Source organism: Acinetobacter sp. 25-47-130, assembly GCF_056779705.1.
The window spans coordinates 1-461,373 of the sequence record NZ_JBWYII010000001.1 but is presented as its reverse complement, the minus strand read 5'-3'; the positions used below and the strand labels follow the sequence as shown (position 1 = coordinate 461,373).

The following is a 461,373-nucleotide window of genomic DNA, read 5'->3' as shown; positions in this document are numbered from 1 at the left end:
TTTTCCAAATTGAACCCGGCATATGCGATTCCACCGCACAGCCCCCTTCAGGCACTTCCACTCCTTCACCATCATCCACAGCATCTAAACTTTCAGAAACATATTCTGCAAGACCTACTTCATGCCAGCGACGACGTTCTGCATCAAAGTTGGCTTGTTGCACAGACTTAAATGCCGAAATGGACTCTTGGTTTTCAGTTAAGAAGTCGTTGTACTCTTTTAAGTTCAATACACCTTCTTCAATACGAAGTTTTAAGCGACCTGCTTTAAAGTCCTCACGCATTTGCATCAGTTCAGTTTCAGAGACTTCATAGAATTTAATTTGGTCAAAGAAGCGCAGTAACCACGGTTTGCCTTGTTCAAAGTCGGCATTTTTACGGTAACGTGACCACATTTGTGTGGTACGACCGACAAACTGATAACCGCCCGGACCTTCCATACCATAGACACACATATATGCACCGCCAATACCGACAGCATTTTCAGGTGTCCAAGTCCGTGCAGGATTATATTTAGTGGTGACCAAACGCTGACGTGGATCAAGTGGAGTTGCGACAGGCGCACCTAGGTAGACATCACCCAAACCCATGACCAAATAACTTGCGTTATACACCACGTCTTTTACGGCTTGTTTATCTTTCAAGCCATTAATACGACGGATAAATTCGATATTGTCCGGACACCACGGTGCATCTGGACGAACGGTTTGCATATAGCGTTCGGTGGCAAGTTGCGTTTGTGAATCTTCCCAAGCCAGTGGTAAATATACAGTCCGTGATGGGACTTGCATCTCGGTCACATCAGGTAGTTCAGTTTCTGCCACTTGTAATAAACACAGTAAATCCAGTTGATCGAGTTTTAATGAGTCAAAGTGAATTTGTAGCGAACGAATACCCGGTGTCAGATCAATAATGCCCTGAATATTTTGCTTTTGTACCCATTGCATCAAAGCATGAATACGGAAACGTAAGTTTAGATCAAGCACCAACTCGCCATATTCAACCAACATGTAGTTATTGCCGGCAGGACGATACACCACATCAGGCGCGCCATTTTCACCTTTTAAGGTATCGAGAATCGCATTTTTTAAGGTTGCGAGTTCAGGATAGAACGACTCATCAAATGCGACAGCTTCTGTATCTGAAGCCTCTAATTGCGCATGATATTTTTCATTTAAAAGTTTGGCTTGGTGATAGCTCACAGGGACAAATTTTACTTTATCACCGGCTTTAAGCTGACCGAGTTTCCATAGTTCGGAATGAATCACCACTGCAGGACAAACAAAACCACCGAGACTTGGACCATCTGGACCGAGAATAATCGGCATATCACCCGTGAAGTCGATGGCACCAATCGCATAGGCATTATCATGAATGTTGGATGGATGCAGACCTGCTTCACCACCGTCGATACGTGCCCATTCAGGCTTTGGACCAATTAAACGGATACCGGTCCGGCTTGAATTAAAGTGAATTTCAAAAGTATTGGCAAAGAAGGTATCAATATCATTTTTGGTGAAGAAATCAGGTGCACCATGCGGGCCATACATCACCGCAATTTCCCATTCATGACTAAATGACGGCACTTGTTCAGGCGCAAGGCTTTTCACTTCATCACTTGTAAATGCCGTAATTGGAAGCATATCGCCAATCAGTAAGTTACGCCCGGCATGACCACCAAACTGACCCAAGGTAAAAGTCGCTTGTGAGCCGAGATATTCAGGCACATTCAGACCACCTTTGATGCCGATATAAGTACGGCAACCTGTTGTAATTTCGCCACATTTTAAAATCTGACCTTTACGCACATTGATGGTTTGCCACATTGGCACAGCTTCGCCATCTAGTGTTGATGGCATATCGCCACCGGCAAGCACAATTTGACTGTCACAATGGAATTTTAACGTTGGACCTTGTAGCGTACATTCTAAGCCTGCAGTGTTATACGCATTGCCAAGCAATTGGTTCGCAACATTGAGTGATAATGGATCAATCGCGCCGGATGGTGGCACACCGACATCCCAGTAGCCCAAACGACCTATGACATCTTGCACGGCGGTTTGAATGCCGGCTTGTAGCACTTCAATCTTTTGAGTTTTCCACTCAAAGGTATTTAAGAAGCGTGTGGTTTGTGTGCCGGCTTTAAACACTTCACAGTCGATGATGTTTTGTAGATATTCAAGATTGGTTTCAATCCCCGCAACTGAGGTTTTCGCCAAAGTATGCGTCATGGCTTGAATCGCAGAAGCACGATCGTCCGCAGTCACAATAATTTTGGCAATCATCGGGTCATAGAATGACGATACATTCGAGCCTGTTTCCACCCATGTTTCATTTCGGGCATTAGGATCAAACTCAACATGTGTCAGTAAACCTGCACTGGGTTGGAAGTTTTTAATTGGATCTTCCGCATATAAACGCACTTGAATCGAATGACCATTAGATTCCAATTTTTTAGTTGGTGCATTCCAGTCACCGCTGGCTAATGTCACCATCCATTCCACCAAGTCCACACCAAAGACTTGCTCTGTCACGCCATGTTCCACTTGTAGACGGGTGTTCACTTCCAAGAAATAGAATTCTTGTGTGTCGGTATCCATCACAAATTCAACCGTACCTGCAGAACGGTAGTTCACCGATTGCATCAGTTGAATGGCAACATTTTGGATGTAGGCACGTTGTTCATCATTGAGATGCGGTGCTGGGGTTTCCTCAATCACTTTCTGGTTACGACGTTGTACCGAACAATCACGCTCACCGAGTGCGATCACCTGCCCTTGGCCATCACCAAAAATTTGCACTTCAATATGACGGGCATGTTGCACAAATTTCTCAAAATACAAACCAGCATCTTTAAAGTTGGCTTGCGCTAAATAGGACACCGTTGCATAAGCATCTTTCAGCTCTGTTTCGTTCCAAACTAAGCGCATGCCGATCCCACCGCCACCGGCAGTACTTTTCAGCATCACTGGATAGCCAATACGATTGGCCTCAAGCAGTGCTTCAGCTTCATCAGCTAAGAGCTGACTGCCCGGCAACAACGGCACATTGGCTTGAATCGCCAGTTCACGTGCCGTGTGTTTAAGACCAAAAGCACGCATTTGCGCAGAGTTTGGACCAATAAATGCAATGCCTTGTGATTCACATAAGTCACAGAATTCAGCATTTTCAGACAAGAAACCATAACCCGGATGAATGGCTTGTGCACCGGTTTGTTTAGCCACCTCTAAAATTTTATCGACATTTAAATAGCTTTGGCTGGCAGGTGCTTCACCGATATACACCGCTTCATCAGCCAAAGTCACATGCAGTGAATCACGATCCGCTTCTGAATAGACCACAACCGATTGGATACCTAATTTTTTAAGAGTACGGATAACACGACACGCAATTGCACCACGGTTGGCGATTAGAACTTTATTCAATCCATATTTTTTAGTCATGGTTATGCGTCCTCGCCTTCACGGATGATCAATTGAATTTTGGTTGGGTTATAGGCATTACAAGGATTATTCAATTGTGGGCAGTTAGAGATCAGCACGATCAAATCCATTTCCGCTTTAATTTCCACATATTTACCCGGTGCAGAAATACCATCATCAAACTTTAGATGCCCCTCAGAGGTCACGGGCACATTCATAAAAAAGTTAATATTTGGACCGATGTGACGCACGTTTAAGCCGTGTTTTTTGGCAATTGGATGCTGAGACAGCGCAATCATGAAATTGTTACGGCAACTGTGCATTGGATATTTGTCATGTGCATAACGAACGGTGTTACTTTCACATGAACAAGCACCGCCTAAGGTGTCATGGCGACCGCAGTTATCATCATGAATGATGGCAATTTTGTTGCCAAAGTTGGTGTATAAAGCTGTACCTTTTTCTAAATAGATTTGTTGATTAATCGCTAAGGTATCAGTTGCGCTATAACGCTCTTCAGGGTTTGAAGCCGAGATAAACAGCGTATCCACCGCTTGGTTGCCTTCTAAATCCACAATACGGAAATATTGCCCTTTTTTGACTTCGCACATCCATGCTTCACCAGCAGGACATACTTCGCTTAAAACTGATTTTTCTAATTTTACGAGTGCAGTCATGTTGTATTCTCCCAATTAAGCGCTGAGTGCGTAGTAACGAGTATTGTTTTGAAATGCACGCTGATTTTGCGGGCATGAATCACGACATACATCGCTGTCGCTTAAAGGAAGTGCTTTGTATAAAGACAATTGAACATCGGCAGGTGCATATTCTGTGCTGGTGTCTAAAGCATGCGGTGCAGAGGATAAAAACACCAAGCAATCCATTTCAAAGCGCAGTTCAATCACTTGATTCGTATTGTCAGATGCCACATAGCTGAGATTGCCATGGTCATCCGGTTGAACTTTAGAAAACAAATTTAAAGTACTGCTGAGGTCTGTTGCAGATAAACCAAACTTGGTCATTTCAAGCAATAACGAATCTTTGCCGTTACGGTACATGTCGTTGCGTACATCTTGAAAGGTTTTTGAACCAAATTGTTGTTCAATTTGTTGTGCGGTACTTGGTGCACAAAATGCATCATTCCAGCCATGGTCATCTTTGACGATAGAGATCATCGCGCGACCAAGGTCAGATGCAAGGATATGTCCTGTACTTAAAAATGCCGTATGTTGCCCTTTTAAGCTGTCTGGCATGTTGTAGCGTTCGAGCTTGTCTTCGCTATTGATGCAGTACAGTGCCACATTGGCATTTTTACCTAAGGCTTTGAGTTGTAATACTGCGCCACGCTGAATACGTGCTGACCAGTGGTGTCCACCCGGTAAACGTTCCGTCCAAAGGACTTGATCTTCGTGATAAGTTATTGTGCTCATATGCATCCATCCCAATCTTCTACGGTTTACCTCCCGGGCTTTTATCCCTCCGTGTAGCTTGAGCTTGCAACTTAAGCCGTGAACTCTCGGTCGCAGACATACATGATTGTTCATGTATCGGAACCCTAGATCACTTTATGATGATGTAGATAGATGCAAAGGCTGTGCCAAAGTAATACTTTTTTGTATTTTAGTATTACTGTCGCTTGATATATAACATTTCTCTTAGAGCTGATTGTATTGAACAGAATTTAATTCAAGTAAACCTGTTGAATCAGTCGGAGTAAAGAATACTCGGTAAGCACCGAAATTAACCTGCGTGCAATTTTCTTGTGCAAAGAAAAAAGCTAACACATGATTCTATTTTGTTTGTTTTGAGCGGTTATTTTCTGATTGCTTAAGTAGGTTTAGACTCTGATTGATATCACGCACAGTGATTAACTTAAAAATCATAACTAAGCTTCCAAGTGCTACGAACAAAAGAAATACAAGTAAAATGATTAAAGTCATCCCTGTGTTTAATGCGCTATCTGAGGTATAACGAGCTAAAAACCAAGTAAAATTTGAAAATATAAAAAAAGCTAAGGAACCGGTGACGGTATATAGAGCACCATACGCTAACCCTTTAAAGACTAATTCCCGTTCTGAATAAATACATTGAATTTCTCCATTTTCAACTTTAAAAAATTTCCATGTAGTGCGAAGGGACTTCACTAAGTAAAAATAGTAATCTGCATATTTGCGTATAAGTATATCGGTTAAAAATGAAGGAATCTCGACACCGCCATTAAGTTGATCACTGGCAATTTTCTTCAAAAAAGGATCTATTGTTTTATTCGGGCTTACAGAGATAAATTCTCGAATGTAAAAAGATGCAGCCTCATATAAATTTTTATTTTCATTAAAACTTTTCAGACTCACAAAATACGTTTTTCGACCGTAAAAGACAGCGACGATACCTATAAGCGTCGTACAGATAATCGAAAATAAGCTGAGATAGTCTGAGACTGAAAATGAAGGTATGAGTTGTATCATGGATATAATCTTAAATTTATAATGTATTGAGTTTTATAATTAAAAAACCACTTAGATAAATGACCAAAATAGTGGACAATGGGCTGAGATCAAATCGTTTACTTTCTACAAACAGATGATGAGTCCAATGTCTCGATGTCAGACATCAATCTTAGTTAAAAAAGTATAATCAAAAGCAAAAAATTCGTCTTCATACAAATAATAGCGACTATCTAATTTTCATCTTAACTTTGCTCATTATTAATATGAAGATTCATTCGAGGTTCAATCTTCACTTTATTCAGAATGATTAAACTTTCTTACATGTAATAAAGTTTTCTTGATTCTGAAAATTTAGCTAATTTTTTTATAAATGAATCGAAATAATCTTTTTCCTTATCTTCAGTTCGAAAACCTGCATATAAAGTACGCCTTAACCCCTCTGGTGCAACGCAATCTAGGCGACGTGAAGTGACCCATCCTTTGGTTTCATATTCGTTTACCACCCAATCTGGTAAAGCAGCAATTCCACGCCCACTTGCGACTAACTGAATCAGCATCTGGGTCAGATCTGTCGTTCGAATATTTTTTGGAAGAATATTTGCAGGAATGAATAACTTCGACATGATATCTAAACGATGTTTGTCTACTGGAAATGTAATCAGCGTTTCTTCAGCTAAATCTTGAACAGTAATGTTTTTTGCACGTACCAAAGGATGTGTTGTAGATAAAACAAGTCGTGATTCATATTCAAATACTGGGAAATATTCAACTCCCTTTAATGCAATTGGGTCTGCAGTAATCAACAAATCAAATTCGCCATTTTGTAGCAATTCATGAGGATTTGCTTCAAACCCTGATGCAAAATCTAAATCAACATCAGGATATTGGTTTCGATACTGATTTAATATCGGCATGAGCCAATCAAAACAACTATGGCATTCTGAAGAAAATGTAATTCTACCAGTTTGCCCATGGATAATACGCGTGATATCGCTTTGAGCAATCTGAACTTGCGGTAAAATTTCATCCGCTAACTGCAACAGTCTTAAGCCAACATTAGAAAAAGTAATTGGTCTCGTCTTGCGGTTGACGACTTCAACCCCCATCCACTGATCAAGCTCACGTAACTGATGAGATACGGCTGAAGGTGTAATGCAGAGATCACTCGCTGCAGCGACTAAAGAGCCATGCTCTCTCAAAGCCAATAGCATTTTCAAATGTTTTAGTTCGATCATATGGGAAAAAACTCAAATTATGATCCCTCTAGGGACATATTAAAATCTTCGCTTTAGCCTACATTAAGTGAGCTATCTAGGCTGATAAGACATTTGGGTGAAATTAAATCAATCCTTTTACAAGGAACATACTTCCTATGATAACCAACAAGACAGCGAAACATTTCTTTAACATTGCTGGCGATAAGGTATGTGCAGTTTTGGCACCAAATTTTGCTGTTATAAAACTCATCACACTAATGCCAATGAAAGCATAAATATGAACATACCCGATGGTATTCGGCACATTGATCTCAGCAGTCATACCAAAAACCATAAACCCTATAGCACCAGCTAGAGCTATTGGTAATCCACAAGCAGCAGATGTACCGACAGACTTTTGCATCACCACCCCATAACGATTCAGATATGGAACGGTCAGACTACCACCACCAATTCCAAAGAGTGCCGATGCAATCCCAATGACACTACCTGCTGCAACTTGCTGACTTGATGAAGGAAGAGTCATTGTTGAATTAATTGCTTTGTTCGAGCCTGTAAACATAGTATACGCCACCCAAATCAAAAATAAGCCGACCATGATTTGAAGATGTAATCCCGGTAACAAACCAGCAATTCCAGCACCTGCAAAACAGCCGATGGCCATGGGTGGAGCTAAATTTTTAAATACAGGCCATAGCACAGCACCATTTTTATGGTGTGCCATTAATGAGCTAATCGAAGTGACAACGATTGTTGCTAAAGATGTACCTAGTGCCAGATGCATAATGACATCAGGATCATAACCCATTTGGGTAAAGACAATAAATAGTAGTGGCACAATAATCGTACCACCGCCTACACCAAACAGCCCAGCCGCAAAACCAGCAAATGCACCGATGATTAAAAAGGTTATAAGTTCCACAATAGACTAACTTTTAAAAAGATGAAGGGATTAAGGGGTTGAGTTAAGCGTGTTCCAACTGACCCACTTGATGATAAGCACGGTTAAAGTACACCAAACTTTCTTCTTGATTACTTTGCTTTACTGCAGTCACACGGCATAAAAAAATACTATGTGTACCGACTTGTTGAATATTCTCAATCTCGCAATCAAAACTGACTAAAGCATCTTCTAAAATCGGCGACCCAGTTTTTAAATCAATCCAATCACCTAGTCTGAAGCGATCTTCTGAGCTGAGCTTGCTTGAAGCAAAAGCATTCGAAAGCTGTTCATGCTGAGTACTCAGTACGTTTACAGCTAAGATTTTATTTTCAACAAAATGTACATGTGAGCGAGAGGACTGATTCATACAGACTAATAGTGTTGGCGGAGTATCTGTGACACTACATACCGCAGATGCAGTAAAGCCATGCATCCCTGCTTCGCCTGTGGTTGTAATCACATTTACCGCAGTTGTAAGTAAAGACATTGCATTTCTAAAGTCTGTTGCTTCAATCATCTCTTTCATCTCAAATATACATATGACGTGTCGTACATTAGACAGAACAAATGATCTTGCGACGATTTGCCCTGATTAATACAAGACTACGTTTGATTAAGCTTCTAGCTCTTTACGGACAATGGCAGCTCCAGCACTTAAAGCCTCAAGCTTGCCACGTGCCACTTGACGAGAGAGCGGCGTCATACCACAGTTCGTTGATGGATAAAGCTTATCCGCGTCCACAAATTGCAAAGCTTTACGCAGGGTATTCGCGACTTCTTCTGGGGTTTCAACTTGATTAGTTGCCACATCAATTGCACCGACCATGACTTTCTTACCACGAATCAATTCAATCAAATCCATTGGCACACGTGAGTTTTGGCATTCAAGCGAAATAATATCGAGCTTAGATTGTTGTAGCTTCGGAAATGACTCTTCGTATTGACGCCATTCATTACCCAAAGTTTGTTTCCAATCGGTATTGGCTTTAATACCGTAACCGTAGCAAATATGAACCGCAGTTTCACATTTTAAACCTTCAAGTGCACGCTCTAGGGTTGGTACCCCCCAATCATTTACTTCATCGAAGAATACGTTAAACGCCGGTTCATCGAATTGGATAATATCCACGCCTGCTGCTTCAAGCTCTAAAGCTTCTTGGTTTAAAATTTTGGCAAATTCCCAAGCCAATTTTTCACGACTCTTGTAGTGACCATCAAATAAAGTATCAATCATGGTCATTGGACCAGGCAACGCCCATTTAATTGGCTGATTGGTTTGGCTACGCAAGAATTTCGCATCTTCAACAAATACCGCTTGTTTACGAGAAACTTCGCCCACAACAGAAGGTACACTTGCATCATAACGATTACGAATACGCATGGTTTCACGCTTTTCGAAATCCACACCTTCAAGATGCTCAATAAATGTAGTGACGAAGTGCTGACGGGTTTGTTCACCATCACTCACGATATCAATACCAGCAGTGACTTGCTCATGTAATGATAATTTCAATGCATCACGTTTTGCCTCAAGAAGCTCTTCCCCTTCGAGTTTCCATGCAGACCATAGTTTTTCAGGCTCAGCTAACCAAGATGGTTTCGGTAAACTACCCGCAGTTGAAGTTGGGAGTAATAATTTCGGTGGTGTAAGTGCCATGTCTAATCTTCTTTCTCTAAATTCGTGAATCTGTATATCAATTGGATGTTTTAAGCAGCTGTTTCGACTTCGAAATTTTCAGCCCATTCATTTAAAATGTCTTGATAAGGCTTAATGAAATTTTCTTCTGTCCATTTACCTTGTTTGACTGCTAACTCAGCACGTTCTACACGGTCATAAACAATACGAGTTAGTGAGTAGTCGCCATAGCTTAAGCTTGGTTTATATTCCACGCCTGCTGGTGAGTTAGTATTGTAAATTTCAGGACGGTAGATTTTTTGAAAGCTTTCCATAGTTGCAATCGCACTGATCAATTCAAAATCAGTGTAATCACGAAGTAAATCTCCAGCGAAATAGAATGCGAGTGGTGCGTTACCACCTTCAGGTTTGAAATAACGTACACGTAAGCCCATTTTGGCAAAATATTCATCGGTACGTGAATATTCATCATTTTTGTATTCCACACCCAAAATAGGATGTACGTTGGTGGTACGGTAATAGGTTTTAGAGGTTGAAACACTTAAGCAAATTACCGGTTCTTTGTTGAATTCTGCTTTAAATACTGCTGAATTCACCAGATGTTTATACAATTTGCCATGTAGATTACCAAAATCTTCAGGTTTTTCACCCACGCCACAACCCAACTGAGGCAATACCACACTGAAGTCATAATCACGCACATAAGATGAGAAGCTATTGCCAATCATACCTTCAATACGTTCACCTGTTTGGTGGTCAATCACCACACTTTTCAGTGTTTCAATAAATGGGAAAGTTTGTCCATTGCCTTCGATATCAATTTCTGCAGAAATGATGTCGATCTCAAGTGAATAGCGATCACCTTTAGGATTATCGACAGTCGCCAAGCTATTAAAACGGTTGTTGATCATCGCAAGTGTACGGCGCAGATTTTCCTGACGACTTTCACCACGAGCCAAATTAGCAAAGTTTGTAGTCAAACGTGTACTTTCTGCTGGCGTATAGTTTTCATCAAAACGGATACGTTTAATTGAACACTCAAATGCTGTACTCATGGAGATTGCCACCTAAAATTTTATAAGAAACTAAATTTCTGAATGGCTGTATTTAAACGTGAATAATAAAGTGAGTAAAACGATATAAATTCAGCTTAAGATGAGAATCCCTCATGTTAAAGCATATTCGCTATTTCAAAGCGATTTAGAATAGATGAGCTAACTTATCCATGCAGTTAATGAGTAGATCACTGGTATACGGATGCGATTCCGTTCACTCAAATGGTGCTCAAGTGAATTTATCTCAACCTAACCTTAGAAAATATCAGCTTATTAGAGGTTTAATTATCAACTCAATCTTTAAAATATAGGGTTTAAATTTAAACCTATATAACCATGTCAAACAAACTTGAACGTCAAAAACTGTCTCTCCCAGCAGGTCACGACAAACTTCTACTTCATTCCTGCTGTGCACCATGCTCGGGTGAAGTGATGGAAACCCTGATTGAATCAGGCATCAACTTTTCGATCTTTTTTTATAACCCCAATATTCATCCTGTCAAAGAATATGAAATTCGTAAAGAAGAAAATATTCGCTTTGCCGAAAAACATAACATTCCTTTTATCGACTGTGATTACGATACAGACAATTGGTTTGCACGCGCCAAAGGTATGGAAAATGAACCTGAAAAAGGCATTCGTTGTACTATGTGTTTTGACATGCGTTTTGAACGTACAGCTTTATATGCAGCTGAAAATGGCTTCAGTCTAATAAGTAGTTCGCTTGGTATTTCCCGTTGGAAAGATATGAAGCAAATCAACGACTGTGGTCATCGTTCAGCTTCACATTATGAAGGGATAACTTATTGGGATTACAACTGGCGTAAGAATGGTGGTGCTGTGCGTATGCTCGAAATCAGCAAAAAAGAGGAGTTTTACCAACAGGAATATTGTGGTTGCGTCTATTCCTTACGTGATTCTAATCGTTGGCGTATGAGCCAAGGGCGTGATCGCATCAAAATAGGTGTGAAATTCTATTCAAATGCTTTGGACGATCTAGACTGATTACTTCAGTATTTAGCTATAATCTATATAAATAATTAAGCTTATGGCTAAATTTCAAAATCGATGATCAGATTTTATAGTTCTTAACATATGAATGGTATTGTAAGTTTTTAACCACTCGCGTTTAATCACGTCGAAACCTTGTAAACGCCAAAATTGCTCCGCTGCAGGTAAAAAGGGATGTGTATGCAAATACAAGGTTTCTATGCCGTGTTGCTCGGCATGTGTAAATAATAACTGACACAGTTGCGTGGCAATGCCTTGTCGACGATATTCAGGCAGTACAAAAAGTTTGACCACCTCAACAGCACCTTCAGCAATATCCAAATCAAAACGTCCGTCATAGGCACGGTAAGCAATCGTTGCAATAATTTTGGCTTGATTTTTGACCACGATAAAACAGCCTAAAGGACTGTCCACATAGTACTGCTCAAACTGGGCAATATCTTTTGGAATACAAGCACCATACAGTTCTGGAAATAAAAGCTGCCGTGAATATAAAGCAAATTGAATGACAGATTGATCGGCGGATTGCAGTGTTTCATAGGTTAAATTCATTTTACAACCAAGAATGATCAGGGATAACAATGGTCTTGTCTTGAATCATGGCTTCATGAAACTCGACATCGTAGACGCTTTTTAAAAATTTCGGATCGGTGAGACGCGCTTTTGAATCAGGACGAATCACTTCATGTTCACGCATAAAGAACAAATGATCGGCAAATAAAAATGCCAAATTCGGATCATGCATAATGGCAATCACTGTAAAATTCTGCCGTGACAATTGTCGCAGTTTTTTCATCAAATAAGATTGATAATAAACATCCAAATGATTGGTCGGCTCATCTAATAAAATCACTTTCGGTGCTTGCACTAAAATACGGGCAATCATCACCAATTGACGTTCCCCGCCTGATAGCTCGGTATAAGGACGCTCTTTTAAATGCTCGATATCGAGATCAACTAAAGCCTGATCGACCATGTCCCAATCTTGTTTAGATGGACGAAATCGACTAAATGCAGCCCGACCTGTAATCACTACATCTTTAACTAAAAATGGGAAAACCGTTTTATGGAACTGCGGTAAAAATCCAAGTAGCGCGGCCCTTTCTTTACCTTTTATGTTTTCTAAAGCTCGACCTGCATAAAGTACTTGCCCATCTGTGGTCTGTTCTAAACCTGCCATCAGTTTAAATAGGGTCGATTTGCCACAACCATTGCGACCTAAAATCACCGAGAACTGATGGGCTGGAAATTCAAGCTGAATATTTTTTAACACGTGTTTATGCCCATAGGCATAGTTCAACTGTTCAATATGAATCATGCCCAAGCCGTCCTTTGTGTTTTGATTAATAATAAGAAAAATGGCGCACCGAGGAGCATGGTGAAAATGCCAATTGGAATTTCAAAGCTCAGTAAAACTCGTGAAAAATTATCAATCAGCAGTAAAAAACTACCGCCTAGAATCATGTTGGCAGGAATACTGTAGCGGTGGTCAGGGCCGACCAGCATGCGCACAATATGCGGCATAAATAGTCCGTATAGACTGATAATGCCTGCGGCAGCTACTGAAGTGGAGGTGCATAGCGTCACCAATACAATCAGTATGAGTTGCTCCCACTTCGGATTCACCCCCACAGCTTGTGCTTCATCAGCTCCCAATGCCATCAGATTCAAGCGCCAACGCATGGCGTATAAGCCCATTAAAGCCACCGTAATCGGCACAACCGCATATTGGACTTTCTGCCACGATGCCTGATGTAAATTCCCCATGGTCCACTGCACGATCGCTTGTAATTTAAAAGGATCACTTAAATATTGAATAATGGTCAGTCCTGCTAAAAACAGACCTGAAACAATCATGCCGGATAAAATCACCATCACCAATGAAGTTTGGCTTTCATGCTTTTGCTGGGCAAACACATAGGTTAATGCCACTGCACATACGCCAAAAATAAACGCCGATAAATTGGGCGATAACCAACTCAAAGATAATGCTAGGGCGGCACCAAAGGCGGCACCTGATGAAATCCCCAGCACATAGGAATCCACTAAGGGATTGCGGAACAAAGCTTGCAAGCCATTGCCGGCTGTTGCCAAAGCAGCCCCGACCATAAAGGTCAATAAGATGCGTGGTAGGCGAATATTGAAGACAATATTTTGCATCAAGCTAAATTGTTGCGCATCAAAATACGCTGTACCCAACATCCACTGGATAAACCACAGTGCATAATCCCCTGCGCTTAATGTTTGACTCGGTCCTAGCAACAGCGACATACAAATCAGCAGAATCGGCAATGGATAAAACCAGGTGTATTTCAATTTTGCCTTATTCATGACATCAACTCCTTGGCAATTTTCTGACCATAGAGTTTCTCTAAAATTTTGAGTTGCAAGGCTTCAACTGCTAAGTCTGAGGTGTCAGGGTAAATGTGATGATGCAGATAAATCGCAGTCACAAGAATTTTGATGGTATGTGGGTTATAGATAAATGCAGGGCTGAGATTAAACACTTTCTGTTGTTGTACTGCTTTTAGACCTTGCAATTCTTTACGCTGATAAATCAGGTTTGGGTCGGTATTCCACAGTACAATATTGTCAGGATTCCACTCAATCAACGTTTCTGGATTGACATTCGGTTGATTGGTCTCCGTTTTAACCACGTTGTAAGCCCCTGCCAATTCAATAAAATCATTGGTAATCGATTTACGGCCTGAGGTTGAATAAATTCGTCCACCTGACCATGCGTAATATATTGATTGCTTATATTTTTGCTTTGAGGTTTTGAGTGCCACTTCAGCCAGAAGCACATCTGAAAAATCCAGAATTTCTTTAGCCCGTTGCTCAGCACCTGTAAGCTGTGCAATTTCATACAGCTCTTCTTTCACCTGATCGTAAGTGCCTGATTCCATCACATAGACTGCAATACCAAATTGTCGAAGCAATTGAATGGTTTGTGTTTGCCCACTACCTAAAATCACCAAATCTGGCTTTAATAGCATTAAGCTTTCAATGCTGGTGGCATTTGAGCCTTGTGAAGGTGTAGCGAGTTGCTTATTGGCAATACGTGGATCCATTTTGGAATAAGCATTAAATAACAAAGGCTGTAAATAGACCTCAGCAGGAATCCCCACGACCTTTGCACCCTGCCCCAACATATATAGCCCGTCTAAACCTGATTCAAACAAGGACACAATACGCTGTGCTGGCTGAGCTAGGCAGACTTCGGTCTCTGAGCTATCAACCACACAGTGCGATGTTGGGCTTTGTATTTTTGCTGATATCGGTTGCTCTGTTGCCGTACAACCCAACAGTACACAGCTCAGTAAAAGGACAATAAATCTTTGCATTAGTATTGCCACTGTACCGATAACGCTGCTTTGATCGGCTCACCGGGTTGAATCCATACATGGCTATAACTGGATAGATAATATTCCTCGTTTAACAGATTATGAATATTCAGTTGATAGCGTAAATTTGGATTTGCTTGGTAATAAGCCCCAAGGTTCAATACGGTATAGGCAGGTAAGCTGAAACCATTAGCCGTATTGGTTGGGCTGTCTCCACTGCGTTGCCCGACATAATTGAGGTTGAAATTTAGACCTGCTGCATGTTGCGTATTTTGCCAAAGGTCATAACTTGCCATGACATGTGCACTATGTTTGGGTACGTTGCTCAGTGCTGAGCCTGCAGGTAACACATCATCTTTGCTGACTTTGGCATCCATATAGGCGTAGCCTGCTGACACCATCATCTGGTCATTGATACGATGGTTGAAGTCAATTTCGAGCCCTTTGCTTTTCACTTCACCAACCGCAGCTTCATAGTTTGGATCAATGGCATCCGTCATCAGGACATTTTTTTTGCTCATATCAAACAAGGCGATGCTAAGCATACTGTGATCTTGCCATTGGTATTTCGCGCCGATTTCATAGCTTTTCGCTGTTTCAGGTGCAAACGTCTCCCCTGTACGACCCATGCCATTATTCATGGAAAATGCTTCACCATAATTGCTATATACAGACAGTGCTGGTGTAGGACGGTAATTAAGGCCTATGCGTGGGCTAAACTTTTGTGCTGTACTCTGATCCTTGAACTGCGTGCGATGGTTGATGAAGCGCTGTTCGACACGATCGAATCGACCTCCGAATAACACATTCCATTGGTCATTAAAAAAGACCTGATCTTGTACATTCACAGCCATGTACTGCTGACGTTCATCGGAATCGGTATGTAAAGGCAGTTCAGAGCTAAATTGCCCATAAGTGGGATTGTAAATGTTGATCCAATTGGGCTGAGCAGCCGAGTGATTAAGACGCAATTGACGTTGCATAAAGTCCAAACGCCCTGTTTCTGCACCGAGTACCAATTCATGCTGAACATGACCAAGTTGCAGTTGACCAAGTAATTCACTTTGGAGCAGCATATCCTCGGTCTGATAATCACGATGACGACGCTGACGCTCTAATGTTTCAAGGTCGGTCTGTAATTTGCGTGGTTCTGTTGAATAGCCGACCATTTGCGCATCTTTATAACTGATCGCAGCATTCATCTGCCATGCGTCTTTGAGCTGATGCTTTAATCGTACTTGATAGAGATTGTCTTTGACGCGCATATCACCATCAGAAGGCTCACCCGTAAAGGTCTTTGGATCCATCAATAACTGGTTGTTGACAGCCGTGATACCACGGTCAAATGTGCCTAGATGCTGGGTAAATTCAGTATCTAAATCCACTTGGGTATTTTCAGATAATTTCCATGAGAATTGTGGCGCGACAAATAAACGTTGGCTACTGACATGATCACGGAAAGACTGGTTATCTTCCATTGCAGCGGCTATTCGATACGCCAACGCATCGCTGATTGGCGCGGTCTGTTCAAGACTTAAACGATATTCATCTTGTGTTGTCCCACGAAGATTAAGCGTTGTTTCAGACGTCCATTGTGGTTTTTTTGTGGTGACATTCAATGCCCCACCGACCTCACCACGTCCATACAGTGCGGCACTGGGACCTTTTAAAAAATCCAGTGATTCAATATTGACCATATCTTTAGGTGCAGAAATGCCACGATTGACACTCAGCCCATTACGAATGGCATCCACCCCCATATTGGGATTGCCTTGGAATCCTCGGAATGAATAGTTATCCCAAAAGCCCCCACCATAATTATTTTGATGCAATACCCCACTCACGATGCTGAGGGCTTGATCCATGCGCTGAATATCTTGCTGCTGGATAACGTCTTGCGACAAATGGCTTTTATTAAACGGGATATCCAATAGATCATGCTGAAATTTGGTAAGCGCTTGAGCGTGCTGTGTAGATTCTGAGGCTAAAGCTGTGCTGAGATAAATCGTATCTAGGGTTTTGACCTGATCTGTTGCAAACACCCCTTGATTGATGCCAGTTAAACCTATTAATAAAGTTACACGAGATCTCAAAAAAACTATCCTCATTTATACGCACAATATTGATGCGTTTACAAATATTGAATTCAAATTGGTGCACTATTCATTAAATCTATGCACTAAAACTAAGCAAATGTTGTTCTGGCATCGCTGGATTAGTTTTGTGTACATTCTTGTATACAAGATATGAATTAGAGGCAAAAAAAATGCCAATTTTTTAAAATTGGCATTTTTTTAATAATTTATCCTAAACAGTCGAAAATATTTTAAGAGTAATTTTCTTCACGTCCTCAATACTATGTAAGACATGATGTTCTGCTAAATGGATCGCCCCATCAGCATCACGAGCTAAAATACATCTAAGTATTGCAGCATGATCTTGATAAGCATGCTGGATATCGAATTCACGCATGGCGCCTAGACTGAGCACAATTCGGATTTTTTCACTGATTTCATGATGAATCTTGGCGATTTGACGATTTCCGGCAGCTCTAACCAAGGCACAATGAAAATCTTCACTTTGCAGCACCAATGCTTTGGTGTTCTGGTTATAGTCCTGTTCGTCTACAAGCCATAATCGCTTTAAATTCTGTAATTCTTCAGATTGCTCATGATCCATTACGCATAAACGTTTAACAGCCTCTTTTTCCAAGATCATACGTAAATCAAAGAGCTCCTGATAAAAGGTAAAATCTAAAGGCTTAATTTCCCAACCACTGCGGAAATGCACATTCACATAGCCTTCCTGTTCAAGACGATACAGTGCTTGCCGTGTTGGGGTACGGCTGACCTCATACTTTTCAGAAAGGTCCGTTTCAGTAAAACGTTGTCCAGGTTTGAGCTTAAAGCTAAAAATATCATCCTTTATTTGTTGATAAATCACATTAGCTAAATTGCCAGTGCCTGACTTAATGGGCGTTATGCTCATCCTTAATTCTCGTTTTACATCTATGTAATAAATAAATTATAGAGTCATCATGAGAATTTAAGAATCAGTAAATATTGATATATAGGAAAATAGATTAAATTTTGGCTTTTAGATTTATAGGATAATTTAATTTAAGCCCCTATATAACGTTAATTAATAATTGCATTTCAATACTATAAATCAACCCATACAAGAAATTGAACACACTTAAACTTTTCCCAAAAACCAATTTTTCCAAGAACTACTTCCACGGACTTCAACGGGCACGGTTGCAATCAGGCTATCTTTTAAAACGTCAGTTTGCCCTACAGCTTTGGCTAATCGGGCTTTTACAGAGTGAATGCATTCACGATCTCCAAACTCACATCGATCTAATGTGGTGCCACCGCAAGGACCATTTGCAAGTCCTTTAGGACATGTTTCAGGGCAAATATATAAAGTATCAGCCAATCTACATTGACCACAATTTTCACAGCCCACAACCATATGTTTAGACGTAAATTCGGTTTTTAACAAAGTTTTTGATGCTAGCTCATTATCCCAAAAGGACGATTTAAAAATAAACCTACCTACACCTTTAGAGATTTTGGACTCAAAAAGGGCTTTATGCATGACATGCAAATGATGATATTTAATCAGCTGACCTAATGTCGGTTGACGTGCATCATAAGTCAATTCTGGAACAAACTCATTTCCAGTCTTAATCTGCCAAAGAGATTTCCACCGTGCTTCTAGTTCCTCTAAATCATCATGTTGATATTGCTCAATATAATTTTGAAGAATCTTCTGTTCTTCTGACTTTTCACATGCTGAAAGATGAACACCATTAAAACCTAAAAGCTTACACATCAATATTTGTATGGCACACCGCTTATACGCATTTTCAGCCAATCCATTCTGTTTTTCCTGAGCCAACACTCTCAACATATAAGGTGTAATCACAATACCAGCGACATTATTTTTCACTATAAAATTGGCCCGTGCCAAGCTCAGTGGCATAACGCAAGCCAGTATTTTTTGTTTGTAATGGTAATGTTTTAGAAAAGACTTTATCTCTTTTAAGGCATCCATGTCATACCCTAATTGGGTAATAATAAAATCTGCGCCGGCTTTAACTTTTTTATGTAATTTTAAATATTGAGCATAATGCTCAGCCTCAGTATATTTAAAGGGATTAAATGCAACACCTATATTAAAGCCACCATAATTCTTTGCGGACATCACTGCATTAATCGATTCTAGATATCGGGTACGTTCAAATTGATCATCCCCATAACTATGCTCTTTAAGCTTATCACCAGTGATCAAAAGTAAATTTCTATTCTGAGCTGAACTAGCCTGATGAAGAAATAACTCAAAATCCTTAATATCACGACCTTTCCCTGAAAAATGCAAAACTTTATCGATTGATTTTGGATAATCCTGACTTGCTTCAAGGGGTGCCATATCGTGATCCGATTGGACACGATCGGCAATGGCTACAAAGGCTGGAAAGCCCGCTATATTATGCGTTATCTGTTGGCTTTTGGTTGAGGTTAAATACTCGACTAAAATACAGAATTTTTGAAGTTCTAAGTGTTGAAAAAAATTAAGCATGTGTCTTGATTGACCGATTTTTTTAGACTGCAATCATTGTCTAAATCCAAATGAATAGAATTCATGCACTTATTCAAAGATTAACAGAATTTATTAAATTAGATGTAACCCATAACTTTGAGCAGCTGTCTTACTTTGTGTATGGCTTGTTTCTACACTCTTTTGTTCACCACACGTTAGACTCACCCCAACCTCTACCGATTGGTTCAAAGTAGCAGAGCCAGTAAGAACATCTTTTAATTTGCCTATGGACTGTACTGCTTTGTAGGTATCGAAGCCTGCATTGGCTGCTGCCATTGCATTAACACGATCATTTTTACTTTGACCCACTTGATTTGATGAATCTAAAACAGATTCAACTTGTTGCACGATTGGCACGTTTACAGCAAGCGTTAAGCCTTTCTGTTCCATCTCACGCTTATAATCATTGGTATTTTGCTCGAAAGCTTCTTTGAATCGATGTATTTCATCTGCAAATTATGCATTAATCTTGAAAATTCTTCGGTATAAATAATAAGCAAAAAAGTAGATCGATTTTTGATTAATGAAAGAGCTCTAGTTTTTTAAGTTAAATCAATTTCCATTTCTTTATGTAGCCCTTTGTCGCACTCTAAAATAAATGGATAAATTTTTTCGGGTTCAGAGTAAATATATTCTAAATAGCTTGCTGGTAACCAATAATATATTTCATAATCACTTTGCCTATTATGAATCGGAACTAGAAAAGATACATAATATTGTTTCATTCCTTCTTCAATCCCAACACTAAATTTTAATTCTTTTGATACATATATATCTCTAAAATTAAATTTCATTTTAATTTCCTATTTTTCTGACCTTTAACATGTCTTTCTTGACCTTTGTTGCATCAATAACAGCCTCTAAACTACCATTAGGTAATTTACCCTCAGGAATCCACTGACTATTTGCACCAGCCTCATTACCAGATGGTACTCTTAAACCTGCAGATCTTGGATTAGATATATCAATCCTTACTAAACTACCATTTTTAAGTTGACTTTGTGGTATGCCTAATGCATTAGCAATTTTTACAGGATCGTTTTCTGCTGCTCTTATAATTTCATCTGCTTCTCTTCTAGTCATAACAAATGAAGTTCCATCAACTTGTCCAATACCATATTTGTTAAATGATGTGTCAACCATGATTCTTGTTACCCCACGGCTTTGTTGCAGAAAGCTATTCTTAAGGGCTTCTTCAGCCATATAATTTTCAAATGAAGAAGCCTACACACAAAATCTACCGCACAACCAATTGGTCCGCATATAACCGAGCACTCATTAATCGCGGAAATATTGCCATTTGGTTTGATCCTACTACGCAATGGTATGCTCTATCAAAAGGCAAACAAGGACGAAATCAAACCTACTCCGACGCAGCCATCCAATGCTGCTTAATGATTAAATCCTTATTTCGTCTGTCTTTACGTATGGTCACTGGCTTTGTGCAAAGTCTGATTAAACTTTGCGGATTAAATTGGACAGCGCCAGATTACAGTACGCTTTGTAGAAGACAAAAGTATATTGATATTGCAATCAGCTACCAAAAAAGTAGCTATGGGCTGCATCTACTCATGGACTCTACAGGCTTGAAGTTTCTAGGTGAGGGCGAATGGAAACGCAAGAAACATGGACTTAGATATCGTCGCCAATGGCGTAAGCTACATATTGCTATAGATGCTGAAACTCTTCAAATACGTACTATTCAGCTCACAACCAATAATATCAGTGATTCACAGGTACTAGGTGATTTACTTGATCAGATTCCACAAGATGAGCAGATTGACTCTGTTTATACCGATGGAGCTTATGACACCAAGCAATGCCCTCAGACCATTGCAGATCGGCAAGCGCATGTGGTGATTCCACCTAGAAAAAATGCGAAACCATGGAAAGATAAAAAGAGAAGCTCACTAGAGCGAAATGAATTACTTCAAACAGTTAAACGTTTAGGTAGGACACTATGGAAAAAATGGTCAGGCTATCATCGCCGAAGTTTGGTTGAGACTAAAATGCACTGCATCAAATTATTAGGAGATAAACTCAGTGCAAGGAGCTTTGATAGCCAAGTCAATGAGGTTCATGCACGTGTAGCAGTCCTCAACAGATTTACGGAATTAGGTTGACCACTTACCCAAGTTACGCCTTAAATTTAGCTCAATTAGGGGCACTTTGCCTTTCAAATCTTTGTGCAACAAAGCCATTTAGGATACAAACAAGGATACACAGAGCGTGTTCCCATATGAAGTTATATGACGTTAAACAAAGCAATAAAAAACCCTTAACTCTTTTAGAATTAAGGGTTTGGATCTTATATAAAGCTATATAAGTATAAAATTTGGTGGGCCCAGACAGACTTGAACTGTCGACCAACGGATTATGAGTCCGCTGCTCTAACCAACTGAGCTATAGGCCCTATGAATACTGATTTCTCAAGTATTTTCGAATCAGAATACTAGCCAATATCAAATTCAAAAACAAGGTTTTTCATTTTTTTATCTTCAGCTTGACCAAAATTTATTCATCGCAGTTTACAAATCACGTACGATCTTGATCATCTATAGAATTTCAGTCACAAATATGTGAAAAATTATGAATTTTCGGTAAGCGTAGAGGATGTAAAGTTTGCAGAGAAAATCTAAATTTAGTAGTCCATTTTTCTATAATTTATCACTAAAGGGATTGAATTTTTTAAAATGAAGTAAGAAACTCTGCCATATAAAATTCAAATATCTCTGTGAATCATGAAAAAACACATTGCCGAAATGGCATTTAAACTTGCTGGTGTCAAATATCATGTTGAACCGAATGTGCTTGGTGATAAACAAGTCATTATCGGTTTTGAACATACCACGATGATGGATGCTGTACTCTCAATCGCACTGTTTCAAATCCATGATATCCCGATTCACACACTAATTAAAAAAGAACTATTCAAAGGACCTTTTAAGCCAATTTTAGAAGGGGTTGGCGGTATTCCAGTTGACCGTCACTCAAATAAAGATATCGTGGCTCAAATGGTTGAACTCTTCAACTCCAATGACAAATTTAATCTCGTGATTGCGCCTGAAGCGACTCGTGCGAAAAATGGTGAACAACGTAAACCGATCCGCACCGGTTTTTGGCATATCGCAAAAGCCGCAAACGTTCCTATCGTTTTCTTGTTTGTAAACCAAAAAACCAAACAAGGCGGAATTTTTGGCAAAATCATGCCATCAGAGTTGGATCATGATTTGAAGTTGATTCAGGAACTTTATAAGGAACATACAGGTTTAGACATTATTATTCCTGAACCTAAGAATAAAGCCTGATCTTGAACAATTGCTAAAATAAGGGTCTTTATTAAAAAAAAGCCCTTATGGTAGAATTTCGCAGATTTGATTAGGCATAAGGCCAATCTACAAGGAGCATATTTCGCATGGCGGGTCATTCCAAGTGGGCCAATATTAAGCATCGTAAAGCTAAACAAGATGCTAGTCGTGGTAAAGTTTTCACAAAATATATTCGTGAAATTGTTACAGCTGCAAAACTCGGTGGTCCAGATGCAGCAAGCAACCCACGTCTTCGTGCAGTTGTTGAAAAAGCATTGTCCGTTAACATGACTCGTGATGTCATCAACCGTGCCATTCAGCGTGGTGCTGGTGGTGAAGACAATGATGATTTAAAAGAAGTCACATACGAAGGTTATGGTGTTGGTGGTGTAGCCGTTATTGTTGAGACAATGACTGATAACTTAAACCGTACAGTACCAGATGTTCGTCACTGCTTCTCTAAAACAGATGGTAACTTAGGTACTAACGGCTCTGTTGCTTTCCTTTTCACTAAACGTGGTGAAATTACTTTTGAAGATGTTTCTTTAGAAGACCAAATTATGGACGTTGCGTTGGAAGCTGGTGCAGAAGACATTGAAGTGACAGAAGATGAAATTCTTGTGATCACCACACCAGAGTCTTTTGGTACAGTGCAAGATGCTTTAGCGGCTGCAGGTTTAAAATCTGACAATGCAGAAGTGGTGATGAACCCTTCAACTAAAGCAGAAATCACAGATATCGATCAAGCGAAAAAAATCATGAAAATGATTGATATGCTTGAAGATTTAGATGATGTTCAAAACGTATATACCAACGTTGAATTCTCTGAAGAAGTTTTAGCACAATTGGATGCTTAATCTATATTCAGAATTAGAAAAACGCACCTTCAGGTGCGTTTTTTTATAACTGATGGTCGTCTTTATTTTGTAATTGCTTGAATTATGCTTTACTCAATAAACCATGACAGTTAAATACATCATATTCTTTAATGACAAAGCTTGAATGCAATGCCACAACATGATCAATTTTACCAATGCGCTGTAACAAAATCTGGCTATAATTTTCCATATCACGAGCAACAACTTCTATAATAAAATCAGCAGATTGCCCTGTGACTAAAAAAGCATTGATCACTTCAGGAATACTTTTAAGTTCATCTAAAAATTTTGCAAAAGTATCTGAGTCATGCTTACTCAATGATACTTGTAACAACACATGTAAATTAAACCCCAATTTTTGATAGTTAATATCACGCTTTAAATTCGTCATGATATTGGTTTCAATGAGATGTTTAATACGACGGTGCACTGAACTTACAGACAGGTTAATACGCTCCGAAAGCTCGTTCAGATTCAAATCTTCATGCGTAAGAATTTCTAAAATTTGTTTATCGTAACGATCTAATTCCATCTTCTTCTCAATATTTTCATGGCATAAAATGATTATGCGTTATTTTTTCAAAAATATCGATTCAAATGAAAATAAATTAACTAATCAGACAATATAACAGAAAATATGCTCTGTTATATCCCGCGCCAATCTACCCGCGCATTTCGTTCATTGGCATAAATACGTTTGACATATTGCCCTATCGGTAAATCAAGCAATTGATTTTGATAGTCCTCAAATTCAGATGAAACTGGCTGATGATATTCTCTTTCCCAAGGTGTACCAGAGATCTCAAGTAGTGGAGCAAGCATTGAACAAACGGCGATATCTGCCAAACCCAAACGATCTCCCACCATATATCGAGCTTGATTCTGAATCAATTGATCGTTTAACTGCAAAATAATTTCATGCATATTTTCTTTAGCAAGCGCAACTTGTTCATCATCAAGTTGGTAGCTAGTTGAAACTAAAGTTTTAATAAGTGGCTTACTGATCTTTTGAAATTTTCTCAGATATCCTTTTTCACCGATCATGATTTCTAGCGGCTCATCGCTTTCAGATAAAGCTTGAGCAAGCCCCCAGCGCCTCACTGATACACCCAACTGATTACTCAGGTCATTAATTTCAAGTGCTTTTTTTCTTAACTTTAAATCTGATCTGAGCAATGAATGTTCTGGATAAACATCATCCAAATACAGGGCAATTTGGGTTGAATCTGCAATCCACTTTTCTTTATCACGTAATATCGGCAGAGAGTTTTGACCTGTTTTTAATTTTGCGAATGCACGATGTACGCCCGGAATCATATTTTGAGCAACATAATCCAATTCCTTATGATCAAGTAACCAGCGAGCTTTTTCACAAAAGTGAGATAAAGGAAACTGGTAAAGGATGCGCATAAAATCTCCGAAGTCTTGATCAATCATAGGATTTATTGTTTTGCTTACTTTATGCAACCCTATGCCAAAACACAATGTGATAATGCATCAATTGCAACTTAAATTGTTATTTTTGGAAATATGAATCCGTTAAATTATAAATGTTTAGCAAATCTTTATCTTTTTTATTGCAAAGTCTAAATGAATCCATCGTGTTTAGAGCACTATGATTTATTAAAATTCATTATCAATCAATAATTTAAGTTTTCTAATATTTTTCAATCGATATCTATATTTGTCTTAAGCATTTTTTTTGAATAGTTCCACAAAAACCAGCATTTAAAAAAAATATTCTATGGGCGTAGCGTATATCTCCTCAAAGAGGAATTGATCTATGTCTCGTTTAATTACTGAAAATGTTCATGTTATTGAAAATGATCAAGACGCCATTCATGCAGCCTATCATGTTGCTGATTATGCGCTCGAAGGTCGCAATCACCGTGACCAACAACGAGCTTTACCATTTGCAGAAATTGAACTATTCAGCCAAAAAGGTTTAGGAGGCTTGCGCATCCCCCACGTCTATGGCGGTGCTGAAGTCTCTCATCGTACCCTCGCCCAAGTATTTCGTATTCTAAATAAAGCGGATTCAAGTTTAGGGCAAATTCCACAAAATCAAATTGCATTGCTCAATATGATCAATATCATGGGAAGCGATGAACAAAAGCAATTTATTTTCAACGAAATTTTAAAAGGTAAGCGTCTTGCCAATGGGGGGCCAGAACGACATACCAAAGATACCAAGACTTTAGACACACGCCTTGTTTTGGAGGATGGGAAATATCGAGTTTCAGGAAAAAAATTCTATTCTACAGGCAGTTCATTTGCACATTGGTTAGCCATCAAAGCAATACACCCTGAAGGTCACGTGGTTTTAGTTTTAGTGAACCGTGAATCCACTGGTGTCGAAGTGATCAATGACTGGGATGGATTTGGTCAACGTACCACTTCAAGTGGCACAGTGATTTTAGAGCATGTTCAAGTTGATCCATTACTGATTTTTGATGAAAGAAAATTATTGGACGTCCCTAATTTTAGAGGCGCGTTTTCACAGCTGATGCAAGTTGCAATCGATGTCGGTATTGCTGAAGCAGCGTTTGAGGACATGTTGTTTGCGATCCGTAAAGCACGCCCAATTGTGGATGCACAAGTTGAACGTGCCAGTGATGAGCATTTCACCTTACAAGAAGCTGGCAAAGCTAATGTTTTGTTAGATGCCGCCATTCTTTTGCTTGATGAAGCAGCTGATTATTTAGATTCACTCAGTGTGGTTGAACAACTCTCTGATGAACAGATTGCTGAAGCTTCGATCAAAGTTGCTGAAGCTAAAGTCTATGCCAATGATGCTGCACTACATATCTCAGAGAAGTTGATTGAGCTCGGAGGAAGTCGTGCCAGCCTCAATGTTCATAATTTTGATCAACACTGGCGAAATGCACGTGTACATACCCTTCATGATCCCATTCGCTGGAAACTTCATGCGCTGGGTTCGTATTACTTAAACCATACTTTTCCTGCACGTCATGCCTGGATTTAAGGAGTCATCATGTCATCTTTACAAGCTTTAGAGATCCAAGAATCAGGCAGTTATAGACCAGCGCATATTATTCGCTCTGATGAAGAAGCATTAAAAGTCGCACGCGAACTTTCAGAAAATTTTAAGCACCGTGCATCTGAGCGAGATTTAAATCGTGAACTTCCTCATGAAGAAATCGAAGCCTACAGTCAATCTGGCTTATGGGCCATTACAGTACCTCAACAATATGGCGGTGCCGATGTTTCTATTCATACACTGACAAAAATCATCGCATTAATGAGTGGTGTTGATGGCTCTATCGGCCAAATTCCACAAAATCATTTCTATGCACTTGAAATTTTGAGGAATACTGGGTCTGAGGCTCAAAAAAAACGTTTATTTACTGAAGTTTTACAAGGTGCTCGCTTTGGAAATGCCTTGGCTGAGTTTAAAACTAAAAATGCAGCACAACGCCATACCTCTTTAAGACAAGTCGAAAATGGTTATGTCCTCAATGGAGAAAAATTTTATTGCACTGGCAGTCTATTCGCTCACCGTATTCAAACCCTTGCTAGTGATGAACAAGAGCGCCAGTTTCTAGTCTTTGTTCCATATGATAGCGAAGGCTTAAGCCTATTAGATGACTGGAGTGGATTTGGTCAACGTACCACAGGCAGTGGGACTGTTAAATTTGAAAATGTACAGATTGACCCAGAGGATATAGTCCCTTTTGATTTGGCTTATTCAACTGCCACCATTTCAGGTCCATTTGCACAAATTATTCATGCCTCAATTGAAACAGGCATTGCTCGAGCTGCTTTTGAAGAAACATTAATACGCGTTCGTCAAGCACGCCCTTGGATAGATGCAAAAGTTGAATATGCCACTCAAGACCCTTTGACACTGTACGAAATTGGTCGAATTGCAACAGACGTCAAGGCCACTGAATTACTACTTAAACAAGCAGCGCAAGCGGTTCAAGACGCCAAAGTCGCCCTTTCAGAACACTCAGTTGCACATGCTTCTATTCAAGTGGCTAAAGCACGTGCACACAGTACCGAAACTGCACTAAAAGTCTCGTCAAAACTGATTGAACTGGCTGGTAGCCGTGGAAGTCAACGAAAAGATAATCTTGATCGATACTGGAGAAATGCACGCGTTCATACCTTGCATGATCCAGCGCGTTGGAAATATTTTTTTATTGCCAATTATGTTTTAAACGGCGTATTCCCTCCAAGACGAGGTACGCTGTAATGACAAAAATTCAATCGAATCCTCAAAAACAGATCCTGTTCAATGCATTTGATATGAATTGTGTGGGTCATATCAATCATGGACTTTGGACACATCCACGTGATCAATCATACCGCTTTAATGAATTAAGTTATTGGACAGAACTCGCTCAAACTTTAGAGAAAGGTCTTTTCGATGGATTATTCATTGCTGATATTACTGGCGTTTACGATGTCTATCAAAATAGCTTTGATCTTACCTTAAAAGAATCGATTCAACTGCCGAGCCATGATCCAAGCACACTAGTGTCTGCAATGGCAGCCGTCACACAGCATTTGGGTTTCGGTATTACAGTGAACTTAAGTTATGAATCTCCTTATCAATTTGCTCGTCGCTTCGCGAGTCTGGATCACCTGACCCAAGGACGTTTGGGATGGAATATCGTCACAGGCTATTTGGATAGTGCAGCACGTTTAGTCGGTCAGCAAGGACTGAAAGATCATGATTTACGTTATGAACAAGCTGAAGAGTTTTTAGAACTCTGCTACAAATTTTGGGAAGGCTCTTGGGAAAATGATGCTGTCATCCAAGATAAGCTAAATCGCATTTTTACCGATCCGAGTAAAGTGCATGCGATCCACCATCAAGGTCGGTTCTATAACAGTCACGGCGTCTTCCAAGTCTCGCCTTCAGTACAACGTACACCTGTGCTATATCAAGCGGGAGCATCACCTAAAGGACTACAGTTTGCCACTCGGCATGCAGAAGCCATGTTTATTGGTGGAGATACCGCTGAAAAAATTGCGTCGCAAACACAAAAGATTCGCCAATTAGCCCATTCACAAGGTCGTGATGGTACAGCAATTAAATTATTTGCAGGCATCACTGTCGTCACTGCTGAAACAGATCAACAAGCGCAAGAAAAACTACAGGACTATATTCAATATGCAAGTCCTGAAGCTGGCATTGCGCATTTCTCAAGCTCAATCGGAACAGACTTAGGTCATCTAAAAGATGAGGATGCTATTCCATATAAAAAAACCAATAGCATCGTTTCTGTAAATGAGCACTTTAAGGAAAACAAAGTCACTTTGGCAGATTTAAAAGCTCAGCATGTACTCGGTGGACGTTATCCCTTATTTGTTGGCAGTGGAGCAACAGTTGCTCAACAGCTAATCGAATTCATTGATATTTCTGGATTAGATGGTTTTAACCTTGCCCGTACAGTCGCTCCAGAGTCACATCAAGATTTTATTCGTTATGTTATTCCTGAACTGCAACAACGTGGTCGCTATAAGACCGCCTATGCTGAGGGTAGCTTAAGGCACAAGCTATTCAATGCGGGAGATCATTTACCACATTCACATCCTGCACATCATTTCCGATGTCCAAGCTCAAAACAAGATATACAACAATCAAATTTAAATCCTGTACACCAACATTCAGCTTAAGTTTTTAATCTTTAGGGGTCTTTCTATGGCACAAGCTCAGTCTTCTCGACTTAAATGGATCGGCGTTGCAATCGGCATTATTGTGATTGCAGCGTTTGCATGGTCCTTTTTGAAAAAAAATGATCAACAAGAAATTGTCATTGGTATTAGCCCACCTTTTGCAAAACCACTTCAAGCCGCAATTGAAGAAGCAAAGGCTCAAGGCATTCATGTACGTTTGGTAGAATTTTCAGATTGGAATACACCCAACATCACCCTAAATCACGGGGATATTGATGCAAATTATTTTCAGCATCAACCTTTCTTGAATAATGCGTTAAAAGAAACCAACTTTAAGCTCAAACCCTTGGGCATCGGCTCAGGCACACATGTCGGTTTATATTCAAAAAAATATAAAGCGATGAGTGAAGTTGAAAATGGCGCTCGAGTTGTACTCCCAAATGATCCTGTGAATCAGGGTCGCGCCCTACTCCTCTTACAACACGCTGGATTAATACAACTTAAGGATTCCAACAACCACTTATCCAACTTAAAAGACATTCAAACCAATCCGAAAAAATTGAACTTTATTGAAGTCGAAGGTCCGCAAACTGCGCGTGCCGTAGATGATGCAGACCTCGTATTTAGCTATCCAATGTACCTACGCTTAGCACAAACGATTGATCCAAATGATGCCTTAATTTTGGATGAAATTAATAACACGCTTTATGCCATCTTATTTGTTGTTCGCGATGACTTTGAACAAACTCAGCCTGAAAAAGCAGCTCAACTGAAAAAATTTATCCAAATCTATCAAAGCTCAGACAAAGTTAAACAAGCATTGAATGAAGATATTGGTGAAAAACTATGGTTCAAAGGCTGGAAATAAGGAGCGTTCATGTCTACTTCAACACAATCATCTAAATTCATCCAAATTGCAGTCGTCATCGTCGCAGTACTGGCGGCCTTAGTGGGATATCGTTATGTCAGTCAAAACTCAAATGATAAAGTGATTAAAATCGGTATTAGCCCACCCTATGCTGAATTACTGCAAAGTGTCGCTGAGGATGTAAAAGCACAAGGAATCCATCTCGAATTGATTGAGTTTTCAGACTGGCAAGCACCCAATGTCGCTGTACAAAATGGTGATATTGACGCTAATTTCTTTCAACAAAGTGTTTTTCTAGCGAATGCAGTGCGTGAAACAGGCTATGACCTTGTGCCTTTTGCGAAAGGTTCAGGAAGTCATGTCGGACTTTATTCAAAAAAATATCAATCCCTACAAGAAATACCTGATCAAGCAAAAGTAGTCGTACCAAATGATCCAGTTAACATGGCACGTGGTTTAAATTTGCTGGCTCGTGCAGGCTTAATTCAAGTTAAAGATATTAATAATGAACTCACCAGCACCCGAGACATTATCAGTAATCCTAAAAGACTCAAGATTATTCAAGTTGAAGGCCCGCAAACCGCGCATGCTTACAATGAAGCTGACTTAATTATGGGTTTTCCTCATTATTTGAAAATGGCAAAAGTTGCTGATCCTACGTCTGCACTGTTATTAGATCCGATCAATAAAAAATTTGCGATTTTGTTTGTAACGCGTCGGGATTATCAAGATCAGGATGAAAAATTAAAAACTGTGGTTGATACCTTCCAAAACTCTGCAAAAGTCCGTCAGATTCTAGACAAAGACTTTGGACAAGGTTTGTGGTTTGAAGGCTGGAAATAAGGAGAATGATCATGGTGAGTTTTGGTTCACACATTGAATTTGCAGTACCCCACATTACGATTCGTCATTTAAATAAGTATTACGATGTACAAGGAAAACAAGTTCACGCACTCAAGAATATTAATTTGGATATTCCCGAAGGAAAAATTTTCGGCATTATCGGCAAAAGCGGTGCGGGCAAATCTTCATTGATTCGCACCTTAAATGGGTTAGAAACTATTTCTGATGGTAGTATTCATATACATCAACATGATCTAGGGCAGCTTAATCACAATGAGTTAATCGCCCTACGCCAGCGTATTGGCATGATTTTTCAACATTTTAATTTACTATCTGCCAAAACAGTTTGGGAAAATGTCGCGCTTCCATTGAAAATCGCAAAAGTGCCTGCTGCTGAGATTCAAACTCGTGTGGATGAGGTTTTAAATCTAGTCGGTTTAGCTGAAAAGCATCATCACTATCCATCACAATTATCGGGTGGGCAAAAACAACGAGTTGGGATTGCCCGCGCATTGGTCAGTAAACCTGAAATACTATTGTGCGATGAGGCAACATCGGCACTTGATCCAGAAAGCACATCTGTTGTTCTATCTTTATTGAAAGAAATTAATCAAAAATTAGGACTCACCATCGTTCTCATTACACATGAAATGCAGGTGATTCGTGAAATTTGTGATCAAGTGGTGGTTATTGATCAAGGTGAAATCGTTGAATCAGGGCAAGTTTGGTCAGTCTTCTCTCGTCCCCAGCAAAAAATCACACAAGAACTCCTCAATTTGGAACAGCTTGATTTTCCATTCCAGTTACATCAAGAGCGAGCAGCACATTTAACGCATACTATTTTGAAAATCAGCTATGCAACTGATTTGAAAAATCCTCCCAACTTAAATGATGTACTTTCTAAAATTGCACTGCCTGTGCATTTATATCAAAGCCATGTAGACACCATTCAACATCATTTGGTTGGCTCACTCATCGTAGGTATTCCTCAATTAGATGTTGATGTGCATTCACTCCATCAGCAATTCCACCATAAAACATCACAAATCGAGGTGCTTGGCTATGCACAACCAGCTCATTGATCTTTTAATTACGGGTCCCATTGATACTTTGTTAATGGTCGGTATTTCTGCATTTTTAGCGCTTCTTATTGGATTGCCTATGGCTGTAATCCTCGTCAATACCTCAGAAAATGGGATTTATCCATCAAAAAAAATCAATCATGCCTTGGGTTGGGTGGTAAATATTACGCGCTCTATTCCCTTCTTAATTTTAATGGTGGCACTCATTCCCTTCACTCGACTGATTGTAGGGACCAGTTATGGGGTATGGGCTGCGGTTGTACCTTTAACTATAGCGGCTACACCTTTTTTCGCACGTATTGCGGAAGTCAGTCTACGAGAAGTTGATCATGGACTCATAGAAGCTGCACAAGCCATGGGCTGTAATCGCAAACAAATTATTTGGCATGTGCTTTTACCAGAAGCACTGCCTGGTATTGTTGCAGGTTTTACTGTCACGCTTGTAACCATGATCAATTCCTCTGCGATTGCGGGTGCTATTGGTGCGGGTGGTTTAGGTGACATCGCCTACCGATATGGCTACCAACGCTTCGATATGCAAATTATGTTGGCGGTGATCATCGTATTAGTCGTATTGGTCATGCTGATTCAAGCTTTGGGTGATCAATTGGCACATAGTTTGGACAAACGTAAAATCTAATTCACACTATTCAATTGAGTCTCATCTGTCTTTTCGAGAAACATCCAAGCCATGACCTGACTTTGTCATGGCTTTGATGTAAAATCACCGACAATTTTTAAATAACACTGTGTGAGTCTTTTCATGGGTTTTAATTGCGGTATTGTCGGCTTGCCGAACGTTGGTAAATCTACACTTTTCAATGCATTGACGAAAGCTGCTATTGCTGCAGAAAACTTCCCATTCTGTACCATTGAACCAAACACCGGCATCGTTCCTGTTCCAGATCCACGTTTAGATAAATTAACTGCTATTGTTAAACCTCAACGTGTTATTCCAACCACAATGGAATTTGTAGACATCGCAGGTTTAGTTGCTGGTGCTTCTAAAGGTGAAGGTTTAGGGAACCAATTCTTAGCCAACATTCGTGAAACTGATGCAATTGCACACGTAGTACGTTGTTTTGAAGACGAAAATGTTATTCACGTGAACGGCAAAATTGACCCACTTGATGACATTGCAACTATTAACACTGAGCTTGCTTTAGCAGATTTAGAAACAGTATCAAAAGCGGTTACACGTTTAGCAAAGTCTGCGAAAGGTGGTGATAAAGAAGCTGTTGCAACAAAAGCTGTACTAGAAAAAATTCAGCCATTACTTGATGAAGGTCGCCCTGCTCGCGCAGCTGATCTTGATGACGACGAGCGCAAATTAGTTCGTGGCTTTGGTTTATTAACCCTTAAACCAACAATGTATATTGCTAACGTTGCTGAAGATGGTTTTGAAAACAATCCGCACCTTGATGCTGTAAAAAAATTAGCGGCAGAAGAGAATGCTATTGTAGTTCCGCTTTGCAACCAAATCGAAGCTGAAATCTCTTTGCTTGAAGATGATGAGCGTGCTGAATTTTTAGAAGCGATGGGCATGGAAGAACCAGGTCTTAACGTGGTTATTCGTGCAGGTTATGGCTTACTTGGCCTACAAACTTATTTCACTGCAGGCGTTCAAGAAGTTCGTGCTTGGACTGTAAAAATCGGTGCGACCGCTCCTCAAGCTGCTGGTGTGATTCACACTGATTTTGAGAAAGGCTTTATTCGTGCAGAATGCATTGCCTATGACGATTTTGTTCAATACAACGGCGAAGCTGGCGCTAAAGAAGCTGGAAAATGGCGTCTTGAAGGTAAAACTTATGTCGTTCAAGATGGTGATGTTTTACATTTCCGTTTCAACGTTTAAGTCATTAAAAAAACAGCCGAAAGGCTGTTTTTTTTTGCAAAGATTATTTAAAAGATTGAGATCATGGATTTTGAGTTGAAGTACTCGAGTGATTTACGTGTTTATGGTCCATGTCATAGCGTAATTGTTTAGCTCGAACCAATACTTTCTCTTCCAGTTTCTTACGTAAACCAACAAGAAATATAAATTCTGCTACGACAAATAAAGGACCTATCGCGAGTCCAACAAGATCATCTACAAAAGCTGGTTTTTTCTTTTCATAATAGTGCCCAATAAATTGAATAATCCATCCCGCAATAAAAAATCCAGCACTTACCAATACCCAAGAGGATGTCGCTAAAGCTGCTACTTGTGTGGCTGGCTGATAAATTAAAGCAAATAGCACTGCCATTACTACCCCCAAAATGAGATCCAAACTCAAGTAATAAATCACCGATGCGACGATCAATAACATTGCAAGATCAATGGGATATCCTGCAACTGTAAATTGCGCTTTGGCTGCAAAACACAAGATCGAAAATACAATCAAGGGAATTCCAATAAAATGTGAAAATACGTTTTTACGATCTAGGTGATAAGCTGCATATTGTCCAAGCAAGCTCTCTAAACGAGTCATGTTATCATTCCTTTTTCTGACTATTTCCTTCACTATATATAAATGTAAACCAATAAGTTGTCGACTAGACGACAAATAAACAGCATAAAAGGGATAATTTTGCTTTCAAATCAATACGTTTATCTTTTAAAAAATAATTGGTGGTTTAGCCAGTTTGATCATGAATTACAACAGCTGATGCTCGAACATGCACAGCTCATTGAATATGGCAAAGAACAACTGATATTTTCTAAAGCTGATCAATTTGATGGCATTTATGCCGTAATTGATGGTGCTGTTCGTTTAGCACATATTGACGTAGAAGGTCGTGAGGCGGTGACAGTTATCGCAGATCCCATTATGTGGTTTGGTGAAATTTCGTTGATTGATCAACAGCCACGCTCTCATCATGCGATTACCAGTAAAAAATCCAAAATCCTCAAAATAAGTCGTGTCGGACTTGATCTAATTTTAGAACAATATCCAAAATTTTGGTTTTATCTGGCTCAATTGGTCAGTCATAAACTCCGTTATGCTTTCATGGAGTTGGTCGCTATTCAAACACAACCCCTTATTCAACGCTTAGCCCAGAGATTAATCTTTATCTTAAATGGATACGGTAATCTCAAAGAAATTAAAAAAAACACCATCAACCTATCTCAAGAACAATTGGCACAAATGTTGGTCTGCTCAAGACAGACCATTAATCAAGAACTACAACATTTAGAAAAAATTGGCGCAATTAAAATTGCATTTAAAAAAATTGAGGTGATTAATCTCAATCAACTTAAAGCTTTAGCCGATCAAACTTAACCGACTAAAGATGATATGCTTCAGTAAAATCTGGATTAATCATTGTATTGGGGTGGCTAGGGTCACTTAAAATAATTTTGTATACGCCTTGGTGTTTCCTAATTCTGGTTGCTCAATTGCAGTTTTGCACTGCGCTTTATCGCGTTCATAATTGGCTTGACGCTGTGCGAGCTGCCCCTCATTTTCCACGATTGCACGTGCCCAAGCATCTATGGTTGTTAGCGCTTTACGACAAAGCGCATATTTCCCTTCAGTCACTGAATCGGTCATTTTGACATTAATACGCCAATCCAACACCAATTGACGCACAGGCTCGCGTACTTGTGATGGTATAAGCGCTTTATTGGCTTGATACAGAATAGGATCAACCTGATTAATCAATTGCCAAGCATGATTTGCATATTCAGTTGCATCATTGGTCAACTTCGGTGCTTCTTTAATTTCAACCTTTTCATCGGCAGTTTCTGCCTGACCACCACAACCGGACAAAGTGAAGATGAGGAATGTAGTCAATGCAGCTAATTTAAAGGGAGATTGAATCGCAAACATGACATCGCTCTAATAAACTATTCGGCACTATGCTAGTAAATTCGGGTAGAATACTCAATCTCGTTTTATACCTTTTGTTCCAATCTCCAATTAGGTTTATCGTGACCCAATCAAGCTCCCCACACATGACACCGGCAAGTTTTTGGCAAGGTGCCAAAGATAGTCAAGCCATCATTTTCACCTATTTGCCTGTTTCATTCGCGTTTGGTGTATCTGCAACTCAATTTGGTTTTACAGCGTGGGAAGCATTATTTTTATCCTGTTCGATGTATGCCGGTGCCAGTCAATTTTTGGTGGTTGCCTTACTCGGCAGTGGCACTTCTATCTGGATGACAGCCTTAACAGTAATAGCGCTTGATATTCGACATTTGTTATATGGCCCTGCTTTACAAAACTTAATTCAAGATAAACTCAATCTGAAAAAAACTGCAATTTGGTCATGGGGCTTGACCGACGAAGTCTTTGCATCAGGCATGATTAAACTTTCGCAACGCCGTCAAGAATGGTCTGAATCTTGGATGTTAGGTCTGAGTCTGTTTAGCTGGTTGTCTTGGGCACTTGGATCTTTTCTCGGGGGCTTATTTGCAGATCAAGTCAGTCATCTCCCCCAATTTTTGCAAGCAGCGCTCGACTTTCTATTACCTGCACTTTTCTTGAGCTTTTTATTGGCTGCATTTGAGAAAAAACATACCTTTGTCGTGACCATCACCATTATTGTTTCTGCTATTGCGTGTTACTTTATCGATTTATCTGCAGCGATATTCATTGGCATAAGCTCTGGTATTTTGGCTGGTTTGTTTAAACATTATGTACTGAAGCAACATGATCCTTTGCACACAGGTGAACAATCATGAATCTAGAAATTATTTGTGTCGGTATTCTAGTCGGTATCGCGAATTTCGCCTCACGCTTTGGTCCTTTTTTTGTGATTCAAAAACTGCAACAAGGTCGCCAGAAACGCGGTGCACTTTGGCTCAAAATCGCCCTTGGATCAATCGGTATTGCTGCGATCAGTTCAATGCTCGTGGTCGCGACTTTACCACCGCTCTTAGAAACACCCAATAAGAGCGTTGCCATGTTAATTGGTTTTATTGTGCTCTCGGGTTTGTATTTCAAATTTAAACAGATTGTACCTGCAACACTCACGGCCGCACTCACATACGGTTTGGTGTATACCTATTTCCCACTTTAAACATTTCTTGCGTAATATTCATTCAGATTCTAAATTTATAAGCCTGATCCTCGGATAAGGCTTATGCATTTTTATCAATAAAAAAATTAAACGATATCAAAATAATTTCTTGCTTTTTCTTGTATTCATCGCGCTCAAGAGGTTTTAGTTCTGATATGCTAAAAGTCCATAATATCAAGCACGGATGAATCAAATGCTTATTACACTCGGTACTCCACTTCAATCTTCGGCGTTTAAAGTTCTATTATTGGGTTCAGGTGAGTTGGGTAAAGAGGTGGTAATATCATTACAACGATTAGGTGTAGAAGTACATGCAGCAGATCGCTATGACAATGCACCTGCCATGCAAGTTGCTCATCATTCCTATACTTTGAATATGGCGGACCCAAAAGAATTAAAAAAACTGATTGAACAAGTTCAACCTCATTTAATTGTTCCTGAGATTGAAGCCATTGCCACTGAAGTCTTAGTGGAAATCGAAGATGCTAAAACTGCCGTAGTTATTCCCTCTGCGAAAGCCGTGAATCTCACCATGAATCGTGAAGGAATTCGTCGCCTCGCAGCTGAGGAACTAGGGCTACCAACCTCGGCTTATCGTTTTGCCAATAGTTTGGAATCATTCCGTGCAGCATGTGATGATATTGGCTATCCAAATTTTGTAAAACCTGTGATGTCATCATCGGGTAAAGGACAGTCACGCGTAAAATCTTTTGATGAAGTCGACGCGGCTTGGGAATATGCTCAAACAGGTGGTCGTGTCAATCAAGGCACTGTCATCGTAGAATCGCAAATTGATTTTGATTTCGAAATTACATTACTCACAGTACGCGCAAAAAATCCTGAAACAGGAGACATCGAAACGCACTTCTGCGACCCTATTGGACACCGTCAAGATGCAGGTGACTATGTAGAAAGCTGGCAACCTCAACCTATGAGCACAGCTGCCCTTGATGAAGCAAAACGTATTGCCAATAAAGTCACAGTAGCGCTAGGCGGTTGCGGTATTTTTGGAGTGGAATTATTCGTTAAAGGTGATCAAGTTTGGTTCAGTGAAGTTTCTCCACGTCCACATGACACTGGATTAGTGACACTTGCATCTCAATATCAAAGTGAATTTGAACTTCATGCTCGTGCGATTTTAGGTCTTCCAGTGAATACGCAACGTCACAGTGTGGCTGCAAGCGCTGTGATCTATGCAGGTGTTGATGATACGAATTTGTCATTTTCTGGCTTAAATCTTGCTATGCAAAACCCTAATGTCGATTTACGTCTTTTTGGCAAACCTGAAGGTTTTAAACGTCGCCGTATGGGGGTCTCAACTGCACGTGCTGAAACAACTGACATTGCACGCGAATTAGCGACTGAAGCAGCTTCAAAAGTAATTGTAAATCAAAATAAATAATTCATTAGGTAGGCCATCATTTCATGATCAATACGTCTCCATTAGCAAACTATGTTTCGAGTAATCACGACATCAAGGCAATTAATCAATGGCGCTCAGATGTTGAAAATCAATTACAACATGAGTTTGAACATGGTAAGGCGATACGTGAGATCATCCTCACTCGATCAAATCTGATTGATGAGGCGCTTAAATTCCTTTGGCAGCATGCTGAGTTAGATCAAACAGATCTAGGCTTGTTCGCTGTAGGAGGTTATGGTCGTCGTGAAATGATGCCCTACTCTGATGTCGACATTCTGATCCTTTCAGAAGATGATCTTACACAAGAACAAGAAAATGCCATTACCATTTTTATTTCCTCTCTATGGGATGTTGGAAATTTTAAACCTGGCGTAAGTGTAAGAACCATTCAACAGTGCTTTGAACAGGCCATGAATGACTTAACGGTAGCTACATCTCTCATTGAGTCTCGTTTAATTATTGGCAATGAACACTTAGCGAAATGGCCTCGTCGTGTTGTTTCACAAACTTGGACGGATAAAACCTTCTTTGATGCCAAGATGGAAGAACAAGCCAAACGCTACGCTCAGCACAACAACACTGAAAGTAATTTAGAACCTGATATCAAAAATGCACCGGGCGGCATTCGAGACATTAACCAAATTGGTTGGATTGCAAAACGGCATTTCCGAGTAAATCGTATATACGATCTTGTACATTTAGGTTTCATTTCTGAGTTTGAACTTGGGGTTCTCGAAGATGCTGAGAATTTTCTCTGGGAAATTCGTCATCATTTACACCGCTTAACTAAGCGTGATGAAAACCGACTATTGTTTGATTACCAACGCGATATCGCAGCAAAATTTGGTTACCACAAAGTCGAAGGTGAACATATCAATTATCCAATTGAACAGTTCATGAAACGCTACTATCGAGCAGCTCAGCAGGTTTCAACCCTGAATGAAATGCTACTCGCCTATTTTAATGAGTCTGTCATCACGCCTCGTTTACCCAACTATGAGCGTAAAATTGAGGAAGTGAATGAAAACTTCAAATTGGTGGATGGTAAACTCGCAGTTCAACACCATAAAATTTTTGCAGAGAAGCCTACAGCCATCCTTGAGATTTTCTATATCCTAGCAAATCGACCTGATATTGATGGGATTCGAGCGCGTACATTACGATTACTCACTTTAGCTGCAAAACGCATTGATCAAGCGTATAGAGACAATCCAATTAATCAAGCCTTGTTTATGGCGATCATCCGATCACCAAATAACTTATATGAAACATTGCTTGCAATGAAACGTTATGGTGTACTCGGCAACTATATTCCTGCATTTGGGCAAATCATGGGCCTTATGCAATACGATTTATTCCATATCTATACTGTAGATGCACATACGCTCCTACTCTTACGTAATTTAAATCGTTTTAAAGCGCCAGAATTTGCTAAAGATTTTCCTGTCGTAAGTTCGGTATTCCAGCGTCTGGTGCGCCGAGACATCGTATTCCTCGCTGCTTTGTTCCATGATATCGCCAAAGGTCGTGGTGGAGACCATAGTGAATTGGGCGCGGTTGATGCCATTGAGTTCTGTAGCAAGCACGGTTTTACTGAGCGTGAGTGTAATCTTGTTGCGTGGTTAATCCAAAATCATCTATTGATGTCGATGACTGCGCAGAAAAAAGATATTTCTGATCCAGATGTTGTAAAAGATTTTGCCGAGAAGCTAGGTGATATGGAACACTTAGACTATCTGTATACGCTTACAGTGGCTGACATTAACGCAACCAATCCTAAGCTTTGGAACACATGGCGAGCATCGCTCATGCGTCAGTTATATACCAATGCTCGTGACGTTATTCGTAGTGGTTTGGGACGTCCTGTCGATTACCAAATGCTGATCGAAGATACCAAATTTGCAGCAAGTGAATTACTTGTCAATGATTATGCTTTAGAAGCTGTTGAAAAAGTTTGGCAAGAACTTGGTGACGAATACTTCCTCAAAGAAACTGCAGATGAAGTCGCATGGCATACACGTGCAATCCTAGATCATGGTGATAATTCAGCACCATTGGTGATGATGCGCGCGCACCGTAAATCAGCGCAAGATGCTGTGCAGATTTTTATTTACACTCAAGATCAACCTAATCTTTTTGCCACCACTGTTGCAGTTCTAGATCGTATGAATCTAGATGTACAAGATGCACGCATTATTACAGCAACTAAATCCTTTAGCTTAGACACCTACGTGGTGCTTGATCGTTTTGGCACATTAGTGACAGATCCAGAACGTGAAAATACGGTAAAAGAATCATTGGTGCACGCATTAACAGATTCACAAAATTATCCAGGTTTAATGCAACGCCGTATACCACGCCAACTTCGTCATTTTGATATCGAAAACACAATTGATATTACGTTGAACGAGGCGCTACAGCAAAATATGGTCGAGATCTCTACCCTCGATCAGCCTGGATTACTTGCCCGTATCGGTGGCTTATTTATGATGCAAGGTCTCGATATCCATTCCGCGAAAATCGCCACCTTGGGTGAGCGCGCAGAAGATATTTTCTTTGTAACCAAAAAGAATGGCGAACCTATGAATTTAACTGAAGCTCAGGCTTTTGCTGAACAATTAAAAGCAGCATTAGATGAGGCTTCAAATCAGGTCTGTAATCATCATTAAAATTTAGATTTAACCCGACGGTAACTGTTTCATGAACTCTAGTTTAAACCTATTACATCCTTATCCATTTGAAAAGTTAAATAAACTTTTTCAGGATGTAAAACCTGCAAATCTTCCGTTAATTCCATTGTCAATTGGTGAGCCAAAACATCCTGCACCTGAATTCGTAAAACAAGCTATTGTCGATAACTTCAATCATCTTTCGACATACCCAAACAGTAAAGGCTTACCAGAATTACGTGAAAGTATTTCGCAATGGCTCACACGCCGTTTCAAATTAAATGCTATTAGCGCAGAAGATCATATTTTACCTGTGACTGGCACACGTGAAGGAATTTTCTCATTCGTACAAGCGCTGATCAATCGTGATGAAGCGCCTTATGTAGTTATGCCGAATCCCTTTTATCAAATTTACGAAGGTGCAGCTTTACTCGCTGGCGCTCAACCCTATTTCATCAACTGTACTGAAGAAAATGGTTACCTTGGCGACTTCGATGCTGTCCCTGCAGAAGTATGGGAGAAGACAGCTTTGCTCTTTATCTGCACCCCCGGAAATCCGACAGGTGCTGTGCTTTCAAAAGAACAGTTCAAAAAATTAATTGCGCTCTCTGATCAATACAATTTTGTCATCGCATCTGATGAATGCTATTCAGAACTATGGTTTGATGAAGCCCCTGTAGGATTACTCGAAGTTTGTGCTGAACTATGTCGTGATGACTATAAAAACTGTATCGTATTCCACTCTCTGTCTAAACGTTCTAATTTACCAGGTATGCGATCTGGCTTCGTTGCAGGTGATGCTAGTCTATTAAAACCTTATTTAAAATTCCGCACTTACCACGGTGCTGCAATGCCAGTACAACATCAATTGGCATCGATTGCTGCATGGAATGATGAAGCACATGTTGAAGAAAACCGTAAACAATACCGTGCTAAATTTGATTTATTCCAACAAGAATTAGGTCATTTGCTACCACTGAAAAAGCCTGATGCGGGTTTCTATTATTGGTTAAAGGTCGATAATGATGAAACTTTTGCCAAAATGCTGATGGAAAAAGCACATATCAAAGTCTTACCGGGTCGTTATTTATCTCGTGATACTGAACAAGGCAACCCAGGTGAAAACCATGTTCGTTTGGCACTGGTCGCAGATTTAGACCAATGTAAAGAAGTTGTTAAACGCTTAAAAGCAATTCTCTAATCGTGCATAATCTTTAACTTTAAGCCCTCTTTTTAGAGGGCTTATTTATTTTATTGATGAGTAAATGCTAGTCCAAATATTGGACTATAGCTCCCCTAAAGAAAATGTGAGGTTAACTTTGAAAACATCATTCATTTTAAAAATTAGTCAAAAAAACGCCATGAATTTTCATGGCGTTTTAAAATACTTAATGACTTTAATTGGAAAATTACAAAGTAGCCAGAATGTCTCTTAAAGTCTGATTTGGATTTTCTGATTTAGTAATCGGACGACCAATCACCAAGTGTGTAGAACCATCTAACATTGCTTGCTTAGGTGTAACAATACGTTTTTGATCATCCGCTGCAGAACCTTCCGGACGAATTCCCGGAGTGACGAGAGCAAAGTTCTGACCTAAAGTTTCGCGTAACATTTTTGCTTCTTGCGCAGAACATACAACACCATCCAAGCCACTTTCTTGAGTCAAGGTCGCTAGACGTTTTACATGTTCAAAAGGCTCAATATCCAAACCAAGATCACGTAGATCTTCTCGCCCCATTGAAGTTAATACGGTGACTGCAATCAACTGTGTTTGATAGTTACCTGATTTTAATCTTTCTACACAAGTTTCCATCATTTTTCGTCCACCAGATGCGTGAACATTAACCATCCATACCCCTTGATCTGCAGCAGCGCAAACGGCTTGTGCTGTAGTATTTGGAATATCATGAAATTTTAAATCTAAAAATACTTCAAAACCCTGATCATGCAATGCTTTTACAACAGTCGGACCTTCATGTGTAAAAAGTTCTTTACCCACCTTTACGCGACAAAGTTTAGGATCCAAATTTTCAGCCATTTTCAATGCGTCGTATTGGCTTTTTGCATCTAAAGCAACAATGATACTCAAGGTTGTTCTTCCGTCCATCTAAAGTTGCGTCATTATAAAGATGTTCAACTTAAGCTGCAAAATTAACTTTCAAAAACTCAGCATAAAATTCAACAGTTTATTTTCAATAAAAAAAACCTCTAAAATAAATTTTAGAGGTTTTTTAAATATTTATAAATTACAGCGGATTTGAGTTACGCGGATCTGAATGCACATCTAATACTGTCTTTTCATGACGTACATTTGCAGCAGCTTCTGCAGCAGCTAACTGAGCATTTTGGATTTGTTCTTTACGAAGATATTCAATATCTTTGCGAAGACGCTTAATTTCCCAACTATTTTGGAATACACGGAAAACTTGAACTCCGAGCAATAATCCAACGATGATCCCAAGTGCCAGAGTCAACAAAAGCAATAAACCTAATCTCATTGCCGGTACTTGAGTGAATAGAAGATCAACAGTCAGTTCTGTACCATTTTGCAGAACCAATGCCAATGCATATCCAAAGATTACAACTAACAGTGCAACTAATACGTAACGCATAACCACCCCTGAGTAATTTATTATTTTCCTGCTGATTCGTTTACAGCATCTCTTAGTGCTTTACCTGGTTTGAAATGAGGTACAGCTTTAGCAGCCACTTCAACTGACTTACCTGTTTTAGGATTACGCCCAACTCGCGGTTCGCGATGATGTAAAGCAAAACTTCCAAACCCACGAATTTCAATACGATTATCAGCTGATAATGACTCAATCATTTGATCGATCATAATTTTAACAGCTTCTTCGACCAATGGCTCAGCCAAATGAGGGTTTTTGATAGAAATACGTTCTATTAAGTCAGACTTATTAAGTGCTTCAGTAGTCATCTGCGACCTCTTTAATTATCAAGCTACTCTGTGCATAGCGAGATAATAACCTGTTTAAATACAAAACGGTAGCGCAGTAAGTCAATACTACGCTACCGTTTACAGTATTTGTGTAAAAAGTATTAGTTAAATTACATTAACAATACATTCAACACGAAAGACTTAGTGGTTCATTTGAGCTTTGATCAAATCACCAATTGTCTTAGGACCGTTGTCTTGACCTGCAGAAGCAGTTTTCAAGTTAGCAACAGCTTCTTTCTCTTCAGCTTCATCTTTCGCTTTGATAGACAAGTTGATTGCGCGTGATTTGCGATCAACATTGATGATCTTAGCTTCAACTTCTTGACCAACTTCTAAGAATTTAGTTGCATCTTCAACGCGGTCACGGTTGATTTCTGAAGCTTTAAGAGAAGCTTCAACTTCGTCAGCCAACTTAATTGTTGCGCCACGAGCATCAACTGCAACTACAGTACCTTTAACAAGAGCACCACGTTCGTTAGCAGCTAAGAAATCGTTGAACGGATCGCTGTTCATTTGCTTGATACCAAGGCTAATACGGTTGCCTTCAGCGTCTACAGAAAGGATAACCGCTTCAACAGTGTCACCTTTCTTGTAACGACGAATCGCTTCTTCGCCTTGTTCATTCCAAGAAATGTCAGATAAGTGAACTAGACCATCGATACCGCCTGGTAAACCAATGAAGATACCGAAGTCAGTGATAGACTTGATTGTACCTGAAACTTTTTCACCTTTGTCGTGAGCCTTAGCAAACTCTTCCCATGGGTTAGCACGAGTTTGTTTGATACCAAGAGAAATACGACGACGCTCTTCATCAACTTCAAGAACCATAACATCAACTTCATCACCAATCTGAACAACTTTAGATGGGTGGATGTTCTTGTTTGTGTGGTCCATTTCTGAAACGTGTACTAAGCCTTCAACGCCTTCAGCGATTTCAGCGAAGCAACCGTAATCAGTTAAGTTAGTTACACGCGCTTTAACGATAGAACCTTTAGGGTAACGGTTCATGATCGCTAACCATGGATCTTCACCAAGTTGTTTAAGACCTAATGATACACGGTTACGCTCTTTGTCAAATTTAAGTACTTTAACAGTAACTTCTTGACCAACTTCAACAACTTCTGATGGATGCTTGATACGTTTCCAAGCCATGTCAGTGATGTGAAGAAGACCATCAATACCGCCAAGGTCAACGAAAGCACCGTAGTCAGTAAGGTTTTTGATTGTACCAGTAACTGTTTGACCTTCTTCAAGTTGAGAAAGAAGAGCTTCACGGTCAGCTGAAGATTCAGCTTCCATAACAGCACGACGTGATACAACAACGTTGTTACGTTTAGCGTCAAGTTTGATAACTTTGAACTCTAACTCTTTACCTTCAAGGTGAGTCGTGTCACGGATAGGACGAGTGTCTACCAAAGAACCTGGTAAGAACGCACGTACTGGACCGATGTCAACAGTGAAACCGCCTTTAACCTTACCAGAGATAACACCAGTAACGATCTCGCCGTCTTCAAAGATTTTTTCAAGTTTAGTCCAAGTTTCAGCACGTTTAGCTTTTTCACGTGATAAAACTGTTTGACCCATACCGTTGTCAAGCGCTTCAACAACTACGTCAACTGTGTCACCAACGTTAACTTCAAGTTCACGTTGTTCGTTTAAGAATTCAGAGCGAGCTACTACGCCTTCAGATTTAAGGCCAGTATCTACAGTTACCCAGTCAGAATCGATGCTAACAACGATACCTTGGATGACTGCACCCTTTTCAACGTTGAGGTTTAATTCGCTTGCTTCAAAGAGGGCTGCAAAAGATTCGGTCATGATATACCTAGAAAAGTCAGCGGTCTTGGATCAGACAAGGCCGGTTTAGTTAAGTATCGACATAGTCCATATAGAACTGATCAAGCTATGCTTCCACTAATATTCATTAATTTATCTTATTGCGCATCAATGTATGCGGTCATCAGGTTAAATACAGCGTCAATGTCCAGATCTGAACTATCGATAATGTAAGCCCCTTCAGCCGGCTTAAGCGGCGCAACGGTTCTTTCCATATCACGCTTATCACGTGCTTGGATATTAGATAAAATGTCGCTTATTTTAACATTTTGCCCCATGGCCTGCAACTGCTTTACACGTCGCTCAGCACGAGACTCAGCAGAAGCCGTCAAATATATTTTTGCTTGGGCTTCTGGGAAGATTGAAGTCGCCATATCACGGCCATCGGCAACAAGACCTGGTGCTTGAGCAAATGCACGTTGTCTTTCGAATAATGCCTGTCTTAATTCAGGTACAACTGCAACCTTGGATGCAAACTCACCGACTTTTTCAGTGCGAATTTCATCCGTTACATCATGCCCGTTAAGTAAAATTTTTGTTTTTAAATGATCACTAACAAATTGAATATCGAGATGAGTCGCTATTTCTACGCATTTAACCAACACATCTGGATTGTGAATTGAATCAATTAAATTCAGCTGATGTAATGACAATCCCAACAAACGATACAAAGCGCCAGAATCTAGTAAATGAAACTGGTAATGCTGTGCCAATTTTGCTGCCAAAGTTCCTTTGCCTGAACCGCTTGGTCCATCGATCGTGATAATTTGAATTGTCATTACTTTACCAACTTCGCCTTAAAGGCGTTTTGCTAATTTCTTAAAACCAAGTGTAATAGCAAGTTTGAGTTGTGCAAGAATTAATTTGCTCACAAACGGTGCTCTTGCCTGTAATTCGATCGTGTATGTGACTAAAGTTTTAGCTGTTGAAAGCTCTTTAAATTCAATAATTCCAAGATGATGTTTGATTAATGGATTCTTGATAATTTTGTATTCAATACGCTTATTTGGCTCTAGTACAGTAATTTCTTCTTGAATTGGCTTTATTGGGCCTAATCCCATTTTTCGTACTGATCCAATCCCATCAGGACGACTCGGATCAGCTGCATCTTTAATGCGTACAACCTGAATCGGTGCAAATACATCATTATAAGTCGCATGTTTTGACAAAACTTCAAATACACGATCTATAGGCTGGTTAAATTCTTGTTTAACTTGGATTGAATTCATTTTTATTCCTTTTCATTGAGTCCGCTTCATACTGACAATACATTATGTCAATTTTTCCACAATCAACAATAGCAATCATTCCTGATTATTTTCTATTTTTTGTCGTACACGCTGTTGTTTTTTTTGTTCACGTCTGAATTTAAAAAATTCTGAAAGTTGATGAGCACACGCTGATTGCATGCAGCCCCCTTCAAATTCAAATATATGGTTGTAGTAACCTTGATTATTCAATAGCTGTCGCGCACTGACTAGAGAACCCGCTTTCGGCTCTAAAGTACCAAATACAACACGGTGAACTCGAGCATGAATTAAAGCCCCCACACACATCGTGCATGGCTCAAGGGTTACATAAAGGGTTGCATCTTCTGGTAGACGATAATTCTGAATTTGATTACATGCTTGGCGAAGTGCGACCACTTCAGCATGAGCAGTCGGGTCATGACTCAGGATGGGTTGATTATATCCTTCACCAATTACTTTTCCTTGACTCACAATGACAGCTCCAACAGGGATTTCTCCCAATTGAGCTGCAAATGCAGCCTGCTCATAGGCACGCTGCATCCATTTTAGATCTTCGGCATCAAATTGAATTTCAGTCAAAATTAAATAATACCGTACTGTTTTAACAAGTTATTCCAGCTCTCGATATTTGTAACTGGTGGGTGCGCACCTAAAACTCCTTTTAAGGACATAGATTCTGCAGGTGTCCATTCAGGAGATAAATCTTTATCCACTAAACGTGCACGTACGCCTTCAACAAAATCAGGATGTCTAATTTTCCAATCAGAAATTTGAGTTTCAAGTTCAAATACTTCTTGCCAAGGATGAACTTGACGCCCCCATTGCCATAACAACCAGGTAATCGCAGCTGTACTTGGTGATCCTTTTGCCAGATTTTCACTCGCTTGTCTTAGCCAATCACTTCGTGCATCACTTAAACCGATAATTGCTTCGTAGTCATTTTCAAAGTTTGCACCACGACAGACACTGTGAATCACGTCTAACGAGATTTGCAGTGGCCCTGGAGAAACTGGTCGATGCAAACTATTTAAAGTGTCATCTAATGCCCTAAAATCACCAGCAGGATAATGATCCCAATCGATATCGATCAACTTTTGTAAAACAACATCGCGCTGAGCATCACAAATATGAGTCGCCCAGCCAATACCATAAGCTCCTGCCGCAGTCATGATCGATCCAGTTAAACCTGTAAATAGACCAATTGGGCCACGATCTGCCAAGAAACGACTAGCACCAACATCAGGATATAAACCAATATTTACTTCTGGCATTGCAAGACGCGAATAAGGTGTAACGAGTCTGAATGGTGCAGCCATAAATAAACCAAGCCCACCACCCATCACATAACCTTCTCCCCAAACGACAATCGGCTTAGCGTAGTCATGCAACAAAAGATCTAGCGCGTATTCTTGTTCAAAAAATTTATTTGCCGCATCAACCTCATTATTGATGACCAACTGACGGAGTTTGCGTACATCCCCACCGGCACAAAAAGCTTTAGGGGTTGTTGAATCAAACCAGATCGCTTTAACCGCATCATCATGATGAAACTTTTCAAAAACAGCCAATAAAGCCGTCACAATAGATTCATCAAGTGCATGTAAAGATTTTGGACGATTTAATCGAACCACTCTCCATCCATTCTGTGCTTCTTCAACAATTAAGTCAGGATGATATTGATTCGTCTCAGGAGATATTGTCATGCTTCCAGCTGCCATTTAATTGGCTCAATGCCATTTTGTTTAAGATAATTATTTGTTTTTGAAAAAACTTTACACCCAAAAAAACCACCTCGGTTTGCTGCCAATGGTGATGGATGTGCTGCTTTTAAGACCAAATGCTTATTTTGGTCAATTCGTTGACCTTTCTTATGCGCGTACGCACCCCAAAGAATGAAAACGATCTTTTCACGTTGCTCATTTAGAACATCTATCGCAGCATCGGTGAAATCTTCCCAACCTTTCTTTTGGTGTGAAGTCGGCTGGCCCGCTTCAACAGTCAATACACTGTTCAGCAACAAGACACCCTCTTCAGCCCATTGGGTTAAATCACCATGCTTGGCAGGCGCTATTCCAAGGTCAGTGCTGAGTTCGTGATAGATATTACGCAAAGACGGCGGTAATGCAACACCCTTTTGCACTGAAAAACTCAATCCATGTGCTTGATTTGGACCGTGATAAGGATCTTGACCGAGAATCACGACCTTTACACGATCTAAGGGTGTGGTGTTGAAGGCATTAAAAATAAGAGAATTAGGTGGGTATATCACCTTATTCGCCTGTAATTCAGATTTGAGAAAAGCTTTCAGCTGATCCATTTTATCGCTGAGCAAAAACTCTGCTAAAGCATACTTCCAACCATCCTCTAACCGAACTTGATTCAGTTGACTTAATTCTTGTTCGGTGAGTTGCATTGTGTTCATCCCTAAATCAATCACAGCTTTAAAGTTTTACTTGTAAATCTACACTTGGGTTCTTAAAAGTTAAGCCTTGTTTCAATTGTTCGTACATTTTAGGATCAGACCATTCATTTTGAATTTGTTCTGAGAATACGATTTGATCAAGCGCCAATAAGCCCATCTGTTCATTTACGATATCTTCAGCAAAACTTTGCGCATAGCCTGTGTCAGTTTCATGCACGATCACTGAATAGACTTCAACATCACCTTCACCATTTTGCGTGATAGTTGATTTCAGTACTTGTTCTGCCAAATAAAAGAAAATTCGAGAAAATTGTTCAGCAGAAGGTGAAACGGGTAATGAAACCCAACGCGCACTAAAAGTTTTACATGCTTGAATATATTCAGCTGCATCCTCTTGCCAAAAACAAATCGCATGATCAAAACTATCATAAAGTTCTTTGATCACACCTTTCAGCAAACCAAAATCATAGACCATTTGACCATGGTCTAGCTTTGAGGCTCTCAATAATAATTCGACTTTATAGCTATGACCATGAATTGAACGCTTACAGCGGTCTGATGTGCAATTTCGCACAATATGCGCGTTTTCAAACTTAAATAATTTTCGAATTAACATATGTCAGAGCAATAAAAAATCATGGGTTAAAATGATTATAGTGCATATTCACACAACTCATCATTAATTTTAACGTTTTAAGCAATTGGCAAAACGTATTAAAAACAAAAAAATAAAAAGCCATCATTCAATTTGTTTAAATTAATAGTTTAGCAATTTAATCAATTGGTTTGAAGAGGTGCCAAACTTCTTGAGAAGACATAAACCTTATCTTCATCACGCATCAGATAACTCGAAAAATATCGCTTTCGATCAGATAGCATGATTTCAATATCTGCTCGATAGAATGCAGATTTAACATCAAAATTATTTTTTGCTGTGCTTTTTGCTTCTTCACTTAACTGACTTAGAGTGTTGAGTTCCCAGAGCTGATCTACGGACTCAAAAAACTCACCATTGGCTTTTTTCTGATCCAAATCACGCTGTACATTTTGCACATCCAAACTTGGGTCTATAGCAGCAATAATCATCGCTGGTGCTGTATTAATATTAATTTTAATTTCTTTTAAAGGAATCGCTGTAACATAAGGTTTTATCAATAAAAACTTATCACCTTCAAATCCTCGCACTTGCTTCAACTCTTCAACGCTATGAAAAGGACCATTCGCTGGCAAATAAGGACGCGTTAAACTTAAATAATAATTACTCTCTGCCCCCATCGCGCCAATCGTCAAATCATCTTGATCTTGCCAATCAATTACTGCTTCATTTAATTCTTCTGGCAAACCAAGCTTTGTTAATAATCCCTTAAAGTAATTCACCGCATTATCATTCGGCACACCATCATCTTTGACCAAACTGTTTAAATTAAACTTACCCGTTTCATCAATAATTTGCCCTGCAACATAACCACCATCAATTGGAAATGGTGGCATCGGTTGAGCCCAAGTTTCTAGAAGATTATCTGATTTTGAATTGGATTTAGCATCTTGAACCAATAATTCTGAGAAAAAAGCTTCAGCACTTTTTGCATAATACAGTGCTTGGTTTTGACGAATCACATAGGCCGTATTTTCACTGGTATTGTATTGACGATGGGCAATCGTCGCAGCAATGATAGTTGCCAAAGCGACTAACATTAAAATCGTAATCAAGGCGATTCCTTTTTGCTGCTTCATGCATTTTCCTAATGATTATTGACTAGATGTCGGTTTTAAATAGTCAGTATTAAGCAAACTGAAAATCCACTCGTATTCAACATCTTGTTGCTTAAATCTAATTCGCATACCTTTAGGCAATAGTCGAGCAACACCATCTTGAGCATCATTACCATTAGAACTTATTGTTGATGCATCTGGCCACGAATTCAATTCATTCGGGTTCAAAATTGTGATTTGAAACTCATCCACATTCTCTAGGATCGTACTGGATAAAGGTTGGGTTGTTTGAAGAACATTCAGATTGGGATACTTTAAACGATAAACTTTTCGATCTTGTGCATTATAACGATATTCTATTCTCTCAAATGGAGACAAACCCTGTTTCAGCGGATCTGTGACCCCTGCCTTACTAAATTGTACAGACTGATCATCCAGTAAAAATGCAGGTTGGATTTGTCCTGCGATATTTGCAGTCAGCGGTACAATTTGCAAAGCATCTCTTTGCATTTGTAAATAACTATCTTGCAAACTGAGAAGCTGCTGCTCATGCACCGCATTGCGATCTTTGACTTTATTTAAATAATCAAAAATTTTCCATCCTAAAGCAGACAATACTGCAAAGATGGCTATGGCAACCAAAAGCTCTACCAAGGTAAAACCTTGTTGTTTACTCTTGATCATGAGTTGGATTGCTCTCTGATAGGATAGTTATAAAACACCACGGTGGTGACACCTGATTCAACTTTACCTAAATCATTGTTATATAGACTCACTTGCACTTCTATTTTCTGAACATCTGGGCTAATAGTCGCTTCTGATTTTTTATCAATTTGCCAACTTAACCCTTGAGAGGTAATTTGCTTCGATTGAGTTCCCTCTAACCATTCACCACTAATTTGCATTGCAGCGACTTCATTTTGTGCGACGAATTGTGCTTTTGTTCGTAAAATTGCATTCGCAGTCGCCTGTGTGTACTGCATAGCCACCTTCGTCAATGACATTGCTGCTACAGCGAAAATAGCCAAAGCCACCACAACCTCAATCAAGGTAAATCCTTTAAGCGCCCGCATCGATTTTACCTAAGTAATCTATTTGAATAAGATCACCAATTGCTTTTTGTTCATAATACATTTGAATTGTGACAGGTTTAACCTCGCCATTGCCCAACCAAATTAATTTCGGTGCATTATTATTCATCAAGTCTGCATTAGTTGCATTTTCAAAACTATAGTCGCTACTTTCGATCTGAAATGAAACCTTAGCAGGTAGCTCTCTCGCAGAAAACTCTGGCATTTTAACCCAAGTGGAAGGTTGACGATTATTATTCGATACAAGCGTCTGCTCTGGACGAGTTAAATCATTATATTTTTGAAATGTATAGCGAAACTGATCACCATTCCATTGTGGCACCAATGCAACCACTAACGATTGATCAACAGCCTCTCGATGAATACGTTTTAAATCTAATATTAAAGCCTCTCTAGCTTGCATTGCTTTACGTTGATCAATCCCACCAATATTCATCACCACCAATGCCGCCATGATGCTGATGATCACAATGACCACCATCAATTCGATTAAAGTAAATCCGCCTTGACGGTGATCTAGAGATTGCATATTAGGCCACTGATTCTGTCAAATTAATCTGTTTAGGCATCATCAACGCTTGATCAATTAAAGCAACCCTTAACGTATCTCGACAACCTAAATAGCGTTGATAGAAACTCGAGTTTAATATCGCAGCACCACCATGAGTAATCGACCAAATGGATGCTAGATAATCCCGAGAACTCATCTTACTTTGAATGGATGCTAGATGATTTTCTGTCATACGAATGATAATTCTGAGTCTACTTTTGCGAATCTGATACATTTCATTAAACAAATGATTAATACCCTGACCGGTTGTAGACAATCGCTCTTCAATTTGATGAAAGAGTACAGTACGTTCTGGATGATGCAAATGGTGCAACATAAAAAAAGCTAAATGTTCAGGAAATCCTTTTTCAGTATCTCGAACCATTTCTAATAACATGCGCTCATTACGAATAATGAGCAACATGTACAATTCATCTTTACTTTGGAAGTGCTTATAGAGTGTTCCTTTTGCCAAATCCAACTCAGCGGCCAATGCATCCAATGTCATGCCCGCTTCGCCGTTTTCCAAAAGAAGTTGTTCTGCGACCTGAAATATTAATGCTTCTCTCGCTCTAAACTGAGCCTGACGATCCATCTTCACTCTATAAACTCTCTTCTTTCTATTTTCCGTATTAAATTTTTACTGCATTCGTAGAAGATTCTCGAAATTTTGCGTTGTAATAAAGGCAATCTCCTCGACTGACTTATCATATACATCACTTAATGCTTTGGCTACATATGGGACATACTTTGGTTCATTAGACTTTCCTCTATATGGCATTGGTGCTAAATAAGGGCTATCAGTCTCAATTAATAGTCGATCTAATGGAACTTGCTTGGCCACATCACGTAGATCCTGAGCATTTTTAAACGATACTATTCCTGAAAATGAAATGTAATAACCACAATCTAGAACCGCTTTTGCCGTATCCCAATCCTCAGTAAAACAATGCAAAATTCCGTGTGTCGACTTTTCAGCTCTTATAATATCTATCGTATCGTTTTTAGATGAGCGTGTGTGTACAACCACTGGCTTTTTCACCATCTGTGAAGCTTGAATATGTCGTGCAAAACATTCTTTTTGTTCTTTAACAAATTCAGTACTGTGATAATAATCTAGACCCGTTTCACCAATTGCCCAGACCTTATCTTTACTCGCCAATTCAACCAAAATTTCAACAGTAGCACGCTGCATGACTGCTGGATCTTCACATGGATGCACCCCAACACTGTAGCCTACTCCTTCGTGTCGAGCTGCAATTTCTGACAGAATAATATGATCATCTAAATCAACCGATATCCCCATCATTTTTGTGACACCAGCATCAATCGCTTGCTGAATTGCTAAATCGATATTTCCCTCGTAAGGTTCGAGATTGAGCATGTTTAAATGACAGTGTGTATCTACAAACACAAGGACACCTTTTAATTTCTTAAGTCAGAACCTACATTGTAAAGCTTGCGCGTGCTGTTGACATACTTCCAGCGAGTATTTTTTCTGCTTCCATTTTGTAATAGGCTCCTTTATCTCCAGTTAACTGCAATCCAAAACCTTGTGGTTTAATGCCTGATTGCTTATACGAAATCCAAATCACCTTACCCGTAATTGGTATTTTTTGGGTTTGATTAGGAAGTGTTGCCAAGATAAAAATCTCTTCACCCATTTTGACTGGATGTTTGGTTGGAATAAATAATCCACCACCCTCAACAAAAGGCATATAACTGGATTGCAGAGTTTCGCGATCATTAATATTGACTTGTAATAAACCGCCCGGACGTGGCTGCATCTCTATCCCCTGTATTCAAACATGATTATTGAACATTCATTAATTTTATAAAAAGCTGATCAACAATTAAATTTGATTGAACATTCTGCTCAACCATTTGTTTTGCTTGATGCACATCGTTATAAATATCAAATAATTGCTCTAATTGATATTGCTCAGCCAACAAACTAAAGTCTAAATCGCTATTTTTTACATTTTGTTCCATTTTATAGGCAACAAGATCAGCTAATAAGTACTCAAACATAAAAATCAACTCGGAAAAGTTGAGTTGCTTATTCCATTTAGAGGCGTACTGCATTGGCATATTTTTTTGACTGACTAAATGATACCAATCATTTATAAACGCACTTCGCAGAGTTAACCATTCACTTGAGGCCAACTCAATAGCAGCTAAAGGCATACCATTCGACAGGTTAAGCAACAGTTTGCCCAAAGTCTGCTGCTCCACATTCAAGTGCTCATTCAAATACGCATTGGCTTGATCATCAGACAACCGATCTAAGGCGTAATGTTGTAGGCGACTTCGTATAGTGGCTGGTAATTTTAAATAATGATCCGCCAAAAGAATAATCACAACACGCTCACCTGGTTCTTCAAGTGTTTTCAATAAAGCATTTGACGATGCGATATTGAGCGCTTCCGCCGGTTCAATCACAATAACCCGCCAACCATCGACGGTTTGTTGCACGAATGGCTGTAATTCACGAATTTTCTCAATTTTAATTTTAGCGTTTTGTTTCTTATTGTCCTCATCCGTCGTGACGTAAACATAATTTGGATGAGTATCTGATTTTAGCCACAAACAACTCGAACACTGACCACAAGGTTGATTTGGCTGCTTATCTAAACATAGCAGCCAAGTAACAAATTGCTGGGTAAAAGCTTCTTTACCACAGCCTTTTTTGCCATAAAAAAGTAATCCATGACCTACTTGAGGAAACCGCTGAGTCAGTGTGCTCCATACATTAAGTTGCCAAGGATAAACATGCTGAGTCTGAGTCATTGACTAATCTATACTATTGGAAATGAGAAATAGGCATTGCATTAAGACGGTCTAAATCTTGTTGCGTATCCACACCTGGTGGTAAGCTCACCTCTGCCACATCAATTGCGATTCGATGACCATTTTCTAAAACACGTAGTTGCTCAAGGCTTTCTAAAACCTCAAGCTCACCCTGATCCCATGTCACATACTCTTGCAGCAACTTCACTCTATAGGCATATAAACCAAGATGTCGGTAGGCTTTAGGATGTAGTAAATGTGGTTGTTGCTTTGATCCATCACGATCATATGGAATGGTTGCACGACTAAAATAAAGCGCTTCATTGAATTTACTCATGACAACTTTCACAATACTATCGCGCTTAAATTCTTCTAATTCTTTGATCACTTCACACAAAGTAGACATTGAACATTCAGGCTTTTGCTCTAACAAAGAAGCAACCTGTTGGACTAAAGATGCAGGCAATAATGGTTCATCACCTTGCACATTTACAATAATATCTTCACTCGCCCAACCTTTGATTCGTGCAACTTCACTCAATCGGTCGGTTCCAGAAGGGTGTTCTGCACTGGTCAACACAACATCAATTTGTTCTGCCTTACAAAGATCAACAATTCTTTGATCATCAGTAGCAACACATAAATCATCAAACCCAGTCACTTTTCGCGCCTGATCTACCACACGTAAAATCATTTCACGCCCGTGTATTTTAAGTAGTGGTTTTCCAGGTAAACGCGAACTTGCAAAGCGAGCAGGTATTACAATATGTTTCATGGATATTCCTTATGTGTTTACGATACCGAGTTTTGCAAGCTGGTGATCCAGCAAATCATAACAAGCTGATGATAAAGCTGCTTCAACAGGAACCACCCAAATTTCACGACTAAATTCTGGATGTTGTTTTAACAAAGGGAGGAGTTTCACAGCATCTTTTTCAGTGGTGATGATTGGATTTGAATCTTCAAATTGTAAATCATCAATCTGATAATCATAATGATCAGGAAATTCATGACACTGAAAATGCTTTAAGCCCATACTTTCAAGGGTTTTATAAAACCGTTGCGGGAACCCAATACCAACGACCGCATAATAATTCAAATCAGTGACAAAATATTCAACTTGATCTTCGACTGGATTTAACAAGTACGGCGCCGCTACTTGTAATTGCATATACAGATCTGAACTTGGTTGTTCAGCATGCTCAATTACTGTACCACTGCATAACCGTGCTACTGGCTCACGCAAAAAACCTTCTGGTAACAGTTTCTGATTACCCAAACCACGATTGTTATCCAGCACAATCCATTCTAATTGACGATCAAGTGCCCAATGTTGCAAACCATCATCACTAATGATCAAATCAAGTTGATGCTTAGAGAGAAGCAACTCTATGCTTTTCTGTCGTTGCCCACCTACGACCATCGGCACGCCAGTAGATTGCACAATTAAACAGGGCTCATCACCCACTTCATTTGGCTCAGAATCGAGATTCACGCTTGCAGGAAAAGGACCTTTACCACCATAGCCTCGACTAATTACTCCAACTCGAATATTTTTTTGTTGAAGATATTTAACCAATTGAATTAATAACGGTGTTTTACCACTACCACCTACCGTTATATTGCCAATGACCATGACAGGAACTGGTGCAGTATAAATAGGTTTTATACCACGTTGATACAAGGCTTTGTTCAGGGAAAATCCTAATCGATAAAGCAATGACAGGGGTCGCAATACAATCAACCACTTGGATTGCTTATTCCAAGCGTTTTGAATGACCTGCGCAATAGACATAACTTATTCCTCAAAATTACGTTGATGCAGTTGGAAATATGCACCACGCAAATCGAGTAATTCCTGATGTGTTCCCTGCTCTAATATTCGACCTTTATCCATTACCACAATAAGATCTGCATTCTCAATCGTTGATAATCGATGTGCAATGACAATCGTTGTCCGATCCTGCATAGCTGCATCAAAAGCACGTTGAATGAAGTATTCAGACTCATTGTCTAATGCGCTTGTCGCTTCATCAAGAATTAAAATCGGAGCATTTTTTAAGATTGCTCGAGCAATTGCAATACGCTGTCTTTGTCCACCAGATAAATTTAAACCTTGAGCCCCTAATGGTGTGTCATAGCCTTGAGGCAGTGCCATAATAAAGTCATGGGCATAAGCAGCTTTCGCAGCAGCAATAATCTGCTCTTCCGAAGCATCTTGTAACTGACCATAAGCAATATTCTCACGAACAGTTCGGTTAAACAGCACGACTTGCTGATTGACCATAGCCACTTGTGAGCGTAACGCTGTAACTTCAATATCTTGAATATCATGGCCGTCAAATTTGATTGACCCTGAACTTAATTCTTGAAAACGAACCAATAAGTTGACTAAAGAAGACTTACCAGCCCCCGAACGCCCCACCAACGCTACAGTCTGCCCAGCTTTAACATTTAAATTGAAATCATGGATGGCATGGAAACCATCGCTATATGTTAAATTTGCCTGATTAAATTCAATATTGCCTTTGAGTTGTGGTTTTAACTGCCCTTCATTTTTTTCTTCAGGCATATCCAATAATTCAAATACTGAATGTGCTGCAGCCATTCCTCGCTGTAATTTTTCATTGATATCGGTTAAAGCTTTAATCGGCTTACTCAACATACCGGCTGCAGTAATATACGCAACAAACTGACCCGCTGAAGTATCCTGTAATATCTCAGGTCTTAAAGCAATCCAAATCACAATACTTAAAGCGATCGCCATAATAAGTTGTACAACAGGACTATTTAATTGTTGTACTGCAACCATTTTTAAACCACGACGCAAGTTTTCGAGTGAGGTTTCTTTAAAACGAGTTTGCTCGTATGCCTGTCCACCAAACCCTTTAACAACTAAATTACCATTCACGGTTTCTTGCACTACATGGTTTACATCACCCATCGTATCTTGCACTTGAGTAGACAGCTTACGCATACGTTTAGCAGCTTTTCTAATCAAAAAACCGATTAAAGGCGCAAAAATCAAAATACATAAAGTCAAGCGCCAGTTGGAATAGAACAAATATCCTAACAGCGCAATGGTGATCAAACCTTGTTGTAATAAGGTTCTTAATGACTCCGTTGAGGCAGCAGTCAGCTGTTCAACGTTGTACATAATTTTGGCAGTAATATGACCACTAGTGTTATCTAAATAATATTGCGACGGTAATCGCATTAATTTAGCAAAAACTTCTTGGCGAATATTAAAAATTAGATTTCGAGAAATCACCGAAGTGTAGTATCCACCTAGAAATAGCCCCACTCCTCGTACAAACATCAAAACAACAACCAAAAACGGGAATAAGTTCGTGAAACTTCGATCCTGTTCTTGAATGGCATTGATAATATGCTCTAATAATTTCGCAACAGAAACTTCAGTCGCGGCATTCAGCACAAAACCAAATACAACAATCAATGCAATCGTCCAGTACTGTTTTAAGTAACTCAACAAACGCATATAAACTTTAAAATCTTGCTTCACTCACTACCTCTAATTGGTACGGTATTCTTAAACACCTAAACAGATTCAGCACGTATGCAATTTAATCATACATAATTCGAACATCGAATGCTAAAGTCTGCCCCACTCTAAAATCAATGGCCTGATTGTATGGAATGATCAAAGTAAACCTTAGCTCAATTGGAGTATTGAGACCCAAATGACTTAAATCTCAAACTCATCTAAATAAATCACATTTACTGCTTTTAAATTAATTATTTTTCATCTAAACAGATATTTAGAATACCATCTAACTCATCAAGTGAATGGTAATGAATCACAAGCTTACCTTTACCTTGCTTATTGTGATCAATTTTAACATCTGCACTGAAACGTTCAGAAAGACGCTGAGTCAGTTGCTCTAAATCAGCTGAAATTGATGGTTTTGGCTTATCCTGTTTTGGTGCATTAAAATCACGCACTAACTGTTCTGTTTGACGAACAGAAAGGTTTTTTTCAATGACAATTTTTGCAATTTCAATTTGGTCTTTTGCACGCAAAGTCAATATTGCACGCGCATGCCCCATATCTAATTGACCTTGTTGGATATGGTCTTTAATCGGATCCGCTAAGCTTAATAAGCGCAATAAATTACTTACTGTAGTACGTGCCTTGCCCACCGTTTCAGCAATTTCTTGGTGACTTAATCCAAACTCTTCATGAAAACGCTGCAATGCCATAGCTTGATCAATTGGATTTAAATCTTGGCGTTGAATGTTTTCAATTAATGCCAACGCAATTGCAACTTGATCTGACAAATCACGAACAATTGCAGGAACTTCATTTAGTCCAGCGATTTGAGCTGCTCGCCAACGGCGCTCCCCTGCAATAATTTCATATTGATGTACATCATCCTCAATTGGGCGAATGACAATCGGCTGCATGATGCCATGCTTTTTAATAGAAGATGCTAATTCCTGAAGGTCTTCTTCATGAATAAAGCGTCGCGGCTGATAATTACCACGTTTAAGAAGTTTGACATCTACTTGTTTGAGCTGACCATGATCTAATGACTGTGCTTCTAATTGTAATTTTTCTTTTTGAATAGAGCCCAATAACGCATCTAAGCCACGACCCTTTGCTAAGCCTCTTTTCTTCACGGTCATGCTTTACTTCCTTTTTTCACTTTGGTTTTTTTTAACATTTCAGCAGCAAGATTCAAATAAGCCACTGCACCCTTAGAACTTTTTTCAAAATAAATAATCGGTAACCCATGTGCTGGCGCTTCCGCTAAACGCACATTTCGAGGAATAACCGTTTCGTATAATTTTTTACCAAAATACTGCTCCAACTCATCCGACACATCACGTGTCAGTGCATTTCGAGCATCGTACATGGTACGCAATACACCAATGATTTCTAAATCAGGATTTAACGCTTGTTGAATACGATCAATCGTTTGTGTTAAATCTGCCAAGCCTTCCAAGGCATAATATTCACACTGCATTGGAATGATCACGCTTTTAACAGCAGCCAATGCATTTACCGTGATCAAACTTAAGCTTGGTGCACAATCCACAATGATGTAATCAAACTTATCTTCAATTTGTTGGATCGCATCACGCAGAATAAATTCACGACCGTCTTGCTCAGCAATGGCTAATTCAACACCTGCTAAATCACGATTGGAGCCAATTACGCGATATCCAACTTCAGCTTTAGTGATGGCAGTTTCAATTGGCACTTCACCCAGTAAAACATCAGTTACTGAGTATAAGAGATCATTCTTTTGAATACCTGAACCCATAGTGGCATTGCCTTGAGAGTCCATATCAATCAACAATACTCGCTTTTTAAGCACTGCTAATGATGCAGCCAAATTGACAGCAGTCGTGGTTTTACCTACGCCACCTTTTTGGTTCGCAATAGCAATAATTTGAGCCATGGTAACCCCAATCCCTAGAATTTTTAAATTTGTTTAAGTAGCAATAAATGACGTTGTTCATCTAAACGAGGAACGTGAAGCTCAATAATTTCGCAACTCAACTCATCTTTATGGTTTTCAATTTCCTCAGCAGGAATTAAACCTTTCATAGAAGCAATAATACTGTTTTCATGCATAAAAGGACGAGAAGCAGTAATAAAATCTGTCAGTGAGGCGAAAGCACGACTGGTAATTACATCGAATTTACCCAGTTCATTAATACTCTCTTCATTCTCTACTCGAGTTTGAACTGCCACAACATTTTTTAGTTTTAGATCAGCAATAAACTGTTTGAGAAAACGAATTTTTTTTCCATTCGAATCCAGAAGCACACAGCTTCGCTCAGGTTGACATAGCGCGATGATCATCCCCGGCATACCACCACCGGTACCGATATCAAGCAATCGCCCTTGAGGCAAGTCTTTCAAGATGCTGAGGCTATCCAATAAATGCTTAACTAACATTTCTTTAGGATCACGAATCGCAGTCAAGTTGTACGCCTTATTCCACAATACAAGCGCATCTTGATATTTTAATAATAAACTCAACGCCTCATCACTGAGTGATAAACCTAGTTTTTGACTACCTTGTTGTAACTCATGAAAAAAAGGATGCATAAACAGTAAACATCTCAATAAAATTAATCAAAGTATACCGTTTTATGCATCGTGGAACACTATTTAACGCTTAGTGAATACTCAGTTAGTTAAATTGTCCTTCTCGAATGTGCTGATCTAACTGCATCAACCTTTCTGGTGTACCCACATCAACCCACGTTTCAGCCATTTTTGCAGCAGAAATTCTGTGGTTGTGCATAGCATCTTTAAGCAAAGGTGCTAAAGGACGCTTACCCCACTCTAGACCTTCGAATAAACGAGGATGAATCACCGCAATACCACTATAAGTCAGATTTTCGCCCTCTTTTTCTTGCTCAAAAGTATAAGCACGACCATCTAATAGTGTGAAATCACCTTGAGGATGTTGTAGCGGATTTGGTACAAGTACCAAGTGTGCCAGATCTTCTTGTAAATCAAGCTCAAGCAACTGAGCAAAATCAAACTGAGTCCACACATCCCCATTGACGAGGATAAATGGTTCTTCACCCAACAAGGGCAAAGCATTGATGATTCCACCAGCTGTTTCCAAACCCTCATCTTCACGCGTCCAGCGAATGTTCACACCAAACTGAGAACCATCGCCTAAAGCACCGATCAATTTGTCTGCCAGCCATGCCGAATTAATAATAATTTCACTAACACCAATCGACTTTAATTTTTCAATATGCCATACAATTAAAGGCTTTCCACCCACTTCCAACAGTGGCTTTGGTTTATAAAGCGTCAAGGGACGCATACGGTTACCCAGACCGGCTGCTAAAATCATGGCTTTCATGCAGCTACTACCTCATAGTGACCATACTTGGCTTCAAATGCATGTAGCACTTTATCTTCAACCCATTGAATAAATGGAGTGAGTTCAGCGTAAGGCTTCGACTCTTCGAGTAAATACCACATGACACGAGGCAAGTCTTTTAAATAGCCCGACTTTCCATCACGTTCAAACAATCGCACAAAAATACCTAAAATCTTTAAATGGCGTTGAATCGCCATGAAGTCAGCATCTTTAATAAAGCGCTCTAAATCACGATCAATTTTTGAATCATCTGGTAATAATTCATAGAAGGTTTTAAACCATTGTTTTACACGTGCTGGAGGCCATTGCACGTATGCATCACGTGTAATTGAAATCAAGTCGTAGGTATCCGCACCGATTACCGCATCTTGAAAATCAATTACGCCTTGTTCTTGTTCATCATTCAACAACATGAGATTACGACTGTGAAAGTCTCGATGAACAATCACTTGTGGTTGAGCTAAAGCCGCATTTGCCAATATCGCAAAAGTGCGCTTAATCAAACCTTGTTCATCAGCATTTAATCGAATATTTAATGATGGAAGCAACCAATCTGTGAATAACTCCATTTCACTGATTAATTTTTCGTAACTATATTCTGGAAACTGATCCACACCACGAATAGACTGTAATTGAATGAGTTGTTTAAAACTCTGTAAATAATGCTGATCTACCGTGTCATTGTTTAAATGGTTCGCTAAAAGCTCATCCCCAAAATCTTCAAGAAGCAACAACCCTTGCTCTAAATCCTTTGCAACAATATGTGGAACACGAACACCATGACGATCGAAGAATTCATCAATCGTCACAAAAGGTACACAATCTTCTTTTTCTGGAGGTGCATCCATTAACATAAATGATTTATTATTCAAGGTGATTCGCGCATAGCGACGGAAACTGGCATCGCCTGCTAAATATTTTATTTCGAACTGCTCTGATTGAAGTACAGATTGCACCCACGTATGTATCAATTGTTCACGTTGTGTATTCATTTGCTATAAATTCTAGTACAGGCTGAATATTTAAAGTGCTAAGTGTAGCCACTAATCCGTTTTTTCTCTATGATGCGACAATAATTAATTGCAATTTGCATACTTGGTTAATGATATAAATGAAGCATCAGTTTACTTTCAGCCCTTTGGCGACTGCTATTTTAACCTTATTGTGTGGTAGCACAGTCTCAAGTTATGCCGACTCTAAAGACAGTACAACTGAGGTGGACAATCAAGCACTTCAAACTGCAATTAAAGAAAGCTACCCTGGTCAGCGCTTCTTTGATCAATATTATGTCAATAAAAATTCAGCCGAAGCGCAACAACGTAGCACGCTCTCCCCAAGCTCGAAATTTTGTGCTCAAACTTGGTTGACACCAATCAGCCCTGATACCAAAGCAATTGATCCTGAGCAAGCAACGTCGATCATCACCGCTGATCGTGCATATTACAATCCAAATGGTGACTCAGAATTAGAAGGCAATGTCATCATCGATCAACAAGGTCGTATGGTACGTGCAGATAAGATTAAACTTGACAACACTCAAACCCATGCCAAAGCTTCTGGCAATGTACAGTTAGCACAAGCGGGTTTATTGGCTCAAAGTGATCAAATTGACTACAATTTAAAAACCCAAACGGGACGCCTCAATAACAGCTTTTATATTTCAGAAGCGACACATGGGCATGGTCGTGCAGAAAATATTGAGCGCACCTCACCCAATATTTTACTCCTTCAGAATGCAACTTATAGCACGTGTCCACCTGAGCAAAGCCCAACATGGAAGATTCAAGCCAATTCGATTGAGTTAAATCAAGACACTGGGCGTGGCGTGACCAAAGGCACTAAACTATATATTAAAAACACACCAGTGTTGGCTGTGCCATATTTCAATTTCCCTATTGATGATCGTCGTACCACTGGCTTATTAAACCCAGGTTTTGGCTATACCAACGATGGTGGTTTAGAACTTGAAGCGCCAATTTATCTCAATTTAGCACCCAATTATGATGCGACTATCACTCCACGTTTCATTGGCGGTCGTGGATTGATGGCTGAGGGTGAGTTCAGGTATCTGACTGAACAATATGGTGGTGGCCGTATTTGGGGTGGTTATTTAGCACAAGATCGTAAATATGATGATGAAGATCGTAAAGATTTACACCTCGTGCACAATTGGAAAATCAATGACCAATGGACGACCAATTTAGAATACAACTATGTTTCTGATAAAGACTTCTTTGCCGATCTAGACAGCAATCCGAATACAAGAACAGAGTTAAATCAACGCCGCGCTTGGGATCTTAATTACGCGAATGGAATTCCAGGGTTACGCGCGCAACTCAAAGTTGAAGACTTCCAGACGCTAGACCCTGATGTTGATGATGTTGATCGCCCCTATGCACGACTACCGCAATTGCTCGTCAATTATATCACTGGTAATCCGCAAGGACTGGAATATGAATTTAATAACGATACAGCATATTTCCAAAAAGATATTAATGACTTAAATGCTTCAGACAACTCAAATATGGACACCATTTATCAACCAAGTGGTACACGTCTTTATAATGAGTTTTCTGCACGATATAACTTCCGCAATCAGTGGTCATTCTTTATACCACAAGCATCAGTTCGCTCTATAAATACTTTCTTTGATCAAAATACGATTGATCGTATCACTGAAGAACAAAGAAAAAACACCAAAGATAATGCAGTTATAGTTCCAGAGTTTACTTTAGATGCTGGTCTTATCTTTGAAAAAGATGGAAAATTCTTACAAACCATCACACCACGTGCATTCTATGCTTATGCACCCCACAGAAATCAAAACAGTTCACCGAACTTTGACTCAACCGCAGCGTCCCTGAATTACGATCAACTCTTTAATCCACGTCGCTTTTATGGCCACGACCGCCTAGAAGATAATAACTTCTTATCACTCGGAGTAAGTTACAGCCTCTTTGATACAATCGGATTAGAACGTTTACGTGCCAGCATCGGACAAAGTTACTATTTTGAAGACCGTAAGGTGACTTTGAATAATAGTCAAAATGACCCATTTAATACTGAGCGTCAAACTGGTCCTGTGATCAGCATTGCCAGCCAGCTTTCTCAGAACTTTACTGTGAATGCAAACTCAATGTGGATGTCTAACGGAGATAATGCTCAACGTGATCTACAAGTGTATTACACAGGTGATCAAGGTAACCTATATAACTTTGGTTATTTTAATCGTAAGCGACTTGAAGATCGTCAAGACCACTATGACCAAGTTACAGCATCCTTTATACAACCTGTAAAAGGTAATTGGAATTTGATGGGTCATATGCAATATGATCTAGACAACAGTGTTGCACGCGAGTACCTTTTAGGTATTAATTATGAGTCGTGCTGCTGGGGTGTTTCGGTCTATGGTCGCTCTTATTACAATGACTTAGATGATGTTAATGCACCAGACACCAAACAAAAACGTGCTGTAATGGCAGAGTTTACACTTAAAGGACTTGGTGGCTTAAACAGTAAGTTAAGCTCTTTACTGGAAAATCGAATCTTGGGTTTCGATAAAGTTAAACAAAATTGGACGAATTAATGAAGATGCAAAATTTAAAACAACTCTTTAAAGCTTCAGCGTTAGCACTTGTTATTTCTGCATCAGTGTCAAGTTATGCAAACCCATCAGATCAAATCGTTGCTATTGTTGGCAAAAGCGCCATTTTAAAAAGTGACATTGCACAAGGTGTCGCTGAGCTACAACATCAGCTTAAAGCTCAAAAACAGGATGTACCACCACTTCAGGTACTTGAAAATCAAGCTCTGAATAAACTTATCATCCAAAATGCGCAACTTGAACAAGTAAAACGCTATGGCATTCAAGTTGATGAAAAAACTTTAAATGATGCTGTGCTTAATGTTGCTCGCCAGTCGAACAGTAATAGCCTAGAAGACTTCCAGCAAAAGCTTGACCGTATGGCTCCAGGCACTTATGAAAACCTACGTGCTAAAGTCGCTGATGATCTTGCTATTCAGCGCTTACGTCAACAACAAGTGATGTCACGCATCAAAATCAGCGACCAAGATGTTGAAAACTTCCTCAAATCACCGGAAGGTCAAGCTGCTGTGGGTACTCAAGCTCACGTGATTCACTTCAGAATTTCTGGTGAAGCCTCTCAACAAGAACTCACTCAAGTCGCGCAACAAGTTCAAGATGCACTTCAAGCTTCGAATGATGTAGATGCGATACAGAAACAATTTTCTACATCTACAATTAAAGTTGAAGGTGCAGATATGGGCTCGCGCTCAATCGCAGATATTCCAGAAGAACTTGCATCGAGTATCGCTTTAGTTTCACCAGGCAATACTACTGATTTAATTCAGGCTCGAGATGGCATCCACTTGTTGAAACTCTTAGAGCGCAAGTCAAATGAGAAAAAGACAATTGTGCCACAATACCAAACTCGCCATATTCTGATTAAGACTTCTGAAGTGGTGAGCCCTGAAAATGCCAAACACACTATTGACAGTATCTATAGCCGTGTAAAGGCAGGTGATGATTTTGCAGTTCTTGCTGCAACTTATTCTAATGATCCAGGCTCTGCACGTGATGGTGGTAGCTTAGGTTGGGTGTCACCAGGTATGATGGTGCCAGAGTTTGATCAAAAAATGCAGACTGCGAAAATTGGCGAAGTCAGTGAACCTTTTGAAACACAGTTTGGTTGGCATATTTTGCAAGTTACTGATGCACGTCAGCAAGACATGACTCAGGAACAGCAAAAACGCATAGCGCGCCAAATTCTTGGTGACCGTCAATTTGATGCAGAGTTAGATGGCTGGTTAAGAGAGCTTCGCGCAAGTACATACGTTGAAATTAAACAACCCAACCAAAACTAATTTTTTCTTAATTGAGAGCCTCCACTATGGGGGCTTTAATTTTAATTTTTAGGCTGTTCATATAAAAAAAGGCACCTTCATCAGGTGCCTTTTTGATTACTCAAAAATTAACGATTGTTTTCGTCTTCTTGAGCATCATCAAATTTTGTTTCGCCATCAAAGTTTGGTGTAGAAGTCGCACCAAAGCCACCTTGACCACCGAAGCCACCTTGAGCACCGAAGCCACCTTGTTGACCACCGAAGCCGCCTTGAGCACCAGCAGGAGCGCCTGCAGGAGCACCAGCAGGACGTGGATTACGTGCAGGTACAACTGTTGAAATAGCGTGTTTGTAAACCATTTGGCTTACCGTGTTTTTTAATAATACAACGTATTGGTCAAATGATTCGATATGACCTTGTAATTTAATACCGTTGACTAAAAAGATTGAAACTGGAATACGTTCCTTACGGAGAGAGTTTAAGAACGGATCTTGTAAAGTTTGACCTTTAGACATGTTATACTCCAAAAAATAAAATCAGCGCAAAAAAACTATCTTTATTTTTCAATTAAAATTTATAAAAAAGATAGTGAGTAAATTTTGCTTTATCCATATAAGTTTCGCAAGTCTTCTTGAGCTTGCTTTATCGTCAAAAAAGTTTGAAAACTGTGCGCTTCTTGCAAAGAACGTAACCAAGTGTATTGACGTTTAGCAAGTTGTCGTGTTGCAAACAAACACTTGTCTTCCATATCTTGCTTAGATTTGAGACTTCTATCACTATTTTTAAGAAAATCTAAAGCTTGGCGATATCCAACAGATCTCGCCGATGGCAAATTATCGTTTAAATCGTATTTTTCAATCAGATACTCCACCTCATTTAAAAAACCGATATCCCACATTATTTTTAGGCGCAGTTCAATTCTTTTGTGTAATTCTACACGATCAGGTAATAGCGCATAATTATGAAAATTGTAACGATATGGCTGTTTTTTAGGCTGTTCAGCTTGAAGCTCAGTGATAGGTCGACCTGTCAGACGATAGACCTCTAGCGCACGTATAATGCGCTGACGATCACTCACTTTAAACTTCTCACCTGCCATAGGATCGACACGTTTTAACTCTTCGTAGACGCTCTCCCAACCCAATGCCATGGCTTCATTTTCAATTTGTTGACGTACCTTTTCATCAGCATTAGGGAGATTCGTTGCCAAGCCTTCCAACAGTGCTTTGTAGTACAACATCGTCCCACCCACCAAAATTGGGGTCTTACCGCGTGAATGTATTTCATCAATCAGCAGCGATGCATCTTCAACGAATTGAGCTGCCGAATAAACCTCGAGCGGTGTAATAATATCAATCAAGTGATGTGGATATCGTTCCTGCTCTTCTTTTGATGGCTTTGCCGAACCGATATCCATGTCCTTATAGATTAACGCAGAATCCACTGAAACAATTTCAAAATTACCGCGCTCATATAGCTCGCATGCCAAAGCAGTTTTCCCACTCGCAGTCGGCCCCATTAAGTTGATGACTGGCATTTGATTTGACATGTATAATTACTCTCCTCGAGCAAATAATTTATCTAATTGACTAAGTGGAAAAGCTCTCCAAGTCGGTCGTCCATGATTACATTGACTTGCAAACTCAGTTTGTTCCATCTGCCTCAACAGTGCATTCATTTCAGAAATACTTAACATTCGATGCGCACGCACTGCGCCATGACATGCCATCCCTGCCAAGATATGGTCTCTTTTTTGTTGTAAAGCACTGGCCTCATCATTGGGATCAAGATCATTCAAAAGTTCTGGGATTAATGCATTAAAATCAGCTTTGTGCAAAATAGCAGGCACACCTCGCACTATCACTTGCTCATCGCCATATTGATCAATTTCTAAACCAAGCCGCGCCAACTGAGGCTTAAGGTCTTCGATACGCGTGGCTTGCATGCGTGTAATTGAAATCACTTTTGGAATCAGCAACTGCTGTGATGTCCAAAATTCAGGTTTATCCCAAGCAGATTTCATTTGCTGCAACAAGATTCGCTCATGCGCAGCATGCATATCCACAATGATCAAACCTTCAGAATTTTGCGCCAGAATATAAATTCCATGAAGTTGTGCAATTGCAATCCCCAAGGGGAACTCATCAACTCTAGACGATGTTGATTCCATCTCAGCATCATGAGGAACTTCAAAATTAGATGACGTTTCTTTCAAAGGTGCCAAATAAGACTTGAGTGCATTACTGATATTAGAATTTGAATAAGGCTGGCTCGGCGCACTATATTGAACTGACTGAGGCTGTTTAACACTAAAATCTGTTAAATACCCCTCATGACTCGATTCCTGCAACGTCTGGGACATAGGGGGCGATGCTGGAGCATTTTGATGCAGATTAAATTGCTCTTGATAACGTGGTAACTGTACTGATGGTGCGATGACATCTTGATCAAGCTTTAAAGCCTGGGCTAAATCCGCAGTCGCAGTTTGAAATTGCGACAAAGTTTCTTTGGCAAAATGACGTACAAATTCGTGTACTTCACGTTGATTCAAAAATCGAATTTCATGTTTAGTCGGATGCACATTCACATCAATAAATTCAGGATCAACTTCTAAGAACAACAAATAAGCTGCATGTTGATGCCCATGCAAGATGCCATCATAGGCCATTCGCAAAGCATGAGAGATTGTTTTATCTTTTACGATACGACCATTCACGTACACATACTGCAAATCACTTTGTGCTCGAGCATCAGAAGGATGACCTAACCATCCTGATAAGCGCATATTGACACTATCAGCATCGATCCAATACGCATTTTCAGTAAATTGTCGACCTAAAAGCTGCTGTACACGTTGAAATCTGAGTTGACCACTGTCTGCGACAGGCAAATTTAAACGAATAGCACCATTATGTTCCAGCACAATCCGAATATCGAAATGCGTTAAGGCTAAGCGCCGTACGATTTCTTCAATGTGACCAAATTCCGTATTTGGCTTTTTTAAAAACTTTCGTCTTGCTGGCACATTAAAAAATAAATCTTGTACACGTATGTGTGTGCCTTGCTGAGTAGCAACAGCTTGAATCTCTTGATGATCAAAGGCCGTGCCGTTTACTTCGACCTGATAACCAATTCCTGAATCATCACGACTACTGGTCAAGGTCAAGCGCGAAACAGCAGCAATGGAAGCCAAGGCTTCTCCGCGAAAACCTAAGCTCACAATTGCATGTAAATCTTCAGCAGTTTGAATTTTACTGGTCGCATGACGCATGACCGCAAGCGGCAGATCCTCAGGATGAATTCCTTTGCCATTATCGATAATCTCAATCAGCGTACTACCGCCTTGTTCGACTCGAATGATTAATTCAGTCGCACCTGCATCAATGGAGTTTTCTAGAAGTTCCTTCACCACTGATGCAGGACGTTCAATTACCTCTCCCGCAGCAATTTGGTTTGCTAATGCAGGAGATAAGGTTTGAATTCGATTCAAGCTAAGATCATGCGCCATAGAATTATTTAAAACTGTGTCTTTAATTTTGCGAGTAAAGCTTCATCATTTGAAGAAATCGTGACATGACGTACTGATTCATCATCAGTTTTCTCAATATTCAAGATAACATCTGCATTTGGAATTTCGTCACCACCTTTAGAGGGCCATTCAAACAAGAATAGCGCATCAGCAATATCCAGATAATCACGAATACCCATCAACTCAAGTTCATAAGGATCATTCAAACGGTACAAATCAAAATGAAAGACATCCTGCTGATTGATTTTATAGGGTTCAACCAGTGTATAAGTCGGGCTTTTAACCGCACCACGATGACCTAAATTTTGTAGCCAATAACGCGTCAGGGTGGTTTTACCCGCACCCAAATCTCCAATGAGGTATATGACACCCTTTTCAATACACTGCCCTAAACATGCAGCTAATTTTTGAGTATCTGCTTCATCATTTAAGTTGAGTTGAAAAGAATATTGCATCTGGATCACATTAGACATCTGTTGAAGAGGTATAATAGCATGCTCCTGAACAGTGCCTATCTAGACTTGTTCAAAAACTCATTCATCTGATCATTTTTTTATTCTGTTGTCTTGTTATGCCAAAATCAAATTCAGAAAGTGCCCCAAGTTTTACGCCACCGATGATCAATGGTGTAACAGCCAGCAAAGTATTTCTTCCAAATCTACAAATCTCCCCAATTACGATTTATGATTTTCTCATTCAAGCCTTTTCTCATATAGACGCACTGGAGTGGCAACAACGTTTTCAAGATGGTCTTATTTATAATGCAGATGGCAACAAACTTTCCATCAACTCGGCGTATCAACCTAATTCTCATATTTTTTATTATCGTTTTTTAGCAAACGAAATTCATGTTCCGTTTAAGGAAAAAATTTTATACGAAAACGATGATCTGCTCGTGGTGGATAAACCTCATTTTTTAACCATGAGTCCGACAGGTCAATATGTTCAAGAAACCTTATTAGTGAGATTAAAGCAGTTCACTGATAATCCTCATCTCACTCCGATTCATCGTTTAGACCGCGAAACAGCAGGTGTTGTTTTATTTTCAAAAAAAGTTGAAAGTCGCGGAGTATATCAACAACTTTTTGCAGATCGTAAAGTATCCAAAACATATCAAGCCATCGCACCTTACTCAAAAGACTTAGTCTTTCCACGAACAGTTGAATTGCGCATAGAAAAGGGAAATCCATTTTATATAATGAAAGTATGTGAAGGCGTTACCAATTCTGTCACTCAAATTGACCTGATAGAACACAACTCACAGTGGGGACGATATATTTTGAAACCGCTGACTGGTAAGCAACATCAACTTCGCGTTCACCTCAATGCGCTCAATATTCCAATCAAAAATGATCCTTTTTATCCGGTAATCGCGCATAAAGCTGAGGATGATTTCAGTGCTCCGTTGCAATTACTTGCTGATGAGCTTCAATTTATTGATCCGATATTAAATATTGAAATGCACTTTAAAAGCACGCAAACACTGACATTGTAGATTCATTGTAATGACAAATTTATATAATTTTCACGTTCAGACATTGAAATTACATTTACTTAGATTAAAATAAGCACTTAAATTTAGAGTCGTTTGGTTTTAATTCATGAGAAAAACAGAAGTTTATCAAGTCCGACTTGACTCACAAGAAAAAAAACAAGCCTTTGCAGTTTTTAAGCAATTGGGGATTACACCAGCGCAAGCAGTGCGTTTATTTTTCAAACAAGTTGTACTGACAAAGTCCATTCCTTTTGCAATCGAAAATCAAACGATCAACATGGATCAATTGTTGAAACTCAAAAAGCTTAAGCAAGAACAACAAGAATCCAATACTACAACTTCGAGTTTAGATGACGACGATTTTTTTGCAGAATTGAATGCACTTTTGGGTGAAAGCGATAAAGATTAATTTTTGACATAAGTTAACTTTGTCGTATTTCTAAACAATTTAATTTACAGCGCCCTGCGCAAATATGTTTAGCTCTTCATCATAACAAGATTAAAAATAATGATCTGAGGAGAGCTCAACAGTGATAGTACGGAAAGCCACAACAGAAGATCTCAATCAACTCGCTGTACTTTTTGATGAATACCGACAGTTTTATGGTGCATCATCCAATATTCAACAATCCTATGATTTTCTAAAACAGCGATTCGAAAACCAACAAAGTGTTATTTTTATTCACATCAAAAATGATGTAATCACTGGGTTCGTGATTCTTTATCTAGGTTTTTCGTCCCATGCTTGTTCAAGCTACTACATTTTAGATGATGTATATGTCACTCCAATTTATAGAAGACAAGGTTCAGCCAAACAACTCATTGACACTGCAATTTTGTTTGCACAATCCGAAAAAGCCAGTCGAATTTCATTAGAGACACAACGAAGTAACTTTCAATCTCACCAACTTTACGAAAAGATGGGCTTCGTCAAAGACAATGAATTCCAAACCTATCATTGCTTTCTATCTTAAGGCATTACATAACATATCGTCTTGAGAATAGAGTCTTTAGCATTGATGATTTAAATCTTAAGGAGTTGAGCATCAGGACTTTGATTTTTTGCGGCGAGTATTTGCTGTTCAGTGAGATAGCAATATTCACCTTCAGCAAGCTGATCTAATTTTAATTGTCCAATTTGCAGTCGATGCAATGATTCAACATGATTTCCCACAGCAGCAACCATACGCTTTACTTGATGATAAACGCCTTGATGCACTGTAAATTGTAGGTGTTGTTCGCTTATGAGTTGAATGTCTGTTGCTTGAAACAATCCTGTTTCATTGCGAAGCTCTACACCTTGACCCAATTGAATGATTTGCTGCTCAGTGACTGGATCTACTGTATGCATTTGATAAACTTTAGGAACATGTTTTTTAGGATGAGTCAGCGCTTGCAGAAATTGTCCATCATCTGTAAGTAACAATATACCAGTCGTGTCTTGATCTAAACGTCCGACAGTTTGCGCTCCCCTTTGCAACAATATGTCATCGATTAATTCAAACACGCTGAAGTGATGCGTCGCTTGATGCGAGCATTCATAGCCTACAGGTTTATTGAGTGCTATATAAACTTTTTCACGATAAGTATATTCATCGTTATACACGTGGAAGCTAAGACCTTGAAGCTTCAGTTTATATTTCGGGTCCGTGATCACATTACCATCAATGACCACTGCACCAGATTTAATTAATTGTTGACAATATTTTCGTGATCCAAAGCCTTGAGACTGTAACATTTTTTCCAGAACCATGAATCACTTCCATTAATTACAATATTCGTTGAAATTTAAAGTATGTCATCTGAATGCAGACTTTAAATCAGTTAAACTATTATAACTTTCAAGTACTGTCCTGATAAGCACTGGATCTTCTTTATGTCTCAATTAGACCTCAATTTAATCGTTCTAATCATTTTATTGGCATGTGGAATATTCAGTCAAAATACAGCTGTCACAATTGCAGTCGCAGTACTTATTGTTTTTCGTATCACCCCTTTAAACGAGTATTTTCCATTGCTTCAACAGCATGGTTTAAATATCGGCATTATTATCCTCACTATTGGCGTACTTACGCCAATTGCCAGTGGCACCATTCCGGGTAAAGATATCCTCAAGTCATTCTTGAGCTTAAACTCAATTTTAGCCATCGGAATCGGGTTACTGGTGGCATGGTTAGGTGGTCGAGGCGTAACTCTTATGGCGAATCAGCCAAATATTGTCGCTGGACTGCTCATTGGTACTGTAGCAGGTGTGGCTATTTTACGTGGTGTCCCCGTTGGACCTTTAATTGCAGCAGGAATACTTTCCATTATTATTGGCACTTCTTGAAACAGGTTGCTTTAACGACTGAACAGTCATTTCACAAACGCAACAGTCATCATTTGTTGGTTTGATTTTTTAGAACTGCGGTAAAGTATTTTGATTACGGATACTTGCACAGTTTAAATTATGCAAAAAATTAAAATTATTCGTCAGGATCAATACGAACTTGCTGCTACCTTTTTTCCTGCCGAGCATTCAAAGCGTCTTCCTGTCTTGGTGTGCCCTGCCACTGGAATTACTCAAAAGTTTTATCATCGATTTTGCGAATGGCTTAACCATCAAGGCTATGCCGTAATGGTGTTTGATTTTAGTGGTATTGGTGCTTCTCTTTATGGCCCATTGAAGCAATCCAAAGCAAGTATTGTGCAATGGGGACAGTTAGATATTCCCGCTGCGATTGATCAACTCTTACAACTCACCCATGCCAAGCAAGTCATTCTTGTCGGTCACAGCGCTGGCGGACAACTGATTGGGATTACCCCTAACCATGATAAAGTTGCAAAAGTCGTTGCAATTGCAGGTTCGACTGGGCATGTAAAAGGGCTCAAAGGTCGTACGAAACTACTTGCCCCTGTGATGTTTAAAGGTATTTTTCCTCTCGCACGTATGACGCTCGGTTACGGCCCTACCCAAGCCATTGGTATGGGGGAAAATCTACCGAAAGATGTTGCACGTGACTGGGCTCAATTTTGTAGTCAACCAGGCTATGTTATTAATGCGATTGGCAAAACGGTTGCCCTAGACCAAGACTATCACCAAGAGATACGAATTCCTGTCACTGCTATTTGGGCAAGTGATGATGAGATTGCAACCGAAGCAAATGTTCAGGATTTACTTCGTTTATATCCTAATGCGCCTACTGAAGCGATCGAACTCAAACCCAAAGAGCTTGGCCATAAAGCGATTGGACACATGATGATGTTCAAACAGTCGCATCAAAATATTTGGCCGATGATTGAATCTCAACTGCATATATAAATCTCCATAAGTAAAAAACCGCCTTTAAGGCGGTTTTTTTAAACTTAGTCTATCCCAATATCCCAATGGAGAGCTGGATCACTATCGCATTTACAATATCAATGAAAAATGCACCTGTCAGTGGAATGAGTAAGAATGCTTTGTGTGAAGGACCATAGGTATTGGTTACTGCTTGAATATTGGCAATAGCCGTTGGCGTCGCACCCATACCAAAACCACAATGACCTGCTGATAAAACCGCAGCATCGTAGTTGCTCCCCATCACCTTAAATGTCACAAAAGCAGTGTATAAAATCAATACCAGCATTTGCACAATCAGAATCGTGACTAACGGACCTGCCAAATCTGCTAATAACCACAGTTGTAGTGATAACAATGCCATAGATAAATAAAGTGATAACGATGCATTTCCAAACACGTCAATCGCACGATCAAAGATATTTACTTTGAATACATGCTCAAGCAAATTTCTCAAAATCACACCTGAACCTAGTGCCCAAACAAAGGTTGGAAGCTCAAACCATTTACCCTGACTAAAATCTGTCATTAAGTTTGCCGTGAATATACAAAGTGCAAACATACCAAGGGTCGAAACCGCATTACTTGCAGTAATTAATCGTGTCTTTTTTGGATATTCAAATGGTGCAGATTTTAACTGATCATCCAATTGTGATTCGTTTGGATCATTGTCAATTTTGTCAGCCAATCGATGACGTTTAATTAAAAATTTAGCAACTGGACCACCAACAATACCACCAATAATCAGACCAAAGGTCGCACTTGCCATACCCAATACAATAGCACCTTGAATGCCATGCTGGGTTTCAAGCACTTGCCCCCATGCACCTGCCGTGCCATGACCACCCGTTAAGGTGATTGAACCTACAATTAAACCGATGAGCGGATCTAAACCTAATACCGTCGCTAAACTCACCCCAACAATATTTTGAACGATCACAAATCCGATCACACAGAACAAAAATATAAATAGGGCTTTACCACCATCTTTTAATTTAACAAAATCTGCACCTAAGCCCACAGAGGTAAAGAACATCAGCATTAAAATGCTTTGAATTTGCGCATCAAATGTGGCACTGATATTAAAGAATTTAAATAAGATGAATGCTGTAATTGCTGCGACCAAACCGCCAATCACAGGTTCAGGTAAATTGTAGTTTTTAAAGAATTGGACTCGGTTGACTAGATAGCGCCCAATAAATAGAAAAAATACGGCAATCACGATGGTGCCAAAGGCATCAACTTCAAAATTCATTGTATTTCCCTAATGTTTTAATTTTAATCAATTTTCACAAAGAATTTTGCTTTATTCAGCTACTGAAATGTAATTTTTCAATGATTTATAGGCAGTACATTTATTTGTACTGCCCTATTGGTTTATTGCACCTGTTTTCTTTTTTGCTCTCGAATTGATTCGCGAACTCGATCTGGCTCGACTACACCTAAGTGATGCTGATTGTAATAGCGCTGTTTATCGTATTCAGACATGTTTACTGTTTCATCTTTATATTTCTGATAACGTGCGTCTTCTTCTGAATCATAATTTTTAATCTCTACGCTTGAACATGCAATGAGCGATAGACTGATTAAACTTAATGTGAGTATGCTTTTCATTATATTCATGCTGTGTTCATTTTTGCTTATTCTATTTATTTCACCTTTCTAGATTGTTGCTGTCTGTTTTATTTATGGTTACGTGCTTGTAAGATTTTCGCAGTAGTCGATTTGAATTTATATTCGATTCAGCATGACGAATCTGTGTGAATGTGTTTTAATGCAGGCAGTATGAGATGAGCCTTATATGAGTATCACGTGAGTGGTACGACTAGCCCCGTTAATTTTTTAATTACGGGGCTTTTTCATGGGCTTTCTTTTTCGATAGATGACGGTTTCTCCATATTTTTGAAACACCCACTCTTTGGCTTGTTGATCGGTGATGTTTTCAAACACGTAGTAGTCATGATCCCATGCTTCTTGATGGAAAATGACCTTCTTCATGTAAGTTTCATTCTTTCCATTGGTCATACAAACAAAGCTGTCGCCTTGGTCTTTAATTTGTGTTCCGTTGAGGAAGCCACCGATACAGAGGAAACGGGATTGTAAAGACATTGTCAAGTTAACTTTTTTGTATAGATCTATAAGTATTGTAAACAATTAATTAGATTTATTCTCTGATAAAATAACTCTCAAGCTGTGCAATTAGTCCATCAATAAAAGATAAGTTATGTATATATAATTGCTCATAAACATTCACTTTCTCTACTTTTTCAGCAATACTTTTTTTCAAATCTTCTAAATCTTTCAAAACAATACTTTTTCCTGCTTGAGTTAATACTTCAGTTAAAGCATCACTCCATTTCGTTTTTTTCTTTGTAAAATCTGTTGATAAAAGATCGATACAAAATTTATCTAAAACAATATCCTTATAAAATTCTATGTTTATCAAATTTTCAATCTCAGATTCAGTTAAACCTTTAGCTGTAATTAGAGCATAAGATCTTTGATCTAGTTCTTTTGATTCCAAATGCCTAGTTATACTTTCATTTCCTGATTTGTCTTTATCTAGAATGACAAAACATGAGCATAATTGATCCTGAAACCACTTAAGATGATAGGACAATTTTGATGCACTATTTAATGAAAAAACTGTTAAATCACCCTCTTTAATTTTTCGAGCAAGTTTTGGGCTTCTCTCTTGAATAATTTTAGTGATTATTTTTTTATCACTTTCTCCTTCAACCAGAATCATCTTATTAGAATGAATTAAATTGTCTGAAGTTCTAATACCTAAACACTCTCTTATTTCTTTGATTTTCTTCACTGTTTTAACTTTATTATTTGAGACTAATAGATTGTTTACCAACTCCTCTCTGTCAACAAAAATTGGATTATGTGTAGATACCACTACTTGACTATCATTAGTAAGATCTTGAATAGCTTGTCTAAGTTCATGCATAGCTGAAGGATGTAAATGAGATTCAGGCTCTTCAATCGCAATAATTGAAGCTCCATTCATAATTTTATTTCTATCTTTAAGTAAACCTATTGCTGTAAGACTTTTGACACCATCCCCTTTAAATTTGATATCTGTTAAGTCACCATCATCGATTTCTATTAAGTAATCCTTTCTAAGATTTGCTCTACGATTATTAGTTAATATGCTAAGTTCGACATTGTTAATATTTGGTAGAAATTTATGCAAAGACAATTGAATTGACTGTGCAACATTATCAAGTACAGGCTGCTGTAAATTTAAAATTACTTGCATTGCTTCTTGATATTTATCATCATTTTCTAACTTAGCTAACTCTTCCTCGATCATTTCATTAATAACTAAAATAGCCTCTTGTTCAGTACGAACGGCTGGTATATATGTAAATTGAATTTTCTTCGCTATATATTCTGCAATTTTGTTAGATTTATCGGATAAAGCACTACTTCCTTTCTTAGGCACCGAAATATCTGATCCATTATTGATATCAAAAATAATTTGTATACATAAGTCTCCATTATTACTACTGCCTGTTTCTTTCTTAAATTCAATTTGCTCCTGCTTACTCAATTCAAAATACATTTTAAATATTGTATTTTTATTTCCTCTTTTTTTATTCTGCAATGAAATTGGAAAATCTCTTTCCCAATCATATCCACTTCTAAATTTTAAATTATTTGTTCTTTTTGATTTTTGTAAGCTATGAACTTTTAATGTATCCATTGCTAATCTTAAAGCCATTAAAACTGTTGTTTTACCCTCATTATTACGACCCACTAAAACTGAATAATTTTTAAAATTTATCTCATTAGCATTAGTAATATTTCTAAAGTTTTGTATATCAAATTTAATTAATTTCATAAAAAAAGCCCCACCTAAGTGGAGCTTTTATAAACTACATTAACTTAATTATCAATCAATTAAGACAATTGAGCAGCAGCAATTTTCTTCGTATCAACGTCTTTAGCAGCGTCTGTATAGTCGTTCATTTGATCGAAGTTCAAGTACTTGTAGATATCCGCAGACATGCTGTCGATTTGAGCAGCATACTGTTGGTATTCTTCAGGCGTTGGTAACTTACCAAGTACCGCAGCTACAGATGCAAGCTCTGCAGAAGCCAAGTAAACGTTCGCACCTTGACCTAAACGGTTCGGGAAGTTACGCGTAGAAGTAGATACAACAGTTGTATTTGGAGCTACACGTGCTTGGTTACCCATACATAATGAACAACCTGGCATTTCTGTACGCGCGCCAGCTTTACCATAAGTATTATAGAAACCTTCTTCCATCAATTGGCGTTCGTCCATACGAGTTGGAGGAGCTAACCAAAGACGAGTAGATAAAGAACCACCAGGTACTTTGTCTAAAAGTTTACCAGCTGCACGGAAGTGACCGATGTTCGTCATACAAGAACCGATGAATACTTCATCAATTTTGTCGCCTTGAACGTCAGAAAGAAGTTTTGCATCATCTGGATCGTTCGGGCAGCAAAGGATAGGTTCTTTGATGTCAGCAAGGTCGATTTCATACACTTTCGTGTATTCAGCATCAGCATCAGCTTTAAGAAGTGATGGATTCGCTAACCATTTTTCCATGTTCTCAACACGGCGCGCCATAGTACGAGCATCGCCATAACCTTCAGAGATCATCCACTTCAACATTGTGATGTTTGAACGAAGGTATTCAGCAACTTTCTCTTCAGAAAGCGTGATCGCACAACCAGCAGCAGAACGTTCAGCAGAAGCATCAGAAAGTTCGAATGCTTGCTCAACAGTTAAGTCAGTTTCCATTTCTGATAAGTCGATCTCTAAGATACGACCAGAGAAGATGTTTTTCTTACCTTTCTTCTCTACAGTTAAGTCACCTTCTTTAATTGCGTAGTAAGGAATTGCATGTACTAGGTCACGTAAAGTGATACCAGGTTGCATTTTACCTTTGAACTTCACAAGAACTGATTCAGGCATATCAAGTGGCATAACACCAGTTGCTGCAGCGAACGCTACAAGACCAGAACCCGCTGGGAAAGAAATACCGATTGGGAAACGTGTATGCGAGTCACCACCAGTACCTACTGTATCTGGAAGAAGCATACGGTTTAACCAAGAGTGGATAATACCGTCACCTGGACGTAGTGATACACCACCACGGTTCATGATGAAATCAGGAAGCGTGTGTTGCATTTGAACGTCAACTGGTTTTGGATACGCAGCAGTATGACAGAAAGATTGCATTACGAGGTCAGCAGAGAAACCTAAGCAAGCTAAGTCTTTCAATTCGTCACGCGTCATTGGACCTGTTGTATCTTGAGAACCAACAGTTGTCATCTTAGGTTCGCAGTAAGTACCTGGAAGTACACCTTGACCTTCTGGAAGACCACAAGCACGACCAACCATCTTCTGAGCAAGCGTGAAGCCTTTGCCAGTTGCAGCTGGTTGAACTGGAGTACGGAACAAGTCAGAAGCAGGAAGACCCAATTCTTCACGTGCTTTAGTAGTTAAGCCACGACCAATGATCAAGTTAATACGACCACCCGCACGTACTTCGTCTAGAAGTACTGGAGTTTTTAACTCAGCTTCAGCAATTTGAGCGCCATCTTTGAACGCTGTAACTTTTGCAGTCGCTTTGTCAATCTTCAACGTGATTTCGTCGCCCATGTTCATGTTTGCAACGTCGATTTCAACTGGTAACGCACCAGCGTCTTCCATAGTGTTGAAGAAAATCGGAGCAATCTTAGAACCTAAGCAGTAACCGCCTTCTTTCTTGTTCGGAATGTGAGCGATTTCGTCACCAAAGAACCAAAGTACAGAGTTAGTTGCAGATTTACGAGAAGAACCTGTACCAACAACGTCACCCACGTAAGCAACTTGGTTACCTTTCGCGATTAATTCTTTGATTTGGCTTAATGGACCAACTTCACCAGGAACTTCTGGGTTAATACCATCACGTACGTTTTTAAGCATCGCATTCGCGTGTAACGGAATGTCTGGACGGCTCCAAGCGTCTTGTGCAGGTGACAAGTCGTCAGTGTTAGTTTCACCAGTAACTTTGAAAACTGTAAGTTTGATTTCTTCTGGAACGTCTTTACGGCTAGTGAACCATTCAGCGTCAGCCCAAGATTGAAGAACAGCTTTCGCGTTTTCGTTACCTGCTTTTGCTTTATCAGCAACGTCATGGAACGCATCGAAAACAAGAAGTGTTTTCTTAAGCGCTTCAGCAGCTAAAGCACCAAGCGTTGCGTCTTCTAATAATTCAACTAAAGGAGCAACGTTGTAACCACCAAGCATAGTACCTAGTAAGTAAACCGCACGCTCTTTAGAAACTAATGGAGAAGTCGCTTCACCTTTCGCCAAAGCAGCCAAGAAAGCAGCTTTTACGTAAGCAGCTTGGTCAACACCTGCTGGAACACGGTTTTCAAGCAAATCAACTAAGAATGCTTCTTCGCCAGCTGGTGGATTTTTTAATAATTCAACTAATGCAGCTGTTTGAGCGTCATCAAGTGGCTTCGGTGGGACTCCGAGTGCGGCACGTTCTTCAACGTGTTGGCGGTAAGCTTCTAGCACGGTGTTATTCCTCTTCTTTAAAAAATTACTTGCAATATCCTGCTTATAAAGCCTGCAAATAATATGGACTGCTAAATTTTACTAAAATTCCGGTTAAAAGTTAATGCAAGAAGAGTGTTTCTTTGTGATGACCATTATTTTCTTACTAAATGATCTCTCTTCTGATTACTCATTGCTCAATATGTTGTTTTATCGAACAATTCTGACATTAACATGAAGCTTTTACGGATCTGAAATAAATAAAAGGCAACAAGATGTTGCCTTTTAAATCCTTTTTTGACTATTCAACCTTAGTGGACAGTCGTGCGATCTAAATATTGTTGCAGACTTTCTCGTGTTCCTTCGAATCTGACCAGAATTTCATCATCATGTAGCATGCGGTGTTCGGCACAGGCAAAACTAATGTGTACCTGATAAATTTTGGCATGTTCATTGATCATATTTTTAAGATAGACTCGATCCCCTAAACTTAGGACGTAATGGCTGCCATTAATTACAGCAACACCATTGGCATCTTCAAGCAGAAGATCGGCATTATTCAGGTATGCGACCACTTCCATTGTTTCGCTCCTTTTGTTTTATTTATCTTATTTTTATATAAGCTTTTCTATTTTAATGCTAATCAAAATTTGTAATTAATTTCGACAAAAAAAAGGGAAACTTACGCTTCCCTCTTTTTTATGATCGATCTTATTGTGGCGCCTTAAAACTGTTTGTAGTCAGGCAGATTATCTTTATCGTAAGGAGTGGCTAAACACTCATCCGTTGCTTCTTTTTTGAATTTAGCCATTAGTGCATCACGATCCAATTCTAATTGATTCGCAGGATAAGCATAGACCTTCTCAATTTGAGCATCTACAAATTTCTTCGTCGTCGGATCGGTCAGTTTAGAAGCATGTTCGACCGCCGCAGTTTTCTCGATACCATTTTGACGGTCTAGCAAAATAGATCGTGCAGCATTACCAATACTGGTACAGTAACCATGCCAGACTTCTTCAGGGGTTAGTGGTTTTTTTTCTTCACAAGCACTGAGCAAAACGGCTGAACCAAGTACAGCACCCAGAATCACGAATTTGTTCATACATCTCTCCTGTTGCGGCTATGATAATCGAGTTAAACCGAATAGGAAATCGTGTAATGACATTTCTCGTTCATTAGCCACAGCTTGAGCGAATAATTTTATTCTGATCATCCACGGTTACTGTAATACGATCATTTCGATAATCCATAGTAACCAGATCATTTGGTCCGACACGGCGAATAATTTTGGCTTTGGTTTTATTCAAAATCTGTTGATCATCAAGATTATGCATACCGACTAATTTTTTCGCTTCTTCAGGTTTGCAAATATTTTGATGATGTCTAAATAGTTCCCATTCTTCTACCACAACACCATCTGGCAACTGGCAATAACCCACTTGACCATTTACCTCATCACGTATTTCTAATTTTCCACCTTGTTGAACACAAAATTTGCTTGCAGGATTAGCCATTCCAATTTTTGGAGTAAGTTGCTCAGTTTGAGTGGTTTGACAGCCCGCCATGAGTGTTGCCGCTATCATCGCCATGAATATTGCAATTGTTTTCATTTTTTAATTCTTTCTTGTCCGATAAATTTTAAGTCTAGCATTTTAACAATAGGGCTTAAATTTAATTTCGGTTTATACATTGAATTAAAAAGGGCTTCGATTGGAGCCCTTTTACCTTTTAGAATCGCCAATTGTAGAAAATATCAATGGCTTTTTCTAAAGACTGACTTGCTTCCAAATAGAGTCTTTGGTTCATCTGATATCGTAGCGTCAATTTATTGACTGGCGTAAAGACACCAACACCATAACGGATATATAAATCAGGGGTCAGATAACCTGTCACACTCACTTGAGTGTCATCACCTGTTCCTTGCGCATCAAGAGCAAGACCACTTAACCCAAATGTCTGTCCAATTTGATTGGTTAAAGCACGTGTACCACCAAGCCCTAAACTAATCCCCGCTGCAGCAATGGTATTGTTCACATCTGATTTAAAGCCTTCTGCTTGACTCAAGCTACTAGAACCTTCATTAATTCGACCTGTAATCAAGGCATTCATCGCCTCTTGTTCAGACAACCCGGCATCATTAAAGACTTGGATATTTGGACTGCTTGCAGTTCCAGTAACACGCACACCAACTGTACTGCCTGAAATGAGTTTACTTGCTTCAACCTCAAGGGTTGGGTTAGACAATGCACCATTGAAACGCGCAATTGCACGACTTAATTCTAAAGACTGCCCATAAGCTTCAATAGTAACGCGCTTACTTACACCAATCGCACCATTGGCACGCATGGCAGTTTCTAAACCGCGTTGCGTTAAGTAAATTCGCCCAAGCAATGGAATACGACTATTAAAGCCTTGGAAAATCACTTGGTTTCCTAAATTTAATTCTAAGTCAGCGCGGATATCCCATGGCTTTGCAGCCTTAAGTACCGCGAGTTGATTATCACCTTCACGTACCACTCGAACATCGGCGGATAAAGGCACTACGGATGCGCTCGATTCTGGCATTGAAATCAGCGCACGCGGAACTTCAACTTTACCATTCAAAGTTAACTGCTTACTGACGGGACGTGCATCTAAATCCATTTCAGTGTTCACAACAGCTGTGATTAATGGTGCTTGGCGAATAAATAAATTATCACCTTTGAGTTTTAAACGAATTCTAGGATCATTTTTCCAATCGATATCACCCGTTAATTTACCCACACCTCGACCACTATTGAAAGCGCCATCGATCGTCGCTTGGTTTTGACGAATAGATGAATACAGCTGAATATTCGTGAGATTAACAGGTAACGAAATCATGCTGATTGAACCATTTTTGAGTCGCATTTCGCCGTTAAATAACGGTTGAGTCAATGTCCCACTGATTTTACCCGCAAGGGATAAATTACCATCGATTTTACGCACATCCGAAATAAATGGTTTTAAAATTTTCAGTTGTACTTGACTCAGAGCAACTTCACCACGCATTGGTTTCGAATCAACAAATGGATTCACCACAACATTTGCATACCCAGTCCCAATATTCGGAGCTTTCAAATCAGCACGAAGTAATAATCCTTCACGAATACTTCGTGCAATAAGACTTACTTCATCGTAGTTCATTGTAGTGCTGATATCATCAGGATCGGCAGCTGCTAGACCGACAACACCATTACGCGTAACAAGTTTGGCATCGATTTTTGGTTGAATGCCTTGCCCCCAAGACGCTTTAGCATAACCATCCAATTTACCCGTAATTGCGAAACCTTCAGGCATAAATGCGGCAAAGTCACCAAGATCTAAATTCCGACTCACAAATGAGGCGCTACCTTTGGTCTTACTCACACGTAAGGGCTGATCAAAGCAAAGTTGGCTTTGATTACTGGTCCAGCAATGAGCACCCACAAATAATTCTGTTTTCGCAGTATTATAAATCACAGGGGCAGGTTGAGCCTGTTTCAAATGCGCGCGTGCAGAGTCAAAGTCACCTTTTTGAATTTGACCTAACCAATCATTCGCAGGATTAAATCCACCTGCCAGTTGAACATAAAATTTAGAAAGCTTGTTCGCGGCTTGGACTTTCAATAAATGTGCTTTTCGCGTACCAGCAATTGAGACTTCAGCGTTTTGAATCTCACGATTGCCACTTCTCAAACTGTCCATTCTTGCAGTTAATGCAGTAGGCACTGTATCTGAAGTTGGTAATTCCCCTTGGATGTTGAGTGATTTGATACTGACAAGATCATTGAAACCAAAGTTATTCACCTTTACATTCGCAGTTGCGGACAATCTCGGTTGAGACTGCACATTAACAAAACCTTGCGCACGACCACGTAAACCAGGATAAAGCTCAAATAATGCAGGTGCGTCAATCTTAACGCGAAGATTCTGAGCATTCCCTTCGGCTTGAATCTGATTCTGCGCATACACCAAATACAAATTATTGGCTTCAAACTGTTGTGGTAGGAAACCTGTCTGATTCGAATTAAGAATAACAGCAAGATTACCTTTTGCTCTCAGCGGTTTTTTATTGATCATACCAGCGAGATTGAGTCGATCAATATTAATTTTTTTCAAACGATCTGACCAAACACCATCCGTTTTGACATTACCTGAAATTTCCCCCTTAACACTTGAAACAAAATAATGAGGCTTAAAACGTATTAAAGAAGCATTAATGTCCCATCCGATTCCATTGGCTAAATTGACTAAACCATTGGCATTGATCTGACCCGCAGCACCCTGATGTTTAAATTCGGAAATATTGATGCGCTGAGGTGTGCCTGCTACACGTATTTTAAGCTGACCATCCCCTTGTGGCAGTTGGCTTGCATGTAATGCACCATCATAATTTACTGCGAAACCTTTAAAGCCACCACCCGACTTTTCATCATGTAGAAGAATGGCTGCTGTACTTGAGCCAGTCAGCTTAATTGTTTCCGGTGGATTTTGATTGGCAAGTTGACCTGAAAGATTGATCTGATTTAACTGAATAATTTGCTGGTTAGGTCGAGCAAAGCCACTCGCTTGAATTTGTCCATTTAATAAATTTACAGGAGCAGCAGAACTGATGGTTTGCGGATTAAAGTCTTTTGCATTAAGCACCGCATTCCACTTCAACTGTCTTTGATCAGATGGTAATTCAACCTTGGCATTTGCTTGTAAAGATCCTTTTCCATCTGCTTGATAGATAAATGAAGGAACATGAAGATCATTACCTTTAAGGTCTAATTGGGCATTGTATTTGCCAGCAGGTAAAGTTCCTTTTTCATTTGCACCAACTACGGTTGCCACATGAATATTTTGTTGACCTTCAACTAAAGCAAGTTTTACATCCCCAGACTCACTACTTAACCAACCAATGTACGGAACAGCACGATCTATATTTTTCCAAGCGACATCTAGCAACATTGGATTCGGTTTATTGTTTTTTTGTTCAGCTTGATTAAGCTTTAAATTCCAAGTTTCATATTGGTCAAAATCAATAAGTGCTGTGAGAGCTAATCCCTTCTCTAACGAACCTGCTGAAGCGATTTTGGCATCCAAACGTTCTGGCAGAAAATCTTGCACCACTTGTGGAATCACTTTATCTTTTGGATTGATTTTATCTAAGCGACCTTGCACATCCCAAGTGACTTTATCCTTCCATCCTACGACACCCGCAAGATTCAGCGCCCCGTTCATCAATTGACCATTCAGGTTTGAAATATTCAATTGATTGACGAGATCTGTATGCGCCAGCGCAGTATATTGTCCTTGAGGAATATTTTTACCAGAAATATCTGTGTTAATATCCAAATTCAAACGTTGGATATCTCCAGAAAACTTAGCAACACCTTGTTTAGATAAAAGCTCCTGCTCTAGCATTAAAGGCCAGTGATAATCTTTAAAGTTTAAAGCACCTTGCATCGGTACATTTTTTCGAACTGGATGCACCACAGCCCAACCAGTTAATAAATCAGGGGTACGCGTGGCAATGCCCGCTTGAATGGTATCTAAAGAGCCTTTTGCATGGAGATAAATATCCTCAACGTTGATCGACTTTAAAGATGGGAGTCTTACAACTGCTTGTGCATCTAACGGATATTTACCTTTAAAATCCATCTGACCTGTTGCTTTTTTTACAGACAAATAACCCATATCAAACTGCGAATCTTCAAACTTAAGCTCAGTACCGGACCATAGTGCTTCGTTTAGGATAATGTCATTAAATTGCACTTTAGAGCTTGAAGTATGAATGACCAATTGATCGATATCGGCATGATCAACACGTAAAACAAAAGGGAGTTTAATTTCACTAAACTTAAATGGCTCATCACTTGGCGGTGACTTGTTAATGACACGCAAATTTCGGACATCGGCACGATTCAAATGAATTTCTTTATCTAATATGGCACGCCAACCCAAAGTGACATCAGCTCTATCAATTTTCACATCAACTGATTTCAGCGTCACCAATACATTTTTTAGAATGATGCCTTGAAGTAAATTTCCACCTTCATATTCATACTGAATAATCTGTTGAGTGGACAAAGCACGGTCAAGTAAGAATTTACTGCCTTTGTCTGTTGAAAACATTACGGCAAGCGAAGCCACAAAAAAGATCAGAATAAATAAAATGATCAGCAATACACGGCGTAATAAACTTCGCTGTGGCGTCACGTTTTGATCAGGTTGTTGCTCAGGTTGCTGCTCGATGTCTTCAGCCATACTTATTCCAAAAAATGTTTGAGTACTTTTATTATCTTAAATATTAAAGTTGCGGCCCGATAAAGAAATGTAGACGAATCGGTTTACCAGGATCAGATATCCCCGATGCCACATCTAGACGAATTGGACCAATTGGAGAGTTCCAGCGGATTCCTGCTCCTATGCTATATTCAGTATCATTGGTAAATTTTTCATCATAAGCATTACCAAAATCACTAAATAACGCGGCGCGCCAGCCTTCTTTAAATTGGTAATTGTACTCTAAAGTCCCAATCGCACGCGCTTGACCTCCGACTTTATATCCAAATTCCACAGGGGACAAACTCTTATAGTCAAAGCCTCGTAGACTTTGGTCACCCCCTTCAAAGAATCTCAAGTTATAGGGCACTTTTTGAAAATCTTCTGTGATGATATAACCGAGGTTTGCCCCACCAATGAATTGATGATCATTGTTACTGCCTAATGAATATAAAAATTTCCAGTTCGCATTTACAATCGCCATATCAGCATCGGATAGCAGGCTTTCACTCCCCAATTGGATTTTGTAGTTTTGTTTAAATCCTTTTGTCGGATTTAATCGATTATCACTGGTGACTTTAGTGGCTTCATAACCAAGTAATAAAGATTGCTGCTCATCATTACCCGTTGCAACGACAAACTCTGGGATTTCATCCCAATTGGTATCTGGGTCAAGTGTCTCAGGAATATCACCTTCAATCGTCATACGATCTAGACGATAACGCACACCAAAAATATGCTGCCAATCACGACGCGCACCTTTAATAATTCTGTCAGCTCCGGCAACGGCGGATTCCACAATGAGATTTAATCCATTCCCAATTTCATCACGATCTTCACGCTCGTAACCACCAACTAGACTGACATAATCATTTAATGGGTGTTTATATGGAATATTATAACGACCATCAATTGATTGTCTGACTTGTGACAACTCTAAGTTTGCATCAAACGAATGACCACGATCATTCACAATAGAACGGCGGTACTGACTTCGTAAGCGCACACCTGTATCAGTACCATAACCAATACCCGCTTCAACACTATTCAATTTATCCGCATTCAATGTCACGATGACAGGGATTTTTTTCTCTTCACGTGCTAAGGCTTGTAAACGCTCAGTTTCTTCCTGCTTGGCTTGCGCTTGATTATCAGCATCATTACGCTCTTGCAAAGTACGACGTTCATTTCCACCCGCAAATTGAGTTTCATCTGCCACATTCTGCGTGACTTCTTCTGATGAACTTGCCTGTTGTTCAGCCTTTTCTTGACCTGTTAATAAACTTCGATCAATTTTTTGCTCATCCACTAAAGCCTGCAAATCAGGTGCGAGTTCAAGCGGCTTAATAATTGGATCAGGTTTAACAGCGTCAACAAGGCTATAGTTAAAATAACGTGAATTGGTTAAGTTGTTGGCTAATACATTTACACGCCATGCGGTAAAGTCTGCACCTTCTTGCCAAGGAGCTAATGTTCTTAAAATATCTTCACGAATCGGTAATTTTTTTGATGGATCACTCATTCTAAACTGCACATCATCCAGCTTATAACGTTCACCTGTTTCCATCTTCAAATTTATATCTGCTTGATTTTGAGGGCGGGCCAACATGACATCGTGCATTCGCCAATAATAATCAAAGAAACCGTTGTTATTCGCCGCTTCAATGATTCGAGCTTTTGTCGCTTCGTATTTACCATGATCGAAAATATCACCCACCTCCAAATCAGGAAGCACTCGAATCACTTGCAATTGAGCAAGATTCTGCCCAGGCCCAGTAAATTCAATATTTTGTTCTCGCACCACTACTGGATTATGAGGTGTGACATTGACACGCACTCGGTTATCACTGACTTTTTCAAACTTAAATTCAGCATCGTAATAACCTACGGCTTGTGCAGCTTGGACAGTCATATTACGGAGTTGCGGGACGGCAGCATTGAAATCTGAAAATGACTCAACAGTGAATGATGATAACTTTGCTTTGATATTGTCCGCGAGTGGTTTAGGTGCGCTCGTAACATCTGCGGTAATACGTGGCACAGCAGCGGGCTGATTAAGACGTGGAGGACGTATTTTGTAGAAAATGCGTTTAAACACATTTACTTTTTCTGGTTCTTTATTTTCAGGTTCTTGGGTTTGAACGGATAATGAACGTCCTTCCACATTTTCAGACACCTCAATCTGACGATCAGACTGAATATTTTGCATCAACTGATCAATGTTGACTGGCGCTTTTGTTAACTCAGCCTCTGAAATGTCAATCGCAGGTAGATCTTGTACTTGAATGGCTGGAGTCGTCAATCCCGATCTGAAATTTTGCGCTTCCTGCTTGGCTTCTTCAGCGACTGATAAAATTTCATTGGCAAGTCGAGGGTCCACACTCTCCTCAGGCAGCAACTCCAAATCATCAAATTCTATCGGCTTGAATTGCTCTTGTGGACTCAATTGCTCTTGCTGCTGAAGCATTTCATAACTATTAAAATCATCTTGCCCACTCAACTGATCTATTTTTTGATCAATACTTTCAATTTTTTCTTTTGACAATCCCTGTTGCTGCGCAACGTTTTCTATTTTTTGTTTATTATTTTCGATGGCTTGTACGGATGTCGCAGGCTCAAGCTCCTGACTTGAAACCACTGTATCGGCTGCAAATAACACAGGTGAAGAAAGAGCACCTAAAAAAACACTTGCATAGAACCATTTATTGATATCATTTGATATCCATGTGTGCTGTACACATTGGGAAAGTAATGATTTTTTAAATTGTGTTTTCGATGGCATACTGCGCTCTGAATACTTTATATTTTAAATAGAAAATACGGATTTTTCACTCAAGCTAACTGAATCAAATTTCTAGTATTTTCGAAATTTTTAGGATGAAAATATGATACATGATTTTCCGATATTGTTACTAAATCATCACATTTCTTAATAATTTTTAAAAAAGCTGAATTGTCATGCAAAAACAAGAGCATCTACTGAGTTCGCGCCGTTTTTTACCTATGTTTTTGACTCAATTTTTTGGAGCCTTAAACGATAATGTCTTTAAACAATCCTTATTGCTTGTCATTACCTATGGTTGGATTCAACAACAGACCGCAAGCGTAAGCACACTGAATAATCTAGCTGCACTTCTCTTTATTCTACCTTACTTCATTTTTTCAGCGACTGCAGGACAAATTGCAGACAAATACGAACGCTCTTTCTTGATTCGTAATATCAAATTGCTTGAAATCTTGATTATGCTGATTGGTACTGCTGGATTTTTACTCGGCAATTTATGGCTATTGTTATTAGCATTGTTCCTCATGGGTACTCACAGTACCTTCTTCGGACCGATTAAATACGCCATTCTCCCTGAAATATTAAAACCGAATGAATTGATGTCGGGTAATGCTTTATTTCAGTCAGGTACTTCCATTGCAATATTGATGGGGATGATCTTGGGTGGTGTAGTGATTTCAAACTCTGAAGGCAACTTAGTTTGGATCAGCCTGACGGTCTTGACCATCGCGATACTTGGTTATAGTTGTAGTCGCTTCATTGTCAAACAAAAAGTCCGTGAAAATCATATCAATGTCGATTGGAATTTCTTTCGAACCAGTTTTCAAACCATACGTTATGCAAAAAGTTTACCCCTCATCTTTACCATTTTATTGGGTAATTCTTGGTATTGGTTTTACGGCGCGACTTATTTAACTCAAATTCCTCAAATGACTCAGCAAAATCTACACGCCAATGAAAATGTGGTCAGCCTCCTCCTTACCTTTTTTTCTGTGGGTATTGGTGTAGGTTCATTGCTATGCCGAAAAATTGGTGGCTCAGAGGTCAATATTAAAATGGTGCCTATTGGTGCAGTAGGCTTAACCGTTTTCGCCTTCTATTTAGCAGGAAGTTTAGCCTTTGTTCCTGAAAGGACTGGAGATTTTATTGGCATATCAGACATGTTTAATTCTGGTATGATTTATTATCATGTGATGATTGCAGTTACTTTATTGGGGATCAGTGGTGGTTTTTATATTGTTCCGCTGTATGCCATGATGCAAGCCTATTCACCGTGTTCACATCGTGCTCGCGTAGTGGCTGCTAATAACATTATGAATGCAGTATTCATGGTGTCTTCTGCTATATTCTCCATTATTATTTTAAGTATCTTAAGTATTGATATTAAGATTCTATTCGGTATTACAGCAATATTGAGTGCTCTGTACACGATTTGGTTATTAACACGCTTAAAACCAATGTTAAAAAATGCTCAAATTGATTTAGAGGATTAAGGTTATGCGTCACTACACAGGTCTAGATAAATTTATCCATTCATTTGATCAAGCACTGCGTAGTTTGGTACCAGGCACCACCACCTCACAACGTGAAAATCCAGCAAGTCAAGCAGAGACTCATCTCGCAGTGAGTGAAGCAAGGCATGTTGCTGGACTCATGCGTGTTAATCACAGTGGTGAAGTCTGCGCTCAAGCGCTTTATCACGGTCAAGCATTGACAGCTAAATTGCCTAATGTTCGTCGTGAAATGGAGCATGCCGCGATTGAAGAACAAGATCATTTAGCATGGTGTGAAGATCGTTTAAAAGAGTTAGATAGTCATACAAGTCTACTCAATCCTGTATGGTATGGTCTTTCTTTTGGTATGGGTGCGATTGCAGGTATTGCTGGTGACAAATACAGTTTAGGCTTCGTTGCAGAAACTGAACGCCAAGTGAGTCTGCATTTGCAACACCATCTTGACCAACTCCCACCGCATGATGAACGCTCTCGTCAAATTTTGAAACAGATGAATCAGGATGAACTTCAACATCGAGATACTGCACTAAATGCAGGTGGTGTGGAATTACCAGCTGCGGTCAAAATCGCAATGACGGGTATATCCAAACTCATGACCAAAACAAGTTATTATATTTAAAAAAAACGCGGCTCATGGGCCGCATTTTTTATAGATGATGGAATCGTCTAAACTTATTTAATTCACGCTCAGCATGATTGAAATTCAAATCTAACCGCAATTTATCCTGCTTTAAGGACTTTATTTTCTTAAGATACTCTTCCCGCTTTTCTTTGGTGATTTTGTCATCCAGTAAGTAGTCTCGATAAGTTTCAATTTCTTTATCTTTAGCATCTTTGTCTTTCTTAGAACGATAGTACTGATCGGCCACATTATAAAAGGGTGCTAATTGGGCATGTAACTCTGATGGACAAACCCTATACCCACCTCTTCCATCCAAAGCTCCATCGAAAATAACTTCGGGTTGACAATATGAACGAAGCCCAAGTTGGTAACCTTTTTCATATAACTTGTGATCAGGTTCAATATTCACTTTTGAACAGGCTTTTTGATGTTTAACAATGCGATTCGAATAACCACTGCTTCCATCTTTTTCACCTATTTCCGACCATTGAGCAGTTCGACACTCTTGAGGGGAAAGCGTTGCACAACCTGAGAGGAACGCCAAAATTGCGCTTAACACAATGATTTTATACATCTTCTTGATATGGAGCTTATTTATTTTGAAGTGGCGTATTATAAAAATTAGTCCATTTAAAAGAAGCTGATTATTGTTACATCACAGCCTATTTCCGTATCAAAGACATATTTGATCAATGCTACCGATGGACTATTCGGCGAAACTCATCCTATTTTAGAAAATGAACCATCTAGTGACACTTGAGGAAAATGATGCGCTTCATGCTCAAATAATGGATTTTCCCAAATATCAAACATTGGAATTTTAACATCTAAGGCTAATGGCATTTTTTTTGGATTAAATTGCATATTTTGGAGCGTATTTCCCCATGCAATGAGATCTACATCCAAAGAAATATCATGTGACGGACGGACTCGACCAGAAGCTTTTTCCAGCGCTTTTAAAAGATTGGTAATTTCATTGACTTGCCGCTTTGATTCTAATAAACATGCAGCATTCCAATAATCTTGTCCAACACCATCTCGACAAGGTATGACATAGATAGGAGAACGCGTAATACATCCCAATGACGCAATTTGTTTTAATGCATTCACCAGATGATTGTGCGGTTGGCTATTACTCGCCAATGCTAGCGCATAAATCATTACGGTGTCTTTCAAGACGAATTCCTACTGAATTGGCTTGTGGAATAATAGCAGGCTTACGCACAGTAATTTGGATAGACTCAATTGCTGGATATTGTTCAAACAAAGCTTTGAGGACAATTTTTGCAGCAAATTCAATTAATTCAGGTTGAGCTTTTTGAATCGTCTGAGTCGCGATTTCACAAATTTCAGCATAATTTAAAGTATCAGCGAGAAGATCTGAATTTGATGCCTGCTCTAAATCAGTCGCAATATGAAGATCAAGCAATAATGGTTGAATGATTTGCCGTTCCCAGTCAAAACATCCGATGACTGTTTCAACTTTCAATCCTTCAATTAATATGGAATCCATCTTCAATCATGACCTTTTGTAAACTATCAAACAGTGATAGCACGCTTGACGGGAGGCGATAAAAGCAAATCCTCTTCTATTGAGGATTTGCTGTGATATTTTAACACTTGTTTAAGATTTAATGTTTCAACAAAAGATTAGGATCGATTGTTTGTACCATTTGTAAGCGCTGATCTGCATAAATATCAGTGTACGGCGCAAGAATTCTCATAAAACGATCAAAATAAAGCATTTGTTTAAACAGCAATGCGAAATCCCGTGGGAAACGGATGCCATGACGCTCACCTACAGCCACCATATCCATCATGATGTCATTTAAGTCGGCTGGATTAGATGACAGAATTTGCTGAGGATCAGCGGAGAGCACGCCACTGAATAATCGTTCTAAATCGTTTGCCAAAACTGTTGTATCAATTTGCGTATTAGTCATGCCCATTTTCAGCATATTTTCTGCCATCAATGGATAATTGGTATTTTGCAATGCATCCATGAAAGCAATACATGCCGTCCATACTTCAGGCTTTAATTGTCCCACAATACCAAAATCAATGAATCCAATGCGACCATCATCCAAAAGCATGAGGTTGCCTGCATGTAAATCTGCATGGAAACTTTCACACATCATCAAACTACCAAACCATGTGTTCATGGCAGTAATCAGAACCTGTGATGGGTCTTTGGAAACTTGACGAACCACATCGAAATCCGTCAACGGCACGCCATACAGACGCTGCATTGTCAGGACACGGCGTGTTGAATATTGATGATATACCTTTGGTGCAGTCGCTTTGGTATTTTGAGTAATGTGCAGATAATTAACAAAATCATCAATATTTTTTGCTTCTTCAATAAAATCAACTTCACGAACCATACGTGTTTTGATTTCTTCAACAATATCCGCAAGTGAAGCAAATTTAACTTTAGGAACTGCCTTCTCTAGAATCTTGGTCGCCCAATGCAGGACATTTAAATCCGTATAAAGGATGGTTTCAACACCAGGTTTTTGGACTTTGATCACGACATCTTCGCCGCTCACCAATTTAGCAGCATGCACTTGTGCGATCGAAGCAGAAGCTAATGGCGTTTCATCAATAGATGCGAAAATTTCACCTAAATCACGACCTTCAAACTCAGCATTCAAGACACTTTCAATATAGCTAAATGGGAGTTTAGGTGTCTGATCTAAACACCCTTGAAATTCCTCAACATATTCACGTGGAAATAATGAAGGCGTGCTGGCAATAAACTGTCCCAACTTAATATACGTTGAACCAAGTGACTCGAAAGTTTCGCGCATTAATTTCGCATTACTCGGTTTTTCTGTCGCGTATTTAATCCCTGCTCGCGCAGCAATGACCGCAGTTTCACCTACACGGGCCACTGAGCGTAAACCATCTAACCAAATATTATTTTTCATAATGTCGATATTAAATTTCGATATGTTGAGTGTAGCAAATTAAATTGTCTTTGCGGATTGACTGCTGTGACAGATTTGACATTCTTTATCCTTGTCAAAATTCAAAATTCGCTGTTGCATGTTCATTCCATTCCATAGAAGGATCTTCTGTTTTAATGGTGTTAAATTTAACCCCAGATATAATAGCGCATGATGTGCTTGCATACTTGCCATCATGTTAGGAGTTGTTGCTAAAACTCCTGAATCTGCACACCTTAAACTCTCATCTGTATGATCTTCTTTGGGAAAAAGACATTCATAACACGCTGATTCACCATCCACCATAAATAACTGCCCCTGCAAACCAATCGCAGAAGCACTGATGAGTGGAACATTCGCATCCTTACACATTTGATTGACCAAATAACGGGTTTCAAAATTGTCACAACCATCTAACACAAGATCTTGCTGTGTAATCAGTGCGGCAGCATTATTAAAATCAAATTTAGTATTGATGTATTCAATCTTAATATAAGGATTAATTTGAGAAATTTTCTTGGCTAACACTTCAGCTTTGTAAAAACCCACATCATGATGATCAAAGGCAATTTGTCGCTGTAAATTACTGATTTCTACAGTATCAGCATCGATGAGTGTCAATTTACCTACGCCTGCTCTCGCCAATAACTCTGCAGTCAAACACCCTATTCCACCACAACCAATAATGAGCACATTGGACAGCTTTAATCTTTCTTGAGCATCAATATCCCAATCCTCTAGTAATATTTGTCTTGCGTACAACTGTAGCTCAACATCACTCAGTTCAATGCTATCACTCACCTAAACACCCTGATTACATGCTTGTATAAGCCTATGATACCGAATAAATAAGCAGTCTATTCATACAATTGTGAAGATAATTTTTACCCTAGAAGATCTGTACCTTATTGTTACAATTCGAATAGGTTTGTTTAATTTTTCTTATTTTATTTTTACTATTAATAAACATAATCTCAATAATTGCTTCACTAGCAATTGATTTTAAAAACATCTAACTCCAATAAATGACAGTCATACTTATGAATAAAAATTTTTTTGCACTCGCTACATTATTAGTTTCGAGTTTATTCCTGACGGCATGTAAAGATGAAAAGATCACCAACATTACATACGTCAATCAAGGTTCGGATACCCAGCCAGAATATATAGAAAGCACGCTTTATGATCTGGACGAAGAGAATACTTCACCCAATCAAGACAATCGACAAATGTTCTTGATTCTGCACTACACAGCAGTATCTAAAGACGAAACATTGGCTTTGTTTAAAGATCCTAATTTCCCTGCCAGTAGTCACTATTTTGTACCCGAATTACCAACCAATGGTAAATTTACTGTGTACCGTCTTGTGCCTGATGATAAAAGAGCTTGGCATGCTGGCGCGAGTTCTTGGCAGACCAACAGCAGTTTGAATGCCTCGAGTATCGGAATTGAAATTGAGAATCTTGGTTTCCCTGCAGATGATGAACAACTCCCTTTGATGCAACGTCGATGGTATCCATTTTCATCAAAACAACAAATCGAAGTCCTTGCGGATATTATTTTAAAAATTACTAAAAAATACGACATCAGACCCGACCGAATTTTGGGGCACAGTGATATTTCTCCAGGTCGCAAATTTGATCCAGGTCCGCTATTTCCTTGGAAACGTTTATATGAAGACTACAACATTGGTGCTTGGTACGATAACGACACTGTAAATTATTATCGTACCTATCATCCTTGGAAGAATGATATTGCTTCGTTACAAAGCAAATTGGCATTATACGGATATAACATTCCTGTCACTGGTCAATACGATCAAGTCACTCAAAATGTTGTATCCGCATTCCAAATGCATTTTTATCCTGAGAAATATGATGGTTTCGCGGATATTGAAACTGTAGCCCGCCTTGATGCATTACTTGAGAAGTATCGAAATGTAGCTCGCCCGGCGATTTCACCATAAAACATCTGAGATCAGTTTAGTCGTCTATTTAAGTGAAGACTAAACTGATTTTCATATATTATTTTGGCGCCATACGAATTGCGCCATCCAATCGAATCACTTCACCATTTAAATACGAATTTTCAAAGATATGTCCAACCAGTTTCGCAAATTCTTCAGGTTTGGCTAAACGTGGTGGGAATGGAACCATCTGTCCCAATGCATCCTGCACATTTTGCGGAAGACCTTTGAGCATCGGGGTTTCCATGATTCCTGGCGCAATAGTCATAACACGGATCTTTTCACGTGCTAACTCACGCGCCAATGGTAAAGTCATACCAACAACAGCGCCCTTAGATGCAGAATATGCAGCTTGACCAATTTGACCATCAAAAGCAGCAACTGAAGCCGTGTTCACAATGACACCACGTTCTTCCTCTTCCCCCGAAAGCGTATACTGTGACATTAATTGCGCAGCATATCGCAACATATTAAAGGTTCCACTGACGTTGATATTCAGCACTGTTTGGAACATATCTAAGGCATGCAGGCCATCACGACCAAGCACTTTAGCTGATGGTGCAATACCAGCACAGTTGATTAAACCATTTAATTGTCCATATTTTTCTTGTATGTGTGCAAAGAATGATTCAACTGCTTTTTCATCAGTTACATCTAGTTGAATAAATTCTGCACCAATTTCTTGACCCTTCTGCTCGCCCAAAGATGCATTCATATCAACAATTACGACTCGAGCACCCTGCTGTTGAAGATAAGCTGCTGTCGCCGCACCTAACCCAGAAGCGCCACCTGTAACAACAATCACTTTTCCTTGAATATTCATAAATCTCATTATCCTTTTTTTAGTTTTAGGTTGGCTTTAGGGTAATCTTCCTCCAATACGGATTCAATTTATTCAGTGACCAATTGGTATAAATAATTCAAAATAGATATAATTTAATATTTATTTTATATAAAAATAAATCACCCATGACAATTTTTTTTGCCTTAATGACATGATTTAAAAACCATACAGTCATCGTTATTCTTTTGAATTCGGCTAATATTTAGACTATTTTAATCTTATTCATTTCGGCATTTTGCCATATCTCCTAAAGGTTCAATCATGTTTAAAATGATCGATGTCTTAGAGCAAAATTTTGCTCAAACTTTCCCCCATGCACTTAATCAAGATTCAGATCAAATTACAGAGCAGCTTCAAATGAGCATTCTGAATGCATCTGAAATAGATTTAAAAAATGCAATCAATCAATTCCTAGACACTCAAGATGCAAGTGAAACTGCACTTGCATTAGATATTTCAACTGAGCGTCTTAATGAACTGAAATCTGGTATTGCGTTAAAAGATGCTTCAAAAATTTCGGACACTTTAAAGGTAGTAGCGCTATGCTTGGCTTTGGAGTCAGACTCATTAGACCTTCTTGAAGTGAGCGATATTTCAACTGAGTATTTCGTATAATGTGAGTATTGAGATCAAGCTGATATGGTTTGGTCTCATTTTCACTCTTAGCCTTGCTATATTAAATTATGTGACCTTCATCTCATTGCATTAATTTATATAAAGTTCTGATAAATCACTATATTTTCACAAAACCACAATATTTATAAAATATTGATTTGATTTCAATGTGTTAACTCATAATTTTAACTTTATCAAAATTTATTCTTTTAATATCTCATTTTCTTTTTTGCCACAAATCACCTGAAAGGCTATTTATATCGAAAATTTAGCGAATTAAATCAGGTACTTTAGTGAAGAAATCAATATCTCCATTGAAATTAGGTCTATTGGGTTTAGCAATTATTGTTGTTCATAGTGGAGCCAATGCCGCACTTCCTAAGGAAATCAAACTGGATTATGCCTATTATGCTCCTACGAGCTTAGTGGTTAAAAATCAAAAGCTATTAGAAAAGGCTTTACCCAATACCAAAATCAAATGGGTATTTAGTCAAGGCAGTAATCGCTCCTTAGAATATCTCAATAGCGGCAGTGTTGATTTTGCTTCAACTGCTGGTCTTGCCGCTGTATTAAGTCGTGCCAATGGTAGCCCTGTTAAAACAGTTTATATCCAAAGCCAACCTGAATGGACAGCTTTAGTCGTGCCAAAAGACTCCCCGATTAAATCCTTAAAAGATCTAAAAGGTAAAAAAATTGCCGCAACAAAAGGAACTGACCCATTTTTATTTACGCTACAAGCTTTAGATACCGTTGGATTGAATAAAAAAGATGTACAGCTTGTTCATTTGCAACATCCAGATGGCAAAACGGCGTTAGAACGTAAACAAGTGGATGCTTGGGCTGGCTTAGACCCTTTGATGGCATCAGCTCAAGTTCAGTCGGGTGCAAAACTGCTTTATCGTAATGTAGGCTTTAATAGTTATAGCGTGTTAAGCGTCAAAGAGCCATTTACTCGATCTAGCCCAGAAGCAATTGAAGCCGTAATTAAAGCGTATGAGCAAGCACGTAAATGGGCAAAAGCCAATCCAGATAAACTGGCGCAGTTACTCGCCACTGAAGCTAAACTACCTTTAGAGGTTGCAAAACTTCAGCTTCAGCGTACTGACTTTAATCAAAACATTCCTAAAGCCCAACACATTAATGCACTACAAAAATCCGGCAAAATCTTGACTGAAGAAGACTTAGTTCGTAAAGGAACAAATGTAAATCAAGTTGTTCAACAGTTATTTAATGCCTCATTCGCTCAAAAAGTGGTGACAAAATAATGGCGATCAGTGAAAAAGCGATTGAACATCGGAATAGCGATGTCCATTCACAACTGTCGACAAAAGGGAATAAATGGTTGAAAGGTATTTTCCTCCCTGTATTACTGGTACTGCTGTGTGAAATTTTGGTTCGAGGTGGTGTAGTTGAACCTTATCTGCTACCTGCTCCAAGTAGCTTATTTGTTTCCCTACAAGAACTTGCTCAGAATGATTTAGGTCAACATATTTGGGCAAGTACATGGCGAGTGTTTTTAGGGTTTGCTATTGGTAGTGGTTTAGCACTATTTTTTGCAGTTTTGGTTGGGCTCAATCGCCATGCAGAAGAGTTTATTGAACCGACCTTTTCTGCAATTAAGTCAATTCCTAGTCTTGCGTGGATTCCTCTCCTTTTGTTATGGCTTGGTATTGATGAATCCTCAAAAATCACCCTCATTGCGATTGGTGCTTTTTTTCCAACCTATACCAATACTGTGGCTGGTATTCATGGTGTCGAGCGAGAATTGATTGAGTTGGCTCAAGTGTATAGACTGAATCGATGGCAACAAATCTACCAAATCGTTTTACCCGCAGCTTCTCCATCTATCCTTACAGGCTTGCGCAATAGTTTGAGTTTAGCTTGGATGTTTATGATTGCCGCTGAACTCATTGCAGCAACGCAAGGTATTGGATATTTATTAAGTGATGGACGTGAAACATCGCGTCCAGATATTGTGATCATTGCTATTATTTTATTGGCAATATTGGGGAAAATTACTGATACCATAATGAAAGTATTTGAATCAAAATTATTGTTATGGCGTGATGTCATCAAAAGATGAATCAATAAAAAAGCGACCTAAAGTCGCTTTTTTATTTCTAATGAGGCCATTGTGCTAAAGTCACGCGATCGTTACCACCATAATCTTTAACGGTTCTCACTTTCTTATACCCTGCTTGACGGAATAGATGCTGAACAGCGTCTGCTTGATTATATCCATGTTCAAGTACCACCCAACCTTCAACAGTCAGATGCTTCTTGGCTTGCAAAATAATTTGCTCAAGATCAGCTAAACCTTTTTTATCAGAGATTAATGCACGTTGAGGCTCGGTCGCCAAATTGTGCATATGTTCATCTGCTGGATCAATATAAGGCGGATTAGATACAATGACATCAAAAAATTGACGCCCAAACGGTTTTAACCAACTGCCTAGTACAAATTGAACCTGATCTAAGTCATGTTGCTCAGCATTAAATTTAGCGACTTCCAATGTAGGCTCATAAATATCGGTTGCTGTTAAAGACCAATTAGGACGTTCGGAAGCGAGTGACAATGCAATGGCGCCTGTCCCAGTTCCTAAATCTACAACGCGCGCATCCTCAGGCAACTCTAACTTTAAAACTGTCTCCACCAAAACTTCGGTGTCTGGTCTAGGCACCAACGTATCGGACGTCACTTTTAAGTCCAATGTCCAAAAAGGTTGCGAACCTGTGACATAAGCTAAAGGCTCACCTGCTTTAATCCGAGCAATCGCCTCTCGATACGCCTGCTCTTGATCTGCAGTGAGCTCTTTATCCTTCTTCATCACCAAATCGAATGAATCGATTTTAGTGATATGTTCGAGCAACCAAGCATTTTCTTGACGCTCATAACTTTCAGGCTCACCACGCAGTGCAAGCGCTTGTTGAATGTTCATTAACCACCATTCTGCTGTGCAAGCATTGCCAATTGATCCGCTTGATATTCACGATGTAAGCTATCTAAAAGCTCAGTTAAATCTCCCTCCATCACTGCATCCAACTTATATAAAGTTAAGTTAATACGATGATCAGTCATACGACCCTGAGGATAATTATAGGTACGAATACGTTCTGAACGATCACCTGAACCCACCAAATCACGGCGCATTTCAGATGTCGCAGCATCAGCTGCTGCACGTTTAGCATTCTCAAGACGAGATGCCAATAATGCCATTGCCTTTGCTTTGTTCTTATGTTGTGAACGCTCTTCCTGACATTCAACAACAGTACCTGTCGGAATATGGGTGATTCGCACAGCAGAATCCGTTTTATTAACGTGCTGACCACCCGCCCCAGATGCACGATAAGTATCAATACGCAAGTCTGAAGGGTTAATATCTACAGTAGTATCAACATCAATTTCAGGAAGAATTGCAACGGTACAAGCTGACGTATGAACTCGACCTTGCGATTCAGTTGCAGGAACACGCTGAACTCGATGAGCACCGCTTTCAAACTTTAAGCGTCCGTAAACACCTTCACCATTAATTAAGCAAATAATTTCTTTGTAACCGCCATGTTCACCTTCATTTTCAGAAAGGATTTCGACACGCCAACCCTGTGATTCAGCATATTTACTGTACATACGGAATAAATCACCAGAGAAAATCGCAGCTTCATCGCCACCTGTCCCTGCACGTACTTCCAGATATGCAGAGTTCGCATCATTTGGATCTTTCGGAATCATCAGAATATTCAATTCTGCCTCTAAAGATTCAATTAATGCTTTATTTTCTTTAATTTCTTCTTGTGCCATTTCCTTAAAGTCAGGATCTGACAACATTGCTTCAGCCGTTACAATATCTTCTTCCGCTTGGGTATATTTTTTCCAAACAGTGGTGATTTCAGTCAAATCATTGTGTTCACGTGACAAATTACGGAAACGCTTATTGTCGGAAATGACTTCAACATCAGCCAATAGCGCTTCTAATTCTTCATGACGATCACAAAGTTGGTCTAATCGTAAACGTAACGATTCTTTCATGTTAAATAAAATCTCTAATACTGGATTAACTTAAGGACTGCCTTAAATTAATATTTCTAAAATTGCGAGTAGTTTAACGACTCTGACATTCAATTAACATATTTATATAGAATGACTTTGCAAAACCATTTTTCGATCCTTGTCACACTCAATTAATGGATAATCAAAAATTAGCTCCATAACTGCCAAGTTTAAAAAATGTTTACTGAATCAACTCTCCATAGTTTCTTCTTAATCAGCCCAATAATGCATATTGAATGATCAGCTGTAATATAAAAACAACATTGTGCAACCAAAACGTAAAACTCTAGGTTAACTTCTACATATTTAGCGCTTCAATTCTTGTTACATTGTGCTCAACGAATTATTACTCGTCCACGAACAAGGACATGGAGTCACACATGAAATTGAATACCCTATTAATGTCAGCCACCTTAGCCACTGCATCAATGTTCACGGTATCTGCACATGCAGACAGTACAGCGCGTGTCGCTGCTGCGAGTGCTTTAGGTAGTGTAGCAGGTACAGCAATTGGTAAAAACATGGGTGGTACAACAGGTGCAACTTTAGGTGCAGCACTTGGTGGTGCTGGTGGTGCTGCTGTTGCTAGTAATAAACGTAACCGTACTGAATCTGCTATTGGTGGTGCATTAGGTGGCGGTGCGGGTTATACCGTAGGTAATAGTATGGGTGGAACCAATGGCGGTTATATCGGCTCTGCTTTAGGTGCTGCTGGTGGTGCTGCTCTTGGTAACAAAATTGCGAAAGACAAAGCATATGATTCACGTCAAGATCGTAAATGGAAAAAGAAAAAACATAGTCGTCGTTAATATAATCTGATTGATAGTTTCCCCGTTGAATACTCTGTATTCACCTCGATGCGCCTTAGGGCGCATTTTTTTATTAACAAAATAATTATGGATAAATTAGGGAGAGAAAAATACAAACCAGCAACTTGCTCTCCCAAATGATTACAGAAATTTGGATTAAATTAAAACCATCAAATATAAGACTTCGACAATGAGTTCACCATGAAATTTAATTCAAAATTATTTGCTGCTGCGATCGCAACTGCGGCCTTGAGTACAACAACTGCTTATGCTGATAGTTCGTCTAGAGTTGCCCTCACATCTGCTTTAGGTGGAGTCGTTGGTGCTGCGATTGGTCAACAAATGGGTGGCTCGACTGGAGCAATGATCGGATCAGCGATTGGTGGTGCTGGTGGCGCAGCTGCATCAGCGAACAAAAAAGATCGTAATGCTGCTGCAATTGGTGCTGCATTAGGTGGTGCTGGTGGTTACACCGTTGGTAATAATATGGGCGGAACAAATGCTGGTTATGCTGGGGCTGCATTAGGTTCAGCTGGTGGTTCAGTTTTGGGTAAAAAAGTGGCCGAAGACCGTCGCGAAGATGACTATAGAGATCGTTATGATCGCCGTGAAAGCGGTTATCGCAATTCAAACTATCGTTATAATGACCGTAATTACAGAAGTGACAATGGTCGTCATTTAGGCTGGTATAAAAACGGTAAACGCTAATTCCAAACTCTTAGAATTCAAGCGCTCAACTTAGAGCGCTTTTTTATTTACACTTATATCGTTTTTTTTCAATATACAAATACTCAAGTTCATATTAACATCTTTATGAGTGTTCAAAAGAGTAGAAAGTTATGCGAAGCTTAAAAGATATCGAGTTTTCAGTATTGGAACTCGCTCCTGTACGTGATGATAAAACGATTGCTTTTTCACTACAGCATGCTTTGGAGTTAGCACAAAAAATCGAACAATTGGGTTTTAAACGACTGTGGCTTGCAGAGCACCATAATATGGATGGTATCGCTAGCTCAGCTACAGCTGTGTTATTAGGCTATATCCTTGCTAACACCTCCTCTTTAAAAGTAGGTTCTGGCGGAATCATGCTGCCTAATCACGCACCACTTGTTGTAGCAGAACAATTTGGAACACTAGCAACGCTTTATCCTGATCGAGTTGAGCTCGGACTAGGACGCGCACCAGGTACAGATCAATTGACCATGCGTGCTTTACGCCGAGGTCGTCAAGAGACTGAAGATCAATTTCCACAAGACGTGCTCGAAATTTTGAGCTATTTGGGGGAACCATCGCCACATCAGAGAATCAAAGCGACACCAGGTCAAGGAACACATGTTCCCGTATGGCTGTTAGGTTCTAGCTTATTTAGCGCACAATTGGCAGCTAAACTTGGCTTACCTTATTCTTTTGCCTCTCACTTTGCCCCTCGTATGCTGGGTCAAGCGATTCAACTTTACAGAGAAAACTTCGAACCTTCTGAATATTTGGATCGTCCTTATGTATCAATGGGCGTTCCAACTGTTATAGCTGATACTGATGAAGAAGCTGAATACTTGGCTACTAGCGCTTATCAACGTGTATTAGGCTTAATGCGTGGGCAAAGCTTAAAACTCAAACCTCCAGTTAAATCAATGGATGGAATTTGGTCTGCTCCAGAAAAGATGTCAGTTGACAATTTTTACGCAATGGCTCAAATCGGATCACCAGAAACAGTGAAACAAGGTCTTGAACAACTACTGGTGCCTTATGATGTAGATGAGTTTATTTTTACCTGTGATATCTACGATACAGACAAACGCATTCAAAACTTTGAGTATTTAATGCAAATTAAGCAAAATGCTTAGATCAAAAAAATCCTGAAATGATTGAGTAATGGTTTTGATTTCAAATCTATAATTAATTACTCTTTCATTTCTTGAGTTTGTCAAACAACTATTGGCAATAAATGACATCAAATGTCCCTAAAAGACTATTCCAATGAAAAAATTCTTTTAACCAACAATATTAATTATTCACAATCAAATACTTAAAAATTGGCATTTTATATCAAACTAAAATAAGCACTTCTGCAAAACACATCACATTTTTAAGCGATAAAATTTCATGATTAAAAAATAAATACGGATGTATAACATGGCCTCTATCGACTTAGAAAAAATGTTGGATAAAGTAAAACATACTCAATGGACACTCTCGGATATTGACTGGGATGCTCCTGGCAAAGAATTAGTCACCGCAGAACAGTGGCCCAAGCTTAAAGATTTTATGGCTGATTTAATGTGGATCGAACATGTAGGTGCTCGTGCATTTTCTGCGATGTCAAAAAAAGCACCGACAGATACGCTTCGCGAAATGTATGCCATTTTCCACGCTGAGGAACAGCGTCACGCCAATGCCGAAATGGCACTGATGAAAAGATGGGGTATGCTTGAAGGCGATATCCCTAAACCCAATAAAAATTTAAGACTGATTATCGAATGGCTCGACACTTATGCTGATGAAATGCCCTTCTATATTCTAGGTGCTGTCATTCCGATGCTGGAAGTCGCTCTTGATGGTGCACTTTGTACATTCCTATTGGATACTGTAGAAGACCCAGTTTGCCATCAAGCTTTTAAACTGATTAATGGCGATGAAGCTCGTCATTTAGGTGTTGGATTTAGTGTCATGGAAGATCAAGGCTACAATAAAACCTTTATTGAGCTTTCTAAAATGGCAGCGCGAGTTGTAGATCCACGTTTATTACTTGGTATTCTTGCATACTTACCACTCATTAACAAAATGCGCGATAATGTGATTAAACTAGGTCTGCCAGAAGAAAAGCTCTATGCAGCGATGCACAAATTTGCTCGAATAGGTGGACGTACTGCAGAAGGTCGTCGTAATCCTTGGTATCAAATTATTAACTTCCATGCACGAAGTGCCATGAATCGACGTAATAAATGGTTTCATATCCCTGTCGACACCATGGTAAAAATGACTGATAAGATTCCAGAAAAATCTTTACCTAAAATCCCATCTTGGATATATGAATTAACTGCAGAACCAAAAGCAACCCACTAAAACAATAATTAGGTACAGAAATGAAAAAAAGGAATAAAGCCCACACGGATTCGTTCTTTCATAATGAAGCTGAGTATTTTTCCAACTTTAAAGGAAAAATTATCTCAGCTGAGGACATCAAACAAACCGATTTTTCAGGATTAAAGGTCGCGATTATTGGTGCCAATCAAATGTCAGTTTCACATTTAGATGTGGTTTGTCAAAATGCGCTATTCGTCAAAGTATTTCAAATGACACCTCATTTCGTTTTGCCACACACTGAAAAAGGGATTCAAAAAATTATTGCTCATCCCCTCATCGCTAAAAATAAACGATTATTTAATCAGCGAATTAAGACGACATTGGCAATACGATATTTAGATTCTCAGATTTCAGATACTTGGTTAAAAAGACAATTGATGCCAAATCCAGCTTCTTCGCAAAAAATATTTTTTAAATCCGATCATTATTACAGCGCCTTACAGCAAGAAAACTGTAAATTGATCACATGGCCAGTCGTGAAAATTACTGAAAATGCCGTTCAAAGTATGGAAGGAATCGAACACTTAGTAGATATTATCATTACAACGTACGAAAAATAACCACCATTTAGTAGATAAATGCGATTCTAAATTACATTTTATGATGAAATTATAGACACTTGAATTATATAATTTTTGAATTTTATGAGTATTTATGACGATTAATCTCTTAATAAAAAGAAGCACAGCTAGTGCTTCTTTTTTTTAAATTGGATTTACCGATTTAACCAATCCGGCGTTTCAAGCCTGTCATTTGCAATACTCGTGTTGAGATTTCTTCAATCGACATTTCTGAAACATTTAGATATTTAATCCCTTCAGAAATATAAATACCTTCGATTGCACGCAATTCCATCTGACATTGGCTAAAACTTGCATAACGACTGTTGGCTTTGCGTTCAGATCGAATTGCCACCAAACGATCAGCATCAATCATTAATCCAAACAATTTATGCTTATGTGGACGTAAAACTGCTGGCAAACGGTTGTCATCCAAATCTTCTTCAGTTAACGGATAGTTCGCAACTCGAATACCAAATTGTAATGACAAATAAATTGAGGTCGGTGTTTTACCAGAACGCGACACTCCAATCAAAATTAAGTCCGCTTTATCATAGTGTCTTGTACGTGCGCCATCATCATTATCCAGCGCGAAATGTACAGCATCAATACGTGCCTTATAAGACTCAGAATCAGTCACAGCATGCGTTTGTCCGACTAAAGTTGTAGGGGCTGTTCCAAGCACCTCAGATAGCTTACTAATTAACCCTTCAAACACATCTAAATTAACCGCATTTGCCGTATTGATGATATCCCGAACATAGGGATCCACAAGAGTATCAAAGACAAGAGGTTGTTGGCCATCAGACTCTGCGCGCGCGTTAATCTCTGCAACGACGTTCATTGCGGCTTCTTCTGTAGTGATATACGGGATGATATGAATATCAAAATCGACATGAGGAAATTGAGCCAATAAAGAATGCCCGAGTGTTTCAGCCGTAATGGCAGTACCATCGGAAATAAAAAAAACACTTCGTTTAATATCTTTACTTTCTGCCATTAAATTAATCCTCAAATATTTGTCTAAGTACTATATAATCTTTATAGTAAACCGATCTTACATGACTGTCGCTTAGTAATGAAAGTTTGCTAAGTTTTCACAGAAAAATATCATGCCAAGATAGTGATTAATACTGCAAAAGTGGAGTAACAACTTTGGAAGCACGCGTAATCGGTCTGGAAAAATTAGGTAAACACGACGTAGAAATCGTGGGCGGTAAAAACTCATCTCTAGGCGAAATGATCAGCCATTTAGCAAATGCTGGTGTATCAGTTCCAGGTGGTTTTGCAACAACTGCTGCAGCTTACCGTGAATTCCTTGAGCAAAGTGGTCTTAATGCCAAAATTTCAGCCGAGCTCAAACAACTCAATGTTGACGACGTAAATGCACTTGCTGCAACTGGTGCTAAAATTCGTCAATGGATCGTTGATACTCCGCTTACTCCAGCACTTGAAAAAGAAGTTCGTGATGCATTCGCAACTCTTTCTAACGGCAACCCTGAGATCGCGGTTGCCGTTCGTTCATCTGCGACTGCAGAAGATTTACCAGACGCATCTTTTGCAGGACAACAAGAGACTTTCCTAAACATCCGCGGTATTGACAACGTCTTAATCGCGATTAAGGAAGTTTTTGCTTCACTTTATAACGACCGCGCAATTGCTTACCGTGTACACCAAAACTTCGATCATGACATCGTTGCTCTTTCTGCTGGTGTGCAACGTATGGTTCGCTCAGAAACTGGTGCTGCTGGTGTAATGTTTACACTGGACACTGAATCTGGTTTCCGTGACGTTGTATTCATTACTGCATCTTACGGTTTAGGCGAAATGGTCGTACAGGGTGCTGTAAACCCTGATGAATTCTATTTATCTAAGCCACTTTTAAATGCAGGTAAACACGCAGTATTGCGTCGTAACCTCGGCTCTAAACACCAAAAAATGATCTACGGTGAAGAAGGCTCTGCAGGTAAATCAGTTGTTGTTGTGGATGTTGAAAAAACTGAGCGCCAACAATTTGCTTTAAATGATCAAGAATTACAAGAACTTGCTAAGCAGGCGTTAATCATTGAGCAACACTATGGTGCGCCAATGGATATCGAATGGGCGAAAGACGGTGATGACGGTCAAATTTACATTGTTCAAGCACGTCCTGAAACTGTGAAAAGCCGTGAGAATGTCGGCACAATGGAACGCTACCTATTAAAACAAAAAGGTACAGTTCTTTGTGAAGGTCGCTCAATCGGTCAACGTATCGGTTCTGGTAAAGTACGTATTGTTAATTCAATCAAAGAGATGGACAAAGTCCAAGATGGCGACGTTCTTGTTTCTGACATGACCGATCCTGATTGGGAACCAGTTATGAAACGTGCTGCTGCGATCGTTACAAACCGTGGTGGTCGTACTTGTCATGCCGCGATTATTGCACGTGAACTCGGTGTTCCAGCGATTGTTGGATGTGGTAACGCAACAGAAGTACTTGTTGATGGTCAAGAAGTAACTGTTTCATGTGCTGAAGGCGATACAGGTTTCATTTACGAAGGCGCTTTAGATTTCGAAGTTCAACGTAACTCGATTGAATCTATGCCAACACTTCCGTTCAAAATCATGATGAACGTTGGTAACCCTGATCGTGCATTTGACTTCGCTCAAATTCCAAACGAAGGTATTGGTCTTGCACGTCTAGAGTTCATCATCAACCGTATGATTGGTGTTCACCCTAAAGCATTACTCAATATTGACAGCTTACCTCGCGAAACACGTGCAGCTGTGATGACCCGTACTGCAGGTTACTCTTCACCGATTGAATTCTACGTTGAAAAACTCGTTGAAGGTATTTCTACACTTGCTGCTGCATTTGCTGATAAACCTGTCATCGTACGTATGTCAGACTTCAAATCAAATGAATATGCGAACTTAATCGGTGGTAAGTTATACGAACCTGAAGAAGAAAACCCGATGTTGGGCTTCCGTGGTGCAAGCCGTTATGTTTCTGACAACTTCCGTGACTGCTTCGAATTAGAATGCCGTGCATTGAAGAAAGTTCGTGATGAAATGGGTCTAACTAACATTCAAATCATGATCCCATTCGTCCGCACAGTTGCTGAAGCAAAACGTGTTATTGAACTTCTTGCTGCAAATGGCTTAAAACGTGGTGAAAATGGTCTTAAAGTGATCATGATGTGTGAATTACCAACCAATGCTCTACTTGCTGAACAATTCTTAGAGCATTTTGATGGCTTCTCAATCGGTTCAAATGACTTAACTCAGTTAACGCTTGGGCTTGACCGTGACTCAGGTATCGTTTCTCATTTATTTGATGAACGTGATCCAGCAGTAAAAGCTCTTCTTTCAATGGCGATTCATGCATGTCGTAAGGCAGGTAAATATGTGGGTATTTGTGGTCAAGGACCATCAGACCACCCAGATCTTGCTCGTTGGTTAATGGAACAAGGTATCGAATCTGTTTCACTCAACCCAGACTCAGTTTTAGATACATGGTTCTTCTTATCTGAAGAAAAGACTAAACAAGCTTAATAAACTATGTTAAAAAAAGACCCATTCATGGGTCTTTTTTTTACCCCATTATTTTTAGTAATTTTTGAGAAATTAGGTTTATGCAAATTTACTTGGCGAGAAATAATCAACAAGCTGGACCGTATACGGTAGAGCAGTTAAATCAAATGCTCTCGAGCCAACAAGTTTTACTCACAGACTTGGTCTGGCATCAAGGTATGACTGAATGGAAAGCTTTAGGTGAACTCACTCAAGGAAAATTATATTACCAACCTGAAGGCTATCAACCCACTCCACCAGTGCAACAAAGCTATCCAAATGCTTCTATTTCGAGTGTCAATGTTCAAAAAAATACTGCTCAGCAAAAACTTGCCTCAATTGGATCTCGATTTTTAGCTAAACTCGTTGATCTGGCGCTTTGGTTGCCTGCCATGGTGATTCCTTCGTTCTTTATGCAAGAAGAACAAGTTGCTCAATTGACTGAGCTTCAGCAAAAAATGCAGAATGCTAGCTCATCAGATCAAGCAATCAAATTACAGGAACAGTTATTTACACTGATTCCAATGGAAGCTTGGCAAGCAATGTTGGTTTACATTGTATTAATGTTAGCTGCTCAAGCATTTTTAATTGCGAAAAGTGGTCAGAGTTTAGGTAAAAAAGTAGCAAAAATTCAAATTGTTGATGCTGAAAATGGACAGCAAGTGAACTTAATGCGCGCATTCACATTGCGTAGTGTGATTTTTATTGTATTGAATTTACTCTTTATGCCATTCATTACCATCATTGATCATGCCTTCGGTCTAAGTCAAAAAAGACAAACTTTGCACGATAAATTAGCAAAGACTAAAGTCATAAAACGATAATTTTTATCTTAGGGGAGCAAATGCTCCCCTTTGTTTTGCCTCTGTTTTCACATCAAAAGTAATCAATTCTTCAACCAATTCCGACCAAACAAATTGGGTTTAATCCTTATATTTAAAGGCACTTTACATATAGCTTAGTTGGTCGTTATAGGGCATAATGCCCTACAACGTAGCGGTGTCATATGACTGAAATTCAGTAAATGTAATTTTCTGTTTTTCAATCATGTGACACTATAATCGCTATCCCATAATTTTATTAGGGAATGGGACTCTTCACCGAGGTTGTAAAATGAGACAAACAATTTTAGCTGTATTGTCTTTATCAACGCTTGCCGTGCTCTTAACAGGGTGTGGCGGTGATATGGTACTTCTAAACTCAAAAGGTCCAGTAGCACAAGGTCAGTCTGATCTTATGATGACTGCGATCTACCTCATGCTATTGGTAGTAATTCCATCAGCATTGATGGCTTTATGGTTTAGTTGGAAATATCGTGCGTCAAATAAAGATGCAGACTATAAACCTACATGGGCACACTCTACTATTATTGAAATCGTAGTGTGGGGTATCCCGTGTATTATTATTGGTATTTTAGCGTATTTAACATGGTGGGGCTCACACAAGTATGACCCTTATCGTCCGCTAGAATCAGAGAAATCACATTTAACTATTCAAGTTATTGCTGAACAGTTTAAATGGGTTTTTGTTTACCCTGAACAAGAAATTGCAACAGTTAACGAAGTTCGTTTCCCAGAAAAAACTCCGATTAATTTCAATATCACCTCTAACTTCACAATGAACTCTTTCTTCATTCCTCAGTTAGCGGGTCAGATTTATGCAATGGCGGGTATGCAAACTCAACTTCACGTCCTTGCGGATAATGAAGGTGTATACCGTGGTTTCTCTTCGAACTATTCAGGCTATGGTTTCACACAAATGCGCTTCCAAGCTCATTCTGTTTCAGAAGCTAAGTTCGCTGAATGGGTGTCTGCAGTAAAAGCTGGTAACGGTACTTCAATTAACCCTGAAGCTGTTCAAAAAACAGTTTTAGACCAAGCTGAATTTGCAACCTTGCGTGATGGTAACCGTTCAGAGAAACAAATCGCTGCGATGGTTCGTAACGCTAAAACCGATCTAGAGAAGCAACAAGCTGAAATTGCTCAAAAAGAAGGTCCATATAAGGCACATCCTCATCCTGTGACTTACTACTCTTCTGTTGAAAAAGGCTTGTTTGAATCAATTATCAACAAATACATGGCAAACTACCACGGTGCGGATCACTCAGCTAAAGCTGAAGGTCATGCTGTAGCTGCTGATGTAAATGCTGAACCTGCTTCTTCAGTTGTAGGGGAATAAGACATGAGCTTCTTAGGTAAGTTAAGTGTAGATGCTATCCCGTACGATCCAATCGTACAGGTAACAGTGTTAATGATGATTTTAGGTGGTATTGCAGTATTTGCCGGTATCACTTATTTCAAAAAATGGGGCTACTTGTGGAACGAATGGTTCACATCTGTAGACCATAAAAAAATTGGTATTATGTACCTTATCGTTTCTGTGATCATGTTATTACGTGGTTTCGCGGATGCGATTATGATGCGTCTTCAATTGTTCCTTGCAAAAGGCGGCGGCGAAGGCTATCTACACCCTGAACACTACGACCAGATTTTCACCGCACATGGTGTAATCATGATTTTCTTCGTAGCGATGGGTCTTGTAGTGGGTATGATGAACATTTCTGTTCCACTACAAATTGGTGCGCGTGACGTAGCATTCCCATTATTAAACTCTTTAAGCTTCTGGTTATTCGCTGGTGCTGCTGGTTTGATGATGGTTTCTCTTGCGCTTGGTGAGTTTGCGGCAACTGGTTGGATGGCTTACCCTCCTCTTTCAGGTATCGAATACTCTCCTGGTGTTGGTGTTGACTACTATATCTGGGCACTTCAGATCTCTGGTCTTGGTACACTTCTTACTGGTGTTAACTTCTTCGTTACCATCATTAAAATGCGTGCTCCTGGCATGGGTCTTATGGATATGCCGATCTTTACGTGGACATCTTTATGTACTGCAGTATTGATCATCGCATCATTCCCAGTGTTGACTGCAACAATTGCAATGTTAACGCTTGACCGTTACTTCGGTTTCCACTTCTTTACAAATGACATGGGTGGTAGCCCAATGTTGTATGTAAACTTGATTTGGACATGGGGTCACCCAGAAGTTTATATCTTGATCTTACCTGCATTCGGTCTATTCTCTGAGATTACTTCTGTATTCTCTCGTAAGACATTGTTTGGTTACAAATCAATGGTGTATGCAACGATCGCGATTACAGTTCTTGCATTCGTTGTATGGTTACACCACTTCTTTACAATGGGTTCAGGTGCCAACGTTAACGCGTTCTTCGGTATCATGACCATGATTATCGCGATTCCTACAGGTGTGAAAATCTTCTCTTGGTTATTCACAATGTATAAGGGTCGTATTACCTTCACATCACCTATGTACTGGACAGTTGGCTTCTTAGTGACTTTCGGTATCGGTGGTTTGACTGGTGTACTTATGGCGGTTCCACCTGCGGACTTCCTTGTACACAACTCACTATTCTTAATCGCTCACTTCCATAACGTAATTATTGGTGGTGTTGTATTTGGTATGTTTGCTGGTATTACTTTCTACTGGCCGAAAATGTTCGGTTGGCAGTTAAGTGAATTCTGGGGCAAAGCATGCTTCTGGTTCTGGTTCTTCGGTTTCTACTTCGCGTTCATGCCATTGTATATCCTAGGTTTCATGGGTATGACTCGTCGTCTAAACTCGTATGACAACCCAGACTGGGATCCATATGTTGGTATCGCATTATTCGGTGCTGTATTAATCGCAATTGGTATTGCTTGTTTCATCATGCAAATCATTGTTGGTTTCTTACAACGCGAACAAACTCGTGACGTTACAGGCGATCCATGGGATGCACGTACGCTTGAATGGGCGACTTCATCTCCAGCTCCATTCTATAACTTTGCAGTACTGCCTCAAGCGAACGGTATCGACCGCTTCTGGACTGACAAAGAAAATGGTGTAGCTTACGCACGTCCTGCTAAATATGAAGATGTTCATATGCCAACTAACCGTGCTGCGGGTGTACTTATTGCACTGATCATCACTGTTATGGGCTTTGCACTTATCTGGCACATTTGGTGGTTAGCGATTGTTTCTTTCGTTTCTGCAATCATTGGCTTTATCTGGAGCTCATTCACGAAGAAAGTGGATTACTATGTTCCAGCTGCTGAAGTAGAACGTATTGAAAACGAACGTTATGCGTTACTCGAAAAACACTTGAAGAAGGACTAAGGATATGGCTGAAGTACTTCATCACGAAAACCACGAGCATGATGAACATCATCACGATGATACAGACATCACGGTCTTTGGTTTTTGGACTTACTTGATGAGTGACTTGATTTTATTCGGTACACTCTTCATCGCGTTCGCTGTATTAAGCAGTCATATTCCACCTGGCACTCCAAGTGCAAAGGATCTTTTTGCAGATTCTTTAGGTTTCGTTTTAACTGAAACTTTCGCACTTTTGATTTCATCAGTGACATTTGGTTTTGCGGTACTTGCTTCTTACAAGAAAAATGTTGGTCAAGTTCTAGCTTGGTTAGCAGTTACATTTGTATTCGGTGCAATCTTCATCGGCATGGAACTTTATGAATTTAATCATTTAGTTCATGCTGGTCATGGACCAAGCGTGAGTGCGTTCTTATCTGCGTTCTTTACTTTAGTTGGTACGCACGGTATTCACGTAACTTCTGGTTTGGTATGGATGATCGTGTTGATGATTCAAATCAAAAAATATGGTTTGACTACAATCAATACTCGTCGTCTTGCTTGCCTAAGCTTGTTCTGGCACTTCCTTGACATCGTATGGATCTGCGTATTCAGCGTAGTGTACTTAATGGGAGTATTATAATGAGTCATGATCATAATGCTGCTGGTGCATCACACGGTAACGTAAAGCAATACACAATCGGTTTTGTACTTTCTGTTTTATTGACTGTAGTTCCATTCTACATGGCAATGAATACTGATAGCTTCAGCCGTGGTGCAATTATTGCTGTTATCGGTATTACAGCTGTTGCTCAGGTACTTGTACAATTAGTTTACTTCTTGCACATGAACTCATCTTCAGAGCAACGTTGGAACGTGATTGCATTTATCTATACAATTCTAACTATTGCTGTTCTTTTAGTTGGTTCTGTATGGATCATGAACTACTTACATTCAAACATGATGATCTAAACTGATTGTCATGTTTAAAAAGTACTTATTCCTGACTAAGCCAGGAATTCTCTTTGGTAACTTTGTTACCACTTTGGGTGGCTACTTTGTAGCTACCCAAGGTTCAGTAGATTTCCTTCTCCTGCTTCTTACCCTCATTGGCACTACCCTCGTAGTTGCATCTGGATGTGTGGTTAATAACGTTATTGATCAAGACATCGACCAAAAAATGCAGCGCACTCAAAATCGTGCGTTAGTTAAGAAAACCATTTCTGTTCAAATTGCATTAGCTTTTGCTTTGCTGTTAGGCATACTCGGTTTTGGTATTTTATGGTTTTGGGTAAATGCGTACGCTTTTTTATTCGCAGTTATTGGTTTTGTCGTATATGTTGGTTTTTACAGCTTATGGACAAAACGAACAACGATCCACCAAACTGTGGTCGGTAGTATTTCTGGTGCAGCCCCCCCTGTCATTGGATATACAGCGGTCGCGAATCAATTCGATTTAGGTGCGCTACTCATTTTCTTGGGTTATGCATTTTGGCAAATGCCTCACTCATGGGGAATTGCAATTTATCGTTTTGATGATTACAAAAATGCGGGTATTCCGATTCTTCCTGTTGCGCGCTCGATTGTTCGCACCAAGATCGAATCGCTGTTTTACATTGTGCTATTTGCAATTTCAATGAACGCTTTATTTGTATTTGGCTATGCAAATTGGCTTTATTGTATAATTCTCAATGTATTGACTGTTTATTGGCTATATTTAAATATCATTGGATTTAAAGCTGAAAATGATCAATTATGGGCAAAGAAATATTTCTTATTCTCTGTTCTCCTAATTACGATTATCAGTATTTGCTTTAGTTTTACTGCTACTGCACCAATAAACAATCTTGTCATTTTTTAAAAGATAGAGAAGCCTCTATCTTTTTTTATTTTGATACAGATTCATTTAAAATAAGAATAAACACAAAAAAAGGATTCTTTATTATTTAGTTTCCACTGAATACCCATAAATTACTTAAAATCGAAAATATTAATTCATCACCTAAAACCAACTTCAAATAAAAATGAACTGACTAAAGCTGAATGAAATGCGCTCAGTTTCTTATTTGCAAAAATGCTATGCCCACCATCAACTTGTTCATAAAAATATACATTTGGAATATTCATAGATTTCATTTTAGCCGCCATTTTTCTGGCATGCGCAGGCGTAACTCGATCATCGGTAGTTGTGGTGTAAAATAGCACAGCGGGTAATTTAGCTGTACTTTCAAAATATTCGTCCAACAAATGATAAGGCGAGATGGTTTTTAAATATTTTGCATCTTGGCTATCTAAAGGATCTCCGTATTCGGCAATCCACGAATAACCTGCCCCTATTTGAGTAAATCTCAACATATCGAGTAGAGGAACCTCACAAACAATTGCACTGAATAAATCTGGGTATTGCATCAGCATATTCCCCATTAATAATCCACCATTACTACCACCAATAGCAGCTAGCTTTTCTTTTATAGTCACGCCTCGATCTATAAGGTGTTGTGCAACTGCAGAAAAATCCTCATATGACTTATGTCGATTATGTTTTAATGCTTGTTGATGCCAATCAGGGCCATACTCATTTCCCCCTCTAATATTGGCTATAACATATACAACACCTTTAGATATTAACGATTCAATTTCTTTTTCCAAAAACCTAGGTGTAAGTGAAACTTCAAAACCTCCATATCCCTCAATCAAAACTGGTAAGTGATTCAACTGAGATTGTTCTAAAGAAATTTGAAAATATGGAACTTTGGTACCATCTTTTGACAATGCAAAATGTTGCGCAACTCGATAGTGTGATTGATCAATTGAATGAGCCTTAGACTTCAATTTTTGTTTTTTCATTGATTCAAGTTCGACCAAATATTGTGTCGGTGGATTTATAAAACTCTGAATCGATATCAATACATCGTTATTAAAATTTTCGACTGAATCTATGGTTATTTGCGAATATGCCTCATCTGGATAGATTGCGTCGACTAATTTTATCCCTGATTGAATATCATACACTTCCAGATAATTGGACACATCTTTCATGATGTCTAAAATCAGGAAATCCTGAGTGAACGTATAATTACTTAGAGTTTTACAAGTAGAAGACTTGAAAATCACATCAAACTCACGATCTCCATTTTTAAATGCATCAAAATCTATGCACATTAAACTACCCGCTAGATAACCAGCCGAAATATCCCAATGAGATTTCAACTCAATCAACATTAAGTTACGGTAGAAAGAAACACGCGCATCTTTGGGCACATTTAATTTAAATTGCTCTTCACCGACAAAATACTCACTCTCGTAAAAGTTTATGATTCGAGTAAAGACATGTCTTTCATAACCCTTACAATGATCTAGAAATGCAAATGCCGACAAATCCTGATCAAAAACTTCAAATACAGTCTTTGCTTCATTTAACGGTGTATCTCTTTTCCATCTCTTAACGATTTTTGGATAACCAGATAAAGTTAAACTGCCGTCTCCGAAGTCTGTCATCACATATATTTCATTTTGGCTAATCCAGCGAACTTGTGTTTTAGCAGATTCAATAAAAAATCCACCATCGACAAAGTTTCTTTCAGCAAGATTAAATTCTCGAATTTGAACTGAATCAGCTCCATTTTCTGATAGGTACACGAGACAATACTGATCATCAATCTCTAGCCTTTCAACGCCACCAAAAAACCACTTCACGCCCTCATCGGCACTTAACTGATCGAAATCAATCAACGTTTCCCATTGAATATCCTCTTTCTGATAGTTTTCCAATAATGCTCTACGCCAAACTCCTAGTACATTAATGTGGTCTTGCCAAAAGTTATAAACATAAGCACCTATTTTAGAAATGTATGGAAGTGCTTGTGCTTCGAATAAAACTTTCTCCAAACCAACATATGTCTCTTTAAAAAATTGATTTTGAGTTAATTTTTCTGATGTTAATGTGTTTTCTTTCTGTACCCAATCCAATGATTTTTTGCTGTTTATCTCTTCAAGATATAACAATTGATCAGTCATTATGTTCTTATTTAAGCAAATTATTTAGACATCACTGTATTTAGAATCATTGTAATGATCTAGCAGACTGTCATTGAATATATGTAATGCAGAAAATTTTCGTATTTCAACTCATTGACTTGAAATTTAGGTTCAAAACACATAGAATCCAACCTTCGCAAATTTTGCGACACACTGTTTGTTTACATTCAGCTGTGACTCCTTGCTTCTAACAAATGCGTTAGGGGCTGCATAAAACCGTAAGGAGCTGACAATGCGTCACTACGAAATCGTAATTCTGGTACATCCAGACCAAAGCGATCAAGTGGTAGGTATGGTAGAACGCTATATCTCTCACATTAAAGATGCTGAAGGTCAAATTCACCGTCTTGAAGATTGGGGCCGTCGCCAATTGGCTTACCCAATTAACAAAATTCACAAAGCGCACTACATTTTAATGAACGTTGAATGTAACCAAACTACGCTTAATGAATTGGAAGAATTATTCCGTTACAACGATGCTATTCTTCGTAACGTTATTATTCGTCGTGAAAACGCAATCACTGAAGAGTCTTTATTGGCTAAGAGTGCTGAAGAAAAACGTGCGCGTAAAGCTCAACGTGAAGAAGCACAACAAGCTCAAGACTCTGCTGAAGCATAAGGAGAACATCAATGGCACGTTTCTACCGTCGTCGTAAGTTCTGCCGCTTTACAGCTGAGAACGTTACATATATCGACTATAAAGATATCGATACTTTAAAACAGTACATCACTGAAAACGGCAAGATTGTTCCTAGCCGTATTACAGGTACTAAAGCTCGTTACCAACGTCAATTAGCTCTTGCTATCAAACAAGCTCGCTACTTAGCGTTGATTCCTTACACTGACAATCATAAGTGAGGTTGAGCTGTGGATATTATCTTATTACAACGCATTAAGAACCTTGGTAAATTAGGTGATAAAGTTTCAGTTAAAGCTGGTTACGGCCGCAACTACTTAATCCCTCAAGGTAAAGCAGTTGCTGCTACTGAAGCTAACACTGCTGCATTTGAAGCTCGTCGTGCTGAACTTGAGAAGCAAGAAGCTGAAGTATTAGCTGCTGCTCAAGCACGTGCTGACCAATTGAACGAAGTAAATATCGTAATCACTGCGAAAGCTGGTGACGAAGGTAAACTATTTGGTTCTATCGGTACTCGTGACATCGCTGACGCGTTGACAAATGCTGGTCTTGAAGTTGACCGTGCTGAAGTTCGTTTACCGAACGGTGCACTTCGTCACACTGGCGAATTCAACATCGCAATCCAATTGCACCATGATGTTGTTGCTGAAGTTCTCGTTACTATCGTATCTGAGTAATTTTATGCAAAGAAAAAGAGCATGCATCAGCATGCTCTTTTTTTATCCCTAATAATTATAAAATTTGATTTAGCAAGCTGAAATTTAGACTTAGTTTTTTATTTGTTATCGATATTATTTGTTGCACTGTCTTGCTTGTGCATTTTGCATTAAGATAAGTCTCCCCTATTCATTTTCGTAATTATTGTAAATCAAGGTTTTATATGTCTCAGGCGACTGCCAAAAAAAATACGAATAACACTGAGTTAGATTTGCTAAAGAGTGAATCTTCAGCACTCAAAGAGTTTCGTACGCCTCCGCACAATCTTGCTATTGAACAGGCTGTTCTTGCCGCACTCATGACAGTAGCTGAGTCATTCGAACAGGTCAGCGATATATTAACCGAGAATGATTTTTACGCGACTCGACATAAATATATTTTTAGAGCAATTGAAAAACTTTCTAAAGAAAGTTCACCTTATGATGCCGTATTGGTCAATGATTGGTTAATCAAACAGAACCTGCTTGATGCGATTGGCGGTGAAGAATATTTAATGCAATTGATGGCGGATTCTCCATCAAGCTTTTATAACCTTGAAACTTATGCCAATAAAATACGTGAATTTGCAACTTTGAGAAATATGATCAAAGTTGGTAATGAAATTCTACAAAATGCGTATGACACGAAAGGTCGAGAAGTCAGTGAAATTTTAGATTTAGCTGAGACCAGTATCTTTTCTTTGGCTGAACAACACAATAACAATGCTAAAGCTCAAGGTCCAAAAGCAATTAATACCGTTGTCGCAGATGTATTCGATAAACTCAACGAATTATCACAACTTGATGGGAATATTACAGGTCTGACCACAGGATTTGTGGAGCTTGATAATAAAACATCAGGTATGCAAGCTGGAGATATGATCGTCGTTGCTGCCCGTCCATCAATGGGTAAAACAACTTTCGCAATGAATTTAGTCGAAAGTGTGCTATTCAATTGCAACCTTCCTGCTCTCGTATTCTCCATGGAGATGCCTGCTGACTCTATTGCCATGCGTTTAATTTCCTCGTTTGGTAAAGTGCATCAAGGACATTTGCGATCTGGCAAATTAGATGGCGAAGAATGGAACAAGGTCACGGGAACGATTCTTCAACTGCAAGAGAAGCATCTCTATATTGATGATTCTTCTGCCCTTCCACCGACTGAAATGCGCGCACGTGCAAGACGTATAGCCAAACAACACGGTGGTAAACTCGGTTGCATCATGGTCGATTACCTGCAGTTAATGAAAGTACCAGGTATGGGTGATAACCGTGTGGGTGAAATTGGTGAAATTTCTCGAAGCTTGAAAGCATTGGCGAAAGAGATGCATTGCCCTGTGATTGCACTTTCGCAGCTTAACCGCTCACTCGAAAACCGTCCAAATAAACGTCCTGTGATGTCAGACTTACGTGAATCTGGAGCAATTGAGCAGGATGCCGATTTGATCATGTTCATTTACCGTGATGAGGTATATAACAAAGAATCTAAAGAAGCAGGAACTGCTGAAATCATTATCGGTAAACAACGTAATGGTCCAATTGGTACCGTTCGACTCGCTTTTGAAGGTCAATATACGCGTTTTAGTAACTTGTCACCTGAATATTACGCGCAGAACCAAGAAGAAGAGTAATTTTGCTTTGATCAATTCTTAGTTAAGAACGCACGAATTGATCCAACACAATTATCTTTTTTCAGTTTAAAAGATTTAACCTTTCCACATGCCTCTAGGAGTAAATTAGAGTGCGCCAAGCAACGGTTTGTATTGACACACACGCATTGCAATACAATTTAAATCGCGTGAAACAACTTGCATCAAACTCTAAAGTTGTAAGTATGGTAAAGGCAAATGCTTATGGTCATGGAGTCTCAGACTGCTTAGCCGCATTGAGCCAGTCTGATGCTTTTGGCGTTGCATGTTTAGAAGAAGCACTTGAAATACGTGAATTAGGTTTTAAACAACCTATCACCTTAATTGAAGGTGTTTTTTCTGAAGATGAAATGCAAATTGCGATTGAGCAACATATTGAAGTAATCGTTCATCATCATCAACAACTGCAGTGGTTGTTGCAAGTTAAAGATGCTTATATCGCCCGAAATCTAAAAGTATGGGTTAAACTAAATAGCGGAATGAACCGCTTAGGCTTCAAAATTGATGTAATCAAATCGATTATTCATCAATTAAAAAATGAAGGTTTTACCTGTGTACTTGCAATGCATTTTGCTAATGCAGATGTTGATCACCCTTTAAATGAACAACAAATATCTCAATTTCTTGAAGTAAAACAAGATTGTGCACCAATTTTAGCTTCATGTTGTAATTCAGCAGCAATTTATAAATACCCTGAATTGCATTTTGACTATGTTCGTCCTGGTATTATGCTGTACGGCGCAACGCCATTTGCAGATCGTGACGTCCACGCTCTAGATTTAAAACCTGTCATGACATTCAGTGCTGAGATTATTGCACTTAACTCCATTCAATCAGGTGAAGCTGTAGGTTATGGCTCAACCTTTGTTGCACAGCGACCTATGCAATTAGCAATTGTCTCGATCGGATATGGTGATGGGTATCCAAGAGCTTTTATTCGTGAGAATTCGGTTTCACTAGATGGTCAATTAACCCCAGTGATTGGCAGAGTTGCCATGGATATGATTGCCATAGATGTCACTGATCTCAACGCAAAAATTGGTGATCCAGTAGAATTATGGGGTAAACATCGTTTAGTGGATGATGTTGCTGAAGCGAATGGTACGATTGGTTATGAGTTGTTATGTCGATTAAGCCAACGTCCGAAGCGTCTTAAAATGTAATGAGCAAATTAAATCAACGTAATGCTAAACAGCATTACGTTGTAGTTCATTAAAATCCGTATCCTGAGCGCGTGTCAAAAATCGAATTAAATAATCAGCTTGATCTTGTGTAAACTGTGTAGGCGTAAATTGACTAAATCCCATATCTATTAAAGCCTGCTTCACTGGACTTTGTCGTCCCACAAACTTCATAGACCATTCTTGAAATTGTTTTTTTTCAATATTTTTTCGCTGGAATAGGCGAATTTGATGATGGCGTTTATCCTTGTGAAGCTTTTGCAACAATATATCTAGTGTGGCTTCATCACCCTCTAGACATTGAAAATAGTGCCCATCTGCATAATAAAGTGCTCCAGAAATTTGATGCTCAAAATTGAAATGACGGGCTTCATTCAAGATTTCACGAACATCAATCAATAAGCGACTTGCATCTGCAGTCGACACACTCGCATAACTGAACTGTTGCATTGCTTCCCCTAATTTTTATAGTAATGATTTAATATTCAATGCAACTCAATTTAATCTAAACTCAATCATAAAGCAAAATTATTGCCAATAGTCTTCTGTTGGCCGTGGCAAACCGTTCAATCCCTGACGCAAAGTATCTGACCAAAGTTTACTAATTGATGAGAAATATGGATCATCATCATGAATACGTTTAGACAATGGAATTGCAAAACTATCTTTTTTATAAATACATGCATCTAGTGGTAAGCCCACAGAAACATTAGATCTAAGGGTTGAATCAAATGAAATTAAACCGCATCTTAATGCTTCATCTAACTCAGTATTGTAATTTAATGCACGATCTAAAATTGGTTTACCGTATTTACTTTCCCCAATCTGAAAAAAGGGCGTATCTGACGTCGCATTGATAAAATTACCCTGAGGATAAATATTATATAACTGAATATCCTCCCCTTTAATTTGACCAGAAAGTAAAATCGTACAGTGATAATTACTTTGCTCTAGTTGATCAGTAGTCACATCCATAATGACACGCTTTAAAGTATGACCAACCAAGTCAGCCATCTCGAACATGCTATTCACACTATACAAATTAGGTTCGTGTTTTAAATCTAGCTGATTCTGCAAATGTCCTATAACGGCTTGAGTCGTTGCCAAATTACCCGCAGTTTGTATGCTGATAAAACGCTCACCCTCAACACCGAAAAGATAGAGTTTACGAAATACAGAGATATGATCTACACCTGCATTTGTTCGCGTGTCACTGATACAAATTAAGCCATCACGTAAACGCATAGCACAACAATAGGTCATTGAAATCTCTCTTCTAAATTTTGTTCTAACACGGTAATACCTGAACGATGGCCGTCATACTCTCCACGCCACCAGCCTCTCGCACACCTCTGATAGGTGCAACGTCCCAATAATCACGCCCTAATGCAATATAAATGTGTGAACTTGGCGTATAGAGCTGATTGCTAACATCAAATGTATACCAAACTCCATCTATATAAGCTTCAGCCCAAGCATGGCTCGCCAAATGACTCATTTCTGGAACGTAAAGATATCCAGAAACATAACGCGCAGGAATATTTAACTCTCTACACATACCTACAAATACATGAGTATGATCCTGACATACCCCTTGTTGATGATGGAATGCATCTATTGCCGTAGTATTCACTTGAGTAGAATCTGAAATATATGGCATATGCTCAAGCAATGCATAACTTAAATGTTTTAATTCATCACGAGTCTTTTTACTCACATGCTGAGCTGCAAAAGCTTTCATTTCAGCATCACATTGAGTCGCTGGGGTAATTTGTAGAAAAATACCGACTGGCACTTCTGACTCAATAGCTTGTTCTGAAACTGTATCGATTTCAATAATGCCCTGCGCCATAATACTTAAATTTTGATATGCATAGCGTTGAGTCGAAGTGATCCAAATATTATTAAAGGCATCTTTTGCTTCGACCGTATGACCAGGAATACTCACTGACCAAGCATCTACTTTTTGGTGAGCATTACATTGAGGACACATTCGTATATATTGGATACTATTTTTTGCCGTTTCCGTATATTGATAATGGGTTTGATGATTAATCATCAATTTCATGCATCCACCTCAAATAAACATTGCACCTGATCATTCAATTGGTAAAAGCTATTAGCATTTGGATGCGCTAAAAGATGTTGCCAAGCCTCATCTAAGCTGTCCCATCCTTTAGACTTCAACAGTTCAATCACAACACTTAAAGAATTGATTGTAGAATTAACATCCTGATTCAATCTTATTTCACGATCAAGATTTTCGAAATATTGTCCTAGACTAAAAAACAGAAAAATGTCTTCATTTTCAGCTTCTAGAATATCGCTACACTCATCAACAACAGTACAAATTAATCCTGCATTTTGTGTCGCTGTATCCACCATCTGTTTTAATTCTGAATAAGCCTGAACTGACAATACACCACGTAAATCTTGAATATTATTTTTCACATATTCAAATTGTTGAAAAAAAGAAGCTGGCTGATCATTACTCAGAATCAGCTCATTGAGCGAACACGCATTAAAAGCAGGTAAGCAAAAAGCATGGGCATACTGCAATGCTTGAACATCATCTTGAAATGGAAACTGACCACATAAATGTTGAATACGAGATAAATAACGGCCAACCCAGTAAATATTTTGCGCATTGCTGTTTAATATAATCATGACAAGCTCCTGGTTGTATATTTATGAATGTAGCGGATCTATAACCCACGTATCTTTAATGCCACCACCCTGTGACGAATTTACAACTAATGACCCTTCTTGCATCGCAACTCGGGTTAAACCTCCCGGCACGATTTCTGTACGATACGGTGAACTTAAAATAAACGGTCTTAAATCAATATGGCGTTCAGCGATGCCGAATTCAGTTAAAGTGGGAGCGACTGAAAGCGCTAAAGTTGGTTGTGCAATGTAAGCATGCGGCTGTGCAATTAACTTTAATCTAAATTGTTCAATTTCTTGTTCGGTCGCTTTAGGACCAATTAACATGCCATAACCGCCTGAACCTTGCGCCTCTTTAACCACTAACTTTTCTAAATTACAAAGTACATAATCGAGTTCTTCACGTTCACGACATTGGTAAGTCGGTACGTTATTTAAAATTGGCTTCTGGTTTAGATAGTAATTAATCATTTTATCGACATAAGGATAGATTGATTTGTCATCTGCTACCCCCGTGCCAGGCGCATTCGCAATCACGACATTGTGTTGTAAGTAAGCAGACATTAGGCCAGGTACACCTAATGTACTGTCTGGCATAAAACACAATGGATCAAGAAATCCATCATCTAGGCGTCGGTAAATTACATCGACTTGTTTTTTACCCCAAACGGTTTTGGCATAGACCTTAGCATTTTCAACGAATAAATCCTGACCTGTAACTAGAGGAACATCCATCTCACGTGCGAGGAAGCAATGCTCATAATATGCACTGTTATATCGACCCGGTGTAAGCACCACGATAAATGGATTATCTACTTCAGCATTTTCCTCGAGTATTTGTCTTAAAAGTTGTGGGTATTGCTCTACACCTTGTAAATTTGATGACTTACAAAGTTCGGGCATCATTTTTTCACTAATTTTTCGACTTTCCAACATATAAGACACGCCTGATGGTGTTCTTAAATTGTCTTCTAGTACGAAGAAGTCACCTTGCTGATCACGAATAATATCGATTCCGCTAATTTGACTATAAACTTTACCTTTCAATGAATGTTTATACATCAATGGTTGGTATGCCTCATGAGTGAGCACTTGCAGCTCAGGCACTAAACCATCTTTTAAAATCGCCTGATTATGGTAAATATCATCTAAAAAAAAGTTCAATGCTTGCACCCTTTGTGCACAGCCTTGCTCTATTTTGTGCCATTGTTGTTTGGCAATTACACGTGGAATTAAGTCATAAGGAATAATACGATCTGTACCCTCAGCACCACCATAGACTGTAAATGTAATGCCCTGATAGAGGAAATGTTCCTTCGCTTGATGATTTAATGATTTCAGCTCATCCAAGCTTCTTTCACATAACCAATTTTCGATTTTGCTAGAGGCCTCTAATCCAATAGTTTTGTCATCTAAAAGTTCATTATAAAATTCAGATTTAAGTTGATCGAACAAGTACGCAGTGCTGTTTTGTTTAACTTCGATCTGCATAGATTTTTCAAAAGCTTCGACGGTATGATCAGCCTTAAAATTTGCGAGAATTGAAGTGGTATCTTTTTCCTCTTTTAGCATACATACCTCTTAATTGTTATCAATTGTAAACAAAATTAAGCAATTTCAATGCCAAAAATTTACCTATTCATCTATTAATGCCCCATTTTTGAAGCATTCACAACGAAAAATGGCCTAAAGATGTATCGAAATATACTCAACAGCTTCACTTTCCATGCTTGCTTATCTCTTAAAGATTTTTTATTGTGTGTTTGAAAAATATTTTCTCTTTATTCATTAGTTCATTATGTCCTCTCAAGAAAAAGAAACATCGAATAGCTTATATCGACAGTGGCAAATTCTTTCACGCTTAACCACTGGCAAATGGATGGGTACACGAGAGTTGCAAGAGACCCTGCAAAGAGAAGGTATTGAAATCAGTTTAAGAACCATTCAACGTGATTTAAATCAAATTTCTCAAAGATTTCCTATTGAGAGTAATAAAACTGTACCACAAGGTTGGCGTTGGCGATCAGATGCCCCAATTCAAAGCTTGCCGCATATGACCAGCTCACAAGCCGTCACCTTCATGATGGTTGAAGAGCATTTGAAGCATTTGCTTCCTCCAAGCTTAATTGAGGAAATGAACCCTTGGTTCGAGCTTGCAAAACGCAGCTTATCTACACAAAACAATGTACGTCAGTGGATTAACCGAGTTCGTATTGTCCCAGCAAGCCAGCCCTTGATCCCTCCTGTTGTAGAGAAACATGCGCAGCAAGCTATTTACGAAGGTCTATTACAAGATAAACAGATTGAATGTATATATCGTGCGCGTGGACCTGAAAGTGAAGAACGTGGTTATACCTTAAACCCGCTTGCACTGGTTCAAAAGGGCTCGATCATTTATTTGATTTGTACTCGACATGACAAATCAGAAGTTCAAACTTTTGCTTTACATCGTTTTAAATCTGCAAAAGTTCTAGAACAACGCGCCTTACACCCTGTTGACTTTGATATTGATGCTTACATTGAATCTGGTGCGCTTGGCTTCAGAGTTGATTTCAATAAACCCACTGAGCTCGTTCAACTCGAACTCTTTATGAATAAAGCTGATGCACTTTACTTTTCCGAAAGCCAACTCAGTAAAGATCAATCCATCACACAACTATCCGATGATCTCTTTAAAGTGGTGGCTAATGTGCCATTTACTTCACAATTGGTTTGGTGGCTCAGAAGCTTCGGCAAAAAAATCATTCGTATTGAACCGCTCGATGTATTTAACGCCGTTCATGAAATTGAAAATTAAAAAAGAGCCAAATTGGCTCTGAAGATTTTTTATTATCATATTTTCAGTATTGCGCTGATTTCTTATTGTGTTGAGTTTAAATACCTGAACTAAACTCCCCTTTAGCCCACGTACACTTTTCAATGTCGTTGGATTATGATTTACATCGTGCAGCATGCAATTTCATAACCATTATAACGAATACGCTTCATCGTCATGGCCTTTCCTCTTTGTTGTGAACGTAGAATCAATATAACGACATCAACTTGGATTGAGAAATAATCATAATTTCTTTATTAATCTCTATTCTTGTTAAACGTAAATAATAAATTATTTATCTTATTTATGAATAAATCGTTATATGAGGATCAAAAAAACCCGCATCAAGCGGGTTTTTTTGACTGCAACAGGCTTAAGCAGATTTTTTAGTTTGTGCATTCTTACGAATCGTAATCATCACCAATTGAACAGCAGCAGGTGTAACGCCCGGAATACGACTTGCTTGAGCGAGAGTTTCAGGGCGAACTTCTTTGAGTTTCAAAGTAATTTCACGAGATAAACCAGATACCACGTCATAATTAAAATCAGCTGGAATCTTAGTCTCTTCTAAGCGCTTCATTTGCGCTACATCCTGATGCTGACGGTTAATATAACCCTCATATTTAACTGCAATCTCAATTTGGTCACCCACTTGAGCAGAAACATCAGAACCAGTGAGTTCCGCAATTTGAGCAAAAGTAATGTTCGGACGTTTCAACAAATCAATCGCAGAACATTCTTTAGAAAGATCCGCACCTGTCATTTCAACGAATTTTTTACCCATTGGATTGTTAGGTGCAGCCCAAAGATGTTGTAAACGACCTGTTTCACGCTCAACCGCTTCCATTTTTTCGCAGTACGCTGCCCAACGCTCGTCATCCACAAGACCCATTTCACGCCCGATTGGTGTCAAACGTTGGTCTGCATTATCTTCACGAAGCATCAAACGGTATTCCGCACGTGAGGTAAACATACGGTAAGGTTCTTTCGTACCTAAAGTGATTAAGTCATCGACCAATACACCCATGTACGCTTCATCACGCTTCGGTGTCCATTGTTCTTGATCCCACGCACGGCGTGCAGCATTCAAACCTGCAAGTAAACCCTGTGCACCGGCTTCTTCATAACCTGTCGTACCGTTAATTTGACCCGCAAAGTACAAGTTATTAATCGCTTTAGTCTCTAAAGTGAATTTCAAAGCTTGTGGGTTGAAATAATCATACTCAATGGCATAACCCGGGCGCAGGATATGCGCATTTTCCATACCACGGATTGAGCGTACTAATTCAAACTGGACATCAAACGGTAAAGATGTAGAAATACCATTTGGATAAAGTTCATGTGTATCTAGGCCTTCAGGCTCTAAGAATACTTGGTGAGAATCTTTATCGGCAAATTTATGAATTTTATCTTCGATTGACGGACAGTAACGTGGTCCTACACCTTCAATCACACCAGTATACATCGGTGAACGGTCTAGGCCGCCACGAATAATATCATGAGTTTTTTCGTTGGTATGCGTGATATAGCAGTTGACTTGCTCTGGGTGCATAGATGCATCACCCATAAATGACATCGTTGGTGATGGAAAATCACCCGGCTGTGGTGTCATCACAGAGAAATCTACAGAACGTGCATCAATACGTGGTGGCGTACCTGTTTTTAAACGACCTACTGGCAATTGAAGCTCACGTAAACGGTGCGCTAAAGAAATTGAAGGTGGATCACCTGCACGACCGCCGCTTGATTTCTCAAGACCAACATGAATCACGCCACCCAAGAATGTACCAGCGGTTAACACGACAGTTTTCGCATCAAAGCGAATCCCCATTTGTGTTACCACACCTTTAACGGTATCGCCGTCAACAATGAGATCATCTGCTGCTTGTTGGAAAATATCAAGATTGGCTTGGTTTTCTAATGTTTCGCGAATAGCCGCTTTATAACGTACACGGTCAGCCTGCGCACGCGTTGCACGAACTGCAGCACCTTTACGTGAGTTCAGAATACGGAACTGAATACCACCCTTGTCTGCTGCGAGTGCCATCGCACCACCTAAGGCATCAATTTCGCGAACAAGGTGTGATTTACCAATACCACCAATCGCTGGGTTACAGCTCATCTGCCCTAAAGTCTCAATATTATGAGTTAAGAGTAAAGTCTGTCGACCCATACGTGCCGCAGCAAGCGCTGCTTCTGTACCAGCGTGTCCGCCACCGATAACAATGACATCGTAAACTTTAGGATAATGCATAGTGGTATATGAGGAGATAGAAATAATGACAGAAAATTATAGCAAATTTTGTTTGCCTTGAGACAATCGAGAACGATTTAATTCTAATTTTTTTGAAGTCCAATAATATAAACCATTTTGATATAAAAATTTATAAATTTTGCAGATTTAAGTGATTTTTTAACAATTTAGAAAATTTATTTACAGCATTGCCCTTCCATTGATTCGACTATTTTTTCAACATATTCAAGTCATATTTTTTAACAAGAGTATACGAACATGAAAGTCCAGTTATTTACGATATCAATGTTATGTTGTTTGGGTCTAAGCGTAAGTAGTATGAGTATTGCGAATGACAAAGTTGATAATGCCTATAATGCCAAACAATTCCAAAGTGTATGTAAGGGTAAAAGCGAAGGCGATGCTGTCAGTTTCCCGTATAAAGGAATCATTTGGAATGGTACTTGCCAAACTCAATTTTTCCCTACCCAAAGTAAAGATTTAAAAGGCAATGAAGAGCAGCTTAATTCAGCTTGTAAGTCTGATGCAGCGAGTGTTTCCGTGAATATTGAAGGTCAAGAATATAAAGGCAAATGTGCACTCGGATATGCGCCACCGATGCCAAAAGCGTCTTAATCCAATTTTTTAAATTCGACCATTTATGCAACCAATTGAAAAATTGGTTGCTTTTATTTATTGATAACGATAAAACCAAATTAAAAATAATGATCTATTTACAAATAACACAACAAAATTCAGGATGAATTTATGGACACAGGGATCCTTACGATTTTTTTACCTTTAGCACTTGCAATTGTGATGGCGGGTTTAGGACTTGAACTCACTGTTCAAGATTTTCTACGCGTTCGTAAACACCCTAAAGCAGTGCTCATCGCATTATTTTCCCAACTCATCATTTTGGTTGGCGTTGCATTTATTATATGTAGAATACTCAATCTTTCGCCTTACTTGGCTGTCGGCTTAGTGTTGCTTGCTGCCTCACCAGGGGGTGCGACAGCCAATCTATTTAGCTATTTATACAAAGGTGATGTTGCGCTCAACATCACCTTGACTGCGATTAATGCCATTATTGCTGCAGTGACCTTGCCGCTGATCGTGAATTTTGCAATCACCCATTTCATTCAGGATTCAACTCAAATTGGTCTACAATTTAGTAAAATTTTACAAGTGTTCGCCATTATTCTTATTCCAGTTGCCCTCGGTATGTTTATGCGCTACAAATTTCCAAATGTTGCAACTAAACTAGAAAAACCAGTGCGTATTTTTGCCGTTGTATTCTTAGTGTTAATTATTGTCGGTGCAGTACTTTCTGAACGTGCCAACATTATGAATTATCTTGCTCAAATTGGTTTGGCAACAGCGTTATTTTGTATCGCAAGTCTTAGCGTTGGTTATTTTCTACCACGCTTCTTTGGTGTACCGAGCTTTCAAGCAAGAGCGTGTGCTTTTGAAATTGGTATCCATAACAGTACTTTGGCCATGGCGATTGCAATCACGATAATGAATAGCAGCGAAATTGCGATGCCAGCAGCTGTTTATTCAATCTTTATGTATATCTTCGCAGCTATTTTCGGGATGTTGCTGAATCGTTTTGCACCATTAGACCATCCGGCTGAGTTAACTCGAAACCACTCACAAATTAACTGATATTAATTGAGTTAACCAACTCATCTTAAAGGCACTGTAATCGTGCCTTTATTTATGCTTCAGGTTTTATCTGCATTCTTAAAGCGAATACAGTACAATGCTAACTCTCGTATTGCATATTTAGGTTTTTTTACTGTGAAGTGGTTACAAATCCATATTACTGTCGATCAAGCACAAGTTGATTTTACTGAAACACTATTATTATCTCTTGGTGCAGTCAGTGTGACGCTAGATGATGCAGAAGATCAAGCGTTATTAGAACCACTTCCAGGTGAGACTCCGCTTTGGAACAAAGTCATCGTAACGGGTATTTACGCTCAAGAAGATGATGAAGAAATCGATGTCGTCGCACTAGAAACATTCATTAAAGACCAGATGCCTGAAGCACCTTTACGTTATGAGTTTATCGAAGATCAAGAGTGGGAACGCACTTGGATGGATGCATATGAGCCAATTCAAATTGGTGAAAAATATTGGATCGTTCCTGAGTGGATGGAAGCACCTGAAGCGGATGCGGTCAATATTAAATTAGATCCAGGCCTAGCTTTTGGTACAGGTAATCATGCTTCAACATTCCTCTGCCTACAATGGTTAGGTAAAACCGATGTAAAAGACAAAATCGTCATCGATTACGGCTGTGGTTCTGGCATTCTAGGTGTTGCTGCCCTATTGCTGGGTGCAAAAAAAGTATATGCGACAGATATTGATCCTCAAGCTGTACTCGCTACACAACAAAATGCTGAATTAAATGGCGTGCTCGAAAATTTATATGTCGGCTTACCTGAAGAATTTAATCAAGCACTTGGTGAGCAAAAGGCAGATGTATTTGTCGCAAATATTCTTGCTGGCCCACTGATGGCGCTTGCTGAGGAGTTTTCAACACTCATTCAACCTGAAGGTGAATTCGCACTTGCCGGTATTATTGAAGAGCAAGTTGATGATGTTTCTCGTGTTTATGCTGAATTTTTTGATATATTAGACAAAGAAAAGCGTGATGAAAATTGGTACCGTCTTTCTGGGAAACGCCATAAATAAGTAGAGCTTAATTTAAGATATGAGTGATAAACAAACCCGCTGCCCAAATTGCTCCACAATTTACAAGGTATCAGTCACCCAGTTAACTGTTGCCGAGGGTATGGTTTGTTGTCCTAAATGTTCTGCTGAGTTTAATGCGCTTCTACATCTATTCAATCCTCAACCGAAAGTGATTGAACCTTTAATCACAGAAGCCCAAGACAGTACAGCACCATCTGAAGATGTGATTGAACCTAAACAAGAACAACACCTATTGGATATTTTCGATCGTAAAGTTGCAAATTCAAACATAACCTTGCGTACGTATTTAAATAACTTAAATACGTTCAATCATGATCCGATTACCAACTACCCTTCTTTAAATCTTTCATCATCAATCCATGCCAATAGCCAATCGAAACCAAGAACTAGGCTTTATATTGCGACATGGGCGATCGTAAATACAATTTTAGCGTTATTACTGGTTTTTCAATTTTTATGGTTTAACCCAAATGTATTGCAACGCTCACCTGCGCTAAATCAGGCATTTATATCAGCATGTAACTTATTTAATTGTGACACGCTTGATGAACGCTATACCCATATAAAAGTACAAGACCTCAATATTGAGTCAACATCAGCGATCTCCACTGTTTTTTCAGGTAACTTGGTGAACGAATATAGCAAAGGGCTAAAACTGCCTCTGTTGAAAATAAGCATTTTTCAACAAGGTAAATTGATTTCATCCTCTATTAAAGCACCCAATGAATATTTAGTAGAAAGTTTGCATGGAATTACACGAATTCCTCAAGACAGTCCATTTGGTTTCAAATTTAGTATAAATTTTTCCCAATCTGAGTTTGACAATTATAAATTGGAAGTTATACGACCATAAGATCAAAAAAAACGATAAAAAAATTAAAAAAAATGTAGTTTTCTTGCTCACTTTTTCATAGACAATGGTATGATACGCGCCACGAAAGCTTTGTACCGCAAACTCCTCGCAATTTCTCAAAATAAATACAGTTCTGTTCATGTGCTTGATTTTTTATTCAGCGCATCAGGGATGTTTTTTGTTTTATGTGGAACCGTAACAAATATTAAACTATTGTTACGCTTATTTTTCACTCAATTGCTCTAGTTGTGGCAAGCTAATTGTTCTTGTTTTAGAGTCGACCGTTTTAGGACCTAAAACGGAGCTCGTTTTTTTATTTTGACCACAAAATCACTTTTACCCTAAGTGATTATTGATTCTCGGATTAACTCGCATGAATAGCAAATCTCCTATTTTTACTGCACAATCTGATGTCGCTCTTCGTATTCACGTAGATCGCGCAGTTCGCCATTATTTTGCACAATTGCAAGGCGAGCAACCATCTCAAGTTTATGACATGGTTTTAGCAGAAATGGAGAAACCTCTTTTATCTGTAGTGTTAGAATATACACGTGGCAACCAGACTCGCGCTGCTGAGATTCTAGGCCTTAACCGTGGTACTTTACGTAAAAAGTTGAAAGCTCACGGTTTAATGAGTGAATAAATGATAAAATGCTTGCGGCTTCCGCGGGCATTTTTTTTACCTGCTATTTAGCTTTTTTGTTTTAATTCTTGATAACTGTGACTAAATCATGACTATTAAACGCGCATTAATCTCTGTTTCTGATAAAACAGGCATTGTTGAATTTGCCCAAGACCTTGTTGCTCTAGGGGTAGAAATTTTATCTACTGGCGGTACTTATAAGTTGTTACGTGACAACAATATTGCTGTAGTCGAAGTTTCAGAGCACACTGGTTTCCCAGAGATGATGGACGGACGTGTAAAAACACTTCATCCGAAAATCCACGGTGGTATCTTGGCTCGTCGTGGTCTAGATGAAGCTGTGATGGCTGAACACAACATCGATGCGATCGATTTAGTTGTGGTAAACCTTTATCCATTTGCGGCTACTGTTGCAAAACCTAACTGCTCACTTGCTGATGCGATTGAAAATATCGACATCGGTGGTCCAACGATGGTTCGTGCTGCTGCGAAAAACCATGCGTCTGTAGGTATCGTTGTAAATGCATCTGACTATGCGACTGTAGTTGCTGAGCTTAAAGCTGAAGGCTCACTTTCTTATGCAACTCGTTTTGACTTAGCAGTTAAAGCATTTGAACATACTGCTCAGTACGACGGTATGATCGCATCTTACTTAGGCGCTCGCGTTGGTAAAGAAGAAGGTCATGCTGATCAATTTGCACGTACATTCAATACGCAATTAAATAAAGCTCAAGATTTACGTTACGGTGAAAACCCACATCAATCTGCTGCATTCTATGTTGACCCTGCTGCAACTGAAGCCTCTGTTTCTACTGCTAAACAGTTGCAAGGTAAAGAATTATCTTATAACAACATTGCAGATACTGATGCAGCACTTGAATGTGTTAAATCATTTGCGAAACCTGCATGTGTAATCGTAAAACACGCTAACCCATGTGGCGTTGCAGTCTCTTTAGACGGTATTAAAGCTGCATATGACCTTGCATATGCAACTGATCCAGAATCTGCATTCGGTGGCATCATTGCGTTTAACCGTGAATTAGACGTTGCAACTGCACAAGCAATTGTTGACCGTCAATTTGTTGAAGTGATTATTGCACCAAGCGTTGCTGAAGGTGTACTAGAAGTTACAGGTGCGAAGAAAAACGTACGTGTACTTGTATGTGGCGAATTACCTGCAATTGACGAACGTGCTCCACAAATGGACTACAAACGTGTAAACGGTGGTTTACTCGTTCAAGATCAAGACTTAGGTATGATTACTAAAGATGATCTTAAAGTTGTGACGAAACGTGCCCCAACTGAACAAGAAATTGATGACATGATCTTTGCTTGGAAAGTTGCGAAATACGTTAAATCAAACGCGATTGTTTATGCTAAAAACCGTCAAACGATTGGTGTGGGTGCAGGTCAAATGAGCCGCGTAAACTCTGCTCGTATTGCTGCGATCAAAGCTGAACATGCAGGCTTAGTCGTTGAAGGTGCAGTAATGGCATCTGACGCATTCTTCCCATTCCGTGATGGTATTGATAACGCCGCTAAAGCAGGTATCAAATGTATTATCCAACCGGGTGGTTCAATGCGTGATGAAGAAACGATTGCTGCTGCTGACGAAGCAGGTATTGCAATGGTGTTCACTGGCATGCGTCATTTCCGTCATTAATTAATGGTTCGTGTCATGATGACTTCTCATAAGTCACCTATAACACTGATAAGAGATTTTTAATCTTGCCTAAAGTCCTCTTCTATTCATTTAGTTGAGGACTTTATGTCATTTTCGATTCATGGAGTATGAACCGATGAATATTTTAGTTTTGGGTAATGGCGGTCGTGAACATGCGTTAGCATGGAAAATCGCTCAAGATGAAAAAGTAACTAAAGTTTTTGTTGCACCGGGTAATGCGGGCACAGCAACTGAACCAAAATGTGAAAATGTAGCACTTAACATTTTAGACAACCCTGCCATTATCGACTTTGCAAAAAATAATGCCGTGGATCTGATTGTTGTCGGTCCTGAAGCACCGCTTGTAAATGGTGTAGTCGATGCTTGTCGCGCGGCAGGTGTGAAAATATGGGGTCCTACCCAATTTGCAGCGCAATTAGAAGGCTCTAAAGCATTTGCCAAGCACTTCTTGAAACGTCACAACATCCCAACGGCTTTCTATGACGTGTTCACGGAAGTCGATGCTGCTAAGGCATTTGTTGAGAAAAATGGTGCGCCGATCGTAATCAAGGCAGATGGTCTTGCTGCGGGTAAAGGCGTAATTGTTGCCATGACCAATCAAGAAGCATTTGATGCGATTGATGACATGCTTGCAGGCAACAAATTTGGTGATGCAGGTTCACGCGTTGTCATTGAAGAGTTCTTGGCAGGTGAAGAAGCATCTTTCATTTGTATGATTGATGGCGACAACATTTTACCTATGGCTACGTCACAAGATCATAAACGTATCTTTGAAGGTGACCAAGGTCCTAACACGGGCGGTATGGGTGCTTACTCTCCTGCTCCTGTGGTAACGGCTGAAGTTTTTGAAAAAACCATGAATGAAGTGATGCGTCCTACCGTTGAAGGTATGAAAAAAGACGGGCACGTTTATACAGGTTTCTTATACGCAGGTTTGATGATTGATGAACAAGGTCAGCCTAAAGTAATCGAGTTTAACTGTCGTTTTGGTGACCCTGAAACTCAACCGATCATGATGCGTTTAAAATCATCTTTAGTTGATTTAGTTGAAGCAGGTATTGAAGGTAAACTTCCTGCAGAAGCTGAATGGGATGAGCGTAAAACTGTCGGTATCGTACTTGCATCCAAGGGCTACCCTGAAACCTCTAGCAATGGCGATGTGATTTCTGGTTTAGATACGGAAATGGCAGATGCGAAAGTGTTCCATGCAGGTACGAAAGCCAATGAGAATGGTGATATCGTCACTGCGGGTGGTCGTGTCCTTTGCGTGACTGCACTTGGTAATACCATTGGTGAAGCACAAGCAAAAGCTTTAGAGCTTTGCCAAAAAGTAACGTTTGACGGCGTTCAATACCGTAAAGATATTGGTTACCGCGCGATTGCTCGTGAAAATGCTTAATACAGTTTAAGTATTAAAAAACCCCGCTTTGTGCGGGGTTTTTAATTAATTTCTTAAAGTTCAATTGATGCTTTATCATCTAATTCATCAAGATAATGATTGACTGATTTTCTAAAATCTAATGGTTTAGCAATATATGGAATTGGGGCATTAGAACCACCAGTTCCTCTAACAATAATTGAACCAAAATTAAATATGCGACCTAGGATACCTTGATCTACACCAAGACTCTCTACACGATTGATTTTAAGTTCAATTGTATTACGGCGAATTAACCCAGTTTTAGCAATAATCCTTCTATTCGTTATAGCTAACTCTGTGGTCCATACGTTAATAATAGCTACTAAAATAAAAATTAGACCAATTCCAGCCATAGGTAACAATAATACCCCTATAATAATATAGCCAATTTGAGACATCCAAGACACATGTGCCCTTTCTAATATTTTTTCGTCTCTAGCTAGATTAGACTCAATGTAACTACCCATCACTACCTCATAATTATAAATTGTGCTTAATATTAGGATTTATTGAAAATATTTATACTGCTTGCAACAATATCTAACATTCCAATTCATTTCAACAAATACACAATAATTAATAAATAGTTAAATCATAATCTAAAGTAGTCCTTAAACCCTTAGAAAGAGCTTTTCCTTATTCCTGATTTACTTTAGGATGCAGCTTTACCATCATCTTAGAATATCCACGAACAAAATTAGACTGAACAATCTCAGGTGTTTCAAGCACTTCTATTCTGTCATAACGTTTGAGAATCTCCTCCCAAAGAATAGTCAATTGCATCTCAGCCAAACGACTACCCATACAGCGATGAATTCCATAACCAAATGATAGATGTTTTTTCACATTTTCACGATCAATACGAAATTCATCCGCATTTTCAAACACAGTTTCATCACGGTTAGCAGACGCATACCACATAACAACTTTGTCACCTTTGCGGATATACTGACCTTTATAAATTAGATCTTGAGTCGATACACGGCGCATATACGCCAATGGTGTCTGCCAACGAATAATCTCACTAACCATATTAGGCAACAGATCAGGATTATTCTTCAGCTTGTCTAATTCCTGAGGGAACAAATGCATTGCATAAACCCCGCCCGACATCGAGTTACGAGTCGTATCATTCCCGCCTACGATTAATAATGCCAAATTCCCCAGAAACTCTAATGGTCGCTGAATCAGATCCTTTGTCTCATCACTCCGAATAAGCATACTCATCAAGTCAAAGCTTGAAGCCTCACCTGCTTCTATACGTGCAGCCTTATCATGCCAAAGTTGTGACAAATCTCTCACCATCTCTTTTAAACCATCAAAAGTATTTTCAATGGTCATCGTACCGCCTGTCGTACCTGGCGATGAAGATGCAATTTCAGACCAATACACCAATTTACGTCGTTCTTCGTAAGGGAAATCTAGCAATGTCGCCAACATTCTTGAAGTCAGCTCAATTGATACTCGATCTACAAAGTCAAAAGCTTCATTTAAAGGCAAGTGATCAAGTACGTCTTGGGTACGTTTCCGAATCAAGCTTTCCATGTCTTTTAAGTTTTTAGGTACAAAAACCCCCTGCACAGCTTTACGCTGAATATCATGCTTCGGTGGATCCATCGCAATAAACATTTCAAGTTCTAAACCTTGCGGTTGCTCACCCAACATAATGATCGGTTCTGAAGAGAAGAGCTGATGATTTTTATCAACGTACATGACATCTTCGTACTGTGTCATCGACCAAAAAGGACCAAATAAACTGTTTGATTGATAATGTATCGGCGCATCTTTCCGTAATCGCTTAAAAGTATCCTTCCATACACCTTGCTTGTATAAAAAAGGGCTACTGACATCAAGCTCTTGTAAGGGGCAAACATTTGGATCTGGAAGTTGAATTTCTTCAATGTGATCAAAATCAGGATTCTTAAATAGGCTACTTTTTAATTTATGGTATACATGGGCAGCTTTGATGTGATTTTCTAAGGGAATATAGCGAGCGCTAAAATTCACCAAATCTACTCGAACAGCATTCATTTTTTTGACTAAATTATTCATGACAATGTGTCCTATGTGATCTCATCTTTAAATTTATATTCAGCCTTTATTCCATTAAGCTGATGATCTGTGTTTGAGCATAGAATTTAAAAAATACACAATCAGGTCATTTTTTGACATTAATAAGTCATTTTTTGACATTCTTTTTATTCAAATTAGCAGCTCTAATGAGGCTAGATTTAAGAATGATCAATATCACGCTATCTGGACTTATGTATGATGTCTAAAGGAATAGAACATAGCAATCAGGACGATAATGCAATTCGGGCATTGATTCCCTGCGCATATGTCAGAATCATTGCGCAACAATTGGGAGGTGGGCTGCGTGTATTCCCAACTTTATTGAATGACACATCTCTGACTGCTGAATTTATTCAACAGGAAGATTCCCGGATTTCAGCATCTGATTTTATTCGTATATTTGACAATGCATTGAACATGGCAGATGTTCCCGACTTCGGTTTAGAACTTGGACATCGCCTTAAACCAACGACTCATGGCGCAATGGGCTTTTTGATGCACAGTTGCCCAAACCTTTATGCTGCACTTGAAGCGATTCAACATTATCTACCTACTCGAATTGGATTTGCAGAAGTCATTCTCGAAATGCGTGATCAGCAGATGAATTGTAAAATTCAATTTAATATCGATTGCTCCACCCTTGTATATCAAAGCATGATCGAGTCTTGCATGGTGGTATTTAAAGAGTGTGCTGAATTTATTTTAGGTAAGCCATTAACTGAGGCGAAGTTGCTTTTTAGCTATCCTAAACCTGCTTACCATGCTGCTTATACAAAAATTTTTCAATGTGATTTCGCATTTTCACAATCTTTTGATGGCATTCAGATACCTTTATCTGTGTGTAAAATCCCGAATGCTTCAGCAAGTCAGGAGAACTATCTCATTGCAAAAAAACAATGTGAAAATGTACTTAAGGAACTTCTTACACCCCAAAATACTTATCAGTTTCGTGTCAAAAAAATACTGATTGAGCATTTATCAGATCCCAAAAATGAATCTGAGATTGCCGCTTCATTATTCATGAGCAAACGAACCTTAGCTCGTCATTTAGAAAAAGAAGGTTTAACCTTTAAAGAAGTCAAAGATCAGGTGCTTGCACAGCAAAGTGCTTATTTTCTTGAGCATACGCAACTCACGATTGAAACAATTGGTATGCTTCTTAATTATCACGATGCCTCAAATTTCAGACGAGCATTCAAGCGTTGGTTTGGTATGCCCCCTAGCCAATATCGGCAGAAATACAATAATGATCTTACCAAGCAAATTTCTAAATTAAATTAAATCCATATTTTTCATATTGATATATTAAATCATTATAAGGTGTTCGGCTGATAACGGGTCTTTCTAATTTTAAACACTCAAATTATAAGTATGATATTTAAAGTTTATTTATACATTCTCATAAATTGTATATGACGCTTTATGCTAAGCTAGTTCATTAACATCACTATATTGAATAAAAAAAAATTGTTATCATCAACCAACTTTTTTGTTATCAATGCTTAAATAATTGATAGCTAAATACCGAATTATCTCTAACAGATGAATAGCTTGAAGTGCTCTTGAAACAAGGACAGTTCATTTCACTATTCACCTCACTGCATATGTAAGTTGAAGATCGTTTCAACATACTCAGGAAATATCATGAAGAAAATTCTTGGTTTAGTTTTGGGCCTATCAGTGGGTATCGCTGGATGCTCAAAACAAGATGCTCCAGAAACCGCTGCAAACAACACGAATAAAGATTCAGTTCAAACCATTACAATCGCTTCTACAGGTTCAGATGCAGATATCTGGAAGTTCATTGCAAAATTGCCAGAAACTGAAGCTGCAGGTTTAAAGTTAGATGTTAAAAACTTTACTGATTATGTTTCAATGAACACTGCGGTAGCCAATAAAGAGATTGATATCAATGCCTTCCAATCATATGCATATATGGTTGCATACAATGATGCCAATACTCAAAAAATTGCGCCATTATCTACGACTTATCTTGAGCCAATGGGGATTTACTCAAGCAAAGTTAAAAATCTAAATGATTTCAAAACAGGTTCGACCATCGCAATTCCAAACGATGGTGCTAATGAATCACGTGCCCTTTTATTATTGCAATCTGCTGGTTTAGTAAAGTTAAAACCTCAATTTGACAATGTCAAAGGCACTACTTCTGATGTAACTGAGAATCCTAAACAAATCACCATCAAACCGATTCAAATGGCAACTGCGGTACGTGTGAAAGATGAAGTGGATGCCATTGTATTAGGCAACACCTTAGCAATGGAAGGTGGTTTGAACGTATTAAAAGATGCGATCTACTACGAGCCAATCGATCAAAGTACAAAAATGAATGTGAATGTACTGGCTGTAGCTGAAGGCCGTCAGAATGATCCTGTATTACAAAAGGTAGGTCAGCTATATCATACAGATGCAGTTAAGCAATATGTGAAAGAAAACTTTGGTGGCACTAAGGTTAATGTTGATAAACCAACAACATATCTCACAGAAGTTCAATAATTCTAGACTTCTGTATTTTTAACAGGCAAATTTAATTTGCCTGTTTTTCATTTTTAATAGTTCTTGACGTTATGATTGAATTTAAAAATATTAGTAAACATTATCAGCTTAAAGGCCAAACTATTCACGCCTTAGACAATATTAATCTGACGATTCCAGATGGAAGTATCTTCGGAATTATAGGCTATAGTGGTGCAGGTAAAAGTACACTGATCCGTTTGATCAATTTACTAGAAAGACCCAATCAAGGTCAAATGATCATCCACGGTCAAGATTTCACTGCTTTGAGCGCTTCAAAATTACGTCAAGAACGCGCCAATATTGGTATGATTTTCCAGCATTTCAATTTACTACAAACCAAAACCGTTGCAGCCAATATTGAAATGCCAATGAAACTCCTTGGCTGGAGTAAAGCTGAGCGTCTAAAACGCTTAGATGAGCTACTTGAGTTTATCGATTTAAAACATAAACGTGATGCTTTTCCAGATGAGCTTTCTGGTGGTCAAAAACAGCGTGTAGGTATCGCTCGGGCACTTGCCAATCATCCAAAAATTCTACTCTGTGACGAAGCAACATCAGCGCTTGATCCTCAAACGACAAAGTCTGTACTTGCCCTTTTGAAAAAAATTAATCAAGAGCAAGGAATCACCATTGTTATGGTTACGCATGAAATGGATGTTATTGAGTCGATTTGCGACTTTGTTGCAGTTATGGAGCAAGGCAAAGTGATTGAACACGGCAGTACTCTCGATATCTTTAGTCAACCTCAACACCCGACGACCAAAACATTTATTCAAACTGTTTTACAGCAGCAATTACCTATCAATATTTTAAATAACTTAGAAAATCAAAATCACCACAGTATTTATAGCTTGCAGTTCTTAGGTACTTCGGCCCAAGAAACTGTTGTGCAAGCTGCCATTAAACGATTTGATATTAGTCTCAATATTTTATTTGCCAACATGACCGAAATTAATGGCGCTGTGATTGGGCAAATGTTTGTGCAATTACTGGGTGATCCAGTCATTATTCAAGAAACCATCAGCTTTTTCCAACAACATGGCGTTAAAGTTGAGCAATCAGGAGTACGTGCATGAGAGATATGATTGTTCAATGGCTAACCGAAATTACTGAACCTTTTTGGAAAAGCTCACTTTCAATTGATCAATTTGTGACAGCCCTGCAAGAAACTTTTCATATGGTTTTCTTTGCAATGCTATTCGGTACGATTTGGGGTTTAATTCAAGGGATAACCCTACTTGTTACACGACCAAACGGGATTTTAGCCAATCGTGTGATTTACTATGGATTAAACCCTATTGTGAATGCATTACGTTCCCTCCCGTTTATTATCCTCCTGATCGCGGTTATTCCACTGACAAAAATGATTGTGGGTACTTCGATTGGGACATGGGCAGCTATTGTTCCTTTAACCATTTATGTAGGACCTTATATTGGTCGTCTGGTTGAAACTTCACTCCTTGAAGTCAACGAAGGCATCGTGGAATCAGCGCAAGCTATGGGCGCAACACCCCTACAAATTATTTTCAAGTTTATTCTACCTGAGGCACGCAGTTCCCTCATTCTCAATTTAACTACAGCTGCAATCAGCTTAATTGGTGCAACAGCCATGGCTGGCGCTGTCGGTGCAGGCGGCATTGGTGATCTTGCGATCTCCTATGGTTATCAACGCTTTGATACCAGTGTCGTTATACTCACCGTCATTGTTCTTTTAGTATTAGTACAATTGGTGCAAATGACAGGCGAAAAACTCGCCAAAATGCGATAGTAAATTAAAAAAAGATCTCAACTGAGATCTTTTTTAATATCAATCCATCCAAAGTGAAGCGATTTTTTCCATTAATTGCGCACTTAACGGCGCAGTCGGATTGCATGGATTACGCTTTGCTTCATGCGTATAAAACGCTTGCCATTCGCGTATCATTTCCAAACTAACACCTTGAGCTTTAAACTGATGAATGTCTTGCTTAGATACACTTTCTAAGCGTGCTTGAGCACCTTCTGGCCCTGTTGCCCAACCGATAACCCCTTGCCCAAAACTCGGAAGGCTCATTTGGTTGGGTGTTTGAGGAACCGCTTTACGTTCGATTGTCTCATTGACCTTACAGCTGCTTGGACGCTCGTATAATTGAGACTTTTGCAGTTGACCAACTTGAGAGTTCTGCATACAACCAACAAGAACAATCTAACTCATCACTGCGCTGATGCAAGCACTCAATCTCACTTTTATCATCATTTACTTTTTACTCGAAATTAGTTCATCAGATCAGATAATCTTAAGCTAACAACAATGCACCTCATCAAATTCGAAATCAATATTTACAATACATCGCTGTTTAAAATTTGGGTGAATTTTACAATTTGATAAGCTTGATCTAGGATGAGATCAAATAAGTCACATGCTTTAGGATCGTTTAGGATGCGTTATCAAGTTCGCGTAATTGATGTTAACAATGCGCTACAAAACTATATATGGATTATTGAAGATACTGAAACCCAAGAAATTGCAGTGGTAGACCCTACAGAAGCCAATTTGGTGGTCAACTATTGTGACTCGAATGGTTTAACACTTAAGCAAATATGGCTTACCCACTGGCATAAAGACCATATTGGTGGTGTACCAGAGTTAATCGCGGAAAAAAATATTGAAGTTTATGGTCCACGCGAAGAATTATCTAAAATTCCATTTATCAGTTGTCCACTCAATCATGATGATAAATTTTATTTTAATGACTTAAAGCTTGACGTCATCGCTGTTCCTGGCCACACCTTAGGTCATATCGCAATATTTGCAGATGAAATCGACAGTTTATTCTGTGGAGATACCTTATTTGCAATGGGATGCGGACGCCTTTTTGAAGGAACAGCTGAACAAATGTATCAATCACTTAACCGACTTTCAGCGCTCCCTCCAAGAACTCAAGTCTACTGTACCCATGAATACACGCTCTCAAATGCACAATTCGCTTTACAAGTAGAACCTGAGAATAAGGCATTGCAAGAACGATTTGAGCAAGTTCAGAAACTTCGAGATCAAAATCAAATAACCTTACCTTCCACCATTGAAATTGAACTTGAGACCAATCCTTTCTTGCGCGTCAACAGTGCTGAAGATTTTAAACGTATTCGGGAAATGAAAGATAATTTCTAAATTTAGCATTATCTATTCAAAATACAGGGGTTTATTACTGAGCGATATTCGCTCAGTTTTTATACCCTTCAGACAATACATTCTCTTCTTTATCTTAAAGCTTTAACAATATGATCAAATTCTGTCTTGTAATTGCATGAAATATATACTTATTTATAGAATTAAAATATATTTACATTAATTTAGGTTAAAGCCCTTTAAAAAGAACATCATTAACCTTATTAATATTTCATTAGTCAAAGGAGTTGTCTCATGAAGAAAGTGGTCAAAGCAAAAAATTTAATTGCATTCAGAATTTGGTTAGAAAAATTAGGGTATTCCGTTCGAAATTTAAAGGATAACCAAGGCTTCACTTTCAGTTTTAAAAAAGAATATGGTTTAGTGACATGTGACTTATCTGGAAATACTCTAGCAATGCAATTAGGTGAAGAATTCGAGGATCACTTAAAAGCTTAATCTCACCTTAATTCAACGGAATGAATACTAAATAGATCATCTTAATATTAATATCGCCTCTTTGTGGGCGATTTTTTTTGTTTGTATATTTTGGTCTTATTTATATAAAAATATAGGCAATAAAAAAGCAAGGTATCAAACCTTGCCTTAATATGGTGGGGACGGAGAGACTCGAACTCTCACACCTTGCGGCGCTGGAACCTAAATCCAGTGCGTCTACCAATTTCGCCACGTCCCCTTTGAATACTCAATTATATTACTGAGCTTCATAAAACTTGGCAGAGGATCAAGGATTCGAACCTTGACGAACGGTTTTGGAGACCGTCATGCTACCATTACACCAATCCTCTATTTCACTTACTTCAGTCATTCCACCTAGTAAATTACTTGGTGGGGACGGAGAGACTCGAACTCTCACACCTTGCGGCGCTGGAACCTAAATCCAGTGCGTCTACCAATTTCGCCACGTCCCCGATGGCTGTGTATATTATAGAGATCATTATCTCATGACAAGCCCTTTTTTTGAAAAACCTTATTGTTTGACTAAATATAAAACAATTATCCATTTTACTGGTTTTTCTTTAGACAAATTCGCTTAATATCTGTTTTAATTGATAAATATTGTCCAATCTTTGTGATTTATTTTTCATCAACATCTGCTGGAGTACTGGTGTTAAGTCAGAAAAAGGCCTAATAATTTCAACTTTTAATTGCTGACAATGCCATTTTGCCCAATCTATATAGCTTTTTTTACGGATTGAGTACTGATTTAACCATTCTAACCAAATAATACCGAGTGCATATATATCTGATGCTTGTGATTTTGACTCACCATGAAACAACTCAGGCGCCATATACCTTGGTGTTCCATGTGTAGAAACTTGAGGATGGCACTCAAAGTGAAACATCTGTTCAAAATCAATTAATTTGGGTTGACCATTCAATATTCTAAAATGTTCTCTTTTAAGATCTGCATGAACCCATCCTTGCTCATGAATCGATAGTAATGCATCTAGACTATGTAATAATAAATTGACCACATTTGAAAACTCATTGTGTGGGAAGGTCTGCATTTGAGTATAGACAGAATTTTCTACTTCAAATAGCGGCGCCGCATTTTCAATCAGAATCAATGATGAAGAATCATGTTTTGATGTAGGTGTATTGAATCTACTGTTTTCGTCATACACGATCTCAAACGGCACTAAGATCTTTGAAGAGCGAGTACTGAGTGATTGGTAGTGTTTTATCTCATTGTCGAACCACTGCTCATGCTGTGAACTGATACCCTGCTGTTGTCGCTTAACCCAATACGTTTGGTCGTCTATTTCGATACAATAAATTAGACGACCATACTGCTGACTTTGTTCAGAATTAACTGGTTGCCTGAGCAGAGGCTGAATGGTTTGCCACTGTAGATTGTTTTTCAAGAGATTCATTTTGCTGTTTCAGTTGCGTCAGCATATCCAAACAGTGTTCAATGGTTTTTCCTATACGCGCATGTGTTTCAATACTGGACAGTTTTGACCAAGTTGCCCGTTCCCCTTCTCTTTGAAGGACTTTAAACAAATGAGGTCGCGGATTTTGTAACATATAATGATAATGTCGCAGACTATAATTACCTACAATATTTAAATCCCCATAATAACGCTGATCAACAATACCATAACCGTGATCCAATAGTCGTCTAATCGTCGGCACACTGCCCATTCGGTCACGAGTGAAATTCATGACATCCATCGCAATCGTTTTACCATGTTTACGCACTAAACGTTGCGGCCAGCTGAGTAGATCTGTTCTAAAACGCTCCGCATCACTTTGCATGAATGGCACAATATGTGGATTCACCTGACTGGCAATGGTGTAATTAATATTGTAGAGACGAGCCATTTTCTCTTGTGGAAAATCACTTCTCACACTGCCATCCACCCAACGAATACTTGCCAAGTATGGTGTATGCACCCCATCATAACGCTTACTGGTCAGTCGAACTGGAGGAAATAAGATAGGAACCGCACATGATGCCAATACTGCACTCCACACCAGTAAATCTGGTGCAGTATATTTATTCATGATACGAGCATCTTCCTGAGCGACATCATAAGGTGCAACACTGATATTGATATCAAGTCCAGACTTTTCATACGCTTCTTGAAATGTTAAGTCCCCTAAATTTTCCACTAAAAATTTCTTAAGATATCGCACATCAGCAATACCACCATTTCCTCTAAGCAACTCTTTGAAACTTCTGAAATGGAATGCCTCGCTATAAAAGCTCTCTCCTGTCAGCAGCTGATCAATATCTTTTTGATCAGAAACGCCTAACATCGCCGTCATCAACGCACCAGCACTCGAACCTGATAAAACTTTCGGCATCAAATCTTGTTCCATCAGTGCCTTACACACGCCTGTATGAAACAAACCTAATGAGGCCCCACCCGAAAACATCATTGCAGGTTGACCATAGGTCAGTTGACAATTTTTAAAAAAATCAAATTTTTCTTGATACGTCAAACCCGAACATTCATTTGAAGCGATATAAATTAAACTCTGTGAAACCTCTTCAATATAGTCCTCAATAAGTTTTTTAGTGCCAATATATGTTTGTGTGAACAGCATAGGATGACCAATATTGGCGACATCATGACTCAGGCCTTCTCGCAAAATATAGATCAGATCAATTACACGATGATTCAGCTTGTAACGGCGTAAGAGATTTAAACGATGCGATATAATTTCAGCATCAAAATAGGGTGAAGTATTATCAAACTTCCATTCCTGAGCGCCCGTCTCCTCATCCAGCTTTAAGGCAATGTCTTTCCACTCTTCATAGCTCTCCGCACGTTCAAGCTCATGTTGCATTTTTTTAATTCGATACGCTTGATGCGGATTAATTTGACTACGAGTGCCTAAAATCATTGAGCTAGTCCTTTGATTTTTATTAGTTCAATTAGTTTTGTTCAGTTTTTAAACTATGCAAAAAAAGCAGAAAATAATCAACTTAATAAAATTTATTTCTTGTATCGACCAGTCATCATAGATTTATCCCTTAGATCAGTTCACATCGCTGTCGTCATCATGTAGATTAAACTTGATTTTATTGAATTGTATTTCACGAATACCTATGGCGACTCTAGAACTACCAGATCAACTGTTAACAAAAATTTCTCAACTTATTGACCAACTTAATCACACATTATCTGAACCGAGTCAGGAAATTGATTTCTCAGCACTAGGATACAAATGGCAAAATAAACGGCTGATCCCCATTCAAAAACCTAAAATAATTCATCTTGATGATTTAAAAGGTATCGAAAAACAAAAAGAAAAAATACTGCAAAACACTGAACAATTTTTACAAGGTTTACCTGCAAACGATATTTTATTGACTGGATCTCGTGGAACCGGAAAATCATCTATCGTAAGATCTTTACTGTCAAAATATGCTGACCGTGGTTTACGCATCATTGAAATTGAGCGTGATAATCTGTCAGACCTACCAGAAATACAAAAAATTATTGAAGGTCGTCCCGAAAAATTTATCGTGTATTGTGATGACTTAGCCTTTAATGCTGAAGACGAAAATTATCGTAGTTTAAAAAGTGTGTTAGATGGTTCACTAGAGTCAGGTTCTGGCAACTTTATTATTTATGCGACCAGTAACCGCCGCCACCTACTCCCAGAATTTATGCATGAAAACACCCCGATTACTAAAGTGGACGTGCCTCAATATACTGAATTACATCCGCAAGAAGCGATCGAAGAAAAAATCTCATTGTCTGATCGTTTTGGTCTTTGGCTTTCATTCTACCCAATGGATCAAAATCTTTATTTAGAGATTGTAGAGCACTACTTAAAAAAATCTGATATTGAAATGACACCTGAAGTACGTGCTGAAGCGCTACGTTGGTGCCAAGCCAGAGGTCAACGCTCAGGTCGTTCTGCATTCCAATTTTCAAAACATTGGATCGGCTCTACTCAATTAAAGCGTGATTAAGCATTTACATCAGCTTCTGCAATAAGAAACTAAGATGGAATGACGTCTTAGTTTCTCGACTTTCACTCTTTAATCTAAGTAATTAGCTTTTATTACGATAAAAGTTAATAAATTATTCATGAATAATTATAAAGATAAAATTAACAATTTAACTCATTGCTCTCTATCGATATCAAAAAATTTTAAATAAAAAAATCTCAAATATTACTTTAAGCTATTAATTTAAATAAAATTTATTAACTAAATAAGAATTAAAAAAAATAATTTAAATTTAAAACAATATAACATAACAACCATTTTTTGTTTTTCGAAAAAATTAATGTAACCCAAACTTAACAATTCAAAAATAGTATGAGGGACGCAAATAATTATAGAAAAAGGGTGCATCCATGCTTCAAATTAAAAAATATAGTAACCAACATACACAATTCCCAGAAGTTCAAAATATATTAAAAACGCTTCATCAAGCGATCTTCATGACACCAGAGGGTTGTGATTTGAATGACATTGCGCAAGCCTATGCCCCCGATGATGCTGCAAGCAAACGGGTTTTGATCTATTTTGATGAAGAAAAACCTGTTGGTTTTTTATGTATGCAACGTTATGAAATTAAAAAGAATGACAAGACAATGAATGTTTTTCGCGGTCAAGCCGGTCTTCTTAGCACTTATCGGAAATCAAATCTGTTAAAATTCCAATATATTTATTTCATTATTTCTCAAATGCTCCGCCATCCAGCACCATCATATTTTTTTGCTGTGTGTTTACATCCCTCAAGTTATCGTGCAATTACACGATATGCTTTCAAAAAAAATACATGGCCTACTCGCCTAAACCTCGATAACAATACAGAAATGCAAGACCTTTGCACCCTATTCTCTCAGCAATTCAATTATCAACTTTCAAAATCTGGCCATGTTTTTATTTATAACGATGGTCTTGGAGGAACACGCGGTTGTAAGCACGAACACGATAATATGAATGAGGATGCTGCATTTTTTTTGAATCACAATGCCGGATATATCAATGGTGATGGCATGTTAGTGATTGCGAAAATCACTGTCTTTGAGGTGTTTTACCGTTTAACTTGTCATACTTTGGGTAAAATGAATCGCAATAAATATATTCAATGGACAAAACAGCGACAACAATAGTCCCGCTTTAAACGCATCTAGCACATATTGCTCACCACAATGTTGCTTAATCATCGGTAAGAATGCATCACAGGACAGTACACCTGTGGTGCTAATTGCTGCTTGTGGTTGATGTCTTCCAAAAAGCTGTAGAAAAATGATGGAAATCAATCCTCGGATCATATCCACAATTAAGGCTTGAACTGCCAATAAGGGATTTAGTTTTTGTGAAATCATCGCAGCAGACAGACTTGCCCAACCGAATCCAGAAAGCAATACAGCACTTTCCTTCCAAATTATCAGCATAAAGTAGGCAAATATTGTATTTGCCAATACCATTATGATTGGGAGTTTAAAATCATGCCATTGCAATGTTTTGATGTTAGAGGCTGATATAAAAACTCCGATCAAAAATAGAATAATGTAGATAAGCACGTTTTGAATACTTAAAGCTATTTGCTCATCTATTAAATCCATTCGATAAGTGAAGATCCCTCCCACAAACACCAAACTAAGCAAAAGATACACTGTCAATATTTTAATGATGTCCTTAATTTGGATTGTGCCTCGTTTACTGTTTTCCTGCTGTTTCTTCTTATAAAATAGAGAACTAAACCAGTAAGTAAATACGCATACCCCGATTCCAAGAAAAACTAACTTGTTCAAAACAGCTTTAGGATTTTCTAATGCGAGTAGGTTTGGCGCTGCGTAAACAGTGCAAAAAAATATAAATAAAATCAGGGCTAAAAAAAATACTTGTTCAATGTACTTTTTAGGATGAAATTTGCGACCATATAGATAGCCAAAAATGATGATGATAAGATCCAATCAGACTTCCAAAATTATTTTTATACGTATCGCTTAGATTAATCCATAGATATAAAATTAATATGACAAAATGTTTCTTATAGAGCATCGTCATGTCTAATCATTTGTGTCTGCTAGATTTTAAGTTTAAAACTTAATTTCGCCCCGCTATCGTCCATAGTCTAATTCGTTGTTTTGATTTCTAATACAGTTCAATTTCAATCTTTCACGTGTTTAGCACATCTCTTTAAAACAACTAATCACATTTTTAAAATATCACTCACAATTCTATAATCGTTTTTCATTTGAGATCACCTAATATATTTTTAAAACTACAAAAGAGAATGTGATGGCTTACAATCATAAAGACCTCGATAACATCCCACGTAGAAGCTCTCGTGTTAACTCTCAAAGTTTTGATTACTCTTTGGACTTTAAAAAAATTAATTTCAGAGAGAGACCGGAACTCTACCGAATTGGTCGTGGTGAACAGGGTGTATTACTCGTCGAACCCTACAAATCTGAAATTCTACCTTTTTGGAAATTTGCAGATGAAGATAAAGCTAGAGAGAGTTCTAATAAGATTTATCAACTCTTTCTTGAATATTTAGCAGTCGATGATTTTGTCGGTGCAGATATGGCTCGTAAATTTTTACAAATGGGTTATACCCGAGCGAGACGTTATGCCAACCATAAAGGTGGAAAAAAATATAAAGGTCCTGTACCTAATGACAAAAAAGGTTTAAGTGGTGCTCACGGGCGTGAAGAACTACCACGCCAACAAGAAGACGCTATTAAGGCTGCAGCAGCACGAATTTTTAAAGTGAAATGGGATGAAGCTAAACAGCATTCCCACTATATTGCATTAAAAGAACGATTTAAAAACTCAATTGCGAGTCAATAAATACATTCTCACACCATTTATAATACAAATAAAATTATTTGTTTAGTTTTTATTTACAATAATAAAATAGACAGTACAATAAAGTTTGCCAAAAAATGATCGCCATTTTTAGCATTTAATGATAAATAAATCACAAATAATGAGCATGCGCCATGATAACTAAATTTTTAAAATTGGGTTTAATCTTCTCGATGACCACTTTAACAACGACAACTTTTGCCCAACAACACACCGTTTCATTGGGTTATGCTCAGTCTGAAATTGAAAATGCGTTTGATATTCGTGGTGTTCACGCTCAATATCGCTATGAACTCGAGACTCCTTTAAGCGTTATGGCAACAATGTCGTATCAAACTGGTGATGAAACTTGGATTGAACCAGGTGAACGCCAAGATACAGATGTAAAGCATTTTTCTTTGCTAGCAGGCCCTGCATATCGTCTTAATGAGAATTTCAGTGTTTATGGTGTTGTCGGGATCGCGCATTCAAAAGTTGAAAGCTCATATCGCGCCTTGAACATATACGAAAACATGGATCTAAGTGAAACAGCGTTTGCATATGGTGTTGGTATTAATATTAATCCTGCTCCGCAATATGCGATCAATATCGGTTATGAAGGCACTAAAGTTGATGGGGCTAAATTTGATGGGTTCAACATCAGCGCAGGTTATCGTTTCTGATTCTGCTTGAATACATAGAGAATTAATAAGAGGCTTTTTGCCTCTTTTTTGTCAAAATCATTGGATAATGTTTATACATTATTTGGATAGCGATAAATAGACAAATCCTATATAGCTAGAGTAAGTCTTATTATTCTACTTAGGATGTTTCATGCAAAAAAGAAAACTTGGACAAACTGATTTATTCATCGCACCCATCGTCTTCGGAGGAAATGTATTCGGTTGGACGGTTGATGAAAAACAAAGTTTCAAAATTTTAGATGCACTGTATGAGCGTGGATTTAACACCATTGATACAGCAGACTTCTATTCCATTTGGGCACCAGGCAATCATGGCGGCGAGTCAGAAACAATCATTGGTAATTGGTTAAAACAAAATCCAAGTAAACGTGAAGACATCGTGCTATTTACTAAAGTCGGTTTAGATATGGGGATTCCCGACCATCAAGGTTTATCTAAACGATGGATTATGCAAGCAGTTGAAGACTCTCTAAGCCGTTTGAAAACAGATTATCTTGATCTTTATTTTGCACACTGGCCTGATGAAAACACACCTCATGAGGAAACATTATCAGTATTTTCAAAGCTCAAAGATCAAGGAAAAATTCGCGCCTATGGCACTTCTAATTTTTCAGCTGATCAATTAGACGCTTCTATTCAAGCTGCACAAAAGATTGGTGTGCAACATTATCAGGTTCTTCAACCTGAATATAATCTTTACGATCGCGATGTATTCGAACAAACACTGCAACCCATTTGTGAACGCCATCAAATTGGTGTAGTAAGTTTTTATAGTCTGGCTAGTGGATTTCTATCTGGGAAATATTCGTCATTAGACAATATTCAAGGGCATCAACGTGCAGATACGCTTGTAAAATATTTTGATGAGCGAGGCTTAAACCTTTTAGATAAGCTCAGAGAAGTGGCATCGCGCCACAATGCGGCACCTGCTGAGGTAGCTTTGGCTTGGTTACTTGCGCAAAAGCATATTTCAGCACCAATCGCCAGTGCAACAAACCTTGAACAAATTACCCAATTTTCAAATGCAGTGAATCTTCAACTCTCACCAGAAGACATGCAAATTCTTTCAATAGTGTAAATATAAAAAAAGAGGCTATAAGCCTCTTTTTTCTCGTGACCAAACATCTATGCTTCAGTCGGTTTTTTGAGTTCCGTCATCGGCCAACGTGGCGTCGTTGTCACGGCTAAGCCATCATGCTGTCCTGCTTTTAAGCGTTGATATCCAGCAAAAGCAATCATGGCGCCATTATCCGTACATAAAGCTGGTTCAGCATAATATACTTGAGCTTTTATTTTAGCTAAATCTGCTTCAAGACGTTCACGAAGACGCTTATTGGCACTCACACCACCAGCAATGACCAAACGCTTAAGACCAGTTTGCTTTAATGCTTTAACTGATTTTTTGACCAATGTATCAACAATAGCCTCTTGAAAACTCGCAGCAATATCAGCGTCTCGGTTTTCATCACCTAATTTTTTCATTTGGACAGAAACCGCTGTTTTTAAGCCACTAAATGAAAATTCCAAACCTTGATGCAACATAGGACGTGGAAATTCAAAAGCAGTGGCATCACCATGTTCAGCAAGTTTAGAGATATTTGGACCACCTGGATAAGGCAGCCCCATCATTTTAGCAACTTTATCGAATGCTTCACCCGCTGCATCATCGATTGACTCACCTAAGATTTCATAATGTCCAATATCATATGCCGCCATTAATTGTGTATGCCCACCCGAGACTAACAAGGCGACAAACGGAAATTCCGGTGGAGTGGCTGATAAGAGAGGCGCCAACATATGCCCTTCCATATGATGCACACCAATGGCTGGTTTATTTAACGCAAATGCAAGCGTACGACCAAACAATGCTCCGGTCATGAGTGCACCCATTAGGCCTGGACCACGTGTATAAGCCACTGCATCAATCTCAGATTTTTTGATTTGACTTTCTTCAAGCAATTGATTGATTAAAGGAATTAATTTACGAACATGATCGCGTGACGCCAATTCGGGTACCACTCCACCATATTCAGCATGCAATTTAATCTGACTATATAACACCTGTCCTCTTAAGCCGACTTCGCTGTCATAGAGTGCGAGACCAGTTTCATCACACGACGTTTCTAAGCCTAAAACGATCATTAAATTGCCTTTAACCCATTTCAAAATATTGCTAAAGCTATTATAGACTTGTGATATGAGATGTAAATGAGTAAAATACTGACCTTCACTTGTGACTCAGCGCAATTCGGTGCTTAGTCTTATCCATAAACTAGAGGATTCTTCATGCCACAAGTTAAATTGAAAGAAGGCGAACCAGTAGACGTAGCTATCCGTCGTTTCAAACGTTCATGCGAAAAAGCGGGTGTTTTAGCTGACGTTCGTAAACGTGAATTCTACGAGAAACCAACTCAAGAACGTAAGCGCAAAAAAGCTGCTGCTGTTAAACGCTACCAAAAGAAATTGGCGCGTGAATCAGTACGTACTACTCGCCTTTACTAAGATTAATTTGTGATTGACTGCTCGGATATATAAATGACTACTTTAAAAAACCAAATTACTGACGTTTTGAAAGCAACAATGCGTGCTAAAGAAATGGATAAGTTAACGGTGATTCGTAGTCTCCAAGCAGCAATTAAGCAAATCGAAGTCGATGAACGCGTAGAACTAGATGATAGTCGAGTTCTCGCGGTCATTGAAAAACAAATCAAGCAACGTAAAGAATCGATTAAAGCTTTTGAAAGCGCTAATCGACAAGACTTAGCTAGTAAGGAACAAGCCGAGGTTGAGGTTTTATCTCAATTTCTACCAGCAGCTATGACTGAGGAAGAACTTGATTCAATTATTGCGCAAACGATTGCTGCGCAACAAGCTACTAGCATGAAAGATATGGGTAAGGTGATGAATTCTCTACGTCCGATCATAGCCGGACGTGCCGATCCTGCACAAGTTTCGAGTAAAATTAAAGCTCAACTTTCTTAAGTTTTCGTATTATGTTTGATTTGGTCTATTTAATAATGGCATTAAATAGTCCAGTCTAAATCACGTATCCCCGATATTATTACAACAATACTTTTTAGTTTTTCACTTTCTGATTATTTAAGCTCACATTGAATATTATATCTTTGTAAAATCTGCATTTCTTTCGATTGCTTCACTTTCACAACAACATCCTGCTTACTCATTCTAGAGTAGGAAAATGGTAAATCCTTTCGATATTTATCCACCACCTGATAAAAGCCATCGACATAAGTTCCAACAATGACACAATATCTTTGAGTCTGATCAACACTAAACTGTGTTGTATTTGGCGCTAGTGTTTTTAGAAAATGCCTCATATCGGCATTATATATTTGCGATACAACTTCAATCTCTTGTGTAAATTTAACAGGAAGTGTTTCCGCATGAGTGAACACACCCACCCCAAACAACATCATAAAAAATAGTGGCAATTTCATTATTAGATTCAATCACATAATTTAAAATATTTATTCATTCATCATTCTAAAACAATCTAACCATTAAGAATGAATAGTTTCAATAAAGTTAGGTTTGTATTCCTGGAAAAACTCTTCATAAGGTGGCGGTATTTTCCCTTCAACCACAGAACCGAGCCTTAAACGTATAACGCCTGGTAAATCAAGCCGATGTGAATATAAAGGACTTCCACATTCACCGCAAAATACTCTTGCCTTTAACTCGGTATGAAAATAAGACTTAAGCACATCTTCACCAGAAATTAACTCGAAGTTTTCAAGCGGGATCGGGCTATTCCATGCAGTAAAACCGCCTTGAGCCAACTGACAGTGCTTGCAATAGCACAAGATACTTTTCTCAAGATCACCATGATAAATATATTGCACCTTTCCACATAAGCATTGACCTTTTATCATTTAAACCTCTTATAATTTTTGTTGACGCTCATCCTGCATCATCCGCAGTCTTTGATTGATGACTGCACTCATAGAGTTATTCTCCTTGGCTAAACGCTGAGCATGAATAAGTGAGCGAATCGCATTGTCTTCCGCTCCCTTCCAATATTCAACTTCAGCCCGATATCGCAATACATTTACAGTACGTAAAGGATTTTTAATATCTAAATTTGCCGCTTGTTGTCGAATGAACCATGCTTGAGTATCACGATTATTGATTTGGATAAATTTATTCGCCAACCTTTCAGCAGCAACAAAATTTCCCTGTCGAATATAAATTTCAGCTAATTTATAACTTAAAGCACGATTTTCAGGTGTTATTCGTTGGCGCACCAATATCGTTTCCTGCGCAGAATCAAATTGATTGGTCGCCAAGTAGATATCTGCTTGAATAAGCGCGATAAGCTGATGATTTGGCTGGACTTTCTTAGCAAGCTCAATTTCTTTTTGTGCTAGATCAAAATCACCACGCTTTAAATAAAAAGCAGACAGTGCAATTCTTCCAGCCAATGCATTTGCTCTCACCACTCCCTTTAACTGTTCCTCGTTGGTTTGATTGGTCACAACTGCGGTATACCACTTGATCTGATCAAACTCAGAGAGTGTGTTGCTATACGGAACTTTAGGAAGTTGATCTGCTCGTAAACGTGCCTCACTGATGCGCTGAGTAGTCAAAGGATGTGTTAACCAAAAATCAGGAAGATAACTAATTTTTGGAGTCGCACGATTCATGGTTTCAAAAAACTCAGACATACTGTACGGGTTATATCCAGCACGATACATCAATTGCATTCCAATACGGTCTGCTTCACGCTCTTGATTACGACTATAACTTAACTGTCGATCCACTAATGCGGCTTGAGTTCCCATCATCAGTGCAGCACCTGCATTACCATCAGCTTGTGATGCAATTGCAGCACCCACAATGATACCAGCGAGTGCGAGCAATCCCTGCCCTTTAAAAGCCTCTTGAGAACGGCTGTAGTGTCTTTGCGAGACGTGTGCCACCTCATGAGCAACCACACCCGCAACTTCATCCATGTTCTTTGCCGACGTAATTAATCCACTATTCAATGCAAATAAACCGCCAGGTACAGCAAAGGCATTAATTTGTGGATCGTTTACAATCACCAAGGCAATTGGTTGACCTAACTGTGTTTGCGCAATAATTTTTCGGAATACAGCCATAAATTGATCTTCCAACCAAACATTGTTTAAGACTGGAAGTTGTTGCTGCACTTGACGATAGACTTTTTCACCGATCATTTTTTCTTTTTGTTGATCGATAAATCCAACACCACTATTAATATCAGGCACTTCAAATTGAATTTTATTGGCATTGTAGAGTTCATCAGCCGCCGCTGAAAAACTCGAACTCGCTATCAATAAAGCCAAAATGATCTTCTTCAAACCTGTATTCCTAAACGTATACTCCATCGACTATAACACTGAATAATGTGAAGATTAATGATGAACTGTTACGTTTATTATCACGCTCAAAATACTTTACTTATTCACAATATATTGAGGCTCATCCCCATCTAAGGCTTTTACCAGATTATCATAAGCAAGATTTGCCATTTTCATTCTGGTTTCTGCTGTCGCCGAACCTACGTGCGGCAATGTCACGACATTTTCCAATTGAAACAATGGTGATTCTTGGAGCGGCTCTTTCTGATAAACATCTAAACCAGCAGCAAAAATTTTGTGATTTTCAAGCGCCTCAATCAAGGCCGACTCATCCACAACTGATCCTCTGGCAATATTCACAAACACAGCATGTTTTTGCATTTTCTCAAATTGAGCTTTACCGATCAGCGCTTTCGATTGCTCATTTAAATCGACTGCAATGACGATAAAATCAGACGTTGAAAGTAAAGTATCAAGATCACAATATTTCGCCTTTAAAGGCTCAGCTCGCTCTATACATGGTTTTCGATTATGGTATTGAATATTCATATTAAATCCATAAAAACCACGTCGAGCTATCGCAGCACCGATATGACCTAAGCCAATGATACCGAGCGTTTTCCCATAAAAATCTTGACCAAATTGTGCAACACCAGCGGTACGCGTCCAATGTCCATGCTTTGTCCAAGAATCTAAATGTGTCACTTTACGAGCCGCACTCATCAATAAGGTAAAAGCCAAATCAGCAGTCGTCTCTGTCAACACATGAGGCGTATTGGTCAACCAAATACCCTGTTGTTTTAAATATTCAACGTCGTAATTATCATAGCCCACACTGACCGAAGAAATAATTTTAAGTTTTTTTGCGGTCTGTAAGTTGTCTTGATTTAAACGACGCCCAGCGCCTATCATCCCATCTGCATCCGCAACTTCTCTTAAAAGTTGCTCATTAATGTCACCCTGTTTTGGATTAATTTGAACGACCTGATATTTCGATTCTAATTGATTTAATATTTTCGGATCTATCTGACTAAATACCACAACCTTTTTTTTCATAAAACTCCCTCTTTAGATCCAGTATCGATTTAATTTTTAATTAAGTTCCACAAGCGACGCTTTAACAATGGCTGCTCAATCATGTCTTGTAAGCTTGCAATCTGCATATGCTGCGTCGTCGATATATGCGGCAAATACCCTAAGCTCAATATTTTTTTATCAACAGATAATGCATCGATAAAACCCTGTATAAATACTTCAGCACCTCTTCCATCTTGGAATTGTGCGAAATTAAATGGCCATTTTAAATCGTAAAACTGTGAACTCACACTACGCTGGATATTCACCCATAAGTTTTCTTGTTCTGTGGTGAGCGCTGTAGCATCTAGCAGAATAGTATGTGTTTTAGTGATCATCGCTTGAATTTCAAAAGCATCGATTACAAGCGGTTGACGCTCAACAACTTCATCTTGAGACTGTTTGTCATTTTCCACAAACTCTCGAGGAAGCTGCACACCGTCTGGATTACTTTTTAACTGAAGCGAAGAATCATCTTTATTTAGCTGTTCAGCTTGTGAAGCTGGTTTTGTGATGAACTGTTCTAATTGAGCTTGCGCAAATTCAGGAAAAGATACATCTGTTGGATGATTTTCTTCAACTTGATCGCGATATAAGGAAGGTTTGTAATGACGTGTTTGTGCCGTATTTTGTGGAATCCATATATCGATTCCCATCACAGCTAAGAGGCTTCTTTGATGCTCTAACATATTCACATTCATTACAGATGGACTGGCATGAGGGCTGGGTATTCTACCCACTTTTTTAATCTTTTACTGAACTTTTAATCCGCAAACAATCATAACTTAATTTCATTTCTGACGCATTAATATCCTTGCACCTTTTAAATTCAGAATGCATTGATAGCTAAACAATAATGACGCTATTTTTCTTATGCATTTGATCCACAATTTCATCACTTTCAAATCCAAGTCGCCAATATAATAATTCAAGTACATCTAACTCATCTTGTGTAATGATTCGATCATTCCATAAACATAATTCAGCAACACCCAAAATACTCAACCGATCTCTCAGCAACAATCCAGCAATATCATTAAGAATTTCACCTAAGTCGATAGGTTCATCTGAAATTTCTTCATAAAATTCAATTTCATCACGAGTTAAAATTCGTTCTAAGATTTGGGTTCTAACTTCAAGCTGATTAGCAGTATTTAACTGCTGAACATGTAATAACGCATCTATTAGCCTAACAATTTGCGGCTTAGCATCCTCAATTGAGGTTGGACGATGTATTGGCAATAAATCCAGTTGAGACTTCACCTTTTCAATCAGTAAAGCATCCAAAAGCCCAATTTCACCATCTTCTTGAATAATTTTAGCCAATTTAGTAATAAACTGACGCGCACTTGTAGCAGGCATATTTCCCAACTGCTTACATGCCTCATGAAAAATTTGAATATGCACTCGACCATCTATATTTAACAGTGAGTCGACAATTGCACGACTCACAGGCGCATCCGAAGGAATAAATTCACGGTACTGCCGAATCATTAAAATCGCAACCATCACTTCACGCGCACCAGTCGAAGTTTGCAAAGCCCTTTGAATGAGTTCTGGACGTTTCATCTGCTGTCTAACTTCACTATTTAAGGGTTTGATGGCATCCTTAATTGCAAAGCTGATCGGTGATAATCTTAATAATGGAAGTGGCTGTGGTGACATCCATGGATTATATTCTTCAGCAATAGACTCCTCTAAAGAACGCATTAAACTAAATAGTGGTTGATTTCGTAATTTTTGTAAATTTTCTAATTGAATATCTTCAAGTAAATTCGGATTTAATTCATATATACGATCTTGAATACAAGGTTGGATATTCAACCAACTTTGAGGACTAAGTGAGTTAGCAAAGCACATATGAGAAATAGCTTCAGAATATTCACTATGAATCTGTGATCCTGCGTGATGAACATAGATTCTTAATAAGGTTTGAATATTTGCATTACTACTCAATAATTGTCTTGTCATTGCATCGTTATACAATGTTCGACTACCCAAAGTAATATATTTCATCAGACGCGTAATAAAGACGCCTAAACTACCAATTAACCATATGACTCCACCGATCGCCACAAAAGTTGTTTCCAAACTATCTCTCAATTGATCCCGATTACGTCGAAATCCCTGCTTCGCGATTTTACTGCCCCATTGACTAAAGGTAATTAACCCACTGTATAAAATTTTAAGACGAGTATTTTCTCGAGTTTCACCCGATAAAATTTTATGGAATTCATGACCCAACAATCCATAAAGCTCTAACTCATCGAGATTTTGTAGCGCCCCCCAAGTCAGAATAATCACAGTATCTTTGGGATGAAAACCCGCAGTCAGTGCATTAACCCCTATTTCATCGGGTAAGACATAGAGTGTAGGTGTATCAATTGAGAAACGATGTGCTAATTTTTCAGCAAGCCTAAGCGCTGTACTTTCTTCTGGAGTACTTTCAATAAAAGTGAGTTGTCGTGCTTTCAATTGTTTTGCGAGCGTATGACCACCAGAGCGGAAGACATAAAACTCATAAACGACAGAACCACCGATAATGCTAATCAATAGCACCATCATATATGGACTGAGAAAATGCCACCAAATGGACTCAGAAGGATCAATATAATGAACCAACAATCCGAGCGTCGTGTTTAAAATGATAATTGCGAGCACAATAACAATTAAACATACGCTTAATGACCACAGCATATTTTTGTTTTTAATAAAGTAACCACTAACATCTTTCAATGTAAAATTTCCTCATTACATTGTGTTGTGATCATAAATTAAAAAAGCGGGAAATACCCGCTTTTTCAAATAGAAAACTATAAATTAATTTTCTTTAATACCACTCAGATCAACTGAGGCTGCATCAATATTTAGATCGATATAACCATCTTTGGTTTTCTTGGCAGAGTCATTACGCTTGCGCTCTAAACCATCGAGATATGACTCATCAATGTTACCCGCAACGTAAATACCGTCAAATACTGAGCAGTCAAAGTCAGTTAACTCAGGTACTTTTTTCGTACGAACAGCTTGCTTTAAATCTTCCAAATCTTGGAAAATCAAACGATCAGCACCAATCATTTCACGAATTTCTTCAACATCACGATTTGAAGCAATTAATTCGTTTTTAACTGGCATATCAATACCGTAGACATTCGGGTATTTCACCATTGGTGCAGCCGATGCAAAGAAAACTTTTTTAGCACCGGCGTCACGCGCCATTTGAATAATCTCATTACACGTTGTGCCACGCACAATTGAGTCATCTACAAGCAATACGTTCTTATCTTTAAACTCTAATTCAACTGGATTGAGCTTTTGACGTACAGACTTTTTACGCAACTGCTGACCCGGCATAATGAAGGTACGACCGATATAACGGTTTTTCATGAAACCTTCACGGAATTTCACACCGAGTGTATTGGCAAGTTCTAAAGCGGATGTACGCGAAGTATCTGGAATAGGAATGACAACATCAATGTCATGGTCCTCACTCCATTCACGCAGGATTTTCTGCGCCAACTTCTCACCCATTTTCAAACGTGCTTTGTATACCGAAATTCCATCAATGATGGCATCTGGACGAGCGAAATAAACATACTCAAAAATACATGGGCTATGGTGTGGGTTAGCCGCACATTGCTTCGTGAATAGATTACCCGCATCATCAATAAAAATTGCTTCACCTGGCATCACATCACGTTCAACTTTAAAACCAAGCGCTGTTAAAGCAACTGATTCGGAAGCAAGAATATATTCAACACCATCATCGGTATCACGCGATCCCAAAATTAAAGGTCGAATACCATTTGGATCACGGAAGCCAACTAAACCATGACCTGTGATCATCGCAACAACAGCATAACCACCTTTACAACGCTCATGCACACGAGTGACTACATGGAAAATATCATCCGCAGTCGGTGTAAGTTTGCCGCGTTTTTGTAATTCATGTGCAAAAACGTTTAATAACACTTCTGAATCTGAATCAGTATTCATGTGACGTAAATCTGTTTTAAACAGATCATCATGAATCTCGTCAGCATTGGTTAAATTACCATTGTGCGCTAAAGTAATACCATAAGGAGAGTTTACGTAAAATGGTTGTGCTTCAGCGCTACTCGATGAGCCAGCTGTTGGATATCGGACATGACCAATTCCGTAATTACCTAACAATGCACGCATATGACGTGTATGAAATACATCACGCACCATGCCATTGTCTTTTCTCAAAAAGAGACGACCATTATGGCATGTCACAATCCCTGCAGCATCTTGTCCACGATGTTGTAACATCGTTAATGCATCAAACAACATTTGGTTAACAGGTGATTTACCAGCTATACCAACAACTCCACACATAGCAACCTCGCAGACAAGCTAGGATTAATAAAAAGGATTATTCGTTGAATGAGATGACGAATCATCTTGTTCAGAAGATGATTGACGAGAAGAATCTGATGATTGATTCGACTCTTCTGATTTCATATGACTTAAAGCTTTTGACGCTGTCTCTTTGGTGTACTCAGTCGCTAAAGGCGCGTAAGGCAATAAAGTTTGAATAAACTTAGATTGTTTCCAATGTGGAGAGCTCTCTACAAATGAACCAATCCCTTGCATAGTAATGAGGACGATTAAGAGACCTTTCAAGGTGCCAAATGCACCACCTGCCAATCGATTTAATGGACCAAGCTTTAAGCTTTTCAGCAACCGATTTAATATTGCAGTGACGATCCAAGTCAAAACAACAATAATCAGAACAATAAAAGCAAATGCCGCTATTTTTTGAACCACAGGATCTTGACTGAGTGCGGACATTGAAGGCGCAATTTTACCCGCAAATTTTGCACCCATAATGAGTGCAAAAATCCATCCTACCAAGTTCGCAAAGGCTTTAACGAATCCTTGACGCAAACCGTTAAGCCCTCCAATGAGCAGAATAATCAGTATAAAGATATCGATGGTATTCATAGATTAGGTCATAGCTTGTACGCAATCTTTAATCAGTTTTGGCCCTGTATAAATTAGACCACTGTAAATTTGAACCAATTGCGCACCCGTTTGCTGTTTAGTCGCGGCTTGATCACCACTAAGAATACCACCAACACCAATCAATGGGATTTGACCTTGAAGTAATTTTGAAAATGCAGATAGACATTGTGTACTTTTTTCAAATACAGGCGCACCAGATAAACCACCTGCTTCATCACCATGCGCTAAATTTTCTACACCCTCACGTGACAAAGTCGTATTGGTCACAATCAGACCATCAATTTTAAATTTAATTAATTGAGATGCAATAAATTCAATATCTGACTCAGTTAAATCTGGGGCAACCTTTAATACCAGTGGAACATAGTGTTGATATTGTTCAGCAAGTTCAAGTTGACGATTTTTTAAAGTTTCAAGAAGTTCTGTTAATGCATGTCCACTTTGTAAACTACGTAAGTTCTTGGTATTCGGAGATGAAATATTAACAGTAATATAAGATGCATAATTATAAACTTTTTCTAAACAAATGAGATAGTCAGTTACAGCATCTTCAACTGCTGTATCGGCGTTCTTACCGATATTGATACCTAATACACCTTTATAATTTGCTGCTTTAACATTCTCAATCAGCTGATCTACACCATCATTATTAAAACCCATACGATTAATAATCGCTTGAGCCTCTGGAAGGCGGAATAAACGCGGTTGAGGATTACCAGACTGAGGTCGAGGGGTAATGGTTCCAATTTCGATAAAACCAAAACCTAAACTCGCAAGTGCATCAATATATGCACCATTTTTATCTAAACCTGCAGCCAAACCAACTGGGTTTGGAAATTGAATACCCATACAAGTTACTGGCTTTGGGTCTATTTTTTGACGCATTATGCCAAACTTATATGTCGATTTAAGCATTGATAATGTCAAATCATGTGCACGCTCAGGCGCCAATGAAAATAGAAATGGACGAGCAAGCGAATATAACATATCTCAAAAACTGCGGTTTTTTAAGTTGCCACATTATAGGCTGAGTATGCCCAAAACGCTATGCCTGTCATAGGTTTATTTTCACCACTTACTGTACTGATGCTGTTAATTTAATCGCAGCTCCAGACTTAATAAGTTCCAATTTTTCAACACTTAAACCCATTTGAACCAATTGGGTAAGAAAATTTGCGAGGATCGCGTAGTTTTCATGCTCAGCACTGATCATTAATTTATTATCGCTTGGTTGTGTGACCACAGATAATCCTGCTTGTTGTGACACACGCTGAATTTTATCCGAAGGTGTTAGGCTTAAATCTGTTGAAGATTTCATTGTCACCACATTGGATTGCATCCACACCAATGTGTCTTTCAGTTCATTCAATCTTTTTTGCTGATTATCTGCTGCTTCGTGCATTTTCCACAAAGCAGATCCAATTGATGCGACGACAACGATAATCGTTGCAGCGATGACAAGTACACGCTCACGCACACTCAATGACGATAAATAGTCATCAATCTTTTCAAATAATTGATCAAATTGATTTTGAAATTTTTCTAAAGTTTTCATTATTGTACTTTCACCAAACCAACGACCATTTTATCCTGAGTTTGCACATTCCCAAGTTCAGCTTTGAAGCCTTGCTGATTCATTTGCTGAATTAGATTTTGTAATTTTTCGGATGAGTCCGCCACCAAATCCATACTTAAACCAGATGCTTCATAAGAAACACGATTTGCGATAATTTGATGTTGCATTAAAATCGGACCTACACGGCTGATTAACTGTAAGACCTCAGTATTTGCAGGTTTACTCATCCGCAAATTACTTTCAAATTGGCTTCGCAAATTTTGCTCATTGAGACGACTATTGGGTCCAAACCAAGATTGATACTGCTCTACCGCAACCAAAGCCGTTTGATCAGATACTTTTTTTAACTTTACCCAACGCACTAAATCATAACTGAATTGCACTACAAGCAAGCCCACAAGCAGTGCTGCACATGCTTTCCAATAGCCTGAGATTCCACCCTCTGTGTTTTTTGCTTTAGGCAAAACATTGAATGGATGATTCTTTAATTTTTTTTCAGCTTTAAATACATAATTAAAGCTTTCCCGCTCATTTTGTTCCGTTGCATGAATTAAACTCATCATCTGATCATCATTTAACCGATCATGCAAAATATGTATAGGCTTTGGCAGTAAATCTAAAAACAATGCTAAATCATCAATCGCAAAACCTTGATTTGATCCTGTTCTCGCCAATAAATGCCCATGAATATTAGCTAAAATAGTTTGTCCATGTTCTGGCACTGGTAAGATCAAAAAATCAGGTAATAGCGCAACCACTTTCACAGGAATCAAGTTCAGAGCATGTTGCATTGTCTGGACTTGGTATTGACTGATCCCCATTACTGACAATTGATCAGGTGCCTCAAATTGAGTAAGCACTTTCATCTGATCAATGGAGTGAATGGTATATTCTTCAAGTAAATATTTAGCGCCTTCGCTTCCAATTTGCTTGAATTGAGCTTTGGGCATATTCTGTTGAATAATTTGCACATCATGGCTTGAAAAGAATACAACAGCTTCTTGTCCATGATACGGTTGAGTATCTTGAATTAACTCTTCTAGCGTTGTTGATGAATTCCAATTTTCACCATTTGACCAGAGCCAAACCCCATTCGACACTGGCATCCATAAATACAACATTAATTTTATTCTGCCGTTTTATTCATTAAACACTTATGGTTATTAAGCTGACGGTACAAAATGTTTTAATTTTGTGGAAAGTCCCGCAGCAATGACTGTCTGATCATAAATCCGCGCTTCAGCAAGTGCAAAAGGATTAAAAAATTCAGACGTAATAATTTCTTCAATATATGCCACAACATTCATATGACATACAACCACAATATTCTCAAAAGGTAGTTGAGATAACCACTCAACTGCAACTTTAGCATCATCGTCAGGTTTAATTTTATCACATACTAAAACTTCAACATTTGGAAAGAATAGCTGTATATGTTTTAAAGTTTCCTGCGCCCTGAGCAAAGTACTCACTACAAATATATCAGGTGCAACCATGTCTTTTAAAAAGTGTGCAGTTTGTTCAGCTTGAATATGACCCCGCTCGGTCAGTGGTCGTTTCGAGTCATGACCATTAATTGGTGGAGCGGCTTCACCATGACGAACTAAAGTGAGTTGCATTTGTTTTCCCTAAACCATGTGTCATCCATCATATCTAAACATTATGACAATGATGATAAACCATTCATTAATCTTAAACTTTATGATGCGGCAATACGAATTCAACATCACTTCGATGACCATTCTTCATCAAAGATAATGCAATATGTAATGGTGGTGCACCTTCATAAATCACTTCGTAGAGTGCTGTGGTGATTGGCATATAGACATCAAGCTCTTTGGCTCTTGCATTCACTTGCACAATGGTATTAATCCCTTCAGCTGTTTGACCCAGTTCCGTCGTTGCCTGCTCTAAGGTTTTACCTGAACCTAAAGCAAATCCAACTTGATAATTTCGACTTAAGGGACTATTACACGTTGCGAATAAATCGCCAACACCAGACAAACCTAAGAATGTCAGTGGATTTGCACCTAGCTGTACAGCGAAGCGACTCATTTCCGCCAACGCACGTGTCAAAATCATGCTTTTGGTATTTTCGCCAACGTTATAAGCTGCAGCCATCCCCATTGCGACAGCATAGATATTTTTAAGTGCACCTCCAAGCTCCACGCCATGTACATCATCGCTTCCAAATACACGAAATAGTGCACTGTGTAATGCTTGTTGCACTGCATATCTCACCAATTCAGAATGGCTGGCAATCACTGTTCCAGCAGGCATTCCTGACATAATTTCTTTCGCTAGATTTGGGCCCGAAAGGACGCCATAAGGCACTTCTGGAAGCTCTTCACGAATAATATCACTCATGAAACTAAAGGTTTTAGCTTCAATCCCTTTTGTGAGTGATACAACTGCCTGAGCGGTGATAAAGGGCTTAATCTGTTTGAGTACATCTCGGAATGAATGGCTCGGAATAGCAACCAAAATAATGTCTCGATCTCGAACAGCTTTTTCAAGATTGGATTCTGCTTTTAATGCTGGCTCAAGGTTATAATCTGGCAAATATCTTGAATTTACATGTGTTCGATTTATTTCTTTCGCAATTTCCTCATCACGGATCCAAATCATGGTATCACAACCATTTCGTACTGCCGTATTCGCCATGGCTGTACCAAAACTACCACCACCAAGAATCGTAACACGCAAGGCTGTTTTATGATCAATTGCAACTGGCTCGACCAAATCTGAAAACTTTAATTCCGACATTCTTTTAAATCCTAAACATTCTTTTTCTAATCGTTAAATTTGCAATGTTGCAATTACGGCTGCCAAAAACTGACGAATGCATCTGTTTCAATCTCAGCGCGTGGTGCAATCGCCTTAAAAGCAGTCCCTACATAAATGATACCTGAAATTAAATCATGCGTTTGTAGCCCAAGCTTTCTTTTAAATAGATCTGACTCCACAACAGCACCACTGCGCCACATGGTATTGAAACCCTGAGCTTGTAAACTGAGCAAAAGATTTTGTATTGCAGCGCCTGAACTTAAAGTTTGCTCAAAATATGGAACTTTCGCATGATCATGAAATCGTGTTACAGCGATAATCAGCATAGGTGCACGCATAGGATGATGACGTACGCGTTCAATTTGAATTGAATCAGTTTCACCAAGGTCTGCTACTGCTTCACTGAGTAAAACACCAAATGCTTCACGTTGCTCTCCTTTCACAACAATAAATTGCGTCGGTTTCAGACGATGATGATCGGGTGCGGTTAAAGCGGCTTTAAAAGCTAATTCTAATTGTTCTGCGTTAGGATGAGGTTCTACCAAATGACCAACGGATTGACGCTGATGAATATTGTCATGCACTACTTGAGAAAATTGATCTGACATTTGAAGACTAATCTTTAAACTAACACTATATACTTAAGCTTAGCACAAACATTGAAAACTACTCTACAGTTATACTTATACACGAGGCATGCAGCATAATTACAATCAAACATAAATCAGGCATTTCACTTCAAAATCGATACAAAACATGCTTAATTCTTTGGAATTTAAGCCCTAGCATACATGACTGAGCTCCAAACTTAATATTGCAACGCTAGAGGAAAAATAAAATGAAAAAATTAATGACATTGGCTTCTGTAGCGACTACAACAATTCTCCTGAGTGCTTGTGCATCAACACCGACTGAAACACTTGCTATTCAAAAACCAAACAATCAATATGAAGTGTCAGGATTAGGCAAAACCCAAGTTCTTGCAAAAAATAATGTAATTTCTGCCGCGAACAAAACTTGTGGTAAGAATTCTGCGCCTGTCTTAATTGACGAAAAAACTGAATATAACGGCGCACTAAAAGGTGTTGTGGATGAACAGACTGGTAAACTCATTACTGCAGCTTCATCAGTTCTTGGCTCTGTGATCGGCACTAAAAATACAATCGAAAAAGACACTGACTACCAAACAACAATCACCTTCAGCTGTAATTCAACCCGCTAAAATTTCCTATAAAAAAAGTCCCTTTGATGGGACTTTTTTTATTGAGCAATTAGCAATAACCATCTAAACGTGTCAATGGAATCTTTTGACCAATCGCTTTTTCGATCTCAGGTAAATAAAAAGCATCATCTTCTGACAAGAAACTGATACTCACCCCTCTTGTTCCTGCTCGACCTGTACGACCTATACGGTGTACATAATCATCAGACTGCTCAGGCAGAGTAAAATTAATCACGTGTGACACACCATCCACATGAATACCTCGACCAGCCACATCTGTTGCGATCATAATGTTGTGTTTGCCATTTTTAAATTGATCCAACATCTTTAAACGTTTATCTTGCGCGATTTCACCAGATAACATCACTACCTTGTAACCATCATGCTTAAGATGATCATACAGCTTACGGACCTGATCACGGCGGTTTGCAAATATCATGACCTTTTCAATGGGCTCATCACGCAATATTTCTTGCAGCAATTTGTATTTATCTGATTTCCCAACCACATAAATACGTTGCTCTACGTCAGCATTGGTTTTTTTCTCAGGCTCAATTTCGACAGTAACAGGTTCAAATAACCATTGTTGAGCAAGATTGAGTACATCATAACTAAACGTAGCAGAGAACATTAAAGTTTGACGTTGTTCTTTGCGTGGAGAGAATCGCACAATGCGTTTAACAGAAGGAATAAATCCCATATCTAGTAAACGATCTGCCTCATCAATGACTAAAAATTCAATTTGATCCAACCAAATTTCTTTTTGTTCAGTAAAATCAATCAAACGACCTGGTGTCGCGACAAGAATATCTACGAAATTTTCATCCAGTTGTTTTTTTTGCTTATCGAAGTCTACACCACCCACCAAAGTCACAACATTTAAGTCGGTAAACTTAGTCAGATCACGTGCATCGTTTTCAATTTGAATCGCAAGCTCACGCGTTGGTGCCATAATTAGAGCACGGGGTTCACCACGATAACGCTGTGTTTGTATCGGATTGTTCAATAAATCATTAATAACACTAATTAAGAATGCTGCGGTTTTTCCTGTGCCTGTTTGTGCACGTCCAATTGCATCATGCCCTGCCAACGTATATTTCAATACTTTCTGTTGAATGGGGGTCATTTCATTAAACCCTAAAGCATCAATCGCTTGCTTAAGTTGCGGATGTAAATTAAGGGTTTCGAAACCTGATGACATATAAGGGGCTCTACAATCAATATTTGATAATGGTCTATAGTATAAACAAAAAACGCCCCAATTTATCAAAATTGGAGCGCAACCTAATTTTCAGTGAAAAGCAGGATTAGTCTAAAGGCTGAACTTCTTCAGCTTGAAAACCTTTTTGACCTTGTACAACGCTGAATTCTACGCGTTGACCGTCACGAAGTGAACGGTGGCCTTCACCTTGAATAGCACGGAAATGAACGAATACGTCATCACCGCCTGCGCGTTGAATAAAGCCAAAACCTTTAGTATCGTTAAACCACTTAACAACGCCTTGTTCGCGAGCTGTCATAAGTTAATCCTCAGTTGGTAAGAAAAGGGACCACCCGGTGTTGCAAACAGCAGAGCAAACAAATTTTAAAACATTTTTTATTTCAAAGCTTGTAATCATTCTGTAAAACTATTAACAAAATCCCGGTTATATCCATTATAAATAAGGCTTAGAGAACAAATTTCTCTACGCAATCCTTAAGTACGCATTGAGCTTAACATGGGTACAACACAATTAATAGAAAAATTTTAGCTAATTATCTAACTAAAACTTGTATATTAATCACACAAATTTAGTGCAAAAATTGCACTTTATTTGAACAGTTCATCTAAATCATTTAATTTTATTCTTAAGTCACACTTTTGCTAGAATAATGACCAACTTTATTATTCAATCTCGTGTTTTACTATGTCTCAAGTGTTAATCGATGCGATGGGTAAACCTTGCCCTTTACCTTTACTGCTACTTAAGAAATCGATGAAACAAAATAGTGCACCTCAGCAATTTTTATTAAAAGCTTCAGATCCGAACAGTCAAATCGATATTCAACGTTATTGTCAGCTACATAAATTGACATGCGCATTTAAACAAGTTTCGGATTCTGAATTTCATTACGTGATTGAATCTTAGGTGTTTTCATCTAAATTAATCATGGATAAATATTGTATTTAAATTTACATTTCACTACCCAAATTCGCTTAATTCTGTATGCTATAAGGATTAAGATGAATGTAATTGGTTTTTTAAACTATTTTCCTATAAGGAGTACTCATGACTGACAGCAGCAATCAATTGATGCCCCTGTCATTGTCTGCGCCCGGGGTCAATTTAGGTGCTTACATTAGTACTGTAAACCAGATCCCTATTTTGACAGCTGAACAAGAAAAAGAGTTAGCTGAACGTTATTTTTATGACCAAGATCTAGACGCAGCTAAAATGCTGGTGATGTCCCACCTTCGTTTTGTTGTGCATATTGCCCGCAGTTACGCAGGTTACGGCTTACCTCAAGGCGATTTAATCCAAGAAGGTAATTTAGGCTTGATGAAAGCTGTAAAACGCTTCGATCCCAATATGGGAGTACGCTTAGTTTCTTTTGCAGTACATTGGATTAAAGCTGAAATCCACGAATATGTGATTCGTAACTGGCGTATTGTTAAAATTGCGACAACTAAAGCTCAACGTAAACTGTTCTTCAACTTAAGAAGCTTAAAAAAATCGAGCAAGAAATTAACGCTCGAGGAAGCGCAATCTATTGCGGCTGATTTAAATGTAACAGCTGAACAAGTTCTTGAAATGGAAGGTCGTTTAACAGCTTATGACGCAGCCTTCGAAGCTCAATCTGATGAAGATGATGAAAGCTCAGTTCATGTCGCTCCTGCGCTTTACTTAGAGGATAATCGTTATGACCCTGCTCGTTTAGCAGAGGAAGAAGATTATGAATCTCAGAGCACCTCTGCTTTACATGAAGCAATGGATCAGCTGGATGATCGTTCACGCAATATTTTACAGCGCCGCTGGTTAGATGATGATAAGTCTACGTTGCATGAACTAGCAGCCGAATATAATGTTTCCGCTGAACGTATTCGCCAGCTTGAAAAAAATGCCATGGACAAGATCAAGATCGCCATGTCATCAAATTAATACGATTACAAAAAAAGAGCTATAAGCTCTTTTTTTGTATTTACGCTATGCAAGTTTAAAAAAATCGTACGTCATGTATGCTATCGTATGACGCAATTTTCGATTGGGAATAACCTGATGTGGATCTCAATATCAGCCATTAATTTAGCGCTTGCCGTAATGCTAGGTGCTTTCGGCGCTCATGGCCTTAAAGCTCGTGCAACCGAAGCCCAACTGACATGGTGGCAGACTGCAACTGATTATTTCTTTTATCATGCAATTGGATTATTAATACTCGCACTCATACCAAAAATAATTCCAAACTTTTCAACTCAATTCAGCTTTATCTTCATCCAGTTCGGTATCATTTTATTTTGTGGATCTCTATATCTCATGGCTTTAGGGCTCCCGCGCGGGTTAGGGGCAATTACACCTCTTGGTGGAGCATTGATGATTATTGGCTGGCTACTTTTAGCATGGCAAGCATTCAAAATTCAACATTAATTTGAAGGTCATCTGATGAATATTTTTTTAAATGGCGAGTCGATTCAAACGCAATGCCAAAACTTATTAGAACTGGTTCAAGAATTATCGCTAGAAGGTAAACGATTTGCTGTTGAAAAAAATGAAATGATCATTTCAAAAAGTAAACTAGCAGATACCCCTATTTCAGATGCTGACCGTATAGAAATAATTCATGCTGTTGGCGGTGGTTAACTCGGAGTAAATATGGAAGATAGTCCGTTGATCATAGGATCACGTTCATTTAGTTCACGACTATTAGTGGGCACTGGAAAATATAAGGATATGCAGGAAACTGACTTAGCAATCCAAGCCAGTGGTGCTGAGATCGTTACTGTTGCAATCCGTCGCGTAAACATTGGTCAAAATCCAGATCAACCTAACCTACTCTCAGTGATTCCACCGGAAAAATACACCATTCTTCCCAATACAGCTGGTTGCTTTGATGCCAATAGTGCCATTCGCACTTGTATGCTCGCACGTGAACTTTTAGATGGTCACAATTTAGTCAAGCTTGAAGTATTAGGTGATGAAAAAACGCTTTATCCTAATATTACTGAAACCTTAAAAGCTGCAAGAACATTGATCGATGATGGTTTTGAAATCATGGTTTATACCTCTGATGATCCTATCGTCGCGCAAGAACTTGAGAGTATGGGCTGTGTCGCTATTATGCCTTTGGGGAGTTTAATTGGTTCTGGTTTAGGTATTCTTAATCCACATACCATTTCTATCATCAAAGAAAATGCCAAAGTCCCTGTATTGGTGGATGCTGGGGTTGGTACAGCTAGTGATGCTGCTATTGCGATGGAATTAGGTTGTGATGGCGTACTCATGAACACTGCAATTGCTGCTGCACAGAATCCGATTCTAATGGCTTCTGCTATGAAAAAAGCCGTTGAAGCTGGACGCGAGGCTTATCTTGCTGGTCGTATGCCACGCAAACGTATGGCAAATGCAAGCTCTCCAGAAACTGGATACTTTTTTAAATAAAAAAAACCCACTTTTTAAAGTGGGTTTTTTCTTAACTCACTCGACGATACAAAGGATCATCCAATCCATCAATTTTGATAAAGTTAGGTAAATCTTTTATTCTTTCAATCCAAGCGCGTACGTTTGGATAAGGCTCTAGAGAAATATCACCCATAGGTGCTAACGCGACATAGACAAACACTGCGATATCCGCAATAGTTGGTCTATTATTCGCTAACCATTCACGGTCTTTGAGCACACCATCTAAAATAGCCAAAGATTTGTGACCACGTATTTTCGCCTCTTTAAATGTTTGCTCAGTACTTTCTAATCCCAAACCATTGTATGGACCTTTGAAAGACAATATCGCGCGTGCCGTGAAAACCCCGAATTGCACCCAACTGGCAGCAAAGGCAAGCCAATCTAAAATTTTAGCTTGTTCTACTAAATCTTCAGACCACCATGTGTTTTTATATGAATATTTACCTGCTAAATACACCAAAATTGCGGCAGAATCAGTTAAAACAATATCGCCATCTACTAATGCTGGCACTTCGCCTTTAGGATTAATTTTTAAAAATTTCTCACTATGCTGTTCATCACTGAAATAATCTAGTTCTACAATTTCAAGATCCACTTTCAATAATGCTACTAACAGACGTACTTTATAACTGTTACCTGATTCGTTGTAAGAATATAATTTCAAACTCATTTTTTAGTCCAACGATTTAAATACAAAATATAAATATCAGATTTAAATCAGCAACTTAAATAATGTTTAGTTCAAAAAATATCATGAATAACGATATCTTATTTAATGAATTACCACTGAATCTGAAACGAATTATGATGAAAAATTTGTCTTTTTAATGCTCTCTATTTCTGAAAAATATTTGTGAAATTTCTTTGAAAATTTTAGAGTAAAAAAAGAGCCTTTCGGCTCTTTCTCGAAACAAACGGAACGAAACCTTACCTGTTAAGGAATCAATCCTTCATCTCGCATCGCAATCTGTACAGACTGACGCTCTGCAACTTTATTGCGTATATGAATAATATTTTTATAATGACTCAAGTCATGTTCAATATGATTAGACCAATTGGTGAGTACAAATAAGTACGCATCTGCAGGTCCAAAATTATCATCTACCAAATAATCATTATTAGATTCACCAATGGTTTTATCAATGAAAGTCAGTAAACGATCAACTTCGGCATACGCTTTTTGTTTAGCATCTTCCGTGAGTGGTGCACCAAAAAACACTGCATAAGCATCGTGTAATTCAGAATTTAGATAACCAAGCCACTCCAGTACTTTTGCTCGACCTAATCCAGAAGGTGGAATTAAATCTTGAGCAGGATCATGCTGTGCCAAAAATGGTAAAATTGCGACATTTTCCGTTAAAATTAAGCCAGGATTAATTTCTAGCGCCGGCACATAGCCTTTAGGATTAATTGCGAAGTAATCTTCGCCTTTTTCAGTGGTATGAGTTTTAAGATCAACACGAACCAAATCAAAATCAACATTAATTTCATTTAAAATAATATGCGCTGCGAGTGAACATGCACCTGGCGAATAATACAACTTCATACTTTTTCCTTGTTATCTAACTACTATCATTTTTAAATTGCTTCACGCTTTTTTTCAATAAGAACTGTTTTTTAAATTGCAAGCAAGCGTAAACATCGATGATCTCCTTATGAATATTGTGCAGATTGAATTAATTTTCAAGCTTTTTTCAGCTTTTATTTGTGTGATGTTTTACCATAGCGCTGCTACATCTTTGTGAAAGGCAAATTGTGATTTATTTAAAGAAAGATCAGTGGTTTTCTAACATTCGAACTGACGTACTTGCAGGCTTAGTCGTAGGCTTAGCTTTGATTCCAGAGTCAATCGCATTTTCGGCGATAGCTGGCGTTGATCCTCAGGTAGGTCTGTATGCCTCATTCTGTATAGCTGTTACGATCGCCTTCTTTGGTGGTAGGACTGCTATGATTTCGGCTGCTACAGGTGCGATGGCGCTGCTGATGATCACTCTTGTTAAAGAACACGGATTACAATATTTATTGGCAGCTACGATTCTGACAGGTGTAATTCAAATTATCGCAGGATATCTCAAAGTCGCAAAACTCATGCGTTTTGTTTCCCAGTCAGTGGTCTATGGTTTCTTAAATGCTTTAGCGATTCTCATTTTTATCGCTCAATTTCCAGAAATTGCTCAAATGAATAGCTTAGGCTATATATTTTTAGCGATTGGTTTATTGGTCATTTACGCATTTCCCTATTTACCCAAAATCGGAAAAATCATACCATCGCCATTAGTGTGTATTATTGTACTCAGTGTATTGGCACTTCTACTTGGCGCTGACATGAGAACAGTTAGTGATTTAGGTGCATTCCCAGATACCTTGCCTGTATTTTTAGTTCCTGAAATTCCATTCAATCTCGACACTTTACTTATTATTTTACCGTACTCTCTCACGCTCGCCACAGTTGGTTTGCTTGAGACCATGATGACTACGACTGTGATTGATGAAATGACTGAGTCTGAAGGAGATCGTCATCAAGAATGTCGCGGTCAAGGGATCGCGAACATGGTAAGTGGCTTTATGGGGGGGATGGCTGGATGTGCAATGATCGGGCAATCCATCATCAATGTCAGCTCAGGTGCAAGAACAAGATTATCGACATTAGTGGCTGGTGTTTTTTTGCTATGTCTCGTGGTCTTCTTTAAAGATTGGTTGGCTTATATTCCTATGGCTGCTTTAGTCGCCATTATGATCATGGTCGCGTTCACGACATTTAATTGGGATTCAGTAAAAAATTTCCGCAAACATCCCGTGCAAAGTAATGTTGTCATGCTTACTGTCGTGATGATTGTTCTTGCAACACATAACCTTGCTCTAGGCGTATTGATTGGTGTAATTCTGTCAGCCCTATTTCTCATTAATAAACTCGAGAGTGAAGTAAAAGTTCAATCTGAATTAGAAAATCACGTGCGCTACTATACGGTGAAAGGTCAAATATTTTTCAGTAGCGCAGAAATTTTTTATGCATTTTTTGATTTCAAAGAAGATATCAAGCAAGTAGAAATAGATCTCAGCTATGCTCATATTTGGGACATCACTTCTGTCAATATGTTAGCGAATGTCGTAGCTAAATTTGAAGCTCAAGGGACTCAGGTACGTGTGATTGGTTTAAACCAAGCGAGCGTAACATTGATAGAACGTATCTCAAACACTTAAAAAAAGAGCCAAATGGCTCTTTTTTTTACTGCTAAGTTTTAGGAATAGTTTCTGCGTCTCCAACCAACCAAGGCTAACAGGCTTAATCCTAAAATGGATAGCCAGTTCAACGAACCACCACCTGACTTAGTGTCACGCTGTGGCTGCTCAGCATTTGTTGAGCTGTTGAGCTCTAAGTCGACAATCACTGGATCATGATCAGATGATCTAAATGCATGATCAGCATAAAAGAGCGACTTCTGCTCTGTAGTCTTAAATTCTTCGTTATAATCTAGATTCATTGGCTCATCAGCGTTGATGTGCCATACAAATGCACGCTTAACCGCAGGAAATAACGAAGCATCAGCTAAAGCATGATCCAAATTACCGGCTCCACCAAATCCAGCTTTGTTACTGTCGACACCAAATACATAGGTATACGCCTGTTCGCCGAGCCCTACAACTTTGTCCGCCAGTACATTCGTATAATTAGCACGCTCTAAAGCCAAGATAGGATCTTCTTTTGCATAACTGTTTAAATCTCCAATCAAGAGCGTATTCGGATGACCTGTAATTTGCATTGGATTCTTTGCAATCCACTGCATGAGTTGTTGTACCGCTTTAACTCGTGTCGCATTCCAACACCCCTGACCATCACCTTGATCCGCATCAGCAGATTGATCATTTGAAGGACAACTTCCTTTAGACTTCAAATGATTCGGAATAACCGTAAAGATTTTACCGCCACTCACTGGTTGAAAACTTTGAGCAAGGGTCACTCGATTTCTTTGTGACTGGTCATCAAACACTGCAGCAGCGTTAACAGGTTTTACACGCTTACTGTTGTAAATAATCGCAACAGCAATCGCATCATCACCTAATCGATTTGAATTTGGCGGAGTGATATATTTCCACTCCGATCCAAGTGCTCGTGTTAAATATGCAATCGCACTATTTTCACCATAACCATTATTCGCAATTTCCATTAAACCAAATACATCAGCATCGATTTCTTTCATTGCACTGACTATTTTGGTATGTTGCTTCTCAAACTCAGCTTTGCTGCTAGCACCTCGCTCAGTTGGAAAACCATTTAAACCATTATCATAGTTCAAAACATTGAAAGCCACGACACGGGTTTGGTTTGAATTTTTCTGAATCATTGGTGGCCGCGGGTTATTGGCTTTAATTTGGATTTGAGTACGACCTTGTACAGGTTGAATACGCCAAGAATTAAATCGATATTCTAGAATACCCTCAACAGCATTTAACTGATCACCTGCACGTAGGGTATTTAAAGCACTAAACTGACTTGGCAATGTAGGCGTTAAATTTTGTGCATTATATCCATCATCAAGTTCAATTTTGGACAAAAGATTTTTTTGCGCCAATGCCGTTGCTTCTGCTGATTTAGCTGGATAAATATTGGTCGGCATAAACAAACGTCCTAGACTTAATGACAGTTGTCCGTAGCGACCATAATTGTAATTTTCACTTACCGTTAATGTTTGAGGTATTTTAACCAACATACCTTGATAACGCTTTGGCGCATGCCCTGAAGCGTTAGTTAAACTCTCAAATGGTAACTCGATTGATAATGGCGTTATCCAAGCGCTTGCCGCTTGATTACAAGTTAAAATATTTTCGGATAAATTATCAATCTGTAACTGATTTTGATATTCAGTTAATCGACCTTTAAGAACGACTTCTTCTCCGACTTTTCCTCCTTTTATAGGACTTGAAGCAGGAGCATATACAAAAATCGCGTTAGTTAGATCGGGTTTTGCTTTGGCATCAGGGGTTTGGATATAGAAACCTGAGAATCCATTCGCATAACGATAATCCGCAGTAATCACCCCCTTCACAGTATAGTTTTGATTCTTAGCTGCTTGTGAGAGTTCAGCGATAGGTGTATTCGCAGAGTTACAACTTAGAGTCGTCGGAGATGGCTCTATTGGTTCATTTGTACTAATCGCTAAATACTGGTTAAAAGCATTGCGATCCGACCATTTAGCCCACTCTTTTTGAATTTCAAAGGGTGCAGATGGATCTATCGAAACGACATCATGTGTTTTCTTTGTACGTTCAAAGCTTAAACCGGTTGCCCAGTTTTGCTGCATTCCAATCGCACCAAAACGGTCGACAGCCACATTGTTTTTATAGAGAACAATTGCATCATCGCCATTAAATGAAAGGTTAGCAGTTTGCTGAACAGCTTCACCCAATTCAGTTTTTAAATTTGAATGTCCAATTAAAAAGTGCTGCTGAGTTGTTAAAGTTCCTTGCAGCTTGACCATCAAATTCGCAGTGGTTTGACCATTCGGAAATATTTTTAATTGATATGCGGATAAATCAACAACACCTCCATCTGGATTGTATAGTTCAATACCTTTCTTGTTATTATTACCATCCACATACTGGCTGATCATGAGTTCAGCATACGGCGTTGAACTAAATCCGATCATACATAAAGATAATATGAGTTTATTCATTTTAAGTCTTATTCATTGTTCATATTATTTTCCAAGCCTAGTGTACAGGCATGACAAGTAGATGAACAATTCATGACATTTTGAAAAAGTTCATGAATAGATCGACAAATCATTGATAGCTACGTAGCGCTTTCAGGTAGAAAAAGGTTTGACTTAGGAGTCTCAGGTCTTAAAATACCGCATTCGAATTTTTTCTCATTTGCCAAAGTTATGTCGAACGATCAATTAGACCCGCAAGTTGTAGAATTAGACAACTTGAACGAGCATCGCGAAATTGTCACATTTATGCGCCGTTCATCTCCGTTGAATACTTCTCAACGAACTGCGCTTGAACAATATGGTCACTTAATTTTGGAATATCCTGTTGGTGATTTACGTCAGCAATTTGAGCATCCTGAACGTCCATTGACGGTTGAAATCGGTTTCGGTATGGGGCGCTCTCTTGTACTTATGGCAAAAGCCAATCCTGAACGCAATTATGTCGGCATTGAAGTACATGTTCCTGGCATTGCACAATGTGTATATGAAGCGGGTATGGCTGGTTTGACAAACTTACGTTTACTTGATGCGGATGCAATTCAAGTTTTGCGTGAAATGCCAGATAACAGTATCAATGCAATTCAACTTTATTTCCCCGATCCTTGGCAGAAAAAACGTCACCATAAACGTCGCTTTGTCTCACACGATCGTATGCCTTTAGTTGAAGAAAAACTTGAAATGGGTGGAACATTCCATGCTGCAACCGATTGGGAACCCTATGCAGAATGGATGTTAGATGTATTAGATAACCGCCCTCGTTTAGAAAATATGGCGGGTAAAGGTAACAGTTATCCTCGTCCTGACTGGCGTCCTCAAACTAAGTTTGAACGTCGTGGAATTGAAGAAGGCCATAAAATTAACGACTTCTTATTTAAAAAGATTCAATAATAAAAAAACAGGACTTAAGTCCTGTTTTTTTATTCTGATTGTCTTTTATAAATTTGATCACTCACCACACTATACACTTGGCTTAAATCCGTACGTCCAGCCTGCGCCAGCATCTCTTGATGCATATGGATAATGTTTTGATCACCACGCATCGCTGGACCAGTTTGCACCTGTTTTGGGGGATTTAAAGTCGCTTTTTTCGCAGTTTCCAAAATCAATGGGTACAATAAATTAAAATCGACTTTTTGTGCATCTACAAGCTGCTTAGCGACGTCATAGCAGTAGTTGGTAAAGTTACACGCGAAGACAGCTGCTAAATGCAAACTCAAGCGCTGTGTTGAGTCATATTGATAAACCTTTTGACTCAACTCTTTTGCCATTTGAATCAAGGATGCTAAATCCTGGTCGCTCATCGCTTCAACAAATATTGGCGTACTCAACCAATCAATTTGACTTTCAAAGCTAAAGGTTTGTAGTGGATAGAACACACCTGCACGCTCATGATATTGCGTGATTTTAGAGATATGGGTACTGCCAGACGTATGTACAATTAAAGCCTGAGGAAGCTGTTTTGCAACTTTTTCAGCAACTTCTTCAATTGCCTTATCACTCACCACCAATAATGCAATATCAACAGTGTCTTCGAGATCTTCAATTGCATTGCATGGTCTAGCTCTTACTAAAGCCGCCAACAAATTGGCTTTAGATTGCTCTCGACTAAACACTTGGACAATCTCATGATGCTGACTCAATACCTGAGCCAAATGATGAGCTACGCGCCCTGCTCCAATCACACTAATACGCATATCGCTTCCACATATATTCTGTATACCTAAGCATGCCGATAAAAAAAGAGCGAATCAATTCGCCCTTTTGCTATATTGTAATGAATTAATTAAACACATTGTTTAGGTACACAATTCTCTCATTTGTCTTTTGAATGAAACATTTAGAATATTGCATCTCAACATTTATTTGATTCATTTCATTGTCCCAATATTGATAATGTTGCTGATAAGTTTCGCGTTCTTTTTCTGGGATACTTTCAATTGACTTTTGAGAGACCACTTTACAATCCACGTCACGACGTTCGAACCATTCAGTTTGATCGCTCTTTAGCTGTTCTTTTTGTTCGCCGCTCAAATTATCCCAAGTTAAATTAAGTCGCTCGACAGCTCGTGTTTGCTCTTTATCTAAATCAGATTTTCTCAATTGCATGGCTTTGAGTGCCAAGGCCTTTTGTTTTTGTTGTACTGCCTCATATTCTTCGTAAGCTTTTGATTCATTCTGATTTGCTTTACGAAATGCTTCAAATTGAACAGCATATCTCGTCATACTTGCAGCAATATCTAACAATGCATTATCAGGTTGCACACTTAGCATTAAACCTTCTTTATCTGTCTTGGTAATCTCATAATTCAAAGTGCCTATGAGCTTATCTTGCCCATAACTGATATTGCCATGAACATCATTAATCCAATGTTGGAGCGTATAACTACCTTCGTCATGTTCACATTCATATTCGCAAGGTTTTTCAAGGTATGCATTTTCAGCACGACGTTGAAGCCCCTTCGGCAGGTGGATAACTAACTGGCTTGAACACGTCAGTTTGTTTGTTGCATTTGAAGGATCATTCATTGTTGTAATCGACTTGAGTTCAAATCTAAGCGATGAGTTGATTTGGGAAAGTAATTTTAAATCTGACTCATACTGATGTGTTGCTTTTAAACGACGATCTAAAATGTTGTTATATTCCTGTTGCGCAAAGCGTTCAATTTCTTTGACATTCGTAGGAGAAGTACAACTCCAATCAGCAATTTCTACATTCTGTGAGGTGTCTTTGCTTTTCTTATTCAGATCACAACCTGCAACGAAGATGGTAGAGATAATCAAAGCCAATTTAATCTTATACGTCATTTTTTATACCGCATATTTATAATTTTGACATATTTAATCAAATAAAAAACAACAACTCCATCACATTTTTATTTTTTTAAAATTTGATGCGTAAAAGCTAACGCTCAACAACCCTGTTTAATCAATGCCTAACTTAGAGTGAAAATTTTTTGCTGTAATTCAGATGTTCGACTAATCGCCATATTTGTTTCGCAATTCAATCGAAAAACTTCAGGATTATCGGCGCCTTCACTATTTAATTTACATTCTAAATTACGCTTTTTTGCCCACAGTTCTTGCTCGTATTGTATTTTTTGGCGTGCTTGAAGTGAAGCTCTACTCCATACAGAATTTAGATCTTCATTGGCTTGATCTAATTTAAGTTGTGCTTCAGCAATAAGAATGGATTGATAATCATCTGATGTTTTATTTTGCTGATTTAAAAGTGCTTGTTTCTTTTGACGATCTAACACTAAAGCCGTCAAACGTGATGGTTTTAAATGGGCATCTATTAGAACTTTTTGCATAAAACTGGTGAAATGTAGTGCATTCACCAATTGTACAGTTACTTCATGCTCTGAAATTCGTACACTATAATTTAACTCAGTAGAAATCTGATTGTTCTCAAAGTTTAATTGAGAAAGTGCAGCTGATTCTAAAACATTTGACTCTCGATTTAATGCGCGCGATACATCAGCATCCGTCAGATAATTTGATGGTAGTTCAGCAGTGACTCTTGCTGTACACATCGTCTGATCAGAGGATCTCATTTTCTTTATTTTATCAATGTTTTCAATTTTAAATTGAACTGGTTTCAAACTACGCTGTAAGAGTTGACCATCTATAATAACTTGATCATTTTCTATAATACTTTTGAGTTGAGTCGCTGAGATATTCGCGATGTCTTTATGGATGACTTGTTCGAGTTTTAATTGCACTTCAGGTTGATCACAACGATTAAAAGCATACATGATTGAATACACTTGTTGGCATCCTGACAATGCACCAACCATGCACAATGTGGTCAATGTTTTCATCCGAAGTTTCATGCTACTCCCCCAATCAAACTCAAGCTCTTGATACCAAACCTCATTGGTTTTGTTTTGATTCTTATTAAAGCTCTCAGTTAAATTTTATTAAAAAATAAAGATCTTCATAAAATATACTGAATCATGAATTATTCAATCATCCAAAATAAAAAAGGCCGATATTAATCGACCTTTAAATGATTGAATTCACATTATTTTATGAAAGCACGAATTACCTTACCTTTGACTTTTTGATTAATCAACGGTGTATTTTTACCTTGAGAAATAATAGAAGATTTATCAAGTGTCCATTCCAAATCTGGATCAACCAGCACCCATCCAGCCTGTGCTTTCCATGTCTCAGTCATTTGTGCAACAGCAGCTGGCGCACTCGTTACTTTTTCAACCCACTCTAATGGACTAAATAAACCTTCTTCAATCAATTTGATTCCAAAAGGAACATATGAATCAAAAGCAGTAAAACCTGGCAAAGTCTCTGCAAAAGGTGCCATTTTTGCAGAACTACTGAGTGGTTCATGATGCGTACAAATCGCGTCAATTACTCCAGATTTCACTCCCTGACGAAGTAACTCTTTATCAGATTCTGAACGCAAAGGTGGACGTACATGTGCCAAGGAATTGAATCCATCAATTAAAGATTCCGTAAGATGTAACTGATGCATTGCAACATCACACGTGACTGGCAATCCTTTTTCCTTCGCGATACGTATTAACTCAACCGAAGCACCACAAGACAGTAATCCGAAGTGTGCGCGGACTTTTGTCGCCTCTATCATTAATAGATATTTTGCGATCGCGACCGTTTCTGCCAAAGCAGGAATCATTGGTAAACCTTGGCGTGAAGCAATAAAGCCTTCATGCACACAGCCATCTTTCGCAATTTGAGGCTCTTCAGCATAGAATACGACAGTTAAATTCAAACCTGCAGCATATTCAAGCGTACGAAGCACCACATCGTCATTCGCAAAAGGTGCATTTGCATTTGATACAGCTGTACAACCACCTTTTTTTAAACCCGCCATATTGGCAGGTTGATTTCCTTGAAGCCCTTGTGTTTGTGCACCAATCACTTCAAGGTAAATCCCACCATCTAACATTGCCTTTTCAACAAGACCATGAATTAACGCACCATTGTCCTGAACGATAGGTTTTGAATCTGGTGGGGTAAATACATGTAAAATGCCATTTTCACGTGCTGCTTTACCTTCAGATTTCAACGTTCCATGCTGTTGTTGACCTGGCTCTCGTAAACGAGCACACAAATCAACCATCGTTGGCATCAGCCATTTGCCTTGCCCATCGATGCTCTCATGAACCTCTGAAGTCGCTTCGATGCGTTTTCCATCTTGAATAAAAATAGTTTCTATTTGATCAGTTTGAGCAATTGGATCTAGGACGCGTACATTTTCGACTTTAACAATAGACATGACTGATTCCTTATACCGCAACTGCTTCAATTAAACCTTGTTCTTGTAACTGACCCTGCATCGCCAGAGCGAGAACTGCCATACGCACCGCAATACCATTGGTCACCTGATTCAAAATCACTGATTGAGGACCATCTGCAATACTTGAATCAATCTCAACACCACGATTCATCGGCCCTGGATGCATCACGATACAATCAGGTTTGGCCAAAGCCAAACGCTCTTTGTTCAAACCATACATTTTGTAAAATTCAGCTTGTGAAGATAATGCAGGAGAATCAATACGTTCATTTTGAATACGTAAAGTAATGATGACATCACAATCCTTAATCCCAGCTTCCATATTGTTAAATAGGCGAACACCTTCACCATATTCATCAAAGCCATAAGGAAGTAACGTATTCGGCGCAATCACACGAATATCTTTACAACCTAATGTTTGCAATGCAGCCACATCAGAACGTGCAACACGTGAATGTTTAATATCCCCAATGATCGCAATGGAAATATCTTCAAATTTTTTATTGGTTTCACGGCGAATTGTAAGCATATCCAACATTGCTTGAGTTGGATGCGCATGACGTCCATCACCCGCGTTGATAATGGCAACAGTTGGACAAACATCCTTCGCAATAAAATGTGCAGCACCTGATGAAGAATGTCGAACCACAAAGATATCGGCCGCCATTGCTTCTAAATTCCACAGTGTATCTCTCAGTGTTTCGCCTTTTGAAGTACTTGAGCGAGCAATATCAATATTGAGTACGTTGGCAGAAAGACGTTTTGCCGCTGCTTCAAATGTCGTTCGTGTACGTGTCGAATTTTCGAAAAACAGATTCATTACCGTTTTGCCTTCAAGCAAATTATTGGTAATGAGCTGATTTTGGTCATTAAAAAAGGACTGTGCAGTGTCCAATATTTTTGTAAGAGTTTCTTTTGAAAGGCCTTCGATGGTGAGGAAGTGTTTGAGATTCCCATCTTGGTTGAGTTGAATCTGGCTCGGTGTATGCAATGCAGCGAAGTGCATGAGAGATTCCTTATACGTTAAGTCAACGTATTATACAGATTCTAAAATGATTTGGCAGTGACCCACACCGCAGCTGATCAATAACTAACTTAATCACGACTTATGGTGTTTCATAAAAATTTTCAAAAACTTAATTTAACCAAAAGCATTTGATTGAAATCGTCTAAATCCTTAAAAATAAGGCTCATAACTCCTAGATAAAAGCTTGTTTATCTTTATTTTCATACATATATTCAATCAAATTTCCCTGAAATAGTGAGTTAGATTTTAAAAATAGAAATTTCAACAAATGATCTACTCATGGTTTTATGGATATGTTAAAAAATGAGTGAGACACATCTGTATAGCAATCACGATTAAAAGACTTCCCATCACCCTATTCAAAATTCTTGCTCGATTTGCCACATTAAGAAACTGAGCCAATTTTTCCCCTGCATATCCCCAAAGCCATAAAGAGACATAGCAGACCATAAAATAAATCAAAACAAAAAGCGCTAAATAAACACTATTCTCTGAAGCTGAAAATAGGGCTGTACCTGAAACGGCGGCAATCCAAGCTTTTGGATTCAGCCACTGCATTAACGCACCTTGCGTAAAATTTGGAATCTTCTCTAGATCTTTGTGATCTGTTCGATTTTTTTCGCCTTTAGCGCTTAAAATATTCCAGCCAATCCAAACCAATAGAGCCGTTCCTAACAGCGTAATAGCATCCAAAAGAACCGGATACGATAAAATAATCTGATATAGACCAAAGCAAACTGCTGCAAGTAAAGCAGTAAATCCAATGGTTGCACCTGAAATAAAAGCAAAAGTTTTTCGAACACCAAAGTTCATACTGCTACTGAGAATAGTTAAATTAACAGGTCCAGGAGAGATAGACATCGATAATGAAAAAGTAAACATAGAGAAAATTAAAGCCAGCATATTTTTATCTTTTAGTGTTTTTAGTTTTATGAGGCTATATCAACCAGTTTCAATCAATCTTTAAATTTAAATTATTTTTAAAATGGTTGTATCAGCGCATTAAAGCAGTTTTAAAATCAAAAATAAGTTAAAATACGCGATTGCTTTATTTGTCTTTGGGAATGTTCATGAATTCTAAACCTCGTCTTTCTACATATTGGGTTACCTGTGCAGATGGGCTTGAAACCTTACTTCAAGAAGAAATTGAAGGTTTAGGAGTACAAAACGTTGAACGTTTCCCTGGGCGATTGGTTTTCAAAGGTCAATTGGCTGATGCCTACCGGATTTGTATGTGGTCTCGTCTTGCATCACGTGTTTTGACGCCTATCCATACGTTTGAAGTTGAATTTACTCACGATGCACGCGATGTAGCTGAAGAACTCTACGAAGGTGCAAATAGTTTTGACTGGTCGCTTATTTTTGCACCTCAAAGTACATTTGCTGTGCGTTTACATGTTGAACGTGAGATCAAGGTCAATAGCCAATTCGCCACATTACGTGTAAAAGACGGTATCGTAGATTCCTTCATGGAGGCTGTCGGTAAACGTCCAAGCATCGATATCAAACAACCAGAAATTACCATTTATGCTTTGGCTGGTAAGAAAGAACATACTTTTTGTTTAGATTTGTCTGGTGATTCATTGCATAAACGTGGCTATCGCCACTATATGACTGATGCACCCATCAAAGAAAACTTGGCTGCAGCCATCCTTCAACATGCAAAATTAATTGAAAAGAATCCAGATATTGTTCTTGATCCAATGTGTGGTTCAGGAACATTCATTATTGAAGCTTTGATGATGTTAACTGACCGCGCGCCTGGTTTGGTTCGTCGTTTCGGCTTTAATGGCTGGAATGGTCATGATCATGATCTTTGGATGCAAATTAAAGGTGAAGCTGCGGAACGTCACAAAGTTGCCTTAGAAAAACCGCTTCCAAAATTCTATGCCTTTGACGCAGATTGGGAAGCAGTAAAAGCAACCAAAAATAATATCCGCGCTGCAGGATTTGAGGCATTGCTCGATCAAATTCAAATCGAAGAGCGCACCCTTTCTGATTGGCCAGATTTTAAAGCAGAAGGTAAATCTGTGGTCGTTGTCACCAACCCACCTTATGGTGAGCGTCTTGGGGATAAAGGCTCTAGCCGTTCATTCTATCTTGGTCTATCTGGCTTACTTCAAAAGAACTTTGCCAACCAAACTGCCGCAGTTATTGCAGCTCAAATTGAACAAGCAGACGTGTTAGCATTTAGCGAAACTCAAACGCTTCGCTTAATGAATGGTAAGCTGCCTATTTATATTCGCTCGGGCAAGATTAAGCCACCTGTTGTGACACAACCTTTCTTAGCCAATTGGCAACCACTTCAATTCGATAAAATTGAAGGTGCTGAAGATTTTACAAATCGCCTGCAAAAGAATATGCAGAATTTGAAAAAATGGGCAGTAAAAGAAAATATCTATTGTTTGCGAATTTATGATGCTGATCTACCAGACTTCAATGTCGCTGTAGATCTATATGGTGACCGACTGCATGTTCAAGAATATGCCCCACCAAAATCAATCGATCCTGAAAAAGCGAAAAAACGTTTTAATCTTGCTTTGCAAGCAATCCGTGCTGTCACAGGTTTGGGCCGTGATGCCATTTTTATCAAGACTCGTGCTCGTCAGGAAGGTAAAAACCAATACACCAAACAAAGTACTGCCTCTAAACGCTTTATCGTTCAAGAAGGCAAAGCGAAAATTTTGGTTAACCTCACAGATTATTTGGATACTGGCCTTTTCCTCGATCATCGCCAAATTCGCTTACGCATCGCTGCTGAAGCGAAAGGTAAACATTTCCTTAATCTATATAGTTATACCTCAACTGCAAGTTTACATGCTGCGTTAGGTGGTGCTGCGAGCACGACCAGTGTCGACCTTTCAAATACTTATTTGAACTGGTCTAAAGAAAACTTTGTCTTAAATGGTTTAACGGTTGATCATGCCGACCAACAACACCAGTTCTTTGCCAGTGATTGTTTTGAATGGTTAAAAGAAGGTCATGAACAATATGACTTAATCTTTATCGATCCGCCAACGTTCTCGAACTCTAAAAAATTCCATGGTACGTTTGACGTTCAACGTGATCACTTATCCCTGATTAAGCGTGCAATGAATCGTTTAACCACTGGTGGTACACTGTATTTCTCAAATAACTATCGTGGTTTTGAATTAGATGACGAAATCAAAGCTTTCTATGACATTGAAGAACTCACCCATGAAACAATTGGTCTAGACTTTAAACGTAATACTAAAATTCATCGTTCATGGAAAATTAGACACCTTCAAGCCTAATGACTAGAGAGCTTGACCAATAAAAAAAGGGCAATTCGTTTGCCCTTTTTTATTTTCTTAAATTTTTTGAAGGTGAATATTCCTTTGTCACAATAATGGTTGGATCTGTTGAAACATAGACAGTACGTGGTAGCGTATCATAAGGATAATACGTCAGTGGTTTAATGGTTTTGCTAATCTGCTCAGGATCTGCTTTTTTGCTCAATTCAAAATCAGAAACTGCATTTGAAACCAATTGCTTCTGATTAAATTCTTCTGCTTGAGTCTGAGCCAAATATTGTTGATTTTGTATTTGTACCTCAGCGCTCTGTGATACTGCTTTTTTTAATTCTTGTACTAAATTTTCATTCAAATTCTGATCAATCACTTGCTGTTCGATGAGTTCAGATTCATCTAATTGCTGTGCAGTTGCCCATTGGAAACCACACATCAGCATGCTAGAAATTAAAATTGACCGTCGAAAAGTAACACTTATAAATTCCATTTTTTATCTCGAGAATTATTATTGTAATTTTATTTATATATTTATTAATTACAGCTAATCAAGTGCGTTCACCCGCATTCCGATGAACGCACCATATTCTTAAATACGACTCACTTCAAAGTAAGAGTATTTAGAACGATCAATCACGTCATAGGGTTTACTTTCATAACTATGAAGCGTGTGAACTGCTTTCATTTTATGTGATGAACACTGCTCTAGAACTTGCTTACGTGGGTCATTCTCAACCACAGTCACACAAAATGATGTTTTACCCTGAGCCTTCACTAATGTGTTGACATTGGTCAGCATAAACTTTAGTACGTCTAACGCACTTGGATCACAGAGGAAACTATGCGTCATGAGATAATCAAAGGATTGCCCTTCTTTGGGAAGCGTTAACTGTCCAGTAATACGAGCATAAGTGTTATAGACAGGTTTTAACAGTTTTAACGTTGTAGAATAACTCGCCACTTTAGTTTGTTTGAAATCTTTTTGATCCCACAAACCAAATAAACCTACGATTTTATGATCTGAATTGAGCACTAAATGAAAGTCTTCTAATCTCAGCCCATACCAAAAAGGATGATTAGCTTCCAATAACTGTCTAAAGTCATAATCAGGTAAAAAATTATAATGGGAAGCCATTTCTTGTATAAAACCATTGACCGCATCAATCTTATCTATGGTCATTGTTTCAAGGCGAAGTTCAGCAAACTGCTTAAACTTAGGCACCTTAGAAATGGTAAAAGTGGTCATCGAATCAAAGATATAAGGTAAAGCATATCCTTCTCTTTCACGATGCATCATATTACGAGCTACTTTATTATCTTCTAAAATCACACTTTGAAAGATAATTTCACGAGGGAAACATTCAAAAATGTATTCCATAAATACATTAAACGCTTTTTTACCCCGAGCTGTAAGTTTGATTCGTAAATCTGATACATAGCGTAATTGTTCAGTGACGCCATTGATCCAATACGATTTCCAACCGATGTTCATCATGGCAATAATTTGATCAGGCTGATCTTGATGTACGACAACCAAAATTTCAGGCTTATTATATTGTGCATGTGTAGCCCGAAAATAACTCGGTTTCCGCTCAAATGAAATCACCATACCGTTACTCGGCATACTTTCAGAAATCAGCTCAATCAATTGAGGATCATCTTGCTCCGCAGCATAACGTAGATAAAATTCAGGCGAGGTTTTTGATCGATATAGTAAATTTTGCTCTGTCATTTTTAAATTCTTAAATAAATTTCATTTTCTTCAACGGTTCTGGCTTGATATTCCCCTCAATCATGCCATTGCGCATTGCGATTGTCTTATATTCATGCCATGCATCTTCCACATGCATCACGTGTGCTTCATCCAATTGCCCTAAATTACGTGCCAATTCATAGTGAAAATTTTGTTTTAGCAATTGATCTAACTGTTGATCGGACGGCTGCCCACTCACACTACCCTCAGAAAGCAAAACATAATAAGGTTTCGATTCGGTCTGTTCTATACCGAGTAAACTAATGGGTAAAAAACCGTTTTGTTTAAATGTATCGATCACACTCAAAGCAACAGATTGATCAATCTTTTCTCCAACCAAATCAACTGTCATCTTTCGACCGAGAAATTTAAAGCACGGAATGCCCTGATAAAAAGAATCAACCAATAATTCATCATCAATAATGTAGCGTTTTAGGCCAGACCCTGTCGTAATAATCGGACTCACGATTTGACCTGGTTTAAGCTGCCAAGCAGGGAAAATTTGCTGAGTATCTAAATCTTGAAACTCATAAAAATGAGCTTGATACATCAAGGGATAATGATCATCTAAAGGTATAGTCACTACGCCTTCAGTGGCCCAAAGCCCTTTACCTTCAAAACTTACACCCTTAATTTTGGTTTTTAAAATTTGTGCCCAGTGCTGAGCGCTTGCGGTATCCCAAGATGAAATTAAAAATAGCTTTGGCCACAATTTTTTCCAACAAGTCGGATCTTCCAAATCTAATTGTTCTAGAATCTGGCTACGTTTTACTGATTTTTTGATTTTTAAAAAATCTAAACTTTGACGACTCCACTGACCAGTCGATAAAACCTCAACGATTTCACTCTTATTTTCTTGGATAATTTCGATCAGTTGCAGTGCAAAAGTTGGGCTCCACACTGAAATCATGCCGAGATTTTCATCTCTGACTAAATATACAGCCGTAGCGAACATCGCATCTTCAGCAGTTTCTGCCAAAGCAATGTCAGCAGGGACTGCTTGCGTAATTTGAGTTAAAATTCGTTTTGAAAAAGAAAGTAAGGCACTATCATCATTTAAATTATGAGTGGTCGTCAGTTGACGCTGGCTTTCAGGCAACCAAGATACAGACCAATAGTGTGTTGTACGTTTTAGTTCAGGATAACGACGATATAAACTCGTGAGCCATAAACCAATCGCCTGATCTATTTCACTTAAAAATTGTTGGGTATAAGGAATAAATTTGAGTGCTTCACTTGAACCACTTGTAGGCTGGAATCGGATAATTTTACTTTTATTAAGTAAATTTACGCCTTGATTACGTGATGCTTCAACTTTCTGCTTCCAATCAGCATAACGTGTTACTGGAAAGTGTTGAGCAAACGACTCATATTCCATCTTTGGATCATCACATATAACTTTTAATTTATCACGCTGAACTTTTTCCAATTGATCAGCGTATTGATAAAAGTCTTTAAATGATTTTTTACAGGCCAAATTTAAAACTTGATGAGCTGCAAATATCACAGACATTAGGCCACCTTAGAATCTTGATCTTGATCTTTGGTTTGAGCCGATTTAGATAATTTATCTTTATTCAGATTCGACTTATTTTTTTTGAGCGATGATTTTTTCACAAACCTTACCGCTGTTTGCAAAATATCAACCCAACGCAGCTCACCAATACACGGTAATTCAGTACCTTGAACCCAAGATGGATTGCATTCCTCAAAAAACTCGATTTTACGATTTTTCTGGCGCATTTCTTCTGTTATTGGGGCCACATCAGGTTTCAGACACTGATAGTTTTCTCCAAAATCAATCAGCTTTGATTCATCATCATAGTATTCTGCAAAATACTCACGACAATACGCTTCAACATAATCTTTTAAATATTCATCTTTATTTTCTGGATTTGGATAATAGTGATAATAATTATTTGCAAGAAGTAAGTAGGTCTTAAAGCCCTTTGAGATCAGCATCCAATAGATCGGTACACCCGTATGACGTAATTTGAAGGTCATTACATAACGAAACATCGCACGTTGTAATGCTCGACTACCCCAATACGCCTCCTCAATAATGGTATCACCACTAAAAAAAGCATGGGCAGTTTTACCATTCACGGTAAAATTTCGCTCCATTACAGTTGAGAAACCCACTAAAAAATCTTTTTTGGGTTCTCGAATGATAAACACACCAGTCTTTTCCAGAAGGTCTCTTTCAAAAATTTCAAAGACTGTATTTGAATAATAGTTACTGTAAATATTGAACATCTTTTCAATATCACGGGGTTTTAAATCTTTTACCTTAACAAACTCACTATAAGGTTCTTTTTTTAATTTTCGGAGTCGTTTTAATTCTAGCATATTGATCCCATTAAGCTAAACAATGAATTCCTTTTGTGAATCAATAAACAAATTAAACATTTATTCACAAAAATATTGAGTGCAATCTTATACTTAATAGATTTGAGTAGCAATTTTATTAAAAAATAAATTTATTATTTTTAAATCACTTAAATTAAAAAAAAACCTGAACGAATTCAGGTTTTCTAAGTTTGTTTATTAAATTCTAATTTAATTTAAGTTTACTAAAACTCAAATTTCCATCAGTGCTTTGTATAACAATTGTATCTCCTGGCAAAAATTCTCCCGCCAAGATTTTTTGAGCCAATGTATTTTCAACCTTTTGTTGAATAGCACGTTTGAGTGGTCGAGCCCCATAGATTGGGTCATATCCTGCCTCAATTAATTCATCGAAAGCAGTGTCATCTACAGTCAAACTTAAATCACGATCAGCCAAACGAGCACGTAAGCGATCTAACTGAATATCCGCGATACCTCGAATCTGCGATTTTTTCAGTGCATGGAAGATTACAAGTTCATCAATTCGGTTAATAAACTCTGGTCTAAAATGCTCAGAAACAGCAGCCATCACAACACTGCGTACATCTTGTTCCGTCGCCATGTCACCTAATTCGCGCACTTCATTTGAACCTAAGTTTGAAGTCATGACGATCACTGTATTTTTAAAATCCACCACACGCCCTTGCGAATCAGTCAAGCGACCATCGTCAAGTACCTGAAGCAGAATGTTAAATACATCTGGATGAGCCTTCTCTACTTCATCAAATAACACCACGCTATAAGGCTTACGGCGTACTGCTTCAGTTAGCACACCACCCTCTTCATAACCAACATAACCAGGAGGCGCTCCCACCAAACGACTAACAGAATGTTTCTCCATAAATTCAGACATATCGATACGGATCATGGCATCGTCACTGTCAAATAAGAAGTTTGCTAAAGCTTTAGTTAACTCAGTTTTACCGACACCTGTTGGACCTAAAAATAAGAATGAACCACTTGGGCGATTTGGATCTGAAAGTCCAGCACGTGAGCGTCGTACAGCATTAGAAACTGCAACTACCGCTTCATCTTGGCCTACGACGCGGTTATGTAAAAATGTTTCCATACTGAGTAATTTTTCACGCTCACCCTGTAGCATTTTTGCTACAGGAATTCCTGTAGCTGCACTTACAACTTCGGCAATTTCATTGTCCGTCACTTTATTACGCAATAATTTAGGTTCAACTTTCTCTTCAGATGCTTCTTCACTGAGTCGTTTCTCCAAATCAGGAATTACTCCATATTGAAGTCGTGCCATTTCAGCTAGATCATTTTCACGTTGTGCCTTTTGCATCGCGATACGTGCTTGATCAAGCTCCGCCTGAGTTTGTTGATCGCCTTGGACCAAACGTTTTTCAGAAATCCACACTTCTTCAAGATCGCTGTATTCCTTCTCTACTTCAGCAATTTGTTTTTCTAAGTGTGAAACTTCAGCTTTACTTCCTGCATCTTCATCTTTTTTTACAGCCTCAAGCTGTAATTTCAGTTGAATAAGACGACGTTCTAATTTATCTAGAGACTCAGGTTTTGAATCAAGCTCCATCTTAATTCGAGATGCCGCTTCATCAATCAAATCAATCGCTTTATCTGGTAGTTGACGATCTGTAATGTATCGATGCGACATTTTAGCTGCAGCAATGATGGCAGAATCTAAGATTTTAACACCATGATGTACTTCATAGCGCTCTTTTAATCCACGTAAAATCGCAATCGTGTCTTCAACACTAGGCTCATCAACCAATACTTTTTGGAAACGACGTTCAAGTGCTGCATCTTTTTCAATGAATTGTCGATATTCATCTAATGTTGTAGCACCTACACAACGTAATTCTCCACGTGCTAAAGCAGGCTTCAACATGTTACCTGCATCCATTGCACCGTCGCCTTTACCTGCACCGACTAGAGTATGCAACTCATCGATAAAGAGGATAATTTCACCATCATGTTTAGCAAGATCTTTTAATACAGCTTTTAAGCGCTCTTCAAATTCACCACGATATTTTGCACCAGCTAAAAGCGATCCAAGATCAAGTGATAAGACACGTTTATTTTTTAAACTTTCAGGCACTTCTCCATTAACGATACGCTGTGCTAAACCCTCAACAATGGCAGTTTTACCAACACCCGGCTCACCAATCAAAACAGGATTATTTTTTGTACGGCGTGATAAAACTTGGACTGTTCGACGAATTTCATCATCTCGCCCAATCACTGGATCAAGCTTGCCAGAAAGTGCTCGCTCAGTGAGATCAATGGTGTATTTGTTTAATGAATCACGTTGATCTTCATGATTGTTACTCATGACTTTTTCATCACCTCGAACTTTAGTTATCGCCGCTTTTAAACCTGCAGATTGAACACCAACCGCATTTAAAATAGTTTTGGTTGCACCTGTTTCTGCTAAACCAAGTAACACCCAATCTGTTGAAAGAAACTCATCACCCGATTTTTGTGCATAACTATCTGCTAAGTTAAGCGCTTTAACCGCATCTGGACTCAGATTAATATCACCAGTTGGATGAGCAAGTGTTGGTGCATCATCAAGCGCCTGTTGCAACTTTGTGCTTAATTCTCGTAAATTCGCCCCTGCCTGCTGCAACAAACTCATATTTGATGGCTCTTCAAGCAGGGTCGATAGTATATGGATGCCTTCAATCGCTGTATGATCCTTGCCCATTGCTAAAGATTGCGCATCAGATAAGGCTTGCTGTAAGCGATTTGTAAATTTTTCAAAACGCATTATTATTTTCCTCACAACAAATTTGGTACTTGCTTAGTTAATGGGTGAGAAGCGTCATATTTCAAGTCGGTTTTTTAATTATTTTCTTATATTTCAATTATTTAAAAAATAAAGATAGATTATAATTATAATATTTGTGCTGCTCATACATTTTTCAATACCACTTCACAATTTTTTCATGGTGATTATGATATTTATCTAATATTCACTAGATATGACAAAGAAAATATATTCTCAGTAAACGGTCATTATTGTTCTCAAATCATCACATAGGAGTACGACGAACTTATATCGACTTAATCGGTACATGTTGTGCAAAATCATTCAATATGAATTTATAAGATAAACAATTAATTTTATATTTATTTAAAGAATATAGATAAAACTTATAATAATCACCGTTTTCCATAAACGGATGATTTAATCATTCAGGCATACTTACATGAATCATTTTATAAATCTCTCAGAAAATAAAGTCCATCAAGATAAAATTAAATTTATTTTATCTGAAGCAAAAAAAAATGTAGAAGATCATACACTCCTCTTTGCAGGCTCTTTAAAACCCCAAGATGCGTGGCTTTTATTTCAATCCCAGCAAGCGATCATTATTGATGTCAGAACACATGAAGAGCGAAAATTTGTAGGTTATGTCGAACATTCAGAACATATTCCTTGGCTGACAGGCATCTCACTTGAACGTAACCCAGAGTTTTTAGAGAAGTTACAATCTTTTGTTAATGCATATGACATCATTTTGCTCATGTGCCGTAGTGGAAAGCGCTCTGCAGCAGCAGCGAGTGTGGCGTATAACGCTGGTTTCACGAACGTATACAATATCGATCAAGGTTTTGAAGGTGATTTAGACCCTAACTCACATCGTGGTACTTACAATGGCTGGCGATTTCACAATCTGCCATGGGTACAAGAGTAAAATTGATTCGCTCAACTTACATAAAAAAAGCAACCTTAAGGTTGCTTTTTTCAACTCGATAAAATCAAGCTTCGGCTTCAATGATTTCAAAATCATGTGTAATTTCAACACCGCCATCTGAAAGCATTTTACTTGCTGAGCAATATTTTTCTGCAGATAGCTCAACCGCTTTAGCAACTTGCTTTTCTTTAACTGCTTTTCCTGTAACCACAAAATGCAAATGTATCTTCGTGAAAACCGCAGGAATTGTGTCTGCCCTCTCGGCTTTCAACTGACATTGAACACCCATCACATCTTGTCTAGATTTTTTTAATATGGTCACAATATCAAACGAAGCACACCCACCAAGCCCCATTAATATAAGTTCCATCGGACGTGGACCACGGTTTTCACCACCGTAAGCTTCAGCACCATCCATGATAATTTGGTGACCGCTTTCAGATTTTGCTTCAAAAGCAACATTCTCTAACCAATGTACGCTAGTATGCATTGCAACTACCTAAAAAAAACTATAAATTTACTTAGGACTGTACACTAGCATATATTGAGCTGATAAGGAATTTCACCTCTTATGCTTCACGTGGCAAGTTTATTTAGGTCTAAAGATCTAGTTACTATCCAAATCGGAATTTAAAAAGCATGACTTCTAATTTTTCACAACTTAGTACAGATGCTTTGTCGCCAGGTCAATTACCTGAATCTGTCAAAGCTTTGCTCAAGCGTGCGCACATCAATAGATTTCCAAAACGAACTTCAATTATTGATGCGGGCTCAGAGTCGAAATCTCTGTATCTAATTTTAAAAGGGTCGGTTTCAATTATTTTACGTGAAGATGATGAACGTGAAATTGTGGTAGCCTATTTAAACCCAGGGGACTTTTTTGGAGAGATGGGATTATTTGAAAGTAATCCTCAGCGTACTGCAGAAGTACGTACACGTGATGTATGTGAGATTGCTGAAATTTCATATGCTAACTTCCATGAAGTAAGTAAGCAGTATCCAGATCTTAGCTATGCGGTGTTCGCACAGCTCGTTCGTCGCTTAAAAAATACAACTCGAAAAGTAACTGACCTAGCATTTATTGATGTATCGGGTCGTATTGCACGTTGTTTAATCGACTTGTCAGCTCAACCTGAAGCAATGATTCTTCCAAATGGACGCCAAATTCGTATTACTCGTCAAGAAATTGGTCGTATTGTAGGTTGTTCACGTGAAATGGTTGGTCGTGTTCTTAAAACACTTGAAGAACAAGGCATGATTGAAACTGATGGTAAAGCTATCTTAATTTTTGATTCATCATTAGAAGCAGTAAATTCTGTTGAAGAAGACTTTGACAACAATGATGATGAATAAATTTTAATCTGATCTACATTCAAAAAAGCAAATCTGACGATTTGCTTTTTTATTGCCTTTTTTCTGAAAACTTTCGAATTTATTTTACATACGTTTTGAATCTTAGATTAGGTATGATTTAAATATATCAACTTAAAAAATACAGCAAGGATGTTGAGCATGAAATTTAATCGACTTGGGCAAACAGATATACACGTTCCCGAAATTTGTTTAGGAACAATGACCTTTGGTGAGCAAAATAGCCAGTCCGAGGCTTTCCAACAACTGGAATATGCACTCGAGCGGGGGTTAAATTTTTGGGATACTGCAGAGATGTACCCAGTACCACCTAAAGTCGAAACTCAAGGCGCGACGGAAGAAATTATCGGCAATTGGATTCAGCAGCGCGGCCAACGTGATCAACTTTTTCTTGCTTCAAAAATTGCAGGTCCAGGCCAAGGTGGTAGCAATATTAGAGGCGGCACAACTCGCTATACTGCCAGCGACATCAGCTCAGCCTTAGACTCAAATCTTAGACGCTTAAAAACTGACTATATTGATCTTTATCAGCTGCATTGGCCTCAACGCCCAACCAATATGTTTGGTCAATTGGGTTATACCAATCACCATGCTCACAGTACACTAGATATCACACCACTCGAGGAAACCTTATCTGCCCTTCAAGCGGAAATTAATAGAGGTAGAATTCGTTATATCGGACTCTCCAATGAGACACCATGGGGAACCATGAAATTTCTACATTTAGCTGAAAAGTTAGGGCTGTCTAAATTTGTTTCTGTACAAAACCCCTATAACTTATTAAATCGTACCTATGAAATCGGCATGTCGGAGATTGCTAAATTTGAAGGCATCGGTTTACTGGCCTATTCACCGCTCGCTTTTGGCTATTTAACAGGAAAATTTAGACATGGTGCGAGACCTGCAAATGCCAGAGTCACCTTATACTCTAGATTTGTGCGTTATAGTAGTCCTGAAAGTGAATGGGCAACTGAACAATACGCCCTCTTAGCAGAAAAACATGGACTGACATTAACGCAATTGGCGTTAGCTTTCATTAAGCAGCAGTTCTTCGTGACCAGCACAATCATTGGTGCAACCGATTTAAATCAACTCAAAGAAAATATTGATGCTTTTAATGTGTCATTGTCAGCAGAAATACTTCAGGAAATTGAGATCATCCATAAACAACAGCCAAATCCAGCACCTTAAGTGTCTAATAAATTCGATTTCAATACATTTGAATCAAAGCCATACTGTGATAACAATTTACTAAGTGGTGAATATAAAAAAAAGGATGCTAACGCATCCTTTTTTAGCTTTATTCTTTTAACGGCGACTTTGGTTATAAATCGCTTGAGCTGCAGGTAAGTTTTTACGCATCGCCTCAATTCGTTGAGCATTTGAAGGGTGTGTTGATAAGAAAGATGCATTGCCACCATTACTTGCTTTAGCCATTTTCTCCCATAATGTAATCGCTGCTTGTGGGTTATAACCAGCTCGAGCCATTAACATTAATCCACCCTGATCAGCACGGCTCTCCAAGTTACGTGAATAAGGCAACCCTACACCCAGTTGAGAACCAATTTGTGCAACTGCTGCGCCACCTTGACCTACCCCAGCTGCACTTAAACCAACACCTAAAGCCAAGTCAGTTAAAGCTTGAGCACCCAATTTACTTTTTGCATGCTCTTCCAAAGCATGGATCATTTCATGTCCCATGATGGCCGCAATTTCAGCATCTGTTAAATTTAAACGTTCCACAATACCTGTATAAAAAACAACTTTACCACCCGGCATGACAGAAGCATTTAATTCACTTGATTTAATTACAGATACCTGCCATTGGAATGGCTGACCCGTTTGATTCATTTGATCAGCATATGGACGCAAACGATTGTATACATTCGTAATACGCTTATAGGTATTTGAGCTTGTGTCCAATAAGCCCTTGCTGCGAGCTGTATCAATGGCTTGCGAGTAACTTTGTGCAGCAGCTGCATTTAATGTCGCTGAGTCCGCACCCGCCATATCCGCAAATGTTGTACACCCTGAAATCGAGATTACCGCAGACGCTGTAAGACCGAGCAATAATTTGTTCTTCATTATAATGTTCCAATCTACTTGAAAGTACTTGTTCATAATTATAGACAAACTCAACTAAGCTTAATATCTCATTTTTCTTCACTTTTTTATTTGTTATGTAATTTAGTAAACAAATTGATAGCTGATCCAAAAGACCAAACAAAAAATATTAAGCACGAGATAGGTTTGACTCCACGGTTTTAAACGAGTTTCAAGCTTCTCATCTTTACGTTTAAAAAATAAATAGGTGTTCTGAATTAAAATAATAGGGACCAATATGCAAGCGATCATAATCGACAGCCCAATAAAGACTTGGTAGACTACATCTTCGGCTACTGTTTGAGATCGAATTATCATCATCGCAATCGTGGGTGCCCCCCCCATTGCAAATAACAACGAATAAAACATTGTTCCAGAAATATTTTTATGCATCCTGCACACTCTATTATTTTATACATTCGATTTTAACAATCTCTAAGATTCAGCACAGCCAATTTTTATACAACTTTGGTCGTTGTTTAGATCAAAAAAAGCCCTGTGATATCACAGGGCTTTTTTAAAACTTTTAATTAAGCTTCAAACGGGTGACGAAGAATAATCGTTTCATCACGGTCTGGACCAGTTGATACGATGTCGATTGGACATTCGATTAACTGTTCAAGTCGCTTAATATAGTTGATTGCTGCTTCTGGCAATTGGTCTAAAGATTTAGCACCAAAAGTAGACTCAGTCCAACCAGGCATTGTTTCGTAAATTGGTTTTAAAGTTTCAAATGCAAGTGCATCAGAAGAACCTACGCAGCCCGAATCTGCAGCTTCATAACCTACACAGATTTTGATTTCTTCTAAACCATCAAGAACGTCAAGTTTAGTCAAGCAAATACCCGAAAGTGAGTTTACTTCTACTGAACGACGAAGGATTTCAGCATCGAACCAACCACAGCGACGTTGGCGACCAGTAGATGCGCCAAATTCTGAACCTACAGTACCAAGGTGCTTACCAATTGCATCACCAACATCGTTTGCAGCATCATAAACCAACTCAGTTGGGAATGGACCTGCACCTACGCGAGTTGTATAAGCTTTGGTAATACCCAATACATAGTCAAGGTGTAATGGACCAAGACCAGAACCAGAACTCACACCACCAGCAGTCGTATTTGAAGATGTTACGTATGGATAAGTACCATGGTCAACATCAAGAAGTGAGCCTTGAGCACCTTCAAACATGATGTTGTCACCATTCTTACGATATTTATGCAATTCGCCAGTAACATCAACAACCAGTGGAGCAACAACTTCACGCCATTGATCACATAACGCAAGCACGTCTTCAAGCTTAACCGCTTCTACACCGTAGAATTGTGTTAATTGGAAGTTATGGTATTCAAGTAACTCTTCAAGCAATGCTTTAAGATGATCACCACCACGCACTAAATCAGCGACACGAACCGCACGACGTGCAACTTTATCCTCATACGCTGGACCAATACCACGACCTGTTGTACCAATCTTGGCATTCCCACGTTTTTTCTCACGTGCTTGGTCTAATGCAATATGGTTTGGCAAAATTAATGGACAGTTTGGAGAAATACGTAAACGTTCTTTAACTGGCACACCTTGCTCTTCAAGAATCGTCATCTCTTTGATTAACGCTTCAGGAGAAAGCACTACACCGTTACCAATTAAGCAAAGTACGTTTTCACGTAAAATACCAGATGGAATGAGGTGTAAAACAGTTTTCTTACCACCTACGACGAGAGTATGACCTGCATTGTGTCCACCTTGATAGCGAACAACTGCAGCCGCTTGATCTGTGAGCAGGTCAACGATTTTACCTTTACCTTCGTCGCCCCATTGGGTACCAAGTACCACAACATTCTTGCCCATAATAGCCTCATTGCATCATGCTGTTAAAATTGAAGAACATGATTTGAAATTTAGTATTCAAATCAGGTGATTAAATCTGTTCGAGTTTCCACTCACCCGCTTGATTCACCAACTGGTGAGTCGCGTTAGGTACTGAATTCAACTCATCTTGACCAAGCAACTGCACAACGCTTTTGCCTTGATCACGTAATCCTTGAATTGCTTTGACTAGGTCAGCATTATTGCCCTTAGGTGCAACGATCACTTCCAATGCTTTAAATTGACCAGCGCTTAAAGCGTATAAGTCACATGAAAAGCCAGTTGCTGGACGTGCACGACCAAAATGCTCACCAATACCATCATAACGTCCACCTTGAGCTAATGGCGCAGCACGATTTGGTGCATACACTGCATACATTAAGCCAGTGTGATAGTGATATGAACGAAGCTCTACTACATCGATACCAATATGCAGATTTGGCCAACGTTGCTGAATCGCATCTTGTGTGCTTTGAACTGCATTAAATGCTTCTTGGAATGCCGAATCTTCTAAGATTTCTTGGCTTAAATGTGATTTTAAAGCGACTAAATCACTTGCATAACGACCAAGCGCATAAAAATCAGAGCCGAATTTAAGTTGTTGCGTATATTCAGCAAGCTCTGGTAATGCTTTACGCTGATATAAATCAGATAGATGCGACTCTGTAGCTTTGTTCAATCCTGCATGTTTAACTAAGCTACAGAATAGACCAACGTGTCCAATATCTAAATGGATCGCCTCAGTTACACCTGTATTTTTTAATAATTCCAACATGACATCGATCATTTCGACGTCAGCATCGATACTGTCTGAACCAAACAACTCAGCACCGAGCTGTAAAGGCGCACGTGTGGTATTGAAACCTTGTGGTTTGGTATGAAGTACCGTTCCAGCGTAGCAATAGCGTGCAACACCTTCAACTGGATACACGTGTGCATCAATACGCGCCACCTGAGGCGTCATATCTGCACGCACACCAAGTAAACGACCTGAAAGTTGATCGATTACTTTAAATGTGGCTAAGTCTAAATCTTGATTCGATTCTGAAAGAGAAGATAGAGATTCGATGTATTCAATAAATGGCGTGTACACCAATTGATAACCTCGAGCTGCGAGGAAATCTAACGCGGTACGACGCAAAGTTTCAATAACTTGCGCTTGCTCTGGTAATACATCAGCTACACCATCAGGTAATAACCATGTCTCTGAAATGGGCATGTTGTAAACCTAAATTCTGTCAGCGCGGAACAAATCCGCATAAAAAAATCGGGAACACACCCGATTTCTCCTAGTCTATCACGATCAACCCCCATGTGCATCAGACTTTTAAATAATTAAATCGGAATTTTAGATTATTCATAAGCTTCGATTGGTAATTCTGAACGCACTAGCAGTTGATCTATGTTATAGACATAAGCCTTTATAAAAGACACAGCATTTCAGTTTCATGACTGATCTGGAAATGAATGACATAAATCCAGTAAACGATTGGTATATCCCCATTCATTATCATACCAAGCATAGACTTTAGCTTGCTTCCCGACCACCATGGTTTGAGTTAAATCTACAATGAGTGAAAATGGAGAATGATTAAAGTCAGATGATACTAAAGGCTCATCTGTTACCGACATAATTTCCGAAAATTGCTCTCGTGCTGCTGAAATTAACGCTTCATTTAACTGATGGTCTGTAATTGGCTGTTGCGCTATAAATGTCAAATCAATAGCTGCCACATTAATGGTAGGAACACGAATTGAGTAACCGTCTATTCGCCCTTCCATTTTTGGCATGACACGTTTGATTGCACCTAGAGCAGATGAAGTCGTTGGAATAATGTTTTGCCCAGACGCCCTCGCACGACGTAAATCGCGGTGAACGTGATCTAAAACGGATTGATCCGCTGTAACAGCATGAATTTCTGTCATTAACGCACTTTCTATGCCAAAGGCATCGTCAATAATTTTGACCAGAGGAACCAATGCTTGTGTCGTACATGAAACACTCGAAATAATCTGATCCGTAGTTTTAACCTCTTTATGATTTACCCCGTAGACGATTGCAGCATCAACCGTATCAAAAGGTGCAGCCCCAATTATCACGCGTTGAGCGCCAGCATTGAGATGGCGTGTCGCTTCTGCTCGAGATCTAAATAAACCAGTACACTCTAAAACAACATCAACGTTTAAACGCTTCCATGGTAGTTGATCTGGTTCTGTTTGACAGTGAACTTCAATAGATAATTTTTTTTGATAGGCATAAATATTGAGAAATACTTGCTCTGCCACATAACTCAACTCCACTTCCCCATGAAATCTTCCATGTGTGGTGTCATATTTAAATAAATGAATTAAAGTTTCTACATCAGCCACATCATTAATCGCAACGATTTCAAAATTGAATTGCTTTGGATTTTCAAACCAAGCTCTTAAAACATTTCGCCCGATTCGTCCAAATCCGTTAATTGCGATACGTTGCATATGTAACCTTCAACTCTTTAATACAAGTTCTTGAAAGCTCTATGTTAAAGTATTTCTAAACTATACAGTAATAAATAATGGTCTTATGACTACTCAATATTTTTGATTGATCTTCGTACGAGATACACAGCTTGAGCATTTAAGAATCGTCTCAACAACGTTAATGCTTAAAATTCCACCTAAAACCAGAATTAAAGAGAATTGTCATTAAAACACTTTAAAATCATTGGTACAGGTGGCAAATTCCGTTATAATTTGGCGTTTTTAAACTTTTAGCCCGGTATGCTGGGGTGAATTTTATTGTGAATTCGCACTTTATTTCCCAGACATATTATTTGCCAATACAGAATTAATGGAGTGACTTGGTTGTGAGTACTCGTTTTATGACATCAGCTGAAATTCGTGAAGCATTTTTGCGTTACTTTGAATCGCAAGGCCACACACGTGTCGCGTCGAGTTCTCTAGTTCCTGCCAATGACCCAACTTTGCTCTTTACAAATGCTGGTATGAACCAGTTCAAAGATTGCTTCTTAGGCCTAGAAAAACGAGATTATGTACGTGCAGTGTCATCACAAAAATGTGTTCGTGCTGGCGGTAAACATAACGACTTAGATAACGTGGGCTACACAGCTCGTCACCATACGTTTTTTGAAATGTTAGGTAACTTCTCTTTCGGAGATTACTTTAAACGTGACGCGATTAAATTCGCTTGGGATTTCTTAACCAATGAAAAATGGTTAGGCCTACCTAAAGACAAATTATATGCAACGGTTTATCACACTGATGATGAAGCATTCGACATCTGGAACAAAGAAATCGGTCTAGATGAGTCTCGCATTATTCGTATTGGCGACAACAAAGGCGGTCAATACGCTTCAGATAACTTCTGGGCAATGGGTGACACAGGTCCTTGTGGTCCATGCTCTGAAATCTTCTTTGACCATGGCGATCACATTTGGGGTGGTTTACCAGGTACACCAGAAGAAGATGGCGACCGTTTCATCGAAATTTGGAACAACGTATTCATGCAGTTTAACCGTACTGCTGATGGCGTACTTCACCCTCTTCCAGCACCTTCCGTTGATACAGGTATGGGCTTAGAGCGTATTTCTGCTGTTTTACAACACGTAAACTCAAACTACGAAATCGACCTATTCCAACATTTGCTTAAAGCTGCAGCTGAAATTATTGGTTTAGATACTGCTGAACTTGAAGCGAAAGCACAAGCTGAAGGCAAACCAGTTGAATACCCTGCGTCTTTAAAAGTAGTTGCAGATCATGCACGTTCATGTTCATTCTTGATTGCTGATGGTGTAAACCCTTCAAACGAAGGCCGTGGTTATGTACTACGTCGTATCATCCGTCGTGCAGTACGTCACGGTAACAAATTGGGTGCGACAGGTTCATTCTTCCACAAAATGTTAAAGCCTTTAATTGAGGTGATGGGCGCTGCCTATCCTGAACTTGAAGCACAACAAGCGCGTATTGAAGCTCAACTTTTAAAGGAAGAAGAGCAATTTGCTAAAACCTTAGAACAAGGTTTGAAATTGCTTGAAGGTGAACTTGCGAACTTAAAAGGTTCTGTAATTCCAGGCGAAGTGGTCTTCAAACTTTACGACACGTACGGCTTCCCAACTGACCTTACAGCGGATATCGCACGTGAACGTGATTTAACCATTGACGAAGCTGGTTTTGAAAAAGAAATGGCTGCTCAACGTCAACGTGCACGTGATGCGGGTAAATTCGCAATCGACTACAACAGCGTTGTAAAAGTTGAAGGCGAAACTCAGTTTGACGGCTACGATGCAACTGCTGGTGAGGGTCAAATCATCGCAATCTATAAAGATGGCGAACAAGTTGATGAAGTCGTTGAAGGTGATGAAGCTTTAATCGTTCTAAACCAAACACCTTTCTATGCAGAAAGCGGTGGTCAAATCGGTGATACAGGTATCTTTAAAAACGATACAGGTATTTTCGAAGTTCAAGACACGAAAAAATCTGGTGGTGCGTTCGTTCACCAAGGTATCGTGACCATGGGTAACTTTAAAGTTACTCAAAATGTAGAAGCAACAGTTAAAGCAGACATCCGTGCAGCAACAGCACGTAACCACTCTGCGACTCACCTTCTACATGCTGCACTTCGTCAAATCTTGGGTTCACATGTTCAACAAAAAGGTTCATTGGTTGCTTCTGACGTGTTACGTTTCGACTTTGCCAATGATCAACCCGTGACATTTGAACAGATTCAAGAAATTGAACGTCTGGTAAATGCTGAAGTGATTGCCAATACGCCTGTAACAACCGAACTCCTTGACATCGAATCTGCAAAAGCTAAAGGCGCGATGATGTTGTTTGGTGAGAAATATGGCGAAGAAGTTCGCGTACTTTCTATGGGTTCAGTCATTGAAGAGAAAAACTTCTCGATCGAACTTTGTGGCGGCATTCACGTAAAACGTACAGGTGACATTGGTCTGTTCAAAATCACTTCTGAAGGCGGTGTTGCTGCAGGTGTACGTCGTATTGAAGCAGTTACAGGTTCGAAAGCAATTGAGGTGGCTCAAAAAGCTGATCGAGACATCAACACGATTAATGGCTTATTGAAAGCACAAAAAGATCAAACGATTGAGAAAGTTGAAGCCTTAGCGGACACAGCATCAAGCTTACAAAAGCAAATCGATCAATTGAATCAAAAACTTGCACATTTACAGGCGGGTGAACTACTTAGCCAAGTTAAGGAAATTGCAGGTCGCAAAACGTTAATCACGACTGTTCAAGGTATGGATGCGAAATCACTTCGCAATCTACACGACGGTGTGAAATCAAAATTAGAAAATGCTGTGATTGTCCTTGCAGGTGTAGAGGGTGACAAGGTGAGCTTGATCGCATCTGTAGCTAAAGACTTCACAGCTTCTATAAAAGCAGGTGACATCATCAAACACTTAGCAACTGAGCTAGGTGGTAAAGGTGGTGGTAAGCCTGATTTGGCACAAGGTGGCGCGCCACTTAACGAGAAGTTTGCTTCTGTCATGGCAGAATTAACTGCTTGGCTAGCTGCAAAATAAAACTTCACCTTTTGTGTAACTGACCTTGAACAACTCTTCAAGGTCATGGTTTATATGGAACAACTATGGCATTAATCGTTCAAAAATATGGCGGTACTTCAATGGGTACTCCTGAGCGCATTTTAAATGTTGCTCGTCGTGTAAAGCGTTGGCATGATCACGGCCACAAGGTTGTGGTTGTTGTATCAGCAATGAGTGGTGAAACTAATCGCCTACTCGCTTTAGCGAAAGCCATTACCGACACCCCTGACCCACGAGAATTAGACCAAATGGTTTCAACGGGTGAACAGGTAACGATTTCAATGTTAGCAATGGCACTGAACTCTATCGGTGTGGAAGCGAAATCTTTGACTGGACGCCAAGTTGGTATTAAAACTGACAGCTCATTCACAAAAGCACGTATTGAATCAATTGATACAGATGTCATGACTGAACAATTAGATGCTGGTCGTGTCATCGTTGTTGCAGGTTTCCAAGGTTTTGATGCTAATGGAAACACAACAACTTTGGGTCGTGGTGGTTCTGATACTTCTGGTGTTGCATTAGCAGCTGCACTCAAAGCGGATGAATGCCAAATTTATACAGATGTGGATGGTGTATATACAACAGATCCACGTGTTGCACCAAAAGCGAAAAAAGTTGATCGTATTTCTTTTGAAGAAATGCTCGAAATGGCTTCTCTTGGTTCTAAAGTTTTACAGATCCGTTCTGTTGAGTTCGCGGGTAAATATCAAGTCCCTTTACGCGTACTCTCTAGCTTCGACAATGAAAATGATGGCGCATTTGACGAAGAATTTAAAAACAACGTCGGAACACTTATCACTACTGAATTGGAAGACAACATGGAACAGCCAATTATCTCTGGTATCGCATTTAACCGTGACGAAGCTAAATTAACTATCTTAGGTGTGCCTGATCTTCCTGGTATTGCATCTAAAATTCTAAAACCGATTGGTGATGCTAATATCGAAGTGGATATGATCATCCAAAACGTTGAAGAAGATGGTACAACTGACTTCACATTCACAGTCAATCGTGGCGAACTTGCTAAAGCTAAAAAAATTCTTGAAGAAACTGCTCAAGCAATCGGCGCTCGTGAAGTTGCAACACGTGATGATATTGTAAAAGTATCTATCGTAGGTGTTGGTATGCGCTCTCATGCTGGTGTTGCAAGTAAAATGTTTACAGCACTTGCTGATGAAGGCATCAATATCCTGATGATTTCAACTTCTGAAATCAAAATCTCTGTTATTATTGAAGAAAATTATTTAGAGCTTGCTGTTCGCTCACTTCACACTGCGTTTGGTCTTGACCGCGAACATGGTGAGTCTAGCGCACGTGCTTAATTTTCTGCCATGAGTTAGCAGAAACAATGCATACTTGATGAAGAAATATTCAGAGCCACTATAGTTTTTCCTATAGTGGCTCTGTTATATTAGGTCTAGAGGTTTATGGGATAATTTCAATAGTCCTGTGCGAATGGTTAAATTCGTCACATTTATCTATTAAAATATTTCGTGGTGCCGAGGTTGTTATTTTCACTTTTTGAAAAAACTATCGCAGGTTTAGCGTTTAAGCAAGGAGATAAACATGCTGATTCTCACCCGTCGTGTTGGTGAAACATTAATGATTGGGGATCAAGTCAGTGTCACTGTACTTGGTGTAAAAGGTAACCAAGTGCGAATTGGTGTGAATGCGCCTAAAGAAGTATCTGTACATCGTGAAGAAATCTATCAACGAATTCAGCATGAACGTGCGATGCATGAGCACTTGCAACATCTTGACCAAGATTACCAACCTTCTTACGAAGAAGAGAATTACACTCAAAATGATTTCAATCGTTGATTAGAAATGATTTTGTGACTAAAGCGGCTAAATTTAGCCGCTTTAAATTTTTGGTGTTTAAGCTGTTTAAAGTCCCAATGATTTGCGTACTGGACCAAAACTACGCCTGTGCTCTTCAACCACGCCAAACTGTGCAATAGCTTCAAAATGAGCTTTGGTCGGGTAGCCTTTATGTTTTGCAAAACCAAACTGAGGATATTTAGCATCAAGTTCTAACATTTGATGATCACGTGTCACCTTAGCCAGGATACTGGCAGCAGAAATTTCTGGATGTAATGCATCTCCTCCAACTACAGCATCACAACTCATACTCAATCCTTGGGGAATTTTATTACCATCAACCAATACATGTTGTGGTTGCACAGTCAATTGTTCAACGGCACGACGCATTGCCAACAACGAAGCATTCAATATATTGAGGTCATCAATTTCTTGATGACTCGCTTCAGCGATAGCCCAAGCTAGTGCTTTTTCTTTGATCTCTATAAATAATTTTTCACGTTTCTTTTCACTGAGTTTTTTAGAATCATTTAACCCAAGAATCGGATTGTTAGGATCCAAAATTACAGCAGCCGCAACGACCGATCCCACCAGTGGACCGCGCCCTGCTTCATCAGCACCAGCAATCAACATCATTTTCCTAATTTATCCTTAAAAAAATAGGCCGATCAAAATCAGCCTATTCATATATCTTTAAAATTAACGTACAGCTTCAGCTACACATTCATTAATAGTTTTAGTCACGATATTGCTGACGATTGTTGCACGTGCTGTTGGATCAATCGCTGCTGTAGCCAAATCAACCGTAGTTACGCTTTGAGGAGCTTTTTCACTTACACATCCACAAATTTCACCTTGGATATTTTCTTTCTGCTCTGCAGTCATTAATTTCGTTGCAGTTTTCCAAGCAGAAATATTGTTCAATTCAGTTGTGCATTTTGCATTGATCGCAATTTTAAGTGCAGCCGAACCTAACTGTTGAGTGGTATTTGCGGCAGGTGATGATGTCCCTGTTGTACCTGTAGCACAAGCTCCGAGCACTAATGTCATTGGTGCGAGTAAAGCGATTAATTTTTTCACAGTATTGTCCTTATGATCTTACGAATTGAGCTATTTTGCCTAATGTAACATCATGAAGAAATAGATTTTTTGTATTTCCCGACTATATGTTCAGTTATAAGTCGCATTCCGTTGCATATTTTCAACACTGTGTCCCATTTCAATACTTATAAATAATTTATGCTTAAATTATTATGTGCGAAATTCAATCATAAGTTTATATCATGAATAATAAATCCAAATATTACACACGTACAGCTCAAGTCTTGCATTGGGTCATGGCGATTATTTTTATCACGGCGTGGGCGATCGGCTTTTATAGCGGCAATTTTTTAAGTTATGAAGTAGATGGTAGCTTCAAAGGTGACGTCATCACGCTTCACAAAAATATTGCAACCACCATTATTTTTCTGGTTGTGGTTCGTATCTTTTGGCGCTACACTCATCCTGCACCCGAGTTACCAGAGACAATGTCTCCCCTCATGAAAAGACTCGCACATTTAGGGCATCTTGGACTTTATTTTATGCTTCTGGCTTTACCAATTACGGGTTGCTTATGGAGTTGGAGTCTCGGCTACCCTGCACCAGTATTATTCTTATTTGATCTACCCGCTTTAATAGGTGAGAATCCTCAAGTAACTGAAATTGTAAAACCACTTCATATTTGGATTTCTTGGGCTGCAGGTTTACTTTTACTCGGACATATTGCTGCGGCATTAAAGCATCACTTTATAGATAAAGATCATGTCTTAGACAGCATGACCAAACAACCTAAAGATTGATTGAGTACGGCTCTAAATTTCTGAGTTTGATTTAGAGCTAATCACACATGCTTTTAGGCTATTCAACATGGCTTTTCGAATGACTTCTTGCTTGATATTTTCGTTAACTGTTGCTTTGGCAAGTTCCTGAGCCGGAATATCTTTTAAAGCATAATTTGATACACAATCACAGGTTTCTAATTTTAATTTCTTTTTGTTTTCTTCATTCATTAAATATGTCGTTATTTTCCATATTTTTGAATGGTCGACTTCACGCTCACATTGATACTGGATGACAGGCTTTAATATACGCTGTGTCAATGTCGTATTTGCATTCGCGATAACTACGGGCAACATTAGCAGACTCAGGCAAAACAAAGACTTCAATTTCAACATCACATTCGGCTCTATTGTTTAAAGCATATTAAACCAAAGGTGGGATTTTGCCCCACCTTCCAGTATTTTACATAAACAAGTTTAACTGTTTTAAATTGTGAGAATTTTATCTTTCCACTTTTGTTTTTGCACATCGGAAATAAACGATGCTTCAAATGAATTTATAGCGAGTTGCTTTAATTCATGATTTGTTAAATCTAAGGCCTCAGCAATCGCAATAAAGTTATCATTCATATACCCACCGAAATAAGATGGATCATCTGAATTAACTGTAACGTGTACACCTTGCTGCAAAAGTCGACGAATATTATGCTGTTTCATATCATCTACAACGCATAATTTAAGATTAGACAATGGACATACCGTAAGCGGCATTTTTTCTGCAATTAAGCGCTGCATCAACTTCGGATCTTCTTCAGAACGTACACCATGATCAATACGATTCACTTTGAGTAAATCCAAAGCTTCCCAGACATATTCTGCTGGACCTTCTTCACCTGCATGAGCAACAACCAAGAATCCTTCATCACGTGCTTTTGCGAATACCCTTTCAAATTTAGAAGGTGGATGCCCAACTTCACTTGAATCTAACCCTACCCCAATAATTTGGTCTTTGTAAGGTAAAGCTTGTTCAAGTGTTTCAAATGCTGCCTCTTCACTCAAATGACGTAAGAAACACATAATCAAATGCGTTGTGAGGCCTAATTTTACCTCAGCATCGTGGCAAGCTCGTTTTAAGCCTTTAATTACCGTTTCAAATGACACACCACGATCCGTATGGGTTTGCGGATCAAAAAACATTTCAGTATGAACCACTCGATCTTCTGCACATTTTTCAAAATATGCCCATGCAAGATCATAAAAATCTTGCTCATTAATCAATACATTCGCACCTGCATAGTAAATATCTAGAAATGATTGCAGATTGTGAAAATTATAAGCCTGTTTGACTTCTTCAACTGATTGATATGGGATTGCAATTTCATTGCGCTGAGCAATGGCAAACATCAACTCAGGTTCAAATGTCCCTTCAATATGGACATGAAGCTCAGCTTTAGGTAAAGCTTTAATTAACTCAACACGGTTCATTGCTACTCCTCATGAAACCAAAAAATAAAAAGGGTGCAAACTGAGTTTACACCCTTTTAAAAACTGTTAAAAATTAGCCGCCAAACATTGCAAATTTTAGCGCCCATAATACTGCGATAATCCATACCATATATGGTACTGTAGATGCTTTACCTGTAAGTAACTTCACCAATGCATAACTAATAAAGCCCATGGCAATACCATCAGCGATTGAGTAAGTGAACGGCATAAACACGATCGTTAAGAAAGCAGGAACCGCTTCAGTAATATCATCCCAATCAATATGCGTAATACCCTGAATCATCAATACCCCTACAAAGAGTAAGGCTGGTGCAGTTGCAAACCCAGGAACAGATTGAGCTAACGGTGCTAAGAACAAACAAGCAATAAAAAGTAAGCCAACTATTACCGCTGTAAGACCTGTACGCCCCCCTGCTGCTACACCCGCAGAAGACTCAATATATGGTGTCGTTGATGATGTACCTAATGCAGCACCAGCAACAATCGCTGAAGAGTCTGCAAACAGAGCTTTCTTTAAGCGTGGCAATTTACCATCTTTGAGTAAACCAGCACGATGTGAAACACCAACCAGCGTTCCTGTTGAATCAAATAGATCAACTAAGAAGAACACAAAAATTACACCGATTAAACTTGCGGTAAATAAGCCTTCAAAATCCATTTGCATGAATGTTGGTGCAATTGAAGGAATTTGACCAATCACACCTTTAAATTCACTCAATCCTAGGAATGTTGAGATTGCAGTCAGCACTAAAATACTAATGATAATCGCACCACGTATTTTAAAGTGATGCATAACAACAACCATCAAAAAACCGAATAAGGCTAAGAGAACGGTTGGTTGTTTTAAATCACCTAAACCCACTAGAGTCGCAGGATTATCCACAATGATGCCAGCATTTTTCAAAGCGATTAATGCTAGGAATAAACCAATACCACCACCAATAGCCAATTTTAAAGACATTGGAATGGCATTCACGATAGCTTCACGAATTTTAAACATACTGATCGCGATGAAGACCAGACCAGACACAAATACCGCAGCTAAAGCGGTTTGCCAAGGCACTCCCATTCCTAAACATACCGAATAGGTGAAATATGCATTTAAGCCCATACCCGGAGCCAATGCGATTGGGTAATTGGCAATAATACCCATGACAAAACAACCAATTGCTGCTGCCAAACATGTCGCAACAAATACCGCACCATGATCCATTCCTGTTTCAGACAGAATCATTGGATTGACAATGATGATGTAGCACATTGTCAGGAATGTCGTCATCCCTGCAATCATTTCAGTTCGAAAAGTTGTTTTGTTTTCGCTTAGTTTAAATAAGCGTTCAAGCAAACCCGCTGAAGAATTTGGATTTGTCATTGTCGAGCCCCTGCTTAAGATCGAGCGAGTCGTAAAAATTATTTAGATCATTTATTCAATGATTCATTGGCAAATGTAGCTCAGATGACGCATTCAATAAACGTACCAAAATGACATTTCCGATAAATTGAAGCACAATTAAAAAAGCTGCAATAAAGCAGCTTTGATATGATGATCTTTCAATTGAACAGTCGCTAGACAATTCGATCTATCGGGATATATTTTTAATTATAACATAGACTGAATTTGAAGGGCTGAATACACAGTCATAGGTTATAAAACACTAAAATTTAATCTTTATTTAAATTATGTTAAAAAATATAAAGTTAAATATACCCCTTAAAAAATCGATGATGATTTTTAGATCATTTAATTTTAAATGGTAGAGTAAATTAAGCTTGCTAACAGTGAATACTTTCTAAATTTGCACTCTTACCGATCAATATGAACATTATTTCATTTGGAGGTATTCCCAAATTAGGTAACCTAATCCAAAGCCCAAACAGGAATACGCAGTAATAATAAAGAAAACGAAACTTGCTTTATTCTTTTTTTTCAAGAAATTCATAATGCTCGCCTTAAGTTAACTCGTCATGCACTATGATAATGCATTTAGCTAATAATACCAGTTAAATAGAATTATTTCCCTTAAATATCAATAAATTAATATTTTTAATAAATACTATCAGTACTTTTCATAACAACTTCATTTTATGATAAAAAATTGAGCACCCTAACTAGATGCATCAATTTGCTGATCTTTAAAATAAAAAGACCACTCTTCATAGTGGCCTTTCATTCGATCAATTTTGTTGAGAAACAAAACGTGCTCTGGCAGCATGAAGCTTCTTATAGCTCTCAATAAGTTTTAAATGACGATCGAGACCTTCAAGTTGCATATTGGTTGGCGTCAATCCATAAAAACGCACATCACCTTCGATTGAGCCTATTGCAGCATCGACTCTCTCATCACCAAACATACGTCTAAAATTCGACTCGTAGTCTTCAATTTCCATTTCTTCATCTAACAACACTTCTAATACAGCATCCATGCATTGATAGAATAAGCCTCGTTCTACAGTATTGGTGTTGTATTGTAAGAACTGTTCTACTTGGTCTTTCGCTTCTTCGAAATTTTCCAAAGCTAAGTTAATTAATAGTTTTAATTCAAGAATAGTTAACTGACCCCACACCGTATTATCGTCAAATTCAACACCAATCAAGGTAATAATATCGGTATAGTCATCCACTTCAACTTCTTCAAGTTTCTCTAGCAAAGCTTCGAGCTGTTCATTATCTAAACGATGTAAGTTAAGAATATCTTCTCTAAAGGCTAAAGCTTTATTGGTATTGTCCCAAACCAGATCTTCAACCAAATACACCTCAGAATATCCTGGCACCAGAATTCGGCATGCAGTTGCACCTAAATGTTGGTATACAGCCATGTAAACTTCTTTACCCATCTCTTTTAGGATATTGAACATCTTTTCAGCTTCTTCAGCATTTGTATTTTCACCTTGACTGGTGAAATCCCACTCTACGAAATCATAATCAGATTTCGAACTGAAGAATCTCCAAGACACAACACCCGATGAATCAATAAAGTGTTCCACAAAGTTATTTGGTTCTGTCAGTGCATGGCTATTGAAAGTAGGACGTGGTAAGTCATTTAAACCTTCAAAACTACGACCTTGTAAAAGCTCTGTTAGGCTGCGTTCTAATGCAACTTCAAAGTTTGGATGAGCCCCGAATGATGCAAAAACGCCACCCGTTCTTGGATTCATTAATGTCACGCACATGACTGGGAATTTCCCACCTAATGAAGCATCTTTGACCAGCACTGGAAAACCTTGCTCCTCAAGCCCCTTAATACCCTCAACTATTTTTGGGTACTTTGTTAGAACATGTTCAGGTACATCTGGCAGGGTAATTTCACCCTCTAAAATTTCGCGCTTAACTGCACGCTCAAATATTTCAGATAAACATTGTACTTGTGCTTCAGCCAAGGTATTTCCTGCGCTCATACCATTTGACAGATACAAATTTTCAATCAAATTTGAAGGGAAATATACAATCTCACCATCCGACTGGCGTACAAAAGGTAACGAACAAATACCTCTCGCAGTATTGCCAGAATTTGTGTCGTACAGATGTGTGCCTAATAACTCATCTTCAGGATCGTAAATTTCAAGTGTATATTCATCTAAAATTTCTGATGGCAATTCACCATTTGGACCTGGTTGGAACCACTTTTCATCAGGGTAATGCACAAATTCAGCATTTGCGATTTCTTCACCCCAAAATTGGTCGTTATAGAAGAAATTACAATTCAAACGTTCAATAAACTCGCCTAATGCAGACGCTAAAGCACTCTCTTTCGTTGAACCTTTACCATTGGTAAAGCACATTGGCGCTTGTGCATCGCGAATATGTAAAGACCATACGTTTGGCACAATATTTCGCCAAGACGCAATTTCAATCTTCATTCCTAAGCCCGCCAAAATTGCAGACATATTGGCAATCGTTTCTTCAAGCGGTAAATCTTTGCCCGGAATAACAGTCACATTTTCCTTGGCAATATTTGGCATAAGTAAAGCTTGAGCATCCGCATCAATGCTTTCAACTTCCTCAATAACAAATTCAGGACCTGTTTGAATGACTTTTTTTACAGTGCAACGGTCGATTGAACGTAAAATACCTTGTCGATCCTTCTCAGAGATATCTGAGGGTAATTCGACTTGAATTTTAAAAATTTGTTTATAACGGTTTTCTGGATCAACAATATTATTTTGGGATAATCGAATATTTTCTGTAGGAATATCTCGTGCAGCACAATACACCTTTACAAAATAAGCTGCACATAATGCTGAAGACGCAAGAAAATAGTCAAATGGGCCTGGTGCAGATCCATCACCTTTATAACGAATAGGTTGATCGGCAATAACCGTGAAATCGTCGAACTTTGCTTCCTGTCGAAGATTGTCGAGATAATTGACTTTGATTTCCATGCGGGCACCTACAGAACTTATCCAAACAGCTAGATAAGTTAAAAATAAATTAAAACGCATTGTAATCAGAAATGCATGCAAATTGAATGAAAGTTTTTTAGATCCTCCCCTTAAGCTCTCTCTAATTTGGCGTAATCAGTGTTTTATTTACAAAAATTTTAACAAAAAAAAGCTGGTACCGAAGTACCAGCTTTTTTAATCCGCCAAACTGAAATTCAGTTCAAATTAAGTGTTATTAGATGCTTGCAATAGCAGCATTTAAAGTTGCACTTGGACGCATAACTGCATTTACTTTCTCTTGATCGATTGCGTAGTAACCACCGATATCAACAGATTTACCTTGAACTTCTGCAAGTTCGGCAACGATCTTCTCTTCATTTTCAGCTAAAGTCTTCGCTAAAGTAGAGAATGTCGCTTTTAATTCAGCATCTTCGTCTTGAGCTGCTAATTCTTCAGCCCAGAACTTCGCTAAATAGAAATGGCTACCACGGTTGTCTAACTCACCTGTACGACGTGATGGAGATTTGTCGTTGTCAAGTAATTTACCAGTTGCAGCATCCAATGTTTTCGCAAGAAGTTTAGCTTTAGGGTTATTTTCTTTAATACCAAGCTCTTCAAGTGAAACAGCGAGTGCAAGGAACTCACCTAAAGAATCCCAACGTAAGTGGTTTTCTTCAACAAGTTGTTGTACGTGTTTAGGTGCTGAACCACCTGCACCAGTTTCGTACATACCACCACCCGCCATTAAAGGCACGATAGACAGCATTTTCGCAGAAGTACCAAGCTCCATAATTGGGAACAAGTCAGTGAGGTAGTCACGTAGAATGTTACCCGTTACAGAGATTGTATCTAGACCACGAGCAACACGTTCAAGTGTGTAACGCATTGCACGTACTTGAGACATGATTTGGATGTCTAGACCATCTGTATCGTGATCTTTTAAGTATTTTTGAACTTTCTTGATCAATTCGTTTTCGTGTGGACGGTATGGGTCTAACCAGAAGATTGCTGGCATACCAGAGTTACGTGCACGTGTTACAGCTAGTTTTACCCAGTCGCGGATCGGTGCATCTTTCACCTGACACATACGCCAGATATCACCTTCTTCCACGTTTTGAGACATTAAAACTTCGCCAGTTTCGATATCTGTGATGTTAGCTACACCAGCTTGCGCGATTTCGAATGTTTTGTCGTGTGAACCGTATTCTTCAGCTTTTTGAGCCATTAGACCAACGTTAGGTACAGTACCCATTGTGCGTGGGTCGAAGTTACCATTCCACTTACAGAAGTTGATCATTTCTTGGTAAATACGCGCAAATGTAGATTCAGGCATTACTGCTTTACAGTCGTAAGGCTTACCGTCAGCACCCCACATTTTACCACCACCACGGATCATTGCAGGCATAGAAGCATCTACGATCACGTCGTTTGGAGAATGGAAATTAGTGATACCTTTTGCTGAATCCACCATTGCTAAAGCAGGACGGTGTTCTTGACATGCGTGTAGATCTTCGATGATCTCTTCACGTAAAGAAGTCGGTAAAGTTTCGATCTTCTCGTAAAGACCAGCCATACCGTTGTTTACGTTAATACCTAGTTCGTCGAACAGTTTACCGTGTTTTTCGAACGCTTCTTTGTAATAAATCTTCACACAGTGACCAAATACGATCGGGTGTGAAACTTTCATCATGGTTGCTTTAACGTGTAAAGAAAACAAGATGCCCGCTTCTTTACAATCATCTAATTCTTTTTCATAGAAGTCACAAAGCGCTTTCTTGCTCATGAACATTGAATCGATGATTTCGCCGTCTTGCAGTGCAACTTTGTCTTTAAGAACGATAGTTTCACCAGAATTCGTGATCAATTCCATTTTCACATTGCGAGGACGATCTAAAGTCATAGACTTTTCGCCGTGATAGAAGTCACCTTCATCCATGTGAGAAACGTGAGTTTGTGACCACTGTTTCCACTCACCCATAGAATGTGGGTGTTTTTTCGCATAGTTTTTAACAGCAGCAGGCGCACGACGGTCAGAGTTCCCTTCACGCAATACTGGGTTTACTGCTGAACCTAAGCATTTACCAAAACGTGCTTTAAGTGCTTTTTCTTCTTCAGTCGTAGGATTCTCAGGATAATCTGGAATTGCATAGCCTTTTGATTGAAGCTCTTTGATACATGCAGTCAACTGAGCTACAGATGCACTGATGTTTGGAAGTTTGATGATGTTTGTGTCTGGATCTTGTGTAAGACGACCTAATTCTGCAAGATTGTCTGATACTTTCTGCTCTTCGCTAAGGTATTCAGAGAATTCAGCGAGCACGCGTGCTGCAACTGAGATGTCAGTTTTTACAATCTCAACACCAGCAGGCTTAGTAAAGGTCTCAATGATCGGCAGTAGTGAGTAAGTCGCCAGTAATGGCGCCTCGTCGGTCAGTGTGTAGATGATAGTTGACTTTCCACCAGCCATATATAGCCCCTTGCTTTGGATTGAGTTACAGAGCACCGAACTTTTGGTCCAGTCTCTTAGAACCGATTTGCTTAAATTAAAACGTTGAGAGTATCGTTCTTCGTCGCATTTCAGTCAATGAAATAAGCTTTTAGTACGCTATTTTGATGAAATAACATACAAAATAGTATCCATCTTTAGTTTGATAATACTGTATGAATTTCATTACTTCTGAATGAAAAGTGAAGAACTGGTAATGAACGTTGATCTCAACTTCCCTGTAATATGAACATTATACGTGTCTCATATTTAAACAGGATGGCAAAAGCGTACATTTCGGGCGTTATTGTAAGTGTTAATGTACGGGTATATTAATAAATTACGGAAATACCCAATATTTAGATTAAAGCATTTTGGGTATTTATACTTAAAATATATAATTTAATATCAAATTTAGAGATTTTTTAAACGCAATTTTTCTTGATAGAGCAAGTGATAACGAATACTTTACTTTAAAAAAAAGAAGTAATGTCTTGATTACGAAAAAAGGGCTTAAGTAAAATACTTAAGCCCTTTTTTTTAAATCGTGGTAGGTATATCCAGACTCGAACTGGAGACCTCTACGATGTCAACGTAGCGCTCTAACCAACTGAGCTATACACCTAGAATGCTTCGCATCTTATGCAAAAATCACTTGGCTGACAAGCCTTTTTCATATTTAACCAAAAGATATGAACAAGTTTTAATCATTGACTTAAAATTTGCGAACTCTTGTTTAGAAATACTCGATTGTGAATAACTTAAGCGCTCGTACAGAATGATAATTTCGAGGAAAACAGCTCTATTATTTTGACTTAAAGGTGATGAAATTCTTTCTAACCATTGTCGAACGGTTTCATATGAATAACGGCGACTGTGAAGTCCTAATTTTCTGTTGAAAACATAAAGTACCCAATCGATTTGTGAATAGTGTTTTCTCTTTTTTCTCAACATCCATAGCGCATAACATCCTAATATGATCAGTGAGCCTGCAAGGATAATCACAAACACTGAAGCAACTGAATGAATTCCAAATTTTGTCATCCAACTCTGCTGTTGATCAGCATTATATCCAACAACTTTACTTTGCCATTGATAACTTGCGTAATCACTCCATACGCGAATTTTTGTCAAAAAAGGATATTTTGCAACTGACCAATTTGTATTCTCAGAGTAGAGTGTTTGATTATTTTGAATTAAATTTTGCATTCCCTGATCAATACGTTCAGGAGCAATCATTGCAGTGGGATCAATCCTCTGCCATTGACCTCCAAAATATACTTCAGTCCAAGCATGTGCATCTAACTGCCTCACTTCCCAACTTTTCTGGTCTGGCGCAAATTGACCTCCTTGATAACCAGTCACGACTCGGGCAGGAATACCGACATAACGCATCAACATGACAAAACTAGAAGCAAAATGCTCACAAAATCCTTGTCGTGAATTAAACAAAAATGCATCTATCCGATCACCACTCAAAACACCGGGAGATAAAGAATACTGAAAGCTATTTTGCTTAAACCAGTCTAAAACTTGCTGGATATAACGCTCTGGCTGCTCTCCACTTTTAATAAATAAGTCCCACGCTAAACTTTGACTTTTGATATCACGCTGATGGAGATACTGGGTGTAATACTGAATTTGAAACTGACTAAGTTCGTGATTTATTTTCGTCCCACGCCCTAACCAAACTAAGTTTATAGGTTGAGCCGTTTGAATAGGTCGTTGAGCTGAAATACCACCGTCATAACGGAGATAATAATTTCGTTGTTGAGGTACAGATTGCTCTAATCCCATGATCCATTCTACAGAAGAATCTTTAGCCAAATACTGATATTCAACTTTTTGATTTAAAATAGAAATTTGATAAGAGTTTAACTCGTTTAACCCTCTATTAAATCCATGACTCGTCCATTTTTGACCATCATATTGATCTAAGACCAAAGCTCGCCAATACATTTCTGAACGAGTCGGTAATTTTGTCATATCACCAATAATACGAAATGCTAATTCATTTGACTGAGACAGCTCAGCAATGTCACCTGGGGACATAGAATCACTGATTCCTGTCATCCCCTTATTTTGTTGAATGGGGATATGCCAGAGCGGAGGTAATCGTGGAAAAAAAATAAAGAGTAGTATAAAAAAAGGAATTGCCAATCCGATGAATTTACCAACATGAATGACATCGTGCTTTAAGCCATTTTTAGTTTCTCGAGTGGACAGAAACTCCGCGGTTTGAATTCTATAGAGTCCTACAAAACAGCTCACTAAGCACAGCACCACTCCCAAAGCAACATACAACGTTTGACTGTATAAAAACGTACTTGCCGCCACGAATAAGGCAAAATTAAAAACGATGATCAAATCACGTTTTTTTTGGGTTTCTAATGCTTTTGCAAATAGAAAAGTTGTCAGCGATGCTACCCCAGCCTCAACACCAACAAAGGTATGGTAATGCAGATAAATCGCGCCAAGTGCAATTGCTGTAAAACTAAATTTTATTGCTTTGGAGACATTTTTTTTACTTTTTTGAATATGCCATAAATATATAAGCTCAATACAGAGCACCAAAAATAAAGCATAAGGTAGATAAATAATCTGGATAAATAAAATGAGTGTCAAACTCACTAGCATGGATTGTGAAACTTTAGGATGTACCATATATCTAAACCTATTTTCTATTTCACACTTTATGCCTGAGCAAGCAGAATTTTAGCCTGCTTGATATGCTCAGCTCCAAATCCTTGATTCAATTCGGCATGAGGTAACACTAGCTTAAAAGAAATTTGTAATTGCTCACACTGCTCCACCACACCCATCATATATTTGAGCTTTTCTTCATGCTCGACTGACGGCATATGATGATAATGAATATCAACACATCGATCCTGTTGATGCTCTTCAAAAACTTTAATATACAAACCTTGGCCACGAGCTGCCTGCTTCCACGATACACTTTGTAATGAGTCGCCGACCTGAAAACTTCTTAATTCTTTAAACTCATCTTTTTCCTGATCCAATACAAATGCATTTGAAAAGCTTGTATTCGGATTTATTTTGGCTTGTGGCGCAATCCATGCATGTCGTCCATGAAAGATATAAGTCCAAGCTCGAACAAGACCAAATGGATACACTGAAGCAATGTGTATATCGGGATAGTTATACTTTCCTCGTTGATCAACATGAATCGGTATAACACATTCAGACTGTTTTTGGTCAATGTGAATGTGCTGTGTCTCAGAATCGATGGAGATCGATAAATAACGTGAATATGAATAAGGTTGATTCAAGTAGATTTTAAATAAAATCGAGTGCCCTACCTGTCCGACTTCATCAGTAATGATGTCTATCTCAAGACCATGCAATTGTTTAAAGGTGATATAAAAACTAATGCATAGGATCGCACTAATTAAAAAGCAGAAACCTAATATCAAATTATTGGCATAGTTAATACCCGCAATAAATGTGATCAAAATCAACACAAGATATAAGAAACCTTGCTGATAAATAAAAATCAAAATATCGCGTTGACCAATTTTTTTACTCTGCTCAAACCGAAATCTTTTTTTTAACCATTGCTTCCAGATACTGGTCACCTGCATACCCTCAAATCAATTTAACCTGATTCATTAGGGAGACCGTCTCATCCTCACTCAAGTTTAATCGATGAGCGCATACTGCTGAAAATACAGCTTTTACATCATCAGGAATGACAAAGGCTCTGGCATGCACGATCGCTCTCGCTTGTGATGCTCGTTTTAAAGCCAATAATCCACGCGTCGATAAACCATGCGCACTTTTTCGTGTTACCGCAGCCAAATCCAATAAATAGTCTTGAATTGCATCACTTAAATGGACTTGATGAGTCAAGGATTGCAATCTTAGTATTTCAGTCTCATTAAATACATGGATCAACTGTGCGATTAATTTGGCACGTGATTCTTGTTGAAGAAGTATTTTTTCTGCATGGCGAGATGGATAGCCAAGAGATAACCGCATGAGGAATCTGTCTAACTGAGACTCTGGTAGTGCATAAGTCCCGCTTTGAAAGAGTGGATTCTGAGTTGCTATCACCCAAAAAGGCTGAGGTAAAGCATAACGCTGTCCATCAATCGTGGCGTAGCCCTCTTCCATCGCTTCTAGCAATGCACTCTGTGTCTTAGGACTACAGCGATTAATTTCATCTGCCAAAAGAACTTGGGTAAAGACAGGTCCGTACTTAAATTCAAACTGATGCTCTTTTTGATTAAAAACATTCACGCCAATTACATCACTGGCGAGCATATCATTGGTAAATTGGATTCTTTGAAATGATAAACCTGATAATGATGCCAAACTACTGGCCAATGTGGTCTTACCCAATCCAGGTAAGTCTTCAAATAAAATATGACCACCTGCAATTAAACTACATAAAGCCAATTCAGTTTGCGTATTTTTATCCAAAACAATTTGATTGATTTGTTCTAGAAATAATGAAATTTTGGGAGTAAATGATTGAATCTGAGATTCTAACTCAGGCTGTATAATATTTTTTGATTGAACACTCTGCTTCATTCCCCAAATCATCATTTACATTTCCAAAACTATATATTTCTACCATACAGGTTTTTTTTATTTTCTCAAATATTTCTAATAATCAGTGTATTAAAGAATCAGTATCAAACTTAATGCTGAATAAGCTTCAACTGTGTGAGCATCTCTTCAGGTCCAATTTGAAGGCTTGAATTATTGTTTTCCGCCAGCTTGATCTGTTCAATAAAATAGCTGTTGATCGGTGCATTCCCCCCGAGTGTATTAGCAAGTCTGACCACTTCACCATTAATCCAATCAACCTCCGTCGTGCGCCCTAAATTCAGATCATCCTGCATAGATGAACGAGCTAGTGGATCAATGGCTAACATTTTGCGACTGATCAACTTAAACAACCAATTAGGAAGTCGAAGAATATGAGTAATGATGTTCGCTGGTACAGGCGTTAATTGTGCGGGTTTAATATTTGCCTGCTTTAAAATTTGAAGCGTCTCTAACTGTGCCTGAGCAAGGCACTTTCTATACATTCGATTAGTAAGTTGATTTCTTAAAGTTAGACCAGATAAAGCGTTAATCGAATTGTTCAAGTTGAATAAGACTTTAGCCCACTGTACCTCTAACATATCATCACGGAATTCAACTTGCAGTTTCGCCGCATCTAACACTATTTTTAGCTGATTACTTTCTACAAATTTTTTTATCATTAATGTTCCATCAGAACCTTGATGGAAATGAGACGGTTTGAGTTCTGCGACATTAAATGGAACCATTCCTTCCATAATCTCCCATTCTGGCAGCATTTTTTTTAACCGTGGAACATTACTCACCCCATTTTGAAAACTGATGAGACTTGGTTTATTGAGAGTGTCACAGCTTCGTATTTCAGATGCCACTTGCTCTGTCGCTGCTGATTTTACACAAATCATGACTAAGTCCGTGTCTAAGACTTCTGCTAGATTTGTTGTAAGTCTTAATTGATCTGGAGTGAGCTTATGATGGTAGCCGTTTAAATCACTGAGCTCCAATCCATTTTGGCTTAATTTTTGATAGCTTCTTTCCCTACAGTAAAATGTCACCTGATGGCCTGCTGCGACCATTCTTCCACCGATATAACAGCCAATCGATCCTGCACCATAAATTCCAATTTTCATGTTTTTATCCTTTGTTATTGATCAAGAGTATACGAGTTTCAGAACAATAAATTTGTCAGGTTTTATACAATTAAAACAAATAAAAAACGACACCTCAGTGCCGTTTTTTATTTAATATTAGAAAATTAACATGGACATTTTTTCATACCGCCTGCTGCACTTGGATAGCGTGCATCGACACAATAACGATGAAAAGTTTTTTCATCCATTGGCTCTAGGTCAGGGTGATGCTTTTTCATATGCTCTACATAGTTTTGGTAATCTGGGACACCCACCATTAAACGAAAACTTTGTTGTAGCCGCTGCCAAATCAGTTGAACTGTTTTGATTCCATGCAACATTAAAAACTTCTTCGGCTGAGCCAAAATCGTGAATTTAATGATTTTACCCAATGCCAGCTTTTGACGAATTTGTTCTTTCAAACTCATTTGGTCTCTCCTGCAGGGACTTGATCAGTATAAATTGCTTCAGCTTCCTGAGCCGTTGGCTGCGGATTTGCTAAAGCACGACGAATCACTTTAATGGCAGCAAACAACATCACCACAGCAACAATCATAAAGAATGCACATAACGCAGCATTAATCTGATTAGATAAAGCAACAGTTTGCATTTCCGCAATGGATTTCGCAGGCGCTAAAATTTCGTTTCGCTCAATAGCCGCATTGAAACGATCTGCTTGTGCCAAGAATCCAATTTTTGGATTTTCATGGAAGATTTTTTGCCAACCAGCAGTCATCGCTGTAATGAAGAGGAAAATCGTTGGAACAATGGTGACCCACACATATTTTTCTTTCTTCATTTTGAATAAAATGACAGTACCCAGCATCAGCGCCATCGCAGCTAAAATTTGGTTACCAATACCAAATAATGGCCACAAACTATTGATACCGCCCAGTGGATCAACTACACCTTGATATACAAAGAAACCCCAGCCTGCCACTGCAACGGCAGTACCAATCAAGTTGCCCACAAACGACTTAGAGTTTTTAACCGCAGGGACAACAATACCCACAGTATCTTGAACCATAAAACGGCAAGCACGTGTTCCTGCATCAACAGCAGTTAGAATAAATAGCGCTTCAAACAAGATCGCAAAGTGATACCAAAATGCCATCATTTCACGACTATTAAAAATTTCAGTGATGATGTGCGCCATACCAATCGCAAACGTCGGTGCACCACCAGTACGAGAAAGAATTGTGCTTTCACCAACCTCTTGGGCAAGTAGTGTTAAAGCTTCAGGTGTAACCACAAATCCTAAATTACGTACCGCCTCTGCGGCACTTTCAACCGTCGTTCCTATCACTGCAGCTGGTGAGTTAATGGCAAAATAAACGCCTGGATCCAAGATCGTTGCACAGATCATCGCCATGATTGCGACAAATGATTCCATCAACATACCGCCGTATCCGATCATCCGGATATCGCGTTCATTATTTACGAGCTTAGGTGTAGTTCCTGATGAAACCAATGCATGGAAACCTGAAATTGCACCACAGGCAATGGTAATAAATAAGAATGGGAAAAGTGATCCAGAGAATACAGGTCCTGTACCATCTACGAAGTGGGTAATTGCAGGCATTTTTAATTCAGGCATCGCAAATACGATACCCAATGCTAAACCTGCAATCACGCCAATTTTCAAGAAAGTCGATAAATAATCACGTGGCGCCAATAACAACCATACTGGTAATACAGAAGCGATGAAACCGTAGATAATCAATGCCCATGTTAACTCTGTACCAGATAAAGTGAATAATTGCCCCCAATAAGGATGTTGCGCAATGTTTTCACCATAAATGATACCGAGCATCATCAGTACAAAGCCAATGATTGAAACTTCGGCAATCTTTCCTGGACGGATATATCGCATATATACGCCCATAAATAATGCGATTGGAATGGTAGCAGCAATACTAAACACACCCCATGGACTATTGGTTAATGCTTTAACCACGACGAGTGCAAGCACAGCTAGGATAATGATCATTACCCCTAATGCGCCAAGCATCACAATAATTCCTGCAAATGAACCCAGTTCTTGTTTTGCCATTTCACCCAGTGAACGTCCGTCACGGCGTGTAGAAATAAATAAAACTAGAAAATCTTGGACTGCACCTGCCAGTACAACACCGACTAACAGCCAAATCGTTCCTGGTAAATAACCCATTTGCGCAGCAAGAATAGGCCCAACTAACGGACCAGCACCTGCAATCGCAGCAAAGTGATGACCAAACAGAACACTTTTATTTGTAGGCACATAATCTAGACCATCCGCTAGACGGTGCGCAGGTGTTAAACGCCGAGCATTTAACTCGAATACTTTATTAGCAATAAATAAACTATAAAAACGATATGCAATACTGTAAACACAGACTGCAGCGAGTACGAGCCAAACTGCGTTGACATGTTCTCCACGACTAACCGCTAATATTCCAAAGGATACTGCACCGATTATGGCCACAATAATCCAAATCAATTTCGAAGTCATGGATGACTTCGGTTGTATTTGATCCATATCAAACCCTCATTATTTCGTATTTGCAATCAGCTCAATTTTATTATTCGTGTTACTGCTGTTTTCCCTTGCGACTATACTCCTCAATAATTCTTCTTTACCTTAGACCTTGGCATTAAAAAAGGGATGATTGTCATCATCCCTTTCGATAATAGTATAAATTTACACCATTATGCACGTTCTAAGTATTCACCAGTACGTGTATCAACACGAACGCTTTCTTCTTGTTGAACGAATAATGGAACACGTACTACAGCACCTGTTTCAAGTTTCGCTGGTTTACCACCACCGCCAGAAGTATCACCACGTACGCCTGGATCAGTTTCAACAATTTTTAATACCACGAAGTTAGGTGCATTCACTGTTAAAGGAACACCATTCCATAACATGATTGTGCATTTTTCGTTTGAATCGTCTTTCAACCATTTCGCAGCATCACCCATTGCAACTTTGTCAGCCGCAATTTGCTCGAAAGTCACAGGATCCATGAAGTTCCATAGTTCGCCGTCGTTGTATAAGTAGTCCATTTCTACTTCTACGATATCTGCTGCTTCTAAAGAATCACCAGATTTAAATGTTTTTTCTAATACTTTACCTGATTTAAGGTTACGTAATTTAACACGGTTGAACGCTTGGCCTTTACCTGGTTTAACGTATTCGTTTTCCATGATTGAGCATGGGTTACCATCAAGCATTACCTTAAGGCCAGACTTGAAATCGTTCGTAGAATAATAGGCCATGAGAGGCTCACTCCAAACTTACTAACTTTAATCTATTAATGCGATGGGCTGCTACACTGTCATTTAGCAAGGCTGACAGGTGCATGATATGCCACATGCACATGCATTTATGTTGCGTATTCTAAATGACCAACCTACTCTGCCGCAATGATAAATTCCGAAATACAACGTTTAAGCTGTCTAAGTTCCATGCAGAACTACTGTTGTAGACTTAATTTGATCATCTTTAGGCTTGAGTATTTTCATCCCAACATTCAATAAAGAAGGCTTAATCAGGACACAACTGAGTTTTTCAATGGGTTTTGATTTAAAATGAAGCCTTTCATCTCCCTCTAAATTTAAACTGTATGACCCACTATTTGTATCAAGAGCAACATTGGCAAAATCAACTCAGCGATTTAATCACTGACCCACATGAGCTCATTGAACTCTTGGAATTGCAACCTGAAGATTTAATACATGGTGCAATTTTGGCATCAGCCCAATTTAAATTGAGAGTCCCTCGCGCCTTCGTCGCGAAGATGCAAAAATCTAATCCTGATGATCCACTGTTACTTCAAGTACTCCCTCATCATCTGGAGTTAAATGAACATCCTGATTTTGTGACAGACCCCCTTGATGAGGAGGCTGCCAATTTAATTCCAGGTGTATTACATAAATATCAGTCACGTTTTTTACTGACTTTAACAGGTGCATGTGCTGTTCATTGTCGTTATTGTTTTAGACGTCATTTTCCATATCAAGAAAATTTACCTAAAAATGACGACTGGAAAAAAATACAAGACTACTTACTCGCTCATCCAGAAATCAATGAAGTGATCTTAAGCGGAGGGGATCCCCTAACACTTTCAAATCGTAAACTTGCCGTTTGGATCGATAGATTAAGTTCAATTCCACATCTTAAAATTTTGCGTATTCATTCTCGAGTTCCAATCGTTATCCCAAATCGGCTTGATGATGAACTTATTTCTCTGTTAAAAAACAGTAGGCTACGTATTATTCTAGTGGTACACTCAAACCATGCTACTGAAATTGATGACTTTACCGCTTCGAAATTAATGCAAATTTCACAACAAAATATTTTGGTGTTGAATCAAGCTGTGTTATTAAAAGGTATTAATGATCATCCTGATATTTTGGTTGATCTAAGTCATCGATTATTTGATGCGCGTGTGATGCCTTATTATTTACATGTGTTGGATAAAGTGAAAGGTGCTCAGCATTTTGATTTACCAAGTGAATCTATTGATTCAATCTATAAAGAGGTTTTGGCAAGGTTGCCTGGATACTTGGTTCCAAAGCTGGTTAGAGAAATTGCGGGAGAACAGAATAAAACACCGCTTTATGGAGTTGCCACTTTTTAGAGACTCATTCACATGCTTCAGGCTCAGATTTCAGAAATTTTTCACTATCCTACTGCCTTGACTCGAGATCAACTGAGTTTTGCAAATGCAAATGTTCAGGACTTGGTTTTTTGGGCATCTCAACTTTCAATTATGCAATTAGGTGACACCTCTGAAGCGGTGTTGAAAGCCCTATATGAAATCGCTGAACTCAAATGTTCGGAAACATTGCGCTTTGATCTTATTCAAGCGCTACACCCTTTGATCGAAAATATTTTAGAGAGACTTGAAAAAAACTTTTTAAATCAAGGTCTTTTTCTATCTGACCGTAACAAAGATATTATAGAATTAACCACTCGCTTGAGAACATTATTTGCTGATATCTACATAGATATTGCACAGCGCAGTGAAATGCAGCTAAAACAACAAAAGTTTTCTATTTTGAAGTTTGCTCAAAAGCGTAATGTGAAAACTGCACGACTCCTTTCCAGTTATTACGCTCTTCAACAATTGGGTTTATTGCTAGTACAACAACAGATGCTTTATCGTTCTGCCTTGTCTAAGCAATGGTTAATGACCCATTATCTGTATGATTTGGCATTAAAAAACCAAGAACACACGGTCAATATTAATTTATTGCAAGGTACTCATCACGCTTTAAAAAATATTCAACAGTGCTATGCCCAAGTCTTATTATTAGAAATATTTAATACTCACCAAATTCGTCCTTCTGAGATCTACGCGCTCTATCAATGCACAGCGGATTGGGCACAATTAGTGCAAGTTTTACCACGCGAAACCGCTTTATCTCGTTACGTCATTGATACCACTAAAGATCATCCGCCAGTTTACAACCGAAAACACCATGAGAGTTTTAAACCAAACATTTTCGTGGCGACACAATCGTTGCTTGAGCATGTCAACTTAACCATTCAAAAGGACAATGAATATTTATCTAAGAAAGAGAAAGCATATTTAACTGCGCCTCTTAAATTTCATGTACAAAATGTTTTAGGCTCGACCATTGAACGCCGACATGAACGTTATGAACATTCCGCTCAGTTACAACTCTGTTTCAGTTTACTTACCGCTCATTATTATCTCTCTAAAACCAAAACTTTTAGCGAAACCTTACGACTAACACCGCCTAAATCAAAATCAGAAGACGAGTTTGCATTTACATATTTAAATGACTACCCAGATGCCTATACAGACAAATCAAACAAGGTTCTAGATAAACAGGCACGTCAAATCCATGCGGCTCAAGTTTTAGATATCAGTTTAAATGGTTATCGCGTACGTTGGTTAGAAGAAGAAGCACCTCCAAATTTAAGAACTGGTGAATTTATCCTGATCAATGAGGGAGTGAACAGCAAATGGAAAGGTGGTGTAATTCGTTGGATCAAACAATCTGTTAAAAAAAGCTATGAACTTGGGCTTGAAGTGATTGGACCCGACATCCACCCTTGCGCCGCAAAAGTTTATACAGATCGAAGTTCTTTTAATTATCATCCATGTTTATTTGTACATACCTTGAAGATTGATGCTCCACAGCATTCTCTTATTTTGCCAAATTTACAGTTTTTCAAAGAACAACAATCTATTTATTTACGCTTAACTGATCAAGATATCAAAGTAGAATTGATAAAGACCATGCTCATCACACAAAGTTTTGTTCAATTTGAATTTGAATTATTTAATGATGAGCAGCAATATCTGATTGATGAATTTTTACAACATCAAAACCTTGAATCAAATCGTTTTCAAGACGTATGGGAAGCATTGAAGTGAAAAACCTACTTCTATCAACACAATTAAAGCAATCTGGAATGCGCTTACTCATTGTCGATGATAATCAGATTCGTTATAACCATATTATCTCTTTACTCGAAAAACGCGAGTACAAGGTAGAAGCAGTGCTACTCGATGATCAAGTGAGTCTTGAAAAGCAACTTCATTTAGATTGGGATTTAATTCTGTTTGGTCGTGCCTATGAAATGACCTTAACTCATTTTCTTCGACTGCTTGCAGATTCTGATAAAGCTTTTACCCCAACACTTTATCTAGCTCCAGAAGCGCTAGAAATGTCTGAAGTAAAACTCATTTCGATGGGCATCTACGATGTTTTAAATATTGATCAACCTGAACAATGTTTACTTAAAATTATTCGAGCATTGGCTTTTAGTCGCTTACAAAAAAATCAGATGCAATTAACGGATGAACTGAAACACAATGTTCAAATTAAACAAAATTGGATCGAAGAGCATAAAAAAGCAGTTGCAATCATAGAAGAAGGGATTGTCGTTGAATGCAACCATGAGTTTACGCATTTATTTGGCTTCAACACGTTTGATGACGTTATTGGATCCCCGCTCATTGATTTAATACAACCTGAGGATATTCAATCTTTTAAAGCACGATTTAAAAAATTAGCTTTCGGTAAATTTGAGTATGGACCTTTTGAACTGATTTCTCTTAATCCACAGTTAACACATCAAAATCCAGTCCAAATTGAATGTAATCCTACAGATCAAAATCAAATCATTGAAATTACGATTTCAACGCATTTTCAACAGGATGATCAACTATTTAGTCCTCAACTTGAGACTGCACCTCACCAAGACAGTAGAATTGCACCACACACAACATTGGCAAAAATTTTACAACATCTTGAAGAACACCCTGCTCAAGAAAATGCTTTGGTCATCTTCAGCCTAGCCAGTTGTCCAGACTATATCTTGAGTTCTGATTGGGATACTTTTAAAGGCTATTTCGGCAAACTTTCAGACTTTATTCTCGAACAGACCAATGGCGCTGTATTTAAAATTGAAACAGCCCTGTATGCCACTATCATTCAAGCTGAAACGATTGAAGTTCTAAAATCAAGACTCTCTGCGCTACATGCGCTTGAAAAACCTAGGCTCGTCAATCTGGGAGATCAAACCTATCAACAGCATGTCAAAATTGGTTATAGTCTCTTCAAACTGTCAGATTTAAATGTAGATAATTTTGAACAGCTCATTGCAAATGCTTATAACACACCCCTACCCAATTTATTGAGCAATGATGCTGCTTTAGAGACAACGCTTGAAGAAATTGAAGAGATTCATTTTGAAGTTACTCAAGCAGATGAGCCGACCTCTATTCAGTTGAATACACCTTCTTCTGAAGTAGAGCCTGATCATTCAACAGAATTTGTATCTCAAGCAATTGAAGAACCTGTACAGTCAGACGAAGTTCACGGCGATATCCTAGTACATCTTCGTAAAGTTCTTGAACGCGATCAAATTACGCTAAAGTTCCAACAAATCTATGATAAAGAAGACACTAGTCTTAATACCTATGAAGTAAGCAGTGGGTTTATTTTTGAAAACCAATGGATTCAATTGGACGATATTGAAGAATTGGTGGATGACCCTGAGTTGTCTATTAAAATTGACCGATGGATTTTGGTTGAAGCAGCAAAGCAACTGCACAATTTTTTAACACAATATCCTGAAGCTAAACTGATTATTAATTTACGACACCATGTTCTTTTAAAGCATCATCAATTGGCAGAATTAATTTCAAAACTGCTCATGATTGTAGGAGCAAAAGCACCTCAACCACTGATTTTACAGTTTAAAGAAAAATACATTGCTCAACATTTAAATGAAATTCTGCCTGCGATTGAGGTATTGAGAGCACAAGGTGCAGATATTGCCGTTTGCGAGTTTGGATTAAGTAAATGTAGCGATCTCATTCTCAAAGTTGCCAATATTCAGAATTTCACGCTGCATGAAGAATTCACAGATGATTTAAATACTGAAGAAGGTATTGAACGTTTTAAACAAGCGATTGAATACTTCAATAGTCATCGATCAGTCAATTTATTACTCAAAAATCTCAATGATATGAATAGCTTTGCCAACGCGTGGAATGTCGACGTGAGATTTTTACAAGGTGATTATTACCAGCGTAAATTGGATCAGCTCATGAATGTTCAAGATCAAAGTTAATTCCAAATTTTGGACATAAAAAAACAGGCTGAACGCCTGTTTTTTTTATTTTGGGTATTAACGTTTGATAGAACGTGACATACCAGCAAAACGTTGTTTGAACTTGTCGATACGACCGCCAGTGTCAACGTTCTTTTGCTTACCAGTATAGAATGGGTGGCAAGCTGAGCATACGTCTAGGTAAAGTGTTTCTTTACCAACAGCTGAACGAGTTTCGATTACGTTACCGCAAGAGCAAGTAGCAACTAATTTTTCGTATTTTGGGTGAATATCGGCGCGCATGGTCGATTCTCCATAGAGTTAAGAAGGCTTTAGCTGTCATCGCAATTGATCACTCTCTTCATCCATTACAACAGACGCAGAGGAAAGGCTGAAATACAGCAGATCAACACCACAACAGACCATTCTTTTGGCCCACCGAGACGGCTTCCGTCAGAGCTAAGCACAACAAGTGGACGACATTATACGCCACTTTATTTCAGATAGCGAATTTTTCCTTTAAGACTTTTCAATTTGCTTGGACCAATGATTTGCAATAATTCCGCAGACCATTAATTGGATTTGATGGAAAATCATAATTGGCAATATGATCATCCCCATAGGTTGTCCAATGAAAAGAATTTGCGCCATAGGCACTCCACTTGCGAGTGTTTTCTTAGAACCACAAAAAAATACAGCGATTTGATCGGCACGATTAAATCCAAACCACTTTGGGGCGTGATAGGCTAAAAGCATAATCAAAGTCAGAAGCACAGAGCATGCAATAATTAACCACATTAAGGTCACCCCACTGACTTCATTCCATAGACCTGCTACGACTGCACTACTGAATGCGCCATACACCACCAAAAGAATTGAGCCTTGATCAAAAGTTTTGACAATACTCGGGGCTTTTTGAATCAGAGGAAAAACGATAGGGCGCAATAATTGTCCCAGAATAAATGGAACCAATAACAGCAGAATAATTTTGACTATCGCATTGGTTGGATCGAACCCATGATCAGACTGACCTAAAATAAATAAGGTCACTAATATAGGAGTGATAAACATACCAATAATATTAGAGAATGAAGCACTACACACAGCACTTGCGACATTACCACCTGCTACAGAAGTAAATGCAATAGAAGACTGAACTGTTGAGGGTAAAAAGCACATAAACAAGAAGCCCCAATACAGTTCTTGTCCAAGTAGCGGTAGCAATACAGGTTTAGCTATTAATCCTAGAATTGGGAAAACTGCGAACGTCAGTGCAAAGACCAAACTGTGTAATTGCCAATGTTTAATGCCTTGAATCACCGCCTCACGTGATAACTTTGCACCATGTAAAAAAAATAGGATTGCAATTGCAATCGTGGTGAAATAAGAAAAATAGCGAGCAGCAACACCTGAAATTGGCATCACTGACGCTAAAATCACCATAACAAACAGCAATATCGTGAAACGATCTAACGCTAAGAGCTTTAGCACCCCATATCCCTCTTTTTATTCTATCTGAATTGAAAATAAGCCCAATACACATTGATTGGGCTTATCTTTAAAATTTTATTCACAAATCAGCGAGTGAAATTTAATTATTTCTCGCGTTACTGTCTTGTTGAATAAGTTCAATCTTATAACCATCTGGATCTTCCACAAAAGCGATTACGGTTACGCCGCCTTTCATTGGTCCAGCTTCACGGACAACGTTACCACCACGTGCTTTGATTTCTTCACACGCCTTATACGCATCATCCACTGCGATCGCAATATGACCATACGCATTACCCAGCTCATAGCTGTCTGTATCCCAGTTATGCGTTAGCTCAAGAACAGTATTGTTTTCTTCATCACCATAACCCACAAAGGCTAAAGTGAATCGACCTTCTTCATAATCACGTTTACGAAGCAAAGTCATACCGAGTACTTCAGTATAGAACGCCAATGAACGCTCTAAATTGCCTACACGTAACATGGTATGTAACATTCGCATAAAATTTACCTATTGATTGAAAGATGTACTTTTCAACTGATTTAACAATTTCGCCACCCAAATAACAAGTAACAAAATAGGTAAACCCATTAAAAAAGTCATAAAGAAGAATGATGAATAACCGAAGTTTGTCACTATTGTACCTGAATAGCCACCAATCATCTTTGGAAGTAATAACATCAATGAACTAAAAATTGCATATTGCATTGCTGTAAATGAAACGCTAGTCAAACTTGATAGGAACGCAATAAATACTGCACCAGCAAGTCCTGATGCGAGATTGTCAAATACAATGCCCATCACCAGCCACACCTTGCTATAAGGGACAACCACTTTACCTTTGAGTTCGACTATTTGATCACTATCAACTTGAACAGCTGGAAGATCAGATAAAGCCATACGTGACTTCGGTTGGATCGTTGAAACTGTTTTATAAATATGATCTTGGGTTAATTCATGCACCTGACCTGCATGCTGCACAACCGCTTGCACCGTAAATTTAGTGTGGTCTTTTAGACTGTCTCCGGGGACGACCACGCTCCAATTATTTTGATCCAACTTCGCAGGTATCACTTGCTGATTTGAAATACGAATATTCAGTGTTTGTAGTGTGCTGTCAGCTTTTAAGTTCGAGAGTTGACCGCGAATAATGACATCCTTGCTTAACTCATCTTGGTAGAGAATATCGTCCCCTCCAATGGCTTGAATGAAAATCTGAGAATCATCTTGACTCGAATAGCGTTGAAGCGGGATTTCAACATTCAGGGCTTTATCATAACCATCAGGGGTGGATAACACTTGAATACTATGATGTTCAGCAAAATTAGATGCAGGGAGCTTTAAAGACCAGTTCCCCACTTCATCAGGAGTCACTTGATGCTGTTGACCTCCCATTTGTACCAAGACTTGATTCATCGTTGGTCCAGATTTTACGAGCCCCACAAAGATGAGATTGGTCGTGCTGGCAACAATAGCGCCCACCAACATCATTTTCATAATGTTATAACGCTGAGCTAATAAGCCTCCAAGGAAGCCACCTAAAATTACAAAAAAAATGGCGAAAAACTTGTTAAACCAAGCGATTTCTTCTTTATCAAAATTCAAATCAAGATAAAAAAGATTGGCGACCACCCCAGCGACAATATCTGAAATTCGATAAAAACCAATGAGTAATAAAATAGCTAACGCAACTTTCAAACCATAACGTTTGAAGAAATCTAAAATTGGTGATAGCCATGTCTCGACGACTATTTTTTCATCAATGAGTTTTGCTCGGGTCAATCCAAATACGACCAACACAGCCAACGCCACACTTGCGAAGAAACGTAAAACTTGCCCGATAAATGACAGAAAATTACCATCGATATTTAACTGTGAAATCCAAGCACCAAATTGGAGAAACCCACAAACGAAGACTACTGTTGAAATCACAAAGACGATAAATAACTGAAAATAATCCTTTGCTTGATATTGATGAGGTTCTTGATTTACTACTGGTTCATGAATCACTAAGGTCGTCACAATTCCGACCATCATCAATCCAGCCATGAGCAAATAGGTGGACTGCCACGCCTCATAAATATAGTTACCCATGGCTGTACCAAGTGATGCAGCGAAGAGTAATGCACCGAGCTGAGTTACAATGGTCGCAATTCGATAACCTGCGTTATAGGTCGAAGCCATAACCGTCTGAACACTTGTATCTTGTGTCAATTCAATACGATAAGCATCCACGATAATATCTTGTGTCGCTGATGAGAATCCGAGAAAGATTGCGGATATCGCCATGAACGTTAAACTTGAAAATGGCCCTACACTTCCTCCATGAATACTCGGATCAGTAAATGCCATTGAACAAATAGCAATTGCGACCAAAATCTGAGAAACCAATAACCACCCTCGTCGTTTACCCAATTTCCTTGTTAAATAAGGTAATGGTAATCGGTCAATCAAAGGTGCCCAAATGAACTTGAAGGCATAAGCTAAGGCTGCCCATGAAAACATGGTAATGGTACTACGCTGAATACCGGCTTCACTCAACCAAAAAGATAGAGTTGAAAAAATCAGAAAAATTGGGATACCTGATGAGAAACCCAAAAAAAGCATAATGATCGCGCGTCGATCAAGAAATGCTTTAAATGCCGAAGTCCATCCAGCTGATTCTGGTGACGAAGATTGTGATGTCATTGCGTTGTTATTTTCAGTGAAAAGTACTCTCGCTATTCAACTCTGTAATGCGCTTGGTTTCAATATAATTTACGCAAACTTCACCGAGTATTTCATCAATTTGATCTATCTCAACTTGATATTTTTGGCTAAACCTGTATACCTTAAACTATCAAATGTAAATTATAGTTTTGGATTTCACCTGTGACCCAGAGACACGATCAAATTAGTTCCACCGCAGTAGCTTTAACCACGACATCCACAAACTTAGAACAAAACTCGCAAAACAAGCTCCTATCCGTATTTGAACTTGAAGCCACGCAAAACACCTTGAATGCAACAGCACTCAAACCAGAACAACTGACGCATATTCCAAATTATGACAATATTCCTGCGTCTACAAAACGTATCAAACCCCTTAATAATTTTTTAGGACAAGATCGTGCTAAAGCATCTGTAGAAGCAGGCATTGCCCTCCCATACTCAGGCTATAACATCTTTGCTGTGGGTACGGCAGGGTTGGGTAAACGCACCATGATCAAGCGCTTACTCCAGCAACATGCCAAAGATATGCCGACACCGGATGATTGGGTTTATGTATACAACTTCAAAAATGCACGCAACCCAATTGCGCTTAACTTTCCTGCAGGACAAGGCGCAAAGTTTCAAAGTACGCTACATCAAACATGGCAAACCATTTTCAAACAGCTCGAACGTCGTTTTAGTGCTGAAACGTATCACAATCGGATTGAAAAAATTCGTTTAACGACAGGTCATGAACAACAACAAGCTTTGATTGAGCTCACCAAAGAAGGTGAAGAGCTTGATTTAAAGTTGATCAGTCGTAATGAAGAACACTGCTTTATTCCTGTTCATCTTAAAGACAATAAAATTCAAGAGATGTCTCAAGATGACATCAATGCACTGAGTAGCAAAGAACGTTCTGAAATTGCGTCTAATATCCGTTATATGGATAAAAAGCTTGAGCGTTTAGGTTTACAGATTGGTGATCTTGAAGATGAAGCACGTGATATGGTGTCTGAGTTGAATCGTGACATTGCCAAACAAGTCATTATTCCTCGCATGGAACATATTTTAAATAAATTTCCAGACATCAAACATCTTGAACAATATTTAAAATTATATGCTCAAGATATTATCGACAATGTGGAAACCGTACTAGAACAGGAAGAAAGTGATTTTTCACCTGCATTATTTAACCGTGTCCCTGCGCGTTATCAAGCAAATTTAGTCATTAGCAACAAGCCAAATTCTGGGGCACCAGTCATCTTTGAAGATTTCCCCACACATTACAACTTACTCGGTCATGTTGAACAACTAACCCAAAATGGCACCATCAGCACTGATTTCACTTTAATACGACCTGGTGCACTGCATCGTGCCAATGGTGGTTTTTTAATGCTTGAGGCTGAGCAGCTTTTAGAACAACCTTATGCATGGCAAGGACTCAAACGAGCGATTAAGTCTGGTCAAATTAAACTCTCATCTCTAGAGCACATGCTAACGCTGACGGGAAGCATTTCAATTGAGCCCGCATCGATTCCATTACAATTGAAAGTCATTTTAATGGCTGAACCAGAAATATATTATGAGATTCTGGAGGTGGAGCCTGAGTTAGGAAGTATCTTTAAAATCAGAGCTGATTTTACCGACACATTACAACGTAATGACGAAAATGAACAAGCTTATATGCATTTGATTGCAGACTATGTTCAATCCTCTAAACTCCTTCCATTTGATCGTTCTGCCTTGGCTGCTTTACTGACCGACTCAAGTCGTCAAGCAGAGGATCAGAGTTCGTTGTCACTACATGCCTTAACTTTAGGTGATCTGATTCATGAATCTCATCACCATGCATCCAAATCTAATGCATCTATGGTGACAGCAGAACATATCGGCACTGCGCTCAAACACCGCCAATATCGTCTAGGTTATTTACGAGAGTTGTACTGGCAAGATTTATCTCGTGGTACACAGCTTATCGAAACGCGTGGTCATCGACTCGGTCAGATAAATGCTTTGTCCGTGATTCACTACGCCGATGTCGAATTTGGCCTACCATCACGCTTGACTGCTTCAGTGTATCAGGGTGGCGGCGATATTTTAGATATCGAACGTAGCGTGGAGTTAGGTGGTTCACTTCATGCTAAAGGTGTACTATTAATGTCGTCTTTCTTAAAGGCACATTTCGGACGTGAACAAACCTTGCACTTCTCTGCCGCTTTGGCTTTTGAACAAAGTTATGGTCAAGTCGATGGTGATAGTGCAACCGTTGCAGAACTCTCCGCTTTAATTTCTGCGATCAGCCAACTGCCGATTGATCAGTCATGGGCGATTACGGGTTCAATGAATCAACTGGGTCAAGTACAACCGATTGGTGGCGTCAATGCCAAAATCGAAGGTTTCTTTGATGCATGTAAACTTCAAGGTTTAACAGGCAAACAAGGTGTCATTATTCCCCGTCAAAACATGCAGCATCTAATGTTACGTCAAGATGTGATTGATGCTGTCGAGGCCGGTCAATTCCATATTCATGCCATCAACACAATTGATCAAGCACTTGAGATTCTCATGGCGCGTCCTGTCGGAGAATTAAATAAAAAAGGTCGCTATACCAAAGGATCAATTTACGCTGCTGTCATGGAGCAGCTAGAATATTGGCAAGCCATTGAAGATGGCGCTGAAATTGAAGAAGAGCCAAAGAAAAAGAAAAAAAAGAAGAAAAAAGACAAAGCTAAAAAAGATAAAGCGATCAATGCTGAAGAACAACCTTCTCAACTCGCTGATGAGACTTCAAACTAATTTGAAGTTTTAAAAATAAAAAAAAGCACCCATCGGTGCTTTTTTTTATTGCGCTTAAATTAAGCTTCAGGCGCTGGGCTATATTGCTCCACGAGCGTTTTTAATTCGCCTGTTTGGAACATTTCTAGCATAATATCACTACCACCGATCAACTCACCATTGATCCATAATTGTGGGAATGTTGGCCAGTTTGCAATTAGTGGCAAAGTCGCACGAATGTCTTGGTTTTCAAGAATATTTACATAAGCAAATGGGCGACCAATTTGGCTCAATGCTTCAACTGCACGTGCAGAGAAACCACATTGTGGGAACTGTGGTGTGCCTTTCATATAAAGAAGAACTGCATGTTTTGCAATTTGATCACGAATTAACGCTTCTGTATCACGCACTTGTTCAGTCATTGATTAAATCCTCAACTATTCTGCCTGCATTATACCTAAAACCGCCGTAAAGAGTATGAATTGCTAAATTTTTCCAGTTTAATTTGCAATTAGGCTTTTAATCTTAAGCAGATTTTGCTTAGATAAACTTTTATTTTCCACCTAACAAATACGAGTTAGACATGAACAATATTACCCTCGCTCCAGTTCAAACTGATCAACCATCTCATTTGATGCCTGTATTCAGCCGTCAACCGATCAGCTTTGTGCGTGGCCGAGGTTCGTATCTTTATACAGCTGAAGGTACAGAATATTTAGATGCGCTGACTGGCATTGCAGTATGTGGTCTAGGTCATGCACATCCAGTTTTGGCAGAAGCAATTGCAGAACAAGCGGCGACGCTTATTCACACCAGTAATATTTATGAAGTACCTTGGCAGACTGCAGCTGCGCAAAAGTTAGCTGAAGTATCTGGTATGGAAGAAATTTTCTTCTCGAATAGTGGTGCTGAATCAAATGAAGGTGCAATTAAAATTGCGCGTAAATATGGTCATATGCAAGGTATTGCTCTTCCGAAAATCATTGTAGCTGATCATTCTTTCCATGGTCGTACAATGGCAACACTTTCTGCGACAGGCAATAAAAAAGTACAAGAAGGTTTTGGCCCGCTCGTTGAAGGTTTTATCCGAGTACCTTTTGGCGACATTGAGGCAATTGAAGAAGCAGCAATCAACCATCCAGATATCGTCGCGATTCTCGTTGAACCGATTCAAGGCGAAGGTGGTGTAAATACTGCCCCTCAAGGTTTTAGTTATCTTGAAGAAATTCGTCAAATCTGTAATCAACATAATTGGTTGATGATGCTAGATGAAGTTCAAACAGGTAACGGTCGTACAGGAAAATATTTCGCGTATCAACATACCAATATTATTCCTGATGTCATGACGACAGCTAAAGGCTTGGGTAATGGTTTCCCAATTGGTGCAGTGATGACTCAAGGTAAAGGTGTAGGTATTCTTACTGCAGGTAACCACGGATCAACTTATAGTGGTACTGCATTAGGTTCTCGCATTGTCTACACGATTATCGATTTGATGCAAAAAGAAAATATTGTTGAAAATGCAGCAACAATTGGCCAATACTTAGTTGATCAATTCCGTACACAACTTGCAGATCAAAACGTTATTGTTCGCGGCTTTGGTATGATGATTGGTATTGAATTACCAAAACCATGCGCAGAGTTGGTGGATATTGCACGCATAGAGCACAATCTAATTATTAATGTCACCGCAGGTAATGTCGTTCGTTTGTTGCCAGCGTTGAATATGAATCAAGAACAAGCTGATGATTTATTAAAACGCTTAGTTCCAGCGATTAAAAACTTCTTGGCTTAAGCCAAGATCAATAAAAAAGCCGCATATTGCGGCTTTTTTATTAAGAAGAACACTTAAGATGCTTCTTGAAATACTCGACCACCAGGCAACTGGCTGAAATATTGTTTTAAAGCATCTAGGCAGCGATGAATTTTCATTGGTTGTTGTTCACGTTTTAATGTCATTGCATTCAAAGTGTATGCAGGTAACTTCCATTCAGGTAAAACTTCAACCAATGTGCCATTCATTAATTCTTTTTGCACATCTAAATATAATAATCGCGCAATGCCGTGACCATTTTGGCACAGTGATTTAGCGACATAAACATTGTTTGTCTGTAAACGATTTTCCATGGACACATTCACCAATTCACGCGATGTACTGTGTTCAAATGTCATCATTTGCTGATTTTTTACAATATTTACTGGAATCAAATCATGCTGTGCTAAATCTTCAGGTCTTGAAATAACTGCATTTTGATTCAAATAACTTGGTGAAGCCACCAAGACTTGATCCACACGTGCAAGCGGCAGACAAGATAAGTGATTAGACTCATCCACGCGAGAACACATTCTCACTGCAATATCGATTCTTTCTTGAATCAAATCGACAAATTGATTTTCAACTTCAAAGTGAACGGTTAAACCACGATGTGCCGAAATCCAATGCGACAACGCAGGAACTACATGGGTTGCACCGAGTTCTGGCGTTGTTGCAATACGTAAATCACCAACTAAATCGTCTCGTAACTCATTAATTCGAATTTTACCGCGCTCTGCTGCAGCGAGCATTTCTTGACAGCTATGAAAAAAGGCCTGCCCTGCTTCCGTTAAACTTAGTTTTCTTGTGGAACGGTGCAGAAGTGTTACTTCCATTTCTTGTTCTAGTGAACGAATTTGCTGACTAACTGCACTCGTCGTAATGCCTAAATCTCGAGCAGCACCACTGAAAGAGCTTTTTTCAACAACACATGCAAATACGCCCATCGAGCGAAGTTGATCTAACATAAATTTCCCTCTGAAATTATGAGATGCTTCTCTAATTAACAAAAATTAACAAAAGCAACTCATTGTATTATACGAAGAAATTGTTAAATTGCACTAAATATCTTCAGTTGATTGGCAAAATATTTGCTGGATTGATTGGCTTACCATCTAAACGAACTTGAAACTCAAGCATCGTACGGGTTGCACCACTCGAGCCCATTTCTGCAATTTGTTGCCCCGCACTTACGTTTTGCCCACTCTTCACTAACATCCGGTTATTGTGCGCATACGCAGTGATATAACCATCAATATGTTTAATGAGCACCAAATTACCATATTCTTTTAAACCATCAGCAGCGTAAACCACTTGACCATCAGCTGCTGCAAAAATTGGATCACCAACATTGCCACCAAAACGTAATCCCTTGACATTACTTGCCACATTGAAGTTTTCAATGACTGGACCATTCGATGGTTTCACCCAGCGTAATGAAGTTGCTTTAGTCGAAGTCGTCGGTACTGCAGCAGTTACCGCTGGTACTGGTGTGGTCTGTGGTGGTGGCGTAACCACAGCTGGTTTTGTTGGTAACTGAATGGTTTGACGTTGAATCTGAGTTTCAGTCGCAGTCAAAGGACGCGTGGTCGAACGTGTCACTTGTCGATTGCCAGAGGGTTTTAATCTTAAAGATTGATTTACATAGATGCGATAAGGCGGTGCAATATCGTTCATCTCCGCAATGCTCAAATAGCTCAATCCATAACGTGCCGCAATTTTACTTAAAGTGTCGCCAGAACGAACTGTATAGAAGTCAGGAGCGACCGCATAACGAGCAGAATTGTGGATTTGGGGTTTCGATGCACAGCCCGACAAACCAAGAAAAGAAGCGACAGCAACCGCGATCAATGCTGAGTGAATAGATGGTTTAGACAACTTCAAAACTGTTTTGGGTCTGGCCAAAAGCATGATTTCCCTCTCTGACAAAAGATTAAAAAGACTGAATTCGGCTTAAGAGTAGCAAAATTAATGCTAAATTCACCGTTTCAAATATATTTTTCACAAAGTTATAACACATCCTACCTGTGGTCGTTCAATTAAAGCTCTAACTGAGATTCAAGTGAAGCCAACACCTGATAGTTGGTAGCATCCATTTGGATCGGTGTCACACTGACATATCCATTTGCAATGGCATAAAAGTCTGACTGATAACCCAGTTGGCTTTTTTCGGGATCTGTTACGGCCTCTCCAGCCAAACCAATCCAAACAACTTGACGGCCTCTCGGGTCAACTTGTGTGGTAATCGGTTTCGTTTGTTTTCTTCTTCCTTGATAAGTCACTAATGTCCCTTTTATTTCAGCCGTATCCGGAATATTAATATTGAAAATATGACGCGGTGGTAACTCAGGCAAACCATTTTTAATAAACTCATATACCCAATTTGCAGCTTGTGCATAATCTTGAGCATCTTGATACGAACGAACATTTGGACCAGCCAATGAAACTGCGATTGCAGGTTGTTTCATGAGTCGGCCTTCAAACGCGGCCCCAACTGTACCTGAATACAACACATCATCACCTAAATTCGCTCCACTGTTGATCCCGCTTACAACTAGATCAAATTCAAAATCAAATAGACCATTCATGGACAGATAAACACAGTCCGCTGGCGTGCCATTAATTGCCCATACATCCTCTGAAATTTGCACGGGTCGCAATGGACGATCAAGCGTTAATGCACTTGAAAAACCACTCCGCTCACTTTCTGGAGCAACCACGACTACTCGACCCAAAGGTTTTAATGCTTGTGCTAATGCTTGTATTCCTGGTGCGAACACACCGTCATCGTTGGCAATCAAAATATTCAAAACAATTCACTCAATTCATGTAATCCCATCTGTTCGATAGCCTAATCAAAATCCCCACACACAACAATGAGCACACGCATGGATGTTGAGGTTTTAAACGCCTTTAATCTTGAAAACTCGGCATATAGTCATCCCCTTGTTCAAATCCGAACTTTTCGTCATTACTTTCTGAGTTCCAACAGCATTAATACACTTTCTCTATTTTTTAAACACGAAAAAAGATTATTCTATTCTTATAACTAACTTACTAATTTTTGAGTCATTTATGCAAAACCGTTTTTTACAATTGATTTCAACCGCATTTATCAGCAGTTCAATGTTGTTTTCAAGTTTCACTTTCGCCAATGCTCAAGACTTAAAAGAAAATATCGAAGTTACTCAACAAAAAGTGACTAAAGATGAACTCGCTGCAATCTATGTCTTTTCAGAATCATGCCCAAGTTTAGTGGAAGAAGATGCAGCGTTTAAAGCAGGCTATCAAAAGCTATTAAAAGACTATTTACCTAACGAAAACTCACCTCAAACCACGCTGAACAATCTAATTAAACAACAGGATTATCAGCAAGCATTAGCTCAAGCGAGACAAGATGCGAAAAACGCTGGAGACAAAGCAAATCAACAAGTGTGCGAGGATATAAAAAAATATCAGTCTTCAGTTAAATAGAGCACGAAATAGTTACAATTCGATTGAAATAAGCCGACTCCACTGCTAGAAGTCGGCTTTGCTTTGTCCTAGAATGCAAAGCTGATTTTTGCGTTCATACAAGATTGGAACTACATAGAATGACCCGAAAAAGCGCCATTGCTGCATTATTACTATTACCTTCATTTACTTATGCAGCAACTGTTTTATCTTCACCACCAGAACTCAATAATAAGTCTTACGTTTTGATGGATTATGAAACAGGTCAAATTCTCGCAAGTAAAAATGAAAATGAAAAACTTGCGCCTGCTTCAATGACCAAAATGATGACCAGTTTCATTATTGAACAAAAGTTGTTGAACGGTGAACTCACGGAAGATGAAAAAGTTCGGATGAACGAGTCTGCTTGGTGTCGTGGTAGTAGTACAGAATCTTGTATGTATGTACCTCTCAACGGCACAGCAACCGTATTGGAAATGTTACGTGGGATTATCATTCAATCTGGTAATGACGCATCTAAGGCTATGGCTGAGCATATTTCTGGGAATGAAGGTACATTTGTACACAGCATGAACCAAGAAGCAAAGCGTATTGGCATGACCAACACGAACTTTATGAACTCAACAGGTATGCCTGCTGAAGGTCATTATTCTACAGCGAAAGATATGGCTACCCTTGCGAAGCACATCATTCATGACAGTTCAAAGTACTATCCTATTTACTCTGAAAAAGAGTTTACTTTTAATGGGATCAAGCAAGGTAACCGTAACGCGTTGCTATATACAGATCCGAGTGTAGATGGTCTTAAAACAGGTCATACTTCTGAAGCTGGTTATTGTTTAACGACTTCAGCTAAACGTGGCCCAATGCGTTTAATTTCAGTGATTTTTGGTGCTCCATCAATGCAAGCACGTGCAACGCAAACACGTGATTTGTTATCTTGGGGTTATGCAAACTTTGAAACTGTCAGTGTTCAACCCGCTCACAAAGAGTTGACCACTTCTAAAGTTTGGTTTGGTCAATCTAATCAAGTGAGTGTGGGTCTTGCTGAAAACTTCAACGTGACTATGCCAAAAGGTCAAGCAAATGCCATTCAAACTCAAATCGCGGTTCAACCGAACTTAAATGCCCCTCTTCAACAAGGGCAAGTTGTAGGTAAATTAACAGCGACACTTGACGGCAAAGTTATTGCGGAGAAGCCGCTTGTTGCTTTACAAGCAGTTGAAGAAGCTGGTTTCTTCTCGCGTATGATTGATCATATCAAACAGTTCTTTAGTAATTTGTTTTAAGTCGCAGCTTGACTAAAGGTATAAAGGCACTCAAATTCTTTTGGGTGCTTTTTTGTTTATAATGAATAAAAACAGGCAATTTTTTATGACTGAAAATATCCGCAAATACTTAGAGACTTACCCAAAATTTGATACAACAAATTATATTGATCCAACTGCGTTAGTGATTGGTGATGTTGTCTTGGCTGAGAATGTTTCAGTCTGGCCTTATGCTGTGATCCGCGGTGATGTTAATTTTATTCGGATTGGTAAAAATTCCAATATCCAAGATCATTCCATGTTGCATGTTAGTCATAAGAAAGCGGATAAACCTGAAGGCTCACCGCTCATTATTGGTGAGGACGTCACCGTGGGTCATCATGTAAAATTACACGGTTGTACCATTGGTAATCGTGTTTTAGTCGGGATTGGTACGATTATTTTAGATGATGTGATTGTTGAAGATGATGTGATGATCGGTGCGGGTTCGCTTGTTCCGCCAAATAAAGTTTTGGAAAGTGGCTATTTATATATGGGCAGTCCTGTCAAAAAAGTGCGTCCACTGAATGATAAAGAAAAAGCGTTTCTGCCGTATTCAGCGCAGAATTATGTAAAGGTTTCGGGGAATTATAAATAATTTTGAATTCGCATAAAAGATTTTATGTTAAATATGGTGCTTACATACTTCATTCCTCTTTAATTTCTACTGTATAGAATGAGCGTGTGAAAGGCACTGTGCTGTAATTTCATCAAGGTTTTTTTCGATCTCGTTCCAACTATCGAGATATTCTTGAAATTTCTCATTCATAAAGTTTGAATGTAATGCTACCTGCATATAGTAGCCATCAATAACCAGGGCTATAAAATTTAGGTTGCTTTCAACAATGGCATATCCACCATTTTGCATTTGCAGAAAAGAGCGAGAAGCATAATCTAAATACTTGGCTTCTATTGGGGTCTTAGCAATCATTGCTGGAGAATATGCGGCAAAGATATTTTCACTCTTTACATTGTTCATAGGTAGCCAATAGAGATATCCATCTGTTTGCTTTAGGCTCTCACATAGCAGCTCATATAAGGCTTGATTACATTTTTCTTTATATCTATTTGAAAAATCTAATAAATTTAATTTTTTATTTTTAGAAATTATTGAAGGATCAATATAATTCTTATGATTAATCCATAAAGTGAATATATTAGAAATATCGGTATATTCCTTATTACTCAATTTTCCATAATAAGGCTTTAAGGGATCATTATCCTCAATCCAAGGTTCAGTTTTCATATTCATAGAACCATTCTCTAGTGTATTTAGACATTCATTTTAAAGTAAAGAAAAACTAAAATTAACATAATACACCTTATGCGAAATTATCTTTTTTATTTCATATAAATCATAATCTTAAATTACATTCAAAAGCCCAATTTATTTAAATTGGGCTTTTTTGTTGATTCTTCATGTTCCACGCCCTTTATTAAATTATTGATCCAAAGAACTTCTTAGTTAAACTTAAGATAGAACGCCTTCAAAGAAATCCCCTCCCATCATAGCCACACACCTCAAAATTTTATACAATATGCCTTCCCTTCATCTGGTGCTTTTTTATGACCGCTTGGACTGCTCACGTCACTGTTGCAACAGTGGTTGAAAAAGATGGTAAATATCTGTTTGTAGAAGAACAAACAGAAGGTGTCATGCACACCGTTTTTAATCAACCTGCAGGTCATGTAGAAGCTGGTGAAACCCTTATTCAAGCCGCGGTTCGTGAAACCATGGAAGAAACAGGTCACCAAGTTGAAGTCACAGATTTATTGGGTATATACACCTATACCCCACCTATGTTTCCAGATCGTACCTATTACCGCTTCTGTTTTTTAGCAAAATCAACACAGTATTTTGCCAATGCAACATTAGATACAGGTATCGTAGGTGCTGTTTGGATGAGCCTAGATGAGCTATTAGAAACGGCTCGCGCGCGTAGCCCATTGGTCATCAAAGCCATTCAAGATGCCCAATCAGGACAAAAATTTCCTTTATCGCTCGTTTATGAGCACCAAAATTCTCCCTTAATTTCAAATTTGGATGCCTAATCCTATGCAACAACGTGTCATCGTCGGTATGTCAGGTGGTGTAGACTCATCTGTCTCTGCGGCTTTATTACTTCAACAAGGATATCAAGTTGAAGGTCTTTTCATGAAAAACTGGGAAGAAGATGACGGCACAGAATACTGCACGGCTATGGATGATCTTGCAGATGCGCAAGCCGTATGTGATCGTATCGGTATCAAATTACATACAGCCAACTTCGCAATGGAATATTGGGATCGTGTATTTGAGCACTTCTTGGCTGAATATGCTGCGGGGCGCACCCCAAACCCAGATATTTTATGTAATAAAGAAATTAAGTTCCGTGCATTCCTCGACCATGCCATGAAATTAGGTGCTGACTTCATCGCAACAGGACACTATGCTCGTCGCGGTGAAACCATGACCAACTCTAAAGGTGAGCAATATGCGCCTTTACTCCGTGGCGTGGATAACAACAAAGACCAAACTTATTTCCTACATGCCGTTCATGGTCGTGAAATTAACAAGACCTTGTTCCCTGTCGGTGAGATCGAAAAGCCTCAAGTTCGTAAAATTGCTGAAGATTTAGGTCTTGTAACAGCGAAGAAAAAAGACTCTACAGGTATCTGTTTTATTGGTGAACGCCGATTTAATGACTTCTTGAAGCAATATTTACCTGCTCAACCGGGTAAAATTGTCCTTGAAGATGGTAAAGAGGTTGGTGATCATCACGGCTTAATGTACTATACGCTCGGTCAACGTGGTGGTATTGGTATCGGTGGAATGAAAGGCGCTGAAGAAGGTGCTTGGTTCGTATTACACAAAGATATCGAAGGCAATCGTTTAGTTGTTGGCCAAGGTCATGAGCATCCCCTCATGCAAAGTACCATGTTATGGTCTGAAGCGATTGATTGGGTTGCAGGTGAGCAAGAGATTCCAGAAAATGGTTTCCGTTGCACAGCGAAAACTCGCTATCGACAACCTGATCAAGCATGTGTCTTATTTAATGACCCAAATGCACCGCAAGGTGTACGTGTAGAATTTGATGAACCTCAACGTGCTGTTACGCCAGGACAAAGCGTTGTGTTTTACGCGGATGAAGTTTGTTTAGGTGGCGGTGTGATTCATCATACTAATGCGCCTAAACCTGATTTTATTTAAAGGAATTTTCAGGCATGACAGAGTTACCGTTCCAGCAGCTTCAGACTCTGAATGATCGTCAAAACAGAGCTTTGGCTTTGGCAGCAGTATTTCAATCGACTCAGCTGACACATATGACAGCCATTGCAGGTCGACAAAATATTGGCGAAAACGGTAACTTCTATTTAGAACAATTAATTAAGGCGAGTTTAAATATTCGCCCTACTTCCAATAAGAATTGTCAAACCTTAGATTTTTTTAACCAGCTTGCAGATATTTCTCTGGGATTAAAAACATTAGAAAGTAGCATCACCCAACCATTCAATACTGCACCAAAATCAAGAATACCTAAATTTGCCAATGCAAAACTTCCAATGTCCTATGCAATGGCATTATTACATTTAGAAAAGAAAGTATATAGCAACCCAAAATTCGTTGAAATTATTGAAAAATCACAAGAAAAAATACTAAAACAACTCTCCTTTTTTGATCATAATTATCTACATCCAAGTATTCTTGCAAACCTTGCTCAAACCTATGTCGAAACTGCAGGACAGATTAATCCTCGCATTATGGTGAAAGGCAATGCAGAAGCTTTTAAGGATTCTTCGCACACCAATCGTATTCGTGCTTCATTGTTTACAGGTTTACAGATGGCGCATTTATGGCGTCAGTCAGGTGGAAGTTCATGGAGCATGATCTTCACCAAACGCAAGTTACTGAAAGATATTCAAGATCTCGCTCGTTTACAGTTTCAGGTGGTTTAACCTGATGTATATCGAGTTCTGTTTTACGTTTCATTCCAAAGTTTAAGGAATTGCTATGAACGCTTTAACCGCACTTTCTCCATTAGATGGTCGCTATGCAAGCAAATGTGATGCTTTGCGCCCTTTCCTCTCTGAGTTTGGTTTAATCCATGCTCGTGTGACTGTTGAAGTGCGCTGGTTACAAGCACTTGCAAATCGCCCAGAAATTACTGAAGTGCCAGCTTTTTCTAACGAAACAAATGCAGCTTTAGATGCAATCGTTGCAAATTTCTCTGAAGACGATGCTAACCGTATCAAAGAAATCGAACGCACAACCAACCACGATGTAAAAGCGGTTGAATATTTCTTAAAAGAGAAAATTGCAAACATTGATGAACTTAAAAATGCGGGTGAATTCATTCACTTTGCTTGTACATCTGAAGACATCAACAACTTGTCTCATGCACTCATGCTGAAAAGCGGTCGTGAAGTACTAGCTACGTCTATGCAACAAATCGTGGACTCAATTGTTGCACTTGCAGAAAAACACGCTGATCAACCAATGTTGTCTCGTACACATGGTCAAACTGCAAGCCCAACAACATTGGGGAAAGAAATGGCAAACGTGGCATACCGTCTTGCACGCCAAATCAAACAATTCAACAATGTTGAGCTTCTAGGTAAAATCAATGGTGCAGTAGGTAACTATAATGCTCACCTTTCTGCTTACCCTGAAATTAACTGGCCTGCTCACTCGCAAGCATTTGTTGAATCTTTAGGTCTCACGTTTAACCCGTATACAACTCAAATTGAGCCACACGACTACATGGCTGAATTGTTTGATGCGCTTCGTCGTTTCAACACAATCCTTATCGATTTCAACCGTGATGTTTGGGGTTATATCTCTCTTGGTTTCTTCAAACAAAAATTAAAAGAAGGTGAAGTTGGTTCTTCAACAATGCCACACAAAGTGAACCCAATCGACTTTGAAAACTCTGAAGGTAACTTGGGTATTGCTAATGCAGTCCTTGCTCACCTTGGTGAAAAGCTTCCAATTTCTCGCTGGCAGCGTGACTTAACTGACTCTACTGTTCTTCGTAACATGGGCGTTGGTTTTGCACAAAGCTTGATCGCATTTGAAGCTTGCTTGAAAGGTGTGGGCAAACTTGAATTGAATGCCGACCGTATTCTTGAAGACTTAGACAACGCTCAAGAAGTTCTTGCTGAACCAATTCAAACAGTAATGCGTCGTTATAACGTTGAAAAACCATACGAAAAACTTAAAGCCCTTACTCGTGGTCAAGCAATGACTCGCGAAATGATGGTGAATTTTGTGAATGGTAACGAATTAGAAGCTGTTCCTGCAGCAGATCGTGCGCGTCTTGCTGAAATGACACCTGCATCTTATACAGGTAATGCTGCTGAGCAAGCGAAACAAATTAAAGATTTGATTGCTAAAATCTAAATAGCATTGAATAAAAAAGCGAAGCTTAGGCTTCGCTTTTTTGTATGAGACTCATCAAATGTTTCAATAAAAATCATGCTTCATCAGGACAGTAACGTATAAAGTCAGTTCTGAGCTTTTCTAATTCATCACCAGTTAAAACATCGCTATAGTAAATATAATGAGTCACTTGAGCATATTGAATGTCATGCCTAAACATCATTCCTCGGAGTGATACTGAGATCTCTTCAGGAAAGTCATTCAGAGTAAGCTCTTCAAACTCATAATGAAAATATGCATTTTGCTGTGCAAGAAAAGCAGCTGAAACCGTCATAATAAAAACTCAAAATAAATCATATTCTAACTCATCATCCTGATTGCAATGAGCTATTGATATAAACAACTATTTATAAAAATAATGCGATTTATAAAAATAATGCGATCTGCAGCTTATTCTCAGGATTGATCCATTACAATCATATGAAGAAATTAATCAAATCAACATATAACAAAATGCACTACAAAAAATTTACTCCTAAACACCACCTCGTATTCTTCATTTTCATAATGGTGCTGATCTTGGCAAGTATAAAGCCTCTTGAATATGCTTCTTATGGCTTACATCAACTTGGCACAGCTTTAATGCTAGTGTTTTTGATCTATATACAAAAGAAAGTTGGTTTGAGTTTTATCGCATTTTCTCTCTATATTGGATTTCTGATCATTCATATTCTTGGGGCACACTATTTATATTCGTATGTTCCCTATAATGAATGGTTGATGCACAACTTCGGCATAGATTTAAATGCACAGATGGGTTGGGAGCGAAATATGTATGATCGCTTGGTCCATTTTGCCTATGGTCTACTTCTCTATCCTTTTTTCCTGAGGATCATTCAATTCTATTTACCCCAATTATCTGAACGAGTACTTTTTCTTATTGTGGTTCAGTTTGTCATGGCCACCAGTCTCATTTACGAATGGATTGAATGGTTAATTGCGATTAATCTTTCCCCTGAGGCAGCAGAAAATTATAATGGTCAACAAGGTGATATTTGGGATGCCCATAAAGATATGCTGTTCGCAACACTTGGGTCCATGATCACAGGAATAGTGATGTTATATCGAAAATTAGACTCTCGACCATAGAAATGATAAATCATAAAAAAAAGCCAATCATTAGATTAGCTTTTTTTTATTTCATCGAATTTAAAATTTAGGATCACGTAGTTGCACTAAGTTCGCATTAGTCTTGACTAAAGTGTCCATAACTTTATTCATCACAGCAGGAATCAAACTGTCCGCCATTTGTGCCGCTTGCAGTCCTAATTTCTCACCTAAGGTAGGTTTACGGCGAGTTTGAATCAAGTAAACATCATGCACTGTCAATAAACTTAATAAATACTCATCCGAGGTTTGAAGCTTATCAACCAAATTCAAATCTAATGAATCTTGACCGTACCAATGTTCACCTGTTGCTACTTTTTCAACATTTAACTGTGGACGATATTTTTCAACAAAATGCTTGAACAATGCATGCGTTTGTTGCAACTCTTCTTCAAACTTTGCTTTACCCTCTTCCGTATTTTCACCAAACATGGTCACGGTACGTTTATATTGACCCGCAGTATAAAGCTCAAAATCAACATTATGTTCTTTAAGTAAACGATTAAAATTAGGCACTTGAGCAACAACGCCAATTGAACCAATCACTGCAAATGGAGCAGAAATAATTTCGTTACCGATACATGCCATCATGTATCCACCACTTGCTGCGACTTTATCAACACAAATGGTTAGATGAAAACCAGCATCGCGCAGACGCACCAGTTGAGCAGCCGCAAGTCCATAACCATGTACCATCCCACCTGGACTTTCCAAACGAACTACGACACGATCACGCCCTGCTTTAGCAGTCGCCAAAATCAAAGTAATTTCTTCACGAAGATTCTCTACAGCTGAAGCTGCCATGTCACCTTTAAAATCAATTACATATACTTTCTGATTATTCTTTTTACGCGTGCGTGCTTCTTTTGAAAACTGCTGAGACAACTGCAGAAGTTCAAGTTTAGATGCAGTACTTTGCGCAATTTTTTTTCGTTGTTCATTAATACGCGCATTTAAGTGAGTGACTCGAATTTCGGCAGGAAGTTTCGGCAAATGAAATAACATATAAATTCACATCTCTATAATTCATCTTTATGAGGATAACATGAGGTCAAAATAGACAAATTTCAATAGCTTTATTGAAATGTTATGCCAATCGTAGGATCAATTTGATCAACAATCGGCATAAAAAGTAGATACATTATGCATACTATCTCGATAAAAAATTATCGAACCGATGAGCATCCACGCATCATCTCATGATTGATATCTATCTTTAAAATCAATTAGAGACTCTTATATGATTTGAAAGTGAAGAAATTGAATTATATTAGGAAAATAACTCTTAAAATCAACATCTTAATACTCATTATTTAACTTGTTAAACTTTTCTGAAATGCATTTTCAATGCGCCAAATTATGTCGTGTCAGCATATATTTTTCACTATTTTTTTGGCATGATGGTTCCATACAGTAATGATGAATAATGATAAATGACTCAAATGCGTTGGCTGGAACTGTTATCAACAGTTCGATTTGGTAGTTCAAAACAAAATACAGAACAAGCACGTAGCCCCTTCCATAAAGATTACGATCGTATTATTTTTTCTCAGAGTTTTAGACAACTTAACCGTAAAACTCAAGTTCATCCCCTGACTCAACATGATGGCATTCATACGCGTCTAACACATTCCCTTGAGGTTTCTTGTATAGGACGCTCTTTGGGAATGCTGGCAGCTGAAAAAATTCGTGATGAGTTACCTATGTGGATCTCTCCTGCAGATGTCGGTGCAATTATTCAAGCAGCTTGTCTTGCACACGATATTGGTAATCCCCCCTTTGGTCATGCAGGTGAATATGCGATTCGAGAATGGTTTGATGATGCATCACACGGCGATTTTTTATCGAGTTTAACCCCTGAACAGCAGGCCGATGTTCGCCAGTTTGAGGGCAATGCTCAAGGTCTTCGTCTACTCACGAAAATTGACTATCACCCTAATGACGGTGGAATGCGCCTCACTTACGCAACCTTAGGAGCTTACTTAAAGTACCCATGGCTTTCTAAAACCATTGACTCTCAGGGAAATACGCCTGCCAGTAAACGAGCTAAGTTTGGTTGCTATCAATCTGAAAAAGAAATTTTGCAACAAATTGGTCACCAATTAGGTCTTATACAATATGGTGAATATCATTTCTGTCGCCATCCACTCACCTATTTACTCGAAGCTGCGGATGATATTTGTTATGCCCTGATCGATTTAGAAGATGGCATTATTCTTAACATGCTCAGCTATGAGCAAGTCGAACCTATTTTCTTAAATCTACTTGGTGACTATGGCACGCCTGCTGAACTTGCAATGCCATACACCACGTGGCAACAAAAGATTGCAGCATTGCGTGGTCGTGTGATGAAACGCTTGGTTGATGAAGTCACTTCCGCTTTTGCTAAACATCATTTTGAAATTTTGTCAGGACAGCTTAAAGGTAGTTTGCTCCAATATTGCTCGCCCGATATCGAAGCAGGAATTGATTGTGCAAAGAATTTAGCGCGGGAAAAAATCTTTGAGCACCCTCAAAAATCTGGTTTAGAAATCATTGCACATCAAAGCTTACAGCACATACTAGATGCCTTTATTCCGCTTACGACCCCCAATAAAATTCATAATTTTAAGGAAGGACGTTTACTGTCTATTATCTCAGGCTTAGGTGTACGTTTTAGTGATGATCACTATGACAATATCATGCAAGTCTTAGATGTGATCTCAAAATTTTCGGATCATCAGGCTTATCATTTGGCACAGGAACTTCAAGGGAATAAAGTTGGATTTTTATAAACCTTAAATTAGTGTTCAGGAAAAGAGCATAAAGTGTTTTTTGATTTTGCGTTCTGAAGCAATGAACACTACTATGCTGACATAGTGAATTTAACATCGACAAATAAGTGAAATAATTGAATGATTGGATGTCTTATTGGTGAAGTGCTTGCTTTAGAAGCACCAACAGTTTTATTGAATGTAAATGGTGTTGGCTATGAGGTTGATACACCTCTCTCAACATTTTGCCAATTACAGAAAGGACAAAAAGTCACATTGTGGACGCACTTGGCTGTACGTGAAGATGCCCAATTACTGTATGGATTTTCCAACGCACAAGAAAAAAGTATTTTCCGCACTTTACTTAAAGTGAACGGCGTTGGTCCAAAAATGGCACTGGGTATTCTCTCAACACTCAGCGTAGACATGCTTATTCATACTGTTGAACATGAAGATGTAAACACTTTAGTCAAAGTTCCGGGTGTAGGCAAAAAGACCGCAGAGCGTTTGATGATTGAACTTCGAGATCGCTTTAAAGCGCTTGCAGCTCAGCCATCCACATCAAACTCTACAACAACGCAAATTCAGTTTACGGGTAACTCTGCTGTCGCTGAGGCTGAAGCTGCTTTACAGTCATTAGGTTACAAGCCACTAGAAGCACAAAAGTTAGTCAATGCCGTTAAAGGTGACTTCACTGAGGCATCCGATATTATCCGTGCTGCTTTAAAATCGATGAATAAATAAGATCTCATATTATGCAAGACCGTATTATCAGTGGTTCTGAAAAACCAGAAGATCATTTTGATCGTGCCATTCGACCAACATCATTAGATGATTATATTGGTCAACCTGTTGTGCGTGAGCAGATGGAAATTTTCATTGGTGCAGCTCGTGGACGTGGTGAAGCTTTAGACCATACCTTGATTTTTGGTCCTCCGGGTTTAGGTAAAACCACACTTGCCAATATTATCGCGCGTGAAATGGGTGGCAATCTCAAATCCACCTCAGGTCCTGTGTTAGAGCGCGCTGGTGATTTGGCAGCAATGCTCACTAACTTAGAAGAAGGTGACGTTTTATTTATTGATGAGATTCACCGTCTCTCTCCAGTGATCGAGGAAATCCTTTATCCTGCAATGGAAGATTACCAACTGGATATTATGATTGGTGAAGGCCCTGCTGCGCGTTCAATTAAGTTGGATTTACCGCCATTCACTTTAGTCGCTGCGACTACTCGTGCCGGTTTATTGACCTCTCCGCTTCGAGATCGTTTTGGTATCGTCCAACGATTAGAGTTCTATTCAGTTGAAGATTTGACCCATATCGTGACTCGTTCTGCAAATCTGATGGATGTTCCAATCACAGAAGCTGGTTCTAAGGAAGTGGCTCGTCGTTCTCGTGGTACGCCTCGTATCGCAAACCGTTTACTGCGTCGTGTACGTGACTATGCGCAAGTGAAAGGTACAGGTGAGGTCACACAAGAAATGGCGCAACGTGCGCTTGATATGTTGAATGTGGATAAAGATGGTTTAGATACACTCGACCGTCGTTACCTGTCGATGCTGTTAGAACGTTTTGATGGTGGTCCTGCAGGTGTTGAAGCTTTAGCAGCGGCTATGGCAGAAGATTCAGGTACACTGGAAGATGTGATTGAACCGTATCTGATTCAACAAGGTTATGTGATGCGTACCGCCCGTGGTCGTATTGCCACCAATCAGGCGTATTTGCAGTTTGGTATGACACCACCTGAGCCGAAAGAGAAGTGATTTATGAAAGCAGCTTAGGCTGCTTTTCTATTTAATAAATCCCTAAATTCATTTAGAAATTTCAATGACAATTTTCTTATACCGAAAATTAACTTTAAATTTTCAAATTCCCTTATTACCATTTCAATCTTATCTAAATGTTGTTGATCAATGTCGCTTTCTCTATATATTTCAATCATCGCCCTAATGGAAATATCATCGACTTTTTTCTTCTGCTTTAGACACTCTATAACACTTTGCATAAAAAACCTGATTGCATAATGAATATTAAAAAATTTATCTATATCATCATTATCTTTAGAATAATATAAACTTATATCGGCTATTAAATACTGATGTTCATCTATTAAGTTTTCGAGATCGTTAATTTTATCTTCTTGGAAACTTCTAACGATTTTTATAAATTTTTCTGAATTTTTGAAATATGTAGCAACAATTTCTCGTTTCCTAAGCTCATTTTCAAAATCCCTTTTTGCATTAATTTCTAATACTAAAGCCTTGAAGGAGTGCTTAGTCAAAATAAAGCTTCTAACTCCAAACCAATATGCTAATCCCGTAGCACATAATGCTAAAAATACTGCTATTCCAGTGGCATAATCAAAAGAAGACACTGCAATATTGGTACTATTTTCAAAAGATGAAATTGCAGTTGTATCTTCTGAATGGGTTATGTCTAAAGGTATTTTCTGCGTTTCAGGATCAACTTGGATATAAGTTATCACAGGCTGTTGCGGCACAGTCCATGGAAGTTGAATCATGACATCTGGATTATGCTTTAGTTCTTCTTCAACGCCCATTAGCTCCCCCACAACTATTAAAATAATTATTTAAAATGAATAATTTACAAATAATAACAACTTTAAATCTATGGATAAAGCATTAAAAATCAATGCTTCATGGTCACTATACTTTTCATGTATTTCGATATACCTCTTAAGTTTTGCAACCATCAGAAGTGAATGAGAAGCTCCTAAAACTTTTGGATTTTTAGGACATTGAGTTCATGATTTCACTTAGGCTATTTACTGCTTGTACCATCTTGCCCCTTTGTTCAACCTTGAGTTTTGCAGATTGGGTTGATGATGGTGTGAACGCTGTTGAACAACATACCATCAAATTAAGACAGCACATTCACCAACATCCCGAACTCGGCAATATGGAATTTAAAACCTCGGCTCTGGTTCAAAAAGAATTAAAAAAATATGGAATTGAAGTCCGCACAGGCTATGCCAAAACAGGTGTAATCGGAATTCTTAAAGGTGCAAAACCTGGCCCAGTGATGGCATTACGTGCAGATATGGATGCATTACCTATCGAGGAAAAAACAGGACTTTCTTTTGCGAGTAAAGCAAAGGCAACCTATCAAGGTAAAGAAACGCCAGTGATGCATGCCTGTGGACATGATGCTCACACAGCAATGTTACTCGGCGCTGCAAAAGTGCTTTCGGAAAATAAAGATAAAATTGCAGGTACTGTTGTGTTTGTCTTCCAACCAGCTGAAGAAGGTGGAGCAGATATCGATAACTTTAGCCATGGCGATCAAATTGGTTCACGTAAGATGATTGCAGATGGGGCTTTAAAAAATCCTAAGCCTGAAGTGATCTTCGGTATGCATGTTATGGCGGGTATGCCAAGTGGTCATATTTTTTATAAAGATGGCACTATTTTAAACAGTGCAGATCATTTGCGCATTCAGGTCAGTGGAAAACAAGTTCATGGTTCTATGCCATGGCTAGGACGTGATCCCATTTATGCTTCATCTCAAATGATTAGTAATATGCAGAGTTTGATCAGCCGTCGTGCAGATTTAACCAAAGGTATGGGGGCAATCAGTATTGGCAGTATCCAAGGTGGAACGGTAGGAAATGTGATACCAGAGCAAGTCAATATGGTTGGCACGATTCGATCAAATAATGAAGAAGTCCGCCAGAATATTCTCAAGGATTTACCAAAGCTCATCGAACATAATGCTCATGCAAATGACGTAAGAGCCAAAGTAGAAATTGCCGCTTATGCCCCCGTCACTACGAACGATAAAACACTAACTCAACTCATCGCGCCCTCACTTGCGAAAGTTCATGGCGAAGATAAATTACATGTGCTCGAGAACAATGCGAGTGCAAGTGAAGACTTTGCCTATTATGGTCAACTTATGCCTTCATTGTTCATTTTCGTTGGTGCAACACCTCAAGATCAAGAGATGAGTAAGGCTGCACCCAATCATAACCCTCAATTTATTGTAGATGATGCGACATTAAAAACTGGCGTTGAAAGCCACATCCGTTTTGTGATGGACTATCCGAATATTGCACAGCAAGTTCAAAAAGACTGGATAAAAACACACAATAAGGTTTAAATCATTTTAATGGTAAGTTGAATTAAGGAGAGTCTAGAACGATAATTCTTGACTCTTCTCAAATACATATTTTATTGAAATGCAAATTTCATTATTTCATTAAATTTCAATCGTACTTTTTATCTAATAAATGAAATGATGAAAACCATAAATCTAAAAAACAAACAAGTTATTGATTTTTTTAAAAAAATAAACATGGTACAACTATTGCAATATTCCTAATCAATTTCAAAGTAATGAAATTGACTATATTTAAAGGAATAAATTTGATGAAAAAAACAATACTCTGTACCAGTTTGGCCCTAACGGTAAGCACCGCAATTTCTGCCTCACCTTTACTTTCGCATGGCAAGTATCTGCGCTTTGGTATTACCCAGATTGAAGCAGACACACATCCTGGCCTGTTATTTAACAGTGTTGAAACCTCAATTGGTGAAAGTTATCGACCAACCCTAGCCATGGGGCTATTCCTCAGTGACAACATCAGCCTAGATTTATTAGCTGGTATCCCGCCACAACATAATTTTTATGGTGATGGAGTCAAACTAGGCAGCACCAAATATCTGCCACCCACCTTGAGTCTCCAGTACCATTTCAAACCTAAAGGTAATATCAATCCTTATCTAGGCATCGGTTACAACTATGTCTATTTTTATGATACTGACAGTACAGATGGTTCAGATGTTGATCTGTCCAATTCACATGGCATCGCGTTTAACGCCGGCCTAGAATATTTCATCACTAATAAAATTAGTCTAGGTTTTGATTATCGTTATGTCAAAGTAGACAGCGTTGTGAAAATCAATGGTGCGGATGCAGGTAATCTCAAAATTGATCCAAGTCTCTACAGCCTTACACTGGCTTATCATTTTTAAATCATTCAATAAAAAAACAGCCATTTGGCTGTTTTTTATATTCACCTATCAGGCACTTAGATATGTTTAAATAGTGCTGAACGTGATTGATCCGATGCGCCATCGGCCGCACTGAGAAAGCGTTCTGTATGAATATCTCGTTCAAACAGACGACTTTGCATTAACGTGGAAATCGCAGCATCAATCATGAGTGGTGGACCGCACAAATAAGCTTTATGACCAGAACATTTATTTTCAAAATAATCTGCTACGGCTTCATGTACAAATCCGGTAAATCCATCCCATTGGTCTTCGGGCTTCGGGGCATTCAAGGCTGGTATATAACGGAAATTCGGATATTGTTTTACCCAACCTTCAAATATTTCACGGTTATACAGTTCTGCAACATCACGTGCACCTTGGAATAAATAAATGGTACGGTTATCACCTTGTTCTAATAAATCTTGAATCATTGATTGAGGGCTAGATAGGCCCGAACCACCTGCAATAAAAATCACATCCTTCGTATCAGACTTGCGTACAAAGAATTGTCCATACGGTCCGGAAATTTCTAGCTGGTCGCCAGTCTTTAATGATTCATGGACATAAGTAGTCGCTGCGCCACGCGGTACTTGGCGGATATGTAATTCAACAATACCTTCCTCACTGGGGGAATTGGCGATTGAAAAGGCGCGTGTACCTTCAATTCCAGGGAATTGTATATTGATATATTGCCCAGCTTGGAATTGCATTGGACGGTCTAAAGCTAGACGTACGCCCTTAATTGTCGGTGAGAGATCTTTGATCTCAATCACTTCAGCCTGAAAATCTTCGACTAGATAACCAAGGAAGTCTTCATCCTCATCAACATCAGCTTCAATGACCATATCTGATTCTGGTTTGCAGCAACATGCGAGAACTTTATTTTCTTCACGCTCAATGTCCATTAATGCAAATGGAGAAGCTTCACCAACATCATAATATCCATCTGTCACCTGCACTTTACAGGTACCGCAGGTGCCATGACCACAGGCAAATGGAAGCCATACACCCTGACGTAATGCTGCATCCAAAATGGTTTGATCTTCTTCGACTTCAATGGTGGTTCCAATCGGTTCAATCGTGACTTGATAACTCATTTCAGCGCTCCTTAAACATGACGATGCTGGTAACCATCCAGCCCAGGTGTAATGAAGCGCAATAGTGATTTATGACCAATATTTTGACTTGCCAAGCTTTGATCCAGTTTCGGTTGGAACGACTTACCATCTAACAAATATTCGACTTTTGACCAATCAATTTCAGTAAATTCAGGATGTTGGTGGAAACCACCTTGTATCTGTTGATCAATTAAATCCTGAAAGCTTTGCTGTGGAGATGCCAACATGGCATGTGCCGCACAGTATAAGGTGTGATGATCCCATCCCACATAAATCAGAATGTTGTCGCCATAATGTTTTTGTAGATCACGCGGTTCAAAATCATATTGGTTGTTAATTGCTTTTACTGGCATATCCCTAAACTCCTAAATTCCATGAGTAAGCTGGATAGCCCATTTTAGGACTATCCCCAGCTCGTGACTTACGCCACACCTTTCCATTTTTTCCAGCGTACCTGATCTGGAGAGCCTTCAATGTCTAAGTTGTCTGCACCGACATTAAAGCGGTAATATTCGCGCAACATCACTTCCAGATCAGGGCCACCACAGTTGCCTTGTAGAATTTGGTTCACTGGCAACCAAGCTTGTACATATTTCTCTGGTTCACGCTCGAAAATGTCATGGCAACCATCTGAACAAGTGTGATAACGCTCACCCTTATAGACACTGCTGCGGTAACTGAACATGGTCTGATCACCATCCATTTCAGTAAAGGTCATCGGTACCTGACAGATTTGGCACAGCTGTGGCAAGCCCGCACTATAGAAACGTTTACCTTCCGCTTCCATCTTGCGTGCTAACTCCCAACGTGGACGGTAATATTTGTCAAACGTGTCTGGATATTTTTCTGATAACCAATCCATTTCTTCATCGGTTGGAATCCAAGTGTGGAAGCCAGCCGCATGACCAAAGTTATAGAAAATCCACCATGCTTGATGCGAGACGTGCTCTTTTTCTTTTTCAATGACTTCAGAATATTTAGGCATACGAATGCCGTAGCGGCTCAGGTCTTTAAAGAGCGCCCCACCCGCTTCTTCAAAATAAGTTTCCCATGCTTCTTTCCATGACATAACTTTGTTTGGCAGCATGTAATCCATCATCATGCCGACAATTGATAGTAATCGAGTGCCACGCCAGAACCATTTATCAATCCACTCCTGTACGATCGGCACGTTGTCTTCATGCTGTTCCAGTAGGAATTTGACAATTTCCAGTCCTAGTGTCATATGACGCGCTTCATCTGACTGCGCGCTAAAGCCGAATGTGACGGTTGCCATATCACCGTTATGGGCAGCACCAGACATGAAGGGTACAAACAGCAAGTTGGTCAACACATATTCAAAGGCAAAACTGATAGCCAGTAAGAATTCAAATGGGCCTGCAGAACGCGCATCTTCAAAGAATGATTTAGGTACAGATAAATACCAAACGCGGTCATGCATGTGTGACCAATCTTGGAAGCCATCAAAGAATTTGTTGTAATGGCTCATCGCATGAATCTGCGTTTGCACATGACGCAATTCATCAATGGACTGCATTTGGGACGCAATACGTGCACCAACACCACTGAACTGACGTCCTACATGGGCATAACCTTGGAAGGCTTGATATTCCAATGGCGTTACAGCAGTTAAAAACAGTTTAATGGCATTTAAATAGCGTTCGTTGGTGACATTCAACTGACCATTATTTTGTGCAAAAGCATCAAAAATTGCGTAGAGCTTTTTCTCTTTTTCCGCTTGATATTTCCAGTAGGCATCCATGGTTAGGCGGAATGGATCTTCCCATTTCGACCAATCCGTAATTTTAATGCCTTCAAATTCTTCATAAGGAAATGCTTCTTTACGGTCTGCATAGGAAAACTCCCAGTCCAGATCACGCGTGAGTGCACGGTAACGGTCTTTGGCATTCAGTTTTTTGCCAATTGCATTAATTTTAGAATTCATACCTGAGGTCCTTTATTCTTTTGATATACCGCTTCAATGCGGCACATTGACGCTTACTTTTTTTAATTCCAGTGTAGACGGAACGTATCGTCATCTTCTTCAACGTTGCCGCCCAACGTGATCATGTTGAGCTGCAAAGATTGAATATCCCATTCTTGGCCCAATTTTTCCGAAACCGTTTCCGCACGAACAATCAGCCCTTTCTCACTTTCTACGCGAATCATGGCAGGTAAATACTGAATGGTGGCGTCAGGATTATCTTCTTCAATCGCTTCAATGATGTAACGTGAGGTATCGTTATCTTGTAATGCCAAATACACTTTAGACATGCTGCTTCTCCTTAAGCCTGTGCCACTTGTTCGAGATCTATTCCAATTTTTTTACTGCGCTCCAGCAGTTTTTTTTCAGCGAGTTCAATGGCACCTGCAGATAATGCTTGTTCTGCCCAAGGTGTAAATGCCGCTTTGACTTCGGGTAGGTATTCCGCCAGCCATTGACTTAACAATTGCTTATTTTCAATTGATTCTGCTGTCGCTGTTTTAAGTACGCTGTCTGACCATTTGCGCAGATCTGTTAAGGCTTCTTGCATAAACTCGGTGAGCATTGCCAAATCACGAGCTTGGTGATCTGCTAACCATTGATCAAATTGGGTATAGACCAGTTCAGACATAAAACTATCTATCACTAGGTTTTGTAATAAAAACAGCTTGAAATAGTCTTGTTCTGTCAGACTTTGTTCACATAGCTTGCGTAAACCTTGCCAAGCTGTATCGTTCATCCATGCCTGTTTTGCAGGTATTAACGACTCCCCCGTTCCACCATCCAAGGCTAAACCTACACGAGAAATATATTGCGCCATGCCGAGCCGATCCATCGCCGCATAAATACATGCTTGGGTCAGTACCGTGCCATAACCATAAGCACTTCCTGACATCATGTGCAGGTTGGCGGTTTGCTCCAAATGACGGAATGGAATAAACAACGAAATCACTTTTTCACGGACTTCTTCAGAAATATGTACAGCCAGCTGACGTTTCTCAAAAAAGTTAAAATTAGCTTCGGCAGTATCTTGTAAACGGGCGCGATGTTGCACATATGTCCCATAATAAAACTGACGTGGATCCTTAAATGCATACCAGTCCTGCATCACAATAGCTGTATGCGTTTTATCATTCAGTGTTTTCTCAGGTTTCCATAATGGTCGGTAATGGAAGTTGGTTTCAGCCTGAATATCAAAACTGACTTCCTGATAGCGGGTTGCAGGTTTATTGCCAAAACGGCGTTCAATGTAGGCGTAACTCTGGCGTATTGGTTCAATACTAGATGTTTTAATTTCAAGTGACATGGCTATCTCCTTAAGCTATTTCTAATGATCTTCATGATCTGGGATATATCGCTGTGCATTGACTAAAGTGACTTCAGTCCCATAGCGCCATTTTTCTTCTTCCTCATCATTTCTGGTTTTCTGTTCTTCAGTCATCTCGACGACTTGATTGGTCTCACAAAACTGTATAAAAGCTTCACGAGGTAGCACCAGTTCGACAAACAGACTTGGATCGTGAATAGCGAAATCAAATTCAACAAATTTAGCATCACGGTCACCCGTCACCCGGATATATTTGGTGAGTTGTGGCATCCCTATTTGATTTGTCATGACTAAGAATCCTTCTTGCTGGACAAACTTCCTTCCACATACATATATCAATTAGTGTGCCAACTTTTTAAGATATTGATTTATATAATATTTATTGTATTTAATGTCTTTTTTTTGAATTTTGATTTCATCAAATGATGAACACAATTAAAAAAATATTTATCAAATGATGAAAGACTATTTTCAACTCTTTTTTTATAAATATCCATCTGGCATTTTCATGCACTTTATGTACAGTATGATGATATGTATAAATTTTGAGTTCGTTATTAGTACACAAGTAATGAAAAAGTGCTTCATAGGATATTGAGCACAGAATAAAATGAAGGACATTGCGCATGCAGCCATTTTTGAAGCCACAACAAGATATTCAGGACCTGATTGACCGGATTAAGTTCGATGCCGCTCATGGTCAGATTTGGTTTGAAGAAAATCGTATGTTGTTGCTACATACCGATATTTTTGGTTTTCTACGCAAAGACTTGCACGATATGCTGGGTTATGAGCCAGCCAAAAGGTTCTTTATTCGTTGTGGTTATCAGGCTGGTATGAGAGATGCCGAAGCCACTGCACAACTTCGTCCAGACCTCAATGAAACAGAGGCTTTTATGGCAGGACCACAAATGCATGGTATTCGTGGGATGGTACAGGTCGAAGTCAATACACTTCAGCTGAGCCATCGCAACCATGAGTTCTATGCCGACTTTAACTGGCGACATTCCTTTGAAGGTGAAGTTCACCTGAGCGAATTTGGTAAATCCGATGAACCTGCTTGCTGGCTACAACTTGGTTATGCTTGTGGATATAGCAGCTATGTCATGGGACAAACCATTATTTATCAGGAAACCCAATGTATTGCCCAAGGTCATGATCATTGTCAGATCATTGGTAAACCCTTAACTGAATGGGAAAATGCTGAAGAACTTGTACAATTTATGTCTCCTGACCCTATATCGGACGAAATCATTGCATTACGCGCTGAATTGAATCAGCTAAAACACGATATTTATACTCGTGCCGAGGTCGACTACAGCATGTTTAATGCGGTCGGAGAATCTGCGGCTTACCGCAATGTCTGTGACCTCCTCAAAAAAGCGGCTGGCAGTAAAGTGGCCGTACTCCTGTCTGGGGAAACAGGTGTTGGTAAGGAGGCTTTTGCACGAGGTATTCACTATGCAAGTCCACGTAAAGATAAGCCTTTTATCGCAGTTAACTGTGCTTGTATCCCACATGACCTCATTGAAGCTGAGCTCTTTGGCGTAGAAAAGGGGGCTTTCACAGGAGCAGTCAGTCAACGAATAGGTAAATTTGAACGTGCCCATCAAGGTACGATTTTTCTGGATGAACTGGCTGAGTTATCCCCTCGTGCCCAAGCAGCCTTATTACGAATGCTGCAAGAAGGTGAATTTGAGCGTGTAGGCGATTATCAGACCCGAAAAGTCGATGTTAGAGTGGTAGCTGCTACCAATGAAGATCTAGAATTAGCTGTCAAAGAGGGTCGATTCCGTGCCGATCTGTATTTTCGCCTAAACATTTTTCCGGTACGTATTCCGCCATTACGTGAACGGCGGGAGGACATTCCCCTGCTGGTCAGTCATTTTCTTAAACGCTTTGAAAATATATATGACAAAAAATTTAAAGGACTGAGTGACAAAGCCAAACATTTCTTTATAAATTATAATTGGCCAGGCAATATCCGTGAATTAGAGAATGTGCTGGAACGCGCAGCACTACTCACAGATGATCAACAAGAGATTAAACTACGCGATTTATTTCCCGATGTTGTAGCCGCTGAGGCAAATAACTATCGGGAAACATTCCCTTCCAAATCATTTAATTCACAAAAAATTGCAGAACTATTTACTCCTGACTTTTCATTGGAGCATTACGAACAGCAGATTATTGTACAAGCCATGCAACAGAGTCAGAACAATGTCTCCGAAGCAGCACGTTTACTCGGCATTAGCCGGGCAACATTGGATTATCGCTTAAAGAAATATAGGGCCTTATCCTAAGGCTCTATATTTCATACCCAAACACCCTCAACTTATATTACTGCGTGCTTTTTTAATCGGTATTCCAGTGCACTTCGTGTCATATTCAAATAACGTGCAGCTTTCGACACGTTGCCGCGATACTTTTGCAAAGCTGTTTGTAAAATCGTGGCTTCGACATATTCAATATCTAGCTGTTCTGAATTGTGCATCAGATTTTCAATGAACTGATCCAGATCACTATGAGTAGCAATGCCTTTGATGCCATTCACTTTCTGCTTATGTTGGCTAACAAAGCTCTGAATTACATTATCTTCCAACATCAGGTCTTCTAAGTCCAATGGCGCATCATTGGACAATAGCACTGCCCGTTCCACAATATTTCGCAGTTCGCGGATATTCCCCGGCCACTCATAACTATTGAAGAAAGCATAAACCCGGTCACTAAATCCGTTGAAGGTCTTCTCGTACTGCTTTTCAAAGAACCGAATATAATATTCCAGCAGTAAATTAATGTCTTCCCGACGCTCCTTCAATGATGGGATTAATACCGGATAAGTGGCAAGCCGGTAATATAAATCACTGCGGAAACGTCCTTCATCTACTGCTTTTTTCAGACTTTCATTACAAGCGACCACCACCCTGACATTGGTCTTGCGAGTCTTGGTATCCCCCACCCGTTCAAACTCTCCAGTTTGCAAAACACGAAGCAAAGACGCCTGTGCTTTAGGGGATAGCTCGATAATTTCGTCCAGGAAAATGGTGCCCCCATCTGCCCGTTCAAATTTACCAATGCGGTTTTCAGTCGCCCCGGTAAATGCGCCTTTATTACTACCAAACAATTCCGCTTCAATCAGTTGCTCTGGCAGACAGGCACAGTTAATTGCGACAAATTCTTTATCTTTACGGGCACTATTCTGATGGATACCACGCGCAAATGCTTCTTTCCCAACCCCTGTACTGCCTTGTAGCAATACCGTAATATCCGACTCTGCTGCCTTGAGCAATAACTGGCACACTCTGGCAAAGGTCTTGGATTTTCCTATGGCATCAAAGTAGCTGTTGGAAAATAATGGTTTAATAGTTTCAATGAAATATTCAGATTTCAATCCAAAATGACGGTCCTGACCTTCATGGCTTTCAATCCGGCAACACTCATCTCCTTTGGCAACACAATGTGTTTCGACATAATGAAAGGGAGCATTTAAAAATTTTGAGGTATAACCACTGGAATAGCCCGTCAACCACCAGCAGCAACAGTGTGTCGAGTAAGACCTGTTCTTAATTTGTGCATAGGCTTCATAGGAGTCATTCCATTTGAATATACCTTTAAACTTGTTCTGCTTGGGATTGAAATCCAGCGTCTCAATATCAACATTTACCATGCCACGAATCTTGGCCAGTTGAGGTCCGGCCACAAAAGCTGACAACTGATCATCTGCGCGCAGTTTGAGCGCTCGCACAGCATCTTCACTACCAATTTCATAACCCCAGCGATAGATAACTTTTTTAGCTAGATCAATCCCATATTCATCAATTAAAAAATGCTTCAGTGTATACAAACTATTCGCATTAAAGAGAAGTGATCGATCTCCATCGAACCAGATTTTACCGTCCTCACTTTCAAAAGAAATTTTTACTAATAAAATCGCTAACCGATATATCCATATAATTTTTCATTGAGTATTACTCCATCCCTCAATTAATTTCAAATTTCCTGAACTGTTTGAATATATTATTATTTTTATAAATAAGCAGGCGTTTCTAGGTCAGTGTATAGATCGCCAATTTAGAAATACAGTGTCAAAGATGACAAAACTACAAAACACTACGTTTTGCTCCTTTGATTCATTCTTCAATCTCATCGAGCATATCAAGCACATATCGATAAGATTAATGCGCTTTGAATGTGAAAACCAGCCATTCACTGGCTGGTTTTGAATGGGAGTTATTTCTTTAAAAATCGAGCAATTTCCTCCCGAATCGTCTGGTGTTCAGGCACGACTGCAGATAGCCAGAAAATACCATGTACACCACCCCGAATACGCTTGATGGTGGTGGTTATACCTTGTTCGATTAAACGGAATCCATAATATTCCGCATCATCCCGCGATACTTCATATTCGGTGGTCACAATTAAAGTTTCTGGCGCAGCGGATAAATTGTCATACTGTAAAGGTGAATATTGAATAGACTGCCCATCTTGGATCTGATAATTTTTCCAGAACCAGTCCATATCCTGTTGCGAAATTAGATAACCATTTTCATCATTTCTTGAGGCAGAATCCATCTCAGGCTGTATCACTGGATATATTAAGATCTGTTTGGCAATCTTCATATCCTGTGATACAGCCCATAACGCAGATGTCGTTGCAAGATTCCCTCCTGCACTGTCACCTATGACTGAGATTTGATTCTCGTCACCGCCATATTCTTGAATATGTTGAAACACCCACTCCAATCCCTGTCTGGCATCTTCATGTGCGGCTGGAAACGGATGCTCAGGCGCCAAACGGTAATCCACTGACACCACAATATGTTGATTCATTTGCGCCAGCACATGGCAAGTTTCATCGGCTACAGCCAGCGAACCAGCGACAAAGCCACCTCCATGATAATACACCAGCACAGGGAGTGTTTTTCCTGCAAGTTCTGGCTGATAAATGCGCAGATAAGTTCCTGTGCGGTACTCAACATCGGTCGTTTTGGTTTTCACCTCGACCGGCTTTTGCATGTTGTGGAATGATTCAACTACTGCACGCACTTCATCTACCTGACTTTGATGAAAAGGTTTCACTCCTGCTTCTTGGATCTGACCGAGTAGAGTTGCAATTTCTTGAGTAATTGGCATATGAATTCTCCTGACCGATCAAGACACTTGTTGAAGTAAAGTACTGTTAGGATCGCCTGCTTTAAAATGAAAACCCTGATAACCTTTAGCAATCATCTCATCACAAATCGCACGATACTTCGGTGCTCCACCTAAATACACCAGGCAACGGCGTGGTTTTCCGGGAATATTGGCACCCATATACCAAGAATCCGTATTTGGTAGCAGACTTGCCTGAGCCAGCTCATTGGCATGATTCACCCATTCTTCTTCCGCTTGAGCATCTGCATCAACTTCAAGAAGCTGATGATCAATCATGTGTTGGATAATGCCTGTCGCAAGGTCAATATGATCTTCAATCGCTAAAGGCATGTTATATACCACTGAGGGACTTTGTGGACCTGTCACAAGAAATAAATTCGGGAATCCACTCATGGTATGCCCCAAATAGGTACGTGGTCCTTCTTTCCATTTTTCAGTCAGTTTTTCATGGTTCTTTCCTTGGATCCCTAACGCAAATAATGGTCCAGTCATGGCATCAAAACCGGTCGCCAGAATCAAGACATCCACCTCATGCAACTGATCACCAACCACAACGCCATTCTCATCAATACGGGAAATTGGAGTTTGTTTAACGTCAATTAAATGCACATTGTCCTGGTTAAATACTTCGTAATATCCACTTTCCATGGGTGGTCGTTTTGTGCCATAGCAATAATCTCTAGGTGCCAACAATTCTGCTACTTCTGGCCTTTTCACACGAGCATGAATTTTTTGACGAATAAACTCGGATACAGTTTCATTGGCTTTCGGATCAAACAAGATATCCTGATAACTATCAATAAACAGACGGAAACCACCACGCTGGTAACGGTCTTCATAAACTTTTAAACGTTCTTCTTCGGAAACTGCCAGTGCTGAAGGCTGTACTTCGTTATAAGGTACCCCCAGGAAATGATTGCGGGCATTATGTCTGATTCAAGTATATTTGGCCTTGTTCTCGAGATCTTCCTCTGCCTGAGTAGGCCCATTACCCAATGGAGTGGAGTAGTTTGGTGTACGCTGGAACACATATAACTCACCGACTTCTTTGGCAATTTCCGTAATAAGCTGGATACCCGTAGAACCAGTGCCAATTACACCAACACGTTTGCCTTTCAAGCTGATTGGTTGTTTTGGCCAGTTGCCGGTAATCAGTGTTGGACCTTTAAAGTTTTCTACACCTGGGAATTCCGGTTTTTTCGGCACGGACAATGTCCCTACACCAGAAATAAAGAAACGAGATTTAATGACTTCACCCTGATTGGTCGTTACTGTCCAATTTTTTTCTTGTTCATTCCAGACCACAGACGTGACTTTGGTATTGAAGGTGATGTACTTTCTCAGGTCAAAGCGATCTGCCACATGATTGAGATATCGTAGAATTTCTGGCTGGGCTGCAAATTTCTCACTCCAGGTCCATTCTTGCTGTAATTTTTCATCAAATGAATAGGAATAATGCACACTCTCAATATCACAACGTGCACCGGGATAATTATTCCAGTACCAAGTTCCACCGACATCCGGTGCACTTTCAAAAACGCGTACTGGAACTTTCATCTGATCACGCAGTTTGAATAAGGCATAAAGTCCAGTAAACCCTGCACCAACGACCGTCACGAAGGTGTCCACACCTTTTGTTAAAATACTTAAATTATCCATGAAACGTCTCCAGTGTTCTTAAATTATCCTTATGCTTAAATGTCCTATCTAAGCCACCAGATACTTCTCAAGGAGCGTGCCAAAATTTAACTACATGTTTTTTTATAAAAATATTTTATTTTCTAAGTAAAAAAATTCATGTTTTCACTAAATTAACTCTAATTCTCACATATACATGAATTTATAAAGGAGTTGAGAATGAAGGGAGTTCATTCATGGCATCAAAGATACACTCCAGCAGTCAAAAAAAATCCTCCTTGATGGAGGATTTTTTTATTTCAAAAATTTATTTCTGCTCGATGAACTCTTTAAAATCTGCTTTACGAATCATCGCATGGATGCCTTTGGTTTTATCTACAACTTGAGAAACTTCAAAATCAGTCGCAGCGCTGAGATAAGCATATGCAATTTCTTCACTTATGCCATATTCATTTACTAAGAAATTGATTGCTTCACGCGTAGATTTACGCATTGCTTCATCCAAATCTTCATCTAAACCAGGCATGATCCAAAACTCACCATTTTCACCTAATGGCTGAGAAAGTTGCTTACCTGGAATATGATCTTTACCCGCTTTTAACACACTAATTTTAAACGTTGCACGCGCTGAACCTTCTAAAGCAGTTAATGCAACCTCACCATCGCCTTGAACGAAATGACTATCACCTGTGTAGAATAATGCACCTGGAACTTGAACAGGATAATAAGCGGTTGCCCCAGCAGTTAAATCATTAATATCAATATTTCCACCATAAAATGAGGGTGGAACTGAGTGAACAGGTTCGCTGGTATTCGGTGCAACACCCATTGTTCCCATAAACGGATTTAATGGAAAACGAATCGCTTTACCAGATTCTGTTTGAATCACCCCCTCCCATACACCCTCTTTATTTTGAGCAATGGGTGTAAATACTGAAACATTGCCATAAGCATCTGGATTTTCTGGCGAAGCATGATCATGTTTTTGTCGTTTAGGGAATTCAGGCAATGTACCTTTACCATGGCGGTTCGAAATAACACCATAAGGAACACGTGGTTCTATTTTCAATATTTCAACTTTAAGCACGTCTCCCAGCATTGCACCTTCAACGTAGATCGGACCAGTAATAATGTGTGGACCATCTTTATGGAAATCATGCTTTAAATTAGAGCGGGTGATCAATTTCGCTTCATCTAAAATGTGCTCTTTTTTAACACCTTTAAATGTAAAGTATTTTTCAGCATCACGCCCTTGATCCTCTAATAAATCTTCATGTGACACTGTATCAAAAGTCACATGACTCCCCGATGGAACCGTTAAAACTGGCTTAGCATCTTTATTCGGTAGATAACCCCATTGAATAGTATTGAGTGTGCTTGGAATATAATAGTGTCCAGCATATTCCCCTTTTTTTAGTAAAATTGGCTTGCTTTCAATCTGTTTTAAAATTTTAAAATCTTCAGCCGAACTAAAAGTCGAAAAACTTAATATTGATGTAGCAATCGAAATCGATAAAGCTAACTTTTTTAACATGCACTCAAATCCAACTATAAATTTCATGTGAATTTATTTAATCAATCCCTATGCCAAACATGATTAAAATTCAATTAAATCTGCATTTTCATCTTAAAATATTTCGCCCAATCTACAGCTATTTTTGAAATCTTGTGCCATTGGTCTGTAAAAATGGAGTGCTAAACTTCAAGCCTTTCAAACATTGAACAAATCAGCGTTTCGCATTCTTTGTCAAGAATGTTGCAAAACACTGGACTATTTAAAGTAATGGAACACCTGTATGGCGAACAAATTTGAATTTCAAATCCGAGTGTATATTGAAGATACAGATGCAGGAGGCATTGTTTATCATGCCAATCATATTCGCTTTATGGAACGCGCACGTACAGAATGGTTACGCGCTTCAGGGATTTCACATTACTGGCATCAAAAAGATTACAACTTTGTCGTGCATAAATTAGCGCTTAAATATTCACGTCCAATATTAATGGATGACTTAATTACTGTTACAGCAAGTGTAGTTTCGTGTAAAGCAACGTCTTTTGTATTGCAACAAAATATTTATCGTGGTGAAATCATGCTAGCTTCAGGGGAAGTAGAATTGGCGTGTATTAGCGCCGAAATGAAACCGCTGAGAATTCCAAATGAAATCCGTGATCTAATCGAAAAAGAATTAGCCCACGCATAAAAATATGATTGGCACATGTAACTATGGCAACACAACTCGAATCTTCACTTCACGTCACAGATTTAATTCTTCAAGCGAGTCCAGTCGTACAACTGGTCATGCTGGTGTTGGTACTAGCTTCACTCTTTAGCTGGTACCTTATTGCCAAGTTACATATGACGTTTAAAAAAGCTCGCCAAGGCGATGATCATTTTCAGAAGATTTTTTGGTCTGGTGCAGAACTCAACACCTTATATAACAATGCTCAAGTCAACTCTAAGCGTGAAGGTTTGGAAGATGTTTTTTATCTTGGTTTTGCAGAGTTTCTCAAACTCAAAAAAACCAAAGCAGAAATAGCACAAGTCATTGATGGCACAGAGCGTATTCTTGGGGTGGGTTTAAGCCGAGATCAGAGCCGTATGGAACAAGGTCTCAGTGCGCTTGCGAGTATTGGTTCAGTTGCACCCTATGTTGGTTTATTTGGTACAGTTTGGGGCATCATGAATGCTTTTATCGGCTTAGCCCAAGTCGATCAAGTGACGCTAGCAACTGTCGCACCAGGTATCGCGGAAGCCCTCATTGCGACTGCTATTGGTTTATTTGCTGCGATTCCTGCAGTACTTGCATTCAACCACTATACGGCCAAAAGTGAAGAAATTTACTCAGATCGTTCCTTGTTTGCTGAAGAAATGGTGGCGCTTTTACAACGTCGTTCTGTGGGTTCTACACAGGAAGTTGAATAAATGGCCGTTCGTCGCTCAGGGCGTTTCCAACGCATCAAAAAGCCACTTAACAGTGACATGAATGTAGTTCCTTATATTGATGTCATGTTAGTACTTTTAGTGATTTTTATGGTGACCGCACCAATGATCACAAGTGGCATAAAAGTTGATTTACCTGAAGCAAACAGTGTACCGATTGAATCTAAGGATGCACCAGCTATGGTGACTTTAGATCAACAAGGACAATACTTTTTAGAATACAAGGGTAGCCAACCAAGTCCACTGAGCTTGCAAGAATTACAACAGACACTTCGTGATGCACAACAAATTGCTGAACGTGAGAATAAACAATTTAGTGTCGTCATCAATGGTCATAATACTCGACCTTATGGTGAGGTGATGACGCTCATGTCTAACTTACAAGATGCAGGGATCAATCAAGTTGGCTTGCTGACCAAACCGATTCAATAAGCTATGAAAGAATCTAACTCCCGCTTTTCAAAAGAAAAGAAAATTGCAATCGGATTCACTGTTGTGGTCCATGTGATTGCGATCACAGGCTTATTATTCCTTGGATTGACTCAACCTCCTGAGCCAACTAAAACTGTTAAAACAGTTTTAGTGAAACCTGAAGATCTTGTACCACCTGAACCCACGCCATTGGTTGAATCTGATCATTCAGATACAGCGCACCAGAACGTTCAAGAAAATGTTCAACAGACCAATGAGCCTATTAAAAATGCTCCTGTGATTCCTGTTGCGCCTGCTGTACCTCCTCCAGCGCAACCAAAAGTCGAAGAGCCAAAATCCGACCGTAAAGCTGAGCAAGCGGCTGCGGTTAAAGCTCAACAAGAAGCAGAACGTAAAGCAACGGCTGAAGCACAACGTCAAGCGACTCAAGAAGCGAATCGTAAAGCTAAAGCTGAGGCCGATGCTAGAGCTAAACAAGAGACCGCCCAAAAAGCCAAAGCAGCAGAACAAAACGCAAAACAGGAACAACAACAAAAGGCGAAAGCTGATGCGGCTTTAAAAGCGAAACAAGAAGCTGATCGTAAAGCTAAAGCTGAGGCAACTAAAGCCAAAGCTAAGCAAGAAGCTGACCGGAAAGCTAAGGCAGAGGCCGATGCTAAAGCCAAACAAGAAGCCGATCGGAAAGCCAAAGCTGCTGCGGAAGCCAAAGCCAAACAAGATGCTGATCGTAAAGCTAAAGCGGAAGCAGATGCAAAAGCCAAACAGGATGCTGATCGTAAAGCTAAGGCTGCAGCTGATGCCAAAGCTAAACAAGAGGCTGATGCTAAAGCTCGTCAGGAAGCACAAAGAAAAGCAGACGCTGAAGCCAAAGAACGTGCCGAAGCTGAAGCTCGAGAATCTGCCGCTGAAAAAGCTAGACAAGAAGCAGCCAACAAAAAAGCTGAATCTAAACGCATCGCTTCTTCAGCAAAAAGAGACTTTGAGCAAAAAATTAAAGGTGCTTGGAGAATGCCAATAGGCTCTTCAGGTCAAAAAGCGACAGCACGCGTGACATTATCTGACAGTGGTTCTGTGACTTCGGTCATCGTCAATGCATCAGATCCAGATGTCAAAGCCAGTGTCGAACAGGCTGTTCGTGCAGCAGCACCATATCCGATGCCATCCGATCCTGATGCAAGGCGTGAAGCTCGTAGTTTCACTTCTTCATTCACCGTGAAATAATAAAAAAACCTTTCGATTCGTCGAAAGGTTTTTTCATGAATTGCGGATAATTACACGCTTTATATAGATTCGGTACGGAGCTATATGCTAAAAAGCTAGAATATTCGAAAAATTAGTATCTTGAGTACGTGACCTCTCATGAAAATGATCTCAAAACATCTTCTCGGTTTAGCAATTTTGGCAGCATTTAGCCCTGCTCTCATTACGACCTCTTATGCACAGCTTCATCTTGAAATTGCTAAAGCACCTGAAGAAGCACCCAAAATTGCTATCGTGCCATTCGTAGGTGATCAACGCTTATACCCTGTTGTAGAGCAAGATTTAAACCGTTCAGGTCGCTTTACCAGTTCATCTAAAAATTTACCTGCAACAGCAACCATCAATCAAGCCAATGGTGCTGCTTGGCAATCTGCAGGCGTACCTTATGTTGTGAATGGTGAAGTTAAAACCAATCCTGATGGTTCATTGGCTGTTCATTACCAACTCTATGATGTCCAAAAACAACAATATTTGCTCAATGAACTATTAACTGTACCACCATCACGCATTCGATCTGCAGCACATATGATTAGTGATGCGATTTACCAAGCATTAACAGGTATTCCTGGTGACTTTAGTGGTCGCATCGCTTATGTTTTGCGAAATCCTGCGACTCCTGATAATCGCTACACTTTACAAATCGCAGATACGGACGGCGAACAACCACGCACTGTATTGAGTTCGCGCGATCCAATTTTATCCCCTGCTTGGACGCCTGATGGCAAAAAAATCGCTTATGTTTCATTCGAAACCAAACGTCCAGCGATCTATGTTCAAGATTTAGCGACTGGACAACGTGAAAAATTAGCTGGCTTCCGTGGCTTAAACGGTGCGCCAAGTTTTTCCCCTGATGGTAAAAGCATGTTGTTCACTGCTTCAATGCATGACAACCCTGAAATTTATCAAATGGATTTAAATACGCGCCAAGTGAAGCGTATGACAAATAATACAGCAATTGATACAGAAGCTCGCTATACCCCAGATGGTAAAGGTTTTATCTTTACCTCAGACCGTGGTGGTTCAGCACAGATCTATCATTACACATTTGCTGATGGTTCAACAAAACGTTTGACTTTCCGCGGAGCATTCAACGCACGTGGAAGTTTAAGTGCCGATGGTAAATATGTTGCTTTAGTACATCGCCCTTCAGGCAGCAACTATAAGGTAGCAATTCAAGAAATCTCAACTGGAATCACGAACATTTTAACGCCAACCAGTTTAGATGAATCACCAAGCTTTTCACCAAATGGTCAAATGGTCGTGTATGCGACACGTGAAGGCAGCCGTGGATTGTTATCGATTATGTCTACAGACGGTCGCTTCCGCATGAACCTACCTAGCGAACAAGGTGAAGTTCGTGAACCTGCTTGGGCACCTAAATAATCGAATTTAATCTTTCAAGGAGATGAACATGAACGCGATTAAAACGTTTGCTCTTCCACTCATTGCTGTAAGTTTAGTAATGACGGGTTGCGCAAGCCGTAAACCAGCAACTACAGATACCACTACGATGACACCACCATCAACGTCCACCTCTGTGAATACGACTGGTCTCAGTGAAGATGCAGCATTAAATGCTCAAAACTTAACGGGTGCTTCTGCTAAAGGGGTAACTGAAGCCAATAAAGCTTTCTTGGCTAAACGTGTTGTTCACTTTGATTATGACAGCAGTGAGCTATCTACTGAGGACTATCAAACCCTCCAAGCACATGCACAATTTTTATTGGCAAATGCAAACTCTAAAATCGCATTAACTGGTCATACCGATGAACGTGGAACGCGTGAATACAATATGGCTTTGGGTGAGCGACGCGCCAAAGCAGTTGAAAGTTATTTGGTTACAAATGGTGTAAATCCAAACCAACTCGAAGCTGTGAGTTATGGTAAAGAAATGCCAATTAATACAGGTAACAATGAAGCTGCATGGAAAGAAAACCGTCGTGTAGAACTCAATTATGAAGCAGTGCCACCACTTCTTCGCTAATGAATGCAAAAAAAAGCGCTCAATTCGAGCGCTTTTTTTATATCAGGTTTAAGACCTTTGCGAGTCTGGCATGGGCACTTGCATAGACTCAATCATGTCATGCTTATTAAACTCTTTATATTCAGGTTTAGCCTCGTACTGTTTCCATGCTTCCTTGGAACTCTCTGAACTAATTTCGTTTAAGTCGATTGCCTCACCTGGCGTTGGAGTTGCTTCAAACTTTTGAATGCTCATTTTAAAGCTCCTTTTAAAATCATCCCCCTATCAACATACCATGTTCTAAAACTCTGGCAAGTGCAAAATCACCACAAATAACGCAGGATAATTTCTATTTTGCACTGAACTCATCTAAAATAGCCCAAGATCCAAATTTTATTCTTTTAAAGCTTTTAGGAGCGTCCTTGTAATGTCATACCTCACCTTGTCACAATATCTTGCACAACAACAAGGAAATCTAACGCCTGAACTCTCTAATGTGATTGAAACAATTGCTGAAACGTGTAAAACCATCGATTCAGCATTGCAAAAGGGTGCCTTAGCGGGTGTGTTAGGTAGTGCTGGTAATGAAAACGTACAAGGTGAAGCGCAAAAAAAATTAGATGTTATTTCAAATGACTATTTAATTGATGCGCTAAAAAACAACGAAAATGTAGGCGGTTTAGCTTCTGAAGAACTCGATGAGTTTACCCCAGCACAAGAGAACGGTAAGTATTTAGTTTTATTCGATCCACTAGATGGCTCAAGTAATATCGATATCAATATGTGTGTTGGCACCATCTTCTCTATCTTGCCTGCCAAAAATTCAGTGACACAAGCAGAAGATTTCCTTCAAGCAGGCACTGAACAAGTCGCAGCTGGTTATGTGTTATATGGTCCATCAACTATGATGGCATTAACCGTTGGTGCAGGTACTGTTTTCTTTACATTTGATCCAGAGTCAAAAACATTCCTGTTGACGACTGAAAATATCCAAGTGGATGCCGATACAAAAGAATACGCCATTAATGCTTCAAACCAACGTCATTGGGAAGAACCTGTTCAACGCTATATTGGTGAGCTACAAGCGGGTAAAACATCTGTACGTGAAAAAGATTTTAACATGCGTTGGGTTGCCTGCATGGTGGGTGATATCCACCGTATTCTTTGCCGTAGTGGGATCTTCTTATATCCTTACGATACCAAAGATCCTAAAAAAGCTGGTCGTTTACGTCTTATGTATGAAGCAAATCCAATGAGTATGCTCATGGAACAAGCAGGCGGTGCTTCGACAACAGGTCGCGTGCGTATTATGGAAATCCAACCGACTGAACTTCACCAACGTGTACCAGTCGTCATTGGTTCAAAAAATGAAGTTGAGCTTGTTACTGCTTATCATCAATAATTTACAATTGAGAGCCTATTGATTTAGGCTCTCATGGAAGTCAAACTGAATGGCCATCATCTTTTTAGAATCTAAAGACAACCCGAAAATTAAACATTTACGTGGTTTAATTGATCAAAATAGTTACCGTAAAAAGCAAGGCCAAACTGTTCTAGAAGGCACACATTTGTGCTTAGCTTGGTTAGAAAAAAATCGTAAATTGAATTCGATTTTTACCACTGAAAAAGCAATGGAACACGCCGATTTTGACGAAATCGCACAACACTATACAGGTTCAGTGTTTGTTATTAGTGAATCACTCTATAAAGACATTAGCACGCTAGGAACCACCTTAGCATGTTTAGCGATTGTAGATTTACCAACTCAACGTGATGCTCTAGATTATACTCAAGACACTTTAATTCTTGAAAATGTTCAAGATCCAGGCAATGTAGGTACATTACTTCGTTCAGCTGCGGCTGCAGGTATTGAACAAATTGTTTGCACCAAAGGTTCAGCATCTTTGTGGTCTCCTCGCGTATTACGAGCAGGAATGGGTGCGCACTTTTCATTAAAAACCTATGAAAACGTTGCGCTTGAAGATGTGCTGTCTCAATTCAAAATTCCCGTGTATGTCACGAGCTCACATGAATCAGAAAGTTTATATGCAAAAGACTTAACTCAAGCTTGCGTATGGGTACTGGGCAATGAAGGTCAAGGCGTTTCGGAATATGCCCTAGCGCATGCTTCAGCAATTACCATTCCCCAACCGGGTGGTCAAGAATCATTAAACGTTGCAGTTGCCGGATCGATTTGTTTCTTTGAAATGGTACGCCAACGGATATGATTCGTTAAAATATATTAACGAAGTCACTGAAAATAAAAAAATCTATTAAACTGCTAAAAAATAGTTGCTTAGATTGTCAACCTACCATTATGTTTTGACGTTATATAAGTAACGATTAGAAAATAATGGTGGGTACCCAATGACGGGATTTTCCATCTCTATGGATTTAGCACCAAAAAAAGTCAAGCCTGAAGATTCGAGTGTTCTTTTGAATACGGCAGAACAACGTCTTAAATATTTTATGCAAGACGTCACTGGGCGTGCATTGGTGATGATGGAAAGTGCAACTCAAGGACACAATGGCATTGCCATGGATTTAGTCCAAGAAGCTTTTATATCCTTGCATAAATCATATGCTGATAAATCCACTGCAGAGTGGTATCCCCTTTTCTATACCATTTTAAATAACAAACTTCAGGATTGGCGTCGTAAAGAATCTCGACGGGCTTTTCCATTCTCGTTATTTAAAAAAAATAACCACGATGAAGATGATGACGAAACCATCAATATTGTGGATGAATCAACACCTAATCCGCTGCAATTTCTTGCACAAGAGATGGCTGTTGAGGAGATTCAAAATGCAATTTCTAAGTTACCTGTTCGCCAACAACAAGCATTTATGTTGAGAGCATGGGAAGGGTTTGATACACAAACCACAGCCGAAATCATGAATTGTTCAGAAGGCAGTGTAAAGACCCATTACCATCGAGCTATACAGGGCTTAAGATCTGCTTTGTCTCACTTAAACCCAAATGACGGGGGATCATCGGATGAATCATGATGAATTTACGAAACAAGTGACTGAAAAATTGAATGTACTGGCATCACAACATCGCAATAAAGCGGTCGTGATGGAGCATGTACTTGATGAGATTAAAGACAAACCCTTATTTTCTCAGTTTATGACTTGGAAAGTTACTGGTTTTGCATTAGCAGCCGCGATCACAGGATTTGTGGTACTTCCAAATGCGTTTGATTTGGAAGAAGCTCCAAGCCCACAACAAGTGATTGTCACCCCTAAACTTTCTCCGCAAATGATGGAAGATCTAGAAATGTTATCTGTTTTTGGTGAGGATAAATCAGCTCATGGCAGCTAAAGGCTTAGCGATTGCACTCTGCACATTAGGTTTTTTACAAACCAGTTTTGCAGGCTATGAACGTTTTTGGATCTTCTCGAAAGACAATAATTCTGAACTTAATGAATCTTGGGAATCGCTTTCTGAAGATGAACAAAAAGCACTGATTAAACGCTATCAAAATTTGAAAGAAATTCCTGAAGAGCAAAGTGTTGTTCTACAACAAAGAATGGATTGGTTTACTAAACTGCCTGAACAAGAAAAAATACAAATGCGCGAAACTTGGCAACAGATGAGCTCAAGTGAACGAAATGATTTGCGTAAAAAAATGATGAACGCGACGACTGCCGAGCAGCGCAAAGAAATACGCGAAACTTATTTAAATAAATATATGCAACAAACCACGATGAAATAATAAACTTTAAAGCCTCCACAAGAGGCTTTATTTTTTAGTTAAAGATATATACCCTCACGTTCAGGCTGATAGAGCACTTTATCAATTTTCACTTTCATTGTTTGCCCATCAGGCTGAGGCCATTCAATTTCTTGTCCTTCAGCCAAACCTAGAATTGCTGCACCAATAGGTGCAATCACATTAACCTGCCCCTTTTCACCTTTAAAGTCATGGGGATATACCAGCACAATCTCTGTAGATTCAGTGGACGGTGCAACCGTTATCAGTACTCTAGCATTCATCGTCACTACATTGGCAGGGATATCTTTAGGCTGTACGACTTCAGCACGAGCCAACTCATTTTCTAAATGCTCCATCGTTGGAGTTACCTGCTTCTGATGTTCCAACATGGTTTCTAAACGATTTAAATCCTGTTCAGAAATAATAATATTTGGATGACTCATTTTCTGCTCCAATTCAAATGTATAACTACAATTGAATAATTAATAGATACATCAGTTATATCAGAACTATCTAAAAATGACAGATTTGACATTTCAACATTCAATAAAAAAGCCCCCTTGAGGGGGCTTTTCTCAAGTCGAAGATTATTTTGCGTAAACTGGGAATTTAGCGCATACAGTCTCAACTTTAGCTTTCACAGCGTTAATGACAGTTTCATCACCTTTAGAATCTAAGATATCCGCGATCCAACCTGCAAGTTCACGTACTTCTGCTTCACCGAAACCACGAGTTGTTACAGCTGGAGTACCGATACGGATACCAGAAGTTACGAATGGAGAACGTGGATCGTTTGGCACAGAGTTTTTGTTCACAGTGATGTGAGCCGCACCTAACCAAGCATCAGCATCTTTACCAGTAATGTCTTGTTTGATGAGAGACAACAAGAACAAGTGGTTTTTAGTTCCACCTGAAACAACATCATAACCGCGTTCGATTAACACTTCAGCCATTGCTTGCGCGTTTTTCACAACTTGTTGTTGATATGCTTTGTATTCAGGAGCCATTGCTTCTTTGAAGCAGATTGCTTTAGCCGCTACAGCATGAACTAAAGGACCACCTTGGTTACCTGGGAATACAGCAGATTGAAGTTTTTTCTCAATCTCTTCGTTTGCTTTCGCAAGGATTAAACCAGAACGTGGGCCACGAAGTGTTTTATGAGTCGTCGTTGTAGTTACGTCAGCAATTTGAACTGGGCTTGGATAAACACCAGCAGCAACGAGACCAGCAACGTGAGCCATATCAACGAATAGATAAGCGCCTACTTTGTCCGCGATTTCACGGAAACGCTGCCAATCAACGATTTGGCTATAAGCAGAGAAACCTGCAACAATCATACGTGGCTTGTGTTCTACAGCTAAACGCTCTACTTCTTCGTAATCGATTTCACCCGTTTCTGGATTTAAACCGTATTGGATCGCATTATATGTTTTACCAGAGAAGCTAACTTTAGCACCGTGAGTCAAATGACCACCGTGAGCTAAGCTCATACCTAAAACAGTATCGCCTGGGTTAAGAAGCGCTAGATAAACTGCAGAGTTTGCTTGAGAACCAGCATGAGGCTGAACGTTCGCGTAATCAGCACCAAAGAGTTCTTTAGCACGGTCAATTGCCAATTGTTCAATCACGTCTACATATTCACAACCGCCATAGTAGCGTTTGCCTGGGTAGCCTTCTGCATATTTGTTAGTGAGTTTTGAACCTTGAGCTTCCATTACTGCTGGAGAGCAATAGTTTTCTGAAGCGATTAACTCAATATGAGCTTCCTGACGAGCATCTTCACTCGTAATAGCTTGAGCTAATTCTGGATCAAAGTCAGCAATAGAGATATTGGCAAACATTAGCGAGGTCCTATTAATGTAGGGCTTTTAAGCCGTGCTAAGATTGGCGCGTATTGTAACATGAACTTGTTAAATTTCGAGAATGAAGTTTAAACAGTTTGCAATTAAATTTGATTAATTCTTGTGTGTTCACTCTATTACTAATAAAAACAAATATCTGAATTATGACTATTCTTTTTAAATTTATTCATTTTTAAAAATTATTTTTAACAACCTACAGTCTAAACTTGCAGCGTCAATATCATAGAAAACGAAATTTCTTTAAATGAGCACCTTATCTAAATAATTCCCATAATTTGTTCAATTCAGCATAATTTATACAATTCATTGACTTTATTACTGTGAGCTCAGATTTGAAAATGTTAAATTAATTACATCTTTATCATTTACTTGGACATTTGCATGCAAGCCATTATCTTGGATACTGAAACCCATACATTGAACGGTTTGCCCATAGAAATTGCATATGCTCCTATTCAGATTGAACAAGGCAAATTAAGTCTTGATCGCGAAAAAATCTTTGACCAACTATATAGCATTGGTGACGAAAAAATTTCCTATGCTGCAATGGCGGTTCATCATATTCTTGAAAGCGATTTAGTAGATCAACCCAACTTCGAAACCTTCGAGTTACCTCAAGAAACGACGTATATTATTGGTCATAATATTGATTATGATATTCGAGCTATTCAGCAATGCGGCGTTGAAACAAGTCATATTAAAGCCATCTGTACACTCGCTCTTTCTCGACTAGTTTGGCCTCATGCAGAAGCACACAACATTTCTGCTTTAATTTATATGATTAGTAAAGGCAGTAGCAAAGCTAGAGAGATGTTAAAAGGTGCCCATCGAGCTGACGCAGATATTATTTTGACTGCAAATATCTTAATGCACATTATTCATCATTTGGGTATTCAAAACATTGAAGAACTCTATGAAGTATCTGAAGATGCACGTATTCCTCGTACAATTAACTTCGGTAAACATCGTGGGACAGCCATTGTAGATCTTCCAAGTGATTATGTTTCATGGTTACTAAGACAGGAAGACTTGGATCCCTATTTAAAAAAAGCCTTAGAAAAAACTTTAATTGATACACTTTAAGCAATATTTCATGACTCTCACTTTGAACCTAAAGCTCAAAGTGAGAAATTAACTATTTTTTTTAATACTTTTAAACGATTAAACTAAAATTTACACCAATAATTAAAATAATATAATTACATGATAATTAAATATTTTTTATTATCTTTATTCATTCAACACTGCCCACCTCATCCGCCGTTAGACTAAGGCGAAGTAGAACATCTTTGTCATAAATATATTAATACGATCATACAACAACGGTATAAATAGGTGCCTTATGTCTAAACTCAGCCAAATTCTAGAATTTGATCCTTTAGATAATCCTATGTATCTTAAAAAAGTCGGAAATTGGGTACTCACCTTCTTGCATGCCCATGACCAGGTGGAGAAAATCCAGCTCGCCATTACCAATGTTATTCCGCGTCAAGCAGATGGCTCGTTGCAGCCTCGACGTATTATCATTGAGCAAGCTGATCAAGAACATCAATGGCAAATCAATTACATAGAATGCTTTGATAGCCTTGAAAATAAAGAAGTCCTGCTCAATGCTTCAGAACAAACGGGTGGATCGATCATTCAAGAACTGCTCAGTGAATTTCGAAAATATGATGTTGAGGTCATGTTTAAAGCATAATTTCGATATGAAAAAGCCCGCTTTACGCGGGCTTTATGTTGGAAGGCTAGTGTTAGATTTATTGTTCAACTGAACTCAACTAACTGTCATTGATCCGTCCAACTCGTCAGTAGCGTTGAATGTTTACAACCTACTTTGATTTCTAATTTAATACTTTCAATACGTGATGTGAAGTCACTTTAACACTTTTCAACAACTGAATAAAAAAAATACAATTGAATTTTTTTATTTATAGATAAGAATAAGTTTCGCGAATATGTACAAAGTCTTACTTCAATAAAGTCGACCCAAATGGATCGACTTTTAATTCTAACTTCAAGCTCAGAATTAAGCCAAATGACGTGAACGATTATTTGAATGATTTACACCGAAACGTCCAGCAAAAATCGTCACAATCAATCCAATCAATAAACCAATAAATGACCATAAAGCAGCTTTTGCAGCAGCTTTAGTCGCATCAGCTGCTTTTTCACGTGCTTGATCTTTTAGTTCAGTATATTTCAATTTAGCAGATTGAATATTCGCCTCTAAATCATTAAAGAATTTATCCTGCTGTATAAGGAAATTATTGACAACTTGATTCGCTTCTTGCGGAGTTAGAGATGAATTTTTAGCTAAAGCAGCACTGACTTCATTCTTATTAATAGAAGCAGTCACAGATTGTGCACGATTTTTTAATTGTTCTGATAACTTTTGAATAATAGCATCACTGTTATCTGGATGAATCACCAACTCTTTTGCAGCAACCTTAATTTGCTCCTTTGCCCATTCACCCTGCGCTTTTAAGAATTCGGGTTGCAGTTCCTCGATCCCAGTTTTGCGTAATGCTTCTGACATCTTTTCATCACTATTTCAAGCTTTGGTAAAGGAACTAATTCCTCAAAAGCCTGAACTCCGATCTGAGTTTAATTAACGCCACCTTGACCAATTCCTGATGCTACACTACCCGCAACACTACTGACTGAACTAATCGCACTACCAGTAATTTTTGCCGCGCCGCTAATGGTCATTGCACCAAACCAGATACCTAACAGCAATGAAAGTGACCAGACAATAAAGCCATGGATTGCACCATCAGCTTGAGCCAAGTGACCTGCAACAAATCCACCAATAGCCAAAGATACTAACAATGAAATAATTGTCCAAACGCTTACTGCTATCCCTGAGCCATTTGTAATATCAGTGGTAGATTGTGGATCTAGGAGCGCAAATCCTAATGCAACGCCAAGTAATGAGAGTAAAATTGAAATAGCTAATACAACAATAACGCCAGTGAAAATACTCGCCCACGAGATTCGATTTTGGATCAAAACTTTTTCTTCGTACATTGTTGTGCCTCTTATTTGAATTATTCATAATTTATGTGATTTATACAGCAATGCTGCAATTCAAATTTAAGATAGGTCATTTGAATTTTATGTGACTTATTTTGCGTTTTTATTTTTATTTTGATAATTAATATATTTTTATTTGTCAGTATTGGGGGATTTCATGATTCAATCGACTCATATTAACAATTCAGATTAATCATTAATTTTTGATAAAAATTTACTAAAAATATTTTAATTAACAGGCTATGTTTTGTTTGAAAAACATAAAAGAAATGGTGCGCTCAGCGGGACTCGAACCCACGCCACAGGCTTCGGAGACCTGTACTCTATCCAGTTGAGCTATGAGCGCATTTTAGGAAGTGCGCACATCATAACAAAAAAAACTCTAAGGTAAAGCAACTATATATCTTTCCAATTTTTAGTGCTCATGCTTTATACAGCGTTTCAACATCAAAACAGAGAATTCTGATTACAAAGCTTGGTTTATTTTTCAAGATCACTCACAATATCTCAACTTTTCACCATTCGAGATATTCATGACTGATGCATTGACCTTAAGGGATTTGTCGAAGACCTATCGAAATGGTTTTCAAGCACTAAAAGGAATTAATTTAGATGTTCCAGAAGGTGAATTTTATGCACTTCTAGGCCCTAATGGTGCAGGTAAATCAACCACTATTGGCATCATCAGCTCTCTTACAAAAAAAACTGCAGGAACTGTCGAGATTTTTGGTCATAACCTCGATACACATCCTTCTCAAGCTAAACAATGCTTGGGTGTAGTCCCTCAAGAGTTTAACTTTGCGCAATTTGAAAAGACTTTCGATATTTTAGTCACACAAGCAGGTTATTACGGCATTCCAAAAAAAGTTGCTGAAACTCGTGCAGAGGAGTATCTGACCAAATTAGGTTTATGGGAAAAACGTTCTACTCAAGCACGTATGCTATCTGGGGGAATGAAACGCCGCCTTATGATTGCCCGAGCAATGATGCATGATCCGAAACTGTTAATTCTCGATGAACCGACTGCTGGTGTTGATATTGAACTACGTCGCTCGATGTGGGACTTCTTAACAGAAATGAATCAGAAAGGTACATCTATCATTCTCACAACACATTATTTAGAAGAAGCAGAAGTACTGTGTCGCAAAATTGCAATTATTGATCGTGGCGTCATTAAAGAAGACACCACCATGAAGAACTTCTTAAATCAATTAAATGAAGAATCTTTCATTTTTGATTTGGCTGAACCTATAGAACCGATACAACTTGACATTATTGGTGTGAAATTTAATTTGGTTGATCCAGTGACCTTAGAAATTACGCTTGATAAAGCACATAGCATGAATGATCTTTTCCAACTTCTAGAATCACAGAACATTCAAGTTCGAAGTATGCGTAATAAATCAAATCGTTTAGAAGAGTTATTCGTCAAAATGGTCGAAAAGAATCTTGATGGAGCTGCGCAATGAATTTTAACCAACTCGCTGTAGCTTTATATACGATTATCCATAAGGAAATTCGTAGATTTATGCGCATTTGGCCACAAACATTGTTACCACCAGCAATTACCATGTCACTGTATTTTGTGATTTTTGGAAATCTAGTTGGTTCAAGAATTGGGGAAATGGGTGGCTTTACCTACATGCAGTTCATAGTACCTGGTCTAATTATGATGGCTGTCATTACTAATAGTTATGCCAACGTTTCATCAAGCTTTTTTAGTTCTAAATTTCAAAAAAGTATTGAAGAACTGATCATGAGTCCTGTGCCATTACATGCCGTACTTTGGGGTTATGTGCTTGGTGGTGTTGCTCGAGGCTTATTGGTTGCTATCATTGTGACTGCGATGAGTTTATTTTTTACTGACTTATATATTACCAACTGGTTCGTCACAATTTATACCGTTCTGATTACGTCACTACTGTTTGCATTAGGTGGATTTATTAATGCGGTCTATGCAAAGTCATTTGATGATATTTCGATTATTCCCACTTTTGTTTTAACTCCGTTGACCTATTTAGGTGGGGTATTCTATGCAATTTCTGCATTAAGTCCATTTTGGCAAAATCTATCTTTGATTAACCCTGTCGTATATATGGTCAATGCATTCCGTTATGGAATTCTTGGCCATAGCGATGTAAATGTATCTATCTCTTTATTAGTAATCACAGCGTGTTGCGCCGTGCTATATGCGGTCGCTTATCACCTACTCTCCCGTGGTTCAGGAATGCGTGAATAATGAGCGTTGAACAATCTCTTTTAGGCAAAGACACCAACTATCCAACTGAATATCAACCTGAGGTGCTATTTCCAATTGCTCGCGCAGAAGCACGAGCGAAGTACGCACATGTAGATGGTATTCAACAAGGAATTGATTGGTGGCATATTTTTGAAATTTCTTGGTTGAATCTGTTAGGGATTCCTCAAGTTGCAATTGGTCGAATGCATCTTCCTGCTTCATCACCTTATCTCATCGAGTCCAAATCTCTTAAACTATATTTCAATAGTCTGAATTTTGCTCAATTTGAATCTCAAAATCAGTTTATTGAGACAGTCGAGCGTGATCTGTCTAAAGCAGCCAATGCAGAAGTCAGACTTGAATTATTCGATGTTGATCAGTTGAATATTGCCCAGCCTGAAGGAATATGCATCGACCATTATGAGCCTGAACGTCTTGAAAACCACCCTGATGCGAGCTTACTTAAACTCGATGCAGCGTCTTCCGAAGAAATCGTTGAAATTCAATTATATTCGCATTTATTAAGAAGTAACTGCCCAGTCACAGGTCAGCCTGATTGGGGCACAGTTTTTTTAAGATATCGTGGCAAAAAACCTTGTTATCGTTCAATTTTAGCTTATATTATCTCCTATCGTCAGCATAATGGCTTTCACGAACAATGCGTTGAACAAATCTACGCAGATATTTGGGAAAACTTTAATCCTGAAAAGTTGATGGTATATGCGACTTATACACGCCGTGGTGGTTTAGACATTAACCCTTGTCGTGTATCGGACTTTGCATGGATGCCAAGCCCAATTCGATTGGCGCGACAATAAATTGAAGAATAGTTGAGGTTATACGATGTCATATTTTGGTTTTATTCCATCTGAATCTTTGTTAAAGAATATTCAAACTGGAATTGAGAAAAAAAATTCAAACGAACCACTTTACCCTTTGCGTGATCAAACTGCACTCGCTATTAATGATGAAATTATCGATGCAATTTTAGTTGAACTTGTACGTCGTTTCCCTGCAAGTGACAAACGAGAAACAGCTGAAAAACTTGCTGGTTATATTAAATCAACAGTATCGGTACTACTTAAACAGTTATTGGGTAAAGCACCAAATGACGTCGTGAGACAATCGATTGAATTCTCTGAAAAGAGTTTATTCAAAGATCCAGAGGGTAATTATCGTGTCGGTGCTCCATTACCCGCTGATTTAGTGACAAACTTAAAAAATAGCTTTGCAGAAGTACGTGCAGGGAATGATGTCAATCGTGCAGTTCTGTCTGAACAATACAAACAATTCGGTGAAGCTGCAGTTCGTCACTTTATGAATGATTTTAATAAGACCCTAGATTTGGGTATGATTAAACGTAAGGCGTCTGATATCGCTTCTTCAGCGGTTATCAAAGCTGTTCATATTGCGATCGATAAGCTCATTCCTAACTTCACTAAAGAAGAATTGTTAGCTGCAGCTGAATATCATGACACGCTATTTATTCAGGAATAAATCAGATTAATCAAAAACCTAGCTAAAGCTAGGTTTTTTTATGTTTTAAAGATGGTTCAACAATATTGAATAAATAAAAGACATAATTCATCCATTTTTACACTTTTTATGTAGGTTTTTGTGAATCCATCACGACCTAATGTTATCTTAATAAACATTGCGATTAATCAAATGATGTTGAACTTTTAATCCTTATCAACACTTATACCTTTGCGTCTACCACCGATAATAATTGGATCTTCTGCTGTTATGTTATTTGAAAATTTTAATGTTAAATTACAACGTATTGGTTTAGCACTCAGTGCGTTTATGATCACAAGTTTTGTTCAAGCCAATGACTTCGCTCAACATCCTCAATATCAAAATTTTAAACTAAAAACGATGCAGACCTATGGTTTGAGTGCTGAGCAAGTTGACTGGGCCATGAATGGATCAAAAAACCTACCAAATATTATCAACATTATGAATCGCCCAGGAGAAAGCAAGCCTTGGTACGAATATAAAAAGAATTTTTTAGCAGAAAGTACAATTCAACGTGGTGTGCGTTTTAAAAATCAATATGCAGACACTTTAAATCGAGCAGAACAGCAGTTCGGTGTTCCCCAGTCCATCATTCTCGGTATTCTCGGCGTAGAGACAGGTTTTGGGGCAAATAAAGGCTCATTCATCACACGTGATGCCCTAGCCACTTTAGGGTTTGGATATGAACGACGTGCACAATACTTTCAAGACGAATTAAGCGCTTTGATTGCATGGTCTTATAAGGACGGTATTCCAGCTAATTCAGTCGTTGGCTCTTATGCTGGTGCTGTGGGCTATCCTCAATTTATGCCAAGCAATATTCCGAAATTTGGTGTGGATTATGACGGTAATGGTCATATCGATCTCAGAAACTCTGCTGTAGATGCAATTGGTTCTATTGCAAATTATCTTGCTCAACATGGTTGGCAACGAGATCAACCGATTGCTTTTGCCGCACGCTACCAAGGAAATAATGCGGATGCCATCATAGCCAAAGACTTAACACAACCTACTCCATATGGTGCATTAAAAGTTCAAGGCATTAGCCCACTCAATCCTATTGTTAAAATAGATGACTTAGACATGGTCAATGTGATTCAACTACAAGAAAATTATGGACCAGCTTATTACCTTACATATCCTAATTTTCAAGTCATTACGACCTATAACCGTAGTCGAATGTATGCAACTGCACTGTGGCTTTTAGGGACTGAAATCGCGAGTAGATAAATATAAATCTACTTGTTTTCACAAAAGTCAATAAATATTTTTGTGATTAAGTTCACTATTTGCACATTTTACATATTTTGTTACACTATTGATTAATTTTTAACCATATTTTGTGATAATTTGTCGTTTTTGTAACTAAAGTGAAAATAAAGCTAGACACTTTTGTATCAGGATGAATATCATCCACTACCGTTAAATGCAGTTGCACAAGTAAATTTACAGACCATTTAAGTTAATTATCAGCAACTTAGATAATTAACTTAGGGTTCCAAGGAGTTAAACGATGCATGCTTCGCTGAAAATGTTATCAATATTAGGTATTAGTTTGGCTTTGACTCAAACTCATGCCGAGTTGGTTCAATCCTCTTATCTAAATAATGATGTTGACCAATCAAGTCTTGCTTCACGCGTGATTAGCAAAGACTCTACAAGTTTCAATTCACACTTCTCGAATTTAAACAGTTTAGCAATTACTGAAAGTTCAGGTGATAAAATTCGTCGTGAAACAATCGCAGCGAAAATTCAAGTACCTGTTGAAGAGCCTTCAGTGATTGACAAACTTAATAATGTTGCTTCAAACACTGTTCGTCGTTTTAGCCAAACAGGTGTTGCTTCTTGGTACGGTCGTCAATTTCATGGTCGTAAAACTGCAAGTGGCGAGACGTTTGATATGAATGCACTTACTGCAGCGCATCGTAGCTTACCGCTTAATTGCTATATTCGTGTAACGAATAAATCTAATGGTAAAAGCGTCGTTGTTAAAGTAAATGATCGCGGCCCATTTCATGGTAATCGTGTTGTAGATTTATCTTACGGTGCTGCGAAATCTCTTGGTATTACCAATGCTGGTACTGCGCGTGTAAGCATCGAACGTGTGGATGGTCCAAACTCTTAGGTTCTCATGATTCAGCGAAGCATTTAACGGCAAGCCACTCATTGAGTGGCTTTATTATTTTTAATTTTTTTTGATGTGACCAATATACAAAAAAGAATCTTGATTTATCATCTTATGTCATAATGTAGTTTATAGAATAAATAAAATTCAAATAATCAGTGAAGGAAATAGGATGAAGACAATTACAGAATGGTTAGATGAATATAGTGATAGCCATCAAAACCCAACCAATAAAACATTACACTGGATTTGCGTACCCACGATTCTATTCTCGATCATTGGCATACTCGCTCATTTCAGCGCATTACTGACTACCCTTTTACTGGTGTTAACACTCATCTTTTATGCAAGATTAGATCTTGTACTCGCGGTTGCAATGGCAGCGTTATTATTGGTCATGTCTTGGCTTATTATTTTTCTTCCATTCGGGAAAGGATTCTATATTGCTCTATTCGTTTTGGCTTGGATAGGTCAATTTTACGGGCACAAAATTGAAGGGAAAAAGCCATCTTTCTTTAAAGACCTCCAATTCCTTCTGATTGGCCCTCTATGGTGTATGGATGCCTACCTAGATAAGATACTACCCAATTGGAAATCACGCCAAATCAGCGCTTAAATTAGCAAATACAGCATGGGTTAAATTAGAATTTAATTTAGCCCGATGTTCATGCTCTAATTAAGTAATTTATGAGATAGAAAAACAGTAAAGTAAAAACTAAATTACTGATAACTTTTTGACTTATTAGCGCAAGCAGTACACAAAATATTGCTGCCCATAAATAGTGATTACTCGACATAACCCTTAATTCTGCTGCTTCATAAAATACAATCGGTACACATATTGCAGTCAACAAACATGGCGCAGAATATTTCAACATCTGTTTCAAAATTTTAGGAAGTGGCACATTTACCCTTGGCTCCAAGAATAAATATCGATTAATAAAGATCATGATCGACAACCCCAGCAAAAGCATCCAGCTCATTTTTAATCCCCTTTTGTTGTTTGCCATTTTTCAACTATCACACTGGCAAACATTCCACATAGACCAGAAATAATTAACGCTGCATTTACTTGGTAAGCTTCTAAAATTAAATAAAAAATTATGGTAATCACAACACCAACAAGTATTGTAAGATTTTTTATCATTGGCACTATAATTAATATAAGCAGTGCAACGACTGAGAAATCAAGATGCAAATTTGATAAATTAGGAATGAAGTGAGCAAGCACAATCCCAAATAAACTAAATATCAGCCAAAAAATATAAAAACAAAGTCCTGCTCCAAATAAATATGCGAATGAGCGTTGTGATTTATTTTTTACACCAACCGCAAATAATTCATCCGTCAGCAGAAAGCCAAATACAATACGTTTAAATAGTGGAAATTTACTAACATCATTTCGAAAATTAAGCGCGTAAATTAAATGCTGACTCGTCAGAAAAAAAATCGTCAGATAGATTGTCATCAGCGAAGCCTGCCCCGAAACCAATCCTAAGCTCACTAATTGTGCAGCACCAGCAAACATAAACAATGACATTGCAAAAGCTTGTATCGCATTCAATCCAGTCTGTATCGCCAAAGAGCCAGCCAATACCCCCATGGCATGACTGCAATTGCCAACGGCATAATACCCAGCACACCATGTATAAAATTCTTTTTTGTATCACTCATCTTTTTCATCAATACATCTTAATCTGATTCACTTATCGATTATTATCATCTGATGAGTAATGATTGATCTTGAATAATATTGCGGCGCAAATTTAAGGAAAATTAATAGTTCAAAAGATATTGTCTAGGCGTTACATCTATTGCACTTTTAAAATGTCGATTTAAATGACTCTGATCAGAAAATCCAGTGAGTTGTGCAACCTCAGTTATTCGCACCCCCTGCTTAAGCAATTGTTTAGCTTTTTGAATTCTTCTTTGAACAAGCCAACTATGTGGAGGCAATCCCGTATGTTTTTTAAATTCACGTAATAAATGCCATGGGCTTGTATCTACATATGCAGACAACTCGTGTAGAGAATAGTCATGTTCAGGAAAACTACTCATAAGTTCTTTTATTAGTTCAACTTTTTTTCTCATTTCTGGTATGTTGATTGGACTCAATTTCGCCCGCCCATAGCAATAGATCAATCTGGCCAATGTCGTCAAATAGAGGCTTTCTTTAAGCAAAGTATCCTCGCCCTGCTCAAATAAATCGAATAAAAATACTAGTTGCCTCGCCAAACCCAAATCATGAATCACTGCATCCGAGAACCATGGGACTGCATTCTTGGTTGTAAAAAAATCTCGACTCAGATCTAATATCATTTCAGGTGTTGGGTAAATTGCTCGATATTTCCAACCAGTTTCCACAGCGGATGAACCAGTATGTATTTCATCAGCATTCACCAGAATAATATCGCCTTTAGGTGCGATATGAAGCTTTCCAGAGCGGTAAAAACTTTGTGCCCCATCTTCAATGACACCAATACAATAGCCCTCATGAGCATGTTTTGAAAATTGCTTACGTTGAAATTGAGCTTTTAATAATTCCAATCCGCCCAATTCTTTGAAATGAAGATAATTAGCAGACTCTTGCATCTTTTTTTCTGGATATTACGCCTATAAAATTGCATAAAAACTATCACGCCTGCATTTTAAATCTAGAATGAAATTGCTCATCTCATATATTTATTTTTATAAAAATTATTGATAACTTCGACCCTGATGCTTTAACCAACCATCAATATGCAGTTTTTTAGGATCATGGTGAGTCCAATGAATTACACCACCCTTGTCGGTATATTCATATTCACCATAGAACTCGACGATATCCCCTTTTTGAATATTCTCAACACGTGGTGCCAAGTCTATATTATGAGCTACCAAAACTGTCTGACCATGATTAAGTTTTAAAATAAATTTCTGATGTCTAGATCCTTCATTATCATCATTTAATATTGCAACAACTTCTCCAGAAGCCCTAACTTGCACATCACTCATCTTTTTTTGAAAAAGTGTCGCTATTTTTGCGGCATCATCATTATCCGCAGAGGATAGTTCTCGTTGGTTAGCATCATTATATTGAGTACTTGCATCTGTAGGATTTAGTGCGTGCTCATTACTCTGTTTTAAATCCTGTTTTAAATCGACACCGAAATATGCTGCGACCAACACTGCAATTAACGCAACAATACTCATTTTTGATTTCTGAGACATATTGATCTCTAAGTTATATTTTTATTTCATCCTAAAGTTTATATCATTTAGACTCATCAAAAAAAAGAAAAAGCCCTTAAAGGGCTTTTTCTTTTTCAAAATAATTGATTCAATTATTTTGCAGCAGCTTGAGCAGCAGCAACTTCTTCAGCGAAAGAAAGTTCAGCTTTTTTCTCAATACCTTCACCCACTTCGAAACGTACGAATTGAGCAACAGTTGTACCTGTAGACTTAAGAACATCAGCAACTTTCTTGTCGTTGTCGATAACGTACATTTGACGCTCAAGAACAACTTCATTTAAGTATTTTTCAACTGAACCAGTTACCATTTTTTCAACGATATTCGCTGGTTTACCAGATTCAATTGCTTTTGCTTCAGCAATTTCTTTCTCTTTAGCGATTAACTCAGCAGAAACACCTTCAGCATTTACAGCAACTGGGTTGAACGCAGCAACGTGCATTGCGATACCTTTACCAGTAGCAGCATCACCAGCAAATGAAACTACAACACCGATTTTTAAACCGTGTTTGTAAACTGCAAGGTTTTCACCTTCAACGATTTGAGCACGACGAACTTGAATGTTTTCACCGATTTTTTGAACAAGCGCAATACGAGCTTCTTCTACAGTTGCACCATCTTCAAGTTTCAATTCAGCAATTTGAGCAGCATCAGTTACATTCGCAGCAAGCGCAGCAGCAGCAACTTTCGCAGAGAAACCAGCAAAGTTTTCGTCTTTAGCAACGAAGTCAGTCTGACAGTTTACTTCTAAAAGAATTGCTTTATTGCCTTCTTGAGCAATTGTAATCGCGCCATCAGCAGCAATGTTACCTGCTTTTTTAGCAGCTTTTGCTTGACCAGATTTACGAAGGTTGTCGATCGCTAACTCGATATCGCCACCAGCTTCTGTCAACGCTTTTTTACATTCCATCATTGCTAGACCAGTACGATCACGCAACTCTTTAACCATGCTTGCAGTAATAGCAGTCATGTTATTCTCCTAAATTCGGTCGAGATATGTATCTGTTAACAAAAACGGCCCAAATTAATCATCTGGGCCGTTTTGCTTGATTGATGCTTAAGATGCCACGATTACGTGTCGCAAAAATGACAAATCCGCATCAAATCGCATTAAGCCTCAGGAGCTTCTTTAGCAGCTTCTTCGCCTTTAGCTTGCGCATTAGCTTGAGTTTGAGCGTATTCTTTACCAGCAATAATCGCATCAGCCATCGCAGTAGCGTAAAGAGTTACAGCGCGGATCGCATCATCGTTACCAGGAATAACGAAATCAACGTTATCTGGGTTAGAGTTAGTATCAACGATACCGATTACTGGAATACCAAGGTTCTTAGCTTCTTTGATTGCAATCGCTTCGTGGTCAACGTCGATGATGAACAATGCGTCAGGTAAACCACCCATGTTCTTAACACCGCCAAGAGCACGTTCAAGTTTTTCCATTTCACGAGTACGCTCTAAAGCTTCACGTTTAGTAAGCTTAGCGAAAGTACCGTCAGTAGACTGAGTTTGAAGATCTTTAAGACGGTTGATTGATTGACGAAGAGTTTTCCAGTTCGTCAACATACCACCTAACCAACGGTGATCTACATATGGTTGACCAGCACGTTGAGCTTGTTCACGGATGATGTTAGAAGCAGCACGTTTAGTACCAACGAACAATACTTTGTTCTTTTTGCTTGCTAGGTTGTTAACAAAGTTCAATGCATCATTTAACGCAGGAACAGTGTGCTCAAGGTTGATGATGTGAATTTTGTTACGCGCACCAAAAATGTATTGACGCATTTTTGGATTCCAGAAGCGAGTTTGGTGACCGAAGTGCGCACCAGCTTGAAGAAGGTCGCGCATGCTTACGTTGTAATCTGCCATTTTCTTTACCTTAAAAGTTTGGGTTAGGCCTCCATATGTCCGCATTCTCCACCCTTACGGGCACCCAGAGTAATGTGTCGACATATGTGCGGATTTTATTAACCAACATATCATCCGATTAAGTGAATCTATTCACGAAAAGCATTTGATAAATTGGGCGGCTATTTATACCATAGTCACACACAAATTTCCAAAAGTTTTTAAAGATCATGAACAGTACTTATGAAGCACCACGTCGTTTAATTAAATCTGCTGAAGATATCGAAAAGATGCGTGTGGCGGGACGACTAGCGGCAGAAGTTTTGGATATGATCAAACCGCATATCAAGCCTGGTGTGAGTACACTAGAATTGGATACGATTTGTCATGATTATATTGTGAATAAACAAGATGCCATTCCTGCTTGCCTAGGCTATGGTGCTGCGCCTGGCCGTCCTGCATTCCAGCATACGATTTGCACATCAGTAAACCATGTGGTTTGCCACGGTATTCCCTCTGAAAACAAAATCTTAAAGAAAGGTGACATCTTGAATATTGATGTCACAGTGATTAAAGATGGATTTCATGGTGATACCAACATGATGTACATCGTGGGTGGCGAGACTTCTATTCTTGCAGATCGCTTATGCAAAGTTGCACAAGAAGCAATGTATCGTGGTATTGCTACGGTAAAACCTGGTTCGACGATCGGTGATATTGGTCATGCGATTCAAAAATATGTTGAGTCAGAGCGTTTCAGTGTCGTTCGTGAATATTGTGGTCATGGTATTGGCACTGTTTTCCATGATGAACCTCAAGTGCTTCATTACGGTCAACCAAATTCAGGCATGGTTTTAGAAGAAGGTATGACATTTACAATTGAACCAATGGTCAATGCTGGTGTATGGCAAACTAAACTTCTTGGTGATAAATGGACAGTTGTAACGAAAGATCATAAATTATCTGCGCAATATGAACATACTGTTTTAGTCACTAAAACAGGTGTCGAGGTATTAACTGCTCGCCCTGAAGAGGATTTATCCCGATTTCAATAATTTTAGTTAATTAATAAAGTTAAAAAAGTCAGACCAATTTAAATTGATCTGACTTTTTATTTTGCTAAGTCACTCAATAAGAAATAAATTAACAAACAAACCTAACAAATGTTGGATTTTTAAAATTTAAATTCATGATTTTTAAAAATTTTTTATCACAAAAAATGAGTAAAAACGCTTTTCAAACTGATTCATTTTATGTTTATATAACACTTAAAGAATGTAAAACAACAACTAGCAACAAAATCGGACAGGGAGTCCAAAATGACGAAAAAAGCATTCTGGTGCATGGTCGTACCTATTGTTTTTGCATCTACAACTATTTATGCAGAATCATCATTTTTTAATCTGGATGAAACTGAAGGGTTTAAACGATATTCAATTTCAGTCGGACCATTACATGTTATGCCTCAAGGTAAAGCCAAGGCACCTAAAATTCGTACAGCAGTAAAAAATGGTGAAGTTGCAAAAAATGGTGATATTACGCTTTCTACAGTTTTTGAGAACTTAGATCCTGATAAAGAAAAAGAAAATCAAAGTATGCAAGCGCTTTTGAAGATCGTTGATGCTTTTAGTGATACTTATCCAGCCAGTCAAAGTGGAACTTCAACTGTAAGCGGCATTGAAAGTTGGAGTATGGATGGTTCTGGAATGACTGCAGATGATGTTACAACACTTGGCATCATGATCAATTACCATTTCAACGATAAGATCTCATTCGAGAGTAAAGCTGGGTTCCCCCCAAAAGTAGATATTCAAGGTAAAGGTAAGATTACAGCACCATTTACAGCCGAAGCAAATTCAACACTTTTAGGTATACCTTTACCAACAATCTATCTTAAGAATGATCTGCCAATTACAGATCTTGAAAGTCATGGAAATTCTATTGCGACAGCACGTGCATGGACTCCAATGTGGGAATTGCAGTACCATTTTGGACAGACTGGGATCAATAAATTTAGACCCTATGTTGGGCTTGGACTTATGGTCGCATACTTCAATGAATTAGAATTGAATCCAAGCCTTGAAAAAGACTTAATTGATTCAGGTCACATGATTGCCAATATGAAAAATGGACGTGGTGGCGATGCATTAATTAAAGGTAAAAAAAGTACAGCAAATCCCAAGGTTAAACTTGAGTCCGAATTGAGTTTTGCGCCAATAGCCACGCTTGGATTTACTTACGACTTCAATCAAAACTGGTTTGCAGTAGCCTCTATTAGTTATGCACACCTAACAGGTAAAACCACGATTGAAGTCAACGATGATAAACTTGGAACATTATTTTCATCGGAAGTTGATTTAGAAGTAAACCCGATTATTGGTTATGCTGGTGTAGGCTATCGCTTCTAAAACACTTGAGGCATATTGAAGCCACACCCCAATATGCCCAATCCATCACTAACAAAGGAAAAATAAGACAATTAGTATACATTTTAAAATCTAACTTATATCATATTTTTCAATAATTTAACAATTGTAAATTAGGATAATAAATTTGATTTCAAGTGAACAAACTGCTTTGCATTTAGATGATTTAATGAATATAAAATGAACTAAAAATTGGACATGGAGTCCTTCAAACAATGAAGAAGTTTTTAGTTCCTACATTATTCGCAAGTTCATTCTTATCTACTCTGAGTTATGCGGAGTCAGGATATTTCAGCCTTTCTGATGAGGGGTTTAAGCGTTTTTCAATTTCAGTGGGTGCATTACATGTAATGCCGCAAGGTAAGGCCCAACCTTTTAATGTCAAAACAGTCATAAATGACAATTATGAATCAAAAGTTGGGGATATTAATGCTTCAACGGTAATCGATAACCTTGACCCAGATCGTAAACCAAATTATTTAGTAGAAGGTATTGTTAAATTAATTTCTGCTTTTCAAGGCAATGTCTCAGGGGCTATTAGTGGAAAATCCTATATTAATGGATTAGCTGAATGGGATAATCCGAATACTGGCTTGGAGGCTGATAAAGTTACAACAGTTGGCATCATGAGTAGTTATCACTTTACAGATAATTTGTCTGTGGAAATAAAAGGTGGAATTCCACCTAAAGTGGATATCAAAGGTATTGGAAATATTAAAGCCCCCTTCTCAGCTACTGCAGCACCGTTAGGTGGAATTGCGGGGAACTTAGACCTCAAAAATAATATTCATATTACTAATCTAGAACAATCTTCAAAAGCTGCTGAAGCTAGAGCATGGACCCCTGCTTTTGAATTACAATATCGTTTTGGTGAGACCGGGATTAATAAATTCCGCCCTTACATTGGCGTTGGATTAATGTACGCTTATTTTAATGAGCTAAAAATGGATCCAGGTATTGAAAAAGATTTAGTCGCCGCTGGGCATATGATCCAAAATATTATTAATCAAAATGCTGGTGCAGCACTCGATAAGAAAGATACCAATGGAAAAATGAAAGTTAATTTAGAAGCAACTGATGTTTTTGCACCTATAGCTACAGTTGGATTCACCTACGACTTTAATGATACATGGTATGCAGTAGCATCTATTAGTTACGCTCACTTGCAGAATGAAACGAAGATCACAGTCGTCAATGAAAATACTGGACAAGAGTTAATCAACTCAAAAGCTGATATCGAGATTAACCCGATATTGGGCTATGCTGGGGTTGGCATGCGTTTCTAACGCATAGAGTAAGAAAAGAGGCAATTGCCTCTTTTTTTTGTAATCAAACAAAAACCAAACATAATTGGCAAATTATTACTACAATGTGTCTAAAAATAAATTTGATAATAAAAATACAAAAATAATCACTCTTTATTTACAGTTTTGGACATGGAGTTCCATAATGAAAAAAAAACTAGCTTACTTAGTTGCATCTATCAGCGCGTTAAGTTTTCCAGTCTTCAGTTATGCAGATTCACCTTATTTTAGTTTAAAAGATGGCGATGGCTTTAAACGTTTTTCGGTTTCAGTGGGTGCATTACATGTAATGCCTCAGGGTAAAGCTCAACCGATTAATATTAACACTGCTGTAGCTAAGGGTGAAAAAACGAAGGTTGGGGATGTGCAAGTTGACTCGGTACTGAATGCAATTGATGACAGTGCCAGTGATGCAGAGGCTAAGAAAAGCCTCTTGAAAGCTGCTGTAGCCTTAGATGCAGCAAATTTGATTAGTTACGAGAAAGATGAAAAAACCTATCTGAGAGCCAATACTTCTGGTGAAGCCACAATTAATGGTCTTGATAATTGGCAAGCTCAAGGAACTGGCCTGGAAGCAGATGATGTCACAACACTTGGAATCATGACCAACTATTTTTTCACCGACAATATTTCATTTGAAGTGAAAGCTGGAATTCCACCTAAAGTCGATATTCAGGGGAAAGGACAAATTTATGCTCCACTTTCAGGCATCGCCACCCCGACAGGGATTGGAGCAATCCTAAACGATTTACCTTTAAAAGATGACATCTTTATTACTGATTTATCAGGTCATGGTAAAGTAGCAGAAGCTCGTGCATGGACGCCAGCATTCGAATTCCAATACCATTTTGGTAAAACAGGCGTAAATAAATTTAGACCTTATGTAGGGCTTGGTTTGATGTATGCATACTTCAATGAATTGGAAATGAACTCCAACCTTGAAGCTGATCTAGTCGCTGCAGGTCATAAAATTGCGAACATCAAATTAGGTGAAGCTGGGAAAGCACTTGATGGAATTGAAAGTACTGCGAATCCTAAAGTTAAACTCGAAGCTAAAGATGCTTTCGCCCCTGTAGCTACTGCCGGTTTTACTTATGATTTCAACGATCGTTGGTTTGCAGTCGGGTCAATTTCCTATGCGCATCTTAAAGGTGAAACAACAATTACAGTAAACGATGCTAAACTTGGTGAATTAATCAATGCAAAATCAGATATCGAAATTAATCCGATTCTGGGATATGCCGGTATTGGTTATCGATTCTAATTTCCATCAGTCTTCATAAAGCGGCCAAGTGCCGCTTTATTCATTCTAATAACTAAATTTTATTGATTGATAAATTTTTATTCTGTCGTCATGATGCTACTGATCTTTTAAAATTACAAAAAATGCTAAGCGGATTGACCATGTCAGAAACCAAATTTTCAAAACCCCTCATCTTTATGCTCATTGGGAGTGCTTTTATTTTGGCACTCTCCTTAGGTGTCAGACATGGATTTGGCTTGTATTTAGTTCCAATGAGTCATGAGTTTAATTGGAATCATCAAGTTTTCAGTTTAGCAATTGCCTTTCAAAATTTATTATGGGGTGCTGTTCAACCCTTTACGGGAGCGCTAGCAGATAAATATGGGAGTAAAAAAGTCGTTGCCGTTGGCGGCGCTTTATATGCGATTGGACTTGTGATGATGGCATTTAGCTCAACAGGGCTTCTCATCAATCTTAGTCTAGGTTTAATCATTGGTTTGGCTTTATCAGCTACTTCATTTTCTGTTTTGCTCTCTGCTGTCGGACGTGCAGCGCACCCAAGTCGACGTAGTATGGCTATGGGTATTGCTAGCGCAGCAGGCTCTTTTGGGCAATTTATTATGTTGCCAACCACACTTTTACTCTTACAAAATTTTGGTTGGTCATCGGCGCTACTCATCACAGCGATTTTAATTGCATTAATTGTACCCTTGGCTTGGATGCTAAAAGCTCCAATGTATCAAGCGCCTCAAGCAGTTGATGCGATTGCTAAACCTTCTTTAAGTTTTAAACAAATACTCATTGTTGCTAAAAACCACAAACCTTTTATCTGGTTAGCATTAGGATTTTTAGTTTGTGGATTTCAGGTCGTGTTTTTGGGCATTCATTTGCCGGGTTATTTAACTGACCATGGTTTTAGCACCACCACTGGTACTATGTTTTTAGCCTTGGTTGGGCTATTTAATATTGTTGGAACTTACACAGCTGGTTGGCTGGGTGATAAATATTCCAAACCTAAATTGCTCATGTGGTTATATGGACTACGTGGTATCGCTATCGTTTTATTCCTCGCATTACCACTCTCGATCTTTACGATTTATAGTTTTGCCATCATTATGGGGTTGTTATGGTTATCAACCGTTCCCCTTACCAATGGTATTGTTGCCAATATGTTTGGCGTTAAATATCTCACCATGCTAAGTGGAATTGTATTTTTTACTCACCAAGTCGGTTCATTTTTTGGAGGATGGTTGGGTGGCTTAAATCATGATATGACAGGCAATTACAATATTATTTGGATGATGTGTATTGCGCTCAGTATCTTCGGTGTATTCATTCATTTATTTGTTAATGAGGAGAATGTCGTCAATGACTAATCGCTTCAATTTGCTCAACATCAGCATATTCATCGGAGTCATCCTTCTGCTTAGTCTATCAATTGCTTTGTGGATGAACACTCCTGATTTATTTACATATTTTAACCAAGCTTTTTGCGCACATTAATTTATATAATTTCATGGTTTTGACAGCTCAGTTTTTTAAACTCCTCAATTAAATAATCTAATAAACATCTCACGGCAGGCATCATGCCTTGTCGTGATGTATAGGCAACATGAATAACGCCACGTGGCAACTCCCATTCAGGGACTAATTCTACAAGAGTGCCTTGATTAAGCTCTTCATATACAAACACTCTAGGTAATGATGCTATTCCAACACTGTTCAACACTGCAGATTTCATGGCGGCAAAATTATCAGTTTTGAGTCTTGGAAAGAATTCTATTTCTTGAAACTGATTAACTGTGTCAACTTTAGATTGAAATCTCCAAATCGATTTCGGGACATGAAAACCTATACTCGGAAGTTGTGCAAGGTTATCCAAATGGATAGGCTCATGAATCTGTTGAATTAATTCAGGCGTTGCCACTAACACATGTTGCCAAGCATCAAGCTCTCGTACAATCAAGTCGCTATCTTCAAGTGGTAAATTTCTCACCCTCACAGCCAAATCAATCCCCTCTTCTATGAGATCAATTTTACGATTTGTTGCGACCAGATGAACTTGAACACGTGGGTAATGTTGCATGAATTTAGCAATCATATTACCCAACGGAAACTCAACCAAACCAATTGGACACGAGATTCGAATTAAACCTGAAGGCTCGCTCGACAAACTTTGCTCTACAAAATTTTCTGCCGCCTCCACTTGATCCAAAATCTTAATACAATATTCAAAAAATTCTTGACCAACTGCGGTTACGGCAAACTTTCGTGTATTTCGTTGCAATAATCTTACGTGTAAACGGTTTTCCAAATCTGAAATATGACGAGACAACTTAGATTTTGTAATACCTAAAGCTTCACTTGCCTTAGTAAAACCTTGATATTTAACGACTTGCACAAAATAGTAGTAATCATTTAAATTTTGCATAATTGTTTCATTTTTGGAATTATCTGTTGAGAGAATCGCCCTGTAATCTCATCAATATACCTCAATATCATGATTAGAACGATATATAGAGGAATACAAATGACACAAGTTCAGAAAGTCTATACCAGCGATCGAAGCACATGGGTGGGTGATGGTTTTCCAACAAACTCCATGTTACCCATGCATGAAATAGGAAATCATACCAGCCCATTCTTGGTAATGGGTTATACAGGTCAATATCGATTTTCTCCAAGTCACCACCAACGCGGTGTTGGTTTACACCCCCACCGTGGTTTTGAAACGGTGACGATTGTCTATGACGGCGAATTAGAGCATCGTGACTCAAAAGGCAATCATGGAAAAATTGGTCCAAACGAAGTGCAATGGATGACCGCAGGTAAAGGTATTCTGCATGAAGAACACCATTCGGAAGCTTTTGCAAAAACTGGTGGAGTTTTGGATATGGTTCAACTTTGGGTAAATCTACCAGAGCATGCCAAGATGACTGAGCCGAGATATCAGGAATTGACTGAGCAAAATATTCCTGAAGTTTTATCTCACGATGAGCAAACCAAGATTCGTGTTATTGCTGGTCAATATCAAATCGGCTCAACTGTTTATCAAGGACCAGCTCAAACATTTAGCAACATGAATGTTTATGACATTAGACTTAATCATGGAGCATGCCTTCCATTAAACCTTATGCCAAACTGGAATCATCTGATTTTCATCCTTGATGGAGAAGTTGAGATTGATGGTCAGATCTATACAGCCATGCAAACGCTTTATCTTGACCCAAAATCAACACAGGTCGAAATATTTGCTCATCGTACGGCGAAAATTCTTTGCTTAAGTGGTGAACCATTGAATGAACCCATTGTTGCCCACGGTCCTTTCGTCATGAATACTCAGGAAGAAATCGTGCAAGCATTTGATGATTTCAGAAATGGAAATTTTGCTTAATTTAACATCCACAAGCCTTATCATTTTCAAGATAAGGCTTACCCCTCATCACTCCTTCATTCATTTCAAATACTTGTCATAATCGCCTATTAGACTTAGTTCAAAAACATCGTACGATTACTAAATGAAATCAGATAATTTTCCTAAAGTTAGCTTATCAGCACTATTTTTTATTTTTCTTAAATTAGGATGTATTTCATTTGGCGGTCCTGCAGCGCATTTGGTGTTATTTCATCGCACTTTTGTTGATCAACTCAAATGGTTAAGCTCTCATGAATATGGACAATTGGTCGCATTAGCGCAATTGTTGCCAGGTCCGACCAGTAGTCAAGTGGGGTTATCGATAGGATATTTCTCCAAAGGATATTGGGGGGGCTTTATTGCTTGGTTAGGATTTACATTACCTGCCTTCATTCTAATGACTTCATTTGCTATTTTTGGTCAATATTTTTTTTCCGATATACCTCTTGAACTCCTTCACGTCATCCATTTGATTGTAATAGCCGTCGTCATTTGGGCTTTTTTACAAATGTTCAAAAGCTTCTGTACTGAAATTTGGCAGTATGTCCTGATGCTGAGTTCTGCTTTTTTTATTTATTTTGCGCAGTGGAGCTATAGTCAAATTTTCTTAATTTTAGTGGCTGGATTCATTGGCTTAGCATTTACAAAAAAAGGAAAATCTCAGCCATCACCGCACATCAAAACCACTCAGGCATATCAAAAGTATCATTATCTCTGGCTCATCCTGTTTGTCACTTTATTTATTATTTTTCCTGCGCTGCAATTTATCTATTCATCAAGCTTGCTTAGCAATCTAGAAAGCTTTTATCACACTGCTTCAATGGTTTTTGGGGGCGGTCATATCATCCTGCCACTCATGTATGAAGATTTTGTGCTTACTCAACACATCACTGCGGAACAATTTGACTTAGGCTATGCATTTGCTCAACTTATTCCAGGCCCTTTATTTAGCTTTGCAGGATACGTTGGCACATATTTAGGATTTACCGCATCGCCTTTACTTAACGCTGCGATTGCAACCAGTATAATTTTCCTGCCCTCATTTCTGCTTATTTTCGGCACGCTCCCTTACTGGTCAAAATGGGTCAAAAACAAAAAGATTGCAGCAGCCGTCGCTGCTATTAATGCAGCGGTCATCGGATTATTACTCTGTTTAATTGCTCAAATGGCTGAAAAACATCTACATTCGATTTATGATTTTATTTTTATCGGCATTGTCATTCTTTTACTGAGATCAAAAATCCCTGTCATCATCTCTTTAGTAGCGAGCTTTGTTAGCTATGGAGCTTTATTGTATTTTGTGATTTAAAGATCAAACTTAAATGCAAAAATAAAAAAACTCGCAAGCCTGAACTTGCGAGTTTTTATCATCAAGTCGCCTTAGAATAAACGATTCATCCCGTTTAACGTTGCTACACGATAAGCTTCAGCCATCGTTGGGTAGTTAAACGTTGTCTCAACAAAATACTTGATGGTGTTGTTCGGGCTATTCATCACGGCTTGACCAATATGGATAATTTCAGAAGCATTATTACCGAAGCAATGCACACCTAAAATTTCTAAGGTTTCGCGATGGAATAAAATCTTTAACTCACCCACTGTATCACCCGTGATTTGCGCACGAGCGAGGTGACGGAAAGACGCCTGACCAACTTCATAAGGAATTTTTTCTTCAGTTAATTCCTGCTCAGTTTTACCAATTGATGAAATCTCTGGAATGGTATAAATACCAGTAGGGATATCAACCACGGGTTGGATACCTTGTTCACCGCTCATAATCGCGCCAGCACAACGACCTTGGTCATATGCAGCTGAAGCTAGAGACGGCCAACCAATCACATCACCCGCAGCATAAATGTTTTCAACTTCAGTTTGATACTGCTCGTTCACTGATAGTTGTCCACGGCTGTTTGGTTTGATACCAACATTTTCCAAGCCAAGACCATCTGTATTACCAGATCGACCATTACACCATAGAATTGCATCAGCTTTAATTTTCTTGCCACTTTCAAGATGCAACACCACATGATCATCAAATGTTTCTAAGTGATCAATCTGCTCATTGTGGCGAATCAATACACCTTGTTCACGTAAGTGATATGACAATGCATCAGCAATTTCGTCATCTAAATAGCTCAGTAATTTATGCTGAGTATTAATCAAATCAACTTTGTGATCTAAGCCAATAAAGATAGATGCATATTCACAGCCAATGACACCAGCGCCATAAATAATGATTTTTTGAATTGAAAAATCTAGGTCTAAGATTTTGTCAGAATCAAACACACGTGGGTGATTAAAATCTAAAATTGAAGGACGATATGGACGACTACCTGTCGCAATCACCAACTGTTTAAAAATAATCGTTTCTTTCACACCTTCAGGCGTGAAAATCACCACCGTATTTTGATCTTGGATATAAGCACGACCGTGGAAAATATCAATGCGGTTACGGTCGTAAAAACGCGAGTGTGTATCCACTTGCTGTTGGATCACTTTATGCGCATTACGAAGCACTTGCTTCATGGTGAATTGTTTCCAATCACCCACTTTTTGGAACATTGGATCACGTTGATAACGGATAATGCTAGAAACCGTTTGACGTAAAGCTTTACTTGGAATAGTTCCTACATGCGTACAGTTACCACCAAGTTGTTCACGTATATCAACTACTGCAACGCGCTTGCCTGATTTGGCAAGTTTCATTGCCGCACCTTCACCAGCAGGGCCTGAACCTAAAACGACTGCATCATATTTGACAAAGGTTCCACTCACGACCTCTTTCTTACGCGGCATTCAATGCTCCTATACAATTATCTCTTCATTTATCTAACTTATATTATGACTGAAAATGCACACATTTGCTGTATTTCAATACCATATATTGCTTGATAGCCACATTTATTTTATGAATATCGTTTTTGCCCAATTTATGCATAAATTCGCTATAATAAGAGACCTATTTTTAATATTTCCTCCCGTCACACATTAGTGGAATCGTTGAATATGTCAGAAAACCGTAAACCAGTACAGGGTGAAAAACTTCGTGGCGCTGAGAAAGTCGCACGTATTCCTGTAAAAGTGATTCCTACGGTTGAAGCACCTCGTAAACCAGACTGGATTCGCGTCAAAATGGCTGCACCAGAAGAGGTTCAACGCATTAAATCAACTTTACGTGAACAAAAATTACATACAGTGTGTGAAGAAGCTGCATGTCCAAATCTTCCTGAATGTTTTGGTGGTGGTACAGCAACTTTCATGATTATGGGTGACATTTGTACACGTCGTTGCCCATTTTGTGATGTGGCACATGGTCGTCCGAATGCATTAGACCCAGATGAACCACGCCACATGGCTGAGACAATTGCAAACTTAGGTTTGAAATACGCTGTCATAACATCTGTAGACCGTGATGATCTACTCGATGGTGGAGCGCAACACTTTGTTGATTGTATTAAAGAAGCGCGTGCTTTAAGTCCTAATACATTATTGGAAATTTTAGTACCTGATTTCCGTGGTCGTATGGATGTTGCATTACGCATCATGACGGAATGTCCTCCAGATGTGTTTAACCACAACATTGAAACCGTACCACGTTTATACAAAGCAATGCGTCCAGGTTCAGACTATCAACATTCCTTAAATCTTCTTAAAATGTTTAAAGAATACTGCCCAGATATTCCAACTAAATGTGGCTTGATGGTAGGTATTGGCGAAACTGAAGAAGAAGTTCTCGCACTTCTTGATGACCTCAAAGCACACGATGTTGACTACGTAACAATTGGTCAATATTTACAACCATCGAAAGAACATGCACCAATTGATCGCTTCGTCACACCTGAAGAGTTCGAACGCTATACAGCACATGGGCAAAAATTAGGCTTTAAAAATATTTGGGCTGCACCAATGGTACGTTCAAGTTATTTTGCTGATCGTCAATACTATGGCGAACCAGTACCAGCAGTTCGTCGTAAAGCTGATCCTGCAAAGAAAATTACTGTTCAAACAATCGAAGCATAATTCTTCTTACTTTAAAGCCCTCGTATGAGGGCTTTTTTGTTTGTGGTTTTTATAATTCTCAATTACTTATTGACACATTTCTTATCTCTCTTCAGCTTGAATTTTGAATATTTTTCAAACAATCTTATCCAATATAAGTATTAATATGCGTCCGTTTTAGAACTCAACGCTTTCGTTTCACATTTCATGATCCAATATCGCTGTAGATCTGATGTTTGTGCTTTGATTAAATTTACTGTGGGTATTGGCTCCATGACCAAATCATAAATGGAGCAGTTCATAATGTTTTTTATACTCAGTTTAATTATTCTATTTACAACACTCTGGGCTATTTTTTATTTCGAATTCTCAAGAACTTCTGGGGCTATCACACTCACAGTCGTATCTATTTTAGTTGCGTTGATCAGCCCTTGGTCGCTGATACTCGGTATTCCTTTTATCCTAATTTCATTGATTGTCAGTATTGATACGTTAAGGATGAAATTTATTACACAACCTGCCTATAAAGCTCTAGCCAATGCAATGCCAACAATGAGTAGTACCGAGCGTGAAGCATTAGATGCAGGAACCAGTTGGTGGGAAAAAGAATTATTTATGGGGGCACCAGACTGGAAGAAATTTGATCAGTATCCGTACCCCACACTGTCTGAAGAAGAACAATCATTTATCGATCATGAAGTCGAACAGCTCTGCCAGATGCTGGATGAATGGGATATTCACCATCATCGTAAAGACCTCCCTGAAGAAGTCTGGTCATTTATTAAATCCAAAGGTTTTCTGGGGTTAATTATCCCTAAGGAATACGGCGGTAAACAATTTAGCTCATTTGCGCAAAGCCGTATCATGAGTAAGATTGCCTCACGCTCACTTACCACTGCTGTCAGTTGTATGGTGCCTAACTCTTTAGGTCCAGGAGAATTACTCTTACACTACGGTACTGAAGATCAGAAGAATCGTTATTTACCAGGTTTAGCAAAAGGTGAAGAAATTCCATGTTTTGGTTTAACAAGCCCTGAAGCAGGTTCAGATGCAGGTGCAATTCCTGATACAGGTGTGGTTTGTTATGGTCAATTTGAAGGACAAGAAGTTCTTGGCCTAAAAATGAATTTTTCCAAACGTTGGATTACACTTGCCCCTGTTGCTACGGTGGTCGGTTTAGCTTTCAAATTATATGACCCTGAAGGTTTACTAGGTGATAAAAACAAAACTGAATACGGAATCACATGTGCCCTATTACCAGCTGATCATGAAGGTGTGATTGTAGGAGCACGCCATAATCCAGGTTCACCATTTATGAATGGTACCGTGGATGGTAAAGATGTCTTCATTCCGCTGGATTGGATTATTGGTGGTGTAGAAAATGCAGGTAAAGGCTGGCGTATGCTGATGGAATGTCTGGCAGTTGGCCGCGGTATTTCTCTTCCAGCACTATCAACAGCTGCAGGTGAAATGTGTTATTTAAATGTCGGCGCCTTTGCTCGTGTCCGTCAACAATTCAAAATTTCAGTCGGTAAATTCGAAGGTGTTCAAGAGGTTTCAAGTGATATCGCTAGCGATACCTATATGCTTGAAGCATTCCGTTACCTCGTCACTTGTGGCCTAAACCAAGGGGGTAAACCTGCAGTCATGACTGCAATGGCAAAATACTACGCAACTGAGACCATGCGTAAGATTGTTAATCATAGTATGGACATTGTGGGCGGGCGTGCTATTCAAATGGGTCCTCGTAACTTCTTGGCGCTCATGTACCAAGCGATCCCTGTTTCGATTACTGTTGAGGGTGCCAATATTCTGAGTCGTTCACTGATGATTTTTGGTCAAGGTTCGATGCGTTGTCATCCCTATTTATTTGAAGAATTACAACTTTTACAAGCCGAAAATAAAGATGCAGCATTAAAAGATTTTAATGACATTCTTTATAAGCATTTGGGTTATACATTTAATCGAACCGCTAAATCATTTGCTTATGGTTTTATAGGCGGATCAACAGAAGGCTCAGTAAAGGCTGATGATTTCAGTCGCCCTTACTACAAAACCATTAATCGTTTGAGTGCTAATTTTGCCTTAGTCGCAGATATGTGCTTAGGCCTCCTTGCAGGTGATATCAAACGCAAAGAAATGCTGTCTGGACGATTAGCAGATATGCATTCACATTTATTTATTGCGACTGCAATTCTTAAATTTTATGAAAATGGTCAACGTACTGAAGCTGAACAACTGCATGCTAAACTCGCACTTGAGAAAGCATTATATGCATCTCAAGAAGCTTTCTATGGTCTTTTTGATAACTTCCCTGTAAAAATCGCCGCAAGCTTAGTCAAACTCATTTGTTTCCCTTTTGGTCGTCCTATTGCTCAACCATCGGATGCCTTGAAACTTAAATTAGGTGAACTAATTCTTCAGGAAAATGCTTTCCGCAATGAATTAAAAAAACATGTCTTCTATAGTACTGATCCCGATGATGTCAATGGGCGCATGGAGTCTACATTCCAAATGTTGCTTCAAATTGAGGAATTATGGAATAAGTTTAAAAAGGCTGAATCCAAAGGCCAATTTACAGGTCTGACTTTTGAAGAGCACATTGAGTCTGCTCTTAATGACAAGTTCATCACTCAGGCTGAAGCAGATCAGTTACTTACGTATAACGCTAAACGTTTTGACAGTATGTTGACCGATGTTTTCGATACTGAACTTAACCAGAGTTTAGAACTTGAGAACCCTCACGCTCAGGTGTTGTCAAAATCTACACAATACTAGTCACTCAATTGCTTCTGAAAAAACGATCCTAAAGGGTCGTTTTTTATTTTTCATTCCACTATGGTGTTATAGAAAACAACATCAAAATAAGCGAAATTAAATGAAAACAAAATAATGAATCTTTATTCATTTTTTATGATAATGTGATTACAACTAATAAAATAGCTGTCATTAAATTTTGAACATATGAAATTGACACGCATTTGAATCATATAAACTACAGGACAAGGATCAACGCTATGAGTCAAGAAATCGTATTAGTTGCAGGTAGCCGTACCGCTATGGGTAGCTTTCAGGGAGGACTTTCAAGCTTAACAGCCCCGCAACTTGGTGCTGAAGTCATTAAAGCCGTACTTGACCAATCTAAGCTTGCTGCAGACCAACTAGATGAAGTGATTATGGGCTGTGTTTTACCTGCGGGATTAAAACAAGGTCCTGCTCGTCAAGCGATGCGAATTGCAGGTGTACCAGATCATGTAGGTGCAACAACGATCAATAAAATCTGTGGGTCTGGCATGAAAGCCGTGATGCAAGCTGCAGATGCCATTAAAGCTGGCTCGGCAAATATTATTGTCGCTGGCGGAATGGAATCCATGTCGAATGCACCTTATCTCATGGACAAAGCACGCGCAGGTTACCGTATGGGACATGGCAAAGTGATTGATCACATGTTCCAAGAAGGTTTGGAAGATGCTGAAACTGGCTATTCAATGGGTATTCTTGCTCAAGAAATGGCAGATAAGAAAAACTACACACGTGAACAACAAGACGATTTCGCGATTCGCTCCTTAACTCGTGCTCAGAATGCGATTCAAAATAATTATTTCAAAGATGAAATCACCCCTGTTACAGTAAGTTCACGTAAAGGCGATGTCATCGTTGCCCAAGATGAAAATCCATTTACAGCAAAAATTGATAAAATTCCTACGCTACGCCCAGCATTTGCTAAAGACGGTACAATTACTGCAGCCAATGCCAGTTCAATTAGTGATGGTGCATCAGCATTTTTAGTGACTTCTGCTGAACTCGCAACAGCAAAGGGACTTTCAACTTTAGCAACGATTAAAGCTTACGCAACGCACTCTCAACACCCATCAGAATTTACCATCGCACCTGTTGGTGCAATAGAAAAAGTATTAAACAAAGCGGGCTGGACTGTTGAAGACGTGGATTTGTGGGAAATTAATGAAGCGTTTGCGATGGTGACCATGGCAGCGATCGATGCTTTTCATTTAGATCCTGAAAAAGTGAATATCCACGGTGGAGCTTGTGCACTCGGACATCCATTGGGGTCATCAGGTTCACGAATTATTTTGACTCTCATCCATGCATTAAAACGCTTAGGTAAAACAAAAGGTGTTGCCGCACTTTGCATTGGTGGTGGAGAAGCAACTGCGATTGCGATTGAAATCCCAGCTTAATATTTATGCTATAGCGCATCTCAAGATGCGCTTTTTTTATGAGGAAAAAAATGTCAAAACAAGATTATGAAAATGGTTTAAAAGTTCGTACAGAAGTGATGGGAGAAAATTTTGTCAAACGTGCACAAGACAATACAGTTCCATTTACTCAACCACTTCAAGATTGGATTAATGAGCATGCATGGGGTTCAACTTGGCAACGTGAAGGCGTTTTACCGCGCAAGTATCGTTCGTTAATCACGATTGCATTTTTAACAGCCCAAAAAAGCCCAACAGAACTTAAAGGTCATGTACGTGGCGCTTTAAACAACGGCGCAACTGTTGAAGAAATCCAAGAGGTTCTTTTACACAGCTTGCCGTACTGTGGTGCTCCAGCTACCCAAGAAGCATTTAGAGCCGCGTTAGAAGTCATTAATGAATATCAACAAAGCTAATCTCATTGAGCATTCATAGATAAACCGCTTAATCTACATTAAGCGGTATTTAAGGTATTTCGACGGTAGATTTAACTTAATTCAATTTTAGATTGATGTTCAAGCACCTGAACCACAGCTGAAAAATCAGAATCTTCGGCTTTCACTTTTTCAATTTGCATATACTGATTTTGTATAAGTTGCATCGTTGGCAAATCCAAAGCTTGCTCTTGAATTAGATCGGTCGCAATTCCAATATCCTTTTGTAAAAGATCTAAGGCGAAGGTTTTTGGAAATGCACGACTCAAGACACGTTGCGCCATAATATTTTCAGACATTGAACTTTTACCACTAGAATGATTAATACAATTCAATGCACTATTCAAATCTACTCCTTTTGACTTTAATACCGTCAATCCTTCTGCAAGTGCCCATAGATGGGTTGCCATCAACGTATTATTCACCGCTTTAACAGCAAATCCAGAACCACTCTCCCCGACATATTCAATTAATCCTGCAAATGCCTGAATAATCGGTTTTGCACGCTTATAAGCATCGAAATCCCCCCCAACCATTACCGTCAGTGTCCCTTTTTCAGCACCTATAGTTTGCCCAGAAACGGGGGCATCTAAATATTCAACACCATTAAATTTCAACTGATTTGCAAGTTTTAAAGCACTTATAGGTACACCACTGGTACAGTCGATCCATACGCTCCCCTTGACCGGAGGATTTTGAGCAATAAGCTGTTCGACATCTGCACTGGTGGGTAAGCAAGTGAAAATAAAATCTGCTTTCACTGCTTGATCGACAGAGGTCGCTTTAGTACCAAATGTTTGTGCATGTGCTTCTGCTTTATCAAAATTACGGTTCCAAACTAAAACCTCAAATCCTAGTTTTGGTAAATGGCTCGCCATGTGCCATCCCATAGCACCTAAACCGATAAATGCAATTTTCATTTTTAATTTCACCTTAAATTTGAGTGTTAGGGAGTGCCGTTGCTTCTGCTGAATGCGGTTCATTTTCGAGCTCTACTGTTTGCGCATTCTTATCTTCTCGATTTAAGAAAAGATTCAATAAAATAGCCGCTAATGTTGCAGTCCCTATTCCACCCAAATCAAAATGGCCAATTTGTAAACTATAATTGCCTGTCCCCATAATTAAGGTGACAGCAGCAATCAACAGAGTACTGTTTTTGGTAAAATCTACGCGGTTGTCCACCCAAATTTTAGCACCGGCCACTGTAATCAGACCGAAAACAACAATCGAAGCTCCCCCTAATAATGCGACAGGAATCGTACTAATAACCGCGCCAAATTTTGGTGATAGACCTAGCAAAATTGCAAATACGCCAGCAAATAAAAATATGGTGGTCGCATAAATTTTGGTTACCGCCATCACACCAATGTTCTCAGCATATGTTGTCATTCCTGTTCCACCGACTGATGCAGACAAGGTCGTACATACACCATCAGCAAAGAAACCTCGTCCCATATATGGTGAAAGATTACGTCCAGTCATTGCAGATACCGCTTTGAAATGTCCTAGATTCTCTGCGACTAAGATGATCGCTACGGGAGCAATAAGCAGCATGGCATTAAATTCAAACACTGGCGCATGAAAAGTAGGTAAACCGAACCAAGCTGCCTCACTGACTTTAGTAAAATCGATCGCTGTACCAAAACCCAAAACATTGGTGAGTAAAAAATAAATAAAGTAAGAAGCCACTAAGCCAATGAGCAATAACAATCTACGGATCATGCCCTTAGTAAATACGGCGATTACACTAATACAAATAATCGTGATTAGAGCCATCCATGAATCAAACTGATTAGCAGAGACACTTTTGATCGCCACTGGCGCTAAATGCAAACCAATGATCATCACAATTGCTCCAGTCACAATTGGTGGCATCAATTTTTCAATCCATGCTGTGCCAGTTTTCATCACGATCAAACCGATCAAGGCGTACAAAATACCGCATGCAATGGTACCGCCAAGTGCTAAGCCTAAGTTTGGATTTAAGCCAACACCGGTATAACCAGTGACTGCAATGACTGCTCCAATGAAAGCGAAGCTCGAGCCTAAATAGCTCGGCATACGCCCCCCAGTCATTAGGAAAAATAATATTGTCCCAATACCCGTAATAAACATTGTAAGATTCGGATCGAAACCCATCAGTAAAGGGGCAAGTACTGTTGCTCCAAACATTGCAAATGCATGCTGCAGCCCCAATACCATACTTTTACCTGGCGGCAAGTACTCATCTACTTGAACTGCGGTCGTGTCTAGATTTCCTTGGAAAGGTTTAAATTTTGGAAACCATGTTTCTTTTGTGCTCATCGACCTTCTCCTGATCAAGCATGCTGTTTTAGACCATTGGAACTGGCTCACAATATGCGCGGTTAAAATACATGAGGGCTTTTTCACCCGCTTGCTGTTTCATCCCCTTTACATGGCAGAACAAAACATCATGACTGCCTACCGATAAACTTTGTACGACTTCACAATCAAAACTCACTAGCGCACCTTCTAAAATAGGTGCACCTGTGACTAATGTTGACCAGTCCCCCTTTTCGAAACGTTCTTCCATTGGAGTTTTACCCCCAAACACATTCGATAAATGCTTTTGACTACTGCTTAAAGTATTGACACACAAAACCTGATTACTTTTAAATGTTTCAAATACTGATGCTGATCGATTTAGACATACCAGCAATGTTGGTGGCGTATCTGTCACACTACATACAGCTGAAGCTGTGAAGCCAGCTTTTCCTGCTAGACCAGCTGTAGTAATGACATTGACAGCTGCACCTAAATTCGACATTCCTTGTCTAAAAACCTGTTGGTCAATGTTGAGTGTGGCACTCACTGCCTCGGGTAAATTGATTGATTTCACATTTGCATTCATAGTGTTCTCCATCCCTCATCGCCTAAACAGTCAGTGAGGGACTCATAATAGGGTGATGAAAGCTTTCAAATTAAACATGAGCAATCGAAGCAATTTCGATGAGTGCATCAGGTTTGACTAATCCTGTTTGAACACAGTAACGAGCTGGTTCTGCATTCGGAAAATATTCGGCATATACTTCATTCATTGCAGCGTAGTTTGCCCAATCTGTCAGAAAAATATGGTTGAAAGTAATGTCCGACATTGTTCCGCCAGCAGTTTCGATGACCTTCTTTATTGTTTCAAGGACATGGCGTGTCTGTGCTGCTACGTCTCCAACATGAACTACATTGTTGTTTTCATCAAAAGGCAAAGTGCCTGAAACATAGACAATGTTGTCTGCTTTAGTTGCAGGCGAATACGGTGCGAGTGGCTTACCTGAACCCACTGGAATAATGACTTCTTTTGACATGACTTATTTCCTAATTTTAGAATCTATAAATATTTATGCGCTTTCAGAGAGTGTTGGTTGATCTGCAAAACTACTGACAAAACTTTCTGTATCCGACACCCATCCAAAGAAGGTTTTTATGTTGTACATACTTGCGACATGGGCTTCTTTTGGTCCTGCTTGATGACAGGCATCGTCTAAAGCCACGCCAAAATATTCTAGAAAGAAGCCATCTCTGAGCGTCGATTCAACACATACATTGGTCGCGATACCAACAAAAACCAAATTACGAATTCCACGCACTCTGAGCATGCTGTCTAGTGCTGTGTTAAAGAATCCACTATAACGAGGCTTTTCAATCACAATATCTTGAGGAGCTGGCACCAACTCATCAATCAACTCAAAATCCCAATCCCCTTTTGCTAACAATTTGCCCTGTAACTCAGGACGCTTACGCATGGTCTTCAGTGCATTTGATTTATGAAAGTTTGGTGAATCAATACCACCTGCTTCACGATATTGATTATCCCAACCGTTTTTGAAATAGATCACTTGAATTCCAGCATCATGTGCTGCAGAAACTGCCTTTTTAATATTTTCAACCACAGGTTTTGTCGTCGACACATCAAACCCAGCAAGATCTAAATAACCACCTTTTGACGTATACGCATTTTGCATATCAATCACGATTAATGCTGTTTGCTCAGGTGCAAGCACAATATTTTCCGGTTCGGCTTTGAGTTTTACACCCGTACCCGCTTGTGCAGTAAATCCAGCTTCAACGGTATTTTCTAAATGACTCATGCGATTTTCTCCAACACAGGTTCTGAACTCATTCCTTCAACCACAACATGTTCACGACATTTCATAAGCGGCTGAATCCGTTGTCCAAAACTTTCAACACCTTTAACAAAATCATCAAATGTCAGTAAAATGCCTTCAGTTCCTTTTACCTCGCTAATCTCATCTAGCATTTTTGCGATAGTTTCGTAAGAACCCACTAACGTCCCCATATTGATGTTGACTGGTGATACTGATGAAGCCATTTGACGAATATTAGTATCTGCACCGGATTTAGTATCTTTTCCGCCTTGATTCATTAACCAGTTGATCGCTTCAATATCAGCGCCATCGTTATAATGTTGCCACTTCGCCATCGCTCCTTCGTCTGTTTCAGCAGCGATAATCATGAACAAAACGTAGGTTTGAACATCACGACCCGTAATATCTGTTTTTGCTTTTAAACGATCGTTGATTTCTGCATATGCTGTTGGTGTATTAAGCCCTTTACCAAAAACAAAATTGTAATCAGCGTGTTGAGCAGAAAATTCCAAACCTGTATCCGATTGACCAGCGCAGATAATTTTCATCTCTGCTTGCGGGCGTGGGCTAACTCGGCAATCATCCATTTGAAAATGGTCACCTTTAAAGTCAGATTTACCTGTTGCCCATAATTCACGCAGAATTTGTACGTATTCAGATAAATATTCGTAACGCTTTCCGAAATATTCATCACCGGGCCACATGCCCATTTGGGTATATTCTGGCGCTTGCCAACCTGTGACGACATTTAGGCCGAAACGACCATTCGAAATTGAATCAATCGTAGATGCCATGCGTGCAACTATGGCAGGCGGCATCACTAGCGTCGCAGCTGTTGCATAAATTTTTATTTTGCTGGTGACTGCAGCAAGACCCGCCATAAGCGTAAAAGTTTCTAAGTTGTGATCCCAAAACTCAGTTTTACCCCCGAAACCACGCAGCTTGATCATAGACAATGCAAAATCAAAACCGTAATGCTCTGCGCGTTGGACAATTTTTTTATTTAACTCAAAACTTGGTTTGTATTGAGGAGCATTTTCTGAGAGTAACCAGCCATTATTTCCGATCGGACAAAAGACACCAATTTTCATATCTAACACTCCTAATTTAACGATCAGTTAAATTCGATTTAGTAGGATTAAGCTTTCGAGCTTGTATTAGATATTTAGCAAATGATGTGCCAACTATTATTTTGTTATATATTACAATAGATTAATAATTTTATATTTTACCTTATGATAAATTAATCACATAATCCCAATACCCATTACTCTTAAACAACGTCATAAAAAAGTGCACAAGATGTTCCAAAAAATACCATTTGGTAAAATAATTAAAAAACCACGATCTCAATCGTGGTTTTTTATATGCAATTGAAAAGTTTCAAATGCTAGAGTGATCGAAGAAATTGAATAAGTGCCTGATTAGTGATATTTGGCTCAGTCACAGTAGAAGCATGTGCACCTACATCAAAAATTGAGCATTGTGCATGTACAAAATTTTTCTGAAGATCAAAAGTCTTATGTACTGGAACCAAGAAATCATCACGATTTGCAATCAAGTGAATTGGAGTTCGTTGAAGTGCGGTGATATGTTCATTCGTTATTTTAAATTCCTTTAAAGCCTTCAGACGTCTCAGTACATTCTCTTTTGGTGGAAAGTTTCGGAGTTGATTATTTTCTACTTGTTGTATTTGATCGATATTAACAGAGATCCATACAGGTGGATAAAGAAATAATGCTTGAGCTCTAACATATGCCTCTGCACCAGCATTTTGTAATAACGATTCTCGAGCTTCAAAACATTTGAGCGTATGTGGATCTAGTGAGTCCCACGCATTAATACTGGTCAAACTCAACATTTCCAATTTTGTATTTTGAATTAAAACGGCTAACTCCGCTCCAATATGCCCACCTAAAGCATGACCGATAAAATGGAAATCATCGATCTTTAGATCCTCTAAAATCTGTATCACTTGTATTGCCATATCGGTCATTGAATAAGTTGGTGCTAGTAATGCAGCATCTGCATGACATCCTTCTTGATCATATGTAATAACATGAAAAAATCGAGTCAATATATCTAATTGTGGATGCCAAAAATGTCCATGCCCTCCTAACCCTGAAGATAACAACACAAATTGAGCATCAGGATTAGCTTTGCAGTAAAAAACTTGATACGTCATAAATTTTACCTATCGATAAAAAATATCTACAACGCTGCAATTAACATGCCCAAGCTAATTCAATTAAAAATTTATTTCTAAAATGCTAAATTTATAATCCTAAAGATAAACAATAATTGTTATCATTTACAATAATTACATACACTCACACTTTCTTACTTTTATGAACAGTACAGAATTCGAACTACCAGGCGAGTTAACACTCGGGAATCAAGTAAAAAAAACTCGTAAGACTACTAAATCAGTTTCTATCAGTTATCGCCTGATGGTGCTCTATCGTTTTTTATTGGCGGGTATTGGAGGTTATTTGCTTGCATCCCTCTCTGCTATCGTGATTGCACAAACATTTAGCACATATCAATCTAGCGCAGCGATGTCAGCAACGCTCATTGCTTTCTGTTTACAGTGTGCAGCGTTTATTTGGGTTTTTATGGTTCACAAAACCAGAAAAGCTACATTGGGCATCGTCTTACCTAGCCTTGCTTTATTTCTCATCTATAAAATCATGGGGAACTAATTCATGAGAAGTGATGCCAAAGCTGAAGGCCCACGCCAGTCTATGTCATGGTTACATACTTGGGCTAGTTTGATACTAGGATGGTTGCTGTATGCCATCTTTGTAACTGGTACTTTGAGTTTTTTCCAAGCAGAAATCAGTACATGGATGAAGCCCGAGTATCACCAATCGATTCCAAGCCAATCTCAACTCGAGCAGACGCAAGTGGCTCTGCAATATTTGCAGAATAATCATGCTGATGCAGGGAGCTGGGGAATTCAATTACCCAATGCTCGTCAAAATTACACCACACTGAATATCCGGAGTGTCGGAGAAGATCCCAATGCTCGTCGCGGTGGTAAACGTGTGACGATTGACAGTGCCACAGGTGAAGTATTAGAAGCCCGTGAAACCCGTGGGGGTAGTTTTCTGTATCGTTTCCATTTTGAATTATACGGAATGCCACGTATATGGTCACGTTGGATTGTGGGCATAGCAACCATGTTTATGCTTGTTGCAATAATTAGTGGCATCATCACCCATAAGAAAATCCTTAAAGATTTCTTTACCTTTAGAACAGGTAAAGGACAGCGTTCTTGGTTAGACGCACATAATGCAACAGCTGTATTCGCACTTCCCTTTCATATCATGATCACTTTTAGTGGTTTACTTTTATTATTGTTTACCATCATGCCGTGGGGGGTACAGCAAATTTATGACAATCGTGGCGCCTTTCTACAAGACCAACGAAAATCCTTAATTCAAAATCCAGCAGAACCACAAGGGCAGACTCGTACTGATCAACCGCAAGGAAATCAGCGCTCGATGATGAATGCGCGTACAGAAATTGAGGCTCGTGGTACGCAGTCAGCATCAAATGAACATACTAACAACATGGATGGTGAGAGAAAGAATCGAGGTGAAAGTCTACGTACGCGCAACCAAGATCGAAAAGCTGAACCTGCACCACTTACAGATATTGCTCCGATCCTCACTCAAGCTGAAGCGAAGTGGAAAAACAATCCGATTGGTTCGATCACAATTAAAGCACCAAATACATCGAAGGCGACCATTGAGTTACGTGCTTTACACGGCGCAAGTATCGCTCATCGTGGCGTATATGAAACTTTAGACTTCAATGGTGTGACAGGTCAAAACATTACAGATGATTCCACTCAACTCAAAAATCCTTCTATTCCCAATGGCATTTACAATGTTGCCACTGTTCTACATGAAGCACGAGGAGTTGATTTAGCCTTACGTTGGATACTCTTTTTTTCTGGTATCGTTGGCACGCTAATGGTCGCAACAGGATTAATTTTATGGTGCGTCAAACGTGCACCTCAACAAGCGAAACAAGGTTATAAATCCTTTGGGTATCGTACGGTCGAGATTACCAACATCGCTGCGATTATCGGCTTACCTATTGCTTGTGCAGCTTATTTTTATGCAAACCGTTTTATCCCTGCCAACATGGAAATGCGTTTAAACTGGGAAATCCGTACATTCTTTATTGTGTGGCTCTTCACACTTGTTTATGCTGTTTTTCGCACCCATCGCCAAGCTTGGCTTGAATTACTGGGTCTCGCTACCCTGCTTTTCGCTTTACTTCCGCTTGTAAACTTTATCACAGGTGGTCAACCTTTATGGCGTTCTATAGCTCACGGTCAATGGGTTATCGCTTCGTTCGATCTGGCGATGCTAGTTTTAGCAGTGGTTTTTTATTTTGCACTTTACAAAGTTCAAAATCATCAAGGAACTCCATTAAAAAAGAGTCAAGTTTTACCTAAGGTAGAGGGGTAATCACCATGAGCTTTTTTCTCCTCATTTGGGCAGTTTGTACTTTAGGTTTTATAGGTTTAGCCAGTGCAATGCAAAAGCATCAAAAACAAATTTTTGGTCAAACATTGAGTGCTAAACACCAGAAAATAGCCTCAATGGTTGGATGGGGATTCCTGTCGTTAGGGCTTATCCTCTGCATGAGCAAAGGACAAGTCAGTAATATGATGAGTTATTGGATTGGTGTACTGACATTCGCTGCACTTTTTGTTGCACTTTGTCTGACCTATTTTGAGTCACAAATGAAAAAAATCATTTTGGGCGTATCCTTTATTGGATTCATCAGCTTGATCTTCCTCATCATTTAAATACTCTACTTGATAAAAAAACCGACCCATATTTCATTTCAATATGGGTCGGTTTTTTTCTTCTTAAATTAGCTTTAAACGTGAATCACGCTGAAGTTCTAGCAATTCAAACGTATAATCAACCTCATTTATTATGGCGATTAAGGATCGGTACGCATGGAACTTCGACATTTGAAATATTTCGTCTCAGTTGCCGAAGAACTTAATTTTACGCGTGCTGCAGAAAAACTCTTTATAGCGCAGCCCTCTTTAAGTCAGCAAATTAAAGATCTTGAAGCGGAATTAGGTACATCCCTGCTGATTCGTAAAAGCAGAAGCTTATCGCTCACAGAGGAAGGAGAAACTTTTTTAAAAGATGCTCGACATATCTTGAAACTTGCTCAAGACGCCAAACACAAGATTCAAATTATGGCGAATACCAAGAAAAATAAATTAAATATTGGCTTTTTACCTGTGGCAGAAATGAAAATTTTTCCCTATGTCATGCCTATTATTCGTGCACAACAGCCTGATTTAGATATTCAATTTCATAGTTTGAGCTGTGTACATCAAATCCAAGCACTTCGTGATCAAAAAATTGATGTCGCATTCACTCGCCAATGTATCGATGATGAGCATATTACCTCTATCGAATTGTTCAGTGAGCCTCTGATCTTGCTGATTCCTCGTCATTCAGCCCATGCGCATTTAGACTGTATTTCAAAACAGGATTTAATTGCCCAAAAATTTATCATGAGCGAGGAAACTGCCTCACCGATCTTATTCCAAAAAATTCAAAACATTTTTGAAGCTCTAAATACATCTATTCAAGTTGCTCAATACTCGAGTAACATTTTAATGAATATTAATCTTGTAGCGATGCAAGTCGGTTGGACCATTGTTCCAAAATATGTTGAAAGCTTGCTCAGTGAAAATGTCTTAATTAAATCAACTGAAATCGATTTACCGAATATCAGCTTATATTTGAGTTTCAGAAAACAAGATCAAAGTAAGCATTTGCAAACTGTCAAAAATATTCTAAGCCAACACTTTCATTGTCATATTTTTTAAAAATTTGAACGCTATTTTAAAAATAAAAAACCTGCAAATTTGCAGGTTTTCTTTTAGATTAGTCTTAAACTTTTTGATTAAACGCCAAGTTTATCAAATAGTTTTTGGCTGAGCTCTTCGCTCGTCTGAGGAATACTTAAGCCCGCGACAAATTTATCTGGTCTTAAAAATGCCATCGAATATTGAGTGCGACCAAACCACGCACGAATCGCATGCTCTGTATCCCCAAGTGTCAATATGTCATCATCATGAGCATCAGTTTTCAATTGTTCAGTTGGAACGACTTTAATAAATTTCACACCCAAGGCTTTCCATTTTTGAATACTTGTTGGTGTGAGTCCCCAAGTCGGATCTACTCCCCAAGCAATAATAGCAAAGCCTTGACCAATAAAATCATCCAGTAATTTCACCTGACCTGTGCTATCTTGCATTTTAGGTTGAATAAACATTTTACCGATTGGTGATGTCTTATTGACCTGTCCAACCAAAATACCAGATTTATATTGTGGCATTGGCTTAAAGCGCATTTCCAACAAATATTGTTTAACTGGTTTAATGTAATTTAGAACATATGAAATAGCATCACGCGCAGTACCTTGCCATTTTTTAGGCGGAGCTAGCACATGGCCTGCTGTAACAGATAAATCAATCATCGCTTTGGCATGATCATGACGCTCTTCTTGATAAGAATCTAGAACTTTAGCATCTACTTTACCTTGTACGACCATAGCCAGTTTCCAAGATAAATTGAACGCATCACGCATTCCACTGTTATAACCCTGTCCCTGCCATACTGGCATAATGTGCGCTGCATCTCCCGCAAGTAAGATACGCCCTTCTTTAAATCTACTGGCAATACGTGCATTATGGGTATAAACACGATTTCGGATCACATCGATATTTTCAGTGTTTGGTAATACTTTGGATAAAAGTTTAGCCATGTTTTCAGGTTGACTCAGTTGCTCTTGCGTCTCCCCTGGCATCACCATAAATTCAAAACGACGGATACCATGTGGTAAAGCCGCTGACACATATGGACGTACTGGATCGCAACATAAGTAAATATGTGGTGTCGCCAATGGATCGTTTGCAATATCGACAACAATCCATTGGTTTGGTGCAGTTTTACCTTCAAAAGGAATATTCAACATACGGCGAACGTAGCTATTACCACCATCACATGCCACTAGATACTTTGCAGTTATATATTCAATTGTTTTATCTTTATTTTGGATTTGAACTTCAACTTGATCTTCAGTCTGCTTAAAACTTTGAAGTTGACGAGAAAAAAGTACTTCCACATCATCAAAACGTTCTAAACCTTCCAATAATTCTGCATCCACATAAGGTTGTACGAATGCGTTACGACGAGGGAAACCAAACTCACGTGTTTTAGGTTGAATATCTGCAAAACAACGGCCTGAAGGCGTAAGAAAACGCATCGCATGATCGGGAGTGGTATGCGGTAATACTTTGTTGATCAAACCAATCGATTGCATTGTTCTTAGAGATTCATCATCAATACCAATTGCACGAGGATAATCAATCAATTGATCGAGCTGTTCAATCACTTTTACTTTTAAGCCCGCAAGGCCAAGGCCGTTCGCCATCGTTAAACCGACTGGGCCTGCACCAAGTACGATCACATCTGCTGAATAAGTGTTGGTCTGTGACATGGTCAATCTCCTCTAATATTCGCATTAGAGAGGATTTTCAGCATAGGAAAAAGTTATGCTAAGGTCTTATGAAATTTAAGAAATTGTCACTTTTACTTCAATTCCATCAAAAAACCTTAATTTATGTCGCTCATCTATAGCTTTTACCTATGGTTGAATTTGTAATTCATCTACAAAATATCTTAGTAAATAGGCTCGAACCATACTACTCAAGCTTTGAATCAGTTTTGCAGTATAATAAGGGAACAACTTTAATATTTTTTGCTTCGCTTTGAAGCCATGGAATCCCACTATGACGAAACGTGTTACCGTCCCGATTGCTCTCGAAAATCGTGCTCATGCAGGTAATGCCGCTGCTCAATTTGAACTTGCTGAACTTTATATGACGAGTGAACACGATGAAGACATTGCGCTTGCAGAAGAATGGGCTTTACGTGCTGGTCAATTGGGTCATGTCGAAGCGATGTACTGGTTAGGGGAAGGTTATACCCATTATGCAAAAGAAGTTTTAGAAGAAGATCCTGAAGATGCAAAACTAAACTTTGAGTACGGTTTTAACTGGCTCACACAAGCAAGTAAACATCAACATGCTGCTGCGATTTTAGAGCTCGCAGGTTATTACCGTCGTGGTAATGTGGTCGAAAAAGATGTACAAAAATCTGTTGAATTGGTGACTCAAGCCGCTGAACTTGGTGATACTCAAGCAATGCGTGATTTATCCGCCATCTATGCACATGGTTTAGGTATGGATGTAAACGAGGAAAAAGCTGATTATTGGCAGGAAAAGGCTCAATCAAGCACTTAAAATAAATCTCGTTTTTTTGCCTCAAAAGCCTTCATGATTGAAGGCTTTTTATTGAACTACTTTAGATCTTGTTAAAACTTTAACATACCTTAAAATAGCAACCCACTTTAAGATAGTGACATACTTTTAGATATTAATTAACTTCAGCGATGATGGCTTGTCTACAGATGCCGTCTACTGCCCTTTGCTGTTCAAATACTTTTTTTGGCATTGGTTCAAAGCTATCAAAAAAGCAGATTTCTTCTTCATTGATGTCATATACCAATGAATGATTACCAATGCCTTCTAAAGTATCGTAATACACGATCACGAACTTATTAGCTTCAAATGCGATTTGAATATCTTGATAGCTGATTGCGGGGGATATTTTTAGCGCAAGTTTTTCAGCTTCTAAATAGCTTTGCTTTTCTTGCTCTTGAAGTGCATTGTCTTCATCTGTGGTAAATTCCACATCTAAGCCAAATTTTTTAAGTCCCACCGCTAGACCGATCGTGGTCGTTCCATCACCTTCTACATAACCACAGACTTCTTTTAGTTGTTCAATATCTGGGTCTAACCCAAGATGTTGAAAGAGCATCCATACGGCGTAAATGCCAGCATTAGCTTCGAGGTTAGCGAGTTCTTCGGGAATTTCCATCAAAAATATATATTATTTATTGAGCTATCAATTATAACAAATAATCTTCTTCAAAATTTAAGAAATTAAATACAAAATTCAAGCTCAATCATCTAAAAGTTTCAAAAAGTCTGGACATTGTAAATGGTCATCGTATGGACATTTTTCAACGTGTGTCAAAATTAAGAGCAAGTTATTTAAAGTCTCAATTTTATCTTTGATTTCGTTTTTTGCTTCCCTAACTTGATCTCTTTTAATTTTAATTTTTTCATGATCAATTGCCATATTTTTAATTTGGCTCAGCGTCATACCACCATTTTGGAAGATCTTGATTAATGAGATATTCTGTATTGCTCGGGATGAATACTGTCTTCTAAGCCCTTTCCTTCCAATAGATCGAATAAGTCCTTTTGATTCATAAAACCTAATCGTGGCAGTTGAAGTATTTGTCCGATCAGCTAGATCACCTATATCTATTTCCATTAATGCACCTTGACTTCAAGTTAGCTTTAAGTTGCACACTAGCATGACTTAAATTAGAGAGTCATCCTTTCATGAATATTTTAATTTACATTTTAGCCTTAGGCCTAAGCGCTACTTTAATTATGGATTTTTTAGGTTGGGCAAGAGCGATGATTTTTAAAATCCCCTCATTTAACTATGCTTATTTGGGTAGGTTTTTCTTTTTAGTTAAAAATAAAAAATACGTATACAGAAATATTACCGAAGCCCCTGTACACAAATTTGAATACATTACGGGTTGGGTATTTCATTATATAATCGGTATTTTTTTCGCTTTAATTTATACTTATATCGATAATTCACATACTACTTTGGAAGCTTTTATATCTTCTATTTTATTTGGACTTTCAACTGCTATTATCCCATTTTTGGTGATGCAACCTATTCTTGGATTTGGTTTCTTTGCGAGTAAAACGCCCAATCAATGGATCAGCATAAAAAATAGCTTAGTGGCACACTTAAACTTCGGAATCGGTTTATTTATAGCCCAAATTATTCAATCCTACATTTTCTCAACATCACACTAATGAAAGCTTGATAGATTGAATGATAAAAATTTTAAATTAAATTTCTAATACGTTGCCAAAATGAATAAATCAATCAAAGACAAAATTATTCGAATTTGTGATGAAAAAATCGATCGGAAGGGAGAATCTGTAGGTTTGTCATTTTATGCTTTCTTTTCAAATAAAGATAATGACCCCGATGCACTCATGGAAGTAGCTCATTGGTGGATCATGAAACATAAACTTGACCACTTTGAAAAAGCACAGAAAATAAAATCTCTAATATCATCGGAATCTGAAGTTGACGCGATTTAATTGAAATACTTTGAATCACCAATAACCAACTTAACATTGGAAATTCGCAAGTTTAGAAGTACAATACTCCGCTAGTCGAGGGATGCTGCGACGTTTTACAAGTACAAAATGTAAAAGCGCCAGGCTCGACGATCGGTCAATCTGCTCAGATCGACCAACAACGGCATCCGCGAACATAATGATCAATTTTTGTTTTTTATAAGGAGATCGTGATGAACGCGGTTAATGCTTCATTTACAGATTACAAAGTTGCCGATATTTCACTTGCTGACTACGGCCGTAAAGAAATCAAACTTGCAGAAGCTGAAATGCCAGCCCTTATGGGTCTACGTAAGCGTTACTCTGCGGCTAAACCACTTGCTGGTGCTAAAATTTTGGGTTGTATTCACATGACAATCCAAACAGCTGTTCTTATCGAAACTTTGGTAGAGCTTGGTGCTGAAGTTCGTTGGACATCTTGCAACATTTTCTCTACTCAAGACCACGCTGCGGCAGCTATTGCAGCTTCAGGTGTTCCTGTATTTGCTTGGAAAGGCGAAACTGAAGAAGAATACATGTGGTGTCTTGAGCAACAAATTAATGTAAATGGTACGCCTTGGGATGCCAACATGATTTTGGACGACGGCGGTGACTTAACTGCGCTTGTTCATGAAAAATACCCAGAAGTACTCGCAAAAATCCACGGTATTACTGAAGAAACAACAACAGGTGTTCAACGTCTTCTCGAAATGTGGAAAGACGGTTCATTGAAAGTACCTGCGATCAACGTAAATGACTCAGTAACTAAATCTAAAAATGACAACAAATACGGTTGCCGTCACTCTCTAAACGATGCCATCAAACGTGCAACTGACATGCTGTTATCTGGTCGTCGTGCGCTTGTAATTGGTTACGGTGATGTAGGTAAAGGTTCTGCGCAATCACTTCGTCAAGAAGGCATGATCGTACGTGTTTCTGAAATCGATCCAATCTGTGCAATGCAAGCCTGCATGGACGGTTACGAAGTAGTTTCTCCATACAAAAATGGCGTACAAACAGGTAAAAAAGAAGACGTTAACGCTGACCTTCTTCAAAATACTGACTTAATCGTAACAACGACTGGTAACTACCACGTTTGTGACGCTGCAATGCTTGATACATTAAAAGCAGGTGCAGTAGTTTGTAATATCGGTCACTTTGACACTGAAATCGATACCAACTACTTACGTGGTTATAAGTGGGTTGAAGTTAAACCACAAGTTCACCAAGTATATCGTTCAGAAAATGAAAATGATTACCTCATTCTTCTTTCTGAAGGTCGCTTAGTGAACCTTGGTAACGCAACTGGTCACCCATCACGCGTGATGGATGGTTCATTTGCAAACCAAGTTTTAGGTCAAATGCACTTATTCGCTGAAAAATTTGCTGATCTGCCTGAAGATCAAAAACAAGCAGCAATCCGTGTTGAACTTCTTCCTAAGAAATTAGATGAAGAAGTTGCAGCAGCGATGGTTGCAGGTTTCGGTGGTGTTCTGACTCAATTGACTCAAGAACAAGCGGACTACCTTGGGGTTGCTGTTGAAGGTCCATTCAAATCTGACGCTTATAAATACTAATCTTTGAACAAGCAGGCTGAACAGCCTGCTTTTCTTTGAATTCTATTTTGCTGAAATAAGTACAAAGGATTTGAACATGTCTAAACAGATTCCAATTTCTTTTGAGTTTTTCCCGACCAAAACTGATGCAGGTGCGGAAAAACTTAAGGTTGTTCACCAAGAACTGCAGTTGCTGAATCCAGAGTTTTTCTCTGTGACTTATGGTGCAGGTGGTTCTACACGTGAACGTACACTTTCGACTTTAGCTGATTTTAATGGCAAAGGCACGCCTGTTGCTCCTCACCTCTCTTGTATTGGTGATAGCAAAGAACGGATCGCTGAACTTTTAGATTTATACAAATCTCAAGGGATTGACCGTATTGTTGCACTACGTGGTGACTTACCTTCCGGTCAAGTTGGCTTAGGTGAATTACCGTATGCTCAGGATTTGGTACGCTTTATCCGTGAACATTCGGGTGACCACTTCCAGATTGAAGTTGCAGCTTACCCTGAAATGCACCCACAAGCAGATAGCTTTGATTTAGACATTAAACGCTTTTGTGAGAAAGCCAATGCAGGTGCAAATGCAGCCTTAACTCAATTCTTCTTTAATCCAGATGCGTATTTTTACTTTGTAGAGCGCATTCAAAAAGAAGGTGTGAATATTCCTGTTGCGCCGGGCATTATGCCAATTACCAATGCAAGCAATCTCATTCGTTTTGCGGATGGTACCGGTGCCGAAATCCCTCGTTGGATTCGTAAGCAACTTGCGGCTTATGGTGATGACACTGCTTCAATTAAAGCCTTTGGTCATGAAGTGATTGTGAAGCTATGTGAACGCCTCATTGCTGGTGGTGCGCCAAGCTTACACTTTTATACGATGAACACCACTGATCCAACTCGTCAACTTGTAAAAGACCTCGGTCTAGCATAAGTCTCCTGACTTCTTTTATCGACAGCTTAGGTTCACCTTATTTGATGTAGGGACTGAAGATAAAAGAAGTTTTTATTTTACCGATTTTAGAGTAATGCAGATGCCTCGTTTTTTTATTGAAGCAGACCTTAATGTAAATACAACAGTTGAACTGACTGAAACTGTATTTCATCATTGGGTCAAAGTTTTACGTGCACAAGTCGGTGAAAAAGCGACCTTGTTTAATGGTCAAGGTGGCGAATATCAAGTTGAATTAACTGAAGCCAATAAAAAAACAGGCTCGGTTCTAGTTCAAGAATTTAACCCAACCAATCGCACACCAAACTTTAATGCCTTACTTGGTCAAGTAATGAGTAAAGGTGACCGCATGGATTATGCTATTCAAAAAGCGGTTGAGTTAGGCGTATCTGAAATTCAACTTCTCACCTCTGAACGTTGCGAAATGCGTTTAAAGTACGACCGTGATCAGAAAAAACTTGATCATTGGCAAGGTGTAGCAATTGCAGCTTGCGAGCAGTGTGGAATGAATATTGTTCCAAAAATATTAGCTCCACTCCCTTTGGCACAATGGTTAAATAGCACACTCCCTGAAACGAAATTAGTCTTAGCCCCCAATAAAGATGAGGTCGATGTGTTAAATGATGCCTCCTCAAATATAGCGCTACTCATTGGTCCAGAAGGTGGATTAAGTGAAGCCGAAATCCAATCTGCAAATCAGCATGGATTTATCAATTGGTGTATTGGTGAACGTGTTTTACGTACAGAAACTGCACCAGTGGTTGCTTTATCGATCTTAAATTACAAATTTTAATAAATATTTTCTCAAAATTCCGTGATTTAACTCACAATAGAATTGATTTTCATCCAATTAGACAGTACTTTAATGAGAAAAGAGTTGTCGCGCTAAATTTATATTTTTTAAGTTCGTACTCAAAAATAATTCAAATAAAGTAGAAAGAAAATTAAGGTATTGCCAGTTATGAGTGAAGTTCAGGGAGAGCATGTTTCCAACTCTGTACTCGATAGCCAGATCAAAAGTGCGACATCTAATTTGCATTTTTTTTTAGCGTGGGTGCTCTTTGCCTGCATCTATAATCAACTTATTTACTTCTTTTATTTCAAAAGCTTTTCAATACCTTATACCATTTGGCTCATTTTATTTACCGCCATTCTTTTAATCTGTTTTTACTTTACCCTCTTTTTTAAAAAATCTAATCAAATTAGTATTTTTAACTTAGACATGTGGGCACAATTGGTTTGCTTAATTACTGGAGCTGGTCTAGCTATTGGTATTTATACCGTATTACAGCTTATCCCCGAACATAATCCAGAAGTCAAAGATATACATATGTTGACTTTAGCTGGGTTAATGTTATCTATTGTTTATACTTTTGCTATTGTATTTTTATCACAGCGGTTACGATATTTCCTTTATGTTTTTTTGCCTTCAGCTTCGGCCATAGTCCTCTCCAATTTCCTTTTTTTAGATAATACTCCTGATGTTTTTAGTTTAATCTTTAATATTTGGTTTGGTGTATTACTTATTTGCGCTCTCCTTACCCATAAGATGTACCGCCGTCTCGGAATTTTAAATAGTCACAATAAATTCTATTTATCTGAGTCTAGAAAACACCTTGTAGAGTCATCACTTTTACAAGAAAAGCTTAAAAATGAGATTGAAAAATCCAAAAAAATTGAAAACCAATTACAAATGCATAATCAATTACTCGAACAAAAAGTAATTGAACGAACCTACGATATTAATAAAATTAACGATCGACTACAGCACCATCAAGCTAACCTCGATTTTGCACATGAAACTGCTGGCATTTCATCTTGGCTATGGAACATCGAGAAAAGAACCATTGAAATTTCAGGCATTAAATATGGTAATCAGGTTTTGCACTATCAAAGTGCCACTGATCAAATTAGCGAGTTTATTCACCCCGAAGATCAAGAAAATTATCGTAAAGAGCTCCGTAAACATTTAAGAGGAAAAACTGAACGTTTTGAAGCACATTATAGAACTAAAGTAAAAGATCAGTGGTTCTGGATTAAAGATATTGGTCGAGTTATTACACGTGATCCTAAAAATAATAAACCTCTTAAAATGGTGGGCATTTTCCAAGACATTGAAAGTGAAAAAAAAGCACAAGAAAAATTGAAATTAGCTTCGAATGTATTTAATCAAGTGGCCCAAGGGGTTTTCGTTTTAGACAATAACTTGTGTTTTTTAGAAGTTAATCCCTATTTTAGTGAATTGGTCAACATCCCACCACAAGATATTATCTCAAAACATATCTTCGACATTACCAAATCATCAACGTCCCAGCTCAGCCAACATCATGCTGATATAACTCAAACAGTGTTACTCACTGGACAATATGATGCTGAAGTCACAGAAGAATTTATTTCAGGAAAAATATTAACCTTGTGGTTGCATATCAATGCAGTTCGAGATGATAAAAACAGAATTTTAAATTATGTAGGCATCATTTCAGATTTAACTGAACGGAAGCAAAACCTTGAAAGAATGGCCTACTTAGAGAATTACGATCTACTTACAGATTTACCTAACCGTGTTTATTTTAATTTACAGTTACACCAGTATCTAATTAGTAAATCTAAAATTCTGAGCCATTTTTCTATTATTCGTCTTAACATTGATCGATTTAGACATTTTAATGAGTTTATTAATCATCAAACTGGAGATGAAGTTCTCAAAGAGGTTTCGCGAAGACTGAAGCATACCTGTTCTAAAGCTGTTTTAATTTCGTATTTAAACAATGATGACTTTGCCATGATTTATAACTTAAATCATAGTCATTACACGATTCAGCAAGTCGTCGATCAAATTCTTGAAGCCTTTGAAATCCCCTTTATCATCGATGGACAAGAACACATGATTCATGTCTCGCTTGGTATTGCGATTTACCCCAATCATGGTCGACAAATTGGCAGCTTAAATAGCCACGCGGAAAGTGCTTTAACAGAAGCAAAAAAACTAGGGGGCAGCACAGCCTATTATTATGACAACAAGCCTGAATCCATTTTTGGCAGTGACATTGAGCTCGAAAGAGATTTACGACTTGCTATAAAAAATCAGGACTTAGAAATTTACTATCAACCTAAGATCGAAAGTAAAACGATGCAAGTGAGCGGCTTTGAAGCATTAATCCGCTGGAATCATCCAAAGTATGGCATCATCATGCCAGATCGTTTTATACCGATTGCTGAAATGACTAGTCTGATCTCAGATATCGGAAAATTTGTTATTTTCCAGACATGTAAGCAACTTAAAATATGGCATGAATTAGGATTTGATAAGTTACAAATTTCTATTAATGTCGTGGCGCAACAGATCCATCGTGGGGAATTTCTCAATTTTATTGATCAAGCCATTCTGAAATATGCACTTGAACCCCAATACATTGAGTTTGAATTGACGGAGTCGTCTTTACTGGACAAATCCTCACATGTTTTTGATCTCCTCAATCAAATTAAAAATAAAAAATTCTCAATCGCACTAGATGACTTTGGTACAGGCTATTCTTCCCTTGCTTATCTTGCCGACTATCCTATTGATACACTCAAGATTGATCGCGCCTTTATTTCAAAGATTGGCACTCGTAAAAATAATGCTATTGTCGATGCGATTATTTCCATGGGTAAAGCGATGGGTATGAAATTGGTTGCTGAAGGTGTAGAAGACCTTGAACAAATCGAATACTTAAGAAAACAGGGCTGTGATTATTTCCAAGGCTATTATTTTTCAAAGCCCCTAAATGCGATTGATAGCACTCAATATTTAAAAAATGAAGTGCAATTATCACAAACACCTTAATCTCAAGACCAAAGTCCTAAATATGTATGAAATTTCGACTTTTAACTGTGATCACTGCGCAACTAGTGGTATATTCCAAGTGATATAACCAAAAACCAGCAAAGCTGGAATATTGTAATTACTGGGATTCAGATGGACGATCAATCTTTAAAACAGCAAGCACTCTACTACCACGAATTTCCAACACCAGGAAAAATCAGCGTTACTCCGAGTAAGCAACTCGTCAACCAACATGATCTAGCATTAGCATATTCCCCAGGTGTTGCAGTGCCATGTTTGGAAATTGAAAAAGACCCTTCTAAAGCAGCGCTGTATACTGCGCGTGGTAACCTAGTTGCAGTCGTCAGTAATGGTACTGCAGTACTCGGTTTGGGTAATATTGGTCCCCTCGCTTCAAAACCAGTGATGGAAGGTAAAGGCGTCCTGTTCAAAAAGTTTGCAGGCGTTGACGTTTTCGATATCGAAATTGCAGAAAACGATCCAGATAAAATCGTAGATATCGTTGCTGCTCTTGAACCGACTTTCGGGGGGATTAACCTCGAAGATATCAAAGCTCCAGAATGTTTCTATATTGAACAGAAACTTCGTGAGCGCATGAATATTCCAGTCTTTCATGATGACCAACACGGTACGTCAATCATTGTAGGCTCAGCACTTTTAAATGCTTTGCAATTAAATGGCAAAAAGATTGAAGATATCAAGATCGTCGCTTCTGGAGCAGGTGCTGCTGCACTGTCATGTCTAGATCTTCTTTGTGCGCTTGGTGCTAAAAAAGAAAATATCATTGTTGCTGACTCTCGTGGACTCTTAACAAAAAAACGTGAAGGTTTAGACGAGTCTAAAAAACGCTATGTTCAAGATATCGAAGGTTCTCAGCTTGGCGACGTAATTGCTGGTGCAGATATGTTCCTTGGTCTATCAGCTGCGGGTATTTTGACTAAAGAAATGGTCAAAGTCATGGCGAAGGATCCAATTATCTTCGCGCTTGCTAACCCAGATCCTGAAATTCTGCCTGAACATGCACATGAAGTTCGTGATGATGTCATCATGGCGACGGGTCGTTCAGACTATCCGAACCAAGTCAATAATGCGCTTTGCTTCCCATATATCTTCCGTGGTGCACTTGATGTAGGTGCAACAACCATTAACGAAGAAATGAAGATTGCATGTGTACACGCAATTGCTCGTATGGCACATGTAGAAGCTGATGCTGCATCTTATGGTGAAAAATCTGCATCATTTGGACGTGATTACCTAATTCCACGCCCACTAGATCAACGCTTGATTCTTGAAATTGCGCCTGCTGTTGCAAAAGCCGCGATGGATTCTGGTGTAGCAACTCGTCCAATCCAAGATTTCTCCGTGTATCATCAGCGTCTTTCTGAGTTCGTTTACAACTCAGCATTTATGATGAAACCAATTTTTGCTCAAGCGAAAACTGATCCTAAACGTATTGCTTATGCGGAAGGTGAAGATCTTCGTGTTCTTCGTGCTGTTCAAATTGCCGTAGACGAAGGCCTGGCAAAACCGATCTTGGTGGGTCGTACTGCTGTGATCGAAGCGAATATTAAGAAATTAGGTTTACGTTTAGAAAATGGTGTGAATATCACTATCGTTGATCAAGAAACAAATCCTGATTACGAAAAGTTTGCTGATGATTACTATAATCTGATGATGCGTAAAGGGGTAACACCTGAGTATGCACAACGTGAATCACGTCGTCGTTCGACCCTAATTGCAGCGATGTTAGTACGTCACGGCTTAGCAGATGGTATGCTATGTGGTACGTATTCTAGCTACGATATTCATTTAGATTTCGTGAGCAATGTCATTGGTTTAAAAGAAGGTCATAACACTTTCTTTACGTTAAATGCGTTGATGCTCGAAGATCGTAACTTGTTCATTGCAGATACATACATCAATCGTAATCCTACAGCTGAACAGCTTGCTGAAATGACTATTTTAGCAGCAGAAGAAGTCCGTCGTTTCGGTATTACTCCACGTGTAGCATTGTTGTCGCACTCAAGTTTTGGTTCTGACCAGACTGATCCTAGCGCTCAAAAAATGCGTAAAGTGTATGCAATCCTTTCTGAAATTGCACCTGAGCTTGAAGTTGAAGGTGAAATGCATGCAGATGCAGCGCTTGATGAAAATATCCGTAGCTTTGCATTCCCTAACTCGCGCTTCAAAGGTTCTGCGAATCTATTGATTATGCCGAATTTAGATGCTGCAAATATTTCATTCAACCTGTTGAAGTCAACTTCAGGAAATAATGTAACAATTGGTCCAATCTTATTAGGTGCGGCTAAGCCAGTTCATATCTTAACACCGACAGCAACTACGCGCCGTGTTGTGAATATGACTGCATTAACTGTTGCAGAAATTCAAGAAGAGGAAAAAAACGCGCTCTAATCCTTCATTTAGGGCACGTTTTGTGACTTGAGAAAACCTCTATTCTGATGCATGATGGTGCTAAGAATAGAGGTTTTTTATGCAAGTTTATTTAGTAGGCGGTGCAGTGCGAGATCAGTTGCTCGGACACCCCTATCATGAAAAAGATTATGTCGTTGTCGGTGCAACACCAGAACAACTTTTAAACCAAGGTTTCCAACCTGTTGGTAAAGATTTTCCTGTATTTCTACATCCCGAAACTAAAGATGAATACGCCCTCGCTCGTACTGAGCGTAAATCTGGGCATGGTTATCATGGCTTTGAATTTTTTACCGATCCCTCGGTAACCCTTGAAGATGATTTAATTCGTCGTGATTTGACCATCAATGCAATGGCTATGAATGAAGATGGTGAGTTGTTCGACCCTTATCATGGTCATCAAGATTTGAATCATCGCATTTTACGTCACGTATCTGATGCATTTGCAGAGGATCCACTACGAGTATTGCGTGTTGCCCGTTTTGCAGCTCGCTATCATCAGTATGGTTTTAAAGTAGCTGAAGAAACCATAGCCTTAATGAAAAATTTGGCTGATTCTGGTGAATTGCAAGCACTTACGCCTGAACGTGTTTGGAAAGAAACTTCTCGTGCTTTAATGGAACGTGATGCTGATATTTACTTCGAAGTCCTTCGTCAGTGTGATGCTCTCAAAATCCTCTTTCCAGAAATCGAAGCATTATTTGGTGTCCCACAACGTCCTGAATACCATCCTGAAATTGACTGTGGTATTCATACCTTGATGTCATTACAACAAGCTTGTAAAGCAGACTATTCGATGGATGTACGCTTCGCGGTATTAGTGCATGATCTGGGTAAAGCACTCACGCCTAAAGATGAGTTACCTCGCCATATCATGCATGAGGAACGTGGTGTTCAGCCCGTGACTGATTTATGTGAACGTCTTAAAGTTCCGACCCAAACCAAACAATTGGCAATTGCGGTGTGCAAAGAACATCTTAAATGCCATCAGGCGTTTACATTAAAACCAGGAACACTATGGCGTCTATTACAACGTTTAGATGTATTACGCCGTCCTGAACGTGTTGAGGCTTTTGTACAAGCATGTGAATGTGATGCCAAAGGTCGCTTAGGTCTCGAAGACCGTGAATATCCTCAAGCAAAATATGTATTAGATGCGGTACAGATTGTTCGTTCAATTAAAGCATCTGATTTACCGCCTGAGATCAAAGGCCCTGATATTGGTGAAATGCTGATACAAAAAAGAATCGAGGCTTTGGCAACGCACCGAGAAAAACATCAATCCTTGGTAAACGCATAATATTTACCTCCTGAAACTCAGGAGGTAATCGTATTTTAAAAGAATGATTGTTGAAAATATTTAAAAGAATCAATCATTGGTTTAATGATTGAAGCCACTAATAGTAGCGCCATACTGTAATTGAAAATTTTTAGATGCTGTGGCGTACGCACCAAAGTTTGTAATTTTTCTCCGAGTATTCCCCAAGCTCCCGTGCATGGAATACAGACTAACCCAAACACAACACCCAAAATGATATACCAATAAAATTCACTGCCTGCAGCTAAATAAGTCGTCACCGCGCCCATTGCCATAATCCAAGCTTTTGGATTGACCCATTGAAATAATGCAGCTTGCAAAAAAGTAATGGGTTTCGCTTGAGTTTTATCTAATTCAACTGAGCCTGATTGAGCAATCTTAATAGCTAAATAGATTAAATAAGCAATACCGATCAACTTTAGAATTTCGTAAACCAATTGATTTTGACTCAGTAATGTACCAATTCCTAAACCAACCAAAATCACCATGACCCCAAAACCGATCGCTACACCTAAAATGTGTCCATAAGTCGCACGGAGTCCAAAGTTCACTCCTGAGGTTGCGACCATCAAATTGTTAGGTCCAGGTGTTATGGATGTCACAATTGTATAAATTACAAAAGATAAAAATATAGAAAAAGACATATAGTCGCCTATGATTATTGTTTTAAATCTTCACGTTGAAAAAATGAATCAAATCCAATATTAAAAGATAAAATATTAAATTTATCTAAACAAAATACATGAAAGATTAAATTATTTAAACATAGTTTAATTCATACTTATAAATCATGTTTCAATAGCCATGACAATACTGATTAAACCTGTAAATTTAAACCATGATGTTGCAGCGATCGCTGAATTGACTACACAAATCGGCTATCCAACTCAAACAGAAGTTATGAAAGAACGTTTGATGAGGTTGCAAGCCCAGGAGCGTTATACAACCCTAGTATTTATCGATCATGGACAAGTTGTCGCATATATTGGTTTTGTTGAAGAAATATCATGTGAATATGCTGATCCGTATTTTCGCATTCTAGTACTCATTGTAGATCAGGCGCATCGCGATAAAGGGATTGGTCAAAAACTGTTGGCTCACGTTGAACATATAGCCAGTCAACAAGGTATTCAAAAAATTGTGGTCAGTAGTGGTAATCGTGCTGAACGATTACCTGCACATCAGTTTTATTTAAATCACGGTTTTAAAGCGTATAGCACGACATTTGTCAAAATATTAGCTCCTCAAGATCGTCCTTTATCCTGAGGATAAAAAATCTTATGAGCGATCAGCAGGAAATGTAATCACTTGCTCTAATTTCATTTTCTCTGTTGCCACCATCAGTAAACGATCGATTCCTAATGCGATACCTGAGCATTCTGGCATTTTAGGCAATGCGGCTAAGAGATTTTCATCTATTGGCATAACATCTAAGCCTAATTTTTCGCGTTCAGCATTATCAGCTTCAAAACGGGAACGCAATACATCTGCATCAATCAACTCATCATAAGCATTTGCTAACTCTAAGCCCTCAATGTAAAGCTCAAAACGTGCTGCAACCAATTCCCCATCTTCATCAACTCGAGTTTTTGCAAGAGAAGCAAGTTCTGGTGGAAAATCCGTTAAAAATACAGGTGTATCAAAACCTAAGCTCGGTTCCACCATATGCGAAAATAACAGGTCGATATATCCTAGACGATCATCACCCAGATCTAGATTTAACCCAACACGATTACAACAATCCTTTAATTCCTCTAATGTGGATTTAAGTGGATTAAAATCTAAGCGATCTATAAATGCATGTTTATAACTTAAAATCGTAGGTCGCACTTCGCCAAAACGATGTGCCAAAGTGACATTGAGTAAATCTGTAACTTCAAACATCAAGTCTTTGAGACTAAAATCAGGTCTATACCACTCAAGCATGGTAAATTCACTGTTATGTTTACGGCCATGTTCATCATCACGAAAAACTTTACAGATTTGATAAATTGGCCCTACACCTGCTGCCAACAGTCGTTTCATGGCAAATTCTGGTGAAGTTTGAAGATAGTGCTTTTTCAAATGACCATGTACATGACGGCTTGCCTCAACTGACGCCAAGTGGACATCAGTTACTCCAGCATGAGATAAAATTGGAGTTTCAACTTCCAAAACATCACGTTCTAAAAAAAATTGGCGAATCTGTTGATACATCCTCGCTCTGGCTTTCATGGCAGCAAAATCGCAAGTTGGTAGATAGCTCAGAGAGTCAGTCATGCCTGAGGCCCTCCATGAGCAGCCCATTCACGGCGTAATGGATATGTTTTGCGTAATTGATCAAATGAGGCTTGATCTACTTTCCCATCTTTGAGGCATGCTCTTAAGTTCTGATCATCTCTAAAGATATCGTAGATATGGTTTAATTGAGTTTTCAGCGTGTGCTTGAGATCACTATTGTTAAAATATTGTTCACATGTAGGCAATTGGGTTTCGAACTGTTTTGAAGGTTTATGGCCGAAATGCTGACAGAAAGCATCATAAATCATCTGGGTACCACGCGCTTTACCCTCAAGACTATACCCCGCAATATGCGGTGTCACCAATTGCACAAGATCCAGTAACTCTTCCGTAATGACTGGTTCATGCTCAAAGACATCTAGTACAACTTTACGACCTGTTGCTCGAATATCTGCAATCAAAGCTTGTTCTTCAATGACTGACCCACGGGCAGAATTAATTAAAATTGTAGATGGTTTAAGCTTTTTTAAGGTCTCAGCATTAAACATATGTCGGGTTGCATGCATCCCTGAAGTGGTTAATGGCGCATGGATAGAAATTGCATCTGCTTTTGAAAAAACTTCATCTAAAGTGACTTGCTGAATATTTTCTCTTTGTACAAAAGGATCAACCCCGATGACGTTCCATCCCAATAATTTCGCCATATGTGCGAGTCGTGAACCGACATTACCCAGCCCAATAATGGCTAAAGTGAAATCTTGTTCAGCATCTAGAAGATGAGGATTTAGAGCTAATAACGCAGTAATAACATATTCAGAAACAGCTTGGGCATTACATCCTGCAGCATTTGACCAATGAATATTTTGTTGTTCAATTGCTGGAATGTCCAAATGATCTGTGCCGATCGTTGCACTACCCACAAAGGTTAATGCAGTATTTTGAATGAGCGCAGAATTCACTTTCGTCACAGAACGTACTAATAAGGCTTCAGCATCGACCACATCTTCATGCTTTAAGGTACGACCAGCTTTATTATCAATATCGCCAAATTCTGAAAAGAAATAATCTGTGAATGCGAGATTTTCATCTGCAACGATTTTCATGAGCCTACCCATCAAGATTTTAGCATTATGATAACGCTTCTGGGAGGGTTAGGCTATGTGGCTCGCAGCTTGAGCGACTGACTACCAACCACATAGCACCATTCCTTAAATCAATCTAAATAGAACGTTTTTAAAGGTGGATAACCATTAAATTCGACCGAAGCATAAGAGGTTGTATAAGCTCCAGTACTTAACCAATAGAGTCGATCTCCAATGCTCAAGTTTTTAGGTAACTGATAAGGCACTTTTTCATACATGATATCAGTTGAATCACAGGTCGGGCCTGCAAGCACAACACTTGAATGCTCAGGTGCTGAATGCATTTTAGGTGTATATATAGGATATTTGATCATTTCACCTAAAGTTTCAATTAGTCCATTAAAGACGCCCACATCCGTGTAGACCCATCGTTTATCATCATGTGCTGATTTATTGGCGATAAGAACAATCTCTGAAACAATCACACCAGCATTACCCACCAACGATCTGCCTGGCTCCAAAAATAATATCACCTGATCATCAAAGTGTTCATCAAGATAGCGTTGAATCTCGTGCGCATAACTTTGAATACTGTCAACATCAGCTAAGTAATGTGCTGGGAAACCACCACCCAAATTGATTAATTGTAAACTGATACCGTATTGGTCTTTCAAAGTATTAAATATTTGCTTCACTACCGTTAAAGCTGAACGCCATACAGTGACATCACGTTGCTGACTACCGACATGGAATGACACGCCAAAGGGTATTAAACCCAATTGTCTAGCTTTCACCATTAAATCAACCGCCATATCTGGATGGCATCCAAATTTACGTGAAAGTGGCCAATCTGCTGTACCTCCCGACTCTACCATTGCCCTGACAAAGACTTTAGAGTTCGGTGCGAATTCGGCAATTTGTGCGAGATCTGCTTCCGCATCGGTAACAAATAAACGGATTCCTTTTCGGTAAGCGTATTCAACGTCTGAAGCTTTTTTAATAGTATTACCGTATGAAATACGATCTGGATGAATTCCACATTCAAGCGCTTTGTCTAACTCATAAATTGATGCAACATCAAAATATGAGCCAAGTTGATCAAGTTTATGAATAATTTCACGACCTGGATTTGCTTTCACTGCATAATAAATATGGGCTTTTGGAAAGCTATTTTGCAACTCAATAAATTGAGTTTGCACTTGATCTAAATCAACAACTAAAAAAGGGCTTTGCTTTGTTTCGGCAAAATTTTGGATTTTTTTCCATTGTTGATCAGAATAGTATTTTTCTAATTGCATGTAAGATCCACTCACGTTAGCGAATAATTTAACGAAAATGGCCTTTGGCTATAAGTACTTTGGCTAGGGCCGTTGATTGTGCATGTGTTGATTCTCAAGGTATGCACATTAGTCTTACATCAATCTCTATTCAATTTAAGACGATCACTCCATTCATTCAACGTTGGCTCCTCCACCAGATCTTGAAATTCAATTTGAAAGCCTTTTTCACGTAGCAATCCAACCAGCGTCATAAGACTGACTGAATCAAGTCCTAACATAAATAAATTATCTTCCTGCTGAATTTCATCTACAGGTAAATTCAATTGATGTGCGACCATATTTTTTAACTCAAGCATGCTTAATTCATTCATGATCATTGCCCCTGACCTAAGGCGTTAATCACAGTCTGAGTATCCATGACTTTTGCACAGCGCCCAGTCGCATACTTTAGTGCAAGATCATGTTCTTCTCGGCTAAAATCCGCCAAGGCATCACCTACCATAAACGCTTGAATATCCAGCATAAATGCTTCCGCAGCTGTTAATAAGCAACCAATATGGGCATATACTCCACAAATCACTAATTGATCGCGATTGGCTTGTTTGATTTGCTGCTCAAAATCACTTTTTTTAAATGCGCTATAGCGCCATTTTGTCAGCACGGTGTCTTCATTTTTTGGTTGAAGTGGATCAATAATTTTGGTCAATGCTGGATCAGCTGACAAACCTTTACCCCAAAAATCCGTTAATAGTTGACGATGTTCTGGCGTCTGATCTCCAGGTTGTGCGGTGTAATAGACTGGAATTCCTAGTGCATGTGCCTGATCAATAAGAGCTTTACAATTTCGGATTAATGTCGGAATGGGCGCTTGGGTTTGATCATAGAAATCTAAAAAATATTGCTGAACATCATGTACCAATAAAACCGACCGTGACGCATCTAAAGTCCAATCAACTTTGTTAACTGGAAAATCTTGAGCAGATGGCATGGGATAACTTGCAATACGTGGGATTGCCATATTTTATTTCCTTCGTTAAATCGTGTCTTCGGTGAGGCGTTTTCTGAGTTGTTTCTTGTCGATTTTGCCCAATGCCGTATAAGGCATTTCTTCAATAAATTCGATGCGATCTGGGATCTTATAGGTCGCCAGACCGTATGCTTGAACGAATTGTCTAATTTGCATTTTCAGCCTTGTTTCTGATGCATCTTGGTTGTTAGGTCGCCATTGAATAAATGCACAACTTTTTTCTCCTAACATTGGATCTGGTTGTGCAACCAAGGCGGACAAGATGATTTGTTGGTGTTGATTTAAAACCTGTTCGACTTCTTCCGTCGCGATTTTTTCACCGCCACGATTAATTTGTTCCTTACTTCGCCCTTCAACAATAATATTGCCTTCTGGCGTTAATCGAACTAAATCACCAGTGCGATAAAATCCATCTAAGGTAAAAGCACTTCGATTATGTTCTGAAGCCCGATAATAACCTCTAATGGTATAAGGGCCGCGAGTTAAAAGATGCCCCACCTCACCCAATGGCAGCTCGTGATCCTCCTCATCGACGATTTTTATTTCATCATCTGGACTTATACGGGAACCTTGGGTACCTATAATGACTTCTTTCGGATCATCGTAACGCGTGTAATTCACCAAGCCTTCTGCCATACCAAATACTTGTTGTAATCGGCATTGGTATTGATCAATCAACTTTTCAGCTAAAGCATCTGGCAACCTTGCTCCACCGACCTGTAAGGCCGTTAATTTTTTAAAAATATTTGTTGCGCCATTTTGAACAGCTTCAGCCCATGTTGCTGCTAATGCAGGGACAAGAGCAACATGCGTGATATTGTGCGATTCAATGAGTGGAAATACAGTTTGGGGAGAAGGATCTTTCGCTAAAATAAGTGTTCCACCTGCATAAAATAGCCCCAATGAACCAGCCGAACTCATACTGAAATTATGTGCTACTGGAAGCACCATAAGCATACGGCTTTCTGTATCAAGTTCACAAATATCTGCACTGGCACGAACACTATACAAATAGTCATCATGTGTTCTTGGTATAAGTTTCGGTGTGCCAGTACTGCCCCCTGAAAGTTGAAAAAAAGCCACATGGCGAGCCGTTATTTTGGGCTTTGAAACCATATGATTTTTAAACGATGCAAGATTCGGCCAAGGATCAAAATCGCCTGCATCACCAACGACAATCACTTGCTGTAAAGTCGGACATCTGCGCTGGCACTCTTGCGCTAAGGATCTGTAATCAAAGCCTTGATGCTTATCTGCACAGATATACAATTTAGCATCTGTTTGCTGAATAAAATGACTTACTTCGGCATGACGGTGTGCTGGTAAACTCATCACTGGTCGCATCCCTATCCGCAAAGCTGCAAAATAAGCAATAAAAAACTCTGCTATATTTGGCATTTGAATCACAATAGCATCTGCCAGCCCATAGCCTTGTTTAGTCAAGAAGACTGCAAATTGTTCAATATTTTGATTCAGCTCTTGATAAGAATACTGGCGATCACCACAAATCAATGCCACCTGATTGGCAAATTTCTGGGCTGATTCTTGAAAAAATTCAGAAATGGTTTGACCTTTCCAATATCCCTTTTGAATGTACCGTTCTACGAAATCTTCTGGGTATGGCACGATGCCATCCCAGAGCAAAGACTCGTCATTTACATTTGCATTCATTTTATTCCCCATGATTTAAGTGCTGAGAATCTAAACCCAATGCATTTAACATCGTTTTAAATTTCACGATGGTTTCTGACAGTTCACTGTTCGGCTGTGAAGCTTCAACAATTCCTGCACCCGCATAAAGACGCGCATAATGGTCAAAGATACGCCCACAACGTACATTCACTGCCCAAGCACCATTCCCTCGGGCATCACACCACCCCATAGTTCCTGCGAATAGGTTACGTTTAAAAGGCTCTAGTTCCGAAATCAACTGGCGAGCCATAGGGGCTGGTTGTCCACAGACTGCTGGCGTTGGATGTAAAATTGAGACCACATCAAAGATATGTTGCTCTGGATCTTTCAACGTTCCCTGAATTTTGGTCGCCAAGTGCCAAACCGCCTCTGTTTTAATCAGTGAAGGTGATTTTGGGATATTGAGCATTTTGCACAAGGGAGAGAGTTGATCTGCAATGGCTTCGATGACCACGGCGTGTTCATGCTGATCTTTTTGCGAAGCAAGCAATTTTTCAGCTTGTTGTTGATCCAGTGTTGGATCTGAATGACGTGCTAATGTTCCTGCAACTGGATGGCTAAACAAATATTCATTTTGCTTCGCAACGAGAAGTTCTGGACTTGCCCCCATAAACCAACCAGATTGTTTTGGGTTTTGGGCCAATGCAAATGTGTAGCCATCAGGATTAGAGGCCAACAACTGGTAAAATAAATCAATAATATTAATTTTGTGTTGGGTTTTAAGATCAATTGCCCGAGCCAACACTGCTTTTTCTAGCGGTGATGACCTCATCAATTCAACCAATTTGACGACTCCAGCAATGTATTCCTCTTGTGCTGGGATGAGAGTCGCTTGCACTTGATCATCAAGAAAAGACTGAGCCGAATGATCAATGCGCTCATTTACAAATGTGTTTTTTGCTTCCGCAATCGAGATTTCTGGTAAATCTCGATGATCAAAAGGCAAGCTCCCGACCAAAATAAGATCTTTATTCGCTGTTAATTCGATTTTTTTTTGTAGTGTAGATTTTGCTTGTTCGAGCCACTGTGCTTGCTGCTGATTAAAATTTAAATGAGAAGCTCGATCAAATTCGATATGTTCAATTAACTTTTTACTTGAAATGGTCCCCGTTGGCGTTGCGAACACGAAGCCAGGTTGATCTTCCTCAATTAACTCTTCCTTTTTTATGCCTATCATATTTTGAAAAACTGACGGTTCTATTGGCAACATATTTGTTCTCACGATTATCTGTTCGCACTGCGTGCATCAAACTTTCAACATTCACAAAAGGACAACCTCTAGGAGTTGAACGCAACCAATATAATAATTATTATTCCCAATTGAAAATGATTATCGTTTCAATTTGTTAATAAAATTAAAGGATACTTAAATGGGTTTATATATCGTGACGGGTGCAGCTAGAGGAATTGGCGCTGAAATTTGTCGTCAACTATTGCAGAAGGATCATCAAGTCATTGCAATTGATCGGATCGATGACATCAATCAATGGGAACTTTTTAAATTAATTCCTGAAGCATCACTCAACCATCTAGACCACATCAGCTGTGACATTCGTAAGACCAATGAGATTATTCAGCACATTGAAAATTCTATACTTTTTAAAGGCACGATCACGGGTTTAGTGAATGCTGTAGGAGTCTTAGAAATGGGATCTTTATTAAATACATCTGTTGAACAATGGCATGAAAATTTGTCGATAAATTTCATTGGTCCTGCCGAACTTAGTCGTTGGGTCGCTCACCAAATGATTCCGCAAAGAGAAGGTGCGATTGTGAGCATCAGTTCAAATGCAGCCCTCATTCCAAGAATGAATATGGGTTTGTATGCAACGACCAAAGCTACAGTAAGTCACTATTTTAAAAATCTTGCGTTGGAACTCGCGCCTCACAATATTCGCTGTAACTTAGTTTTACCTGGCTCAACCCTTACACAAATGCAAAAACAACTATGGACTGAGGATCGCCCTCCAGCAGGCATTGTCAACGGAAATCTAGAACAATTCCGAAATGGTATTCCATTGCAAAAGATTGCTGAGGCTGAAGATATTGCCAATGCCGTGATGTTTTTACTTTCAGAGCAAGCAGGCCAAATCACAATGCACGAATTAGTGGTTGATGGTGGAGCAACTCTAGGCGTGTAACAGCCCTATTGCCTCATTCAAAGGATAAACTGCCAGACTATTCTGGCAGTGGTTTGTGAATTTGAAGTTGTTCAAAAACAAGTTCTGGTTGAGCTAACCAAGTTTTCATCATCTCCATAAAATCATACCAATAAGCTTTGAGACTCGGCACATCATAAAGTTCTTTATGTCCGTCAACAGCGAGATACAAACGCTCAATACCATTAACAAACTTATTGGTAATCGCGGTATCAAAGTCTTCAATTGGGCCAGCGGATATGGTTGTTTTTGTTAACTTACACCCTTCGAAATGTTCAGGTAAAGGATAAGGAATCCAATTCACAATAGGTCCAAATAAGATATTTTCATAGGGATCAAAATCTTCTAATACAAATCGCATTTGCTCAAAATAGCTTTGCTGATGCGGTCGAATTTCGGCAAACCTTTTCGTTAATAATAAAATGATTTCTTTTAAGTTTTCCTGTCCAGTAATGCCCAACCTTAATGGCAGGATATTCATGACTAAGCACGGAATACGCATAGATGAAGTACCCAACCGAGACATAAAAGGTACCCCAAAGCATTGTTGAGGATCTTTAGACTGTTTCATTAAATAACTCATCATCACCGCCATAACGATAAGAGCACTGGGCAATTTTAATTCAGTTGCTAATGCATTTAATTGTAGCTGTGTAGGCCAATCAATTACCTCTTCATAACGTGGCCCTTGTGAAAATGGTTCTTTTAATTTTCGTTTAAGTCGTTTCTTAGGGGCTTTCTCATACGAAAAATTAGCCTTCCAAAAGTCCAAATCTTTTTTAGCTTTTTCAGAGTGAAGGTAGTGCTGTTCTTCTACAATAAACTTTTCATAATGATCGAACCCTTTAATTTTTAATTCAGTACCATTTTTGAGAGATTGATAATAATCAATAAATCGGCTAATCATCAGTCCGTAAGCGTAGCCATCTAATGCAACGTGATGCGCTTTAAAAAATAATCCATACTTTTGCTCACCTAAGTGTGCAAACACATAGTCATATAAATGACCCGATTCTAAATTAAATGCTGGTTCTACTTCTTTTTCAGCCCACGCTAAAATTTCCTCCTCATCAAGCTGAGATAAATCAACGAAGCTAGGTTTCCGTATCGTCACATCATCTACTCGATAGACGTGTTCGCCCTGAACTAAAGCTCGCCAATGAAGCGATTTAGCTTCCTTTAGTGTGAGATAAACTGCTTTTTGAAAAAGCTCTCGATCTAATGGTCCCTCAATCACCAACCACTCCGCCGTATGAAAAGGATAACTGCCATGATAATGATGTCCTTTCCACATACTGTGTTGTGCACGAGTTAATAGATCATGGGATTCATTGATTTGCATAAGACAACCGCATATATTTAATTTTCATTATAAAATCAAAGCTTTACAAAATATCCTAACCTTCATATTTTGTGATTACACTTTGGCACAAAAAGATTATTAAATATAATGATTATCATTTGCAAATTTAATTTGTTTGATTTAGATTAATAACCATTCAAATCTGTCGACTGACGCACGTATTACTGTATCGACGATCTTCACTCCATTGATAAGTACAGAAGATTAAATAATGACGACACAATCTCCTCCTCTAGCTCGACATATTTCTGTCCATTCAACAGAACAAATTTCCACTCATTTACAGCGTATTAGGTTTAAAAGTGAAGATTTCACAGGTTATGCAAAATGTGATGGTGGTGCGCACATCAAATTGTTTTTTCCGAACCCTGATCAACAAGCACCTGACCTCCCGTTTCGAAATTCTTTAGGCAAAATTACGTGGCCAAATGGAAAGAAACCAATTACGCGAACATATACTGTTCGAGATTTCGATGAAGAACAGCAACTTTTAGTCATCGATTTTGTAAGACATGAAGATTTTGGTATAGCGGCTGATTGGGCAAAGCATGCGAGTCCAGGTGATCTGTTAGGTCTAGCCGGTCCAGGAGGACCAGCACGTTTTAAAATCGATGCAGAATATTGGATTTTTGTTGGAGATCTTTCAGCAATCCCGATGATCGCTGCCTCACTTGAACAATTACCAAAAGACGCTCATGGTGAAGTTTGGATCGAGATCGAAGATGATTCAGACCAAATACATCTGAATAAGCCTGAACACATTAAGGTTCATTGGTGCAAGGGCCCTCATGAATTGAATAATAACATCCGTGATTTTTTGCAAAACTTAGACTGGAAAAATAAAGATATTTCAGTATCACTGGCAGGTGAAAATTCAACGGTGGTTGAACTTCGTAAAATACTGAGACATAACTTCCAGCTACCCAAGAGCAATTTATATGCTGTGCCTTATTGGAAGCAAGGTCACAACGAAGAGGCTTATCATGAGGAACGCCATCAAGTCATGGATGCCATTGAATAAGTGAATAGAATTATTTTAATGAAATATGTAGAAAGATATGAAATATAAAATTGCAATTATGTTGAGTGCTATCACTCTCTTCACAGCATGCTCTCAGTCGAATGAACCTTCTTCACGAGACAGTAAAGCGACGGTTGAATCTCAAATAAATACTACACGACAAATTGAAGATGCTTTAGGTCGTCAAGTCACAATTCCTGTACAGCCACAACGTGTTGTGGTTTTAAGTGAACTTGATTTGGATAGTGCTATTGCGCTTGGAATAAAACCTATAGGCAGTAGTTATGTTCGAGGTCAAAGTAATTTTCCAGATTACCTCAAAAATGAAACACAACAAATCGCCTCCGTCGGTAACTTTGGACAACCGAGCATGGAACAAATTCTCACGTTACAACCTGACTTAATTATTGCTGGAAGCATGATTGATACACAAATGATTAATCAATTGCAGCAGATTGCACCCACTGCAGTCAGTTTTGCACGCGGAGAGCCATGGAAAGACAGTTTCAAAAAGGTAGCTCATTTATTAAACAAAGAACAACAAGCCCAAAAAGCTCTAGAAGCGTACGATCAATATGCGCAAGAAGCTCAACAGAAATTGCATGCTCAACAAGGTCAATCAGTCAGTGTCATTCGTTGGACAGCCAATGGACCTGTGTATATGTTAAATGATTCATTTGCGAGCCAAATTTTAAAAGATATTGGCTTAACACGACCTCAACATCAGCAACAACCAGGTGCAAGCCATACGCCCCCAATCAGTCGTGAACGTTTTGATCAAATTGATGCAGACTGGCTCATCATTGGCAGCCATCTAAACGCAGATAAGCAGCTGGCCGAACTAGAAAAATTACCAGAATTCCAACGTCTTAATGCTGCAAAAAACAAACATTATTTCGTGGTGGATGCATCTATGTGGACTGGCATAGGTGGACCACATGCTGCTCGACATGCCATTGATGATGTATTGAAGCATTTCCATAATTAACATGCTGAAGAATGCTACAACTGTACTTGATCGATTCCCGCTGATGGGAATCGTGCTTAGCTTAATTATTTTTTGTTGCGCTGTTTTGTCGATCGCGTACGGCGCTGGTCAGCCCTACTTTACAGACAGTTTGCAACTTATTCTTCAGGCACTAAGTCAATGGTCGTTAGAACCAATCACTCCCCTATTGGAAATTAGAATTCCACGTACTATTGCGGCGGTGAGTGTCGGATTAGCTTTAGCGATCTCAGGCGTCATCCTTCAAAACTTGCTTAAAAACCCTTTGGCTGATAGTGGATTAATCGGAATTAATAGTGGCGCATCTCTTGCCATTGTTTTGGCCATTGTTCTTCAAATGGATACCATAGGACTATTTTTTTGGGCGCTGATTGGTGCATTAGTGAGTGCCTTATTGGTCTTTGCCATCACCCCTCGTCAAATGACAGATCAAAGCTCACTTACACGTTTAGTCTTGGCTGGACTGGCAATCACCAGTACATTCCAAGGTTTTATGGCTGCCATTCTTCTGAGTTTCCAAAATGGTTTAGATGACTATCGTTTTTGGGTTTTAGGTTCGCTCAATCGCGTTGATATTCAATATCTCGGTCTTGCACTAATTTTAATGGCGATCGGACTCATCATCGCTATATTGGTGATACGCCCCCTGGGCCTTAGCTTAGTTGGTGATCAACTGGCGAATAGCTTAGGCTTAAATACGAAACTACTTGATGCATTATGCATTTTAGCTGTGGTTTTATTAACTGGAAGTGCCGTTGCATTAACAGGACCAATTGCCTTTTTAGGCTTGATTGCACCTTACTTTGCACGAGCTATTGGTGCTCATAGTATTCAGAAACAACTCATCTATAGCGGACTATTTGGCATGTTGTTGTTGCTGATCGCGGATATCATTGCACGTGCAGTCGTGCAACCTTTCGAAGCCCCTGTCAGTATTCTTTTAGCCTTATTAGGTGCGCCTATTTTAATATGGATGGTGCGTCAAAATAACCTACAAAATATTATTCAAGCGGAGAAATAATATGTTTTCTCTGTTGAGTCGTTTAAAACAAAAATCAGTAATAAAGGCTTGGATAATCATTGCGATTCTACTGATATCACTCAGTTTATTTAGCCTGATGTACGGTGAAATCACATTAAATTTGAATACGCTATGGAATGTATTGACAGGCAATGCGTCAGCTCCACATCAACTTCTCGTTGAAAAGATTAGATTACCACGACTTTTGGCAGCCTTATTGATTGGCGCTGCACTCGCCTTATCTGGTCTCATTCTTCAAATTATCACCAAAAACCCTCTTGCGAGCCCAGATGTTTTTGGTATCAGTGACAGTGCAGTGCTTGCTTTGGCATTCACCATTCTCCTCTCAAGCGCTAGTATGTTAGGTCAATGGTGGCAAGCATTGATGGGCGCGATCTTCTGTGTTTTCTTTATTTTAATTGCTTCAGGCGGCGTGGGAACACAGGGGTATCGTATTTTGGTCATCGGGGTCGGAATTGCAACACTCATGAAAGCCAGTTTTGACCTTATCCTTGCGACACTGCCAGTAATGCACACCAGTAATATTTTAATTTTTAGTAGTGGTAGTTTAATTGCTCGAAGCTACAACATCTTGCTACCAACTTCGATTTTTATCATACTGCTTGTCAGTATTATTGTGCTGTGGCGGCGACTATTTAGTGCAATGGTTCTCCCTGATTCTGTCATTGATAGTCTAGGAGAACCCTTATCTAAAATTAGACTGATGCTCATTATTATTGCTTCCTTTCTCGCTGGGACCGCTGTCAGTATTGCAGGCCCCATTGGATTCGTGGCTATTGCCGCACCAATCATCGCATTTAAATCATTTCCTCATCATTTATTTCCGATTTTTCCAACCATGTGTATTGGTGCATTAATGGTTTTATGTGCCGATTTACTTGGAAAAAATTTGCTTGCCCCTGTCGAAATTCCCGCAGGCATTATTAGCGGCATGGTTGGTGGTCCACTGTTGTTGTGGTTGTTATATCGTCATTCTAGAAGTATGAGTCGTACATGAGTTTAATCATCAATCAATTAAGTGCTGGATATAATCATCATCAAGTTTTGAAGGGTATCAATGCTGAATTTCAGCAGGGTCAAGTCATCGTCCTCATTGGTCCAAATGGCTGTGGAAAATCGACCTTGTTAAAATGTATTGCTCAAATTCATCCATATGATCAAGGCGAAGTCATTTGGGAAAAAAATCAACTGAATATACTCAGTAAAAAGTTGCTCGCTAAACAACTTGCATTACTTCCACAGCATGTAACTGCACCCAACGGCATGACAGTTGAACAGTTAGTACGCTTCGGTCGTTTTCCACATCAAGGTTGGTTTAAACGACTGAACATCGAAGACCAAAAAGCGATTGATGACGCTTTGTCTGCGACCCATTTAAGCGAATTAAAAAATCAAAATTTAAGCAATCTATCAGGAGGTCAACGTCAACGTGCATGGATCGCAATGGTACTCGCACAACAAACTCCTTTAATTCTTTTAGATGAACCAATCAGTATGCTCGATATCGGTCATCAAGCCGATATTTTAAATTTAGTCCGCTCTCTAGCCTCACAAGGTAAAACCATAGTGATGGTTCTACATGAATTAGCCACTGCTGCACGCTGTGCCGATTTTCTAGTTGCCATGAAAGATGGTCAAATCATTGCACAAGGAAAATCAGAAGATGTTTTAACAAAGCAATTAGTTCATCAACTCTATAACTTAGATGCTGAAGTCAGACTGGTTGAAGATGATCAACACAAAAAAAGGTTACTGGTCATCCCAAATAAGTTTGGTGATTAAACACTCGAATAAAAAGCTTGAATATATAGAATAAAAAAAAGCCCTGACATCTGTCAGGGCTTTTGAATTTGGCGGAAGCGGTGAGATTCGAACTCACGGAGGACTCACACCCTCGTCGGTTTTCAAGACCGGTGCATTAAACCGCTCTGCCACGCTTCCATGTGCGCCATAATACGAAGCTTTTCATATCATGACAAGTAAAAATTACAATCAAACCATTCAAGTGAATATAGTTTCACCAAATGATTCAAATTTATTAAATTTTGGCTGCAATTTCAGCACCTTCACGAATCGCACGCTTAGCGTCAAGCTCAGCAGCAAGCTTTGCACCACCAATAATGTGATATTTCGCTAAAGTTGTTTCAATCTCTGATGGCATAATCTCTTTAACAGATTCTTGCCCTGCACAAACAACGACAGTATCGACTCGTAATAATTGATCATTCCCACCAACTTCGATCCACAGACCTTCATCACTCACTGATTTATATTGAACGCCACGCAACATTTTCACATGGTGTTTTTTTAATTGGGCGCGATGAACCCAACCAGAGGTTTTACCTAATCCTATACCCAAAGGCGTTGTCTTACGTTGCAATAAATATATTTCGCGAACTGGATGATCCACTTCAGCAGGTTGTAAACCACCTTCAGAAACATACTGAACATCAGGATCAACTCCCCACTCACGTTTCCATTCTGCCAAAGGTTGTGGCTGTGGCTGATGTTCAGGTTTTAATAAAAACTCTGACACATCAAATCCGATACCACCAGCACCAATTACTGCTACCTTTTGACCCACAGGCGCACCTCTTAATACTTCTGCATAAGATAAAACTTGTGGTGCATCACTTCCTTCAATCTTCAATGCACGTGGTACAACGCCTGTCGCAACAATCACTTCATCAAAGCCTTCACGCTCAAGCTGTTCACGATTAACTTTAGTATTTAAACGAAGTTCAACCCCAGTACGCTCAATTTGGACTTTAAAATAGCGAATGGTTTCGTGAAACTCTTCTTTCCCAGGAACAACTTTCGCTAAGTTGAATTGTCCCCCTACATCATTAGTGGCTTCAAATAAAGTAACTAGATGACCACGACTGGCAGCAACGGTCGCTGCCGACATTCCAGCTACACCACCACCCACAACAGCTACTTTTTTTGGCTTCTTGGTTTTTAAATAAACCAGTTCAGTTTCATAGGCTGCACGTGGATTCACTAAACATGTGGCACGTTTATTTTTGAAAGTATGATCCAAACAAGCCTGATTACACGCAATACACGTATTGATTTCATCAACACGATTAGTTGCCGTTTTATTCACCCAGAAAGCATCTGCCAATAATGGTCGAGCCATTTGAATCATGTCGGCTTTACCTTCAGCCAAAATAGCTTCGGCAGTTTCAGGCATATTGATTCGGTTGGATGCAATCACAGGCACAGACACATGTTTTTTCACCTCTGCGGTATAATCTACAAATGCCGCACGAGGAACAGAGGTTACAATTGTTGGCACACGAGCTTCATGCCAACCAATACCTGTATTCAATAATGTGATACCCGCTTCTTCTAGCGCTTTAGCAACGGTGATCACTTCATTCATTGTATTACCGTCGTGAACTAAATCGAGCATAGATAAACGGAAACAAATGATAAATTTTTCGCCAACTTTCGCGCGAATTGCCTTAACAATTTCAACTGCAAAGCGCATACGGTTTTCTATTTCCCCGCCCCATTGGTCTGTACGCTGATTGACATGACGACTCATAAATTGGTTCAGCAAATAGCCTTCTGATCCCATGATTTCGACACCATCATAGCCAGCTTTTTTCGCGATACTTGCTGTAGCCGCATAATCTTGAATCGTATCCAGAATTTGTTTTTCTGACATCTGACGTGGTTTAAATGGTGAGATCGGCGATTTTATTGGGCTTGCAGAAACCACAAATGGTTGATAACCATAACGCCCTGAATGCAAAATTTGCATTAAAATTTTTGCACCATGTTTATGAACTGCATGTGTCACTAATCGGTGTGGGGCAACATCACCTAAGGTATTCATTGTGCCACCAGCTGGAAGCAGCCAGCCCTGACGGTTAGGGGAAATACCCCCTGTAATGATGAGACCTACGCCCCCTTTAGCACGCTCACCAAAATATGCTGCTAATTTAGGATAGTTATAAAAACGATCTTCTAGACCGGTATGCATCGATCCCATCACGACACGATTTTTTAAGGTAGTGAAACCAAGATCAAGAGGTTTTAATATATTTGCATAGCGAGTTGTCATGGCAATTCCTTATTTTATGGGCTTTGCAACTTGTTGCATAAAACTATACTTCTTTTTTCATAACTGTTTATGGCAATTTTTTGTCTTTTTCTATAATAAATTACCAACTATGAAATTAGATATTAATATTCAATCACTTACAATAAAATATTTTTCACTAAGTTCGCTTTGAAAAATTGCAATAAAATAAATTAATGCATAAAAATCTTCATAAATGCGCTGTATTATTTTCAAGAAGAAATCATGAATTAGATTAAGCACTACCTATTACTTCTGAGTTTCGACGAAATATTGCTACTTATTCTAATATTTTTGCACCACGTATCTTTTTTTAAAAAAAATTACCAATGAAAAGTGCTACAATTGAAGAAATATATTTTTCAGGTTACCAATTTTCTAGGTGCCTATATTCTATCGTTAGGATGAACAATGTCTGATAATGCAACTATCTTACAGAATGTACCTGTAGGCAAAAAAGTTGGTATTGCCTTCTCTGGTGGTCTTGATACTTCTGCTGCTTTATTGTGGATGAAGCAAAAAGGTGCTGAACCTTATGCGTATACAGCAAACTTAGGTCAGCCAGATGAAGATGATTACGATGCTATTCCAAAGAAAGCTGAAGCTTATGGCGCTGTTAAAGCACGCTTAGTGGATTGCCGTTTACAACTTGCATTAGAAGGTATTGCAGCAATTCAATGTGGCGCATTCCATATCTCTACAGGTGGTGTACCTTACTTCAATACAACGCCACTTGGTCGTGCAGTCACAGGTACAATGCTTGTTACTGCGATGAAAGAAGATGACGTCAACATTTGGGGTGACGGATCTACTTATAAAGGTAACGACATTGAGCGTTTCTACCGTTATGGTCTATTAACGAACCCAGCACTTAAAATTTACAAACCTTGGTTAGACCAAACATTTATCGATGAACTTGGTGGCCGTGCAGAAATGTCACAGTTCCTCATCGACAATGGTTTTGACTATAAAATGTCAAAAGAAAAAGCATACTCAACAGATTCAAACATGCTTGGTGCAACTCACGAAGCGAAAGATCTTGAGTATCTTGATGCTGGTATCAAAATCGTTGAACCGATTATGGGTGTTGCATTCTGGAAAGAAGACGTTGAAATCGCACCTGAAGAAGTTTCAATCACATTTGAAGAAGGCTTCCCTGTTGCTCTTAACGGTCAACGTATCGAAGATCCAGTTGAGTTAATTCTTGAAGCGAACCGTATCGGTGGTCGTCATGGTCTAGGTATGTCTGACCAAATCGAAAACCGTATCATCGAAGCGAAATCTCGTGGTATTTATGAAGCTCCGGGTATGGCGCTTCTGCATATTGCTTACGAACGTCTTGTGACTGGTATTCATAACGAAGATACCATTGAACAGTACCGCATCAACGGTTTACGTTTAGGTCGTTTACTTTACCAAGGTCGTTGGTTCGACTCTCAAGCGCTTATGCTTCGTGAAACTGCGCAACGTTGGGTTGCTAAAGCAATCACAGGTACTGTGACTTTAGAACTTCGTCGTGGTAATGACTATACGATCATGAACACTGAATCTGAAAACCTTACCTATGAAGCTGAACGCTTAACCATGGAAAAAGGTGATTCTGTATTTACTCCAATGGATCGTATTGGTCAATTAACCATGCGTAACCTAGACATTACAGATACTCGCGCTAAGTTAGGAATCTATACTGGTGCAGGTTTACTTGCTGTAGGTACAGGTTCTGCTGTTCCACAACTTAAAGACAAAAACTAAAATTTAGTTTAGTCCTAAAAAAACCGCGCTTTGAGCGCGGTTTTTTATTTGGACCTGAAAATCTATCGTTGTTCCCTAGATGGATAATGACTCATTCATCTAACGTATGCCTCATTTCCATATTAATCAGCACAAATAGATGTAAAACCCCTTTTATCGGCTTTTGTCGTTATCAATTTCAAGCAATATCGATTATCATCTATGTTATTTTTTCAGTAAGACTTGCCTTGAATACGATCACTTTAATCCAGCCAGATGATTGGCACGCTCATTTAAGAGATGGTTTAGCACTTCAACGTACTGTTCCTGATTTGGCGAAGCAATTTCATCGCGCAATCTGTATGCCGAATACAGTTCCACCTGTAAAAACTGTGGAAGAAGCACATGCTTATCGTGAAAGAATCATGGCGCATGTTCCTGAAAATGTAAAATTCGATCCTCGTATGGTGCTCTACTTTACGGATCATACTTCTCCTGAAGAAGTACAAAAAATTAAAAACTCTCCATATGTAAATGCAATTAAGCTTTACCCTGCTGGAGCAACCACAAATTCTGATAATGGCGTTAGTGATATACGTAAAGTGTATAGCGTCATTGAACAACTTGAAGAACATCAGGTTCCTCTCTTACTCCACGGCGAAGTAACACATCATCATGTTGATATTTTCGATCGTGAAAAACGTTTCTTAGATGAAGTTTTAGCACCGCTGCTTAAACAATTTCCAAAATTGAAATTAGTTTTAGAACATATCACCACAAGCGAAGCTGCACATTTTGTACTTGAGCAAGATCGCAATGTGGCAGCGACGATTACACCACAACATTTGTTATTCAATCGCAATGACATGTTGGTTGGTGGTGTTAAACCGCATTTCTATTGTTTGCCAATTTTAAAACGCCAGACACATCAGCAAACTTTGTTAGAAGTCGCAACAAGTGGCAACCCTAAATTTTTCTTAGGTACTGACAGCGCTCCGCATTCTAAAAATGCGAAAGAAAATGCCTGTGGATGTGCGGGATGCTATAGCGCTCCAACTGCAATTGAATTGTATGCTCAAGCATTCGATCAGGTAGGTAAAATTGAACGTCTTGAAGGTTTCGCTTCATTCTTTGGTGCGGATTTCTATGGTTTACCTCGTAATACTGAAACCATTACATTGATCAAAGAAGATCAAGTGATTCCTGAAAGCCTTGAATATTTAGATGGCGAACAGATCATTCCTCTTTATGCAGGTAAAACAATTCAATGGAGAAAAGTGTGACCACTGAAACATTACCTGTCATCGGTCAACGCTTCCGCGGGTTCCTACCCGTGGTTGTTGACGTGGAAACAGCTGGTTTTAATGCGGATACCGATGCATTGCTTGAAATAGCATGTATTCCAATCATTTACGACGAATCTGGAAAGTTTGTACCTGGTCAATCGCATCATGCACACATCAATCCATTTGAAGGTGCAAATTTAGATCGTCGCTCACTCGACTTCATTGGCATTGATCCTTTTAATCCAATGCGTGTAGCGATGGCAGAAGATGAAAAGTCTGCACTTAAACGTATGTTCAAAGCAATTAATGAGGTACGCAAACAACAACAATGCACACATGCTGTGCTAGTTGGACACAATGCTCATTTTGATCTTGGTTTTTTAAAAGCGGCAATTGCACGTACTGGAACTAAGAATCAAAATCCATTTCATAGTTTCTCGGTTTTTGATACGGTGACTTTGAGTGCTGTGATGTTCGGACAAACTGTTTTGGCTAAATCATGTATTCAAGCTGGCATCGAGTTTGATGGTAAAGAAGCCCACTCTGCTTTGTATGACACACAGAAAACAGCTGAATTATTCTGCTATATTTTAAATAAATTAGCGCCCCATTTACTTGAAACACTCGTTTCAGAGTAAAAATCTTTAAATACCCCAATATTTTAGAAATCTTGATCATCCTGTGGATTGATCTTAATTGAAAAGTATTGGGGCTTTTTGTTCCAATTTTTAACTATCGCTTTTTTATATTATGTTAATCGGAATATAGTATTGATAATTATTCTCATTAATATTGTGAAATAATTATTATTAAATGATAATCGCTATCGTTTTTATTCTCTCAATGTTAAATCATGTCATTTGTACGCTCAAAATTAAATTTAGCCATTCTTACGATTCTCTCAACTACAGTTTGTGCAAATGAAACAGAAATAAATTCAACAGCTAATGATGATTCAATCAAACTCAATACAATTGTAACGAATGCAACTGAGCAACAAGAAGTTGGAAAAACCCTTTATACGAAGGATGACTTAGACAAGACACCCAATAGTTCTAAGAACATTACTGATTTTTTAAGAGTAAATCCTAATGTGCAATTTAGTAATGACTATCGTGCTGCAGGATCACAAGCTGAATTAAAACCATCCGAAATCTCTATCAATGGCGCACAAACTTACCGTAATAAATTTATGATCAATGGTGTAAATTCTACAAATAACGTTGATCCAATGGGAAGTGGGGACTCGTATGATGGAAAACTATCAGACAGTTCTCAAGGCATTGCAATTAATACGGATTTAATCTGTAGTCTTAAGGTATTAGATAGCAATATTTCTGCAGAATATGGTGAATTTACAGGGGGAGTTATTCGTGCCGAAACCTGTGCCCCTAATACAGAGATTGGTAAAATTCATGGTTCTTTAACATATGATTATACCAGCAGTAATTGGACGAAATATCATTATGCGAATGAAGAAGAACAAGATGAGTTCCAAGAACCGACCTTAACCAATCAAAAAGACTTTACTAAACAAGGTATCAGCGCAAATATTTACAGTAAACTATCGGAAAATTTGGGGGTCAATCTATATGGTTCTACGCGTCATTCATTAATACCAGTATTGAGCGGCCTAGCAATTGATACAAAACAGGAAAATAAAAGACATAACATCAACACTGGTGCAACCGTGTTCTATACACCTTCGCCTCAAAATAAATTTAAGTTTGGCTTTGATTATGGCAATTTAGACAGTACGAACTATGTTGCAAAGCGCTTAGATTCAGGCAGTGTTACTCATACTGAAACGGTTACCCTATTTGGTGAACTCACATCTAAATTTGATAATTCGTCACTGACTCAAAATATAAGCTACCAAACCATGAGCAATGCTCGCAAAAATGACAGTAATTTAGGTATTATTTGGAAAGAAACACCGACCAAAAACTGGAGTAACAATCCCGGACAAGGTGCAACCAGCAGTGATATTGAACTATCACAAAATGTGTTTTCATATAGCGTTAAAAATGTCTTTGACCCTAAAAATTGGGCAAATGCCATACATAATATTAGTTTTGGCTTAGGTTACTCACATACAAGTGCAGCTTGGGAACGCCTTAATGACTCTTATATGTACAATCAACCAAAAGTTTTTTCTAAATCAGCTCAATACACTTGTTTAGCTGAAGATATTCTATGCGACTTACCATCTGCCGAAAATAATGATCAAGGTCAGTTCTTAAGTAATGGTAAATATTATAAAAAAGGGTCAACTCATATTGATCAAAATAGTGTGTATTTATTTGCTGAAAATCAAATGTTATGGGATAAATTTTCTGCTCGTTTAGGTTTACGTGCTGACTATGAAACCCTATCAAAAAATTTCAATCTCGCTCCTCGTACTTCATTCAAATACAGCCCATTCCAATCAGAACTATTGAGCTTCACAACTGGTTGGAATCGCTACTATTCAAACTATACATTGAATACTGAATTGCGAGATGAGGTTGCACACCTCGAATACAATTTAAAACGTACAAATAGCCCACAAGAAGATTGGGTTCAAACTGGGTTATCAGATATTCTAATTTCGAATCTCAACATTCGTCGCTCTGAACTCGACACACCATATAGTGACGAAATTGTTTTTGGTATGAATGGTCAAATAAAAAACTGGAATATTGGACTCAAGTGGATCAATCGCGATACTAAAGATGAAATTACCAAAAGCCGTTACGTCGTTAAAGGAACTAAAAACACGATTGATTATTTTAGCTATAGTAATATAGGGAAGTCTACCGCTGACATCTACACCCTAGCAATCAATAACATTCACCCACTGAAGTTGAAAAATAGTGAGCACAACTTTGGATTAGCTTTTGACTACAATGAAATAAAAAAGAACTACAATACCTATGTCGATGCATTCAATATAAATAGTCAAACTACAGCAGAAGATCGTGAAGTAATTTATAATGGTAAACTCATTAAATTTAATGAACGACCTGTTAAGAACTATGCACAACCTTGGACGACTCGAGTAATCTGGGATATTAATTTCTTAAATACACCGATTAAAATTAGCAACTTTTTAAGTTATAAATCATCTTACAAAGACACTTATAAGTTTAAAGAACCCAACAAAGATGGTTTAGAAGTTTACGGTACTGAACGTATCGACCCTCGCTTCACATGGGACCTCCGAGGCACATATGACATGCAAATCAACAAAGATTTAAAAGCAATATTTGGTTTAACGATCAATAATTTGACGAACCATCACAATAATTACACCAGTCAAAACATTTCTGATAGCAGCAATACATTGAAGTCTGAAATCGGTCGTCAATTCATTGCAGATGTTACATTTAAGTTCTAACTCATGATTGCTTTAGAGCACTTAGGTGCTCTTTTTTTCATTTATGCCGCGTTAAACTTTTGGATTGCATAAAGAAAAAACAATTCCAGACTTGAAAAATATCAATTATCCTCGATATTACATAAAGTAATTCACTCAATCTTAGAATGAGCATATGAACAATCAAAACAAACCTGAAATTATTACGATAGAAGATCAAAGCTTTGGTAGCCATGTAGAACATTGGGCGCTGTTAACTGATGATCCGACTGTTCAGGTTCCAAAATGGTTGAGTGAAGCACTAAATGCACCTGTCATGCCGATGGGAATTTGTGCTGAAGAACAAGATATGGATCCGAATGTTTGGCTAATTCAAGGACCTAAACAACAACCTATCCAATTGGTTCAAGTCATTGCTGTAGAAGACAATAAACCTAAAGCAGTCAAAACAGCCTTCCCTACTTTTGATAGTCCTTATACGTTGAACGCGACGATTGAACGCATCATTACATGTAAGTCCAACACGCAAGCAGTGTTACAATTAAAAGTTAGTGATAATAGTGTGGTTTATGCTTTTGATAGCTTATACAGCGTGAATCAAATTCAATACCAAAAAAATCAATCTTATAAAGTCCAATTAAATGCGTGGGCTTATGAGCTAGAAAAAGTTGCTGATCAAGAACAAATTGTTGTGGATGATCCAGCTTCAATTAAACACCATCGTGCTTTAAATGAAATTTTGAGTGAACACAATGGTGTAGCGCCAGATAATTTACAGCAGCTGATCGATGTTTGGGAACCTAAATCAGATGCCGATAAAGAACCTGTAACGGTCGATTTTTCGAAAATGGTGGCTTACTTGTACGGTGAAACCATGGGTCAGGAAGATGAGGCCTGGTTCCAAGGAAAAGTGGTTGGGAAGACCCAAATGCAGTTCAACAATCAATTTTATCAACTTTATGATGTAACACTTATTTTGGAAGAAAACCAACCTGCTACACTTATTCGTATCGCGACTAAGGATGAGAATTATAAAAATTTCGAAATTGGTCAATATATTCGTGGAAATATATGGATTCAGGCGAATATTTATGCTAAAAATACATCAAATAAATAGGATTTAACTATAAAGTAATATTTAGGCTCCTAGATGAAAATTATACCGGAACAATCAACAGGCTTAATGGAACAAGCACGCCCTCGTATTCGTGTAGACAAGGGTGCTTACTGTTTCTTTTTCTTAGGTGTTTTCCTCGCTGCTTTTATTTTCCACTTTACCAATCTTATTCCAGCATTTTAATAAATTAGCGTTGATTACTTTCATCTACGTTTTAGACACATAAAAAAGCCTGTCATATGACAGGCTTTTTTACGAACTGATTTTAAGCATTACGCTTCGCAAAATCATCCATAAATTTCACAAGAGCTTGTACACCCTCAAGTGGCACTGCATTGTAAATACTCGCACGCATACCACCTACTGAACGATGTCCTGCAAGATTTAATAAATTATTTTCCTCTGCTTCTTTCAGGAATTGCTTTTCAAGTTCAGGCTTCGCCAATGTAAATGGTACATTCATGATTGAACGATATTCTTTTGCAATTGGATTTGCATAGAAGTCACTTGAATCAATATAACCATACAACAATTCTGCTTTTTGTTGGTTCACTTGATGAATTGCCTCTACACCACCCTGTTCAAGCAACCATTCAAATACTAAGCCTGATAAATACCAAGCATAAGTAGACGGTGTATTCACCATAGAATCGTTCTTCGCTTGCGCTGAATACTTCAAAATGCTCGGAATTTCTTCTTTTGCTTGGTCTAATAAATCATCGCGAATGATTACCAATGTTAAACCAGCAGGACCGATATTTTTTTGCGCACCCGCGTAAATAAGACCGAATTTTGAAACATCAATTGGTGCCGACAAAATACTAGAAGATAAATCTGCAACCAGTGGTTTATCCGTAGTTGGGATATTTTTAAATTGAATACCACCAATCGTTTCGTTATCTGCATAATGAACATAGGCAGCATCAGCAGATAAATTCCATGTACTTTCATCAGAAATTGCAAGATTACCATCTACATCTTTAATGCCAGCTTCGATCACGTTAATTTCGCCATAACGTTTTGCTTCTTTTAAAGCTTTTTCAGACCAAATGCCGGTATGGATATAATCTGCTTTGTTATTTTTCCCTAATAGATTCAATGGAATCGCAGAAAATTGTAGAGAAGCCCCACCCTGTAAAAAAAGCACTTTGTAGTTGTTAGGAATATTCATCAACTTGCGTAAGTCTGCTTCTGCTTTTTTAGCAACAGCGACGTAGTCTGAACTACGGTGACTCATTTCCATGATTGATAGGCCCTTACCCTGCCAATCAAGCATCTCAGCTTGAGCTTTTTCCAATACAGCAGTAGGTAATGCAGCAGGACCAGCACAGAAGTTGTACGCGCGCATGATTTTTCCTTTCAGAGTGAAACACAATAAAATGATGGCATTTAACCACAGATAACCATAGCTTGCAGTATATTCAACTTAAATAATTTCAATCTTGTTTTCACACTAAAGCTATTTTTTCAATAAGCTCTACATTTATCAGAGATTTATGTTTACTATATTTTGAGAGACACCGTAGTTAGTAAGTTTAAATCGCTCACTACAACAGCTCTCAATCTGACAAAATTTATTATGACTATTTCGTTGTATTGTCTTTCATTTCATGCGAACAATTAAAACATCTCACCATACCATTCATAACTGACTCTTTTAAAATGACTGTGTAATAAAAATCCATCTTTTATATCTTGATCTACAATTTCAACAACCATTTCATTATTTTTATCTCGAACTGCATCATAAAGCGCATCAGTATTTACAGCTGAATGTTTTGTTTATGAACAATATTCCTCAGATTCCCCTCTCTCCTTCATTCAGCTGAAATGAAAGGGTTCACTACATGCTGTTATAAACAGTGCTATTACAATCAGCAAGCTATAATTAAATTTGAGTTTCATTTTTAATTAAAATTCTTTTTTAGACTATTGTTAATTAAAAAAGGACGCTTCAGCGTCCTTTTTTAATTCCTACAAATTATTCATCTGTAGATTTTTCATCGCTATCAGTCGTATCAATTTCTTGAGTATCTACTGATTCATTAGATTCAATTGAAGCCTCTTCACCTTCAACTGATTCTATAAAATCATCTTCCTCAACAGCTTCAATCGCTTCAACACCAACCAATGTCTCGTTTTCACCTAAGCGGATTAAACGTACACCTTGTGCATTACGACCCGTCTGAGCAATTTCAGATGCACGAGTACGTACTAGCGTACCACCATCAGAAATCAGCATGACTTCTTTACTGACATCGATCGCTACGGCACCAACCAGCTCACCATTACGATCAGATGTCTTGATCGCAATGACGCCTTTACCACCACGTTTCTTGGTCGGGAAGTCATCCACTGGCGTACGCTTACCGTAACCATTAGCTGAAGCACATAGCACTTCACCTGTTGCCGGGACAACAACTAATGAAACAATACGGCTTAAGAAATTAGAATCCGTATCTTCATCTTCTGAATCTACATCATTGTCTTCAATTTCTTCCGCTTGAGCCAATCCAATGGTGACACGCATACCACGTACACCTTTCGCAGAACGACCCATTGCACGTACATCAGTTTCTGCAAATCGAATCGCTTTACCTTCATTCGAGAACAACATAATTTGTTGTTCACCGTCAGTAATCGCAACACCAATTAAACGGTCATCTCCAGCTAACTCGATTGCACGTAAACCATTTGAACGTACATTAGAGAACTGCTCAAGTTCAACTCGCTTGATCGTACCGTATTCAGTTGCCATAAAGACATAGAAGTTTTTACGTAAGTTTTCTGCAAGCTCAGCAAATTCAACTACTACGTCATCATCAAGATCTGTAGTTGATAATTCAACTCCTAACTCTTTCAGATGTGTACGCAATTCGTCCGATAGATCGTCACCATCTGCTAGATCAGCAAATGATTTTTCTAATGCATCATAGTGTGCAGCAATGATTTCGTTTTGCTGTAATTGAGCTTGATGAGATTTAACAAACTGACGGAAATCGGCTAGACGTTCTTTAAATTTCTTCGGTGCATCAATCACTGGCAGAATAGCAGTAATTGTCTCATTTTCATCTAATGGCAATAAGTTCACCATAGGACGACCTTTTGCACCACGAGAAGCTTGAGGCACTTCAAAAACTTTTAAGCGATAGACTTTGCCGACATTGGTAAAGCATAAAACTGTTGCATGGTTAGATGTCACAATCAAATGTTGAATGTAATCATCTTCTTTCATAGACGTTGCTGATTTACCACGCCCACCACGACGTTGCGCAGCATAATCAGAAAGTGGCTGTGTTTTCGCATAGCCTGATTGAGAAACGGTTAAAACAACTTGTTCTTCTGGAATTAAATCCTCACGAGAGAAATCTACACGAGATTCTACAATCGCAGTACGACGCTCATCACCGTATTGCTGAAGAATAAGTGCAAGCTCTTCACGAATCACGTTCATCAACAATTCAAAATCATTAAGAATTGCTGTCAACTCTGCAATTTGTGCCAAAATTTCAGAATATTCTGCATGCAGCTTATCTTGTTCTAAACCAGTTAAACGATGCAAACGTAATTCTAAAATTGCACCCACTTGAGTCGGCGAGAGACGATAAATATTGCCAGATAATCCAAACGGTTTATTAGGATCTTCACCCTCAATCTCATCTGGGCGAACAGAAACTGAACCTGCTTTTTCCAATAAAGCAACTACACCACCTGCAGACCATTCCCCTGCTTGCAAACGTTCACGTGCTTCTTGCGGATTCGCAGAGGTTTTAATGGTTTCGATGATGGCATCAATATTTGCTAAAGCAACCGTTAAACCTTCCAAGATATGACCACGTTCACGCGCTTTACGTAATTCGAACATTGTACGACGTGTTACAACTTCTTGACGATGGCGAATGAAAGCAGCAATGATGTCTTTTAAATTCATCAGCTTTGGCTGGCCATTATCCAAGCAAACCATATTAATACTGAATGAATTTTGAAGCTGAGTATTTTGGAATAAATTATTAACAATTACTTCAGCGTTTTCGCCACGCTTTAAGTCAATTGCAATACGCATCCCTTCTTTATCAGATTCGTCGCGTAACTCTGAAATACCTTCGAGCTTCTTCTCTTTCACAAGTTCAGCAATACGTTCAATCGTTTTTGCTTTGTTCACTTGATATGGAATTTCAGTGAATACAATCGTCGTACGACCTGTTTTTTGGTCTTCTTCTAAATGATACTTACCACGAATAAATAAACGACCTTTACCAGTACGGTAAGCATCAACAATACCCGATTTACCGTAAATGATACCGCCTGTAGGAAAGTCTGGACCCGAAATATGTTCCATCAATCCTTCAATACTGATATTCGGATTATTGGCATAGGCTAAGCACGCATTGACCACTTCAGTCATATTATGCGGCGCCATATTGGTTGCCATACCTACAGCAATACCCGTGACACCATTAATGAGTAAATTTGGCACACGAGTTGGCATAACTTGTGGGATACGCTCTGAACCGTCGTAGTTATCTTCCCACTCTACTGTATCTTTTTCTAAATCAGCTAACAGTTCATGCGTTAATTTACGCATACGCACTTCGGTATAACGCATCGCTGCTGCACTGTCACCATCAACAGAGCCGAAGTTACCCTGACCATCAACCAACTGATAACGTAAACTGAAATCTTGTGCCATACGAACGATTGTTTCGTATACAGCAGAGTCACCATGAGGGTGGTATTTACCGATTACATCACCAACGACACGCGCTGATTTTTTGTAAGCTTTGTTATAATCATTTCCAAGCTCATGCATCGCATAAAGAACACGGCGATGAACTGGCTTTAAACCATCTCTAACGTCTGGTAGTGCACGAGAGACAATGACACTCATAGCATAGTCGAGATATGAGCTCTTCAGTTCATCCTCAATGGCAATCGGTCGAATTTCCGATACGCTCATGCATACTCCTTATTACAAACAGCTTGAAGAAACTGCTCGATTTATATAATCAATCTTGCAAAAAATTAGCCCAAAATCTATGGAGCTAAATTCTAAAACTCAGCCGAAAATTATAGCACAAATCCGTATTTTTGTCCCTAAATTTTATGGATGATCTGTTTAATTTTATTCATAAAAATGACTAAATTTTCAACACAAAATTCTTAAACAGTATTGCCCTAAAATGAATGATAAAAATCACTTTTTTTGCTACTTATACATAAAAAAGATCCTCGTAAGGATCTTTATAAATACATGAATATTCTTCAATGATGAAGTTCGCGCTTGTCCGCTTTCATTAAACTAAAAGAAATTGCAAATAAGCTTAAAATCAACGGAAACTCATACAGCTCTTCGAGTAAGCTTTCATTACTATTTTCTGTGAGCAGGAGCATCCCTATAAAGCGATGATGCTCTATCGCATCAGAAACAACGAGCCCAATCACAGCCAAAACCAAGGCCCAAACTGGGATAATAGCTGTCTTAAACTTGTTCACAATCTCTGTGCGTAATTTTTGGTTCAATAGTGGAAAAACCACAGACCCAATCAATACAATTGAGATACCTCGAAAATAGATTTTTGGGACATCAGGGAAATAATCTCGCCCCCAACTGGTACTACGACCAAACAATAAAACCCACCAGCAAACAGCCCAAAGCCAAAACTCTTTCTTACCTTCTCTAAGCTGTAAAGGCTTTATGTAAAAATAGCTAATAACTGCAAAGGACAACAATAAAAGAGCCTGTAAATTTTCAATCAGACGCACGTCTTCCATACCAAACACATTGAAATGGACTTGATTAAATAATGGAAAAATTAAACATGAGACCGCGATTAGAACAAGCGGTAATGTTATTCGGGTGTCGACCAGCAAAACACAAACTCCCTCATTAATACATTGAAAGTATGAATGAGCTTAAAAAATGATGGCGAATCATATCACAATTACAAAAAACATATAAAACGGTAAATTCTGATCCCTTGATGAGAATAATCTATAATTTTGTTTTATGAGATTTTTTTGATGATTAAATATAAAAATGCCCTGACCAAGTAAAATGAAATGAATCATTACTCGATCAGAGCATTAGTACAGCAATGCTGAATTAGATTTTAGAAACTAATTCTGGAACCACTGTATTTAAGTCACCTACTAACCAGTAGTCAGCTACTGCATTAATTGGAGCTTCTTCATCTTTGTTGATCGCAACGATCACCTTAGAATCTTTCATACCTGCCAAGTGCTGAATCGCACCAGAGATACCTACAGCAATATAAAGGTCTGGCGCAACGATTTTACCCGTTTGACCAACTTGCATATCGTTTGGAACGAAACCAGCATCTACTGCTGCACGAGATGCACCTTGAGCTGCACCAAGCTTATCAGCTAATGGATCAAGTACTTTATGGTAATTCTCACCAGAACCTACACCACGTCCACCAGATACAACAATGCGAGCTGCTGTTAATTCTGGACGTTCTGATTTTACGATTTCTTCAGATACGAACTTAGAAATACCCGCATCACCAGGAGAAGTTGCAGCTTCAACCGCAGCAGATCCACCTTCAGCAGCAACTGCATCAAACGCTGTACCACGAACTGTACCAACAACAACTGATTCACCAGACTCTACAGTTGCAATCGCGTTACCAGCATAGATTGGACGCTTGAAAGTTTTAGGACCATCAACTGCAATAATGTCAGTAATCATACTTACATCAAGAAGTGCTGCAGCACGTGGAAGTACGTTTTTGCCCGTCGTTGTAGACGCCGCAAGAATGTGTGAATAGCCTGTACCAATTGAAGCAACAAGCTTTGCTACATTTTCAGCCAATTGGTTTGCATATGCAGCATCGTCAGCTAAAAGAACTTTGCTTACACCAGCAACTTTAGCAGCTTCATCAGCAACTGCTTGAGCGCCTGAACCAGCAACTAATACAGTGATATCACCACCGATTTTTTGAGCCGCAGCTACAACGTTTAAAGTTGCACCGTTAAGTGCTTTGTTGTCGTGCTCAGCGATTACTAAAATACTCATGATTTTTATCCTTCTGTATTAGATCACTTTCGCTTCATTTTTTAGTTTTTCAACAAGCTCATCAACAGACTTCACTTGAACACCAGCTTTACGTTCAGCAGGCGCTTCAACTTTAACAGTCTTAAGCTTAGTTGCAGGATTAACACCAAAATCTGCAGGAGATTTAGTATCAAGCGGTTTCTTACGTGCTTTCATGATGTTTGGTAGAGCAGCATAACGTGGCTCATTCAAACGTAAGTCAGTCGTAATGATCGCTGGAAGTGCTAGTTCAACAGTTTGTAAACCACCGTCGATTTCACGAGTCACTTGTACTTTATCGCCTTCAACTTTAACTTCTGAAGCAAATGTACCTTGACCAGCACCAAGTAATGCGCCAAGCATCTGACCAACTTGGTTAGAGTCGTCATCAATTGCTTGTTTACCAAGAAGGATAAGTTGTGGCTGTTCAGCGTCTACAACGCCTTTAAGAATCTTCGCAACTTCTAAAGCACCAAGTTGGCTATCATCAGCTTCAACTAGGATACCGCGGTCTGCACCAAGCGCCATTGCAGAACGGATTTGTTCTTGCGCTTCTTTAGGACCAATAGAAACAACAACGATTTCTGAAACAGTTCCTTTTTCTTTTAAGCGAACCGCTTCTTCCACTGCGATTTCACAGAATGGGTTAATTGACATTTTAACGTTAGTAAGGTCAACCCCACTATTGTCCGGCTTTACGCGAACTTTAACGTTGGCATCAACCACACGTTTTACAGCAACAAGAGCCTTCATGTAATCCTCGGCTGTTTTAACAGAAGTAAATATTCAGAAAAGTTATAATAACTCTTCATTTAAAATTTTTAGGTGTCCTATCTTGCAATGTGTTTGGCATTTCGGTCAAGTCACAATTCACAAAACTGCTGTAAAAAAGCGTAATTTTCGTTGAACGGAGCGTTCACAAAATTATTTTGTTAATAAATTTGTCAGCTTTTCAATATTTTTTGTAAAAAATTAAACTTTGATTTTTAATATTTTTTTAATTTATTAACTACATCAGTTGAATTGATGCTGTAGACTCTTATTTTACGTTGAAAAGCGTTGGCGTGAGTCACCAAATTTGAGGTAAAAAATGTCATAACAGACAGCAAAAATTACAATAACAGCTCTTCTTTTTGAGTATAATTTAACCAAAGTTAATTCTATTTGAATAGAAAGCGCAAACATTAGTTTGCGTTTTTTTAATGTTAATTCACAATGAGCCATGTTGCTGCCAATGAAAGCATCACTCCCGAACCACCATCAATCCATTTTTGACGTTTTTCATTTATCCCTGTTTTCTGTGTCAAAAATGCAAATACAAAACTCAATGATGAATAAATAATTAAGCATAATCCAATGAAGATTAGGGATAAGACAATCCCCTGTCCCATAATCGAAGAGGTATGCTGGTTAATAAATTGAGGCAAAATCGCAAAATAAATAAGCATACCTTTAGGATTAAGTAAGGATGTTATAAAACCGCGTCTAATCGGACTATTGACCTGACTTTGTTTAATTTCAATATTTTTGTGATTAAGCGCAGATCGAATCAAATTAAATGCCAAATAAAGCAAATAACAGATTCCTAACCATTTGATCGTTTCAAAAATAATAGGGAAAGAAATAATGATAGCCGCAATACCCACAACGACTAAAAAAGAATGGACGAAATAACCCAAACACACCCCTAAAGTCGCCATAACGCCTGCTTTCGCATTTTTACCCATTACCTGTGACAGAATAAATAACATATCCGGACCAGGCGTAAAAATAAGAGGGATAACTGTCAAAGCAAATAACCAATAGGTAGACATTTTCTTTCTTCCATCATTAATGAAAATGAAAAAAAAGTATCTTCGAATTTACATAAAATAGGATTTCAAATATTCTATTTATTCTTTAATTTTTAGAATTTAATTCTAATATATGAAAATAATATCTAAATCAATTTCAGTTAAATTAGATCGTATCGATAAAAGTATCATTCATGAACTTCAAACCAACGGTCGAATTCAAAATAATGATTTAGCCAAAGAGATTGGCTTATCACCATCCTCTTGTTTAAGACGCGTAAAAATTCTCGAAGATGCTGGAGTCATCCAGCAATACACAACCATTGTTGATCCTCAAAAAATCGGATTACAACTTATTCTATTTTCGCGTATTTGGTTGGTGGGACAAGACGCTGAAACCATCGATACTTTTATTGAAGCGATGAAAGAACTCCCTCAAGTCATGGAGTGCTATATTATTTTGGGCGAATGTGATGCGATGTTAAAAGTTGTCGTACCTGATTTGGAGAACTATCGTAAATTTCAGTCAGAACACTTAACCAAAAAAAATGGGATTACCAGTGTGAAAACGGATTTACCCAGTCAAATCATTAAACAAAGCTATCAACTGCCCCTGCAATCAATTTAATACCATAAAGCAATCGATCCGACTGACTTTTCAGATCGGACCGATTATCCATTTTGATCTAGTCAAAAGTCGAATGTTCAATACTTTAAGTTTTTTCAACCTCGATTTTTTCATTCAAAATATTTTCTAAAAGTGCATGCTCATTCACCGATTCACTCAATTTAGGATCACAAATTTTGAGTCTCCGTTTCAGCTCTTCCTGTAAATACAATTGATCCTCAAGTTCCAATTCAGTTTGACTAAGTTGCTGAGCAAAATGCCGAATCACATCTTCAAATCGTTGATTTTGCTTCAATATAACGTATGCATAACCCAATACAAGCCCTTTGAAAATTTCCTGATAAGGCTTGCCACGTTGAAAATTGTATGCCAATGAAGATAGTACCCGCTCACCAAAACCTAACTTACGATATGGGTCTCGTGCCACTCGATCACATGGGTCTTTATAAGCCGTCTCACAAGAGTCGATAAAACTCTTCGCCAACAATTCTAAATTTTCTTTTCGATGTGGTAGTAGATCCTTTAATCCAACTTTAACCTCATGGAGTACTGCCAACATAAATTTAGAAATTTGCTCATCAGACAGTGCAATCCCGATTGTTTCATATTGTCGAAAACTTGCAGCCCATGCTGTCATTGCATGCACACCATTCCACATGCGATTTTTGATTAACTGTATCTCTTCAATCTCTTCAACCAGAATCATTTGGCGCATTTTTTCTAATAAAGGACTATTATTTTCTACATAAAGTGGCATATCTGTTTCGGCATGGAATAAGATTAATTCTAGATTCTGTAGAATATGCGCCGATTTGAATTTTTCGTATAGATCGTCAATATACTGAGTAGCCAATTGTTCTTGTTCAGCATTTAAACGCGTCCCTTCATCCACATCCGTCACGTCTAAATCATGCTCATCCTGCACATGTCTAAAAATGTTGTATTTGATTTTTAACTGTCTAAATAATTTTTGATCTGTAATTTTCGCTACCATTCGATTGACTACTGTATCGCAAAAATAGTGCTGCGACATGATGATATTGACCGTCTTCGCATCCGTAATTTCATGCAAAGCACTACAAATCTGTTGTTCAATTAATGATTTTGCGCCTACTTTGTTCAAAACAATTAAAACTGTTAGAGGATTCAACTGTTCTTCAAAATGGATATAACGCGCATACAACCCTTGAGCAATGGTTTTAGCCTCTTGCTCGATTGCCTTTTCAGGTAAACACAGTGCAATTAAACTTGATTCAATATACATGTGCTGCATCATTTCAATATTTGATGCATCTATGACGGTTATATTGTCTATTCGCTCGTCATGAGAGTGTTGCCCATAACGAATACTGTAACCACCAAAAGTATTCACACTATTTCTATAGAGTGAATTCCGCGTTGAAGCATAGATTTGTTTTGGTCGAGTATATCCATCCCAATGAGACAATACTTGGGCAATATAGCCACCACCTATTGCCCCAAAACCATGTATCCCCACGACATGCTGATTTAAAGTCTGAGGAAAAGAGTCAAATAGAGCAGGCATTTTTAATTTTGGTGTAAATTGATTCAAATCTTCCAGAAAATCATGCATGCTTTCGTAAAAGAAATTCGCTTTTTCGAGCATGGTTGAATTAGGTTCTTTGATATCTTGAAGTAATACCGTTAATCCACCCGCTTCAAACGCCGACATCACTCCATTTTCTGAGTCTTCAAACATTAAACATAAAGTTGGATCAATGTTCAGTTGCTCAGCAGCTTTTAAGAAAATTTCTGGGTGTGGTTTTCCATTATCAACCTCATCGCCGCATACGATAATGTCGAAAAACTTATATACATTGGCATTGATTAAATACTCTTCAGCTATTTCACGTCGACTCGAAGTTGCTACTGCCATTTTCAGATTGGACTTTCTTAAACGTTCAAGAACTTGCATGAGTCCAAATTTAATCGGCACTCCGTATTTTCTTACTTGCTCAAGTTCTAGCTGATCTGCTCGCTTTCTAATTTCCGCATACGGCACTTCTTGACCATATTGCTGATTTGCCAGTTTTTCGGCACTACGAGCACTTAAACCCAAACAAGATAATAAATAGGCGTCTGTAAATTCGACACCAATGAGTTCTAATGATGCTTGCTTCAAAGTTTGAAAACGAAGTCGCTCCGTATCAAACATTGTGCCATCCATATCAAAAATGGCGGCATGGATATTATTTTCATGAAATTTAATCATTTACCCCTCTCCAAAAAAATTCAAAATTACTAGACAAGTGTAAAGAATTTGACTGAATCGAATGAGCAGAATAAATATATGAAACAAAATTGAACGTTATTTAATCAATAATTTTATCTTTATGTATTGAGTTGTTGGAAATGGGTAAATTTAATTTTCTATAAAGTAACAGAGCTAAAATTATTAGCCCTGTTTTTTAAATGATTTTTTTCAAACTTGATTGAGCGCCGCCAAGTAATCACGATGGACGTGACTCAATTCAATAATAGGATATTGTTCTAGTTCAAAAATTTTCCAAACTTCAATAAAGTCTTCTTTCAAATCAACTCCTTGATCTGCAATAGGTCTTTCTTGCCATTGCTGATCAGAAATCCACAAATAAGTCTTAGATGCTATTGGATCAATCGCTTGGATTTTTCCTTCAGTATTAATACCCTGCACATAGGCATTGTTAGGTAGAGCGGCCTCAATCATCGGTAAATTGATTTCCACAAAATGTTTCACCTGACGTAAACCATAACCTGCAAAAATGTCTTTTTGTGCTGAAGAGAGTTGCTGATACTTTTGATCAATATTGTCAATCATGGCTTGACCTAATCATTCCTGCAAAATATTTTTTAATTTGTATACAACTTAAATCCATCTATTAAAGTTATACCTTAAAAATCGTATTAAAAAAAATCAATTCGAAAAATTTAAGCTAAAGTTTAAGGGAAAATTATTTTTAAAAGCGCAGCTTTCAAAAGCTCAATCCCAACAATACATTATTTTTCAAATAATTTTATTCGCATTAAATTAACGCATTTTATTTATACCAATGGTTATTAGCTATTTTCTGGAGCATAAAACTGTAAATTTCATTCATTTTTAGAGTGGCACATTCATTGCTTAACCAGTTTGAACTTAATCTGGGGAATGCACATGATCACATTTAAAAAAACTTTGCTTGTTGTCACGATAGCAACTTTCTTAACAGCCTGTGGTGACAATGAAAGTAGCACAAATAATTCTAACACGCCGCCTCCTGTCCCGTTTAATCCTGTAGAAGCAACCATTAGTGATTTGCATAACTCGATTTTAAGCAAAGGTTCATCTTGTGTTGATGTTGTGCAAGGATATTTAAATCGTATATCAGCTTACGATCGACAAGGTCCAGAGCTCAATAGCATTATTTCTTTAAACCCAAATGCACTTAAAGAAGCAGAAGTGCTCGACCAACAATTTGCAAAAAATTCGAAACTTTCAGGACCTCTTCACTGTGTCACTGTACTCGCTAAAGACAATATTGATGCTGTAGATATGGCGAACACAGCAGGTTCTGTAGCATTAAAAGATAATTTTCCACATGATGATGCCTATATCATAAAAAATATCAAAGAAAATGGCGGAATCATTTTAGGAAAAGCCAATCTTGATGAGTTCGCTTTCGGCTTTGGTGGAAAATCAACTCTAGGTGATCAAACTAAAAATGTGTATGACTTAAGTAAAGGCCCAGGTGGTTCATCATCAGGAACTGGCGCTGCCATATCTGCAAGTTTTGCAATGGTGGGAATAGGAACTGATACGGGAGGGTCAATTCGTGTGCCTTCATCAGTACAGGGTCTTGTCGGTTTACGACCATCTTTACGTCTTTTGAGCCAAGATGGAATTATTCCACTGGCACCAACTCAAGATACTGCTGGACCAATGTGTAGACAAGCTATTGACTGTGCAAAGTTAATGGATGCAATGATCGGATTCGATAGCTCATTAAGTTCAAATCAACGCAGTGAATTTGCACGTACTTCTCCTCTTCTAAAATCAGAGTCTGCTTATCGCGAATTGATTAATCAACCGAATAGCTACGTTCCTCATGACACTGTAAGTCTTGCAGGAAAGCGTATTGGTATAGTACAAGCACTTTACCCTTCCGAAGGTTCAACCACTCAACAGAAAGAAGACTACAATCTCGTTAAAGAAGCAATGGACAACGCAATTACTAAACTTGAAGAGGCTGGAGCAACTGTAGAAATAGTTACAATAAGCGATCTAAATACAATTTTGACACGTTATTCGAGTCTTTCAAGTGCTGAATTTAAAATATCACTTACAGAGTATTTAAAGACCACAAGAAGTATTTACCAATCGTATGAAGATTTACTCGCTAGTGAACTAATGATCCGTAACTTCAGTGGCTATAATTCTGATCCAACAAGTGCTTCATATATTGAGAATTATGAGCGCAACACCATTGAAAGAAGTCCATTCGTGCGCTTACGCATGAACAGCGCTTTAAATAATGTTGAACTAGATGGTACTCGTAAAGGCGTACAATACGACGCTTTAGCCTACCCTTCTATTACTGGGTTCGCTGGTAATTTAGGAAGTAGCCCGACCACAGGTACCAATAATCGCCTAAGTCCGTTTAGTGGTTTTCCTGCATTATCTATGCCTGCTAAATCAGTCAACTCAAGTCGCAGTAGTTATCCTATGAATGTTAACATCGAGTTTATTGCTCGTGAATTTGATGAGCCGACTTTATTTGAAATCGCAGTCGCATTCCAAAAAGTGAATCCCGCACGTATGATACCTATACACACACCAGCACTATAAACAGATAACTTTATCATTCAGTACAGTATTAGGTATATTCAATATACTTAATACTGAGGATTAAGATTTTTGGGCTCTAGGGTGAGCTTTATCATAGACTTGAGCCAAACGATCAAAATCTAACTGAGTATAAATTTGTGTCGTAGATAAATTACTATGACCTAGCATTTCTTGAACTGCTCGTAAATCACCACTGTTTGAAAGCAGATGACTAGCAAAACAGTGTCGCAGTAAGTGAGGATGTAAATCCACATTTACGCCCGCTCTTTGTGCTTGCAATTTGACTCGATTTTCAATCTGTCGATTCGTCAATCGACTCCCTTTTTTGGTAATAAAAACTGGGGAATCCAATTCAATGTCTCCACACCAGATACGATGGACTTTGAGCCATTCAATTAAACTTGTTTTCGCTTTTAAACCAAAAGGAACAACCCGAGTTTTATTTCCCTTACCCGTAATTCGAAGTAATTGTCGTGTAAAATCGATATCTCGAATATTCAATCCTTGTACTTCAGCTAATCGCAAACCACTTGAATAAAGCAACTCCAAAATAGCTTTATCTCTTAACCACAAGAGATGATCTTGAGAGGATTCAGGTGCAGGTTGATCCATGATTTGCTGAATCGTTTCGACATCAACCATACCCGGCAAAGGCCTTGGCTGTCTTTTTAACTTAAAATCATGAATGGGATTATTCGATACATATTTCCCTTCCACAGCCCATTTCATGAATTGACGAATGGCTGTTAAATGACGTTGTAAGCTTGCACTATTGAGTTGATGATGTTCAACCTTATAAGCCATATATTCTCGTAAATCAGATGCTTCAACCTGATTTAATTCAATTTTCTTTTCATAACAAAAGTCAATGAAACCAGACACATCACGGAAATACGCCTCAAGCGTATGCTCAGATTGATTTTGAATCTTTCTCTCTTTCAACCACATTGACAGCAATTGCATTGCGCCATATTGCATTTGGCTTTCTCTCTATTGAATCGATGTCTAATCATCAATACTCGTGGGCATTCCAACAAATCATAAAGTAAAAAGCCCTGAATTTCAGGGCTTTTTAGTTAGGAAATAAGTTTTATTGAAAATAACGTAGATCCAAACGACCTTCATAAACCGTTGCAGTTGGACCAGTCATCCAAACCACATCTCCCTCTTTCCATTCAATCAGCAATTTACCGCCGGCAAGTTCGATTTCCACATTGCTAGACAATAAACCACGGCGCATACCTGAGACAGCAGCAGCACATGCACCTGTACCACAAGCTAATGTTTCTCCCACACCACGTTCAAAAACTCGTAATCGAGCATGTTTTTCATCAACGATCTGCATAAATCCAGCATTTACACGCTCAGGAAAACGTTCATGCGACTCCACTTGCGGGCCTATTTTAGCAACATCAGCAGTTAACACGTCTGGAACAATAGTCACTGCATGCGGATTTCCCATATTGACCACATCGATGCTGATCGTCTCATTATCCGCTAAAGCTAAATCATATAAAGCAGCTGGAGCTTCTGCTAGAAATGGGATTTGGTTCGGTAAGAACTTCGGATACCCCATGTTCACACGAACCCATCCATTCGCACCCAACTCAGGCTCGACAATCCCCGCCTTTGTTTGCACTTTGAATTTAGTTTTATTGGTTAAATGACGATCATGAACAAATTTGGCAAAACAACGAACGCCATTGCCGCATTGCTCAACTTCAGAACCATCCGCATTAAAAATGCGATATTTGAAATCAACGTTTGGATGATCTGGTGTTTCAACAACTAATAACTGATCAAAACCGATGCCAAAATTACGGTCAGCCAACCGGCGAATCATGACAGGATCTAGATAAGCACGTTGGCTGATTAAATCAACCACCATGAAGTCATTACCTAGACCATGCATTTTAGTAAATTCTAGCAACATCTATTGTCTCCTTAAGGCAATAAGGACTCACGTTCCCACAGAGACTCAATCGTTTCACGTTCACGAATTAAGTGTGCTTGATCACCGTCAACCATCACCTCTGCTGCACGACCTCGGCTGTTGTAATTTGAACTCATCACAAAACCATAAGCACCTGCACCTAAAACGGCTAAATGATCGTTCGCTTGAATCGCAAGTTCACGCTCTTTACCGAGGAAGTCACCTGTTTCACAGATCGCACCAACCACATCCCAAACTTTTTTCTCAGTTTGCGAATTTTGATTAACCTCTTGGATATCCATCCAAGCTTCGTACAAAGAAGGACGAATCAAGTCATTCATTGCTGCATCAACAATTGCAAAATTGCGATGATTGGTTGGTTTCAAAAGATCAACTTTCGTCACCAATACGCCAGCATTCGCTGAAATACTACGACCTGGCTCCATATACACTTTAAGACCAAGTTTTTCTAATGCAGGACGTAAAGCATTTGCATATTCTTCAACTGTCGGTGGAACTTCATCTTTATAAGTCACACCAAGACCACCACCAATATCAATATGTTTTAGGTTGATCCCTAATTTTTTCAATGCTTCAATCATGTTCATGACACGATCAAGTGCATCAACAAAAGGTTGAGTTTCAGTCAATTGTGAACCAATATGACAATCAATTCCTACGATATCTAAGTGACTTAAACTTGCTGCATACTGATAAGTTTCATATACCGAATCAGAAGGAATACCAAATTTATTTTCTTTAAGACCAGTCGAGATATATGGATGTGTTTTGGCATCAACATCTGGATTTACCCGAAGTGAAATTGGAGCTTTTACATTAAGTTCTGCTGCAACTTTTTGAATACGGTCAAGCTCTGCATATGATTCCACATTAAAACAAGCAATACCCACTTCTAATGCTTGACGAATGTCAGCTTCAGACTTGCCCAAACCAGAGAAGACTATTTTAGAAGCGTCACCACCTGCGCGTAAAACACGTGCTAATTCACCACCAGTCACGATATCAAACCCGCAACCAAGTTTCGCCAACACATTTAGAACAGCGATATTTGAGTTTGACTTCACTGCAAAACAAATTTGGTGATCGATAAAATTAAAAGCACGATCCATATCCAAATAATGTTTTTCAAAAGTTGCTTTTGAATAAACATAAAGTGGTGTACCAAATTGCTGAGCAAGTTGATCCAATGAACATTGTTCTGCGTGCAAAACCCCTTGAATGCGAGGGAAACTCATGGATGTATCCTTTCTAAATTGCGCTGGAGAAAAAAAATAAATGAATATTAATCTTGAGTAGGTACAGCATCTGCTTTAGGTTCAGCTTGATCCTGACTTGGGCGATCACTGTTTTTATAAATTAAATATTGTGCTCGCTTGTCATAGTTTGGATCACTGGGTAGTTGTAATGCACCAGTCTGACCACATCCAGCCAAAATTGAAACAACGGCTGCACTGATAACTCCGATCAAAATACGCATACCTACACCTATCAGTAAAATTTATAGAAGTATACCTTGATCATCTAATTCACCAAAGTATTTAACGCAACAGAAATAAAAAAACGCCAGTTTTTACTGACGTTTCTTTTGACTTAAATTGCAAATCATTTATAAGTTTTTATTTTTTCTTATAAAAACCAAAATAACCAATGATCAGAATAACAAACCAAATCGGGCTCACCATCAATGCACGGCGAGTATCATCTTCTAAAGCCAATACCCCAATCATACCAATAAAGAATATAGCAACAATCGCACATGTCACCAATCCACCTGGTAGTTTAAATTTCGATTTGGCATGAAGTTCTGGGCGTGTTTTGTAATAGACCACATAACTCCAAATGATCATCAACCATACACAAATAAATAAAATGGTGGAAAGTGTTGTCGCTAAAGTAAATGCTTCCACCGTATTCGGTACGAAGTATTGCAGTGCTGCCCCTAGTAACAAACATACTGCTGAGAAATACAAGGCATTCGCTGGCACAGCTCGCTTATTCAGTCTTCCAAAAGCTTCAGGAGCTTGAGTCTCGCGCGACAAGCCAAACAGCATGCGGCTGGTTGAGAATACGCCACTGTTCATCGATGACATCACTGAAGACAATACAACCAAATTCATAATAATAGCAGCGGCTGCAATACCTGCTTGACTAAACAAGTTTACAAATGGGGAAATATTCGGATCAATCGTATTCCATGGTGTAACCGACATCACCACCAGCAACGATAAAACATAGAAAATAATGATTCGAATAGGAATCGAATTGACAGCTTTCGGCAAATTCGTTTCAGGATCTTTAGTTTCAGCTGCGGTTGTACCCACCAGTTCTACACCCACAAAAGCAAAAATTGCGATTTGGAAGCCTGCCAAGAAACCGATTGCACCTGTTGGGAAGATCCCGCCGTGTGACCAAATATTACTGAATGCTGCGATTTCACCTGATGTAGAAGTGAAACCTGTAAATATCATCCAAAAGCCAACGCCAATTAAAACCACAATTGCGATAATCTTGATTAAAGCAAACCAGAATTCTAATTCACCAAACAGTTTCACCGTAACAAGATTCAATCCCATGATAAATACGATTGCAGCGATGCTAATCATTACCCCTTCTTCAGGGCTAAAAGGCATCCCATTATTGAAGAACTGAAGGTAATAAATGATCGCCGATAAATCTGCAATACCAATGGTGATCCAACACAGCCAGTAGGTCCAGCCCACAAAGTAACCTGCCCATGGTCCAATTAAATCCGTGGCGAAATCAATAAAAGACTTATATTGCAAATTTGAAAGCAACAATTCGCCTAGTGCTCGCATCACTAAAAAAACCATGAAACCGATGATCATGTAAATTACAAGGATTGAAGGACCAGCTAGGCTAATTGTTTTCCCAGAGCCCATGAACAAACCTGTTCCAATTGCGCCTCCAATTGCAATTAACTGCAAATGTCGATTGGATAGACTTCGTTGTAATTCACCATTTTGCTGAGGCGAATTTATATTTTGATCTGACATTTTCAAATTCACCAAATATATTAATCGGCACAACTTAACTGAAAAAAATCAGATTTCAAAAAGAAAATTAGCACGATCAATATTTTCTAATTAGTTTAAAGTATTAATTCATTTTTCTTATATATCGCCAGAATGATCATTTATTCATCATATTTATTTATCTTATTTTGAGTAAAATATTGAAAATCTTGTTGTTATATGTAAAAAATATAAGTGCAAAAAATAATCAAAAGGAATGATGTGTTTGATCGCACAAAAGTATGGCATATCCCTTGCTTGATCATGCATGTAAAAAACAATCAGGAAAATAAGAAGGTAATTTATGCAAGAAATACAATCAATCATGGAAACACTCAGCGGCTTAGTCTGGGGACCTTATATGCTGGTGCTGATTGTTGGGACAGGTGTTTTCTTAACATTCCGTCTACTTTTTTGGCAATTCAGGATGCTTCCATTAGCATTCAAACAAGTGTTTGGGAAACACCCCGATAAAAAAGACTCGGGAGATATCTCACAGTTTGCCTCACTCATGACTGCACTTTCAGCCACGATTGGTACAGGTAACATCGCAGGGGTAGCGACAGCTTGTGTGCTGGGTGGTCCAGGTGCTGTCTTCTGGATGTGGATGACTGCATTTTTCGGTATGGCAACCAAATACGGTGAAGGTGTTCTGGCAGTCAAATATCGTGTAAAAAATGAAAAAGGTGAAATGTCTGGTGGTCCAATGTACTACATTGAACGAGGACTTGGTGCAAAATGGAAGTGGCTCGCTGTCCTCTTCGCATTATTTGGTACATTGGCATCCTTTGGTATTGGTAGCTCAGTTCAATCAAACACAGTGGCATTAGCAGTAGAAAATAGTTTGGGTATAAGCACGCTCACCACTGCCATCATTATTACGATTTTATCTGCTTTGGTGATTTTAGGTGGCATCAAATCTATTTCGAAAGCATCCTCAATTATTGTTCCTGTCATGGCCTTGGGTTATATCATCGGCGGCTTAATTATTATTTTGAATAATTTAGAATTGGTATTACCAGCTCTTAAAATGATTATCACCTATGCTTTTACAGGCGAGGCAGCAGCAGGTGGAGCCATCGGTGCAGCGATTCGTTACGGTGTTGCCCGTGGTGTATTTTCAAACGAAGCTGGTATGGGCTCTGCTCCAATTGCAGCGGCAGCAGCTAAAACTGATCACCCTGCCCGTCAAGGCCTAGTTTCAATGACAGGTACATTCATTGATACGATTATTGTGTGCTCAATTACGGGTATTGTTCTTGTTATGGGTTTCATCATGGCAGGACAAACATTTGGTGATCAAACTGGGGCTGTTTTGACCATTAGTGTTTTTGACAAATTACTACCAGGATTTGGGGGCTGGGTTGTTACGTTCGGAATCATCTTTTTTGCTTATTCAACTATTTTAGGTTGGAGTTATTACGGTGAAAAATGTTGCACCTATTTACTGGGTGAAAAGTCAGTATTTATCTATCGTCTCATTTATATTGCTTCGGTATTTGTAGGCTGTGTCGTCACACTTGATTTAGTTTGGCTTTTCGCAGACACCTTCAATGGGTTAATGGCAGCACCAAACTTAATTGCCTTATTATTACTTTCTGGAGTCATTGCAAAAGAATCTAAAGACTTTATTGAACGTCGAAAATCTGGTGAGCTTTATTAAATAAATTAATAGAATTAAACCAATAAAAAAGCCTCATTGATGAGGCTTTTTTATCTTTTCACGAAAATTTCTGCTCATTCAAATTTTGTTTTTCCTCTTGATCCTTTGCAATTTCTTCCGCAACCTCTAAGCTCAATACAAAAAATAGAACATGTTCAATTATCATATTGCCTTGTTCATCTTCAAGATAATTTTTAACCAGCTGATACTGCTTATTTTGCTCATCAAAAGGAATATCTAGATATAGGTCACCCAGATAGCTATCAATTTCATCCTCACCTGACAAACCTAGACATGGCTCAAATTCAATTTCATGTTGTTCAAGCCATGTAATCACAAGATCTCGAATATTTTCTTCCTCATTCTGATCATCCGTGTAATTCTCAAAATGAATAAACAGCACATCACGCTGTATTTCACGTGCGATGGCATCAATATGTTGGGCGTACAAGCGCATATCAAATAACTCAGTCGATTCTTGATATGAGTATAAATTAATTCATGATCGCTTTAATTCAATATCTCGTTAAAGCACACGTCATGACTTGTCTTATTGTTTTTAAATTTGATCAATATTTTTTTGTTTTCGCGACCTTTACTCAGTATGCTCAGCATATAGAAAATCACAAAACCTATATCAAGTTATGGCTAAAGCAAAAAGTGTATATCGCTGTGAACAATGTGGCGCAGATCATCCTAAATGGGCAGGTCAATGCTCAGAATGCGGAGAATGGAACAGTTTAGTTGAAGTCACCATTGCCCCAGCGATTACGCATCGCGCAAATCCAAAAATTGCAGGCGGTTATGCTGGTCAAGCAGCATCAATCACTACATTGAATCAAGTTTCAGTTTCTCACGAAACACGTTTAGCAACAGGGATTGGAGAATTTGATCGCGTTTTAGGCGGAGGGCTTGTTACTGGTTCAGTTGTACTGATCGGTGGTGACCCTGGTATTGGTAAATCAACAATTCTTTTGCAGACGGCAACCCATATGGCTGCCGCGAAAAGTTCCGCCCTATATGTCACTGGTGAGGAATCTTTATCTCAAGTTGCATTACGTGCCAATCGTTTGGATCTTCCAACTGATCAATTAAAAGTGATGGCTGAGACGTGCGTAGAGCGTATTTGCGAAGTATTAGCGCATGAACGACCTGCTGTCGCGATCTTAGACTCGATTCAAACTTTATACACTGAAACTTTACAGTCTGCGCCAGGCGGCGTTTCTCAAATTCGAGAATCTGCAGCCCTTCTGACACGTTTTGCGAAGAACAGCGGAACAGCTTTATTTATTGTGGGTCATGTGACCAAAGAAGGTGCTTTAGCTGGCCCTCGTGTTTTAGAACACATGGTCGATTGCGTACTTTATTTTGAAGGTCAATCTGATTCACGTTATCGAATGATTCGAGCTGTTAAAAATCGTTTTGGTGCAGTCAATGAACTCGGTGTTTTTGGGATGACTGATAAAGGGCTTAGAGAGGTTGCCAATCCCTCAGCCATCTTTCTTAGCCGATATGATGAAGCGATTCCTGGTTCTATCGTCATGATTAGTCGAGAAGGCACACGTCCACTCTTAGTTGAAGTGCAAGCCCTAGTAGATGACGCGCATGGTCAACCTCGCCGTGTTGCATTGGGTCTTGAGCAAAACCGTTTGAATATGCTACTCGCCGTCATGCACCGTCATGGTGGTGTTCAAACTTCTGGTCAAGACGTATATGTGAATGTTGTTGGTGGCTTAAAAATTACTGAAACGGGTTCAGATCTCGCCGTCTTATTGGCCTGTGCTTCAAGTTTGAGAGCAAAAGCACTCCCTCAGCAATTGGCTGTATTTGGCGAAGTGGGATTATCGGGAGAGATTCGTCCCGTACCTAACGGGCAGGAACGGTTGAAGGAAGCAATTAAGCACGGGTTTAAATATATTATAGTCCCTAGAGCGAATGCACCACAAAAGGATATTCCTGGTGTTCGCATTATCGCCGTTGCCCGTCTACATGAAGCTTTAACTGAAGCGATGAGCTTAGCGGATGAACATTAATTCAGCTGATCAATTTATTTAACTATACACTGTGTATGAATACTGAAAAAAATTGAGGTTTAAGTTGAAATTTAAGCCAAAAGACTGCATAAATACAGTGTGAAATTAACTTTTTAAAATAGGAATTTTAGATGGAAGTTCGACAGCGTAGTTTAGTTGCGGGTATTTTAATGGCGACACTCATGGTAGCGCCTTTTGCAGAAGCAAAACGTGCTGGTGGTGGTAAAAGCCATGGTATGAGCCGTTCTGCTGCTCCAACCCAATCATATCAGCAACCACGTCAAGCTACTCCTGCCCAACAACCTGCTGCTCCAGCGACTGCGCCTCAAAAGTCTGGTCCTGGTGTGGGTGGTATGGTCGCTGCTGGTGTTGCTGGTGCTGCAATTGGTGCAGTCGCAGCAAATGCTTTAGCAGATGATGATACTGTTCCAGCAAGTCAAGCAGAAGTTGCTGCACAACCTGAGGAAGATGGTGGTATCCCAAGTTGGGTATGGTTGTTGATTATTGCTGCTGCTGCGTTCTTCATCTTCCGTAAATTCGGAGCAAAAAAAAAATTAGCGGCTAACAACCCTTATGCACCAAACAGTTCAGGTCCACAATCTGCACCGTTTGGTCAAACTGCTGCACCTCGCCCTTCAGGGTCTAATGACAATACCAATATTTTTGGTCAATCTGTGGGCGGTGGCACAGCTGCATCTCAAGCGCCATTTGGTCAAGCACCACAAGCTCCTTTTGGTGCAGCAACAATGTCTAGTGGAAGTCAGCTACCTGACGGAACTGAACCAGCTGCTTTCTTACGCATTGCACGCCAACGCTTCAACCATATTCAATCAATGAATACGGCAAGTAATATTGCTGAGATTCAACGTTATTTGACGCCTGATCTTTATCAATCGATGTATAACGATATTATGGGTAACCAAGATCAAGACGTAGCTGAGTTTTCAAATCTGAATGCTATGGTTGTTGATTCTGCGACTGAAAATGGTCAATACGTTGTCAGCGTTCGTTTCACGGGTACGGTAAGTGAAGACTTAAATAGCCTTCCACAACCGTTTGCTGAAGTTTGGCATTTCGTTAAACCAGCAGGTTCTAGTCAAGATTGGTTGGTTGCGGGTATTCAACAGGAAAGCTAATTTTATTCTCAAAAAAAGCCAGTGAACCACTGGCTTTTTTTGTTTCGTACACTGTTTAATCATTGTTGAGTGAATTCAATTTTGCATGTGTTAAAACTCTATCTCACCGTAACTTAGGAATGCATGACCGTATTTAATTATTAAATAGCAGATTTATTCAGATTCATTCAAAGGTATGAAACAATATAGAATCTAAGAATTATAAAAAAGCCCCATATTACTGGGGCTTGTTAATTTAACGACGAGGTAATGGAATATACTGGCTATTACGATCGCTGGTTTCAGCTGGTCGTTCACCAATAACCACTTTAGTATTGATGCTCTTACCTTCACGTAAAATCTCAATTTTTGCAGAGGTATTCGGTGATTGCATTGCAACATAATTAATCAATTGTGATGGATTGTTGATCTCCTGATCATTTACTTTCATGATCCGATCACCGACTTTAATCTTAGCTTTATCTGCAGGACCAGACTCATAGACGCTGCTCACAATTACACCCTTTTCACGAGGTTGTAATACATCGGGTTGCGTCGGATTCGCCAAACCAATACCTAGCCACCCTCGAATTACTCTGCCTTCTTTTAATATTGAATTCAGAACTTGCTGGCAGACTTTAGCAGGAATAGCAAAACCAATTCCTAAAGAACCACCCGATTGCGAGAAAATTGCAGTATTAATCCCAATCAAATTACCTGCAACATCAATGAGTGCTCCCCCAGAATTACCTGGATTAATAGCAGCATCGGTTTGAATAAAATCTTCATAGAAATTTATACCCAATCCCGAACGTTCTGTCGCAGATATGATCCCTTGCGTAACTGTTTGTCCCACGCCAAATGGATTACCAATTGCGAGTACAACATCTCCAACTTCATTTCCACTCAGTTTGAAAGGAAGCACTGGCAGTTTGTCCATTTCGATTTTAATGACTGCTAAATCCGTATCAGGATCTGTTCCAATTACTTTGGCTTCTGCTCGACGACCATCATACAAAGCCACAACAATCTGGTCAGCCTGTGCAATCACATGATTATTAGTCAGAATATAACCATCAGGTCGAACAATCACCCCCGAACCCAAACTATTTTCATTTGGTTCTTGTCCAAAACGTTCAGGTAATTGACCACCAAAAAATTCTCTAAAAACAGGATCATTTAAAATCGGATGATCCACTTTTTTTACAGTTTGTGTTGTAAAAATATTAACGACTGCAGGTGCTGCAACCTTTACCGCAGCATTGTATGACACTACTCCCCCAGAACGTGTCGTATCCACCAAAGGTTCTACTTTTTCAGCTGGCATTTTATATCCATCAGCTGCTATTTGAGGCTTTGGTTGATTTAGTTTTTGCCATGTGACAAAACTAATAATGACAATAATGAGTAACACCCATGGTAACCATGTAAAGGACCGGCGCACTTTAATATCCTCTGAGAATTTTAATTTATTGATGACAAAAGTATTTTATGACTGCATATTGTAATCAAAAAAAATTTATATACCTAAAATTGTGAAAATAGTTTTGTTCGGCTTTAGTTAAGATTAAAAATATGCTTTGATCTTTATATTTTCACAGACTTAAGAACATTATGGCAAAGCTAAACGACATTATCCAATGGTGTGATCAGACCCTAAAGGCCAATGAATTTAAAGATTACGCTCCCAATGGTCTGCAAATCGAAGGTAAAACAGAAGTAAAGCGAATTGTTTGTGCTGTATCGGCTTCTCAATCAGCCATTGATGCTGCAATCGAGCTGCAAGCTGATGTTTTATTGGTTCACCATGGCTATTTTTGGAAAGGTGAGCCATCTCCGATTACAGGAATGCGTGGCAAGCGAATTAAATCACTCATTCAACATGATATTTCACTATTAGCTTATCATTTACCTCTCGATAGCCACCCTAGCTTGGGAAATAATGCTGCGATAGCAGATTTACTTCATCTTGATCAAATTGAAGCACTTGATCCGAGTGAACGTCATCCCATTGGAAATATCGGCTATTTAAAAAATGCAATGACACCAGATGAGTTTAAAGCTTTTGTGTCACAACAACTTAATTATGATGCGATACATTTGATGGCTGATAAACCAAGTATTCAAAAAGTTGGATTTTGTACTGGCGGGGCTCAAGACTTTATCACTAAAGCTGCCGAACAAAATTGCGATGCTTATATTTCAGGTGAAGTCAGTGAGCGTACCTTTTATCAAGCTGTAGAATTAGATGTGCATTATTACGCATGTGGACATCATGCGACTGAACGTTATGGTGTTCAACGACTAGGTCAAGCAATTTGTGAACAATTTGGTCTTGAATATCATTACGTTGAACTCAATAATCCTATTTAAATTGATTTAACCACGCGTTTTAAATTGGAGTGAGCTTATACGTATTAATTCACGCTTTATTCTGTATTCTTATTTATAAGTAATGCGCAAAATATGGTGAGAATCTATTACAATAAGTACACTTCGATGTAAAACCCAGCACAATGCAAGGAACTTAAAACATGACAACGATTACTTTACCAGCTCTTCCGTACGGTTACGAAGATCTTGCTCCACACATCAGCAAAGAAACTTTAGAATACCACCACGACAAACACCACAATACTTATGTTGTTAATTTAAACAACCTAATTGCAGGTACTGATCTTGAAGGTAAAACGCTTGAAGAAATCATCAAAGCTTCTGCTGGTGATGCTTCTAAAGCGGGTATCTTCAACAACGCAGCACAAGTTTGGAACCACACATTCTACTGGAATTGTATGGCTAAAAACGGTGGTGGTAAAGCCACTGGTGCTTTAGCTGCTAAAATTGACGAAGCTTTCGGTTCTTACGAAAAATTTGCTGAAGAATTTGCTGCTGCTGCTACAACTCAATTCGGTTCAGGTTGGGCTTGGTTAGTTGCTGATGAAGTAAATGGTAAACTTTCTATCATGAAAACTTCAAATGCTGATACTCCACTTGCTCACGGTAAAGTTGCTGTATTAACGATCGATGTTTGGGAACATGCTTACTACATCGACTTCCGTAACGCTCGTCCTAAGTATATTTCTACTTTCTTAGAAAGCTTAGTGAACTGGGATTACGCTAACGCAAAATATGCTGGTCAAGAAGCTGGCGTAGAAAAATAAGATTTAACCGTCTTATTAGGTTTAAAAAACCATCCTTTTAGGATGGTTTTTTTGTTATTTACATCAATTTGAGTATTAATAAATCAAACTATTCATTTCTTTACAATAATTGGTTGACGACTAGTAATTTCAACCCTAAAATGCGCATCAGATTCTCCAATAGCTCAGTCGGTAGAGCGACGGACTGTTAATCCGCAGGTCCCTGGTTCGAGCCCAGGTTGGAGAGCCAATCTAATCTCCCATAGCTCAGTCGGTAGAGCGACGGACTGTTAATCCGCAGGTCCCTGGTTCGAGCCCAGGTGGGAGAGCCAAGATTCTAAAAACCCAAGCATAATGACTTGGGTTTTTTTATCTCTAAATTTTTGATTTGCTATAGAATTATTCTAATTTTCTAAAAAAGTCTAAAAATGAATACACCTTGGCTTAAATCACTGATTTTCTGGTCTCTACTTGTTGGCAGTCTCATCTTTATATTTCAATGCACTCAGAAATCTGAACATAATAAAGTAGCCCCTGCACTTATGTATGAACGTTTGTATCACTGCACTTCAGAACTATCCCCTGAACACGCACTCCTGATCAAAAAAATTCAAAACGAGGTACATGTGGAATCATCACAACAAACCATGATGGAACTTATGAGTTTATGTCGTAAAGCGAATCCACTGAAAAGTAAAGCAGAGTATGTCCATTTATTAAAAAAGCTATAGATCGTTTCACTTAGATTAAATTTAAATCAGTTGATTCATATTTCTAATATTTTTCAATGTTAAGGCTTGACCTCTCTTCATTTGACTCATAGAATGCGTACCAGATTCTCCAATAGCTCAGTCGGTAGAGCGACGGACTGTTAATCCGCAGGTCCCTGGTTCGAGCCCAGGTTGGAGAGCCAAGATTCTAAAAACCCACTCAATCGAGTGGGTTTTTTCTTATATGTGCTTTTATTTACGAATTCCTGTGCTTCAATCCAGTCAAATTACTTTCTTAATTATTGGTGTTATTGCAACCCTTGCCCTGCTCACCATTATCTTTCAACAATTATTTAAAAAGCCACAACGCTTTTACCCCAAACGCATTATTACCGCATTTGAAAGTAAAATGTTTTTTAGATTAAAAGAGAGTTTTCCGCAATACCATGTGCTTGCTCAAGTCGCTTTTAGCGCTTTAATCACAAACCCCAGTCTAAAGATTCGAGCTAAATTTAATCGAAAAGTGACTGACTTTGTCTTACTGGATGATCAGCTTAAAGTTATTGCCATTATCGAACTCGATGATCCAAGTCATCTTGGTAAGGAACAAGAAGATGCTGAACGCGATCAAATGTTGTATGAAGCAGGATATCGAGTATTTCGCTATAACGATATCCCAAGTGTTCAAAGCCTCAAAAAAGATATTCTTGCTAAAAATAATTAGTTTAAAGGCTCTGCTACAGACGAAGCATTCTGCTCAAGCTGCTCTTGTTTTTCTCTAGCTTCAATTCGCGCGGCTTGTTCTGCACGTAACCGATCGTACTCTGCTTTGTTCTTTGCATCACTCTTTACTGCAAAAAAAGCGATCGCAATGATAAGCAACGGGATAAGGGGACCAAGACTTGCCAATAAAATAAATTTAGTGGTGAATTTCTTTTTTGATGAAGTCATCAACAAAACCTGTGTTATTGAGTCCGAGGCAATATAACAGAATAAAGTCATAGAAAAAACTTTAGCTTTAAGTGTCAACTAGGATGCAACACCCTAGCTGACCTAGTCACGTTTAACGCACCGGTAAATACGATTTAATAAAATCAACAACCTCATCATTTTTCTCAACAATCGCTTGTGTATGCGATGCTCCTGCCACAATATCTAATACAATTGGAGGTTGAGTCCCCAATCCATTTAACTGATTTACTAATTGTTGTGTTACTTGATATGGGACAGCGGTGTCATTTTCACCTTGAACCACATAAACCGGTTTCATGAGTTTTTGAGTTCCAGGCTGATTATTACTTAAAAAACTACTCACCACTGGATCATTTTCAAAGCCAACCTTTAACCCAGGATAGTCCATTACTTTTTGTGTTGAATTTGATTCCAAATAAGTCTTAATGTCTTTTCTAAACTCATCAATTAATGGCATCAAGCATAGGCCATTTTCACCAGTCGACCCCTCAGCTTTCTCTGCCACAGCTTGAGACCTAGATTGGAATATCGTTGCTAATGAAAATCTAGGTTCATATGCTTTAATCCCTACGCCTGTATAAGCAGCATAAGCTAATAGCTCTGAATAAATAGCGATTGCCAAATCTCTATTTTGACTTTCTATCGCTGAAATGGCATTTGGTGCGACTTGGGTAATAATGTAACCCAAACTGGATGCTGGAGCAGTCGCTACAGCCCCTTTGTAATACGGATCATTATTGGCATATTGTGCAATTCCTAATGATGCATGACCCCCTTGGGATTGGCCGACAGACATCCAAGATTTATTTAATCGTGATGGATATGCTTGGTGAACTGACTTTATTGCATGAATCGCAGATTGTGCAGCACTAGATAGATGAAGATAAGGATGAATCCCTTTAACCCCCAAACCTTCATAATCAGGGGCTACAATGACATAACCTTCTTTAAGAAGATTGTTCGCTAAAATTTCAAAATTCGAATTGAGTACATTATTGCTTGGTGCACATTCGTCTCCAACACCAGTTGTTCCATGTGCCCATACCACTACTGGCCATCCTGCTGCTGGCTGAGCAGTCTTAGGAAACATGACCATTGCTGTAGCCTTAGTTTTCTGACCCAGAACATTCGGCATTAAATAAGTCATAATTTGGATTTTGGAAGCTTGCTCTAGACTATCTTTTTGATAAGCTTTCTCAGCAACAAACACTTTTTCTTGAAAAATATTTTTATCATCATCACTATTACAAGCCGTTAAGAGTAATGCTGCCGTACAGCACATTGCGATAACCGTTTTTTTAATTGTACTCTTCATAATTCTTTCCATTCATTATTATCACTCTCCATGAGTACTTTTAATTAAACATAAAAAAAAGCATCCGACTAGGATGCTTAATTAGTTTATTTTTATTTAATGTTAAGATTAAATTAATGCAATAAAAATCCCCATAAAGATCATCACCCCTACCCATCGGTTATGTCTAAATGCCCAGAAGCACCATTGCGGATCTTTATCACGTGTTTTGGTCCATTGATAGATGAAATCACCTACCACGAGCACTAATGCGATTAATCCAAAAGGGACAAGTATGTGTTCAAGCCATAGTGCAGTACCAATTAAAATAACACTCATCGCCTGCAATAAACTGATAATTTTAATATCATTTTTTCCAAACAAAATAGCCGTCGACTTAACCCCAATCTTTAAATCATATTCGCGATCCGTAATTGCATATTGAGTATCATAAGCCACAGTCCAAGCCAAATTACCGAAATAAAGTAGCCAACACGTCCAATCCAAAGGCTTACCCATTGCAGTAAATGACATCGGTATACCCCATGAGAATGCCATCCCCAGTACCACTTGAGGTAAATGCGTATAGCGCTTCATAAATGGATAGATGAAAGCAAGTACCAGCCCAATTAAAGCACAATAAAAAGTTTCAATAGGCAGGAAAAACAATGTACAAGCACTTGCAGCAACCAGTGCGATAAACACCCAAACTGCTTCTTTTGCCGAAATCACACCTGTGGCTAATGGACGATTTTTAGTTCTTTCTACGTGTGCATCCACTTTACGATCAGCAAAATCATTAATGGCACATCCCGCTGCACGCATAAATATAGTGCCACATACGATGGCAAGCAGTGTCACTACATCAGGTATTCCACCAGTTGCAATCCACAGCGCCCATAAGGTGGGCCACAGGACTAACTCAGTACCAATTGGCTTATCGAAACGACATAAATAGTAATAAGCGCTTAAACGCTCGCGCCAGGTGATTGCTTGTGCGGTTGCCATAAAGTCTAGCTCAATGAGTTTTTATAAAACGTTCAAATGCTGGTAAAAATGTTTCTTGGACAATAAATTTACAGCCATGCCAAGTATAACAGCTCTGTCTGGTCCATCCATCCTCAAGTAAGATCACGCGACGTTGGCATTGCGGTTCTGTGCGTTGGAACAGGAATCGACCTATAGGCTGATTTCCAATATGTTGAAAGAGACGTGCTTTTTTTTGAAGGCTGGTAATTGGGAAAATAGATTTCGCTTTTACCCACGGTTCACACTCAGAACCAAATAAATGAGTCTCTCTAACCCAAGAAGTATGCTGATGTGATACACCCATCCAGCTGGCATCATGAAAATTTAAACGTTGAAATCGTTCTTGGATTCGTTGAACTTTGAATGTTCCATCAGCTAAATCTGTCAGTTGTTGGGTAAGTGAGCCTGAGGCGTACAACCATTTTTTTAACTCAGGACACATTAATTTTTCCTGATGATTAAATTGACGGCTTTCAAGCATATTTCAGACTACCATTATTTTATACTCTCAAGTGTACCCAAGCTTTAGAACTAATGCACCAAACCTATGGTTTAGTTTAAGGCATCACACTCACACATTTCATACTGCACCCCCCAAAAAAAATGCTATAAACATTCATTCGTAAACAACTTCATTAAACATGCTTAAATTTAGCTTGTACTTATTTATATCACTGTTATTTCTTTCCCAAGCTCATGCTCGTCAATTAGCACTAAGTTTTGATGATGGATTAAATCCAACTATCGATCCTACTGCTCCACACATTAATCAACAAATACTAGCGCATTTAAAATCCAAAAATATTCAATCGATCATTTTCCCAAGTTACATCAAAATCGGTGACAATGCGGGTAAAGACTTAATACGTCAATGGGATAAACACGGACATATTGTCGGCAATCACAGTGCTTTTCATGAAAATTTAAATAAACCTGAAATTTTGGCGAAAGACTACATCAAAAGCATTAGAATTAATGAATTAGTTTTTCGTGATTTAAAAAACTTTAGGAGAATCTTTAGGTACCCTTATCTCAAAGAAGGCAATAATATTGCGAAAAGAGATCAAGTCCAACACTGGTTAAAGCAAAATCACTACCAACATGGTGGTGTTAGTATTGATGCAAGTGACTGGTTTTATAATCAAAAATATCTAGCGTATCTAAAAGCAGGTAAAACGTCACACATTAAAAGATTGAAGCAGGCTTATATTGATCATCTTCTTGATCGAGCAGAATATTATGATTCACTCGCATTGCAAACCCTTCAACACCCTCCTCAACATGTATTGTTACTCCATACGAATGCGATTAATGGACAGTTTCTAGGCGAGATCATTCTAGCCTTAGAAAGCAAAGGTTGGAAAATAATCAATGCAACAGATGCTTATACTAATCCACTATATAAGAATTTCAGCTCTAATATCCCCGCTGGAGAGAGTATTATATGGTCTATCGCCAAGAGCCAAAATATTGAAAATTTAAGATATCCTGCTGAGGATGCACCTTATGAGCGTGAAAACTTACTCAAATATGACTTGGATGATCACAAGGAATAAATCTTATTTTTTAGGCGCAGACACACACATTCAAGCACTGTCTGATTTTGCAATCACTTCAAATTTACCTTGTGCTGTTTTTACTAAAATAAAACCTTCGGCACTGATATAAAATTCATTTGGATAATCAAATTGTAAAGCCAAATCAGGATTTCTCAGTTCAAGAAATTGTGCCTGTTTATAGCCTTCCATGGTTCTGCCAACTTCCAAATAGGTCACTTCAGAAAAATTGAGCTTAAATCCTTTTTCGTGGTCACTTGGATCATTCCAAGGAAAAAATCCCGTGTGCTTTTTACGTGGCTTTGCCATGAAATATTTCTCATATTTGACTACATTTATTTTAACTCAAAACACAAAAAAACCCGCGCATTGCGCGGGTTTTTTACAGCGAAATTCGTGAACGAATTACAGGCTGTAGTACATATCAAATTCAACTGGGTGAGTTGTCGTATTAAGACGACGAACTTCTTCAGTTTTAAGCTCAATGTAAGCATCAAGCATTTCTTTAGTGAATACGCCACCTTTAAGAAGGTAATCGTGATCCGCTTGAAGAGCTTCTAAAGCCATATCCAAGCTGTGTGCAACTGTAGGAATTTTTGCTTCTTCTTCAGGAGGTAGATCATACAAATTCTTGTCTGAAGCTTCACCTGGATGAATCTTGTTTTGAATACCGTCGATACCCGCCATTAACAATGCAGCAAAACCTAAGTACGGGTTCATCATTGGATCTGGGAAACGTGCTTCAATACGTTTACCTTTCGGGCTAGAAACGTATGGAATACGGATAGAAGCTGAACGGTTACGCGCTGAGTAAGCAAGCATAATTGGCGCTTCATAATGTGGCACTAAACGCTTATACGAGTTTGTAGAAGGGTTAGTAATCGCATTTAATGAGCGTGCGTGCTTGATGATACCGCCAATGAAATACAATGCCATTTCTGAAAGGCCTGCATATTCATCACCAGCAAACAAGTTCTTGCCGTCTTTAGAAATTGACATATGAACGTGCATACCAGAACCGTTATCACCAACCATTGGTTTAGGCATAAACGTTGCAGTTTTAGCATATTGATGAGCAACGTTCCAAACAGCATATTTAAACTGTTGTACTTCATCAGCTTTACGAACCATTGTGTTGAAGCTCACACCAATTTCTAATTGGCAAGATGCAACTTCATGGTGATGTACTTCTACACGACCTGGCCCCATGATGTCTTCAATTTTCGCACACATTTCTGCACGCATATCGTGGTGAGAATCAACTGGAGGCACTGGGAAGTAACCACCTTTAACGCGTGGACGGTGGCCTGAGTTACCTGATTCGTAAGAATTACCTGTAGACCAAGCAGCTTCTTCAGCGATTAATGTATGGCGAGCACCAGACATATCGATGTCCCATTTAACTTCGTCAAATACGAAGAATTCTGGTTCTGGACCAAAGAAAGCAGTATCACCAATACCAGTAGATTTTAAATATTCTTCTGCACGGCGAGCAATTGAACGTGGGTCACGGTCATAACCTTGACCAGTAGATGGCTCAATAACATCACAAGTCACCACTACAGTTGGCTCTGCAAAAAACGGGTCGATAAAACCTGTTTCAGCATCTGGACGTAAGATCATGTCAGACGCTTCGATACCTTTCCAACCAGCAATTGAAGAACCGTCGAACATTTTACCATCTTCAAAAGTATCTTCATCGATAGTATCTGCTGGGTAAGTAACATGTTGTTCTTTACCCTTAGTGTCCGTAAAACGGAAGTCTACCCATTTTGCGCCACTTTCTTGGATGAGTTGTAGGACCTTGTTCGCCATGCTCATTTTGCTCCGATGATTTTTTGTTGCACATTTAGTGCGTGTTAGTAGTTGGTAGTTTTAAAGCAATTACCGTACCAACTTTTAAAAGCAAAGCTAAAATCTTGAAATCCTTATCAGATTAACAGCTTTATTCACTTTGCTTTGCGACTATTATACTGTGCTTAAAACTAAATGCACCATATTCAGGCACAGTTCATCGCAATAAAAAATATTTATTTACAACCTGTACCAAAATGGTGCATCTCAGAGCATGATCGTTTAATTATTAAACTTAAAGTCAAGTTTATTCAGGGATTTAATTACCTAATTTACCAAACGATATATTTTATAAATTTTTATAAATTAGAAAAATGGATCAAATTTTCAGACACATGCGTTTAACACATTGTTTTATATATCATTAAATAAAAAATTTTAATATTTTATTTTTATTTGAAAGACAAATAATCCAACTCAATCATAACTTTATTAATACACATCGAGCCATGATAAATCTAAATTTTGTGCATCATATTAGTTCAGTAAAATTAAATATCTTAGATAAATGATGTAAAAGTGAACGACCGCGAGACTAAATCTTATAAATTATAAATTTACTGAGTGCATTTTGTTTGTTTGTTTTTAACACAAATCTCACTCATCAAACACAATGATTAAAAAAACTTATGAATAACACGTATGAGCTTTTAGATTCAGATCAATATTTCATTTATTAGCGCTATTCACCTAGAACCATTCATTCACACATTAATTTGATTTAAGTGATCAATATTGCTGATGTTTTGAACCCCAAAATTTAACCTGCGCTGATAAAAGAATCTGCTATGATAACTGCCACTTAATCGCTTTGAGTTACTAGACAAGGATGCAGTCAACACCCTGTGATGCATCTTATCAATGTGAATAACAAAGCTAAATTAAGTTAAATTATAAATTTCAAGAGGTTAAGCTTAAAATGCTTCTGATGATCGACAACTATGACTCTTTTACCTACAACATCGTCCAATATTTTGGCGAGTTAAATCAGGAAGTAAAAGTGGTCCGTAATGATGCCGTGACTTTGGAGGATATTGAGCGATGGCAACCAAAATATCTCGTCATTGGACCTGGTCCCTGCTCTCCCTCTGAGGCCGGTATTTCAATCCCAGCGATTCAACACTTTTCAGGCAAGATTCCACTGCTTGGGGTGTGCTTAGGTCACCAAAGTATCGGGCAAGCATTTGGTGGAGATATTGTTCGTGCAAAAAAAGTAATGCACGGGCGTTTATCTGACATGTACCACTCTGATCAAGGGATCTTTAGCAATCTACCCTCTCCATTCTCAGCGACTCGCTATCACTCTTTAGTCATTGATCAAGCGACTTTACCTGAATGTTTAGAGGTGACGTGTTGGACCAATGAAGAAGATGGTTCTATGGAAGAAATTATGGGTGTGAAACATAAAACCCTTCCCGTTGAAGGTGTTCAGTTCCATCCAGAATCGATACTCAGCCAACATGGTCACAAAATTTTCCAAAACTTCTTAGAAATTTATGCGTAAGAGCAAGACATGAATATTCAACAAGCATTAAACAACATTACGAAAAATATTGAATTAACACAGCCTCAAATGGAAGCTGTTATGCGCACCATTATGGATGGTGAAGCGACTGATGCACAAATCGGTGCATTAATGATGGGTTTACGTTTAAAAGGCGAAAGTATTGACGAAATTACTGCTGCTGCACGCGTGATGCGTGAATATGCGATCAAGATTGATGTCAGTGATCTTCCATACTTAGTCGATATTGTTGGCACGGGTGGTGATGGACAAAACCTGTTTAATGTATCAACTGCATCAAGTTTTGTAATTGCAGCTGCAGGTGCAACGATTGCCAAACACGGTGGCCGAGGTGTGTCATCAAAATCAGGCTCGTCAGATCTATTAGAACAAGCTGGTATTAATCTCGACCTAAATATGGCACAGACTGAACGCTGTATCCGCGATTTGGGTGTGGGTTTTCTCTTTGCTCCAAACCATCATAAAGCAATGAAGTATGCAGCAGGTCCTCGTAAAGAATTGGGCTTCAGAAGCATTTTCAACTTACTTGGCCCGCTTACGAATCCGGCTGGTGTAAAGCGCTTTGTAATTGGCGTGTTCTCAACAGAATTATGTCGACCTATTGCTGAAGTTCTTAAGCAACTTGGTGCTGAGCACGTCATGGTTGTTCACTCTAAAGATGGGCTAGATGAAATCAGTCTTGCTTCATCCACCTATGTTGCTGAGTTAAAAAATGGTGAAATTACTGAATGGGAAATCCTCCCTGAGGATGTAGAGATTGAGTCTCAAACATTGACGCATTTATCTGTTGATAGCTCTGCTGAAAGTTTGGCACTGATCAAAGATGCACTAGGTAAGAAAAAATCACCGAAAGGTGAAAAAGCGGCCAGTATGATTGCATTAAATGCTGGTGCTGGTATTTATGTCTCAGGTTTAACTTCGAGTTATAAACAAGGTGTGGCATTAGCACATGACATCATTTATGGTGGTCAGGCACTTGAAAAGATGGATGTGCTTTCTGAATTCACAAAAACAATAAAACATTATGAAGCTTAATTAAGTCAGGACATTCTTATGTTAGATATCGCGAATACTATTCTTGGCAAAATTGTTGACCGTAAACAAGAAGAGTTTGCTGCACGATTAAAACAACGTAGTTATAAGGACGTCGAAGAACTCGCTCAAGCCGCTAGCCCTGTTCGCGGTTTTGCTCAAGCACTACAGCACAAACGTCCTGCTGTCATTGCTGAAATCAAAAAAGCATCTCCATCTAAAGGCATTATTCGAGAAAACTTCAATCCTGCTGAAATAGCTGAACAGTATCAATCAGCAGGTGCGGCATGTTTATCAGTACTTACAGATATTGATTTCTTCCAAGGTGCCGATGAGAACATTCATATTGCTCGTTCTCACTGTGATTTGCCTGCACTAAGAAAAGATTTCTTAATCGATCCTTATGGTGTGATTGAAGCTCGCGCATTGCATGCAGACTGTATCCTTCTCATTGTTGCATGTCTTTCAGATCAACAACTTGAGGAAATGTCGAAAACTGCATTTGAACATCATTTAGATGTACTGGTTGAAGTGCATGATGAATATGAACTAGAACGTGCTCTCAAATTATCAGATCGTTGTTTATTAGGCGTTAATAATCGTAATTTAAAAACTTTCGATGTTGATTTGAACACATCAATTCGTCTAAAAAAACAACTTGCACCATCTCGTTTATTAGTGACGGAAAGCGGCATTGCAACCTCAGCGGATGTCACCATGATGCAAGAAAATGACATTCACACTTTCCTTGTGGGTGAAAGTTTTATGAAACAGCCTCGTCCTGATCATGCCTTTACCGCATTGTTTGGCGAACCTCAGAATATTTGACTCTAATATTCTGCGGTAAATTGTTCGACTAAAAATAATTCAATCTCATAAGAATGGATTTCCGAATCCATTCTTGCCTCCATTAATGCCAACAACAATATCTAGAACAAATTCAAAATAAATTAGATTAATAATCAATCTCTTTTTTTTGCTTTATCCCTTAAGTTATCTCCAATTCATCCAACACCTTAAAATCAACTTAAATACTTCTCACTACAAAGTTGAGGGATTTTCGGATTATAATCTCATTCATTCCTCTTCCACTTTAAAGTCACAAGCACGTTATGAGTAAACATGATTCTTCTTTATCAAAAGATCAATTTAATTTACTGAAACAGTTTAAGAAACAAATCAGTAATCCTACTCCTCGTGTTGAAGCTCCTAAACCTATTGAAAAGACGGTTGAACAAGAGCATGAGGAAGATTTAGAACTCTTTCGTCAGCAGATGCAAGGCGTTCAAAAAATTGATCATGGCAATATTGCAAAAATTGAGAAACCAGTAAAAAAGAAATTGGATGCTCAAACCTTAGCAAAACGTGCTGCTGCTGAAGGTCCAATGCATACTGATGAAACAGTGATGTCTGATACTCAAGCCATGCTCAATCCAGTTGGCAGTCAGGCTAGTCTGAGTTATCGAATTGCGACCTTACAACATAAAGTATTTGAAGATCTGAAAGCTGGAAATTTACGTTGGTTTGAAGCAGTTGATTTGCATGGCTGTACCGTAGAAGAAGCACGTTCAGCTGTATTGCAAATTATTCAGATGGCGAAAGAGCAAAATCAAAACGTCATTAAAATTGTTCATGGTAAAGGCCCTGAAGCTGTTTTAAAAACCTATGTTAATAGTTGGCTCAGACAACATCGTGATGTTTTGGCTTTTGTCAGTGCACCTGAAAAACAAGGTGGCACTGGCGCGGTCTTAGTTCTGCTTAAACGTGCAGAAAAGAATCCAAAATTTACTCAATAATCGGAATTTTTTCTGAATATACGGCATTGTAATCGTTTTCTGATACAATGCCGTCCTTGTTCAACATCTGTGTAAGTGAACACGTCTTATGTCTATGCAGCAATCCTACGCCAACATTTTAACTGCCGTTGGCGAAGATCTTACTCGTCCTGGTCTTAAAGATACACCAATGCGTGCTGCTAAAGCTTTTTCGTATTTGACGTCAGGTTATAGCCAAACGCTTGAAGAAGTGACCAACAATGCGGTCTTCCCTTCAGACAACCGTGAAATGGTTTTGGTCAAGAACATCGAATTCTATTCGCTTTGTGAACATCATTTACTGCCGTTCTATGGACGTGTGCATATTGCCTACTTACCAGAAGGTCAAGTTTTAGGTTTATCTAAATTTGCACGTATTACTGAAATGTTTGCCCGTCGTCTACAGATTCAAGAAAATCTAACTCAACAGATTGCTGAAGCTGTGGCTCAAGTGACTGGTGCTAGAGGCGTAGCTGTTGTCATTGATTCAGCACATATGTGTATGATGATGCGTGGTGTAGGCAAACAAGAGTCAACTACTCGTACAGTATCATTTGTTGGGGACTTTAAAACTAACAAAGATGAACGTCGCGAGTTTCTGAGCGCTGTTCCAGAAAGTTATTAATTCATAAAAACCTCAACCCTGTTGAGGTTTTTTTTAGACCGTATTCCAAGGCTCAATTTCTTAAGGTGAATATATGACATCTCTTCATATTGCAGGTCAAGGTCAACAACACGCAGAAAAATCAGTCGACTTCCCGCGTCCTGATCGTCTCGTCCAAGGCAATCCCGAACGTCACACCTACAGTCTTTATGATCACGAGCATATGGAATGTGGGATTTGGGAATGTGAAATTGGTGCTTGGAATATTCAATTTGACGACAATAAACAAGAATTCTTTCAAATTATAGAAGGAAAAGTTCGCATCCACACTCAAAGTAAAAATCACTTTATCGAAGTTTCGGCAGGTCAAGCAGGTGTAATACCACCAGGATTCATTGGAACATTCGAAGTCGTTGAGAAAGTGAAAAAGTACTATGTGAATGTAATCGTTTAAAAACAAGCCTCACCTTTCAACACAGTACTTCCTAGTACTGTGTATTTACCAATAGCGTGTAAATCCTAAACTAGTTTGATGCCAATCATGCTGTTCTTGTAATTGATAATTCCAGTGAATAGAGATAGCACTTTGCGAGTTAAGTGCATACTGAACTGAGGATCGTAGTCCGAGCTGCCAAGCCTGCTGATCTTCCCAAAAAGGGATTTCAATTTGCACTAAGCTATTCACTCGATCTGACCATAAGTTTTGACAACCTACAGTTGGCCCTAGCCCCAATCTCCAGCCCTTTTCTAAAATTTTTCCAGCTTGAATATGATTCTGCATCTGCGCATAACACAGGTGTTCACGATCTGCATCTGCCCAACTATATCCAAACTGTGTTGATAGATTCAAAACACCATGTTGCTCGCTATCACTGAAATTTCCAGAATCATCAATTGAGAGTTGTTTCCAACCGAATCCAAATCCCCAACTCAACGGCGTCTTAAAAGGTGTAATTGGATTATAAGAATTCACTTCTAAAAGATCCAAATCAGCCAACTTGAGTTGATCATTCCGAAACTCAAGACTCCCCTCAAGAAATTTCAACTGCGTTCCAAGTCGGTATCCCCCCTGAAGATCAGATAAATCGTGATAGGCTTGTCGATGGTTGATCTGCACAAACGTATCGTCTTGCACTCGTCCAAATTCAATCGATGTTTTTCGAGCATGATGCCCATCCACAGGGTCAATTCGTGGTCTTGCCACTTCAGTACGTTGTTTTTCAACAGGGAGTTGGCTTCTTAAACTCAAAATTTGTCGTATTTTAGGTTGCGCAATACTCGCTTCGATTTTTTGAGAAATGAGCTGTAGATACAAATGATCATATGCCATCTCAAGAATACGCGCCTGATCCTTGGCCGTAAATTGAGCTAAAAATTCACGCATTTGTGCTGGTTGCACAAGCGTTAATTGATGTGCCGAATGTGCTAAGTCATTACCATGTTGTTTTGCTTGATGAAGTAACTGCGTTTCAAGTGCTGGGCGATAAACAGTATCTTTAATGAGGCCTTGCTGCTGCACCGCTTTGATGGTTTCGACTGGAATTGCAATATGACTAAACTGTGCTTGTAGATTAGCATCGGGTTTTACCAAATCAATGAGTCCCAATAAGCGGTAGGCACAATTATCACTTATAAAATAATAGGGAAATTGGACATGCTTTAACTCCCAGATATGTTGTACTAAACGTGTTGTTTCTTCTGGGTTTAATGCTAATTCGTATTCCCACAAATCACGGCTTTCGAAATCACCATACTCTTTTACTTTTCGATAGTAGGGCATTAACGAATATTCACCTGGATATTGACCCGTTAAGCCTTTCCAAGCAAAAGAAAAACTATCACTATTTTCGACCGTCGCAGCGTAGTTGACTGCATAAGAAATAAGATTAAGCTCTTTTTGATCTTTAGGATCAAGACGTAGCAAGGTATGACCAAACATCGAACTTGGATTTCCCATGAAATCTGTCGCATAAATCAATGTTGCTTGATACGGTTTAATCTGTCCAATCCATTCCTCTAGAGCAGGACAATCTGCTTTAGGAAGCTCCTCTTGTTTTATTTTCAGTTGTTCAATTAACCATGCAGAGCGAGCTGGGAAACGACATATAATGGATTGATCTTGTCCTCGATCTATAAATAATTCACGAATATTTGCATTCAGCTCATCTTGTAAATTATCTGCACCATTTGCACTAAAAAAAAATCCTGAATAGCTGACTTCACTCTTCGCTTGATGTGCATACATTAATCTTTGCCAAGTTTTATTTTTATCAAGCTGATGGTGTTGTGCTTGTGCAATATATTGTTCAACTGGAGAAGTATATGCATGTGTCAGAAAGCTACTGACAATCAAGGCAGAAAAAAAAGCAAATTTCATAAAATTAACTTAATAATGATGAAACAAAAAAACCCTGCCATAAGACAGGGTTTTCGCAATTAAACGTAAGCTTTTAATACTTCGTCTTGAGACATAACAGTTTGAAGAGATGCAAGGACTTGGAATGCATCTTGATTGTCCGCTGAATAAATTTCAGAGAAATTTTCTTTTGATACTGCAAAGAAACGTGCTTTATCTTCAGATTTAATATTCAGAAGCTCTGCAAGGACGTTAAGACTTTCCCCCTCACCTACCGCCATATCACGTGCAAGAGCTTCGGCATTTTCATTTGTAAATGTTACTGCTTGTGCTGTTACTGTACCTGTACCACTACAGCCTAACGTCCCGAAAGTAATACCGAATAATTGGTTAGCAAATAAACCGTTGGTCGTACCTGCTAAGATTTTTGCAACTTTACCAGACTGACCTGCCCAAACTTGTGAACCGATACCACAACCAACATCACGGTCAGCAAATGCAGCTGTTGATCCTACTGCCAATACCGCAGCTAAAGCTAATTTTTTATACATAACATCACTCCAAACTTGATGTGCTCAAGTGTTCTTTATTGTTCCAATTTTGTTCTTTTACGAACTTCTTTAACATAGCGATATCAAGCCAAGAACGCAAAACAAATCTTACCAATGCCATCAAGTATTGAGTTTTTTTGATGAATTAACTTATTCGCCCTTCAATCGCCACAAACCCTGTGAATTCCGTTCACCTAAGATTTTTAACACCAATACTAAACTCAGCATTAGTAGGAGATACCAAGAACCAAGTTTCCCCCATCCCACCATATGCCACTGTTCCACTTGCGTTGGATACAACCAAATTTGATAAAAAGTACTGATATTTTCAGCAATCCAAATAATAAATGCCAACAACAAAAGCACAGGAAGCATTGGCAAGGTCATCTCATGATATTTAAGCTTGAACGTTATTTTAGTTTTCCAAAATATCAACACGCTCCATGCAAACAGTAAATATCGTATATCTGGGATAAAGAACTTCGTCATAAAGTTTAAATAGGACAAGATCGCTAAACTCAGCATATTAAAAAAACTAGGTAAGTCCTCAATTTCTACACGATAGAGCCTGAGTGAACGAGCAAAAAAACTGCCCACGGCAGAATACATAAATCCCGCAAAAAGTGGTACGGTCATAATCTTAAATACCGCAGGTTGCGGATATTGCCATGATGCAATCTGTGGATGTGTCAGGAAAATCTCCATGACCATGGCCACCATATGAAAAATTGCAATAACTTTGGCTTCAGCCCAAGACTCTAACTTTAAAAGCAGTAAACAGACCTGAATAACCATTGCATAAATCAAGAGGTAGTCGTATCGGTACAATCCATAATATTCTTGATGCCCCATCGAAACCGTCATAGCAAAGGCTAGCAGTAATAAAATACCAAATAAGGCAGCGGATGCTGCCTTATAATGAAACTCAAATAATGATTTTAAAAAGCTCACACATTCATCCTAAATGTTTAGCCTAAATATTTTGCGCTGTACTCATGTACCGTATCAATGAAAACTTTAGGATTCGCAGGATCTACCCATTGGGTGATACCGTGTCCAAGGTTTGCAACATAACCCGTTTTTTCACCAGCAGCATATGCATCATCAAGCATTAATTTTACTGACTTTTCGATACTCGCAGGAGAGCCGTATAATGTTGCAGGGTCTAAATTACCTTGTAGGGCAGCGCGACCAGCAACAGTTTGACGTGCAACATTTAAAGGGGTTGTCCAATCTAGTCCAAACGCATCTGCGCCAGTTGCGATCATAGGTTCTAACCATTGACCACCACCTTTGGTAAATAAAATTACTGGTACTTTGCGGCCTTCATTTTCACGCTTTAAACCCTTCACGATTTTGTGCATATAATTGAGGGAAAATTCTTGATATTCTCGATGTGCAAGTGCACCACCCCAACTGTCAAAAATTTGAATCGCCTGCGCACCTGCCTCAATCTGTGCGTTCAAATAATCTATGACTGAATCAGCCAAATGATCTAACAAGGCATGTAAAACTTCAGGTTGTGCATACATCATTTGCTTGGTGTAACGGAAATCTTTACTCGACCCACCCTCGATCATATAAGTCGCGAGTGTCCATGGACTCCCAGAAAACCCGATTAGCGGTACCTGGCCACCTAATGCTGATCGGATTGTCGACACTGCATTCATGACATAGTCTAAGTCCGATTTAGCATCAATTTTTGGTAATTGGGCTACATCCTGCTCAGTACGGACTGTTTTCTTAAATTTTGGTCCTTCCCCAGCTTCAAAATAAAGTCCTAAGCCCAAAGCATCAGGAACAGTCAAAATATCTGAAAATAAAATGGCTGCATCTAAGTCATAGCGACGAAGCGGCTGTAAAGTCACTTCACAAGCAAAGTCATTATTTTTGCATAAAGAAAGAAAATCTCCCGCAGTTGCGCGTGTCGCACGATATTCAGGTAAATATCGACCAGCCTGACGCATCATCCAAACTGGCGTGCAGTCCACAGGTTCACGTAATAAGGCACGCAGAAAACGATCATTTTTTAAGGTCGTCATTTACTTTCTCGATGCAAAATTGAAATTCCATTCATCATACCAAAAAGCTGCACTTTAAAGTATTTAGTTAGAATGAAAATAAAGATTGAGACTATCGGAATTTATTTGATTTAAACAAAACAAATACTGCATATCCGTGTTTTTTCTGCAATACTTTATCCGTGTTTTTATAAATCAATATGAATAATTCTTAAGGTTGAATTACATGTTCGTTCGCTCAATTCTTGCTTTGAGTTTAAGTTGTATTATGTCTGGAACTGCATTGGCTGCTTCTGGTACTGCTGAACAACCGCTTTCTCCAATTACAAAAACGAGTTTAGATACTATTCAAGATCCAATTGATCCTCTCGCGGTAGAATCTAGCTCTGAAGCCCAAATTAGCCAGCAAGAGCAAAATGATCTAAATCAAGCTGCAGATACGCTTCAAAACCTAGAAAGAACTGAGGATAGCACTGCGGACATTGGCAGTGCACCTGCATCTTCAGCAGTGACAAAATCAGCTCCATCTACATCAGCACCTGCTACAGCAAATTCATGGACGCTAGACAGTCTGAATAATGCTGAATGGTATGAAAATATTGGCAAAGGTCAATTCCCTGTATATGCCCGTGCACATGTAATGTTAAATAATTCACATGCTTCACCAGGTGCTATTGACGGTACAAGTGGAAAAAATACACTTAAAGCAATTGCTTCATTCCAGCAAATGAATGGTTTAAAGGCTACAGGTGTTTTGACGAAAGAAACTTGGGATGCTCTAGTTGCACGCCAAGCTGGTAAACCTGCTTATGTTGAATATACGATTACCGAAGCAGACCTAAAAGGTCCTTATGCAGCCTCAATTCCTCATGACTATGCTTTACAAGCGAAAATGAAAGGTCTGTATTACACTCGTGTAAGTGAAATGCTGGCTGAAAAATTCCATATGGATGAAGAGTTTCTCAAGAAACTGAATCCTAAAGCGACATTTAAGAAAGCGGGTGAAAAGCTTATTGTGACCAACATTCGCAATGAACTTCCAGAAAATATTCATTTAATCGTGGCTCATAAAGGCGCTAAACAACTTTATTTGTTTAACCAACAAAACCAAATGGTTGGCTCATTCCCAGCAACCATCGGTAGTGCTGACACTCCTTCTCCGACTGGAACATACAAAATTACTGGTGTAGCGAAAAACCCTTGGTATAGCTATTCACCAAGTAACTTTGTACAAGGTAAAAATTTGAAGCCACTTTCATTACCACCTGGTCCTAATGGTCCTGTAGGTAATATCTGGATCGGTTTAAGCAAAAAATCGTTCGGTATTCACGGTACACCTAATCCATCAAGCATTTCAAAGACAGCTTCACACGGTTGTATCCGCTTAACCAACTGGGATGCGAATGATCTGGGTAACAAAGTTCGTTCTGGCGTTACAGTAAAATTCTTAGAATAATCTAATTTTAAAAAGCCTGCTTCAAGCAGGCTTTTTTATCCTTTTTATGTTTCAAAATTAGAACGATACGTTGTCCTAACCTACTATCTTATTCATTTTAAACTATTAAAATAACATCATCTTTAAGAATAATGAAAGGAGCATCATCATGAATGCTTATTTACATCGCAGTGAATCACGTGGTCATGTAAAAATGGGTTGGTTAGAATCCAAACACAGCTTCTCATTTGGGAACTGGTATGACCCTAACCACATGGGCATCAGTGCTCTCCGTGTCATTAATGATGATCTCATTGCTGGTCATCAAGGTTTCGGTACACATCCACACGACAATATGGAAATTCTCACCTGTGTATTACAGGGAGCGATTACACATAAAGATAGTATGGGTAACCACGGTGATATCAAAGCTGGTGAATGGCAACTGATGAGTGCAGGTACAGGCATTCAACACAGTGAAATAAACCAAGGTGATGAAACAGTTCATTTACTGCAAATCTGGATTATTCCAAATCAGCGCGATGCAGAGCCGAATTACCAACAAATTCAACTCGATCCTGCTGAACAACCGAACAAATGGCATCTGATTTGTGGACCGACAGAACAAGCACCCATGCATATTCGCCAAAATGCGGAGGTTAAAACAGCTGTTTTGGAGAAAGGTCATTCACTTGAAGTTGTTGCAACACAACATGTCAGCTATCTACATGTGATTAGTGGTTCAATTCAAGTCGCTGAACACATTGTGAATGCTGGAGATGCTATTGCATTTATTGATCCAGCGCAGATTAAAGCATCGGAAGATGCTCGTGTGATTTGGTTCGATCTTCCAGAAAAAGTGGCTTAAACGCTGTAGAAAAACCACCTTAGGGTGGTTTTTTTATAATATGCTCAAAAAATTAAATCAAACAGTAAATATCTGTCTTAGTATCGCACCAACATGAAGAAAATAAAAAAGCCACTAATAATTAGTGGCTTTTTAAAAATTTGGCGGAAGCGGTGAGATTCGAACTCACGGAGGACTCACACCCTCGTCGGTTTTCAAGACCGGTGCATTAAACCGCTCTGCCACGCTTCCAATGGCGGCTATCATATAAATATTTTTTAAAATTGGCAAACAATTTTCTAAGAAATTTTGCTCGCCTGCCTATTTTTAAATCAAAAAGCACTATTTTGCTGAATTTTCGAGCTTTTCATAGCGAATTGAATTAATAAACCATGTTTTTTTCCCCAAGGGGGTATGTACTTCAAATTCATCATCTACTTCCTTACCTAACATTGCACGTGCCATAGGTGAATCTATTGAAATATGTTGAGGATGATGATCATAAATTTCATCTACACCGACAATCCGAATCGTCTTTAATTGTCCTTCCTCGTTCTCGATGTCTACCCAAGCGCCAAAATATACTTTGCCCTCTTGTTCAGGAGAAAAATCGATAATTCGCAACTCTTCAAGTCGTTTACCGAGGTAACGAACACGACGGTCTATTTTTCGTAAAATTTGTTTATTGTATTGATAATCTGCGTTTTCAGAACGATCACCTAAACTGGCAGCCCAATTCACTTTTTTGGTGATTTCAGGTCGTTCCTCATGCCATAAATACTGTAGTTCTGCGACCAATTTGTCATGCCCACTTCGGGTAATTAAATTCGATTTCATAGGCGATAAAATGAGTATTTTGCTTACGTTATAGCGACACATTGCAACATTTTATACCGCATTTCTACATGGAAAAATTTTATAAAGTTTTTTCTTTTTATTTATCAATATCTTAAAACCATGTTTTTTATTTTTTTTTGTACAAAATTTGACATGAGTAAAATTGACCATTAATATGCGCCCATGTTTTATCTTGATTACTTTTTGTACGAAGATCTTTTCTTCAATATTTTATCCACCCACACATGTCATTTTGAATGACGTTCATGACGCCCACCCTAATTGAATTTATCAACTTTAAATAAAAGTTTAAGGCGGTACTGCTTTTGCTTTTTTTGGGCATAAATTACTTGTAGCGGAGACAACATGCGCAGTAGTTCAAACACTGGATCGAGGCTTTGCCTTAATTCACTAACTTCTTCTCTCTCGTTTAAAGCGATGGTCCTCGCTACAGCATTTATCCCATTTCATGCATTAAATGCAACAAAGACCGACAACCAATACAACTCCATTGTAAATTCGAACAAGCTTACAGTGGTGGCCGTGTCAAATCCCACCGTGGTTTTTAAAGACGGTAACTTCAAACATGGCTTTGGCTATGACTTGGTGAGCAGTTACGCTCAAAACTTAAATGTAAAACTCGATTTTAAAACGGTTCAAAGTAATGAAGCCGCTTTGAAAATGGTGCAGCAAGGTAAAGCTCATTTCGCGGTGACCACAGCATCGATCATGACCATTGAGCAAAAGAATCTTTCAGGTTTTTCCGCATCATGTGGTGACCTTGAAAGCTTACGCAAAAATGGGCTTAATCCAGAAATCAATTGGGTTTTTAAAAATGCTGCTGATCCTTTAACAGATACTGCCAGCGGTTTTGTTTGTCAAAGCAAGCAAAATGGTGCTATCCGTCAAATGGCATCTTTCTACAACCGCAACGTGGTTAAACAAGATGATTGGGATACTATTCAGCGCAATCTGAAAACACGTATGCCAATTTATAAAGCTAGCTTTAAAAAGTCAGCCCAAACATACGACTTAGATTGGCACTTCCTCGCTGCGATAGGCTATCAAGAGTCGTTCTTAAAACCGAATTCTGTGTCTCCTACAGGTGTGCGTGGCATCATGATGCTCACCAACAACACAGCAAAAGCAATGGGTGTGTCGAATCGTGTTGATCCTGCTCAAAGTATTGCAGGTGGTGCGAAGTATTTTGATCTGATGATGTCAAAATATGATTATATTCCTAAACATGATCGTTATTGGTATGCCCTCGTGGCTTACAATATGGGGCCAGGTGCCACAGATGCGATTATGAAGCGCCTAAAAGCCCAAGGAAAAAATCCGAATGATTGGATACAGGTATATGATTTTCTTTACCGTAATCAATCGCACAATACGCGTTATAAGCAAGCGATCCAATACGTCACTCGTATTCGTGCTTATTTAGAACATATTAAAACGACACCAAGTTTGGTGAGTATTTAACAAAAAAAGCTTACCTAAAGGTAAGCTTTTTTTTGTTTAAAAAGTCTTAAGTAGTTTGCTCTAAAACTTTTTTGAACAAATCTTTTTGTTCTTGGCTTGGCTTCGCTGTTTGTAAAGCCATCAATTGAGACATATCGCCTTGAACTTTGATTTTACCAGTCATAAATGCTTGCATAGCAGCAGCCATGTCAAACTCTAAGAATACTTTGCGTAAAGTATCCGCATCTAAGTTTAAAGTTGTTTTAGCATTCGCAGAAGCGCCTTTTTGGATCTTACCGCTATCAAGCGCTAATTCAGTCGTTCCTTCGCTACCTGTTACTACAAGATTCAATGCTAGATTTGCTAATGATGGTGGTAAGTTCAAATCACCAGCTTCAGCTGTAAGTTTCTCAACGTTTGCAAACCAATCATCAGTTAAAAATGCAGGCATGTTCTTTCCTCGATGTATTTATTCAATTTATTGCGTTACCTATCCAAGATAACAACATGTAGAAGCTTTACGCTTGAGAGAGTTATAGCATGATATTTTCCAAATGCGATACGTTTTTTTGTACTCTGCGTTCGATTTTTTTTGTAAATAAAACTAATCACCTAAATATCATCAAATCTTTATTTTTTCACAAGTTTGTCAATGATTTTTTGTATCGGTACTACGACCTAAAGTGACAAAAAACATCATTTTGTAAATCGACTCAACACCTTCATTAAAATGTAAAAATCTAAGAAATAAAAAAAGCACTTCGAAAAGTGCTTTTTTTATTAAGACGAATTACTCAGCAGCAAAACCGAGATTGACCATGCTAATACGCTTATTTGGTGTATCCCCTTCGGCTGTTGAACAAGTTACATCAAAATCAACTTCACGTTGTCCATCTAAGGCTTCAAAATCGAAAAGATCTCGGTCAGCCAATTGCGATGGCGAGACATTCTGTAACGCGCCAAAAATGCTGTGTAAACGTTTTGGATGAGCTTTATCCCATTCACGCAACATATCATTGATGATTGCGCGCTGTAAGTTTTCCTGCGAACCACACAAGTTACATGGAATAATTGGGAATTTGCGCATTTCAGCGTATTTGATGATGTCTTTCTCTTCAACATACGCCAAAGGACGAATCAGAATATTCTTTTTATCCGATGAAAGTAGTTTTGGTGGCATCGCCTTTAAACTACCGCCATGGAATAGGTTCAAGAAGAACGTTGCCATAATATCATCACGATGATGACCTAAAGCAACTTTGGTCGCGCCAATTTCTTGAGCAAAACCATATAAAGAACCACGGCGCAAGCGTGAGCACACTGCACAATAGGTTTTACCTTCAGGTGTAAGCTTTTTGGTAATGCTATATGTATCTTTTTCTAAGATGTAGTACGGAATATTATTTTCTTCTAAATAACGGGGTAATACATCCTCAGGGAACCCTGGTTGTTTCTGATCAAGATTCACAGCCACAACATCAAAATTGATTGGTGCTATGCGTTTAAACTGCAGGAGAATGTCCAGCATGGTATAGCTATCTTTACCACCTGAAATACATACCATGACCTTATCGCCATCCTCAATCATTTTGTAGTCACGGATTGCATGACCTACTTGACGACGAAGTTTTTTTAATAAACGATAATATGCAGAACTTGTAGGTGGCTCTGGCTTAAAATTAAATCCTTGGTTGGATTCAACTGGCGAGTACATAGACGACATTAACCATAAAAAAAATACTGCGCAATTTTAGCCGATTCAGTGCTTAATCGCATCTAAAGAATCTGTTTTTTACATCTAATTTTTATTTTTTCATAACACTGTCTTATTCACACATCTAAAATGGACGCTTGGGTTCATTTTTTAGTCGAATTGCTTATCTTTTGGACTTTTCCACAGTTTTCCACAAAACCTGTGGATAAAATTGTGGACTTTTTAGGGGTTGACAAAGTTTTGGCAAGATAAGATGGTGCTTCCCCTTAGATTGATCATTTTTTAACCACTATTCTATATCCTTAAAATTCAATAACTTATATGTGTCAAGCAGTTGTTTATAAATAAAAATAAATAATTTTTTTGGATATTAAGCCAACAATTAAGACTTGATTTTTTTACAACGAATTGTTAAAAAACATTACATAGTCGAGAGACATCTCCATTGCAGAAAATCACCCACATATCATTTAGGGACAAAAATAGTGTTCGAATGATGAAAACTACAAATAAAATAAAAGTCATAGCGTTATTTGGGTGTGTGAATTTTCTAATATTCTCGCCACAGGCTTCTGCAGGTCAAACAATCTATCAGCTGAAAGATTCAAACGGCACTACCGTACTGACCAACCGCAAAAACAAATACAACCATCTTAAAGTTGAAAAGAAAACCTACTATCCAGATAGCAATATTCATAGTTACAGCAATTGGGGAAGCAACGAAGCATCTGTTCTCCCAAGCCATAGTAAAAATCGAAATGCCTTTGATGGCTATATTCGCCAAGCAGCTCAACGACACGGCATTTCTGAAGGACTCATTAAAGCGGTGATGCACACAGAGTCTGGTTTTAATATACATGCACGCTCCCCTGTTGGTGCTCAGGGTCTTATGCAATTGATGCCTGCGACTGCACAACGATTTAATGTCAATAATGCATATGATCCTGAACAAAATATTTTCGCTGGTGCAAAATATTTGGCTTGGCTATTGAAACGCTTTAATGGCAATACGCAATTGGCATTAGCGGGTTATAATGCTGGCGAAGGAAATGTTGCTAAATATGGTGGAATACCGCCCTTTCGTGAAACTCAAGACTATGTCAGACGTGTACTCAGTCGTTACAATAATTTATACGCCAATGGTGTAGGCTCAAATCCAATCAATAGTTATTCAGCATCGGTATCTTCTAAGTTAAGTTCACCGAGCTATAACAATCAGAATTTATCAGCTCAAGTGACTGCACCATCTAAACCAAAGTCACCTCCTCGCCAAATTATTGTGGCCGCTGATGGCAGTTTTACTGACGCACCAGCTGGTTCATATTCTACAAATAATGCCACAGCATCAGCGAAGATCTATATTTCGAATTAATCTCAATTTTTTTCGTTATATTTTTTATTTTTTTCTTGAAATTTTCCCTATTCGAAAGCATATTTGACATAGGTTTTTTAATTCAAAAAGCTTATTAAATTTTATTTATAAGAGGATTTTCTCGATGATGCGGATTGGTTTGTTTTTGCTGACCAACCTCGCGGTACTGGTGGTAGCTGGCATAATCTTGTCACTCTTCGGTGTCGGTAGTTACCATGGCGCGGGTGGCTTGAATCTTGGCAATTTACTTGTGATCTGTTTTGTCTTTGGTATGGTGGGTTCTTTAATCTCCCTATTCATGTCAAAGTGGATTGCAAAGAAAACCACAGGTACAGAGTTAATTGATCCCAATGCTCCACGCAACCAAGCGGAAGCATGGTTACTCAATGAAGTGGCACAACTTTCTCAACGTGCTGGTATTAAAATGCCAGAAGTTGGTATTTTCCCATCTTATCAATCAAATGCTTTCGCAACTGGTTGGAACAAAAACGATGCTTTAGTCGCTGTTTCAACAGGCTTATTGGAACGCATGAATAAAGATGAATTACGTGCAGTGTTGGCGCATGAAATTGGTCACGTTGCAAATGGTGACATGGTCACCCTTGCTTTAGTCCAAGGTGTAGTCAACGCGTTTGTGATGTTCTTCGCGCGTATCGTCGGCGACTTTGTAGATCGCAACGTATTTGGTCGTGAAGAAGGTGAAGCACCGGGCTGGAGCTATTTCCTCATTACAATCGTGTTAGATATCGTATTCGGTATTCTTGCTTCGGCAATTGTCATGTGGTTCTCTCGCTATCGTGAATATCGTGCTGATGAGGCTGGCGCGCGTTTAGCAGGTAAACAAGCCATGATCAGTGCATTACTTCGCTTGCAAGCAGAAACTGAAATGCCAGATCAAATGCCTAAAGAAATGAAAGCGTTCTCAATTTCATCAGGTCGTGAAGAAGGATTCAGCCTTGCTGCACTCTTCCAAACACACCCAACAATTGAGCAACGTGTAGCAGCATTACAACAACTTGATTGTCCTTAATCTGCTTCTAAAAAAAGCCTCCATAGGGAGGCTTTTTTAATGGACTCAATCTATAAGACTTTAAATAGATTGAAACCATTGCCATAAGAACGTGACACCAAACCATAAGGCAACACCAAAAATAATTAAAAACAGAAGACCCAGTAAATCAGGAATATGAATCCAAATCCATGCCACGACAGGATTTCGCCAGAAGGCAGAGTTCTGCTGTTTACGCTCTAAGTTTTCATGTAAAAATGGGTGTACCACATGATGGTCTGAATGAATCTGATACTCTTCACGAATATGATCATGAACCACATCTAAAGCCTTGCGACTCGGTCGAATAAACACATCAAAGAGTGTACCTGCAACAGGGATTAAACCTACTACACCATCCATCACAGCAAGTTTAAGCACGCCATTCAATTTAGATTGGGGCACACCGATTTTTCGAGCTTGTAATACTGCATAACACGTAAGTACAAATCCAGCTACGTCACCCGCCACAGGAATCGTACTCAATGCTGCATCAGCCCCTACCCCTTGTTTAGTGAATGGAATTCTTACGACGGAATCCATCATGTTTGCGAACTTGGCAAGATCGCGTTCCATTTTGATGACTTCAGCTTGGGTTAATTTATTTTTATTTGTCATTTAAGCAACATCCTGCAAAGATTCTCCATCAGTCATAGCCTTAGAATAAGAGTTGTGAAGCAATAAATAAATAGACCAATACACCAGTTGCATCACATATTGAAGTGACCAAGGGTGCAGATGCGCTTGCGGGATCGAGTCCTAGTTTATTGAGTACAAATGGTAAACTCATCCCGATCAGACAGCCCATCATGACAATACCCATCATACTGATCGCAAGCACTAAAGCGACCATCATATCTCCACGGATATAGCCAAGAATTGAAACAGCTGCAGCCATCGTTGCACCCAGACATAGAGCAACCATCGCTTCACGACCAAGCAACACAAACCAATCCTTGGCTTTTACATCGCCAGTTGCGATTGCTCGAACCATCAAGGTTGCAGATTGGGAGCCTGCGTTACCACCACTCCCAACCAATAGCGGTAAAAAGAAAACCAAAACAATATGCGCAGCGATGATGTCTTCATAATGGGCGATCCCAATACTCGAAAGTAGGCTGCCAAAGACCAGAAACACTAGCCAAAAAACACGTTGTCTAAATAAAAATAATATTGGTGCTGAACGAATACTGATATTTTCTTTAAGCTCTACCGCCCCACTTTTCAAAAAGTCCTCGGTAAATTCTTCTTGGAATACATCCATAGCATCATCATAAGTGACGATACCGAGTAGATGATCATCATGATCTAAAATGGGTAAGGCGATAAAATCATAGTGGCTTAATTTTTTTGCCACTGATTCCTGATCCTCATCTACCCGTCCGTAAATGACCTCAGTGGTCATGACTTCTTGGACTGTTTTATCCAAAGGTGCTTGCACAATTTCTCGAAGAGAAATTACACCCTCAAGTTTCTGAAATTGATTGGTAATATAGATCAGATATAAGGTTTCAGTATCTTTGGCGGAATGACGCAAAATCTCTAAAGCTTGTTGCATTGAGATGTCTGATGGCAAAGTGACATAATCAGATGTCATGATCGCACCAGCCGTTTCCTCAGCATACAGTGCCAAAGATTGAACTTGCTGCTTTGTTTCTCTATCTAAATTCGCAAAAACAAATGTTTTTATTTGATCCGGTAAAGCTTTGTACAAATCAGTTCGAGCATCTGAATGCATTGAACCAATTAACTGGACTGTACTTTTACCGTCCATTTTTTTAACCAACTGTACTTGATGATTGAGTGGCAGAAATTCAAATACATATGCTGCGTTTTCTAAATGGTGGATAAGTTGTATTTGTTGATCAATTTCTAATTGCTGTAAAAACAAAGCCAAATCTGCAGGATTAATCGTATCCGCAATATGATCAATCTGAGCGACATCAGAATTGATCAATGCTTGTTGTAATGCTTCAATTTTATGATCTTGTTTAATTTGATCCATAATCGCTTCATTTATTATCGTTTAGAATTACGCAAGGCATGCTAACACTAATTGAAAATGTTAGTGCGTATTGATCTTGTCAAAAACTGATATTTAAAAATGGATTAAATCAACCGCAGTACCATACTCTTTATACTGCGGATACCACATTAAGTTTCAGATGCTGATTTTGATTTATATTTAAAAATATTCCGAACGATAACAAACATAAAGGGAATAAAGGCTAGAACTAAAATTGTGCCGAAAATTACCCCACCAAGGACACTGACACCAATTTCTTGACGACTGGCAGCACCCGCACCTGAAGCAAATACCAAAGGTATAACCCCTGCACCAAAAGCAAGCGAGGTCATTAAAATTGGACGTAAGCGCAAACTTGCACCTTGTAAAGCAGCAGCAATCGCGTTAGCTCCACGCTCCTGAGCCATTGCCGCAAATTCAACAATTAAGATGGCATTTTTACATGACAACCCAATCGTCGTAAGTAACGCAATTTGGAAGTAAATATCGTTTGGAAATCCGACCAACCAACTAAAAATAATATTACCGCCAATACCCAATGGAATAGCAGCAATCACAACAGAAGGTATCGACCAACTTTCATATAAGGCAGCTAAACATAGAAAGATAAAGCCAACAGAGATGAGATAAAGCCAAATGGCTTGTGTACTCGATTGTTGCTCTTGAAACGATAATCCACTCCACGCTAGCCCAACCCCGTCCAATTGATCAACCATAGACTTGATATCACGCATTGCAGCACCACTGCTCACATTTTTTGCAGTGTCTGCTTCCATTTGTAGCGCGGAATAACCTTGGAAACGAGTCACCACATCAGGGCCTCCATCCCAATCCACAGTGGCAAAATTACCAAATGAAATCATTTGATTTTGATTATTTCGTACAGACCACAAATTGAGATCTTCAGGCTTTGAACGATACTCGGCATCCCCCTGCATCATGACGCGTTTAATACGTCCGCGATCAATAAAGTCGTTCACATAAGAACCACCCCAAGCTGCAGCCAAAGTGCTATTAATCGCAGATTGTGAAAGACCATTCGCCATCACTAATTTTTGATTGATATTCACTTTCAATTTGGCTTTATCTGGATTAGAGCGTTTGCCCAAATTTTCAAAAGTCGTGAAGTTGATTGCCTGTCGTTCTAGCGCTTGAAATTGATCTTCTAAATACTGTCGTCCTTGTCCATTTAAATCTTGCAGCCAAAACTCGATGCCGTTTGTATCGCCAAGACCACTTACAGAACCTGGCAAACTCACCATAATCCGAGCGCGACTGTCTTTTCTAAAGAACTCCATCGCTCGTTCACGAATGGATTGTGCAGCGTTTGCCTCACCTGGACGATCATCCCAATGATGTAATGCTACAAATCCTGTTCCTAAATTTTGACCCGTTCCTGAAAAATTTCGTCCATAACGAATTTGAACCAACCTAACATTCTGTTTTTCTTGTTCAAGAAAATACTCTCGAATACTTTCACCAACAAGCTGACTTTCTGTCATAGGTGCGCCTTCAGGTAAACTGAATTGGACACTGATAAAACCTTGATCTTCACTTGGAATAAAGCTGGTTGGAAGCGACTTATAAAACAAAGCAAAAATCACAATTAACCCAGAAAAACTGGTTAAAACGATCCATTTTAGTGACAGGCTTTTTTCAACCCACTTTAGATAATGCAATCGTAATGATTCCATTTTTGTATTAAACCATGTCGCCCATTTTGCTTCTTGTTGTTTAGGTTTAAGAATAATCGCACACAATGCTGGTGTGAGAATTAACGCGACCAACAATGACAGTGACATGGCTGCAATCAAGGTAATTGAAAACTGACGGTATATAACTCCTGTCGATCCTGTAAAAAAAGCCATCGGAATAAATACTGCAGTTAGCACCACTGTAATTCCAATTAAAGCCCCCGTCATCTCTTGCATAGATAAGATAGACGCTTGCTTTGCAGATAGCCCCTTTTCATGCATCAAACGTTCGACATTTTCGACCACCACAATTGCATCATCTACAAGTAATCCAATCGCAAGAACTAATGCAAAAAGTGTCAATGTATTGATGGTCATTCCGAGCGCAAATAAGACGGCGAAAGTGCCCAAAATAACAATTGGAACCGTGACCGTTGGAATAAGTGTTGCGCGCCAGCTTTGTAAAAAGATAAACATGACCAACACGACCAAGATAATGGCTTCAACTAAGGTCTTTACAACTTCTTTAATGGACTCTTGAACAAACGGCGTGTTATCTCGTGGGTAGACAATTTGATAGCCTTCAGGAAGTTTTTTCTTAATGTCCTCAAGGACTTCTTTAATTTTAGCTGAGGTTGCAAGAGCATTTGCACCAGATGACATTGAAACAGCCAAGCCTGCTGAAGGTGATCCATTAATGGTATTAAAAGCTTGATAATTTTCAGCACCTAACTCAATGCGTGCTACATCTTTTAAATAAATAAAACTTCCATCAGGGGTCGCTTTGACAATGATATTTTTAAATTCATCGACTGTTCTTAGTCGTGATCCAGCGGTAACTTTTGCATTAAGATACTGGTCTGCTACTGTCGGTAAATCTCCGATTCCACCTGCAGCAACTTGTGTATTTTGTGCTTCAATTGCGGCACGAATATCACTAGGCATCAACTGATATTGTTTCAATAAGTTCGGATCTAGCCAAATACGCATGGCATATTGAGAACCAAAGACATCAACCTCACCAACACCTTCTACACGCGCAATTTCTGGTTCAATGTGATCAGCCAAATAATCTGACAACGCAATATTATTACTTTGGTTCGTAGTGTCATATAACCCCACCACCATAAAGGTGTCACCTAAGGATTTATAGACATTGACCCCTTGACGCTGCACGTCTTCAGGCAAACGATTGATCACCCCATTAATGCTATTTTGAACTTGGACTTGTGCTGTGTCTGGATCAGTTCCGTTTTCAAAACTTAAACTAATTCGACTATTCCCAGATGCATTACTGGTAGAGCTAAAATAAAGTAAGTTATCAATTCCTTTAATTTGTTGTTCTATGACCTGTGTGACACTTTCCTCAACTGTTTCGGCATCAGCTCCTGTGTAAGTTGCTGATACAGTAATTCTTGGCGGAGCAATATCAGGATAGCGTTCTACCGGTAAGCTCATCACCGCAAATATACCAATTGCCATGACAATAATCGCAAGTACGCCAGCAAAAATAGGTCGTTCAATAAAGAACTTAGATAACATAGTCGTTAAGCCGTCAAAAGAATTCTAGAAAGTGTTTTCATTAAAATATATAAAAATTTAATTGATATTCAGTGACTATGAATAAAAAAACAAGAACTAATAACAGAAACGATCAACATTGATCGAATTAAGAAGAAAATATGAAGCCCTCACCTATGAACCGCTTATCTGATCTTTCAAAAAAAAATATGCGCAATTTCTCAAAAGTAAAAAATTTCTAAAATTACGCAGCATTAATGCCATCACCCCCTCCCAATTTGAGGATAGTCATATTCAATTTTTTAAAACTATATTCGAGGTACAAAAATACGAATGATTTGGGGGAAATGATGAAAAAAGCTCTTATAACACTGGCGCTCAGTACCTGTTTAGCAGCTTGTGGTGGTTCGGATAAATCCGCAAAAAATGATGATCAGATTAAAATAGGAATACTGACTGACAGCCCAGTAGCAGGTGCGACATATATCGTGAATGGCAATAATGACAATGCGAAGAAGACCAATGCAAATGGGGAGTTTGAATATCGAGATGGAGATGTCATTACATTTAAAATTGGTGATATCGAAATTGGTACCGTACAAGGTTTAGCTCGTGTGACACCAAATGAACTCGTGAATGAAGATTTAAATGCAGATGAACGTAACAAGAGAATTATCAATCTACTGATTTTTTTACAATCATTGGATATCGATGAGGATAAAGAGACCATACAAATCCCAGATGATGTTTCAAATTTCTCGCCAACATCGATTGATTTCAGCAATGCGACAAGTGATTTTAGAGAGCGACTTCAAGGTCAAATTATCAATATTCCTGAAATTGCCTCCAATATAGTAGTCAGTGAAGAGCAAGCTAAAGAACATTTTAGCAGCTCACTGCTCAAAGATATTCAAGGCGTATGGTATGCAAAAAATGATGAGTCTGAAATTGTGTTATTTATTGGAGAGAATGGCGAATATATGCTCGGTGAACCAATCCCGAACGAGCCTAATAGTTCTTCAAATGGCATGGAATACGCCAAAATAAATCTAGATGCCCTAAGTGGAAGTTTATACGCTTCTTCAATAAATATTACTACGCCTGTGATTGATACCAATGAAGATTGGGGACTTCTCGATCATGGGGAATCGCGTTCAATGAAACTATCTTTTGATGGTTCTATACTTAAGATTTCTGAAGCTGAAAATCCTGATGAAAGTGCAGAGTTTACGCGAGTTCCTCGAAATAATAGTGGAATTGTAGGCGCATGGCAGTCCTCAAGTGGTAAACAAATTTTCGTATTTAATTCTAATAACACTTTTATTATGGTTGATGCTGTTGGCGATGATCAACCAGATCCATATGACGGACCTTGTGGTGGCCCTGGTATTGAGTATGGTCGTTATCAATTACGCGACAACAAGCTCTTTGTTACCACGCCCCTCAGCATTGATACAAATGGTTGTGCTGGATTATCCAATACAGACGCGCATTTAGGCTTACCATTACAAATTTCTACTCAAAGTTTAAGCTTTACCGTAGCAGATGAAGGCACATTTACACTGACCAGAATGAATTAATTTTATCCCCCTTCAACATCTTCGTTAAAGGGGGATTATTCAATATGCTGAAAAGCATCAATAAATTCGATCAAAATCCGCATCATTTCAGCTTGTGAGGAGCATCCTAACTTCTGATAAATCGTTTTCAGATATGTCCGCAGTGAACTCAGCGTAATCCCACATTTCAAAGCAATATTTTCAAGATGCTGATCGTCCATAAAATGCTGACAAATTTCAATTTCTCGAGCTGTCAGTTGGAATGTTGACTTCAGTAATATTTTAGACAAGCGTTTTCGATCCTGCATTTTTGATAAGAATAATGCAACTTGATTATTGTCTAAGATCATTGAATCTGACAGCACCTTAAGTGGTGAGACTGTGATTAAGTAAGCAGATTGATGTCGATCGCTATATAACTGCATTGCACCCCCAACTTCTTCTTGATCATGCCTCTCTAATGAATAACGCTCATTCTTTTTGAATGTGCTCTGCACCAATTTTTTTAATTGAGCATTATAAGGCTCGATTATTTTTAATCTGTTATGCAAATCTATTTCAATCATACTCGTATCATTCAAACAATCCTTTGCATACTGATTCACAAATCTCACTTCTAGATTAGATTGAACGACGAGCACACCCACATTCAACTTATCTAAAATTTCGGTGTAATTACTTCTATCATTTTGAAGAAGCTTAATTTGTCGATGAATTTGAATCGCTCTTCTAAAGTGTTTTGCGAGTCTTTCTAAACTTTGTAATTCAGCAGTATCATAAGCAGCTTCATCTGATGGTCGATGTACCGCAAGTACGCCCCATTTATATTTTCCATACTCTAACAATACCCCACTGAGATAACAGATGTTTGAAGGAACTAAACAATATTCATAAAAGTTCTTCAAATCCTCATTATCTGTTTCAGCATATGATCGACAATCAATTTGATAGGCATGCTCTAATCCATAGGTATTCATTAACTGACCGTGAATACGCATGTCTACGACATCTAAGTTATACGTTTGATAATTTTGAATTCCATCAATCGGGATATTAATGGTGTAAATAAAATTTTGTTCGGGCCGAAGCTGATCAAAGTAAGTAAAGATCGCCGTTGAACTCTGTGTAAATTCCACGACCTGTTTTAAAACATTTTCCCAGTGATGTGGCTTTAAGGCAGCCTCATAAATTTCTTCTATGATTTGATTTTCTTGAACAGTTAACATCATCACCCCCAATCATGGTGTTAATGTTCCATTAGATTAGCGCTCTACTAGGCTTTTATTCAATATTTACAATAGTATTCAAATATTTATCAGACAGATGACAAAAAAATCCCCGCTTAAAGCGGGGATTTTTTAGGCTGTGGGATGAATTACATCATACCGCCCATACCACCCATACCGCCCATGTCAGGCATAGCTGGTTTATCTTCTGGGATCTCTGTAATCATGCACTCAGTTGTTAACATTAAGCCCGCAACAGACGCAGCATGCTCAAGTGCAGAACGAGTAACTTTCGCTGGATCAAGGATACCCATCTCTAGCATATCGCCGTATTCACCAGTCGCAGCGTTATAACCGAAGTTGCCTTCGCCATTTTTAACTGCATTAATCACTACAGATGGTTCATCACCTGCGTTAGATACGATTTGACGAAGTGGCGCTTCAATCGCACGACGAAGGATGTTGATACCTACGTTTTGATCATCGTTAATACCCGTTACACCGTCAAGTGCTTTAGCTGCACGTACTAATGCAACACCACCACCCGCAACAACACCTTCTTCAACAGCAGCACGAGTTGCATGAAGAGCATCGTCTACACGATCTTTCTTCTCTTTCATTTCAACTTCAGTTGCAGCACCGATTTTGATCACTGCTACACCGCCTGCTAATTTAGCAACACGCTCTTGAAGTTTTTCTTTGTCGTATTCTGAAGTTGATTCCTCAATTTGCGCACGAATTTGTTGAACACGCTCAGCAATTTGATTCGCATCGCCTGCACCATCAACAATCACTGTGTTTTCTTTAGATACAGTTACTTTGTGTGCAGTACCTAAATGTTCAAGTGTTGTTTGATCTAACTGCATACCGATTTCTTCAGAAATCACAGTACCACCAGTTAAGATCGCGATATCTTGAAGCATTGCTTTACGACGATCACCGAAGCCTGGTGCTTTAACAGCACATACTTTGATGATGCCACGCATGTTGTTTACAACAAGCGTTGCAAGTGCTTCACCTTCAACATCTTCAGCGATGATTAGAAGTGGTTTACCTGTTTTCGCAACTGCCTCAAGAACAGTAATCAACTCACGGATGTTGCTTACTTTCTTATCAACAAGAAGGATAAATGGGTTTTCCAATTCAGCAGTCAATGTATCTTGTTTGTTTGCGAAGTATGGAGAAATATAACCACGGTCAAACTGCATACCCTCTACAACATCTAGAGAATCTTCAAAGCCTGAACCTTCTTCAACAGTGATTACACCTTCTTTACCCACTTTTTCCATCGCTTGAGCGATCAGTGAACCAACAGTCGTATCAGAGTTCGCAGAAATCGAACCAACTTGTTCAATCGCTTTCGAATCAGATGCTGGTTTAGCCGTTGCTTTAATATCTGCAACAACAGCTTTAACTGCAATATCAATACCGCGTTTCAAGTCCATTGGGTTCATACCCGCAGTTACTGACTTGATCCCTTCGTTCAAAATTGCTTGAGCCAAAACAGTTGCCGTTGTAGTACCGTCACCTGCGATGTCATTTGTTTTAGAAGAAACTTCACGAACAAGTTGAGCACCCATGTTTTCAAACTTGTCTTTTAATGTGATTTCTTTCGCTACAGAAACACCATCTTTAGTGATGTGTGGCGCACCGAATGAACGATCGATAACAACGTTACGGCCTTTAGGACCAAGTGTAACTTTAACCGCATCTGCAAGGATATTCACACCTGCGATCATTTTTGTGCGAGCTGAATCACCAAACTTAACGTCTTTAGCTGACATATTTGACTCCGAATATTATTAAAATTACTAAATCTGATTGATTAAATGAGTAGTATTAAAAAGAATCAATTAGCCTTCTAAAACAGCTAAAATATCTGACTCTTTCATGATTAATAGTTCTTCGCCATCTACTTTCACAGTTGTTCCTGCATAAGTACCAAACAATACCTTGTCACCTACTTTTACATCTAAAGCGCGAACGCCATTGTCAGTGATCTGACCATTACCAACTGCAATAATTTCACCTTGAGCAGGCTTTTCTGCAGCAGAACCTGGCAATAAAATGCCGCCAGCTGTTTTTGTTTCTTCTTCAACACGACGAATTACTACACGGTCATGTAATGGACGAATGTTGCTCATAAAAATACTCCATCAGACTAAGTCTTTTGATTAATAGTCGTGATCATAATTTCCTTAGATCACCACCAAAATTATTTGATGTCACTTTTGTGGGGATGGAAAAAATTGCTTCAAGGGGAAAATGAAAAAAAATTTAATTTTTTGTATTTTTTTTAGGCATTTCGATAATTTAGCCTTCATTCCGATTTGCAACTAAATAAAATTTCTTGAATCTCGAATCAAAGCGATATTCACGCACCTTCAGTTTTTCATCAATTAGATTAAAACTATTAGAAAAGTCATGATGTAAACGATGTGACGTAGCGGTACCTGCATGAATATCCAATATTGGATGTTGAGCATTAAGTTGGAAAATCTTATTCAGATCATAAACAGCAGATACATGTAAATGACCATGTAGAATTGCATTCAACCCTGAGCTTGCCCATGTCTTTAGGGCTTTTTCAGTATTTTTAGGACGATCTTTAGACATATTTATACCGTGATCACCACTATAGAAAGGTTGATGCGTAAGCAGAATTTTTAATTTATCTTGAGGAGCCAATTTCATTTTTTGATCAATTTCCTGAATTTGAAACTCAGTAATACGACCTTTGGTATGGTACTTAGGGTGAATTGTATTGATTCCTATAATATAAAAATGCTCAGTTTCTAAGGTCTGTTCCATTTCACCAAAAAACAACTTATATCGATGAAACGGACTTAAAAATCTGCGCCATAAATGAAACAAAGGAATATCGTGATTACCCGGAATCACAATATAAGGAACATTAAGTTCTTCTAGAAATTTTTTGCAGTGATAAAACTGTGAAAATCTTGCCCTTTGAGTGAGATCACCACTGACCACAACAGCTTCGATCAAATGTTCTGCAACAAAGTGAGTAATTGCATCTAAGCAATCTTGTTGCTCAGTCCCAAAATGCAAATCAGACAAATGTAAAATCATTGTGGCACCATTAAGGTCAGTGCATTTCTTTCAACATGAATATCTAATGGTGAATCCAGTTGAATAATTTCTCCATCGATTGCTACAGTCATCTTTTTTTGATGAGAACGTATGCGCACATGATCCGCACTAAAACTATATACGTCTGCTGCCTGATCTAATTTTCCACGAACGAGTTGGATGAGTGTTTTAAAAATACTCAGCTTATCCGTGCGAGCAAGTACAACTCCCGCAACCCGACCCTCTTCTGCCGTTTTAGCGATATTGAGGTTCATTTCTTTTAATTGAAGTTGGTTATTACCTAAAAATAATAAAGGGGTTTTAACTGCATAATTTACACCATCCACCTCAATTTCTAACTTTAATTCTTTACGATCACGAATCAACACGTCTAAGCCAGAAGTATAGGCATGTAATGGTAGACGCCCTAGTTTTTGGTTATATAACTCTCTTTTTTTAATAAACAATGGATAAAGACCCAAACTCGCATTATTTAGATAAATGGCATCATTAATTTTTGCCACATGTACCGCTTTAGGCTTACCTTCAACCACCAGTTTTGCAGCTTCGAGAATATCTAAAGGAATATTCAAAACCCGTGCAACATAATTGAACGTCCCTAAAGGTAAAATTGCCAAAGGGATGGTTTGATGTAATAAATAATTAGCCACAGAATTTAACGTTCCATCCCCGCCAGCAACCACAATCACCCCCTGATTATCGTGATTTAAATGTCGAAGATGAACTTTTTCAATGAGTGCTTGAACACTCATTTCTGATGCAATATCAAAAACTTGTATTTCAAAACCTAGATCTGTCCAGTAATGCATGAGTTGCTCATAAATTTGATCATTATTGGTGGCATGGAATCCAGATTTTTCATTAAAAATCATAGACAAAGGCTTAAGCATTGAATTCATTTTATGGCTTTAAAAATTGAATTACTTTAAAATTTCGTCTATTTACTACTCAATTAAAAGCCAATTTATGTAATTTTTAAATGATGTTCATTTAATTTTTCGATGATGAGAATTGATCTCATAATTTAATTAAGTTTTTATTTTAAATAAATATTTTAACTACAAATACCAAATATAAAATTTAGAAATGAATAAGAAATTACTCATTTTTTAAAAAAATATCAAATAATTACATAAACTTAACACCAAACAAGTCTTAAGCACTATTTAAGCCTTTGGTCTTATTTTTTTTAAGAAAATATGCTTTAATACAGCCACTTTTTTTTCATACTGAATCTAGAGTCTGCAAACCAGCATCTAGATATTATTTGTACACCACATTGTACACTTTTGATATAGGCCTCACCATGACCCAAGTGAACGCACCAGAATTCGTTCGTCACCCTAAGCTTATTGCTTGGGTGGAAGAGATTGCTAAACTAACAAAACCAGCAAAAATTGAATGGTGTGACGGTAGCGCAGAAGAATATCAACGTTATATCGACTTGATGATCGCTAACGGCACAATGCAAGCGCTTAACCAAGAAAAGCACCCTGGTTCATATCTTGCAAACTCTGATCCTTCTGACGTTGCTCGTGTTGAAGACCGTACTTTTATCTGCTCTGAAAACAAAGAAGATGCTGGCGCAACTAACAACTGGGAAGCTCCAGCGGTTATGCGTGAAAAATTAAACGGTTTATTTGACGGTTCTATGAAAGGTCGTACTTTGTACGTTGTACCTTTCTCTATGGGACCTTTAGGTTCTCATATTGCTCACATTGGTATCGAACTTACTGACTCTCCTTATGTTGCAGTCAGCATGTCTAAAATGGCTCGCATGGGTAAAGCTGTTTATGACGTTCTAGGCACTGATGGCGAATTTGTTCCATGTGTACACACTGTAGGTGCACCATTGGAAGAAGGTCAAAAAGACGTTGCTTGGCCTTGCAACAAAGAAAAATACATCGTTCATTATCCAGAAACTCGTGAAATTTGGTCATTTGGTTCTGGTTATGGTGGTAACGCATTGCTTGGTAAAAAATGCTTAGCATTACGTATCGCATCATTCATGGGTCGTCAGCAAGGCTGGTTAGCTGAACACATGCTCATCCTTGGTGTGACAAATCCACAAGGTGAAAAACACTACATCGCAGCTGCATTCCCATCTGCTTGTGGTAAAACAAACTTTGCAATGTTAATTCCACCAGCAGGTTATGAAGGCTGGAAGATTGAAACTGTAGGTGACGATATTGCTTGGATCAAACCAGGTGAAGATGGTCGCTTATATGCAATCAATCCTGAAGCAGGTTTCTTCGGTGTAGCTCCTGGCACAAATACAAAGACGAACCCGAACTGTATGGCTACGCTTCATAAAGACGTGATCTATACAAACGTTGCCGTGACTGACAACGGTGAAGTATGGTGGGAAGGTCTTTCTAAAGAAGCACCTGCCAACCTAACTAACTGGAAAGGTCAACCACATACTGGTGAAGAAAAAGCAGCTCATCCAAATGCGCGTTTCACAGTTTCAGCTGGTCAATGCCCTTCTATTGATGCTGACTGGGAAAATCCAGCAGGTGTTCCAATCTCTGCGTTCATCTTTGGTGGTCGCCGTGCGGACACAGTGCCTCTAATTTCAGAAGCATTTGACTGGGTTGACGGTGTTTATAAAGCTGCAACGATGGGTTCTGAAACAACTGCTGCTGCTGTTGGTCAACAAGGTATTGTTCGTCGCGATCCATTTGCGATGCTTCCATTTGCTGGCTACAACATGGCTGACTACTTCACACATTGGTTAGAAATGGGTGAGAAAGTTGGTGAGAAAGCTGCAGCTGCTGGTAACAAGCTTCCTGGTATTTACAACGTGAACTGGTTCCGTCGTGATGCTGAAGGCAACTTTGTATGGCCTGGTTTCGGTCAAAACATGCGTGTTCTTGAGTGGATTATCGATCGCTGTGAAGGTCGTGCTGACGCTGTTGAAACTCCAATTGGTCGTGTTCCAACTTACGAACAGTTGAACTGGACTGGTTCAGACTTTACGAAAGAGCAATTTGACCTTGTGACTTCTCAAGACAAAGAGCAATGGATCAAAGAACTTGAAAGCCATACTGAATTATTTAACAAACTTGGTGATCGTTTACCAGAAGCGTTGAAAAAACGTCAAGCTGAGCTTTTAGAAGCGGTTAAATCTGCTTAAGCATGATGAGAAAAAAGGTCACTTCGGTGACCTTTTTTTTACTTCAAACAAACTGAATAAAGTGTATTTAGTAACGTTTATTAGTACCAATAAGTTGTCACACTTATGGCATACTGATTTAAACAGCTTATTAGGATCAAATAATGAAAAAAATAGAAATGATTGGCTCTTGTTTAATCGCAGTTATGCTTACAGCCTGTCAATCTGTTCCGCTACAGCACAATGGAGCTACAGGATATCAAATTGAAAATAAATCAGAGAATTCTGCCACTATTTCGTATACCCTCTCTGCACGCGCCAACCAAAATATTGATGAACACAAATTACAACGTACTTGCCAACAAGTTCTAGGGCACACTCAACAATATAAAACCACCATTTTGAGTGTAAATGAAATTGCTAATCCCAATTATAAAACTCAAGAAACTCAACAGGTTCAAATTGGTCAATCACGAACATCATTCGGACTCTCAAACACTCAAAGCCTATACAGCAATGAAGACTACAATACACGTCTTTCTTTAGAAACTAAGCCTAGCCTCTTACAAGTCGTTCGCTTTAACTGCACACTCTAAACTTAGGACACTCAATGTACTTCATTGAGTGTCTTATAAAAACTGACATTTCTAAATTCAGGTGATTCATCCAAGTCTGGCCATGTCGTTGCACTGCGTTCATCAAGCTTTTCATACTTCGGATGACTAAAGTTTTTTACACGACTATCCGCCACCCACACCTCAGGTGCAAATTTTAAAAACTCATCTAAGAAGAAACGATTGCACTGGTCATACAACACATCAGCCGCCAACAAGATATCAACCTGCTCAGCTTTATATAAGTCATCCAAATATTCGAGCTCAACATCATTCAATTCAGCATTGGCACGACACGCATCCAAACTAACTTGGTCGATATCACAGCAAATGACACGCTTTGCCCCTGCCATTTTCGCTGCAATCGCGACTACGCCTGAACCTGCGCCAAAGTCTAAAACCACTTTGTTTTTCACATGATGCGGTTCAGCCAATAACCATTGTGCCATTGCTAAACCTGATGCCCAACAGAAAATCCAATATGGCGTATCATTCCATATACGACGAATAACTTCATCATCTAGCTTATCGGTTGGAAAAACAGGTGGAATGAGCCAAAGTGAAATTGGTGTATCAGGCAATTGCTGTGCATGAAGTTCACAACCTGGAATCACATCATGTAAGGCTTTTAGTAAATGTTCAGGCGCTTTAGGAAATTGGAAAGTACAGCTCATTGGATTTTATTTTTAAATATACAAAATTTGAGTTTCAAATACGAAACCTAAATTAATAAAGAGAATTCCCTCTCCTTTTAAAGGAGAGGGTTAACGAGAGGATTTATCTAACTCAATACCCTCACCCCAACCCTCTCCCTGAGCCGTATACGGCGCAAGAGAGGGAGATAATAATATTAACCTAAAGCTTTTTCAGCTGCTTCAACTGTTTGACGAATCAACGTTGTGATTGTCATTGGACCTACACCACCCGGTACTGGTGTGTAAGCTGAAGCAATGTCTTCAATACCAACAAGTTGAATATCGCCCACACCACCGCCATCACGTGGATGGAAACCAGCATCAACAACTACTGCACCAGGTTTAATCCAATCTTTTTGAATCAATTCAGCTTTACCTACTGCACCCACAATGATATCCGCTTGCTTCACAAAGCTAGCAAGGTTTTGTGTTCGAGAGTGACAAATCGTTACAGTAGCATTCGCCTCGAGAAGCATAGCTGCCATTGGTTTACCCAAAATTGCAGAACGACCTACAACAACCGCATGCTTACCTGCGATTTCGATGTTGTTTTCTTTCAGAATCGTCATAATACCTGCAGGTGTCGCAGAACCGTAAGCCGCTTCACCCATTGCCATACGACCATAACCAAGGCAAGTAACACCATCCACATCTTTTTCAAGTGAGATCGCATCAAAACACGCTCGCTCATCAATTTGCGCAGGTACTGGATGTTGTAAAAGAATACCGTGAACATCAGGATTTGCATTGAGTTTTTCAATTTCAGCAAGCAATTGTTCTGTCGTCGTTTCTTTTGGTAGTTCAACTTTAAGTGAATCCATACCAACACGGCGGCATGCATTACCCTTCATACGCACATAAGTTGCAGATGCACCATCGTCACCTACTAAAATCGTCGCAAGAATTGGAGTACGTCCTGATTTTGCTTTTAACGCTTCTACGCGAGTTAACAAATCAGCCTCAATTTGTTTTGCCAATGCACGACCATCTAAAACTAATGCCACGGCACATCTCCCAAGTGTTGATATGAATCAATTTCGCACATTCTACATGAATATTTTAAATAATTTCCGTTATATGCTGTTTTTCTGCACATACGAATAAAAGCACTATTGTTTTTTTTTCAGAGCTTGTTAATATACGCATCAACAAGACATGGCGGGGTGGCAGAGTGGTCATGCAGCGGACTGCAACTCCGTGTACGCCGGTTCGATTCCGACCTCCGCCTCCATCTTGTTAAGCCCGAGTGGTGAAATCGGTAGACACAGGGGATTTAAAATCCCCCGCCCACAAAGCGTGCCAGTTCGAGTCTGGCCTCGGGCACCATTCTTCTAATAGAGAATAATGGTGTAAATAAAGAACCCAGCGTAAGCTGGTTTTTTTATGTCTGCATTTTCTTTAAACTCATCTGCTATAATCACTCATCTTCAGAATTTCATATTCAAATGAATCAAAATCAGCTAGTTGCTCAATATCTTCAAGAACTAAAACAACAATATCCTCAAGCGTTTAAAAAAAACTTCTTGCTCTATAGTCAGTTAAAGACCAAAGGGATTCTAGATGAGCGTAAAGAACTGATCCCGCTTGCACTTGCATTAATGATTTTCCTCCCTTGCTCATATTTGTTAACCCTTTTGCTTAAACAACACATTGTTTTTTTAGAAGGCTTTCAATCTGGCGGGAGTGCTGTGTTGTGTATCATGTTATTTTTTATGCTGATTACGCCAATCATCCTCAAACAGATCAAGCATAGTAGCATCTCAACTTACCAGCAACTTAAAAATACCCCATTCAAACTGACCATCCTCATTCTTTTACAAAGTTTAAATATCGCTTTTATGGAAAGTTGGTTCTTACAGGGAATTTTGTTTTATTTCGCTATGAATTTTGGTTTCGTTAAATTTTATAAAGAGAATTTATTCCGAGAAAATACTTCTAAAGAAAACTATTACTACATTCAAGAAATTCGTAGAGTGGCTTTCTGGAGTTATAAACAAAATTTTAAGCTTTACTTAAAACTAATCTTTTCATCCAAAAACTCAAAGCAGCATCAATTATTGATTGAACAAAAACAAAAAAATGCGCAACTTTATGTTCATTTGATGAACTATGAAAACAAATTGTGTATGCGCTACAAGCATACCGATATAGAAAAATATATCGATAGCATCATGTAGCGCTACGATCAACTTGCTTGCTGCATTACTTTAATTATATTCAAATTGGTATCATACGTTGTTGAGTGCAATCTGAGTTGATCAACTTGATACTTCTGTGAATGAATATCTGTTAAAAACAACCAATCTGCACTCAATTGCGTAGAATCAAAGCTCAATTTTAAATAGCCTCGTTGATTCAAATTACAAAATCTTAATTCATCAATCAATTGGATAAACACTTGTTCAAATTGTTGCATTAAGTTCTCAGGTAAATTGAGATATTTCTCCATACCTGGTGAAGAAACTGAACTTGTTGCTAATTCAATCCCCACCTTCTCACCATTTTGTTGATGTAATGCAGACTCCCACGCATTATGGGTATCTCCAGCCAACACAACAACTTTCTTCTGATACTGCTCATACAAAGCATAAACACGCTCACGCTCAGCATAATAACCATCCCAAGCGTCTAAATTATAAGGAATCACGGTTAGGATTCTTGATAATTCAGCGTCAGTTAAGCTCGGGTCACTATTTTTATAACGCAATTTAATCGCGACCAACACCATCAGACGTTTTTGAGCTTCTATTAAAAAGTTGTCATCTACCATTCCACTTTTGGCAACATTTAATATTTGCAATACTTCAGCAGGTACCAACATTTTCGCCATCAATACTTGCTGACCCAATACATTCCATATTGCACGAGAACTCTGAAGACTATTCGCCAACCAATTTAACTGATCTATCCCTATTAGCTGTCGCTGCTCATTCATTAATGCCGCTCTAAATTGCTCAACATTTAGATTTTCACCATCCATAAATGAAGCAAAAGCCAGTTGCTCATCTCGTGCCAACATACGTGTATCTAGCATATTAAGTTGAACTAAATCACCAAAATTAAACTGACGATAAATATGAAGAATATCGTTATTGCTTTTTTCGCGGATTGGCATCCACTCAAAATAAGCGGTTAGGGCTGCTGTTCTTCGTGCTACGAAATCTCCCTCTAAATCAGGTTGATGATTCTGCGCACCAGCTCTCCATGCATCATTTGTCAGCTCATGATCATCCCAAATCAGAATAAATGGATGACGTTGATGAACCGCTTGTAAATCAGGATCTGTTCTATATTTTGCATAACGTTTTCGATAATCTTCTAGACGGTAAATCTCGTTTTGATTATCCACATCGAGTGTTCTACCAAGCTTTTCGGCTTGTTCAGCTGCATACCCATCTTTGCCATATTCGTAAATATAGTCACCCAGATGCAGCACAGCATCCACGTCCTGCTTCGCAATTTCACGGTACACATAAAAATAACCAGCAGGATAATTTGAGCATGAGCATACGGCAAAGTTAACCGCATTGGACTTGGTTGCTAAGGTCTTCGTACGACCAATTGGAGAATGTATCTGCCCATATTTAAATCGGTAATAATAGCGAGTATCGGCACTCAAATTAAGTACATCGACTTTCAAGCAAAAGTCTTTAGCAGCAGAAGTCTTGATTTTCCCCATCTGAACAATATTTGAAAAATTCTCATCAAGTGCAATTTCCCAATCTAACTCATATGTTGCCGTCACATCTGTAGGTGTTATGCGCGACCAAAGAATTATTCGATCCTGTAATGGATCTCCGCTCGCCACTCCATGCAAAAATTCAACTTTATGCTCATTGCTGGTTTGACCATCGCCATTACATGCTGTAATCGAAACAGGCAGTGAAATCGCACCAAATCCAGCCAATGAGTTTTTAATTAATGCGCGTCTTGAGATTTTATTTTTCATTTTATTTATGAATTGGCGAGTTATTTTAACTTCGAACTTAAACCATATTTATGAAGTTAAAATTGCAATCAGATGACAATTTAATGTCCAAATATCTTAGACCATCGCCCCCAAAGTTATAATTTTTAACCTAATCAATGCAAGTTGATTGAAAAGAAAGCAAATAATACGATTTTCTCTTGCCAAGCTTAAAAGTGTCCTCTATTATTGCGCACATGCCCGAGTGGTGAAATCGGTAGACACAGGGGATTTAAAATCCCCCGCCCTCAAAGCGTGCCAGTTCGAGTCTGGCCTCGGGCACCATTCTTCTAATAGAGAATAATGGTGTAAATAAAGAACCCAGCGTAAGCTGGTTTTTTTATGCCTAGTGTTTAGTCACAACAATAACAACACAAAAAAAATAGAGAGCGATTTACCACTCTCTATTTGAAACAAGTTCTTCCATTTCGATATCTAAGAATCCCTCTTCCTGAACGACCATCATCATTGCCTCAGCAATATAGTCTGCTGCTGCATCATCAAGAGAAGAGTCAAGATCTTCGAACTGAGGTTTCATCTCATTAATTTCCGCCACAATATCATTGGCGATTTGATAAATCTCAGCATCGGAATTCACCTTAGATACCTTCTTTGAGAATTTTTCAATGAGTTGCTGAATTTCAGCCACGAGAATATCAGGATAATATTCATCGTCGAACATCGGGAGAAGTACATCATTCAACATATTAAAGCTCAAGTAATAGCATTAACAAAAACCGAGCTTATATAACACAAGCTAGACATTAAACCAACAATAAAAACGAGGAGTAAATCTCACTTTGAGTCAAAGTATAACTAAGCCAATATTTTCATTGATGATTTTAACTGCCTTAAATCACCCTTTAATTTAACTGACACTATTCATTGCTGTCCAAATTTGTATAGCTTGCACCATTTCTTTTACATCATGTGCTCTGACCATACATGCTCCTTGCTGTATGCTTAACAGATGCCCCGTCACCGAACCCACTGCACGTTCATGGGCAGGTACACCACCTAAAGCTTCACCAATAAATCGCTTGCGAGATAATGCAGAAAGTATTGGATATCCCAACTCATTTAATTTATACAACTCTTTTAATAATTTCAGGTTTTGATGTGCATTTTTTGCAAATCCGAAACCCGGATCAATCATGATATTTTCAGGTTTAATTCCCGCATTTAATGCTGCATCTAATCGAGTTTGCAATTCTGAAATCACATCTAAAGTAATATCATCATATTGATCCAACTGGTTCATTGTGGTTGGCTCACCACGCATATGCATGATAATGACTGGAATATCTAATTCCGCAGCTGTTTCTAAAGCATGTGGCTTTGTTAATGCTCTGACATCATTCCAAATATGCGCTCCAGCTTTAACCGCCTTTTTAATCACTTCTGGTTGAGAAGTGTCGATTGAGATCACTACATTCAATTTTGACAACGCTTCAACAACCGGAACTACACGATCTACTTCATCCTGAACATCAACAGCAGATGCGCCAGGGCGAGTTGACTCACCACCTACATCAATAACACTCGCCCCTTCAGCAATCATTTGCTTTCCTCTCTCTAGTGCCGCCTCTACACTATTGTGTTTACCACCATCACTAAACGAATCTGGCGTTACATTTAACACACCCATTACATGAGGCTTTGACAAATCAAGTTCCAATGCACCACATTTAAGAATCTGATTAGGTAAAGAGATAAGTTGCATATTGATGTCCCTAGAAAATCCATTCACATGATATCAAGTAAAATTTAAACATGAGGGATAATTTCAACACAAAAAAAAGAGCCTCATAAGAGGCTCCTTCATTTTAGCTTGCAGGTAACGGTGGAGGCGTTGAAGGACCATCTGTAGGGGTTACATCTACGATTGGATTCTCAGCCACATATACCTTAGGTGGTTGAGGTTCACGACCTTCCATAATGTCACGGATTTGATCACGATCAATCGTTTCCCACTCAAGCAAAGCTTTTACCATCGCATGGGCAATATCTTTATTATTTTCTAAGATATCACGTGCAACTTTGTACTGCTCATCTAGGATACGGCGAATTTCACGATCAACTTCAAGTTGAGTCGTTTCAGAAATAGTACGACCACCTAGACTACCCATAAATGACTGTTGAGCATCTTCTTCATAAACCATGACACCCATCTTGTCAGACATACCGTACTTAGTCACCATTGCACGCGCCATTTTTGTTGCACGTTCAAAGTCGTTAGAAGCCCCAGTTGACATCTGATTAATGAAAATTTCTTCTGCAATACGACCACCAAACAGAATAGAAAGCTCATTCAACATTTTGTCTTTGTAATGACTGGTTTGATCAAACTCTGGAAGCTGCCAAGTTACACCTAATGCCCAACCACGTGGCATAATCGTGACTTTATGTACTGGGTCTGTGCCTGGAAGCATTTCAGCTACAATCGCATGACCTGCTTCATGATAAGCCGTTGCGCGACGCTCTTCTTCACGAAGAACCATTGATTTACGCTCTGGCCCCATATAAAGCTTATCTTTTGCATCTTCAAAGTCATGCATATCGACCGTATTTTTATTACGACGTGCAGCAAATAACGCAGCTTCATTGACTAAGTTTGCCAATTGCGCACCAGAGAACCCTGGAGTACCACGTGCCAATACTTTGACATCCACACCAGTCACTGAAGGTAATTTTTTCAAATGCACATTCAGGATTTGCTCACGACCTTTAATATCTGGAAGTCCAACCATCACTTGACGGTCGAAACGTCCCGGACGAAGTAAAGCTTTATCTAGAACGTCAGCACGGTTAGTCGCAGCAATAACGATGATACCTTCATTACCTTCGAAACCATCCATTTCCACCAACATCTGGTTCAAGGTTTGTTCGCGCTCATCGTGACCACCACCAGTACCTGAACCACGATGACGACCCACCGCATCAATCTCATCAATGAAAATGATACACGGCGCATGGCGTTTCGCTTGCTCAAACATATCACGTACACGTGATGCACCAACACCAACGAACATTTCAACAAAGTCCGAACCTGAGATACTAAAGAATGGAACCTTAGCCTCTCCAGCAATCGCTTTCGCAAGTAAAGTTTTACCTGTGCCCGGTGGACCTACCATCAGGACACCACGAGGAATGCTCGCACCAAGACGCTTAAACTTTGTTGGATCTTTCAAGAAATCCACAATTTCAACGACTTCTTGTTTCGCTTCGTCACAACCCGCAACATCTGTGAAAGTGACTTTGATTTGGTCTTCTGAAAGCATTTTTGCTTTTGACTTACCAAAACTCATCGGGCCGTTTTTACCACCAGCACCGCCACCCATGTTGCGCATAAAGAACATGAATAACAAAATGATTAAAAGTACTGGAAAGCTTGCGATCAAAAGCTGCATCAATAAACCTTGACGTTGCGGAGCAGTGCCCTCAACAACGACATTATTTTTGATGAGATTCGGCATTAACTCAGGATCTTGAACCGCAGGACGAATACTCTCAAATGGAGAACCATTTACTTTTTCGCCACTAATTCGTTCACCGTCAATGGTAACTTGTTTAATTTGACCAGCATTAACCGCTGCAACAAATTCTGAATAGTTCAATGCAGCAGGCTTATCACGGTCACTAATGTTGCTGAAAATTAATATCAGCACACCAAGTATAACAAGCCATAAAACGGCATTCTTAAAGAGATCGCTCAAAGCTTTATTCCCATATCAATCTAATTTGATCATGCCCAAAATTGGGTGACCTTTAACAAAAAGCGAGTAAATCAATTTCGCAATAAAATATTCAAAAGGTACAAAATGCACATTTTTTAGCGACTTGGCAAGTCACTTTATTGCGATTTCTTTTTACGGCCCTGTCCAATTAAAAAAACTTCCTTCGAACGAGCACGCGAAGCAGCAGGCTTTGCAGTTTTTAATACTTCAAAACTGTCTACAACTTCCTTACGGAATTCGTCAAAACCAGTTCCTTGGAAAACTTTGACAACAAACTGTCCTTTCGGACCTAAAACTTTATTGGCAAAGTCTAATGCAAGTTCACACAAATAAATTTGTCGAGGTTGATCAACGGCCTTATTACCTGATGTATTGGGGGCCATATCTGAAATTACAACGTCTACAGTTCGTCCATTTAAAATATTTAACAATTTTTCGAAAACTTCCTCTTCTCGAAAGTCTCCTTGCAGGAACGTCACATCTGGAAGTGCATCCATTTCCAAAATATCTGATGCAATCACTAAACCTTTATCACCCACTAATTTTCCGGCGATTTGGGACCAACTACCAGGTGCAGCACCAAGGTCCACGACAGTCATACCAGGTTTAATGATTTTGTATTTCTCTTGGATTTCAAGCAATTTATATGCAGCACGCGCACGATAACCTTCCTTTTGTGCTTTTTTCACAAACGGGTCATCTAAATGCTCTCTCATCCACGCACGACTACTTTTGGATAACTTCTGATTGGTAATGCGTGTTGCCATAACTCTTTAAATACACGTAATCTTCTAACTTTTTATTGTACGTGAATTTTATCCCCCTTGCAGTATTCATCTGTATCTAATTCAAGATTATCGTTTATGTTTTTTTGATTTAAGTTGATCGATTATTTCTGAGAAACATAAGCGTTTGATCTCTTGATTTGCTATACTAAGTCGTTTTTAAAATTAGGTTATCTTTATGGCGGCTTTATCAATTCAGGAACGCAAACGTTTGCGTCAAATCGGACATGCACTTAACCCAGTGGTAATGTTAGGTGGTCAAGGTTTAACTGAAAATGTCATTGAAGAAACTCAACGTGCTTTAAATGATCATGAGTTAATTAAAGTAAAAATTGGCGGTGAAGATCGTGATGCTCGTGCAGCAGTCATTACTGAAATCGCCGAAGTTACTGGTGCAGAGGTTGTTCAAACCATTGGAAAGATTGCACTTTTATATAAGAAAGCGGCAAAACAAAATCCTAAACTTTCGAATCTTGTTCGCCACGCACATCTTTCTAATTAATTTGAGTTGCATTGAATGGCAAGTTACGAACTAAATTCTTTTGACCGTTACTTTGATATCTCCTTGGTTGGTGCAATTGAACAAGCGAGTCCATACACACTAAATGTGGGCTATTGGTTACGTGACCCAAATCAATACTTAGTTTATCCGGAAATTGTAGCTGGTCATCCACGACGAGATTTTCTTTGGGAAGAAACCTGCTTTGAAATTTTCATTGGGGTGAAAGATCAGGACTTTTATCGTGAAGTCAATCTCTCCCCTTCTCAAGCTTGGCAAGCGTATCAATTTGAAGAGTATCGTTACCCTGAAGATATGCCACCTCAAGCAGCTTATGACATAGAACTGAATTCACTCAAAAAGACGCACTATGGTTTAAATGTGAGCCTTGATCTAACGGAGTTTATGTTAAAACATAAATTGAAATGGCAGGATATTTTTATTGGCTTATCCGCTGTATTAAACACATCGCAAGCTAAACATTATTATGCGATGCAGCATAGTAGTCCTGAAGCTGACTTCCATAACAAGCGCGATTGGTTGCATCAGTTATAAAAAAAATAGTGAGATTTAATCTCACTATTTTTTACCCCAATATTTAAGTTCTATAGTTGTAGACTCTTCCGACCTCTTTTAGAGTTAAGTTTTATACAGCTGATCTCAACGTGTTATATCTAGTTATATTTGTAATTCCTGTTATTCATTTCTAATTTCAAAATTGTCCTTAATCACTTGAACAGCCAAATCTGCTCTTAAATATTTCTTCACAAACACCGAAGTAGCGTCAAATCTCTTTAAATTCGATCTCGGTTTAATTTTTAAAACCCAGCATGCTAACTACCAATTTCATCTTTGAATAATTGAACCAACGCTTTTAACAAGCAATTCAATATTTACCTCTATTTTCCATATTTAATCAGTCCTTTCTAAAATACTGGTAAATTGACCTAATCAGTACTTTGTTCGAACTTTTAGGAAGCATTTGGAGCAACTTCAACATTTGTTCTATTTAACAAATCAGCTTTTTGGAAGCTTTGTTATTCTGTTTCATAAACTTAGCTTATTAATTGTAAGTCTACATAAATTTTGATACATCGTGATAAAACTTAACTTTTGAATTATTAAATAATTCTTACATTCTTAGACTTTTGTCCAAAGTTTAAAAAGCAGACTTTTAAACAAATTACAAGGTATATATCTGACGAATTCAGGTTTATTTACGTGGACTTTATCAAGGTGTTTGCGTATAATGCCGTGTTAAGTTCAAGCGAGCAGATGTAAGGAGGGTGGGTTTTAAAGTAGCCTTCCTTTTTTTTCGTCTACTCGCTTTTTTACAGCCTAAATTTCAGGAGCTTTGGTTTGAGCACCCCAGCAATTTTAGCCCTTGCCGATGGTACGATCTTTAAAGGAACGTCAATCGGTGCATCGGGTAGTACGACTGGTGAAGTCGTTTTCAACACTGCCATGACTGGCTATCAAGAAATTTTGACTGACCCAAGTTATGCACAACAGCTTGTTACGCTTACCTATCCACACATTGGTAACACAGGTTGTAATGATGAAGACGCTGAGTCAGGTCGAATTCATAAAGTATGGGCAAACGGATTGATCATTCGTGACCTACCTTTATTGCACAGCAACTTCCGATCTACGCAATCTTTAGGCGAATACTTAAAATCTCACAATGTTGTCGCTATCGCTGACATTGATACACGTAAACTGACACGTATTTTACGTGCTAAAGGTGCACAAAACGGTTGTATCTTAGCTGGTGAAAATATTACAGAAGAAGAAGCTTTAGAAAAAGCTCGTGCATTCGGCGGTCTGAATGGTTTAGACCTTGCGAAAGAATGCTGTGATCCAAACGGTTTCGAATGGACTGAAGGTTCTTGGAAATTAGGTCAAGGTTTCTCCCAACCAGAAGCAAAATTTCATGTTGTCGCATATGATTACGGTGTCAAAACCAACATCTTACGTATGCTCGCAGACCGCGGTTGTAAATTAACTGTTGTACCTGCACAAACTCCTGCTGAAAAAGTTCTTGCTCTAAATCCAGATGGCGTATTCTTATCGAATGGTCCTGGCGATCCTGCAGCATGTGACTATGCAATTGAAGCTGTAAAAACAATTGTTGAAGATGCTCGTAACGTACCTGTATTTGGTATTTGCTTGGGTCACCAAATTCTTGCTCTCGCTTCTGGCGCTAAAACGGTGAAAATGCCTCATGGTCACCATGGTGCGAACCATCCTGTACAAAACATCGAAGATGGTACAGTGATGATTACTTCTCAAAACCATGGCTTCGCAGTGGATGCAGAAACATTACCTGCAAACCTTAAAGCGACGCACAAATCATTGTTCGATCAAACTCTTCAAGGGATTCATCGTACAGATAAGCCTGCGTTTAGTTTCCAAGGTCACCCAGAAGCAAGCCCAGGTCCACATGACTGCGCACCATTGTTCGATCATTTCATCGAACTTATTGAAGCATCTAAGAAGTAATTGAGGAGCAAATAATGCCAAAGCGTACGGATATTAAAAGCATCTTAATTATTGGTGCTGGTCCAATTGTTATCGGTCAGGCGTGTGAGTTTGACTACTCAGGTGCACAAGCATGTAAAGCATTACGTGAAGAAGGTTACCGTGTAATTCTGGTAAACTCTAACCCTGCAACGATCATGACTGACCCTGCAATGGCAGATGCAACGTATGTCGAGCCAATCACTTGGCAAACAGTTGCAGCGATCATTGAGAAAGAACGCCCAGACGCAGTTCTTCCAACAATGGGTGGTCAGACTGCATTGAACTGTGCCCTTGCCCTTGATGAGCATGGCATTTTAGAAAAATTCAATGTTGAATTGATTGGTGCAACGAAAGAAGCGATCGAAAAAGCGGAAGACCGTAAACTTTTCGATCAAGCAATGCGTAAAATTGGTCTTGAATGTCCAAAAGCAGCAATCGCTGAATCGATGGAAGAAGCTCTAGAAATTCAAGCACGTTTCGGCTTCCCAGTGATTATCCGTCCATCATTCACCATGGGTGGTTCAGGCGGTGGTATCGCATACAACAAAGAAGAATTCCTTGAAATCTGTGAACGCGGTTTCGATCTTTCTCCGACCAAACAATTATTGATCGATGAATCTTTAATTGGTTGGAAAGAATATGAGATGGAAGTTGTTCGTGACAAAAACGACAACTGTATCATCGTATGTTCGATTGAAAACTTTGACCCAATGGGCGTACACACAGGTGACTCAATCACTGTTGCACCTGCACAAACATTAACAGATAAAGAATATCAGTTAATGCGTAATGCATCTTTAGCAGTGTTGCGTGAGATTGGTGTAGAAACAGGTGGTTCTAACGTACAGTTTGGTATTTGTCCAAATACTGGCCGTATGGTTGTGATCGAGATGAACCCACGTGTATCTCGTTCTTCTGCATTGGCTTCAAAAGCAACTGGTTTCCCTATTGCGAAAATCGCTGCAAAATTAGCGGTTGGTTATACCCTTGATGAGCTTAAAAACGACATCACTGGCGGTACAACTCCAGCATCTTTCGAACCTGCGATTGACTACGTTGTCACTAAAGTTCCACGTTTCAACTTTGAGAAATTCCCACAAGCTGACGCAACTTTAACTACACAGATGAAATCTGTTGGTGAAGTGATGGCGATTGGTCGTAACTTCCAAGAGTCTATGAACAAAGCACTTCGTGGTCTTGAAGTGGGTGCAACTGGCTTTGATGAAAAAATCGAAGTGGGTGCTGAAGGCGCGCGTGAGAAAATCTTACAAGAACTTCGTGTTCCGGGTCCTGAGCGTATTTGGTATGTTGCTGATGCATTCCGTCACGGCTTTACATTAGAAGATGTATTCCAAGCGACTAAGATCGACAAATGGTTCTTGATCCAAATCGAAGACATCATCAAAACAGAAAACCAAATCAAAACTTTAGGTTTTGGCGATCTAAATGCGGACAACATCCGTTCATTTAAACGTAAAGGTTTATCTGACCTTCGCATTGCGAACTTGATGGGTATTTCACAAAAACAATTCCGTAAACATCGTTGGAACTTGGGCGTAACCCCAGTTTACAAACGTGTAGATACTTGTGCTGCTGAGTTTGAATCAGACACAGCGTATATGTATTCAACTTACGATGACGAATGTGAATCAAACCCGTCTAGCAAAGACAAGATCATGGTGATCGGTGGTGGTCCTAACCGTATTGGTCAAGGTATCGAATTCGATTACTGCTGTGTACACGCGGCGCTTGCAATGCGTGAAGACGGTTATGAAACAATCATGGTGAACTGTAACCCAGAAACGGTTTCTACTGACTATGACACATCTGATCGCCTGTACTTCGAACCAATTACACTTGAAGATGTGTTAGAAATCGTACGTATTGAGAAGCCAAAAGGCATCATCGTACAGTACGGTGGTCAAACACCACTTAAATTGGCACGTGCTTTAGAAGAAGCTGGTGCACCAATTATTGGTACATCTCCTGATGCGATTGACCGTGCAGAAGACCGTGAACGTTTCCAACAAATGATTCAACGTCTGCAACTTCGTCAACCAAACAACAGCATTGTAAAATCTGCTGAAGAAGGTATGGCTGAAGCAGCGAAAGTTGGCTATCCACTTGTAGTACGTCCATCATATGTACTTGGTGGTCGCGCGATGGAAATCGTATACAACGATGAAGAGTTACGTCGCTACTTACGTGATGCTGTTCAAGCTTCTAACGATGCCCCTGTTCTTCTTGACCGCTTCCTAGACGACGCGATCGAAGTTGACGTAGACTGCGTATCTGACGGTAAAGATGTGGTGATCGGCGGTATCATGCAGCACATCGAACAAGCAGGTATCCACTCAGGTGACTCTGCATGTTCGATCCCTCCTTACTCTCTTTCTAAAGAGATTCAGGACGAAATGCGCCGTCAAACTATCGCGATGGCTAAAGAGCTTGGTGTTGTTGGTTTAATGAACGTACAGTTTGCTGTTAAAGGCGAAGACGTTTACATTTTAGAAGTGAACCCACGTGCATCACGTACAGTGCCATTCGTTTCTAAATGTATCGGTGAGTCTTTAGCGAAAGTCGCTGCACGTTGTATGGCGGGTCAATCTTTAGAGTCTCAAGGATTCACGACTGAGATTATCCCTGAGCACTTCTCTGTTAAAGAAGCAGTGTTCCCATTCAACAAGTTCCCTGGAGTTGATCCAATCCTTGGGCCTGAGATGAAATCTACAGGTGAAGTAATGGGCGTTGGTAAAACATTTGGTGAAGCGTTCTATAAAGCTGTATTAGGTGCAAATGAGCGTTTACCAGGTCTTCCAACGGAAGGTGAAGTTAAACATGCGTTCATCTCTGTACGTGATTCTGATAAACCACGTGCAGCAGGTATTGCAAAACAACTTACTGGCTTTGGTTTCAAAATTCTTGCTACTGGTGGCACTTACGATGTCATCAAAGCGGCTGGTATTGAATGTGAACGTGTAAATAAAGTGACTGAAGGTCGTCCAAATATTGTGGACCGCTTGAAAAATGGCGAAATACACCTCATTATCAATACAACAGAAGGTAAACAAGCTCAGCAGGATTCGTTCTCAATCCGCCGTTCTGCACTTCAAGGTAAGGTCTATCATACGACTACCCTTAATGGTGCAGATGCAGTTTGCCAAGCTTTAGCAATCAAATTGCCAATGGATGTATATCGTTTGCAAGACTTACAAACAGTAGGTTAATACACTACCAAGAAGTCCCGTCACCTCTTGGTGGCGGGCTTTTTTTCATTTATAGACTTAGTATTTTTTCATACTTACTTTTTTGAGGGACAACTATGCAACGTTATCCTATGACACCTCAAGGCAAAGAAGCGCTTGAGAAAGAATTACACCAACTTAAAACTGTAGATCGTCCTCGTATTACAGCAGCGATTGCTGAAGCGCGTGAACACGGAGATCTTAAAGAAAACGCGGAATACCACGCTGCACGTGAGCAACAAGGTTTCTGTGAAGGCCGTATCCAAGATATCGAAGGAAAATTGGGTGCTGCACAAGTGATTGACGTTAAAGAACTTGAGCAAAATGGACGCGTTGTTTTTGGCGTGACTGTCACAATTGAAAATTTGGATACTGAAGAACGTAAAACGTATCAAATTGTTGGTGACGACGAAGCAGATTTTAAAATTAACAAAATATCTGTGAATTCTCCTATCGCGCGTGGTCTTTTGGGTAAAAATGAAGGCGATGAAGTTAAAATTACGACACCTCAAGGTGAAGTTGAATACGAAATTGTGAGCGTAGAATATCTCTAATTCTTGATCTTTTAGGCTATAAACCCCTCTGATGAGGGGTTTTTTTATACTCTTTTTAATTGATTCATTGTTTTTGCTAGATGCACTTTTCCAGCTTCATGAAGCTTCGTAATAACATTACGAAAATCTTTTTCCTCTCTATTTTGACTTAGTTTTGATTTAGCGATGATTCTTTCAATTTTAATTTCAAATACAACAAAATGGTTGAGCATTTCCATCAAGAAATCTTTAGGTACATCTGCCATTTTCCAAGCATTTTTACCATTCGTGATACGTTCATGTTGTTGGGTGAGTTGACCTAATACTGCAAGTTTAGTTTTCTGATCATGATAAAACTGAATTTCACCATTAATGTGTACGACTTGATAATTCCAAGTAGGTACTTTTTTGTGATCTTCAAATTTTGAAGGATAATAATTCGGTGAAATATAAGCATCCTCTGCTTTAAAGATGCATAGTATTTGATTATTCAAAATCGAATGATTGAATAGTGTATTCTGCAATGAAACATGTCCTCTCAATGTTTGTTCATCTACTAATATGAGCGGGATATGTTCAGCAATTAACCCTGTTTGGGTCTGTGCGACCAAAGATGCAAGAGGATACTCCTTAATTATTCTATATATTTCTTCAGGTCTATCTTCTCTAAATTCTGTTTCAACAAACATAGCTTTTCCATTCTTCTAATGCTCAATGAATATAAAAGTTTTCATTCAGGATGTAAGTTTTAATTGGTATATAATGCCCTAAAATCTTCTCCTTTTATTTCAACATGTCTGAAAAGCTGATCAACTCCCCTGTCAATCACTGGTGCGAATTCGAATTTATCTCTAAAACAGTCAAAAATCCGAATATTCATATTAAAGGCAATTACAGTTATTACTCAGCCTATTGGGATCAAGGTTTTGAGCGTTGTGTAGTGCGTTATCTACATGACAAAGCTTCGACACCAGAAAAACCCATCGATCAGCTTTATATTGGCAATTTTGTCTGTTTTGGCGCTGAGTGTGTCATCATGATGGGTGGAAATCAGTTACACCGTACCGAGTGGATTTCATCATTTCCTTTTGATACGCGTAGTTTTGTGCCTGCTGGCGATACTGTCATTGGTGATGGGTGTTGGATTGGTAGTCGTGCCATGATTATGCAAGGGGTAAAACTTGGTGAAGGCGCAGTGGTGGCAACTGGTGCTGTCGTCACCAAAGACGTACCACCTTATGCTGTTGTCGGTGGTGTACCTGCCAAAATTCTTAAATACCGTTTCCCTGAAGAAGATATTAAAAAATTGCTTTCCCTTAAGCTCTATGATTTAGATGAAAAGCAGTTTTTAAAAATGCGTGAACAGTTGCAGACGGGTAATGTTAATTCAATTTCAGATTATTTTTTTAATTTAGATCATTAAATGGCAATATTTTTTTTGAATATTTCACTACTTTTCGATTTTTTTCAGATTCGTGAGCAGGCCAAATATAATCAGTGTAATTAAGAGTCCAATGATAATATTTTTGATCACCACGTTTAAAATGAATATTTAGAACAGTTCCAGACTCATCGTAACAATGTGCTGAAGTCTTATAATCATGTTCTGAAAAACATGCACGAATCCTTTCAGAAGCATAAAAAAGTTGATCTGCTACTGCTAATCTATATTTTCCTTTATGATTCAATTGAACAAAGTCCGCATACTGCTCTGTTCTCCCTCCACCTGAGTAGCTTAAAAACCTATCATCAATGATAGCAATTGCCAGATCATTTTGACTTAATGGATAAAGGGCTGGATAAATTTTGATTCCTGAGCTTTGAAACTCATCGTCTACGCTAAAACTTTGATGTGAATGTCTATAATCCTTAAAATCCCAACGATTAAGTTCAATATAGTGTTCACCCATTTTTTGAAATTTGACTAGTTTGGGAGAAGAATCAATTAGATAGTAATATGAATCCTTCATATTCTTCACACGATATAATTTTGTGTCTTGTGCTCGACATTTCAATTCGTTTTTTTGACAAATTGAGTTGACCAAACTCTCAGAACTTGGAATTTCCGCAAACGATTGTGCAGAGATTATATAATTTGCATAGAGATGAGATGTTAATAATGCACCAAAAATCGAGATGCATACAATTTTACAAAAATTTATCATTTAATTTAATTAATATTTGTTCTGAGGAACTTATACCAGAATATAGAATTGATGAAATAGTATATATAAAAATAAATAAAGATATAGTTATCAAATAATTTAACCAATCTTAAATACATGTTTAAAAAAATTCCAACAAATCCACTTGGTTTTATTAATAAAAAAAGCAGTATATGATCAATACGAAAGCATAATTTTTCAACTTTATTTTGAACTATTTTAATAACGGTTAAAAAAGGAGAACAACATGAATTATCAAAATATCCTCGTTCCAGTGGATGGTTCAGAAGTAGCACTCAACGTCGTTCAGCATGCTGTTGAATTGGCTAAAGCATTTAATAGCAAAATTACTGTTGTTCAAGTGATGACACTCGATCCCTATATCGCAGCCGAATATCTCTCAGATGGGCAGTCAAATCTTTTAATTGAACGAGCACGAAAATTTATTGAAGACAACCTTGCTCAAGCTAAAACAAAGTTTAATGAATATGGAATAGATGTAGAGACTAAAATACTCGAAGGAGAAAGTATTCACCGCACCATAATGAAAGCGATTGATGAGCTTAATATTGATCTTATTGTTATCAGCTCGCACGGTCGCTCAGGATTCAAGAAATTAATTATGGGCAGTGTCGCACAAAGCCTCATCACTGAAGTCAATGTACCTGTTTTTGTCGTGAAGCAATAATATCTGATAGCTCCGTATACCATCATACGGAGCTACTCGAACCATCCAAAAATCTTGAAATCTATTTTGCCATTGTTAAACACAACTCCCTCTTCAAGCAATCTAGCTTGCTGGCAATTAAAACCTTGATCATCCAAACGCTGATGACTAATTTTACCTTGTGCATTAATGACACGATGCCAAGGCAAATCGCTACTCACATCTAATTGATTCAACACACGACCAACCAAACGTGCATGTTTAGGCAGTCCGGACATCGCAGCAATTTGACCATAACTGGCTACTTTCCCATAAGGAATTTGTGATACTGTGGCTAAGATCATCTGTGCCATTTCCGCTGATGCTGATCGATTCATCAATAATTGACCTATAGTTTATCGGATGATTGATTTGAGCAAATGCATTTCATAACAGACTCACTTAATCTAAATTTGCACAATAACAATACACAGAGAAATACAATGAAAAGGATATTTTCACACTTACTTGCTGCTTCAATTGCAGTCGGTACAATCTCTATTACATCGACAACTCAAGCCGCGCCAAGCAGTATAAATATACAAAATATTTTACAACAAGAACGTGCTTGGGCTGGACTGAATACCAAGCGCATTAAAGTCTCCGACATCGATTGGGCTTACAGTGAAGGTGGAACCAAAGGCAAACCAGTACTTATGCTTGTGCATGGTCTTGCAGGCAGTCGGGATAATTGGAACCGAGTCGCTCGCTATCTGACACCACATTATCACGTCATTATCCCTGATTTACCTGGACAAGGTGATAGTAAAGTAGCTGCAGATTTTGATTATTCAATTCCTAATCTGACAGAAAAATTACGTCGCTTTGCAGAAGCCATTCATGTTGATCAAAATCTAAATGTTGCCGGTCACTCCATGGGCGGAGCTGTAGCATTACTTTATGCGGCGCAGTATCCAATCGATACTAAATCATTACTACTCATTAACAGTGCAGGTGTATTTAAATCTGCCAATACCCCTTACTTAAAAGACCCAAATTTACTCAAAAATTTTATCGTTTCTAAACCTGGAGATTTTGATCGGTTATTTAAAATTGCTACGCAGCAACCTCCATTTATACCAAACGAACTGAAAGTCGAACAAGAAAAGCTCATGATATCCAATGTTACGAATAACACGAAACTCGTTGAGCAACTTATTCTCATGTCCAAATCATTTACACCTGAAACATTTGCGCTAGCGGCTCGCTCAATCGATCAACCAACACTCATCTTTTGGGGAGATCGTGATCAAATTATTAATGTAGAAGCTGCAGCTGAACTGAAAGGATTACTGAAAAATGCTCAAGAGCCTATCATCTTAAAAGGTGTAGGTCATACACCAATATTGGAACAAGAACAAATCCTCGTACAACATTATTTAAATTTTCTTAATCTACTCAAATAAGTTATAGACAATGAATGGGACATTTTAAATGACCCATTTTTTTTAATTCAAGAATAAAAAAAGAGGAACCGAAGTTCCTCTTATTTACATTAGTCTATTAGAACAACAAATGGTTTTTGTTCAACAAGTCTTGAAGGGAAACATCAGTATTGTTGAAAGTAATTAGGTCAACCTTGTTATAAGTTGTACCTGCGCCATCACGATCAATACTTAACTTCGTATTGTTTCCGTCTTTCTCGACAAAGATGAATTTATCAATGTTTTGAGCAGTTGCACTATCAGATAACAACTCAGAAACATCAATCTTCACATTGCTGCCTAATTGGAAGTCATTGATTGTGTCAACGCCGTTACCACCGTTATGGCTGTTGTCATTTAACACATTAAAGATCAACTTATCCAAACCTTTAGCAGAAACTGTTTCATTCAAGTAAGTAGAATTAAACTTACCTGCTGTTTCATTCGCCAATGCATCAGCATCATTCGCGTTTGCTTCTGGTGTGAATTTGCTCCAAGCCAATGGTGAACCTGATTTAGAATCAATTTGAAGTACTAATTGAGCTGTATCAGACTTACCAGTTAGAGGATCAGTAATCGTGTATTTAAATACATCCGTTTTACCAATCGCATTAAGGTTTGCATTTGGTTTGTAAGCGTATGTACCGTTTGCATCGATTGTTAATGTACCAAACTCACCTTTGATCGTCGTTGCACCATTAATCGCAACACCATTTACAGCTTTCACAACAGCACCGGCAACTACAAGATCTTTACCATGTACAGGATCAAGATCAGTAATCACATTACCCTTCGCTTCAGTGATTGACTTCACTACAGGCGTTGTACTTGTATCAGTTTCTTTAATGAGCAAGTTAGTCTGTACATAACCTGGTAAAGAAGCAAGGTTCGAGTTACTCATTTCAATACGATATTTACCAGCTGATAAACCATCTAAATTAATATGTGCAACTTCACCAAAGATACCAATAAAGTCGAATAAACCTGACGATTTATCATTAGCGATAAGTACCCACTTACCAGAACTGTCTTGTTTGTACAGATTAACTTTCACAGTGTCAAACAGTGTTTTCCAAGAAGCAGACTTCACTTGAAGTTGTACGTCAGCAGTTTTGTTAGCACCGATTGTAAACTCTGTAGCACCACTTGTTTTACCAAGCGTGATACCAAGGAAACCAATTAACCAGTTGTACGAAATCGCATCTTTAATGAATTTCTCTGTAACAGGATACTCGTACTCGATACCAGCTTTAGCAACATTATCAATGGCATCCAACGGAATGTTTGGAGCAGTCACTTGACGTGGTGCAGATTCACCCGCTACATCAGAAGCGGTCACAGATACATTTTGTCCATCATTCAAACTTGGTATCAACTTAATTGAGTAGTTTCCATTGCTATCCGCAGTGGTTGTACCAATCACGTTGTTGTTTGCATCTTTTACTTTAACAGTTGATAAAGCTTGTGCAGTACCTGTTACTAATGAACCATCTGCATTAAATGTTGCCGTTGGAGCATCTGGAGGAGTTACATCCAAATCGAAGCCGATGCTTGATGAAGGACCGATATTTCCAGCTTCATCAATCGCTTTAGCTTCAACGATAATTGTACCTTCTGGTAAATTATTGTTGATTGGATATGTCCAATTACCATTTTGATCAGCAGGAACAAGTGCAGAATCAATAATTCGACCTGTAGAGTCCTTAATCACTAATTCGACAGTAGTATTCGCTTCAGCTTTACCTGTTAATACTGGTTTCAAGTCACTTGGATCTGTAATTGGATTAATAATCACAGCATCAGGAGCTTGAGTATCAACTGTTAATTGCTGAGTTTCAGTTTTTTTGTTCTTAGCTAAATCAGTAGATGTTACTTCAACTGTGTAATTTCCATCCGCTAAATCTCTTGGCGGTGTAAATGTCCAATTGCCTGAGCTATCTACAGAAGCTGGTGCATCTACAACAGTATTTCCATTCTTATCTTTGATCACGACTTGAACTTTAGAATATTGTTCAGTTGAACCAGAAATTGCTGGAGTAGTATCGTTTGTAGGATATAACTCTTCAACTGACAAATCAGGTGAAAGTGTATCCACTGCAAACTTTTGAGTAACTTTAGCACCACTATTGCCTGCTTTATCTCCTGGTACAGCTTCCAATACATATACACCATCGGCTAAAGGCTCAGAAGGCTTATAAGACCATCGATCAGCTGTCAATATTGCAAGACCACTGGAAACCACTACACCATTTTGATCCTTAATTTCAACATTAACTTGTGATGGATTATTCTGAGTTTTACCACCAAAAGTTCGTTGCGGATTGTTAGTGTAGTTTAATGATGGATCAACCGCCGTTACTTGAGCTGCTTTTACTACTGGTTCAGCTACAAATAATGAGCGTGCAGCGAAAGCAGAGAATGCAGCAATTTGAGGCTCAGCAGCTAATGATACTGCCTGTACAGATGCAGCTTCACTCACATCCCATGCAGCTTCTTCATCATCCCAAGGATCGATATCTAACCAAGGATCATTATCATCTTCCCACGGATCAATATCGATATCTGGTGGTGTCAAGTCGATTACAAAATCTTGTTCAGTTGGATTACCTACGTTTCCAGCTTCATCCTTAGGAGTAGCTTCGATTTTGTAGTCACCTTCTTCCAACTCAGCTTCTGGCTTATACGACCATTTACCATCTTCTCCAACTTCAACAGTTGCCTTCTCTTCGAAGCCATCTGGACCAGTGATCACGATATCCACTAGCGAACCTTTCTCACCTGTTCCTGTAATTTCCGGTTGAGGATCATTCGATTCGAAATCATCACCACCAATTGGATCAATAGTAATGTCAGAAGGAGGTGTTGTATCAACTTCTAACTGTTCTTTAGAAGTATCACCTTTGTTACCCGCTTTATCAGTCGGAGTTACTTCAATATCGTAATGACCTTCTGGTAATTCTTCAGTCGGTGTATACGTCCAGTTACCTTCTGGATCAACTTCTGCTTTACCTTCAGAGACAATTTCACCGTCTTTGTCTTTGATCACAACATCAACTATCGCTCCTGGTTCTGTTTTACCAGTAATTTCAGGAGTGGTATCGTTTGTTGGCTTAAGCTCATCGATGGTTAATTCAGGCGCTACTGTGTCAACCTCGAAGCTCTCTGGCTGAGATTCACCTGTGTTACCTGCTTGATCTGTTGCTTTTGCAACTACGTCATATTCGCCATCTGCCAATTCAACTGATGGTGTATATGTCCATGTGTCACCTGTAACTGTCGCTGGACCTTCTGCAACAACTTGACCGTCTTTGTCTTTAACAACGACATTTACTGTTGTTCCTGGTTCAGTTGTACCTGTGATTTCTGGTG

The 461,373-nt window shown here is 38.8% G+C and carries 433 protein-coding genes, 14 tRNA genes, 2 pseudogenes and 1 riboswitch (1 of these 450 only partly in view); of the genes and pseudogenes, 200 read left to right on the top strand and 249 right to left on the bottom strand.

Annotation, left to right across the window (positions count from 1 at the left end; translation table 11 throughout):
* The 9 genes from uca to AC1M83_RS02205 all read right to left on the bottom strand — a co-directional run.
* Positions 1-3,442 carry the 5' portion of an urea carboxylase gene (uca, locus tag AC1M83_RS02245; protein ID WP_481589890.1) on the bottom strand. The gene continues 179 nt to the left of window position 1, outside the view, so 3,442 of the gene's 3,621 nt are visible here — the first part of the coding sequence; its start codon is at positions 3,440-3,442; its stop codon lies off the left edge, out of view.
* A gap of 2 nt (positions 3,443-3,444) precedes the next feature.
* A complete protein-coding gene (locus AC1M83_RS02240; RefSeq protein WP_481589889.1) occupies positions 3,445-4,098 on the bottom strand; it encodes an urea amidolyase associated protein UAAP2 in 654 nt (217 codons plus the stop codon).
* Positions 4,099-4,113: 15 nt separating this feature from the next.
* Positions 4,114-4,851: an urea amidolyase associated protein UAAP1 gene (locus AC1M83_RS02235; protein ID WP_481589888.1), complete on the bottom strand. Its 738-nt coding sequence runs from the start codon at positions 4,849-4,851 to the stop codon at positions 4,114-4,116.
* 28 nt (positions 4,852-4,879) lie between these two features.
* A riboswitch (guanidine-I (ykkC/yxkD leader) is annotated at positions 4,880-4,991 on the bottom strand.
* A gap of 220 nt (positions 4,992-5,211) precedes the next feature.
* Positions 5,212-5,886, bottom strand: a complete 675-nt coding sequence (locus tag AC1M83_RS02230) for a hypothetical protein (protein ID WP_481589887.1) — start codon at positions 5,884-5,886, stop codon at positions 5,212-5,214.
* Between the two features lie 299 nt (positions 5,887-6,185).
* On the bottom strand, positions 6,186-7,103 hold the full coding sequence (locus AC1M83_RS02225) for a LysR family transcriptional regulator (RefSeq protein WP_180027730.1): 918 nt from the start codon (positions 7,101-7,103) through the stop codon (positions 6,186-6,188).
* 103 nt (positions 7,104-7,206) lie between these two features.
* On the bottom strand, positions 7,207-8,007 hold the full coding sequence (locus tag AC1M83_RS02220; protein WP_481589886.1) for a sulfite exporter TauE/SafE family protein: 801 nt from the start codon (positions 8,005-8,007) through the stop codon (positions 7,207-7,209).
* Between the two features lie 43 nt (positions 8,008-8,050).
* Complete coding sequence (locus AC1M83_RS02215; protein WP_180027880.1) at positions 8,051-8,545, bottom strand: flavin reductase; 495 nt, start codon at positions 8,543-8,545, stop codon at positions 8,051-8,053.
* 96 nt (positions 8,546-8,641) lie between these two features.
* Positions 8,642-9,685 (bottom strand): methionine synthase, encoded by a 1,044-nt coding sequence (locus AC1M83_RS02210; RefSeq protein WP_481589885.1) that lies wholly within the window; start codon positions 9,683-9,685, stop codon positions 8,642-8,644.
* 50 nt (positions 9,686-9,735) lie between these two features.
* Positions 9,736-10,719, bottom strand: coding sequence for a putative oxygenase MesX (locus AC1M83_RS02205; protein WP_481589884.1), 984 nt, complete (start codon positions 10,717-10,719; stop codon positions 9,736-9,738).
* A 336-nt stretch (positions 10,720-11,055) separates the two neighbouring features.
* On the opposite strand from AC1M83_RS02205, the gene AC1M83_RS02200 reads away from it, so the two are divergent.
* On the top strand, positions 11,056-11,724 hold the full coding sequence (locus AC1M83_RS02200; RefSeq protein WP_481589883.1) for an epoxyqueuosine reductase QueH: 669 nt from the start codon (positions 11,056-11,058) through the stop codon (positions 11,722-11,724).
* Positions 11,725-11,778: 54 nt separating this feature from the next.
* Here AC1M83_RS02200 and AC1M83_RS02195 read toward each other — a convergent pair whose 3' ends face one another.
* The 10 genes and pseudogenes from AC1M83_RS02195 to AC1M83_RS02150 all read right to left on the bottom strand — a co-directional run bounded on the left by AC1M83_RS02195 (position 11,779) and on the right by AC1M83_RS02150 (position 20,882).
* Entirely contained in the window at positions 11,779-12,282 is a 504-nt protein-coding gene (locus tag AC1M83_RS02195; protein WP_481589882.1) for a GNAT family N-acetyltransferase, read from the bottom strand.
* A gap of 1 nt (position 12,283) precedes the next feature.
* Positions 12,284-13,048: an ABC transporter ATP-binding protein gene (locus AC1M83_RS02190; RefSeq protein ID WP_481589881.1), complete on the bottom strand. Its 765-nt coding sequence runs from the start codon at positions 13,046-13,048 to the stop codon at positions 12,284-12,286.
* Positions 13,045-14,061, bottom strand: a complete 1,017-nt coding sequence (locus AC1M83_RS02185; protein WP_481589880.1) for a FecCD family ABC transporter permease — start codon at positions 14,059-14,061, stop codon at positions 13,045-13,047. Before AC1M83_RS02185 ends, AC1M83_RS02190 begins: the two co-directional genes overlap by 4 nt.
* Positions 14,058-15,074, bottom strand: a complete 1,017-nt coding sequence (locus tag AC1M83_RS02180; RefSeq protein ID WP_481589879.1) for an ABC transporter substrate-binding protein — start codon at positions 15,072-15,074, stop codon at positions 14,058-14,060. The genes AC1M83_RS02185 and AC1M83_RS02180 overlap by 4 nt, the downstream gene beginning before the upstream one ends.
* Positions 15,074-17,167: a TonB-dependent receptor gene (locus AC1M83_RS02175; protein ID WP_481589878.1), complete on the bottom strand. Its 2,094-nt coding sequence runs from the start codon at positions 17,165-17,167 to the stop codon at positions 15,074-15,076. Before AC1M83_RS02175 ends, AC1M83_RS02180 begins: the two co-directional genes overlap by 1 nt.
* A 214-nt stretch (positions 17,168-17,381) precedes the next feature.
* On the bottom strand, positions 17,382-18,062 hold the full coding sequence (locus AC1M83_RS02170; protein ID WP_481589877.1) for a GntR family transcriptional regulator: 681 nt from the start codon (positions 18,060-18,062) through the stop codon (positions 17,382-17,384).
* Between the two features lie 207 nt (positions 18,063-18,269).
* The gene (locus AC1M83_RS02165) at positions 18,270-19,658 is read right to left on the bottom strand and encodes a methylenetetrahydrofolate reductase C-terminal domain-containing protein (protein ID WP_481589876.1); all 1,389 of its coding nucleotides are present in this window, start codon (positions 19,656-19,658) and stop codon (positions 18,270-18,272) included.
* 114 nt (positions 19,659-19,772) lie between these two features.
* Positions 19,773-20,105: pseudogene (locus AC1M83_RS02160) on the bottom strand (hypothetical protein); the annotation flags it as partial.
* A gap of 116 nt (positions 20,106-20,221) precedes the next feature.
* Positions 20,222-20,473 carry a hypothetical protein gene (locus AC1M83_RS02155; RefSeq protein WP_481589875.1) on the bottom strand — a complete coding sequence of 84 codons (252 nt, stop codon included), beginning with the start codon at positions 20,471-20,473 and terminating at the stop codon, positions 20,222-20,224.
* Between the two features lies 1 nt (position 20,474).
* Positions 20,475-20,882 carry a hypothetical protein gene (locus tag AC1M83_RS02150; RefSeq protein ID WP_092766439.1) on the bottom strand — a complete coding sequence of 136 codons (408 nt, stop codon included), beginning with the start codon at positions 20,880-20,882 and terminating at the stop codon, positions 20,475-20,477.
* 11 nt (positions 20,883-20,893) lie between these two features.
* Between AC1M83_RS02150 and AC1M83_RS02145 the strand changes: the two genes are divergently transcribed.
* Positions 20,894-21,802 carry an IS5 family transposase gene (locus tag AC1M83_RS02145; protein WP_481589874.1) on the top strand — a complete coding sequence of 303 codons (909 nt, stop codon included), beginning with the start codon at positions 20,894-20,896 and terminating at the stop codon, positions 21,800-21,802.
* Positions 21,803-22,015: 213 nt separating this feature from the next.
* Here AC1M83_RS02145 and AC1M83_RS02140 read toward each other — a convergent pair.
* Positions 22,016-22,092, bottom strand: a tRNA-Ile gene (locus AC1M83_RS02140).
* 328 nt (positions 22,093-22,420) lie between these two features.
* Here AC1M83_RS02140 and AC1M83_RS02135 point away from each other — a divergent pair.
* Together AC1M83_RS02135 and AC1M83_RS02130 are read left to right on the top strand one after the other, a co-directional pair.
* Positions 22,421-22,987, top strand: coding sequence for a 1-acyl-sn-glycerol-3-phosphate acyltransferase (locus tag AC1M83_RS02135; RefSeq protein ID WP_171076734.1), 567 nt, complete (start codon positions 22,421-22,423; stop codon positions 22,985-22,987).
* Between the two features lie 107 nt (positions 22,988-23,094).
* Positions 23,095-23,844, top strand: a complete 750-nt coding sequence (locus AC1M83_RS02130; protein ID WP_035264495.1) for a YebC/PmpR family DNA-binding transcriptional regulator — start codon at positions 23,095-23,097, stop codon at positions 23,842-23,844.
* Positions 23,845-23,926: 82 nt separating this feature from the next.
* Here AC1M83_RS02130 and AC1M83_RS02125 read toward each other — a convergent pair whose 3' ends face one another.
* Complete coding sequence (locus tag AC1M83_RS02125) at positions 23,927-24,397, bottom strand: Lrp/AsnC family transcriptional regulator (RefSeq protein ID WP_035264497.1); 471 nt, start codon at positions 24,395-24,397, stop codon at positions 23,927-23,929.
* A gap of 113 nt (positions 24,398-24,510) precedes the next feature.
* On the bottom strand, positions 24,511-25,275 hold the full coding sequence (locus AC1M83_RS02120; RefSeq protein WP_481589873.1) for a glutathione S-transferase family protein: 765 nt from the start codon (positions 25,273-25,275) through the stop codon (positions 24,511-24,513).
* A 373-nt stretch (positions 25,276-25,648) separates the two neighbouring features.
* On the opposite strand from AC1M83_RS02120, the gene AC1M83_RS02115 reads away from it, so the two are divergent.
* The 8 genes from AC1M83_RS02115 (at position 25,649) to ychF (ending at position 34,162) form a co-directional block, all read left to right on the top strand.
* On the top strand, positions 25,649-26,851 hold the full coding sequence (locus AC1M83_RS02115) for an SfnB family sulfur acquisition oxidoreductase (protein WP_481589872.1): 1,203 nt from the start codon (positions 25,649-25,651) through the stop codon (positions 26,849-26,851).
* Between the two features lie 9 nt (positions 26,852-26,860).
* Entirely contained in the window at positions 26,861-28,084 is a 1,224-nt protein-coding gene (locus AC1M83_RS02110; RefSeq protein WP_481589871.1) for an SfnB family sulfur acquisition oxidoreductase, read from the top strand.
* Positions 28,084-29,514 (top strand): LLM class flavin-dependent oxidoreductase, encoded by a 1,431-nt coding sequence (locus AC1M83_RS02105; protein WP_481589870.1) that lies wholly within the window; start codon positions 28,084-28,086, stop codon positions 29,512-29,514. The genes AC1M83_RS02110 and AC1M83_RS02105 overlap by 1 nt, the downstream gene beginning before the upstream one ends.
* A 25-nt stretch (positions 29,515-29,539) precedes the next feature.
* Positions 29,540-30,382, top strand: coding sequence for a MetQ/NlpA family ABC transporter substrate-binding protein (locus AC1M83_RS02100; RefSeq protein WP_481589869.1), 843 nt, complete (start codon positions 29,540-29,542; stop codon positions 30,380-30,382).
* Positions 30,383-30,391: 9 nt separating this feature from the next.
* Positions 30,392-31,225 carry a MetQ/NlpA family ABC transporter substrate-binding protein gene (locus tag AC1M83_RS02095; RefSeq protein WP_481589868.1) on the top strand — a complete coding sequence of 278 codons (834 nt, stop codon included), beginning with the start codon at positions 30,392-30,394 and terminating at the stop codon, positions 31,223-31,225.
* 11 nt (positions 31,226-31,236) lie between these two features.
* Positions 31,237-32,307: a methionine ABC transporter ATP-binding protein gene (locus tag AC1M83_RS02090; RefSeq protein ID WP_481589867.1), complete on the top strand. Its 1,071-nt coding sequence runs from the start codon at positions 31,237-31,239 to the stop codon at positions 32,305-32,307.
* Positions 32,288-32,947 (top strand): methionine ABC transporter permease, encoded by a 660-nt coding sequence (locus AC1M83_RS02085; protein ID WP_481589866.1) that lies wholly within the window; start codon positions 32,288-32,290, stop codon positions 32,945-32,947. Before AC1M83_RS02090 ends, AC1M83_RS02085 begins: the two co-directional genes overlap by 20 nt.
* A gap of 123 nt (positions 32,948-33,070) precedes the next feature.
* The gene (gene ychF / locus AC1M83_RS02080) at positions 33,071-34,162 is read left to right on the top strand and encodes a redox-regulated ATPase YchF (protein WP_035264512.1); all 1,092 of its coding nucleotides are present in this window, start codon (positions 33,071-33,073) and stop codon (positions 34,160-34,162) included.
* A gap of 61 nt (positions 34,163-34,223) precedes the next feature.
* Here ychF and AC1M83_RS02075 read toward each other — a convergent pair whose 3' ends face one another.
* Positions 34,224-34,778 carry an Mpo1 family 2-hydroxy fatty acid dioxygenase gene (locus AC1M83_RS02075; RefSeq protein ID WP_481589865.1) on the bottom strand — a complete coding sequence of 185 codons (555 nt, stop codon included), beginning with the start codon at positions 34,776-34,778 and terminating at the stop codon, positions 34,224-34,226.
* Between the two features lie 99 nt (positions 34,779-34,877).
* Between AC1M83_RS02075 and AC1M83_RS02070 the strand changes: the two genes are divergently transcribed.
* Positions 34,878-35,570, top strand: a complete 693-nt coding sequence (locus AC1M83_RS02070; protein ID WP_481589864.1) for a Crp/Fnr family transcriptional regulator — start codon at positions 34,878-34,880, stop codon at positions 35,568-35,570.
* A 66-nt stretch (positions 35,571-35,636) separates the two neighbouring features.
* Here the strand turns inward: AC1M83_RS02070 and AC1M83_RS02065 are convergent, their stop codons facing one another.
* The gene (locus AC1M83_RS02065) at positions 35,637-36,119 is read right to left on the bottom strand and encodes a hypothetical protein (protein ID WP_035264529.1); all 483 of its coding nucleotides are present in this window, start codon (positions 36,117-36,119) and stop codon (positions 35,637-35,639) included.
* Positions 36,120-36,244: 125 nt separating this feature from the next.
* On the opposite strand from AC1M83_RS02065, the gene AC1M83_RS02060 reads away from it, so the two are divergent.
* The 5 genes from AC1M83_RS02060 to dapC all read left to right on the top strand — a co-directional run bounded on the left by AC1M83_RS02060 (position 36,245) and on the right by dapC (position 42,604).
* A complete protein-coding gene (locus AC1M83_RS02060) occupies positions 36,245-36,973 on the top strand; it encodes an AzlC family ABC transporter permease (protein ID WP_481587034.1) in 729 nt (242 codons plus the stop codon).
* Complete coding sequence (gene ygaH / locus AC1M83_RS02055) at positions 36,970-37,311, top strand: L-valine transporter subunit YgaH (RefSeq protein WP_179998205.1); 342 nt, start codon at positions 36,970-36,972, stop codon at positions 37,309-37,311. The genes AC1M83_RS02060 and ygaH overlap by 4 nt, the downstream gene beginning before the upstream one ends.
* Positions 37,312-37,495: 184 nt before the next feature.
* Positions 37,496-38,713: a formate-dependent phosphoribosylglycinamide formyltransferase gene (gene purT, locus AC1M83_RS02050; RefSeq protein WP_481587033.1), complete on the top strand. Its 1,218-nt coding sequence runs from the start codon at positions 37,496-37,498 to the stop codon at positions 38,711-38,713.
* Positions 38,714-38,736: 23 nt separating this feature from the next.
* Positions 38,737-41,403: a [protein-PII] uridylyltransferase gene (gene glnD, locus AC1M83_RS02045; RefSeq protein WP_481587032.1), complete on the top strand. Its 2,667-nt coding sequence runs from the start codon at positions 38,737-38,739 to the stop codon at positions 41,401-41,403.
* Positions 41,404-41,434: 31 nt separating this feature from the next.
* Entirely contained in the window at positions 41,435-42,604 is a 1,170-nt protein-coding gene (gene dapC, locus AC1M83_RS02040) for a succinyldiaminopimelate transaminase (RefSeq protein ID WP_481589863.1), read from the top strand.
* A 208-nt stretch (positions 42,605-42,812) separates the two neighbouring features.
* Here the strand turns inward: dapC and pyrF are convergent, their stop codons facing one another.
* From pyrF to AC1M83_RS01910, 26 genes are all read right to left on the bottom strand, one after another.
* The gene (pyrF, locus tag AC1M83_RS02035) at positions 42,813-43,511 is read right to left on the bottom strand and encodes an orotidine-5'-phosphate decarboxylase (protein ID WP_179998209.1); all 699 of its coding nucleotides are present in this window, start codon (positions 43,509-43,511) and stop codon (positions 42,813-42,815) included.
* Between the two features lie 139 nt (positions 43,512-43,650).
* Positions 43,651-44,016, bottom strand: coding sequence for a lipopolysaccharide assembly protein LapA domain-containing protein (locus tag AC1M83_RS02030; protein WP_035264552.1), 366 nt, complete (start codon positions 44,014-44,016; stop codon positions 43,651-43,653).
* Between the two features lie 20 nt (positions 44,017-44,036).
* Positions 44,037-44,342, bottom strand: coding sequence for an integration host factor subunit beta (locus tag AC1M83_RS02025; protein WP_035264555.1), 306 nt, complete (start codon positions 44,340-44,342; stop codon positions 44,037-44,039).
* Between the two features lie 162 nt (positions 44,343-44,504).
* Positions 44,505-46,181 (bottom strand): 30S ribosomal protein S1, encoded by a 1,677-nt coding sequence (rpsA, locus tag AC1M83_RS02020; protein WP_035264556.1) that lies wholly within the window; start codon positions 46,179-46,181, stop codon positions 44,505-44,507.
* 116 nt (positions 46,182-46,297) lie between these two features.
* A complete protein-coding gene (gene cmk, locus AC1M83_RS02015; RefSeq protein ID WP_035264559.1) occupies positions 46,298-46,978 on the bottom strand; it encodes a (d)CMP kinase in 681 nt (226 codons plus the stop codon).
* Positions 46,979-46,996: 18 nt separating this feature from the next.
* Positions 46,997-47,428, bottom strand: coding sequence for an SRPBCC family protein (locus tag AC1M83_RS02010; protein WP_180027685.1), 432 nt, complete (start codon positions 47,426-47,428; stop codon positions 46,997-46,999).
* A gap of 75 nt (positions 47,429-47,503) precedes the next feature.
* Positions 47,504-48,028 (bottom strand): tRNA adenosine(34) deaminase TadA, encoded by a 525-nt coding sequence (gene tadA, locus AC1M83_RS02005; RefSeq protein WP_481588346.1) that lies wholly within the window; start codon positions 48,026-48,028, stop codon positions 47,504-47,506.
* 2 nt (positions 48,029-48,030) lie between these two features.
* Entirely contained in the window at positions 48,031-49,152 is a 1,122-nt protein-coding gene (locus AC1M83_RS02000) for an enoyl-CoA hydratase/isomerase family protein (RefSeq protein ID WP_481589862.1), read from the bottom strand.
* A complete protein-coding gene (ung, locus tag AC1M83_RS01995) occupies positions 49,149-49,862 on the bottom strand; it encodes a uracil-DNA glycosylase (RefSeq protein WP_481589861.1) in 714 nt (237 codons plus the stop codon). Before ung ends, AC1M83_RS02000 begins: the two co-directional genes overlap by 4 nt.
* A gap of 28 nt (positions 49,863-49,890) precedes the next feature.
* Positions 49,891-50,487 (bottom strand): 6-pyruvoyl trahydropterin synthase family protein, encoded by a 597-nt coding sequence (locus AC1M83_RS01990; RefSeq protein ID WP_481589860.1) that lies wholly within the window; start codon positions 50,485-50,487, stop codon positions 49,891-49,893.
* 161 nt (positions 50,488-50,648) lie between these two features.
* Complete coding sequence (gene gspK, locus AC1M83_RS01985; RefSeq protein ID WP_481589859.1) at positions 50,649-51,605, bottom strand: type II secretion system minor pseudopilin GspK; 957 nt, start codon at positions 51,603-51,605, stop codon at positions 50,649-50,651.
* Positions 51,606-51,620: 15 nt separating this feature from the next.
* A complete protein-coding gene (gspJ, locus tag AC1M83_RS01980) occupies positions 51,621-52,268 on the bottom strand; it encodes a type II secretion system minor pseudopilin GspJ (protein ID WP_481589858.1) in 648 nt (215 codons plus the stop codon).
* Positions 52,265-52,657 (bottom strand): type II secretion system minor pseudopilin GspI, encoded by a 393-nt coding sequence (gene gspI, locus AC1M83_RS01975; protein WP_481589857.1) that lies wholly within the window; start codon positions 52,655-52,657, stop codon positions 52,265-52,267. Before gspI ends, gspJ begins: the two co-directional genes overlap by 4 nt.
* Positions 52,644-53,204 (bottom strand): pilus assembly FimT family protein, encoded by a 561-nt coding sequence (locus AC1M83_RS01970; RefSeq protein ID WP_481589856.1) that lies wholly within the window; start codon positions 53,202-53,204, stop codon positions 52,644-52,646. Before AC1M83_RS01970 ends, gspI begins: the two co-directional genes overlap by 14 nt.
* Before the next feature lies 1 nt (position 53,205).
* Positions 53,206-53,820, bottom strand: a complete 615-nt coding sequence (locus tag AC1M83_RS01965) for a TetR/AcrR family transcriptional regulator (RefSeq protein WP_035264575.1) — start codon at positions 53,818-53,820, stop codon at positions 53,206-53,208.
* A gap of 45 nt (positions 53,821-53,865) precedes the next feature.
* Positions 53,866-54,639, bottom strand: coding sequence for a TatD family hydrolase (locus AC1M83_RS01960; RefSeq protein ID WP_180027681.1), 774 nt, complete (start codon positions 54,637-54,639; stop codon positions 53,866-53,868).
* 31 nt (positions 54,640-54,670) lie between these two features.
* Complete coding sequence (locus tag AC1M83_RS01955; protein WP_481587020.1) at positions 54,671-55,012, bottom strand: PilZ domain-containing protein; 342 nt, start codon at positions 55,010-55,012, stop codon at positions 54,671-54,673.
* Positions 55,013-55,037: 25 nt separating this feature from the next.
* Positions 55,038-56,015, bottom strand: coding sequence for a DNA polymerase III subunit delta' (locus AC1M83_RS01950; protein ID WP_481589855.1), 978 nt, complete (start codon positions 56,013-56,015; stop codon positions 55,038-55,040).
* A 13-nt stretch (positions 56,016-56,028) separates the two neighbouring features.
* Positions 56,029-56,790, bottom strand: coding sequence for a 3-deoxy-manno-octulosonate cytidylyltransferase (gene kdsB / locus AC1M83_RS01945; RefSeq protein WP_035264587.1), 762 nt, complete (start codon positions 56,788-56,790; stop codon positions 56,029-56,031).
* A 9-nt stretch (positions 56,791-56,799) separates the two neighbouring features.
* Positions 56,800-57,810, bottom strand: coding sequence for a tetraacyldisaccharide 4'-kinase (gene lpxK / locus AC1M83_RS01940; protein WP_481589854.1), 1,011 nt, complete (start codon positions 57,808-57,810; stop codon positions 56,800-56,802).
* Positions 57,811-57,813: 3 nt separating this feature from the next.
* Positions 57,814-59,538: a lipid A export permease/ATP-binding protein MsbA gene (gene msbA / locus AC1M83_RS01935; RefSeq protein ID WP_180027676.1), complete on the bottom strand. Its 1,725-nt coding sequence runs from the start codon at positions 59,536-59,538 to the stop codon at positions 57,814-57,816.
* Positions 59,539-59,771: 233 nt separating this feature from the next.
* A complete protein-coding gene (locus tag AC1M83_RS01930) occupies positions 59,772-60,662 on the bottom strand; it encodes a ParB/RepB/Spo0J family partition protein (RefSeq protein WP_035264597.1) in 891 nt (296 codons plus the stop codon).
* Positions 60,659-61,441 carry a ParA family protein gene (locus AC1M83_RS01925; protein ID WP_092766214.1) on the bottom strand — a complete coding sequence of 261 codons (783 nt, stop codon included), beginning with the start codon at positions 61,439-61,441 and terminating at the stop codon, positions 60,659-60,661. Before AC1M83_RS01925 ends, AC1M83_RS01930 begins: the two co-directional genes overlap by 4 nt.
* A 23-nt stretch (positions 61,442-61,464) precedes the next feature.
* Positions 61,465-62,097: a 16S rRNA (guanine(527)-N(7))-methyltransferase RsmG gene (rsmG, locus tag AC1M83_RS01920; RefSeq protein ID WP_092766213.1), complete on the bottom strand. Its 633-nt coding sequence runs from the start codon at positions 62,095-62,097 to the stop codon at positions 61,465-61,467.
* 85 nt (positions 62,098-62,182) lie between these two features.
* A complete protein-coding gene (gene murU, locus AC1M83_RS01915) occupies positions 62,183-62,872 on the bottom strand; it encodes an N-acetylmuramate alpha-1-phosphate uridylyltransferase MurU (protein WP_481589853.1) in 690 nt (229 codons plus the stop codon).
* Positions 62,869-63,885 carry an aminoglycoside phosphotransferase family protein gene (locus AC1M83_RS01910; RefSeq protein WP_481589852.1) on the bottom strand — a complete coding sequence of 339 codons (1,017 nt, stop codon included), beginning with the start codon at positions 63,883-63,885 and terminating at the stop codon, positions 62,869-62,871. Before AC1M83_RS01910 ends, murU begins: the two co-directional genes overlap by 4 nt.
* Before the next feature lie 119 nt (positions 63,886-64,004).
* On the opposite strand from AC1M83_RS01910, the gene AC1M83_RS01905 reads away from it, so the two are divergent.
* Together AC1M83_RS01905 and AC1M83_RS01900 are read left to right on the top strand one after the other, a co-directional pair.
* A complete protein-coding gene (locus AC1M83_RS01905; RefSeq protein ID WP_481589851.1) occupies positions 64,005-66,479 on the top strand; it encodes an LPS-assembly protein LptD in 2,475 nt (824 codons plus the stop codon).
* Positions 66,479-67,777, top strand: a complete 1,299-nt coding sequence (locus tag AC1M83_RS01900) for a peptidylprolyl isomerase (protein ID WP_179998229.1) — start codon at positions 66,479-66,481, stop codon at positions 67,775-67,777. Before AC1M83_RS01905 ends, AC1M83_RS01900 begins: the two co-directional genes overlap by 1 nt.
* A gap of 107 nt (positions 67,778-67,884) precedes the next feature.
* Here the strand turns inward: AC1M83_RS01900 and hfq are convergent, their stop codons facing one another.
* The 4 genes from hfq to tsaE all read right to left on the bottom strand — a co-directional run bounded on the left by hfq (position 67,885) and on the right by tsaE (position 71,740).
* Positions 67,885-68,271: an RNA chaperone Hfq gene (gene hfq / locus AC1M83_RS01895; RefSeq protein ID WP_481589850.1), complete on the bottom strand. Its 387-nt coding sequence runs from the start codon at positions 68,269-68,271 to the stop codon at positions 67,885-67,887.
* Positions 68,272-68,360: 89 nt separating this feature from the next.
* Positions 68,361-69,305 carry a tRNA (adenosine(37)-N6)-dimethylallyltransferase MiaA gene (gene miaA, locus AC1M83_RS01890; RefSeq protein ID WP_481589849.1) on the bottom strand — a complete coding sequence of 315 codons (945 nt, stop codon included), beginning with the start codon at positions 69,303-69,305 and terminating at the stop codon, positions 68,361-68,363.
* A 6-nt stretch (positions 69,306-69,311) separates the two neighbouring features.
* Positions 69,312-71,264: a DNA mismatch repair endonuclease MutL gene (mutL, locus tag AC1M83_RS01885; protein ID WP_180027668.1), complete on the bottom strand. Its 1,953-nt coding sequence runs from the start codon at positions 71,262-71,264 to the stop codon at positions 69,312-69,314.
* An 8-nt stretch (positions 71,265-71,272) separates the two neighbouring features.
* Positions 71,273-71,740 carry a tRNA (adenosine(37)-N6)-threonylcarbamoyltransferase complex ATPase subunit type 1 TsaE gene (tsaE, locus tag AC1M83_RS01880; protein ID WP_092766269.1) on the bottom strand — a complete coding sequence of 156 codons (468 nt, stop codon included), beginning with the start codon at positions 71,738-71,740 and terminating at the stop codon, positions 71,273-71,275.
* Between the two features lie 116 nt (positions 71,741-71,856).
* Between tsaE and AC1M83_RS01875 the strand changes: the two genes are divergently transcribed.
* The 3 genes from AC1M83_RS01875 to AC1M83_RS01865 all read left to right on the top strand — a co-directional run bounded on the left by AC1M83_RS01875 (position 71,857) and on the right by AC1M83_RS01865 (position 73,754).
* Positions 71,857-72,780, top strand: coding sequence for an RluA family pseudouridine synthase (locus AC1M83_RS01875; RefSeq protein ID WP_481589848.1), 924 nt, complete (start codon positions 71,857-71,859; stop codon positions 72,778-72,780).
* A 106-nt stretch (positions 72,781-72,886) separates the two neighbouring features.
* Positions 72,887-73,189, top strand: coding sequence for a type II toxin-antitoxin system RelB/DinJ family antitoxin (locus AC1M83_RS01870; protein ID WP_180027665.1), 303 nt, complete (start codon positions 72,887-72,889; stop codon positions 73,187-73,189).
* Positions 73,190-73,310: 121 nt separating this feature from the next.
* Positions 73,311-73,754: a GNAT family N-acetyltransferase gene (locus tag AC1M83_RS01865; protein ID WP_035264628.1), complete on the top strand. Its 444-nt coding sequence runs from the start codon at positions 73,311-73,313 to the stop codon at positions 73,752-73,754.
* Positions 73,755-73,804: 50 nt separating this feature from the next.
* On the opposite strand, the gene AC1M83_RS01860 is transcribed toward AC1M83_RS01865, so the two are convergent.
* Positions 73,805-74,533 carry a pseudouridine synthase gene (locus tag AC1M83_RS01860; protein WP_481589847.1) on the bottom strand — a complete coding sequence of 243 codons (729 nt, stop codon included), beginning with the start codon at positions 74,531-74,533 and terminating at the stop codon, positions 73,805-73,807.
* Between the two features lie 123 nt (positions 74,534-74,656).
* Between AC1M83_RS01860 and AC1M83_RS01855 the strand changes: the two genes are divergently transcribed.
* Entirely contained in the window at positions 74,657-75,109 is a 453-nt protein-coding gene (locus AC1M83_RS01855; RefSeq protein ID WP_092766204.1) for a DUF441 domain-containing protein, read from the top strand.
* 120 nt (positions 75,110-75,229) lie between these two features.
* On the top strand, positions 75,230-76,081 hold the full coding sequence (locus AC1M83_RS01850) for an alpha/beta hydrolase family protein (protein ID WP_481588366.1): 852 nt from the start codon (positions 75,230-75,232) through the stop codon (positions 76,079-76,081).
* Positions 76,082-76,130: 49 nt separating this feature from the next.
* Here AC1M83_RS01850 and gltS read toward each other — a convergent pair whose 3' ends face one another.
* The 10 genes from gltS to AC1M83_RS01800 all read right to left on the bottom strand — a co-directional run bounded on the left by gltS (position 76,131) and on the right by AC1M83_RS01800 (position 91,682).
* A complete protein-coding gene (gene gltS, locus AC1M83_RS01845; protein WP_481589846.1) occupies positions 76,131-77,354 on the bottom strand; it encodes a sodium/glutamate symporter in 1,224 nt (407 codons plus the stop codon).
* A 122-nt stretch (positions 77,355-77,476) separates the two neighbouring features.
* A complete protein-coding gene (locus tag AC1M83_RS01840; protein WP_481589845.1) occupies positions 77,477-77,722 on the bottom strand; it encodes a hypothetical protein in 246 nt (81 codons plus the stop codon).
* A gap of 219 nt (positions 77,723-77,941) precedes the next feature.
* A complete protein-coding gene (locus AC1M83_RS01835) occupies positions 77,942-78,208 on the bottom strand; it encodes a hypothetical protein (protein ID WP_481589844.1) in 267 nt (88 codons plus the stop codon).
* Positions 78,209-78,263: 55 nt separating this feature from the next.
* Positions 78,264-79,952 carry an ATP-dependent nuclease gene (locus AC1M83_RS01830; RefSeq protein WP_481589843.1) on the bottom strand — a complete coding sequence of 563 codons (1,689 nt, stop codon included), beginning with the start codon at positions 79,950-79,952 and terminating at the stop codon, positions 78,264-78,266.
* 59 nt (positions 79,953-80,011) lie between these two features.
* On the bottom strand, positions 80,012-82,651 hold the full coding sequence (locus tag AC1M83_RS01825) for a bifunctional aconitate hydratase 2/2-methylisocitrate dehydratase (protein ID WP_481589842.1): 2,640 nt from the start codon (positions 82,649-82,651) through the stop codon (positions 80,012-80,014).
* A 290-nt stretch (positions 82,652-82,941) separates the two neighbouring features.
* The gene (locus AC1M83_RS01820; protein ID WP_035267100.1) at positions 82,942-83,211 is read right to left on the bottom strand and encodes a hypothetical protein; all 270 of its coding nucleotides are present in this window, start codon (positions 83,209-83,211) and stop codon (positions 82,942-82,944) included.
* 143 nt (positions 83,212-83,354) lie between these two features.
* The gene (locus AC1M83_RS01815) at positions 83,355-83,732 is read right to left on the bottom strand and encodes a hypothetical protein (protein WP_180027655.1); all 378 of its coding nucleotides are present in this window, start codon (positions 83,730-83,732) and stop codon (positions 83,355-83,357) included.
* Between the two features lie 73 nt (positions 83,733-83,805).
* The gene (locus AC1M83_RS01810; RefSeq protein WP_481589841.1) at positions 83,806-84,240 is read right to left on the bottom strand and encodes an I78 family peptidase inhibitor; all 435 of its coding nucleotides are present in this window, start codon (positions 84,238-84,240) and stop codon (positions 83,806-83,808) included.
* 118 nt (positions 84,241-84,358) lie between these two features.
* Positions 84,359-88,882: a translocation/assembly module TamB domain-containing protein gene (locus AC1M83_RS01805; protein WP_481589840.1), complete on the bottom strand. Its 4,524-nt coding sequence runs from the start codon at positions 88,880-88,882 to the stop codon at positions 84,359-84,361.
* A gap of 43 nt (positions 88,883-88,925) precedes the next feature.
* Positions 88,926-91,682, bottom strand: a complete 2,757-nt coding sequence (locus tag AC1M83_RS01800) for an autotransporter assembly complex protein TamA (protein ID WP_481589839.1) — start codon at positions 91,680-91,682, stop codon at positions 88,926-88,928.
* 176 nt (positions 91,683-91,858) lie between these two features.
* Between AC1M83_RS01800 and AC1M83_RS01795 the strand changes: the two genes are divergently transcribed.
* Complete coding sequence (locus tag AC1M83_RS01795; protein ID WP_481589838.1) at positions 91,859-93,178, top strand: MFS transporter; 1,320 nt, start codon at positions 91,859-91,861, stop codon at positions 93,176-93,178.
* 4 nt (positions 93,179-93,182) lie between these two features.
* A complete protein-coding gene (coq7, locus tag AC1M83_RS01790) occupies positions 93,183-93,818 on the top strand; it encodes a 2-polyprenyl-3-methyl-6-methoxy-1,4-benzoquinone monooxygenase (protein WP_481589837.1) in 636 nt (211 codons plus the stop codon).
* Between the two features lie 28 nt (positions 93,819-93,846).
* On the opposite strand, the gene AC1M83_RS01785 is transcribed toward coq7, so the two are convergent.
* The 5 genes from AC1M83_RS01785 to AC1M83_RS01765 form a co-directional block, all read right to left on the bottom strand.
* Complete coding sequence (locus AC1M83_RS01785) at positions 93,847-94,395, bottom strand: DUF2799 domain-containing protein (RefSeq protein ID WP_481589836.1); 549 nt, start codon at positions 94,393-94,395, stop codon at positions 93,847-93,849.
* A gap of 146 nt (positions 94,396-94,541) precedes the next feature.
* A complete protein-coding gene (locus AC1M83_RS01780; RefSeq protein ID WP_481589835.1) occupies positions 94,542-94,997 on the bottom strand; it encodes a 2-amino-4-hydroxy-6-hydroxymethyldihydropteridine diphosphokinase in 456 nt (151 codons plus the stop codon).
* On the bottom strand, positions 94,954-95,334 hold the full coding sequence (gene folB, locus AC1M83_RS01775) for a dihydroneopterin aldolase (protein ID WP_481589834.1): 381 nt from the start codon (positions 95,332-95,334) through the stop codon (positions 94,954-94,956). The genes AC1M83_RS01780 and folB overlap by 44 nt, the downstream gene beginning before the upstream one ends.
* A 118-nt stretch (positions 95,335-95,452) precedes the next feature.
* The gene (locus AC1M83_RS01770; protein ID WP_481589833.1) at positions 95,453-96,751 is read right to left on the bottom strand and encodes an ABC1 kinase family protein; all 1,299 of its coding nucleotides are present in this window, start codon (positions 96,749-96,751) and stop codon (positions 95,453-95,455) included.
* Positions 96,752-96,790: 39 nt separating this feature from the next.
* Positions 96,791-97,570, bottom strand: a complete 780-nt coding sequence (locus tag AC1M83_RS01765) for a HesA/MoeB/ThiF family protein (protein ID WP_481589832.1) — start codon at positions 97,568-97,570, stop codon at positions 96,791-96,793.
* 239 nt (positions 97,571-97,809) lie between these two features.
* On the opposite strand from AC1M83_RS01765, the gene AC1M83_RS01760 reads away from it, so the two are divergent.
* Positions 97,810-98,736, top strand: a complete 927-nt coding sequence (locus tag AC1M83_RS01760) for an N-acetylmuramoyl-L-alanine amidase (RefSeq protein ID WP_481589831.1) — start codon at positions 97,810-97,812, stop codon at positions 98,734-98,736.
* A gap of 58 nt (positions 98,737-98,794) precedes the next feature.
* Here AC1M83_RS01760 and AC1M83_RS01755 read toward each other — a convergent pair whose 3' ends face one another.
* Positions 98,795-99,559, bottom strand: a complete 765-nt coding sequence (locus AC1M83_RS01755) for a 3-hydroxyacyl-CoA dehydrogenase (RefSeq protein WP_481589830.1) — start codon at positions 99,557-99,559, stop codon at positions 98,795-98,797.
* A gap of 282 nt (positions 99,560-99,841) precedes the next feature.
* Here AC1M83_RS01755 and AC1M83_RS01750 point away from each other — a divergent pair, with 282 nt between their 5' ends.
* The 3 genes from AC1M83_RS01750 to AC1M83_RS01740 all read left to right on the top strand — a co-directional run bounded on the left by AC1M83_RS01750 (position 99,842) and on the right by AC1M83_RS01740 (position 102,278).
* Positions 99,842-100,195: a hypothetical protein gene (locus AC1M83_RS01750; protein ID WP_180027646.1), complete on the top strand. Its 354-nt coding sequence runs from the start codon at positions 99,842-99,844 to the stop codon at positions 100,193-100,195.
* Between the two features lie 314 nt (positions 100,196-100,509).
* Positions 100,510-101,460, top strand: a complete 951-nt coding sequence (locus AC1M83_RS01745; RefSeq protein ID WP_481590054.1) for an aliphatic sulfonate ABC transporter substrate-binding protein — start codon at positions 100,510-100,512, stop codon at positions 101,458-101,460.
* A complete protein-coding gene (locus tag AC1M83_RS01740) occupies positions 101,460-102,278 on the top strand; it encodes an ABC transporter permease (protein WP_481589829.1) in 819 nt (272 codons plus the stop codon). The genes AC1M83_RS01745 and AC1M83_RS01740 overlap by 1 nt, the downstream gene beginning before the upstream one ends.
* Before the next feature lie 37 nt (positions 102,279-102,315).
* Here AC1M83_RS01740 and prmC read toward each other — a convergent pair whose 3' ends face one another.
* Together prmC and prfA are read right to left on the bottom strand one after the other, a co-directional pair.
* On the bottom strand, positions 102,316-103,134 hold the full coding sequence (gene prmC / locus AC1M83_RS01735) for a peptide chain release factor N(5)-glutamine methyltransferase (RefSeq protein WP_481589828.1): 819 nt from the start codon (positions 103,132-103,134) through the stop codon (positions 102,316-102,318).
* Positions 103,134-104,222, bottom strand: a complete 1,089-nt coding sequence (gene prfA / locus AC1M83_RS01730; protein ID WP_035267080.1) for a peptide chain release factor 1 — start codon at positions 104,220-104,222, stop codon at positions 103,134-103,136. Before prfA ends, prmC begins: the two co-directional genes overlap by 1 nt.
* A gap of 401 nt (positions 104,223-104,623) precedes the next feature.
* Between prfA and AC1M83_RS01725 the strand changes: the two genes are divergently transcribed.
* The 5 genes from AC1M83_RS01725 to AC1M83_RS01705 all read left to right on the top strand — a co-directional run bounded on the left by AC1M83_RS01725 (position 104,624) and on the right by AC1M83_RS01705 (position 108,696).
* Positions 104,624-105,052 carry a glycine zipper domain-containing protein gene (locus AC1M83_RS01725; RefSeq protein WP_092766183.1) on the top strand — a complete coding sequence of 143 codons (429 nt, stop codon included), beginning with the start codon at positions 104,624-104,626 and terminating at the stop codon, positions 105,050-105,052.
* A 201-nt stretch (positions 105,053-105,253) separates the two neighbouring features.
* Complete coding sequence (locus AC1M83_RS01720; RefSeq protein ID WP_092766182.1) at positions 105,254-105,760, top strand: hypothetical protein; 507 nt, start codon at positions 105,254-105,256, stop codon at positions 105,758-105,760.
* 131 nt (positions 105,761-105,891) lie between these two features.
* Complete coding sequence (locus AC1M83_RS01715; protein WP_481589827.1) at positions 105,892-106,896, top strand: LLM class flavin-dependent oxidoreductase; 1,005 nt, start codon at positions 105,892-105,894, stop codon at positions 106,894-106,896.
* Positions 106,897-107,185: 289 nt separating this feature from the next.
* Positions 107,186-108,115 carry a ferritin-like domain-containing protein gene (locus tag AC1M83_RS01710; RefSeq protein WP_180027641.1) on the top strand — a complete coding sequence of 310 codons (930 nt, stop codon included), beginning with the start codon at positions 107,186-107,188 and terminating at the stop codon, positions 108,113-108,115.
* A 20-nt stretch (positions 108,116-108,135) separates the two neighbouring features.
* Entirely contained in the window at positions 108,136-108,696 is a 561-nt protein-coding gene (locus tag AC1M83_RS01705; protein ID WP_481589826.1) for an NAD(P)/FAD-dependent oxidoreductase, read from the top strand.
* 163 nt (positions 108,697-108,859) lie between these two features.
* On the opposite strand, the gene ppsR is transcribed toward AC1M83_RS01705, so the two are convergent.
* Positions 108,860-109,696, bottom strand: a complete 837-nt coding sequence (gene ppsR / locus AC1M83_RS01700; protein WP_035267069.1) for a posphoenolpyruvate synthetase regulatory kinase/phosphorylase PpsR — start codon at positions 109,694-109,696, stop codon at positions 108,860-108,862.
* Positions 109,697-109,851: 155 nt separating this feature from the next.
* On the opposite strand from ppsR, the gene ppsA reads away from it, so the two are divergent.
* The 7 genes from ppsA to cyoE all read left to right on the top strand — a co-directional run bounded on the left by ppsA (position 109,852) and on the right by cyoE (position 118,258).
* Positions 109,852-112,230 (top strand): phosphoenolpyruvate synthase, encoded by a 2,379-nt coding sequence (ppsA, locus tag AC1M83_RS01695; protein ID WP_481589825.1) that lies wholly within the window; start codon positions 109,852-109,854, stop codon positions 112,228-112,230.
* 80 nt (positions 112,231-112,310) lie between these two features.
* Positions 112,311-113,072, top strand: a complete 762-nt coding sequence (locus AC1M83_RS01690; protein ID WP_481589824.1) for an RDD family protein — start codon at positions 112,311-112,313, stop codon at positions 113,070-113,072.
* A gap of 289 nt (positions 113,073-113,361) precedes the next feature.
* Positions 113,362-114,426, top strand: coding sequence for a ubiquinol oxidase subunit II (gene cyoA, locus AC1M83_RS01685; RefSeq protein ID WP_092766177.1), 1,065 nt, complete (start codon positions 113,362-113,364; stop codon positions 114,424-114,426).
* Between the two features lie 3 nt (positions 114,427-114,429).
* Positions 114,430-116,418: a cytochrome o ubiquinol oxidase subunit I gene (cyoB, locus tag AC1M83_RS01680; RefSeq protein ID WP_035267062.1), complete on the top strand. Its 1,989-nt coding sequence runs from the start codon at positions 114,430-114,432 to the stop codon at positions 116,416-116,418.
* Positions 116,419-116,422: 4 nt separating this feature from the next.
* Positions 116,423-117,040: a cytochrome o ubiquinol oxidase subunit III gene (gene cyoC / locus AC1M83_RS01675; protein WP_035267060.1), complete on the top strand. Its 618-nt coding sequence runs from the start codon at positions 116,423-116,425 to the stop codon at positions 117,038-117,040.
* Positions 117,037-117,369, top strand: a complete 333-nt coding sequence (cyoD, locus tag AC1M83_RS01670) for a cytochrome o ubiquinol oxidase subunit IV (RefSeq protein WP_171076771.1) — start codon at positions 117,037-117,039, stop codon at positions 117,367-117,369. Before cyoC ends, cyoD begins: the two co-directional genes overlap by 4 nt.
* A 10-nt stretch (positions 117,370-117,379) precedes the next feature.
* The gene (cyoE, locus tag AC1M83_RS01665) at positions 117,380-118,258 is read left to right on the top strand and encodes a heme o synthase (protein WP_092766176.1); all 879 of its coding nucleotides are present in this window, start codon (positions 117,380-117,382) and stop codon (positions 118,256-118,258) included.
* Positions 118,259-118,395: 137 nt separating this feature from the next.
* Here cyoE and AC1M83_RS01660 read toward each other — a convergent pair whose 3' ends face one another.
* The gene (locus AC1M83_RS01660) at positions 118,396-120,414 is read right to left on the bottom strand and encodes a prolyl oligopeptidase family serine peptidase (protein ID WP_481589823.1); all 2,019 of its coding nucleotides are present in this window, start codon (positions 120,412-120,414) and stop codon (positions 118,396-118,398) included.
* A gap of 253 nt (positions 120,415-120,667) precedes the next feature.
* On the opposite strand from AC1M83_RS01660, the gene rpsF reads away from it, so the two are divergent.
* The 5 genes from rpsF to alr all read left to right on the top strand — a co-directional run bounded on the left by rpsF (position 120,668) and on the right by alr (position 124,579).
* On the top strand, positions 120,668-121,054 hold the full coding sequence (gene rpsF, locus AC1M83_RS01655) for a 30S ribosomal protein S6 (protein ID WP_035267614.1): 387 nt from the start codon (positions 120,668-120,670) through the stop codon (positions 121,052-121,054).
* A gap of 11 nt (positions 121,055-121,065) precedes the next feature.
* Positions 121,066-121,293 (top strand): 30S ribosomal protein S18, encoded by a 228-nt coding sequence (gene rpsR / locus AC1M83_RS01650; RefSeq protein WP_004719336.1) that lies wholly within the window; start codon positions 121,066-121,068, stop codon positions 121,291-121,293.
* Between the two features lie 9 nt (positions 121,294-121,302).
* Positions 121,303-121,749, top strand: coding sequence for a 50S ribosomal protein L9 (rplI, locus tag AC1M83_RS01645; protein WP_035267617.1), 447 nt, complete (start codon positions 121,303-121,305; stop codon positions 121,747-121,749).
* A 203-nt stretch (positions 121,750-121,952) separates the two neighbouring features.
* Complete coding sequence (dnaB, locus tag AC1M83_RS01640) at positions 121,953-123,398, top strand: replicative DNA helicase (RefSeq protein ID WP_035267619.1); 1,446 nt, start codon at positions 121,953-121,955, stop codon at positions 123,396-123,398.
* A 110-nt stretch (positions 123,399-123,508) separates the two neighbouring features.
* Complete coding sequence (gene alr, locus AC1M83_RS01635; RefSeq protein ID WP_481589822.1) at positions 123,509-124,579, top strand: alanine racemase; 1,071 nt, start codon at positions 123,509-123,511, stop codon at positions 124,577-124,579.
* Between the two features lie 24 nt (positions 124,580-124,603).
* On the opposite strand, the gene AC1M83_RS01630 is transcribed toward alr, so the two are convergent.
* The 5 genes from AC1M83_RS01630 to AC1M83_RS01610 form a co-directional block, all read right to left on the bottom strand.
* On the bottom strand, positions 124,604-125,047 hold the full coding sequence (locus AC1M83_RS01630; RefSeq protein WP_180027635.1) for a BLUF domain-containing protein: 444 nt from the start codon (positions 125,045-125,047) through the stop codon (positions 124,604-124,606).
* Between the two features lie 78 nt (positions 125,048-125,125).
* Positions 125,126-125,860, bottom strand: coding sequence for a proteasome-type protease (locus AC1M83_RS01625; protein WP_481589821.1), 735 nt, complete (start codon positions 125,858-125,860; stop codon positions 125,126-125,128).
* A 25-nt stretch (positions 125,861-125,885) separates the two neighbouring features.
* Positions 125,886-126,665, bottom strand: coding sequence for a transglutaminase family protein (locus AC1M83_RS01620; protein WP_481589820.1), 780 nt, complete (start codon positions 126,663-126,665; stop codon positions 125,886-125,888).
* Positions 126,662-127,264 (bottom strand): alpha-E domain-containing protein, encoded by a 603-nt coding sequence (locus tag AC1M83_RS01615; protein ID WP_092766170.1) that lies wholly within the window; start codon positions 127,262-127,264, stop codon positions 126,662-126,664. Before AC1M83_RS01615 ends, AC1M83_RS01620 begins: the two co-directional genes overlap by 4 nt.
* A 21-nt stretch (positions 127,265-127,285) precedes the next feature.
* Positions 127,286-128,836, bottom strand: a complete 1,551-nt coding sequence (locus AC1M83_RS01610; RefSeq protein WP_481589819.1) for a circularly permuted type 2 ATP-grasp protein — start codon at positions 128,834-128,836, stop codon at positions 127,286-127,288.
* 226 nt (positions 128,837-129,062) lie between these two features.
* Between AC1M83_RS01610 and AC1M83_RS01605 the strand changes: the two genes are divergently transcribed.
* Positions 129,063-130,061: a helix-turn-helix transcriptional regulator gene (locus AC1M83_RS01605; RefSeq protein WP_481589818.1), complete on the top strand. Its 999-nt coding sequence runs from the start codon at positions 129,063-129,065 to the stop codon at positions 130,059-130,061.
* A 391-nt stretch (positions 130,062-130,452) separates the two neighbouring features.
* On the opposite strand, the gene mnmG is transcribed toward AC1M83_RS01605, so the two are convergent.
* Positions 130,453-132,333, bottom strand: coding sequence for a tRNA uridine-5-carboxymethylaminomethyl(34) synthesis enzyme MnmG (mnmG, locus tag AC1M83_RS01600; protein ID WP_481588395.1), 1,881 nt, complete (start codon positions 132,331-132,333; stop codon positions 130,453-130,455).
* A 258-nt stretch (positions 132,334-132,591) separates the two neighbouring features.
* Here mnmG and AC1M83_RS01595 point away from each other — a divergent pair, with 258 nt between their 5' ends.
* The 7 genes from AC1M83_RS01595 (at position 132,592) to purD (ending at position 139,615) form a co-directional block, all read left to right on the top strand.
* A complete protein-coding gene (locus tag AC1M83_RS01595) occupies positions 132,592-132,948 on the top strand; it encodes a hypothetical protein (protein WP_481589817.1) in 357 nt (118 codons plus the stop codon).
* Between the two features lie 132 nt (positions 132,949-133,080).
* Entirely contained in the window at positions 133,081-133,980 is a 900-nt protein-coding gene (locus AC1M83_RS01590; RefSeq protein WP_481589816.1) for a bile acid:sodium symporter family protein, read from the top strand.
* Between the two features lie 135 nt (positions 133,981-134,115).
* A complete protein-coding gene (prmA, locus tag AC1M83_RS01585; protein WP_035267660.1) occupies positions 134,116-135,015 on the top strand; it encodes a 50S ribosomal protein L11 methyltransferase in 900 nt (299 codons plus the stop codon).
* Positions 135,016-135,034: 19 nt separating this feature from the next.
* A complete protein-coding gene (locus AC1M83_RS01580; RefSeq protein ID WP_481589815.1) occupies positions 135,035-135,889 on the top strand; it encodes a DUF3426 domain-containing protein in 855 nt (284 codons plus the stop codon).
* A 373-nt stretch (positions 135,890-136,262) separates the two neighbouring features.
* Positions 136,263-136,532 (top strand): DNA-binding transcriptional regulator Fis, encoded by a 270-nt coding sequence (fis, locus tag AC1M83_RS01575; protein ID WP_001086304.1) that lies wholly within the window; start codon positions 136,263-136,265, stop codon positions 136,530-136,532.
* Between the two features lie 88 nt (positions 136,533-136,620).
* Positions 136,621-138,195 (top strand): bifunctional phosphoribosylaminoimidazolecarboxamide formyltransferase/IMP cyclohydrolase, encoded by a 1,575-nt coding sequence (gene purH, locus AC1M83_RS01570; protein WP_481589814.1) that lies wholly within the window; start codon positions 136,621-136,623, stop codon positions 138,193-138,195.
* A 136-nt stretch (positions 138,196-138,331) separates the two neighbouring features.
* A complete protein-coding gene (gene purD, locus AC1M83_RS01565) occupies positions 138,332-139,615 on the top strand; it encodes a phosphoribosylamine--glycine ligase (protein ID WP_481589813.1) in 1,284 nt (427 codons plus the stop codon).
* A gap of 53 nt (positions 139,616-139,668) precedes the next feature.
* On the opposite strand, the gene AC1M83_RS01560 is transcribed toward purD, so the two are convergent.
* Positions 139,669-140,103, bottom strand: coding sequence for a PH domain-containing protein (locus tag AC1M83_RS01560; RefSeq protein ID WP_481589812.1), 435 nt, complete (start codon positions 140,101-140,103; stop codon positions 139,669-139,671).
* Positions 140,104-140,272: 169 nt separating this feature from the next.
* Positions 140,273-141,688 (bottom strand): cytochrome P450, encoded by a 1,416-nt coding sequence (locus AC1M83_RS01555; RefSeq protein ID WP_481589811.1) that lies wholly within the window; start codon positions 141,686-141,688, stop codon positions 140,273-140,275.
* Between the two features lie 216 nt (positions 141,689-141,904).
* Here AC1M83_RS01555 and AC1M83_RS01550 point away from each other — a divergent pair, with 216 nt between their 5' ends.
* The 4 genes from AC1M83_RS01550 (at position 141,905) to AC1M83_RS01535 (ending at position 146,012) form a co-directional block, all read left to right on the top strand.
* Positions 141,905-142,990, top strand: a complete 1,086-nt coding sequence (locus AC1M83_RS01550) for an AraC family transcriptional regulator (RefSeq protein WP_481589810.1) — start codon at positions 141,905-141,907, stop codon at positions 142,988-142,990.
* Positions 142,991-143,353: 363 nt separating this feature from the next.
* Positions 143,354-144,223, top strand: coding sequence for a MetQ/NlpA family ABC transporter substrate-binding protein (locus AC1M83_RS01545; protein ID WP_481588401.1), 870 nt, complete (start codon positions 143,354-143,356; stop codon positions 144,221-144,223).
* Between the two features lie 71 nt (positions 144,224-144,294).
* Complete coding sequence (locus AC1M83_RS01540; RefSeq protein ID WP_481588402.1) at positions 144,295-145,320, top strand: methionine ABC transporter ATP-binding protein; 1,026 nt, start codon at positions 144,295-144,297, stop codon at positions 145,318-145,320.
* Positions 145,317-146,012 carry a methionine ABC transporter permease gene (locus tag AC1M83_RS01535; RefSeq protein WP_035267644.1) on the top strand — a complete coding sequence of 232 codons (696 nt, stop codon included), beginning with the start codon at positions 145,317-145,319 and terminating at the stop codon, positions 146,010-146,012. The genes AC1M83_RS01540 and AC1M83_RS01535 overlap by 4 nt, the downstream gene beginning before the upstream one ends.
* A gap of 39 nt (positions 146,013-146,051) precedes the next feature.
* Here AC1M83_RS01535 and AC1M83_RS01530 read toward each other — a convergent pair whose 3' ends face one another.
* Positions 146,052-146,411 (bottom strand): DUF4951 domain-containing protein, encoded by a 360-nt coding sequence (locus AC1M83_RS01530; RefSeq protein WP_481589809.1) that lies wholly within the window; start codon positions 146,409-146,411, stop codon positions 146,052-146,054.
* Between the two features lie 252 nt (positions 146,412-146,663).
* Here AC1M83_RS01530 and gloB point away from each other — a divergent pair, with 252 nt between their 5' ends.
* Together gloB and AC1M83_RS01520 are read left to right on the top strand one after the other, a co-directional pair.
* Positions 146,664-147,395 (top strand): hydroxyacylglutathione hydrolase, encoded by a 732-nt coding sequence (gene gloB, locus AC1M83_RS01525; RefSeq protein WP_481589808.1) that lies wholly within the window; start codon positions 146,664-146,666, stop codon positions 147,393-147,395.
* A gap of 252 nt (positions 147,396-147,647) precedes the next feature.
* Positions 147,648-147,851, top strand: coding sequence for a hypothetical protein (locus tag AC1M83_RS01520; RefSeq protein WP_035267651.1), 204 nt, complete (start codon positions 147,648-147,650; stop codon positions 147,849-147,851).
* A gap of 153 nt (positions 147,852-148,004) precedes the next feature.
* On the opposite strand, the gene AC1M83_RS01515 is transcribed toward AC1M83_RS01520, so the two are convergent.
* The 5 genes from AC1M83_RS01515 to AC1M83_RS01495 form a co-directional block, all read right to left on the bottom strand.
* A tRNA-Leu gene (locus AC1M83_RS01515) sits at positions 148,005-148,089 on the bottom strand.
* A gap of 38 nt (positions 148,090-148,127) precedes the next feature.
* Positions 148,128-148,201: transfer RNA gene (locus AC1M83_RS01510), tRNA-Trp, on the bottom strand.
* A 38-nt stretch (positions 148,202-148,239) separates the two neighbouring features.
* Positions 148,240-148,324 (bottom strand) — tRNA-Leu (locus tag AC1M83_RS01505).
* A gap of 108 nt (positions 148,325-148,432) precedes the next feature.
* Positions 148,433-149,281, bottom strand: coding sequence for a protein kinase domain-containing protein (locus tag AC1M83_RS01500; RefSeq protein ID WP_481589807.1), 849 nt, complete (start codon positions 149,279-149,281; stop codon positions 148,433-148,435).
* Complete coding sequence (locus tag AC1M83_RS01495) at positions 149,226-150,770, bottom strand: DUF3336 domain-containing protein (protein ID WP_481589806.1); 1,545 nt, start codon at positions 150,768-150,770, stop codon at positions 149,226-149,228. Before AC1M83_RS01495 ends, AC1M83_RS01500 begins: the two co-directional genes overlap by 56 nt.
* A 205-nt stretch (positions 150,771-150,975) precedes the next feature.
* On the opposite strand from AC1M83_RS01495, the gene AC1M83_RS01490 reads away from it, so the two are divergent.
* Complete coding sequence (locus tag AC1M83_RS01490) at positions 150,976-151,848, top strand: ATP-binding protein (protein ID WP_481588407.1); 873 nt, start codon at positions 150,976-150,978, stop codon at positions 151,846-151,848.
* Between the two features lie 389 nt (positions 151,849-152,237).
* On the top strand, positions 152,238-153,002 hold the full coding sequence (locus tag AC1M83_RS01485) for a hypothetical protein (protein WP_481588408.1): 765 nt from the start codon (positions 152,238-152,240) through the stop codon (positions 153,000-153,002).
* Here AC1M83_RS01485 and AC1M83_RS01480 read toward each other — a convergent pair.
* On the bottom strand, positions 152,931-153,809 hold the full coding sequence (locus tag AC1M83_RS01480) for a LysO family transporter (protein WP_481589805.1): 879 nt from the start codon (positions 153,807-153,809) through the stop codon (positions 152,931-152,933). The two genes, AC1M83_RS01485 and AC1M83_RS01480, sit on opposite strands and share 72 nt — an antisense overlap.
* 328 nt (positions 153,810-154,137) lie before the next feature.
* Here AC1M83_RS01480 and AC1M83_RS01475 point away from each other — a divergent pair, with 328 nt between their 5' ends.
* From AC1M83_RS01475 to AC1M83_RS01465, 3 genes are all read left to right on the top strand, one after another.
* Entirely contained in the window at positions 154,138-154,692 is a 555-nt protein-coding gene (locus tag AC1M83_RS01475; protein ID WP_481589804.1) for a DUF4385 domain-containing protein, read from the top strand.
* A 152-nt stretch (positions 154,693-154,844) separates the two neighbouring features.
* Positions 154,845-155,372: an Ail/Lom family outer membrane beta-barrel protein gene (locus AC1M83_RS01470; protein ID WP_481589803.1), complete on the top strand. Its 528-nt coding sequence runs from the start codon at positions 154,845-154,847 to the stop codon at positions 155,370-155,372.
* 151 nt (positions 155,373-155,523) lie between these two features.
* A complete protein-coding gene (locus AC1M83_RS01465; RefSeq protein WP_481589802.1) occupies positions 155,524-156,471 on the top strand; it encodes an aldo/keto reductase in 948 nt (315 codons plus the stop codon).
* A 47-nt stretch (positions 156,472-156,518) separates the two neighbouring features.
* Here the strand turns inward: AC1M83_RS01465 and tsaD are convergent, their stop codons facing one another.
* Complete coding sequence (gene tsaD, locus AC1M83_RS01460; protein ID WP_035268741.1) at positions 156,519-157,535, bottom strand: tRNA (adenosine(37)-N6)-threonylcarbamoyltransferase complex transferase subunit TsaD; 1,017 nt, start codon at positions 157,533-157,535, stop codon at positions 156,519-156,521.
* Between the two features lie 144 nt (positions 157,536-157,679).
* On the opposite strand from tsaD, the gene rpsU reads away from it, so the two are divergent.
* Positions 157,680-157,895, top strand: a complete 216-nt coding sequence (gene rpsU, locus AC1M83_RS01455) for a 30S ribosomal protein S21 (RefSeq protein ID WP_001136722.1) — start codon at positions 157,680-157,682, stop codon at positions 157,893-157,895.
* A gap of 33 nt (positions 157,896-157,928) precedes the next feature.
* Positions 157,929-158,375, top strand: coding sequence for a GatB/YqeY domain-containing protein (locus AC1M83_RS01450; RefSeq protein ID WP_035268744.1), 447 nt, complete (start codon positions 157,929-157,931; stop codon positions 158,373-158,375).
* A 113-nt stretch (positions 158,376-158,488) separates the two neighbouring features.
* Here the strand turns inward: AC1M83_RS01450 and AC1M83_RS01445 are convergent, their stop codons facing one another.
* The 14 genes from AC1M83_RS01445 to AC1M83_RS01380 all read right to left on the bottom strand — a co-directional run bounded on the left by AC1M83_RS01445 (position 158,489) and on the right by AC1M83_RS01380 (position 171,769).
* The gene (locus tag AC1M83_RS01445) at positions 158,489-158,851 is read right to left on the bottom strand and encodes a hypothetical protein (protein ID WP_035268745.1); all 363 of its coding nucleotides are present in this window, start codon (positions 158,849-158,851) and stop codon (positions 158,489-158,491) included.
* Between the two features lie 63 nt (positions 158,852-158,914).
* The gene (locus tag AC1M83_RS01440; protein WP_180027612.1) at positions 158,915-159,286 is read right to left on the bottom strand and encodes a GFA family protein; all 372 of its coding nucleotides are present in this window, start codon (positions 159,284-159,286) and stop codon (positions 158,915-158,917) included.
* 9 nt (positions 159,287-159,295) lie between these two features.
* Positions 159,296-160,735 carry a M48 family metalloprotease gene (locus tag AC1M83_RS01435; RefSeq protein ID WP_481589801.1) on the bottom strand — a complete coding sequence of 480 codons (1,440 nt, stop codon included), beginning with the start codon at positions 160,733-160,735 and terminating at the stop codon, positions 159,296-159,298.
* 96 nt (positions 160,736-160,831) lie between these two features.
* A complete protein-coding gene (locus AC1M83_RS01430) occupies positions 160,832-161,791 on the bottom strand; it encodes a 2-hydroxyacid dehydrogenase (RefSeq protein ID WP_035268754.1) in 960 nt (319 codons plus the stop codon).
* Positions 161,792-161,820: 29 nt separating this feature from the next.
* The gene (locus tag AC1M83_RS01425; protein ID WP_155756986.1) at positions 161,821-162,549 is read right to left on the bottom strand and encodes a hypothetical protein; all 729 of its coding nucleotides are present in this window, start codon (positions 162,547-162,549) and stop codon (positions 161,821-161,823) included.
* Positions 162,550-162,655: 106 nt separating this feature from the next.
* Positions 162,656-164,545, bottom strand: a complete 1,890-nt coding sequence (locus AC1M83_RS01420; RefSeq protein WP_035268759.1) for a M48 family metalloprotease — start codon at positions 164,543-164,545, stop codon at positions 162,656-162,658.
* A gap of 84 nt (positions 164,546-164,629) precedes the next feature.
* On the bottom strand, positions 164,630-166,168 hold the full coding sequence (gene purF / locus AC1M83_RS01415) for an amidophosphoribosyltransferase (protein ID WP_035268762.1): 1,539 nt from the start codon (positions 166,166-166,168) through the stop codon (positions 164,630-164,632).
* Positions 166,169-166,192: 24 nt separating this feature from the next.
* Positions 166,193-166,777 carry a CvpA family protein gene (locus tag AC1M83_RS01410; RefSeq protein ID WP_035268765.1) on the bottom strand — a complete coding sequence of 195 codons (585 nt, stop codon included), beginning with the start codon at positions 166,775-166,777 and terminating at the stop codon, positions 166,193-166,195.
* 3 nt (positions 166,778-166,780) lie between these two features.
* On the bottom strand, positions 166,781-167,785 hold the full coding sequence (locus AC1M83_RS01405) for a quinone-dependent dihydroorotate dehydrogenase (protein ID WP_481589800.1): 1,005 nt from the start codon (positions 167,783-167,785) through the stop codon (positions 166,781-166,783).
* Between the two features lie 88 nt (positions 167,786-167,873).
* A complete protein-coding gene (gene gspM / locus AC1M83_RS01400; RefSeq protein ID WP_481589799.1) occupies positions 167,874-168,353 on the bottom strand; it encodes a type II secretion system protein GspM in 480 nt (159 codons plus the stop codon).
* Entirely contained in the window at positions 168,353-169,495 is a 1,143-nt protein-coding gene (gene gspL, locus AC1M83_RS01395; RefSeq protein ID WP_481589798.1) for a type II secretion system protein GspL, read from the bottom strand. The genes gspM and gspL overlap by 1 nt, the downstream gene beginning before the upstream one ends.
* Positions 169,496-169,537: 42 nt before the next feature.
* Complete coding sequence (locus AC1M83_RS01390; RefSeq protein WP_481589797.1) at positions 169,538-169,993, bottom strand: phosphoglycerate mutase family protein; 456 nt, start codon at positions 169,991-169,993, stop codon at positions 169,538-169,540.
* A 73-nt stretch (positions 169,994-170,066) separates the two neighbouring features.
* A complete protein-coding gene (locus AC1M83_RS01385; RefSeq protein ID WP_481588416.1) occupies positions 170,067-171,140 on the bottom strand; it encodes an NAD(P)H-dependent glycerol-3-phosphate dehydrogenase in 1,074 nt (357 codons plus the stop codon).
* A gap of 53 nt (positions 171,141-171,193) precedes the next feature.
* Positions 171,194-171,769 (bottom strand): nitroreductase family protein, encoded by a 576-nt coding sequence (locus AC1M83_RS01380; RefSeq protein ID WP_035268783.1) that lies wholly within the window; start codon positions 171,767-171,769, stop codon positions 171,194-171,196.
* A gap of 230 nt (positions 171,770-171,999) precedes the next feature.
* Here AC1M83_RS01380 and AC1M83_RS01375 point away from each other — a divergent pair, with 230 nt between their 5' ends.
* Entirely contained in the window at positions 172,000-172,383 is a 384-nt protein-coding gene (locus AC1M83_RS01375; protein WP_481589796.1) for a hypothetical protein, read from the top strand.
* 49 nt (positions 172,384-172,432) lie between these two features.
* On the opposite strand, the gene rhlB is transcribed toward AC1M83_RS01375, so the two are convergent.
* Positions 172,433-173,584: an ATP-dependent RNA helicase RhlB gene (rhlB, locus tag AC1M83_RS01370; RefSeq protein WP_481589795.1), complete on the bottom strand. Its 1,152-nt coding sequence runs from the start codon at positions 173,582-173,584 to the stop codon at positions 172,433-172,435.
* A gap of 106 nt (positions 173,585-173,690) precedes the next feature.
* Entirely contained in the window at positions 173,691-173,903 is a 213-nt protein-coding gene (locus AC1M83_RS01365; protein WP_004824348.1) for a cold-shock protein, read from the bottom strand.
* A 387-nt stretch (positions 173,904-174,290) separates the two neighbouring features.
* On the opposite strand from AC1M83_RS01365, the gene AC1M83_RS01360 reads away from it, so the two are divergent.
* The 5 genes from AC1M83_RS01360 (at position 174,291) to AC1M83_RS01340 (ending at position 177,017) form a co-directional block, all read left to right on the top strand.
* Positions 174,291-174,512 carry a sulfurtransferase TusA family protein gene (locus AC1M83_RS01360; RefSeq protein WP_035265917.1) on the top strand — a complete coding sequence of 74 codons (222 nt, stop codon included), beginning with the start codon at positions 174,291-174,293 and terminating at the stop codon, positions 174,510-174,512.
* A gap of 141 nt (positions 174,513-174,653) precedes the next feature.
* A complete protein-coding gene (gene rpoH / locus AC1M83_RS01355; protein WP_035265916.1) occupies positions 174,654-175,523 on the top strand; it encodes an RNA polymerase sigma factor RpoH in 870 nt (289 codons plus the stop codon).
* A gap of 117 nt (positions 175,524-175,640) precedes the next feature.
* The gene (locus tag AC1M83_RS01350) at positions 175,641-176,006 is read left to right on the top strand and encodes a DUF423 domain-containing protein (protein ID WP_035265913.1); all 366 of its coding nucleotides are present in this window, start codon (positions 175,641-175,643) and stop codon (positions 176,004-176,006) included.
* 15 nt (positions 176,007-176,021) lie between these two features.
* Positions 176,022-176,219 (top strand): sulfur carrier protein ThiS, encoded by a 198-nt coding sequence (thiS, locus tag AC1M83_RS01345; RefSeq protein WP_035265912.1) that lies wholly within the window; start codon positions 176,022-176,024, stop codon positions 176,217-176,219.
* Positions 176,220-176,231: 12 nt separating this feature from the next.
* Positions 176,232-177,017, top strand: coding sequence for a thiazole synthase (locus tag AC1M83_RS01340; protein ID WP_092766137.1), 786 nt, complete (start codon positions 176,232-176,234; stop codon positions 177,015-177,017).
* 31 nt (positions 177,018-177,048) lie between these two features.
* Here the strand turns inward: AC1M83_RS01340 and AC1M83_RS01335 are convergent, their stop codons facing one another.
* Both AC1M83_RS01335 and AC1M83_RS01330 read right to left on the bottom strand, forming a co-directional pair.
* On the bottom strand, positions 177,049-177,708 hold the full coding sequence (locus tag AC1M83_RS01335; RefSeq protein WP_481589794.1) for a glutathione S-transferase family protein: 660 nt from the start codon (positions 177,706-177,708) through the stop codon (positions 177,049-177,051).
* A 264-nt stretch (positions 177,709-177,972) separates the two neighbouring features.
* A complete protein-coding gene (locus tag AC1M83_RS01330) occupies positions 177,973-178,584 on the bottom strand; it encodes a glutathione binding-like protein (protein WP_180027603.1) in 612 nt (203 codons plus the stop codon).
* Positions 178,585-178,793: 209 nt separating this feature from the next.
* Here AC1M83_RS01330 and AC1M83_RS01325 point away from each other — a divergent pair, with 209 nt between their 5' ends.
* Positions 178,794-180,239, top strand: coding sequence for a SulP family inorganic anion transporter (locus tag AC1M83_RS01325; protein WP_481589793.1), 1,446 nt, complete (start codon positions 178,794-178,796; stop codon positions 180,237-180,239).
* A 38-nt stretch (positions 180,240-180,277) separates the two neighbouring features.
* Here the strand turns inward: AC1M83_RS01325 and AC1M83_RS01320 are convergent, their stop codons facing one another.
* On the bottom strand, positions 180,278-182,710 hold the full coding sequence (locus AC1M83_RS01320; protein WP_481589792.1) for an ExeM/NucH family extracellular endonuclease: 2,433 nt from the start codon (positions 182,708-182,710) through the stop codon (positions 180,278-180,280).
* A 210-nt stretch (positions 182,711-182,920) separates the two neighbouring features.
* Between AC1M83_RS01320 and trmB the strand changes: the two genes are divergently transcribed.
* The gene (gene trmB, locus AC1M83_RS01315; protein WP_035265903.1) at positions 182,921-183,637 is read left to right on the top strand and encodes a tRNA (guanosine(46)-N7)-methyltransferase TrmB; all 717 of its coding nucleotides are present in this window, start codon (positions 182,921-182,923) and stop codon (positions 183,635-183,637) included.
* A 29-nt stretch (positions 183,638-183,666) separates the two neighbouring features.
* Here trmB and AC1M83_RS01310 read toward each other — a convergent pair whose 3' ends face one another.
* The 6 genes from AC1M83_RS01310 to AC1M83_RS01285 form a co-directional block, all read right to left on the bottom strand.
* Entirely contained in the window at positions 183,667-184,443 is a 777-nt protein-coding gene (locus tag AC1M83_RS01310) for a Rossmann-like and DUF2520 domain-containing protein (RefSeq protein ID WP_481589791.1), read from the bottom strand.
* 85 nt (positions 184,444-184,528) lie between these two features.
* The gene (locus tag AC1M83_RS01305) at positions 184,529-185,554 is read right to left on the bottom strand and encodes a lysozyme inhibitor LprI family protein (RefSeq protein ID WP_481589790.1); all 1,026 of its coding nucleotides are present in this window, start codon (positions 185,552-185,554) and stop codon (positions 184,529-184,531) included.
* Between the two features lie 128 nt (positions 185,555-185,682).
* Complete coding sequence (locus AC1M83_RS01300) at positions 185,683-186,582, bottom strand: lysozyme inhibitor LprI family protein (RefSeq protein WP_481589789.1); 900 nt, start codon at positions 186,580-186,582, stop codon at positions 185,683-185,685.
* Positions 186,583-186,773: 191 nt separating this feature from the next.
* On the bottom strand, positions 186,774-188,009 hold the full coding sequence (locus tag AC1M83_RS01295) for a dihydroorotase (RefSeq protein ID WP_481589788.1): 1,236 nt from the start codon (positions 188,007-188,009) through the stop codon (positions 186,774-186,776).
* Between the two features lie 10 nt (positions 188,010-188,019).
* A complete protein-coding gene (locus AC1M83_RS01290) occupies positions 188,020-189,036 on the bottom strand; it encodes an aspartate carbamoyltransferase catalytic subunit (protein ID WP_035265895.1) in 1,017 nt (338 codons plus the stop codon).
* A 306-nt stretch (positions 189,037-189,342) separates the two neighbouring features.
* On the bottom strand, positions 189,343-189,960 hold the full coding sequence (locus AC1M83_RS01285; protein WP_481589787.1) for a LysE family translocator: 618 nt from the start codon (positions 189,958-189,960) through the stop codon (positions 189,343-189,345).
* 167 nt (positions 189,961-190,127) lie between these two features.
* Here AC1M83_RS01285 and rlmKL point away from each other — a divergent pair, with 167 nt between their 5' ends.
* The gene (gene rlmKL / locus AC1M83_RS01280; RefSeq protein ID WP_481589786.1) at positions 190,128-192,332 is read left to right on the top strand and encodes a bifunctional 23S rRNA (guanine(2069)-N(7))-methyltransferase RlmK/23S rRNA (guanine(2445)-N(2))-methyltransferase RlmL; all 2,205 of its coding nucleotides are present in this window, start codon (positions 190,128-190,130) and stop codon (positions 192,330-192,332) included.
* Positions 192,333-192,381: 49 nt separating this feature from the next.
* Here rlmKL and AC1M83_RS01275 read toward each other — a convergent pair whose 3' ends face one another.
* The 5 genes from AC1M83_RS01275 to clpB form a co-directional block, all read right to left on the bottom strand.
* On the bottom strand, positions 192,382-192,816 hold the full coding sequence (locus AC1M83_RS01275) for a hypothetical protein (protein WP_481589785.1): 435 nt from the start codon (positions 192,814-192,816) through the stop codon (positions 192,382-192,384).
* Between the two features lie 99 nt (positions 192,817-192,915).
* A complete protein-coding gene (locus AC1M83_RS01270) occupies positions 192,916-194,058 on the bottom strand; it encodes a GNAT family N-acetyltransferase (protein ID WP_481589784.1) in 1,143 nt (380 codons plus the stop codon).
* 10 nt (positions 194,059-194,068) lie between these two features.
* On the bottom strand, positions 194,069-195,592 hold the full coding sequence (locus tag AC1M83_RS01265; RefSeq protein WP_481589783.1) for a GH3 family acyl-acid amido synthetase: 1,524 nt from the start codon (positions 195,590-195,592) through the stop codon (positions 194,069-194,071).
* The gene (locus AC1M83_RS01260) at positions 195,592-196,428 is read right to left on the bottom strand and encodes a hypothetical protein (protein ID WP_481588431.1); all 837 of its coding nucleotides are present in this window, start codon (positions 196,426-196,428) and stop codon (positions 195,592-195,594) included. Before AC1M83_RS01260 ends, AC1M83_RS01265 begins: the two co-directional genes overlap by 1 nt.
* A gap of 205 nt (positions 196,429-196,633) precedes the next feature.
* Entirely contained in the window at positions 196,634-199,210 is a 2,577-nt protein-coding gene (clpB, locus tag AC1M83_RS01255) for an ATP-dependent chaperone ClpB (RefSeq protein ID WP_481589782.1), read from the bottom strand.
* A gap of 442 nt (positions 199,211-199,652) precedes the next feature.
* On the opposite strand from clpB, the gene AC1M83_RS01250 reads away from it, so the two are divergent.
* Positions 199,653-200,141, top strand: a complete 489-nt coding sequence (locus AC1M83_RS01250) for a rhodanese-like domain-containing protein (protein WP_035265884.1) — start codon at positions 199,653-199,655, stop codon at positions 200,139-200,141.
* Positions 200,142-200,205: 64 nt separating this feature from the next.
* Here AC1M83_RS01250 and AC1M83_RS01245 read toward each other — a convergent pair whose 3' ends face one another.
* Complete coding sequence (locus AC1M83_RS01245; protein ID WP_180027588.1) at positions 200,206-200,631, bottom strand: OsmC family protein; 426 nt, start codon at positions 200,629-200,631, stop codon at positions 200,206-200,208.
* A gap of 149 nt (positions 200,632-200,780) precedes the next feature.
* Here AC1M83_RS01245 and crp point away from each other — a divergent pair, with 149 nt between their 5' ends.
* Both crp and AC1M83_RS01235 read left to right on the top strand, forming a co-directional pair.
* The gene (gene crp / locus AC1M83_RS01240; protein ID WP_035265881.1) at positions 200,781-201,494 is read left to right on the top strand and encodes a cAMP-activated global transcriptional regulator CRP; all 714 of its coding nucleotides are present in this window, start codon (positions 200,781-200,783) and stop codon (positions 201,492-201,494) included.
* Between the two features lie 159 nt (positions 201,495-201,653).
* Positions 201,654-202,703: an NADP(H)-dependent aldo-keto reductase gene (locus tag AC1M83_RS01235; protein ID WP_481589781.1), complete on the top strand. Its 1,050-nt coding sequence runs from the start codon at positions 201,654-201,656 to the stop codon at positions 202,701-202,703.
* A gap of 117 nt (positions 202,704-202,820) precedes the next feature.
* On the opposite strand, the gene AC1M83_RS01230 is transcribed toward AC1M83_RS01235, so the two are convergent.
* The 5 genes from AC1M83_RS01230 to gap all read right to left on the bottom strand — a co-directional run bounded on the left by AC1M83_RS01230 (position 202,821) and on the right by gap (position 207,961).
* On the bottom strand, positions 202,821-203,597 hold the full coding sequence (locus tag AC1M83_RS01230; protein ID WP_035265878.1) for a M48 family metallopeptidase: 777 nt from the start codon (positions 203,595-203,597) through the stop codon (positions 202,821-202,823).
* A gap of 102 nt (positions 203,598-203,699) precedes the next feature.
* Positions 203,700-204,008: a hypothetical protein gene (locus AC1M83_RS01225; protein WP_180027584.1), complete on the bottom strand. Its 309-nt coding sequence runs from the start codon at positions 204,006-204,008 to the stop codon at positions 203,700-203,702.
* Positions 204,009-204,145: 137 nt separating this feature from the next.
* The gene (locus AC1M83_RS01220; protein ID WP_035265875.1) at positions 204,146-205,465 is read right to left on the bottom strand and encodes an adenylosuccinate synthase; all 1,320 of its coding nucleotides are present in this window, start codon (positions 205,463-205,465) and stop codon (positions 204,146-204,148) included.
* Positions 205,466-205,535: 70 nt separating this feature from the next.
* Positions 205,536-206,702 (bottom strand): ATP phosphoribosyltransferase regulatory subunit, encoded by a 1,167-nt coding sequence (locus AC1M83_RS01215; protein ID WP_481589780.1) that lies wholly within the window; start codon positions 206,700-206,702, stop codon positions 205,536-205,538.
* Between the two features lie 227 nt (positions 206,703-206,929).
* Positions 206,930-207,961, bottom strand: a complete 1,032-nt coding sequence (gene gap / locus AC1M83_RS01210) for a type I glyceraldehyde-3-phosphate dehydrogenase (RefSeq protein ID WP_035265873.1) — start codon at positions 207,959-207,961, stop codon at positions 206,930-206,932.
* A gap of 368 nt (positions 207,962-208,329) precedes the next feature.
* On the opposite strand from gap, the gene alaS reads away from it, so the two are divergent.
* The 3 genes from alaS to csrA all read left to right on the top strand — a co-directional run bounded on the left by alaS (position 208,330) and on the right by csrA (position 212,868).
* Positions 208,330-211,023, top strand: a complete 2,694-nt coding sequence (alaS, locus tag AC1M83_RS01205; protein WP_481589779.1) for an alanine--tRNA ligase — start codon at positions 208,330-208,332, stop codon at positions 211,021-211,023.
* Positions 211,024-211,088: 65 nt separating this feature from the next.
* Positions 211,089-212,369, top strand: a complete 1,281-nt coding sequence (locus tag AC1M83_RS01200; protein ID WP_092766113.1) for an aspartate kinase — start codon at positions 211,089-211,091, stop codon at positions 212,367-212,369.
* 244 nt (positions 212,370-212,613) lie between these two features.
* Entirely contained in the window at positions 212,614-212,868 is a 255-nt protein-coding gene (gene csrA / locus AC1M83_RS01195; protein WP_035265869.1) for a carbon storage regulator CsrA, read from the top strand.
* A 66-nt stretch (positions 212,869-212,934) separates the two neighbouring features.
* On the opposite strand, the gene rnhB is transcribed toward csrA, so the two are convergent.
* On the bottom strand, positions 212,935-213,501 hold the full coding sequence (gene rnhB, locus AC1M83_RS01190; protein WP_092766112.1) for a ribonuclease HII: 567 nt from the start codon (positions 213,499-213,501) through the stop codon (positions 212,935-212,937).
* Positions 213,502-213,567: 66 nt separating this feature from the next.
* Entirely contained in the window at positions 213,568-213,948 is a 381-nt protein-coding gene (locus AC1M83_RS01185; protein WP_180027580.1) for a hypothetical protein, read from the bottom strand.
* 203 nt (positions 213,949-214,151) lie between these two features.
* Between AC1M83_RS01185 and AC1M83_RS01180 the strand changes: the two genes are divergently transcribed.
* Positions 214,152-214,709: a cytochrome b gene (locus AC1M83_RS01180; protein WP_035265864.1), complete on the top strand. Its 558-nt coding sequence runs from the start codon at positions 214,152-214,154 to the stop codon at positions 214,707-214,709.
* A gap of 12 nt (positions 214,710-214,721) precedes the next feature.
* On the opposite strand, the gene AC1M83_RS01175 is transcribed toward AC1M83_RS01180, so the two are convergent.
* The 14 genes from AC1M83_RS01175 to efp all read right to left on the bottom strand — a co-directional run bounded on the left by AC1M83_RS01175 (position 214,722) and on the right by efp (position 232,001).
* On the bottom strand, positions 214,722-215,045 hold the full coding sequence (locus AC1M83_RS01175; RefSeq protein ID WP_481589778.1) for a hypothetical protein: 324 nt from the start codon (positions 215,043-215,045) through the stop codon (positions 214,722-214,724).
* Positions 215,046-215,174: 129 nt separating this feature from the next.
* A complete protein-coding gene (locus AC1M83_RS01170) occupies positions 215,175-216,173 on the bottom strand; it encodes an adenosine deaminase (protein WP_481589777.1) in 999 nt (332 codons plus the stop codon).
* 73 nt (positions 216,174-216,246) lie between these two features.
* Positions 216,247-217,566 (bottom strand): NCS2 family permease, encoded by a 1,320-nt coding sequence (locus tag AC1M83_RS01165; RefSeq protein ID WP_481589776.1) that lies wholly within the window; start codon positions 217,564-217,566, stop codon positions 216,247-216,249.
* Between the two features lie 451 nt (positions 217,567-218,017).
* Positions 218,018-218,134: a hypothetical protein gene (locus AC1M83_RS01160; protein WP_092766106.1), complete on the bottom strand. Its 117-nt coding sequence runs from the start codon at positions 218,132-218,134 to the stop codon at positions 218,018-218,020.
* A gap of 235 nt (positions 218,135-218,369) precedes the next feature.
* A complete protein-coding gene (locus tag AC1M83_RS01155; protein ID WP_481589775.1) occupies positions 218,370-220,574 on the bottom strand; it encodes an OsmC domain/YcaO domain-containing protein in 2,205 nt (734 codons plus the stop codon).
* Positions 220,575-220,809: 235 nt separating this feature from the next.
* Entirely contained in the window at positions 220,810-223,041 is a 2,232-nt protein-coding gene (locus tag AC1M83_RS01150) for an NADP-dependent isocitrate dehydrogenase (protein ID WP_092766105.1), read from the bottom strand.
* A gap of 566 nt (positions 223,042-223,607) precedes the next feature.
* Positions 223,608-223,684: transfer RNA gene (locus tag AC1M83_RS01145), tRNA-Val, on the bottom strand.
* A 26-nt stretch (positions 223,685-223,710) separates the two neighbouring features.
* Positions 223,711-225,723, bottom strand: a complete 2,013-nt coding sequence (locus tag AC1M83_RS01140) for a transglutaminase TgpA family protein (protein WP_481589774.1) — start codon at positions 225,721-225,723, stop codon at positions 223,711-223,713.
* A 29-nt stretch (positions 225,724-225,752) separates the two neighbouring features.
* Positions 225,753-226,658, bottom strand: a complete 906-nt coding sequence (locus tag AC1M83_RS01135; protein WP_481589773.1) for a DUF58 domain-containing protein — start codon at positions 226,656-226,658, stop codon at positions 225,753-225,755.
* A 10-nt stretch (positions 226,659-226,668) separates the two neighbouring features.
* Positions 226,669-227,628, bottom strand: coding sequence for an AAA family ATPase (locus tag AC1M83_RS01130; protein ID WP_092766261.1), 960 nt, complete (start codon positions 227,626-227,628; stop codon positions 226,669-226,671).
* Between the two features lie 98 nt (positions 227,629-227,726).
* A complete protein-coding gene (locus AC1M83_RS01125; RefSeq protein ID WP_481589772.1) occupies positions 227,727-228,743 on the bottom strand; it encodes a 2-dehydropantoate 2-reductase in 1,017 nt (338 codons plus the stop codon).
* A 125-nt stretch (positions 228,744-228,868) separates the two neighbouring features.
* Positions 228,869-229,171, bottom strand: coding sequence for a YbdD/YjiX family protein (locus AC1M83_RS01120; protein ID WP_092766102.1), 303 nt, complete (start codon positions 229,169-229,171; stop codon positions 228,869-228,871).
* Positions 229,168-231,261, bottom strand: coding sequence for a carbon starvation CstA family protein (locus AC1M83_RS01115; RefSeq protein ID WP_092766101.1), 2,094 nt, complete (start codon positions 231,259-231,261; stop codon positions 229,168-229,170). Before AC1M83_RS01115 ends, AC1M83_RS01120 begins: the two co-directional genes overlap by 4 nt.
* Positions 231,262-231,431: 170 nt before the next feature.
* On the bottom strand, positions 231,432-232,001 hold the full coding sequence (gene efp / locus AC1M83_RS01110; RefSeq protein WP_035265851.1) for an elongation factor P: 570 nt from the start codon (positions 231,999-232,001) through the stop codon (positions 231,432-231,434).
* Positions 232,002-232,348: 347 nt separating this feature from the next.
* Between efp and epmB the strand changes: the two genes are divergently transcribed.
* The 3 genes from epmB to AC1M83_RS01095 are packed head-to-tail and all read left to right on the top strand — an operon-like array spanning position 232,349 to position 237,342.
* A complete protein-coding gene (gene epmB, locus AC1M83_RS01105) occupies positions 232,349-233,365 on the top strand; it encodes an EF-P beta-lysylation protein EpmB (protein WP_035265849.1) in 1,017 nt (338 codons plus the stop codon).
* Between the two features lie 12 nt (positions 233,366-233,377).
* Entirely contained in the window at positions 233,378-235,135 is a 1,758-nt protein-coding gene (locus AC1M83_RS01100; protein ID WP_481589771.1) for a GTPase, read from the top strand.
* Positions 235,132-237,342: an EAL domain-containing protein gene (locus AC1M83_RS01095; RefSeq protein WP_481589770.1), complete on the top strand. Its 2,211-nt coding sequence runs from the start codon at positions 235,132-235,134 to the stop codon at positions 237,340-237,342. Before AC1M83_RS01100 ends, AC1M83_RS01095 begins: the two co-directional genes overlap by 4 nt.
* 57 nt (positions 237,343-237,399) lie before the next feature.
* On the opposite strand, the gene rpmE is transcribed toward AC1M83_RS01095, so the two are convergent.
* From rpmE to AC1M83_RS01075, 4 genes are all read right to left on the bottom strand, one after another.
* Positions 237,400-237,624 carry a 50S ribosomal protein L31 gene (gene rpmE, locus AC1M83_RS01090; protein WP_004971624.1) on the bottom strand — a complete coding sequence of 75 codons (225 nt, stop codon included), beginning with the start codon at positions 237,622-237,624 and terminating at the stop codon, positions 237,400-237,402.
* 216 nt (positions 237,625-237,840) lie between these two features.
* Positions 237,841-238,812 carry a bile acid:sodium symporter family protein gene (locus AC1M83_RS01085; protein ID WP_481588446.1) on the bottom strand — a complete coding sequence of 324 codons (972 nt, stop codon included), beginning with the start codon at positions 238,810-238,812 and terminating at the stop codon, positions 237,841-237,843.
* A 100-nt stretch (positions 238,813-238,912) separates the two neighbouring features.
* Positions 238,913-239,314 carry a lactoylglutathione lyase gene (gene gloA / locus AC1M83_RS01080; RefSeq protein ID WP_481588447.1) on the bottom strand — a complete coding sequence of 134 codons (402 nt, stop codon included), beginning with the start codon at positions 239,312-239,314 and terminating at the stop codon, positions 238,913-238,915.
* 9 nt (positions 239,315-239,323) lie between these two features.
* Positions 239,324-241,501, bottom strand: coding sequence for an AmpG family muropeptide MFS transporter (locus AC1M83_RS01075; protein ID WP_481589769.1), 2,178 nt, complete (start codon positions 241,499-241,501; stop codon positions 239,324-239,326).
* 183 nt (positions 241,502-241,684) lie between these two features.
* Here AC1M83_RS01075 and AC1M83_RS01070 point away from each other — a divergent pair, with 183 nt between their 5' ends.
* On the top strand, positions 241,685-244,303 hold the full coding sequence (locus AC1M83_RS01070) for a Lon protease family protein (protein WP_481589768.1): 2,619 nt from the start codon (positions 241,685-241,687) through the stop codon (positions 244,301-244,303).
* A gap of 59 nt (positions 244,304-244,362) precedes the next feature.
* Here AC1M83_RS01070 and grxD read toward each other — a convergent pair whose 3' ends face one another.
* Positions 244,363-244,704 (bottom strand): Grx4 family monothiol glutaredoxin, encoded by a 342-nt coding sequence (grxD, locus tag AC1M83_RS01065; protein ID WP_481589767.1) that lies wholly within the window; start codon positions 244,702-244,704, stop codon positions 244,363-244,365.
* 161 nt (positions 244,705-244,865) lie between these two features.
* On the opposite strand from grxD, the gene AC1M83_RS01060 reads away from it, so the two are divergent.
* Positions 244,866-246,077, top strand: coding sequence for an aspartate aminotransferase family protein (locus AC1M83_RS01060; RefSeq protein ID WP_092766093.1), 1,212 nt, complete (start codon positions 244,866-244,868; stop codon positions 246,075-246,077).
* A gap of 53 nt (positions 246,078-246,130) precedes the next feature.
* On the opposite strand, the gene AC1M83_RS01055 is transcribed toward AC1M83_RS01060, so the two are convergent.
* The 3 genes from AC1M83_RS01055 to surE all read right to left on the bottom strand — a co-directional run bounded on the left by AC1M83_RS01055 (position 246,131) and on the right by surE (position 248,905).
* Entirely contained in the window at positions 246,131-247,063 is a 933-nt protein-coding gene (locus AC1M83_RS01055) for a LysR family transcriptional regulator (RefSeq protein ID WP_179998372.1), read from the bottom strand.
* A gap of 103 nt (positions 247,064-247,166) precedes the next feature.
* Positions 247,167-248,006, bottom strand: a complete 840-nt coding sequence (locus tag AC1M83_RS01050; protein ID WP_179998373.1) for a peptidoglycan DD-metalloendopeptidase family protein — start codon at positions 248,004-248,006, stop codon at positions 247,167-247,169.
* 128 nt (positions 248,007-248,134) lie between these two features.
* On the bottom strand, positions 248,135-248,905 hold the full coding sequence (gene surE, locus AC1M83_RS01045; RefSeq protein WP_035270482.1) for a 5'/3'-nucleotidase SurE: 771 nt from the start codon (positions 248,903-248,905) through the stop codon (positions 248,135-248,137).
* Between the two features lie 265 nt (positions 248,906-249,170).
* Between surE and AC1M83_RS01040 the strand changes: the two genes are divergently transcribed.
* The 3 genes from AC1M83_RS01040 to AC1M83_RS01030 all read left to right on the top strand — a co-directional run bounded on the left by AC1M83_RS01040 (position 249,171) and on the right by AC1M83_RS01030 (position 251,453).
* A complete protein-coding gene (locus AC1M83_RS01040) occupies positions 249,171-249,569 on the top strand; it encodes an MCR_0457 family protein (protein ID WP_092766090.1) in 399 nt (132 codons plus the stop codon).
* A gap of 119 nt (positions 249,570-249,688) precedes the next feature.
* Positions 249,689-250,837, top strand: a complete 1,149-nt coding sequence (gene dacC / locus AC1M83_RS01035) for a D-alanyl-D-alanine carboxypeptidase PBP5/6 (RefSeq protein ID WP_035270478.1) — start codon at positions 249,689-249,691, stop codon at positions 250,835-250,837.
* An 85-nt stretch (positions 250,838-250,922) separates the two neighbouring features.
* Entirely contained in the window at positions 250,923-251,453 is a 531-nt protein-coding gene (locus AC1M83_RS01030) for a gamma carbonic anhydrase family protein (protein WP_481589766.1), read from the top strand.
* A gap of 66 nt (positions 251,454-251,519) precedes the next feature.
* On the opposite strand, the gene AC1M83_RS01025 is transcribed toward AC1M83_RS01030, so the two are convergent.
* Entirely contained in the window at positions 251,520-252,101 is a 582-nt protein-coding gene (locus AC1M83_RS01025) for a hypothetical protein (protein WP_180095400.1), read from the bottom strand.
* Positions 252,102-252,421: 320 nt separating this feature from the next.
* On the opposite strand from AC1M83_RS01025, the gene AC1M83_RS01020 reads away from it, so the two are divergent.
* Genes AC1M83_RS01020 through purB form a run of 4 tightly spaced genes read left to right on the top strand, consistent with a single transcriptional unit; the run spans position 252,422 to position 256,235 of the window.
* Positions 252,422-252,907, top strand: a complete 486-nt coding sequence (locus AC1M83_RS01020) for an NUDIX hydrolase (protein WP_035265740.1) — start codon at positions 252,422-252,424, stop codon at positions 252,905-252,907.
* Positions 252,908-252,911: 4 nt separating this feature from the next.
* A complete protein-coding gene (gene mnmA, locus AC1M83_RS01015) occupies positions 252,912-254,045 on the top strand; it encodes a tRNA 2-thiouridine(34) synthase MnmA (RefSeq protein WP_481588454.1) in 1,134 nt (377 codons plus the stop codon).
* 14 nt (positions 254,046-254,059) lie between these two features.
* Complete coding sequence (gene hflD, locus AC1M83_RS01010; RefSeq protein WP_092766084.1) at positions 254,060-254,791, top strand: high frequency lysogenization protein HflD; 732 nt, start codon at positions 254,060-254,062, stop codon at positions 254,789-254,791.
* Between the two features lie 55 nt (positions 254,792-254,846).
* Positions 254,847-256,235 (top strand): adenylosuccinate lyase, encoded by a 1,389-nt coding sequence (gene purB, locus AC1M83_RS01005; protein WP_092766083.1) that lies wholly within the window; start codon positions 254,847-254,849, stop codon positions 256,233-256,235.
* Positions 256,236-256,308: 73 nt separating this feature from the next.
* Here the strand turns inward: purB and AC1M83_RS01000 are convergent, their stop codons facing one another.
* Positions 256,309-256,548: a hypothetical protein gene (locus tag AC1M83_RS01000; RefSeq protein ID WP_035265735.1), complete on the bottom strand. Its 240-nt coding sequence runs from the start codon at positions 256,546-256,548 to the stop codon at positions 256,309-256,311.
* 179 nt (positions 256,549-256,727) lie between these two features.
* Between AC1M83_RS01000 and AC1M83_RS00995 the strand changes: the two genes are divergently transcribed.
* Positions 256,728-257,363, top strand: coding sequence for a DUF2238 domain-containing protein (locus tag AC1M83_RS00995; RefSeq protein WP_481586640.1), 636 nt, complete (start codon positions 256,728-256,730; stop codon positions 257,361-257,363).
* 60 nt (positions 257,364-257,423) lie between these two features.
* On the opposite strand, the gene sohB is transcribed toward AC1M83_RS00995, so the two are convergent.
* Positions 257,424-258,386, bottom strand: a complete 963-nt coding sequence (sohB, locus tag AC1M83_RS00990; RefSeq protein ID WP_481586639.1) for a protease SohB — start codon at positions 258,384-258,386, stop codon at positions 257,424-257,426.
* A gap of 428 nt (positions 258,387-258,814) precedes the next feature.
* Between sohB and AC1M83_RS00985 the strand changes: the two genes are divergently transcribed.
* The 3 genes from AC1M83_RS00985 to ruvB all read left to right on the top strand — a co-directional run bounded on the left by AC1M83_RS00985 (position 258,815) and on the right by ruvB (position 261,897).
* Positions 258,815-260,155, top strand: a complete 1,341-nt coding sequence (locus tag AC1M83_RS00985) for a deoxyguanosinetriphosphate triphosphohydrolase (protein WP_035265731.1) — start codon at positions 258,815-258,817, stop codon at positions 260,153-260,155.
* A gap of 120 nt (positions 260,156-260,275) precedes the next feature.
* Entirely contained in the window at positions 260,276-260,878 is a 603-nt protein-coding gene (gene ruvA / locus AC1M83_RS00980) for a Holliday junction branch migration protein RuvA (protein WP_481589765.1), read from the top strand.
* Positions 260,879-260,889: 11 nt separating this feature from the next.
* Positions 260,890-261,897 carry a Holliday junction branch migration DNA helicase RuvB gene (gene ruvB / locus AC1M83_RS00975; RefSeq protein WP_035265728.1) on the top strand — a complete coding sequence of 336 codons (1,008 nt, stop codon included), beginning with the start codon at positions 260,890-260,892 and terminating at the stop codon, positions 261,895-261,897.
* A 14-nt stretch (positions 261,898-261,911) separates the two neighbouring features.
* Here ruvB and AC1M83_RS00970 read toward each other — a convergent pair whose 3' ends face one another.
* Positions 261,912-262,694 carry a hypothetical protein gene (locus AC1M83_RS00970; protein ID WP_481589764.1) on the bottom strand — a complete coding sequence of 261 codons (783 nt, stop codon included), beginning with the start codon at positions 262,692-262,694 and terminating at the stop codon, positions 261,912-261,914.
* A gap of 206 nt (positions 262,695-262,900) precedes the next feature.
* On the opposite strand from AC1M83_RS00970, the gene AC1M83_RS00965 reads away from it, so the two are divergent.
* Entirely contained in the window at positions 262,901-264,253 is a 1,353-nt protein-coding gene (locus AC1M83_RS00965; RefSeq protein WP_481589763.1) for an amidohydrolase, read from the top strand.
* A gap of 269 nt (positions 264,254-264,522) precedes the next feature.
* On the top strand, positions 264,523-265,128 hold the full coding sequence (locus AC1M83_RS00960) for an OmpW/AlkL family protein (protein WP_481589762.1): 606 nt from the start codon (positions 264,523-264,525) through the stop codon (positions 265,126-265,128).
* A gap of 56 nt (positions 265,129-265,184) precedes the next feature.
* On the opposite strand, the gene AC1M83_RS00955 is transcribed toward AC1M83_RS00960, so the two are convergent.
* The 6 genes from AC1M83_RS00955 to AC1M83_RS00930 form a co-directional block, all read right to left on the bottom strand.
* Positions 265,185-266,246 carry a 2Fe-2S iron-sulfur cluster-binding protein gene (locus tag AC1M83_RS00955; protein WP_481588462.1) on the bottom strand — a complete coding sequence of 354 codons (1,062 nt, stop codon included), beginning with the start codon at positions 266,244-266,246 and terminating at the stop codon, positions 265,185-265,187.
* 11 nt (positions 266,247-266,257) lie between these two features.
* The gene (locus AC1M83_RS00950; RefSeq protein ID WP_481589761.1) at positions 266,258-266,620 is read right to left on the bottom strand and encodes a phenol hydroxylase subunit P4; all 363 of its coding nucleotides are present in this window, start codon (positions 266,618-266,620) and stop codon (positions 266,258-266,260) included.
* 68 nt (positions 266,621-266,688) lie between these two features.
* Positions 266,689-268,212: an aromatic/alkene/methane monooxygenase hydroxylase/oxygenase subunit alpha gene (locus AC1M83_RS00945; protein ID WP_180102744.1), complete on the bottom strand. Its 1,524-nt coding sequence runs from the start codon at positions 268,210-268,212 to the stop codon at positions 266,689-266,691.
* A gap of 62 nt (positions 268,213-268,274) precedes the next feature.
* The gene (locus tag AC1M83_RS00940; RefSeq protein ID WP_179998393.1) at positions 268,275-268,541 is read right to left on the bottom strand and encodes an MmoB/DmpM family protein; all 267 of its coding nucleotides are present in this window, start codon (positions 268,539-268,541) and stop codon (positions 268,275-268,277) included.
* Between the two features lie 11 nt (positions 268,542-268,552).
* A complete protein-coding gene (locus tag AC1M83_RS00935; RefSeq protein WP_481589760.1) occupies positions 268,553-269,557 on the bottom strand; it encodes an aromatic/alkene monooxygenase hydroxylase subunit beta in 1,005 nt (334 codons plus the stop codon).
* Between the two features lie 21 nt (positions 269,558-269,578).
* Positions 269,579-269,866, bottom strand: a complete 288-nt coding sequence (locus tag AC1M83_RS00930; RefSeq protein ID WP_481589759.1) for a phenol hydroxylase subunit — start codon at positions 269,864-269,866, stop codon at positions 269,579-269,581.
* A gap of 338 nt (positions 269,867-270,204) precedes the next feature.
* On the opposite strand from AC1M83_RS00930, the gene mobR reads away from it, so the two are divergent.
* Positions 270,205-271,881 (top strand): phenol degradation transcriptional regulator MobR, encoded by a 1,677-nt coding sequence (mobR, locus tag AC1M83_RS00925; protein ID WP_481589758.1) that lies wholly within the window; start codon positions 270,205-270,207, stop codon positions 271,879-271,881.
* Positions 271,882-271,913: 32 nt separating this feature from the next.
* On the opposite strand, the gene AC1M83_RS00920 is transcribed toward mobR, so the two are convergent.
* The 5 genes from AC1M83_RS00920 to AC1M83_RS00900 form a co-directional block, all read right to left on the bottom strand.
* Positions 271,914-273,494 (bottom strand): sigma 54-interacting transcriptional regulator, encoded by a 1,581-nt coding sequence (locus AC1M83_RS00920; RefSeq protein WP_481590053.1) that lies wholly within the window; start codon positions 273,492-273,494, stop codon positions 271,914-271,916.
* Positions 273,495-273,808: 314 nt separating this feature from the next.
* Positions 273,809-274,717, bottom strand: coding sequence for an alpha/beta hydrolase (locus AC1M83_RS00915; protein ID WP_481590052.1), 909 nt, complete (start codon positions 274,715-274,717; stop codon positions 273,809-273,811).
* Positions 274,718-274,729: 12 nt separating this feature from the next.
* Entirely contained in the window at positions 274,730-275,512 is a 783-nt protein-coding gene (locus AC1M83_RS00910) for an NAD(P)/FAD-dependent oxidoreductase (protein WP_481589757.1), read from the bottom strand.
* Between the two features lie 156 nt (positions 275,513-275,668).
* Positions 275,669-276,391 carry a flavin-containing monooxygenase gene (locus tag AC1M83_RS00905; RefSeq protein ID WP_481589756.1) on the bottom strand — a complete coding sequence of 241 codons (723 nt, stop codon included), beginning with the start codon at positions 276,389-276,391 and terminating at the stop codon, positions 275,669-275,671.
* A gap of 286 nt (positions 276,392-276,677) precedes the next feature.
* The gene (locus AC1M83_RS00900) at positions 276,678-277,904 is read right to left on the bottom strand and encodes an acetamidase/formamidase family protein (RefSeq protein ID WP_481589755.1); all 1,227 of its coding nucleotides are present in this window, start codon (positions 277,902-277,904) and stop codon (positions 276,678-276,680) included.
* Between the two features lie 262 nt (positions 277,905-278,166).
* On the opposite strand from AC1M83_RS00900, the gene ybgC reads away from it, so the two are divergent.
* From ybgC to pal, 6 genes are all read left to right on the top strand, one after another.
* On the top strand, positions 278,167-278,574 hold the full coding sequence (ybgC, locus tag AC1M83_RS00895) for a tol-pal system-associated acyl-CoA thioesterase (RefSeq protein WP_035265725.1): 408 nt from the start codon (positions 278,167-278,169) through the stop codon (positions 278,572-278,574).
* Positions 278,575-278,597: 23 nt separating this feature from the next.
* Entirely contained in the window at positions 278,598-279,296 is a 699-nt protein-coding gene (gene tolQ, locus AC1M83_RS00890) for a protein TolQ (protein WP_481589754.1), read from the top strand.
* Positions 279,297-279,746: a protein TolR gene (gene tolR / locus AC1M83_RS00885; protein ID WP_481589753.1), complete on the top strand. Its 450-nt coding sequence runs from the start codon at positions 279,297-279,299 to the stop codon at positions 279,744-279,746.
* A gap of 3 nt (positions 279,747-279,749) precedes the next feature.
* Positions 279,750-280,967, top strand: a complete 1,218-nt coding sequence (tolA, locus tag AC1M83_RS00880; RefSeq protein ID WP_481589752.1) for a cell envelope integrity protein TolA — start codon at positions 279,750-279,752, stop codon at positions 280,965-280,967.
* A 138-nt stretch (positions 280,968-281,105) separates the two neighbouring features.
* Positions 281,106-282,389 carry a Tol-Pal system beta propeller repeat protein TolB gene (gene tolB, locus AC1M83_RS00875; protein WP_179998402.1) on the top strand — a complete coding sequence of 428 codons (1,284 nt, stop codon included), beginning with the start codon at positions 281,106-281,108 and terminating at the stop codon, positions 282,387-282,389.
* A 28-nt stretch (positions 282,390-282,417) separates the two neighbouring features.
* Complete coding sequence (gene pal / locus AC1M83_RS00870; protein WP_035265718.1) at positions 282,418-282,990, top strand: peptidoglycan-associated lipoprotein Pal; 573 nt, start codon at positions 282,418-282,420, stop codon at positions 282,988-282,990.
* 48 nt (positions 282,991-283,038) lie between these two features.
* On the opposite strand, the gene AC1M83_RS00865 is transcribed toward pal, so the two are convergent.
* Positions 283,039-283,224 carry an NF038105 family protein gene (locus AC1M83_RS00865; protein ID WP_035265716.1) on the bottom strand — a complete coding sequence of 62 codons (186 nt, stop codon included), beginning with the start codon at positions 283,222-283,224 and terminating at the stop codon, positions 283,039-283,041.
* Positions 283,225-283,396: 172 nt separating this feature from the next.
* Between AC1M83_RS00865 and AC1M83_RS00860 the strand changes: the two genes are divergently transcribed.
* From AC1M83_RS00860 to AC1M83_RS00840, 5 genes are all read left to right on the top strand, one after another.
* On the top strand, positions 283,397-284,371 hold the full coding sequence (locus tag AC1M83_RS00860; protein ID WP_180027536.1) for a class 1 fructose-bisphosphatase: 975 nt from the start codon (positions 283,397-283,399) through the stop codon (positions 284,369-284,371).
* Positions 284,372-284,420: 49 nt separating this feature from the next.
* Entirely contained in the window at positions 284,421-285,197 is a 777-nt protein-coding gene (locus AC1M83_RS00855) for a TrmH family RNA methyltransferase (protein WP_035265712.1), read from the top strand.
* Positions 285,198-285,357: 160 nt separating this feature from the next.
* Positions 285,358-285,978: an RNA polymerase sigma factor gene (locus AC1M83_RS00850; RefSeq protein ID WP_171260669.1), complete on the top strand. Its 621-nt coding sequence runs from the start codon at positions 285,358-285,360 to the stop codon at positions 285,976-285,978.
* The gene (locus AC1M83_RS00845) at positions 285,968-286,294 is read left to right on the top strand and encodes a hypothetical protein (protein ID WP_035265708.1); all 327 of its coding nucleotides are present in this window, start codon (positions 285,968-285,970) and stop codon (positions 286,292-286,294) included. The genes AC1M83_RS00850 and AC1M83_RS00845 overlap by 11 nt, the downstream gene beginning before the upstream one ends.
* Positions 286,284-286,688, top strand: coding sequence for a DUF3106 domain-containing protein (locus AC1M83_RS00840; protein ID WP_481588469.1), 405 nt, complete (start codon positions 286,284-286,286; stop codon positions 286,686-286,688). The genes AC1M83_RS00845 and AC1M83_RS00840 overlap by 11 nt, the downstream gene beginning before the upstream one ends.
* A gap of 38 nt (positions 286,689-286,726) precedes the next feature.
* Here AC1M83_RS00840 and rnk read toward each other — a convergent pair whose 3' ends face one another.
* Both rnk and glyA read right to left on the bottom strand, forming a co-directional pair.
* Positions 286,727-287,131: a nucleoside diphosphate kinase regulator gene (gene rnk / locus AC1M83_RS00835; RefSeq protein WP_481588470.1), complete on the bottom strand. Its 405-nt coding sequence runs from the start codon at positions 287,129-287,131 to the stop codon at positions 286,727-286,729.
* 144 nt (positions 287,132-287,275) lie between these two features.
* Positions 287,276-288,529, bottom strand: a complete 1,254-nt coding sequence (glyA, locus tag AC1M83_RS00830) for a serine hydroxymethyltransferase (protein WP_035265704.1) — start codon at positions 288,527-288,529, stop codon at positions 287,276-287,278.
* Positions 288,530-288,931: 402 nt separating this feature from the next.
* On the opposite strand from glyA, the gene AC1M83_RS00825 reads away from it, so the two are divergent.
* Together AC1M83_RS00825 and AC1M83_RS00820 are read left to right on the top strand one after the other, a co-directional pair.
* Positions 288,932-289,633 (top strand): putative quorum-sensing-regulated virulence factor, encoded by a 702-nt coding sequence (locus AC1M83_RS00825; RefSeq protein ID WP_481589751.1) that lies wholly within the window; start codon positions 288,932-288,934, stop codon positions 289,631-289,633.
* Between the two features lie 259 nt (positions 289,634-289,892).
* Entirely contained in the window at positions 289,893-290,249 is a 357-nt protein-coding gene (locus AC1M83_RS00820) for a hypothetical protein (protein WP_481589750.1), read from the top strand.
* A gap of 327 nt (positions 290,250-290,576) precedes the next feature.
* Here the strand turns inward: AC1M83_RS00820 and AC1M83_RS00815 are convergent, their stop codons facing one another.
* From AC1M83_RS00815 to AC1M83_RS00805, 3 genes are all read right to left on the bottom strand, one after another.
* Positions 290,577-291,086 carry a hypothetical protein gene (locus AC1M83_RS00815; RefSeq protein WP_481589749.1) on the bottom strand — a complete coding sequence of 170 codons (510 nt, stop codon included), beginning with the start codon at positions 291,084-291,086 and terminating at the stop codon, positions 290,577-290,579.
* A gap of 68 nt (positions 291,087-291,154) precedes the next feature.
* Positions 291,155-291,577 carry a hypothetical protein gene (locus tag AC1M83_RS00810; protein WP_481589748.1) on the bottom strand — a complete coding sequence of 141 codons (423 nt, stop codon included), beginning with the start codon at positions 291,575-291,577 and terminating at the stop codon, positions 291,155-291,157.
* 276 nt (positions 291,578-291,853) lie between these two features.
* Positions 291,854-291,929, bottom strand: a tRNA-Arg gene (locus tag AC1M83_RS00805).
* A gap of 187 nt (positions 291,930-292,116) precedes the next feature.
* Between AC1M83_RS00805 and AC1M83_RS00800 the strand changes: the two genes are divergently transcribed.
* The 7 genes from AC1M83_RS00800 (at position 292,117) to AC1M83_RS00770 (ending at position 298,081) form a co-directional block, all read left to right on the top strand.
* Positions 292,117-293,052, top strand: a complete 936-nt coding sequence (locus AC1M83_RS00800) for an ABC transporter ATP-binding protein (protein ID WP_180027530.1) — start codon at positions 292,117-292,119, stop codon at positions 293,050-293,052.
* Positions 293,049-293,822 carry an ABC transporter permease gene (locus AC1M83_RS00795; protein ID WP_092766033.1) on the top strand — a complete coding sequence of 258 codons (774 nt, stop codon included), beginning with the start codon at positions 293,049-293,051 and terminating at the stop codon, positions 293,820-293,822. The genes AC1M83_RS00800 and AC1M83_RS00795 overlap by 4 nt, the downstream gene beginning before the upstream one ends.
* Positions 293,822-294,640 (top strand): NADPH-dependent 7-cyano-7-deazaguanine reductase QueF, encoded by an 819-nt coding sequence (gene queF / locus AC1M83_RS00790; protein WP_481588474.1) that lies wholly within the window; start codon positions 293,822-293,824, stop codon positions 294,638-294,640. The genes AC1M83_RS00795 and queF overlap by 1 nt, the downstream gene beginning before the upstream one ends.
* Before the next feature lie 25 nt (positions 294,641-294,665).
* On the top strand, positions 294,666-295,319 hold the full coding sequence (locus tag AC1M83_RS00785) for a hypothetical protein (RefSeq protein ID WP_035265692.1): 654 nt from the start codon (positions 294,666-294,668) through the stop codon (positions 295,317-295,319).
* 309 nt (positions 295,320-295,628) lie between these two features.
* Positions 295,629-296,570, top strand: coding sequence for a lytic murein transglycosylase B (gene mltB, locus AC1M83_RS00780; protein ID WP_416224309.1), 942 nt, complete (start codon positions 295,629-295,631; stop codon positions 296,568-296,570).
* Positions 296,571-296,853: 283 nt separating this feature from the next.
* On the top strand, positions 296,854-297,465 hold the full coding sequence (locus AC1M83_RS00775; protein ID WP_218947276.1) for a septal ring lytic transglycosylase RlpA family protein: 612 nt from the start codon (positions 296,854-296,856) through the stop codon (positions 297,463-297,465).
* Between the two features lie 172 nt (positions 297,466-297,637).
* Complete coding sequence (locus AC1M83_RS00770) at positions 297,638-298,081, top strand: Mpo1 family 2-hydroxy fatty acid dioxygenase (protein ID WP_481588475.1); 444 nt, start codon at positions 297,638-297,640, stop codon at positions 298,079-298,081.
* A gap of 49 nt (positions 298,082-298,130) precedes the next feature.
* On the opposite strand, the gene AC1M83_RS00765 is transcribed toward AC1M83_RS00770, so the two are convergent.
* The 6 genes and pseudogenes from AC1M83_RS00765 to rpsB form a co-directional block, all read right to left on the bottom strand.
* Positions 298,131-298,448, bottom strand: coding sequence for an AzlD domain-containing protein (locus AC1M83_RS00765; RefSeq protein ID WP_481588476.1), 318 nt, complete (start codon positions 298,446-298,448; stop codon positions 298,131-298,133).
* Between the two features lie 2 nt (positions 298,449-298,450).
* Positions 298,451-299,148 (bottom strand): annotated as a pseudogene (locus AC1M83_RS00760) (AzlC family ABC transporter permease).
* Positions 299,149-299,241: 93 nt separating this feature from the next.
* Positions 299,242-300,057 (bottom strand): AraC family transcriptional regulator, encoded by an 816-nt coding sequence (locus tag AC1M83_RS00755; RefSeq protein ID WP_481589747.1) that lies wholly within the window; start codon positions 300,055-300,057, stop codon positions 299,242-299,244.
* 105 nt (positions 300,058-300,162) lie between these two features.
* Entirely contained in the window at positions 300,163-300,675 is a 513-nt protein-coding gene (locus AC1M83_RS00750; protein WP_481589746.1) for a DUF3465 domain-containing protein, read from the bottom strand.
* A gap of 113 nt (positions 300,676-300,788) precedes the next feature.
* The gene (gene tsf, locus AC1M83_RS00745) at positions 300,789-301,664 is read right to left on the bottom strand and encodes a translation elongation factor Ts (RefSeq protein WP_035265686.1); all 876 of its coding nucleotides are present in this window, start codon (positions 301,662-301,664) and stop codon (positions 300,789-300,791) included.
* Between the two features lie 140 nt (positions 301,665-301,804).
* Complete coding sequence (gene rpsB / locus AC1M83_RS00740; RefSeq protein WP_035265684.1) at positions 301,805-302,557, bottom strand: 30S ribosomal protein S2; 753 nt, start codon at positions 302,555-302,557, stop codon at positions 301,805-301,807.
* A 209-nt stretch (positions 302,558-302,766) separates the two neighbouring features.
* Here rpsB and map point away from each other — a divergent pair, with 209 nt between their 5' ends.
* The 5 genes from map (at position 302,767) to AC1M83_RS00715 (ending at position 308,885) form a co-directional block, all read left to right on the top strand.
* Positions 302,767-303,591, top strand: coding sequence for a type I methionyl aminopeptidase (gene map / locus AC1M83_RS00735; RefSeq protein ID WP_035265682.1), 825 nt, complete (start codon positions 302,767-302,769; stop codon positions 303,589-303,591).
* A 264-nt stretch (positions 303,592-303,855) separates the two neighbouring features.
* Complete coding sequence (locus AC1M83_RS00730; protein WP_081403241.1) at positions 303,856-304,944, top strand: OmpW/AlkL family protein; 1,089 nt, start codon at positions 303,856-303,858, stop codon at positions 304,942-304,944.
* Positions 304,945-305,177: 233 nt separating this feature from the next.
* A complete protein-coding gene (locus tag AC1M83_RS00725) occupies positions 305,178-306,248 on the top strand; it encodes an OmpW/AlkL family protein (RefSeq protein WP_092766025.1) in 1,071 nt (356 codons plus the stop codon).
* Between the two features lie 163 nt (positions 306,249-306,411).
* Positions 306,412-307,530 (top strand): OmpW/AlkL family protein, encoded by a 1,119-nt coding sequence (locus AC1M83_RS00720; RefSeq protein WP_481589745.1) that lies wholly within the window; start codon positions 306,412-306,414, stop codon positions 307,528-307,530.
* A 140-nt stretch (positions 307,531-307,670) separates the two neighbouring features.
* Positions 307,671-308,885 (top strand): MFS transporter, encoded by a 1,215-nt coding sequence (locus AC1M83_RS00715; protein ID WP_481589744.1) that lies wholly within the window; start codon positions 307,671-307,673, stop codon positions 308,883-308,885.
* Positions 308,886-309,013: 128 nt separating this feature from the next.
* Here the strand turns inward: AC1M83_RS00715 and AC1M83_RS00710 are convergent, their stop codons facing one another.
* Entirely contained in the window at positions 309,014-309,940 is a 927-nt protein-coding gene (locus AC1M83_RS00710) for a LysR substrate-binding domain-containing protein (RefSeq protein ID WP_481588482.1), read from the bottom strand.
* Between the two features lie 99 nt (positions 309,941-310,039).
* Here AC1M83_RS00710 and AC1M83_RS00705 point away from each other — a divergent pair, with 99 nt between their 5' ends.
* Both AC1M83_RS00705 and chrA read left to right on the top strand, forming a co-directional pair.
* Positions 310,040-310,903 carry a pirin family protein gene (locus AC1M83_RS00705; RefSeq protein ID WP_481589743.1) on the top strand — a complete coding sequence of 288 codons (864 nt, stop codon included), beginning with the start codon at positions 310,040-310,042 and terminating at the stop codon, positions 310,901-310,903.
* A 124-nt stretch (positions 310,904-311,027) separates the two neighbouring features.
* Positions 311,028-312,233: a chromate efflux transporter gene (chrA, locus tag AC1M83_RS00700; protein ID WP_481589742.1), complete on the top strand. Its 1,206-nt coding sequence runs from the start codon at positions 311,028-311,030 to the stop codon at positions 312,231-312,233.
* 71 nt (positions 312,234-312,304) lie between these two features.
* Here chrA and sthA read toward each other — a convergent pair whose 3' ends face one another.
* The gene (gene sthA, locus AC1M83_RS00695) at positions 312,305-313,720 is read right to left on the bottom strand and encodes a Si-specific NAD(P)(+) transhydrogenase (RefSeq protein ID WP_481589741.1); all 1,416 of its coding nucleotides are present in this window, start codon (positions 313,718-313,720) and stop codon (positions 312,305-312,307) included.
* A 210-nt stretch (positions 313,721-313,930) separates the two neighbouring features.
* Between sthA and lipA the strand changes: the two genes are divergently transcribed.
* The 4 genes from lipA to AC1M83_RS00675 all read left to right on the top strand — a co-directional run bounded on the left by lipA (position 313,931) and on the right by AC1M83_RS00675 (position 319,556).
* Positions 313,931-314,944, top strand: coding sequence for a lipoyl synthase (gene lipA / locus AC1M83_RS00690; RefSeq protein WP_035265671.1), 1,014 nt, complete (start codon positions 313,931-313,933; stop codon positions 314,942-314,944).
* A 282-nt stretch (positions 314,945-315,226) separates the two neighbouring features.
* Positions 315,227-317,701, top strand: a complete 2,475-nt coding sequence (locus AC1M83_RS00685; RefSeq protein ID WP_481589740.1) for an acyl-CoA dehydrogenase — start codon at positions 315,227-315,229, stop codon at positions 317,699-317,701.
* 239 nt (positions 317,702-317,940) lie between these two features.
* Positions 317,941-319,122 (top strand): thiolase family protein, encoded by a 1,182-nt coding sequence (locus AC1M83_RS00680; protein WP_481588487.1) that lies wholly within the window; start codon positions 317,941-317,943, stop codon positions 319,120-319,122.
* A 50-nt stretch (positions 319,123-319,172) separates the two neighbouring features.
* The gene (locus AC1M83_RS00675) at positions 319,173-319,556 is read left to right on the top strand and encodes a carboxymuconolactone decarboxylase family protein (RefSeq protein ID WP_035265666.1); all 384 of its coding nucleotides are present in this window, start codon (positions 319,173-319,175) and stop codon (positions 319,554-319,556) included.
* A 71-nt stretch (positions 319,557-319,627) separates the two neighbouring features.
* Here the strand turns inward: AC1M83_RS00675 and AC1M83_RS00670 are convergent, their stop codons facing one another.
* The 7 genes from AC1M83_RS00670 to rutD form a co-directional block, all read right to left on the bottom strand.
* On the bottom strand, positions 319,628-320,494 hold the full coding sequence (locus tag AC1M83_RS00670; RefSeq protein WP_481589739.1) for an NAD(P)-dependent oxidoreductase: 867 nt from the start codon (positions 320,492-320,494) through the stop codon (positions 319,628-319,630).
* A 13-nt stretch (positions 320,495-320,507) separates the two neighbouring features.
* Positions 320,508-321,878 (bottom strand): pyrimidine utilization transport protein G, encoded by a 1,371-nt coding sequence (gene rutG / locus AC1M83_RS00665; RefSeq protein ID WP_481589738.1) that lies wholly within the window; start codon positions 321,876-321,878, stop codon positions 320,508-320,510.
* 28 nt (positions 321,879-321,906) lie between these two features.
* On the bottom strand, positions 321,907-322,446 hold the full coding sequence (gene rutF / locus AC1M83_RS00660; protein WP_481589737.1) for an NADH-dependent FMN reductase RutF: 540 nt from the start codon (positions 322,444-322,446) through the stop codon (positions 321,907-321,909).
* Positions 322,447-322,516: 70 nt separating this feature from the next.
* Entirely contained in the window at positions 322,517-322,897 is a 381-nt protein-coding gene (gene rutC / locus AC1M83_RS00655; RefSeq protein WP_035265663.1) for a pyrimidine utilization protein C, read from the bottom strand.
* Positions 322,898-322,930: 33 nt separating this feature from the next.
* A complete protein-coding gene (rutB, locus tag AC1M83_RS00650) occupies positions 322,931-323,680 on the bottom strand; it encodes a pyrimidine utilization protein B (RefSeq protein WP_481586608.1) in 750 nt (249 codons plus the stop codon).
* The gene (gene rutA, locus AC1M83_RS00645) at positions 323,677-324,789 is read right to left on the bottom strand and encodes a pyrimidine utilization protein A (protein ID WP_481589736.1); all 1,113 of its coding nucleotides are present in this window, start codon (positions 324,787-324,789) and stop codon (positions 323,677-323,679) included. Before rutA ends, rutB begins: the two co-directional genes overlap by 4 nt.
* 299 nt (positions 324,790-325,088) lie before the next feature.
* Positions 325,089-325,883: a pyrimidine utilization protein D gene (gene rutD / locus AC1M83_RS00640; RefSeq protein ID WP_481588492.1), complete on the bottom strand. Its 795-nt coding sequence runs from the start codon at positions 325,881-325,883 to the stop codon at positions 325,089-325,091.
* A 163-nt stretch (positions 325,884-326,046) separates the two neighbouring features.
* Between rutD and AC1M83_RS00635 the strand changes: the two genes are divergently transcribed.
* From AC1M83_RS00635 to AC1M83_RS00620, 4 genes are all read left to right on the top strand, one after another.
* Positions 326,047-326,400, top strand: a complete 354-nt coding sequence (locus AC1M83_RS00635) for a hypothetical protein (RefSeq protein WP_035265656.1) — start codon at positions 326,047-326,049, stop codon at positions 326,398-326,400.
* 3 nt (positions 326,401-326,403) lie between these two features.
* The gene (locus AC1M83_RS00630) at positions 326,404-328,182 is read left to right on the top strand and encodes a PepSY-associated TM helix domain-containing protein (RefSeq protein WP_481589735.1); all 1,779 of its coding nucleotides are present in this window, start codon (positions 326,404-326,406) and stop codon (positions 328,180-328,182) included.
* A gap of 5 nt (positions 328,183-328,187) precedes the next feature.
* Positions 328,188-328,526, top strand: a complete 339-nt coding sequence (locus AC1M83_RS00625; RefSeq protein ID WP_481588494.1) for a DUF3325 domain-containing protein — start codon at positions 328,188-328,190, stop codon at positions 328,524-328,526.
* A 156-nt stretch (positions 328,527-328,682) separates the two neighbouring features.
* The gene (locus tag AC1M83_RS00620) at positions 328,683-329,576 is read left to right on the top strand and encodes a LysR substrate-binding domain-containing protein (protein WP_481589734.1); all 894 of its coding nucleotides are present in this window, start codon (positions 328,683-328,685) and stop codon (positions 329,574-329,576) included.
* Positions 329,577-329,653: 77 nt separating this feature from the next.
* Here the strand turns inward: AC1M83_RS00620 and AC1M83_RS00615 are convergent, their stop codons facing one another.
* A complete protein-coding gene (locus tag AC1M83_RS00615) occupies positions 329,654-331,252 on the bottom strand; it encodes a bifunctional 3-(3-hydroxy-phenyl)propionate/3-hydroxycinnamic acid hydroxylase (RefSeq protein WP_481589733.1) in 1,599 nt (532 codons plus the stop codon).
* A 292-nt stretch (positions 331,253-331,544) separates the two neighbouring features.
* Between AC1M83_RS00615 and AC1M83_RS00610 the strand changes: the two genes are divergently transcribed.
* Positions 331,545-332,057 (top strand): tetratricopeptide repeat protein, encoded by a 513-nt coding sequence (locus AC1M83_RS00610; RefSeq protein ID WP_481589732.1) that lies wholly within the window; start codon positions 331,545-331,547, stop codon positions 332,055-332,057.
* 133 nt (positions 332,058-332,190) lie between these two features.
* Here the strand turns inward: AC1M83_RS00610 and AC1M83_RS00605 are convergent, their stop codons facing one another.
* Both AC1M83_RS00605 and AC1M83_RS00600 read right to left on the bottom strand, forming a co-directional pair.
* Entirely contained in the window at positions 332,191-332,694 is a 504-nt protein-coding gene (locus AC1M83_RS00605) for a cysteine peptidase family C39 domain-containing protein (RefSeq protein ID WP_481589731.1), read from the bottom strand.
* An 84-nt stretch (positions 332,695-332,778) separates the two neighbouring features.
* On the bottom strand, positions 332,779-333,156 hold the full coding sequence (locus AC1M83_RS00600) for a MerR family transcriptional regulator (protein ID WP_481589730.1): 378 nt from the start codon (positions 333,154-333,156) through the stop codon (positions 332,779-332,781).
* A 71-nt stretch (positions 333,157-333,227) separates the two neighbouring features.
* On the opposite strand from AC1M83_RS00600, the gene AC1M83_RS00595 reads away from it, so the two are divergent.
* From AC1M83_RS00595 to AC1M83_RS00560, 8 genes are all read left to right on the top strand, one after another.
* The gene (locus AC1M83_RS00595) at positions 333,228-333,722 is read left to right on the top strand and encodes a DUF2938 family protein (RefSeq protein WP_481589729.1); all 495 of its coding nucleotides are present in this window, start codon (positions 333,228-333,230) and stop codon (positions 333,720-333,722) included.
* A gap of 60 nt (positions 333,723-333,782) precedes the next feature.
* Positions 333,783-334,016 carry a DUF6500 family protein gene (locus AC1M83_RS00590; protein ID WP_481589728.1) on the top strand — a complete coding sequence of 78 codons (234 nt, stop codon included), beginning with the start codon at positions 333,783-333,785 and terminating at the stop codon, positions 334,014-334,016.
* Between the two features lie 212 nt (positions 334,017-334,228).
* The gene (gene ahcY, locus AC1M83_RS00585; RefSeq protein ID WP_481588499.1) at positions 334,229-335,611 is read left to right on the top strand and encodes an adenosylhomocysteinase; all 1,383 of its coding nucleotides are present in this window, start codon (positions 334,229-334,231) and stop codon (positions 335,609-335,611) included.
* A 76-nt stretch (positions 335,612-335,687) separates the two neighbouring features.
* Positions 335,688-336,524 (top strand): methylenetetrahydrofolate reductase [NAD(P)H], encoded by an 837-nt coding sequence (gene metF / locus AC1M83_RS00580; protein WP_035266512.1) that lies wholly within the window; start codon positions 335,688-335,690, stop codon positions 336,522-336,524.
* A 100-nt stretch (positions 336,525-336,624) separates the two neighbouring features.
* Positions 336,625-337,335 carry a 16S rRNA (uracil(1498)-N(3))-methyltransferase gene (locus tag AC1M83_RS00575; protein ID WP_481589727.1) on the top strand — a complete coding sequence of 237 codons (711 nt, stop codon included), beginning with the start codon at positions 336,625-336,627 and terminating at the stop codon, positions 337,333-337,335.
* 168 nt (positions 337,336-337,503) lie between these two features.
* Complete coding sequence (locus tag AC1M83_RS00570; RefSeq protein ID WP_481589726.1) at positions 337,504-340,368, top strand: EAL domain-containing protein; 2,865 nt, start codon at positions 337,504-337,506, stop codon at positions 340,366-340,368.
* A 132-nt stretch (positions 340,369-340,500) separates the two neighbouring features.
* Positions 340,501-342,780: an NADP-dependent malic enzyme gene (locus AC1M83_RS00565; RefSeq protein WP_481589725.1), complete on the top strand. Its 2,280-nt coding sequence runs from the start codon at positions 340,501-340,503 to the stop codon at positions 342,778-342,780.
* Positions 342,781-342,859: 79 nt separating this feature from the next.
* Entirely contained in the window at positions 342,860-344,098 is a 1,239-nt protein-coding gene (locus AC1M83_RS00560; RefSeq protein ID WP_481589724.1) for a multifunctional CCA addition/repair protein, read from the top strand.
* A gap of 35 nt (positions 344,099-344,133) precedes the next feature.
* Here the strand turns inward: AC1M83_RS00560 and AC1M83_RS00555 are convergent, their stop codons facing one another.
* Positions 344,134-344,760: a LysE family translocator gene (locus AC1M83_RS00555; protein WP_481589723.1), complete on the bottom strand. Its 627-nt coding sequence runs from the start codon at positions 344,758-344,760 to the stop codon at positions 344,134-344,136.
* A 160-nt stretch (positions 344,761-344,920) separates the two neighbouring features.
* Between AC1M83_RS00555 and AC1M83_RS00550 the strand changes: the two genes are divergently transcribed.
* Positions 344,921-345,382 carry a GNAT family N-acetyltransferase gene (locus tag AC1M83_RS00550; RefSeq protein WP_481589722.1) on the top strand — a complete coding sequence of 154 codons (462 nt, stop codon included), beginning with the start codon at positions 344,921-344,923 and terminating at the stop codon, positions 345,380-345,382.
* Between the two features lie 12 nt (positions 345,383-345,394).
* On the opposite strand, the gene epmA is transcribed toward AC1M83_RS00550, so the two are convergent.
* From epmA to AC1M83_RS00515, 7 genes are all read right to left on the bottom strand, one after another.
* Positions 345,395-346,375 carry an EF-P lysine aminoacylase EpmA gene (epmA, locus tag AC1M83_RS00545; protein WP_481588506.1) on the bottom strand — a complete coding sequence of 327 codons (981 nt, stop codon included), beginning with the start codon at positions 346,373-346,375 and terminating at the stop codon, positions 345,395-345,397.
* Positions 346,372-347,439: a 4-phosphoerythronate dehydrogenase gene (locus AC1M83_RS00540; protein ID WP_481589721.1), complete on the bottom strand. Its 1,068-nt coding sequence runs from the start codon at positions 347,437-347,439 to the stop codon at positions 346,372-346,374. The genes epmA and AC1M83_RS00540 overlap by 4 nt, the downstream gene beginning before the upstream one ends.
* Before the next feature lie 110 nt (positions 347,440-347,549).
* Positions 347,550-348,716, bottom strand: coding sequence for a type III PLP-dependent enzyme (locus tag AC1M83_RS00535; protein WP_481589720.1), 1,167 nt, complete (start codon positions 348,714-348,716; stop codon positions 347,550-347,552).
* A gap of 119 nt (positions 348,717-348,835) precedes the next feature.
* Positions 348,836-349,069, bottom strand: a complete 234-nt coding sequence (locus AC1M83_RS00530; RefSeq protein ID WP_228133240.1) for a phosphopantetheine-binding protein — start codon at positions 349,067-349,069, stop codon at positions 348,836-348,838.
* Between the two features lie 2 nt (positions 349,070-349,071).
* Positions 349,072-349,716 (bottom strand): isochorismatase family protein, encoded by a 645-nt coding sequence (locus tag AC1M83_RS00525; protein ID WP_179998458.1) that lies wholly within the window; start codon positions 349,714-349,716, stop codon positions 349,072-349,074.
* 15 nt (positions 349,717-349,731) lie between these two features.
* Positions 349,732-351,396 (bottom strand): (2,3-dihydroxybenzoyl)adenylate synthase, encoded by a 1,665-nt coding sequence (locus AC1M83_RS00520; protein WP_481589719.1) that lies wholly within the window; start codon positions 351,394-351,396, stop codon positions 349,732-349,734.
* A 1-nt stretch (position 351,397) separates the two neighbouring features.
* Positions 351,398-352,627: an isochorismate synthase gene (locus tag AC1M83_RS00515; RefSeq protein WP_481589718.1), complete on the bottom strand. Its 1,230-nt coding sequence runs from the start codon at positions 352,625-352,627 to the stop codon at positions 351,398-351,400.
* A gap of 160 nt (positions 352,628-352,787) precedes the next feature.
* On the opposite strand from AC1M83_RS00515, the gene AC1M83_RS00510 reads away from it, so the two are divergent.
* Positions 352,788-353,558, top strand: coding sequence for an SDR family oxidoreductase (locus AC1M83_RS00510; RefSeq protein WP_481589717.1), 771 nt, complete (start codon positions 352,788-352,790; stop codon positions 353,556-353,558).
* A gap of 37 nt (positions 353,559-353,595) precedes the next feature.
* Here AC1M83_RS00510 and AC1M83_RS00505 read toward each other — a convergent pair whose 3' ends face one another.
* Complete coding sequence (locus AC1M83_RS00505; RefSeq protein WP_481588513.1) at positions 353,596-354,918, bottom strand: condensation domain-containing protein; 1,323 nt, start codon at positions 354,916-354,918, stop codon at positions 353,596-353,598.
* 232 nt (positions 354,919-355,150) lie between these two features.
* Here AC1M83_RS00505 and AC1M83_RS00500 point away from each other — a divergent pair, with 232 nt between their 5' ends.
* Genes AC1M83_RS00500 through AC1M83_RS00480 form a run of 5 tightly spaced genes read left to right on the top strand, consistent with a single transcriptional unit; the run spans position 355,151 to position 359,790 of the window.
* A complete protein-coding gene (locus tag AC1M83_RS00500) occupies positions 355,151-355,960 on the top strand; it encodes a siderophore-interacting protein (protein WP_481589716.1) in 810 nt (269 codons plus the stop codon).
* Positions 355,961-355,997: 37 nt separating this feature from the next.
* Positions 355,998-356,948 (top strand): ABC transporter substrate-binding protein, encoded by a 951-nt coding sequence (locus AC1M83_RS00495; protein WP_481589715.1) that lies wholly within the window; start codon positions 355,998-356,000, stop codon positions 356,946-356,948.
* 1 nt (position 356,949) lies between these two features.
* Positions 356,950-357,987, top strand: coding sequence for a FecCD family ABC transporter permease (locus tag AC1M83_RS00490; protein ID WP_481589714.1), 1,038 nt, complete (start codon positions 356,950-356,952; stop codon positions 357,985-357,987).
* A 1-nt stretch (position 357,988) separates the two neighbouring features.
* Positions 357,989-359,005 carry a FecCD family ABC transporter permease gene (locus AC1M83_RS00485; RefSeq protein WP_481589713.1) on the top strand — a complete coding sequence of 339 codons (1,017 nt, stop codon included), beginning with the start codon at positions 357,989-357,991 and terminating at the stop codon, positions 359,003-359,005.
* The gene (locus tag AC1M83_RS00480) at positions 359,002-359,790 is read left to right on the top strand and encodes an ABC transporter ATP-binding protein (protein ID WP_092765983.1); all 789 of its coding nucleotides are present in this window, start codon (positions 359,002-359,004) and stop codon (positions 359,788-359,790) included. The genes AC1M83_RS00485 and AC1M83_RS00480 overlap by 4 nt, the downstream gene beginning before the upstream one ends.
* Before the next feature lie 69 nt (positions 359,791-359,859).
* Here AC1M83_RS00480 and AC1M83_RS00475 read toward each other — a convergent pair.
* Both AC1M83_RS00475 and AC1M83_RS00470 read right to left on the bottom strand, forming a co-directional pair.
* Positions 359,860-359,949 (bottom strand) — tRNA-Ser (locus AC1M83_RS00475).
* A 97-nt stretch (positions 359,950-360,046) separates the two neighbouring features.
* A complete protein-coding gene (locus tag AC1M83_RS00470; protein ID WP_481589712.1) occupies positions 360,047-362,080 on the bottom strand; it encodes an oxidoreductase in 2,034 nt (677 codons plus the stop codon).
* Between the two features lie 429 nt (positions 362,081-362,509).
* On the opposite strand from AC1M83_RS00470, the gene argG reads away from it, so the two are divergent.
* The 6 genes from argG (at position 362,510) to AC1M83_RS00440 (ending at position 369,773) form a co-directional block, all read left to right on the top strand.
* A complete protein-coding gene (argG, locus tag AC1M83_RS00465; protein ID WP_092765981.1) occupies positions 362,510-363,850 on the top strand; it encodes an argininosuccinate synthase in 1,341 nt (446 codons plus the stop codon).
* A 227-nt stretch (positions 363,851-364,077) separates the two neighbouring features.
* Positions 364,078-365,112: a dihydroorotase gene (gene pyrC / locus AC1M83_RS00460; protein ID WP_035266516.1), complete on the top strand. Its 1,035-nt coding sequence runs from the start codon at positions 364,078-364,080 to the stop codon at positions 365,110-365,112.
* On the top strand, positions 365,097-365,753 hold the full coding sequence (gene rnt / locus AC1M83_RS00455) for a ribonuclease T (RefSeq protein WP_481589711.1): 657 nt from the start codon (positions 365,097-365,099) through the stop codon (positions 365,751-365,753). The genes pyrC and rnt overlap by 16 nt, the downstream gene beginning before the upstream one ends.
* Positions 365,754-365,968: 215 nt before the next feature.
* On the top strand, positions 365,969-368,494 hold the full coding sequence (locus tag AC1M83_RS00450; protein WP_481589710.1) for a TonB-dependent receptor plug domain-containing protein: 2,526 nt from the start codon (positions 365,969-365,971) through the stop codon (positions 368,492-368,494).
* A gap of 154 nt (positions 368,495-368,648) precedes the next feature.
* Entirely contained in the window at positions 368,649-369,590 is a 942-nt protein-coding gene (locus AC1M83_RS00445) for a hypothetical protein (protein ID WP_481589709.1), read from the top strand.
* A gap of 33 nt (positions 369,591-369,623) precedes the next feature.
* Complete coding sequence (locus tag AC1M83_RS00440) at positions 369,624-369,773, top strand: hypothetical protein (protein WP_171076764.1); 150 nt, start codon at positions 369,624-369,626, stop codon at positions 369,771-369,773.
* Between the two features lie 82 nt (positions 369,774-369,855).
* Here the strand turns inward: AC1M83_RS00440 and serC are convergent, their stop codons facing one another.
* The 6 genes from serC to AC1M83_RS00410 form a co-directional block, all read right to left on the bottom strand.
* On the bottom strand, positions 369,856-370,938 hold the full coding sequence (gene serC / locus AC1M83_RS00435) for a 3-phosphoserine/phosphohydroxythreonine transaminase (protein ID WP_481589708.1): 1,083 nt from the start codon (positions 370,936-370,938) through the stop codon (positions 369,856-369,858).
* Positions 370,939-371,571: 633 nt separating this feature from the next.
* Positions 371,572-374,547, bottom strand: coding sequence for a DNA gyrase subunit A (gene gyrA / locus AC1M83_RS00430; RefSeq protein WP_481589707.1), 2,976 nt, complete (start codon positions 374,545-374,547; stop codon positions 371,572-371,574).
* A gap of 305 nt (positions 374,548-374,852) precedes the next feature.
* Positions 374,853-375,362: a hypothetical protein gene (locus AC1M83_RS00425; protein WP_481586590.1), complete on the bottom strand. Its 510-nt coding sequence runs from the start codon at positions 375,360-375,362 to the stop codon at positions 374,853-374,855.
* A 331-nt stretch (positions 375,363-375,693) separates the two neighbouring features.
* Complete coding sequence (locus tag AC1M83_RS00420) at positions 375,694-376,626, bottom strand: FAD-binding protein (protein ID WP_481589706.1); 933 nt, start codon at positions 376,624-376,626, stop codon at positions 375,694-375,696.
* Positions 376,627-376,644: 18 nt separating this feature from the next.
* Entirely contained in the window at positions 376,645-377,397 is a 753-nt protein-coding gene (locus AC1M83_RS00415; RefSeq protein ID WP_035266425.1) for an electron transfer flavoprotein subunit beta/FixA family protein, read from the bottom strand.
* 452 nt (positions 377,398-377,849) lie between these two features.
* The gene (locus AC1M83_RS00410; RefSeq protein WP_179998480.1) at positions 377,850-378,458 is read right to left on the bottom strand and encodes a LysE family translocator; all 609 of its coding nucleotides are present in this window, start codon (positions 378,456-378,458) and stop codon (positions 377,850-377,852) included.
* 112 nt (positions 378,459-378,570) lie between these two features.
* Between AC1M83_RS00410 and AC1M83_RS00405 the strand changes: the two genes are divergently transcribed.
* A complete protein-coding gene (locus tag AC1M83_RS00405) occupies positions 378,571-379,065 on the top strand; it encodes an Lrp/AsnC family transcriptional regulator (RefSeq protein ID WP_092765973.1) in 495 nt (164 codons plus the stop codon).
* Between the two features lie 85 nt (positions 379,066-379,150).
* Here AC1M83_RS00405 and mtlD read toward each other — a convergent pair whose 3' ends face one another.
* Positions 379,151-381,298: a bifunctional mannitol-1-phosphate dehydrogenase/phosphatase gene (mtlD, locus tag AC1M83_RS00400; RefSeq protein ID WP_481589705.1), complete on the bottom strand. Its 2,148-nt coding sequence runs from the start codon at positions 381,296-381,298 to the stop codon at positions 379,151-379,153.
* Positions 381,299-381,508: 210 nt separating this feature from the next.
* The gene (locus tag AC1M83_RS00395) at positions 381,509-381,883 is read right to left on the bottom strand and encodes a hypothetical protein (protein ID WP_481588525.1); all 375 of its coding nucleotides are present in this window, start codon (positions 381,881-381,883) and stop codon (positions 381,509-381,511) included.
* Positions 381,884-382,219: 336 nt separating this feature from the next.
* Between AC1M83_RS00395 and AC1M83_RS00390 the strand changes: the two genes are divergently transcribed.
* Positions 382,220-383,890: an amidase gene (locus AC1M83_RS00390; protein WP_481589704.1), complete on the top strand. Its 1,671-nt coding sequence runs from the start codon at positions 382,220-382,222 to the stop codon at positions 383,888-383,890.
* A gap of 60 nt (positions 383,891-383,950) precedes the next feature.
* Here the strand turns inward: AC1M83_RS00390 and AC1M83_RS00385 are convergent, their stop codons facing one another.
* The 5 genes from AC1M83_RS00385 to AC1M83_RS00365 form a co-directional block, all read right to left on the bottom strand.
* Complete coding sequence (locus AC1M83_RS00385) at positions 383,951-384,868, bottom strand: tyrosine recombinase XerC (protein ID WP_481589703.1); 918 nt, start codon at positions 384,866-384,868, stop codon at positions 383,951-383,953.
* 112 nt (positions 384,869-384,980) lie between these two features.
* Complete coding sequence (gene dapF, locus AC1M83_RS00380; protein WP_092765969.1) at positions 384,981-385,823, bottom strand: diaminopimelate epimerase; 843 nt, start codon at positions 385,821-385,823, stop codon at positions 384,981-384,983.
* A gap of 11 nt (positions 385,824-385,834) precedes the next feature.
* Positions 385,835-387,079 carry a diaminopimelate decarboxylase gene (gene lysA, locus AC1M83_RS00375; protein ID WP_481589702.1) on the bottom strand — a complete coding sequence of 415 codons (1,245 nt, stop codon included), beginning with the start codon at positions 387,077-387,079 and terminating at the stop codon, positions 385,835-385,837.
* Between the two features lie 47 nt (positions 387,080-387,126).
* Positions 387,127-387,321 carry an LPS translocon maturation chaperone LptM gene (lptM, locus tag AC1M83_RS00370; protein WP_035267033.1) on the bottom strand — a complete coding sequence of 65 codons (195 nt, stop codon included), beginning with the start codon at positions 387,319-387,321 and terminating at the stop codon, positions 387,127-387,129.
* Between the two features lie 139 nt (positions 387,322-387,460).
* Positions 387,461-388,858 carry an amino acid permease gene (locus AC1M83_RS00365; RefSeq protein ID WP_481589701.1) on the bottom strand — a complete coding sequence of 466 codons (1,398 nt, stop codon included), beginning with the start codon at positions 388,856-388,858 and terminating at the stop codon, positions 387,461-387,463.
* A gap of 322 nt (positions 388,859-389,180) precedes the next feature.
* Here AC1M83_RS00365 and AC1M83_RS00360 point away from each other — a divergent pair, with 322 nt between their 5' ends.
* Positions 389,181-390,539 carry an alanine/glycine:cation symporter family protein gene (locus AC1M83_RS00360; RefSeq protein ID WP_179998488.1) on the top strand — a complete coding sequence of 453 codons (1,359 nt, stop codon included), beginning with the start codon at positions 389,181-389,183 and terminating at the stop codon, positions 390,537-390,539.
* Positions 390,540-390,597: 58 nt separating this feature from the next.
* On the opposite strand, the gene AC1M83_RS00355 is transcribed toward AC1M83_RS00360, so the two are convergent.
* Positions 390,598-390,996, bottom strand: coding sequence for a hypothetical protein (locus AC1M83_RS00355; RefSeq protein WP_481589700.1), 399 nt, complete (start codon positions 390,994-390,996; stop codon positions 390,598-390,600).
* Between the two features lie 187 nt (positions 390,997-391,183).
* On the opposite strand from AC1M83_RS00355, the gene radA reads away from it, so the two are divergent.
* A complete protein-coding gene (radA, locus tag AC1M83_RS00350) occupies positions 391,184-392,572 on the top strand; it encodes a DNA repair protein RadA (protein ID WP_035267023.1) in 1,389 nt (462 codons plus the stop codon).
* Between the two features lie 131 nt (positions 392,573-392,703).
* A complete protein-coding gene (locus tag AC1M83_RS00345; RefSeq protein ID WP_481589699.1) occupies positions 392,704-393,708 on the top strand; it encodes a Tim44 domain-containing protein in 1,005 nt (334 codons plus the stop codon).
* Positions 393,709-393,943: 235 nt separating this feature from the next.
* Here the strand turns inward: AC1M83_RS00345 and AC1M83_RS00340 are convergent, their stop codons facing one another.
* Complete coding sequence (locus AC1M83_RS00340) at positions 393,944-395,131, bottom strand: trypsin-like peptidase domain-containing protein (protein ID WP_481589698.1); 1,188 nt, start codon at positions 395,129-395,131, stop codon at positions 393,944-393,946.
* Positions 395,132-395,301: 170 nt separating this feature from the next.
* Here AC1M83_RS00340 and AC1M83_RS00335 point away from each other — a divergent pair, with 170 nt between their 5' ends.
* From AC1M83_RS00335 to AC1M83_RS00305, 7 genes are all read left to right on the top strand, one after another.
* On the top strand, positions 395,302-396,060 hold the full coding sequence (locus tag AC1M83_RS00335) for a Nif3-like dinuclear metal center hexameric protein (RefSeq protein WP_481589697.1): 759 nt from the start codon (positions 395,302-395,304) through the stop codon (positions 396,058-396,060).
* A 161-nt stretch (positions 396,061-396,221) separates the two neighbouring features.
* Entirely contained in the window at positions 396,222-396,848 is a 627-nt protein-coding gene (locus AC1M83_RS00330; protein WP_092765960.1) for a superoxide dismutase, read from the top strand.
* 153 nt (positions 396,849-397,001) lie between these two features.
* Positions 397,002-397,077, top strand: a tRNA-Asn gene (locus tag AC1M83_RS00325).
* A gap of 6 nt (positions 397,078-397,083) precedes the next feature.
* Positions 397,084-397,159: transfer RNA gene (locus AC1M83_RS00320), tRNA-Asn, on the top strand.
* Between the two features lie 96 nt (positions 397,160-397,255).
* Positions 397,256-397,558 (top strand): hypothetical protein, encoded by a 303-nt coding sequence (locus AC1M83_RS00315; RefSeq protein ID WP_481589696.1) that lies wholly within the window; start codon positions 397,256-397,258, stop codon positions 397,556-397,558.
* Between the two features lie 106 nt (positions 397,559-397,664).
* Positions 397,665-397,740 (top strand) — tRNA-Asn (locus AC1M83_RS00310).
* Positions 397,741-397,781: 41 nt separating this feature from the next.
* Positions 397,782-398,261: a DUF2726 domain-containing protein gene (locus tag AC1M83_RS00305; RefSeq protein ID WP_481589695.1), complete on the top strand. Its 480-nt coding sequence runs from the start codon at positions 397,782-397,784 to the stop codon at positions 398,259-398,261.
* On the opposite strand, the gene AC1M83_RS00300 is transcribed toward AC1M83_RS00305, so the two are convergent.
* From AC1M83_RS00300 to AC1M83_RS00285, 4 genes are all read right to left on the bottom strand, one after another.
* Entirely contained in the window at positions 398,258-398,488 is a 231-nt protein-coding gene (locus tag AC1M83_RS00300; protein WP_051586562.1) for a hypothetical protein, read from the bottom strand. The two genes, AC1M83_RS00305 and AC1M83_RS00300, sit on opposite strands and share 4 nt — an antisense overlap.
* A 112-nt stretch (positions 398,489-398,600) precedes the next feature.
* The gene (locus tag AC1M83_RS00295; RefSeq protein WP_481589694.1) at positions 398,601-399,824 is read right to left on the bottom strand and encodes an alpha/beta hydrolase family protein; all 1,224 of its coding nucleotides are present in this window, start codon (positions 399,822-399,824) and stop codon (positions 398,601-398,603) included.
* A gap of 108 nt (positions 399,825-399,932) precedes the next feature.
* Complete coding sequence (gene ubiA, locus AC1M83_RS00290) at positions 399,933-400,811, bottom strand: 4-hydroxybenzoate octaprenyltransferase (RefSeq protein WP_481589693.1); 879 nt, start codon at positions 400,809-400,811, stop codon at positions 399,933-399,935.
* A 10-nt stretch (positions 400,812-400,821) separates the two neighbouring features.
* Positions 400,822-401,313 (bottom strand): chorismate--pyruvate lyase family protein, encoded by a 492-nt coding sequence (locus AC1M83_RS00285; protein ID WP_035267005.1) that lies wholly within the window; start codon positions 401,311-401,313, stop codon positions 400,822-400,824.
* Between the two features lie 160 nt (positions 401,314-401,473).
* Here AC1M83_RS00285 and AC1M83_RS00280 point away from each other — a divergent pair, with 160 nt between their 5' ends.
* Entirely contained in the window at positions 401,474-402,388 is a 915-nt protein-coding gene (locus AC1M83_RS00280; RefSeq protein WP_481589692.1) for a polysaccharide deacetylase family protein, read from the top strand.
* Positions 402,389-402,418: 30 nt separating this feature from the next.
* Here AC1M83_RS00280 and AC1M83_RS00275 read toward each other — a convergent pair whose 3' ends face one another.
* Positions 402,419-402,697: a hypothetical protein gene (locus AC1M83_RS00275; protein WP_180028688.1), complete on the bottom strand. Its 279-nt coding sequence runs from the start codon at positions 402,695-402,697 to the stop codon at positions 402,419-402,421.
* 96 nt (positions 402,698-402,793) lie between these two features.
* Positions 402,794-404,209, bottom strand: a complete 1,416-nt coding sequence (gene glnA, locus AC1M83_RS00270) for a type I glutamate--ammonia ligase (protein WP_171076768.1) — start codon at positions 404,207-404,209, stop codon at positions 402,794-402,796.
* A 952-nt stretch (positions 404,210-405,161) separates the two neighbouring features.
* Between glnA and AC1M83_RS00265 the strand changes: the two genes are divergently transcribed.
* The 6 genes from AC1M83_RS00265 to AC1M83_RS00240 all read left to right on the top strand — a co-directional run bounded on the left by AC1M83_RS00265 (position 405,162) and on the right by AC1M83_RS00240 (position 409,671).
* On the top strand, positions 405,162-405,746 hold the full coding sequence (locus AC1M83_RS00265; protein WP_092765952.1) for an anthranilate synthase component II: 585 nt from the start codon (positions 405,162-405,164) through the stop codon (positions 405,744-405,746).
* A 9-nt stretch (positions 405,747-405,755) separates the two neighbouring features.
* The gene (gene trpD, locus AC1M83_RS00260) at positions 405,756-406,802 is read left to right on the top strand and encodes an anthranilate phosphoribosyltransferase (RefSeq protein WP_035266991.1); all 1,047 of its coding nucleotides are present in this window, start codon (positions 405,756-405,758) and stop codon (positions 406,800-406,802) included.
* A gap of 18 nt (positions 406,803-406,820) precedes the next feature.
* A complete protein-coding gene (trpC, locus tag AC1M83_RS00255) occupies positions 406,821-407,627 on the top strand; it encodes an indole-3-glycerol phosphate synthase TrpC (RefSeq protein WP_481586573.1) in 807 nt (268 codons plus the stop codon).
* A gap of 284 nt (positions 407,628-407,911) precedes the next feature.
* Positions 407,912-408,595, top strand: a complete 684-nt coding sequence (locus AC1M83_RS00250; protein WP_481589691.1) for a Smr/MutS family protein — start codon at positions 407,912-407,914, stop codon at positions 408,593-408,595.
* A 94-nt stretch (positions 408,596-408,689) separates the two neighbouring features.
* Entirely contained in the window at positions 408,690-409,238 is a 549-nt protein-coding gene (gene folE, locus AC1M83_RS00245) for a GTP cyclohydrolase I FolE (protein ID WP_171076769.1), read from the top strand.
* 73 nt (positions 409,239-409,311) lie between these two features.
* Positions 409,312-409,671: a cupin domain-containing protein gene (locus AC1M83_RS00240; protein ID WP_481589690.1), complete on the top strand. Its 360-nt coding sequence runs from the start codon at positions 409,312-409,314 to the stop codon at positions 409,669-409,671.
* A 45-nt stretch (positions 409,672-409,716) separates the two neighbouring features.
* Here the strand turns inward: AC1M83_RS00240 and AC1M83_RS00235 are convergent, their stop codons facing one another.
* The 4 genes from AC1M83_RS00235 to hemE form a co-directional block, all read right to left on the bottom strand.
* Positions 409,717-411,594, bottom strand: a complete 1,878-nt coding sequence (locus tag AC1M83_RS00235) for an Lnb N-terminal periplasmic domain-containing protein (protein WP_481589689.1) — start codon at positions 411,592-411,594, stop codon at positions 409,717-409,719.
* Positions 411,595-411,653: 59 nt separating this feature from the next.
* The gene (locus AC1M83_RS00230) at positions 411,654-412,124 is read right to left on the bottom strand and encodes a DUF3015 family protein (RefSeq protein WP_035266978.1); all 471 of its coding nucleotides are present in this window, start codon (positions 412,122-412,124) and stop codon (positions 411,654-411,656) included.
* A 150-nt stretch (positions 412,125-412,274) separates the two neighbouring features.
* Positions 412,275-413,075, bottom strand: a complete 801-nt coding sequence (locus tag AC1M83_RS00225) for a DUF817 family protein (protein WP_481589688.1) — start codon at positions 413,073-413,075, stop codon at positions 412,275-412,277.
* 17 nt (positions 413,076-413,092) lie between these two features.
* On the bottom strand, positions 413,093-414,166 hold the full coding sequence (gene hemE, locus AC1M83_RS00220) for a uroporphyrinogen decarboxylase (RefSeq protein WP_092765946.1): 1,074 nt from the start codon (positions 414,164-414,166) through the stop codon (positions 413,093-413,095).
* 205 nt (positions 414,167-414,371) lie between these two features.
* Here hemE and AC1M83_RS00215 point away from each other — a divergent pair, with 205 nt between their 5' ends.
* Together AC1M83_RS00215 and AC1M83_RS00210 are read left to right on the top strand one after the other, a co-directional pair.
* Positions 414,372-415,601: a L,D-transpeptidase family protein gene (locus tag AC1M83_RS00215; protein ID WP_481589687.1), complete on the top strand. Its 1,230-nt coding sequence runs from the start codon at positions 414,372-414,374 to the stop codon at positions 415,599-415,601.
* Positions 415,602-415,749: 148 nt separating this feature from the next.
* A complete protein-coding gene (locus tag AC1M83_RS00210; RefSeq protein ID WP_481589686.1) occupies positions 415,750-416,448 on the top strand; it encodes a pirin family protein in 699 nt (232 codons plus the stop codon).
* A 141-nt stretch (positions 416,449-416,589) separates the two neighbouring features.
* Here AC1M83_RS00210 and AC1M83_RS00205 read toward each other — a convergent pair.
* Positions 416,590-416,679 (bottom strand) — tRNA-Ser (locus AC1M83_RS00205).
* Between the two features lie 90 nt (positions 416,680-416,769).
* A complete protein-coding gene (gene greB, locus AC1M83_RS00200; RefSeq protein WP_481589685.1) occupies positions 416,770-417,264 on the bottom strand; it encodes a transcription elongation factor GreB in 495 nt (164 codons plus the stop codon).
* Positions 417,265-417,630: 366 nt separating this feature from the next.
* On the opposite strand from greB, the gene AC1M83_RS00195 reads away from it, so the two are divergent.
* Positions 417,631-418,746: a transglycosylase SLT domain-containing protein gene (locus tag AC1M83_RS00195; protein WP_035266964.1), complete on the top strand. Its 1,116-nt coding sequence runs from the start codon at positions 417,631-417,633 to the stop codon at positions 418,744-418,746.
* Positions 418,747-418,792: 46 nt separating this feature from the next.
* Here AC1M83_RS00195 and AC1M83_RS00190 read toward each other — a convergent pair whose 3' ends face one another.
* Positions 418,793-419,176, bottom strand: a complete 384-nt coding sequence (locus tag AC1M83_RS00190; RefSeq protein WP_092765941.1) for an SCP2 sterol-binding domain-containing protein — start codon at positions 419,174-419,176, stop codon at positions 418,793-418,795.
* A 339-nt stretch (positions 419,177-419,515) separates the two neighbouring features.
* Positions 419,516-420,439, bottom strand: coding sequence for a tRNA 2-thiocytidine(32) synthetase TtcA (ttcA, locus tag AC1M83_RS00185; protein ID WP_035266955.1), 924 nt, complete (start codon positions 420,437-420,439; stop codon positions 419,516-419,518).
* 514 nt (positions 420,440-420,953) lie between these two features.
* Between ttcA and AC1M83_RS00180 the strand changes: the two genes are divergently transcribed.
* Positions 420,954-421,811, top strand: a complete 858-nt coding sequence (locus AC1M83_RS00180) for a lytic transglycosylase domain-containing protein (protein WP_416224308.1) — start codon at positions 420,954-420,956, stop codon at positions 421,809-421,811.
* 124 nt (positions 421,812-421,935) lie between these two features.
* Entirely contained in the window at positions 421,936-422,841 is a 906-nt protein-coding gene (gene htpX, locus AC1M83_RS00175) for a protease HtpX (protein ID WP_035266954.1), read from the top strand.
* A gap of 60 nt (positions 422,842-422,901) precedes the next feature.
* Here htpX and AC1M83_RS00170 read toward each other — a convergent pair whose 3' ends face one another.
* The 3 genes from AC1M83_RS00170 to AC1M83_RS00160 form a co-directional block, all read right to left on the bottom strand.
* A complete protein-coding gene (locus AC1M83_RS00170) occupies positions 422,902-423,477 on the bottom strand; it encodes a DUF4112 domain-containing protein (protein ID WP_035266953.1) in 576 nt (191 codons plus the stop codon).
* Between the two features lie 40 nt (positions 423,478-423,517).
* Positions 423,518-424,855 (bottom strand): magnesium transporter, encoded by a 1,338-nt coding sequence (gene mgtE, locus AC1M83_RS00165; RefSeq protein WP_481590051.1) that lies wholly within the window; start codon positions 424,853-424,855, stop codon positions 423,518-423,520.
* 158 nt (positions 424,856-425,013) lie between these two features.
* A complete protein-coding gene (locus tag AC1M83_RS00160; RefSeq protein WP_481589684.1) occupies positions 425,014-428,121 on the bottom strand; it encodes a multidrug efflux RND transporter permease subunit in 3,108 nt (1,035 codons plus the stop codon).
* 329 nt (positions 428,122-428,450) lie between these two features.
* Here AC1M83_RS00160 and AC1M83_RS00155 point away from each other — a divergent pair, with 329 nt between their 5' ends.
* Positions 428,451-429,680, top strand: coding sequence for a hypothetical protein (locus tag AC1M83_RS00155; protein ID WP_481588542.1), 1,230 nt, complete (start codon positions 428,451-428,453; stop codon positions 429,678-429,680).
* A 35-nt stretch (positions 429,681-429,715) separates the two neighbouring features.
* Here AC1M83_RS00155 and AC1M83_RS00150 read toward each other — a convergent pair whose 3' ends face one another.
* The 5 genes from AC1M83_RS00150 to AC1M83_RS00130 all read right to left on the bottom strand — a co-directional run bounded on the left by AC1M83_RS00150 (position 429,716) and on the right by AC1M83_RS00130 (position 434,895).
* The gene (locus tag AC1M83_RS00150) at positions 429,716-430,885 is read right to left on the bottom strand and encodes a LuxR C-terminal-related transcriptional regulator (RefSeq protein ID WP_481588543.1); all 1,170 of its coding nucleotides are present in this window, start codon (positions 430,883-430,885) and stop codon (positions 429,716-429,718) included.
* 149 nt (positions 430,886-431,034) lie between these two features.
* Positions 431,035-432,669: a chaperonin GroEL gene (groL, locus tag AC1M83_RS00145; RefSeq protein WP_035266940.1), complete on the bottom strand. Its 1,635-nt coding sequence runs from the start codon at positions 432,667-432,669 to the stop codon at positions 431,035-431,037.
* A 69-nt stretch (positions 432,670-432,738) separates the two neighbouring features.
* Complete coding sequence (locus AC1M83_RS00140) at positions 432,739-433,029, bottom strand: co-chaperone GroES (protein WP_004810787.1); 291 nt, start codon at positions 433,027-433,029, stop codon at positions 432,739-432,741.
* A gap of 169 nt (positions 433,030-433,198) precedes the next feature.
* Entirely contained in the window at positions 433,199-433,975 is a 777-nt protein-coding gene (locus AC1M83_RS00135; RefSeq protein WP_481589683.1) for a metallophosphoesterase family protein, read from the bottom strand.
* Positions 433,972-434,895, bottom strand: a complete 924-nt coding sequence (locus AC1M83_RS00130; protein ID WP_481589682.1) for a diacylglycerol/lipid kinase family protein — start codon at positions 434,893-434,895, stop codon at positions 433,972-433,974. Before AC1M83_RS00130 ends, AC1M83_RS00135 begins: the two co-directional genes overlap by 4 nt.
* Before the next feature lie 407 nt (positions 434,896-435,302).
* Between AC1M83_RS00130 and AC1M83_RS00125 the strand changes: the two genes are divergently transcribed.
* Together AC1M83_RS00125 and AC1M83_RS00120 are read left to right on the top strand one after the other, a co-directional pair.
* A complete protein-coding gene (locus tag AC1M83_RS00125) occupies positions 435,303-437,132 on the top strand; it encodes a phosphoenolpyruvate carboxykinase (GTP) (protein ID WP_481588545.1) in 1,830 nt (609 codons plus the stop codon).
* A 143-nt stretch (positions 437,133-437,275) separates the two neighbouring features.
* Complete coding sequence (locus AC1M83_RS00120; protein ID WP_481589681.1) at positions 437,276-437,707, top strand: hypothetical protein; 432 nt, start codon at positions 437,276-437,278, stop codon at positions 437,705-437,707.
* 11 nt (positions 437,708-437,718) lie between these two features.
* Here the strand turns inward: AC1M83_RS00120 and AC1M83_RS00115 are convergent, their stop codons facing one another.
* Positions 437,719-438,399: a class I SAM-dependent methyltransferase gene (locus tag AC1M83_RS00115; protein ID WP_481589680.1), complete on the bottom strand. Its 681-nt coding sequence runs from the start codon at positions 438,397-438,399 to the stop codon at positions 437,719-437,721.
* Positions 438,400-438,575: 176 nt separating this feature from the next.
* Complete coding sequence (folD, locus tag AC1M83_RS00110) at positions 438,576-439,424, bottom strand: bifunctional methylenetetrahydrofolate dehydrogenase/methenyltetrahydrofolate cyclohydrolase FolD (protein ID WP_481588548.1); 849 nt, start codon at positions 439,422-439,424, stop codon at positions 438,576-438,578.
* Between the two features lie 153 nt (positions 439,425-439,577).
* On the opposite strand from folD, the gene AC1M83_RS00105 reads away from it, so the two are divergent.
* From AC1M83_RS00105 to AC1M83_RS00095, 3 genes are all read left to right on the top strand, one after another.
* Positions 439,578-439,651 (top strand) — tRNA-Cys (locus AC1M83_RS00105).
* A 9-nt stretch (positions 439,652-439,660) separates the two neighbouring features.
* Positions 439,661-439,746 (top strand) — tRNA-Leu (locus tag AC1M83_RS00100).
* Positions 439,747-439,865: 119 nt separating this feature from the next.
* Positions 439,866-440,597 (top strand): hypothetical protein, encoded by a 732-nt coding sequence (locus AC1M83_RS00095; protein ID WP_481589679.1) that lies wholly within the window; start codon positions 439,866-439,868, stop codon positions 440,595-440,597.
* 8 nt (positions 440,598-440,605) lie between these two features.
* Here AC1M83_RS00095 and AC1M83_RS00090 read toward each other — a convergent pair whose 3' ends face one another.
* Positions 440,606-442,369 carry an alkaline phosphatase D family protein gene (locus AC1M83_RS00090; protein WP_481589678.1) on the bottom strand — a complete coding sequence of 588 codons (1,764 nt, stop codon included), beginning with the start codon at positions 442,367-442,369 and terminating at the stop codon, positions 440,606-440,608.
* A 217-nt stretch (positions 442,370-442,586) separates the two neighbouring features.
* Here AC1M83_RS00090 and AC1M83_RS00085 point away from each other — a divergent pair.
* A tRNA-Leu gene (locus tag AC1M83_RS00085) sits at positions 442,587-442,672 on the top strand.
* A gap of 109 nt (positions 442,673-442,781) precedes the next feature.
* On the opposite strand, the gene AC1M83_RS00080 is transcribed toward AC1M83_RS00085, so the two are convergent.
* The 4 genes from AC1M83_RS00080 to rlmE form a co-directional block, all read right to left on the bottom strand.
* Complete coding sequence (locus AC1M83_RS00080; RefSeq protein ID WP_035266912.1) at positions 442,782-443,093, bottom strand: DUF5713 family protein; 312 nt, start codon at positions 443,091-443,093, stop codon at positions 442,782-442,784.
* Between the two features lie 162 nt (positions 443,094-443,255).
* Complete coding sequence (folP, locus tag AC1M83_RS00075) at positions 443,256-444,110, bottom strand: dihydropteroate synthase (protein WP_481589677.1); 855 nt, start codon at positions 444,108-444,110, stop codon at positions 443,256-443,258.
* A gap of 103 nt (positions 444,111-444,213) precedes the next feature.
* The gene (ftsH, locus tag AC1M83_RS00070) at positions 444,214-446,103 is read right to left on the bottom strand and encodes an ATP-dependent zinc metalloprotease FtsH (RefSeq protein ID WP_035266907.1); all 1,890 of its coding nucleotides are present in this window, start codon (positions 446,101-446,103) and stop codon (positions 444,214-444,216) included.
* A gap of 137 nt (positions 446,104-446,240) precedes the next feature.
* Positions 446,241-446,891 carry a 23S rRNA (uridine(2552)-2'-O)-methyltransferase RlmE gene (gene rlmE, locus AC1M83_RS00065; protein ID WP_035266905.1) on the bottom strand — a complete coding sequence of 217 codons (651 nt, stop codon included), beginning with the start codon at positions 446,889-446,891 and terminating at the stop codon, positions 446,241-446,243.
* A 196-nt stretch (positions 446,892-447,087) separates the two neighbouring features.
* Between rlmE and yhbY the strand changes: the two genes are divergently transcribed.
* The 5 genes from yhbY to greA all read left to right on the top strand — a co-directional run bounded on the left by yhbY (position 447,088) and on the right by greA (position 453,730).
* Complete coding sequence (gene yhbY / locus AC1M83_RS00060; RefSeq protein ID WP_035266903.1) at positions 447,088-447,411, top strand: ribosome assembly RNA-binding protein YhbY; 324 nt, start codon at positions 447,088-447,090, stop codon at positions 447,409-447,411.
* Positions 447,412-447,426: 15 nt separating this feature from the next.
* Positions 447,427-447,963: a DOMON-like domain-containing protein gene (locus AC1M83_RS00055; protein ID WP_481589676.1), complete on the top strand. Its 537-nt coding sequence runs from the start codon at positions 447,427-447,429 to the stop codon at positions 447,961-447,963.
* Between the two features lie 804 nt (positions 447,964-448,767).
* Positions 448,768-449,910: a glutamine-hydrolyzing carbamoyl-phosphate synthase small subunit gene (gene carA / locus AC1M83_RS00050; RefSeq protein WP_035266900.1), complete on the top strand. Its 1,143-nt coding sequence runs from the start codon at positions 448,768-448,770 to the stop codon at positions 449,908-449,910.
* A gap of 14 nt (positions 449,911-449,924) precedes the next feature.
* Positions 449,925-453,158, top strand: coding sequence for a carbamoyl-phosphate synthase large subunit (gene carB / locus AC1M83_RS00045; protein WP_481589675.1), 3,234 nt, complete (start codon positions 449,925-449,927; stop codon positions 453,156-453,158).
* 95 nt (positions 453,159-453,253) lie between these two features.
* Positions 453,254-453,730, top strand: coding sequence for a transcription elongation factor GreA (greA, locus tag AC1M83_RS00040; RefSeq protein ID WP_035266896.1), 477 nt, complete (start codon positions 453,254-453,256; stop codon positions 453,728-453,730).
* A gap of 44 nt (positions 453,731-453,774) precedes the next feature.
* Here greA and AC1M83_RS00035 read toward each other — a convergent pair whose 3' ends face one another.
* Positions 453,775-454,398: an FMN-binding negative transcriptional regulator gene (locus AC1M83_RS00035; protein ID WP_481589674.1), complete on the bottom strand. Its 624-nt coding sequence runs from the start codon at positions 454,396-454,398 to the stop codon at positions 453,775-453,777.
* Positions 454,399-454,502: 104 nt separating this feature from the next.
* Here AC1M83_RS00035 and AC1M83_RS00030 point away from each other — a divergent pair, with 104 nt between their 5' ends.
* On the top strand, positions 454,503-455,132 hold the full coding sequence (locus AC1M83_RS00030) for a CatB-related O-acetyltransferase (RefSeq protein ID WP_481589673.1): 630 nt from the start codon (positions 454,503-454,505) through the stop codon (positions 455,130-455,132).
* On the opposite strand, the gene AC1M83_RS00025 is transcribed toward AC1M83_RS00030, so the two are convergent.
* Positions 455,116-455,679, bottom strand: coding sequence for a hypothetical protein (locus tag AC1M83_RS00025; RefSeq protein ID WP_481589672.1), 564 nt, complete (start codon positions 455,677-455,679; stop codon positions 455,116-455,118). The genes AC1M83_RS00030 and AC1M83_RS00025 overlap by 17 nt on opposite strands.
* A 442-nt stretch (positions 455,680-456,121) precedes the next feature.
* Between AC1M83_RS00025 and AC1M83_RS00020 the strand changes: the two genes are divergently transcribed.
* A complete protein-coding gene (locus AC1M83_RS00020; RefSeq protein WP_481589671.1) occupies positions 456,122-456,562 on the top strand; it encodes a universal stress protein in 441 nt (146 codons plus the stop codon).
* A gap of 32 nt (positions 456,563-456,594) precedes the next feature.
* Here AC1M83_RS00020 and AC1M83_RS00015 read toward each other — a convergent pair whose 3' ends face one another.
* Positions 456,595-456,918 carry an MGMT family protein gene (locus AC1M83_RS00015; RefSeq protein ID WP_257219892.1) on the bottom strand — a complete coding sequence of 108 codons (324 nt, stop codon included), beginning with the start codon at positions 456,916-456,918 and terminating at the stop codon, positions 456,595-456,597.
* 105 nt (positions 456,919-457,023) lie between these two features.
* Here AC1M83_RS00015 and AC1M83_RS00010 point away from each other — a divergent pair, with 105 nt between their 5' ends.
* The gene (locus AC1M83_RS00010; protein ID WP_481589670.1) at positions 457,024-457,986 is read left to right on the top strand and encodes an alpha/beta fold hydrolase; all 963 of its coding nucleotides are present in this window, start codon (positions 457,024-457,026) and stop codon (positions 457,984-457,986) included.
* Positions 457,987-458,083: 97 nt separating this feature from the next.
* Here AC1M83_RS00010 and AC1M83_RS00005 read toward each other — a convergent pair.
* The coding region (locus AC1M83_RS00005; protein ID WP_481589669.1) for a BapA/Bap/LapF family large adhesin at positions 458,084-461,373 on the bottom strand (3,290 nt) is incomplete at its 5' end.

Bases quoted from the DNA above. Each gene is read 5' to 3' on its own strand.
- AC1M83_RS00995 (WP_481586640.1), top strand. From the start codon at position 256,728: ATGCACTACAAAAAATTTACTCCTAAACACCACCTCGTATTCTTCATT.
- AC1M83_RS01545 (WP_481588401.1), top strand. From the start codon at position 143,354: ATGAAGAAAATTCTTGGTTTAGTTTTGGGCCTATCAGTGGGTATCGCT.
- AC1M83_RS01740 (WP_481589829.1), top strand. From the start codon at position 101,460: ATGGCGATCAGTGAAAAAGCGATTGAACATCGGAATAGCGATGTCCAT.
- AC1M83_RS00540 (WP_481589721.1), bottom strand. From the start codon at position 347,439: ATGAAAATCGTTGCAGATGAAAATCTCGCATTCACAGATTATTTCTTT.
- AC1M83_RS01430 (WP_035268754.1), bottom strand. From the start codon at position 161,791: ATGAAAAAAAAGGTTGTGGTATTTAGTCAGATAGATCCGAAAATATTA.
- AC1M83_RS00395 (WP_481588525.1), bottom strand. From the start codon at position 381,883: ATGATTGACAATATTGATCAAAAGTATCAGCAACTCTCTTCAGCACAA.
- AC1M83_RS00820 (WP_481589750.1), top strand. From the start codon at position 289,893: ATGTCTAAACTCAGCCAAATTCTAGAATTTGATCCTTTAGATAATCCT.
- AC1M83_RS00840 (WP_481588469.1), top strand. From the start codon at position 286,284: ATGGCAGCTAAAGGCTTAGCGATTGCACTCTGCACATTAGGTTTTTTA.
- rutC (WP_035265663.1), bottom strand. From the start codon at position 322,897: ATGTCAAAAGAAGTCATTATTCCAGTGGGTTCAGGTAAGCCACTCGCA.
- AC1M83_RS00610 (WP_481589732.1), top strand. From the start codon at position 331,545: ATGACGAAACGTGTTACCGTCCCGATTGCTCTCGAAAATCGTGCTCAT.
- AC1M83_RS01320 (WP_481589792.1), bottom strand. From the start codon at position 182,710: ATGAATAAACTCATATTATCTTTATGTATGATCGGATTTAGTTCAACG.
- AC1M83_RS01270 (WP_481589784.1), bottom strand. From the start codon at position 194,058: ATGACAGAGCAAAATTTACTATATCGATCAAAAACCTCGCCTGAATTT.
- AC1M83_RS00020 (WP_481589671.1), top strand. From the start codon at position 456,122: ATGAATTATCAAAATATCCTCGTTCCAGTGGATGGTTCAGAAGTAGCA.
- AC1M83_RS00520 (WP_481589719.1), bottom strand. From the start codon at position 351,396: ATGAATGCAAATGTAAATGACGAGTCTTTGCTCTGGGATGGCATCGTG.
- AC1M83_RS01285 (WP_481589787.1), bottom strand. From the start codon at position 189,960: ATGCTGGCTTTAATTTTCTCTATGTTTACTTTTTCATTATCGATGTCT.
- AC1M83_RS00280 (WP_481589692.1), top strand. From the start codon at position 401,474: ATGCTTAAATTTAGCTTGTACTTATTTATATCACTGTTATTTCTTTCC.
- tolA (WP_481589752.1), top strand. From the start codon at position 279,750: ATGAAAGAATCTAACTCCCGCTTTTCAAAAGAAAAGAAAATTGCAATC.
- AC1M83_RS01160 (WP_092766106.1), bottom strand. From the start codon at position 218,134: ATGAATTTCTTGAAAAAAAAGAATAAAGCAAGTTTCGTTTTCTTTATT.
- AC1M83_RS00750 (WP_481589746.1), bottom strand. From the start codon at position 300,675: ATGTCTCAGAAATCAAAAATGAGTATTGTTGCGTTAATTGCAGTGTTG.
- AC1M83_RS01910 (WP_481589852.1), bottom strand. From the start codon at position 63,885: ATGAATACACAACGTGAACAATTGATACATACGTGGGTGCAATCTGTA.
- AC1M83_RS00095 (WP_481589679.1), top strand. From the start codon at position 439,866: ATGAATCAAAATCAGCTAGTTGCTCAATATCTTCAAGAACTAAAACAA.
- AC1M83_RS00015 (WP_257219892.1), bottom strand. From the start codon at position 456,918: ATGAATCGATCAGCATCAGCGGAAATGGCACAGATGATCTTAGCCACA.
- pyrF (WP_179998209.1), bottom strand. From the start codon at position 43,511: ATGGACGGAAGAACAACCTTGAGTATCATTGTTGCTTTAGATGCAAAA.
- AC1M83_RS02085 (WP_481589866.1), top strand. From the start codon at position 32,288: ATGCACAACCAGCTCATTGATCTTTTAATTACGGGTCCCATTGATACT.
- AC1M83_RS01590 (WP_481589816.1), top strand. From the start codon at position 133,081: ATGGACACAGGGATCCTTACGATTTTTTTACCTTTAGCACTTGCAATT.
- dacC (WP_035270478.1), top strand. From the start codon at position 249,689: ATGACCCGAAAAAGCGCCATTGCTGCATTATTACTATTACCTTCATTT.
- AC1M83_RS02205 (WP_481589884.1), bottom strand. From the start codon at position 10,719: ATGAGTACAGCATTTGAGTGTTCAATTAAACGTATCCGTTTTGATGAA.
- grxD (WP_481589767.1), bottom strand. From the start codon at position 244,704: ATGACTGAACAAGTGCGTGATACAGAAGCGTTAATTCGTGATCAAATT.
- AC1M83_RS01770 (WP_481589833.1), bottom strand. From the start codon at position 96,751: ATGAAAAATAATATTTGGTTAGATGGTTTACGCTCAGTGGCCCGTGTA.
- AC1M83_RS00495 (WP_481589715.1), top strand. From the start codon at position 355,998: ATGAAATATAAAATTGCAATTATGTTGAGTGCTATCACTCTCTTCACA.
- AC1M83_RS00170 (WP_035266953.1), bottom strand. From the start codon at position 423,477: ATGACAAATAAAAATAAATTAACCCAAGCTGAAGTCATCAAAATGGAA.
- AC1M83_RS01760 (WP_481589831.1), top strand. From the start codon at position 97,810: ATGAATAAAAATTTTTTTGCACTCGCTACATTATTAGTTTCGAGTTTA.
- AC1M83_RS02185 (WP_481589880.1), bottom strand. From the start codon at position 14,061: ATGAATAAGGCAAAATTGAAATACACCTGGTTTTATCCATTGCCGATT.
- AC1M83_RS01465 (WP_481589802.1), top strand. From the start codon at position 155,524: ATGCAAAAAAGAAAACTTGGACAAACTGATTTATTCATCGCACCCATC.
- rpmE (WP_004971624.1), bottom strand. From the start codon at position 237,624: ATGCGCGCCGATATTCACCCAAAATACGAAAAATTAGTTGCTACTTGC.
- AC1M83_RS01755 (WP_481589830.1), bottom strand. From the start codon at position 99,559: ATGAATATTCAAGGAAAAGTGATTGTTGTTACAGGTGGCGCTTCTGGG.
- AC1M83_RS02215 (WP_180027880.1), bottom strand. From the start codon at position 8,545: ATGATTGAAGCAACAGACTTTAGAAATGCAATGTCTTTACTTACAACT.
- AC1M83_RS00845 (WP_035265708.1), top strand. From the start codon at position 285,968: ATGAATCATGATGAATTTACGAAACAAGTGACTGAAAAATTGAATGTA.
- tolQ (WP_481589754.1), top strand. From the start codon at position 278,598: ATGGCAACACAACTCGAATCTTCACTTCACGTCACAGATTTAATTCTT.
- AC1M83_RS02030 (WP_035264552.1), bottom strand. From the start codon at position 44,016: ATGCGTTACGTATTAGTTGCACTGTTAGTTGTAATCTTTGGATATGCA.
- AC1M83_RS01955 (WP_481587020.1), bottom strand. From the start codon at position 55,012: ATGCAGCCACGTCCGGGCGGTTTATTACAAGTCAATATTAATGATCGC.
- greB (WP_481589685.1), bottom strand. From the start codon at position 417,264: ATGAAATCGAATTTAATTACCCGAAGTGGGCATGACAAATTGGTCGCA.
- AC1M83_RS00620 (WP_481589734.1), top strand. From the start codon at position 328,683: ATGGAACTTCGACATTTGAAATATTTCGTCTCAGTTGCCGAAGAACTT.
- AC1M83_RS00965 (WP_481589763.1), top strand. From the start codon at position 262,901: ATGATTTCACTTAGGCTATTTACTGCTTGTACCATCTTGCCCCTTTGT.
- AC1M83_RS01820 (WP_035267100.1), bottom strand. From the start codon at position 83,211: ATGGAAGTGGTCGCATACCTGAATAATGCCGATCTTCTGCTTGAAGAT.
- AC1M83_RS00365 (WP_481589701.1), bottom strand. From the start codon at position 388,858: ATGTCAGATCAAAATATAAATTCGCCTCAGCAAAATGGTGAATTACAA.
- AC1M83_RS01260 (WP_481588431.1), bottom strand. From the start codon at position 196,428: ATGCTAGAATTAAAACGACTCCGAAAATTAAAAAAAGAACCTTATAGT.
- AC1M83_RS00485 (WP_481589713.1), top strand. From the start codon at position 357,989: ATGTTTTCTCTGTTGAGTCGTTTAAAACAAAAATCAGTAATAAAGGCT.
- AC1M83_RS02130 (WP_035264495.1), top strand. From the start codon at position 23,095: ATGGCGGGTCATTCCAAGTGGGCCAATATTAAGCATCGTAAAGCTAAA.
- AC1M83_RS00970 (WP_481589764.1), bottom strand. From the start codon at position 262,694: ATGGGCGTTGAAGAAGAACTAAAGCATAATCCAGATGTCATGATTCAA.
- AC1M83_RS02135 (WP_171076734.1), top strand. From the start codon at position 22,421: ATGAAAAAACACATTGCCGAAATGGCATTTAAACTTGCTGGTGTCAAA.
- AC1M83_RS00285 (WP_035267005.1), bottom strand. From the start codon at position 401,313: ATGCTTGAAAGCCGTCAATTTAATCATCAGGAAAAATTAATGTGTCCT.
- AC1M83_RS01490 (WP_481588407.1), top strand. From the start codon at position 150,976: ATGGCGACTCTAGAACTACCAGATCAACTGTTAACAAAAATTTCTCAA.
- AC1M83_RS00950 (WP_481589761.1), bottom strand. From the start codon at position 266,620: ATGCCAGTAAAAGCAATTAACAACCAATATGATTTTGAACCGCGTGAT.
- AC1M83_RS01165 (WP_481589776.1), bottom strand. From the start codon at position 217,566: ATGACAAATCCAAATTCTTCAGCGGGTTTGCTTGAACGCTTATTTAAA.
- ppsR (WP_035267069.1), bottom strand. From the start codon at position 109,696: ATGGCAGAAAGTAAAGATATTAAACGAAGTGTTTTTTTTATTTCCGAT.
- AC1M83_RS00615 (WP_481589733.1), bottom strand. From the start codon at position 331,252: ATGTCACAGACCAACACTTATTCAGCAGATGTGATCGTACTTGGTGCA.
- AC1M83_RS01330 (WP_180027603.1), bottom strand. From the start codon at position 178,584: ATGAAGTTGTATTATTCGCCAGGTGCATGTTCACTCGCAGCGCATATT.
- AC1M83_RS00240 (WP_481589690.1), top strand. From the start codon at position 409,312: ATGACATCTCTTCATATTGCAGGTCAAGGTCAACAACACGCAGAAAAA.
- AC1M83_RS01025 (WP_180095400.1), bottom strand. From the start codon at position 252,101: ATGAAAACTGAACCTTGGATTGAGGATAATGATCCCTTAAAGCCTTAT.
- AC1M83_RS02105 (WP_481589870.1), top strand. From the start codon at position 28,084: ATGACAAAAATTCAATCGAATCCTCAAAAACAGATCCTGTTCAATGCA.
- AC1M83_RS00685 (WP_481589740.1), top strand. From the start codon at position 315,227: ATGTTTTTTATACTCAGTTTAATTATTCTATTTACAACACTCTGGGCT.
- AC1M83_RS00515 (WP_481589718.1), bottom strand. From the start codon at position 352,627: ATGTTGCCAATAGAACCGTCAGTTTTTCAAAATATGATAGGCATAAAA.
- tsaE (WP_092766269.1), bottom strand. From the start codon at position 71,740: ATGCAATATTCTTTTCAACTCAACTTAAATGATGAAGCAGATACTCAA.
- cyoB (WP_035267062.1), top strand. From the start codon at position 114,430: ATGAGCTTCTTAGGTAAGTTAAGTGTAGATGCTATCCCGTACGATCCA.
- rnhB (WP_092766112.1), bottom strand. From the start codon at position 213,501: ATGTTGATTGCTGGTGCTGATGAAGCAGGGCGCGGTCCACTGGTGGGA.
- AC1M83_RS01335 (WP_481589794.1), bottom strand. From the start codon at position 177,708: ATGAGTTTGAAATTATATTCTTACAACGAATCAGGTAACAGTTATAAA.
- AC1M83_RS00730 (WP_081403241.1), top strand. From the start codon at position 303,856: ATGACGAAAAAAGCATTCTGGTGCATGGTCGTACCTATTGTTTTTGCA.
- AC1M83_RS00530 (WP_228133240.1), bottom strand. From the start codon at position 349,069: ATGAATGAATTAAGCATGCTTGAGTTAAAAAATATGGTCGCACATCAA.
- AC1M83_RS01265 (WP_481589783.1), bottom strand. From the start codon at position 195,592: ATGTCTGTGATATTTGCAGCTCATCAAGTTTTAAATTTGGCCTGTAAA.
- AC1M83_RS01705 (WP_481589826.1), top strand. From the start codon at position 108,136: ATGAAAAAAAGGAATAAAGCCCACACGGATTCGTTCTTTCATAATGAA.
- glnD (WP_481587032.1), top strand. From the start codon at position 38,737: ATGATCAATACGTCTCCATTAGCAAACTATGTTTCGAGTAATCACGAC.
- AC1M83_RS01450 (WP_035268744.1), top strand. From the start codon at position 157,929: ATGACTACTTTAAAAAACCAAATTACTGACGTTTTGAAAGCAACAATG.
- gloB (WP_481589808.1), top strand. From the start codon at position 146,664: ATGCGTTATCAAGTTCGCGTAATTGATGTTAACAATGCGCTACAAAAC.
- AC1M83_RS00850 (WP_171260669.1), top strand. From the start codon at position 285,358: ATGGATTTAGCACCAAAAAAAGTCAAGCCTGAAGATTCGAGTGTTCTT.
- AC1M83_RS02155 (WP_481589875.1), bottom strand. From the start codon at position 20,473: ATGAAATTTAATTTTAGAGATATATATGTATCAAAAGAATTAAAATTT.
- AC1M83_RS01120 (WP_092766102.1), bottom strand. From the start codon at position 229,171: ATGAGTTTGAAAGAACAAATTCGTCAAAAGCTGGCATTGGGTAAAATC.
- AC1M83_RS02000 (WP_481589862.1), bottom strand. From the start codon at position 49,152: ATGACAATATCTCCTGAGACGAATCAATATCATCCTGACTTAATTGTT.
- tolR (WP_481589753.1), top strand. From the start codon at position 279,297: ATGGCCGTTCGTCGCTCAGGGCGTTTCCAACGCATCAAAAAGCCACTT.
- AC1M83_RS00930 (WP_481589759.1), bottom strand. From the start codon at position 269,866: ATGACAAATCAAATAGGGATGCCACAACTCACCAAATATATCCGGGTG.
- AC1M83_RS01900 (WP_179998229.1), top strand. From the start codon at position 66,479: ATGAAGATGCAAAATTTAAAACAACTCTTTAAAGCTTCAGCGTTAGCA.
- AC1M83_RS00445 (WP_481589709.1), top strand. From the start codon at position 368,649: ATGAACAATCAAAACAAACCTGAAATTATTACGATAGAAGATCAAAGC.
- AC1M83_RS01200 (WP_092766113.1), top strand. From the start codon at position 211,089: ATGGCATTAATCGTTCAAAAATATGGCGGTACTTCAATGGGTACTCCT.
- AC1M83_RS01750 (WP_180027646.1), top strand. From the start codon at position 99,842: ATGTTTAAAATGATCGATGTCTTAGAGCAAAATTTTGCTCAAACTTTC.
- AC1M83_RS01250 (WP_035265884.1), top strand. From the start codon at position 199,653: ATGAATCATTTTATAAATCTCTCAGAAAATAAAGTCCATCAAGATAAA.
- AC1M83_RS00125 (WP_481588545.1), top strand. From the start codon at position 435,303: ATGACCCAAGTGAACGCACCAGAATTCGTTCGTCACCCTAAGCTTATT.
- AC1M83_RS01615 (WP_092766170.1), bottom strand. From the start codon at position 127,264: ATGATTATATTAAACAGCAATGCGCAAAATATTTACTGGGTTGGCCGT.
- thiS (WP_035265912.1), top strand. From the start codon at position 176,022: ATGAATATTTTTTTAAATGGCGAGTCGATTCAAACGCAATGCCAAAAC.
- hfq (WP_481589850.1), bottom strand. From the start codon at position 68,271: ATGTCTAAAGGTCAAACTTTACAAGATCCGTTCTTAAACTCTCTCCGT.
- yhbY (WP_035266903.1), top strand. From the start codon at position 447,088: ATGGCGGCTTTATCAATTCAGGAACGCAAACGTTTGCGTCAAATCGGA.
- lpxK (WP_481589854.1), bottom strand. From the start codon at position 57,810: ATGTCTATTGCGCAGGTCATTCAAAACGCTTGGAATAAGCAATCCAAG.
- groL (WP_035266940.1), bottom strand. From the start codon at position 432,669: ATGTCAGCTAAAGACGTTAAGTTTGGTGATTCAGCTCGCACAAAAATG.
- AC1M83_RS00275 (WP_180028688.1), bottom strand. From the start codon at position 402,697: ATGGCAAAGCCACGTAAAAAGCACACGGGATTTTTTCCTTGGAATGAT.
- AC1M83_RS01075 (WP_481589769.1), bottom strand. From the start codon at position 241,501: ATGACATCACAATCTTCGTCACCAGAATCAGCTGGATGGACTTCGGCA.
- AC1M83_RS00935 (WP_481589760.1), bottom strand. From the start codon at position 269,557: ATGTCACTTGAAATTAAAACATCTAGTATTGAACCAATACGCCAGAGT.
- AC1M83_RS01275 (WP_481589785.1), bottom strand. From the start codon at position 192,816: ATGGAATTTATAAGTGTTACTTTTCGACGGTCAATTTTAATTTCTAGC.
- AC1M83_RS01125 (WP_481589772.1), bottom strand. From the start codon at position 228,743: ATGAAAATTGGAATTTATGGTGCAGGATCGATTGGCTGTTATATCGGT.
- lptM (WP_035267033.1), bottom strand. From the start codon at position 387,321: ATGCGTATTTTGATCGGAGTTATCAGTGCAGCCGTTGTTTCAATTTTG.
- AC1M83_RS02125 (WP_035264497.1), bottom strand. From the start codon at position 24,397: ATGGAATTAGATCGTTACGATAAACAAATTTTAGAAATTCTTACGCAT.
- efp (WP_035265851.1), bottom strand. From the start codon at position 232,001: ATGGCCTATTATTCTACGAACGATTTCAAGTCTGGCCTTAAGGTAATG.
- AC1M83_RS01950 (WP_481589855.1), bottom strand. From the start codon at position 56,015: ATGACTCAGACTCAGCATGTTTATCCTTGGCAACTTAATGTATGGAGC.
- AC1M83_RS01990 (WP_481589860.1), bottom strand. From the start codon at position 50,487: ATGTTAATTCGAAAATTATTTAAGTTTGAAAACGCGCATATTGTGCGA.
- kdsB (WP_035264587.1), bottom strand. From the start codon at position 56,790: ATGAAACATATTGTAATACCTGCTCGCTTTGCAAGTTCGCGTTTACCT.
- AC1M83_RS00595 (WP_481589729.1), top strand. From the start codon at position 333,228: ATGAATATTTTAATTTACATTTTAGCCTTAGGCCTAAGCGCTACTTTA.
- AC1M83_RS00300 (WP_051586562.1), bottom strand. From the start codon at position 398,488: ATGACTTCATCAAAAAAGAAATTCACCACTAAATTTATTTTATTGGCA.
- AC1M83_RS00715 (WP_481589744.1), top strand. From the start codon at position 307,671: ATGTCAGAAACCAAATTTTCAAAACCCCTCATCTTTATGCTCATTGGG.
- AC1M83_RS02115 (WP_481589872.1), top strand. From the start codon at position 25,649: ATGTCTCGTTTAATTACTGAAAATGTTCATGTTATTGAAAATGATCAA.
- AC1M83_RS02170 (WP_481589877.1), bottom strand. From the start codon at position 18,062: ATGAGCATAACGCCCATTAAGTCAGGCACTGGCAATTTAGCTAATGTG.
- rhlB (WP_481589795.1), bottom strand. From the start codon at position 173,584: ATGTCATCAGGTTTCGAAACCCTTAATTTACATCCGCAACTTAAGCAA.
- gspM (WP_481589799.1), bottom strand. From the start codon at position 168,353: ATGAAAACTTTAGAAAAATTTCAAAATCAATTTGATCAATTATTTGAA.
- AC1M83_RS02145 (WP_481589874.1), top strand. From the start codon at position 20,894: ATGAAGAAGCCTACACACAAAATCTACCGCACAACCAATTGGTCCGCA.
- AC1M83_RS00900 (WP_481589755.1), bottom strand. From the start codon at position 277,904: ATGTTAAAAAAGTTAGCTTTATCGATTTCGATTGCTACATCAATATTA.
- ygaH (WP_179998205.1), top strand. From the start codon at position 36,970: ATGAATCTAGAAATTATTTGTGTCGGTATTCTAGTCGGTATCGCGAAT.
- purH (WP_481589814.1), top strand. From the start codon at position 136,621: ATGACTATTAAACGCGCATTAATCTCTGTTTCTGATAAAACAGGCATT.
- AC1M83_RS01550 (WP_481589810.1), top strand. From the start codon at position 141,905: ATGATGTCTAAAGGAATAGAACATAGCAATCAGGACGATAATGCAATT.
- cyoA (WP_092766177.1), top strand. From the start codon at position 113,362: ATGAGACAAACAATTTTAGCTGTATTGTCTTTATCAACGCTTGCCGTG.
- AC1M83_RS00410 (WP_179998480.1), bottom strand. From the start codon at position 378,458: ATGTCTACCTATTGGTTATTTGCTTTGACAGTTATCCCTCTTATTTTT.
- AC1M83_RS01720 (WP_092766182.1), top strand. From the start codon at position 105,254: ATGAAATTTAATTCAAAATTATTTGCTGCTGCGATCGCAACTGCGGCC.
- AC1M83_RS01405 (WP_481589800.1), bottom strand. From the start codon at position 167,785: ATGTTATATTCGCTTGCTCGTCCATTTCTATTTTCATTGGCGCCTGAG.
- AC1M83_RS00960 (WP_481589762.1), top strand. From the start codon at position 264,523: ATGAAAAAAACAATACTCTGTACCAGTTTGGCCCTAACGGTAAGCACC.
- AC1M83_RS01360 (WP_035265917.1), top strand. From the start codon at position 174,291: ATGTCTCAAGTGTTAATCGATGCGATGGGTAAACCTTGCCCTTTACCT.
- prmC (WP_481589828.1), bottom strand. From the start codon at position 103,134: ATGAACATTCAACAAGCGCTTGCACTGCGTGGTGAGCCTGAAAGTTAT.
- AC1M83_RS01850 (WP_481588366.1), top strand. From the start codon at position 75,230: ATGCAAAAAATTAAAATTATTCGTCAGGATCAATACGAACTTGCTGCT.
- AC1M83_RS00195 (WP_035266964.1), top strand. From the start codon at position 417,631: ATGCGCAGTAGTTCAAACACTGGATCGAGGCTTTGCCTTAATTCACTA.
- AC1M83_RS01365 (WP_004824348.1), bottom strand. From the start codon at position 173,903: ATGACAGCTCGCGAACAAGGCGTTGTTAAGTGGTTTAACGATACTAAA.
- AC1M83_RS00565 (WP_481589725.1), top strand. From the start codon at position 340,501: ATGGACGATCAATCTTTAAAACAGCAAGCACTCTACTACCACGAATTT.
- AC1M83_RS00550 (WP_481589722.1), top strand. From the start codon at position 344,921: ATGACAATACTGATTAAACCTGTAAATTTAAACCATGATGTTGCAGCG.
- AC1M83_RS02230 (WP_481589887.1), bottom strand. From the start codon at position 5,886: ATGATACAACTCATACCTTCATTTTCAGTCTCAGACTATCTCAGCTTA.
- AC1M83_RS01290 (WP_035265895.1), bottom strand. From the start codon at position 189,036: ATGCACTTCGCTGCATTGCATACACCGAGCCAGATTCAACTCAACCAA.
- AC1M83_RS00345 (WP_481589699.1), top strand. From the start codon at position 392,704: ATGGAAGTTCGACAGCGTAGTTTAGTTGCGGGTATTTTAATGGCGACA.
- glnA (WP_171076768.1), bottom strand. From the start codon at position 404,209: ATGAGCATGGCGAACAAGGTCCTACAACTCATCCAAGAAAGTGGCGCA.
- AC1M83_RS00450 (WP_481589710.1), top strand. From the start codon at position 365,969: ATGTCATTTGTACGCTCAAAATTAAATTTAGCCATTCTTACGATTCTC.
- tsf (WP_035265686.1), bottom strand. From the start codon at position 301,664: ATGACTGCTATTACTGCAAGCATGGTTAAAGAGTTGCGTGATCGTACT.
- AC1M83_RS01875 (WP_481589848.1), top strand. From the start codon at position 71,857: ATGCCAAAATCAAATTCAGAAAGTGCCCCAAGTTTTACGCCACCGATG.
- AC1M83_RS00630 (WP_481589735.1), top strand. From the start codon at position 326,404: ATGAGAAGTGATGCCAAAGCTGAAGGCCCACGCCAGTCTATGTCATGG.
- gspL (WP_481589798.1), bottom strand. From the start codon at position 169,495: ATGTTGTATTTATGGATGCCAGTGTCGAATGGGGTTTGGCTCTGGTCA.
- rutB (WP_481586608.1), bottom strand. From the start codon at position 323,680: ATGAGTCATTTAGAAAATACCGTTGAAGCTGGATTTACTGCACAAGCG.
- AC1M83_RS00725 (WP_092766025.1), top strand. From the start codon at position 305,178: ATGAAGAAGTTTTTAGTTCCTACATTATTCGCAAGTTCATTCTTATCT.
- AC1M83_RS00385 (WP_481589703.1), bottom strand. From the start codon at position 384,868: ATGCAATATGGCGCAATGCAATTGCTGTCAATGTGGTTGAAAGAGAGA.
- AC1M83_RS01225 (WP_180027584.1), bottom strand. From the start codon at position 204,008: ATGCATAAAAATATTTCTGGAACAATGTTTTATTCGTTGTTATTTGCA.
- rpsA (WP_035264556.1), bottom strand. From the start codon at position 46,181: ATGACCGAATCTTTTGCAGCCCTCTTTGAAGCAAGCGAATTAAACCTC.
- AC1M83_RS01715 (WP_481589827.1), top strand. From the start codon at position 105,892: ATGCGAAGCTTAAAAGATATCGAGTTTTCAGTATTGGAACTCGCTCCT.
- AC1M83_RS01795 (WP_481589838.1), top strand. From the start codon at position 91,859: ATGCAAAAACAAGAGCATCTACTGAGTTCGCGCCGTTTTTTACCTATG.
- AC1M83_RS00505 (WP_481588513.1), bottom strand. From the start codon at position 354,918: ATGCAAATCAATGAATCCCATGATCTATTAACTCGTGCACAACACAGT.
- ung (WP_481589861.1), bottom strand. From the start codon at position 49,862: ATGCAACTCACCGAACAAGAATTAAGTCAACTGAATCAAGTTCGGTTA.
- AC1M83_RS01835 (WP_481589844.1), bottom strand. From the start codon at position 78,208: ATGTCTTTACAATCCCGTTTCCTCTGTATCGGTGGCTTCCTCAACGGA.
- AC1M83_RS01385 (WP_481588416.1), bottom strand. From the start codon at position 171,140: ATGTCGGAATTAAAGTTTTCAGATTTGGTCGAGCCAGTTGCAATTGAT.
- AC1M83_RS02200 (WP_481589883.1), top strand. From the start codon at position 11,056: ATGTCAAACAAACTTGAACGTCAAAAACTGTCTCTCCCAGCAGGTCAC.
- AC1M83_RS00720 (WP_481589745.1), top strand. From the start codon at position 306,412: ATGAAAAAAAAACTAGCTTACTTAGTTGCATCTATCAGCGCGTTAAGT.
- AC1M83_RS00035 (WP_481589674.1), bottom strand. From the start codon at position 454,398: ATGTTTGTTGAAACAGAATTTAGAGAAGATAGACCTGAAGAAATATAT.
- cyoC (WP_035267060.1), top strand. From the start codon at position 116,423: ATGGCTGAAGTACTTCATCACGAAAACCACGAGCATGATGAACATCAT.
- AC1M83_RS01485 (WP_481588408.1), top strand. From the start codon at position 152,238: ATGCTTCAAATTAAAAAATATAGTAACCAACATACACAATTCCCAGAA.
- AC1M83_RS01180 (WP_035265864.1), top strand. From the start codon at position 214,152: ATGAATAATAAATCCAAATATTACACACGTACAGCTCAAGTCTTGCAT.
- AC1M83_RS00130 (WP_481589682.1), bottom strand. From the start codon at position 434,895: ATGAATTCAATGCTTAAGCCTTTGTCTATGATTTTTAATGAAAAATCT.
- AC1M83_RS00030 (WP_481589673.1), top strand. From the start codon at position 454,503: ATGTCTGAAAAGCTGATCAACTCCCCTGTCAATCACTGGTGCGAATTC.
- AC1M83_RS01785 (WP_481589836.1), bottom strand. From the start codon at position 94,395: ATGTATAAAATCATTGTGTTAAGCGCAATTTTGGCGTTCCTCTCAGGT.
- epmB (WP_035265849.1), top strand. From the start codon at position 232,349: ATGACCCACTATTTGTATCAAGAGCAACATTGGCAAAATCAACTCAGC.
- epmA (WP_481588506.1), bottom strand. From the start codon at position 346,375: ATGACTGACTCTCTGAGCTATCTACCAACTTGCGATTTTGCTGCCATG.
- AC1M83_RS00905 (WP_481589756.1), bottom strand. From the start codon at position 276,391: ATGGATAATTTAAGTATTTTAACAAAAGGTGTGGACACCTTCGTGACG.
- AC1M83_RS00855 (WP_035265712.1), top strand. From the start codon at position 284,421: ATGGCCATCATCTTTTTAGAATCTAAAGACAACCCGAAAATTAAACAT.
- hflD (WP_092766084.1), top strand. From the start codon at position 254,060: ATGACAGAGTTACCGTTCCAGCAGCTTCAGACTCTGAATGATCGTCAA.
- AC1M83_RS00150 (WP_481588543.1), bottom strand. From the start codon at position 430,885: ATGTTAACTGTTCAAGAAAATCAAATCATAGAAGAAATTTATGAGGCT.
- ruvB (WP_035265728.1), top strand. From the start codon at position 260,890: ATGCAAGACCGTATTATCAGTGGTTCTGAAAAACCAGAAGATCATTTT.
- AC1M83_RS01155 (WP_481589775.1), bottom strand. From the start codon at position 220,574: ATGGAAATCAAAGTCAATTATCTCGACAATCTTCGACAGGAAGCAAAG.
- AC1M83_RS01380 (WP_035268783.1), bottom strand. From the start codon at position 171,769: ATGTCAGATCAATTTTCTCAAGTAGTGCATGACAATATTCATCAGCGT.
- AC1M83_RS01930 (WP_035264597.1), bottom strand. From the start codon at position 60,662: ATGACCGTGAAGAAAAGAGGCTTAGCAAAGGGTCGTGGCTTAGATGCG.
- AC1M83_RS00680 (WP_481588487.1), top strand. From the start codon at position 317,941: ATGAGTCAAGAAATCGTATTAGTTGCAGGTAGCCGTACCGCTATGGGT.
- gspK (WP_481589859.1), bottom strand. From the start codon at position 51,605: ATGAAGCAGCAAAAAGGAATCGCCTTGATTACGATTTTAATGTTAGTC.
- AC1M83_RS01245 (WP_180027588.1), bottom strand. From the start codon at position 200,631: ATGCATACTAGCGTACATTGGTTAGAGAATGTTGCTTTTGAAGCAAAA.
- AC1M83_RS01800 (WP_481589839.1), bottom strand. From the start codon at position 91,682: ATGCCATCGAAAACACAATTTAAAAAATCATTACTTTCCCAATGTGTA.
- AC1M83_RS00510 (WP_481589717.1), top strand. From the start codon at position 352,788: ATGGGTTTATATATCGTGACGGGTGCAGCTAGAGGAATTGGCGCTGAA.
- ahcY (WP_481588499.1), top strand. From the start codon at position 334,229: ATGAACGCGGTTAATGCTTCATTTACAGATTACAAAGTTGCCGATATT.
- AC1M83_RS01555 (WP_481589811.1), bottom strand. From the start codon at position 141,688: ATGAATAATTTAGTCAAAAAAATGAATGCTGTTCGAGTAGATTTGGTG.
- rutF (WP_481589737.1), bottom strand. From the start codon at position 322,446: ATGAATGCAAATGTGAAATCAATCAATTTACCCGAGGCAGTGAGTGCC.
- htpX (WP_035266954.1), top strand. From the start codon at position 421,936: ATGATGCGGATTGGTTTGTTTTTGCTGACCAACCTCGCGGTACTGGTG.
- AC1M83_RS01115 (WP_092766101.1), bottom strand. From the start codon at position 231,261: ATGGATCAAATACAACCGAAGTCATCCATGACTTCGAAATTGATTTGG.
- AC1M83_RS01605 (WP_481589818.1), top strand. From the start codon at position 129,063: ATGTCCTCTCAAGAAAAAGAAACATCGAATAGCTTATATCGACAGTGG.
- AC1M83_RS01830 (WP_481589843.1), bottom strand. From the start codon at position 79,952: ATGAAATTAATTAAATTTGATATACAAAACTTTAGAAATATTACTAAT.
- gspJ (WP_481589858.1), bottom strand. From the start codon at position 52,268: ATGATCAAGAGTAAACAACAAGGTTTTACCTTGGTAGAGCTTTTGGTT.
- lysA (WP_481589702.1), bottom strand. From the start codon at position 387,079: ATGAGTTTCCCTCGCATTCAAGGGGTTTTGCACGCAGAACAATGTTCA.
- AC1M83_RS00305 (WP_481589695.1), top strand. From the start codon at position 397,782: ATGTGCTTTTATTTACGAATTCCTGTGCTTCAATCCAGTCAAATTACT.
- rlmKL (WP_481589786.1), top strand. From the start codon at position 190,128: ATGAATTCTAAACCTCGTCTTTCTACATATTGGGTTACCTGTGCAGAT.
- AC1M83_RS01390 (WP_481589797.1), bottom strand. From the start codon at position 169,993: ATGCAACTCACTTTAGTTCGTCATGGTGAAGCCGCTCCACCAATTAAT.
- trmB (WP_035265903.1), top strand. From the start codon at position 182,921: ATGTCGAACGATCAATTAGACCCGCAAGTTGTAGAATTAGACAACTTG.
- dapF (WP_092765969.1), bottom strand. From the start codon at position 385,823: ATGTTGCTAGAATTTACTAAAATGCATGGTCTAGGTAATGACTTCATG.
- AC1M83_RS00335 (WP_481589697.1), top strand. From the start codon at position 395,302: ATGGCAAAGCTAAACGACATTATCCAATGGTGTGATCAGACCCTAAAG.
- AC1M83_RS00785 (WP_035265692.1), top strand. From the start codon at position 294,666: ATGTCATATTTTGGTTTTATTCCATCTGAATCTTTGTTAAAGAATATT.
- AC1M83_RS01560 (WP_481589812.1), bottom strand. From the start codon at position 140,103: ATGGGTAGTTACATTGAGTCTAATCTAGCTAGAGACGAAAAAATATTA.
- AC1M83_RS02065 (WP_035264529.1), bottom strand. From the start codon at position 36,119: ATGTTTGCGATTCAATCTCCCTTTAAATTAGCTGCATTGACTACATTC.
- AC1M83_RS00570 (WP_481589726.1), top strand. From the start codon at position 337,504: ATGAGTGAAGTTCAGGGAGAGCATGTTTCCAACTCTGTACTCGATAGC.
- trpD (WP_035266991.1), top strand. From the start codon at position 405,756: ATGAATATTCAACAAGCATTAAACAACATTACGAAAAATATTGAATTA.
- radA (WP_035267023.1), top strand. From the start codon at position 391,184: ATGGCTAAAGCAAAAAGTGTATATCGCTGTGAACAATGTGGCGCAGAT.
- AC1M83_RS02190 (WP_481589881.1), bottom strand. From the start codon at position 13,048: ATGATTCATATTGAACAGTTGAACTATGCCTATGGGCATAAACACGTG.
- trpC (WP_481586573.1), top strand. From the start codon at position 406,821: ATGTTAGATATCGCGAATACTATTCTTGGCAAAATTGTTGACCGTAAA.
- chrA (WP_481589742.1), top strand. From the start codon at position 311,028: ATGAAATCAGATAATTTTCCTAAAGTTAGCTTATCAGCACTATTTTTT.
- AC1M83_RS01440 (WP_180027612.1), bottom strand. From the start codon at position 159,286: ATGATAAAAGGTCAATGCTTATGTGGAAAGGTGCAATATATTTATCAT.
- rpsF (WP_035267614.1), top strand. From the start codon at position 120,668: ATGCGTCACTACGAAATCGTAATTCTGGTACATCCAGACCAAAGCGAT.
- AC1M83_RS01215 (WP_481589780.1), bottom strand. From the start codon at position 206,702: ATGCCCATTTCAGAGACATGGTTATTACCTGATGGTGTAGCTGATGTA.
- purF (WP_035268762.1), bottom strand. From the start codon at position 166,168: ATGTGTGGAGTTGTTGGTATAGCTGGTAAATCACCTGTTAACCAAATG.
- AC1M83_RS00705 (WP_481589743.1), top strand. From the start codon at position 310,040: ATGACACAAGTTCAGAAAGTCTATACCAGCGATCGAAGCACATGGGTG.
- AC1M83_RS01625 (WP_481589821.1), bottom strand. From the start codon at position 125,860: ATGACCTATTGTTGTGCTATGCGTTTACGTGATGGCTTAATTTGTATC.
- AC1M83_RS00390 (WP_481589704.1), top strand. From the start codon at position 382,220: ATGATCACATTTAAAAAAACTTTGCTTGTTGTCACGATAGCAACTTTC.
- carB (WP_481589675.1), top strand. From the start codon at position 449,925: ATGCCAAAGCGTACGGATATTAAAAGCATCTTAATTATTGGTGCTGGT.
- gspI (WP_481589857.1), bottom strand. From the start codon at position 52,657: ATGCGGGCGCTTAAAGGATTTACCTTGATTGAGGTTGTGGTGGCTTTG.
- AC1M83_RS02225 (WP_180027730.1), bottom strand. From the start codon at position 7,103: ATGATCGAACTAAAACATTTGAAAATGCTATTGGCTTTGAGAGAGCAT.
- csrA (WP_035265869.1), top strand. From the start codon at position 212,614: ATGCTGATTCTCACCCGTCGTGTTGGTGAAACATTAATGATTGGGGAT.
- ttcA (WP_035266955.1), bottom strand. From the start codon at position 420,439: ATGTACTCGCCAGTTGAATCCAACCAAGGATTTAATTTTAAGCCAGAG.
- pal (WP_035265718.1), top strand. From the start codon at position 282,418: ATGAACGCGATTAAAACGTTTGCTCTTCCACTCATTGCTGTAAGTTTA.
- AC1M83_RS01100 (WP_481589771.1), top strand. From the start codon at position 233,378: ATGCTTCAGGCTCAGATTTCAGAAATTTTTCACTATCCTACTGCCTTG.
- AC1M83_RS00940 (WP_179998393.1), bottom strand. From the start codon at position 268,541: ATGTCTAAAGTGTATTTGGCATTACAAGATAACGATACCTCACGTTAC.
- AC1M83_RS01445 (WP_035268745.1), bottom strand. From the start codon at position 158,851: ATGAAATTGCCACTATTTTTTATGATGTTGTTTGGGGTGGGTGTGTTC.
- gloA (WP_481588447.1), bottom strand. From the start codon at position 239,314: ATGCGAATGTTACATACCATGTTACGTGTAGGCAATTTAGAGCGTTCA.
- AC1M83_RS00470 (WP_481589712.1), bottom strand. From the start codon at position 362,080: ATGACAACTCGCTATGCAAATATATTAAAACCTCTTGATCTTGGTTTC.
- AC1M83_RS00860 (WP_180027536.1), top strand. From the start codon at position 283,397: ATGTCATACCTCACCTTGTCACAATATCTTGCACAACAACAAGGAAAT.
- AC1M83_RS00405 (WP_092765973.1), top strand. From the start codon at position 378,571: ATGAAAATAATATCTAAATCAATTTCAGTTAAATTAGATCGTATCGAT.
- rpsU (WP_001136722.1), top strand. From the start codon at position 157,680: ATGCCACAAGTTAAATTGAAAGAAGGCGAACCAGTAGACGTAGCTATC.
- AC1M83_RS02010 (WP_180027685.1), bottom strand. From the start codon at position 47,428: ATGAATTCAATCCAAGTTAAACAAGAATTTAACCAGCCTATAGATCGT.
- rsmG (WP_092766213.1), bottom strand. From the start codon at position 62,097: ATGCATCCTTTTTTTCATGAGTTACAACAAGGTAGTCAAAAACTAGGT.
- AC1M83_RS00575 (WP_481589727.1), top strand. From the start codon at position 336,625: ATGCCTCGTTTTTTTATTGAAGCAGACCTTAATGTAAATACAACAGTT.
- AC1M83_RS00080 (WP_035266912.1), bottom strand. From the start codon at position 443,093: ATGTTGAATGATGTACTTCTCCCGATGTTCGACGATGAATATTATCCT.
- gltS (WP_481589846.1), bottom strand. From the start codon at position 77,354: ATGAATTTTGAAGTTGATGCCTTTGGCACCATCGTGATTGCCGTATTT.
- AC1M83_RS00315 (WP_481589696.1), top strand. From the start codon at position 397,256: ATGAATACACCTTGGCTTAAATCACTGATTTTCTGGTCTCTACTTGTT.
- AC1M83_RS01060 (WP_092766093.1), top strand. From the start codon at position 244,866: ATGAACAATATTACCCTCGCTCCAGTTCAAACTGATCAACCATCTCAT.
- AC1M83_RS00355 (WP_481589700.1), bottom strand. From the start codon at position 390,996: ATGCGCTTGTACGCCCAACATATTGATGCCATCGCACGTGAAATACAG.
- AC1M83_RS00425 (WP_481586590.1), bottom strand. From the start codon at position 375,362: ATGGAAGACGTGCGTCTGATTGAAAATTTACAGGCTCTTTTATTGTTG.
- AC1M83_RS01340 (WP_092766137.1), top strand. From the start codon at position 176,232: ATGGAAGATAGTCCGTTGATCATAGGATCACGTTCATTTAGTTCACGA.
- miaA (WP_481589849.1), bottom strand. From the start codon at position 69,305: ATGTCAAATCAAATGCCAGTCATCAACTTAATGGGGCCGACTGCGAGT.
- AC1M83_RS01870 (WP_180027665.1), top strand. From the start codon at position 72,887: ATGAGAAAAACAGAAGTTTATCAAGTCCGACTTGACTCACAAGAAAAA.
- AC1M83_RS01310 (WP_481589791.1), bottom strand. From the start codon at position 184,443: ATGCGTATTAGTGTGATTGGAGCAGGGCGCGTAGCTCATCATTTGGCT.
- AC1M83_RS01810 (WP_481589841.1), bottom strand. From the start codon at position 84,240: ATGAAAACAATTGCAATATTCATGGCGATGATAGCGGCAACACTCATG.
- gap (WP_035265873.1), bottom strand. From the start codon at position 207,961: ATGCAACGTATCGCAATTAACGGATTTGGACGAATCGGGCGAAATGTT.
- AC1M83_RS01305 (WP_481589790.1), bottom strand. From the start codon at position 185,554: ATGACGTATAAGATTAAATTGGCTTTGATTATCTCTACCATCTTCGTT.
- gyrA (WP_481589707.1), bottom strand. From the start codon at position 374,547: ATGAGCGTATCGGAAATTCGACCGATTGCCATTGAGGATGAACTGAAG.
- AC1M83_RS00415 (WP_035266425.1), bottom strand. From the start codon at position 377,397: ATGAAGGCTCTTGTTGCTGTAAAACGTGTGGTTGATGCCAACGTTAAA.
- greA (WP_035266896.1), top strand. From the start codon at position 453,254: ATGCAACGTTATCCTATGACACCTCAAGGCAAAGAAGCGCTTGAGAAA.
- dapC (WP_481589863.1), top strand. From the start codon at position 41,435: ATGAACTCTAGTTTAAACCTATTACATCCTTATCCATTTGAAAAGTTA.
- ruvA (WP_481589765.1), top strand. From the start codon at position 260,276: ATGATTGGATGTCTTATTGGTGAAGTGCTTGCTTTAGAAGCACCAACA.
- tolB (WP_179998402.1), top strand. From the start codon at position 281,106: ATGAAAATGATCTCAAAACATCTTCTCGGTTTAGCAATTTTGGCAGCA.
- AC1M83_RS01140 (WP_481589774.1), bottom strand. From the start codon at position 225,723: ATGGTACATCCTAAAGTTTCACAATCCATGCTAGTGAGTTTGACACTC.
- AC1M83_RS00420 (WP_481589706.1), bottom strand. From the start codon at position 376,626: ATGAGTATTTTAGTAATCGCTGAGCACGACAACAAAGCACTTAACGGT.
- AC1M83_RS01630 (WP_180027635.1), bottom strand. From the start codon at position 125,047: ATGCAACAGTTCAGTTATGCGAGTGTGTCGACTGCAGATGCAAGTCGC.
- AC1M83_RS01520 (WP_035267651.1), top strand. From the start codon at position 147,648: ATGAAGAAAGTGGTCAAAGCAAAAAATTTAATTGCATTCAGAATTTGG.
- AC1M83_RS01170 (WP_481589777.1), bottom strand. From the start codon at position 216,173: ATGAACCGTGTTGAGTTAATTAAAGCTTTACCTAAAGCTGAGCTTCAT.
- AC1M83_RS00330 (WP_092765960.1), top strand. From the start codon at position 396,222: ATGACAACGATTACTTTACCAGCTCTTCCGTACGGTTACGAAGATCTT.
- rutD (WP_481588492.1), bottom strand. From the start codon at position 325,883: ATGACGTATCAAGTTTTTTACTGCAAAGCTAATCCTGATGCTCAATTT.
- AC1M83_RS00160 (WP_481589684.1), bottom strand. From the start codon at position 428,121: ATGTTATCTAAGTTCTTTATTGAACGACCTATTTTTGCTGGCGTACTT.
- tsaD (WP_035268741.1), bottom strand. From the start codon at position 157,535: ATGATCGTTTTAGGCTTAGAAACGTCGTGTGATGAAACTGGTCTCGCA.
- AC1M83_RS00775 (WP_218947276.1), top strand. From the start codon at position 296,854: ATGCATGCTTCGCTGAAAATGTTATCAATATTAGGTATTAGTTTGGCT.
- AC1M83_RS00865 (WP_035265716.1), bottom strand. From the start codon at position 283,224: ATGAGCATTCAAAAGTTTGAAGCAACTCCAACGCCAGGTGAGGCAATC.
- AC1M83_RS01970 (WP_481589856.1), bottom strand. From the start codon at position 53,204: ATGCAATCTCTAGATCACCGTCAAGGCGGATTTACTTTAATCGAATTG.
- crp (WP_035265881.1), top strand. From the start codon at position 200,781: ATGACTTCTAATTTTTCACAACTTAGTACAGATGCTTTGTCGCCAGGT.
- AC1M83_RS01235 (WP_481589781.1), top strand. From the start codon at position 201,654: ATGAAATTTAATCGACTTGGGCAAACAGATATACACGTTCCCGAAATT.
- AC1M83_RS01925 (WP_092766214.1), bottom strand. From the start codon at position 61,441: ATGGCTCAAATTATTGCTATTGCGAACCAAAAAGGTGGCGTAGGTAAA.
- AC1M83_RS01805 (WP_481589840.1), bottom strand. From the start codon at position 88,882: ATGGCTGAAGACATCGAGCAGCAACCTGAGCAACAACCTGATCAAAAC.
- AC1M83_RS00210 (WP_481589686.1), top strand. From the start codon at position 415,750: ATGAATGCTTATTTACATCGCAGTGAATCACGTGGTCATGTAAAAATG.
- AC1M83_RS02240 (WP_481589889.1), bottom strand. From the start codon at position 4,098: ATGACTGCACTCGTAAAATTAGAAAAATCAGTTTTAAGCGAAGTATGT.
- AC1M83_RS00675 (WP_035265666.1), top strand. From the start codon at position 319,173: ATGTCAAAACAAGATTATGAAAATGGTTTAAAAGTTCGTACAGAAGTG.
- fis (WP_001086304.1), top strand. From the start codon at position 136,263: ATGAATAGCAAATCTCCTATTTTTACTGCACAATCTGATGTCGCTCTT.
- AC1M83_RS02110 (WP_481589871.1), top strand. From the start codon at position 26,861: ATGTCATCTTTACAAGCTTTAGAGATCCAAGAATCAGGCAGTTATAGA.
- AC1M83_RS00625 (WP_481588494.1), top strand. From the start codon at position 328,188: ATGAGCTTTTTTCTCCTCATTTGGGCAGTTTGTACTTTAGGTTTTATA.
- queF (WP_481588474.1), top strand. From the start codon at position 293,822: ATGAGCGTTGAACAATCTCTTTTAGGCAAAGACACCAACTATCCAACT.
- AC1M83_RS01690 (WP_481589824.1), top strand. From the start codon at position 112,311: ATGCAAATTTACTTGGCGAGAAATAATCAACAAGCTGGACCGTATACG.
- AC1M83_RS01540 (WP_481588402.1), top strand. From the start codon at position 144,295: ATGATTGAATTTAAAAATATTAGTAAACATTATCAGCTTAAAGGCCAA.
- rutA (WP_481589736.1), bottom strand. From the start codon at position 324,789: ATGAAAATTGGTGTCTTTTGTCCGATCGGAAATAATGGCTGGTTACTC.
- mnmA (WP_481588454.1), top strand. From the start codon at position 252,912: ATGCAACAACGTGTCATCGTCGGTATGTCAGGTGGTGTAGACTCATCT.
- AC1M83_RS01905 (WP_481589851.1), top strand. From the start codon at position 64,005: ATGAAGCATCAGTTTACTTTCAGCCCTTTGGCGACTGCTATTTTAACC.
- sthA (WP_481589741.1), bottom strand. From the start codon at position 313,720: ATGCCGCGTAAGAAAGAGGTCGTGAGTGGAACCTTTGTCAAATATGAT.
- AC1M83_RS00360 (WP_179998488.1), top strand. From the start codon at position 389,181: ATGCAAGAAATACAATCAATCATGGAAACACTCAGCGGCTTAGTCTGG.
- mtlD (WP_481589705.1), bottom strand. From the start codon at position 381,298: ATGATTAAATTTCATGAAAATAATATCCATGCCGCCATTTTTGATATG.
- AC1M83_RS00670 (WP_481589739.1), bottom strand. From the start codon at position 320,494: ATGAAAATTGCATTTATCGGTTTAGGTGCTATGGGATGGCACATGGCG.
- AC1M83_RS01175 (WP_481589778.1), bottom strand. From the start codon at position 215,045: ATGTTGCCCGTAGTTATCGCGAATGCAAATACGACATTGACACAGCGT.
- AC1M83_RS00560 (WP_481589724.1), top strand. From the start codon at position 342,860: ATGCAAGTTTATTTAGTAGGCGGTGCAGTGCGAGATCAGTTGCTCGGA.
- lipA (WP_035265671.1), top strand. From the start codon at position 313,931: ATGTCAGAAAACCGTAAACCAGTACAGGGTGAAAAACTTCGTGGCGCT.
- AC1M83_RS01535 (WP_035267644.1), top strand. From the start codon at position 145,317: ATGAGAGATATGATTGTTCAATGGCTAACCGAAATTACTGAACCTTTT.
- coq7 (WP_481589837.1), top strand. From the start codon at position 93,183: ATGCGTCACTACACAGGTCTAGATAAATTTATCCATTCATTTGATCAA.
- prfA (WP_035267080.1), bottom strand. From the start codon at position 104,222: ATGAAAGAATCGTTACGTTTACGATTAGACCAACTTTGTGATCGTCAT.
- mnmG (WP_481588395.1), bottom strand. From the start codon at position 132,333: ATGCATTATCCTAAAGTTTACGATGTCATTGTTATCGGTGGCGGACAC.
- folP (WP_481589677.1), bottom strand. From the start codon at position 444,110: ATGCAACTTATCTCTTTACCTAATCAGATTCTTAAATGTGGTGCATTG.
- AC1M83_RS00555 (WP_481589723.1), bottom strand. From the start codon at position 344,760: ATGTCTTTTTCTATATTTTTATCTTTTGTAATTTATACAATTGTGACA.
- mltB (WP_416224309.1), top strand. From the start codon at position 295,629: ATGATCACAAGTTTTGTTCAAGCCAATGACTTCGCTCAACATCCTCAA.
- AC1M83_RS00265 (WP_092765952.1), top strand. From the start codon at position 405,162: ATGCTTCTGATGATCGACAACTATGACTCTTTTACCTACAACATCGTC.
- AC1M83_RS01040 (WP_092766090.1), top strand. From the start codon at position 249,171: ATGCAAAACCGTTTTTTACAATTGATTTCAACCGCATTTATCAGCAGT.
- AC1M83_RS02180 (WP_481589879.1), bottom strand. From the start codon at position 15,074: ATGCAAAGATTTATTGTCCTTTTACTGAGCTGTGTACTGTTGGGTTGT.
- AC1M83_RS02090 (WP_481589867.1), top strand. From the start codon at position 31,237: ATGGTGAGTTTTGGTTCACACATTGAATTTGCAGTACCCCACATTACG.
- mobR (WP_481589758.1), top strand. From the start codon at position 270,205: ATGCAGCCATTTTTGAAGCCACAACAAGATATTCAGGACCTGATTGAC.
- ubiA (WP_481589693.1), bottom strand. From the start codon at position 400,811: ATGGCAACCGCACAAGCAATCACCTGGCGCGAGCGTTTAAGCGCTTAT.
- AC1M83_RS01855 (WP_092766204.1), top strand. From the start codon at position 74,657: ATGTCTCAATTAGACCTCAATTTAATCGTTCTAATCATTTTATTGGCA.
- AC1M83_RS01220 (WP_035265875.1), bottom strand. From the start codon at position 205,465: ATGGGCAAGAATGTTGTGGTACTTGGTACCCAATGGGGCGACGAAGGT.
- AC1M83_RS00815 (WP_481589749.1), bottom strand. From the start codon at position 291,086: ATGTCAGAAGCATTACGCAAAACTGGGATCGAGGAACTGCAACCCGAA.
- AC1M83_RS01610 (WP_481589819.1), bottom strand. From the start codon at position 128,836: ATGCTAAAAGAGGAAAAAGATACCACTTCAATTCTCGCAAATTTTAAG.
- glyA (WP_035265704.1), bottom strand. From the start codon at position 288,529: ATGTTTGCCAATATCTCTATTGCTGACTTTGATCCAGAATTAGCTCAA.
- AC1M83_RS01530 (WP_481589809.1), bottom strand. From the start codon at position 146,411: ATGCAGAACTCTCAAGTTGGTCAACTGCAAAAGTCTCAATTATACGAG.
- AC1M83_RS00155 (WP_481588542.1), top strand. From the start codon at position 428,451: ATGAAAAAAGCTCTTATAACACTGGCGCTCAGTACCTGTTTAGCAGCT.
- dnaB (WP_035267619.1), top strand. From the start codon at position 121,953: ATGTCTCAGGCGACTGCCAAAAAAAATACGAATAACACTGAGTTAGAT.
- AC1M83_RS02075 (WP_481589865.1), bottom strand. From the start codon at position 34,778: ATGACTCGTTTAGAGAGCTTGCTTGGACAATATGCAGCTTATCACCTA.
- AC1M83_RS00230 (WP_035266978.1), bottom strand. From the start codon at position 412,124: ATGTATAAAAAATTAGCTTTAGCTGCGGTATTGGCAGTAGGATCAACA.
- AC1M83_RS02195 (WP_481589882.1), bottom strand. From the start codon at position 12,282: ATGAATTTAACCTATGAAACACTGCAATCCGCCGATCAATCTGTCATT.
- rpoH (WP_035265916.1), top strand. From the start codon at position 174,654: ATGACTGACAGCAGCAATCAATTGATGCCCCTGTCATTGTCTGCGCCC.
- AC1M83_RS00120 (WP_481589681.1), top strand. From the start codon at position 437,276: ATGAAAAAAATAGAAATGATTGGCTCTTGTTTAATCGCAGTTATGCTT.
- ychF (WP_035264512.1), top strand. From the start codon at position 33,071: ATGGGTTTTAATTGCGGTATTGTCGGCTTGCCGAACGTTGGTAAATCT.
- AC1M83_RS00295 (WP_481589694.1), bottom strand. From the start codon at position 399,824: ATGAAGAGTACAATTAAAAAAACGGTTATCGCAATGTGCTGTACGGCA.
- folE (WP_171076769.1), top strand. From the start codon at position 408,690: ATGCAGCAATCCTACGCCAACATTTTAACTGCCGTTGGCGAAGATCTT.
- AC1M83_RS02060 (WP_481587034.1), top strand. From the start codon at position 36,245: ATGACACCGGCAAGTTTTTGGCAAGGTGCCAAAGATAGTCAAGCCATC.
- rpsB (WP_035265684.1), bottom strand. From the start codon at position 302,557: ATGGCAGATTACAACGTAAGCATGCGCGACCTTCTTCAAGCTGGTGCG.
- AC1M83_RS00525 (WP_179998458.1), bottom strand. From the start codon at position 349,716: ATGGCAATCCCACGTATTGCAAGTTATCCCATGCCATCTGCTCAAGAT.
- AC1M83_RS00985 (WP_035265731.1), top strand. From the start codon at position 258,815: ATGACTCAAATGCGTTGGCTGGAACTGTTATCAACAGTTCGATTTGGT.
- argG (WP_092765981.1), top strand. From the start codon at position 362,510: ATGTCTGATAATGCAACTATCTTACAGAATGTACCTGTAGGCAAAAAA.
- AC1M83_RS01300 (WP_481589789.1), bottom strand. From the start codon at position 186,582: ATGAAACTTCGGATGAAAACATTGACCACATTGTGCATGGTTGGTGCA.
- AC1M83_RS01000 (WP_035265735.1), bottom strand. From the start codon at position 256,548: ATGACGGTTTCAGCTGCTTTTCTTGCACAGCAAAATGCATATTTTCAT.
- AC1M83_RS01375 (WP_481589796.1), top strand. From the start codon at position 172,000: ATGAAAAAATTAATGACATTGGCTTCTGTAGCGACTACAACAATTCTC.
- AC1M83_RS00795 (WP_092766033.1), top strand. From the start codon at position 293,049: ATGAATTTTAACCAACTCGCTGTAGCTTTATATACGATTATCCATAAG.
- AC1M83_RS00765 (WP_481588476.1), bottom strand. From the start codon at position 298,448: ATGAGCTGGATGCTTTTGCTGGGGTTGTCGATCATGATCTTTATTAAT.
- AC1M83_RS01150 (WP_092766105.1), bottom strand. From the start codon at position 223,041: ATGGCTGGTGGAAAGTCAACTATCATCTACACACTGACCGACGAGGCG.
- AC1M83_RS01410 (WP_035268765.1), bottom strand. From the start codon at position 166,777: ATGAATACCATCGATATCTTTATACTGATTATTCTGCTCATTGGAGGG.
- AC1M83_RS01620 (WP_481589820.1), bottom strand. From the start codon at position 126,665: ATGAAATTGATGATTAATCATCAAACCCATTATCAATATACGGAAACG.
- AC1M83_RS00825 (WP_481589751.1), top strand. From the start codon at position 288,932: ATGCAAGCCATTATCTTGGATACTGAAACCCATACATTGAACGGTTTG.
- AC1M83_RS01130 (WP_092766261.1), bottom strand. From the start codon at position 227,628: ATGATTTGGGGAATGAAGCAGAGTGTTCAATCAAAAAATATTATACAG.
- AC1M83_RS01815 (WP_180027655.1), bottom strand. From the start codon at position 83,732: ATGAACAAATTCGTGATTCTGGGTGCTGTACTTGGTTCAGCCGTTTTG.
- purT (WP_481587033.1), top strand. From the start codon at position 37,496: ATGAATCAAATGCTTATTACACTCGGTACTCCACTTCAATCTTCGGCG.
- AC1M83_RS02150 (WP_092766439.1), bottom strand. From the start codon at position 20,882: ATGGCTGAAGAAGCCCTTAAGAATAGCTTTCTGCAACAAAGCCGTGGG.
- AC1M83_RS00140 (WP_004810787.1), bottom strand. From the start codon at position 433,029: ATGAGCAACATTCGTCCATTACATGACCGTGTAGTAATTCGTCGTGTT.
- purB (WP_092766083.1), top strand. From the start codon at position 254,847: ATGAACGCTTTAACCGCACTTTCTCCATTAGATGGTCGCTATGCAAGC.
- rnt (WP_481589711.1), top strand. From the start codon at position 365,097: ATGGAGAAAAGTGTGACCACTGAAACATTACCTGTCATCGGTCAACGC.
- AC1M83_RS01725 (WP_092766183.1), top strand. From the start codon at position 104,624: ATGAAATTGAATACCCTATTAATGTCAGCCACCTTAGCCACTGCATCA.
- mutL (WP_180027668.1), bottom strand. From the start codon at position 71,264: ATGGCGCATGATCTTAGCTTGAATCGAATTCAAACCTTATCTCCTGCA.
- AC1M83_RS02120 (WP_481589873.1), bottom strand. From the start codon at position 25,275: ATGCGCATCCTTTACCAGTTTCCTTTATCTCACTTTTGTGAAAAAGCT.
- AC1M83_RS00135 (WP_481589683.1), bottom strand. From the start codon at position 433,975: ATGATTTTACATTTGTCTGATTTGCATTTTGGGACTGAGCAACAAGAT.
- AC1M83_RS00755 (WP_481589747.1), bottom strand. From the start codon at position 300,057: ATGCAAGAGTCTGCTAATTATCTTCATTTCAAAGAATTGGGCGGATTG.
- clpB (WP_481589782.1), bottom strand. From the start codon at position 199,210: ATGCGTTTTGAAAAATTTACAAATCGCTTACAGCAAGCCTTATCTGAT.
- sohB (WP_481586639.1), bottom strand. From the start codon at position 258,386: ATGTTATTTCATTTGCCGAAACTTCCTGCCGAAATTCGAGTCACTCAC.
- AC1M83_RS00590 (WP_481589728.1), top strand. From the start codon at position 333,783: ATGAATAAATCAATCAAAGACAAAATTATTCGAATTTGTGATGAAAAA.
- AC1M83_RS00090 (WP_481589678.1), bottom strand. From the start codon at position 442,369: ATGAAAAATAAAATCTCAAGACGCGCATTAATTAAAAACTCATTGGCT.
- AC1M83_RS00055 (WP_481589676.1), top strand. From the start codon at position 447,427: ATGGCAAGTTACGAACTAAATTCTTTTGACCGTTACTTTGATATCTCC.
- AC1M83_RS01350 (WP_035265913.1), top strand. From the start codon at position 175,641: ATGTGGATCTCAATATCAGCCATTAATTTAGCGCTTGCCGTAATGCTA.
- AC1M83_RS01710 (WP_180027641.1), top strand. From the start codon at position 107,186: ATGGCCTCTATCGACTTAGAAAAAATGTTGGATAAAGTAAAACATACT.
- AC1M83_RS01965 (WP_035264575.1), bottom strand. From the start codon at position 53,820: ATGGATCGTCAGGCTCAGTTTAGAGCGAGAGAAGCATTAATATTTCAG.
- AC1M83_RS00535 (WP_481589720.1), bottom strand. From the start codon at position 348,716: ATGCAATTAGAAAAATACTATTCTGATCAACAATGGAAAAAAATCCAA.
- AC1M83_RS00810 (WP_481589748.1), bottom strand. From the start codon at position 291,577: ATGTACGAAGAAAAAGTTTTGATCCAAAATCGAATCTCGTGGGCGAGT.
- AC1M83_RS00800 (WP_180027530.1), top strand. From the start codon at position 292,117: ATGACTGATGCATTGACCTTAAGGGATTTGTCGAAGACCTATCGAAAT.
- AC1M83_RS00635 (WP_035265656.1), top strand. From the start codon at position 326,047: ATGAACAGTACAGAATTCGAACTACCAGGCGAGTTAACACTCGGGAAT.
- AC1M83_RS00605 (WP_481589731.1), bottom strand. From the start codon at position 332,694: ATGGAAATTCCCGAAGAACTCGCTAACCTCGAAGCTAATGCTGGCATT.
- metF (WP_035266512.1), top strand. From the start codon at position 335,688: ATGTCTAAACAGATTCCAATTTCTTTTGAGTTTTTCCCGACCAAAACT.
- AC1M83_RS01050 (WP_179998373.1), bottom strand. From the start codon at position 248,006: ATGCTTTTGGCCAGACCCAAAACAGTTTTGAAGTTGTCTAAACCATCT.
- AC1M83_RS00955 (WP_481588462.1), bottom strand. From the start codon at position 266,246: ATGAGTTATCAAGTCACGATTGAACCGATTGGAACCACCATTGAAGTC.
- rutG (WP_481589738.1), bottom strand. From the start codon at position 321,878: ATGAGCACAAAAGAAACATGGTTTCCAAAATTTAAACCTTTCCAAGGA.
- AC1M83_RS02025 (WP_035264555.1), bottom strand. From the start codon at position 44,342: ATGACTACTGAAGCACTTAATAAGTCTGACTTAATAGAACGTATTTCT.
- AC1M83_RS01055 (WP_179998372.1), bottom strand. From the start codon at position 247,063: ATGTTAGATCAACTTCGCTCGATGGGCGTATTTGCATGTGTTGTTGAA.
- AC1M83_RS00500 (WP_481589716.1), top strand. From the start codon at position 355,151: ATGACGACACAATCTCCTCCTCTAGCTCGACATATTTCTGTCCATTCA.
- AC1M83_RS01475 (WP_481589804.1), top strand. From the start codon at position 154,138: ATGGCTTACAATCATAAAGACCTCGATAACATCCCACGTAGAAGCTCT.
- AC1M83_RS00190 (WP_092765941.1), bottom strand. From the start codon at position 419,176: ATGCCTGCATTTTTAACTGATGATTGGTTTGCAAACGTTGAGAAACTT.
- ybgC (WP_035265725.1), top strand. From the start codon at position 278,167: ATGGCGAACAAATTTGAATTTCAAATCCGAGTGTATATTGAAGATACA.
- AC1M83_RS01020 (WP_035265740.1), top strand. From the start codon at position 252,422: ATGACCGCTTGGACTGCTCACGTCACTGTTGCAACAGTGGTTGAAAAA.
- AC1M83_RS00235 (WP_481589689.1), bottom strand. From the start codon at position 411,594: ATGAAATTTGCTTTTTTTTCTGCCTTGATTGTCAGTAGCTTTCTGACA.
- hemE (WP_092765946.1), bottom strand. From the start codon at position 414,166: ATGACGACCTTAAAAAATGATCGTTTTCTGCGTGCCTTATTACGTGAA.
- serC (WP_481589708.1), bottom strand. From the start codon at position 370,938: ATGCGCGCGTACAACTTCTGTGCTGGTCCTGCTGCATTACCTACTGCT.
- AC1M83_RS00770 (WP_481588475.1), top strand. From the start codon at position 297,638: ATGAAGACAATTACAGAATGGTTAGATGAATATAGTGATAGCCATCAA.
- AC1M83_RS01230 (WP_035265878.1), bottom strand. From the start codon at position 203,597: ATGAAGAACAAATTATTGCTCGGTCTTACAGCGTCTGCGGTAATCTCG.
- AC1M83_RS00115 (WP_481589680.1), bottom strand. From the start codon at position 438,399: ATGAGCTGTACTTTCCAATTTCCTAAAGCGCCTGAACATTTACTAAAA.
- AC1M83_RS02165 (WP_481589876.1), bottom strand. From the start codon at position 19,658: ATGCTTAATTTTTTTCAACACTTAGAACTTCAAAAATTCTGTATTTTA.
- AC1M83_RS00215 (WP_481589687.1), top strand. From the start codon at position 414,372: ATGTTCGTTCGCTCAATTCTTGCTTTGAGTTTAAGTTGTATTATGTCT.
- AC1M83_RS00710 (WP_481588482.1), bottom strand. From the start codon at position 309,940: ATGCAAAATTTAAATGATTACTACTATTTTGTGCAAGTCGTTAAATAT.
- AC1M83_RS01860 (WP_481589847.1), bottom strand. From the start codon at position 74,533: ATGGTTCTGGAAAAAATGTTACAGTCTCAAGGCTTTGGATCACGAAAA.
- folB (WP_481589834.1), bottom strand. From the start codon at position 95,334: ATGGATTCCATATTAATTGAAGGATTGAAAGTTGAAACAGTCATCGGA.
- rlmE (WP_035266905.1), bottom strand. From the start codon at position 446,891: ATGGCAACACGCATTACCAATCAGAAGTTATCCAAAAGTAGTCGTGCG.
- rnk (WP_481588470.1), bottom strand. From the start codon at position 287,131: ATGAGTCATCCAAATATTATTATTTCTGAACAGGATTTAAATCGTTTA.
- rpsR (WP_004719336.1), top strand. From the start codon at position 121,066: ATGGCACGTTTCTACCGTCGTCGTAAGTTCTGCCGCTTTACAGCTGAG.
- AC1M83_RS01495 (WP_481589806.1), bottom strand. From the start codon at position 150,770: ATGATTTTAGGCACTCGTAGTCAAATTAATCCGCATCAAGCGTATCGA.
- AC1M83_RS01840 (WP_481589845.1), bottom strand. From the start codon at position 77,722: ATGAATATAATGAAAAGCATACTCACATTAAGTTTAATCAGTCTATCG.
- AC1M83_RS00010 (WP_481589670.1), top strand. From the start codon at position 457,024: ATGAAAAGGATATTTTCACACTTACTTGCTGCTTCAATTGCAGTCGGT.
- AC1M83_RS01660 (WP_481589823.1), bottom strand. From the start codon at position 120,414: ATGACTGATCAATTGTTATATCTTGAAGAGATAAACAGCAAAAAATCA.
- AC1M83_RS02100 (WP_481589869.1), top strand. From the start codon at position 29,540: ATGGCACAAGCTCAGTCTTCTCGACTTAAATGGATCGGCGTTGCAATC.
- cyoE (WP_092766176.1), top strand. From the start codon at position 117,380: ATGTTTAAAAAGTACTTATTCCTGACTAAGCCAGGAATTCTCTTTGGT.
- AC1M83_RS00480 (WP_092765983.1), top strand. From the start codon at position 359,002: ATGAGTTTAATCATCAATCAATTAAGTGCTGGATATAATCATCATCAA.
- AC1M83_RS00600 (WP_481589730.1), bottom strand. From the start codon at position 333,156: ATGGAAATAGATATAGGTGATCTAGCTGATCGGACAAATACTTCAACT.
- AC1M83_RS02235 (WP_481589888.1), bottom strand. From the start codon at position 4,851: ATGAGCACAATAACTTATCACGAAGATCAAGTCCTTTGGACGGAACGT.
- AC1M83_RS00945 (WP_180102744.1), bottom strand. From the start codon at position 268,212: ATGAATTCTAAAATTAATGCAATTGGCAAAAAACTGAATGCCAAAGAC.
- purD (WP_481589813.1), top strand. From the start codon at position 138,332: ATGAATATTTTAGTTTTGGGTAATGGCGGTCGTGAACATGCGTTAGCA.
- AC1M83_RS01595 (WP_481589817.1), top strand. From the start codon at position 132,592: ATGAAAGTCCAGTTATTTACGATATCAATGTTATGTTGTTTGGGTCTA.
- AC1M83_RS00490 (WP_481589714.1), top strand. From the start codon at position 356,950: ATGCTGAAGAATGCTACAACTGTACTTGATCGATTCCCGCTGATGGGA.
- cmk (WP_035264559.1), bottom strand. From the start codon at position 46,978: ATGACAATTCAAATTATCACGATCGATGGACCAAGCGGTTCAGGCAAA.
- AC1M83_RS00440 (WP_171076764.1), top strand. From the start codon at position 369,624: ATGAAAATTATACCGGAACAATCAACAGGCTTAATGGAACAAGCACGC.
- AC1M83_RS01030 (WP_481589766.1), top strand. From the start codon at position 250,923: ATGACTGAAAATATCCGCAAATACTTAGAGACTTACCCAAAATTTGAT.
- murU (WP_481589853.1), bottom strand. From the start codon at position 62,872: ATGAAAGCCATGATTTTAGCAGCCGGTCTGGGTAACCGTATGCGTCCC.
- AC1M83_RS00025 (WP_481589672.1), bottom strand. From the start codon at position 455,679: ATGAAGGATTCATATTACTATCTAATTGATTCTTCTCCCAAACTAGTC.
- map (WP_035265682.1), top strand. From the start codon at position 302,767: ATGAACAGTACTTATGAAGCACCACGTCGTTTAATTAAATCTGCTGAA.
- AC1M83_RS00250 (WP_481589691.1), top strand. From the start codon at position 407,912: ATGAGTAAACATGATTCTTCTTTATCAAAAGATCAATTTAATTTACTG.
- AC1M83_RS01295 (WP_481589788.1), bottom strand. From the start codon at position 188,009: ATGTCTATTGTTAAAGTCGAAAATGTACGCGTCCTAGATCCAATTGCT.
- AC1M83_RS02210 (WP_481589885.1), bottom strand. From the start codon at position 9,685: ATGGCACTTACACCACCGAAATTATTACTCCCAACTTCAACTGCGGGT.
- AC1M83_RS01580 (WP_481589815.1), top strand. From the start codon at position 135,035: ATGAGTGATAAACAAACCCGCTGCCCAAATTGCTCCACAATTTACAAG.
- AC1M83_RS01470 (WP_481589803.1), top strand. From the start codon at position 154,845: ATGATAACTAAATTTTTAAAATTGGGTTTAATCTTCTCGATGACCACT.
- AC1M83_RS02095 (WP_481589868.1), top strand. From the start codon at position 30,392: ATGTCTACTTCAACACAATCATCTAAATTCATCCAAATTGCAGTCGTC.